The 461373-nt window shown below is 33.5% G+C and carries 428 protein-coding genes, 1 tRNA gene, 1 other RNA gene, 3 pseudogenes, 2 riboswitches and 1 other annotated feature (1 of these 436 only partly in view); of the genes and pseudogenes, 246 read left to right on the forward strand and 187 right to left on the reverse strand.

Features of this window, described 5'->3' with window-relative positions; translation table 11 throughout:
- The first annotated feature begins 30 nt into the window (after window positions 1–30).
- From G314FT_RS06330 to G314FT_RS06365, 8 genes are all read left to right on the forward strand, one after another.
- Window positions 31–1416, forward strand: coding sequence for a M24 family metallopeptidase (locus G314FT_RS06330; protein WP_257699557.1), 1386 nt, complete (start codon window positions 31–33; stop codon window positions 1414–1416).
- A gap of 100 nt (window positions 1417–1516) precedes the next feature.
- Window positions 1517–2278, forward strand: a complete 762-nt coding sequence (locus G314FT_RS06335) for a threonine/serine exporter family protein (RefSeq protein WP_257699559.1) — start codon at window positions 1517–1519, stop codon at window positions 2276–2278.
- 11 nt (window positions 2279–2289) lie between these two features.
- The gene (locus G314FT_RS06340) at window positions 2290–2799 is read left to right on the forward strand and encodes a threonine/serine exporter family protein (protein ID WP_257699561.1); all 510 of its coding nucleotides are present in this window, start codon (window positions 2290–2292) and stop codon (window positions 2797–2799) included.
- A gap of 46 nt (window positions 2800–2845) precedes the next feature.
- Window positions 2846–3787: an HPr(Ser) kinase/phosphatase gene (gene hprK, locus G314FT_RS06345; protein WP_257699563.1), complete on the forward strand. Its 942-nt coding sequence runs from the start codon at window positions 2846–2848 to the stop codon at window positions 3785–3787.
- Complete coding sequence (gene lgt / locus G314FT_RS06350) at window positions 3784–4602, forward strand: prolipoprotein diacylglyceryl transferase (RefSeq protein WP_257699564.1); 819 nt, start codon at window positions 3784–3786, stop codon at window positions 4600–4602. Before hprK ends, lgt begins: the two co-directional genes overlap by 4 nt.
- Before the next feature lie 102 nt (window positions 4603–4704).
- The gene (locus tag G314FT_RS06355; protein WP_257699566.1) at window positions 4705–5715 is read left to right on the forward strand and encodes an NAD(P)H-dependent glycerol-3-phosphate dehydrogenase; all 1011 of its coding nucleotides are present in this window, start codon (window positions 4705–4707) and stop codon (window positions 5713–5715) included.
- A gap of 16 nt (window positions 5716–5731) precedes the next feature.
- Complete coding sequence (galU, locus tag G314FT_RS06360) at window positions 5732–6661, forward strand: UTP--glucose-1-phosphate uridylyltransferase GalU (protein ID WP_257699567.1); 930 nt, start codon at window positions 5732–5734, stop codon at window positions 6659–6661.
- A gap of 35 nt (window positions 6662–6696) precedes the next feature.
- The gene (locus G314FT_RS06365; protein ID WP_257699568.1) at window positions 6697–7689 is read left to right on the forward strand and encodes a nucleoid-associated protein; all 993 of its coding nucleotides are present in this window, start codon (window positions 6697–6699) and stop codon (window positions 7687–7689) included.
- Here the strand turns inward: G314FT_RS06365 and G314FT_RS06370 are convergent.
- The 4 genes from G314FT_RS06370 to G314FT_RS06385 form a co-directional block, all read right to left on the reverse strand.
- The gene (locus G314FT_RS06370; RefSeq protein ID WP_257699569.1) at window positions 7686–8447 is read right to left on the reverse strand and encodes an alpha/beta fold hydrolase; all 762 of its coding nucleotides are present in this window, start codon (window positions 8445–8447) and stop codon (window positions 7686–7688) included. The two genes, G314FT_RS06365 and G314FT_RS06370, sit on opposite strands and share 4 nt — an antisense overlap.
- Before the next feature lie 111 nt (window positions 8448–8558).
- Complete coding sequence (locus tag G314FT_RS06375) at window positions 8559–9320, reverse strand: TPM domain-containing protein (RefSeq protein ID WP_257699570.1); 762 nt, start codon at window positions 9318–9320, stop codon at window positions 8559–8561.
- 35 nt (window positions 9321–9355) lie between these two features.
- On the reverse strand, window positions 9356–10405 hold the full coding sequence (locus tag G314FT_RS06380) for a TFIIB-type zinc ribbon-containing protein (RefSeq protein ID WP_257699571.1): 1050 nt from the start codon (window positions 10403–10405) through the stop codon (window positions 9356–9358).
- Window positions 10406–10426: 21 nt separating this feature from the next.
- The gene (locus G314FT_RS06385; RefSeq protein WP_257699572.1) at window positions 10427–11647 is read right to left on the reverse strand and encodes an SPFH domain-containing protein; all 1221 of its coding nucleotides are present in this window, start codon (window positions 11645–11647) and stop codon (window positions 10427–10429) included.
- A 177-nt stretch (window positions 11648–11824) separates the two neighbouring features.
- Here G314FT_RS06385 and dnaX point away from each other — a divergent pair, with 177 nt between their 5' ends.
- The 22 genes from dnaX (at window position 11825) to G314FT_RS06495 (ending at window position 34818) form a co-directional block, all read left to right on the forward strand.
- A complete protein-coding gene (gene dnaX / locus G314FT_RS06390) occupies window positions 11825–13549 on the forward strand; it encodes a DNA polymerase III subunit gamma/tau (RefSeq protein WP_257699573.1) in 1725 nt (574 codons plus the stop codon).
- A 23-nt stretch (window positions 13550–13572) separates the two neighbouring features.
- A complete protein-coding gene (locus tag G314FT_RS06395) occupies window positions 13573–13887 on the forward strand; it encodes a YbaB/EbfC family nucleoid-associated protein (RefSeq protein ID WP_257699574.1) in 315 nt (104 codons plus the stop codon).
- A gap of 60 nt (window positions 13888–13947) precedes the next feature.
- Window positions 13948–14544, forward strand: a complete 597-nt coding sequence (gene recR / locus G314FT_RS06400) for a recombination mediator RecR (RefSeq protein ID WP_257699576.1) — start codon at window positions 13948–13950, stop codon at window positions 14542–14544.
- Window positions 14545–14561: 17 nt separating this feature from the next.
- Window positions 14562–15227, forward strand: coding sequence for a dTMP kinase (gene tmk / locus G314FT_RS06405; RefSeq protein ID WP_257699577.1), 666 nt, complete (start codon window positions 14562–14564; stop codon window positions 15225–15227).
- Between the two features lie 5 nt (window positions 15228–15232).
- Window positions 15233–15562, forward strand: a complete 330-nt coding sequence (locus G314FT_RS06410; protein WP_117972974.1) for a cyclic-di-AMP receptor — start codon at window positions 15233–15235, stop codon at window positions 15560–15562.
- Window positions 15563–15588: 26 nt separating this feature from the next.
- Window positions 15589–16509 (forward strand): DNA polymerase III subunit delta', encoded by a 921-nt coding sequence (locus G314FT_RS06415; RefSeq protein WP_257699578.1) that lies wholly within the window; start codon window positions 15589–15591, stop codon window positions 16507–16509.
- Window positions 16510–16521: 12 nt separating this feature from the next.
- Complete coding sequence (locus G314FT_RS06420; RefSeq protein WP_257699580.1) at window positions 16522–17328, forward strand: PSP1 domain-containing protein; 807 nt, start codon at window positions 16522–16524, stop codon at window positions 17326–17328.
- A 12-nt stretch (window positions 17329–17340) separates the two neighbouring features.
- Complete coding sequence (locus tag G314FT_RS06425) at window positions 17341–17673, forward strand: initiation-control protein YabA (protein ID WP_257699581.1); 333 nt, start codon at window positions 17341–17343, stop codon at window positions 17671–17673.
- Between the two features lie 45 nt (window positions 17674–17718).
- Window positions 17719–18585 (forward strand): 16S rRNA (cytidine(1402)-2'-O)-methyltransferase, encoded by an 867-nt coding sequence (gene rsmI / locus G314FT_RS06430; RefSeq protein ID WP_257699582.1) that lies wholly within the window; start codon window positions 17719–17721, stop codon window positions 18583–18585.
- Between the two features lie 171 nt (window positions 18586–18756).
- Window positions 18757–20613, forward strand: a complete 1857-nt coding sequence (locus G314FT_RS06435) for a hypothetical protein (protein ID WP_257699583.1) — start codon at window positions 18757–18759, stop codon at window positions 20611–20613.
- An 18-nt stretch (window positions 20614–20631) separates the two neighbouring features.
- Window positions 20632–22296 carry a glucosaminidase domain-containing protein gene (locus G314FT_RS06440; RefSeq protein WP_257699584.1) on the forward strand — a complete coding sequence of 555 codons (1665 nt, stop codon included), beginning with the start codon at window positions 20632–20634 and terminating at the stop codon, window positions 22294–22296.
- Window positions 22281–22378, forward strand: a riboswitch (purine riboswitch). (Overlaps the previous gene by 16 nt.)
- Window positions 22379–22438: 60 nt before the next feature.
- Window positions 22439–23011 carry a xanthine phosphoribosyltransferase gene (locus tag G314FT_RS06445; protein WP_257699586.1) on the forward strand — a complete coding sequence of 191 codons (573 nt, stop codon included), beginning with the start codon at window positions 22439–22441 and terminating at the stop codon, window positions 23009–23011.
- Between the two features lie 206 nt (window positions 23012–23217).
- Window positions 23218–24387, forward strand: coding sequence for an ATP-grasp domain-containing protein (locus G314FT_RS06450; protein ID WP_257699588.1), 1170 nt, complete (start codon window positions 23218–23220; stop codon window positions 24385–24387).
- Window positions 24374–25000, forward strand: coding sequence for a GntR family transcriptional regulator (locus tag G314FT_RS06455; protein ID WP_257699589.1), 627 nt, complete (start codon window positions 24374–24376; stop codon window positions 24998–25000). The genes G314FT_RS06450 and G314FT_RS06455 overlap by 14 nt, the downstream gene beginning before the upstream one ends.
- A 12-nt stretch (window positions 25001–25012) precedes the next feature.
- Complete coding sequence (locus G314FT_RS06460) at window positions 25013–25930, forward strand: aldo/keto reductase (RefSeq protein WP_257699591.1); 918 nt, start codon at window positions 25013–25015, stop codon at window positions 25928–25930.
- Between the two features lie 18 nt (window positions 25931–25948).
- Complete coding sequence (locus tag G314FT_RS06465) at window positions 25949–26827, forward strand: ABC transporter ATP-binding protein (RefSeq protein WP_257699593.1); 879 nt, start codon at window positions 25949–25951, stop codon at window positions 26825–26827.
- Between the two features lies 1 nt (window position 26828).
- Window positions 26829–27584 (forward strand): ABC transporter permease, encoded by a 756-nt coding sequence (locus G314FT_RS06470; RefSeq protein WP_257699595.1) that lies wholly within the window; start codon window positions 26829–26831, stop codon window positions 27582–27584.
- Between the two features lie 179 nt (window positions 27585–27763).
- A complete protein-coding gene (gene guaC / locus G314FT_RS06475) occupies window positions 27764–28741 on the forward strand; it encodes a GMP reductase (RefSeq protein ID WP_257699597.1) in 978 nt (325 codons plus the stop codon).
- A 142-nt stretch (window positions 28742–28883) separates the two neighbouring features.
- The gene (locus G314FT_RS06480; protein WP_257699600.1) at window positions 28884–30614 is read left to right on the forward strand and encodes an ABC transporter ATP-binding protein; all 1731 of its coding nucleotides are present in this window, start codon (window positions 28884–28886) and stop codon (window positions 30612–30614) included.
- Window positions 30607–32382 carry an ABC transporter ATP-binding protein gene (locus G314FT_RS06485; protein ID WP_279348151.1) on the forward strand — a complete coding sequence of 592 codons (1776 nt, stop codon included), beginning with the start codon at window positions 30607–30609 and terminating at the stop codon, window positions 32380–32382. The genes G314FT_RS06480 and G314FT_RS06485 overlap by 8 nt, the downstream gene beginning before the upstream one ends.
- A 226-nt stretch (window positions 32383–32608) precedes the next feature.
- Complete coding sequence (locus G314FT_RS06490) at window positions 32609–33298, forward strand: response regulator transcription factor (RefSeq protein WP_117972960.1); 690 nt, start codon at window positions 32609–32611, stop codon at window positions 33296–33298.
- Entirely contained in the window at window positions 33298–34818 is a 1521-nt protein-coding gene (locus G314FT_RS06495) for a HAMP domain-containing sensor histidine kinase (RefSeq protein ID WP_257699612.1), read from the forward strand. The genes G314FT_RS06490 and G314FT_RS06495 overlap by 1 nt, the downstream gene beginning before the upstream one ends.
- Before the next feature lie 76 nt (window positions 34819–34894).
- On the opposite strand, the gene G314FT_RS06500 is transcribed toward G314FT_RS06495, so the two are convergent.
- The 3 genes from G314FT_RS06500 to G314FT_RS06510 all read right to left on the reverse strand — a co-directional run bounded on the left by G314FT_RS06500 (window position 34895) and on the right by G314FT_RS06510 (window position 36264).
- Entirely contained in the window at window positions 34895–35407 is a 513-nt protein-coding gene (locus tag G314FT_RS06500) for a DsbA family protein (protein ID WP_257699622.1), read from the reverse strand.
- 11 nt (window positions 35408–35418) lie between these two features.
- Window positions 35419–36012, reverse strand: a complete 594-nt coding sequence (clpP, locus tag G314FT_RS06505; protein ID WP_117972957.1) for an ATP-dependent Clp endopeptidase proteolytic subunit ClpP — start codon at window positions 36010–36012, stop codon at window positions 35419–35421.
- A 180-nt stretch (window positions 36013–36192) separates the two neighbouring features.
- Window positions 36193–36264, reverse strand: a tRNA-Arg gene (locus tag G314FT_RS06510).
- 62 nt (window positions 36265–36326) lie between these two features.
- On the opposite strand from G314FT_RS06510, the gene rpoN reads away from it, so the two are divergent.
- From rpoN to G314FT_RS06585, 16 genes and pseudogenes are all read left to right on the forward strand, one after another.
- Window positions 36327–37670 (forward strand): RNA polymerase factor sigma-54, encoded by a 1344-nt coding sequence (rpoN, locus tag G314FT_RS06515; protein WP_257699624.1) that lies wholly within the window; start codon window positions 36327–36329, stop codon window positions 37668–37670.
- A 172-nt stretch (window positions 37671–37842) separates the two neighbouring features.
- Window positions 37843–38880: a sugar-binding transcriptional regulator gene (locus G314FT_RS06520; protein ID WP_257699626.1), complete on the forward strand. Its 1038-nt coding sequence runs from the start codon at window positions 37843–37845 to the stop codon at window positions 38878–38880.
- A gap of 42 nt (window positions 38881–38922) precedes the next feature.
- Window positions 38923–39927, forward strand: a complete 1005-nt coding sequence (gene gap, locus G314FT_RS06525; RefSeq protein WP_257699627.1) for a type I glyceraldehyde-3-phosphate dehydrogenase — start codon at window positions 38923–38925, stop codon at window positions 39925–39927.
- Window positions 39928–40016: 89 nt separating this feature from the next.
- The gene (locus tag G314FT_RS06530) at window positions 40017–41204 is read left to right on the forward strand and encodes a phosphoglycerate kinase (RefSeq protein ID WP_257699628.1); all 1188 of its coding nucleotides are present in this window, start codon (window positions 40017–40019) and stop codon (window positions 41202–41204) included.
- A 21-nt stretch (window positions 41205–41225) separates the two neighbouring features.
- Window positions 41226–41981, forward strand: coding sequence for a triose-phosphate isomerase (tpiA, locus tag G314FT_RS06535; RefSeq protein ID WP_257699629.1), 756 nt, complete (start codon window positions 41226–41228; stop codon window positions 41979–41981).
- A 1-nt stretch (window position 41982) separates the two neighbouring features.
- A complete protein-coding gene (gpmI, locus tag G314FT_RS06540) occupies window positions 41983–43509 on the forward strand; it encodes a 2,3-bisphosphoglycerate-independent phosphoglycerate mutase (protein WP_257699630.1) in 1527 nt (508 codons plus the stop codon).
- 103 nt (window positions 43510–43612) lie between these two features.
- Complete coding sequence (gene eno, locus G314FT_RS06545) at window positions 43613–44914, forward strand: surface-displayed alpha-enolase (protein ID WP_257699631.1); 1302 nt, start codon at window positions 43613–43615, stop codon at window positions 44912–44914.
- 254 nt (window positions 44915–45168) lie between these two features.
- A pseudogene (locus tag G314FT_RS06550) lies at window positions 45169–45393 on the forward strand (recombinase family protein); the annotation flags it as partial.
- A gap of 57 nt (window positions 45394–45450) precedes the next feature.
- On the forward strand, window positions 45451–45624 hold the full coding sequence (locus G314FT_RS10550; protein WP_423837494.1) for a helix-turn-helix domain-containing protein: 174 nt from the start codon (window positions 45451–45453) through the stop codon (window positions 45622–45624).
- Window positions 45625–45700: 76 nt separating this feature from the next.
- Entirely contained in the window at window positions 45701–46126 is a 426-nt protein-coding gene (locus tag G314FT_RS06555; protein WP_257699632.1) for a selenium binding protein, read from the forward strand.
- 18 nt (window positions 46127–46144) lie between these two features.
- Window positions 46145–46726 (forward strand): AbiTii domain-containing protein, encoded by a 582-nt coding sequence (locus G314FT_RS06560; protein WP_257699633.1) that lies wholly within the window; start codon window positions 46145–46147, stop codon window positions 46724–46726.
- A 47-nt stretch (window positions 46727–46773) separates the two neighbouring features.
- Window positions 46774–47151, forward strand: a complete 378-nt coding sequence (locus G314FT_RS06565) for a hypothetical protein (RefSeq protein WP_257699634.1) — start codon at window positions 46774–46776, stop codon at window positions 47149–47151.
- Window positions 47152–47305: 154 nt separating this feature from the next.
- Window positions 47306–47548, forward strand: coding sequence for a hypothetical protein (locus tag G314FT_RS06570; protein ID WP_241699111.1), 243 nt, complete (start codon window positions 47306–47308; stop codon window positions 47546–47548).
- Entirely contained in the window at window positions 47517–47996 is a 480-nt protein-coding gene (locus tag G314FT_RS06575; RefSeq protein WP_257699635.1) for a hypothetical protein, read from the forward strand. Before G314FT_RS06570 ends, G314FT_RS06575 begins: the two co-directional genes overlap by 32 nt.
- Before the next feature lie 145 nt (window positions 47997–48141).
- Window positions 48142–48267, forward strand: a pseudogene (locus G314FT_RS06580) (hypothetical protein); the annotation flags it as partial.
- A gap of 181 nt (window positions 48268–48448) precedes the next feature.
- The gene (locus G314FT_RS06585; protein WP_257699646.1) at window positions 48449–49396 is read left to right on the forward strand and encodes a hypothetical protein; all 948 of its coding nucleotides are present in this window, start codon (window positions 48449–48451) and stop codon (window positions 49394–49396) included.
- A 330-nt stretch (window positions 49397–49726) separates the two neighbouring features.
- On the opposite strand, the gene G314FT_RS06590 is transcribed toward G314FT_RS06585, so the two are convergent.
- A complete protein-coding gene (locus tag G314FT_RS06590) occupies window positions 49727–50668 on the reverse strand; it encodes a sugar-binding domain-containing protein (RefSeq protein WP_257699648.1) in 942 nt (313 codons plus the stop codon).
- A gap of 211 nt (window positions 50669–50879) precedes the next feature.
- Between G314FT_RS06590 and G314FT_RS06595 the strand changes: the two genes are divergently transcribed.
- The 18 genes from G314FT_RS06595 (at window position 50880) to G314FT_RS06680 (ending at window position 71630) form a co-directional block, all read left to right on the forward strand.
- Window positions 50880–52016 (forward strand): NAD(P)-dependent malic enzyme, encoded by a 1137-nt coding sequence (locus G314FT_RS06595; RefSeq protein ID WP_257699649.1) that lies wholly within the window; start codon window positions 50880–50882, stop codon window positions 52014–52016.
- Between the two features lie 20 nt (window positions 52017–52036).
- On the forward strand, window positions 52037–53341 hold the full coding sequence (locus tag G314FT_RS06600) for a 2-hydroxycarboxylate transporter family protein (protein WP_257699650.1): 1305 nt from the start codon (window positions 52037–52039) through the stop codon (window positions 53339–53341).
- A gap of 25 nt (window positions 53342–53366) precedes the next feature.
- Entirely contained in the window at window positions 53367–54407 is a 1041-nt protein-coding gene (gene citC, locus G314FT_RS06605; protein WP_257699652.1) for a [citrate (pro-3S)-lyase] ligase, read from the forward strand.
- A 17-nt stretch (window positions 54408–54424) separates the two neighbouring features.
- Entirely contained in the window at window positions 54425–54721 is a 297-nt protein-coding gene (gene citD / locus G314FT_RS06610; protein WP_257699654.1) for a citrate lyase acyl carrier protein, read from the forward strand.
- The gene (gene citE, locus G314FT_RS06615) at window positions 54721–55611 is read left to right on the forward strand and encodes a citrate (pro-3S)-lyase subunit beta (protein ID WP_257699655.1); all 891 of its coding nucleotides are present in this window, start codon (window positions 54721–54723) and stop codon (window positions 55609–55611) included. The genes citD and citE overlap by 1 nt, the downstream gene beginning before the upstream one ends.
- The gene (citF, locus tag G314FT_RS06620; RefSeq protein WP_257699659.1) at window positions 55612–57147 is read left to right on the forward strand and encodes a citrate lyase subunit alpha; all 1536 of its coding nucleotides are present in this window, start codon (window positions 55612–55614) and stop codon (window positions 57145–57147) included.
- 12 nt (window positions 57148–57159) lie between these two features.
- Window positions 57160–58560, forward strand: coding sequence for a triphosphoribosyl-dephospho-CoA synthase CitG (gene citG, locus G314FT_RS06625; protein WP_257699685.1), 1401 nt, complete (start codon window positions 57160–57162; stop codon window positions 58558–58560).
- Window positions 58561–58746: 186 nt separating this feature from the next.
- Window positions 58747–59508 (forward strand): ankyrin repeat domain-containing protein, encoded by a 762-nt coding sequence (locus G314FT_RS06630; RefSeq protein ID WP_257699687.1) that lies wholly within the window; start codon window positions 58747–58749, stop codon window positions 59506–59508.
- A gap of 226 nt (window positions 59509–59734) precedes the next feature.
- Entirely contained in the window at window positions 59735–62263 is a 2529-nt protein-coding gene (gene secA / locus G314FT_RS06635; protein ID WP_257699689.1) for a preprotein translocase subunit SecA, read from the forward strand.
- A gap of 64 nt (window positions 62264–62327) precedes the next feature.
- A protein-coding gene (gene prfB, locus G314FT_RS06640) for a peptide chain release factor 2 (protein ID WP_257699691.1) occupies window positions 62328–63423 on the forward strand; the annotation gives its coding sequence in 2 pieces (ribosomal slippage) (window positions 62328–62399 and window positions 62401–63423; 1095 coding nt in all).
- 133 nt (window positions 63424–63556) lie between these two features.
- Complete coding sequence (gene ftsE, locus G314FT_RS06645; RefSeq protein ID WP_117972934.1) at window positions 63557–64243, forward strand: cell division ATP-binding protein FtsE; 687 nt, start codon at window positions 63557–63559, stop codon at window positions 64241–64243.
- Window positions 64236–65123: a permease-like cell division protein FtsX gene (gene ftsX, locus G314FT_RS06650; protein ID WP_279348169.1), complete on the forward strand. Its 888-nt coding sequence runs from the start codon at window positions 64236–64238 to the stop codon at window positions 65121–65123. The genes ftsE and ftsX overlap by 8 nt, the downstream gene beginning before the upstream one ends.
- A 116-nt stretch (window positions 65124–65239) precedes the next feature.
- Window positions 65240–66136 (forward strand): RNase adapter RapZ, encoded by an 897-nt coding sequence (gene rapZ / locus G314FT_RS06655; protein ID WP_257699694.1) that lies wholly within the window; start codon window positions 65240–65242, stop codon window positions 66134–66136.
- Window positions 66133–67125: a gluconeogenesis factor YvcK family protein gene (locus tag G314FT_RS06660; protein WP_257699695.1), complete on the forward strand. Its 993-nt coding sequence runs from the start codon at window positions 66133–66135 to the stop codon at window positions 67123–67125. Before rapZ ends, G314FT_RS06660 begins: the two co-directional genes overlap by 4 nt.
- 18 nt (window positions 67126–67143) lie before the next feature.
- The gene (whiA, locus tag G314FT_RS06665) at window positions 67144–68076 is read left to right on the forward strand and encodes a DNA-binding protein WhiA (RefSeq protein ID WP_257699697.1); all 933 of its coding nucleotides are present in this window, start codon (window positions 67144–67146) and stop codon (window positions 68074–68076) included.
- A 150-nt stretch (window positions 68077–68226) separates the two neighbouring features.
- Window positions 68227–68568 (forward strand): putative DNA-binding protein, encoded by a 342-nt coding sequence (locus G314FT_RS06670; RefSeq protein WP_117972929.1) that lies wholly within the window; start codon window positions 68227–68229, stop codon window positions 68566–68568.
- 12 nt (window positions 68569–68580) lie between these two features.
- Entirely contained in the window at window positions 68581–70020 is a 1440-nt protein-coding gene (gene ffh, locus G314FT_RS06675; RefSeq protein ID WP_257699708.1) for a signal recognition particle protein, read from the forward strand.
- A 164-nt stretch (window positions 70021–70184) separates the two neighbouring features.
- A complete protein-coding gene (locus tag G314FT_RS06680) occupies window positions 70185–71630 on the forward strand; it encodes an amidase family protein (protein WP_257699710.1) in 1446 nt (481 codons plus the stop codon).
- Window positions 71631–71652: 22 nt separating this feature from the next.
- On the opposite strand, the gene G314FT_RS06685 is transcribed toward G314FT_RS06680, so the two are convergent.
- On the reverse strand, window positions 71653–72867 hold the full coding sequence (locus tag G314FT_RS06685) for an FtsW/RodA/SpoVE family cell cycle protein (RefSeq protein ID WP_257699712.1): 1215 nt from the start codon (window positions 72865–72867) through the stop codon (window positions 71653–71655).
- Window positions 72868–73057: 190 nt separating this feature from the next.
- Between G314FT_RS06685 and G314FT_RS06690 the strand changes: the two genes are divergently transcribed.
- The 33 genes from G314FT_RS06690 (at window position 73058) to G314FT_RS06850 (ending at window position 104730) form a co-directional block, all read left to right on the forward strand.
- A complete protein-coding gene (locus G314FT_RS06690) occupies window positions 73058–74221 on the forward strand; it encodes an MFS transporter (protein ID WP_257699714.1) in 1164 nt (387 codons plus the stop codon).
- 79 nt (window positions 74222–74300) lie between these two features.
- On the forward strand, window positions 74301–75269 hold the full coding sequence (locus G314FT_RS06695; RefSeq protein WP_257699715.1) for an asparaginase: 969 nt from the start codon (window positions 74301–74303) through the stop codon (window positions 75267–75269).
- A gap of 272 nt (window positions 75270–75541) precedes the next feature.
- Complete coding sequence (locus G314FT_RS06700) at window positions 75542–77992, forward strand: bifunctional metallophosphatase/5'-nucleotidase (RefSeq protein ID WP_257699716.1); 2451 nt, start codon at window positions 75542–75544, stop codon at window positions 77990–77992.
- 141 nt (window positions 77993–78133) lie between these two features.
- Window positions 78134–78880 carry an NADPH-dependent oxidoreductase gene (locus G314FT_RS06705; RefSeq protein WP_257699717.1) on the forward strand — a complete coding sequence of 249 codons (747 nt, stop codon included), beginning with the start codon at window positions 78134–78136 and terminating at the stop codon, window positions 78878–78880.
- Window positions 78881–78909: 29 nt separating this feature from the next.
- Window positions 78910–79818: a YitT family protein gene (locus G314FT_RS06710; protein WP_257699718.1), complete on the forward strand. Its 909-nt coding sequence runs from the start codon at window positions 78910–78912 to the stop codon at window positions 79816–79818.
- Window positions 79819–80040: 222 nt separating this feature from the next.
- Window positions 80041–80481, forward strand: coding sequence for a fatty acid biosynthesis transcriptional regulator FabT (gene fabT / locus G314FT_RS06715; protein ID WP_257699719.1), 441 nt, complete (start codon window positions 80041–80043; stop codon window positions 80479–80481).
- Between the two features lie 18 nt (window positions 80482–80499).
- On the forward strand, window positions 80500–81468 hold the full coding sequence (locus G314FT_RS06720; protein WP_257699720.1) for a beta-ketoacyl-ACP synthase III: 969 nt from the start codon (window positions 80500–80502) through the stop codon (window positions 81466–81468).
- Between the two features lie 20 nt (window positions 81469–81488).
- Complete coding sequence (locus tag G314FT_RS06725; protein ID WP_257699721.1) at window positions 81489–81734, forward strand: acyl carrier protein; 246 nt, start codon at window positions 81489–81491, stop codon at window positions 81732–81734.
- A 67-nt stretch (window positions 81735–81801) separates the two neighbouring features.
- A complete protein-coding gene (gene fabK / locus G314FT_RS06730) occupies window positions 81802–82776 on the forward strand; it encodes an enoyl-[acyl-carrier-protein] reductase FabK (protein ID WP_257699723.1) in 975 nt (324 codons plus the stop codon).
- A 3-nt stretch (window positions 82777–82779) separates the two neighbouring features.
- Window positions 82780–83724 (forward strand): ACP S-malonyltransferase, encoded by a 945-nt coding sequence (gene fabD, locus G314FT_RS06735; RefSeq protein ID WP_257699725.1) that lies wholly within the window; start codon window positions 82780–82782, stop codon window positions 83722–83724.
- Window positions 83725–84459, forward strand: a complete 735-nt coding sequence (gene fabG, locus G314FT_RS06740; protein ID WP_257699728.1) for a 3-oxoacyl-[acyl-carrier-protein] reductase — start codon at window positions 83725–83727, stop codon at window positions 84457–84459.
- Window positions 84460–84469: 10 nt separating this feature from the next.
- Window positions 84470–85708, forward strand: coding sequence for a beta-ketoacyl-ACP synthase II (gene fabF / locus G314FT_RS06745; protein ID WP_257699729.1), 1239 nt, complete (start codon window positions 84470–84472; stop codon window positions 85706–85708).
- Window position 85709: 1 nt separating this feature from the next.
- Window positions 85710–86180, forward strand: coding sequence for an acetyl-CoA carboxylase biotin carboxyl carrier protein (accB, locus tag G314FT_RS06750; protein ID WP_257699731.1), 471 nt, complete (start codon window positions 85710–85712; stop codon window positions 86178–86180).
- Between the two features lie 12 nt (window positions 86181–86192).
- A complete protein-coding gene (fabZ, locus tag G314FT_RS06755) occupies window positions 86193–86621 on the forward strand; it encodes a 3-hydroxyacyl-ACP dehydratase FabZ (protein WP_257699737.1) in 429 nt (142 codons plus the stop codon).
- 3 nt (window positions 86622–86624) lie between these two features.
- Complete coding sequence (locus G314FT_RS06760; protein ID WP_257699739.1) at window positions 86625–87986, forward strand: acetyl-CoA carboxylase biotin carboxylase subunit; 1362 nt, start codon at window positions 86625–86627, stop codon at window positions 87984–87986.
- 20 nt (window positions 87987–88006) lie between these two features.
- On the forward strand, window positions 88007–88873 hold the full coding sequence (gene accD / locus G314FT_RS06765) for an acetyl-CoA carboxylase, carboxyltransferase subunit beta (RefSeq protein ID WP_257699740.1): 867 nt from the start codon (window positions 88007–88009) through the stop codon (window positions 88871–88873).
- Complete coding sequence (gene accA / locus G314FT_RS06770; RefSeq protein WP_257699742.1) at window positions 88866–89654, forward strand: acetyl-CoA carboxylase carboxyl transferase subunit alpha; 789 nt, start codon at window positions 88866–88868, stop codon at window positions 89652–89654. Before accD ends, accA begins: the two co-directional genes overlap by 8 nt.
- 84 nt (window positions 89655–89738) lie before the next feature.
- Window positions 89739–90074 carry a metal-sulfur cluster assembly factor gene (locus G314FT_RS06775; protein WP_117972907.1) on the forward strand — a complete coding sequence of 112 codons (336 nt, stop codon included), beginning with the start codon at window positions 89739–89741 and terminating at the stop codon, window positions 90072–90074.
- A 489-nt stretch (window positions 90075–90563) separates the two neighbouring features.
- Window positions 90564–92501 (forward strand): cation:proton antiporter, encoded by a 1938-nt coding sequence (locus G314FT_RS06780; protein ID WP_257699757.1) that lies wholly within the window; start codon window positions 90564–90566, stop codon window positions 92499–92501.
- A gap of 180 nt (window positions 92502–92681) precedes the next feature.
- The gene (locus G314FT_RS06785) at window positions 92682–92882 is read left to right on the forward strand and encodes a hypothetical protein (protein ID WP_257699766.1); all 201 of its coding nucleotides are present in this window, start codon (window positions 92682–92684) and stop codon (window positions 92880–92882) included.
- A 394-nt stretch (window positions 92883–93276) separates the two neighbouring features.
- Complete coding sequence (gene nagB, locus G314FT_RS06790) at window positions 93277–93978, forward strand: glucosamine-6-phosphate deaminase (RefSeq protein ID WP_257699768.1); 702 nt, start codon at window positions 93277–93279, stop codon at window positions 93976–93978.
- Between the two features lie 107 nt (window positions 93979–94085).
- Complete coding sequence (locus tag G314FT_RS06795; protein ID WP_257699775.1) at window positions 94086–95126, forward strand: hypothetical protein; 1041 nt, start codon at window positions 94086–94088, stop codon at window positions 95124–95126.
- Window positions 95123–95848 carry a CPBP family intramembrane glutamic endopeptidase gene (locus G314FT_RS06800; protein WP_257699776.1) on the forward strand — a complete coding sequence of 242 codons (726 nt, stop codon included), beginning with the start codon at window positions 95123–95125 and terminating at the stop codon, window positions 95846–95848. The genes G314FT_RS06795 and G314FT_RS06800 overlap by 4 nt, the downstream gene beginning before the upstream one ends.
- 774 nt (window positions 95849–96622) lie before the next feature.
- Window positions 96623–97033 (forward strand): Ohr family peroxiredoxin, encoded by a 411-nt coding sequence (locus G314FT_RS06805; protein WP_257699777.1) that lies wholly within the window; start codon window positions 96623–96625, stop codon window positions 97031–97033.
- A gap of 503 nt (window positions 97034–97536) precedes the next feature.
- Window positions 97537–98298, forward strand: coding sequence for a tRNA (adenosine(37)-N6)-threonylcarbamoyltransferase complex dimerization subunit type 1 TsaB (gene tsaB, locus G314FT_RS06810; protein WP_257699786.1), 762 nt, complete (start codon window positions 97537–97539; stop codon window positions 98296–98298).
- Between the two features lie 18 nt (window positions 98299–98316).
- Entirely contained in the window at window positions 98317–98775 is a 459-nt protein-coding gene (gene rimI / locus G314FT_RS06815; protein WP_257699788.1) for a ribosomal protein S18-alanine N-acetyltransferase, read from the forward strand.
- A gap of 10 nt (window positions 98776–98785) precedes the next feature.
- On the forward strand, window positions 98786–99214 hold the full coding sequence (gene rimI / locus G314FT_RS06820; RefSeq protein WP_257699790.1) for a ribosomal protein S18-alanine N-acetyltransferase: 429 nt from the start codon (window positions 98786–98788) through the stop codon (window positions 99212–99214).
- Between the two features lie 11 nt (window positions 99215–99225).
- The gene (gene tsaD / locus G314FT_RS06825; RefSeq protein WP_257699792.1) at window positions 99226–100242 is read left to right on the forward strand and encodes a tRNA (adenosine(37)-N6)-threonylcarbamoyltransferase complex transferase subunit TsaD; all 1017 of its coding nucleotides are present in this window, start codon (window positions 99226–99228) and stop codon (window positions 100240–100242) included.
- Between the two features lie 121 nt (window positions 100243–100363).
- The gene (racE, locus tag G314FT_RS06830) at window positions 100364–101209 is read left to right on the forward strand and encodes a glutamate racemase (protein WP_257699794.1); all 846 of its coding nucleotides are present in this window, start codon (window positions 100364–100366) and stop codon (window positions 101207–101209) included.
- 3 nt (window positions 101210–101212) lie between these two features.
- Window positions 101213–102574: a ribonuclease PH gene (rph, locus tag G314FT_RS06835; RefSeq protein ID WP_257699796.1), complete on the forward strand. Its 1362-nt coding sequence runs from the start codon at window positions 101213–101215 to the stop codon at window positions 102572–102574.
- Window positions 102571–103089: a metallophosphoesterase gene (locus G314FT_RS06840; RefSeq protein ID WP_257699798.1), complete on the forward strand. Its 519-nt coding sequence runs from the start codon at window positions 102571–102573 to the stop codon at window positions 103087–103089. Before rph ends, G314FT_RS06840 begins: the two co-directional genes overlap by 4 nt.
- Window positions 103090–103116: 27 nt before the next feature.
- Window positions 103117–103581: a cyclic-di-AMP-binding protein CbpB gene (gene cbpB, locus G314FT_RS06845; RefSeq protein WP_257699804.1), complete on the forward strand. Its 465-nt coding sequence runs from the start codon at window positions 103117–103119 to the stop codon at window positions 103579–103581.
- Window positions 103582–103596: 15 nt separating this feature from the next.
- Complete coding sequence (locus tag G314FT_RS06850; protein WP_257699805.1) at window positions 103597–104730, forward strand: N-acetyldiaminopimelate deacetylase; 1134 nt, start codon at window positions 103597–103599, stop codon at window positions 104728–104730.
- Between the two features lie 46 nt (window positions 104731–104776).
- On the opposite strand, the gene G314FT_RS06855 is transcribed toward G314FT_RS06850, so the two are convergent.
- Window positions 104777–105676 (reverse strand): mechanosensitive ion channel family protein, encoded by a 900-nt coding sequence (locus G314FT_RS06855; RefSeq protein ID WP_257699806.1) that lies wholly within the window; start codon window positions 105674–105676, stop codon window positions 104777–104779.
- 121 nt (window positions 105677–105797) lie between these two features.
- Here G314FT_RS06855 and G314FT_RS06860 point away from each other — a divergent pair, with 121 nt between their 5' ends.
- The 10 genes from G314FT_RS06860 (at window position 105798) to G314FT_RS06905 (ending at window position 113891) form a co-directional block, all read left to right on the forward strand.
- The gene (locus G314FT_RS06860; RefSeq protein ID WP_117972875.1) at window positions 105798–106226 is read left to right on the forward strand and encodes a DUF948 domain-containing protein; all 429 of its coding nucleotides are present in this window, start codon (window positions 105798–105800) and stop codon (window positions 106224–106226) included.
- A gap of 23 nt (window positions 106227–106249) precedes the next feature.
- The gene (locus G314FT_RS06865) at window positions 106250–106690 is read left to right on the forward strand and encodes a YtxH domain-containing protein (RefSeq protein ID WP_257699807.1); all 441 of its coding nucleotides are present in this window, start codon (window positions 106250–106252) and stop codon (window positions 106688–106690) included.
- Window positions 106691–106976: 286 nt separating this feature from the next.
- Window positions 106977–107555, forward strand: coding sequence for an MptD family putative ECF transporter S component (locus tag G314FT_RS06870; protein ID WP_257699809.1), 579 nt, complete (start codon window positions 106977–106979; stop codon window positions 107553–107555).
- A gap of 22 nt (window positions 107556–107577) precedes the next feature.
- The gene (locus tag G314FT_RS06875) at window positions 107578–108282 is read left to right on the forward strand and encodes an energy-coupling factor transporter transmembrane component T (RefSeq protein WP_257699810.1); all 705 of its coding nucleotides are present in this window, start codon (window positions 107578–107580) and stop codon (window positions 108280–108282) included.
- Window positions 108279–109682 carry an ABC transporter ATP-binding protein gene (locus G314FT_RS06880; protein WP_257699811.1) on the forward strand — a complete coding sequence of 468 codons (1404 nt, stop codon included), beginning with the start codon at window positions 108279–108281 and terminating at the stop codon, window positions 109680–109682. The genes G314FT_RS06875 and G314FT_RS06880 overlap by 4 nt, the downstream gene beginning before the upstream one ends.
- A gap of 42 nt (window positions 109683–109724) precedes the next feature.
- Window positions 109725–110783, forward strand: coding sequence for a YdcF family protein (locus tag G314FT_RS06885; RefSeq protein ID WP_257702530.1), 1059 nt, complete (start codon window positions 109725–109727; stop codon window positions 110781–110783).
- A 190-nt stretch (window positions 110784–110973) separates the two neighbouring features.
- The gene (locus G314FT_RS06890) at window positions 110974–112692 is read left to right on the forward strand and encodes a phospho-sugar mutase (RefSeq protein ID WP_257699813.1); all 1719 of its coding nucleotides are present in this window, start codon (window positions 110974–110976) and stop codon (window positions 112690–112692) included.
- A gap of 15 nt (window positions 112693–112707) precedes the next feature.
- The gene (locus G314FT_RS06895; protein ID WP_257699815.1) at window positions 112708–113010 is read left to right on the forward strand and encodes an ArsR/SmtB family transcription factor; all 303 of its coding nucleotides are present in this window, start codon (window positions 112708–112710) and stop codon (window positions 113008–113010) included.
- Window positions 113011–113165: 155 nt separating this feature from the next.
- Window positions 113166–113532: a transfer-messenger RNA gene (ssrA, locus tag G314FT_RS06900) on the forward strand.
- A 140-nt stretch (window positions 113533–113672) separates the two neighbouring features.
- Entirely contained in the window at window positions 113673–113891 is a 219-nt protein-coding gene (locus G314FT_RS06905) for a hypothetical protein (protein WP_257699817.1), read from the forward strand.
- A 165-nt stretch (window positions 113892–114056) separates the two neighbouring features.
- Here the strand turns inward: G314FT_RS06905 and G314FT_RS06910 are convergent, their stop codons facing one another.
- The 3 genes from G314FT_RS06910 to G314FT_RS06920 form a co-directional block, all read right to left on the reverse strand.
- Window positions 114057–114206 (reverse strand): hypothetical protein, encoded by a 150-nt coding sequence (locus G314FT_RS06910; protein ID WP_242093570.1) that lies wholly within the window; start codon window positions 114204–114206, stop codon window positions 114057–114059.
- A 180-nt stretch (window positions 114207–114386) separates the two neighbouring features.
- Window positions 114387–115304, reverse strand: coding sequence for a membrane protein insertase YidC (gene yidC, locus G314FT_RS06915; RefSeq protein ID WP_257699822.1), 918 nt, complete (start codon window positions 115302–115304; stop codon window positions 114387–114389).
- Window positions 115305–115396: 92 nt separating this feature from the next.
- Window positions 115397–115672 carry an acylphosphatase gene (locus G314FT_RS06920; RefSeq protein WP_257699824.1) on the reverse strand — a complete coding sequence of 92 codons (276 nt, stop codon included), beginning with the start codon at window positions 115670–115672 and terminating at the stop codon, window positions 115397–115399.
- Between the two features lie 115 nt (window positions 115673–115787).
- Between G314FT_RS06920 and G314FT_RS06925 the strand changes: the two genes are divergently transcribed.
- The 14 genes from G314FT_RS06925 to G314FT_RS06990 all read left to right on the forward strand — a co-directional run bounded on the left by G314FT_RS06925 (window position 115788) and on the right by G314FT_RS06990 (window position 134000).
- A complete protein-coding gene (locus tag G314FT_RS06925) occupies window positions 115788–116546 on the forward strand; it encodes a TrmH family RNA methyltransferase (protein ID WP_257699825.1) in 759 nt (252 codons plus the stop codon).
- 116 nt (window positions 116547–116662) lie between these two features.
- Complete coding sequence (locus G314FT_RS06930; protein WP_257699834.1) at window positions 116663–117163, forward strand: HD domain-containing protein; 501 nt, start codon at window positions 116663–116665, stop codon at window positions 117161–117163.
- An 85-nt stretch (window positions 117164–117248) separates the two neighbouring features.
- Window positions 117249–117575, forward strand: coding sequence for a winged helix-turn-helix transcriptional regulator (locus tag G314FT_RS06935; RefSeq protein WP_257699836.1), 327 nt, complete (start codon window positions 117249–117251; stop codon window positions 117573–117575).
- Between the two features lie 300 nt (window positions 117576–117875).
- Window positions 117876–118922: a phenylalanine--tRNA ligase subunit alpha gene (gene pheS, locus G314FT_RS06940; RefSeq protein ID WP_257699845.1), complete on the forward strand. Its 1047-nt coding sequence runs from the start codon at window positions 117876–117878 to the stop codon at window positions 118920–118922.
- Window positions 118923–118928: 6 nt separating this feature from the next.
- Entirely contained in the window at window positions 118929–121355 is a 2427-nt protein-coding gene (pheT, locus tag G314FT_RS06945) for a phenylalanine--tRNA ligase subunit beta (protein WP_257699851.1), read from the forward strand.
- Between the two features lie 120 nt (window positions 121356–121475).
- A complete protein-coding gene (locus G314FT_RS06950) occupies window positions 121476–122885 on the forward strand; it encodes a DUF1958 domain-containing protein (protein ID WP_257699852.1) in 1410 nt (469 codons plus the stop codon).
- 32 nt (window positions 122886–122917) lie between these two features.
- Complete coding sequence (locus G314FT_RS06955) at window positions 122918–123766, forward strand: aldo/keto reductase (RefSeq protein WP_257699853.1); 849 nt, start codon at window positions 122918–122920, stop codon at window positions 123764–123766.
- Between the two features lie 60 nt (window positions 123767–123826).
- The gene (gene cls, locus G314FT_RS06960; RefSeq protein ID WP_257699855.1) at window positions 123827–125359 is read left to right on the forward strand and encodes a cardiolipin synthase; all 1533 of its coding nucleotides are present in this window, start codon (window positions 123827–123829) and stop codon (window positions 125357–125359) included.
- Between the two features lie 35 nt (window positions 125360–125394).
- On the forward strand, window positions 125395–126543 hold the full coding sequence (locus tag G314FT_RS06965; RefSeq protein WP_257699857.1) for a cysteine desulfurase family protein: 1149 nt from the start codon (window positions 125395–125397) through the stop codon (window positions 126541–126543).
- Between the two features lie 59 nt (window positions 126544–126602).
- On the forward strand, window positions 126603–126944 hold the full coding sequence (locus tag G314FT_RS06970) for a DUF1831 domain-containing protein (protein WP_257699859.1): 342 nt from the start codon (window positions 126603–126605) through the stop codon (window positions 126942–126944).
- A 154-nt stretch (window positions 126945–127098) separates the two neighbouring features.
- A complete protein-coding gene (gene mnmA / locus G314FT_RS06975; RefSeq protein WP_257699862.1) occupies window positions 127099–128226 on the forward strand; it encodes a tRNA 2-thiouridine(34) synthase MnmA in 1128 nt (375 codons plus the stop codon).
- Between the two features lie 55 nt (window positions 128227–128281).
- A riboswitch (M-box (ykoK) riboswitch) is annotated at window positions 128282–128454 on the forward strand.
- Between the two features lie 383 nt (window positions 128455–128837).
- Window positions 128838–131480 carry a magnesium-translocating P-type ATPase gene (gene mgtA / locus G314FT_RS06980; RefSeq protein WP_257699869.1) on the forward strand — a complete coding sequence of 881 codons (2643 nt, stop codon included), beginning with the start codon at window positions 128838–128840 and terminating at the stop codon, window positions 131478–131480.
- Window positions 131481–131617: 137 nt separating this feature from the next.
- A complete protein-coding gene (locus G314FT_RS06985; protein WP_257699870.1) occupies window positions 131618–131995 on the forward strand; it encodes a DUF1033 family protein in 378 nt (125 codons plus the stop codon).
- On the forward strand, window positions 131925–134000 hold the full coding sequence (locus G314FT_RS06990; RefSeq protein ID WP_257699872.1) for a DNA topoisomerase 3: 2076 nt from the start codon (window positions 131925–131927) through the stop codon (window positions 133998–134000). The genes G314FT_RS06985 and G314FT_RS06990 overlap by 71 nt, the downstream gene beginning before the upstream one ends.
- A gap of 52 nt (window positions 134001–134052) precedes the next feature.
- Here the strand turns inward: G314FT_RS06990 and G314FT_RS06995 are convergent, their stop codons facing one another.
- The 3 genes from G314FT_RS06995 to G314FT_RS07005 form a co-directional block, all read right to left on the reverse strand.
- Window positions 134053–134790 carry an amino acid ABC transporter ATP-binding protein gene (locus tag G314FT_RS06995; RefSeq protein ID WP_257699873.1) on the reverse strand — a complete coding sequence of 246 codons (738 nt, stop codon included), beginning with the start codon at window positions 134788–134790 and terminating at the stop codon, window positions 134053–134055.
- Window positions 134791–136236 carry an amino acid ABC transporter substrate-binding protein/permease gene (locus tag G314FT_RS07000; protein WP_257699874.1) on the reverse strand — a complete coding sequence of 482 codons (1446 nt, stop codon included), beginning with the start codon at window positions 136234–136236 and terminating at the stop codon, window positions 134791–134793.
- A 291-nt stretch (window positions 136237–136527) separates the two neighbouring features.
- Window positions 136528–136896, reverse strand: coding sequence for a YccF domain-containing protein (locus tag G314FT_RS07005; protein ID WP_257699875.1), 369 nt, complete (start codon window positions 136894–136896; stop codon window positions 136528–136530).
- A 134-nt stretch (window positions 136897–137030) separates the two neighbouring features.
- Here G314FT_RS07005 and G314FT_RS07010 point away from each other — a divergent pair, with 134 nt between their 5' ends.
- The 9 genes from G314FT_RS07010 to G314FT_RS07050 all read left to right on the forward strand — a co-directional run bounded on the left by G314FT_RS07010 (window position 137031) and on the right by G314FT_RS07050 (window position 147441).
- The gene (locus G314FT_RS07010) at window positions 137031–137723 is read left to right on the forward strand and encodes a putative ABC transporter permease (RefSeq protein WP_257702531.1); all 693 of its coding nucleotides are present in this window, start codon (window positions 137031–137033) and stop codon (window positions 137721–137723) included.
- A gap of 77 nt (window positions 137724–137800) precedes the next feature.
- A complete protein-coding gene (locus tag G314FT_RS07015) occupies window positions 137801–138265 on the forward strand; it encodes a YehS family protein (RefSeq protein ID WP_257699882.1) in 465 nt (154 codons plus the stop codon).
- A gap of 21 nt (window positions 138266–138286) precedes the next feature.
- Window positions 138287–138739: a YaiI/YqxD family protein gene (locus G314FT_RS07020; RefSeq protein ID WP_257699884.1), complete on the forward strand. Its 453-nt coding sequence runs from the start codon at window positions 138287–138289 to the stop codon at window positions 138737–138739.
- 143 nt (window positions 138740–138882) lie between these two features.
- Window positions 138883–139173: a SemiSWEET family transporter gene (locus G314FT_RS07025; RefSeq protein ID WP_257699890.1), complete on the forward strand. Its 291-nt coding sequence runs from the start codon at window positions 138883–138885 to the stop codon at window positions 139171–139173.
- A 120-nt stretch (window positions 139174–139293) separates the two neighbouring features.
- Window positions 139294–139938, forward strand: coding sequence for a trimeric intracellular cation channel family protein (locus G314FT_RS07030; protein WP_257699892.1), 645 nt, complete (start codon window positions 139294–139296; stop codon window positions 139936–139938).
- Between the two features lie 140 nt (window positions 139939–140078).
- Entirely contained in the window at window positions 140079–141620 is a 1542-nt protein-coding gene (locus G314FT_RS07035; RefSeq protein ID WP_257699894.1) for an ABC-F family ATP-binding cassette domain-containing protein, read from the forward strand.
- A gap of 414 nt (window positions 141621–142034) precedes the next feature.
- On the forward strand, window positions 142035–143084 hold the full coding sequence (locus G314FT_RS07040; protein ID WP_257699896.1) for a PTS sugar transporter subunit IIC: 1050 nt from the start codon (window positions 142035–142037) through the stop codon (window positions 143082–143084).
- Window positions 143085–143491: 407 nt separating this feature from the next.
- On the forward strand, window positions 143492–144433 hold the full coding sequence (locus tag G314FT_RS07045) for a 2-dehydropantoate 2-reductase (protein WP_257699897.1): 942 nt from the start codon (window positions 143492–143494) through the stop codon (window positions 144431–144433).
- A gap of 167 nt (window positions 144434–144600) precedes the next feature.
- The gene (locus G314FT_RS07050; protein ID WP_257699904.1) at window positions 144601–147441 is read left to right on the forward strand and encodes an endo-beta-N-acetylglucosaminidase; all 2841 of its coding nucleotides are present in this window, start codon (window positions 144601–144603) and stop codon (window positions 147439–147441) included.
- A gap of 33 nt (window positions 147442–147474) precedes the next feature.
- Here G314FT_RS07050 and G314FT_RS07055 read toward each other — a convergent pair whose 3' ends face one another.
- Window positions 147475–148035 (reverse strand): GNAT family N-acetyltransferase, encoded by a 561-nt coding sequence (locus G314FT_RS07055; RefSeq protein ID WP_257699906.1) that lies wholly within the window; start codon window positions 148033–148035, stop codon window positions 147475–147477.
- A 333-nt stretch (window positions 148036–148368) separates the two neighbouring features.
- On the opposite strand from G314FT_RS07055, the gene G314FT_RS07060 reads away from it, so the two are divergent.
- From G314FT_RS07060 to G314FT_RS07070, 3 genes are all read left to right on the forward strand, one after another.
- On the forward strand, window positions 148369–150696 hold the full coding sequence (locus G314FT_RS07060) for a WxL domain-containing protein (protein ID WP_257699907.1): 2328 nt from the start codon (window positions 148369–148371) through the stop codon (window positions 150694–150696).
- Window positions 150697–150771: 75 nt separating this feature from the next.
- Window positions 150772–151827 carry a WxLIP family cell surface protein gene (locus G314FT_RS07065; RefSeq protein WP_257699909.1) on the forward strand — a complete coding sequence of 352 codons (1056 nt, stop codon included), beginning with the start codon at window positions 150772–150774 and terminating at the stop codon, window positions 151825–151827.
- A 77-nt stretch (window positions 151828–151904) separates the two neighbouring features.
- Window positions 151905–152267 carry a TIGR02328 family protein gene (locus G314FT_RS07070; protein WP_257699910.1) on the forward strand — a complete coding sequence of 121 codons (363 nt, stop codon included), beginning with the start codon at window positions 151905–151907 and terminating at the stop codon, window positions 152265–152267.
- A 39-nt stretch (window positions 152268–152306) separates the two neighbouring features.
- Here G314FT_RS07070 and G314FT_RS07075 read toward each other — a convergent pair whose 3' ends face one another.
- Complete coding sequence (locus G314FT_RS07075; protein ID WP_257699912.1) at window positions 152307–153458, reverse strand: FtsW/RodA/SpoVE family cell cycle protein; 1152 nt, start codon at window positions 153456–153458, stop codon at window positions 152307–152309.
- 249 nt (window positions 153459–153707) lie between these two features.
- Between G314FT_RS07075 and trxB the strand changes: the two genes are divergently transcribed.
- Both trxB and ccpA read left to right on the forward strand, forming a co-directional pair.
- Window positions 153708–154625, forward strand: coding sequence for a thioredoxin-disulfide reductase (trxB, locus tag G314FT_RS07080; protein WP_257699914.1), 918 nt, complete (start codon window positions 153708–153710; stop codon window positions 154623–154625).
- A gap of 247 nt (window positions 154626–154872) precedes the next feature.
- Window positions 154873–155874 carry a catabolite control protein A gene (ccpA, locus tag G314FT_RS07085; RefSeq protein ID WP_257699915.1) on the forward strand — a complete coding sequence of 334 codons (1002 nt, stop codon included), beginning with the start codon at window positions 154873–154875 and terminating at the stop codon, window positions 155872–155874.
- 34 nt (window positions 155875–155908) lie between these two features.
- Here ccpA and trhA read toward each other — a convergent pair whose 3' ends face one another.
- Complete coding sequence (trhA, locus tag G314FT_RS07090; protein ID WP_257699916.1) at window positions 155909–156553, reverse strand: PAQR family membrane homeostasis protein TrhA; 645 nt, start codon at window positions 156551–156553, stop codon at window positions 155909–155911.
- Window positions 156554–156670: 117 nt separating this feature from the next.
- Between trhA and G314FT_RS07095 the strand changes: the two genes are divergently transcribed.
- The 16 genes from G314FT_RS07095 to G314FT_RS07170 all read left to right on the forward strand — a co-directional run bounded on the left by G314FT_RS07095 (window position 156671) and on the right by G314FT_RS07170 (window position 172239).
- Window positions 156671–157513, forward strand: a complete 843-nt coding sequence (locus tag G314FT_RS07095) for a DegV family protein (RefSeq protein ID WP_257699917.1) — start codon at window positions 156671–156673, stop codon at window positions 157511–157513.
- Window positions 157514–157565: 52 nt separating this feature from the next.
- Window positions 157566–158435: an SGNH/GDSL hydrolase family protein gene (locus G314FT_RS07100; RefSeq protein WP_257699918.1), complete on the forward strand. Its 870-nt coding sequence runs from the start codon at window positions 157566–157568 to the stop codon at window positions 158433–158435.
- A 12-nt stretch (window positions 158436–158447) separates the two neighbouring features.
- Entirely contained in the window at window positions 158448–159083 is a 636-nt protein-coding gene (locus tag G314FT_RS07105) for a YpmS family protein (RefSeq protein WP_257699920.1), read from the forward strand.
- Window positions 159084–159095: 12 nt separating this feature from the next.
- Window positions 159096–159311: a YozE family protein gene (locus tag G314FT_RS07110; protein WP_257699922.1), complete on the forward strand. Its 216-nt coding sequence runs from the start codon at window positions 159096–159098 to the stop codon at window positions 159309–159311.
- Between the two features lie 17 nt (window positions 159312–159328).
- On the forward strand, window positions 159329–160762 hold the full coding sequence (locus tag G314FT_RS07115; protein ID WP_257699923.1) for a S41 family peptidase: 1434 nt from the start codon (window positions 159329–159331) through the stop codon (window positions 160760–160762).
- Window positions 160763–160862: 100 nt separating this feature from the next.
- A complete protein-coding gene (gene lepB, locus G314FT_RS07120) occupies window positions 160863–161408 on the forward strand; it encodes a signal peptidase I (RefSeq protein ID WP_257699925.1) in 546 nt (181 codons plus the stop codon).
- A 12-nt stretch (window positions 161409–161420) separates the two neighbouring features.
- A complete protein-coding gene (gene ylqF / locus G314FT_RS07125) occupies window positions 161421–162272 on the forward strand; it encodes a ribosome biogenesis GTPase YlqF (protein ID WP_125955862.1) in 852 nt (283 codons plus the stop codon).
- On the forward strand, window positions 162265–163032 hold the full coding sequence (locus tag G314FT_RS07130) for a ribonuclease HII (protein ID WP_257699927.1): 768 nt from the start codon (window positions 162265–162267) through the stop codon (window positions 163030–163032). The genes ylqF and G314FT_RS07130 overlap by 8 nt, the downstream gene beginning before the upstream one ends.
- 51 nt (window positions 163033–163083) lie before the next feature.
- Window positions 163084–163941: a DNA-processing protein DprA gene (gene dprA / locus G314FT_RS07135; RefSeq protein ID WP_257699934.1), complete on the forward strand. Its 858-nt coding sequence runs from the start codon at window positions 163084–163086 to the stop codon at window positions 163939–163941.
- 100 nt (window positions 163942–164041) lie between these two features.
- A complete protein-coding gene (gene topA, locus G314FT_RS07140; protein WP_257699942.1) occupies window positions 164042–166123 on the forward strand; it encodes a type I DNA topoisomerase in 2082 nt (693 codons plus the stop codon).
- A 95-nt stretch (window positions 166124–166218) separates the two neighbouring features.
- The gene (gene trmFO, locus G314FT_RS07145; protein WP_257699943.1) at window positions 166219–167535 is read left to right on the forward strand and encodes a methylenetetrahydrofolate--tRNA-(uracil(54)-C(5))-methyltransferase (FADH(2)-oxidizing) TrmFO; all 1317 of its coding nucleotides are present in this window, start codon (window positions 166219–166221) and stop codon (window positions 167533–167535) included.
- Window positions 167536–167686: 151 nt separating this feature from the next.
- Window positions 167687–168565 carry a tyrosine recombinase XerC gene (xerC, locus tag G314FT_RS07150; RefSeq protein WP_257699944.1) on the forward strand — a complete coding sequence of 293 codons (879 nt, stop codon included), beginning with the start codon at window positions 167687–167689 and terminating at the stop codon, window positions 168563–168565.
- A gap of 16 nt (window positions 168566–168581) precedes the next feature.
- Window positions 168582–169130: an ATP-dependent protease subunit HslV gene (hslV, locus tag G314FT_RS07155; RefSeq protein WP_257699946.1), complete on the forward strand. Its 549-nt coding sequence runs from the start codon at window positions 168582–168584 to the stop codon at window positions 169128–169130.
- A 12-nt stretch (window positions 169131–169142) separates the two neighbouring features.
- Window positions 169143–170540 (forward strand): ATP-dependent protease ATPase subunit HslU, encoded by a 1398-nt coding sequence (gene hslU, locus G314FT_RS07160; RefSeq protein WP_257699949.1) that lies wholly within the window; start codon window positions 169143–169145, stop codon window positions 170538–170540.
- Between the two features lie 21 nt (window positions 170541–170561).
- Window positions 170562–171356: a GTP-sensing pleiotropic transcriptional regulator CodY gene (codY, locus tag G314FT_RS07165; RefSeq protein WP_257699950.1), complete on the forward strand. Its 795-nt coding sequence runs from the start codon at window positions 170562–170564 to the stop codon at window positions 171354–171356.
- A 10-nt stretch (window positions 171357–171366) separates the two neighbouring features.
- Window positions 171367–172239, forward strand: coding sequence for an aldose 1-epimerase family protein (locus G314FT_RS07170; protein ID WP_257699952.1), 873 nt, complete (start codon window positions 171367–171369; stop codon window positions 172237–172239).
- A gap of 144 nt (window positions 172240–172383) precedes the next feature.
- On the opposite strand, the gene G314FT_RS07175 is transcribed toward G314FT_RS07170, so the two are convergent.
- Window positions 172384–173217, reverse strand: a complete 834-nt coding sequence (locus G314FT_RS07175) for a pyruvate, water dikinase regulatory protein (protein WP_257699954.1) — start codon at window positions 173215–173217, stop codon at window positions 172384–172386.
- 125 nt (window positions 173218–173342) lie between these two features.
- On the opposite strand from G314FT_RS07175, the gene G314FT_RS07180 reads away from it, so the two are divergent.
- The 11 genes and pseudogenes from G314FT_RS07180 (at window position 173343) to glyS (ending at window position 183689) form a co-directional block, all read left to right on the forward strand.
- Window positions 173343–173738 carry a Fur family transcriptional regulator gene (locus G314FT_RS07180; protein WP_423837531.1) on the forward strand — a complete coding sequence of 132 codons (396 nt, stop codon included), beginning with the start codon at window positions 173343–173345 and terminating at the stop codon, window positions 173736–173738.
- A 116-nt stretch (window positions 173739–173854) separates the two neighbouring features.
- Window positions 173855–174031: a 30S ribosomal protein S21 gene (gene rpsU / locus G314FT_RS07185; protein WP_071456767.1), complete on the forward strand. Its 177-nt coding sequence runs from the start codon at window positions 173855–173857 to the stop codon at window positions 174029–174031.
- A 23-nt stretch (window positions 174032–174054) separates the two neighbouring features.
- Entirely contained in the window at window positions 174055–174498 is a 444-nt protein-coding gene (locus G314FT_RS07190; RefSeq protein WP_257699967.1) for a GatB/YqeY domain-containing protein, read from the forward strand.
- A gap of 196 nt (window positions 174499–174694) precedes the next feature.
- Window positions 174695–175648, forward strand: coding sequence for a PhoH family protein (locus G314FT_RS07195; RefSeq protein ID WP_423837497.1), 954 nt, complete (start codon window positions 174695–174697; stop codon window positions 175646–175648).
- A gap of 24 nt (window positions 175649–175672) precedes the next feature.
- Window positions 175673–177844, forward strand: a complete 2172-nt coding sequence (locus G314FT_RS07200) for an HD family phosphohydrolase (protein WP_257699969.1) — start codon at window positions 175673–175675, stop codon at window positions 177842–177844.
- A 2-nt stretch (window positions 177845–177846) separates the two neighbouring features.
- A complete protein-coding gene (gene ybeY, locus G314FT_RS07205; RefSeq protein ID WP_257699975.1) occupies window positions 177847–178323 on the forward strand; it encodes an rRNA maturation RNase YbeY in 477 nt (158 codons plus the stop codon).
- Window positions 178301–178705: a diacylglycerol kinase family protein gene (locus G314FT_RS07210; RefSeq protein WP_423837498.1), complete on the forward strand. Its 405-nt coding sequence runs from the start codon at window positions 178301–178303 to the stop codon at window positions 178703–178705. Before ybeY ends, G314FT_RS07210 begins: the two co-directional genes overlap by 23 nt.
- Before the next feature lie 15 nt (window positions 178706–178720).
- Window positions 178721–179626, forward strand: coding sequence for a GTPase Era (gene era / locus G314FT_RS07215; RefSeq protein WP_257699976.1), 906 nt, complete (start codon window positions 178721–178723; stop codon window positions 179624–179626).
- A gap of 42 nt (window positions 179627–179668) precedes the next feature.
- Window positions 179669–180475 (forward strand): DNA repair protein RecO, encoded by an 807-nt coding sequence (gene recO, locus G314FT_RS07220; protein WP_257699978.1) that lies wholly within the window; start codon window positions 179669–179671, stop codon window positions 180473–180475.
- A gap of 241 nt (window positions 180476–180716) precedes the next feature.
- Window positions 180717–181622, forward strand: a complete 906-nt coding sequence (gene glyQ / locus G314FT_RS07225; RefSeq protein WP_257699980.1) for a glycine--tRNA ligase subunit alpha — start codon at window positions 180717–180719, stop codon at window positions 181620–181622.
- Window positions 181615–183689, forward strand: a pseudogene (gene glyS, locus G314FT_RS07230) (glycine--tRNA ligase subunit beta). The gene glyQ and the pseudogene glyS overlap by 8 nt, the downstream one beginning before the upstream one ends.
- 45 nt (window positions 183690–183734) lie before the next feature.
- Here glyS and G314FT_RS07235 read toward each other — a convergent pair.
- Window positions 183735–186098: a transglycosylase domain-containing protein gene (locus G314FT_RS07235; RefSeq protein WP_423837499.1), complete on the reverse strand. Its 2364-nt coding sequence runs from the start codon at window positions 186096–186098 to the stop codon at window positions 183735–183737.
- Window positions 186099–186264: 166 nt separating this feature from the next.
- Here G314FT_RS07235 and tyrS point away from each other — a divergent pair, with 166 nt between their 5' ends.
- From tyrS to G314FT_RS07280, 9 genes are all read left to right on the forward strand, one after another.
- The gene (gene tyrS, locus G314FT_RS07240) at window positions 186265–187527 is read left to right on the forward strand and encodes a tyrosine--tRNA ligase (RefSeq protein WP_257699981.1); all 1263 of its coding nucleotides are present in this window, start codon (window positions 186265–186267) and stop codon (window positions 187525–187527) included.
- A gap of 322 nt (window positions 187528–187849) precedes the next feature.
- Window positions 187850–188581 (forward strand): amino acid ABC transporter ATP-binding protein, encoded by a 732-nt coding sequence (locus G314FT_RS07245; RefSeq protein ID WP_257699983.1) that lies wholly within the window; start codon window positions 187850–187852, stop codon window positions 188579–188581.
- Between the two features lie 137 nt (window positions 188582–188718).
- A complete protein-coding gene (locus G314FT_RS07250; protein WP_423837532.1) occupies window positions 188719–189387 on the forward strand; it encodes a transporter substrate-binding domain-containing protein in 669 nt (222 codons plus the stop codon).
- A 20-nt stretch (window positions 189388–189407) separates the two neighbouring features.
- On the forward strand, window positions 189408–190052 hold the full coding sequence (locus G314FT_RS07255; protein WP_257699996.1) for an amino acid ABC transporter permease: 645 nt from the start codon (window positions 189408–189410) through the stop codon (window positions 190050–190052).
- 16 nt (window positions 190053–190068) lie between these two features.
- On the forward strand, window positions 190069–190722 hold the full coding sequence (locus tag G314FT_RS07260; RefSeq protein ID WP_257699997.1) for an amino acid ABC transporter permease: 654 nt from the start codon (window positions 190069–190071) through the stop codon (window positions 190720–190722).
- Window positions 190723–190827: 105 nt separating this feature from the next.
- Window positions 190828–191727, forward strand: coding sequence for a deoxyribonuclease IV (locus G314FT_RS07265; RefSeq protein WP_257700005.1), 900 nt, complete (start codon window positions 190828–190830; stop codon window positions 191725–191727).
- 90 nt (window positions 191728–191817) lie between these two features.
- Window positions 191818–192048 carry a YneF family protein gene (locus tag G314FT_RS07270; protein ID WP_071456925.1) on the forward strand — a complete coding sequence of 77 codons (231 nt, stop codon included), beginning with the start codon at window positions 191818–191820 and terminating at the stop codon, window positions 192046–192048.
- A gap of 87 nt (window positions 192049–192135) precedes the next feature.
- Window positions 192136–193887, forward strand: coding sequence for an ABC transporter ATP-binding protein (locus G314FT_RS07275; protein ID WP_257700008.1), 1752 nt, complete (start codon window positions 192136–192138; stop codon window positions 193885–193887).
- Window positions 193884–195668 (forward strand): ABC transporter ATP-binding protein, encoded by a 1785-nt coding sequence (locus G314FT_RS07280; protein ID WP_257700010.1) that lies wholly within the window; start codon window positions 193884–193886, stop codon window positions 195666–195668. The genes G314FT_RS07275 and G314FT_RS07280 overlap by 4 nt, the downstream gene beginning before the upstream one ends.
- 77 nt (window positions 195669–195745) lie before the next feature.
- Here G314FT_RS07280 and G314FT_RS07285 read toward each other — a convergent pair whose 3' ends face one another.
- Entirely contained in the window at window positions 195746–196072 is a 327-nt protein-coding gene (locus G314FT_RS07285) for an inorganic diphosphatase (protein WP_257700011.1), read from the reverse strand.
- A gap of 133 nt (window positions 196073–196205) precedes the next feature.
- On the opposite strand from G314FT_RS07285, the gene pcrA reads away from it, so the two are divergent.
- From pcrA to G314FT_RS07350, 13 genes are all read left to right on the forward strand, one after another.
- A complete protein-coding gene (gene pcrA / locus G314FT_RS07290) occupies window positions 196206–198449 on the forward strand; it encodes a DNA helicase PcrA (protein WP_257700013.1) in 2244 nt (747 codons plus the stop codon).
- A gap of 6 nt (window positions 198450–198455) precedes the next feature.
- A complete protein-coding gene (gene ligA, locus G314FT_RS07295) occupies window positions 198456–200486 on the forward strand; it encodes an NAD-dependent DNA ligase LigA (protein ID WP_341481156.1) in 2031 nt (676 codons plus the stop codon).
- A 13-nt stretch (window positions 200487–200499) separates the two neighbouring features.
- Window positions 200500–200805, forward strand: coding sequence for an Asp-tRNA(Asn)/Glu-tRNA(Gln) amidotransferase subunit GatC (gene gatC, locus G314FT_RS07300; RefSeq protein WP_125955515.1), 306 nt, complete (start codon window positions 200500–200502; stop codon window positions 200803–200805).
- Window positions 200805–202274: an Asp-tRNA(Asn)/Glu-tRNA(Gln) amidotransferase subunit GatA gene (gatA, locus tag G314FT_RS07305; protein ID WP_257700019.1), complete on the forward strand. Its 1470-nt coding sequence runs from the start codon at window positions 200805–200807 to the stop codon at window positions 202272–202274. The genes gatC and gatA overlap by 1 nt, the downstream gene beginning before the upstream one ends.
- Window positions 202274–203704, forward strand: coding sequence for an Asp-tRNA(Asn)/Glu-tRNA(Gln) amidotransferase subunit GatB (gatB, locus tag G314FT_RS07310; RefSeq protein ID WP_257700020.1), 1431 nt, complete (start codon window positions 202274–202276; stop codon window positions 203702–203704). The genes gatA and gatB overlap by 1 nt, the downstream gene beginning before the upstream one ends.
- Before the next feature lie 33 nt (window positions 203705–203737).
- Window positions 203738–204763 (forward strand): diacylglycerol kinase, encoded by a 1026-nt coding sequence (locus G314FT_RS07315; RefSeq protein ID WP_257700021.1) that lies wholly within the window; start codon window positions 203738–203740, stop codon window positions 204761–204763.
- 33 nt (window positions 204764–204796) lie between these two features.
- Window positions 204797–206179 carry a 23S rRNA (uracil(1939)-C(5))-methyltransferase RlmD gene (gene rlmD, locus G314FT_RS07320; protein ID WP_257700023.1) on the forward strand — a complete coding sequence of 461 codons (1383 nt, stop codon included), beginning with the start codon at window positions 204797–204799 and terminating at the stop codon, window positions 206177–206179.
- A gap of 210 nt (window positions 206180–206389) precedes the next feature.
- The gene (locus tag G314FT_RS07325) at window positions 206390–207826 is read left to right on the forward strand and encodes an NCS2 family permease (protein ID WP_257700030.1); all 1437 of its coding nucleotides are present in this window, start codon (window positions 206390–206392) and stop codon (window positions 207824–207826) included.
- A 214-nt stretch (window positions 207827–208040) separates the two neighbouring features.
- Window positions 208041–208940 (forward strand): diadenylate cyclase CdaA, encoded by a 900-nt coding sequence (cdaA, locus tag G314FT_RS07330; RefSeq protein WP_117972791.1) that lies wholly within the window; start codon window positions 208041–208043, stop codon window positions 208938–208940.
- The gene (locus tag G314FT_RS07335; protein ID WP_257700036.1) at window positions 208930–209913 is read left to right on the forward strand and encodes a CdaR family protein; all 984 of its coding nucleotides are present in this window, start codon (window positions 208930–208932) and stop codon (window positions 209911–209913) included. Before cdaA ends, G314FT_RS07335 begins: the two co-directional genes overlap by 11 nt.
- Before the next feature lie 41 nt (window positions 209914–209954).
- Entirely contained in the window at window positions 209955–211310 is a 1356-nt protein-coding gene (gene glmM / locus G314FT_RS07340; protein WP_257700039.1) for a phosphoglucosamine mutase, read from the forward strand.
- Between the two features lie 346 nt (window positions 211311–211656).
- Window positions 211657–213465, forward strand: coding sequence for a glutamine--fructose-6-phosphate transaminase (isomerizing) (glmS, locus tag G314FT_RS07345; RefSeq protein WP_257700040.1), 1809 nt, complete (start codon window positions 211657–211659; stop codon window positions 213463–213465).
- Window positions 213466–213622: 157 nt separating this feature from the next.
- Window positions 213623–213910 (forward strand): hypothetical protein, encoded by a 288-nt coding sequence (locus G314FT_RS07350; protein ID WP_257700041.1) that lies wholly within the window; start codon window positions 213623–213625, stop codon window positions 213908–213910.
- A gap of 110 nt (window positions 213911–214020) precedes the next feature.
- Here the strand turns inward: G314FT_RS07350 and G314FT_RS07355 are convergent, their stop codons facing one another.
- Window positions 214021–216120: a Na+/H+ antiporter gene (locus G314FT_RS07355; RefSeq protein WP_257700042.1), complete on the reverse strand. Its 2100-nt coding sequence runs from the start codon at window positions 216118–216120 to the stop codon at window positions 214021–214023.
- 186 nt (window positions 216121–216306) lie between these two features.
- Between G314FT_RS07355 and G314FT_RS07360 the strand changes: the two genes are divergently transcribed.
- Both G314FT_RS07360 and G314FT_RS07365 read left to right on the forward strand, forming a co-directional pair.
- Complete coding sequence (locus G314FT_RS07360; RefSeq protein WP_257700043.1) at window positions 216307–217059, forward strand: ABC transporter ATP-binding protein; 753 nt, start codon at window positions 216307–216309, stop codon at window positions 217057–217059.
- A complete protein-coding gene (locus G314FT_RS07365) occupies window positions 217049–218923 on the forward strand; it encodes an ABC transporter permease (RefSeq protein ID WP_257700045.1) in 1875 nt (624 codons plus the stop codon). The genes G314FT_RS07360 and G314FT_RS07365 overlap by 11 nt, the downstream gene beginning before the upstream one ends.
- A gap of 33 nt (window positions 218924–218956) precedes the next feature.
- Here G314FT_RS07365 and proC read toward each other — a convergent pair whose 3' ends face one another.
- On the reverse strand, window positions 218957–219742 hold the full coding sequence (gene proC, locus G314FT_RS07370) for a pyrroline-5-carboxylate reductase (protein WP_257700047.1): 786 nt from the start codon (window positions 219740–219742) through the stop codon (window positions 218957–218959).
- A 133-nt stretch (window positions 219743–219875) separates the two neighbouring features.
- Here proC and G314FT_RS07375 point away from each other — a divergent pair, with 133 nt between their 5' ends.
- The 3 genes from G314FT_RS07375 to thrS all read left to right on the forward strand — a co-directional run bounded on the left by G314FT_RS07375 (window position 219876) and on the right by thrS (window position 224504).
- A complete protein-coding gene (locus tag G314FT_RS07375) occupies window positions 219876–220628 on the forward strand; it encodes an ABC transporter ATP-binding protein (protein ID WP_257700049.1) in 753 nt (250 codons plus the stop codon).
- Complete coding sequence (locus G314FT_RS07380; protein WP_257700050.1) at window positions 220621–222249, forward strand: hypothetical protein; 1629 nt, start codon at window positions 220621–220623, stop codon at window positions 222247–222249. Before G314FT_RS07375 ends, G314FT_RS07380 begins: the two co-directional genes overlap by 8 nt.
- Window positions 222250–222569: 320 nt before the next feature.
- Entirely contained in the window at window positions 222570–224504 is a 1935-nt protein-coding gene (thrS, locus tag G314FT_RS07385) for a threonine--tRNA ligase (protein ID WP_257700051.1), read from the forward strand.
- A 39-nt stretch (window positions 224505–224543) separates the two neighbouring features.
- Here thrS and G314FT_RS07390 read toward each other — a convergent pair whose 3' ends face one another.
- Window positions 224544–225677 carry a trans-sulfuration enzyme family protein gene (locus G314FT_RS07390; protein WP_257700055.1) on the reverse strand — a complete coding sequence of 378 codons (1134 nt, stop codon included), beginning with the start codon at window positions 225675–225677 and terminating at the stop codon, window positions 224544–224546.
- 655 nt (window positions 225678–226332) lie between these two features.
- Here G314FT_RS07390 and G314FT_RS07395 point away from each other — a divergent pair.
- The 17 genes from G314FT_RS07395 to G314FT_RS07475 all read left to right on the forward strand — a co-directional run bounded on the left by G314FT_RS07395 (window position 226333) and on the right by G314FT_RS07475 (window position 243035).
- On the forward strand, window positions 226333–227751 hold the full coding sequence (locus G314FT_RS07395) for a cation:dicarboxylate symporter family transporter (RefSeq protein WP_257700057.1): 1419 nt from the start codon (window positions 226333–226335) through the stop codon (window positions 227749–227751).
- Between the two features lie 115 nt (window positions 227752–227866).
- Entirely contained in the window at window positions 227867–228772 is a 906-nt protein-coding gene (locus G314FT_RS07400) for an RluA family pseudouridine synthase (protein ID WP_257700060.1), read from the forward strand.
- Between the two features lie 198 nt (window positions 228773–228970).
- Window positions 228971–229510 carry a bifunctional pyr operon transcriptional regulator/uracil phosphoribosyltransferase PyrR gene (pyrR, locus tag G314FT_RS07405; protein WP_125955771.1) on the forward strand — a complete coding sequence of 180 codons (540 nt, stop codon included), beginning with the start codon at window positions 228971–228973 and terminating at the stop codon, window positions 229508–229510.
- Between the two features lie 136 nt (window positions 229511–229646).
- Complete coding sequence (locus G314FT_RS07410; protein ID WP_257700062.1) at window positions 229647–230939, forward strand: solute carrier family 23 protein; 1293 nt, start codon at window positions 229647–229649, stop codon at window positions 230937–230939.
- 15 nt (window positions 230940–230954) lie between these two features.
- Complete coding sequence (locus tag G314FT_RS07415) at window positions 230955–231881, forward strand: aspartate carbamoyltransferase catalytic subunit (RefSeq protein WP_257700063.1); 927 nt, start codon at window positions 230955–230957, stop codon at window positions 231879–231881.
- A 10-nt stretch (window positions 231882–231891) separates the two neighbouring features.
- A complete protein-coding gene (locus tag G314FT_RS07420; RefSeq protein ID WP_257700065.1) occupies window positions 231892–233175 on the forward strand; it encodes a dihydroorotase in 1284 nt (427 codons plus the stop codon).
- Window positions 233176–233180: 5 nt separating this feature from the next.
- A complete protein-coding gene (locus tag G314FT_RS07425; RefSeq protein WP_257700068.1) occupies window positions 233181–234263 on the forward strand; it encodes a carbamoyl phosphate synthase small subunit in 1083 nt (360 codons plus the stop codon).
- Window positions 234256–237435, forward strand: coding sequence for a carbamoyl-phosphate synthase large subunit (gene carB / locus G314FT_RS07430; RefSeq protein WP_257700072.1), 3180 nt, complete (start codon window positions 234256–234258; stop codon window positions 237433–237435). The genes G314FT_RS07425 and carB overlap by 8 nt, the downstream gene beginning before the upstream one ends.
- Before the next feature lie 15 nt (window positions 237436–237450).
- The gene (locus G314FT_RS07435; RefSeq protein ID WP_257700074.1) at window positions 237451–238230 is read left to right on the forward strand and encodes a dihydroorotate dehydrogenase electron transfer subunit; all 780 of its coding nucleotides are present in this window, start codon (window positions 237451–237453) and stop codon (window positions 238228–238230) included.
- Complete coding sequence (locus G314FT_RS07440; protein ID WP_257700083.1) at window positions 238227–239147, forward strand: dihydroorotate dehydrogenase; 921 nt, start codon at window positions 238227–238229, stop codon at window positions 239145–239147. The genes G314FT_RS07435 and G314FT_RS07440 overlap by 4 nt, the downstream gene beginning before the upstream one ends.
- The gene (pyrF, locus tag G314FT_RS07445; RefSeq protein ID WP_257700085.1) at window positions 239144–239866 is read left to right on the forward strand and encodes an orotidine-5'-phosphate decarboxylase; all 723 of its coding nucleotides are present in this window, start codon (window positions 239144–239146) and stop codon (window positions 239864–239866) included. Before G314FT_RS07440 ends, pyrF begins: the two co-directional genes overlap by 4 nt.
- Entirely contained in the window at window positions 239866–240486 is a 621-nt protein-coding gene (gene pyrE, locus G314FT_RS07450) for an orotate phosphoribosyltransferase (RefSeq protein WP_423837500.1), read from the forward strand. The genes pyrF and pyrE overlap by 1 nt, the downstream gene beginning before the upstream one ends.
- Before the next feature lie 374 nt (window positions 240487–240860).
- Complete coding sequence (locus tag G314FT_RS07455) at window positions 240861–241241, forward strand: hypothetical protein (protein WP_257700088.1); 381 nt, start codon at window positions 240861–240863, stop codon at window positions 241239–241241.
- Window position 241242: 1 nt separating this feature from the next.
- Window positions 241243–241419 carry a hypothetical protein gene (locus G314FT_RS07460; RefSeq protein ID WP_257700090.1) on the forward strand — a complete coding sequence of 59 codons (177 nt, stop codon included), beginning with the start codon at window positions 241243–241245 and terminating at the stop codon, window positions 241417–241419.
- A gap of 151 nt (window positions 241420–241570) precedes the next feature.
- A complete protein-coding gene (locus G314FT_RS07465) occupies window positions 241571–241978 on the forward strand; it encodes a phosphate-starvation-inducible PsiE family protein (protein ID WP_257700092.1) in 408 nt (135 codons plus the stop codon).
- A 24-nt stretch (window positions 241979–242002) separates the two neighbouring features.
- The gene (locus G314FT_RS07470; protein ID WP_257700093.1) at window positions 242003–242629 is read left to right on the forward strand and encodes an HD domain-containing protein; all 627 of its coding nucleotides are present in this window, start codon (window positions 242003–242005) and stop codon (window positions 242627–242629) included.
- A gap of 118 nt (window positions 242630–242747) precedes the next feature.
- Window positions 242748–243035 carry a helix-turn-helix domain containing protein gene (locus G314FT_RS07475; protein WP_257700094.1) on the forward strand — a complete coding sequence of 96 codons (288 nt, stop codon included), beginning with the start codon at window positions 242748–242750 and terminating at the stop codon, window positions 243033–243035.
- A gap of 31 nt (window positions 243036–243066) precedes the next feature.
- Here G314FT_RS07475 and G314FT_RS07480 read toward each other — a convergent pair whose 3' ends face one another.
- The 3 genes from G314FT_RS07480 to G314FT_RS07490 all read right to left on the reverse strand — a co-directional run bounded on the left by G314FT_RS07480 (window position 243067) and on the right by G314FT_RS07490 (window position 247601).
- Entirely contained in the window at window positions 243067–244269 is a 1203-nt protein-coding gene (locus G314FT_RS07480; RefSeq protein WP_257700096.1) for a sialidase family protein, read from the reverse strand.
- Window positions 244270–244276: 7 nt separating this feature from the next.
- The gene (locus G314FT_RS07485; RefSeq protein WP_257700098.1) at window positions 244277–245977 is read right to left on the reverse strand and encodes an NFACT family protein; all 1701 of its coding nucleotides are present in this window, start codon (window positions 245975–245977) and stop codon (window positions 244277–244279) included.
- Window positions 245978–246050: 73 nt separating this feature from the next.
- Complete coding sequence (locus tag G314FT_RS07490; protein WP_257700100.1) at window positions 246051–247601, reverse strand: cell division site-positioning protein MapZ family protein; 1551 nt, start codon at window positions 247599–247601, stop codon at window positions 246051–246053.
- Window positions 247602–247776: 175 nt separating this feature from the next.
- Between G314FT_RS07490 and G314FT_RS07495 the strand changes: the two genes are divergently transcribed.
- From G314FT_RS07495 to G314FT_RS07520, 6 genes are all read left to right on the forward strand, one after another.
- A complete protein-coding gene (locus tag G314FT_RS07495) occupies window positions 247777–248442 on the forward strand; it encodes a hypothetical protein (protein ID WP_257700102.1) in 666 nt (221 codons plus the stop codon).
- A complete protein-coding gene (locus tag G314FT_RS07500) occupies window positions 248435–248578 on the forward strand; it encodes a hypothetical protein (RefSeq protein ID WP_257700104.1) in 144 nt (47 codons plus the stop codon). The genes G314FT_RS07495 and G314FT_RS07500 overlap by 8 nt, the downstream gene beginning before the upstream one ends.
- A gap of 186 nt (window positions 248579–248764) precedes the next feature.
- On the forward strand, window positions 248765–249754 hold the full coding sequence (trpX, locus tag G314FT_RS07505) for a tryptophan ABC transporter substrate-binding protein (RefSeq protein WP_257700111.1): 990 nt from the start codon (window positions 248765–248767) through the stop codon (window positions 249752–249754).
- Window positions 249751–250632, forward strand: coding sequence for an ABC transporter permease (locus G314FT_RS07510; protein WP_257700112.1), 882 nt, complete (start codon window positions 249751–249753; stop codon window positions 250630–250632). Before trpX ends, G314FT_RS07510 begins: the two co-directional genes overlap by 4 nt.
- On the forward strand, window positions 250625–251374 hold the full coding sequence (locus G314FT_RS07515; RefSeq protein WP_257700118.1) for an ABC transporter ATP-binding protein: 750 nt from the start codon (window positions 250625–250627) through the stop codon (window positions 251372–251374). The genes G314FT_RS07510 and G314FT_RS07515 overlap by 8 nt, the downstream gene beginning before the upstream one ends.
- A gap of 115 nt (window positions 251375–251489) precedes the next feature.
- The gene (locus tag G314FT_RS07520) at window positions 251490–252023 is read left to right on the forward strand and encodes a 3'-5' exonuclease (RefSeq protein WP_257700120.1); all 534 of its coding nucleotides are present in this window, start codon (window positions 251490–251492) and stop codon (window positions 252021–252023) included.
- A 21-nt stretch (window positions 252024–252044) separates the two neighbouring features.
- Here G314FT_RS07520 and G314FT_RS07525 read toward each other — a convergent pair whose 3' ends face one another.
- A complete protein-coding gene (locus G314FT_RS07525) occupies window positions 252045–252485 on the reverse strand; it encodes a hypothetical protein (RefSeq protein ID WP_257700121.1) in 441 nt (146 codons plus the stop codon).
- A 221-nt stretch (window positions 252486–252706) separates the two neighbouring features.
- On the opposite strand from G314FT_RS07525, the gene G314FT_RS07530 reads away from it, so the two are divergent.
- Both G314FT_RS07530 and G314FT_RS07535 read left to right on the forward strand, forming a co-directional pair.
- Window positions 252707–254221, forward strand: a complete 1515-nt coding sequence (locus tag G314FT_RS07530; protein WP_257700123.1) for a UDP-N-acetylmuramoyl-L-alanyl-D-glutamate--L-lysine ligase — start codon at window positions 252707–252709, stop codon at window positions 254219–254221.
- 203 nt (window positions 254222–254424) lie between these two features.
- Entirely contained in the window at window positions 254425–256014 is a 1590-nt protein-coding gene (locus tag G314FT_RS07535; protein ID WP_257700124.1) for a bifunctional aspartate transaminase/aspartate 4-decarboxylase, read from the forward strand.
- Window positions 256015–256046: 32 nt separating this feature from the next.
- Here the strand turns inward: G314FT_RS07535 and G314FT_RS07540 are convergent, their stop codons facing one another.
- The 11 genes from G314FT_RS07540 to G314FT_RS07590 all read right to left on the reverse strand — a co-directional run bounded on the left by G314FT_RS07540 (window position 256047) and on the right by G314FT_RS07590 (window position 268013).
- Window positions 256047–257222 (reverse strand): DUF998 domain-containing protein, encoded by a 1176-nt coding sequence (locus G314FT_RS07540; protein ID WP_257700126.1) that lies wholly within the window; start codon window positions 257220–257222, stop codon window positions 256047–256049.
- Between the two features lie 119 nt (window positions 257223–257341).
- Window positions 257342–258421 carry a tyrosine recombinase XerS gene (xerS, locus tag G314FT_RS07545; protein WP_257700133.1) on the reverse strand — a complete coding sequence of 360 codons (1080 nt, stop codon included), beginning with the start codon at window positions 258419–258421 and terminating at the stop codon, window positions 257342–257344.
- A 777-nt stretch (window positions 258422–259198) separates the two neighbouring features.
- A complete protein-coding gene (gene pheA / locus G314FT_RS07550) occupies window positions 259199–260026 on the reverse strand; it encodes a prephenate dehydratase (protein WP_257700135.1) in 828 nt (275 codons plus the stop codon).
- Window positions 260027–260530, reverse strand: a complete 504-nt coding sequence (locus G314FT_RS07555) for a shikimate kinase (protein ID WP_257700137.1) — start codon at window positions 260528–260530, stop codon at window positions 260027–260029.
- A 1-nt stretch (window position 260531) separates the two neighbouring features.
- Window positions 260532–261815 carry a 3-phosphoshikimate 1-carboxyvinyltransferase gene (gene aroA / locus G314FT_RS07560; protein ID WP_257700139.1) on the reverse strand — a complete coding sequence of 428 codons (1284 nt, stop codon included), beginning with the start codon at window positions 261813–261815 and terminating at the stop codon, window positions 260532–260534.
- Window positions 261816–261829: 14 nt separating this feature from the next.
- Window positions 261830–262921, reverse strand: coding sequence for a prephenate dehydrogenase (locus G314FT_RS07565; protein WP_257700141.1), 1092 nt, complete (start codon window positions 262919–262921; stop codon window positions 261830–261832).
- A 17-nt stretch (window positions 262922–262938) separates the two neighbouring features.
- The gene (aroC, locus tag G314FT_RS07570) at window positions 262939–264105 is read right to left on the reverse strand and encodes a chorismate synthase (protein ID WP_257700143.1); all 1167 of its coding nucleotides are present in this window, start codon (window positions 264103–264105) and stop codon (window positions 262939–262941) included.
- Window positions 264105–265172 carry a 3-dehydroquinate synthase gene (aroB, locus tag G314FT_RS07575; RefSeq protein ID WP_257700145.1) on the reverse strand — a complete coding sequence of 356 codons (1068 nt, stop codon included), beginning with the start codon at window positions 265170–265172 and terminating at the stop codon, window positions 264105–264107. The genes aroC and aroB overlap by 1 nt, the downstream gene beginning before the upstream one ends.
- An 18-nt stretch (window positions 265173–265190) precedes the next feature.
- Window positions 265191–266210, reverse strand: coding sequence for a 3-deoxy-7-phosphoheptulonate synthase (gene aroF / locus G314FT_RS07580; protein ID WP_257700147.1), 1020 nt, complete (start codon window positions 266208–266210; stop codon window positions 265191–265193).
- A gap of 17 nt (window positions 266211–266227) precedes the next feature.
- Window positions 266228–267091, reverse strand: coding sequence for a shikimate dehydrogenase (locus G314FT_RS07585; protein ID WP_257700149.1), 864 nt, complete (start codon window positions 267089–267091; stop codon window positions 266228–266230).
- A 397-nt stretch (window positions 267092–267488) separates the two neighbouring features.
- Complete coding sequence (locus G314FT_RS07590; RefSeq protein WP_257700150.1) at window positions 267489–268013, reverse strand: GNAT family N-acetyltransferase; 525 nt, start codon at window positions 268011–268013, stop codon at window positions 267489–267491.
- A gap of 262 nt (window positions 268014–268275) precedes the next feature.
- Here G314FT_RS07590 and G314FT_RS07595 point away from each other — a divergent pair, with 262 nt between their 5' ends.
- Window positions 268276–268830, forward strand: a complete 555-nt coding sequence (locus G314FT_RS07595; protein ID WP_257700151.1) for a tyrosine-type recombinase/integrase — start codon at window positions 268276–268278, stop codon at window positions 268828–268830.
- A 136-nt stretch (window positions 268831–268966) separates the two neighbouring features.
- Here G314FT_RS07595 and G314FT_RS07600 read toward each other — a convergent pair whose 3' ends face one another.
- From G314FT_RS07600 to G314FT_RS07620, 5 genes are all read right to left on the reverse strand, one after another.
- Window positions 268967–269350, reverse strand: coding sequence for a VOC family protein (locus G314FT_RS07600; RefSeq protein ID WP_257700152.1), 384 nt, complete (start codon window positions 269348–269350; stop codon window positions 268967–268969).
- Window positions 269351–269423: 73 nt separating this feature from the next.
- The gene (locus tag G314FT_RS07605) at window positions 269424–270410 is read right to left on the reverse strand and encodes a choloylglycine hydrolase family protein (protein WP_257700154.1); all 987 of its coding nucleotides are present in this window, start codon (window positions 270408–270410) and stop codon (window positions 269424–269426) included.
- Between the two features lie 307 nt (window positions 270411–270717).
- Window positions 270718–273111 (reverse strand): LPXTG cell wall anchor domain-containing protein, encoded by a 2394-nt coding sequence (locus G314FT_RS07610; RefSeq protein ID WP_257700156.1) that lies wholly within the window; start codon window positions 273109–273111, stop codon window positions 270718–270720.
- Window positions 273112–273493: 382 nt separating this feature from the next.
- On the reverse strand, window positions 273494–275599 hold the full coding sequence (locus G314FT_RS07615; protein ID WP_279348152.1) for a heavy metal translocating P-type ATPase: 2106 nt from the start codon (window positions 275597–275599) through the stop codon (window positions 273494–273496).
- Between the two features lie 297 nt (window positions 275600–275896).
- Window positions 275897–276316 (reverse strand): hypothetical protein, encoded by a 420-nt coding sequence (locus G314FT_RS07620; RefSeq protein WP_257700157.1) that lies wholly within the window; start codon window positions 276314–276316, stop codon window positions 275897–275899.
- Window positions 276317–276466: 150 nt separating this feature from the next.
- On the opposite strand from G314FT_RS07620, the gene G314FT_RS07625 reads away from it, so the two are divergent.
- A complete protein-coding gene (locus G314FT_RS07625) occupies window positions 276467–276991 on the forward strand; it encodes a hypothetical protein (protein ID WP_257700159.1) in 525 nt (174 codons plus the stop codon).
- Window positions 276992–277052: 61 nt separating this feature from the next.
- Here G314FT_RS07625 and G314FT_RS07630 read toward each other — a convergent pair whose 3' ends face one another.
- From G314FT_RS07630 to lepA, 3 genes are all read right to left on the reverse strand, one after another.
- Window positions 277053–277256, reverse strand: coding sequence for a helix-turn-helix transcriptional regulator (locus tag G314FT_RS07630; RefSeq protein WP_257700160.1), 204 nt, complete (start codon window positions 277254–277256; stop codon window positions 277053–277055).
- A gap of 3 nt (window positions 277257–277259) precedes the next feature.
- The gene (locus G314FT_RS07635) at window positions 277260–277625 is read right to left on the reverse strand and encodes a DUF2178 domain-containing protein (RefSeq protein ID WP_257700161.1); all 366 of its coding nucleotides are present in this window, start codon (window positions 277623–277625) and stop codon (window positions 277260–277262) included.
- Window positions 277626–277763: 138 nt separating this feature from the next.
- The gene (gene lepA, locus G314FT_RS07640) at window positions 277764–279602 is read right to left on the reverse strand and encodes a translation elongation factor 4 (protein ID WP_257700162.1); all 1839 of its coding nucleotides are present in this window, start codon (window positions 279600–279602) and stop codon (window positions 277764–277766) included.
- Between the two features lie 121 nt (window positions 279603–279723).
- On the opposite strand from lepA, the gene G314FT_RS07645 reads away from it, so the two are divergent.
- Window positions 279724–280947, forward strand: coding sequence for a GNAT family N-acetyltransferase (locus G314FT_RS07645; RefSeq protein ID WP_257700163.1), 1224 nt, complete (start codon window positions 279724–279726; stop codon window positions 280945–280947).
- 62 nt (window positions 280948–281009) lie between these two features.
- On the opposite strand, the gene G314FT_RS07650 is transcribed toward G314FT_RS07645, so the two are convergent.
- The 13 genes from G314FT_RS07650 to G314FT_RS07710 all read right to left on the reverse strand — a co-directional run bounded on the left by G314FT_RS07650 (window position 281010) and on the right by G314FT_RS07710 (window position 294033).
- Entirely contained in the window at window positions 281010–281405 is a 396-nt protein-coding gene (locus G314FT_RS07650; protein WP_257700165.1) for a DUF805 domain-containing protein, read from the reverse strand.
- Between the two features lie 57 nt (window positions 281406–281462).
- The gene (locus G314FT_RS07655) at window positions 281463–282587 is read right to left on the reverse strand and encodes a GTP-binding DUF697 domain-containing protein (RefSeq protein WP_257700167.1); all 1125 of its coding nucleotides are present in this window, start codon (window positions 282585–282587) and stop codon (window positions 281463–281465) included.
- Between the two features lie 559 nt (window positions 282588–283146).
- Entirely contained in the window at window positions 283147–285480 is a 2334-nt protein-coding gene (locus tag G314FT_RS07660) for a Cna B-type domain-containing protein (protein WP_257700169.1), read from the reverse strand.
- 395 nt (window positions 285481–285875) lie between these two features.
- Window positions 285876–286106: a hypothetical protein gene (locus tag G314FT_RS07665; protein WP_257700170.1), complete on the reverse strand. Its 231-nt coding sequence runs from the start codon at window positions 286104–286106 to the stop codon at window positions 285876–285878.
- A 165-nt stretch (window positions 286107–286271) separates the two neighbouring features.
- The gene (locus G314FT_RS07670; protein WP_257700171.1) at window positions 286272–286598 is read right to left on the reverse strand and encodes a type II toxin-antitoxin system PemK/MazF family toxin; all 327 of its coding nucleotides are present in this window, start codon (window positions 286596–286598) and stop codon (window positions 286272–286274) included.
- The gene (locus G314FT_RS07675; protein WP_257700173.1) at window positions 286599–286832 is read right to left on the reverse strand and encodes an AbrB/MazE/SpoVT family DNA-binding domain-containing protein; all 234 of its coding nucleotides are present in this window, start codon (window positions 286830–286832) and stop codon (window positions 286599–286601) included.
- A gap of 75 nt (window positions 286833–286907) precedes the next feature.
- Complete coding sequence (locus G314FT_RS07680; protein ID WP_257700175.1) at window positions 286908–288152, reverse strand: hypothetical protein; 1245 nt, start codon at window positions 288150–288152, stop codon at window positions 286908–286910.
- A gap of 231 nt (window positions 288153–288383) precedes the next feature.
- Window positions 288384–289928 (reverse strand): bifunctional metallophosphatase/5'-nucleotidase, encoded by a 1545-nt coding sequence (locus G314FT_RS07685; RefSeq protein ID WP_257700177.1) that lies wholly within the window; start codon window positions 289926–289928, stop codon window positions 288384–288386.
- Window positions 289921–290730: a phosphonate ABC transporter, permease protein PhnE gene (phnE, locus tag G314FT_RS07690; protein WP_118249641.1), complete on the reverse strand. Its 810-nt coding sequence runs from the start codon at window positions 290728–290730 to the stop codon at window positions 289921–289923. Before phnE (G314FT_RS07690) ends, G314FT_RS07685 begins: the two co-directional genes overlap by 8 nt.
- 15 nt (window positions 290731–290745) lie before the next feature.
- On the reverse strand, window positions 290746–291546 hold the full coding sequence (gene phnE / locus G314FT_RS07695; RefSeq protein ID WP_257700180.1) for a phosphonate ABC transporter, permease protein PhnE: 801 nt from the start codon (window positions 291544–291546) through the stop codon (window positions 290746–290748).
- Between the two features lie 2 nt (window positions 291547–291548).
- Window positions 291549–292298, reverse strand: coding sequence for a phosphonate ABC transporter ATP-binding protein (gene phnC / locus G314FT_RS07700; RefSeq protein WP_257700187.1), 750 nt, complete (start codon window positions 292296–292298; stop codon window positions 291549–291551).
- Window positions 292299–292374: 76 nt separating this feature from the next.
- Complete coding sequence (locus G314FT_RS07705) at window positions 292375–293430, reverse strand: phosphate/phosphite/phosphonate ABC transporter substrate-binding protein (RefSeq protein ID WP_071456836.1); 1056 nt, start codon at window positions 293428–293430, stop codon at window positions 292375–292377.
- A 186-nt stretch (window positions 293431–293616) separates the two neighbouring features.
- Window positions 293617–294033, reverse strand: a complete 417-nt coding sequence (locus tag G314FT_RS07710) for a CoA-binding protein (RefSeq protein WP_257702539.1) — start codon at window positions 294031–294033, stop codon at window positions 293617–293619.
- Between the two features lie 129 nt (window positions 294034–294162).
- Between G314FT_RS07710 and plsY the strand changes: the two genes are divergently transcribed.
- Window positions 294163–294795: a glycerol-3-phosphate 1-O-acyltransferase PlsY gene (gene plsY / locus G314FT_RS07715; protein WP_257700189.1), complete on the forward strand. Its 633-nt coding sequence runs from the start codon at window positions 294163–294165 to the stop codon at window positions 294793–294795.
- Window positions 294796–294841: 46 nt separating this feature from the next.
- Here the strand turns inward: plsY and rpmF are convergent, their stop codons facing one another.
- The 5 genes from rpmF to nrdR form a co-directional block, all read right to left on the reverse strand.
- The gene (rpmF, locus tag G314FT_RS07720) at window positions 294842–295021 is read right to left on the reverse strand and encodes a 50S ribosomal protein L32 (protein WP_257700197.1); all 180 of its coding nucleotides are present in this window, start codon (window positions 295019–295021) and stop codon (window positions 294842–294844) included.
- 58 nt (window positions 295022–295079) lie between these two features.
- Window positions 295080–295637 carry a YceD family protein gene (locus tag G314FT_RS07725; protein ID WP_257700199.1) on the reverse strand — a complete coding sequence of 186 codons (558 nt, stop codon included), beginning with the start codon at window positions 295635–295637 and terminating at the stop codon, window positions 295080–295082.
- Window positions 295638–295723: 86 nt separating this feature from the next.
- Complete coding sequence (dnaI, locus tag G314FT_RS07730) at window positions 295724–296656, reverse strand: primosomal protein DnaI (protein ID WP_257700201.1); 933 nt, start codon at window positions 296654–296656, stop codon at window positions 295724–295726.
- Window positions 296653–298059 carry a replication initiation and membrane attachment family protein gene (locus G314FT_RS07735; protein ID WP_257700203.1) on the reverse strand — a complete coding sequence of 469 codons (1407 nt, stop codon included), beginning with the start codon at window positions 298057–298059 and terminating at the stop codon, window positions 296653–296655. Before G314FT_RS07735 ends, dnaI begins: the two co-directional genes overlap by 4 nt.
- 22 nt (window positions 298060–298081) lie before the next feature.
- Window positions 298082–298546 carry a transcriptional regulator NrdR gene (gene nrdR, locus G314FT_RS07740; protein ID WP_257700210.1) on the reverse strand — a complete coding sequence of 155 codons (465 nt, stop codon included), beginning with the start codon at window positions 298544–298546 and terminating at the stop codon, window positions 298082–298084.
- Between the two features lie 307 nt (window positions 298547–298853).
- Between nrdR and G314FT_RS07745 the strand changes: the two genes are divergently transcribed.
- Window positions 298854–300470 carry an MFS transporter gene (locus G314FT_RS07745; protein WP_257700217.1) on the forward strand — a complete coding sequence of 539 codons (1617 nt, stop codon included), beginning with the start codon at window positions 298854–298856 and terminating at the stop codon, window positions 300468–300470.
- Between the two features lie 40 nt (window positions 300471–300510).
- On the opposite strand, the gene coaE is transcribed toward G314FT_RS07745, so the two are convergent.
- The 25 genes from coaE to G314FT_RS07870 all read right to left on the reverse strand — a co-directional run bounded on the left by coaE (window position 300511) and on the right by G314FT_RS07870 (window position 326139).
- Complete coding sequence (gene coaE, locus G314FT_RS07750) at window positions 300511–301104, reverse strand: dephospho-CoA kinase (RefSeq protein WP_257700218.1); 594 nt, start codon at window positions 301102–301104, stop codon at window positions 300511–300513.
- A gap of 12 nt (window positions 301105–301116) precedes the next feature.
- Window positions 301117–301947 (reverse strand): DNA-formamidopyrimidine glycosylase, encoded by an 831-nt coding sequence (gene mutM / locus G314FT_RS07755; protein WP_257700222.1) that lies wholly within the window; start codon window positions 301945–301947, stop codon window positions 301117–301119.
- 18 nt (window positions 301948–301965) lie between these two features.
- The gene (gene polA, locus G314FT_RS07760) at window positions 301966–304617 is read right to left on the reverse strand and encodes a DNA polymerase I (protein ID WP_257700223.1); all 2652 of its coding nucleotides are present in this window, start codon (window positions 304615–304617) and stop codon (window positions 301966–301968) included.
- A gap of 261 nt (window positions 304618–304878) precedes the next feature.
- Window positions 304879–305955, reverse strand: coding sequence for a DUF1648 domain-containing protein (locus G314FT_RS07765; protein WP_257700224.1), 1077 nt, complete (start codon window positions 305953–305955; stop codon window positions 304879–304881).
- Entirely contained in the window at window positions 305939–306328 is a 390-nt protein-coding gene (locus tag G314FT_RS07770; RefSeq protein WP_257700228.1) for a GntR family transcriptional regulator, read from the reverse strand. The genes G314FT_RS07765 and G314FT_RS07770 overlap by 17 nt, the downstream gene beginning before the upstream one ends.
- A gap of 116 nt (window positions 306329–306444) precedes the next feature.
- Complete coding sequence (locus G314FT_RS07775; protein WP_257700230.1) at window positions 306445–307134, reverse strand: Bax inhibitor-1/YccA family protein; 690 nt, start codon at window positions 307132–307134, stop codon at window positions 306445–306447.
- Window positions 307109–307588, reverse strand: a complete 480-nt coding sequence (locus tag G314FT_RS07780) for a MaoC family dehydratase (RefSeq protein WP_125955617.1) — start codon at window positions 307586–307588, stop codon at window positions 307109–307111. Before G314FT_RS07780 ends, G314FT_RS07775 begins: the two co-directional genes overlap by 26 nt.
- 48 nt (window positions 307589–307636) lie before the next feature.
- Complete coding sequence (gene murC / locus G314FT_RS07785) at window positions 307637–308974, reverse strand: UDP-N-acetylmuramate--L-alanine ligase (protein WP_257700232.1); 1338 nt, start codon at window positions 308972–308974, stop codon at window positions 307637–307639.
- Between the two features lie 116 nt (window positions 308975–309090).
- Complete coding sequence (locus tag G314FT_RS07790) at window positions 309091–309888, reverse strand: hypothetical protein (RefSeq protein WP_257700234.1); 798 nt, start codon at window positions 309886–309888, stop codon at window positions 309091–309093.
- Between the two features lie 118 nt (window positions 309889–310006).
- Window positions 310007–310330, reverse strand: coding sequence for a hypothetical protein (locus G314FT_RS07795; protein WP_257700236.1), 324 nt, complete (start codon window positions 310328–310330; stop codon window positions 310007–310009).
- A gap of 124 nt (window positions 310331–310454) precedes the next feature.
- On the reverse strand, window positions 310455–310892 hold the full coding sequence (locus tag G314FT_RS07800) for an OsmC family protein (RefSeq protein ID WP_125955610.1): 438 nt from the start codon (window positions 310890–310892) through the stop codon (window positions 310455–310457).
- A gap of 262 nt (window positions 310893–311154) precedes the next feature.
- Window positions 311155–311757, reverse strand: coding sequence for a DUF5052 family protein (locus G314FT_RS07805; protein ID WP_257700238.1), 603 nt, complete (start codon window positions 311755–311757; stop codon window positions 311155–311157).
- A 62-nt stretch (window positions 311758–311819) separates the two neighbouring features.
- The gene (gene clpB / locus G314FT_RS07810) at window positions 311820–314417 is read right to left on the reverse strand and encodes an ATP-dependent chaperone ClpB (RefSeq protein WP_257700239.1); all 2598 of its coding nucleotides are present in this window, start codon (window positions 314415–314417) and stop codon (window positions 311820–311822) included.
- Between the two features lie 200 nt (window positions 314418–314617).
- Window positions 314618–315853, reverse strand: a complete 1236-nt coding sequence (pepT, locus tag G314FT_RS07815; RefSeq protein ID WP_257700240.1) for a peptidase T — start codon at window positions 315851–315853, stop codon at window positions 314618–314620.
- 13 nt (window positions 315854–315866) lie between these two features.
- The gene (locus tag G314FT_RS07820; protein WP_257700247.1) at window positions 315867–316985 is read right to left on the reverse strand and encodes a Nif3-like dinuclear metal center hexameric protein; all 1119 of its coding nucleotides are present in this window, start codon (window positions 316983–316985) and stop codon (window positions 315867–315869) included.
- Complete coding sequence (locus G314FT_RS07825) at window positions 316982–317683, reverse strand: tRNA (adenine(22)-N(1))-methyltransferase (RefSeq protein ID WP_257700248.1); 702 nt, start codon at window positions 317681–317683, stop codon at window positions 316982–316984. Before G314FT_RS07825 ends, G314FT_RS07820 begins: the two co-directional genes overlap by 4 nt.
- 227 nt (window positions 317684–317910) lie before the next feature.
- A complete protein-coding gene (gene typA / locus G314FT_RS07830; protein WP_257700249.1) occupies window positions 317911–319755 on the reverse strand; it encodes a translational GTPase TypA in 1845 nt (614 codons plus the stop codon).
- Window positions 319756–319881: 126 nt separating this feature from the next.
- Entirely contained in the window at window positions 319882–320649 is a 768-nt protein-coding gene (locus tag G314FT_RS07835) for an inositol monophosphatase family protein (protein ID WP_257700255.1), read from the reverse strand.
- The gene (locus G314FT_RS07840) at window positions 320642–320956 is read right to left on the reverse strand and encodes a UPF0223 family protein (RefSeq protein WP_257700256.1); all 315 of its coding nucleotides are present in this window, start codon (window positions 320954–320956) and stop codon (window positions 320642–320644) included. The genes G314FT_RS07835 and G314FT_RS07840 overlap by 8 nt, the downstream gene beginning before the upstream one ends.
- A gap of 102 nt (window positions 320957–321058) precedes the next feature.
- Window positions 321059–322495 carry a sensor histidine kinase gene (locus G314FT_RS07845; RefSeq protein ID WP_257700260.1) on the reverse strand — a complete coding sequence of 479 codons (1437 nt, stop codon included), beginning with the start codon at window positions 322493–322495 and terminating at the stop codon, window positions 321059–321061.
- Window positions 322496–322501: 6 nt separating this feature from the next.
- A complete protein-coding gene (locus G314FT_RS07850) occupies window positions 322502–323227 on the reverse strand; it encodes a response regulator transcription factor (protein WP_257700271.1) in 726 nt (241 codons plus the stop codon).
- Complete coding sequence (locus tag G314FT_RS07855) at window positions 323208–323582, reverse strand: SdpI family protein (protein WP_257700272.1); 375 nt, start codon at window positions 323580–323582, stop codon at window positions 323208–323210. Before G314FT_RS07855 ends, G314FT_RS07850 begins: the two co-directional genes overlap by 20 nt.
- Before the next feature lie 279 nt (window positions 323583–323861).
- Window positions 323862–324509 (reverse strand): pyroglutamyl-peptidase I, encoded by a 648-nt coding sequence (gene pcp / locus G314FT_RS07860; RefSeq protein ID WP_257700274.1) that lies wholly within the window; start codon window positions 324507–324509, stop codon window positions 323862–323864.
- A gap of 20 nt (window positions 324510–324529) precedes the next feature.
- Window positions 324530–325450, reverse strand: coding sequence for a DUF979 domain-containing protein (locus tag G314FT_RS07865; protein ID WP_257700276.1), 921 nt, complete (start codon window positions 325448–325450; stop codon window positions 324530–324532).
- A complete protein-coding gene (locus G314FT_RS07870) occupies window positions 325450–326139 on the reverse strand; it encodes a DUF969 domain-containing protein (RefSeq protein WP_257700285.1) in 690 nt (229 codons plus the stop codon). The genes G314FT_RS07865 and G314FT_RS07870 overlap by 1 nt, the downstream gene beginning before the upstream one ends.
- Window positions 326140–326452: 313 nt before the next feature.
- Here G314FT_RS07870 and G314FT_RS07875 point away from each other — a divergent pair, with 313 nt between their 5' ends.
- Window positions 326453–326611 (forward strand): hypothetical protein, encoded by a 159-nt coding sequence (locus tag G314FT_RS07875; protein ID WP_158559350.1) that lies wholly within the window; start codon window positions 326453–326455, stop codon window positions 326609–326611.
- A 208-nt stretch (window positions 326612–326819) separates the two neighbouring features.
- Here G314FT_RS07875 and G314FT_RS07880 read toward each other — a convergent pair whose 3' ends face one another.
- From G314FT_RS07880 to G314FT_RS07895, 4 genes are all read right to left on the reverse strand, one after another.
- Window positions 326820–327173 carry a hypothetical protein gene (locus G314FT_RS07880; RefSeq protein WP_117972275.1) on the reverse strand — a complete coding sequence of 118 codons (354 nt, stop codon included), beginning with the start codon at window positions 327171–327173 and terminating at the stop codon, window positions 326820–326822.
- A gap of 19 nt (window positions 327174–327192) precedes the next feature.
- Complete coding sequence (locus G314FT_RS07885) at window positions 327193–327531, reverse strand: thioredoxin family protein (RefSeq protein WP_158559348.1); 339 nt, start codon at window positions 327529–327531, stop codon at window positions 327193–327195.
- Between the two features lie 63 nt (window positions 327532–327594).
- On the reverse strand, window positions 327595–328548 hold the full coding sequence (locus tag G314FT_RS07890; RefSeq protein ID WP_257700287.1) for a DUF1803 domain-containing protein: 954 nt from the start codon (window positions 328546–328548) through the stop codon (window positions 327595–327597).
- 57 nt (window positions 328549–328605) lie between these two features.
- Entirely contained in the window at window positions 328606–329535 is a 930-nt protein-coding gene (locus G314FT_RS07895; RefSeq protein WP_257700288.1) for a manganese-dependent inorganic pyrophosphatase, read from the reverse strand.
- 164 nt (window positions 329536–329699) lie between these two features.
- Here G314FT_RS07895 and G314FT_RS07900 point away from each other — a divergent pair, with 164 nt between their 5' ends.
- Complete coding sequence (locus G314FT_RS07900; protein ID WP_257700289.1) at window positions 329700–329900, forward strand: helix-turn-helix transcriptional regulator; 201 nt, start codon at window positions 329700–329702, stop codon at window positions 329898–329900.
- 13 nt (window positions 329901–329913) lie between these two features.
- Window positions 329914–330318 carry a hypothetical protein gene (locus G314FT_RS07905; protein ID WP_257700291.1) on the forward strand — a complete coding sequence of 135 codons (405 nt, stop codon included), beginning with the start codon at window positions 329914–329916 and terminating at the stop codon, window positions 330316–330318.
- A 45-nt stretch (window positions 330319–330363) separates the two neighbouring features.
- On the opposite strand, the gene G314FT_RS07910 is transcribed toward G314FT_RS07905, so the two are convergent.
- From G314FT_RS07910 to parE, 5 genes are all read right to left on the reverse strand, one after another.
- Window positions 330364–330981, reverse strand: a complete 618-nt coding sequence (locus G314FT_RS07910; protein WP_257700292.1) for a PepSY domain-containing protein — start codon at window positions 330979–330981, stop codon at window positions 330364–330366.
- Window positions 330982–331127: 146 nt separating this feature from the next.
- Window positions 331128–331901: a pyruvate formate-lyase-activating protein gene (gene pflA, locus G314FT_RS07915; protein WP_257700294.1), complete on the reverse strand. Its 774-nt coding sequence runs from the start codon at window positions 331899–331901 to the stop codon at window positions 331128–331130.
- A 78-nt stretch (window positions 331902–331979) separates the two neighbouring features.
- Window positions 331980–334226, reverse strand: a complete 2247-nt coding sequence (gene pflB, locus G314FT_RS07920) for a formate C-acetyltransferase (RefSeq protein WP_257700296.1) — start codon at window positions 334224–334226, stop codon at window positions 331980–331982.
- Between the two features lie 304 nt (window positions 334227–334530).
- Window positions 334531–336987: a DNA topoisomerase IV subunit A gene (gene parC, locus G314FT_RS07925; protein ID WP_257700304.1), complete on the reverse strand. Its 2457-nt coding sequence runs from the start codon at window positions 336985–336987 to the stop codon at window positions 334531–334533.
- Window positions 336988–337016: 29 nt separating this feature from the next.
- Window positions 337017–339032: a DNA topoisomerase IV subunit B gene (gene parE / locus G314FT_RS07930; protein WP_257700306.1), complete on the reverse strand. Its 2016-nt coding sequence runs from the start codon at window positions 339030–339032 to the stop codon at window positions 337017–337019.
- Window positions 339033–339294: 262 nt separating this feature from the next.
- On the opposite strand from parE, the gene G314FT_RS07935 reads away from it, so the two are divergent.
- Complete coding sequence (locus G314FT_RS07935; protein ID WP_257700308.1) at window positions 339295–340500, forward strand: MFS transporter; 1206 nt, start codon at window positions 339295–339297, stop codon at window positions 340498–340500.
- Between the two features lie 45 nt (window positions 340501–340545).
- Here the strand turns inward: G314FT_RS07935 and G314FT_RS07940 are convergent, their stop codons facing one another.
- On the reverse strand, window positions 340546–341175 hold the full coding sequence (locus tag G314FT_RS07940) for a DUF1361 domain-containing protein (RefSeq protein ID WP_257700317.1): 630 nt from the start codon (window positions 341173–341175) through the stop codon (window positions 340546–340548).
- A 24-nt stretch (window positions 341176–341199) separates the two neighbouring features.
- The gene (locus G314FT_RS07945) at window positions 341200–341391 is read right to left on the reverse strand and encodes a hypothetical protein (RefSeq protein WP_257700319.1); all 192 of its coding nucleotides are present in this window, start codon (window positions 341389–341391) and stop codon (window positions 341200–341202) included.
- 160 nt (window positions 341392–341551) lie between these two features.
- On the opposite strand from G314FT_RS07945, the gene G314FT_RS07950 reads away from it, so the two are divergent.
- Window positions 341552–341725 carry a hypothetical protein gene (locus G314FT_RS07950; protein WP_257700329.1) on the forward strand — a complete coding sequence of 58 codons (174 nt, stop codon included), beginning with the start codon at window positions 341552–341554 and terminating at the stop codon, window positions 341723–341725.
- 11 nt (window positions 341726–341736) lie between these two features.
- Here G314FT_RS07950 and G314FT_RS07955 read toward each other — a convergent pair whose 3' ends face one another.
- The 3 genes from G314FT_RS07955 to gdhA all read right to left on the reverse strand — a co-directional run bounded on the left by G314FT_RS07955 (window position 341737) and on the right by gdhA (window position 345296).
- Window positions 341737–342426 (reverse strand): DNA alkylation repair protein, encoded by a 690-nt coding sequence (locus G314FT_RS07955; protein WP_257700331.1) that lies wholly within the window; start codon window positions 342424–342426, stop codon window positions 341737–341739.
- Window positions 342427–342482: 56 nt separating this feature from the next.
- Window positions 342483–343832 carry a glucose-6-phosphate isomerase gene (locus tag G314FT_RS07960; protein ID WP_257700333.1) on the reverse strand — a complete coding sequence of 450 codons (1350 nt, stop codon included), beginning with the start codon at window positions 343830–343832 and terminating at the stop codon, window positions 342483–342485.
- Between the two features lie 117 nt (window positions 343833–343949).
- The gene (gene gdhA / locus G314FT_RS07965) at window positions 343950–345296 is read right to left on the reverse strand and encodes an NADP-specific glutamate dehydrogenase (protein ID WP_257700338.1); all 1347 of its coding nucleotides are present in this window, start codon (window positions 345294–345296) and stop codon (window positions 343950–343952) included.
- A gap of 130 nt (window positions 345297–345426) precedes the next feature.
- Between gdhA and G314FT_RS07970 the strand changes: the two genes are divergently transcribed.
- Window positions 345427–346698: a BaiN/RdsA family NAD(P)/FAD-dependent oxidoreductase gene (locus G314FT_RS07970; RefSeq protein ID WP_257700340.1), complete on the forward strand. Its 1272-nt coding sequence runs from the start codon at window positions 345427–345429 to the stop codon at window positions 346696–346698.
- Window positions 346699–346714: 16 nt separating this feature from the next.
- Here the strand turns inward: G314FT_RS07970 and G314FT_RS07975 are convergent, their stop codons facing one another.
- The 4 genes from G314FT_RS07975 to G314FT_RS07990 form a co-directional block, all read right to left on the reverse strand.
- Entirely contained in the window at window positions 346715–348430 is a 1716-nt protein-coding gene (locus tag G314FT_RS07975) for a YfhO family protein (RefSeq protein WP_257700341.1), read from the reverse strand.
- A 178-nt stretch (window positions 348431–348608) separates the two neighbouring features.
- Complete coding sequence (gene ybaK / locus G314FT_RS07980) at window positions 348609–349109, reverse strand: Cys-tRNA(Pro) deacylase (RefSeq protein ID WP_257700343.1); 501 nt, start codon at window positions 349107–349109, stop codon at window positions 348609–348611.
- A gap of 2 nt (window positions 349110–349111) precedes the next feature.
- The gene (gene aroD, locus G314FT_RS07985; RefSeq protein WP_257700345.1) at window positions 349112–349885 is read right to left on the reverse strand and encodes a type I 3-dehydroquinate dehydratase; all 774 of its coding nucleotides are present in this window, start codon (window positions 349883–349885) and stop codon (window positions 349112–349114) included.
- A 30-nt stretch (window positions 349886–349915) separates the two neighbouring features.
- Complete coding sequence (locus G314FT_RS07990) at window positions 349916–351091, reverse strand: class I SAM-dependent rRNA methyltransferase (RefSeq protein ID WP_257700347.1); 1176 nt, start codon at window positions 351089–351091, stop codon at window positions 349916–349918.
- A gap of 207 nt (window positions 351092–351298) precedes the next feature.
- On the opposite strand from G314FT_RS07990, the gene G314FT_RS07995 reads away from it, so the two are divergent.
- Window positions 351299–353467 (forward strand): LTA synthase family protein, encoded by a 2169-nt coding sequence (locus G314FT_RS07995; protein ID WP_279348153.1) that lies wholly within the window; start codon window positions 351299–351301, stop codon window positions 353465–353467.
- 19 nt (window positions 353468–353486) lie between these two features.
- Here G314FT_RS07995 and G314FT_RS08000 read toward each other — a convergent pair whose 3' ends face one another.
- Window positions 353487–353732, reverse strand: a complete 246-nt coding sequence (locus G314FT_RS08000) for a hypothetical protein (protein ID WP_257700349.1) — start codon at window positions 353730–353732, stop codon at window positions 353487–353489.
- 432 nt (window positions 353733–354164) lie between these two features.
- Here G314FT_RS08000 and G314FT_RS08005 point away from each other — a divergent pair, with 432 nt between their 5' ends.
- Genes G314FT_RS08005 through G314FT_RS08015 form a run of 3 tightly spaced genes read left to right on the forward strand, consistent with a single transcriptional unit; the run spans window position 354165 to window position 354988 of the window.
- Window positions 354165–354545: an AzlC family ABC transporter permease gene (locus G314FT_RS08005; RefSeq protein WP_257700351.1), complete on the forward strand. Its 381-nt coding sequence runs from the start codon at window positions 354165–354167 to the stop codon at window positions 354543–354545.
- A 3-nt stretch (window positions 354546–354548) separates the two neighbouring features.
- On the forward strand, window positions 354549–354863 hold the full coding sequence (locus G314FT_RS08010; RefSeq protein WP_257700353.1) for an ABC transporter permease family protein: 315 nt from the start codon (window positions 354549–354551) through the stop codon (window positions 354861–354863).
- Entirely contained in the window at window positions 354860–354988 is a 129-nt protein-coding gene (locus tag G314FT_RS08015; protein WP_257700362.1) for a hypothetical protein, read from the forward strand. The genes G314FT_RS08010 and G314FT_RS08015 overlap by 4 nt, the downstream gene beginning before the upstream one ends.
- Window positions 354989–355029: 41 nt before the next feature.
- On the opposite strand, the gene G314FT_RS08020 is transcribed toward G314FT_RS08015, so the two are convergent.
- Window positions 355030–356313: an ISL3 family transposase gene (locus G314FT_RS08020; protein WP_257700363.1), complete on the reverse strand. Its 1284-nt coding sequence runs from the start codon at window positions 356311–356313 to the stop codon at window positions 355030–355032.
- A gap of 85 nt (window positions 356314–356398) precedes the next feature.
- Here G314FT_RS08020 and G314FT_RS08025 point away from each other — a divergent pair, with 85 nt between their 5' ends.
- Entirely contained in the window at window positions 356399–356689 is a 291-nt protein-coding gene (locus tag G314FT_RS08025; RefSeq protein ID WP_257700365.1) for a branched-chain amino acid transporter permease, read from the forward strand.
- 56 nt (window positions 356690–356745) lie between these two features.
- Here the strand turns inward: G314FT_RS08025 and G314FT_RS08030 are convergent, their stop codons facing one another.
- From G314FT_RS08030 to G314FT_RS08155, 26 genes are all read right to left on the reverse strand, one after another.
- Window positions 356746–357597: a VOC family protein gene (locus G314FT_RS08030; RefSeq protein WP_257700372.1), complete on the reverse strand. Its 852-nt coding sequence runs from the start codon at window positions 357595–357597 to the stop codon at window positions 356746–356748.
- Between the two features lie 92 nt (window positions 357598–357689).
- Window positions 357690–359036 carry a sensor histidine kinase gene (locus G314FT_RS08035; RefSeq protein WP_257700373.1) on the reverse strand — a complete coding sequence of 449 codons (1347 nt, stop codon included), beginning with the start codon at window positions 359034–359036 and terminating at the stop codon, window positions 357690–357692.
- Window positions 359015–359683, reverse strand: coding sequence for a response regulator transcription factor (locus G314FT_RS08040; protein WP_423837501.1), 669 nt, complete (start codon window positions 359681–359683; stop codon window positions 359015–359017). The genes G314FT_RS08035 and G314FT_RS08040 overlap by 22 nt, the downstream gene beginning before the upstream one ends.
- 2 nt (window positions 359684–359685) lie before the next feature.
- On the reverse strand, window positions 359686–360417 hold the full coding sequence (locus G314FT_RS08045; protein WP_257700377.1) for an ABC-2 family transporter permease: 732 nt from the start codon (window positions 360415–360417) through the stop codon (window positions 359686–359688).
- Window positions 360410–361165 carry a lantibiotic immunity ABC transporter MutE/EpiE family permease subunit gene (locus tag G314FT_RS08050; RefSeq protein ID WP_257700379.1) on the reverse strand — a complete coding sequence of 252 codons (756 nt, stop codon included), beginning with the start codon at window positions 361163–361165 and terminating at the stop codon, window positions 360410–360412. Before G314FT_RS08050 ends, G314FT_RS08045 begins: the two co-directional genes overlap by 8 nt.
- On the reverse strand, window positions 361158–361865 hold the full coding sequence (locus G314FT_RS08055) for a lantibiotic protection ABC transporter ATP-binding protein (RefSeq protein WP_279348154.1): 708 nt from the start codon (window positions 361863–361865) through the stop codon (window positions 361158–361160). The genes G314FT_RS08050 and G314FT_RS08055 overlap by 8 nt, the downstream gene beginning before the upstream one ends.
- A gap of 154 nt (window positions 361866–362019) precedes the next feature.
- Entirely contained in the window at window positions 362020–363240 is a 1221-nt protein-coding gene (locus G314FT_RS08060; protein WP_257700387.1) for an ABC transporter permease, read from the reverse strand.
- Window positions 363233–363940: an ABC transporter ATP-binding protein gene (locus G314FT_RS08065; RefSeq protein WP_257700388.1), complete on the reverse strand. Its 708-nt coding sequence runs from the start codon at window positions 363938–363940 to the stop codon at window positions 363233–363235. Before G314FT_RS08065 ends, G314FT_RS08060 begins: the two co-directional genes overlap by 8 nt.
- Window positions 363940–365094 (reverse strand): efflux RND transporter periplasmic adaptor subunit, encoded by a 1155-nt coding sequence (locus G314FT_RS08070; RefSeq protein WP_257700390.1) that lies wholly within the window; start codon window positions 365092–365094, stop codon window positions 363940–363942. The genes G314FT_RS08065 and G314FT_RS08070 overlap by 1 nt, the downstream gene beginning before the upstream one ends.
- A 149-nt stretch (window positions 365095–365243) precedes the next feature.
- Window positions 365244–366257: a DUF1002 domain-containing protein gene (locus tag G314FT_RS08075; RefSeq protein WP_257700392.1), complete on the reverse strand. Its 1014-nt coding sequence runs from the start codon at window positions 366255–366257 to the stop codon at window positions 365244–365246.
- A gap of 165 nt (window positions 366258–366422) precedes the next feature.
- The gene (gene rpoD, locus G314FT_RS08080; protein WP_257702541.1) at window positions 366423–367541 is read right to left on the reverse strand and encodes an RNA polymerase sigma factor RpoD; all 1119 of its coding nucleotides are present in this window, start codon (window positions 367539–367541) and stop codon (window positions 366423–366425) included.
- Window positions 367542–367568: 27 nt separating this feature from the next.
- The gene (dnaG, locus tag G314FT_RS08085) at window positions 367569–369407 is read right to left on the reverse strand and encodes a DNA primase (protein WP_257700394.1); all 1839 of its coding nucleotides are present in this window, start codon (window positions 369405–369407) and stop codon (window positions 367569–367571) included.
- A 124-nt stretch (window positions 369408–369531) separates the two neighbouring features.
- Window positions 369532–371853: a cation-translocating P-type ATPase gene (locus G314FT_RS08090; RefSeq protein ID WP_257700395.1), complete on the reverse strand. Its 2322-nt coding sequence runs from the start codon at window positions 371851–371853 to the stop codon at window positions 369532–369534.
- A gap of 144 nt (window positions 371854–371997) precedes the next feature.
- The gene (locus tag G314FT_RS08095) at window positions 371998–373431 is read right to left on the reverse strand and encodes a PASTA domain-containing protein (protein WP_257700397.1); all 1434 of its coding nucleotides are present in this window, start codon (window positions 373429–373431) and stop codon (window positions 371998–372000) included.
- Window positions 373424–374098, reverse strand: a complete 675-nt coding sequence (locus G314FT_RS08100; RefSeq protein WP_257700398.1) for an ABC transporter ATP-binding protein — start codon at window positions 374096–374098, stop codon at window positions 373424–373426. The genes G314FT_RS08095 and G314FT_RS08100 overlap by 8 nt, the downstream gene beginning before the upstream one ends.
- Window positions 374099–374110: 12 nt before the next feature.
- Window positions 374111–375595 carry an FtsX-like permease family protein gene (locus G314FT_RS08105; RefSeq protein ID WP_257700399.1) on the reverse strand — a complete coding sequence of 495 codons (1485 nt, stop codon included), beginning with the start codon at window positions 375593–375595 and terminating at the stop codon, window positions 374111–374113.
- Between the two features lie 237 nt (window positions 375596–375832).
- The gene (locus G314FT_RS08110; RefSeq protein WP_257700404.1) at window positions 375833–379462 is read right to left on the reverse strand and encodes a pectate lyase-like adhesive domain-containing protein; all 3630 of its coding nucleotides are present in this window, start codon (window positions 379460–379462) and stop codon (window positions 375833–375835) included.
- A 247-nt stretch (window positions 379463–379709) separates the two neighbouring features.
- On the reverse strand, window positions 379710–380528 hold the full coding sequence (locus G314FT_RS08115) for a WxL domain-containing protein (protein ID WP_257700412.1): 819 nt from the start codon (window positions 380526–380528) through the stop codon (window positions 379710–379712).
- 41 nt (window positions 380529–380569) lie between these two features.
- Window positions 380570–384241 (reverse strand): pectate lyase-like adhesive domain-containing protein, encoded by a 3672-nt coding sequence (locus G314FT_RS08120; protein WP_257700414.1) that lies wholly within the window; start codon window positions 384239–384241, stop codon window positions 380570–380572.
- Between the two features lie 513 nt (window positions 384242–384754).
- Complete coding sequence (locus tag G314FT_RS08125; RefSeq protein WP_257700416.1) at window positions 384755–385429, reverse strand: hypothetical protein; 675 nt, start codon at window positions 385427–385429, stop codon at window positions 384755–384757.
- Window positions 385430–385448: 19 nt separating this feature from the next.
- Window positions 385449–386552: a WxLIP family cell surface protein gene (locus tag G314FT_RS08130; protein WP_257700418.1), complete on the reverse strand. Its 1104-nt coding sequence runs from the start codon at window positions 386550–386552 to the stop codon at window positions 385449–385451.
- Between the two features lie 110 nt (window positions 386553–386662).
- Complete coding sequence (locus G314FT_RS08135; RefSeq protein WP_257700420.1) at window positions 386663–387469, reverse strand: WxL domain-containing protein; 807 nt, start codon at window positions 387467–387469, stop codon at window positions 386663–386665.
- Window positions 387470–387503: 34 nt separating this feature from the next.
- Window positions 387504–388319, reverse strand: a complete 816-nt coding sequence (locus G314FT_RS08140) for a WxL domain-containing protein (protein WP_257700422.1) — start codon at window positions 388317–388319, stop codon at window positions 387504–387506.
- Window positions 388309–388659: an EF2685/EF0750 family sortase-dependent surface protein gene (locus G314FT_RS08145; RefSeq protein ID WP_257700423.1), complete on the reverse strand. Its 351-nt coding sequence runs from the start codon at window positions 388657–388659 to the stop codon at window positions 388309–388311. Before G314FT_RS08145 ends, G314FT_RS08140 begins: the two co-directional genes overlap by 11 nt.
- Before the next feature lie 12 nt (window positions 388660–388671).
- A complete protein-coding gene (locus G314FT_RS08150; RefSeq protein WP_257700425.1) occupies window positions 388672–392391 on the reverse strand; it encodes a pectate lyase-like adhesive domain-containing protein in 3720 nt (1239 codons plus the stop codon).
- A 323-nt stretch (window positions 392392–392714) separates the two neighbouring features.
- Window positions 392715–395051 (reverse strand): DNA translocase FtsK, encoded by a 2337-nt coding sequence (locus tag G314FT_RS08155; RefSeq protein ID WP_257700427.1) that lies wholly within the window; start codon window positions 395049–395051, stop codon window positions 392715–392717.
- Window positions 395052–395394: 343 nt separating this feature from the next.
- On the opposite strand from G314FT_RS08155, the gene sstT reads away from it, so the two are divergent.
- Window positions 395395–396639 (forward strand): serine/threonine transporter SstT, encoded by a 1245-nt coding sequence (gene sstT / locus G314FT_RS08160; RefSeq protein WP_257700429.1) that lies wholly within the window; start codon window positions 395395–395397, stop codon window positions 396637–396639.
- A gap of 129 nt (window positions 396640–396768) precedes the next feature.
- Here sstT and G314FT_RS08165 read toward each other — a convergent pair whose 3' ends face one another.
- Complete coding sequence (locus tag G314FT_RS08165; protein ID WP_257700441.1) at window positions 396769–397272, reverse strand: GNAT family N-acetyltransferase; 504 nt, start codon at window positions 397270–397272, stop codon at window positions 396769–396771.
- 196 nt (window positions 397273–397468) lie between these two features.
- On the opposite strand from G314FT_RS08165, the gene G314FT_RS08170 reads away from it, so the two are divergent.
- Complete coding sequence (locus tag G314FT_RS08170; RefSeq protein ID WP_257700443.1) at window positions 397469–397924, forward strand: hypothetical protein; 456 nt, start codon at window positions 397469–397471, stop codon at window positions 397922–397924.
- Window positions 397925–398101: 177 nt separating this feature from the next.
- On the forward strand, window positions 398102–398233 hold the full coding sequence (locus G314FT_RS08175) for a hypothetical protein (RefSeq protein ID WP_257700444.1): 132 nt from the start codon (window positions 398102–398104) through the stop codon (window positions 398231–398233).
- 455 nt (window positions 398234–398688) lie between these two features.
- On the opposite strand, the gene G314FT_RS08180 is transcribed toward G314FT_RS08175, so the two are convergent.
- Complete coding sequence (locus G314FT_RS08180; RefSeq protein ID WP_257700445.1) at window positions 398689–399483, reverse strand: helix-turn-helix domain-containing protein; 795 nt, start codon at window positions 399481–399483, stop codon at window positions 398689–398691.
- A gap of 143 nt (window positions 399484–399626) precedes the next feature.
- On the opposite strand from G314FT_RS08180, the gene G314FT_RS08185 reads away from it, so the two are divergent.
- Entirely contained in the window at window positions 399627–400073 is a 447-nt protein-coding gene (locus G314FT_RS08185) for a DNA-deoxyinosine glycosylase (RefSeq protein ID WP_257700446.1), read from the forward strand.
- 149 nt (window positions 400074–400222) lie between these two features.
- Entirely contained in the window at window positions 400223–401749 is a 1527-nt protein-coding gene (locus G314FT_RS08190) for a class I adenylate-forming enzyme family protein (RefSeq protein WP_257700449.1), read from the forward strand.
- Between the two features lie 342 nt (window positions 401750–402091).
- Here the strand turns inward: G314FT_RS08190 and G314FT_RS08195 are convergent, their stop codons facing one another.
- From G314FT_RS08195 to G314FT_RS08265, 15 genes are all read right to left on the reverse strand, one after another.
- Complete coding sequence (locus G314FT_RS08195) at window positions 402092–402493, reverse strand: hypothetical protein (RefSeq protein WP_257700451.1); 402 nt, start codon at window positions 402491–402493, stop codon at window positions 402092–402094.
- A 228-nt stretch (window positions 402494–402721) separates the two neighbouring features.
- Window positions 402722–403906: a phosphoribosyltransferase gene (locus G314FT_RS08200; protein WP_257700453.1), complete on the reverse strand. Its 1185-nt coding sequence runs from the start codon at window positions 403904–403906 to the stop codon at window positions 402722–402724.
- Window positions 403896–404753: a DNA-protecting protein DprA gene (locus tag G314FT_RS08205; protein ID WP_257700455.1), complete on the reverse strand. Its 858-nt coding sequence runs from the start codon at window positions 404751–404753 to the stop codon at window positions 403896–403898. The genes G314FT_RS08200 and G314FT_RS08205 overlap by 11 nt, the downstream gene beginning before the upstream one ends.
- 153 nt (window positions 404754–404906) lie before the next feature.
- Window positions 404907–406205, reverse strand: a complete 1299-nt coding sequence (locus G314FT_RS08210) for a hypothetical protein (RefSeq protein WP_257700456.1) — start codon at window positions 406203–406205, stop codon at window positions 404907–404909.
- Between the two features lie 48 nt (window positions 406206–406253).
- Window positions 406254–407246, reverse strand: a complete 993-nt coding sequence (locus tag G314FT_RS08215; RefSeq protein WP_257700462.1) for a reverse transcriptase family protein — start codon at window positions 407244–407246, stop codon at window positions 406254–406256.
- Window positions 407171–407515, reverse strand: coding sequence for a hypothetical protein (locus G314FT_RS08220; RefSeq protein ID WP_257700463.1), 345 nt, complete (start codon window positions 407513–407515; stop codon window positions 407171–407173). Before G314FT_RS08220 ends, G314FT_RS08215 begins: the two co-directional genes overlap by 76 nt.
- Window positions 407516–408568: 1053 nt before the next feature.
- Entirely contained in the window at window positions 408569–409963 is a 1395-nt protein-coding gene (sufB, locus tag G314FT_RS08225; protein ID WP_157093636.1) for a Fe-S cluster assembly protein SufB, read from the reverse strand.
- Window positions 409964–409977: 14 nt separating this feature from the next.
- The gene (sufU, locus tag G314FT_RS08230; protein WP_257700464.1) at window positions 409978–410451 is read right to left on the reverse strand and encodes a Fe-S cluster assembly sulfur transfer protein SufU; all 474 of its coding nucleotides are present in this window, start codon (window positions 410449–410451) and stop codon (window positions 409978–409980) included.
- Window positions 410438–411670 carry a cysteine desulfurase gene (locus G314FT_RS08235; RefSeq protein ID WP_257700466.1) on the reverse strand — a complete coding sequence of 411 codons (1233 nt, stop codon included), beginning with the start codon at window positions 411668–411670 and terminating at the stop codon, window positions 410438–410440. Before G314FT_RS08235 ends, sufU begins: the two co-directional genes overlap by 14 nt.
- Complete coding sequence (sufD, locus tag G314FT_RS08240) at window positions 411671–412960, reverse strand: Fe-S cluster assembly protein SufD (RefSeq protein WP_257700468.1); 1290 nt, start codon at window positions 412958–412960, stop codon at window positions 411671–411673.
- 17 nt (window positions 412961–412977) lie between these two features.
- Window positions 412978–413751 (reverse strand): Fe-S cluster assembly ATPase SufC, encoded by a 774-nt coding sequence (sufC, locus tag G314FT_RS08245; protein ID WP_079344716.1) that lies wholly within the window; start codon window positions 413749–413751, stop codon window positions 412978–412980.
- Window positions 413752–413943: 192 nt separating this feature from the next.
- On the reverse strand, window positions 413944–415128 hold the full coding sequence (locus G314FT_RS08250) for a cation:proton antiporter (protein WP_257700472.1): 1185 nt from the start codon (window positions 415126–415128) through the stop codon (window positions 413944–413946).
- 229 nt (window positions 415129–415357) lie between these two features.
- The gene (locus G314FT_RS08255) at window positions 415358–416203 is read right to left on the reverse strand and encodes a MetQ/NlpA family ABC transporter substrate-binding protein (protein ID WP_257700474.1); all 846 of its coding nucleotides are present in this window, start codon (window positions 416201–416203) and stop codon (window positions 415358–415360) included.
- Between the two features lie 19 nt (window positions 416204–416222).
- A complete protein-coding gene (locus G314FT_RS08260; RefSeq protein WP_257700476.1) occupies window positions 416223–416912 on the reverse strand; it encodes a methionine ABC transporter permease in 690 nt (229 codons plus the stop codon).
- 1 nt (window position 416913) lies between these two features.
- Entirely contained in the window at window positions 416914–417942 is a 1029-nt protein-coding gene (locus G314FT_RS08265; RefSeq protein ID WP_257700478.1) for a methionine ABC transporter ATP-binding protein, read from the reverse strand.
- 69 nt (window positions 417943–418011) lie between these two features.
- Window positions 418012–418266: a binding site (T-box leader), on the reverse strand.
- Between the two features lie 168 nt (window positions 418267–418434).
- On the opposite strand from G314FT_RS08265, the gene deoC reads away from it, so the two are divergent.
- A complete protein-coding gene (gene deoC / locus G314FT_RS08270) occupies window positions 418435–419082 on the forward strand; it encodes a deoxyribose-phosphate aldolase (RefSeq protein ID WP_257700479.1) in 648 nt (215 codons plus the stop codon).
- 60 nt (window positions 419083–419142) lie between these two features.
- Here deoC and G314FT_RS08275 read toward each other — a convergent pair whose 3' ends face one another.
- From G314FT_RS08275 to G314FT_RS08325, 11 genes are all read right to left on the reverse strand, one after another.
- Complete coding sequence (locus tag G314FT_RS08275) at window positions 419143–420051, reverse strand: type II restriction endonuclease (RefSeq protein WP_423837533.1); 909 nt, start codon at window positions 420049–420051, stop codon at window positions 419143–419145.
- 32 nt (window positions 420052–420083) lie between these two features.
- Window positions 420084–420857, reverse strand: coding sequence for a DNA-methyltransferase (locus G314FT_RS08280; RefSeq protein WP_257700481.1), 774 nt, complete (start codon window positions 420855–420857; stop codon window positions 420084–420086).
- Window positions 420858–420866: 9 nt separating this feature from the next.
- Complete coding sequence (locus G314FT_RS08285; RefSeq protein WP_257700482.1) at window positions 420867–421721, reverse strand: DNA adenine methylase; 855 nt, start codon at window positions 421719–421721, stop codon at window positions 420867–420869.
- Window positions 421722–421845: 124 nt separating this feature from the next.
- A complete protein-coding gene (locus tag G314FT_RS08290; protein WP_257700484.1) occupies window positions 421846–423192 on the reverse strand; it encodes a DEAD/DEAH box helicase in 1347 nt (448 codons plus the stop codon).
- 48 nt (window positions 423193–423240) lie between these two features.
- Window positions 423241–424182: an AEC family transporter gene (locus G314FT_RS08295; RefSeq protein WP_257700486.1), complete on the reverse strand. Its 942-nt coding sequence runs from the start codon at window positions 424180–424182 to the stop codon at window positions 423241–423243.
- Complete coding sequence (gene alr, locus G314FT_RS08300; protein WP_257700488.1) at window positions 424183–425322, reverse strand: alanine racemase; 1140 nt, start codon at window positions 425320–425322, stop codon at window positions 424183–424185. It abuts the gene before it with no gap.
- 69 nt (window positions 425323–425391) lie between these two features.
- The gene (locus tag G314FT_RS08305; protein ID WP_257700490.1) at window positions 425392–426246 is read right to left on the reverse strand and encodes a DegV family protein; all 855 of its coding nucleotides are present in this window, start codon (window positions 426244–426246) and stop codon (window positions 425392–425394) included.
- Window positions 426247–426337: 91 nt separating this feature from the next.
- A complete protein-coding gene (locus tag G314FT_RS08310) occupies window positions 426338–427384 on the reverse strand; it encodes an LCP family protein (protein ID WP_257700492.1) in 1047 nt (348 codons plus the stop codon).
- A 65-nt stretch (window positions 427385–427449) separates the two neighbouring features.
- A complete protein-coding gene (locus G314FT_RS08315) occupies window positions 427450–427734 on the reverse strand; it encodes a hypothetical protein (protein WP_257700494.1) in 285 nt (94 codons plus the stop codon).
- Window positions 427735–427815: 81 nt separating this feature from the next.
- Complete coding sequence (gene efp / locus G314FT_RS08320; RefSeq protein WP_257700495.1) at window positions 427816–428376, reverse strand: elongation factor P; 561 nt, start codon at window positions 428374–428376, stop codon at window positions 427816–427818.
- A gap of 332 nt (window positions 428377–428708) precedes the next feature.
- A complete protein-coding gene (locus G314FT_RS08325) occupies window positions 428709–429029 on the reverse strand; it encodes a GNAT family N-acetyltransferase (RefSeq protein WP_257700496.1) in 321 nt (106 codons plus the stop codon).
- Window positions 429030–429196: 167 nt separating this feature from the next.
- On the opposite strand from G314FT_RS08325, the gene G314FT_RS08330 reads away from it, so the two are divergent.
- A complete protein-coding gene (locus G314FT_RS08330; protein ID WP_257700498.1) occupies window positions 429197–429508 on the forward strand; it encodes a heavy metal-binding domain-containing protein in 312 nt (103 codons plus the stop codon).
- A 64-nt stretch (window positions 429509–429572) separates the two neighbouring features.
- On the opposite strand, the gene glnA is transcribed toward G314FT_RS08330, so the two are convergent.
- The 6 genes from glnA to G314FT_RS08360 all read right to left on the reverse strand — a co-directional run bounded on the left by glnA (window position 429573) and on the right by G314FT_RS08360 (window position 435533).
- Entirely contained in the window at window positions 429573–430910 is a 1338-nt protein-coding gene (gene glnA, locus G314FT_RS08335; protein WP_257700500.1) for a type I glutamate--ammonia ligase, read from the reverse strand.
- A 32-nt stretch (window positions 430911–430942) separates the two neighbouring features.
- The gene (locus G314FT_RS08340) at window positions 430943–431275 is read right to left on the reverse strand and encodes a MerR family transcriptional regulator (protein ID WP_257700502.1); all 333 of its coding nucleotides are present in this window, start codon (window positions 431273–431275) and stop codon (window positions 430943–430945) included.
- 108 nt (window positions 431276–431383) lie between these two features.
- Entirely contained in the window at window positions 431384–432634 is a 1251-nt protein-coding gene (locus G314FT_RS08345) for a methionine gamma-lyase family protein (RefSeq protein WP_257700503.1), read from the reverse strand.
- A complete protein-coding gene (hflX, locus tag G314FT_RS08350; RefSeq protein ID WP_257700504.1) occupies window positions 432618–433862 on the reverse strand; it encodes a GTPase HflX in 1245 nt (414 codons plus the stop codon). Before hflX ends, G314FT_RS08345 begins: the two co-directional genes overlap by 17 nt.
- Window positions 433859–434815: a tRNA (adenosine(37)-N6)-dimethylallyltransferase MiaA gene (gene miaA / locus G314FT_RS08355; RefSeq protein ID WP_257700506.1), complete on the reverse strand. Its 957-nt coding sequence runs from the start codon at window positions 434813–434815 to the stop codon at window positions 433859–433861. Before miaA ends, hflX begins: the two co-directional genes overlap by 4 nt.
- The gene (locus tag G314FT_RS08360) at window positions 434808–435533 is read right to left on the reverse strand and encodes a glycerophosphodiester phosphodiesterase (protein ID WP_257700508.1); all 726 of its coding nucleotides are present in this window, start codon (window positions 435531–435533) and stop codon (window positions 434808–434810) included. Before G314FT_RS08360 ends, miaA begins: the two co-directional genes overlap by 8 nt.
- 133 nt (window positions 435534–435666) lie before the next feature.
- Between G314FT_RS08360 and G314FT_RS08365 the strand changes: the two genes are divergently transcribed.
- From G314FT_RS08365 to bsh, 3 genes are all read left to right on the forward strand, one after another.
- The gene (locus G314FT_RS08365; protein ID WP_117972175.1) at window positions 435667–435834 is read left to right on the forward strand and encodes a DUF3042 family protein; all 168 of its coding nucleotides are present in this window, start codon (window positions 435667–435669) and stop codon (window positions 435832–435834) included.
- A gap of 69 nt (window positions 435835–435903) precedes the next feature.
- Window positions 435904–436497, forward strand: a complete 594-nt coding sequence (locus G314FT_RS08370) for a uracil-DNA glycosylase family protein (protein WP_257700517.1) — start codon at window positions 435904–435906, stop codon at window positions 436495–436497.
- Between the two features lie 77 nt (window positions 436498–436574).
- The gene (bsh, locus tag G314FT_RS08375) at window positions 436575–437549 is read left to right on the forward strand and encodes a choloylglycine hydrolase (protein ID WP_257700520.1); all 975 of its coding nucleotides are present in this window, start codon (window positions 436575–436577) and stop codon (window positions 437547–437549) included.
- Between the two features lie 39 nt (window positions 437550–437588).
- Here bsh and G314FT_RS08380 read toward each other — a convergent pair whose 3' ends face one another.
- The 6 genes from G314FT_RS08380 to G314FT_RS08405 all read right to left on the reverse strand — a co-directional run bounded on the left by G314FT_RS08380 (window position 437589) and on the right by G314FT_RS08405 (window position 441068).
- Window positions 437589–437990 carry a rhodanese-like domain-containing protein gene (locus G314FT_RS08380; RefSeq protein ID WP_257700522.1) on the reverse strand — a complete coding sequence of 134 codons (402 nt, stop codon included), beginning with the start codon at window positions 437988–437990 and terminating at the stop codon, window positions 437589–437591.
- A gap of 25 nt (window positions 437991–438015) precedes the next feature.
- Entirely contained in the window at window positions 438016–438987 is a 972-nt protein-coding gene (locus G314FT_RS08385) for an ROK family glucokinase (RefSeq protein WP_257700523.1), read from the reverse strand.
- On the reverse strand, window positions 438987–439196 hold the full coding sequence (locus G314FT_RS08390) for a YqgQ family protein (RefSeq protein WP_117972170.1): 210 nt from the start codon (window positions 439194–439196) through the stop codon (window positions 438987–438989). Before G314FT_RS08390 ends, G314FT_RS08385 begins: the two co-directional genes overlap by 1 nt.
- Window positions 439197–439267: 71 nt before the next feature.
- Window positions 439268–439996: a rhomboid family intramembrane serine protease gene (locus tag G314FT_RS08395; protein ID WP_257700525.1), complete on the reverse strand. Its 729-nt coding sequence runs from the start codon at window positions 439994–439996 to the stop codon at window positions 439268–439270.
- A complete protein-coding gene (locus G314FT_RS08400; protein WP_257700526.1) occupies window positions 439983–440546 on the reverse strand; it encodes a 5-formyltetrahydrofolate cyclo-ligase in 564 nt (187 codons plus the stop codon). Before G314FT_RS08400 ends, G314FT_RS08395 begins: the two co-directional genes overlap by 14 nt.
- Window positions 440547–440642: 96 nt before the next feature.
- Entirely contained in the window at window positions 440643–441068 is a 426-nt protein-coding gene (locus G314FT_RS08405; RefSeq protein WP_257700528.1) for a MarR family winged helix-turn-helix transcriptional regulator, read from the reverse strand.
- A gap of 90 nt (window positions 441069–441158) precedes the next feature.
- Here G314FT_RS08405 and G314FT_RS08410 point away from each other — a divergent pair, with 90 nt between their 5' ends.
- Window positions 441159–442133 carry an FUSC family protein gene (locus G314FT_RS08410; protein ID WP_257700529.1) on the forward strand — a complete coding sequence of 325 codons (975 nt, stop codon included), beginning with the start codon at window positions 441159–441161 and terminating at the stop codon, window positions 442131–442133.
- Window positions 442134–442176: 43 nt separating this feature from the next.
- Here G314FT_RS08410 and rlmN read toward each other — a convergent pair whose 3' ends face one another.
- From rlmN to G314FT_RS08430, 4 genes are all read right to left on the reverse strand, one after another.
- On the reverse strand, window positions 442177–443244 hold the full coding sequence (gene rlmN, locus G314FT_RS08415; protein WP_257702542.1) for a dual-specificity RNA methyltransferase RlmN: 1068 nt from the start codon (window positions 443242–443244) through the stop codon (window positions 442177–442179).
- 126 nt (window positions 443245–443370) lie between these two features.
- Window positions 443371–443691, reverse strand: coding sequence for a hypothetical protein (locus G314FT_RS08420; RefSeq protein WP_257700530.1), 321 nt, complete (start codon window positions 443689–443691; stop codon window positions 443371–443373).
- A 28-nt stretch (window positions 443692–443719) separates the two neighbouring features.
- Complete coding sequence (locus tag G314FT_RS08425) at window positions 443720–444910, reverse strand: coenzyme F420-0:L-glutamate ligase (protein ID WP_257700531.1); 1191 nt, start codon at window positions 444908–444910, stop codon at window positions 443720–443722.
- A 143-nt stretch (window positions 444911–445053) separates the two neighbouring features.
- Complete coding sequence (locus G314FT_RS08430) at window positions 445054–446376, reverse strand: polysaccharide deacetylase family protein (protein WP_257700532.1); 1323 nt, start codon at window positions 446374–446376, stop codon at window positions 445054–445056.
- 333 nt (window positions 446377–446709) lie between these two features.
- Here G314FT_RS08430 and G314FT_RS08435 point away from each other — a divergent pair, with 333 nt between their 5' ends.
- Window positions 446710–448104 (forward strand): pyridoxal phosphate-dependent decarboxylase family protein, encoded by a 1395-nt coding sequence (locus G314FT_RS08435; protein ID WP_257700539.1) that lies wholly within the window; start codon window positions 446710–446712, stop codon window positions 448102–448104.
- Between the two features lie 46 nt (window positions 448105–448150).
- On the opposite strand, the gene G314FT_RS08440 is transcribed toward G314FT_RS08435, so the two are convergent.
- The 3 genes from G314FT_RS08440 to thrC are packed head-to-tail and all read right to left on the reverse strand — an operon-like array spanning window position 448151 to window position 450944.
- Entirely contained in the window at window positions 448151–448588 is a 438-nt protein-coding gene (locus tag G314FT_RS08440; protein ID WP_257700540.1) for an ACT domain-containing protein, read from the reverse strand.
- Window positions 448570–449454 carry a homoserine kinase gene (gene thrB / locus G314FT_RS08445; protein WP_257700542.1) on the reverse strand — a complete coding sequence of 295 codons (885 nt, stop codon included), beginning with the start codon at window positions 449452–449454 and terminating at the stop codon, window positions 448570–448572. The genes G314FT_RS08440 and thrB overlap by 19 nt, the downstream gene beginning before the upstream one ends.
- A gap of 2 nt (window positions 449455–449456) precedes the next feature.
- Window positions 449457–450944: a threonine synthase gene (thrC, locus tag G314FT_RS08450; protein ID WP_257700544.1), complete on the reverse strand. Its 1488-nt coding sequence runs from the start codon at window positions 450942–450944 to the stop codon at window positions 449457–449459.
- An 83-nt stretch (window positions 450945–451027) separates the two neighbouring features.
- Between thrC and G314FT_RS08455 the strand changes: the two genes are divergently transcribed.
- The 3 genes from G314FT_RS08455 to G314FT_RS08465 are packed head-to-tail and all read left to right on the forward strand — an operon-like array spanning window position 451028 to window position 454489.
- A complete protein-coding gene (locus G314FT_RS08455) occupies window positions 451028–452167 on the forward strand; it encodes a homoserine dehydrogenase (RefSeq protein ID WP_257700546.1) in 1140 nt (379 codons plus the stop codon).
- Window positions 452160–453482, forward strand: coding sequence for an aspartate kinase (locus G314FT_RS08460; RefSeq protein WP_257700547.1), 1323 nt, complete (start codon window positions 452160–452162; stop codon window positions 453480–453482). The genes G314FT_RS08455 and G314FT_RS08460 overlap by 8 nt, the downstream gene beginning before the upstream one ends.
- Entirely contained in the window at window positions 453479–454489 is a 1011-nt protein-coding gene (locus G314FT_RS08465) for an aspartate-semialdehyde dehydrogenase (RefSeq protein WP_257700549.1), read from the forward strand. Before G314FT_RS08460 ends, G314FT_RS08465 begins: the two co-directional genes overlap by 4 nt.
- A gap of 47 nt (window positions 454490–454536) precedes the next feature.
- Here G314FT_RS08465 and alaS read toward each other — a convergent pair whose 3' ends face one another.
- Together alaS and G314FT_RS08475 are read right to left on the reverse strand one after the other, a co-directional pair.
- Window positions 454537–457182, reverse strand: coding sequence for an alanine--tRNA ligase (gene alaS / locus G314FT_RS08470; RefSeq protein WP_257700554.1), 2646 nt, complete (start codon window positions 457180–457182; stop codon window positions 454537–454539).
- Between the two features lie 283 nt (window positions 457183–457465).
- Complete coding sequence (locus G314FT_RS08475; protein ID WP_257700556.1) at window positions 457466–458386, reverse strand: alpha/beta hydrolase; 921 nt, start codon at window positions 458384–458386, stop codon at window positions 457466–457468.
- A gap of 68 nt (window positions 458387–458454) precedes the next feature.
- Between G314FT_RS08475 and G314FT_RS08480 the strand changes: the two genes are divergently transcribed.
- Window positions 458455–458889 carry a GNAT family N-acetyltransferase gene (locus G314FT_RS08480; RefSeq protein ID WP_257700558.1) on the forward strand — a complete coding sequence of 145 codons (435 nt, stop codon included), beginning with the start codon at window positions 458455–458457 and terminating at the stop codon, window positions 458887–458889.
- Window positions 458890–458928: 39 nt separating this feature from the next.
- Here the strand turns inward: G314FT_RS08480 and G314FT_RS08485 are convergent, their stop codons facing one another.
- Window positions 458929–461373, reverse strand: partial view of a Cna B-type domain-containing protein gene (locus tag G314FT_RS08485; protein WP_257700560.1) — the 3' portion only. The gene runs 1764 nt beyond the window's last position; the window shows 2445 of its 4209 coding nt (coding positions 1765–4209); the start codon falls outside the window, past its right edge; the stop codon is at window positions 458929–458931.

The raw sequence follows: 461373 nt of genomic DNA on the forward strand, positions 1-461373 counted from the left end.
TAGATAAATAAAAATAGGGGGTTTATTATATTGGTGGATATAGATTTAGATATAGTAGAGGAATTAGTAGTTGATAGAGAGCTTCAACCTGTACCGTTAACAGATGATACGATAGGAGAACGCTTGGATAAAGTAATTAAAAGAATGTCAGATAAAAACTTAGATGCTATTGTTGTTTATTGTGACTTGGAACATGGTGGAAATTTTGAATATTTGACAGGATTTGTGACACGTTTTGAAGAAGGTATGTTAGTGTTACATAAAACAAAAGAAGCATATTTAATATTAGGAAATGAAAACTTAAATAAAGTTTCTAAATCACGTATTAAAGCTAAGGGTATTCATATGCCTCATTTATCTTTAGCAAATCAACCAATGGATAATGACAATCCAATTACAAATTATTTTAAAGAAGCTAGATTATCAAATAACATGCAAGTTGGTGTAGTAGGTTGGAAGTTATTCACTAGTCACTATTGTGATAATAATAAACTATTTGATTTACCTAACTTTTTAATACAAGGATTAAAAGAAGTAGTAGATGAAAAAAATCTATCCAATCAAACGGGGTTATTTATTAGTAGTGACAATGGGGCAAGAGTTACAAATAACAGTAATGAGATTGCTCACTATGAATTTTGGGCTCAGCTATCTAGTCAAAGCATGTCAAAGGGTTTGCAAACATTTGATGTTGGTATCTCAGAAATGGAGATTGGGGACGTTATGCAAGAGCTTGGACAACCAAGAAGTGTGGTAACAATTGCTGCAACCGGAGAACGTTTTGAAAAAGCCAATATGTATCCAACTAATAAAAAAGTGACTTTGGGAGATCCAGTATCTATGACTGTAGGATATAAAGGCGGACTCACTTCTCGTGCAGGCTATGCTGTTTCGACCACTAAACAGTTACCAACAGGAGTAGAAGATTATTTAGATGTCTTAGCAAAACCGTATTTCAATGCTATTGCCACATGGCTTGAAACAATAAAAATTGGTATGACTGGGCATGAGATGTACAGTATCATAGAAGACATTTTGCCACAAAAAACGTATGGATGGCATTTAAATCCTGGACATTTATTTGCTGATGAAGAATGGTTATCTTCACCAATCTATCCAACATCTGATATCATATTAAAAAGTGGGATGATGTTTCAAACAGACATTATACCCTCGATGGCAGGTTATGCAGGAACAAGTTGTGAAAGTGGTATTGTTTTAGCAGATAGTGCCTTACAACGCGATATAAAAAAACATTATGCTGATTTGTATGAAACGTTTATGATTCGTAGAAAATTTATTGAAAATCAACTGAATATTAAATTAAGTGAAGATGTCTTACCTATGACAGATACTGTGGCCTATTATCGTCCGTTCTTTTTAAACAAAAAACAAGCTTTTAAACGAATGAAATAATTATAAAAAATCATTATTTATTCCTATTATATCTGTATAATAGGAATTTTTTTTCGTTATAGTAAATGAGATTACATTGTATGAAAGAAGGAAATACAAAATGGATTCTCAACCTAATTTTGATGATATTGTACAAGTTTGTTTATTGTATGGAAAAATTTTACAAGAAAGTAATGCGACAAGTGATATGATTAATGCTAATATACATAAAATTATTAATCATTTAAATATAGAAAATAATGAATTATCAACTTTTAATGCAGAAACGAGTTTTGTTATTATAAATCGACATGATAATACAGTTAAAATGATTCCAGTAGAGAAATCAGGATATAATTTTGAAAAAATACTACGAGTTGAAAAAGTATTAGATGATTTTTTAGCTAATAAAATGGATACTCAAAGTTTTCTAAATGAGTTAAGAGTGATTAATCAAAAAACCTATTCTTTTCCTGAAAAAACACGAATTATTAGTGCAGCGCTTGTCTGTGGTGGAATGAATGTGATTATGAATGGTTTAAATTGGAGTTTTTTTACAACATTTTTTCTAGGTATAATTGGTTATTGGTCATATTTAAAAATAAAAAAAACAACCAAAATAAATATCTTTTCTATTTTGTCTTATTCAACTATTATTTGCTTTTTTATTGTATGTCTAGTTAAAGTACATGTGGTGAGTGAACCGTATTCTATTTTATTTAGTTGTATTATGCCATTATTACCTGGTACGACATTTGTTAATGCTATTAGGGCAATGATGGACGGTAATTATTTGACGGGAATGATTCAAACTATGGATGCTTTTAGTACAGCCTTAATGCTAGGACTACCCGTTGCTATCATTTTTTCTAGTGTTTTATAAGGGGTGATTAGATGATTATAAAATTATTTTTTAGTTTTATTGCTGGTTGTGCCATTGCTATTCTTTATAACATTGAGAAAAATTATACTTTGCTATGTGGGTTATCAGGGATGTTTACATGGTTTGTATATTATGTATGTACAAAATTGTCTTTTAGTGAAGCCATATCTTCTTTAATAGCATTACTTGCTTTAGTATTTTTTTCTCACATACTAAGTAAGTGGAAAAATGTATCCAGTCTGGTATTTAATATGCCAGGAATTATGCCGATTGTACCAGGTGGACTGTTATTTAAGACCTTTAATAATTTGACAGAAAAACATTATGAAGTCGCTCTCCATTATGGCTTTCAAGCGTGTTTAGTAGGCGGGGCAATAGCCATTGGGTTTATTATTAATGAAGCAGTATCTAAAATTTTATTGGCAGCTAAAATAAAAATTGAAGAAGAACCATTTATAAATAAAAAAATAAATCGAGTGAAAAGTAAAACGGTATCAAAAGATAGTCACTTAGCAGATTAAGTGTTAAAATAGACAAGATGAGTACTTAAAGTAAGGAAGTGAAAAAATGGTTCAAATCAAAGATATTGTTAATCAACTGCATCTGGATGTCTATTCAGGTGATGATTTTTTAAATCGTACTGTTTCTTCAAGCGAAATTTCACGACCAGGATTGGAATTGACTGGTTATTTTAATTATTACCCATATGATAGAATACAATTATTAGGTATGAAAGAAATTACGTTTATTGAAAAGATGACAGTAGCTGAAAAAACAATTATTTTTAAAAAATTATGTAATGATGATACACCTTGTTTTGTGGTAGCTAGAGGATTATCCGTGCCAGAAGAATTGGTTAAGGCGGCAAACAGACAAGAAATACCGATTATACAATCTACTATTTCTACTTCTCGTTTATCTGGTATGATTTCAAACTTTTTGGAAAGTCAACTAGCTGAACGTGTTTCCATTCATGGAGTATTAGTAGAAGTATATGGTTTAGGTGTATTAATCCAAGGTAGCAGCGGTATTGGTAAAAGTGAAACTGGTTTAGAATTAATTAAAAAAGGGCATCGTTTAATTGCGGATGATCGTGTGGATATTTACCGTCAAGATGAGCGAACTGTTATTGGAGAATCTCCTAAAATTTTAGAACATTTGATGGAAATTCGTGGTGTGGGTATTATTGATGTAATGAACTTGTTTGGAGCCAGTGCGGTTAGAAATCATGCTCATATCTCTCTTGTTGTAAATCTTCAAGATTGGAGTGTTGATAATACCTTTGACAGATTAGGTTCAGGTACCGAGTCAATTGATTTAGCACATGTTCCCGTACCTAAAATTAGTATTCCAGTTTCTACTGGTCGAAATGTTGCAGCAATTATTGAAGTTGCAGCAATGAATTTTAGAGCAAAAACAATGGGATATGATGCAACGAAAAAATTTGAAAATAATTTAGCAGAATTGATTGCTGAAAATTCAGAGAATGGCAAGGAGTTTGATAAATGATAGCAACAATTAATCCGACAGCTTTTCATGTTTTTGGTATAGCAATTCAATGGTATGCGATTATTATTGTGTCTGGTATTGTATTAGTTTCATGGCTTGCTACCAAAGAAGCTGTTCGAGTAGGACTTAAAGAAGATGATGTCATAGATATGATGCTATGGGCTCTTCCTATTTCTATTGTTGGGGCTAGATTGTACTATGTTATATTTGAGTGGCAATATTATGCGCAGCATCCAATTGAAATATTTGCTATTCGAAATGGTGGGCTTGCTATTTACGGTGGATTAATAGCAGGTGGTTTAGTATTATATTTTTATACACGTCATCACTTCATTAATACTTGGACGTTTTTAGATGTCGCAGCTCCGAGCGTTTTATTAGCACAAGCTATTGGTCGATGGGGAAATTTTATGAATCATGAAGCATTTGGAGAAGTAACAACCAAAGCTTTTTTAATGAAGTTACATTTGCCTAATTTTATTATTGAGAATATGTATATTGAGGGTGCGTATAGACAACCCACTTTTTTATATGAAAGCACGTGGAATATGATTGGATTTATCGTGATTATTTTATTAAGAAGAAAAAATCAATTTTTTAAACGAGGAGAAGTTGCCTTAACGTATATTTTATGGTATTCATTTGGACGCTTTTTTATCGAGGGAATGAGAACAGATAGTTTAATGTTTTTCGGTGGTTTAAGAATATCACAAATTCTTTCAGCTGTGTTATTCATTGGTGCGCTTAGCTTAATTGTCATTCGACGTAAAAATAAGAATTTGCCATATTATAATCGATCATATAGTCTTAAATAAGAAGTAAGATGTGTGGCGGAAACCGTCTCGCATCTTACTTCTTTTAGTAACCTATGATAAAATAAAGATACTAATGTTTTTTAAAAGGAGAAATTTAATTCGATGAAACAAAAAATTGCTGTTTTAGGGGCAGGATCTTGGGGTACTGCTTTAGCGATGGTACTCGTTGAAAATGGGCATGATGTGATTATTTGGGGACATAAAGAAACTCAAATTAATGAAATAAACACTCATCATACTAATGCTCATTATTTGAAAGAAATTACGTTACCTAGTAAGTTAAAAGGAACGTCAGATTTAAAGGAATGTGTGAAAGATGCAGATGCTGTGTTATTTGTTGTACCAACAAAGGCTATGCGTGATGTATCAAATCAATTTAACCAAGTATGTGACAATCAACCGGTTATTATTCATGCAAGTAAAGGGTTAGAACAGGATAGTCATAAGCGTATCACAGAAATACTTGAAGAGGAAATTTCTCCAAATCATAGACAAGCGATTGTTGTATTATCTGGTCCTAGCCATGCAGAAGAAGTAGCTGTAAAAGATGTAACAACTATTACAGCAGCATCAAATTCAATGCAAGCTGCCGAGTACGTTCAACGTTTATTTTCAAATGACTATTTTAGAGTATACACTAATAGTGATGTCATTGGAGTAGAAATGGGTGCGGCTTTAAAAAATATTATCGCACTTGGTTCTGGTGCACTACATGGATTAGGTTACGGAGATAATGCTAGAGCAGCTATTATGACTCGTGGATTAGCTGAAATTAGCCGTTTGGGTGTTGCAATGGGAGCTAATCCTTTGACATTTATTGGGTTAAGTGGCGTAGGAGATTTAGCAGTAACATGTGCGAGTGAACACTCACGTAATTTTAGAGCTGGGTATTTACTTGGAAAAGGTAATTCATTAGATGATGTATTAAATAATATGGGCATGATTGTTGAAGGTGTTTATACAACTAAAGCAGCTTATCAATTAGCTCAAGAAAGACATATAGAAATGCCCATTACAGAAGCTATTTATGACGTTATTTATAATCATACAGACGTTCCAACAACAGTAAAAAATATTATGCTTAGAGAACATAAGTCTGAGCAGGAATTATAAAAGGAGAATAATACATATGTCTAAAGTGAAGAAAGCAGTCATTCCAGCAGCTGGATTAGGAACACGTTTTTTACCTGCAACCAAAGCGATGGCTAAGGAAATGTTACCAATTGTTGATAAACCTACTATTCAATTTATTGTTGAAGAAGCTCTTGCTTCAGGGATTGAAGATATTTTAATTATTACAGGAAAAGCAAAACGTCCGATTGAAGATCATTTTGATTCTAATTTAGAGCTTGAAACTAACTTGAAAGAAAAAGGTAAGTTAGAATTACTTGAATTGGTTGAAGAGACAACGGGATTAAATTTACACTTTATTCGTCAATCACACCCACTTGGTTTGGGTCATGCAGTATTACAGGCAAAATCATTTGTTGGAAATGAGCCATTTGTTGTAATGCTGGGGGATGATATCATGGAAGATAATATTCCATTAACAAAACAATTAATCAATGATTATGATGAGACACATGCTTCTACTATTGCGGTTATGGAAGTACCAAAAGATGATGTATCTAAATATGGTATCATTAATCCTGGTGGTGAAGTAGAAAAAAACTTATTTAATGTAAAAAACTTTGTCGAAAAGCCAGCTGTTGATAAAGCACCAAGTAATATGGCTATTATTGGCCGTTATCTTTTAACACCAGAAATTTTTCATGTGTTAGAACAACAAAAACCAGGTGCTGGTGGAGAAATCCAATTAACGGATGCTATTGATACTTTGAATAAAACGCAACGTGTTTTTGCTCATAATTTTAAAGGAACTCGTTACGATGTTGGGGATAAATTTGGTTACATGAAAACAAGTATCGAGTATGGTTTGAAGCACCCTCAAATTAAAGATGATTTAGCTCAACTTATTTTAGATTTGAGTGAAGACATCAAAAAAGAAAAAGGCATAACAACAAAAAAAACTGAGAGCAAAAAAACTGAGAAGGATTAATTCCCTTCTCTTTTTCTTGTTTAAAGGAGAATAATATGGAAATACTAAAAGCGATTTTACACATTATTGATAAAGATTCAGGACAATTAATCTGTTCACAAGCAGAACTTGATTTACGTGATTTTCATGTGAGTCAATATATGGAAACAGTATTAAAGCGATTGGATAAAGGAGAGTATAAGCATGGCATTCTATCAGCAGATAATGATATTGTTCCTTTTATGCAAGAGATAGAAACTAATTTTATCAAAGTAACACAAGATATTTCTCAAAAGATGTTTGATGTATTAGCTATTAGTGAGGATGCACCTAGTGGGGATGTCTTATTTTTAGAGACTAAAGATTTAGAAGAAAATCATTATTTGGTTGTGATTAAATTTAATTATAAACCTCAATTTACACATCATGTGACGTATGTGGATGATGTGATGCAAAATAACATTATTTTAAATCAAACTGTTTTTCCTGCTGTCACACAAAAAATTGATGAATGTTTTATGATTAATTTAACAGATTTATCTACTAAAGTTATAGAAAAACGCTATATGTTTGAAGGGGAAAAGCGTTACTATTTTACAGAACGATTGTTGCAACTTGACCCACTACCGACAGTTAGTGAGAAATTAAATATTGTGAAAAAAGCAGTGAAACAAGTTGCTAAACGTTACAATGAAGAAGAGTATGTGAGTATGAGTCAAGCACAACAGGCAATTTTTGAAAGCATTGAATCAGATGGCATTATTGACACACAAAAAGTAGCTGATGTTGTATTTAAAGATAATATTTCAGCAAAAGAAGAATATCAAGATATTATCGAAAAAACAAAATTTACTGAGGATATTCCAGAAAATATTGTGAAATATGAAAAAAAATACAGTAAACAAAAATTTAAACTAGCCAATGGAATTGAATTATCTATTCCAAGTGATGTGTTTAATGATGCAAATATGGTTGAGTTCATCAACAATCCTGATGGAACAATCTCTGTAATGATAAAAAATATTGAGGAGATTATCAGTAAGTTTTAATGATGAAACTGATTCGTTAAGAAATTCGCCATATTCTCCATCGTAGGTATGGTTAAGATATGGGGTTCATCTATTCCAGTCTCAAATATCATATTTTTACCAAAAGTATCATGTTTGTATAAGTCATAAAAATCGTGGCTAGCAGAATACGGAATTTTGGCGTCTTTTGTTCCATGCCAAAAATAGATTGGTCGACTGTTTATTTTTTCGGGTTGTCTATTGAGGTCGTAAGATGATGTCCAAGAGAGACTATCTTCTAAATCAATAGGTAACGTGAGTTGTTTTGTTTTACTATAATAAATCAGGCGATCAATAAAACCTTGGTAATCGGGAGTGCCCATTAAGATAGCAGCAGCTGTAATATCAGGATGTTTTGTTAGAAGTCCCGCGCTTGTCATTCCACCCATTGAAAAGCCACCAACAGCAATTTGGTTGTCTAAAACAAATTTTTTGTTGTAAAGGTATTCTTTGATTAAATTAAACTCAATAAGGTTATGTTGGATACTAGACCAAAAAGCAAAAGAAGGGATGACAGAGCGATTTTCAACGCGTCTCGTTCCATGAAACATGGCATCTGGAACAATCACACGGTTAGTTAACTGAGCTATTTTTCTAGCAGGTGTTAAGGCCAATTCTTTTGATGTTTGCCAGCCATGATAAAAAACAACACATGGAAGTGGATCATATTGATGAGTCTCAGGAACAACTTCTACAACAGGAATATGTTGAATCATTCTTTCTTTAATTAAGCATTTCATAAGTTTCCTCCTTTAGTTAAGAGTATCGATTGTTCAAAAATAAAGCAATCATTCCAACTCAAAAAAATGCTGTAGACAGAATAATAAATTGTCTACAGCATTTTTTCCTTTTTAGAAGCTTCCACCGCCACCACCATGACTTGTTCCACTACTTCCCATATGAGTACTAGAACCACTACTTGGAGGTGGTTTTGGAATATGTCTAGTCGTCGTAATATCAAATATTTTTGATGTGCGAGATTCTGTTAAATCAAGTGAACTCATTTCATAATAGGGATAATGATAAGTCGCTTTTTTTAACAAATAATTTCTAGAGATATACACATAAAAAACAATAGTTGAACCAATACCTGCGATACCGGCAATTATGATTGTCAATATTGAAAATGCTTTTGAATTATCTCGTGCAACACGATGTGTATTAGCAACTGGACCATCTTTAATGTAGCTTTCTGAAGCAGTTAAGACGTATTTAATGGCATCATAATAGCGACCGTCTTTCATATCTTCAGTGCTACTATTTATAATTTGATCGATACGATTGTCATTTAAAATATCTATCATATTTCCTGTTGTCGAAATATGAAATTTTCGATGTTCCATATCAATTAAAAATAGCATGCCACTTTTATCATCACCGAGTCCAAAACCATTATTATCATAGAAATCATCAGCATATTCTTCCGGTGTTTTTCCATCAGTATTTTCTGTTGAGACAAAAACAAAATCTTGATTATTTTTGTCTTTGAATTCATTGATAGCTTGTTGAAGGGAATTTTTTTCATCAGCTGACAATAAATTAGCTTGATCAAATACTCGTTCTGACGTTTCGGCTGCTGTATAAATAGAAAAGCTAAATAGACTAAATAGCATGATAATAGTGAAACCAATGAGTGAGTTATATTTTTTTAAAATAGCAAATACCCCCCAACTAAGATAAGTATGGTCACTAAAACACCTAATGCAAGAGAAGTCCCGATTAATTTTGGTTTATTAATTGGCAACTTCCCACTTGTTTTTCCAGTGACACCGTTCATCGCGTAATAAAATGGTTCATCACTTGTCTCAGACTGATAGGTTACAACCCAAACAGGTAATAATAAATATTTATTTGATTGACTTAATACGTGACTTTCGTGATGATTGGTCGATAGAGTTGTAAATCCTTGCATGTCATTTTCTAAAATAGATTGAGTATAGTGAGAAAGTTCTCCAACCAGAGAGGGTTCTAATGAAGAAAACTCAATATCTCGTTTTTCTGCTTGAAAGCCTGATAAATATTTGGAGTCAAAATTCGTGATATCGTTTAATGGAAACGGTTGAACTGATTCAATCATGAGTTGTTTGGTATTTTTTTGAAGGGCATTTTTGATTAAATCTCTAAAATTAATGGTCCCACCACGGGTTAGTTTATATTTTCTCGTTCGAGTGTACTCGGTATCACCAACGCGCCAAACGGTAATTTTAGTTCCTGTCGCATCAACGCGTCCCTTTGTCGTTGCATCAGTCTTCCAATAAGGAAAGTAAATACCGGTAATTTTTTCTATTTGGGATTCATCAAAAAAGTCTTTTGGTATAAATTTTTTGGATTTTGCCCAAGATAAAAATTGTTCTTTTGCTTCATCTTTGGAAATTTTAAAAGGTAAAATATTATTAGGTAAAAATTTACCAGAAACACGATCTTTTAACACAACAGGATTATGACAGTAATAGCAAAATGTAGCCGCAGTTGTATCATCGGTCACGATTTCTGCTCCGCAAGACGGACAGTCATAAAGGTTGAACATCTCTTGGCTCGTTTGGTCAAGATTTTCAGCAGATTCTTTTTGTTCTGTTGAATCTAAATCCCCCTCATTAAAAACACTTAAACAATATTCACAATGAAAGGTTTGGTTGCTAGGGTCAAAGAGTAAGGGCCCATCGCAATTTGGGCATTTATGTGAAACCACGTCTGACATTGGATCACCTCATTTCTAAATTTATAAAGGCAATCCTTGAAAAGGTGCCCCACACTCTGGACAGAATTTTGGCATTTGATTGGTGATGGTGACAACGTTATGACAGTTAGCACATTTCATTTGAATACCAGACGTTTGTGGTGCAGGTTTTGATTGTCCGCATTCTGAACAGAATTTGCCAGTATTTTCTGTCTGGTCATTTGGGCAAATCCAAGTATCACTCGGTGTTTGTTTGTTTTGTTGTTGCATTTGTTCTTGATTTCCTTTAGAACTTTGGCTTAAATAGTCACCTGTAGCATTCATTCCCATGCCGACACCCATAAAGCCATTGACGCTACCATTAGAATTACTACCAGCATCCTGTAGTCCTTGTGCAACGGATCCTTGCACAAATCCTTCGCGAATTGACGCATCAGACAGCATAGCCCCTTTATTTCTCATGTTAATTAATTCTTGAGAATCATCTGTGTAAGAAATACTTGCAACCCCAACACTAACAACTTCCATTCCACGGATTTCTGTCCATTCTTTATCTAGGGCAGAGGACATAAATTTACTTAACTCCATACTTTTAGATGGAACGTATGAAATCCGTTCCCCCATCATAGACATTTGATTAATGGATGTTTGGAAGGCAGATAAAAATTCAGATAAAAATTGGTCATTGATTTCTGAGATGGTGACATGATTTTTATTTTTTGGTAAGACGTTTTTATAAAAGAGAATTGGGTCAACCACTTTGACAGAATAGGTTCCATGAGCTCGTAAAAATAATTCAGCATTATAGAAATTATCAAAATAATTTAAAGGACTCGGTGTGCCAAATTTAATGCCTTTAATTTCTTGTAAGTTAATGTAAATAACTTGTTGTGTTTGTGGAGGTAGACCACCAAATTTAAATCGATTAAATGATTCTTCAATGGCTCCTTTTAAATTACCAGTAAACATGGAAGGGGCACTGGCGTTATTGACAGTGTAATAGCCTTCTTCAGCTGTGAAGTCGATAATCTTACCCCCATCAACTAATAACATCATAGTATTTGGGTAAACATAAACAACGGAACCGTCTGTAATAAATCCTTCGGTACCTTTTTTATTTCCTTGACGTTTACTATCTTTTCTGACTGGTGCCCCAGTTGTCATGACAGTGTCATCACTTAAATTATATGGCTCAATGACTTCTAACCATTGGTCGGCTAATCCACCGCCAACAGAGTTAACTGCAGCTTTTATTAATCCCATTATTATCCCTACTTTCATTTTTGTTACTCGATTTAGATAAGTTTACCATAGATAAAAAAACACGACAATCGGGCGAAAGAATGATTTATTTGGTAAGGGATTGTGTAAGACATGGCTAGAAATTTTTGAACTTTTAACATATAATAGAGAAGATTGAAAATAGAGAGGAGTGTTGATGTGGCATATCAAGCATTGTATCGTGAGTGGCGACCACAAACTTTCGATGATTTAGTTGGTCAAAGCATTATCACACAAACGTTAAAACATGCCATTATGCAACAAAAAGTATCACATGCTTATCTCTTTACTGGTCCCAGAGGAACAGGGAAAACCAGTGCCGCTAAAATTTTTGCAAAAGCTATAAACTGTGAACATTCGACTAATGGTGAACCTTGCAATGAGTGTGATAATTGTAAAGGAATTACAGAAGGTAGAATTAACGATGTATTAGAAATAGATGCTGCAAGTAATAATGGTGTCGAAGAAATTCGTGATATACGAGATAAAGTAAAGTATGCACCAACACAAGTACCATATAAAGTGTATATTATTGATGAGGTACATATGTTATCAACAGGAGCGTTTAACGCCTTATTAAAAACACTTGAAGAACCACCCGAACATGTTATTTTTATTTTAGCAACAACCGAACCGCATAAAATACCAGCTACAATTATTTCAAGGACGCAACGATTTGATTTTAAACGGATTAATACACGAGATATCGAGCAACGCTTAGCTTATATTTTGCAAGAAAAAAATATTTCGTTTGATGGTCAAGTGTTGAAAATTGTCGCTCGCTCTGCAGAAGGTGGCATGCGAGATGCGTTAAGTATTTTAGATCAGTTGATTTCATTTAGTGATGGAACATTGAGTGTGGCAGATGCTTTAGAAGTAACAGGTAGCTTAACAAGTCAAATGATGGATGATTATTTTTTCGCTTGTTTTCACTCTGATACTCAGAAGTCATTAGAGTTAGTTGATAGTATGCTAAATGAAGGCAAAGAAAGTAACCGGATTGTTGAAAATTTGTTGATTCATTGCCGAGATATCTTAATGTATCAACAAGCACCACGAGTAGTGGAAAGTCAACTACCCTCTATTAGTGAATCATTTAAGTCGTTGAGTGAAGCGATTGATAGTCGTGTGTTATATCAATGGATTGAAGAGTTAAATGAGATGCAAAAAAATATGAAGTTTACGTCACAACCATCCATTTATTTAGAAGTATTAACAATCAAATTATCAGAAATAATGGCAGTAAGACCAAAAAAACAGGTAGATAATGCGTCTACTGAATCAGTTAAACCGACTGATATAAAAGGAGAAAATTATCAAGAGCTTGTTCAAAAAATTCAACAATTAGAGAAAAAATTGGAGACATTACAAGAAAATCGAAGTCTTCAACAAGAAAAAAAAGTCAAAAGTAGTTCATCTAAAGCGAAACAGCCTCTTTATAAAGTACCAACTGAAAGAATCTTCCAAGTGTTAGAAAATGCAACAAAAGAGCATTTGGTAAATGTCAGAGACGTTTGGGTTGATTTACTTCAGTTATTATCTGTTACACAGCGAGCTATGTTAAAAGCATGTGAACCGGTAGCAGCGAGTGAAACAGGATTAGTCATAGCGTTTGATTATGATATTTTGTGTCAAAAGGCAAGTAATGATGAAGAACTTCAGCAAGCAGTGTATAATAGTTTAAATCGATTGATTGGGTATACACCTAGTTTGATTAGTATTCCAAAAGATAGTTGGCAAGAATTAAGACAACAGTTTATCTCGCAAACTGATAGAACACATGACTCTGATGAAAATAAGGTAGAGCAAGTTGAAGAAGATGTGTTAATCAGTGAAGCAAAAAAAATGTTTGGAGAACAAAATATTCAAATAATAGAAGATTAAAAATAGAAATGGAGACGATAATTATGATGCGTGGAATGGGAAATATGCAAGGAATGATGAAACAGGTTCAAAAAATGCAAAAAGAGATGGCAGCGGCTAAAGAAACATTAGATGCACAAGTCTTTGAAGCTGAAGCAGGAAATGGCTTAGTAAAAATTACGATGACTGGCGAAAAGAAAGTGACAAGTATTGAGATTAATCCAGATGTGTTAGATCCAGAAGATCCTGACATGGTGCAAGATTTAGTAATTGATGCAACGAATAAAGTGATTCAAAAAATTGATGCTGAAACAGAACGAGTAATGGGCAAATACGCACAAGCCATCCCAGGATTGTAATAAGTAAGGAAAAACAGGAGGGTGACTTCCTGTTTTTTGACAGAAAAAGGAGGGTTTAGCATGCAGTATCCAACCCCTATTGCAAAATTAATTGACAGTTATATGAAATTGCCAGGTATCGGTGCCAAAACGGCGACTCGTTTAGCGTTTTATACGCTTAACATGAGAGAAGATGATGTGACAGATTTTGCCAAATCATTAATAAGTGTGAAACGCGATTTACATTTTTGTGAGATATGTGGAAATATCACAGAAGAAAAATCATGTGATATTTGTCGTAATCCAAATCGTGATCAATCAACGATTTTAGTAGTAGAAGAAACGAAAGATGTTATGTCTTTAGAGAAGATGAGAGAGTATAAGGGGCTATATCATGTGTTACATGGTGTCCTTTCTCCTATGGATGGAACAGGACCAGATGATTTAAACATTGCTAGCTTAATTAAAAGATTACACAACAATGAAGTAAAAGAAGTCATTATTGCAACGAATGCCACAACTGATGGTGAAGCAACAGCTATGTATTTGTCTCGGTTAATTAAGCCTTCAGGAATAAAAGTGACACGCTTGGCACATGGATTATCTGTTGGTAGTGATATAGAGTATGCAGATGAGATTACATTGTTAAAAGCAGTTGAAGGACGAACGGAATTGTAATGGAGGGTAATGAATAAATGTCACGAAATGGAGTATTTATTACGATAGAAGGCCCAGATGGTGCTGGAAAATCAACAGTTATAGAAAAATTAATAAAAAAAATGTCACATGAGTTAAATGTTGACATAGTGACAACAAGAGAACCAGGAGGTATCCCAATTTCTGAAAAAATCCGTGAGGTCATTTTAAATCCAACTCATACAATGATGGATGAGCGAACAGAAGCTTTATTATATGCAGCAGCTAGAAGACAACATTTAGTTGAAAAAATTTTACCAGCTTTAGAAACAAATCATTTGGTTGTTTGTGATCGATTTATCGATAGTTCTATCGCTTATCAAGGTGCAGCAAGAGGCATCGGAGTTGAAGAGGTTCGTCAGATTAATGAGTTCGCTATTGAAGGAAACTACCCTGATTTAACACTTTATCTAGATGTTGAAGCATCAGTCGGTTTAAGTCGTATCAATAAGGGACGTAGTGAAGCTGAGTTGGACCGTTTAGATAAAGAATCATTGGATTTTCACGAACAAGTTCGATTAGCCTATTTAACATTACTAGAATTAGAACCAAATAGAATAAAAAAAATTGATGCAAGTCAATCAATAGAAAACGTTGTAGATACTTGTTATAATTTAATTAAAGAAACTTTTCCAAGTATGTTTATTAAATCAAGTAAAGGGTGATAACAATGAAATTATTATTGGCAATTATTCAAGACAAAGATAGCTCACGTTTACAAAACCATTTTAATAAAGAAAATATACGTGCAACAAAATTATCTACAACAGGGGGCTTTTTAAAATCAGGAAACACCACATTTATTGTTGGGATTGAAGATGAACGTGTTGAAGAGGTTCTATCGATCATTAAATCAGTTTGTCATTCAAGAGAGCAATATATAACACCTCCTATTTCTTTAGATATCGCTATGGATGCTCATTCCACTCATCCTATTGAAATACAAGTTGGGGGAGCAACTGTATTTGTTCTACCGGTAGAAGGGTTTTATCATTTTTAATGAGTGCCATAAAAGAAAAAATATTAATGACACAACCTATACTATATCAAAAATTTAGTCAGGTTTTTAGAGATAAAAAAATGAGCCATGCCTATATTATCCAAGGTAGTGATGTTAAAGAAGAAAAAGATTTCGCTTTGTTTCTTTGTCAGGGATTATTTTGTGAGTCTCTTGACAATAATGGTATACCTTGTGGAAAGTGTCGTTCTTGTTTACGTATTGAGCAAGATGAGCACGCAGATATTGCCAAAATAAAGCCAGATGGACAAACAATCAAAGTAGATCAAATTAGACAAATAAAATCATTTTTTACAAGTAGTGGAGTAGAATCAAGAAGGAAAGTCTTATTGGTTTTGGAATCCGAAAAAATGACTGTGCAATCTGCTAATAGTTTATTAAAGTTTATTGAAGAACCAGATGGAGAAGTGTATATTTTTTTCTTGACAAATAATGCTATGTCACTATTACCAACTATTCAATCAAGATGTCAATTAATTCTTTTAAAACAACTTGCAAAAGATCATTTAAAACAAGAAATATTAACATTGAATCAACCACTAGCTCATGTTGATTTGTTAGTTGAATTGACTAATTCAATACAAGAAGCAATTGAATTGGCAAATGATGAGTGGTTTAATAGTACAAGGGATTTATTGGCTAAGTGGTTGGATTATTTTGAAAAAAATGATGCAAGAGCCTTTCTTTTCGTTCAACAATATTTGATAAAGCAAGCACAAGATAAAATGCAGCAACGACAATTATTAGATATGCTAGTTGCGATGATGAAGATAAAGATGCGTAAACAAATAAATACACAGTTTTCTAATAGTATCGACTATGTTAGAATGATTATGAATGCTACACAAGCAAAACAAAAACTAGCATCAAATGTTAGTTTTCAAAATACATGTGAACAACTAGCTTTGAGAATTATGACATCTCATTAGGAGGAATACACTGTGATAGAAGTAGTTGGTGTAAGATTTAAATCATCTGGACGTATTTATTACTATTTACCTCAAAAAGGTGAACAGTATTCATATAAGCAAAAAGTTGTGGTTGAGTCACAAAAAGTAAAAAATGTGGCAGAAGTTGCTATACCTAATAAACAAGTTGCCAAAAAAGATTTACCCGACGAGTTAAATACGATAATTCAACTAGCTGATGAGACACAATTGGAACAAGTTCAAAAAAATAAAATAGATGCATTAAATGCTTTTGATGTAGCGAAGAAAAAAATACGTGAACATCAGTTAGAGATGAAATTAGTTGATGTTGAGTACACACTAGATAGAAGTAAAATGATGTTTAGTTTTACAGCTGATGGACGTATTGATTTTCGCGAGTTGGTACGAGATTTAGCCTCGATTTTTAAAACACGAATTGAATTAAAACAAATTGGTGTTCGGGATGAAGCAAAAAAATTAGGTGGTATTGGTCCATGTGGTAGACCTTTGTGTTGTAGCACGTTTTTAGGTGATTTTGTTCCTGTTTCTATCAAAATGGCAAAAGACCAAAATTTATCATTAAATCCAACTAAAATTTCTGGATTATGTGGTCGATTGATGTGTTGTTTGAATTACGAAAATGATGAATATGAAAGACTTCGTAAAATGATGCCAGATTTTGGTGAGAAAGTTCAAACACCAGATGGTATGGGAAAAGTAATTGGATTAAATCTTTTAAATGAAGTGATTAAGGTAAAATTAGTTTCAAGGGAAACACCAGTTGAATATCAATATGATGAGTTGATAAAAAATGATTAAAGGAAGAATAGCATGGATAAAATGAAATTATATGATGAATTAGTCAATGTTGAACGTCAATTAGAAACCATGTTATTTCAAGTCAAAGAGATGAAACCGATTGTTGATAGTTTAGTAGAAGAAAATTTAAACTTAAAATTAGAAAATCAGCATCTCCATGATAAATTGGATAAATTAGAAAAACAAGAAGTAGTAGACGACGGAAGACAGGAATTATCAAAATCAAGATTAAATTTAGAAAAACTATATGAGCAAGGGTTCCATGTTTGTAAAGATTTTTATGGTTCGAGACGTGAAAATCAAGAAGAATGTGTCTTTTGTTCTAGTATGATTTATGGTAAATAAGCTGGATGGGAGTTTCTCCCACCAGCTTTTTTAAGGAGGGAAAAGATGAATTGTCAAAAAAGTTTTGCCATACAAGATGATAAAGGAAAACTCTATCTAGTTCCGACTCCAATTGGTAATTTAGAGGATATGACGTTTCGTGCTGTAAGGCTGTTGCAGGAAGTATCTTTCATTGCAAGTGAAGATACAAGAAATACTCAAAAATTACTAAATCATTTTGATATAAAAACAAAACAAACTAGTCTACATGAGCATAACTCACATGATAAAATTCCAACATTAATCAAGTTATTGCAAGAAGGACAAGATATCGCACAAGTAAGTGATGCAGGAATGCCTTCTATTAGTGATCCAGGACATGATTTGGTTGTGGCTTGTATTAAAGAAGGCATATCAGTTGTATCTATACCAGGAGCGACAGCAGGGATGACCGCTCTTATTGCTAGTGGGCTATCTCCACAGCCGTTCTATTTTCATGGTTTTTTACCACGAAAAAAGAAAGAACAAGCGGCTGAATTAACAAGATTAAAAGGAATTAATGCAACTATTATTTTTTATGAATCACCTTATAGAGTGGAAAAAACACTTGAAACAATGAAACAGGTTTTTTCAGAAGAAACACAAGTTGTTCTTTGTCGAGAACTAACTAAATTACATGAAGAATATATCAGAGGAACTATTCAAGAAGTTATTGATTACCTATCGAATCATCCCGTAAAAGGTGAGTGTTGCTTGCTGATAGAAAATATTGTTGAAGAAGAAACGATGTCTTATGATCATGACATGCCTATTACCGAACATGTTAATCTAGTCTCTGAACAAGAAAACATGACAGTAAAGGAAGCAATTAAAGAGGTTTCTAAAATAAGAGGATTAAAAAAACAAGAGGTGTACAAAGAGTATCATCAATGATATAGGTTTATAAAGAATTAAGATGAAAAGACATACCCCAAAAAATCTTGCATAATAATGACTGTATGATATAATTTCATTATATATGTACAATTTCTATAATTACCTTTTTTGCTTACTTATAGAACGTTGTGACAATTAGATAGGGAAATATAGTGAGGTGAAAGTTGGTTGTTTAATAAATGGCTAAGAAGACAAAACGATAATCCAGAAAAAGATTATGAAGAAGATTATGAGTCAGAAAATTTGCCACAAACAACAGAAGAGTTGTTTTATGACAGTGAAGACGATGATGATTATTACTATTATTATTACTATGAAGACGATAATGAGGGTGTTGAACCTAGTATTCCTGTTTTAGAAAATAGTAATTCAGATAATGTAGATGATTTATATAGTGAGTCTAATCAGTTTTACACTAATTCTGCTTTTGAAGAAGAAAATCTTTCAGTACCAACAGAAGTTGTAGAAAGTGAAAATACTAGTACGTCAGATAATGATACTAGTATATCTAATCAGGTTGATTTTGTTGCGTTAGAGAATGAAAATGAACAATTAAAGGCTCAAATAGATCAACTATTACTTGAAAAAGAAAAGCATGAACAAGAACTGGAAGAAGCTGAAAAAGTAAAAGAATACAATGACTTGTTAGGAAGCCAAATTGTTGAATTAGAGACAAAATTGAGTGAACAGCAACAATTGGAAAGTCATTTATCTGATTATAATAAAATAAAAGAAGAAAATAATGATTTAGTCGATGAAAAAACACAATTAACGATAGAATTAGATAATTTAAAAGAGCAATTCTTAACATTACAGTCTGATATGCAAACTAAAGATGATAAAATCACTCAGTTTACAAGTAATATTACATCATTAGATCAGGAATTAGTACAAGCATCACAAGAAATTGAAATTAAAAATACTAAAATTGAGGAATTAACGCTAGCCTTATCTAATAAAGAATCGGCATTAGAGGAAATGACAAAACTTTTAGAAATAAAAGAAGAAGATGTATTAAGATTAGCAAATGAATCAAATGAAAAAGATGATGAAGTTCAAGAATTGAAAAATAAAATTAATACTATGGACGAAACGATTTCATCATTACAAACTGAATTAACAGAAGCTAAGAATCAAGAGGGTTCTTTTGTAAATCAAGAAGTTGTGGAAAACTTAGAAAAAGAATTACAGGATAAAGAAAATCAAATAATCGAACATCAAAAACAAATTAATGATTTATCTGAAGAAAATAATCGTTTAATATCAAGTCTAAAAGAGGTTGAAGAAGAGTTAAATAAAACAACGGTTGAATTGCTAGAATTAAAAGATATTCAGCGAGCATTAACTGAATTGCAAGATGAACTCCAACAATCAAAAGAATTAGAAAATATTCTGACTAATCAATATGAAGAAGAGAAAACATTGGCTAAAGAAGCTAATGAAAAACGTGAGAAAATGGAACAGGAGTTAACAACAATGACCGAAAATCTTGAAAATCAATTAAGCAAAACTGAAAAATTAGAGAAAGAGTTAGCTGAATTACGTGAAAATCAACGTATTATTGATGAGCTTGAGCAAGAAATTAATGGTATGAGAACACAACAAGAACGTTTAACAGCTAGTTTAACTGACTTGAGTGGTGAGCGAAGTCGCGCACAAGAACTTGAAGAAGAAGTACAAAAATTACGCTCTGAGTCTTCACCAGAAATTGAAGTGTTACAAGAAGAATTAAGACAAACAAAAGAACAATTAAGACGTGCTAGATCACAACAACAAATTGGTATGAATCAATCTGATATAGCTCAAGTTATGATAGAGGCTCAATCAAAAGCAAGAGAAATTGTTGAAACAGCTAATCAAGAAGCAAAACGTAGAATAGTTGATGCTGAGTCTGAATTAAGTACCATTAGTCAAGAGGCTCGTAATTATTATCGTAAGTTAGAATCAATTAAATATGAATCTGAAAGTGTCTTTTCAGAATTATTAAGAAAATTAGAAAAAATTGGAGACATTGACCGTATTTAATAGGGAGAGGGGAATATAATGAGGAAAGAAAAGAAAAATTTGTCTAAAAAATTTATTGCCAATACTGTTATAGGTGTTAGTATGTCTGTTATGTCAGTTTGTTTGCCTATCTTAGAGGTCGTAGCTATTGCAGAATCGGATAAAACATCCTCATCCCCTAAGCCTTTATATAGTCTAAATGTTAATGATAATATTCTAAAGAGTAATGTAAAAGAAAATAGCAGTTCTGAAGATACTATAGAAGAGTCATCTGGTTCAACAGCTGACTCTTCTTCGGGTACTTCATCTGAAGAATCTTCTAGTTCAAGTAGCACACAGGAAAGTAGTAGTAATTCATCAACAAATAGCTCAACAAAACCGACAAAACCATCAACCAATGAAACAAATTCTTCTAGTTCATCAAGTTCGACAACAGACGTTTCTTCTAGTAAAAACGAGGATAGTGGTACTAGACCAAATACAAATTCTAATACGTCAACGTCTAAACCAAGCTCGTCAAACAGCTCAACTTCTAGTAATGACTCATCTTCCAATGCAAGTAATGTAAAAAATGAAAAGTCACTTATTAGTTATTCACGAAACCAAACAACTGCAGAGTTTATAGAAGAAATAGGTGAAGAAGCAAGAGAAATTGGGCAAAAAAATAATCTTTATGCGTCTATTATGATAGCACAAGCAATACTCGAAAGTGGTTCTGGCAATAGTAGTTTATCTAGAACTCCAAATCATAATTTATTTGGTATTAAAGGCTCTTATAAAAGTGAGTCTGTTGAGATGGCTACACTAGAAGAAAATAGTGACGGTGGTTTATATACTATTAATGCTAAATTTAGAAAATACCCAAGTTATAAAGAATCATTGGAAGATTATGCTATGCTAATGTCTGGTGGAATATCTGGTCGTTCGACTTTTTATCAAGGAGCTTGGAAATCTAATACATCTAACTATCAAGAAGCAACAAAATATTTAACTGGAAGGTATGCAACTGATTCGAGATATCATGAAAAATTAAATGGATTAATTGAGACATATGATTTAACACAATATGATTCAAAAAAAGCTGAAAAAGAGACTGTTGATAAAACAAAAGAAACAGAAAATTTTATTAAGGAGATTGCTCCTAAAATTGAAGATGTAGCAGATAAAAATGATTTATATGCTTCCGTTTTAATTGCTGAAGCAATTATTAAAAGTAATTCAGGAAACAATGAATTGATGGAAAAACATAATATTTATCAAGTGCCTGGTAATTCTAATAATCAGACTGTTAAAGTTGAAACATTAAAAACAGATATTGAAACAAAAAAGACAACACTTGATTCAAAAGCATATAAAGTGTATTCAGATAACGATGAGGCCATTGATGATTATGTTGCAGAGCTGAAGAAAGATACAACGATTTATCAAGAAATGACGCGCTCTAAAAAAGACACACCCAGAAAAGTAACAGCTTACCTAACAGCACAAAATAAAGAAGATAGACGTTATCATAAACGTTTAAATGGTTTAATTGATACATATAATTTAAAACAATATGATAAAGTAGCTAAAAATAGTGATAAAAAAGAAGAAAAATCAACTAAGCCTGTTGATGTTGTCAATGAATTAGGTATCAATATGGTCAATCAGTTAGCAGAAAGTTTTGCCCCAACAAAATTATCATCACTAACAACAAAAAAATAATCACTTATATATGACTTTAATATGGTAAGTCGTTTCTACCTGATACCGAAAATATCAGTCTATGAGTAAATAAAAGGATAAAAACCCTTATTTACTTATGTAAAAAGGGTTTTTTATCTTATATATTATTGGAGGAGAAAAATTGGAATTATTAAAACAAGCAATTATTGAACAAGGCAGAGTTTTGGATGAAAATATTTTGAAAGTTGATAGCTTTTTAACTCATCAAATTGATCCAAATTTAATGAATGAAATTGGTCAACATGTGGCACAAACTTACAAAGATAAGGGTGTAACAAAAATTGTAACTATTGAGTCATCAGGTATCGCTCCTGCAGTATTTATTGGATTACATATGGGACTTCCGGTTGTGTTTGCTAGAAAACAAAAAAGTTTAACAATGAATAGTGAGCTTTTAACATCTGAAGTGTACTCATTTACCAAACAGGTGACAAATACCATTGCCATTTCTAATAAATATCTTGAAGAAGGTGACAATGTATTAGTTGTTGATGACTTTTTAGCTAATGGACAGGCAGCATTAGGATTAATTGAGTTATGTAAACAAGCTGGAGCTACTATTGAAGCTGTATCGATTGTCATTGAAAAATCTTTTCAAGATGGCAGACAGTTATTAGAAGAGCAAGGCTACACTGTAGATTCATTAGCTCGTGTTATTTCTCTAAAAAATAATGAAATAGAGTTTATTGATTAATCATTGATTAATTGGGATACTGTATAATTTGGTATAGGTAAAAAAAGTTATCTTTAAGCCAATAATTAGAGTGTTAATAAAATAGGAAGAGCAAGTGATGGATGACAATCTATCCTTGCTTTTTTTCATGTTTTAACCTTTACACATACCCAATAGATTGATACTATTAAAGTGTTTTAAAAGAAAAGGCGAAGGTAGTGAAAGATTTGTCGGAAAGAATTTTACCTGGTAGCACAATAGGTATAATTGGCGGAGGAATTGTATCCTATCAATTAGTATTGTCTGCTAAAAAAATGGGGTATAAAGTAGCTGTTTTATCAGAGTCTCAAAATTGTATAGCAGGAAAAACAGCCGACATACATTTTGTTTGTAATATAAACGATGAAGTTAGTTTATTGAAATTAGCTGAAGTATCTGATGTCGTAACGGTTATTACAGAGACATTAGATAAAAATACTTATAAATATTTAGCAGAAAAAACTTTTTTTTCTCAAAATATGTATGCTCATTCTATTGTTAAAAACCGTTATTTACAAAAACAATTTTTAGATAGTCATTCAATTAATATAACACCATATGAATCGGCTGTTGTCGTCTCTGATGTTTATGATGCAGCAGAAAGGATAGGTTACCCTTGCATTGTTAAACAAGAAAATCGTCAATTGTATGGTTGGGATAATAATTTGATTATTCATAGTGCTTTTGAAATTAATCAAACCGTACCTTTGATTCAACAGGGACTCTGTGTTGTGGAATCTTATATTGAAAAGCAAAGTGAATGGGAAATTACGCTATGCCTAAATGACGAGGGATATTACACTATATTTCCTCCTGTTAGAATAGAAGCGACAAACATTGGTGAATTACCTTATATTGAATCGTTTGAAGAATGGGAAGATTTAAAGAAGGATACAGTAAACCAAATGGAATTAATTACTAAAGTAATTGCTTCTGAATTAGGTGTATCTGGCACGGTTAAAGTGTCTTATTTTTTAACGAATGAAGATAATCTATATGTTAATAACATTTATACATTTCCAAGAGAACATGATATTTTAACGATTCATTCATGTAGCTTGTCTGTATTTGATTTACATATAAAAAGTATTTGTAATTTTTCTCTGCCTGTTGTGAGGCAATTAGCGCCAACCTATTTATTACCGTTATACAAGGGAAAAAAAGAAGCGTTATATGATTTAATGGAAAAGAAAAATAAATGGCAATTTTTTCTTAATGATGGTTTTAGACATACTCAACAAGAAGGTTTTGCTCAAGTTTTTCCAATTAATAAGCAAGAAAGTTTACAAGAAATAAAATATGCAGGATTGATAAGTGATTCTGTTGAGATTCAGGATGGTCAGAGTGAAAAAAGGTAAAACGCAGAAATTAGTTTATGATTATGTAAAAAAGCAAATTGAAACTGATACGTGGTTGAATGGGTATCATATTATTGAGCAAGATTTAGCTAATGACTTAAAAGTTAGTCGAACGCCGATTCGATCGGCAATTGATCAATTAATTGATGAAAACTATTTAAAAAAAGAAGCCAATCGTGGTGTCATAGTAAAAAAAGAAAGAATAAGCAATAAAGAATTTACGGAACGAACCCAATTGATTGAGCTTCTTTGTTCCCATTATCTGTTTCAGTTACAAATTAAAGAATATTTAATCGATGATCAGTCATTTTTATTTATAGAAGAATTAAATAAACCATCATCAGATAAAGAATATTATTATGATTTATTTTGGCAACAATTTTTATCACCCTTAAATAATGAGCTAATGAAATCGACTATTTTAACACAGATAACTTCTATAAAATTAGTCGAATTTCCCAATGTTTCCATTAATTTTTTGTATGATGAAACACATAAATTAAGTAAAACATTATCAAGGTTATTATTAGAAAAAAATTATGAAGTAGCTAGAAAAGAAATTCGTGTTTATATTAATCGTTTGAATTTAGAGCTAATCGATCAACAAATATAAGGAGGTTGTATTATGAAAAAAATTCAAATTGGAACGTCATCAATCGAGGCGTCCCAACTTGCACTAGGATGTATGAGAATGGCAGGTTTATCAACCGAAAAAGCAAAAGAAGTGGTAACAGCATCAATGGAAGTTGGAATAAACTTTTTTGATCATGCAGATATTTACGGTGATGGAGAGTCTGAGCGTCTTTTTGGTGAAGTCATCAGGGGCTTAAATGTATCAAGAGACCAACTTTATCTTCAATCAAAATGCGGTATTAGAAAAGGGTACTATGATTTTTCAAAAGAGCATATTATCTCATCAGTTGAAGGAAGTTTGCAACGTTTACAGACAGATTACCTTGACGTATTAGCACTACATCGGCCAGATGCGTTGATGGAACCTGATGAGATTTCTGAAGCTTTTTATAAATTAAAAAAATCGGGTAAAGTCCGTTTCTTTGGAGTGAGCAACTTTGCACCAAGCACGGTAGAATTGTTACAACAATCATTATCGGATAAATTGATAGTTAATCAATTACAATTTGGTTTACAACATGCTGGGATGGTGTCAACCAATATGAATGTTAATATGGAGAATGAAACAGGCATTAATCGTGATGGCTCAGTATTAGATTATATGAGACTAAAACAACTAACTGTACAAGCTTGGTCTCCTTATCAGTTTGGTTATTTTGATGGCGTCTTTATAAACCATCCTGATTTTAAAGAATTAAACGACTGCCTACAGAGCATTGCTAATCGTTATCAAGTGACCCCAACCGTGATTGCCACTTCATGGATTAATCGACACCCAGCTAATATTCAAACAATCGTTGGTAGTATGAATCCAGAAAGAATTAAGGAAATATCACAATCAACTAGTGTTGAATTAACACGTCAAGAATGGTATGAATTATATCAAGCATCAGGATTTAAATTATTATAGAAGATAAAGGGGAAAGATATGGCTATCGAAATCAATCAATTAGTAAAAAAATATGGTTCTCTTGAAGTATTATCTGTTGATCACTTGGTATTTGAAAGTGGAAAAACTTATGGTGTAATAGGTCCAAACGGAGCTGGAAAAACTACCTTATTTAAGTGTATGACCAATATTATTACAGATTATCAGGGAGACGTTAAAATCAATGAGATATCCGTAAGAGAAGATAATAGTGTCTTAGCTAATTTAGGTATCGTATTAGATGGTGTATCTGTCTATAAAGAAAGAACAGGTTGGTTTAATATCGAATATTTTTCTGGATTGCGCGGTGAGTACAATTTAAACAAAGCTGAGGCATTAGCTAGAGAATTAAATCTTTCAGAATATCTTGGAAATAAAGTAAAAACTTACTCTTATGGAATGGTTAAAAAGCTTATTTTATTGATAGCATTATTACATGATCCCAATATTTTAATTTTAGATGAGCCGTTTAGAGGATTAGATAGTGAAACAGTGGATTGGTTTAAACTTTATTTAAAAAAGATGACCTCACAAGGTATGACATTAATTATTTCATCACACGTCAAAAGTGACATTGAAATGTTATGTGAGGAAGTCATCATTATTAGAAAAGGACATCCAGTTCGACAAATGTCATTATCGGATATAGAAGATACCAAAATACGAGATATAGATACCTCTAATCAAGAAGCATTTTTGATTATATTGGAAAGTTTAAATTATTATTCAAAGGTACTTCCTAATGACTATATACGAGTAGACATTAAAGATGAACGATGGTCAGAAGTAACACAGCTATTAAATGATCAAAATATTAATATTTATGAAATGAAAAAAGTCACAGTATTAGATGATCATTTGAATGGGGGAAGTAATTAGTATGACAGGTACACAAATTTTTAAAATGGAATTATTTAAATATATTCGAGATAAAAATTATATTATTTCGACAGGTATTTTAGCTATCATTAACATTTTTGTAACGATTTATTTTACTTATATTATTGATAATTACACACAATATAGTGGTCTAGAAGATAACTATTTCTTTGGTTTTATGGTTGTGTTTTTAGTATTAACAATTTTTGCCAATATGATTTTTATGTTCCTTTACCCATTTCATTTAGTGTCAATGGATTATAAAAATAATGTGATGAGCATGTTAGTATCATCTGGTGTTAATCGCACACAGTTGTTTTTTGCTAAAATAGGCGCTATCTTTTTGTGGACTATTTTATTAACATTAGTGTTAGTTTTTATCCCATTTGCGTTAATTTTATTTAAATTATTACAAGTGGTTGATGTCCAATCGCTGATTTCAGGAATCACTCAAGGAATTAATATGGCTGGATTTTCCTTTTTAGGAATGATGGTTTCTAGTTTTATTTCTTATATTAATAGTTTAGTTATCATCGCAACAGCAACAATCATGTTAAAAGGAAATAGTTTAACCTTTTTCTTATTTATAGGATTAGGAATGGTGCAATCTGCTGTAGCTAGTCTGTTGTCATTTATCCCATTAGTATTAAATTTTTCTATGACAGGTGTGTTGATCATGAATAACCTCATTACAGTTTTGATGACATTAATTTTTATTTTGATTTCGCTGCGATTTATGAAGACTCAAAATTTGTAATACTTATTAAAGACGAACAATTATGATGTAAAAAGCAAGAACTTTAATGAAAGTTCTTGCTTTTTTTTTAAATATGGTGTAGATTATCATAGGAATGAGAAACAATATATTATTATTTCTATATAAATATTCGTCTTTTTATTCCTAATATCACGTTTTGACTCTATAGGAGGATGGAAATGAAGATTTTTGATTATGAAGACGTTCAATTAGTACCAAACAAGTGTATTGTTAACAGTCGTTCGGAATGCGACACAACAGTGAGCCTTGGCGGAAGACAATTTAAAATGCCAGTTGTTCCAGCTAATATGCAGACTATTATTGATGAACCAATTGCTGAATATTTAGCTTCAAATGGATATTTCTATATTATGCATCGTTTCAATGAACAAGCGAGAAAACAATTTATTAAAGACATGCATGATAAAGACTTATTTGCCTCAATTAGTGTAGGGGTTAAAGTAGCTGAGTATGATTTTGTCAATGAATTAAAAGAAGAAAAATTAATTCCTGAATATGTGACTATAGATATTGCTCATGGACACTCTGACTCTGTAATAAATATGATTAAACATTTAAAAGAACAATTACCTGATACCTTTGTTATTGCGGGAAATGTGGGAACACCAGAAGCAGTCAGAGAATTAGAAAATGCCGGAGCCGATGCCACAAAAGTTGGGATTGGACCTGGCAAAGTATGTATTACTAAATTAAAAACAGGATTCGGTACTGGTGGTTGGCAACTTTCAGCATTAAGACGATGCAGTAAAGCTGCTAGAAAACCGTTGATAGCAGATGGCGGTATTAGAACACATGGTGATATTGCGAAATCCATTCGCTTTGGAGCAACAATGGTGATGATTGGTTCATTATTTGCTGGACATGAAGAGTCACCAGGTGAGATGAAAGAAGAAGATGGCGTATTGTATAAAGAATATTTCGGAAGTGCTTCTGAATTCCAAAAAGGTGAACATAAAAATGTTGAAGGCAAAAAAATCTGGACACCATTTAAGGGGAAATTAGAAGATACATTAAACGAAATGCAACAAGATTTGCAATCGTCTATTTCTTATGCTGGTGGAAAAGATGTTGAAGCCATTCGCAAAGTAGATTATGTGATTGTTAAGAATTCTATTTTTAACGGTGATATATTCTAAACTATTATTAAATAGAAAAACTACCAAGTATAAATGAATAGCTTGGTAGTTTTTTATTTTATGACAGTAAATAAAACATAATAGTAGCTGTCCTTTTTTTATTGCTGTATCATAAACTCTGAAAGTAAAGAGGAGGAACAATATGGGGATTTTAATAACAAAATTAAAACAAAATAAATCTCTTGTCGGATTGTCTTTATTTATGACTGTAATCATGGTGGCATCGCAATTGTGGCAACCAAAATTATTGCAGAAAATAATGAATTCAATTATGACTGAAGATCAAGGAGAGTTAAAAAAAGTTGGAACAATGTTGATTATTGTTGCACTATTTGGTCTAGTTGCTGGGATACTTAATACGATTTTTTCAGCACGGCTCTCTCAAGAAGTGGCATCTGATATTCGTTCAGATGGATTTAAAAAAGTACAGGAGTTCTCATTTGAAAACATCGAAACGTTTTCTACGAGTAATTTGGTTATTCGTCTAACAAATGATATCACGCAAATTCAAAATGTCGTTATGATGATGTTTCAAAGTATTTTTAGAATTCCTATTATGTTTATAGGAAGTTTCATTTTGGCTATGATGACTCTACCTAAATTATGGTGGGTGATTATTTTACTTGTTGTATTAGTGGTATTGACGGTTATGATTGTGTTTAGCATGATGGGAAAACATTTTGCTAAAATCCAACATTATCTTGAAAAAAGTAACGGGATAGCAAAAGAGAACTTAGCAGGAATGAGAGTGGTTAAGTCTTTTGTACAAGAAAAAAATCAAATTAGCAAGTTTTCAGCCGTATCAGAAAAATTAACCAAACACACCATATCTGTTGGAAATTTATTTTCCATTATGATTCCAAGTTTTATGTTAATTTCAAACTTAGCGATTGTGATGTCGATTTATTTTACAGCGAATATTGCTAAAACAGATATTGAGGCAATTAGTGCCGTGGTATCCTTTATGAATTATTTAATGCAAATCATGATGAGTATCATTATAGGTGGAATGATGTTGATGATGGCAAGTCGTGGGATGGTATCGATTAAACGGCTAAACGATATATTAGAAACAAAACCAACATTGACCTACTTACCTGAAGATGAAACCACTCCAATAAAAAATGGTTCCGTTGTTTTTGATGATGTGAGCTTTACTTATGCAGGAGACGATTCACCTACGTTAAAAAATGTATCGTTTCATGTGGATAATGGCATGTCAGTTGGGATTGTTGGAGCAACAGGTTCTGGAAAATCAACACTCGCACAACTGATTGCCAGAATGTATGATCCAACAAATGGTGTGATTGATGTTGGTGGGGCAAATCTTAAAGATGTTAGTAAAGAAGAATTAAGAAAATCCATCGCAATTGTGTTGCAACGTGCTATTTTATTTTCTGGAACAATAGGAGATAATATTCGTCACGGGGCAAAGAATGCTGATGAAAAAGAGTTATACCGTGCTTCGTCAATCGCTCAAGCGTATGAATTTATTGAACGACAAATGGATGGATTTGATAGTCGCGTGGAAGAACGAGGCTCAAATTTTTCAGGTGGTCAAAAACAACGATTATCCATTTCTCGAGGGGTTATCGGAGATCCTAAAGTTCTGATTTTAGATGACAGCACCAGTGCACTAGATGCTAAAAGTGAAAAACTCGTAAAAGAAGCGTTAGCTAATGAATTAAACGACACGACTGTTTTTATCATTGCTCAAAAGATTTCATCTGTTGTGCAAGCTGATACTATTTTAGTGCTAGATGAAGGAAAACTAGTTGCCAAAGGAACGCATCAAGAGTTATTAAAAACCAGTGATGTGTACCAAGAAATTTATGAGACACAAAAATCAAAGGAGGTCGAGGAAATTGACTAAAGAAAAACCAAGTGTATTGAGTTTCTTTTGGAATTATCTAAAAGTGTATAAAGTGAAATTTTTTATTATTATTGTCGCCATCATTTTCTCGACTTACTTGCAAGTAAAAGCACCACAGTATACTGGTAAAGCAATTGAAGAATTAGCCAAGTATGCTGGAGCGTACCTATCTGTTGGGCATGCTGATAAATCACCTTTTACTAGTGTGATCAAGTTATTGGTTGGATTATATGTATTAAATGCTATTTCCATGTTTATCCAAAACATTTTAATGTCACGAGTAACTGGACAGTCTACAAATAGCATGAGAATTGGCTTATTTAGAAAGCTACAAACGATGACTATTCGTTTTTTTGATACACATCAGCATGGGGATATATTGAGTCGTTTTACGAGTGATTTGGATAATATTTCAAACACAATGAACCAAGCTTTGATTCAAGTATTAACCAATGTATCAATGTTAATTGGTGTGACATTTATGATGTTTCGTGAAAATGCTACAATGTCATGGGTTACACTAGCCATGTCTCCTGTTGCCATTATTTTTGCGATTGTTATTATTAAACAAGCCGAGAAAAAAGTTGGAATTCAACAAGAAAGTATCGGGCGTTTGAATGGCTACATTGACGAAAAAATTTCTGGTCAAAAAGTGATTATCACAAACGGACTAGAAGAAGAAACCATTGAAGGATTTGAAAAAGTTAATAATGAAGTGAAGGAAGCAACCTTTAAAGGTCAAGTTTATTCAGGGTTACTGTTTCCAACGATGCAAGGTATTTCTTTATTAAACACTGCGATTGTTATTTTTGCCGGTGGATGGTTAGTGAATAGTGGGAGTATTGAAAAAGCAGCAGGTTTGGGTTTGATTGTCACATTCATCCAGTATTCACAACAATTTTACATGCCACTAACACAAATATCATCTCAATTTAGTATGCTACAATTAGCTTTTACAGGAGCGAAACGATTGAATCAAGTCTTTGTTCAACCAGATGAACCAGATGATAAAAATTTAGAAAAATTAACAGGATTAGAGAAGAACGTCACACTATCTCATGTTGATTTTTCTTATGAAGAGGATCGACCTATATTAAAAGATATTTCGATTGAAGCCAAAAAAGGGCAAATGGTCGCTTTAGTTGGCCCGACAGGTTCTGGTAAAACAACTGTCATGAATTTATTAAATCGATTTTATGATGTCAATTCAGGTAATATCACGATTGATGGTAGAGATATTAGAGCTGTGACGTTAGATAGTTTACGATCACACATTGGGATTGTATTACAGGATTCTATTCTTTTTTCTGGAACAATTCGTGAAAATATTGTTTTTGGAAAGCCAGATGCGACAGATGAAGAAGTTGTTTCAGCTGCTAAGCAAGCGAATATTCATGATTTCATTGTATCACTTGAAGATGGATATAATACAATTGTTAGTGATGAAAATAGTATTTTCAGTGTTGGTCAGAAGCAATTAATCAGTATTGCTAGAACAATTATTACCAATCCCGATTTATTAATATTAGATGAGGCAACAAGTAATGTTGATACTGTGACAGAAAGTCGTATTCAACAAGCAATGGAAACAATTATTAGTGGTAGAACAAGTTTTGTCATTGCCCATCGATTGAAGACAATCCTTGATGCAGATTTTATTGTGGTGTTAAATCAAGGAGAAATCATTGAATCGGGTACACATGATTCTTTAATAGCTCAAAAAGGATTTTATGCAGAACTATACCAAAATCAATTTGTTTTCGAGTGAAAAACAAAGAGGTTGTCTATGACAATCCTCTTTTTTATTTGATTTCCAGTTCAAATAACAGAGTAATTTTATTAAATTAAATTATAATAAGACCCGTCTATCCTATAAAGATAAGACTTTAAGTAAATTTTTAAAATAATTATAATAGATTTTTAATTAAAATATCGTTATAATAAGTAAGACTGTGAAGAAATCTATTAGTTTAATGAGAAAGGCATGTGTATTTATGTCAAATAAAATATTAATTATTGAAGATGAAAAAAACTTGGCTCGTTTTGTAGAGTTAGAGTTAAAGCATGAAAAATATGAGACAGAGGTTCACTATAATGGACGTACTGGTTTAGAGGCAGCGTTATCGCAAGAATGGGACGCGATTCTACTTGATTTAATGTTACCTGAATTAAATGGTTTAGAGGTGTGTCGTCGTATTCGTCAAGTAAAAAATACGCCTATTATTATGATGACAGCAAGAGATTCAGTGATTGATCGCGTATCAGGATTAGACCATGGAGCAGATGACTATATTGTTAAACCATTTGCGATTGAAGAATTATTAGCACGATTACGTGCATTACTCCGCCGAATTGATATTGAGGGAGATAAAAATGTCGCGAAACAAACGACTTTATCTTATCGTAATTTAACCATTGAAAAGGAAAATCGCGTAGTTCGCCGTGGTGATGAAATTATTGAGTTAACTAAACGTGAATATGAGTTATTACTTATTTTGATGGAAAATGTTAATGTCGTGCTATCAAGAGATGTGTTACTAAATAAGGTTTGGGGCTATGAAATAGAAGTTGAAACAAATGTTGTTGATGTGTATATTCGTTATTTACGTAATAAAATTGATGTGCCAGGAGAAGATAGTTATATTCAAACTGTTCGTGGTACTGGGTATGTTATGAGATCGTGATGAATCAATTTAAAAGTAAGATGAATTGGCCTCAAAAATTTTCTTGGAGATCTATCACATTAAAATGGACGATACTAACATCATTAGTCATCTCTATTTTGTTTACGCTTTTTGCCATTATATCTTATCAAATTAGTACAAGACTAATGGTCGAACAAGAAGAAATGACATTTAATCGAACGTTATCTGAAGTTACCACTCGTTTATCAAGAGGAACCGAATCGCTAAGTTTTAATAGCTCTGTTTTCTATTTAAAAGAATCAACAGGCGAGTATGTAGGCGATAGTTACTATGGTGCGAACACATTAGAATCCAGTATGATGAATTTGAATAGCTTTATCTCTGAATTGTCACGACCTGAAATGGATTTAAAAGTATATAATGTTGATGGTGATTTGGTATTTGAAACGAAAAATCGTTTTGTACCATTCAATAAAGAAGAACAATCAGAAACAAGCATAAAAACGTATGAGTACGTTACTGGATTAGTTCTATTAAAACCAGTTTATTCTGATCAAACTGGTAAGTTGATTGGCTATGCACAAGGTTTTTATGACTTAGGATTTTATTATAAGTTTAGAAAAGAACTATTACAGAATTTAATTATGATAGGTATATGCGGATTACTTGTTAGTGTCATTGTGAGTTTCCTCTTATCAACTTACTTTACAAGTCCGCTAAGAAAAATGGTGAAAACATTAAATAATATTGAAACAGCTCATAAAACAGGTCTTAGAATGCCTATTCCTAAATCAAATGATGAGATTTATGATCTAGCTATGGCGTTTAACGACATGATTGAGCGTATGGAGCGTTTTATTACCCAACAGCAACAGTTTGTTGAGGATGTGTCACATGAGCTTAGAACGCCTGTTGCGGTCATTGAAGGGCATATGAATTTATTGAATCGTTGGGGAAAAGACGATCCAGAAGTGTTGGAAGAATCTTTAAGTGCCTCATTACAAGAAATCACACGTATGAAAAGCTTGGTTCAAGAGATGCTTGATTTATCTCGTGCAGAACAATCGGACTTTCATTATAAAAATGAAACATGTTTGGCAAAAGAAACGATTCAAACAACGGTTAGTAATTTTCAAATGTTGTATCCAGATTTTGTGTTTAATTTAGACGATGATGATTTAGATCATTCGGTTCAAATCAAAATGTATCGTAATCATTTTGAACAGATTTTAATTATTTTAATGGACAATGCCGTAAAGTATTCTAGAGATAGAAAAGAAGTGATTATTTCAGCATCGAAGTCTTATCAATCTGTTGATGTGATGATTCAGGACTTTGGTGAAGGCATTTCAGAAGAGGAGATTGAAAAAGTATTTAATCGATTTTACCGGGTAGATAAAGCAAGAGCTCGTCATACTGGTGGTAATGGATTAGGGCTGTCTATTGCACAACAATTAATCGAAAATTATCATGGCACGATAAATGTAAAAAGTCATGTAGATTTAGGAACAGCCTTTTATTTATCTATTCCTTATGTGACAGAAAAAACGACTAATTAATTGACTCAAAAAATATAATAGAATAGAAAAAACGTATCAAGCGTAGAGTGAGGTGACTCATACTTGATACGTTTTTTTAATTAAATAAAGCTAAAAAATCATTATTTGAAATCTTTTGGTCAAAATTAATATCGCCCACAATTAAAGTAGGAACAAAACGGATAGAGGCTTGTTCTGCTTCTTTTACAATACTATCTAGCGCTACATCATTTGATTGCTTTACAAGTCCTAATGTTTCTTCAGCAAAACGAGTTACCTCTTCAGAAGAAGATAACCCACCCCACTCATTTTGAGTGTCATATATCTTTGTAATAATCTCAAGAGCTCGTTCATCCATTGGAACATATTGATGCATAACGTTACCAAGTATTAGACTAGGTGATGTTTTATTAAAAAGTTTGATGACATAATGAAGATTATTTTTAGATACTTCATCTGTTATTAAGTCTAACTTTTCATTCCACCATTGGCGGCAGTATGGACATCGAAGATTAACAAATTCAATTAATGTATTTGGTGCTTCCTTTTGCCCAATCTTTATTCCGTTTGTAGTATTGACTTTTGATGTGTCAATTTGTGTCATAGGCATGACTCATCTCCTTATTTTAAAGCGGCACTGTTTACCATTACTTCATCAATGAGGCCATATTTTTTAGCATCTTCAGCTGACATGAAATTATCTCGATCAGTATCTTGTTCGATAATTTCAATTGGCTGACCAGTATTTTCAGCTAAAATTTTATTTAGTCTTTCTCTTGTATTCAGAATATGGCGCGCTGCAATTTCGATTTCTGTTGCTTGACCTTGGGCTCCTCCAAGCGGTTGATGAATCATAATTTCAGCATTTGGTAAAGCAAATCGTTTTCCTTTAGTTCCAGATGATAATAAGAAACTACCCATTGATGCAGCCATACCTAATACGATAGTCTGAATATCAGATTTAACGAAATTCATTGTGTCATAAATGGCAAGACCTGCTGAAACACTTCCTCCTGGTGAGTTAATGTAAAGATAAATATCTTTTTCAGGATCCTGGGCATCTAAAAATAATAATTGTGCAATGACACTATTTGCAACGTTATCGTCAATAGGGCCACTTAACATAATGATGCGATCTTTAAGTAAACGTGAATAAATATCATAGGCACGTTCACCTCTAGCAGATTGTTCGATAACTGTTGGTATTAAATTCATATAAATTCCTCCTAATAGTAACGCTACTAGCCACATTTTAACATACTCTTTTTATTCTACCTAGAATTTAGCGTCATCTTAGTCAAAAAAGGTCAAAATAATAAAAAGTAAACAAAAAGGACCTACGTCCTTAAAAATATTATGATAAAATATGATATACTTCTTTTAAAAAGAAAGTAACACGCCCTAAGGGAATCGAACCCCCGTCTCAAGAACCGGAATCTTGCGTGATATCCACTACACTAAGGGCGCATCTACTTTTACTAGTTTACCAAAAAAAACATAAATAGCAAGATGAAAAGGAGGAAAAGCTGATGAAAATGTCGCAAAATTTTAGACAGGGTCAAAGCCAAGTTCAGACTCAAAAATTAGCCATGACCCAACAATTACAACAATCCATTAAGATACTACAGTATGGTACAGAAGACTTACTTTCTTTTTTAAATGATAAAATGTTAGAAAATCCGTTGATTGATGTATCCGTTTCCGATATGGATACTCAATACTTAGAACCTAAAAATTATGATGCGTCAAAAAGTGATGGAAAAACGGATTGGATAAATCAGATTCCAGAAACGACTCAATCATTGTTTCATTATTTGATTGAACAAATCCATTTGAATTATCGGGATACAGCGTTGAGAAGTCTTAGTTTATTTCTTGTTGAGTTTATTGATACAAATGGGTACTTAACAATTTCAATAGAAGAAGCGATGAAATTAAAGCAAGCGACTTATATAGAAGTGCTAGATGCATTAACACTTATTCAGATGCTTGAACCTGCTGGTGTTGGTGCTAGAAATCTACAAGAGTGTCTTATGTTACAAATAGAAAGAGATGATAACGCTCCTAACCAAGCTTACTTAGTATTGGAAGAATATTTTGACGAATTGGCCAATAGAAAATGGCAAAAGATTGAAAAAAAGTTAGGGATTTTATTAGTGGAGATTCAAGAAATTTTTGACTATATTCAAAAATTACACCCAAATCCAGGATCACTGTTTTATTCGGACGAAGATAGTATCATTTACCCAGATTTAGAAGTCAAAGTAGATAGAACAGATAATTCAATTTCTATTGTATCTACTAAAGTAGGAAAGCCGGTAATTAGCTTTCAAACAACGTATTTTGAAAAAATGTCTCATCAAGGTGGAGAAGAAGTCAAAAGATATTTAAATGATAAAAAAAGTGAATTTGAATGGCTTAAAAAAACCTTAGAGCAGCGAGGAAATACGATTTTACGAGTAGGAGAAGAAATTGTTAAAAAACAATCAGCGTTCTTTATAGAATCCAATCACCCACTTACTCCCATGAAGTTGAAAAGTGTGGCAGAAGAACTATCACTTCATGAATCAACTATTAGTCGAGCTGTTAATGGAAAATATTTAACAACAGATTTTGGTGTATTTGAGCTAAGAAGTTTCTTTTCAACAGGATTGGAACAAAAAAATTCAAACGAAGTGATTGGAGTAAATGATGTTAAACAATTGATTGAAACAATTATCAGAGAAGAAAACAAGACCAAACCACTATCTGATCAAAAAATTGTCGATTTATTAAAAGAAAAAAATATTCAAATTTCTCGAAGAACAGTCGCTAAATACCGTGAGGAATTAGGAATTCAGTCATCTTCTATGAGAAAAAGATTTGATAATTAAGAGAAAGTTTGAGTATCAGACTTGTATTATTCATCAAGACTTGTTATTATATGCGTGTAAGGGTTGGACAAAATAAAAGTTATTTTGACTCAGCCCTATCAAAATACAATACGTGGGTCAAAAAAAGTCTATGTTGGACTGAAATTGTCCCTTGAGTTGAGGAGTATTATCTATGAGCAATGATTTTGATATTATTGAACAGATTGCTCCTGACATGATTCAAGTGATTGAACAACGATTTCGTATTATGCGAAACATTTATTGGAATCAACCAGTTGGACGTAGAAAATTATCTGAAAAGGTAAATTTAACTGAACGAATACTTCGAAGTGAAACAGAAGTATTAAAACAATTGAATTTGATTGATGTGTCTAAAATTGGAATGTCGCTTAGTGAAAAAGGATTAAGTCTTTATAGTGATTTAGAAATAGTCATGGCAGAGCAAACGGGCAATCGTGTCCTGGAAAAAAAATTAGCAAGTAAGCTTGGTATTGAAAGGTGTTTGATTACGCCTGGAGATAGCGATACTGAAAGCAAAGTGTTAGAAAAGTTTGGCGAGATTATCTCTGATATTCTTTCAACACGTTTACCTGATGGTGAAAACATTATTGCCGTTATGGGTGGGACGACAATGGCAACAGTTAGTCGATGCATGTACAAATTAGAGACACCAGAAAGACATAATATTTTTGTTCCAGCAAGAGGAGGAATTGGTGAAACCATTCAAACTCAAGCTAATTCAATAAGTGCCACAATGGCAGAACAGACTGGTGGCGAGTTTAAAGTATTGTATGTTCCAGAACAAGTCAGTTCGGAAACATATGAGTTATTACTTCACGAGCCAACTGTCCAACGAGTATTAGAGTTGATATCCAAATCAAATGTTGTGATTCACAGTATTGGACGAGCACTGCATATGGCAAAACGTCGTAATATGAGTGCAAGTGATTTAGCAATGCTTTCTAATAATGGAGCTGTTGCTGAGTCATTCGGTTATTTCTTTGATAAAGACGGAGAGGTCGTCTATAAAATACCTCGAATCGGTCTTCAAATGAAAGATCTTCAAAAAATACCGTATGTTATTGCTGTAGCAGGTGGTAAAACAAAAGCTAGGGCAATAGAGGCATACATCAAAAATGCTCCTAAGCAGACGTGGTTACTCACAGATGAGGGAGCTGCAAAACAGATTTTAAAAGAGGAAACTCTTTAAAATAAATAAATTTTTTCGATTTTCTAAAGGAGGAAATCTCACATGACAGTTAAAGTAGGTATTAATGGTTTTGGACGTATCGGACGCTTAGCATTCCGCCGTATTCAAGAAGTTGAAGGATTAGAAGTTGTAGCAATCAATGACTTAACAGATGCACAAATGTTAGCTCATTTATTAAAATATGATACAACTCAAGGACGTTTCAATGGTGACGTTGAAGTTCATGATGGATTTTTCAAAGTAAACGGAAAAGAAGTTAAAGTAACTGCTAACGCTAACCCAGCTGAATTACCATGGGGAGAATTAGGCGTAGACATCGTTTTAGAATGTACTGGATTCTTTACATCTAAAGAAAAAGCAGAATTACATTTACAAGCTGGTGCTAAACGTGTTGTTATCTCTGCTCCAGGTGGAAATGACGTTCCAACAATCGTTTATAACACTAACCATGAAACATTAACTGGTAAAGAAACAGTTATCTCAGGTGCTTCATGTACAACAAACTGTCTTGCTCCAATGGCAGATGCTTTAAACAAAAACTTTGGTATTGTTGAAGGATTAATGACAACAATTCATGCTTATACTGGTGACCAAATGACATTAGATGGACCACATCCAAAAGGTGACTTCCGTCGTGCTCGTGCAGCTGCTGCAAACATCGTACCAAATACAACTGGTGCTGCTAAAGCTATTGGTTTAGTTATTCCAGAATTAAACGGTAAATTAGATGGAGCTGCTCAACGTGTTCCTATCGCAACAGGTTCTTTAACTGAATTAGTAACTGTTTTAGACAAAGAAGTTACTGTTGAAGAAGTTAACGAAGCAATGGAAAAAGCTTCTAATGAATCTTATGGTTACACAATCGACCCAATCGTATCTTCTGATATCGTTGGTATGACTTACGGATCATTATTTGATGCAACTCAAACTAAAGTAATGACAGTTGGCGACAAACAATTAGTTAAAACTGTTTCTTGGTATGATAACGAAATGTCATACACTGCTCAATTAGTTCGTACTTTACAATACTTTGCATCATTAGCTTAATTTAATACACCCTATCAAGATTATCGAAGCGGGGAAGCTATCGCGCTTTCTCGCTTTTTTTGTTAATTCATAAGGAGGCGTCAACAAGCATGGCAAAAAGAACAGTTGAAGATTTAGAATTAAATGGTAAAAAAGTCTTAATACGTGTTGATTTTAATGTCCCTATTAAAGATGGAGAAATTACAAATGATAACCGTATTATTGCTGCTTTACCAACAATTAATTATGTTATCGAACATGGTGGAAAAGCAATTCTTTTCTCTCATTTAGGTCGTGTAAAAACTGAAGAGGATAAAGAAGGCAAATCATTACAACCAGTTGCTGCTCGCCTATCAGAATTACTAGACAAACCAGTTTCTTTCGTTCCCCAAACACGTGGAGCTGAACTTGAAAAAGCTATCAGTGAAATGAAAGATGGAGATGTGTTGGTTGTTGAAAACACTCGCTTTGAAGATATTGATGGTAAAAAAGAAAGCAAAAATGATCCAGAATTGGGTAAATACTGGGCTTCTTTAGGTGATGTTTATGTAAATGATGCATTTGGTACAGCTCATAGAGCTCATGCTTCAAATGTTGGGATTGCATCTAACTTGCCTTCAGCTGCAGGTTACTTAATGGAAAAAGAAATCAAATTTATCGGTGGCGCTGTTGATGAACCTAAACGTCCATTTGTGGCTATTTTAGGTGGCGCAAAAGTGTCTGATAAAATTGGTGTTATCGAAAATTTAATTGAGAAAGCTGATAAAATTTTAATTGGTGGTGGGATGACTTATACATTCTACAAAGCTCAAGGCAAAAATATCGGTAAATCAATTTGTGAACCAGATAAAGTTGATTTAGCTAAAGAATTACTTGAAAAAGCAGCTGGAAAAATTATTTTACCAGTGGATACTGTTTGTGCACCTGACTTTGATAATGATGCGCCAACTGAAATTCATGAAAATAATATTCCAGATAACTTAGAAGGATTAGATATTGGTCCAAAAACAATTGAATTATTCACTAAAGAATTACAAGGTGCTAAAACAGTTGTATGGAATGGTCCAATGGGAGTCTTTGAATTACCTACATTTGCTAAAGGGACAATTGGTGTCTGTGAAGCTATCGCAAACTTAAAAGATGCTACTACTATTATTGGTGGTGGAGATTCAGCAGCTGCTGCAATCCAATTAGGTTTTGCTGATAAATTTACACATATCTCAACAGGTGGTGGAGCATCACTTGAATACCTTGAAGGTAAAAAATTACCAGGTGTAGAATCTATTTCAGATAAATAAGACTAATAAGGAGTCGAGAACATGCGTAAACCAATTATTGCAGGAAACTGGAAAATGAATAAAACTGTTTCAGAAGCACGTGACTTTGCTGAAGCAGTAAAAAATAAAATTCCAAGTAACGATGTGGTGGATTCAGTTATTGGCGCACCAACTTTATTCTTAACAGATTTAGTTGATATTGCTAAAGGAACTGATTTAAAAATTGCTGCACAAAACTGTTACTTTGAAGACAATGGAGCATTTACTGGTGAAACATCTCCAGCAGCTCTAGAAGATTTAGGTGTTGACTATGTGATTATTGGTCACTCTGAACGTCGTGAATATTTCCACGAAACAGACGAAGATATCAATAAAAAAGCAAAAGCAATCATCGCTCATAATATGACACCAATCATATGTTGTGGTGAATCTTTAGAAACTTATGAAGCAGGTAAAACTGCTGAATGGATTAAAGGACAAATTACAGCAGCATTAGAAGGGTTAACAGCGGACCAAGTATCTAACTTAGTTATTGCTTATGAACCAATCTGGGCTATTGGAACTGGTAAATCTGCTGATGCAACAATCGCTGATGATATCTGTGGCGTTGTTCGTCAAACAGTTGCAGATCTTTATTCAGATGACGTAGCTGGAAAAGTTCGTATTCAATATGGTGGATCAGTTAAACCTGAAAATATCGCTGAATACATGGCTAAAGAAAATGTTGACGGCGCACTTGTAGGTGGCGCAAGCTTACAACCTGATTCATTCTTAGCATTATTGGAGGCATTAAACTAATATGGAAAAAGCACCAGTAGCAATTATTATATTAGATGGTTATGGTAAACGTGATGAAGTTACAGGTAATGCTGTTGCACAAGCGAATACACCTAACTTTGATCGTTATTGGAATAACTATCCTCACAACACACTAAAAGCATCTGGTTTAGATGTAGGATTACCTGATGGTCAAATGGGAAACTCTGAAGTTGGACACACTAATATTGGTGCGGGCCGTATAGTTTATCAAAGTTTAACTCGTATCGACAAAGCAATCGAAGACAAAGAGTTTCAAACAAATGTTGCCCTAAATAACGGGATTCAACATGCGTTAGACAATGATTCTGCGCTTCATTTATTTGGTCTATTATCTGATGGTGGGGTTCATAGTCATCAAAACCATCTATATGCCCTTTTAAAAATGGCAAAAGATAGCGGCGTAAAAGAAACTTACGTACATGCTTTCTTAGATGGTCGTGACGTAGCACCAACTTCAGCTTATGGCTATATGGAAGAATTGCTTAAAGTGATGAAAGAATTAGATTACGGAAAAGTTGCGACAGTTTCTGGACGTTTCTATGCAATGGATAGAGATAAACGTTGGGAACGTGTAGCAAAAGCTTATGAAGCGATTGTTGATGGTATCGGCGTGAAAGCGACTGATCCATTACAAGCTATCCAAGAATCTTATGACAATAAAGTAAATGATGAGTTCTTAGTGCCAGTTGTGATTGAAGAAAACGGCAAACCAGTCGGACAAGTAAAAGACAATGACTCTGTTATTTTCTTTAACTTTAGACCAGACCGTGCGATTCAATTATCAAATGCTTTCACTGATAAAGAGTGGAAACACTTTGAACGTAAAAATCATCCTGAAAATGTTAAATTTGTGACAATGACTTTATATAATCCAAGCATTGTAGCAGAAGTAGCATTTCCACCAATTGAAATGAAAAATGTGATTGGTGAAGTATTATCAGATGCAGGCTTAAAACAATTAAGAATTGCTGAAACTGAAAAATACCCTCATGTAACATTCTTCATGAATGGTGGACGTAACGAAGAATTTCCAGGTGAAAGTCGTATTTTAATCAACTCACCTAAAGTTGAAACATATGATTTGAAACCTGAAATGAGTGCTTATGAAGTCACTGATGCTTTATTAGCTGATATTAAAGCAGACAAACATGATGCGATTATCTTAAACTTTGCTAACCCTGACATGGTAGGTCATTCAGGTATTTTAGAAGCAGCAATCAAAGCAATTGAAGCTGTGGATGAATGTTTAGGTAAAGTAGTAGATGCGATTATCGCTAAAGGTGGCGCAGCAATCATTTTTGCTGATCATGGTAACTCAGAAACAATGACAACACCTGAAGGAAACCCACATACAGCTCATACAACTGTTCCAGTTCCTGTCATTGTGACAAAAGCTGGCGCAACTCTTAGAGATGGTGGCCGCTTGGCAGATGTGGCTCCTACAATGTTAGACTTATTAGGTATTGAAAAACCTGAAGAGATGACAGGTGAGTCATTAATTAAATAATTCACGTGCTTTTATTTGAAAGTAGTCGTGAAAATGGTACAATGTTTATGGAAGATTCCTTCCGTAGCTATAAAAACAATATTCCTAAAGGAGAGAAATGTTAATGTCAATTATTACAGATATTTATGCTCGCGAAGTCTTAGATTCACGTGGTAACCCAACTATTGAAGTAGAAGTTTACACAGAAAGTGGTGCTTTTGGTCGCGGTATGGTGCCTTCTGGAGCATCAACTGGTGAACACGAAGCTGTTGAATTACGTGATGGAGATAAATCTCGTTATTTAGGTAAAGGTGTTTTAAAAGCTGTTGATAACGTAAATAACATCATCGCAGAAGAATTAATTGGATATGACGTAAGAGACCAAATGGCTATTGACCGTCGTATGATCGAATTAGATGGAACTCCAAACAAAGGTAAATTAGGAGCTAACGCTATTTTAGGTGTATCAATTGCATGTGCTCGCGCTGCAGCTGATTACTTAGAAGTACCTTTATATCATTACTTAGGAGGATTTAATACAAAAGTATTACCTACTCCAATGATGAACATCATCAATGGTGGTTCTCACTCTGATGCACCAATCGCTTTCCAAGAATTTATGATTGTCCCTGTAGGAGCTCCTACATTTAAAGAAGCTTTACGTTGGGGTGCTGAAGTATTCCACGCATTAGCTAAAATCTTAAAATCTCGTGGATTAGAAACTTCTGTTGGTGATGAAGGTGGATTTGCACCTCGTTTTGAAGGAACTGAAGACGGTGTTGAAACAATTTTAGAAGCAATCAAAGCTGCTGGATTTGTACCAGGCAAAGACATCATGATTGGATTTGACTGTGCATCATCAGAATTCTACGAAAATGGCGTATATGACTATACTAAATTTGAAGGCGAAGGTGCTGCAAAACGTACTGCTGCTGAACAAGTAGATTACTTAGAAGAATTAGTTAACAAATACCCAATCATCACTATTGAAGATGGTATGGATGAAAACGACTGGGATGGTTGGAAACTATTGACTGAACGCTTAGGCGAAAAAGTTCAATTAGTTGGTGACGACTTATTCGTTACAAACACTGAAATCTTAGCTCGTGGTATTGAAATGGGCGTAAGTAACTCAATCCTAATCAAAGTTAACCAAATTGGTACATTAACAGAAACATTTGATGCTATCGAAATGGCTAAAGAAGCTGGATTTACAGCTGTTGTATCTCACCGTTCTGGTGAAACTGAAGATTCAACAATTGCTGACATCGCAGTTGCAACTAATGCTGGACAAATCAAAACTGGTTCTCTTTCTCGTACTGACCGTATTGCTAAATACAACCAATTATTACGTATTGAAGACCAATTAGGCGAAGTTGCTGAATACAAAGGTTTGAAATCTTTCTACAACTTAAAAAACAAATAATTAACGATTAAATATAGCTTATTCCAATGGAATTAAAACTGTTCGGACGTAGAGCACCCTCTAGTTAATACTGGAGGGTGTTTTTTTGTTTTTTTAAGAGGATTCAAAATGTCAATTACTATGGCAAAATGATCTTTGTGATAAGTAATAAATTCCTTAAGAGAACAAAATTTAGAAAGACAATTTAAGTTATTAGAGCTGCAAAAGTTTAAAAAATTTTCTTTAAAGATAATAATCGTCCATAATTAAAATAGATGCTTAACTATATTAGGGAAGATGATATAATAGTTGTGTTGGAATTAGACAGATTAGGGCGAAGTAATAAAGAAATAACTAGTATCATGAATTCAAGACAAAGAGCTACATTCGAAATCCTTAATTTACCATCCCTAAAAGGTAAACAGGACGATAACTTGAGAAGGTTACTAAACAACTTAATCATTGAATTGTTTAAGTATACGGCTGAAAATGAGCGTAAATAGATACGTAAAAGGCAGATATAAGGTATTGAAAAAGGTAAATATAAAGGTCGCCCTTTGACTTATAGTGCTGACTCAACAGATAAACAGAAATGTGTAACATATGAAAAGATTGTTGAGATGTTGGAGAAAGATGTTCCTATAACTCAGATTTCTAAAGAGTTAGATGTGGATAGGAACACGATTTATAGGATTAGAGATGAAAGATTAATAGATAAAGAGTGTATTTAATTATTTGTCTAAACGTAATATTCAATAAAACAATAATATAGAATATTTTTAAAGAAAATTAGGAGTTGATTATTGTATGTACGAAAAATTTACTAGACAGTTGTTACCTTCGAAAAAATATAGAGAGTTGTTAGGTAGCTCAATTACTGTATTTAATTCGAATACTTCATTTGTGATAGAAAACTACCTAAAAATTGAAACAAGTAATAGTTTTGATTGGTATTCATTAATTGATATGACATCTGGACGATTAAAAAATTCAGTTCAATCAGAAATAAAGAAAGCCTCTAATCTGAAAATTATGGAAAAATTTGAGGAATTAGTTGAGAAGAGAAATAGAATAGTTCATAGTTTTCAAATTACTGATATAGATGGAGAGCAAAGACTAGCATCTAAAGATAGAAATCATGTTCAATTTGTTATTACGGAAAATTATTTACATCGATTCATTAAAGAAAATGAAGAACTTTCAGAGATGCTTCATAAATTAAGAGGATATTAGTTTAAAAAGGGGATTATTATGGCAAAAAGTCAACTTATCAAAGATGTAGCGACTAATCAAATTACTGTTGAAGAAACTTTACAAAGATTATTAATAATTACTGATGATTTAAATATTGTTGAAATGAAAGAGTGGATAAAAGGGGAGTTAAATGGATATTCAAACTTGGAAATGTTACCTGATTATAGAAAAAAAGTAGGAAATAGAATTATATATTCTGGAATAAATGGGAGTTTTCAAATTACTAATCAACCGCTTCCGATTTCTTTTATTCCAGAAGAAATGAGAGATGTTGTGCTCAATCCCAAAATAAAGGAAAGTATTAGCTCAATAGAAAAAACATTACTTGATGAGAGTGAAATAGGAGTTGATTTGACTTCTTTAGCAGGTGCTATTTACAATAAAACAGGTGTTCAATGTTATAGTATTTTCCAAGAGTATAGTTTAATGTCATTATCTGAAATAACCAGTAATGTGAAGAATAAAGCGTTATTGATGTTACTTGATTTAGAAAAAGAGTTTGGCAATCTAGATAGTCTAGATATCAAGTTAATAAAGGAAAAGTTAATCTTTATACAAAATCTGTTTATAGTAAAATAAATTCAAAACCTTGGGGAATCTATAGAGTAAGTAGCGGTGAATCGCTTATGATTCCTTTATGGATAGAATTACATAATACTAAGGGAAAAAAAGAGATAATACGTAATCTTAATTTAGTTCTTTATCAAGGAGATAAGAAAATTAAGAGTATGGTTCAGTCATCACATTATAAAAATAGTGAAGGAATAATAGTTGCTTTTGGAAATGAGGGAACTTATACATTTATTTTGGAACCAGAATCAATTGTTAGGTATAATTTACAGTTTAATTTAAGAAAAGATACAGAATTAGAATTTGATACAATAAGAATTTCATACTATGATACTAAAGATAAATACTGTGAATATCTTTTTCTTGATGTACCAGACGGTTGGAGAACCAAAAACACGAAAATTGATGATGAATGGATAAAAATTAATAAATAAAATTCTGATTTTATATATAAGGACGATAAAGATGAAAAAAACAAAAGATATTGTAGTATCTAAAACACATATAAGATTTAAAAGATTTAGTAGAGAAATGAAGAATATCTGGTAAGAATATAATTATTTACAAAATTTAGTTCAGGAAGCAGACTTGAAATCGTTTATTCAGAACTCATTGCTGTCTAATGATGAGTTATTAGTAAGTAAAAAAAGAATGGCTGGAGATAAGGATAGGTTCTTAGAACATGGGAATTTGAAAACTCATTTTATTGATGCGATTAATTTATTTGAAGATTATATATGTGATATTGCTATAATAAATTATTCGTATAGACCAGAAAAAATGGGAGATGTACCATTAGATGCAAAAAAAAACATACAAATTAATTTATAAATATGATGATGTTTCGAGTGTTTTAGATAGAGTGATAGAAGAAAAGGTAAGAAGTATTTTCTATGGAAATCCTGTTGAGTTTTTTACTAAAGAAAAATGTAAACTTGAATGCAAAACTTATTTTGAAAATTATGATAATGAGATAAAAAATTTTTATACCGAAATTGTAGCAAGAAGAAATATAATAATTCATAATCAAAGTCGAGTTGATTCTAAGTTCATTAAAGAAGTTCCAACTACTTTGTATAAAAAAGGAAATAAAATAGTTTTGTCAGAGAATTACCTAAGAGGTACTATAGCATTGCTAATAGGTTTAGGTGCAGGGACAGCAAATTGTTTTATAAGTAATGTACTTGGGGAAACCATTGGAGGTAAATTAAAAGAAGGTTTGAACTCATTTGAACGTTCTAATAGAGAAGATTGGTTTTCACGATTATTAGAGAACTAATATGTATATTTCCAGAAGATACTATTATATAGTAAGATACTGCTAACTACAAAATGTATCCTAGTTAGTAGTACATAACAATCTATTTTTAAGAATGTTGATATATAAAGCTTTATGTGGTATGATTTTTTTCAAACAAAAGCAAAGTTCGTCTGACTGTATTGATAAATACAATCAATTATTACGTATTGAAGACCAATTAGGTGAAATTGCTGAATACAATGGTTTGAAATCTTTCTACAACTTAAAAAAACAAATAATTAACGATTAAATATAGCTTATTCTAATGGAATTAAAACTGTTCGGACTTAGAGCACCCTCTAGAAAACTGGAGGGTGCTTTTTTATGAACTAAATAATAACAAAATAATAAACACTTTTATATGATTTTGAATAACATAATTTGTCTTTATGTTATACTTTTTATAGGATTATTTAGTTTTGGAGGATGACATGGTAAACAGTAAAGAACACTTAAATCATTTGTTGGAAGAGTTAAGTCAAAAGAATAATAAAGATAAAAAATATATGATTCAATTTGAAATAGCGAATACAACGGATGAAACAATAAAATCAGTATTGCAAGAAATGCTTGCTGATTTAGAACAAGCAGAAAAAAAGAAGAAAATCCGATTATCAATTGTTGGGGTTTTGATAATTGTTATGGCTGGATTAGTATTTAGTATCAAAAAAAATGAAACTAAAAAAACAATACCATCATCTGATAGGGCAGTTGTTAACACTCAGAAAAGTACATCAATTGTCGCGTCAAAAGAATCAAAAACCACAACAGAATCAAGTTTAATTGATGAAAAACAATTAACAACAGATCAAATTAAACAATGGGTAGGTGCTGTATGGGAAAAACGTTTCGAAAATTTTCCTGACTTACAAGATTATCGTTTAACTATACGTAGTGATGAAAAGGATCGACTAGTGTACATTGATGTGTTGCCACCAGAAGATAAGCAAGTGGATAAGTATTGCGTGTTTAGGGTTAACGAAAATGGACAACTAGAAATATCTGGTTATTATTTAGGAAAAGGTGATGTCACTGGTTGGGAAGTGATATCAGATAAGTATATGGACACAACTAATGTTGAAGTAAAAAACAAAATATCGAAGCAAACTCAACAAATAACAACTAGTGAAGCAGAGACTTGGGTGAAAGATTATCTTTCTTCATCAGCCACTGAGCCAATAAATTTTGAAGACATTGGACTTCAGTCAGAAACGGATAATGAAGGGATGATTCGAGTATCTCTTTATACTTGGAATCTAGCACATACCTATAAAACATTATCTTCAGTTTTTCGTGTCACAAAAGATGGAAAATTAGAACAAGGATCACCATACTCAGAAAATGAATGGCATGTGGTGAGTGATGAATTTATAAGATGAATGTGCAGACAAAGATTAAGTTTTAGTTTTTGGGTGTAGCAATAATTAATTTAAATATTTTTTTAGTATAAAATGGATAGAACAATAAAAGTTAAAAGCAACAGTTTTTTATAGTCATTATAAAAAACTGTTGCTTTTTTGTCCGTAATAAATTGCTTTATTATAATATTTAGATTAAAAAGAAAGGGTTTTATAAATTAAAAGTACTTTAAAATATAAAATATCTATTTAAGTGTTATAATATATATATTAAATAATTATTTAATTTTTTATGAATTTTAATTAAGTTTTTTTATAACAAAAGAAACTTAATAGCACACTACGTAGTAGTTATTGTTCTAATTGGTCAAGGATACTAAGCGCACTTTTCTCATTTAGAAACATATGGGTAAAGAAGTTTCCTCTTAATGCGCCAATTAGAGCACCAGTTTTAAATTTATTATTATTAACACAGATTCTTTTTGGTATTTTGAATATTTGTTCAAGTGATAGACCAAATGTTTTATCATTTTCTAAATTTAGAATATTTCCGTACTCGTCAAAAGGTCTACCATAAGCGAATCCGCATGTTTGATTAAAAGAGTCACCAAAAAGTAAATGCTTATTTTGGTTCCATGAATCAACACTTGTGATAGAAGCAGGTGTTGCGACAGCAGTTAAAATGACATCGGATTTTTCTGCCGTAACTAATGTTTTTTGCAGTAAAGGCTCTAGTGCAAGAAGCTCTCTTGCTTGGTTGTTAATGATATAAAGAGGAGCTGTGAGCGTTAAATAATTTGCTTCAAATTTTGAAGCAGCTTTTTGAACTAATCTCATAGAACCAGCTAAAGAATGATATTTTCCTATCTCACCGACAAATTGTGTGAAAATCAAATTTTCGGTAATAGCAGGTTTAAATTGTTCAATAATTTGATAGATAGAATCACCCCAAGATAGAGAGACAATATTTGCTTGGATGATGTAATCTTCAATAATTTCAGCTGAAAATTTCCAAAAATAGTAATTGGAGTTTGTCAGATCTTCACTTTCTTTGAGGATGAAAAAAGAAGTATCAAACATAGAACCTAATAATCTCTCTAGTTCATAATTTCGCTCATAAGGGGCTTGTATGTTGATAGTAATGATTCCTTGCTCTTTGGCATCATTTAGATATTTTAATATTTTGTATCGACTTAATTCATATTTATTGGTCAGAGTTGTGATGGGAATATCTTCAATATAGTAGTCTTTTGCTAAATTAATCATGAGTTGATTGATATCATTTTTTTCCATAGTAAGGCTCCTCGACTTGTTATTTCTTTTATTATACCAAATTTTTTAAGTATATTCTTTCTAAAAAATGAAAATATATTACTATTTTTTTGAAAATATTAAAAAAATAAACAAAATCATTTACATTTTTTAAAAATAATAATAATTATTTACAATTTTTAAAATAAATTGTATAATGTGTTTATAAAAATATAAAAAGGAGCTGAGAATTTTGAATAATGAAATTCTAGAATTGCATCATGAACATATTGGTGTTTTAAGTATACAATCAGAGTTACCTGTAAAAAACGGCATTGATTTAGCTAAGGCTTATACACCGGGTGTGGCTGAACTGAGCAAACTCATTGAAAAGCATAATGAATTGGCTAGAGAATATACAATCAGTGGAAAGTTGGTTGCAGTCATTTCAGATGGTTCTGCTGTATTAGGTCTTGGAAATGTTGGGCCACAAGCTGGATTGCCTATTGTTGAAGGTAAATCTCTTTTATATAAAACGTTTGCTAATGTTGACGCTATTCCAATGGCAATTGATCAGGTAGAAATTGATGCATTTGTTGAAACAATCAAAAATATGTCTCATAGTTTTGCGGGAATACATTTAGAAGATATTCAAGCTCCAAGGTGTTTTGAAATAGAAGACAAGTTAAAGGAGCTATTAGATATACCTGTCTATCATGATGATCAAGAAGGAACAGCAATCGTTGTATTAGCTGGACTGATTAACGCGGCAAAAGTTAGTCACCGAAAATTATCTGATTTAAAGATTGTGTTAAATGGTGTTGGGGCATCAGGTGTTGCAACAGCTAAGTTACTTGCAGCAGCTGGCGTAACTCATGTGACATTAGTGGATAAAGAAGGGATCTTAACAAAATCATCAGCTCAATTGAACCCTTACCAGGAGCATTTATTATCATTATTTAACAAAAGAGAATCTGGTGATTTATCAGAGGCAATTGTGGATCAAGATGTATTTATTGGGTTATCAACGGGGAACCTTTTAACAAAAGAGATGATTCGTACGATGAATGATAATCCGATTATTTTTGCATTAGCTAACCCTGTTCCAGAGGTGACTCCTGAAGAAGCCAAGGAAGGAGGAGCAAAACTAATTGCGACTGGAAGTTCAGACTACCCTAATCAAGTGAATAATGTATTAGCCTTTCCAGGGTTATTTGCAGGACTTTTAGAAGCAAAAGCTAAATTTGTTGACGAAAAGCTACAATTACACGTTGCTAAGACATTAGCTGATTTAGTAGAAAATCCAACTGAGGATTATTTTATTCCAAATGTATTTGAAACAAGAGTTGTTCCAGCTGTTAAACAATCTGTCGTTAATTTTTTTAATTAAAAAGAGAAGAGGAATAAAAAATGGAAGAAAAAAAACAACAAACTTTTTTTGAAAAAGTGTCAAAATTAAAAATTGGATTTATCCCATTACCTATCTACCTCATTTTAGTTGTCGTTTATTTATTACTAACAGTGAATAAAATTATGCCAAATGACATGATGGGTGCCATTGGTGTTATGACATTATTTTCTTTTATCTTAGAAGAAGTTGGAAAGCATATCCCTATTTTAAACTCATTAGGGGGAAAAGTATTAGTTGTAACGTTCTTGCCATCATTTTTAGTATATAAATCTTGGCTTCCTGAATCATCTATTGAAACAGTGACAGCATTCATGAAAAATAATAACTTTTTATCTTTCTTTATCGCTTTATTAATCGTCGGTAGTATTTGTTCAATGAATCGTAAGACATTATTAAAGGCTAGTTCTAGAATTATTTTAATCTTGATTATTTGTGATGTTGTTGGTGCATTAGTTGGAACAGGTGTTGGTATGTTGCTAGGTTTGTCAGCATTTGAAGCATTTTTCTTTGTAGTAGCACCAATCATGGCTGGTGGAGTTGGTGAAGGAGCATTACCTTTATCAATTGGATACGCAGGACTTATTGCAACACAACAAGCAGATATTTTTGCTTCAATTTTACCATGTGTCATGTTAGGTAGTTTAGTGGCGGTTATTTTTGCCGGATTATTAAAAAAACTTGGTGAAAAACATCCAGAATTAACTGGTAATGGACAATTAATTGATGGTGATGATGAACACTTAGATAACTTAAAAGGTGGAAAAGTCGACGTTGATATTGAAAAAATGTTAGTCACAGGTGTCCTTGCTATTACATTATATCTATTGGGTGTTTGGGTTAATCATGTGATTCATTTACCAGCTCCAATTGTATTATTAGTCGCTGTTATGGGTGCTAAAATGTTAGGATGGATTCCAAAGGATATTGAAAATGGTGGACATTCACTTTACTCCCTCACTGTTAAAGGAATTACTCCTCCATTACTATTTGGTGTTGGGGTTGCGATGACTCCTTGGGGTTCTTTAGTTAAAGTCTTTACACATGTTCCTATGTTAATTACCATTTTTGCCACAGTTCTTTCAATTGTATTAACTGCTTACTTTGTTGGAAAAGCGTTAGGTATGTATCCTGTTGATACAGCTATTGCTGTTTCTTGTTGTAGTGGACAAGGTGGTACAGGAGCTTTAGCTATTTTAGCAGCAGGTGATCGTATGGAACTTATGCCATTTGCTCAAGTTTCAGTACGTTTAGGTGGGGCTATGATGGTAACAACCGCCATATTTTTAATGAGTTTATTCGTTTAGATAGTTAGTATAAGGAGAGATTATCATGAGTGATGAATTAAAAATTACGACTCTATTTTTAAAAGACAAAAAGACACGTCAACAGTGGGAAAGCCTGTTATATCACCATGATATCTTTTCTATTACGGATAAAGACGTTTTACTTCTTGATCAGACTTTTGGAATTTATGATAATCAAGGATTAATTGCGACAATTTCTATTGCATCAAATGTATTGAAATATTTAGTCATTGAAGAAAGGTATCGTGAAAACGGAAAGTTGTTTAATATGTTAGTCTCTCATGCTATTAACGCATTAGCTAGTCAGGGAATATTTCATGTATTAGTTTTTACAAAATTAGATTATGCTAAATCTTTTCAATATTTAGGTTTTTCTAACATTATGACGACTGAATATGGGGTTTTCTTAGAAAAAGGAGATCAATCGATTAATACCTTTTTATCACAACTCCCTTTGATAAAGGGCGATTATACGATTTCAGCAATAGTGATGAATGCCAATCCATTTACTAAGGGACATCTTTATCTGGTAGAAGAAGCATTGAAGAAAAGTGACTATGTTTATGTTTTTGTCGTAAGTGCCAATCAGTCACTATTTACGTCAGAAGAAAGATATCAGTTGGTGTGTCAAGGGGTTGAACATTTGGAACGCGCTGTTGTATGTCAAGGTGGGGAATATATGGTTAGTTTAGCTACTTTTCCTTCTTATTTTTTAAAAAATAAAGAAGAGGTGATTTCTTATCAAACACAGTTAGATGCCTTATTGTTTAAGGAGTATATCGCGAAAACCTTACATATTACTAAACGATTTTTAGGAGAAGAACCATTATCTGATACAACTAAGCGCTATAATAAAGCGTTGCTAACTTATTTGCCACCAGAAATAGAAGTAGAGATTATTCCAAGAAAAACGATTGATCATCATCAAGTTATCTCGGCAACAAAAGTTAGAGAGTGTATTCAATTTGGAGACTTAGAGTTAATTAAACAACTTGTCCCCATAACAACGTATCATTTTATTAGCGAACATTTAACCGAATTACAGAAACGATTAGACAATAATTAAAGAAAAGGAAGAGAATTATGGACATCAAAAAAACAGCGATTGCTGGAACACTTGAATCTAGTGATATTCAAATTATGGTATCAATTGGTGAAAATGGTATTGAACTTGATTTAGAAAGTCAGGTTATTGAACAATTTGGTAAACAAATTAAAGCCGTTATTTTAGAAACGTTTGACAAATATGGTATAAAAAATGCGACAGTTAAAGCAGTTGATAAAGGTGCGCTAGATTGTACCATTAAAGCACGTACAGAAGCAGCCATTCAACGTGCCATTGAAAAAGATCATGATCTAAATTGGGAGGCGCTAATCTAATGGAAAGATTAAGAAGAACAATGATGTTTGTGCCAGGAAATAATCCTAGCATGATTAAAGATGCAGGGATTTATGGAGCCGATTCAATTATGTTTGACTTAGAAGATGCTGTATCTATGACAGAAAAGGATGTTGCAAGATTACTTGTGTTTGAAGCGTTACAAACAGTCGATTATGGTGATACTGAATTAGTAGTTCGTATCAATGATTTACATTCAGAATTTGGTCGAGCAGATATTTTTGCTGTGGTGAAAGCCGGAGTAGATGTTATTAGACTTCCTAAAACAGAGACCGTAGAAGATATTGTTGAAGTAGAAAAAGTCATTGAAGAAGCAGAAAACTTTTTTGGTATTCCAGTGGGAACAACTAAAATGATGGCAGCAATTGAAGGAGCTAAAGGGGTATTAAATGCACCGGCTATTGCTGTTGCAAGCAATCGTCTAATTGGTATCGCAATTGGAGCAGAAGATTATGTGACAAATATGAAAACCAGACGTTATCCAGATGGAAAAGAGTTATTCTTTGCTCGTAGTATGATTTTACATGCAGCAAGAGCGGCTGGTATCGCCGCATTTGATACAGTGTATTCTGATGTTAATAATGAAGAAGGTTTATTAAATGAAGTGACATTGATTCATCAATTAGGCTTTGATGGCAAATCAGTTATTAATCCAAGACAAATTCCTGTTGTAAACAGTGTATATCAACCAACTGAAAAAGAAATTAAACATGCTAAAGATGTGGTTTATGCGATTGAAGAAGCGAAGAAAAAAGGTTCTGGTGTTATCTCGTTAAACGGTAAAATGATTGATAAACCAATTGTTGAACGTGCTGAACGTGTCATTATGCTAGCAAAAGCATCAGGACTTTTGGATGAAGGAGAGTTTTAAATGAAAAACAAAGTGAATCGTGACATACCAGATAAATTTTTAACAGATTATTCTGTTTTTGAAACAACTACAATTGATCATCAAAAAATTGATTATAAAGCCCCTACTGTCAAAGTCGTTTCTCAAAAAGATACAAAATTAGTTCATAGTATTAAAGAAGTCATTGAAAAAGTTGGATTAGAAAATGGTATGACCATTTCATTTCATCATCATTTTAGAGAAGGGGATTACGTCTTCAATCAAGTGATGTCTGTTATTAAAGAAATGGGATTTAAAGACTTAACTCTAGCGCCTAGTTCTTTAACTAATGTAATGAATGATATGGTTGTTGAGTGTATCAAATCAGGTGTCATTACACATATTACTTCTAGTGGTATGCGTGGATCATTAGGAGAGTTTATTTCTCATGGTGGATTGGATAATCCAGTTATTTTAAGATCACATGGTGGTCGTGCAAGAGCAGTTGAACAAGGTGAAATAAAAATAGATGTCGCCTTTTTAGGTGTACCAAATGCAGATGAATATGGAAATGCAAACGCGATTCATGGAAAAGCAGTCTTTGGTTCTCTAGGTTATGCGATGGTCGATGCAAAATATGCGGATAATGTAGTCTTGATTACGGATACATTAGTGCCATATCCATGTACACCAATCAGTATTCCACAAACACAAGTTGACTATGTTGTGGAAGTTGATGAAATTGGTAATCCTGAAAAAATTGGGGCTGGTGCGACACGTTTCACTAAAGATCCTAAGGAATTAAAAATTGCTCAACTCACTAATGATGTGATTACACAATCACCTTATTTTAAAAATGGCTTTTCTTTCCAAACAGGTACTGGTGGTGCAGCTTTAGCTGTTAGTCGTTACTTAAAGGAAAGTATGGAAAAAGAAAATATAAAAGCTTCTTTTGCTTTAGGTGGTATCACTAAACCAACAGTTGACTTATTAAGTGAAGGATTTATTGAAAAAGTGTTGGATGTGCAAGATTTTGATAAAGGTGCTGCTTTAGGGATGGCTGAGCATGAAAATCAACAAGAAATTGATGCATCATTTTATGCTGATCCCTTTAATAAAGGTGCTGTAGTTAATCAATTAGATATTGTCATTTTATCAGCGCTTGAAATTGATACAAAATTTAATGTAAATGTTATGACAGGTTCTGATGGTGTGTTAAGAGGAGCGATTGGTGGGCATCAAGATGCGGCTAATGCTAAATTAACAATTATCACAGCACCACTTGTTCGTGGAAGAATACCAACAGTTGTAAACGATGTGACAACGGTGATTACACCAGGAGATAGCATTGATATTTTAGTTACTGAGGTAGGGATTGCTATTAATCCTAAACGTGAAGATTTAAAAGAAATTTTTGCTAATTCTAAAGTTCCAGTGTTTACAATTGAAGAATTACAACAGCGTGCTGAAAAAATTGTCGGTGTTCCCGAAAATTTAGAATTTACTGATCGTGTTGTAGCACTCGTTGAATATCGTGATGGAACATTAATTGATATTGTAAAACAAATAAAAGAATAGGTGTGACTCTTAATGAAAAATGTATTTGAAAAAGGACAAGAAATATCTTTAATGGATGCGTTAGATAATCGAGAAGATCGCGTAGCTTTACAAAAAAAATTATTAGCGCGTCACCCTAAAAGTACATTAATTTCTTTAAAGATGAACATACCTGGACCAATTAAAACCAATGATGCTATTAATAAGGTATTTCACTCCGCGAGTAATATGCTTCAACACTATTTATTAGCCAGTAGTGTAACGTTACTTGCGGAAACCTATCGTGATCTACCAACCGGGCCAGAAGGGTACTTTGTTATTGAAATGAGTGGCATTGATGCAAAAAAATTATGTATTAAGTTAGAAAATAATTTTTCGTTAAGCTCTATGATTGATTTGGATGTTTATGTTACAGTTGGTAGCAGCATTCAGGATATTTCTAGACAATCATTAAGCCTCTCCCCCAGAAAGTGTTTTGTTTGTCAAAACGATGCTAAGGCTTGTGCTAGAAGTAAAAAACACACCCTAAAAGAAATTCAACGCGAGTTAGTGACGCTATACACTTATTATTATCTTTCTAATACTAAAAAAGCAGTATCTCAATGTGCTCAAAAAGCATTATTATATGAAGTGACGTGTACCCCAAAGCCTGGCTTGGTAGATGCGATTGATTCTGGGGCTCATGAAGACATGACTATTTATACTTTTATAAATAGTAGTTGTGCATTAACTCCATTTTTTGATTCTTTTTTTGAAGCAGGATTTTATTACTCTAAAGATCAACCATTAAGTGGATTATTTAATAAAATACGTCCAATCGGGATAGAAGCAGAAAAATCTATGAATGAAGCGACTCAACAAATAAATACGCATAAAGGTGCCATTTTTTCTTTAGGTGTATTGATAACTGCTTTAGGATATTCTTTTGCTCAATCTGGTAGTTTAGATTTAATTGATATTCAAGAAATCATAAAAGAGATGTTAAGGTATTTGATGGCTGATTTTGATGGATTGGAAAATAAAGATCCGAAAGATTTGACAATTGGAGAAAAGTTATTTTTAGATTACGGTATTTCAGGAATTCGAGGAGAAGCAAGCAGTGGTTATTCAATCGTATTTAATCACTCACTACCATATTTGGTTAATCAAACAACAGGTGATATTAATGATCGAATGATTGATACTTTATTGTATTTATTAAAATATTCTAAAGATACTAATCTTATAAAACGGGCAGGTACTGTGGAAATATTAGATGAAGCAAGACAAAGCGCAACGGATATTCTAGCTGCTGGTGGAGTAAAATCAAATCTAGGGAGACAATTATATCTTGATATGATTCGTGAGTATAAAGAAAGAAATTTAAGCATTGGTGGAACGGCTGATTTATTAATTATGACGTTATGTCTTTATTTTATCGAACAATTATCTTAAAAAAGCTACCTATAAAATGGGTAGTTTTTTTATTTTAGGAGGACATTAATTATAATCATAAGACTTAATGTGTTTATGACACTTATTATGTTGAAAATCAGGCATAAAAATAGGGAATAAAATGAAAATGTGGTACTATTTTACTAAAGTTACTTTTAGTAAGTAATAAAAGGGAGGAACCATTTGATGAAAAAAGTGTTAGGTTTAATTTTTCTGTTAACCATATTATCAGCTTGTTCAGATAAAGCAGAGAAAGAACAAGTAGTCACTTCTGACACGAGTACGATTGAAACAATTAGTTCTTCTACTTCTCAATCGGTTGAAGCAACAGAACAATCGTCAAGTCATGTTTTAAAGAAGTTTGAATCAGGAATATTACTTCAAGCTGTTGGGAATAATGACGTTAATCAAGTTAAAGAAATATTATCTGATTATGATTATATAGTCGACGAGCAAAATGAGAAAGGCGAAACACCTTTAGTCATAGCGACACATAACAATCAGGTGGAAATTGCAAAATTATTAATTGATGTAGGAGCGGATGTTAATAAACAGGATAACATTCAAGATAGTGCTTATTTGTATGCTGCAGCTCAAGGTAAGACAGAGATTTTAGCTTATATATTGGAAAATAGTACTCCAAATCAAGCGATTTATAATCGATTTGGCGGAAATGCTATTATTCCAGCTGCTGAAAAAGGACATTTAGAAAATGTTAAATTATTAATTGAAGATGGAAAGGTAGATATTAATCATCAAAATAATTCTGGCTATACTGCCTTAATAGAAGCTGTTGCTTTAAGAGATGGTTCAAAGGTTTATCAAAATATCGTGGCTGAATTACTAAAAGCTGGAGCGGATAAATCTCTAAGGGATTATTCAGGTCGTACAGCTGAAGATTATGCTAAGCAATTAGGATACACTTCAATCTTGAAGCAATTAGAGTAGTAACTACAAGTTATATGGGGGCGTGAAAGTTAGATAAAACTTAACTTTTCACGTCCTTTTTGTACTAGAGTTAGAATCTCTAATAGGAAATATCCCTTAATCGTCCCTTTTTTTTCTTAAAGAGTTTTATTTTTCATAAACAAATGATAGAATGTATAAGATGACCTTATTATGTAAGATGTCAATACTTCTAGGAGAATAAGGATGAGAGGGTAGGAAAAATTTCATGGCTAATTTTTTAAAACAATTAATCGAAAATGATAAAAAGGATTTAAAACGCTTGGGACATATGGCTGATAATATTGATAAATTGGCACCACAAATGTCAGAGCTAACAGATGACCAACTTAAAGCAAAAACAGAGGAATTTAAAGAACGTTATACAAAAGGTGAAACATTAGATGATTTACTTTTTGAAGCATTTGCAGTTGTTAGAGAAGCAGCTAAACGCGTTCTAGGATTATTTCCATATAAAGTGCAAATGATGGGTGGAATTGTACTACATGAAGGTGGCATTCCAGAGATGAAAACTGGTGAAGGTAAAACCTTGACTGCTACTATGCCAGTTTATCTAAATGCTTTATCAGGTGAAGGGGTACACGTTGTAACCGTCAATGAGTACTTATCAACACGTGATGCAAGTGAGATGGGTGAGTTATATAACTTTTTAGGTCTAACAGTTGGATTAAATATTAATTCAAAATCTTCGGATGAAAAACGTTTAGCTTACTCATGTGATATTACTTATTCAACAAATAATGAATTAGGGTTTGATTATTTAAGAGATAATATGGTTGTCTACAAAGAACAAATGGTTCAACGTCCATTAAATTTTGCTGTAGTGGATGAGGTCGATTCAATTTTAATTGATGAAGCTAGAACACCATTGATTATTTCTGGTCAAGCTGAAAAATCAACTGCTTATTATACAAGAGTTGATAATTTTATCAAAACATTAACTGAAGAAGAAGATTACAAAATTGATGTTCAATCAAAGACAATTAGTTTGACAGAACAAGGTATTACAAAAGCAGAAAAATATTTTGATGTCAACAACCTTTATGATATTGAAAATACGTCTTTAACACATTATGTAGATCAATCATTACGTGCTAACTATATTATGTTACGTGATATTGATTACGTCGTTCAAGAAGGTAAAGTATTAATCGTGGATCAATTTACTGGTCGTATCATGGATGGTCGTCGTTATTCAGATGGTCTTCATCAAGCAATCGAAGCCAAAGAAGGCGTAGACATCGAAGATGAAACAAAAACAATGGCAAATATTACATTCCAGAACTACTTCCGTATGTATAAAAAATTATCAGGTATGACTGGTACAGCGAAAACAGAAGAAGAAGAGTTTAGAGAAATTTATAACATGCAAGTTATTCAAATTCCGACAAACAAACCAATCATTCGTGATGATCGTGCGGATTTATTATACCCAACACTATCAAGTAAGTTCCATGCAGTAGTGAAAGATATTAAAGAGCGTCATGAAAAGGGCCAACCAGTATTAGTGGGGACAGTTGCCGTTGAAACCTCAGAGTTATTATCTGATCTACTGAATAAGGAAAAAGTACCGCATCAAATTTTAAATGCGAAAAATCATTTTAAAGAAGCCGAAATTATCATGAATGCTGGTCAAAAAGGTGCTGTGACGATTGCGACAAATATGGCTGGTCGTGGTACAGATATTCGTTTAGGCGCTGGTGTACGTGAAGTCGGTGGATTAGCTGTTATCGGGACTGAACGCCATGAATCTCGTCGTATTGATAATCAGTTACGTGGTCGTGCTGGTCGTCAAGGAGACCCAGGTATGTCACAATTCTATCTATCACTTGAAGATGATTTGATGAAACGTTTTGGTTCTGAAAGAATTAAAATGTTCTTAGATCGTATGAAGTTAGAAGAAGAAGATGCTGTCATTCAAAGTAAGATGTTATCTAAACAAGTAGAATCAGCTCAAAAACGTGTAGAAGGAAATAACTACGATACACGTAAGAACGTCTTGCAATATGATGACGTGATGCGTGAACAACGTGAAGTCATTTATAAACAACGTCGTGAAGTAATTATGTCAGAAGTCGATTTACAACCTGTTTTACTTGGAATGGTTGAAAGAACTGTGGATCGCTATGTTGATGGACACACTCAAGGTGAGAAAAAAGATTGGAACCTTGAAGGATTAGTAGACTTTGTTGGTTCAGCTATTACGCATGAAGATGCCATTAGTTTATCTGATTTTGAAGGTAAAACACCTGAGGAAATGAAAACATTCATTTACGACAAAGCAAAAGCGATCTATAATGAAAAAGCAGAAATTTTAAGTAGTGAAGAACAGTTATTAGAATTCCAAAAAGTGGTTATCTTAAGAGTAGTCGATACAAAATGGACAGACCATATTGATGCGATGGACCAATTAAGAGAATCTATTGGATTACGTGCTTATGGACAAAATAATCCATTGGTTGATTATCAAACTGAAGGATATGATATGTTTAATAATATGGTTGGTGCGATCGAATATGAAGTCACTCGCTTATTCATGAAATCTGAAATCAGACAAAATGTTCAACGTGAGCAAGTGGCTCAAGGTGATGCTGTTAAGCCAACTTTAGAGCAAGGACAAGTATCTAATGATGAGAAAAAACAACCGATTCGTGTTGACGAAAAAATTGGACGCAATGATTTATGTCCATGTGGCAGTGGCAAGAAATATAAAAATTGTCATGGTAAACCATCATAATAAATCAAGAAGCGACTTAGTTTAACTGAGTCGCTTCCCTTATTTAAAGAAAGGGAGATAATTAATGGAAATTAGCGATATAAAAAATGAATTAGGTAAAATTGAAACAAAAATAACAAATTTTAGGGGGTCTCTTTGACTTAGAGTCGCTAGAAGAACAAATTGCTGAAGGTGAATACGAAATGGCTACGCCTGGCTTTTGGGATGATAATGAATCTGCTCAGATAGTTATTGATAAAGTGAATCAATTAAAATCGCAATATGATACTTTTAAAAAAACTGAGGAAGCTTATGAGGAATTAGAAATCTTACTGGAAATGGCTGAAGAAGGTGATGAAGAGTCACAAAAAGAATTAGAAGAAAAGTTAGTAAAAACGATTCAAATTGTAGAAGAGTATGAATTAGCTCAACTACTTAATGGTGAGTATGATCAAAATAATGCTGTTTTAGAACTTCATCCTGGAGCAGGTGGAACAGAGTCACAAGATTGGGGAAGTATGCTTCTTAGAATGTATACTAGATGGGCTGAATCAAAGGGATTTCAAGTTGAAACAGTTGATTATCAAGCTGGAGATGAAGCAGGGATTAAAAGTGTCACACTCTTAATCAAAGGATACAATGCCTATGGTTATTTGAAGTCTGAAAAAGGCGTTCATCGATTGGTTCGTATTTCGCCATTTGATTCCAACTCGAGACGTCATACATCCTTTTGTTCAGTCGATGTGATGCCAGAGTTAACAAATGATATTAATATTGAGGTCAAACCAGATGATATTAAAGTTGACACATTCCGTGCTAGTGGAGCTGGTGGTCAGCATATTAATAAAACAGACTCAGCTGTCAGAATCACCCATATCCCAACAGGATTTGTGGTATCTAGTCAGGCTCAACGTTCTCAATTAAAAAATAGAGAGCAAGCGATGAGTATGTTAAAAGCAAAGTTATATCAATTAGAAATTGAAAAACAAGAACAAGAAGCAGCTGCGATTAAAGGCGAGCAGTTAGAAATAGGCTGGGGTTCACAAATACGATCTTATGTGTTTCATCCGTACTCGATGGTTAAAGACCATCGAACAAATTACGAAGTGGGAAATACTCAACCAGTAATGGATGGAGACTTAGATGGTTTTATTGACGCTTATTTAAGATGGAAATTGTAATACTTTATTTGACAGTTAATAAGTAATTGATATATATTTGTAATCAAATCCTAAAGAAGACATGTTATACTATATTCGGATTGATTATTATATATTAGTCAAAATAACAATAACAAGTTGGAGAGATAAACTTATGATAGAAATGAAGAAAGTAACAAAGAAATACTCCAATGGGACAACAGCGATTCGTAATTTATCCATTACAATTAATCAAGGTGAGTTTGTTTATGTCGTTGGCCCAAGTGGGGCAGGTAAATCAACTTTCATCAAATTAATGTACCGTGAAGAAGCCGCAACTAAAGGAACATTAAATGTTTGTGGATATGATTTATTAACAATAAAAAATCGCAATGTTCCTTATTTACGTCGTGAAATAGGTATTGTATTTCAAGATTACAAGCTTTTGGCACATAAAACAGTGTATGAAAATGTTGCTTATGCCATGCAAGTAATCGGAAAAAAACCACGTGAAATCAAACGTCGTGTACTAGAAGTACTTGACTTAGTTGGGTTAAAACATAAAGTTCGTGTTTTTCCTGATGAATTATCAGGTGGGGAACAACAACGTGTGGCAATTGCAAGAGCCATCGTGAACACACCAAAAGTACTTATCGCAGATGAACCAACAGGAAATTTAGACCCAGAAAATTCATGGGAAATTATGGAGCTATTAGAGCGAATTAATAATCAAGGAACAACTGTTGTTATGGCCACACATAATAGCACAATTGTAAATAAAATTCGTCATCGCGTATTAGCTATTGAAAATGGTCGCATTACAAGAGACCAAGATGAGGGGGATTATGGCTACGATGATTAGTAATTTTTTTAGACACATAGGTAGTGCATTGAAGAACTTAAAAAGAAACGGATGGATGACATTAGCGTCTATCAGTGCTGTAACCGTAACATTAACGCTTGTTGGAATTTTTCTAGGTGTTATTTTAAATGTTGCAAAAATTGCAGATGATATAAAAGATAATGTGGATGTCTCTGTTTTTATTGATATTGGAACACCTGAAAAGGAAGTAAAAGAATTAGGTGAAAAGTTAAAAGATATTGATGGGGTAAAAGATGTTACTTTTTCTAGTAAACAAAATGAATATAAAAAGTTAGTAGATAAGTTGGGGGATACATGGAAACTTTTCGGTGAAGATGAGAATCCATTGTATGATGTTTATGTCTTAACAGCTTCTAACGCAGAGGATATACCAGATATACAAAAGGCAGCATCTGACTTACCAAGTGTGCAAAAGGCCGATTACGGTGGACGAAATTCCGATAAGTTATTCAAGATTTCTAAAGATGTAAGATTATGGGGGACAATTGCAGCCGTCTTCTTACTAGGCGTAGCAGTATTCTTAATTTCTAACACAATTCGTATCACGATTATTTCAAGAAAACGTGAGATTCAAATTATGCGTCTTGTAGGAGCTAAAAATGGTTTTATTAAAGGACCATTCTTCTTAGAAGGAGCATTTATTGGCCTATTGGGATCGGTCATACCTGTTTTGCTTGTAACGTTTGCTTATCCAAGAGTATATGTTATTTTTACAAAGAGTATGATTGCTAATGCATCATATGATTTGATTGCTCCAGGTAATTTAATGTGGCAATTAAATACATTACTCATCGTCGTAGGTGTGGTGATTGGTTCCATGGGTTCTGTGATGTCTATGAGACGATTCTTAAAAATATAATATATAAGAAAGAAATAAGACAGTTGTCTTATTTCTTTTTTTATCTATTTTTTTACAGATGATACACCAGGTATGTTATAATTGAGAACAGAGAATATGAAGAAGGAGTGATGTAAATGACTGAAAATCAGATTGATAGTTTACAATTAGTCGTCATTACTGGAATGAGTGGTGCTGGTAAGACCGTTGCAGTACAAAGTTTTGAAGATATGGGATATTTTTGTATTGATAATTTACCACCAACATTAATTCCAAAGTTTTGGGAACTAATTAAAGAGTCAGGTAAAATCACTAAAATTGCATTAGTTATTGACTTAAGATCACGTGCATTTTTTGAAGAAATTCAAAGTATGCTAATTGAAATAGAAAATACTAAATTAGTGGATACCACTGTCATGTTTTTAGATGCCTCAGATCGAGAATTGGTTTCACGTTATAAAGAGACAAGGCGAGCTCATCCACTTGCAATGGATGGACTAGTTACAGAGGGAATTAAGAAAGAAAGAGCGTTACTTGAAGAATTAAAAGGAGAAGCGCAGTTAGTGATTGATACAACTGAACTAGCTCCTAGAGAATTAAGAGAACAAATCATGGAAAATTTTAAAAATCATGATACAGATACTTTCCGTGTCGAAATGGTTTCTTTTGGTTTTAAATATGGATTACCAATTGATGCAGATATTGTGATGGATGTAAGGTTTTTACCTAATCCACATTATATTGATGAATTGCGTCCATTAAATGGAAAAGACAAGCCAGTATATGATTATGTTATGAACTCTGACATGACGGAATCATTCTATCAGAAGTATGAAGATTTGATTTTAGATATTTTACCAGGCTATATAAAAGAAGGAAAAATGAGTTTGACTATCGCGATTGGTTGTACTGGAGGACAACATCGTTCAGTAGCATTGACTGAGAGACTAGGAAAAAAAATCTCTGAAGACTATAAAACAAATATTACCCACAGAGATATGATGAAACGTAAGGAATCAGTTAATCGTTCATGAAAACATATCGTATAAGGAAGCCTAAAATTGTTGTGATTGGTGGCGGAACTGGTTTGCCCGTTATTTTACATGGGCTTAGAGATCAAAGTGCTGATATTACAGCAATTGTAACAGTAGCAGATGATGGTGGGAGTAGTGGGCTTCTTCGTCAGAGTATTAATATGAGTCCTCCAGGAGATTTAAGAAATGTTTTAGTGGCGTTATCTGATATGCCACAAATGTATGAAGATATTTTTCAATATCGTTTTAAAAAAGAAGATAACTTTTTAGCTAATCATACGATTGGTAATTTGATTATTGCAGCAATGTCTGAAATGAAAAATAGTACTTATGAAGCAATCCAGTTATTAAGTAAGTTTATGCATGTGGATGGACATATTTATCCAGCAAGCGAGCAATCCATGACATTACATGCTAAATTTGTTGATGGGACAGGTGCAACAGGTGAAAGTACTATTGCCAAAGAACGAAAGAAAATTGATTATGTCTATGTGACCAATACAGCAGATGGCACGCCTGTTAAACCAGCTAGAAAGGTTATTTCAAGTATTCGCGATGCAGATATGATTGTTCTTGGACCTGGTAGTTTGTTTACTAGTATTTTACCTAATTTGATGATTAAAGAGCTAGGTGAAGCGGTTTGTAAATCAGAGGCTGAAGTAGTATATATTTGTAACATTATGACACAAAAAGGTGAGACTGAGCATTTTTCTGATGCCGATCATGTACGGGTATTGCATCATCATTTAGGAAAACAATTTATTGATACCGTATTGGTCAATACAGAGCCGATACCTGAAAATTACATTGATCCAACTGTTTATGATGAGTATTTATTACAAGTTAAACACGATTTTCAAGGCTTACGCGATGAAGGATGTCGTGTGATATCGACTGACTTTTTAGAGTTAAAAAATGGCGGAGTTTTCCATGATCGAACCAAAGTAGTTGAAGAGCTGTTTCGTTTGGTTTTTGGAGCAAAATATTAAAAGAATGGGGTGCTTAGAGTGTCTTTTGCATCGGATGTTAAAAAAGAACTGACTACTTTGGAAGTTCATAAAGAACATGCAAAGGCTGAATTGGCAGCTTTAATTCGAATGAATGGTTCTGTAACGTTAGCTAATAGACAATTTGTATTAAATGTTCAAACTGAAAATGCTGCAATAGCTAGACGTATCTATACACTATTAAAAGATCACTATGAAGTAAATAGTGAGTTGTTAGTGCGACGAAAAATGAAATTAAAAAAAAATAATGTTTATATCGTTCGTTTGAAACAAGGAACAAAAGAAATATTAAATGATTTAGAAATCATGGATGGCGTGATGTTTAATACCCATGTTTCAGATAGTATCATGGGGAATGAACAAAAAATGCGTTCTTATTTACGTGGTGCATTTCTAGCAGGTGGTTCAGTTAATAATCCTGAGACAAGTCGTTATCACTTAGAAATTTATTCAATGTATGAAGATCAGTGCGTTGATTTATGTGAAATGTTAAAATTTTATGGCTTAAATGGACGAGTGGTTGAAAGGCGTACAGGATTTATCACTTATCTCAAGGGTGCAGAAGAAATTGCCGATTTTTTAGTATTAGTTGGTGCAACGAACGCTATGTTAAAATTTGAAGATGTTCGAATTGTACGAGATTTACGTAATTCAGTTAACCGATTAATGAATTGTGAAAATGCCAATATGAATAAAACGGCAGATGCTGCAAAACGTCAAATTGAGAATATCCGTTTAATCAAAGAAACCGTTGGATTGGAGCAATTACCTGAAAAATTGAGGGAAGTCGCAGAAATACGTCTGGAAAATCCAGAAATCAGTTTGAAAGAACTTGGTGAAATGATTCCTTCTGGTCCAATAACAAAATCAGGTATTAATCATCGCATCCGAAAAATTAATGAATTTGCTAATAATTTAGCTCAAATAAAGTAAAAAATGTTAACTATTTACCTTATCTGTTAAAAAGAGTTGTTTGTTTAGCTGATAAGGTTTTTATGTATTTTCTCTCTAAATATCTTGATACAAGTATGGTATAATGTGAAAGTGACTATACCAAGATAGTTAAGTTAAAGGAGGGAAAACATGGAAATTGAAAAAACAAATCGAATGAATGCTTTATTTGAATTTTATTCAACTCTTTTAACAGAAAAGCAAATGAATTATATTGAACTTTATTATGCAGATGATTTTTCTTTAGGTGAAATAGCTGAGGAGTATGATGTGAGTCGTCAAGCTGTGTATGATAATATAAAGCGTACTGAAAAATTACTAGAAACTTATGAAAAAAAATTACATTTGTATTCAAATTATGTGGTTCGACAAGAGATGATTGATGAAATCAAATCATTGCTAAAAGAATCCTATCCAGAAACAGAAATGATTTATGATTTATTAGATAAAATTCAAGAAATAGAAGAAGAGTAGGGGTTTAAAAATATGGCTTTTGAAAGTTTAACAGATCGCTTACAAGTAGCGATGAGTAAATTAAAGAAAAAAGGGACGGTAAAAGAGGAAGACGTTAAAGATATGATGCGCGAGATTCGTCTTGCGTTACTTGAAGCCGACGTTAACTTACAGGTCGTTCGTGGCTTTGTCAAAAGTGTTGGAGAACGCGCAGTCGGTGTTGAAATTCTGGAATCGTTAAATCCAACCCAACAAATTGTTAAAGTAGTGGATGAGGAACTAACTAAAGTATTAGGTTCTGAGGCAGTTGGGTTAAATAAATCACCTAAGATACCGACAATTGTCATGATGGTCGGTTTACAAGGGGCTGGTAAAACAACCTTTACAGGTAAGATATCTAACTTTTTAAAACAAAATGAGAAAGCTAGACCATTATTGATTGCAGCCGACGTGTATCGTCCTGCGGCGGTGGATCAATTAAAAGTCATTGGTCAACAACTAGATATTCCAGTTTTTGATATGGGAACAGATGTTGATCCAGTTGAAATTGTTCGCCAGGGGTTAGAACAAGCTAAAGCAAATAAAAATGATTATGTGTTTATTGATACGGCAGGTCGTTTGCATATCGACGAAACTTTAATGGATGAGTTAAAACGTATTAAAGATTTTGCTCAACCTAATGATATTCTACTAACAGTTGATGCGATGACAGGTCAAGATGCTGTGACAGTAGCTCAAAGTTTTGATGAGCAACTAGATGTGACAGGGGTTGTCTTAACAAAACTTGATGGGGATACTCGTGGTGGTGCGGCACTTTCTATTCGCGCGATTACAGGAAAACCGATCAAATTTATTGGTACAGGTGAAAAATTAACGGATATTGAAGTATTCCATCCTGATAGAATGTCTAGTCGGATTCTTGGCATGGGAGACATGTTAACCTTAATTGAAAAAGCACAAAAAGAATATGACGAAGAAAAAGCAGAAGAATTAGCGCAAAAAATGCGTGAAAATAATTTTGATTTTAATGATTTTATCGAACAACTTGATCAAGTAATGGGTATGGGTCCATTAGAAGATTTGATTAAGATGATTCCAGGGATGAATAACATGCCAGGTCTTGACCAATTACAAGTTGATCCAAAAGATGTGGCTCGTAAAAAAGCGATTGTCTTCTCAATGACACCTGAGGAACGAGAAAATCCAGAATTATTAAATCCAAGTCGTAGAAGACGTATTGCAGCAGGTTCAGGTAATTCAGTTGTTGAAGTTAACCGTATGATTAAACAATTTAATGAATCTCGTAAAATGATGCAACAAATGTCTAAAGGAAACATGCCAGCTGGGCTTGAAAATATGATGGGTAGCGGTAGTGGTGTACAAGGTAAATTAGGTAAGATGGCTATGAATAGAATGATTAAGAAAAATAAAAAGAAAATGAAAAATAAAAACAAAAAGAAAAAGAAAAAATAAGAGAAGGCCATGAGCCTTCTTTTTTTATAAAACAATGTTGTCTTTTTTTTATTCTTATTATTGATTAAATCGTTTAATTAACATAATTTAATCTTATTTTATAGTAAAATCGACACAAGCTAGTTAGACTTGATATATCTTATTAATAAAAGGAGTTTTATTGGATGAAAGATGCGACTTTTTGGGCAAATGAAATTCAACAAAAAAAAATATCAGTAGAAGAATTATTAAACGAAACATATAATAAGGTTATCGAACATAGTGAATTAAACTGTTTCGTTGGATTCGATGAAGAAAGCTATCATCAACTATTACAGTCTTTAAAAACGTCTAATAAAGAAAGTCCATTTTATGGGGTACCTTTTCCATTAAAAAATATTGGTCAACAAAAAAAAGGATGGCTTAATACTGCTGGAGCTAAATTGATGACGGGTAATCAATCGTCATTAACTGATAATTACGTGAAACAGATAGAAGAAGCTGGATTCATTCCATTTGGTAAAACCAATGCACCAGAATTTGGATTTAAAAATGTGACGGATCCTTTAATCTATGGCGTAACAAAAAATGCTTGGAATAAAGATTATCATGCAGGGGGTAGTAGTGGTGGTGCCGCTTCAGCAATAGCTTCAGGTGTTATTCCATTAGCAGGCGCAAGTGATGGTGGTGGTTCTATTAGAATTCCAGCGAGTTTTTCTGGATTATTAGGATTAAAACCAAGTCGAGGAAATATTGTGACAGGGCCTGATGAGTGGCGTGCTTGGCAAGGTGCGTCTGTTAATTTTGTATTGGGCGTTTCAGTCAGAGATGCAAGAGCGATGTTAGAGATATTAAAACCGACACAACAAATTTCACCATTTTTAGCGCCACAGAATTTTTATAAACAGAAAAAAACATTAAAAATAGCTGTTTGCAATGACTCACCAGTTGGAAATAAGGTCTCACATGCAGCCAAACAATCAGTTGAGAAAGCTATTAAATTTTTAGTGAGTGAAGGACATGATGTGGTTGAAATTCCCTATCCGGTTAATGGAGATGAATTAATTCGAAGTTATTATACAATGAATGGTGGAGAAACATCTGCCATGATGACTTCATTCAAAACGCATTTGCAGCGAGAATTATCTATTGAGGATATGGAACACATGACATGGACATTATATCAGTATGGCGAAACATTATCAGCTTCAGACTATATTCAGAGCTTTTACGCGTGGGATAAAGCCACTCAAGTTATGGAAGAATTATTTGAGGAGTATGATTTGTTTTTATCACCATCAGCTACAACAACAGCTCCTAAAATAATAGAAGATTTACAAAGTAATCAAATTCGACAATCAATGAGGATGGCACATGAATTGACTAAAAAGGAATTAGCAGAATTAGTTTATGCGATGTTTGAAAAAAGCTTGCACATGACACCCTACACGCAGTTAGCTAATTTAACAGGTCAACCTGCGATTAATTTACCCATCTATGTAGCAGAAAATGGGTTACCAATTGGCGTTCAATTTATGGCTGCTAAAGGAAACGATAAATTACTCCTTGATGTAGCAGAAATATTCGAATACCATCAGCAATTTGTTTTGCCAATGTATTATAATCATTAAAAAAAACATGACTAAGAGGGAATTAAACCTCATTAGTCATGTTTATTTGTTTGTAAGGTTGTATTTCTAAAGCGTGTCCTTCATATAGTTGATGACGTTTTTCATCGGCGCTAATATTAAGAGCAATACCAACTAATATGGATAATGTCATTAAGTTAGATCCTCCGTAACTCATGAAAGGAAATGGCACACCAGTCATTGGCATAATACTTAAAATCCCACCTAGATTAACAAATAATTGAAGTAAAATTGCTGTGCTAATTCCAATACAAGCCAAAGAGTTAAAGGCATTAGTTGAACGAATCCCAATGGATAAAATTCTTAAAATTAGATAGAAAAGAATCATTAAAATGATAATACTGGCGATTAATCCGAGTTCTTCCATGGTGATAGAAAAAATAAAGTCCGTTTCAGCAACTGGTAAGAACCCTTTTTTCTGAATACTTTTTCCTAACCCTTTACCAAACCACCCACCATTGTAAATCGCAAAATATGAGTTTACTAATTGGAAACCATTATTTAACTTATCCTCGAACGGATTACTCATTACAGAAAAGCGTTTATATACATGGGAAAAACGCTCAGGTATTAGCATCCCCCCATTGAACATAACAATTTGCCAAACTAGCCCAATAAACAAGACAAGCCCACCAAAACTTAGAAAGGTGTATCCCGCAGGAATCCCACTTGAGAGAATCAATACAGCGAATAAGAAGAAAATGATGGCCGCACCACCAACATTTGGTTGAACTAACACTAACAAAATCATCCCACCAATGATGGCAGTCGGGACCATAACAGATTTGAAAAAATCTTGATTGATAGTTTCCTGTCGTTTTGAAAAAATAAACGCACAATAGAGAATAGTTGAAATCATAACAAATTCTGATGGTTGAAAACTAAAACTACCAATAGAAATCCACCTTTGTGCTCCACTTATTGTCTTTCCAAGACCCAAGACACTGGTGGCAACGAGTAAAATATATGTAAGACCAAGCATAATTTTTTGAAAAAGATCTGTTTGATAAACTTTTAATTTTGTTTTATAAATAATAGCAATTAAAATTAGCGAAATCACAAAGAAAATACCTTGCTTGGTTGCAATAGAAAAAATACTTTTTCCTTGTTGGTTGAGTTTATAAGAGCTAGCACTAAAAATCATGATGATACCAATAATATTTAGTACAATATATGGAATCAAAATTTTAAAATCTATAAATTGTAATTTTTTTCTCATGGAGAAATCCCCTTTATTAAGAATACATTTTTATATATACTAGACTAGTATAACAAAAAATAAGGCTAAAAAAAGATGATTTAACAAAAAATAATAATTTTATAAGGAATAGGAAGAGTTTAAAGTATCCCTATCTGAAGTATTAGAATAATGGTATTATAGTGGAGTTGATAGCTAAGGAGAGTGTATGATGAAAAAAAAGGTTGAAATGAATTCTTTTACTGCCATGGCAATTTTATCGATTTCATTTATTTTGACAAGTGGGGTGTCGATAAATGGTACGTTACCATTCATAAAAAAATCGCTTGAATTAACGCAAGTTAAAGCAGAGTTACTTAGTACCATTCCGAGTATTACAGTGATAATATTTATTCTATTATCTTCTGGTATCTCAAAAAAAATAGGAATGAAAAAAACAGTGGTGATTGGATTACTACTGGTTTGTCTAGGCGGAGTACTACCAAAGTTTACGCCAAATAGTTATATGATGATATTTATTGGACGGCTATTATTAGGAGCTGGATTTGGTATGTATAATGCGTTATCTGTCAGTTTTATAAATGGATTATATAGTGGAAGAAAACGTTCTGAATTGTTGGGGATTAGAAATGCGATCGAAGGGCTTGGTCAAATGGTTTTAACGTTTGTTGCGGGATTACTTATTACCATAAATTGGACTAATGCTTATCTCATCTATTTTTTAAGTTTGCCAATCGCGTTATTTTTCTACCACTATGTTCCAGAAGTTGAGATACAAACAGATAGAAAAAAAGCTTCTTTTTCATTAAGCAAGCCACTTGTTTTGACGGCTATTTTTGCCTCAAGTTTGGTGATGAATTCGATTGCAGTGGCTGTTAGATTTCCGTCATTAGCGATTGAGTTAAAAGGAGAAACGATTAATACTAGTTTATTTCTATCTATTATGCCGGCATTAGGGATTATTGCGGGATTTCTTTTTGAAAGAGTTATTCGATTATTTCATTTTAAAGTCATTTATGTTGCGTTAGGTATTAATATTTTATTTAATTTATTTGTCTATTTATCTGATTATTCGTTTATCTTACTACTTATCGGATTATTTATTTCAAGTGTTCCGGTGGCATGGATTTTACCTTATATTTTTAACCATATTGAACAAATTGCTAAAGGTGTAGATATCAATCAGTCGACATCGGTTATTTTTATTGGTTGTAATTTAGGTGTTTTGTTATCTCCAGTTTTGATGAGTCTATTAAATGGACTATTTGATACAACAGATTTAAAATTTCCTTTCCTATGTTTTGTGGTATTTTATCTAATAGTACTATTAGTGATTCGACTAAACCATGATAAGATTGAGAAATTCATGAATTAAAAATGAGAATTTATTCGCCTTAGCGTTTTATGATAAAAATAAGTCTATAATGGTTTTAGAAAATGATGAGGTGAAAGAAATGAAAAGAGTACTCGTTTTACACACAGGCGGAACGATTTCTATGACGCAAGAAGATGGTGTAGGGGTTAGCTTATCCAATAAACATCCACTAGGTGATAAATTTTTACCATTACCAAAAGACATAGAATTAGTTGTTGAAGAGGTATTTAATCTACCCTCGCCACATATTACTCCTAAAGAGATGTTATTATTAAAAGAGCGTATCGTAAAAGCCCAATCAGAAAATTTTGTGGGTGTTGTGATAACTCATGGAACCGATACGTTAGAAGAAACAGCTTATTTTTTGGAATTGACGTTGAAAAATAATTTAGCAATGGTATTAACAGGGGCAATGAGAAGTAGTAATGAAATAGGATCAGATGGCTTGTATAACTTTAGGCAGGCAATTATTACAGCTTCCCATGAATCAGCTCGTGATAAAGGTGTGTTGGTTGTGATGAATGATGAAATACATGAGGCACGATTTGTCACAAAAACCCATACAACAAGTGTCGATACCTTTCGTGCTCCAACTTTTGGACCAATCGGTATTTTATCCAAAAATAAACCTATTTTTTTAAAGGATGTTATCGAAGAAGAAGTTTATCCAGTGACAACAGTGGAAGGAACTATTCCTATTATTAAGGCTTATGCTGGTATGGATGGAACATTATTTGATCTATTAACAGAAAGAAGCATCGATGGGATTGTGATAGAAGCTCTTGGTGCTGGAAATTTACCTCCAGCTGTACTGCCTAGTTTGGAAAAAGTTTTACAAAAGAATATTCCTATAGCACTAGTTTCAAGATGTGCCAATGGCATAGCAGAAGATATATATAGTTATGTTGGTGGAGGGGTGGAACTAAAAAGTATGGGCGTGATGTTTGTTAGAGGTATTACTGGTCCTAAAGCACGATTGCGTCTATTAGTTGCATTAAATGCTAAACTCAATAAAGAAGAACTTAGACATTATATGACTGAAATTTAATTAAATAGACAAGATAAAAAACAGATAGAATGGGCTATCTGTTTTTTTATTTGATAGGTATCAATTTGATTATTATTATAACTAGCCTTATCTAGTTTTTATAAACGAATATGTATTTGTTGTTTGTCTCGTTTGATGGAATATTATTTAGTTTGTCCATTTATTAATTAATGAACTATTAACCCAATAGTTGGATTAAACATAGCTTATTTTGTGAATTTTGTTATAATAAAGTGTGTAAAAATGAATTGACTATAATGGAGGAGATGGCATTGGAAAAAGGAAAGGTTTCGGTAAAATTTATTAGTTTTTTATGTTTTATGTTAGTTTTTGGTATTCTTTCTCCAGCAATACCAGTATTTGCTGAAGAAACACAAGAAACGACTACAACTACAACGGAAAATGTAGAAACGCAGGAAAGTAATCAAAAAGAAACAAGTACATCTACAAAAAAAGAAGATCGAACAGATGATAGCGAATTGTCTACTGATGAGTCAGTAACCAATTCAGAAAGTAGCCAAGAAAAGAAAAATAAATCAACAGATTTTAATTTTAGTATTATGCATACCAATGATATGCATGGACGTATGCAATATGAAGATGGAAAAGTGATTGGTTTAGCTAAGCTCAAAACATTTAAAGATAGCAAAAATCCAACATTAATGCTTGATAGTGGGGATGCTATGCAAGGATTAGCCATTTCAAATTTTGGTAAAGGAATGGACATGGCACGTGCTATGAGCAATATTCCTTATGATGCTGTTGCAGTTGGAAATCATGAATTTGATTTTGGTTATGATCAAGCTGTGGCATATAAACAGATTTTGCCTATGGTATCTGCTAATGTTGAAAAAAATGGTAAAGAGTCATTTGAGCCCTATAAGATGATTGAAAAAGACGGGAAAAAATTTGCAGTGATAGGATTATCAACACCAGAGACAGCGTTTAAAACACATCCGGATAATGTTAAAAATGTGACATTTGATGAACCGATTCCTGTAGCTAAAAAAATGATGGAGCAATTGAAAGGTAAGGCAGATGTATTTGTCTTTTTGAGTCATCTTGGAGTAGATCAAACAACTCCGGCAGAGTGGCGTGGTGATACATTAGCAAAAAATTTATCTGAGGCATATCCTAAAGAAAAAATAGTGGTATTAGATGGTCATTCTCATACAGCTTTTCCTACTGGTCAAACATATGGGAATGTATTACTAGCACAAACTGGAAATTATTTAAATAATGTTGGGTTGATTAATATCAGTTATAAAGATGAAAATCCAACTTTTAAAGCAGAATTAATACCGGCATCAGAGTTTAAAGACATTAAAGAAGATGAAACGATAAAGAAAATAATTGATGAGACAAGACAAAAATTTGATGGCGAAATGAATCAAGTTGTTCTAGAAAATAATCCCGTTCAATTTGAAGGTCAAGGGGATAATGTTCGGACAAGAGAAACAAACTTAGGAAATATTATTGCTGATTCACTATATGATTATGGACAAACTGGATTTAAAAATGGACAAACAGACTTGGCTGTAATTAATGGTGGAGGAATTCGCACCAACATTAATAAAGGAAAAGTAACAAAAGGGGATATTTTAGCAGTTCTACCTTTTGGCAATACTATTTCTCAAATTGATGTGACAGGTAAAGAAATCAAAGAGATGTTTGAGTATTCCCTACGTTCTGAGGTTCAAAAAGATAAATCAACAGGTCAGGTTATGATAGATGAAACAACAAAACAGCCTATCTTAGGACGCAATGGTGGATTCTTACAAGTATCAGACTCTGTAAAAATTCATTATGATTCAACGAAACAAGGAGCAGGTAATAAACCTGAAGATAATCAAGCTGGACAACGTGTTTGGTCAATTAAAATTAAAAATAAAGCAACAGGAGAATTTGAACGTTTAGATGAATCTAAAACGTATAAATTAGCAACTAATGATTTCTTAGCAGCAGGTGGCGATGGTTATACTATGTTAGGTGGCTCTCGTGAAGAAGGACCATCATTAGATCAAGTGTTTACTGATTTTTTAAGTGATATTAGTGTAGATAAGAGTGAAAAAGTACTCCCAATTCGTTCTGCAAAATATGCTATTATGGATTATGAAAAAGCAATCCCTTATTCACGTATTATACCAAGTGAAACTAGTGAAGATACTATAGTGACAACTTTAGAAGAACTTGAAAAAACAATAACTGAGAGTAAAAAATTATCGGAATCTGATTATACAGTAAAGAGTTGGATAGCTTTTAGTGAAGAGTTAGTCAAAGCAGAAAAAGTATTAACAGATAAAGACGAATCAAAAGCAAAAGAAATCAATAGTGCCTTAGTAAAACAAAAAGAAGCATTGGTATCAATAAAAACATTAAAAGCTTTAGTAAAAGAAACAGATCGTTTAGAAGAAGCGGATTATACAGCTAATACTTGGCACGTATTAACTAAAGCTCTAACAGAGGCAAATAAGGTATTAACAGATGCCAAATCAAAAGAGATAGATATAACGGTAGATACTGTAAAAGAAGTTGAAGAAGCTCTTACAAAAGCTATAAAGAATTTAGCCAAAGCAACTGCTAATAATGCGGCTAAAAATAAACCAACAACAACAAATAGTTTACCAAAAACAGGTGAAAAAGTATTTAATTTTGTTAGTATTGGCCTAATTCTAACTGCAGTGGCTTCAGCTGCTTATGTTTTTAAAAATAAAGCATCTTAAATGAACAATTGATAAAAGCAAGGGACTAACTATCTCTTGCTTTTATTTTATGGATTCTAACTTGTTCATCATGATTTTTAAACCAACCAATGTTATACTACGATTAGTTACATGAAATTTTTCTAGAAAGGGAGTTTTAAGATGAATGAAGTGATTAATTTACAATTAAATCATAAGAGTGTTAGAAAGTTTAAGGATAAAAAATTACCCCAAGATATTGTGGATACATTGGTTGATGTTGCCAGACATACCGCAACAAGTAATTTTATGCAGTCATATAGTATAGTGTGTTTAACATCAAAAGAAAAGAAACAAAAGTTGGCTAACATTTGTAATCAACCTTATGTAGCTGAAGCAAGTCATGTGTTTATTTTTGTGGCTGATCAATATCGAAATAAACAAATTGCGACAGAAAATAATCAAGAGACCTCTGTTCTACATAATATGGATCGTTATATGGTTGCAATGACCGATGCTGTTTTAGCTGCGCAAAATGTAAATTTAGCTGCTGAGAGTTTAGATCTTGGTACTGTTTTTTTAGGAAGTATTTTAAATGATAATGAGGCAGTAAAAGAATTATTGGAATTACCAGAATTAACCTTTGCTGTTCTGGGATTAGCTATAGGATATAAAGATCAAGAGCCACAATTGAAACCACGTTTACCAAAAGAAATGATGTTTTTTGAAGAAAATTATCAAACGTTTGATAACTATATTGATAAATTAAAACAATACGATAATATCGTAACTGATTATTATGATTTGCGAGATGATAATAAGAGAATTGACTCATTTACTCATCAAATTACACAAGGGATGAATCGAAAACCTGAAAAACGATTGAGAGTAAAATTAGATATTGAAAAACAAGGATTTATGATTGACTAATTTATGATGGATAAAGGGAGGCAGTTGATTTGGGAAATATCACCGAGGCATATCGTAAAAATGAGGCAATTAAGCAAGGGCTAATTATTATTATTGCCGGTTTAGCTATAGCTGTTGGATTAAATATGTTTTTGATTCCCGCTGATGTTTTTTCAGTTGGAGTAAACGGTATATCACAATTAATTTCTGGTGTTCTAGCAAAAGGGTTTAATGTAAACATTGGGACAGGGATTTGGATTTTTATATTAAATATTCCGATTGCTATTTTAGGTTGGATAAAATTAGGTCGTTCGGCCACCATTCTAAGTTTATTAACTGTATTGTCAGTATCTGTGATGACCATCGTTATTCCTGTTGTACAAGTGACAGATAATCCTTTAATGAATGCAATCATTGGTGGGGTATTATCTGGGTTAGCTATTGGACTCACGATGAAATATGGATTTAGTACTGGTGGGATGGATATCGTCTCTTTAGTTTTATCAAAGACAACCGGTAGAACAGTGGGATCACTGATGTTTATTATCAATCTATTTATCATTGCAGCTGCTGGATTCTTATTTAGTTGGGAATCAGCATTATATACTATTATTTCAATTTTTTGTACAACGCAAGTAGTGGATAAAATCCATACAAGTCATCAAAAAGTGACCGCTTTTATTATGACAAATAGAACGGAAGAAGTTATTTTTTCTGTTCAACAATCAATTGTACGTGGAATGACTTTATTACCAGGAACTGGAGTATTTTCACGTAAAGATGTTTCAGTTATTATGATGGTTGTAACCCGATATGAATTATATGATTTAGAACAAGCAGTCTACAATGCAGATGATAAAGCTTTTATTAATATTATTCCAACTCAAACAGTTGTTGGTCAATTTTGGAGCGAAGATGATCAAAAGAAAATTAAAGCATCAAGAGTGGAGGGGTTATAAACCCCTCTCTTTTTTTATATTTAAAAACCTTATTATATCAATGTTTCACGTAATGATTAAATGCCAAAATAAAAATTTTATAAAAAAAAGCTTGCATTTTATAAAACCATTCCATATACTTTGATTATCAAATCATTTGATTATCAAACTATTTCACATTGCTTTTTCTTTTTTTTACCCATATACTTTGATTATCAAACAATTAAAGGAAGAGGCAAGTATATGGATGAGAAAATTACGATTGTCAATTCACAATTAGTTAAAGTATTTAATGACATTTTAACCATTGAAGAAACTGAACTAAAAAAGAGTGATTTTTCTGATTTATCAATTAAAGAAATGCATACCATAGAAGCCATTGGTATGGGTGGAAATAAAACAACAGGTGAAGTAGCAAAAGAATTGTCAATAACCGTCGGAACATTGACTGTTGCAATCAATAATTTGGTGAAAAAAGGTTATGTTGATCGTGTGAGAAGTGAAAGTGATCGCCGCATTGTTCGATTAAAATTAACAAATAGAGGTCGATTATTTTATCGCGTCCATCAGCATTTCCATAAAAAAATGGTTGAAGCAGTGCTAGAGGATATGTCTGAGGAAGAAAAAAAAGCATTGGTTAAAGGCCTTAGTAGCTTGCATCATTTTTTAAAAAAATATCATTAAGTAAGTAGGGAGTAAGTGATGCTATATCCTAAGATAACTAAAACAGCGAAAGCATTACCGAAAAAGAACGTCACGAATAAAGAGCTAGAAATATTTTTAGATACTAGTGATGAGTGGATTGAGCAACGAACAGGAATTAAAGAGCGACGTATTGCTGTAGAAGAAACGACAACTTCATTAAGTATTGAGGTAGCAAAACAATTAGTAAAAGATATTGATGCTAACTCAATTGATTTAATTATCGTTGCGACAATGTCAGCTGATATGTCAACGCCGTCTGTTGCGTGTCTAGTACAAGAGAGTATTGGGGCGTACCAAGCACTTTGTTTTGATATTAACGCTGCGTGCTCTGGATTTATTTATGCCTTATCCGTGGCAAATAACTATTTGTCAGGAGAACGTATACAACGTGCTCTTGTGATAGGAACAGATGTGATGAGTCGGCTAGTTGATTGGTCAGATAGACAAACAGCGATATTGTTTGGCGATGGATCAGGTGGTGTTTTAATAGAAAAAATATCTGATACACCTAGTTTTATAGGAGAATTGATCCAATCAGACGGTAGCAGATCAAGTGCTTTATATGGCCATAGTAATATAAGACAAAATCGTTTTAGTGATGTAACTGGACAGCTCTATTTGACAATGAATGGGAAACAAATTTTTGATTTTGCATTAAGGGATGTCTCGAAAAATATGGTGCAGATTTTAGAAACTAACAATACGACATCTGACGAGATTGATTTTGTATTAGCTCATCAAGCCAATTATCGTATTCTTTTAGCTCTTTCGAAAAAAACGAGAATTAAGAAGGAAAAATTTTTAACTAATGTGGCACAATTTGGTAACACGTCAGCTGCATCTATCCCTATTTTATTGGATGATGTGGTGAATAAAAAAATAGTGACACTATCTGGTAACTCATTGTGCCTATTAACAGGATATGGTGCAGGTCTTACTTGGGGAAGTCTATTAATTAAATTATAAATTTATTGGAGGAAACAACTATGACAACATTTGAGAAAATTCAGGAAATCATTGTGGATCAATTAGGGAAAGAGGAAGAGGAAGTACAATTAACAACAAACTTTAGAGAAGAATTAGATGCAGATAGTTTAGATTTATTCCAAATTTTAAATGATATTGAAGATGCATTTGAAGAGTATGATGTCAAGATTGAAACAGATGAAGGATTAACAACGGTTCAAGACTTAGTTAATTTCGTTGACAAACAAATTATTGCAAATAAATAAGATATAAATAGCATTGGCTGTTATTAGCCGATAGCTATTTTTTTAAAACCAAAAATGAGGTGAATCGATGAAACAATCGACAATTTGTCAACTTTTAGATATAGATTATCCCATCATTCAAGGGGCGATGGCTTGGGTGGCTGAAGAAAAATTAGCCAGTGCAGTTTCTAATGCAGGAGGTTTAGGACTGATTGCATCAGGCCATGCACCAAAAGAAGTAATTCAAGAAAAAATTCAAGCGGCGAGAACGCTAACTGATAAAACATTTGGGGTCAATATCATGTTAATGTCTCCATTTGTTGAAGATATTGTTGACTTAGTGATTGAAGAGCGAGTCAAAGTGATTACAACTGGGGCAGGTTCACCAGGTAAATACATGAAACGTTTTAAAGAAGCAGGGATTATCGTGATACCTGTTGTTGCGTCAGTGGCACAAGCCAAACGCATGGAAAAAGAAGGTGCAGATGCTGTCGTGGTGGAAGGTATGGAAGGTGGCGGACATATTGGAAAATCGACTACCATGACGTTAGTTCCACAAGTAGTAGATGCGGTTAGTATCCCAGTTATCGCTGCAGGGGGAATTGGGGATGGACGAGGCGTTGCAGCAGCATTAATGCTTGGAGCCAAAGCAGTTCAACTTGGAACTAGGTTTTTAGTATCAAAAGAATCCATTGCCCATGATAATTTTAAAACAAAAGTAGTGAAAGCAAAAGATATCGATACCGTTGTGACAGGAATGCTAACAGGTCATCCAGTTAGAGGACTTAGAAATAAATTGACTCAAACATTTGAAAAAGTAGAACGTTTTGAAGGTGGCAAAGAACAACCTGATTTTGATCGATTGGAAGATTTAGGTAAGGGTGCTTTAAAACGAGCAGTCATTGATGGGGATATAAAAAACAGTTCCATGATGGCCGGGCAAATTGCCGGTATGATTAAAACAGATGAACAAACATGTGATGAGATTATTCAGGAGCTTATAGCGGAAACACAAGATGTTTTAAAAAATCGTTATGCAGAATGGGTACTAGACAAGGAGTAATTTATGACAATAGGATTTATGTTTAGTGGTCAGGGTGGTCAATACATTGGTATGGGAAAAGAATTATATGATGAGTTTCCTATATTTAAAGAGTATGTTGAGCGTGCCAGTGATGCATTATCATTTAATATGGCTCAATTACTATTTGAAGAAAACAATCAACTTCACCTGACAAAATACACACAACCAGCAGTTTTAACGATGAGTTGTGCTACCTCAGCAGTTGTCAAACAAGAATATGGCATAACAGCTTCGATGGTAGCAGGTCTTAGTTTAGGTGAGTATAGTGCGTTAGTAGAAAATGAGGTGCTTTCTTTTTCTGATGCGGTGGCATTAGTATTTAAACGCGGAGATTTAATGGCGTCTGCTGTAAAAGAAGGTCAAGGAGCGATGAGTGCAGTGATTGAAGTGGACCGAGAAACAATTGAGAAGATTTGTCAGTCTATTACACAACCAAACCACATAGTGCTACCTGTGAATTATAATATGCCACAACAGATTGTAATAGCAGGAAATACATCGGCTGTAGCAGAAGCAGAAAAAAAGTTAAATGAGTCTGGCGCCAAAAAGATTGTTCGTCTTAATGTGAGTGGTCCGTTTCACACACCACTAATGACAGAGGCAGCAGAAGAATTTTTTGAAACGTTACAACAGGTAACTTTTTCTGATGCTATCGTTCCTCTTGTTACAAATGTTACGGGAGATGTACTACCTGATACAGCTGATATCAAAGAGAATTTGAAGCAACAAATGATGGCACCAGTTTATTGGGAAGAAACAGCTCATACGTTTAAACGAGAGTCAGTTGACAACTTAATCGAGTTAGGGACTGGGAAAACATTAAGTCATTTTATTCGAGCAAGTGAGAGTACGATAAACGTACAAAATATTGAAAATATAAAAACACTCAATCAACTAGGTAAAAAGTTGATGAAATGGGGGTATTAGATGTTTAAAGGAAAAACAGTCGTGATTACAGGAAGTTCACGAGGGATCGGAGGGCAACTAGCGATTCGTTTTGCAAAAGAAGGGGCAAATATTGTCTTAAATGCAAGAAAAGAAATATCTCAAGAACTGATTAAAAAAATTGAATCTTATCAAGTGGAAACACATGTTGTGATTGGGGATGTACAAAAATTTGACGAGGCTAAAAAATTAATTGATGAAGCACATAATCGATTTGGACGTGTGGATGTTTTAATTAATAATGCCGGAATAACAAGAGATACACTATTGATGAGAATGACGGAAGAGATGTTTGATGAGGTAGTTTCTGTTAACTTAAAAGGAACATTTAACACCATTCATCATGTGTCAAAATTAATGTTAAAACAACGGTTCGGCACCATTATTAATATGTCGAGTGTTATTGGAGAAATAGGTAATCCAGGACAAGCAAATTACGCAGCGAGTAAAGCAGGCGTTATCGGACTAACAAAGTCAACAGCTAAAGAATTGGCTGCTCGCGGTATCACGTGTAATGCGATTGCCCCAGGATTTATTGAAACAGATATGACGGATAGTTTATCTGAAAAAATAAAAGAAACAACGCTATCTCATATTCCGTTAAAACGATTAGGAAAAACAGATGATATTGCAGACACGGCACTATTTTTAGCTAATCAATCATACATCACTGGGCAAGTGATTAATGTTGATGGCGGTATGGTAATGAACGGTTAGGAGGAATTTCATGAAACGAGTAGTCGTGACAGGAATTGGTGCTGTGACACCGATTGGAAACACAGCACAAGAATTTTTGACAAATATTCAAGCAGGTAAAAATGGGGTTGCTCCTATTACAAAGTTTGATGCATCAGAAACAGGTATTCACGTTGCCGCTGAAGTAAAAGATTTTGATCCGACTCTTTATATGGAAAAAAAAGAAATCAAACGAATGGATATGTTTTCTGTTTACGGGATTTCAGCAGCTAAACAAGCAGTTGCTGATAGCAAGATTAATGTTGATGAGATTAACGCAGATCGATTTGGAGTAATGGTCAGCTCAGGAATTGGTGGCATGAAAACCATTGAAGATCAAGTCATTCGAATGCATACAAAAGGACCAAAACGAGTGGCACCATTTTTTGTTCCAATGGCAATTAGCAATATGGCAGCAGGAAATATTGCCATAAAAGTGGGAGCAAAGGGCATTTGTACGTCAATCGTTACTGCTTGTGCTTCTTCAACAAATGCAATTGGAGAGGCATTTAGAAACATCAAGCATGGTTATTCTGACATTATTTTAGCTGGAGGGGCAGAGGCAACGATTTGTGAAATAGGGATTTCTGGTTTTGCCGCATTGACCGCTTTATCAAATTCAGATAATCCAAAACGAGCGTCAATTCCTTTTGATAAAGAGCGAAATGGGTTTGTCATGGGAGAAGGTAGTGCTGTTTTAGTATTAGAAGAATTAGACCATGCGAAAAAACGAGGCGCTAAAATATACGGTGAAATAGTTGGATATGGATCGAATTGTGATGCTAATCATATCACCAGTCCAAGTAGTGATGGGTCTGGAGCTGGGAAATGCATGATGTTAGCGATGGAAGAAGCAGGGATTACACCAGAAGAGGTGAGTTATATCAATGCTCATGGAACAAGTACACCAACAAATGATGGGGCAGAAACCATGGCGATAAAATATGCCATGAAAGAATCTGCTTATACTACACCTGTATCAAGTACTAAAAGCATGGTGGGTCATTTATTAGGAGCAGCTGGTGCAGTGGAGGCTTTAGCTTGCTTGGGTGCATTAATGACTGACACTATTCCACCAACTATTGGGTTAGAAGAAGTAGATGAAGCGTGTGATTTAGATTACGTGCCAAACAAAAAACGTAACGTAGCTGTTAACTACACATTAAGTAACTCACTAGGTTTTGGTGGGCATAATGCTGTGATCGCGATGAAAAAATGGCGAGGTGAGTAGAATGGGGATTGAGTCTGTTAAAGAATTAGTGAGCCAATTTGAGCATAGTGACATTCGTGAAATGAATGTCGCTGTAGAAGGGTTATCTCTTTATTTGAGTAAAAATGAAGTCAATCATCCTAATGAAAATCAAATGTTATCCAAAGTATTGAAAGAAGAAACGATTGATAGTGTTGAAGAGATAAAATTAGTCTCAGAAAGAGAAAATACGACTGATATAGAAAATGAGTCATTAGATGGAAAAATTATCACCTCACCAATTGTTGGAGTGATTTACACGTCAAGTAAACCTGGAGCACCACCTTTTGTATCAGTCGGAGAAAGTGTATCTGTTGGCGATACTTTATGTATTATTGAAGCCATGAAAATTATGAATGATGTCGTGAGTGATACATCAGGAACTGTAACAGAAATATTTGTGGAAAATGAGCAAATTGTTGAGTTTGGTCAGCCACTATTTAGAATTTCTTAGGAGGAAGAATAAATGCAATTAAATGTACAAGAAATTATGGAAATTATTCCAAATCGTTACCCGATTATGATGGTTGATAAAGTGTTAGAATTAGAACCTGGAAAATACGTCAAAGCGGTTAAAAATGTGACGTATAATGAGCATTTTTTTCCCGGACACTTTCCTGGAGAACCAGTAATGCCTGGCGTATTGATTTTAGAGGCACTAGCACAAACTGGATCTATACCTTTATTAAAAAGTGAAGAATTTCAAGGGAAAACTGGGTACTTAGGAGGAATAGACAAAGTAAAATTCCGTCAAAAAGTTGTACCAGGTGATGTATTAATCATGGAAATGGAAATCATTAAGCAAAAAGGCAATATTGGCATAGGAAAAGCAACGGCAAAAGTTGAAGATAAAGTTGTTTGTCAAGCGTTGATGACCTTTATTATAGGAGCATAAAAGATGTTTGAAAAAGTACTAATAGCAAACCGTGGGGAAATCGCTGTTCGGATTATTCGTGCTTGTCAAGAACTTGAAATAAAAACAGTTGCCATTTATTCTGAAGCGGATAAAGAGGCTCTTCATGTGGCGTTAGCTGATGAAGCCATTTGTATTGGTTCAGCTAAAGCAACAGATTCTTATCTTAATATGCATAATATTTTAAGTGCTGCCGTTATAACAGGTGCTCAAGCCATTCATCCTGGATTTGGTTTTTTAGCAGAAAATAGTTTATTTGCAGAGATGTGTAAAGAATGTCAAATCACTTTTATCGGTCCAAAGGCGAAGACAATTGATGAGATGGGAAATAAAGTGAACGCAAGAAGACTGATGATTGAAGCACAAGTCCCTGTCATACCTGGTAGTAATGGTTCTATAGAATCAATAGAGGAAGCAAAAAAAATCGCCAAAAGAATTGGTTACCCTCTGATGCTAAAAGCCGCAGCAGGCGGTGGTGGAAAAGGGATTCGTAAAGTGATGAGTGAAGAGGAGTTAGCGACTCATTTTTCATCTGCCCAAAAAGAAGCGTTGGCAGCTTTTGGTAATGGCGACATGTATATTGAAAAAATTATTTATCCAGCCAAACACATTGAAGTTCAAATATTGGGTGATCATTTCGGACATGTGATTCATTTGGGAGAGCGAGATTGTTCACTTCAAAGAAATAATCAAAAAGTTTTAGAAGAAGCCCCTGCCTATTCCTTAACAGATCAATTGAGACAAGCAATAAGCAAAACGGCGATAAAAGCCGCGAAAGCTGTGAACTATCAAAATGCTGGAACCATTGAATTTTTAGTAGACGAACACAATGAGTTTTATTTTATGGAAATGAACACACGAATTCAAGTAGAACACCCTGTGACAGAAATGATTACAGGAGTAGATATTGTTAAATGGCAATTAAAAATCGCAGCGAATCAACCTTTACTACTAAAACAGAAAGATATTCAGTTGACAGGTCATGCTATTGAGTGCCGATTAAATGCAGAAAACCCAGCATTTCATTTTGCGCCATCACCTGGGAAGATATCAACCTTATTTTTACCTTCTGGAAGTTTAGGTTTAAGAGTGGATAGTGCGGTGTATCAAGGATATACGATTCCACCATTTTATGACTCTATGATTGCGAAAATTATTGTACATGGCAATACTCGTGAGGAAGCCATACTCAAAATGAATCGAGCTTTACTAGAATTGGTGGTAGAAGGTGTGACAACAAATCAGCTATTTCAAATTGATTTATTGACCCATCCTTCTGTTGTAAAAGGCGAGTATGATACCTCGTTTTTACAAACGACTTTTTTGCCAAATTGGTCTAGTGAGTAATATGCAAAAGGAGGATAAGTATGGGATTATTTAAAAAAAGAGATTATATACGAATCACTCCTTTTAAAAAAGAAACTAAATCGAGTGACAAACCTCATGTCCCTGATGGTGTGTGGGAAAAATGCCCAAATTGTTCTAAAGCACTTCATCAAAAAGAATTAGGACAAGAAAGAACTTGTCATCATTGTGGTTATTGTTTCAGATTAGATGCTTATAGTCGATTAAACATGATTTTAGATGAGGGAACATTTGAAGAGATGGATACAAACTTACCGTTTAAAAATCAAATTGATTTTCCCGGATACGAAGAAAAGTTAAAGCAAGCGAAAGAAAAAACTGGATTAGATGAAGCGGTTGTGACAGGAATGGGACAAATCGATCATCAAACAGTCATGATTGGTGTCATGGATAGTCGCTTTATTATGGGTAGTATGAGCCATGTTGTTGGAGAAAAAATCACTCGTTTGTTTGAAAAAGCGACAAAAGAAAAACAACCTGTTATCATTTTTACAGCGTCTGGTGGCGCTCGTATGCAAGAAGGAATTATGTCATTAATGCAAATGGCCAAAATTTCAGGTGCTGTTAAACGACATAGTGAAGAAGGGTTACTCTATATCACCGTGCTAACCGATCCTACGACGGGTGGGGTGACAGCAAGTTTTGCTATGCAAGGAGATATTATATTAGCTGAGCCACAAGCGTTGATTGGCTTTGCTGGTCGACGTGTCATTGAACAAACCATTCGTCAAACATTACCAGATGATTTTCAACGAGCTGAATTTTTATTAGAACATGGCTTTGTCGATAAAATTGTGAAACGACAACATCTCAAATCTGTGTTATCACAACTATTATATTTACATCAAGGTGGTGAAATGTGTGACTAAAAAAACAGCCAATGACATTGTTCAACTAGCACGAGATAGTAACCGAATAACCACACGAGAAATGATAGATGGATTAGTTGATAATTTTATAGAGTGTCATGGCGATCGTTACTATGGTGATGATAAAGCAGTGGTGGGTGGTATTGGCTTTATAGAATCTAGACCTGTTACGATTATTGGCATTCAAAAAGGGCAGACATTAGAAGAAAATGTTCAAACTAAATTTGGTTCACCAACACCTGAAGGATATAGAAAAGCATTAAGACTAATGAAACAAGCAGAGAAATTTAAGCGACCAGTTATAACGTTAGTCAATACACCTGGAGCTTTTTGTGGAATTGAAGCAGAAGAAAGAGGTGAAGGCGAAGCTATTGCCAAAAATCTATATGAAATGAGCCAACTCCAAGTGCCTATCCTGTCAATTTTAACAGGCGAAGGTGGTAGTGGTGGTGCATTAGCATTAGCTGTAGCAAATGATGTATGGATGATGGAGAATAGCATTTATTCGATTTTATCACCTGAAGGGTTTGCGTCAATACTTTGGAAAGACAGCAGTCGCGCTTTAGAAGCTGCTGAAATAATGAAATTAACTGCTCCTGATTTAAAGAAATTAGGAGTGATTGATAAAATAATAAAAGAAACAGATGAGATAGGTGATCTATCAAATGCTCAATTAATAGGTCAGTTAAAGCAAGAAATCTTAAAGCAACTTGATTATTATAAAACATGCTCCATTTCAGAACTACAAGATCAACGCTATGAACGATTTAGAAAATTTTAATAAGGGCATTAATCTAAGTCATTTACAAACATTCATTTCTCGGTTAATATAAAAGTGAGTTTATATTTAGGGGGTAAGACGAAGATGAGTGAGTCAAAATGGACAGATGAAGAATTAAGTGCGATACAAGAAGATATTATTGCTGCTCTTGAGACAGTTATTGACCCAGAGCTTGGGATAGATATTGTTAATTTAGGATTACTTTATGAAGTAAATTTAGAAGAAGACGGTTATTGTGAGATTAAAATGACCTTAACTACTATGGGATGTCCATTGGCAGATGTTATTACGGAACAAATTCACGAAGCGTTAAGTGATATAGATGAAATCAAAAAATTAGAAGTGAAATTAGTTTGGTACCCTGCCTGGACAACTGATAGAATGTCACGCTATGCTAGAATTTCTTTGGGAATAAGATAAGACTGATATAATAGTAGTTTGAAGGTGTTTTAACAGTAAAATTGGGTGATTTTGTAGATAAGTTAGAAGTCAAACAGAAAGTAGTTTTTGTAGTGGATTCTAATTAGAAAAGTTGTGATACCTCTTTGCCTTTTAAATTAAAAGGTTGGGAGGTCTTTTTGTATTTCTCAGACATTGTATTGTTTTAGTATCTATGAAAAATGGAGTCGGCAAATTATTATTGCTGTTTTTTAGTGTTCATAAAAAAACTATTGGTAATTAGAAACAAATTAAAGGGTATCAACTTAATTAAGTTGATATAGGCGTTCTATATCTATAAAAAGGATTGCTTATTAAAAAAAATATCTTAATAAGGCACGATATAAAAACTGATGATTCTATTAAAAATTACCATAAATATTAAAAATTTTTTCAGATAATTGACATATTCAAATAATAAACATAGTATAAAACTATGTTTAAAATTGAATAGAATTAGCGAGGTGTTATATGCAATTATTCGAGGGTATTTTAGTTATGTTATCAATGGTATTGATTTCGAATATCATAAGTCGATTTTTCCCTAATATTGCTATCCCTCTAATACAGGTTGTATTAGGATTTGGAGTAGCTCTACTATCATTTGTTCATTCGTTTGAACTTGAATCGGAATTATTTATGTTAGTTTTTTTAGCCCCTTTATTATTTAATGAAGGGCAGATGGTTGACAAAAAAGCTTTATGGAAAGAAAAAAAAGCAGTATTGACTTTATCTATTTTATTGGTATTTATTACGGTAGGTATTTTAGGGTATGTGATTCACTTACTTGTTCCACTAGCTCCATGGGCAGCATGTTTTGCCTTATCAGCAGCATTAGCACCTACAGACGCGGTAGCAGTTGGTGCTTTAGCAGAAAAAGTAAAAATTCCACATAGAATGTTGCATACACTAGAAGGGGAGTCTTTGATTAATGATGCATCTGGTCTTGTGTCATTTCAGTTTGCCTCAGCCGCACTTTTAACAGGTGTATTTTCATTAGTTGATGCTGAAGTGAGTTTCGTTCTGATTTCTCTAGGTGGCGTTTTGATTGGTGTGGTATCAGGATTATTAGGTTTGTGGTTTATACGCTGGATGAAATCACTTGGTATTGAAAATAATGTATCATACATTCTATTTGAATTACTTTTACCATTTATAGTTTTTCTAGTGGCAGAGACACTTGATGTGAATGGTATTTTAGCGGTCGTAAGTGCGGGGTTAATTTACTCATGGAATTACAAAAAAATAAATCCTGAAGTGGCTCAACTTAATATTTTGTCAAAAAGTACGTGGTCCATTTTTAGTTTTAGTTTAAATGGCTTGGTTTTTGTGTTATTAGGAACACAACTTCCTGAATTAGCTCATTATGTTTGGAAAAACAATCAAATTAACAACTGGACCATTTTAGGTTATGTTTTAATCGTTACAACTGTACTATTAGGGATTCGTTTTTTATGTGTTCTTATTTGTAATAACTTTGATGGATTTAAAGGAAAACGCGATATAAAAAAATCATTACTTTATACAGTCTCAGGTGTTCGTGGGACAATTACGTTAGTCAGTGCCCTTAGTTTACCAACTGTGTTAAGCACGGGCGAAACATTTATTGAGCGTGAACTATTGATTAGTATTGCAGCAGGGGTCATTATTGTGACACTTCTTCTAGCTAATTTTGCTATGCCATTATTAGCAGATAAAAAAGAAGAATCTATTGAAACCAATACAGAAATAGAAGTTCAAATATTACGTCGCGTTACTGAACAGCTCAAACGTAAACAAACAGAACAAAATACTCCAGCGATTCGTAAAGTGATTCAACTGTACAATGAGAGAATTGTATCATTAGTGAATCATGATGAGTTTAGTGAAAAAAATAAAGAGTTGATGGAATTGGTTTTAGTTTGGCAATTAAAAGATACATTAGAATTAGTTGAGTCTGGTGAAGTCAGTTTACAAATGGTTTTTAGACGGTTAGAAGTATTAGATAGACGCCTATTTCGATTAACTCATAAACCTGAGTATAGTAAAAATTCGTTTTACAAAAATATTATAGGAACACATTTGAAATTCTTAGGAACTCGCTTAACTAGTTTTGATAGAAAAAAAGAGTTAAAAATTAAATTAAAAGAAAGTAATCGAAATTATGTGATAGGTATGCTTAATCAATTAGATACAACTGAATTTCCACCTGAACTAATCGATTTTTATTTGACGCGATATGAGGATAGAGATCAAACATTGATTGATATGAGTGAAGATACACTGGATGAGTGGTTAGATTATGCGATACAATTAGAACGGGATTATATTCAGAAAGAATTTGAAAAAGGGAAAATGAATCGTCAAGAGTTAACTATTTATCGTGAAAACTTATCGGCGATTGAAAGTAGTATTCAATTTATTGCTTAGAGTTATAGAAATAAAAAACAGAATGTTAATATTAAACATTTTGTTTTTTTTATTGTTGTTAATTCTTCATTTATTAATCGCTAATATTTTATAATTTTATTATAATTGTTCAGTAGTTAAATGTTAAAATATATTTGATAGATGATTGTTCGTGATTAATAAAAGGAAGGCTGATAAATAATGAAAAAAGATTATCAAGGAACATCCAAAAAATTAAATCAAAATGTAGCACTAAAATTAGTTCAGGATCGATTGGAAAAAAATGGAAAGAAAATTACGATTAATTGTGCAAGTATTGAAGAAGCAGAAGATATATATATTGAGCTAGTTCAAAAACAGGCTATGAAATATGTTGACGGTGAGAATCATTATAGTTATTAAAAGAGACATCACCTTACTTTTTGAAAAGTAAGGTGATGTTTTTTCTACGCCTAATTTACATTATAGTATCGAGTTGTATTAGGTGTATCAAATAATATGTGCTACTATTTGTTTAGAAGGTAAAAATTTGATGAACCCAGATAATTTTTCAAGGGTTAAATTCCAGTGTGACTTTTTGATTATTTACCTTGTGACTTATTATATATATAAATGAACAATATTCATTTAATGTTTAGTATTTAAAGAAAAACTGAATCTTAAAAAATTATAGCTGTTATATGATTGTTTTTTAGCGGGGCAATAGCTAGTTAAATCATAGAAAAGAAAACTCTTTCTTGAAAAAAGAAAAAGATAAGAGTATAATTGGACTATACCAATGATGGAGGGATTTATTATGAAAATCATTAAAGTAAAAGACCAATTTGAAGGCGCAACAGTTGCTTTTGATATGATTAAAGATGGAATGGCTAATGGAAGTAAAACACTAGGTTTAGCAACAGGAAGTACTCCTGAGGCATTGTATAAAGAAATGGTAGAAAGTGATGTTGATTTTAGCAGTATGACATCTATTAATTTAGATGAGTATGTCGGACTTAAAGCCGATGATCCACAAAGCTATCATTATTTTATGAAAGAACATTTATTTAATGAAAAACCATTTAAAGAAACATTTTTACCAAACGGCATGGCAAAAAATGCGAAGGAAGAATGCAAGCGCTATGATGAAATTTTACAAGCACATCCAATTGATATTCAAATTTTAGGAATTGGAGAAAATGGACATATTGGATTTAATGAGCCAGGATCTTCTTTTGATGGTAAAACAAGTGAAGTTAATCTAACTGAATCAACGATTGAAGCAAATAGTCGAAACTTTTCTGATATTTCAGAAGTTCCAACAAAAGCTTATTCAATGGGAATTGGGTCTATTATGATGGCAGATAAAATTATTTTATTAGCTTATGGACCAAAAAAAGCTCAAGCTATTTATGAAACGGTTAAAGGACCTGTGTCTGAATTAGTTCCTGCAAGTGCTTTACAAGTTCATCCTGATGTGACTATTATTGTAGATGAAGAAGCGGCTAGTAAATTATAATTAGAAAAATCTGTTTTTTTAAAAGAGGAAAATCTTTGAAAAAACAGGTTTTTTTTGTAGAAATAGTTTATAATATTGGTTAGTCAATTTAATAAAGGGGAATCATTATGAAAGACTCTCAAGTAGTTTATGATTTTGTTAGTTTAGCGATTGAATCTGGTGGCTGGATGCGACTAGATCGAATTTATCTCCAAAATAAGATAGCTGAAATGATTGGGTGTGGAGAAATAGTCGATACCAGAAATCAAATTTCTAATCTTTCAACAGAGGAATTGTGTCACTCTCTAGTAAAAATTGCTAAGAAAAATAAGCCAGATAGTTATCAAACTGATAAAGATATTGAGCTTTTATCACAAAGTTTGATGGATACTTTAACACCACCACCATCTGTTGTGAACGCCATGTTTGCTAAAAAATTTGAAACCTCTGCAGTTGAGGCAACAAATTATTTTTATTGGTTGAATCAAGTTAATGGTTATCTAACAGGTGAAACACATGAAGATTATGATAGTGAGGAAGAAGGAATTTGTCCCATCTGTTTTTGTAATGAAGGAGTATTTGTTCATCACTCAGATTATTTAAAAAAGACTAGACGATTTATTCGGTTAAATTTATCTAATGACAGTTGGGGATATCAATTAAACCCAACAAAAAAAGAAATCGAAGAAGGAATATTTTTTACAGAGGCTCACACATATTTATTGATGAATAGTTATTTGTTGGATAGAATGACAGGAATAGTTGATTTATATCCACAATATGAATTACAATATTGTAGTGAAAATTCATTTAAAGGACATAGTTATTTGATTGGAAGACGACCACAAAAAAATAGAAAAATGACTTGTCATCAAACTTTGCCATTTTTTAAAGATTCTTTGCTATCTTATAACAGTTTAAAAAATAATGAGTTGGTTATTCAAGTAAAGAAAGCTAAGGATTTATGGCTGATTTTTAGTTATATTTTTTCTCTAACAGTTTCTTTAAAAAAAGGATTATTTAGTACAGATTTTACTTATGATTTATTAAAAATAGATACAGGCTATCAATTTATTATTACATTAAATGAAGAAGTTTTTGAAAAATCACGAGATAATTGGTTATGTACAATGGAAATATTAAGTAATGAATTGGAGGTTAAGTATTGAAAGAAGAAGTTTCTATAGGTAAAAAAATCGCATTATTTATTATTGGTATTTTTATTATTTTAGGTATGTTGATAGTGAGTGAGTTTCCTTCAGTATTGTTAACCCTGTTTCAACCTATTTTTAATAAAAAACAAAATGGTGTGAGTTTTATTTTGTTTATGTGTTGGTTAATTGTATTAGTTGGTGTTATATGGTTTATTTGGAGATACTATAAAAAAAAATCACATGATATTGATACAAGTGTTACAGGAAAAGACATATGGCGTGCGTTTAAAATCTTTTTATTAGGACGTGTGATAGCTATTGTTGGAACTGGTTTGATGCAACAATTTTATGGAACTGATTCAAGTGCTAATGATGAAGCGATTGCGGCATTATTTTCTCAAGATGAATCGATTTATTATGTGTTGATTATGACTATTACCATAGCTATTAAAGCTCCTATTCTAGAAGAATTAATTTTTCGTGGATTACCAACGACATTACTGTTTAAAAAAACGCCTGTCTGGGTTCCAATGATTATTACATCTTTAGTATTTTCAAGTGTTCATTTATCTTCAAATATTATTTCTTTCGGGATGTATGCCTCTTTAGGTGCTCTAATGTATTGGGCATATAGTTCACGTGGTCGAATTATTGATTCAATGTTAGTACACTTTATGAATAATATTTTGGGAGCTATTGCTCTATTATTGACTTACTTATTCGGTTTATCAATTTAAAATAGGTTAAATTAAAGAGAAAGCTTGATAATATAATTAGGTACAATATTGTTCTGAAAAATGGGATAATAATAAAAAACAAGTTTAGACTATAAATTTCCGATACTTTATTGGTAATTTATAGTCTAATTTAGTTTATATTAATTAATATGTATGTTAAAAAGAGCTCTATTTGAATTATAATAATTTTTATTTTTTCAGCATATTTTATTTGACATTCATATATACTATTTTTATTTAGTAGTAATTTATAGTTATTAATGACTTTATACATATCTTTTATTTAATTTTTCTATCTTTATTGTTTACCAAATATATTGGTGTTCGATATTAATATAGTTATATTTAAACATTATATTATTACAATTAGAAAAGGAGAATTATACGAAAAAATATAAACATCCTTTTTATATTCTTTTAGTAGGTATTTTGTTATTTTCTATTACTATAATGTGGCAAAAATCATTAGGAGTAGATAGTAAAACGACCGATTATTTTTGGGTAATATTAGTTGTTCAAATTATTAGTTTTTTAATGCTATTTTATTTTTGTTTTAAAATAATAATCATAAAATTAAAAAAGATAAATAAAAGAAAATGGATAGTATGAATAAGTTAAACTTTATAGTGTAGTGCCAAATTAAAAGTTATCAAGTAATTGTCAATTTGTTATCTAAATGTTCATATAATAGTTATTATCACACAGTTAAGTTCAATTATTTGAAAATAATACAACTTTTTTATAGAATTAATTTATAGATTGGAGGAATTAGATATGTCAAAAAAAATGTCAATTTCAACTGTAGTAAATAGTGGAGGTCGTGAAGGAGAAAGTAAATCTGTAACTGGATTTTTAGATTTAAAAACTAGCGGACAAAAAAAGGAAGGTTATACTAACCCAGAAGAATTATTTGCAGCCGGTATCTCTGCTTGTTTTAACGGTGCATTGGAATTTCCTTTGAAGCGTGATGGGTTAGCTGATCATCATCGTGAAATTAGAGCAGAAGTTACGTTACTTGGTGATTTACCTGATGAACACAGCTTACACCTTGAAGTTACATTAATTGGTAAAATAGAAGGTTTATCTAAAGATGATACAATGAAATATCTAAAAGAAACTGAAACTATTTGTCCTTATACAAAAGCGATTAAAGGAAATGTTAATATTACATTACTTGCAGAGTAATATTATGACGTTATTTCATATAGTGTTAACCCCTCGATTATTTTTAATATCGAGGGGTTTTTTATGTTGAGAGAGTTTAATTACCAATTGTGATGATGTTTTTTTCTTTTAACTCTGGCTATTTCAATTATTCCTAAAAAAACGCTAGCATATATACCTGAACTAATAAAATCTTTATTAATTAAATACTCAATTGGTATTCCAACTAGACTAGCGATACTTAAAATAAAAATGACATGCCAATATGGATGTTTTTTGCAAATTGTTTATAGTAATTTAACATAAAGTACTCCTATTCTATTTTTATTGTATATTTAAAGGTAATGATTTAACTTTTATGAAGCAAACTATAAAGTAAAAACATGTATCATCATATTACCTAAAAGATATCAATCATACTGAAAGTTTAATCTTTAAAAAAATGGACTTTATCAAAACAAGTAAGAAGACTCTTTTTCTTTTTTACTTATAAATAACACAAGAAGGGGGTCTTTTATGCTACAATGAAACAGAAAAATAGAAAAAGGATTGGTATAATTATGACAGTACTAGGTATTGATACATCAAATAAAGCGTTAGGTGTCGTACTTGGAGAAGAACAGAATCTCATCTCTTCTTATTACAGTCAAGCAAGTAAAAATCATAGTGAAACATTGATGCCAGCAATTGATTTTTGTGTTCGTGAAAGTCGGTTAGCACCGACAGATATCACTAAAATAATTGTGGCAAAAGGGCCAGGTTCCTATACAGGGTTAAGAATTGGTGTGACAACAGCTAAAACATTAAGTTGGAGCTTGAATGCCTCTTTATATGCTATATCTTCACTTGCTTGTTTAGCAAAAAATATTCAACCAACAACTAAATTAATTGTGCCATTTATGGATGCCAGGCGAGGCTTTTTATATACAGGAGCTTATAAATATGATGGATCTAAATTAATGAATGTTATTGAAGATCAATATATATCATTTGAAGAGTGGACTAAAATCTTACTAAGTTATGGAGAATCGATTGTTTTTATTGGAGAAGATTTTGGTAAATTACAAAGTTTATTTGAAACATTTTCCCTTGAAGCAGAAATCGAGTTAATTATTCAACCTTCTAATCCAGCTGTTATGTTGGAATTAGAATATCTTATGGAAGAAATAACAGATATCGATGTCTTTGTTCCAACTTATTTGAAAAAAGTTGAAGCAGAAGAAGAATGGTTAAAAAAACAGCATGGGAAAGTTGAAGCACAGTCTTACGTTGAACGTTTAAGTTAATCAATGAGGGGGGATGTTATGATTGAAGCAGATTTGGAATTTCAAATAGCCAAAATAACTGACATTATGGCGTTTCAGCAATTATTAAAAAATGTTTACGATGGAGAATCTCCTTGGAGTACGGCTATTTTGTGGATGGAACTAAGTAAAAAAAAGTATGGTCGGTACATCAAAGCACAATTAAATCATGAATTAGTCGGATTTGGTGGTATTCGGATAGAGTGTAATGATGCTCATGTTACGAATATTGCTGTATTGAAAGATTACCAATTACAAGGTATTGGAACGCAGATTCTGCATCAATTAAGAAAAGAAGCAGTTAAAATGAATTGTTTAACCATGAGTTTAGAAGTAAGAGCATCTAACCATCAAGCCATTTCAGTATATCGAGTATTTGGATTTAAACAAATTGGTGTGAAAGAAAATTATTATATTTCTTCGAATGAAGATGCAATTGAAATGTCTTTAAGACTCTAGGACGTGAGTTATGAATAATAAAAATTTTGCTAGACAGTTAAAAAAAATAAGTAATAATATTTTTGAACATGGCAGTCCATGGACTGAATCACAGTTTGAATCACAACTTATGCAAGCAAATACTGAAATCATTTACCATTTTGAAGATGACGAAATAATAGGGTACATCATTTGTCAAAGAGTATTGGATGAAGCTGAATTATTATTGATAGGTGTTATCCCTGGTTATAAACATCGAGGGATTGCAACACAATTATTGAAAGATATGTGTCAACGATTAAAACAGAAAAAAGTGTTACACTTATTTTTAGAAGTGAGAGTCAAAAATATAGAAGCAATTTCTTTTTATGATAAACACGGTTTTAAAGAGTTAGGAATACGAAAAAATTATTATAAACACCCAAATGATGATGCAAAAATAATGCAGTTAGAGATTTAGGAAGTGAAAAAATGGAAAAAAAAGAAATATATATTATTGCAATAGAAAGTAGTTGTGATGAAACAAGCGTTGCTGTTATTAAAAATGGCAATGATATTTTATCTAATATTGTTGCATCTCAAATCAATAGCCACAAGCGATTTGGTGGAGTGGTTCCAGAAGTCGCTAGTCGTCATCATGTAGAACAAATTATACAGTGTATGTCATTAGCTATAGATGAAGCTAATATCACAGTTTCTGATTTGTCGGCTGTTGCAGTAACTTATGGACCTGGATTAGTAGGGTCTTTATTGATTGGGATTACTGCAGCAAAATCATTTGCATGGGCAAATGATTTACCACTTATTCCCGTTAATCATATGGCTGGTCATATCTATGCAGCTCGCTTTGTGGAAGAGATGACATTTCCTTTAATGGCATTACTTGTAAGTGGTGGACACACTGAACTTGTGTATATGACTGAACATGGTGAATTTGAAGTCATTGGTGAAACACGAGATGATGCAGCAGGAGAAGCTTATGATAAAGTAGGTAGAGTATTAGGATTAACCTATCCTAGTGGAAAAGAAATTGACGAATTAGCTCACAAAGGTCAGGATAATTATCATTTCCCAAGAGGCATGATAAAAGAAGATAATTTTGATTTTAGTTTTAGTGGACTAAAAAGTTCAGTGATTAACCTGGTGCATAATGCCAAACAACGTGATGAAGTACTTTGTGATGTTGATTTAGCAGCAAGTTTTCAGAAAAGTGTGATTGATGTTTTAGTAGATAAAACTATAAGAGCTTGTAAAGTATATGATGTGAAGCAATTAATTGTCGCAGGTGGTGTCGCTGCTAACAAGGGACTTAGAGATACCTTGAAAATTGAATTGGCAAAAGAATTACCAAATGTGACACTAGTTGTGCCACCAATTAGTTTATGTGGAGATAACGCAGCAATGATTGGAGCAGCTGGATTTGTTGAGTATCAAAAACAGCATACCTCTGATTGGCATTTAAATGCTAAACCAAGTTTAACACTATAATTTATTAAGAGTAACAGGAAACTGTTACTCTTTTGCGTTAATAAGATAAGACATAATAAAGCATTAAAATTTAATGCTTTAACTTGAATTATCAATGAAATAAAGAGAAAATAGAGGTTGGATGAATTATATAAAGAATGAGGTAGACGTCATGAACAATCAGCCAATTGGTTTTTTGGATTCTGGTGTAGGAGGATTAACAGTTGTAAGAGAAGCATTAAAACAACTACCAAATGAGACACTGTATTACATTGGAGATACTGCTAGATGTCCATATGGACCACGTCCAGTTGAACAAATTAAAGAATTCACATGGGATATGGTTCACTTTTTATTAAATAAGAATGTCAAAATGATTGTGATTGCATGTAATACTGCAACTGCTGTCGCTTTGGAAGAAATTAAAGAGTCATTAGATATTCCTGTTGTAGGGGTGATTGTCCCAGGATCTCGAGCTGCTTTACGAGAAACGCATAATGGACGTATTGGTGTCATCGGAACGGTTGGAACGATAAATAGTGAAGAATATACCAAAGAAATAAAACGTAAGTCATTAAATGTTAATGTATTAGGGCTTGCTTGCCCAAAATTTGTTCCTATTGTAGAAAGTCATGAGTATCAATCAACTATCGCTAAAAAAGTTGTAGCTGAAACGTTGCAGTATTTTAAGACATCAAACATTGATACTTTAGTAATGGGATGTACTCACTACCCATTATTAAAACCATTTATTAAAGATGTCATGGGAGAAAAGGTTAAATTAATTGATTCAGGAGCTGAAACAATTACTGAAGTGAGTGTGTTACTTGATTATTATGAAATAGCAGCCTTACCAGATACATCATTAAAAGAGCACCAATTTTATACAACGGGGTCGGTTCGAAACTTTGAAAAAATCAGTTCTGATTGGTTGTCATTAGAGAACATAATAGTAGAACATGTAGATATTACACGTATGGGAGATTAGAGAATGAGACATGATAAACGAAAAAATAATGAAATGAGAAAAGTATCTTTTGTATTAGACTATTTAGATTATCCTGAAGGGTCAGTTTTAGTTAATTTTGGAAATACAAAAGTCATTGTTAACGCAACGATAGAAAACTCTGTTCCTCCATTTTTAAGAGAGACAGGAACAGGATGGGTAACGGCTGAATATAGTATGTTACCACGAGCAACGCATACTCGAAATAGACGGGAAAGTAGCAAGGGTAAATTAACAGGGCGTACTATGGAAATACAACGATTGATTGGTCGGTCACTACGTTCGGTGATTGATTTGAAAAAATTAGGTGAACGCTCGATTGTAATTGATTGCGATGTGATTCAAGCAGATGGAGGTACTAGAACAGCTAGTATTACGGGTGCATTTTTAGCCTTAAAAATGGCAGTGGATACTTTAGTAGAAAGCGGAGAATTAACAGAAAATCCAATTACATCTCACTTGGCTGCGATTAGTGTGGGGTTAAATCACTATGGAGAAGCAATCACAGATTTAGATTATGAAGAAGATTCAGCAGCTCAAGTTGATTGTAATGTTGTGATGACAGAAAAATTAGAATTAATTGAGATTCAAGGGACAGGTGAAGAGGCAACCTTTACAAGAGGAGAGTTGAATCAATTATTAGATTATGCTGAAAAAAGCGTGACAGAACTTATTCGCTTGCAAAAAAATGCGTTAGCGTTAAGAAATGTTGCAAAAAAACAAGAAGAACCTGTTTTGAAAAATCATTTATTAATTGCGACAAGAAATGAAGGAAAAGCAAAAGAGTTTGTTGAATTATTTAAATCAAGAGGATACGAGATTAAAACATTACTTGATTATCCAGAAATGGCAGATATTGAAGAAACAGGAAAAACATTTGAAGAAAATGCTCGACTAAAAGCAGAAGGAATTGCTAAAGAGTTAAATTGCTTGGTTTTAGCAGATGATTCTGGTTTGAAAGTAGATGCGTTGGGTGGGCAACCAGGCGTTTATTCAGCAAGATATGCAGGTGAGAGAAAAAGTGATGCAGCGAACAATGCTAAATTATTACATGAATTAACTGATATACCAATGGATGAACGTACAGCACAGTTTCATTGTACGCTAGTACTTGCTGAACCAGGGAAAGAAAGTTTGGTGGTATCCGGCGAATTATCAGGTATGATTGGTCGTATTCCACGTGGAAATAATGGATTTGGATATGATCCATTATTTATTATTCCAGAGACAGATAAAACATTAGCAGAAATGACGGCAGATGAAAAAAATAAGATTAGTCATCGAGCAAAGGCTTTACATGAATTGGATAAAAAAATAGATGCTTGGTTAGGAGAGAAAAGCAAATGAAATATTTAGTCGTTAGTGATAATCATGGTGTAGCATCTTATTTAGAAGATATAAAAGCAAAATGGTTAAATAATGTAGATTATTTTTTTCATTGTGGGGATTCAGAATTATCTCCTGAAGACGATATTTGGTCAACGTTTCATGTTGTGCGTGGAAATTGTGATTATTATCAGGAATACGATACGGTTGAAGTTGTAGAGACATCAGAAGATAGAGTGTTATTAACACATGGGCACTTATTTAACGTGAATATGACATTTGATAAACTACTTTATCAGGCTGAAGAAGTACAGGCAAACATCGTATTATATGGACATACACATCAGTTATTTGTGGACATGGTAGATGATATTTTATTGTTAAACCCAGGCAGTATTTCTCAACCACGGGGTAAGTATAGCTATTTAAAGACATATGCTATCATTACACATCAATCAGATGGTTATTTAGTGGAATATTATAATGAAAGACATGAATTACAAAAAGAATTAACCCATTTCTTTTTAATGGATTAATGATTAAAGGTGTATGGAGGAAATGATATGATTGGATCGACTGTAAAAAAATTATTGCTAGAAAATGAAGCAGATTTTTTAATATCTGCAGAAAATGTGGCAACACTAAATGAAATAAATTCACTCGAGCATGCTCTACTTGTTTTAACGAAAATAGGGTATTCTCGAGTACCAGTTTTAAATAAAGAAGAACAATTAGTAGGTTTAGTTTCTCTATCACAAGTAGTTGATCAAATGTTTGGAATGGAAGATTTTGAGCCACAAAATTTGTCTGGTAAAAAAGTATCTGATGTAATGGATACAAATATGTCACCTGCACAATTGCCGATAGATTTAGAAAAAACACTCCATTTATTAGTTGATAACAATTTTATTCCTGTCGTGGATGAAAACAATCAATTTATGGGGATTATTACGAGAAAAGAAATATTAAAAGCTGTTAATCATTTAGCACATGAATTAGAGACGGAATATAACGTGATGATGAAATAAGTAAGGGGGACATATATGGAACGTATTTCAGAAGATGAATTGATTCAAATTAGGAGAGAGTTACATCAGATACCAGAACTTGGCCTAGAAGAAGAAAAAACTTCAACCTATTTACTAGAAAACATACGTGCATTACCTCAAGATAGATTGATTATTAAAGTACAAGATACTGCTATTATAGTGACTGTTAAAGGAAATAATTCATCAAAAACACTTGCATGGCGTACAGATATCGATGCACTGCCAATATTAGAAAAAACGGACTTGCCATTTCAATCAACACATGAAGGTGTTATGCATGCATGCGGTCATGATTTCCATATGACCATTGCTTTAGGATTATTAAAAAATGTGGTGTATGCTGAATTAAAGAATGATGTTGTTTTCTTTTTTCAACCAGCTGAAGAAAATAAAAGTGGTGCTAAAATTTACACAGATAATCATTTTTTAGATGTGAAAATGATTGATGAGATTTACGGATTACATGTGAGTCCAACTTTACCAGTAGGAAGTGTTTCAACACGTGTAGGAACACTATTTGCTGGAGATTGTGGGTTTAGTGCCCGCTTTTACGGAAAAGAAAGTCATGCTGCATTACCTCATGAGGGAAATGATATGATTGTTGCTGTGTCATCGTTTATTCAACAAATTCAAACTATTGTGAGTCGAAATGTTAACCCAATGGACTCGGCTGTCATTACCTTCGGACAACTCAATGCTGGTGTTGCAAGTAATGTTTTACCTGGATATGCTGATTTAACTGGAACAATTCGAACATTAACACATGAGGTGACAGATTTAGTTGTTCAACGTGTAAAAGATATCGTAAAAGGTATTGAGGTTACTTATCAATGTAAAGTAGAAATTGATTTTAATCAACTTGGTTATGTTCCAGTAGTTAATGATAAAGACACCACAACAAAATTAATGGATTTTTTCAATGAACAACAAGATATGGTGGTTGAAATAGCAACCCCTTTAATGACAGCGGAAGATTTTGGTTATTTATTAAAGCAAATACCAGGGACGATGTTTTGGCTTGGAGTGGACAGCCAATATGGACTACACCATCCATCATTTAATCCCAATGAGTCTGCTTTAATAAAGGCAGTAACACTAATGACTGATTATTTTATATCGCAAGATTAATAAAGATAGAGCCTCCTACCTAATAGTAGAAGACTCTATCACTATGTTATATTTTAAGGTTAAGCGGTGTAGAAGGAAGTTTTATGCCTGCTTTTGTTAAAGCTTCAATATAAGCCGTCATCATTTGCGTTTTGACTCCAAATTGAGAGCCACTAATAGCATAAACAGTTGAACGAATGGCGAAATAACCATTACCTAAATCAACTAATCCAACAAGGTTAGGTTCAGAACGGATATCGGTTAAATTAATGATTTTTTCTTCATTAATTGATTTCATAATAGCCATTATTTGATCAATATCATCGGTTGGGTTGACTCTGATATCTACTACAACTAATTGATTGCCTCTAGATAAGTTACTAACAATAAGGATTTGGCGATTAGGTATATAGTTCATTGTCCCATTAAAACTTTTAATACGAGTAGTACGTAGTCCAATGTCATTAACAATTCCTTCGATATCATCAATTACAACATGATCACCTACATCTAATTGACGCTCATAAATAATAAAAAATCCTGTTAATACATCATTAATAAATCCTTGTGCTCCAAGACCAATAGCGATACCAGCAATTCCAGCCCCAGCTATTAATGATCCAACAGGGACACCTATAATGGTTAAAAATGAATAGATACCTATGAAAAATAAACTATACTGTACTGCATTTCGGGACAAGGTTCTTAACGTATGCATTCTATTTTCGCTAAAATTATCCTTCTTTTTATTATTATTCTTAAATGATTTATCAATCACTTTAAATAAGACTTTACGAATAATAGTCAGTAATAGTAAAACGATTAAAATTAAGATAGCCTTATTAATAACCGAAGCAATTATTTTATTCCAGTCAAGTTGATTCAAAAAACGATTGATCCCTCTCACATTTTTTGCAGCCTCATTTAGAACTTCCGGTGTCTGAGAACTTGTTGTTGTTTCTTGCAAACTAAACACTCCTTTCATATCAAGTATTACTTACTATAATAATGTATAAATTGTTGTGAAATCAAGTAGATAATGGTATTCTATTGTTAGTAATTTACAAGAGAGGCAGGAGATGTTTTATATGACAGGAACAGAAGTAGCCGCTATAATAGCTGCTGTAGCGTTTGCAGTATTAGTAGTAGTGCTAGTCATTTTTTTATTGCAATTAAATAAAAATATAACCAAATCAATGGAAAAAGTTAATGGAATTTTAGATGAAGCGGACAAAACCGTCACAGTTTTAACACAAGATGTTGATATACTGTTAAAACAAAGTGAAGATTTATTAGTCATTGGAAATGATTTACTATCTGATGTGACGCAAAAAGTAGAAACAATTGATCCCCTATTTCATGCGGTAGCTGATTTAAGTGAAAGCGTATCAGAATTAAACAGTTCAAGCAAAACAATATTATCAAAAGTAGGGGAAGCAAGTAAGACAGCAGCTACTGCAACAGTTGTGGGAAAGGCAGCACAGACAGCTTCTCATTTGTTTAAGAAAAATAAATAGAATGAATATTAGGAGGAAATAGTATGTCAAAAAAATCAAGTGGCTTTTTAGCAGGAGCAGTTATTGGGGGAGTAGCAGCAGCAACAGCAGCTCTTTTATTAGCACCAACTAGTGGAAAAAAACTGAGAAAAGATTTATTAGAACAATTAGATGATTTATCTGATGGTAAAGCAAGTGAATTAGTTGATTTAGCTCAAGAAAAAGGGGTTGAATTAGGAGAGTTAGCAAAAGAAAAAACAGCTGAATACCCTTGGGTAGGAGAACAGATTTCCCAATTGAAAGATGATTCTTCTGAGTTATTAGATAATTTTAAAAATCAAACACAAACATTGAGTGAAGGTTTTCAAACTAATTCTGATAAATTAAAGTCCACTGTAAAACCTATTGTAGAAGATGATATTGTGTTAAGTACTGATGATATTGCAGATGATGTAACTGAAGCAATTGAAGATAGACAAAAATAGTAGTTAAAGCAACGATGAGAACCTTTCATCGTTGCTTTTTTTGTTTCGTTTTATATATTAAAAAATTAGTGGATTATTATTAAAATATGAGCATGATATGGAAGAATTATAGATTATTATTAGTTTAGTGAATGATAAATTACATGATAATCATTTTATGTAAAGGTTAGAACAGTTTGTTATTTTAAGAAAAGCTCTGTGAATTTTTTAGTGAAAAAATGTCTCATAATTTTTAACTATGTTATAATGACTAAGTTAAAAAATTTTTTTAGGGAGTTTTTATGTTATGAAAAAGTTAAAAGTTCAAGATTTGATTTCTATAGGGGTATATGCAACAGTCTATTTTTTTACAGTATTTATTGCCACGATGTTGATGCGTTTTACCGTGCCGGTTTTTCATAGTTTGCTTGTTCCAAGTATGTCAGCACTTATTTCTGGCACAATATACCTTATTGTGGCAAATAAAATACCAAAATTTGGTGCAATTACTATTGTTGGGTCTGTTATGGCTGTTTTCTTTTTTGCCTTTGGATACTTTCCATTAGCGTTCTTACCGAGTTTTTTATTTCCTTTGTTAGCTGACTTTGTGCAAACTAAAACAAAAATAGCAGATAAATCCAAAATAATGTTGAGTTATACTATTTTTAGTTTTGGCTTGACTGGTCCTATTTTACCACTTTGGTTTATGAGAGATGCTTATATAGATTCTTTATTAGCTAAAGGGAAAGATATGACTTATGTTAATAGCGTTTTTGAGGGAGTTAGTACTGCTAGTTTTTTTGTATCAATGATACTAGTCGTGATTACAAGTTTTGTGGGACTTAAAATTGGGCAGATTATTTATAATAAACATTTTGCAAAATAAATAAGTTAGAGGTGGATTGGTTTTGAAAAATAATAGATATATTATATTTGATCCAAGAAGTAAATTAGTGACCGTTATTTTTGCTAGTTTAATCTTAATTTCACGAGCTAATCCATCAATGGAACTTATTTTTATGGTATTTATAACCTGTTTATTGTGTTTGAGTGGTTCGATAAAAAAAGCGATGGTAATATTTATGAGTTATATTGTGTTAGTTTTTCTCACAATACAGTTCTTTCATGAAATTACAGGAGTATTATCCGCTATAATCTCATTTATTTTAGTTGTCTATAAAAGTTTGCTTCCACCAGTTGCTGCAGGAATGTTTGCAACACAGAATACCTCTGTTGGTGAGTGGGTAGCTGCTATGAAAAAATGGCATATGCCGAACTTTTTAATTATTCCTTTTATTGTCATTTGTCGTTTTTTTCCGACACTACGTCATGATTTTAAATCAATTAGACAGGCTATGAAATTTAGAGGGATTTATTTATCTTTTTCTCAAGTGGTTAAACATCCTATTCAAACAATGGAATATTTTTTAGTTCCAATTTTAAAGCAAGTTGATTATACAGCCCAAGAATTATCTGCTACAGCACTTGTGCGTGGTTTGGGATATGAAGGCCAGCATACCAGTGTTATCTCGATTAAATTAAAGATTCAAGACTATTTACTACTGGCAAGTTTATTGGTATTGTTATTAATTGAGGGAGGTGTTATATTATGATTCATTTTGACCATGTTAACCTCTTAAGAGATGATAAAACTGTGTTAAAAGACATTCAGTTATCAATCAATACTGGTGAAGTAGTTGTATTAACTGGAGAAAGTGGCAGTGGGAAAAGCTCGCTTATTAGTCTACTAAATGGTTTAATCCCCGAATTGTACGAAGGTGAAGTAACAGGTGATGCGACTGTATTAGAAACAAGTTTACCACCATTAGATTTTAATCACTATGTAAAAGATATAGGGGTAGTATTTCAAAATCCTAAAACCCAGTTTTTTACTACTTCTGTTTTTAGTGAATTAGCTTTTTCAATGGAGAATTATGGAGTACCTGCTAATAAGATCGAGACTCGTATAGATGAAATTATGGAATTGTTCAATTTGAGAGGGTTGATAGGAAAAAAAGTAACGGAACTCTCAGGTGGACAAAAGCAGCGGATAGCCTTTGCATCAGCTTGTATGCTACCACATCGTTTATTTTTATTTGATGAACCGTCTAGCAATCTTGATTATTCAACAATCAAACAAATATCATCTTATTTATCTATTTTAAAGCAACAAGGGTGTACATTAATTATTGCAGAACACCGTCTATTTTATTTAACACATTTAGCAGATAGATATATCGTGTTAAGTAAAGGTAATATTTGCTATAATTTACCGTCTGAAGAATTTTATTCACTCTTTCCAACTATTCAGAAAGAGATGGGTTTGCGTACATTAAATGAGCCAAGTGAATTATTAATAAAGAACTGTTCTAAAGAAGTAATTCATTCTTCTAACCTTCATATAAAGGATCTTAATTTTCATTATAAGCATTCAAAGACCAACCTTAGCATAGATGAATTATCGATTGATACGTCACATATTATGGGATTAATCGGTGAGAATGGTTCTGGAAAAACAACTTTTGTTCAATTGTTAACAGGATTGTTATCTGAAAATGGTCAAAGATCCAAGTTTTTAATTGATGGTGTACAATTATCTGCTAAAGAACGCCTTAATCGTAGTTTTCTGGTTATGCAAGATGTGAATTTGCAATTATTTTTTGAAACTGTAGAAAAAGAGTTATTAGTGCAATCGAAGAGAAAAGAGTTGTTTGACGAAGTTGTTGAGGAATTAAGTTTAGTGCCTTTATTACAGTTGCACCCTCAAAATTTGTCTGGTGGTGAAAAACAACGTGTAGCTATAGCCAGTGCCATTTTATCTGGTAAAGATTGGATTATATTAGATGAGCCAACAAGTGGCTTAGACTATCGTCATATGGTTTCTGTTAGCCAATTATTGAAAAAAGTTCAGTCATATGGCTTATTTGTTTTAGTCATCAGTCATGATAATGAATTTTTAACCAAAACAACGTCACATATTTTACAAATGAAAGATGGTAAAATAGTGAGTTAATTTACAATTTTATTGTGGAAAGGAGTGTCTATCTTGTTAAGTATGACAGTATTTTTTTATGTCATTTTTGTTGGAGTTCCACTAGTCTGTTTTTTATATTGGAATTATTTTAGACCAACTAGTTTATGGAATGGCTTTTTCTTTTTAATATCTTCAGGAATGCTCTATCTATCGTTTATTCTATTATTGGAGAAAGTGAATCAAAATATTGCACTTATCTTTTTATTTCCGGCTATCTTAGTTATGTTATTTTTAAGTGTGTTAGGGCTAAGTGCTAGTATTGTTGGATTATTTTGGAACGAAAAAGTTTTATTAAAAAGAGAGGGACGCTCATTTAGTAATTTGGTTCCTTTGATTGTTGCTTTAGGTTTATTAGGTGTTCAGGTATTAATGTTACTTGTTACGTTTTATTCACGGAACATTTTTCTAACAACATTATTAGGTTTTTTTACTGCAACGTTATCCTATCTTATTTTTTTGTTTATTATGTATGGGACAACAGCTATTTTATATAATCATTTTCCCATTACCAAAAAAGTAGATTATATCATTATTTTAGGTGCTGGATTAATTGATGGTGAGCGTGTGACCCCTTTATTAGCGAGTCGAATTGATCGGGGAATAGCACTTTATGTTAGACAAAAAAGAAAATATGGACATGAACCAACGATTATTTTGTCTGGGGGTAAAGGTTCAGATGAAAAAATATCAGAAGCACAAGCGATGAAAGATTATTTGGATTCATTACCGGTCATTATAAAAACAGTTTATTTGGAAGAACAGTCAACAAATACGCAGGAAAATATTAAGTTCTCTGAAAAACTTGCTGGAGTAAGAGATGGCATTAGTGACTTTAAAGATAAACAGGTTGTGATTGCAACAAATAATTATCATTTATTACGTGCTGGAAAAATAGCAGCACGTTTGGGCGTACAGGCTAGAGGTGTTGGTTCTAAGACGAAATTGTATTATTTACCTACTGCTTTTATTCGTGAATATGTAGGATATTTAGTGATGACAAAACGAAAACATCTACTTTTCATAGGATTTTTCTTCGTTATTTCTTTATTACAGTTAATAATATATTTTATAGCGAACTAATCTATTGAATTAAGGTCACTTTTAGGAACAGTGTATTAAGATCACTCCTAAAGGGTGACCCTTTTTAATCTAATTGATTAAAGAGAAGGTTATTGAAATAAAAACTTGCAAGGGATAACTTTTTATCTTTAGTAAATTAAAGGACATAGTGCTATAATAAACATTACGAAAATAATGATGAGGTGACATGATGAATTGGAAGGAAACATATTCAACATGGAAACAATTTAGAGAGTTAGAAACAACTTTAAAAGATAATTTAAATCAATTAGAAAAAAATGAAAACGAATTACAGGAGGCGTTTTATGCTCCTTTAGAGTTTGGTACTGCTGGTATGAGAGGAATATTAGGAGCTGGTATTAATCGTATGAACATTTATACTGTTCGACAAGCAGCGAACGGTTTAGCTTTATTTATTGGTACAGTAGGTGAAGATGCAAAAACAAGAGGAGTGGCAATTGCTTATGATTCAAGACATCAATCTCCTGAATTTGCGATGGAATCAGCTAAGACCTTAGCCAGTCATGGTATCAAATCTTATGTTTTTGATAGTTTAAGACCAACGCCTGAGTTATCATTTGCTGTACGTCATTTTGGCTGTGTAGCTGGAATTATGATTACTGCCAGTCATAATCCTGCCAATTACAATGGATTTAAAGTGTATGGTGAAGACGGGGCTCAAATGCCACCACAAGATGCTGATAAAGTGACTGAATTTGTTAGTAGTGTGGAAAATCCACTTGAAATAGAAATTATTGATGATAGCCAGTCAGATGATTTTATCACTATAATTGGTAAAGAAGTAGACGATAGTTATTTAAAAGACATATTAACGGTTACGATTGATGATGAATTAATTAAAAGAAGTGGTTCAAAATTAAATATGGTGTTTACGCCTCTTCACGGAACTGGGAAAATGTTAGGGGAGCGTGCATTATCACAAATTGGCTTTACAAATGTATCATTAGTAGAAGAACAAGCGATTGCGGATCCAAATTTTACTACTGTAACATCTCCTAACCCAGAAGAATTATCTGCTTTTGAATATGCTATTCGTTTGGGTGAAGAATTATCAGCTGACTTATTAGTGGCCACTGATCCAGATGCGGATCGATTGGGAGCAGCAGTAAAACTGCCAAATGGCGAGTATCGTGTCTTGACTGGAAACCAGCTAGCAAGTTTAATGGTTCATTATATTTTAACCAAAAAAAGTGAGAAACAGAATTTACCTAAAAATGGCTTAGTCTTAAAATCAATTGTTTCGAGTGAATTACCAACACGTATTTGTGAGAAATATCAAGTAGAGATGAAAAATGTTTTAACTGGATTTAAATTTATTGCTGAACAAATTAAAGACGTTCAAGAGAAGCAAACAAATGAATTTTTATTTGGTTTTGAAGAAAGTTATGGTTATTTAGTCAAACCATTTGTTCGTGATAAAGATGCGATTCAAGCATTGGTTTTATTAGCAGAGATGGCTACTTACTACATGGAAAAAAATCAAACGTTATATGATGCTTTATTAGAAATCTACAAAGAATTTGGTTATTTTAAGGAAAAAACCATTTCAGTGACTAAATCAGGGATGGAAGGATTGAAAGAAATTACTCGTTTGATGCAAGACATTCGAAATAACTTACCAACCTCATTTGGTGGGATTAAAGTAAACTTCACTGAAGATTATTCTGTTGGTAAAAGAATGCTTTCTGATGGTAAAATAGAATTGCTAGATTTACCAAATGCTAATGTTCTAAAATTCTTTTTAGAAGATGGTAGTTGGATTGCTATTCGACCTTCTGGAACGGAACCAAAAATTAAGTTTTATATTGGTGCTGTCGATGAAACGCAAGAAGATGTTGACAATAAAATGGAGAGATTTGGTAAAGAGCTAGCAAAATATCGTGATTAAGGGGGAGTTATCTATATGAAAGAATTAAATCCTCAAACGATTCAACAAACAAGTCGTTTTTTTAAAACGATAGGAGATCCAACCCGATTAAAGATACTGGTTGCGTTATCTGAAAAAGAGATGAATGTCTCAAGTATTACTGAATTTTTAGATATGGAACAATCTGCTGTTTCTCATCAATTAAAATTGTTACGAGAAAATCATTTGGTGAAATCGCGTAAAGAGGGAAAAAGTGTGGTGTATTGTTTGGATGATAAACATGTGAAAAGTATCTTATCACAAACATTTGACCATATGAACCACATAAACCATGACTAAATTGATAAGCCTTAAAGGTTGATTGCTTTAAGGCTTATTTTTTATGTGTAGCAATTAGCGTTATGTTTCTTTGCTCAATACAGTGATTAAATTCTATTTATTGGATAATTGAAAACAGTGTAAAGTTATGTTATACTAGCTTAGTTAATAAATAAGGGGGCGTTACGGATTCGACAGGCATAGTTTGAGCTTGAATTGCGCTTCGTAGGTTACGTCTACGTTAAAACGTTACAGTTAAATATAACTGCTAAAAACGAAAACAATACTTTTGCCTTAGCTGCCTAAAAACAGCGGGTAAAGATCCTCTTGGCATCGCCCATGTGCTCAAGTAAGGGTCTCAAATTGAGTGGGATACGCTAAATTTTTCCGTCTGTAAAATTTAGAAGAGATCATCAGACTAGCGAAAGTTACGGCCAGTTGCTCGGCAGAGACTTGAGCGAAATTTAAATAGAGTAACTATGAGCGTAGATATTTAGGTGGCAATGTGTTTGGACGCGGGTTCGACTCCCGCCGCCTCCATTCCAATTATAAGATAAGACTGTTTAAACCTTTATGTATCAATGATATGTCAGAGTTTAGCAGTCTTATTTTTTGCTTCTTTTTTATAAAAAACTCCTTTTTTAAAAGTGTGCTATAATAAAAGAAGAAGGGATTGATTTAATTTGTCTAAAGGATTAGTTTCTATAGGTTCGATTATTGATTACCCTACCGTTCATGAGAAACATGTTATTGGTAAAGTAGAATTGATTTTAAAAAATACCATTGTTGTGAGGGATAGGTTTGAGGATACTCATCTCGTTCTGATTAAAACACTAGAAGAAGATGGCGTGACAGTAGATGATGAAACCTATGTGTACAAGAATAGGTATAGTCGAAGTTAAGCTAGTTAAACCACTTAGAATAGTGGTTTTTATTTTTGCTTTTTTATAGAGAAAATAACATTTGTCTCTCTTTTTATGCAATAAAATAAGCATTTACCATTAATAGTCATTAAAAGGTAAATGCTCTTCAGTACGAACTGGTGTCATCCATTAGGTCGTTACTCCTTATGCAATTTTTTGTAATTCATGTACTGCGTTTTGAATAGTAGTACCAGTAGCCATTTTAGTTTCATCATCTTTTAGAAAAACGATAAATAAGTTTAACTCAGTATCTAAAGTTACACGGTACTCTATTGTAGTGTTATTGAATGTCATATAGCATTCTCCTTTCTTAATCGTAACGAAAGGCAACTAAAACGTTCATAACGAAATTCCATTTATAAGTATATCATTTAAAAAGTATCATTGCAACTAATAATTTAAAGAAAAAGATCATTAATAGAGTAACGTATAAAAAAACTGATGAAAAACAGGAAGTTTTCATCAGTTCTAGTCTTATTTTTTATTTTGTTTGCCTTGATTACGTCCACCGTTATTTGTAGTAATCTTATTTTTCGGTGTATTTTGTTTTTTTGGTGTTGGCTTAACAGCTGATTTAACAACTTTCACTGGATTTTTTTCAAAATGTTCAGCAATTTCTTTTTTTACTTTTGGTTTATGATATAGGTTAGTAATCAATGATTGGATGCAACTAAAGATACCACCAATAACCCAATACAGTGTAACACCTGCTGGAGCTCTAAATGAGAAGAAAATAATCATAAGAGGTGACATATATGTCATCATTCTCATTTGTTTTTTCTGTTCATCAGCCATCCCAATCATACTGATGTAACTTTGTAAAAAGTAACTAATACCAGCTAATGCCACTAAAATTAAACTAGGTTTTCCTAAATTTATTCCAAAGAACACAGATTCAGAAATACCAGGAGTCACTTTTGCAGCAAAGAATAGTGCTGTAAAAATTGGCATTTGTATCAATAAGGGTAGACACCCAATTCCCCCCATAATATTAATATCATTATCTTTATAAAATTGTTGTAGCTCTTGTTGTGCTGCCATTTTTTCTTCTGGCGATGTGGCAGTTTTCATACGTTCATTAATAACATCCATATGCGGTTTGATCGCTGCCATTTTTTCTTGTTGAATCATTGATTTTTTCATTTGGCTTAAACCAAGTGGTAAAATGATTAATCGAACGATCATCGTTAATAAGATAATTGACCAACCAAATCCTAATCCCCAATTTTCTGCAAAGAAGGTAATCAAATGACTCATGGGTTTTACTAATACATTATAGACGAATCCCTCGCCTGTAGGAGCACCTGTTGAGTCGGTCTTTACACATCCGGATAAAAAGATTAATAATCCAAACAGTCCAGAACCAATCATCCAACGTTTTAAATTTTTCATTTATTTCTTCCTTTACTATAATCTTCATAAATCTACACAAGCATTACTATATCGAATTTTTCGCTATAATTCAATTATTTTATAGAAATAATTTAAGAATAAACAACGTTAAATTTATGATGCTCTTTAAAACTTGGCTCAAAATCAATCGAGTAGTTTGTTACGTTTCCCATCGGAGCAGGTGATTTTTTTACTTCTTCAATAAATTGTTGGACAGCTAATTTATCTCCGTTCGCCTCGATGTAAACACCACCGTCATCTAAATTACGGACAATTCCATAAACCCCTAACTCATCAGCAACTATCTTTGTCATATAACGAAACGCGACACCTTGAACTCGACCATGAACGATCATAGAAATTTTCATTTAATCACTTCCTTTGTATTTTTTTATTCTATTATACAATTTTTAATGATAAAGGGGTTAAACAAATAAAAAATCTGATATAATGAATCCAGAATTGAGAGGAATGAATATAGATATGAAGCGAATCGAATCTTTGACCAATCAATGGGTAAAAGAAACCAAGAAATTACATAAAAAGAAGTATCGTGATATAACCAATCAATATATTTTAGAAGGAGAGCATTCTGTTCAGGAAGCTTTAGAAAATAATGGGTTGATTGATTGCGTGATTACAACTGATGATGGATTATTAAAATATAAGTCTATTCTATCAAAGGTATCCGAGGAACAATTGGTTGTTGTGACTGATGGGATATTAAAGCAACTATCTGAATTACCAACACCACAAGAAATTATCGCGATTATGAAAAAGTCAGAAGAATTAACAGGATTTGGGGAAAAAATCTTAGTTTTAGATCATGTGCAAGATCCTGGGAATGTGGGAACGATGATCCGAACAGCAGATGCAGCTGGTTTTGATCAAGTTATATTAAGTGAAGGATGTGTAGATGTTTATCAATCAAAAGTTCAACGAGCATTACAAGGCAGTCAATTTCATGTATCTATTGTGACTAATGTTGCGTTAGATAAATGGATAGAACAGGCAAAAATGCGACATATTTTAACAGTTGCAACAGCATTAGATGATACTGCGATGTCTTTTAAAGAATTACAGCTAACTGAGTCAATTGCCATTATTATGGGGAATGAGGGTCAAGGTGTCTCAAGTGATGTTTTACTACACGTGGATAAAAAGGTGTATATTCCAATGAAAGGTCAAGCAGAGTCGCTAAATGTCGCAGTTGCTGCTGGTATTGTTATGTTTCACTTTTAAATTATTATAAATTTATTAAAGTCATGTTTTTTGATATATTTTTTTAAAAATAACTGATATATTGTTATCATGAAACTGTTTATAAAGTTATTGTTTAAGAAAGAAAGTGATAGTAAATGTCGTTAAATTGGCAAGAAGATACTGCTTACTTAGAACTTGTTGAAGATTTAATTTATACAGATGACGTTCAAAGTTTAAAAAAATACACACAACATCATTACTCAAATCGTTTAGAACATTCGATTCAAGTATCTTATAAGAGTTACAAACTCGCAAAAAAGTGGGGTGGAAATGTTAGGGCAACTGCTCGAGCAGGCTTACTTCATGATTTGTTTTTCTATGATTGGCGCGAACAAAAAATGGGCGAAGGCACACATGCTTATGTTCATCCACGTATTGCTTTAAAAAATGCGAAAAAATTAACAGATATCTCACCACTTGAAGAAGATATCATTATTAAGCATATGTTTGGAGCTACAATAGCCCCTCCTAAGTACAAAGAAAGTTATATTGTCACACTGGTTGATAAATATTGTGCCTGTGAAGAAGTTATTAAACCATTGTTTAAAAAAGTAAAATTAAAAGCCGTAGAATATTCTAAAGTGGTACATTTGTAAGCTGACAGATAGTATTTGTCAGCTTATTGTTTTATACTAGAAAATATAGTATAAAAATTGATAGTTGATGGTGAGGAGGCAGTTTATGAATTCCTGTGAGAAAAGACAGTTTGAACTTTGTCCAAAATTCGAAAAAACATTTGATATGTTAGGTAAAAAATGGAATGGTTTGATTATTGATGTGTTACTAGAGGATGGCACACAGCGATTTGTTGAGTTAGCTAATAAAATACCAGATGTTAGTGATCGAGTGTTGGTTGAGCGGTTGAAAGAATTGGAAGAAAAGGGAATTGTGACACGAGATGAACATCCTATAGAAAAAAAACGCATTGATTACTCTTTGACTGAAAAAGGAGAAGCATTACGCTCTGTCATGAATGAAGTCCAAAGTTGGGGAGAAAAATGGATGTAAGAATCATCTTGACGGACCATTTTATTTCTTGTACACTTTAGACATATAGTAAAAACGTTATAGGAAACGAGTAGTTTAGTATGTTTCTCATTAGGGAGGATTGCCATAGACTGAAAGCAATCTGTGAAAAGGCTAGATGAAGTTCACTTCCTTAGTTGTTTGGTTGTCAAACCGGTGATCTGCATCATCGTTAACAAATAAAGATGCTTTTAGCATAAAAATTGGATGGTACCACGAGACATCGTTCCTTTTCATAAAGGAATGGTGTCTTTTTTGTTGGATTAAGAAAGGATGAAACAAATGGAAATCAAAGAAAGATTGGAATCACTACGTAAAGATTTTATTGAAAAGATTGCACAAGTGGAAACATTAGATCATTTAAATAATATACGTGTTGAGGTAATGGGAAAAAAAGGAAGTATGACAGAAATACTTCGTGGAATGAAAGATTTATCAAATGAAGAGCGACCAGTTGTCGGAAGTTTGGCTAATGAAATTAGAGATGTATTATCCACTCAAATAGATGAGAAAAAACAAGAACTTGAAGAAGAAGCGCTTAATCAAGCATTATTAAATGAAACAATCGATGTGACACTGCCAGGTAAAGTATCAAGTACTGGAACACCTCATATTTTAACACAAGTGATGCAAGAAATTGAAGATGTCTTTTTAGGTTTAGGTTACGAAATCATTGAAGGATATGAAGTTGAAAAAGATTACTATAACTTTGAGAGAATGAACTTACCTAAAGATCACCCAGCTCGTGATATGCAAGATTCATTTTATATTACAGATGATATGTTGTTAAGAACACATACATCACCTATTCAAGCACGTACGATGGAAAAACATGATTTTTCAAAAGCACCACTTCGTATGATTAGTCCAGGGAAAGTTTACCGACGTGATAGTGATGATGCCACTCACAGTCATCAATTCCATCAAATTGAAGGATTAGTTGTTGATAAACACATCACAATGGCAGACTTAAAAGGAACGCTTGAAGTGTTACTTAAAAAATTATTCGGGGAAGATCGTAGTATTCGTCTAAGACCAAGTTACTTTCCATTTACGGAGCCTTCAGTTGAGGTGGATATTAGCTGTTTCAAATGTGGCGGTAAAGGCTGTAACGTATGTAAACACACTGGCTGGATTGAAATTTTAGGTGCAGGCATTGTACATCCAAGCGTTCTTGAAATGTCAGGTATTGACTCAAACGAGTATAGTGGATTTGCTTTTGGATTAGGACCTGATAGAGTAGCAATGTTGAAATACGGTGTCAATGATATCCGTTATTTCTATCAGAATGATGTGCGTTTCTTAGAGCAATTTAAGGTAAAGGGGTAGAGATAAATGTTAGTATCATATAAATGGTTAAAAGAACTTGTTGATGTGAAAGATATCGATGTTAATGAATTAGCGGATAAAATGTCACGTTCAGGAATTGAAGTAGAAGATGTGATGATTCCTGAAGAAGGACTAAAAAAAATTGTCGTAGGAGACGTTAAAGAATGTGTTCCTCATCCAGATAGTGATCACTTATCAATTTGCCAAGTAGATGTTGGCGAAGAAGAGTTGTATCAAATTGTTTGTGGTGCTCCAAATATCACGGCAGGCAAAAAAGTGATTGTGGCTTTACCAAACTCACGTATTACTGGAAATGTCAAAATTAAAAAAGGTAAAATGCGTGGTGAAGTGTCATTAGGTATGATTTGTTCATTACAAGAATTAGGTTATTCAGATAGTGTGGTTCCTAAAGAATATTCTGAAGGAATTTATTTCTTACCAGAAGAGGCAGTACCAGGTCAACCAGTATTCCCATATTTGGGAATGGATGATGCAATTATTGAATTATCTGTCACACCAAATAGAGCCGATGCTTTAAGCATGATAGGGGTAGCTTATGAATTAGCTGCGATTTATGACAAAGATATTACATTACCAACTGTGACAATCAATGAAAATCCAGATGAACAAGTGGAAAATTTTGTGTCAATCAAATTAGCAGATGAAGAAGATGTGCCATCATATGGAATGAAAATTATCAAAGATGTCACAATTAAAGAAAGCCCAATGTGGTTACAAACTCGTTTAATGAATGAAGGAATTCGTCCGATTAATAATATTGTCGACGTAACAAACTATACTTTATTATTATTTGGTCAACCACAACATGCCTTTGATTACGATAAACTTGATTCAAAAGAAATCTATGTTCGTCGTGCAACAGACAAGGAAGATTTGACAACCTTAGACGGAGTTGAAAGAGAATTAACTACTGAAGATTTAGTGATTACAAATGGTAAAAAGGCCATTGCTTTAGCTGGTGTGATGGGTGGAGAAAATACTGAAATAACAAGTGAAACCACAACGATTGCATTAGAAACAGCTGTTTTTAATCCAACTCTTGTTCGTCGTACAGCAAGAAGATTAGCTTTATCAAGTGAATCTAGCCGTCGCTTTGAACGTGGGATTAACTGGTCAGTCATTCGTCAAGCTAGCGAGTTCTCTGCTAATCTAATGGCTGAACTTGGTGGTGGAACGATTGTGACAGGTGAAGCACTGGTTGAGTCAAATGTACCAACAGAACCAACTGTTTCAATCACATTAGAGAAAATCAATCGTTCATTAGGTACAAAATTATCAGCAATGGATGTTGAAAAGATCTTCCTACAACTAGGGTTTGATGTTGTATTAAGTGGGGAAACATTTGACGTGACAATTCCATTAAGACGTTGGGATATTAAGATTCCAGCTGACTTGATTGAAGAAGTAGCGCGTATTTATGGATACGATAACTTACCTTCTACTTTACCAAGTGGAGAGTCTTTACCTGGTAAATTATCATTTAAACAGCAAATGACTCGTCAGATTAGATCATTATTAGAAGGAAAAGGATTAACTGAAGCGATTAGCTATGCATTAACGTCTCCTGAATCAGCTGTTCAATTTAAACTAGATACAGAAAATTCAGAGGACATTGTCGAGCTTGATTTTCCAATGAGTGAAGAGCATTCTGTGTTACGTCAAAGTTTAGTTAATGGCTTACTTAAAGATGTTTCTTACAATGTGGCGAGAAAAGCAAGTGGTGTGGCATTTTATGAAATTGGACACGTGTTTAACTGGTACGATAAGTCTGATTTACCAAAAGAAACCACACATTTAGCAATGGCTATGACAGGCGTTTCTCGTAAAAAAGATTGGAAAGAATCACAAGAAGTGGTTGATTTTTATGAAGCAAAAGGAATTGTTGAGTCATTAATTAGCTTTTTAGGACTTGAAAAAGAAGTGGTTTATCAACCAAATCAAACATTAAAAGAGATGCATCCAGGTCGTACAGCAGATATTTTAGTTGGCGAAAGTCATGTTGGTTTTGTGGGACAAATCCATCCTAAATTATCAAAAGATATGGACTTGAAAGAAACATATGTTGTGGAAATTGATTTAGATAAATTATTTGAATTTGTACCAGAAGATAATGTTTACAAAGAAGTAGGTAAATATCCATCAATCAAACGTGATATTGCCTTGTTAGTTGATGAAACAGTGTCACATCAACAAATTGTTGATGTGATTGAAGCAACTGGAGGTAAAAACTTAAGATCAATTCATCTATTTGATTTATTCAAAGGGGAAAAATTAGGTAAAGGGAAAAAATCTCTTGCGTATTCTCTTGTATTCCGAAATGACGACTCAACTTTAGTTGAAGACGAAGTGGTTTCTGTTATGAACAAAATAGAAAAAGCGTTAGTTAATGAGTTAAACATTGAAGTCAGATAATATGAAAACAATTAGTATGTGATAATAATCATGTGCTAATTGTTTTTTTTATTTAAAAGGACAGAAAAACAAATAAAAGTTTGGTATTATAGATGGGATAATATATTAAAGGAGATTGGGATGGTATTAAAAAAGTGTTTAAAAAGATTATTTGTGGGAATGATTTTTTTTAGTTTTCTATTTGTAACACAGGTTTCAGCAGAAGAGATACCAAGCATGATGGATTTAATTAATGAATCGGGTTTTACTGTCAATGAAGCAGATAAACCAAAAGGTGCAGTGTTAATTGATGCAAATACAGGGCAGTATTTGTGGGGAGAAAATCCTGATAGGCCACATAATCCAGCAAGTATTATGAAATTAATGGTTGTTTATTTAGTTTATCAAGCAATTGAAGAAGGAAAACTCACGCTAGATACAACAGTTGAAGCCAACGAGCGCTATGTAGCGATTTCTCAAATTTATCAATTAAGTAATAATAAGATTCAGTTAGGAGCCTCCTACCCAGTAAGAGAATTGCTAAAAATGGCAGTTGTGCCTTCTTCAAATGTAGCAACAGTCATGTTAGCAGATTTAGTTGAACCAAATGCTGTAGAATTTTTAAATAAAGTGAATCAAACCGCGCAAGAATTAGGCATGAACGACACTAAAATTGTCAACATAACTGGTGCAGAAATCAGTGCGTTTCATGGTTTATACGCATCAGAAGGAATTGATACATCATCCTTAGAAATGAATGCATCTAATACAACAACAGCAAGAGATTTAGCAACATTTACCTATTTTTTGTTATCAAAATATCCTGATATTTTAACCATAACTAATTCATCAAAAGTCACAGCAATGACAGGGACACCATTTGAGGAGACATTTGACACGTATAATTATTCGCTACCGGGATTAGAATATTCTTATGAAGGAGTCGATGGATTAAAGACAGGTTCTAGCCCATCAGGAGGGTTTAACATTGATATGACAGCAAAAAAGGGTGATTTACGTTTAATCGCAATAGTATTAGGTGTAGGTGATTGGTCAGACCAAACTGGTGAGTATAAGCGACATCCTTTTGCTAATGCTATGTTAAATTATGGTTTTAATCATTATGAATACAAAAATATTTTAGAGACTGGTGAACACGAAATAGAAAATAAAGTTATTATGACAGATAAACCGCTATACGATACAGTGAAAAAGGATAAATCTTATACATTGAGTTTAGATGATGGCAATGTACTTGTTGTTAATAGGCTAGAAAAAATTTCAGCGACTATTCCAGTAGTGGAAGTGTCATATAAAGAAAAAGAACATTCTGTTAAAAAAGTATTAAAAAATACACCTGTTGAATTAATAGCATTAAATATCCCAACAACGCAATCTGAATGGTTGCAGACAGCAAAACGATTTTGGAAAGAAATAGCTGTTGGATTTATTAGTTTAATTTTTTTACTATTTTTAATAATATGGTATATTAGAAAAAGAAACCGACGAAAAAGGATTAAAGAGAGAATGAAACGCTATTCTCGAAGATAATTTTCGTTAAAAAAATAAGGGAGGATGTAATGATGACAGAACAGACTTACTATACTCTAAAAGATGGTAACAGAATTCCAGTAGTGGGATTTGGTACGTGGCAAGCTGAAAGTGGTGAAATAGCAAAACAAGCAGTAAAATCTGCGTTAGAAGCGGGTTATCGTCATATTGACACAGCAATGATTTATGGTAATGAAGAAAGTGTAGGCGAAGCAATTAAAGAAAGTGGTATTCCACGTGAAAGATTATTTATTACCACAAAGTTATGGAACAAAGATCACTCATACGATAAAGCAAAACTGGCTATCGATGAGTCTTTAGAGAGATTAGGCCTTGATTATTTAGATTTATATTTAATTCATTGGCCAAATCCAGTGGATTATCGGGACCATTGGCAAGAAGCGAATGCTAGTGCTTGGAAAGCGATGGAAGAGGCTCTCAACTCTGGAAAAGTAAAAAGTATCGGCGTTTCTAATTTTTTGACCCATCATTTGAAGGCGTTAGAAGAGACAGCTTCTTTTCAACCAGTGGTGAATCAAATTTATTTAAATCCTAGTGATCAACAACAAGAAATTGTTAGTTATTGTAAAAATAAGGGTATTTTACTAGAGGCATATAGTCCACTAGGCACAGGTGATATTTTTAAATTAGATGAATTAGAAGAAATCGCTAAAGCACATGGTAAGACTGTGGCACAAGTTGTATTACGTTGGTCTCTTCAAAAGGGATTTGTACCACTTCCTAAGTCTGTTACTCCTAGTCGGATTAAAGAAAATATTGAGTTGTTTGATTTTGAACTATCTGAATTTGAGATGGGACTCATTGACGCTTTACAAGGAAAAGCTGGTCAGGCAAGAAATCCGGATGAAGTTAACTTTTAAAAGGCTCTTTATAAAGAGCCTTTTTCTTCATTAAAAAGATGAGTAGATTGGGAGAAATTGATGGAAAAGTTATTAAAAGTTATCTCAAACAGAGCTGTTATTATTGTGTTATTAATCCTTCTTCAATTAGGTGTGTTATTTGCGATTGTGTTTAGATTTCAAAATTATTTTGTTTATTTTTATACGTTCTATTTATTAATTTCCAGTTCTGTTGTGATAAAAATTATTAATAGTCGAAGTAATCCAGCTTACAAAATTGCTTGGATTATTCCAATTATGTTAATTCCTATTTTTGGGACGGTTATTTATTTAGTATTTGGACGTGTTCGCTTTAGTAAAAAAGAAAAAACAAAAATGGAAGTGATTCAAGAAAGAGAACAACTTGCCAATGAGCGAACAGTGCCAAAAGCAAAAATAACAGATGGTAATCAAAATGCTATAATACAGTCTAATTATTTAAGTAAATATGGAGAATCTTCTTTGTTTACACATACAACCAGTGAATATTATCCATTGGGTGAGCAAGCTTTTGAAGCCATGATTGAGGATTTAAAAAAAGCTGAAAAATACATTTTTATGGAATTTTTTATCGTTAATGAAGGTGAAATGTGGCAAACCATTCTTGATATTATGATAAAAAAAGCAAGAGAAGGTGTGGATGTTCGATTTATTTATGATGATTTTGGATGTTTGTTTACATTACCTCATGGATATGATAAAAAATTAAGAAAAGAAGGCATAAAGTGTTGTGTTTTTAATCCATTTATTCCTGTATTATCTCCAATTTTCAATAATCGTAATCATAGGAAAATAACTGTCATTGATGGAAAAATCGCTTATACAGGTGGAATTAACTTAGCTGATGAATACATCAATGCGATTGAGCGTTTTGGTCATTGGAAAGATAATTCAATCAAACTTGTCGGAGAGGCAGCGTGGGGATTTTCTTTGTTATTTTTATCTATGTGGGATTTTGTCAATTCAACTGAAAGTAGAGTAGAAGAATTTATTCCAACCTATGAGGCTAATGAACTACCGGAAACAAAAGGATATTATCAACCTTATGTGGATTCCCCGTTTGATAGAGAAACAGTTGGAATGAATGTCTATTTAAATCTAATCAATCGTGCGACGGATTATGTCTATTTTACTACTCCTTATTTGGTTATTGATAATTTATTGATGGAAGCTCTATGTAATGCCGCAAAAGGTGGTGTCGATGTGAGGATTATTACCCCACATATTCCTGACAAGTGGTATGTTCATGCCGTGACCAAATCAAACTATGCTCAACTAATTGAAGCAGGAGTAAAAATATATGAATACACGCCAGGTTTTATCCATTCTAAAACCTGTGTGGTGGATGGAGAGTATGCAACTGTCGGTACAGTCAATTTGGATTATCGTAGTTTATTTTTACATTTTGAATGTGGTGTGTGGATGTATAAAACGAATGGAGTAGACGATGTCCTACAAGATCACTTAGAAACAGAAAAATTAAGTCAATTAATTACATTAGAAGAAGCAAAAAACGTGTCATTCCCTAAAAAAGTTGTACAGGCGTGTTTATCGGTTTTTGCCCCGTTATTGTAATAACAAAAAGATAGAAAAATGAGAGAGTGAAAAATATGCAAGCAGTTTATTTAGATCATGCAGCAACAACCCCAATGGCTCCTGAAGTGATTGAGGAAATGACACGAATTATGTCATCAACATTTGGTAATCCATCTAGTGTCCATCAATTCGGTAGACAAGCAGAGTTTGAGTTAGATATGGCAAGAGATGTCGTTGCTTCTTCGATTGGTGCACAGTCACGCGAAATCGTCTTTAATGGTGGAGGGTCTGAAGGAGATAATACTGTGTTATTTGATGTTGCTAGACAAATGAAACATCAAGGGAATCATATCATTACCACGAATGTTGAGCACTCTGCGGTGATTAAACCATTAAAAACATTAATGGAACAAGGGTTTGATGTGACTTTTTTACCGGTAGACAAAACTGGTAAAGTCACCGTAGAACAAATTCAAGAAGCTTTGACCCCTGAAACCATATTAGTGTCCATAATGTATGGAAATAATGAAATTGGAACATTGAATCCAATTAAAGAGATTGGTCAATTACTTCACGAAAAAAATGTTTTATTCCATACAGATGCGGTACAAGCATTTGGTAGTGAAGTAATAGATGTGAATGATTTGTTCGTTGATTATTTGACTATCTCTGCTCATAAAATTAATGGCCCTAAAGGTGTAGGGTTTACTTATATTCGTTCGACAAAACCAACGCCAGTCTTAATACAAGGTGGCGACCAAGAAGAAAAAAGACGAGCAGGAACCGAAAATCTTGCTGGAATAGTGGGATTAAAAACAGCTGTATCACTATTAACGCCAGAGAAAAAAGAAACCAATAAAGAAAAATATTTTATTTTTGAAAAAACAATTTTAGAAACACTTGATGAAGCTGGCATTGAGTATGTCATTAATGGTGATTTATCTAATAAATTACCTCATATTTTAAATATTTGGTTTAAAAATGTACCAAATCATGTACTATTATCACGATTAGATTTGGCTGGTTTTGCCATTTCGATTGGCTCTGCTTGTAGTGCTGGAGATGTGAAACCCTCACGAGTGATAGAAGCAATTCATTCGGATTCTTCAGCAGCTGCTAAAGAATCCGTTCGAATTAGTTTTGGTCAAGGAGTAACAGAAGATAATATTATGGATTTTTCACAAAGATTAGTAGCGACGATTCAATCAATGTTGAAAAATTAGTTGGTATTTGTAAACAGATTTATTATAATGAAAGTATCAATTTTATTAGGAGGATTATTATGTCATTTTTAGAAAAGGCAACAGTGGAAGGGTGCCCACAATGTTATAAAATAAATCCAAAAGCACGAACTTATACATTTAAAGATTATGGGTTTCAAGTGACGTCTTCAGGTAACTTACAACTTGCTAGACCATTAGATATTTCGCCACAAGCTAAACAAAGTCCAAAATTAAAAATTACTGTAGCAAAAGATTTAAAGACTTTAAAAATGTCTTTAACAACTGCTAATGGATTAAAAGCGATTAATATTTTCAAATCAGATGATCAAAAAGATAAACAAGAGCAATTTTACTACATTATGGAAGATTTAATGTCTTTTGATTGCCTTGAAAAAGCGTAAATCTATAAAAGAATTGTCATGTGACAGTTCTTTTTTTGTGCCAAAGAGATGATTTTATGCGACAAAAACGCTATAATGTAATAACTGAAAAAAATACGACCTTCAAATCGTAGTAGATTTTCAGAATCTATAAAAAGAAATGATGGTGATGAATTTGACAGATAATAGTCAAATTAAAGTAGTAGTCGGTATGAGTGGTGGTGTTGATTCATCTGTGACAGCACTACTTCTAAAAGAACAGGGATATGACGTTGTTGGAGTCTTTATGAAAAACTGGGACGATACGGATGAAAATGGTGTCTGTACGGCAACTGAAGATTACAAAGACGTGGCGAAAGTAGCGAATCAAATAGGTATCCCTTATTATTCTGTGAATTTTGAAAAAGAATACTGGGATCGCGTGTTTGAATATTTTTTAGCTGAATACAAACGTGGTAGAACACCAAATCCTGATGTCATGTGTAACAAAGAAATTAAATTTAAAGCCTTTCTAGATTATGCTATGCAACTTGGTGCTGATTACGTGGCGACAGGTCATTATGCCCAAGTCGTTCGTGATGAAGACGGAACATCTCACATGTTACGTGGGGTAGACCAAAATAAAGATCAAACGTACTTTTTAAGTCAACTTTCTCAGGAACAGTTATCAAAAACAATGTTTCCACTTGGACATATGGAGAAAAAAGAAGTTCGTGAGATTGCCGAAAAAGCTGGACTTGCAACTGCTAAAAAGAAGGATTCAACAGGTGTTTGTTTTATCGGTGAAAAGAATTTTAAAGAATTTCTTGGAAAATATTTACCAGCACAACCTGGAAAAATGGTCACGTTAGATGGTGATATTAAAGGAGACCATGCCGGATTAATGTATTATACCATTGGTCAAAGACAAGGATTAGGAATCGGTGGCGGTCAAGGTGAATCAAGCGAACCGTGGTTTGTTGTGGGAAAAGACTTATCAACAAATACCTTATATGTAGGACAAGGATTTCATCATGAAAACTTATATTCAACACACCTGGAAGCAAGTGACGTTCATTTCACCATTGATACACCAAAGCCAAAAGAATTTACGTGTACAGCTAAGTTTAGATATAGACAACAAGATGTTGGTGTCCGTGTGGTATTGTCAGAGGATCAAACACAAGCAACCGTTTATTTTGATGAACCAGTGAGAGCTATTACCCCTGGCCAAGCCGTTGTTTTTTATGATGGCATGGAATGCTTAGGTGGCGGATTAATCGATGCGGCGTTTTATGAAGATAAACAACGTCAATATATTTAATTAAAAAAGATATTGACAGAATGTTTTTAATACGATATAGTTTTGTGTGTAAGAAAAATAGATTAGTTAGGTGAGGCTCCTATACAAACATAGGCTACTGCCCAAAAATGTCGAGAGACGCCAATGGGTATAACAGAGATGATCGATATAAGGTTTTCTTTAACGTAGCTAAAGTTCTTGGTAACTTTTACGTTGTATAGTGCTAAAACTCAACGATTGGATCTCACAAGTTTATTTAATGTGTCTTTATGCCTTTCGTCGAGTTTTTGGACGAAAGGCTTTTTCGCGTTTTTTAATCAATAAAAGGAGGATTAATTGTTTTTTTAAATCAGCATTCTTACAAAAATAACGAACAAAGGAGATGGAAACACATGGAAGATAGTAGTCACGGTCGAAGTTACAAGGGTCATGAAGAGTGGAAAATAAAAAGAGTTTATTATTGTCTATCTGTTTCTACCTCAGAAAGATAACTTGATAGCTTGTAGCCACTTCTCAACAGACCCCAATAATAAGGAGGAATACACATGATACATACAAACTTGAGTGGTATGCTCTTTTTTATGGTCGGGTGTTTCTTATGGATACAATTAGTGGGAAAGAAGGTTACTACAATGGAAAAAAAAGAAGCAGTAAACTACAAATTTTTTGCACAAACAAGCGTTGATAAATTATTTTCAACATTTAAAACAAGCCTTAGTGGAATAAATAATAATGAGGCAGAAGTATTAAGAGATGAATACGGTGAAAATGTTATTTCACATAAAAAGAAAACACCATTTATTGTAGAAGTATTAAAAGCATATTTTACACCGTTCACAACAGTACTATTAGCATTAGCTATTATTTCATTTATAACTGATTATGTGATTGTTCCAACAGATGAAAGAGATTTAACAGGAGTCTTAATCATTGTGGCAATGGTTGTTTTAAGTGGAACTATGACACTTATTCAATCAGTCAAATCAAACAATGCAGCTGAAAAGCTTAGTAATATGGTAAAAGTGACAGCAACTGTTTTAAGAAAAGGTGAAGAAGTTGAACTACCTATCGAAGAAATTGTGTGTGGCGACATTATTAAATTATCAGCAGGAGATATGTTACCAGCAGACGTTAGATTGATTCGTACAAAAGATTTATTCGTCTCTCAAGCAGCTATGACAGGTGAAAGTTATCCTGTTGAAAAAAAAGACACATTTAGTATGAGTCAAAAAGATGCTGAAACAGACTATGAGAATATTGCATTTATGGGTAGTAATGTTGTGAGTGGTAGTGCCATTGGATTAGTCATAGCAGTTGGAAATGGTACATTATTTGGTCAAATTGCCAAAGATGTGTCCGAAAAACACACGATTACTAGTTTTGATGTTGGCATTTCAAAGACATCTTGGTTATTAATTCGTTTTATGATGGTGATGGCTCCAACAGTATTTTTGATTAATGGTTTAACAAAAGGTGACTGGTTAGAAGCATTTCTATTTGGTTTATCTGTTGCAGTTGGATTAACACCTGAAATGTTACCAATGATTGTGACAACTAACCTTGTAAAAGGTGCCTCAACAATGGCAAAAAAAGGTACTATCATCAAAAATTTAAACTCCATTCAAAATTTTGGTGCTATCGATGTGTTGTGTACAGATAAAACTGGAACATTAACACAAGACAAAATCATTCTAGAGTATCACTTGGACGTAGATGGAAAAGAAGATGACAGAGTTTTAAGGCATGCATTCTTTAATAGCTATTATCAAACAGGATTGAAAAACTTAATGGATAAAGCCATTATTGAATCAGCAGAAGAAGAATTAAACATGAATGTTAATGCGTATAAAAAAGTGGATGAAATTCCATTTGATTTTCAACGTCGTCGCATGAGCGTTGTGATTGAAGATGCATTTGGCAAAACGCAAATGATTACAAAAGGTGCCGTTGAAGAGATGCTTGAAGTATCAAGTTATGTTGACTACCGTGGTAGTGTGGTTCCTTTAACAGAAGACATCAAATCAACGATTCTAAAAACAGTCGATGAATTAAATGAGGACGGATTACGTGTGATTGCGGTCGCTCAAAAAACAAATCCAAGTGTGGTTGGTGAGTTTTCAGTAAAAGACGAAAGCGACATGGTATTAATTGGTTACCTTGCTTTCCTTGATCCACCAAAAGAAACAACAAAAGACGCTTTAAAAGCACTAAAAGAACATGGTGTTGGTGTTAAAGTATTAACAGGGGACAATGCTTTAGTCACTAAATCTGTTTGTAAACAAGTCGGATTAGAAGATGAAGAATTAATTACAGGAACTGAAATTTCTCGCATGAATGATGTTGAGTTGAAAGTGATTGCAGAAAAATTTAATATTTTCGTTAAGCTAACACCATCTCAAAAAACACGTTTAGTCCGTGTATTACGTGAAGCTGGGCATACAGTTGGTTTTATGGGTGATGGTATTAACGACGCACCAGCAATGAAAGAAGCAGATGTGGGAATATCTGTTGATACAGCCGTTGATATTGCTAAAGAAAGTGCAGATGTGATTTTGCTAGAAAAAGATTTAATGGTTCTAGAACGAGGTATCCTTGCAGGTCGTACAACATTTGGTAATATTATGAAATATGTCAAAATGACAGCTAGTTCAAACTTCGGTAATATGTTCTCAGTTGTTGTGGCAAGTATCTTCTTACCATTTTTACCAATGTTACCCTTACAATTACTATTTTTAAATTTGATTTATGATATTTCTTGTATGTCTATTCCTTGGGATAATATGGATGATGAGTATTTAGAAGAACCAAAAAAATGGGATGCTACACGCATTGGGTCATTTATGAAATGGCTTGGACCTACCAGTTCAGTGTTTGATATTACAACGTATGCTTTAATGTATTTTGTGATTTGTCCAGCAGTTGTGGGTGGTTCATATCATACATTAGGTGCTGAACAACAAGCGTTATTTATTGCAGTATTTCATGCAGGGTGGTTTGTTGAATCGTTATGGTCTCAAACACTAGTTATTCATACATTAAGAACACCAAAATTACCATTTATTCAAAGTAGAGCATCATTTATTTTAACAACGATTACGTCAATTGGTATTGCGATAGGTTCATTCTTACCATTTACAGCATTTGGTCAAGATTTAGGATTAATGCCATTGCCAGGAGAGTACTGGGGGTATCTAGCGCTTACGATTGTGGCCTACTTAATGCTAGTAATGGTGATAAAAAAAATCTATGTTAAACGTTTTGGGGAACTGTTATAATAATATTTTGAAAAGAAGCAAGTGAAAACTTGTTTCTTTTTTTTTTACACGCTAAAATAGATAAGTCGTAATATTTGTCAATTTAGACATTTTCACATAGTCTATAAGTAAAATGTAAAAGAAGGGTGGATAATTAGATGTATCAAGTTATTCAGACTTATAGTGAAGATGAGCCTTGGTGGTTTTTTGAAGAATGGGAAAAAAATATAAAATCAGAAGTGGTATTTGATAAGTTTCATGATGCAGAAAATGAATTCATGAAACAATATGATGACTTAAAAGAGCAATATGAAGAAGTAAAGTGCAAAAATCCTTATTTAGTCGCTTTTTGGAATGATGAAGAGTTTGTTTATTGCGAAGACTGTGATGATGATTTACAGGCATATAAAGGATTAATGCTTGTAAGTAACTACAAAAAAATTGATTTAGGAGATAATAATTTAGATGAAGCAATTGGTAATAGCAGAAAAACCAAGTGTTGCCAGAGATTTAGCAAAAGTACTAGGGGCAACTAAAAAAACAAAGAATTATATTGAAGGAGATAAAGTGATTATCACTTGGGCATTAGGTCATTTACTGGGCTTAAAAATGCCGGAAGACTATAATAAAGATTGGGCAGAGTGGAATATGAATACTCTACCTATGATTCCTAAACGTGTGGGGATTAAACCACTTCCTAAGACAAGACCACAATTAAAAGCCATTAGTCAATTAGCCAATCGAAAAGATGTATCTGAAGCAATTATAGCAACTGATGCAGGACGTGAAGGAGAGCTAGTTGCACGTTGGATTTTACAATATGTTAAATTTAAAAAACCTGTGAAGCGTTTATGGATTTCATCTCAAACAGATAAAGCCATTAAACAAGGATTTAAACAATTAAGACCAAGTAAAGAGTATGATAATTTATATTATTCAGCTGTCGCTCGTGCTGAAGCAGATTGGTTAGTAGGACTTAATGTTACACGTGCTTTAACAGTGAAATATAAAGATAGTTTATCAGCAGGTCGTGTTCAAACGCCAACACTTGCAATGGTTAGACAACAAGAAGAAGTTATTGAGAAATTTAAGCCAGAGACTTACTTTACATTAGATGCAGAGTATGATGGAGTGGTTGGCCATTTGGAATTAAAAAACCCACGTCAATTTAAGAAGCGTGAAGATTTGGAAACATTAGTCACTTCTTTTGATGGTAAATCATTAGTAGTAGATGATATAAAGGTGAAAGAAAAAACAGAGCACGCACCACTTCCATATGATTTAACAGAAATTCAACGTGAGGCCAATCAACGTTATCAATTTTCAGCTAAAAAAACGTTATCGATTATTCAACGACTTTATGAAATTCATAAAGTGGTTACTTATCCAAGAACAGATTCAAAACATTTAACGACTGATATGAAATCAACGATGAAAGAACGTTTGATTGCAGTGACACAAATGTCACCAGAACTAGTAAAACGTTTAGTTAAAGATGGAGCAGTAGTAAAACAGCAAAACGTATTCCAAAATGCAAAAGTGACCGATCATCATGGTTTGATTCCAACTGAACAATCAGCTCGACTTGAAAAATTAGATAATGATGAAATGAAAATCTATCGTATGATTGTGGAACGTTTCCTAGGACTATTTTTACCGCCATATAAAGTGTCTGTTGAAACAATTAGTACCAAAGTAGAACAATCAATTTTTATCTTTAAACAACAACGTGTCCTTGAGATGGGGTGGAGACAATCAGAAAATGTTGCAAAACAGTCTGTTGTATTTAAAAAAAGAATGGCGATTAAAGCAATTTATAAAATAAATAAACAACTAACAACACCTCCTAATCCCTTGTCAGAAGGAACGCTTTTAGGTAAGATGGAGAAACATAATCTAGGAACACCTGCAACACGTGCCGAGATTATAGAGAAGCTAATTAGTTCAGATTTAATTGAACGCCAAACTCATCGCTTAGTCGTGACGGCAAAAGGAAAACAATTATTACAGTTGGTTAATCCATCCCTTGTAACGCCAGAGTTAACACAAAAATGGGAACTGTCTTTAGAAAAAATAGCGAATGGTCAATTAAAACATCAATCTTTTATTAAAGATATTGAAAAAGAAACCACTCGTTTGGTTAAAGAGATTAAAATGAGTGAAGAAAAGTATGTGGATCATTCATTAACTAATAAAACATGCCCAGATTGTGGTAGTCAATTAAAAGAAAAAAATACACGAGATGGTAAAATTTATGTATGTAGTAGTGAAACCTGTCACTACAAACGTCGTAAAGATCCAAAGATATCCAATAAACGATGCCCACAATGTAAGAAAAAAATGATGATTTTAGAGAATAAGAATGGAGCATATTTCAAGTGTGGTGGCTGTCAATACACAGAAAAAATGCAAAAGGGCTCTAAAGGTAAGAAAAAAATCTCGAAACATGAAGAGAAAAAATTAATTAAGAAATATAATCAAACTGAAGAAATGGAAAGTCCATTAGCATTAGCATTAAAAGCAGCAATGAAAGAGGAATAAACAAAAAAAGGAATGACACAAGGTTTAATCGCCTTACTGTCATTCCTTTTTCTCATATGTTTAATACTTTGTTTAAGAAATCTTTTGTTCGTTCATGTTGAGGGTGTTCAAAGACTTGTTCTGGTGAGCCGTCTTCTAAGAAATTACCGCCATCTATGAACATTACCCGATTAGCTACTTCTTTAGCAAATCCCATTTCGTGGGTTACAATTACCATCGTCATTCCTTGGTTAGCTAATTCTTTCATAACGTTCAATACATCTCCAACCATCTCTGGGTCAAGAGCAGATGTTGGTTCATCAAAGAGCATAATATCAGGATTCATGGCTAATGCTCTAGCAATGGCGACACGCTGTTTTTGTCCACCTGATAAAGAGTCTGGATAGCTATCTTTTTTATCAGCTAAACCAACTGATTCAAGTAAACTAATTGCTTTTTCATTTGCTTCAGCTTTAGATAATTTACCCAAGTCAACAGGAGCAAGGGTTACATTTTCTAAAATGGTTAAATGAGGAAATAAATTGAAGTGTTGGAAAACCATCCCAATATGCTGACGTACTTTATTGATATTAGTATTTTTATCAGTTAGATTTGTACCATCAACAATAATATTTCCACTAGTAATTTCTTCCAATTGGTTTAAACAGCGAAGAAATGTACTTTTACCTGATCCAGATGGACCGATAATACAAACAACATCACCTTTTTTAATTGATACATTGATATCGTTTAGTACCGTGTGCTCATCATACTTTTTAACCAAATGTTCCACTAAAATTTTTTCAGCCATTTATTTCACCTTCTTTTCTAAAACTTTTGCTAATTTAGTTAGTGTTGTAATTAAAATTAAATAAATCAATGCGATTGTAAAGTAAACCATTGTACTTTGTAAATTCCTTGCTACGATAATCTTTCCAGCTTGTAATAATTCGATTAATCCAATGGCAGATAAAATTGTGGTATCTTTTAAAGAAATAACAAATTGATTAACAAATGATGGAATCATAATTTTAATTGCTTGTGGTAGTATAATTTTTTGCATCGCACGGTGGTAAGAAAGCCCTAGACTTCGAGAGGCTTCCATTTGACCGACAGGTACGGCATTAATACCTCCACGGACAATTTCAGATAGATAAGCACTGGAGTTAAGAGTTAAAGTAATGATACCAGCTAAAAAGACAGGAATATTAAAACCTAGTATACCTGGCATACCAAAGTAAATAAAGAAGGCTAGTACCATTAGCGGAATACCACGGATAATGTCAACATAGATTGTGGCAATGATTCTTAAAGCTTTAGAGGGAGAGACGCTAAATAATCCAATAATAATCCCAATAATTAAAGCTAAAATAAATGAGATTAAAGTTAATTTAATGGTCATCCATAATCCGTTTAATAAGCTTTTCCAGTTATTTTTAATCATACCAGCAAAACTTGTTTCATCTACTGCAGTTTCTTCAGTGCTTGTATCTTTACCTGATGAAATGTATTTGTTGATAATTTTATCGTACTCACCAGACGCTTTTAGATTTTTTAAACCTGCATTGAATTTTTCTAATAATTCTTGATTTTGTCCTTTTTTAACAGCAAATCCATAAGCACTACCTGTTTCTTTTTCGCCAACTAATTCTAATGCTTGCCCATTTGTAATGGCATATCCAAGTACTGGATAATCGTCAAAAATGGCGACTGTTTCACCGTTTTCTAGAGATTTGTAAAGGCCAGTTGCATCATCAAAATTTTTAATTGTGTAGCCATATTTTTTTTGGTTTTTTTCTAAGAAAGCAGCACTTTCGGTTCCAACTTTGGCAGCAACCGTTTTGCCTTTTAAATCATTATAACTTTTGATAGAGGTATTTCCTTTTTTAACAGCCATTGAAATACCACTATCAAAATAAGGATCTGAGAAATCAAATGATTTTTTTCTCTCGTCTGTGATGCTCATACCAGCTACCATACCATCGACTTGTTTCGATTGAACAGCTTGTACAGCACTATCAAATCCTAGAGGCTTTAAATCTACTTTAAATCCTTGATCTTTTGCGATAGCATTTATTAAATCAACATCAATCCCTATATAAGTTCCACTAGAATTTTGGTATTCAAAAGGAGCGAACGTTAAGTCAGTCCCAATTGTATAAGTTTTTTCTTCTGCTTTTACGTTAACTCCGAAAGCTAGGATAATTATTGAAGTTAATAAAGCAATGAATGAAAATAAAGAATATTTATTTTTCATGAAGGTTCTCCTTTTTTTCTGTTTTTTTCATTATAGTTTAAAAAAATAGAAAAATACAAGCTTTATGTTAGATTATCTTACATAAAGCTTGTGCTTTTTACAAAAAATATTAAAAAACGGTTTGGTTTTTTAACTATTATTCTTTGTTTTCAGTTGGACTTAACTTTTCATGGAATTTTAATAGCCGACTAAACTAATGTGGTTTAGCAAATTCAACTTCAAGGATTGCATGTAGCAGGTGTGTTGTTCATAGAAGCAACCATTAAGAGTAAATATTATAGCAGATATTTGTTATCTTTTATAAACAACTTGTGCACCAAAAGGCATTAAGGCTAGTCTGGCTAATTTAAATGATTGTTTACCAAAAGGAATTCCGATAATAGTAATGCAGAGAAGAATGCCACTGATAGCATGCATCATAGCTAAAGGAACTCCTGAAATAAGTAACCAAAAAATATCGACAACAATGGATAGACCACTGCCTATATAGATAACTTTCTTATTAAAAGGCCAAAAGGAAAGTCCCGCTATTTTAAAACATTGGAGGCCGATGGGGATGCCAATAATGGTTATACACCAAATACAACCGGTTAAAAACCATGAAAAACCTCCAATAAAGCCTCCAAAAATAAACCAAATAATATTACCAAAAAATGTCATAATAAGTCTTCTTTCTATGTTAAATTCTATTAATAGAAGCATTTATTCTATCATCATGATAGAATGTAGTTAATCGATTATAACATAGAGAGATAATGTAAACAAAAGGGGATTTGATTGTGGAAAAAATATTTATGACGTTTATTACGTATGCCATCATAGGGTGGTTATGGGAGAGTGTATACTGTTCTTTTAAAGCACGTCATTTCGTTTATCGTGGTTTTTTATTAGGACCTTATTGTCCAGTTTATGGTTTTGGAGTGACAGCTGTCTTACTTTTAGTACCAGATAAATCTGGTACGTTATTAAATCTTTATTTTAATTCAGTGGTTATTGTGACAATTATCGAATATATCACAAGTTGGTTACTTGAAAAATTGTTTAATATGTCCTTGTGGGATTATAAAAATGTTCCATTTAATATTGAAGGGCGTGTAGCCGTACCAGTATCAATGTTTTGGGGAGTCGGATGTTTATTTTTAATTAAAGTAATCAATCCAATTGTTCAAGATGGGATTAATCAATTTTCTGATATGACCCATAATATTGGACCAATTCTATTGTTTATTATATTTGTGACGGATGTAGTAACGACACTCAGCTTTACTGCAACAACTAAAAAAGAAGTGGCCGCCTCCATTGATACCAGTGACTCAGAAAATGCTTCTATTAAAGAATATAGATTAAAGCATCTATTGGAAAATAAAGAATCTGACCATAATAGACTGAGAGTATTGCATGATTTAAAGAATAGACCTTTAAAATTAAGACATCATAATCTAAATCGTTTACTTAAAAATTATCCAAATTTGAAGTTAAAAAAATAGGTTTCGACCTATTTTTTTATGCTTATAAGTGAATGGGCTATGTTATAATGGTTCTATTACATAAAAAGAGGTATGGTATGAATAACAATGATCGGTTAACACGTTTAAGATATGCGCTTGATATTAAAGATAACGATATGGTCGAACTTTTTTCTTTAGGTGGGGTGACTGTCACAAAAGAAGAATATTTATCGATGCTAAATAAAATTGATGATGACTTATATGAAAATATGTTAGAAGATGAAATGTTTGAACGTTTTTTAAACGGTATGATTATTTCGCAGCGTGGGAAAAAAGATGATGAAAAAGTTGTTTATGAGTTGCACGAGGGAAACGCGAATAATGTCTTTTTGAAAAAAATTAAAATAGCCTTGTCGTTAACAACAGATGATATGCTTCACTATTTAGATGAAGCAGGGGTAAGTGTTTCAAAAAGTGAATTGAGTGCTTTTTTACGAAAAGAAGGACATCGAAACTATAAAGTATGTGGTGATAACTATACAAGACATTTTTTAAAAGGCTTAATGACAGATTATAGATAATGATTATTTAGGAGGTGACATATGCGTTTTGTCATAGATGGAGATGGTTCTCCAGTAAAGAATGAAGTGATTGCTTTGGGAGAAGCATATAATATTCCAGTTGTTATCGTGACAAGTATTGATCACTATACGAATAAAATTTATCCAGAATTTATTGAGTTTATTTATGTAGATAAAGGAAGCGATAGTGCAGATTATCGTATTGTAAAAGAGGTAGAAGATGATGATGTTATTATTACACAAGATTATGGGTTAGCTTCTTTGTTGTTAACAAAATCAGTACGAGTGTTTCATCATAGTGGTCAAGAATACACCACACAGACAATTGATACCTTATTAAATCAACGTTTTATTGGCAGTCAAATGCGTAAAGCGGGGAAAAAAACCAAAGGACCTAAAGTGTTTACACAAAAAGATAAAGACGTTTTCATAGAAAAAATGATTAAAATTATTAATTATGAAAAACAGACATAGTTATAACGCATAAACCTATTAAGCAATTGGTTAGTAGGTTTTATTTTTAGAATAGCTATTAATTAACCTATTTTTCAAATTATGTTATCCTACTATATAAGAAGATTCTTGAAAAAATGATATTTAAATAGGAGGAATAATCAATGAGTGACAGTAAATCTGTCAAAAAAAGTGAGCCACAATCGAAAATGATAAAATATATTAGTTGGATTGCGACAGTGACTGCTATTTTAATGTATGTCTCATACATCCCTCAAATTGGAAATAATTTAGCTGGTGATAAAGGAAGTCCTATCCAACCATTAGTCGCGGCTATTAACTGTACGCTATGGGTGGTATATGGTTTTTTTAAAAATCCTAGAGACTGGCCACTTGTTTTAGCTAATTTTCCTGGTATTATTTTTGGGTTGATTACATTTTTGACTGCATTATAGTAAAAAACTTAGATTAAACCAAAAAATTTAAAAATTGACGTAAATTTGCCTTGAAGTAGTTATAATATGAAAAGAGTCTATGACTTATTTAGGATTAAACTGTTTCAGGGGGTTGGAACAATGGATATTTTAGAAGTAACAAGTATCATTGGGACGATTGCTTTTTCGTTATCTGGAGCACTTGTTGCCATAGAGGAGAAATATGATTTATTGGGTATCACCGTTTTAGGTTTTGTCACGGCATTTGGTGGAGGTGCTTTAAGAAATTTAATATTAGGCTTATCAATGGAAATTTTTTGGAGTCAGACTATTTTGTTTTATGTTTCGTTTGCGACTATTGGTATTGTGTATTTATTTCCTAAAAAACTATCATCTATGAGAACATTAGAATTAATTTCTGATGCGATAGGTTTAGCAGCGTTTAGTATTCAAGGTGCTTTGCACGGGTTAGGTATTAATGGTCATATTGGACCTGTTATTATGGCAGCATTATTAACAGGAACTGGTGGAGGGCTAATACGTGATATACTAGCAGGTAAAAAACCAAGTGTACTATGTGCTGAAATATATGGTAGTTGGTCTATTTTGATTGCAATCTTACTTTATGTTTATCGACCAACGCATTCATTAGTGTATCTTTTTATTATTGCATTGACAGTGTTGTTAAGGGTAGTTGGTTTAACATATGATTGGAATTTACCTAAGTCAAAATTTAATAATCATGATGATGATAATAGTCATCCATCACTAAAAATTGACTTATAACCAATTGCATGATATATTTTACTGATAATATAGACTAAAGATGTTAGATAGAATCATAAAGTGTTAGGTAGAAAACAATTGATTGATTTTTCAATTGTTTTCTTTTTTTATGATGATTTTAGTAAAAAGGAGATTCAACCGTGAGTATTTTAGAAATTGATGATTTGAAGTATGAATTACCAGATAAAATGTTGTATGAGAATGGTTCACTTCGTTTAAATAAAGGTGAGCACCTTGGGTTAACAGGAAAAAATGGGGCAGGAAAATCTACCCTGTTAAAAATGATTCAAGGAGAAATTATGCCAGATGAAGGACGAATTGTGTGGCAAAATAATATTATGATTTCTTATTTGGAGCAACAGCTAACCTTTAGTGAAGGTGACACAATGTTTGATTATTTAAAACAAGCATTTAGTCATTTATATAAAATTAGTGATGAAATCCAAGAGATGTATGAAGAATATGCGACAACGTATGATGATGAGTTACTTGAAATAATTGGTAAAAAGCAAGAGAAATTAGAAGCCAGTGATTTCTATTCAATAGAAACACAAATTGAACAAGTTGCCAATGGGCTAGGACTAACTGCAATTGGTTTGGATAAAGAAGTGGCTAAGTTAAGTGGTGGGCAACGATCGAAAGTCAGCTTGGCAAAATTATTACTAGAAAAAGCTGATGTATTTCTATTAGATGAACCGACAAACTACCTGGACGTTTCACATATTGAATGGTTATCAGATTATTTAAACCAATTAGATAGCACGTATATTGTTATTTCTCATGATAGAGACTTTTTAAATAAAGTAACGACATGTATTTGTGATATTGATTACCATACGTTGACGAAATACAATGGTAATCTAGAAGCTGCGATGAAACAAAAACAAGCGAAAGCAGAACAGCACCAACGTGATTATGAAAAACAACAAAAAGAAATTGATAAATTGGAAGCTTACGTTAGAAAGTATAAAGCCGGAAGTCGTTCGAATATGGCGAAAAGTCGTGAAAAACAATTAAGTAAAATTGATAGACTGGCTGCTCCACCAAGTGGTAAACCAGGTAAATTTGAATTTCCGTATGAAATGAGTCATAGTCATTTAGTTCTTGAAACAAATGATTTATCAGTAGGGTACGAGTTTCCTCTACTAGAAAATATTAATTTTAGACTTCATAAGGGTGAAAAAATTGCGATTAAAGGATTTAATGGGATTGGAAAATCAACCTTATTAAAAACGTTAATCGGTGAGATTGATAGACTATCAGGCACAATTGAAATCAGTAATGATGTGAAAATTAATTATTTTTCACAAGATTTAAATTGGGAACACCCAAATCAGTCAGCAATTGATTGGTTACAAGTTGTTCATCCAAAACTATCTAATAAAGAAGTACGTAGGGTTCTTTCTAAAAGTGGCATTAATGATGATAATATGAGTAAACCTTTATCCCAACTTAGTGGGGGAGAGCAGTGTAAAGTGAAATTGTGTCACTTGACTTTAATCAAGAGTAACTTATTAGTACTTGATGAACCAACCAACCATTTGGATCAACAAAGTAAAGATGCATTAAAAGAAACACTAAATCAATTTGAAGGAACGGTTTTACTTGTTTCTCATGAGATGGATTTTTTAGAAGATTTAGTAGATCAAGTTTATGATGTTGCGTTAGGAAAAATGATATAAAAAGTAAGTCCTCGAGAAATCGAGGTCTTTTTTTGTTTTCAAAAAAGTAAAAGGTTTAGCATAAATGTAAAATAGTCAATAAAATTTAAGAATAAGAGATACAATAATATCAAAGGTATCTAATAAACAAAATATATTGTATAAAAAAGATAGTAGATTTCAAACTACGAATATGATAAACTTATGTCTATCAATTGATTACAGAATTCTGGATGGTCAACAAATTAGGGCTTGTTTAAAAGATGTTAAAATAAATTTTTCATCTGGATCAAATAGTTATTGGGTTTAGTTTAACCTACCAAACGCTATGGATAAAGATAGATTTCTTGAGATAATCAGGATGTCTCATTATTTTATTTAAGTAAGTGAAATTTTTCCCAAACTATAAAAATAATATTAATAGGAGTTTTTGATATGACGAAAACAGAGACAACAAAACTAACCCCGCGCCTGTTTCTTAATAAGGTTTTAGCTGGTACAGCTCAGGGTACAATTATTGCATTAATTCCAAATGCTGTACTGGGTGCAATTCTAAAGTATTTTTCTCAATATGATATTATACAAATGATTATTCATGCTGGATTAATTTTCCAATTAGCAACCCCATTAATCATAGGAGCGTTAATTGCTCATCAATTTGGTTTAACTCCAACAAAAATGATGATTGCTGGAGGTGCTGCTTTTGCGGGTTCAGGTGTTATTAAATTTAATACAGATATCAATTCTTATGTAGGAGCAGGTACTGGAGACATTATCAATATTATGATCACTGCGTCGGTCGCTGTATTGATGATGTTATACATTGGAAGTAAATTTGGTTCAGTTGAAATTATTGCCATGCCAATTGTTGTAGGTGTAGGTGCTGGTTTAATAGGTATGATAGCTTATCCATTTGTAACACAAATTACAGTTGCCATTGGAAAATTAATTAATAATTTTACTGATTTCCAACCAATTGTGATGAGTATTTTAATTGCCTGTTCTTTTGCCACACTGATTATTTCTCCAATTACAACAGTAGGGATTGGACTTGCTATCGGGTTAAACGGTGTATCAGCTGGTGCAGCTGCTATGGGAATAGCAGCTACAACGATTGTATTAGTTATTAATTCATGGAAAACCAATGAATCAGGTGTAACTTTAGCCATTGCATTAGGTGGAATGAAAATGATGATGCCTAACTTATTTAAATACCCAATTATTTTAGTACCGGTGTTATTTACAGCAATTATTTCTGCTATTCCAGTGGCTTTGCTAAATATTTCTGGAATACCTCAATCAGCTGGGTTTGGGCTAGTTGGGTTAGTTGGACCACTTGCTTCACTTGATTCAGGATTAAATATTATTCTATTAATCATATGTTGGTTTGTTGTTCCAATTGCAGCAGGACTTCTGTCAAAATTTATTTTTGAAAAAGTATTCAAACTTTATGACAGTAAAGTAGTGTTCGCGTATCAAGGTTAGTTTCCTTTAAGAGTTTGGAAGGATTAAGGGATATTAAAACCTTTATTACACTAAGTTCAATTAGAAATGATTAGATAGAATTGTTTTTTTATAGATTATGGATTAACACTTGTAAACAATCATCTTGTAAAAAAGTCTAGTTTATATTCAAAAAAACGATTTTTTCTAATAATAAATGGCATCATTATATGGTTAGTTGATAAGGATAAAGTAGGCTCTTTTTAAAGGTTTAACAGTAATGTATTAGGAGATAACTCAATATATTATATGGATTTGTTTACAAAATTGCTATAAAAGGATGTCTTATCAAGTAATATTTAAAACATAAGATAAAAAGATGATATTGTAAACGATTTATATTGATAGTACTATAAACAATGGTAAATAATTAATTGGAGGAATTATAGATGAATATAGTTATTGCAGGTGCAGGAGCAATGGGAAGTCGTTTTGGTATTATGTTAAAACAGGCAGGAGAAAATGTGATTTTAGTTGATGGTTGGCAACAACACATTGACGAGATTAATCAAAATGGATTAAAAGCTAATTTCAATGGTCAAGATGTAACAGAAGTCATTCCTGCATATAATCAAAATGATTTATCAGATGTTGATTTCTCAGCAGATTTAGTTATTTTATTTACAAAAGCAATGCAACTAGATAAAATGCTTCAATCACTTGATAACATGTTAGGCAAAGATACAATTGTATTATGCTTATTAAATGGTATCGGTCATGAAGATGTGATTAAAAAATATGTTGATTATGACAATATTCTACTAGGTAATACAATGTGGACAGCTGGAATGGAAGGACCAGGTAAAGTGACGTTATTTGGTAATGGAAGTATTGATTTACAAAATTTAGGTGAAGGCAAAGAAGATATGGCTCAGAATATAGCAGACGTCTTAACTAATGCAGACCTAAATGCTAGGGTATCTCAAGATATTTTAACGTCAATTTATCGAAAAGCATGTGTAAATGGTACGATGAATGGGCTTTGTACTATTTTAGATTCTAATATGGCAGATTTTGGTGATACATCAAGTGCTAATACAATCATTAAAAAAATTGTTTCTGAATTTTTAGCGGTTGCTCGTGTTGAAAATGTTTTTTTAGATGAAGAAGCTGTTATTGAACAAATCAATGGTTGTTTTAATAGAGAGACTATTGGTTTGCACCATCCTTCAATGTATCAAGATTTAGTTATTAATAATCGTTTAACAGAAATTGATTACATTAATGGTGCAATTGTTCGTAAAGGAAAAGAATATGGTATAGAAACGCCTTATTGCGAATTTTTAACTTTATTAATTCATTCCAAAGAAGAAATTGTTAGAGCAAAATAAAAGACATCACAGTTTAAATTTTATGCGAACACATAAAATTTAAACTGTGTTTTTTTATCGAATATTATATAGTTTGTTTAGTCAAAACTTTAATTTGTTCATTAAAACTTCTTTATGTAAGCGTTATTATGGTGTTGGGAATAAATATAATATTCGGGGGAATAATAATGAATAAAAAACGCATGACACAATCGTCAATGATTTTGATGTTAATGTCGACAGGTTTAGTCATATCTGGGTGTTCCAATAGTAAATCAGCCAATGATTTTGTCTATTCAGAAACACCATCAAGTAAAATAGATCGTGGAATGGATAACCAACCAGAATCTTCTTATTGGTTCCCGGAAGATTTTTTAGCGTGGGATTTTAACAATGATCCAGATGCAAAGTATAATGTTAGTAACATACCTTTAGCAAAAAGAGTAGATAAAAAAGAGTTAACACCTTCTAATGATATTCAAGACAAACAAACAAAAGTAGTTGCGTTATCTATTATGAATAGTAGTACTAGTGGAAATTCACCTTTTGGTATTAACACGTTTGATGCGAATGTCTTTTCTTATTGGCAATATATTGATCAGTTAGTATATTGGGGTGGCTCCTCAGGTGAAGGGATTATTGTTCCACCTAGTCCAGATGTCATAGATGCCTCTCATAAAAACGGCGTACCAGTTCTAGGAACAATTTTTTTCCCACAAACAGAGCATGGCGGAAAAATTGAATGGTTAGAAGAATTTTTACAAAAAGATGACAGCGGTCATTTCCCAGCAGTTGATAAGATGATTGAAGTTGCTGAAACATATGGTTTTGACGGCTGGTTTATCAATCAAGAAACAGATAATCTTGTGACCAGTTTTGATGATGTAAAAGACGGAAAAGAAACAGAAGAATCAACAGAAGAGGGTCTAACAAAAGAACATGCCACTTTAATGATGGAGTTAATTAAAGAATTTAAAGAAACAGCACCAGAAACATTAGATATTATGTGGTATGATTCGATGACATCTGAAGGAAAAATGGATTGGCAAAATGCTTTAACAGATGCAAATAAATCGTATCTTGTTGATAGTGAAATGAATCCATTATCTGATTCTATGTTTTTAAATTTTTGGTGGAATACAGAAAAATTTGCCAAAGATGAACTATTAAAAGAATCAAACATTAAAGCCCAAAAAGAAGGAATTGATCCTTACTCACTATATGCTGGAATTGACGTTCAGGAAAATGGTTACTCAACACCTGTTAAATGGGATTTATTTATGAATGAAAAAGGAAAACCTTACACATCACTAGGTCTTTATGTTCCTAGTTGGACTTATGCTTCAACCGATAACCCTGATGATTTCCAAATGAAAGAAAATATTTTCTGGGTGAACTCTCAATCAGATCCAAGACAAGCCACATTACCAAAAGAGGGCGAATGGCCTGGTATTTCGACTTTTTCTATCGAGCAAACGGCTATTACTAGTGTGCCATTTAAAACGAATTTTAATCTAGGAAATGGATATAACTATTTTATTGACGGAGAAAAAGTTTCTAGTAGAAATTGGAACAATCGAAGTCTACAAGATATCATGCCAACATATCGTTGGGAGATAGATTATGGTAAAGGAAATGATGGCAGCATGTCGATTGACTATGCGGATGCTTATAATGGAGGAAACTCACTAAAATATCGTGGAAATATGAAGAAAAATGCAACCAATAATATTCATTTATATCGAACTAATATGACTATAGATAAAAATAATGTAATATCTACAACGGCTAAAGCCAATGAAGAAACAGAATTAAATCTAGTTGCAACATTAAAAGATGGTAAAAAACAAGTTCTTAGTCCAAATGGGGCAATTAAAGAAGATTGGACGCGTGTGACTTACGACACAGACAAGCTAGTTGGAAAAACGATTACTGATATTTCTTATGAGTGGAAAACAACATCAGATGCTCCTGATTATGAGTTTAAATTAGGTGAACTTTCTGTGTTACCTAAAGAAGAAAAATCAGTGATGGATATTAAAAAGTTATCGATAGAAGATGCCATATTTGATGAGGAAGAAAGTAATTTTGCTGGCGTACGTTTATCGTGGGAATCAGATAAAATTGATGGATTAAGTCACTATGATATTTATCAAGTGAATGATGACAAATCTCGTTCATTTATTGGAGCAACCCTGTCATCAACTCACTATATTAATGCGTTAGAAAGAGTAGGAGAATCCAATAAAACAACACTCGAAGTTGTGCCAGTTGATGTGTTTGGTAAAAGAGGAAAACAAACAGAAACAGTTGTTCTTGAATGGCCGGATAATAGTTTACCAAAAGCAGATTTTACTGCTTCACAAACATTAATTGCACCAGGACAAGAAGTAACATTTACTAACCAATCAACAGATAATACTGATGAAATCATTTGGGAATTTGAAGGTGGCGACATAAAATCTAGTACCAAAGAAAATCCCATTGTAACCTTTGATAAAGAGGGAAGTTATAAAGTTAAATTAACAGCTAAAAATAAATCTGGTGAATCAGTGATGGAACAAGAAAAATTCATCGTCGTGAGTGAAAAAGTAAAAGATGAGCTTGAAAAATTATCAACAAAAGACAGTCACGTTGAAGCGTCATCGTTTATTAATGATGGTGAAGCTCCGCAATTTGTTTTAGACGGCAATTTAGAGACAAAATGGTGTGCAGTTGGATCAGCTCCACATGATATTATTATTGATTTAGGAGCAGTTAAAACAGTAAGCCAAGTAAATATATTCCATGCTGAAGCTGGTGGCGAAAGTCCTGATATGAACTCAAAAGCTTATAAAATTGAAGTCAGTGAAGATGGAAAAGAATACAAACAAGTGAAACGTGTGATTAGCAACACAGCTAGCGAAACAATAGATACATTTGCACCGGTTAAAGCACAATATGTTCGTCTCACTCTAGACAAACCTAGCCAAGGTGCAGACTCAGCTGCTAGAATTTACGGTATTGATATTTTGGGAATTAAGGAATAGTATTTTAAAAAGATTAACCTTTTAAAATGAAGGTTAATCTTTTTTTGTATTTAAATATTCAGATTTTAATAAACTGTATTTGTTTAAATTAACAAAGTGATTTTGTCTAAAAATATCTTCTCTTTCAATACCGTCCAAGTGAAATCCAACTTTTTTAGCAACTTGATTACTCGCTACATTAGTTTCTTCAGCCAGTATAACTAACTTGTTTAAGTCTAAATTTGTAAAGGCAATGTCAATGAGACAATTTACACAGTCACTCATGATACCTTTTCCAGTATAGTCAGAGTCCAGCCAGTATCCAATTTCAGCTTTTTTATGAGTTTTATTTATATTATGTAAATCAATACAACCAATGATTTTTGTATTGGTTATAATAAATAAAACCAGTTCTTTTTGTTCAGACTCTTGTTTTATAGAATGAGTAATAAAATGTTCGCTATCTTTTACAACGTTAGTAAGTGCAACAAAATCAAGAAATGTTTCTAAATGTTTTTGATTTTTTCTAATAAGGAGAAAAAATTCTTCAGCCATATGGATATCTGGTTTAACTAAATCAATCGACGAGTTTACGGGTAGCTTAAAATAAAACAAGTATTATCACATCCTAAGAGTTTTTTAGATTATATCATGTTTATAAGAGGGATATATAAAATAACAAGAAAAATTTTTTTACTATATGTTAATTAGACATATTAATTTTTTCTCTCTCTTTTTTTGTTGATATGAGTAATTTTTACTTTAATAACCGAATGAGTAACGTTGTAAAAGCGTTATTAAAACATAATGTTCGTTTTATAACCGAACCTTTTAAGGTATAAATCTTATATATGTTAAACTTTACATATTTTTTACAAAAAATTTACAATTCAAACTTATACTTTAATTAGTCAGTAAAATAACTGATGATGAAAAGGAGAGAAAAAAATGAAAAAGTCTAGGTTCACCTCGCGTTTGTTGGTAGTTTTTGCAAGCGCAATGTTATTTTCTGTTTCTGTTGGAGCAGAAACAGCACTGGACAAAGCACCAGAGATAAATGCTTCAAGTGTAACAGTTAATAACAAAAAAGTGTTATTTGATAACACGCATGGCCAAACAGCTGGAGCAGCTGACTGGGTTATAGATGGAGCATTTTCAGATTTTGCAAACGCTTTATCAGAAAAAGGGTATTTTGTGAAAGAGTTAAGAAAAACAACACCTATTACTCTAGATGATTTAAAAGAGTATGATGTGTTTGTTTTACCTGAGGCAAACATTCCATATAAAATCGGTGAACAACAAGCTATTGCAGATTATGTTAGCCAAGGTGGAGCTGTTTTTTATATAGCCGATCATTATAATGCAGATCGAAATAAAAATCGTATTGATTCAAGCGAAGCGTTTAATGGGTATCGACGTGGTGCTTATCAAGATATGACAAAAGACATGACAACTGAAGAAAAAAATTCAGAAGTGATGAAAGACGTTAAAAGCAGTGATTGGCTAAGCGATACATTTGGTATTCGTTTTAGATACAATGCACTAGACAATATTAATAATAAAACACAAGAATGGATTATCGAAGACGCATTTGGTATTACAGAAGGTGTAAAAAAAGTAGGGCTTCATGCTGGAAGTACTTTAGCAATCACTGATAACACTCGTGCCAAAGGATTGATTTATCCGCCAAAAGGATTAACAAGTGCCAATAAATGGGGGCATGCTGTTGATGAAGGTGTTTACAACAATGGAGGGATTGAAGAAGGCCCTTATGTTGCCATTAGTAAACGCGGGAATGGTAAAGCTGCCTTTTTAGGTGACACCTCTTTAGTTGAAGATGCATCGCCTAAATATTTAAGAGAAGAAAATGGAAAATCGAAAAAAACATATGATGGTTTTAAAGAAGCCGATGATGCAAAGATTTTGATGCAATTAGTCGACTGGTTATCAAAACAAGAAACGTATAAAACATTTACAGAAAGTGGCACAGTATTATCTGAAATCACCAAAATCCATGATTATGAAGTACCAGAAAATACAACAGAACCACAAGATGAGCCATGGGCAGCACCACAAGCTAATTATAAATGGTTTGATTCTAAAACATTTGCACCAGGGAGTTTTGGTTCGGCTGAAAAAGCACAAGCACAACCGTCGACATCAGTTGTCTTTGCTGACAAACCAGTAGCAAATAAATTAAATAAAGCAACGATTAAGATGGAAGGGTTAAAACCAAATTCAGTCGTATCTGATTATCAATTTGGCGTCTACACTCCAACTGCTCAAAATGGATTTGAACTTGGAAATCAAGTTGCGAAAACAAAAGTTGCTGATAAAGCATTAAGCGAAAAAATAGGTTATTCTGAAAAATTCTCTGTATCTGCTGATGATAAAGGTATTGCTAGTATAGAAGTTGAGTATTTAGTTGAGTTTGAAGGAGAGTATAACTTCCGAGTGAAACTTGGTAAAAATAATGTGTTAACACAAAGTATCACTATTTTAAATGACACAACAGAAGTACCAGCACCTCAACCAGAGGAAGAGAATAAAACATTAGACTATAGTGTCATTGGGCAAATTCAGTTTAAAAAATCAGATGATGCCGTAAAACCAGTGGACCCTGAAAACCCAAATGAACCACAAACACCACTTAATCCTGATGGGACTGAAACTAAACCAGGTACTGGTGGATTATTATCTGTTGATTATGCATCAAGCTTTTCTTTTGGCCAACCAACGATTGAGCCGACATTAAAAAACTATGGGGCATTTGCTCAACGGTTTAAAGGAACGGATGCTTTACGTGGAAACTATGTTCAAGTAACAGATAAACGCGGGACACAATCAGGATGGGTATTACAGATTGTACAAGATAATCAGTTTAAATCATCAACAAATGATGAATTGACTGGAGCAAAGTTAACTTTAGGAAATGGTCAATTGAATTCACCAAATATGTTGCAAGATGGTTATGACGTGAAAACAATACCACAACATTTAGCGCATCCATTAAAAGCGACTGATGCCACTTTATCTGGGGGATTAGAATTAATTCCAGGACAAAGTCAAATTATTTTAAAAGCAAATAAAGGTCAAGGAATGGGAACGTGGGTATTGTCTTATGGTCAAAGTAAAGACAATAATATAGGCCAATTAAACGCAAATGATGCTAGTCAATCATCTGTTATTTTAACTGTTCCAAGTACGGCAAATCCAAAAGAAACAGTGTATCAATCAAATATTACTTATAAATTATCAATGGTTCCAACACCATAAGGTCAAATGTTAGTCGATAGACTAGAAAAACACTAGTCTGTCGATTTTTATGTTTATTAATTAAGGAGAATGAAGATGAAAAATGTACGAAAAATTGGTTATATAATGGTATTATTTGTTTTGATAAATATGTCGTTTTCAATTGTAACATACGCCAATCAAGTCGGATTTTCAGTAGCACCAGTATTACCGTCTAATCAGATTGATAAAGAAAGTGGGTATTTTCATATTCAATTAAAAGCAGGAAATAAGCAACAATTAAGCGTTGAATTGAAAAATCATACAGAGAAAGAAATGGTCTTAAAAACATCAGTTGCAAGTGCAACGACGAATATCAATGGCGTGATTGATTATAGTCCAACAAAAAATAAAGTTGACGAGACATTACCGATAAATTTATCAAAGCAAATAACAGTAGATAAAGCAATTACTTTATCCCCTAAAGAAGAAAAAATAGTGTCAGTTAAAGTGAGCATGCCAAATAAAGATATTCCAGGAGTTATAGCTAGTGGTATCTCTTTTGAAGAAGAGGGGAATGTTAAATCGAGTCAATTATCTAGTCAAACAACGGTTAATAATAAGTTTTCTTATGTACTAGCGTTGTTAATGCAACAGTCAGCCAGTATCGAGACACAACCTGAGTTAAAGTTAGGAAAAGTTAAAGCGATGGAACTGAATACTAAAACAAGTGTATCAGCACCTATTAGAAATTTATCTTCAGCTTATTTAAATCAGGTAACGATTAAGAGTACGTTAACAAAAAAAGGAAGTAGCGAGCCTTATTATGAATATAAAAAAGAACAAATGCAGATTGCCCCTAATTCTATTTTTGAGTTTCCGACCTTTTTAAATGGTAAGAAATTAGAAGATGGAGAGTATCTTTATAAAGCAGTGGTTAGTGGGGTGACAGGAGAATTAAATAAAGAAGAGCAAGAACAATTAGAATGGGTTTTAACAGATACGATAAATATTGACCGAAAACAAGCTAAGGAACTAAATGAATTAGATGATTTAGTCACCGATAAAAACGTCGGACTAAATAAGTGGTTAGTTTTAGCAGTTGGTTTAAATGTCCTTCTAGTATTAGCGTTTGTTAGTTATTTTTTGTTTGTTAAGCAAAGAAATAAGTAAATCAGACTAATTTTTTTGAAATTTAATTATTTTATGGTAGGATACCAACAGTAAAATAATCTGATAGGAGAGTAAACATGAGATTATGGCATGAAGTATTAATACCTAAGTTACCAAGGCAACAACTACTAGGTCAGCATAGAGAGTGTTGTGCGCTAAGAGGTAAAGGGTGGGGAAAACCACATTCAACTGTTAATTATGTGTTTGATCATAGTCCGTATAAATTAGTGCAATACCATTGGTTGATTATGAACGAGATGGAAAACAGAGGTTATAAACCTGATACACTTTGGAAAAATCCTTTATATAGGGGGAAAGCAATCGATGCTTATACAGAGTTACCAGAGATACCGATAGAAACTCCAATTTATCCAGAACATCATGATGACTATTTAAAAGAATGTTTAGATAACTTGGCTGAAAAAGACATTTACTTATAAAAAAACAATCAAATGCACATGACGGCATTTGATTGTTTTTTATGCTTTAGAATCCATTCCAAAAATTAAACCAAGAGCTAACATCGTTGAAATTAAAGCTGTTCCTCCTTGACTTAAGAAAGGAAGAGGAATACCTGTTAATGGTAACAAACCAATTGAGGCTCCGATGTTTTCGAATGTTTGGAAAACCAACATAAAGACTATTCCAACACAGATGTAAATATTAAAGGTAGAATTACTTTTAATGCCGGTATAGAAAATTTGGAAAAATAGATAAAAGTAAAGTAAAATGACAGCTGTTGCACCGACAAAGCCATATGCTTCACCTACAAAAGTGAAAATCATGTCAGACTCTCTAACTGGCACATAAACTTGTACCCCGGTTGTTCCAGTCCCAAACAATCCACCAGACCCAATAGCTAAGAGTCCTTGAACTTGCTGGTAAGCAATAGAGGTTGCATACTCAAAAGGATTAACCCAAGCTCTAATGCGATTTAATTGGTATTCTTTAAAATGTAGAGAGGAAAGTATTGATTGACCAAAATCAGTAAACACCAAGAAAATAAGTGTTCCACCTAAAACAGTAGCAATACCACCCAGAACAGCCACAATTCGCCAGTTAATACCTGATGCCACAATAAGTGCGCCAAGAACACAAATGAATACTAAACTTGTTCCAAAATCCTTTTGCACAAACATTAAAAAGAATAAAGGGAGAGAATACAAGGCTAATTTTTTTACCATATCCAAATCAGTATGAATATCTTTTTCAGGTACTCTCTTATTGTATTTTACAAGTTCTTTAGATATAAAGAGAATGTAAGCTGTTTTAGCAATTTCAGATGGTTGAAATTGAAAGCCAAAAATGTCTAACCAACGTTTTGTGTTGGTTAACTCGTACATGTGAGGATCATAAAAAAAATATAAAGACCCCATCAATAATAATGAGAAAACATAAAACCATGGGACAGCTTTCCAAATGATATCACGTTTGATATATTTCACTCCAAACATTAAAGCTGTTCCTAATAATACAAAAGTTAATTGTTTTAAAGCTTGTTTAGTGGGATCGTTTTGGTCATAGTACGCGACCCAATATTGTAGCCAAACACTCAAAATAAGCATTAAAAATATTGGCAATAATAACGCGTAGTTAAAATTATTTTGTTGTTGATATTCTTGTCGTTTCATGCCGTCATCTTATCCTTTATTTAGTTATATTAATTAAAAATTTTAAGTCCATACTTTTAATAAGCTACCACTTTTATTGATAATAGTATATAGTAATAATGAAATTAAATGAATTTTTAATCTTTTTTCTTACTTATGTTTAAATTTAGAAAATTTTATATTGTTATTTTTGATAGTCAAGACGAATCAATAGACAATAAAAATAGAAAAGGTTAAAGTATGAGTAGAAAACTATAGGGGGTATTAATTATGTATGATGTAATTATTATAGGGGCAGGACCTGGAGGGATGACATCAGCTTTATATGCTTCTCGTTCTGGATTATCTGTATTAGTAATCGAACGAGGTGCACCAGGTGGACAGCTAATGAATACAGATGAGGTAGAAAATTATCCTGGATTTAATCTTATTTCCGGTCCTGATTTAGCCCTTAAAATGTATGAAAATTCTACTAACTTTGGCGCAGAACATGTCTATGGAAATGTTGTTAGCATTGAAGACCATGGAGCTATTAAAAAAGTAGTTTGTGATGATGAAACGTATGAAGGTAAAACAGTGATTATCGCTTCAGGAAGTGAACATCGTAAAATCAATATCCCTGGTGAAGAAAAATACGCTGGACGGGGTGTGTCTTATTGCGCAGTTTGTGATGGGGCATTCTTTAGAGACCGTCATTTAGTAGTGATTGGAGGAGGAGACTCAGCGATTGAAGAAGGCATGTACTTAACTCAGTTTGCAAGTAAAGTAACCATTGTTCATAGAAGAGATGAATTAAGAGCGCAAAAAATACTACAAGATCGTGCATTTAAAAATGAAAAAATTGAATTTATGTGGAATAAAGTTCCAATTGAGATAAACGGAAATGATATGAGTGTGCAATCAATTAAATTAGAGGATACTAAAACAGGTGAAGTAGAAGACTTATTAGCGGATGGTGTATTTATTTATATTGGATTAGATCCGTTGACTAATTTTGTTAAAGATTTAGGTATTACAAATGCTCATGGATGGATTGAAACAGACAATCATATGGCAACTAACATTCCAGGTATTTACGCAATTGGAGATGTTAGAGAAACCGTTTTGAGACAAATTGCGACAGCTGTTGGAGATGGTAGTATCGCTGGACAAGAAGTTTATAATTATTTAAGTAGCTTAGATGATTAATAGAGCACATATTAAAAAATAATAGGTAAACCTTTTGGTGCAAAAAACTATCTTTATTTATTTTGCATTAAAAGGTTTTTTATTTCAATTTTGATTCTTTAAATAATGGTTTATATTCCTATAGTTTTTTGTAAATTTCACACATTTTCATGAAAACATCTATAAAACGCTTGCAAAATCAATGTTTTTCTGATAATCTATGTGTGACTTACAATTGACAGTATAATGAATTAAAGGAGAACATAATATGGAAAAACAGACTATTACAATTTATGATGTTGCAAGGGAAGCAGCAGTTTCTATGGCAACTGTATCACGTGTTGTTAATGGAAACCCAAACGTAAAGCCTGCCACTAGAAAAAAAGTATTAGAGGTAATCGAAAGATTGGATTATCGTCCAAATGCAGTGGCAAGAGGGTTAGCAAGTAAAAAAACAACAACAGTTGGAGTGATTATTCCAGACGTAAGTAATGCTTATTTTGCTTCGTTAGCTCGAGGAATTGATGATGTGGCAACAATGTATAAATATAATATTATCTTAGCAAACTCTGATGGAAACGATGTGAAAGAAGTAAATGTATTAAATACATTACTTGCCAAACAAGTAGATGGTATTATTTTTATGGGACATCATTTAACTGAACAAATTAGAGGGGAGTTTTCTCGTTCTAAAACACCAGTTGTGTTAGCAGGATCAATCGATCCAGATAATCAAGTGGGTTCAGTAAACATTGATTATGAAGCGGCGACAAAAGATGCAACAAACCAATTGATTAAATCAGGAAATAAAAAAGTAGCGTTTATTTCAGGTTCTTTATTAGATCCTATAAATGGTATTCAACGTTTGAAAGGTTATAAAGAGGCTCTAAAAGAAAATAATCTAGATTTTAATGAAGGATTAGTATTTGAAGCAGAATATAATTACAAAGCTGGTCTTGCTTTGCACGATCGCGTTATTAATAGTGGTGCAACAGCAGCAGTTGTCGCAGATGATGAGTTAGCTGTTGGGTTGTTAAATAGTCTAACTGATAATGGTGTAAAAGTACCGGAAGAGTTTGAAATTATTACAAGTAATAATTCATTATTTTCTGACATTGCGCGACCAAGTGTGACAAGTATTTCTCAACCATTATACGATATTGGAGCTGTATCAATGCGTTTGTTGACTAAACTAATGAATAAAGAAGAAATTGATGAAAAAGATATCGTCTTACCTTATGGATTGATAAAAAAACAATCAACAAAATAAAAAAAGTCATTGCTTGATTCAAGCAATGACTTTTTTATGTATAAAGATAAACTGAAAAGAAAATAAAGACCGCTCCAGCTAATACAAATAAGTGCCAAATAACATGCATATATTTTAAATGTTGTCTACTATAGAAAAAAGTTCCAGCTGTATAAGATACCCCACCCAGTACTAATAAAAGTAAACCGTTAAAACCAAGCCCTTCGTATAATGGTTTTATCGCAATGACGCATAACCAACCCATCAATATATAGAGAAAATAATCAGCTTTTCCTCTTTTTTGAAGAAAAATGGATTTGTACACAATTCCTGAAATAGCAAGCAACCAAATGATAATAAACATAGTCCAACCTAATTTTCCCCCGATTGTGACTAAACTATAGGGTGTATAACTACCAGCAATGAGTAAATAAATAGAACTGTGATCAAATACTTGAAAAACTTTTCTAGCTTTAGTAAAAATTAAACTATGAAATAAGGTAGAAAATAAAAATAAAAGAATCATCGAAGCGCCAAATATTGAGTAGGAAACAATACGAATAGGCGAGTGCAATTGGGATCCTTTAATAATGAGTAGTACTAAACCGGCAATGCTTAATCCGGTTCCAATACCATGAGTAATAGCATTGAAGACTTCATTTACAATAAGATATTTTTTTGAATAAGTTGGATTGTGCATGATGTATACGTCCTTTCGTTTTTTAGTGAAAAATATTTTTTTTTCTGTTATACTAAATAAACAGAAAGATTAATTAAATTGTACATGAATATTGTTGGTTTTGAAAGAGGTTTGATGATGACAAAAATTAAAATAGTGACGGACTCATCTTGTATTATTCCAGAAGAGAGACTAAAACAGATTGATATACACACCATAAGTTTATCCATAATGATTGACGGTGTCATTTATGCCAATCAAAATGAGTTGGATCCTTTTGAGTTTATGACGATGATGTCTAATTCAAAAACATTACCAAAAACTAGTCAACCACCCATTGGGGAATTTGTAGAACTTTATGACCAATTAGGTGAAGATGGTAGTAAAATTATTTCAATCCATTTAACAGAAAAATTAAGCGGGACTGTTAATACTGCTAGACAAGCTGCTCAGTTATCAAAATCAAATGTGACAGTCATTGATAGTGATTATATTGATCAGGGTCTAGGATTCCAAGTTTATCAGGCAGCTAAAATGGCTAAAGAAGAAAAATATACGGTAGAAGAGATTGTTTCAGCTGTTGAGCATGTAAAAAATAATACTCAACTATATATTGGGGTTGCTACTCTAGAAAACCTTGTTAAAGGTGGTCGAATTGGTAAATTAGTTGGTGCGGTTTCTGGTTTTTTTAATATGAAGTTATTAATGCAGTTAAAAAATGGAGAACTAGAAATGGTTACTAAAGGTCGAGGAAATAAAACATTTATTAAATGGGCTAAAGAGTTAGAAAAGAAAATAGCTCATTTATCAGTAGGCTACCTAGGTATGTCTGAAGCCGCAGGTGCCGAAATTTGTGAAGAAATGAAAACTATTTTAAAAGGTGCGTTACCTGATTTAAACATACCAATTGTGCACACGACTCCTCTTGTAGCAACACATACAGGAAAAGGTGCATTTGCCGTAATGTTTTATACAGATTAAAAAACAAAGATAGCAGATCTAAACGGTCTGCTTTTTTAAATGAGGGATTTTAATGAAAAAAATTACATATCACATGAAATATGTCCTATTTTTTACTGTAATAGTTATTATTTGTAGCATGATTGGCCTATTATTTATTCCAAAAGCTGATAATATTCATTTGAGTGGAGAAACAACATCTTCGACAAATAAAATAGAAATGATTCGTTTAAGTGCTATTGGTGATTCACTGACTGAAGGGGTAGGGGACACAACGAATGCTGGTGGGTACTTGCCATTATTACAAAAAGATTTGTCTGATACATATCCAGTTGATGTATTTCAAGCTGAAAATTTTGGTAAATCAGGTGATCGAAGTGATCAAGTATTGAAGAGATTAAAGAAAAATGAAGACATGCAAAAGTCTGTGAAAAATGCCAATGCTATACTACTAACAGTTGGAGGAAATGATTTATTACAAGCTCTTCAACCAAAATTATTTAGTAAAGTGACTGTTAATAAAATGGATAGTTCTAAAGAAAAATATTACGACAGATTGGACAATCTGTATGCTGAAATAAGAGTATTAAATCCTGATGCTCCTATTTATCAATTAGGGATATATAATCCATTTTATTTAAATTTTTCTGATATTACAGAGTTACAAGAAATAGTAGACTATTGGAATAAAAGTTCACAAGAATTTGTTCAAAAACAATCCAATGCCTATTTTGTCCCAATTAACGATGATATTTACCAAGGTATTCCAGAAATTTCGAAAACAGATGAGGAAAAAGAAACCATTAAATCTAATAATAGTGCATCGATTAATGATTTGATTTCATCTGAAGATACCTTTCATCCGAATAATTTAGGGTATCAAATTATTGCTAATGCATTTGAACTTAAAATGGCGTCGACAAAAGATAAGTGGCTTAAGTAGGAGATGAATTTAATGAGTGATACAGAAAAAAATAACCAAGAAAAAAGAGACGTTAAACAGTTTTTTAAAAATCCTTGGAAAGTGGCTTTTATTACTTTAATCGCAATTCTTTTATCATTAGTGATTGTAGTGGGGTATCGTATTAGTACACCAAGAATGACATATGATTCTAAAAATGAGACAACTGTTGATTTAAAAGATCCTATCTTGGAAGTCTCCATGACAAAGGATCAAGTTAGTCGAGCAATTAATTATTATATTAAAGATTTATTTGATAGCTCAGGTGTTGACTATACATTCCATTTAGATAAAGATGCATTGATTGATGGGACATTTTCATTACTGGGACATGATACTCACTTCTATTTGTATTTTGAGCCCTTTGTGTTAGCTAATGGAGATGTTCAACTAAAGGCAAAGGATTTAACTGTTGGGACATTAAGTGTTCCAATACCTGCAATGATTAGCTATATTTCTCATTCGGTTGATTTTCCTAAGTGGATTGAAATTAATCCAGATGAACAGTACATTACACTTCATTTACAACAAATGAAATTAGCCAATGGAATGCGTGTAAAAGCAGAACAAATTAATTTAGTTAATGATCAAATAAGATTTAACTTATATTTATCAGATAATAAGAAATAAAGGAGTTAATTTATGAGTTTTTATCATTACATTCAAGTACACAGAGGAAAATTAGAACAAGATGCGATTTCAAAATTAGCAGAAGATATTTTTGATGACATCCAGTTTCCAAAACAAGAAACGGATTATCATGCCATTTCTGATTATTTGGAAACCAATACTTACTATGTTCCAAATATGGATGTATTTGATGAATTATGGGAGATGTATCAAGAAGTTACTAGATAAAGGAAGTGTATGCTAATATGAAAGATAATAATACTAATAAAAAAACCGTTTCTTTGACCAAATATATTATAACGAGTGTCATTATCGCGATTCTGGCTATTGGAGGAACTGTTTTTGTTTATGAATCTAAAGGAAAAGCTCAAACAGCTTCAACACAAGATAATTTGGATAATATTGCTGATTTGGCAACTCTTATTCAACAAGGCTACATAAAAGATGTTGATTCTAAGAAGCTCTATGAAGGAGCTATGAAGGGTATGGTAGCAGCAATTGATGACCCGTATTCAACGTATTTTACGGCTGAAGAAGCAAAAGGTTTTGAAGAAGACATCAATGGAAATTTTGAAGGAATTGGTGCTGTGATGAGCATGACAAATGATCTCCCCACTGTTGCAGAGCCTCCAATTAAAGATTCCCCAGCAGAAAAAGCTAAACTTCAAACAGGTGATACTATTTTAAAAGTAGATGATAAAAGTATTGAAGGGAAGAGCTTGAGTGATGTAGTGAAATTGGTTCGTGGAGAAAAAGGCACAGATGTTAAATTAGAAATTAAACGTGGAACAGAAACGTTTCCTGTAACCATTACAAGAGATGTTATTCCAGTTGAATCTGTTACTGGAAAAATAGATGAAAAAAATAAAGATATAGGGTATATTTCTATTAGTAGTTTCAGCTCATCAACCTCAGAAGAGTTTGATAAAGTGGTGACGCAACTTCGAAAAGAAGGAGCTAAATCATTTGTTCTTGATGTTCGTGGAAACCCTGGTGGTATGCTAGATCAAGTCGAAAAAATTAGTAGTCGCTTTTTAAAAGATGGCCAAACGATTGTAAAGTTTGAAAGTAAATTAGAAGATGATGAAGAGCATAAAGCTAGTAAAAAACTTGATGGTGGCGACAAAATTACTGAGCCAACTGTTCTATTAGTCGATGAAAATAGTGCCAGTGCGTCTGAAATATTAGCAGGAGCATTTATTGATTCAGCTAACATTGATGTGGTTGGAACGAAAACATTTGGTAAAGGAACCGTTCAAACAGTTATTCCAATGAATGATGGTGCAGAAATAAAACTAACTATCAAAAAATGGTTAACACCAAGTGGAAAATGGATTAATAAAAAAGGGGTTGAACCAACGATAAAAGTGGAGAAACCATCTTATATTCAACATAAATTAATTGATACATCTCTTACTTATCAGTTAGGCTCAATAAATGAGAATGTGAAAATAATCAACGAATATTTAAAAATATTAGGCTATGATGTAGATGATAGCGACACTTATAATGAAAAAACAGAACAAGCTGTAAAAAGTTTCCAAGAAAAAAATAAATTGGAAGTAACAGGTACAGCGGATGAAAAAACTGTTAGAGAATTAGAAAAACAAATTGTAGATTATTGGAAAAATCATGATGTTCAATATGAAAAAGCGATTGAAACGTTAAAAAAAGACTAGTGAAAACTAGTCTTTTTTTAAGGAAACAGGAAAGATAACGAATTTATGTGGTATTTTAAAGGATTTTTTTATATCATAGTATCTGGAGAGTAGGTGACGTATGGAGAAAAAGATTGTTGAAACACTGTGGCATTGGATTAAAATGTTTGTACTATGTACGGTGATTATTTTTATCATGCGAGCGTTTATATTTGTTCCATTAGAGGTGACAGGAAATTCTATGTCTCCTACGTTGAAAGAGCATGATTTTGTCGTAGTTGAAAATTTTTCTACAGTCAATCGCTTTGATATCATTGTGTTTCATGCTCCGGATGGTAATACTTATGTTAAACGTGTTATTGGATTACCAGGAGATCACATTGTCTATAAAAATGATAGTTTATACATTAACAATAATTTAGTGGAAGAAACATTTTTAAAAGATATTAAGAAAAAAAAGAATGAATATGTGTTAACATCAGATTTTGATTCAAAGGATTTAATCGGTACGAAAACAATCCCTAAAGATCAGTATTTTGTTATGGGGGATAACAGACGTGTTAGTAAAGATAGTCGCTCTTTTGGAACGATTTCTTCCTATTCAATCATAGGAAAGGCAAGATTAGTGTATTATCCAATTCAAGATATAAAAATAATTAAAGACTAAAGGAGTAATGGTATGACAATTCAATGGTTTCCAGGTCATATGGCAAAAGCAAGACGTGAGGTTGCAGAAAAATTAAAATTAGTGGATATCGTTTTAGAGATAGTCGATGCAAGGCTGCCTATTTCAAGTCGAAATCCTATGTTGGATTCGTTAATCCAACAAAAGCCAAGATTGATGTTGTTGAATAAATCAGATTTAGCAGATGTAAAAGAAACACAAAGATGGCATGATTATTTTGCTTCTCAAGGGATTCATTGTTTAGCTATTAATGCGAATCAAGGAAAAGGAATCAATAAAATTACACCAAAAGTTAAAGAAATTTTAGCAGAAAAAATTGCTAAACAAGCAGCTCGCGGGATGAAACCTAGACCAGTTCGTGCGATGTGCATTGGGATTCCTAATGTTGGGAAGTCAACGCTATTAAATCGCTTAGCGAATAAAAATATGGCGAAAACAGGTAATATGCCTGGAGTAACTAAAGGACAACAATGGTTAAAAACGGGAAAAGACTTAGAGTTGTTAGATACCCCAGGAATTTTGTGGCCAAAATTTGAAGATAAAGAGATTGGAAAAAAATTAGCCTTAACAGGTGCCATTAAAGATGCTTTATTACATATGGATGATTTAGCATTATATGGTTTAGAATTTTTTAATGAATTTTATCCTGAACAATTACAAGAGCGATATAAATTAACGGATGAAGACATGACGTTAAATCAAGTAGATAAATTGATGTTAATTACCAAAAAAAGAGGATTCCAAGAAGATTATGAGCGAGGTAGTGTCATGATCGTTCAAGAAATTCGAGATGGACGTTTGGGTAAGTACACACTAGATAGAGTTGAGGATATGCTTCATGAGTGAGACAATTCAATCTATCAAAGAAAAATTTTCTTTTGTTATCGATGAAAAGGATGACTTATTTGCTCAATATCAACAAGATGAGCGCAAAGGAGTTCAAAAAATTATTGATCAAACAAAAAAAAGGTTACAAAAGCAACAAGCACTAAAAGAACAATTTATTGCAATGACTCGTTATGAAAAAAAAGCAAGAATACAAGGACATAATGTTATTGTCGGAATTGATGAAGTGGGACGTGGTCCTTTAGCTGGTCCAGTAGTTGCAGCGGCGGTTGTATTACCGGATGATTTTGATGGTATTGGCATTAATGATTCTAAGCAGTTATCTTTAAAAAAACGTGAAGAATTTTTTGATAAAATTCAAGAACAAGCTGTGTCAATTGGTATAGGAATCATGAATGAAGAGGTCATTGATTCTATCAATATATATGAAGCAACAAAATTAGCAATGATAGAAGCAGTTAATCAACTAAATGTATCACCAGATTGTTTATTAATCGATGCTATGAGGCTACCTCTTGATATCCCACAAGAAAGTATTATCAAAGGAGATGCCAATAGTATTTCAATTGCTAGTGCAAGTATTATGGCAAAAGTCACAAGAGATCGTATGATGGTAGAATTTGATAAAGAATTTCCTGGTTACGGCTTTGCAAAAAATGCGGGATATGGTACTAAAGAACACTTAGCACAACTTGATAATCAAGGAATTACTAAAATACATCGAAAAACATTTGAACCAATCAAAAGCATGTTAAACTAAATTAGAACTCTTTTGCGTATGTTGTTAAAAACAATGCAAGGGAGTTTTTTTATGCATCAATTACTTATTTTTCGTCTGAAACATACAAAAGGGATTGGAAATATTGGTCGGTTGAAACTATTACCATATTTAATGGCAAATCCATTTGATTATTGCTTTGAAACAATGTTGAAAATTGCAGAAATAAAGCCAAAATACCACGCAATTTTTGTGGAAACGTTTAATGAAAGTCTGAAAATAACGGAAGAAGATTTGGCTTTATATATGGAAGAGTATGGCATGATTACCTTTTTAGATAAGGAGTATCCAGAGCAATTATCATACATCTATAATCCACCTGTTGCTTTATTTTATAAAGGGAAGAAAGAATTATTGCAAACACCTATGTTATCCATTATTGGTTCAAGGAAACAGACTGACTTTGGAAAAGAGATGATTGAATCATTAATGCCTGATTTAATCAATAACCAATTAACAATTGTTAGTGGATTAGCAAAGGGGAATGATACATCTGCTCACAAATTAGCTATTCGAAGACAGGGAAACACAATTGGTGTATTGGGCTTTGGATTAAATCGAGTGTACCCTAAAGAGAATCAGCGACTGCAAGAGTATATGTATCAAAATCAATTGGTGATAACAGAATATTTACCAAATGAATCACCACTTCCTTATCACTTTCCAGAACGAAACCGAATCATCGCAGGTCTTTCATTGGGAACACTTGTGGTTGAGGCAAAAAAGAGAAGTGGTACGTTCATTACAGCTCAACTAGCATTAGAAGAAGGAAGAAGTGTTTTTGCTATTCCAAATAATCCATTGATAAAGGAATCAGAAGGTTGTTTGTTGCTTATTAAAGATGGAGCAAAATGTGTTCAATCAAGTTCAGATATTTTAGAAGAATTATAGAAAACCTTGACAAATACGAAATCAATAGCTAATATGATAAACGATTGCCGAAGTGGTATATATAGAAGTATAAATTGTAAAAAAAGAGAGGAAGAGGGGCATGAGTTACAAATATTTAGTGATTGTGGAATCCCCTGCTAAAGCTAAAACGATAGAGAAATATCTCGGAAGAAATTATAAAGTCGTAGCGAGCGTTGGGCATATTAGAGATTTGCCTAAAAGTAAAATGGGTATTGATATTGAAAATAATTTTGAGCCTCACTATATAAATATTAGAGGAAAAGGCCCTGTCATTAAGGATTTAAAGAAATATGCTAAAAAGGCCGAAAAAGTTTATCTCGCAGCCGATCCGGACCGTGAAGGGGAAGCGATTGCGTGGCATTTAGCTCATATTTTAGACTTAGATTTAAATGATAAAAACCGTGTTGTATTTAACGAAATTACAAAAGAAGCTGTTAAACAAGCGTTTAAAGAACCTAGAAAAATAAATATTGATTTAGTCGATGCACAACAAGCAAGACGTATTTTAGACAGACTGGTTGGGTATTCTATTAGTCCTCTATTATGGAAGAAAGTTAAAAAAGGATTGAGTGCTGGTCGTGTACAATCGGTAGCTTTAAAAATGATTATTGACCGTGAAGAAGAAATCAGACAGTTTAAACCAGAAGAATATTGGAGTATTCCAGGGACGTTTTTGAAAAACAAAGCAAAATTCTCAGCTAATTTCTATGGAGTAGATGGGAAAAAGATGAAGTTATCGAATGAGAATGATGTCAAACAAATCACGGAAAAATTAACTGGTCGAGATTATGATGTTGTTAAAGTGACGAAAAAAGAACGTAAAAGAAACCCTGCTAATCCATTTACAACAAGTAGTTTGCAACAAGAAGCTGCGCGTAAACTAAATTTCAGAACAAGAAAAACCATGATGGTAGCTCAACAACTTTACGAGGGAATTAAACTTGGTAAAGGTCAAGGGACAGTTGGTTTAATTACATACATGAGAACAGACTCAACAAGACTGTCGGATACAGCTAAAAGTGAAGCATATGATTTTATTGTTGAGACATACGGACAAGAGTTTTTTGACTCTAAGAAAAAGCCAGCGAAAAAAGCAGAAGGCGCACAAGATGCCCATGAAGCCATTCGTCCATCAAGTGTGATGCGTACACCTGAATCAATTAAAGAATACTTAGATAAAGATCAATTTAAATTGTATTCGCTAATTTGGTCTCGTATGGTTGCTAGCTTAATGTCACCAGCAATTATGGATACGATGCGCGTTGATTTAACGCAAAATGGTATCATTTTTATAGCCAATGGTTCTAAAGTGAAATTCCCAGGATTTATGAAAGTTTATGTTGAGGGAAAAGATGAAGGAAAAGAAGAAAAAGATAATATCTTGCCTGATTTAGAGGTAGGAGACGTTGTCAAATCAGTTGATATCGAACCAAAACAACATTTTACTCAACCGCCAGCTAGATATAGTGAAGCAACACTTGTTAAGACATTGGAAGAACAAGGTGTTGGTCGCCCATCAACCTATGCACCCACTCTTGAAACGATTCAACGACGTTATTACGTTAAATTAAACGCTAGACGTTTTGAACCAACTGAACTTGGTGAGATTGTTAATACGATTATGTGTGAGTATTTCCCACAAATTGTTGATACAACCTTTACAGCCGGAATGGAAAAAGATTTGGATGCTATTGCAGAACACAAAGAACAATGGGTAGATGTTATTAGTCGATTCTACCATCCATTTTCAAAAGAATTGTCAACTGCCGAAGAAAAAATGGAAAAAATTCAGATTAAAGATGAGCCAGCAGGATTTGATTGTGAAGTATGTGGTTCGCCAATGGTGATTAAATTAGGTAAATATGGGAAATTTTATGCTTGTAGTAATTTCCCTGATTGTCGCAACACAAAAGCAATCGTTAAAAAAATTGGTGTAACATGTCCTACATGTAAAAAAGGTGATGTCATCGAGAAGAAAACGAAAAAGAATCGTATTTTTTATGGATGCGACCGATACCCTGATTGTGAATTTACATCGTGGGATAAACCAATTGGACGCGACTGTCCTAAGTGTAGTCACTATCTTGTACAGAAAAAAGTTCGTGGTGGTATGCAGATTATTTGCAGTAACTGCGACTATCAAGAAGACGTGCAAAAATAATGATAGGTTTCTTTTTATAAATTGTGTATAATGCATAGGAGGACAAGAGAACTCACTCTTGTCCTCTACTTAATTACTGAGAAAGAGGTAACTAAATGACAGAGAATAGAGTAACGGTTATTGGAGCAGGACTAGCTGGAAGTGAAGCAGCATGGCAAGCAGCAGAGTCAGGAGCTCAAGTTGATTTATATGAAATGAGAAAAATTAAAAAAACACCAGCACACCACACAGATCAATTTGCTGAATTAGTTTGTACGAACTCATTAAGAGCAAATGGTATTACAAATGCTGCTGGTTTATTAAAAGAAGAGATGAGACAATTTGGTTCAGTTATTATTGCAGCTGCGGATAAAACACAAGTTCCTGCTGGTGGTGCGTTAGCTGTTGATAGAGAAAGTTTTTCTGAAGAAGTAACAAAACAAGTATCTAATCATCCAAATATTACCGTTCATCATGAAGAGATTACTGAAATTCCAACTGAAGGTATTACAGTGATTGCGACTGGTCCTTTAACAAGTGAACCTTTAGCGGAAAGTATCAAAGAATTTACTGAGTCAGAAGGATTATATTTTTATGATGCAGCAGCACCAATCATAGAAAAGTCGTCTATTGATATGAATAAAGTGTATTTGAAATCTCGTTATGACAAAGGTGAGGCAGCATATCTTAATTGTCCAATGACAAAAGAAGAATTTTATGCTTTTAGAGAAGCGTTAGTTAATGCAGAGGTTGCTCCTTTAAAATCATTTGAAAAAGAAAAATTCTTTGAAGGGTGTATGCCAATTGAAGTTATGGCAAATCGTGGTGAAAAAACGATGACATTTGGTCCATTAAAACCAGTTGGATTGGAAGATCCAAAAACAGGTAAACGTCCATATGCTGTTGTTCAACTCCGTCAAGATAATGCGGCAGCATCACTTTATAATATTGTTGGATTCCAAACGCATTTAAAATGGGGCGAACAAAAACGTATTATTCAAATGATTCCTGGATTAGAGAACGCAGAAATCGTGAGATATGGTGTGATGCATCGAAATACGTTTATGAATTCACCGGAATTACTTGATCCAACGTATCAATCACGTAAGAAACCAACGTTATTCTTTGCTGGTCAAATGACTGGTGTAGAAGGTTATGTTGAAAGTGCAGCAAGTGGTATCTTAGCAGGACGAAATGCAGCTAGACTTGCACAAGGAAAAGAACCAATTGTACTGCCACAAGAAACAGCGATTGGTGGTATGGCACACTATATCACACATACATCTGGGAAACATTTCCAACCGATGAATGTAAACTTTGGTTTATTCCCAGAGTTACCAGAGAGAATTCGTGATAAAAAAGAACGTTACACACAAATTGCTAATCGAGCACTTGAAGCGACAAAAGAGTCGTTAACATTATTTGAGAAATAGTATGTCATTTGACATGCTATTTTTTTATGGTTTGTTTAAAAATTTGTATAAATTACTTAAAACATATAAATATATTGGTAAAAAAAATTTTTGTATGTTACATTAATTTTATAATTTGTAATGAAAGGGGTTGATTTCGATTGATCACTTAGTGTTATTTTTAAGATATCTAGTAGATGAGCGACATTATTCATTACAAACAAAACACGCCTATGAGGATGATGTCACACATTTTTTTGAGTTTTTGGAAGAAACAGGAAATTCTGACTATTTAAACATCACGTTTCAAGATGCTCGAGTATATTTAGCTTATCTTCATGATAAAGAATATAGTCGTAATACGATTAGTCGGAAAATTTCGAGTCTTCGCTCTTTTTATCAATTTTTAATCAAAAATGAGTGGATTAAAGATAATCCATTTAGTTATATACAAATGAAAAAAAAGAATAATAAATTACCAAATTTTTTATATGAAAAGGAAATTGCTATTTTATTCGATTCGGTATCAGGTCAGTCACTATTAGACAAACGAAACCGAGCGTTACTAGAATTATTGTATGCTACAGGGATTCGTGTGTCAGAATGTGTTTCAATTGAATTAAATGATTTAGATATAGATAATGGGATTGTATTAATTAATGGAAAAGGTGGCAAACAACGGTACGTTCCTTTTGGGTCATTTTGCACGGATGCATTGATTGATTATATCTCAACAACTCGGGTAGAATTAATGATTAAATATCAATGTACTCATGAAAAGTTGTTTATTAATCATCATGGACAAGCATTAACGGCGAAAGGTGTGCAATATATATTGGATAAGCTAATTAAAAAAAGTAGTTTAACAACAAATATTCATCCACATATTTTTAGACATACGTTTGCCACACATTTGTTAGATAATGGAGCAGATATGAGAACGGTTCAAGAATTATTAGGACATTCTAGTTTGTCTTCTACTCAAATATATACGCACGTTACAACTAGTGCATTACAAAAAAATTATCGGAATTTTCATCCGAGAGCTTAGAATAGGAGAATTATTTATGGGATATACAACATTTCACTCAACAACTATTTGTGCAGTAGAAAAAGACGGAAAATTTGCTATGGCTGGCGATGGCCAAGTAACCATGGGTGAATCAGTCGTGATGAAAGGGACAGCTAGAAAAGTTAGACGTATTTATAACGATGAAGTTGTCGTAGGATTTGCCGGTAGTGTGGCTGATGCGTTTAATCTTGAAGGAAAATTTGAAGAAAAACTAAATCAATACAAAGGTAACCTGATGCGTGCAGCTGTTGAACTTGCCATGCAGTGGCGTAGTGATCGCGCTATGCAAAAATTAGAGGCAATGCTCATTGTAATGAATGATAAAGAAATGCTCGTTGTTTCAGGTACTGGAGAAGTCATTGCACCAGATGATGGCATTTTAGCGATTGGCTCTGGTGGTAATTATGCTTTAGCAGCAGCTAGAGCGCTAAAACGAGATGGTCGCGATGATTTAACAGCAGGAGAAATTGCTAAAGCAGCTTTAAACGTTGCAGGAGATATTTGTGTATACACAAACCACAACATTATTGTAGAAGAATTATAGGAGATGACGTTAATGAGTACAGTAACAAAAACACCAAGACAAATTGTAGAAGAATTAGATCAATATATTATTGGACAAAATAAAGCAAAAAAATCTGTTGCAGTGGCTTTGCGTAATCGTTATCGTCGTATGCAATTAGATGACGTAATGCAACAAGATATCACACCTAAAAATCTATTAATGATTGGACCAACTGGTGTTGGTAAAACAGAAATTGCCAGACGACTTGCTAAAATTGTTAATGCACCATTTGTAAAAGTTGAGGCAACAAAATTTACAGAAGTTGGTTATGTGGGTCGCGATGTTGAATCAATGGTTCGTGATTTGGTTGAAGCAAGTATTACCATTGTGAAAAAAGACCAATATAGTCAAGTTTATTCAAAAGCAAAAAAAGCTGCGGAAGATAGATTGGTTAAATTATTAGTACCTGGTATCAAAAAAGAAAAACGTCAATCAACGAATCAATTTGATATGATGATGCAAATGATGAATGGATTCCAACAAAATAATGACGAAGAAAAAGAAGAAGTGACCGATTCTATCAGAGTAAGTCGTGAAACAGTTCAATCTCAACTGGAAAAAGGTCAGCTTGAAGATAGAGAAATAACAATTGAAGTCGAAGAGAAAAAACAAACGCCAACGATGAATAACGGGTTGGAACAAATGGGAATTGATTTAGGTGATGCTCTCAATTCATTAACACCTAAGAAAAAAATCAAACGCACAGTGACTGTGAAAGAAGCACGTGAAATTTTAATTAATGAAGAATCTGAAAAACTTGTTAATAGTGCAGATATTCATAGTGAAGCAATTAAATTAGCACAAAATAATGGGATTATTTTTATTGATGAGTTTGACAAAATTACGTCTAAGTCTGAAAGTAATGGTCAAGTGTCTCGAGAAGGGGTTCAACGTGATATTTTACCGATTGTTGAAGGATCTATTGTCAACACGAAATATGGTACAATCGAAACAGATCATATTTTATTTATTGCATCAGGTGCGTTTCACTTAAGTAAACCAAGTGATTTGATACCTGAATTACAAGGTCGCTTCCCAATTCGTGTGGAATTAGATGATTTAACAGCAGAAGATTTTGTCCGCATCTTAACTGAACCAAACAACGCATTGATCAAACAATATATCGCCTTACTTAAAACTGAAAATATTGATGTGACATTTACTAAAGAAGCAATCGAACGCTTGTCTCATATCGCGTATAACGTAAATAGTGAAACAGATAATATTGGAGCAAGACGCTTGCATACTATTTTAGAAAAATTATTAGAAGATTTATTATTCGAATCTCCTGATATGTCAATGGGTGAAATTACCATCACTGAACAATATGTTAATGAAAAACTCGGTGAAATATCTGAAGATGAAGATTTGAGTCGTTATATTTTATAAGAACTGTTTAGGAGTGGTGGTATGGATGATTTATTGCAAAAAACACGTATGATTAATGAATTGTTACAAAAAGAAAATACCATTCAAGAAGAAAAAGAACTGCCTTATTTACAAATGGCACAAGTATTATCGGATATTATGGAGTGTAATACTTATATTTTGTCAAAAGATGGTGAATTATTAGGATATTCTGTGGTACATGATTTTAATAATGAACGAATTAATGAAATGATTACTAAACATCAATTTCCTCATTCGTACACTACTTTATTAAAGGATATTCAACAAACAGTTGAAAATATTCCAATCGATGAAGAATTAACTATTTTTCCTTTTGAATTAAAGAAAGAATTAACTAACGCCTACACAACTCTTGTTCCAATATTTGGAGCAGGAGCTAGGCTTGGTACAATTCTTTTAGGTCGTGTAAATAAAAAATTTAACACAGAAGATTTTATCTTAGGCGAATATAGTGCAACGGTTGTTGGTATGCAATTACTCTATCAAAAATCTGGCGATATAGAGAAACAAATGCGTGAAACAAGTATGGTTCAGATGGCATTAAAGTCTTTATCTTTTAGTGAATTAAAGGCGATTAAAGCAATTTTTGAAGAATTGGATGAACAAGAAGGTATTTTAACAACATCTAGTATTGCCGATAGAATAGGAATAACTCGCTCGGTTATTGTAAATGCTTTACGTAAACTTGAATCAGGAGGCGTAATTGAAACACGCTCTTTGGGGATGAAAGGAACGTTTATAAAAATAACTAATCAACAATTAATTAACTTGCTTGATAAAGAAACGGTTGTTTAAGAGGAACGTCATGACGTTAAAATTAGAGTCGGATACTGCTATAGTAATCATTAATCAATTTGGAGCTGAGTTATCTAGTTTTATTTTAAAAGAAACGGGTGTTGAATACATTTGGCAAGCGGATTCACATTTTTGGGGACGTCATGCACCAATTTTATTTCCGTTTGTTGGTAGATTAAAAGATAATACCTATTCTTATCAGAACAAAAATTATTCGATGGGACAACATGGCTTTGCTCGTAATATGTTATTTGATGTGGTTGAACAAACGAGTAACTCTGCTATATTGGAGTTAAAGAATAATCAAGAAACGCTAACAAATTATCCTTTTGAATTTCGACTACTAATAGGTTATCAGTTAGATGGAACAATGTTAACCATTAATTATGAGGTATCAACGCTCTCTGATGAAATGTATTTTTCTATTGGGGGACACCCTGCATTTAATATTCCTTTAATTGAAGGAACAGAGATGAGTGATTATTATCTTCATTTTTCACCATCGAAATCACGAATTAAAATTCCTTTAAAAGGAGCTTATATAAATAGTGAGTGTAAAACTTTGGCACAAACAAACACATCCATTCAATTAAAACATACGCTTTTTAAAGAAGATGCTCAAATTTTAGAAACAAAGGGAAGAAATACTTTTTCTATTTTATCTGATAAGCATTCACATGGTGTGATAGTGAGTTATGAAGAGTTTCCGTTTGTTGGTTTCTGGAGCCCTAATACAATTGAAGCGCCGTTTGTTTGTATTGAACCTTGGTGTGGAATAGCTGACGATATTTCTAGCAATGGAAAAATTGAAGAGAAAATCGGGATTAATAAATTAACTAAAGGTAATCACTTTAATAAAAGTTATACTATAAGAATTCAATAAAATAAAAAGAGACTGAGCCAAAAGTAATTTTGGTAATAAAATCACTTAACTAACAAAATAGAAATCCCATGAAATCAACGTTGTAATTAACGGATTTCATGGGATTCTTTTTATTTTAAGATTTTTTAGTCAGCCTCTTTTTTATTATCCAAAATAACTAGTATCTTCAATATTTAATTCACTTAAAATAATAGAAGCAGTTTCTTCTATAGAAAGTTGTGCAACATTAATGACTAAACAACCTAATTTTTTATATAAATCATTAGCAAAATCAAGTTCACGTTTGATTTTATCAATATCTGAATAAGCAGTATCTGGATTTAAGCCATAAGATTTCATTCGTTCTCGGCGGATACGATTTAATACTTTTGGATTATTTGTCAAACCAACAATTTTTTTCGGATCAACCTCCCAAAGTTGTGGTGGAATATGTGCTTCCGGTATTAGCGGCAAGTTTGCAACTTTTAAATTTTTATTGGCTAAAAACAAACTTAGCGGTGTTTTTGACGTACGTGAGACACCTAGGAGAAGAATATCAGCTTCTAAAAATCCTTTAGGGTTTTTACCATCATCATATTTTACAGCGAATTCCATTGCACTAATTCTCTCAAAGTAATTTTTACTTAAAAAATGCATCGCACCTGGTAAACGACTTGGCTCTAATCCAGTTCGTTTGGATAATTCTCCAACTAGTCCTGATAAGAGATCAATCATAAAAAGATTCTGTTGTTTACCGTAGTTGTTGGCTATATGAACTAAATCTTTAGATACAAGAGTGTGAAGGACAATAGCATCGAGAGCTTTTGCTTCATCTAAGGCTTGCACTAGTTCTTCTTCGCGATAGATGAACGCGCGTTTAATGATTTGTATTTTTATTTTTGCATCTTCATATTGTGCCATGGAGGCTTGGGCTAGTTTAGAAGCTGTTTCGCCAGCTGAATCAGAAATAATAAAAATACTGATACGTTGGTCAGTCATAAACGTTTCACATCCTTAATATTTTTACTTTATTTAAATTATAGCATATAATATGACATAAACGATGATTATTATGAAGAGAGGGAGAGATTTTGGAAAAAGAATTAGATTATGCAATAGCGACAATGAAAGACAATGGCTTAAAGTATACAAAAAAACGTTCGGATATACTTTCTTTTTTAATTAATGAAAATCGTTATGTTGCAGCGTTAGATGTATTTAATTTTATGAACAATAAATATCAAGGTGTGAGTTATGATACGATTTATCGGAATTTAAGAGATTTTGCAGAATTAAATATTTTAGAGGAAACTGAGTTACAAGGTGAAAAAAGATATCGATTCCATTGTGATGTTCATGGGGAACACCATCATCATCACTTTATTTGTACTTCTTGTGGTGCAACACGAGAGATTCATATGTGTCCAATGGATATGTTTCAAGAACAGCTGCCAGGTTGCTTAATTGAAGGTCATCGTTTTGAAATATTAGGAAAATGCGAGAAATGTTTAAAAAATTAACAATAGGTAGTTGACGAGAAAAACTCAATTAGCTATAATATATTGTGAACAGTTTTTTGTTTAAGATTACTTTATATAAAAAACGGTTACCAAAAAGTTTGGAGGGAGGGATTTATATGTCAAAAACTGTTGTTCGTAAAAACGAATCATTAGATGACGCTCTTCGTCGCTTCAAACGTTCCGTTTCAAAAACTGGTACTTTACAGGAGTACCGCAAGCGTGAATACTACGAAAAACCAAGTGTTAAACGCAAGAAAAAGTCTGAAGCTGCAAGAAAACGTAAAAAATACTAGTTTTAATGAATGGATCTGATATTATGACTCTATTGAATAGGTTAAACAATGATATCAAAGTAGCGATGAAAGCAAAAGATAAAGAAACATTATCTGTTTTACGGATGATGAAATCTTCTATTCAAAATGAGGAAATCAAAAAAGGTGAATCATTATCACCTGATGAAGAATTAACTGTCTTATCTAGAGAGATGAAACAACGTAAAGATTCGTTACAGGAATTTAACCAAACTGATCGTCCAGATTTAGCAGAAAAAGTTTCTGGTGAGATTAAAATTGTTGAGCGTTATATGCCTGAACAATTATCTGAAGATGAATTACGAAACATTGTTCAATCGGCAATAGATGAAACAGGTGCATCATCAATGAAAGATTTCGGAAAAGTAATGGGTGTTGTTATGCCTAAAACTAAAGGGAGAGCTGACGGTCAGAAAGTTAACTCTTTAGTAAAAGAAAGTTTAGCATAGTCTATTATTGGTTCTTTATTAATTGTATATGAAAGATTTTTTAGAAGATAGTGGTGGTTATTACCTCTATCTTCTTTTTTATGCTATACTACAGACTTCTAAAGATGAAAAGATGTTTGAAAGCACCCTCGTTATTTTTTTTATTTAGAGAGTGTGGTATTATTTAGGTTATAAGAAGATGAAGGAGCTGTAGTGATTGACATCAGAAACAACATTAGTATTTATGTTAGATAAGAACATTGAAAGCAATGATTTGTTTGGTACACATGATAAACATATTAAAATACTTGAGGAATATTTGAATGTATCAATTTCTTCAAGAGGAGAGGTTGTTCATTTATCAGGAAATGTTGAAAATGTCTCCATGGTTCAAGATATTTTAACTGCAATACAACAGTTGATTCTAAGGGGACATAAAATTACAAGTAGTGATATGTTAACAGCTATTCAATTAGCGAAAAAAGGACAATTAGAGACATTCTTTAGTCTATACGAACACGCTTTATTAAAAGATAATAAAGGAAATGCCATTCGTGTAAAAAATGATGGTCAGAAAAAATATATTCAAGCCATTAAAAAAAATGATGTGACGTTTGGTATTGGTCCTGCTGGAACAGGAAAAACGTTTTTAGCAGTTGTAATGGCAGTGAGTGCCTTAAAAAAAGGTGAGGTAGAAAAAATTATTTTAACACGTCCAGCTGTTGAAGCAGGGGAAAACCTAGGATTTCTACCTGGAGATTTACAAGAAAAAGTTAATCCATATTTGCGACCTGTTTATGATGCGCTGTATCAAGTTTTAGGTATGGAACACACAGCCCGTTTAATGGATAGAGGTGTCATTGAAATCGCCCCTCTTGCTTATATGAGAGGAAGAACATTGGAAGAAGCTTTTGTGATATTAGATGAAGCTCAAAATACAACAAATGCACAAATGAAAATGTTTTTAACTCGTTTAGGAAATCATTCTAAGATGATTATAAATGGAGATAAAACGCAAATAGATTTACCTCGTGGGGTTGAAAGTGGGTTAATTCATGCTGAAAAAATTTTAAGAGGTATTAAACGAATTGCGTTTATAGAATTTTCAACACAAGATGTGGTGAGACATCCGGTGGTTGCTGATATCATTAAAGCATATGCAGATAACTAAAAGGAGATAAAAGGAGTGAAAGTAATGAAAAAAATCCAACAAGTGCCTAATGTGCTTGGTAAATACTATACCCCTTTAATTCTGTTTTTAATGTCATTAATCATGTTTAGTTTGATGTTTGGTAGTGTAAGACAAAAACAAGTCACTTATAAAGTGGGCCAATTATCAAGTGAAACAATACGCGCTAATAAAACCATTGAAAATAAAGATGAAACAAAAGAAAAACAAAAGTTGGCAATGGAAAGTGTGACACCAGAGTACACTTACAATCCAGATGTTGAGACAAAGCAAATTGAATATGTTAAAACCATTTTTGATTTAGTAAATCAAGTCAATGAAACAGCTGAAAAACAATATAATGAAAAAAAGAGTAGTTCAAAGCCTACTGTAGAAGATAAACTACCCATGTTAAAATCTAATTTTGAAAAATATAGTCAAAATGATATTGCATTTTTTCAGTCTTTTCCAGACACTTTTTATGAACAATTACTTGAGTTATCTAGTTCTGATTTAACTAAACTTGAAGAAACGTCTGAGAACACATTGAAAACAATTTTGGCTAAACATATTAGAAATTCTACGCTTCAAGGGGAAAAACAAACAGCAAAAGAAATGGTGCAGTACGATGAGTTTAGTTCACAAGAGATTAATTTACTTGTGATGATTTTTGATAAAGCAATCGTAGTGAATGAAGTGGTAAACGATAAAGCAACAGAATCTATGAAAGAAAGTGCTAAAAATAATGTGCTTCCTGTGATGATTTATCAAGGTGAAATTATTGTCCGTGAAGGCGAACAAATTGATTCTAAGGCAATGGAGAAAATAAAGTTACTTGGCTTAACTAATCAATCTACGTCAACTTCGCCATTGTTATCTATGTTACTTGTTATTTTGTTACAAGTCGTATTAATAGGGTATATTTTACGACATTCTAATCAAGAAGTACGTGTTAAAAGTGTTACCTTATATGCTGTTGCTATTACAGTGAGTGTTCTATTTATGAAATTACTTTATTTATTTCAAAAAGATAATTTAAGTAATGTTTCTCTATTATTCCCAGCAGCATTTGGATCGGTTATTTTATATATGTTTTTAGATAAACGATGGGGATTATTAATGGGGATGTTTCAAGCTATTTTTTCTATCTTTATTTTCTATAATTTAGCGGGAACCACATCACTATTAGTTATTTCACTTTTTTATATGTTTTCTGCATTTGTGTCAACTTTTTTAGTTAACGAACGAATAGGTGTACAATTAAAAGAAGCATTCTTTTTATTGATTATTATGCCAATTCTTTTTATGGCAGTATTAGTGATTTATCAAGGATTTAATATTGGTGATAGTCGTTCTATTACAACGTTATTTATTTCGACTGGTAGTGGGTTATTCTCATTTATTTTATCAATTGGATTATACCCTTACATTGAATTATTATTGACTGATGATAGTGTGATTGTTTTAAATGAGTTGAGTAATCCAAATCAGCCTTTATTAAAACAATTACTTGAAGAAGCACCAGGAACCTATCATCATAGTATGATGGTGGCTAGTTTAAGTGCGAATGCCGTTGCTCAAATTGGAGGTAATTCTCTATTAACACGTGTGGCAAGTTATTATCATGATGTCGGTAAAATTAAACATGCTAATTTTTTCGTGGAAAATTTACCAGATGGGGCAGAAAATCCTCACAATTTCTTGTTACCATCAGATAGTAAAGAAATTATTTTTAGCCATGTAACAGATGGTGTGAAAATATTAGAAGAAGCTGGTATGCCTCAATTTGTCATTGATGTATGTCAACAACATCATGGTACTACTTTGATGAAATATTTCTTTATTAAAGAACAAGAAAGAAATCCTGAAACAACAGAAGAAGCATTTCGTTATCCAGGTCCAAAGCCTCAATCTCGTGAAGCAGGGGTTATTAATATTGCGGATAGTGCTGAAGCAGCTGTTAGAGCAATGGATCATCCAACAAATGATAAAATAAAAGACTTCGTCCATAACTTAATCCAATCAAGGCTAGAAGATGGACAATTAATTGAGACCGGTTTAACCTTGGATGAAATTGCAATTATTGAAAAATCACTTGTTGATGGATTGTGCTCAACTTTCCATTCACGTATTAAATATCCTAAGATGAAATCTGAAGCAGAAAAAATGAAACAAGAACAAGAAGAAAGAGGGATTTAACGATGGACTTGGTACTCGTTGATAAAACAGACTCCTTATCTAAAGAACAATTAGAAATGGTTTCATCTATCATTGATTTTGCCGCAAAAAATGAAGAAATTGATTTACCAGATAACACGGAAATGTCTGTGACGTTTGTAGATGATGTAGAAATACATCAAATAAATAAAGAACATCGTCAAAAAGATCGTCCAACAGATGTGATTAGTTTTGCTTTGGAAGAAGAGGATTTGTCAGGATTTGATTTTGATTTAGAAGAACTTGGTTTACCACGAAATATAGGGGATTTATTTATTTCTGTAGATCGTACGAAAGATCAAGCAGCTGAATTTAATCATTCATTTGATAGAGAACTTGGTTTTTTAACCATTCATGGTTTTCTTCATTTAAATGGCTATGACCATATGACGCCAGAAGATGAAAAAAATATGTTTGATTTGCAAAGAAAGATTTTAAATGATTATGGCTTGGAACGATAGACAAACAGAAAAAAATCGTTGTTTTTGTCAGTCTTTGATTCATGCATTGCATGGATTAAAGACTGTTGTCGAAGAAGAAAGAAATATGAGGTATCATTTGTTTTTAGGAACAAGTGCGATTGTTTTAGGATTTATATGTCATATTTCTAAATATGAATGGTTATGGCTAGTGTGTGCGATTGTTTTGGTTTTGATGGCAGAGATGGTAAACACAGCTTTTGAAGTATTGGTTGATTTAGTAACCAATAAAACCTATCACTCGTTAGCTAAAAAGATTAAGGATATGTCAGCTGGAATGGTATTATTAAGTGCATGTTTTGCTCTTTTTGTCGGTATGGTGATATTTTTACCTAAAATAATACATGTTTGGATTGGTAGTTAAGAAAGGATAAGATAAATGTCAGAACAAAATTTTAAATCAGGCTTTGTTGCCATAGTTGGTCGACCAAATGTTGGAAAATCAACTTTATTAAATCGAATTGTGGCTCAAAAAATTGCGATTATGAGTAATAAAGCTCAAACAACACGAAATAAAATTCAAGGAATTTATACAACAAAAGAAGCGCAAATTGTGTTTATTGATACACCAGGAATCCACAAACCTAAAAATAAATTAGGTGATTTCATGGTAGAAACAGCATATAGTGCATTGCGCGAAGTCGATGCCATTATCTTTATGGTTAGTGCTGATATGCCAAGAGGACGTGGAGACGATTTTATTATTGAACGTTTGAAGACAGCAGATGCACCTGTGTATTTAGTGATAAATAAAATTGATACTGTTCATCCAGATGATTTATTGCCAATTATTGATGATTATCGTCAAGAGTTAGATTTTAAAGAAATCGTACCAATTTCGGCAACAGAAGGAAATAATGTAGAACATCTATTAGAAACACTAGTAAATGATATGCCTGAAGGCCCCCAGTTTTTCCCAGATGATCAAGTAACAGATCACCCAGAGTATTTTATTGTGTCTGAGTTGATTCGTGAAAAAGTATTACAATTAACCGAACAAGAAGTGCCTCATTCTGTTGCGGTAGTCACAGAAAGCATGAAACGAGATGATAATGATAAAATTCATATTCAAGCAACTATCATTGTAGAACGTGATAGTCAAAAAGGAATTATCATTGGTAAAGGCGGAAAAATGCTAAAAAATATCGGAACGAAAAGTCGTAAAGATATTGAAAATTTACTAGGAGACAAAGTTTTTCTAGAATTATGGGTTAAAGTACAAAAAAATTGGCGTGATAAACGTCGTGATTTACAAAATTATGGTTATAGAGAAACAGATTATTAAACATGGAATTTTTCCATGTTTTTTAGTTGTTAAGGAGGTAAGATGTTGAGAGGACCTCAAGAAATTAATGGACTTATTTTGTTTTCTAGGAATTATCGGGAAAGCGATAAATTGGTAAAAATATTTACAGAATCTAATGGAAAAAAAATGTTTTTTGTGAGACATGCTAATAAAAAAAATAATCAAATCGGCTCAGCTATTCAACCATTTACGCAAGCGACTTTTATCGGTGATATGAAAGATGAGGGATTATCTTTTTTGAATACAGCTAAAGACATTTTCCCGTTTTTTGCGATTCAACAGGATATTTTTTTATCAGCCTATGCTACTTATATACTTAATTTAAGTGATGCCGCCATTGAGGACAATGTATATGACCCTTTTTTGTTTGGTTTTTTAAAAGAATCCCTTACATTGATTAATGATGGCTATGATGCCGAAATTATAACAAATATTTTTGAGATACAGATTCTTCAACGGTTTGGGATACAATTAAATTTCTCGTCTTGTGCTATATGTGGCAGTCAAAGAGAACCATTTGATTTTTCTGATAAATACCATGGTGTACTTTGCCAAAAACATTGGTCAATGGATGAACGTCGGTTTCATTATTCTCCAAGAGCCTTACATTTTATTAAATTGTTTAATGCCGTTAGTTATGAACAAATAAAAAGTATCAACCTCTCAGATGAAACGAAGCAACATATAAGACAAGTGATTGATTCGATTTATGAAGAATATGTTGGTTTACATTTAAAAAGTAAAAAATTTATCGATGATATGCAAAATTGGAAAGAAATGATTCCAAAGAGAGAAAACAAAATTGACAAACTGGATAATACCAATTAAAATAAAGACAACTTATATAAACATGTTGACAGAACTAAGTAAAAATGACAAAACTAACCAAAGCGAATTTGGGTCAGTGAAAGCCAAATGTTAGGAGTTATTTTGAAGGCATTCTTGAGTGTACAAAATGAAGCTGCCGTGGAAACGGAAGTAGGGTGGAACCGCGAATATTCGTCCCTATGTTTGATAGATTATGTCAAGCATAGGGATTTTTATTATGTTAAAAATAGGAGGAAAAACAATGAGTCAAACATTAACGATACAAGAAATGATTTTAGCTCTTCAAAATTATTGGTCAAATCAAGGATGCATGTTAATGCAAGCCTATGATACAGAAAAAGGGGCAGGAACAATGAGTCCTTATACTTTTTTACGTGCAATAGGACCAGAACCATGGAATGCCGCTTACGTAGAGCCATCACGTCGTCCGGCTGATGGTCGTTATGGCGATAACCCAAATCGTTTATATCAACATCATCAATTCCAAGTGGTCATGAAACCTTCACCAGAAAATATTCAAGAATTGTATTTGGATAGCTTAAAAGTTTTAGGGATTGACCCATTTCAACATGATATTCGCTTTGTTGAAGATAACTGGGAAAATCCTTCTATGGGTTGTGCTGGTTTAGGTTGGGAAGTGTGGTTAGATGGTATGGAAATCACTCAGTTTACCTATTTCCAACAAGTCGGTGGTTTAGAATGTAAACCCGTCACATCAGAAATTACATATGGCTTAGAACGTTTGGCTTCTTATATTCAAGAAGTTGAGAGCGTCTATGATTTAGAATGGACAAAAGGCGTGAAATACGGTGAAATTTTTGTTCAACCTGAATATGAGCATTCAGTTTATTCATTTGAACAAAGTGATCAAGAGTTATTATTAAACTTATTTAACAGTTATGAAAAAGAAGCAAAACGTGCGATAGATTTAGGCTTAATCCATCCGGCTTACGATTATGTGTTAAAATGTAGTCACATGTTTAACTTGCTTGATGCTAGAGGAGCCGTTTCCGTGACAGAGCGTGCAGGGTATTTAGCAAGAATTCGTAATATGGCTAGAGCCTTAGCTAAAGGCTTTGTTGAAGAACGAGAAAAATTAGGATTTCCATTATTAAAAGAAGTTATGGAGGAGGATATTCATGAGTAAACAATTTTTATTAGAAATCGGGTTGGAAGAAGTACCAGCTCATTTAGTCACTCCAACATCGAAACAATTTGCTAAAAAAGCAGCAGACTATTTAAATGAAAATCGTGTATCTTTTGACAATATTGAAGTATTTTCTACACCAAGACGTTTTGCCATTCGTGTAAATGGTTTAGCAGATAAGCAAGAAAATATTGAAGAAAAAGCAAAAGGTCCAGCAAAAAAAATCGCACAAGACGCTGAAGGTAATTGGACAAAAGCAGCGATAGGGTTTGCTAAAGGTCAAGGGGCAACAACAGATGATTTGTATTTTGAAACAATTAAAGATGTTGAATATGTCTTTGTTGATAAATTTATTGAGGGACAATCAGTGGAAACCATTTTACCTGGTTTAACTAATGTTGCAGCTCATTTAACTTTCCCAGTTACTATGACATGGGGAAATGGCGAGTATCGTTTTATTCGTCCTGTGCACTGGTTAGTGGCTCTTTTAGAAGATAATGTTATTCCTATGACTTTTTTGGTATTAATAGTTCGAATAAATCTCGTGGTCATCGTTTCTTAGGTCAAGAAGCAATGATTAACCATTCATCTGATTATGAAACAGCTTTAGAAGAACAATTTGTTATTGCTAATCCTGTGATTCGTCAAGATAAAATTAGTAAACAAATTCATGAAATTGAAGAAAATAATCATTGGATAATCCCGCAAGATGCAGATTTGTTAGAAGAGGTTGTTAATTTAGTAGAATACCCAACTGTTTTTGTTGGAAATTTTGCTGAAAATTATTTATCTTTACCATCAGAAGTTTTAATCACATCAATGAAAGAGCATCAACGCTACTTTGAAGTATTAGATCAAAAAGGCCAATTATTGAACCATTTTGTATCGGTTAGAAATGGAAACAGTGATTACATTGATAATGTGCGAAAAGGAAATGAAAAAGTTCTTCAAGCTCGTTTAGAAGATGGGGAATTTTTCTATGAAGAAGATTTAAAATTATCAATTGATGATTATGTCCAAAAATTAAAATCAGTGACATTCCATGAAAAAATTGGATCAATGTATGAAAAAATGCAACGAGTGGCGGTCATTTCTGAATTAATAGGATCATCTGTTGGTTTATCTAAGGAAGAAATGACGGATTTAAGACGTGCTAGTGAAATCTATAAATTTGATTTAGTGACTCTTATGGTAGATGAATTCCCAGAATTACAAGGCATCATCGGCGAAAAATATGCCACATTAAAAGGTGAAAGCGTTGGGGTGGCTCAAGCTATTCGTGAGCACTACTTACCAAAATCAAGCGATGGTGAGTTGCCTGAAAGTAATGTAGGAGCTGTTTTGGCGATTGCAGATAAATCAGATACATTATTATCTTTCTTTGCTGTGGGCTTAATGCCTAAAGGCTCAAATGACCCATATGCGTTACGAAGACAAGCTTATGGTATTATTCGTATTATTGAGTCTAAAGGATGGGATTTCCCAATCATTCGTTTGCAACAACAAATGAAAGAACTAATTAATGAAGACATTGAAAGATTTGGATTAAGTATTGAGACAGATGAAGAAGTTTTAACAGAGTTCATCAAAGGTCGTATGAAACAATGGTTTAGTGGTAAACAAATTCGTCACGATATTATTGAGGCCGTCTTAGAAAGTAGACAAGAAAACTTGCATACGATGTTTGAAACAGCGGATATATTAGTCAATCATGCATCAGAGAATGATTTTAGACCAACAATTGAATCTTTAACACGCGTTATTAATTTATCTAATAAAGCAGAAGATAAAGAAGTAGGAAAGATAAATCCAGAATTATTTGAAAATGATTCTGAGAAAAAACTTTATGAAGCCATTATGTCGGTTTCAGAAAAAGTGGGTGATTTGACACTTAATGAATTGTATGAAGAACTACGTCATTTAAATCCATTGATTGAATCATATTTTGAAGATACAATGGTTATGGTTGATGATCAAGCAATAAGAGAAAATCGTTTAAATCAATTAAAAATGATAGCAAATATTGCATTATCCTTTGCAAGTTTAGATCGTTTGATTGTTAAATAAAAAAGTGGCTACTTGATTTAATCAGTAGCCACTTTTTTTATGTGATTAATTTCTTCTGTTAGTTGTTGCTCTAGGTGTACTAAATGATTTCCATGCATTTTTATAATTATCATCGGTTCCACCAATACCAAATTTGAAAGTACTATCTTTAGGGCCATCAGTTGCATAAAAGCTTTCTACTTCTTTTGCTCCTTTTAAGTTGATTTGTTGATTATCTACTTTGACGGTGGCTACCTTTTCTCCTGTAAATTCGACGACCTTTTCTTTTTTGACAGAAGGGTCTAAGGTGAATTTTTCATTCACTTTAAATATATCAGAATTTCTTTGATACACATAATTTGTCATATAAGACCAATAAATCATATTTTGTTTGTTCCACGTTGAGCTCATTTGAGTGTTGTCATCGTAACCAATCCAGCTACTCATCGTCACTCCTGGAGTAGAAGCTGTAAACCAATAATCTTTTTCTAATTCCGATGTCCCAGTTTTTCCAACCCAGTCAGCTCTAGCAAGTGTTGGGTTAACAGATTGAAGGGACTCCTGAGCAGCTTGACCTGTTCCACTTTTTAGAACATCTCGCATCATGTCATTCATGATAGATGCTGTAGCCGGCTTAAAGACTTGGGTTGGATCAGATTTATGTTGATAAATGACCTCACCTTCTTCATTTGTGATTTTATCAATGGAGAAGCCTTTATTATAGACTCCTTTATTAGCTAAAGTAGCATAAGCTTCTGTTTCCTCTAAGACCGTCATACCATAATCAGTTGCGCCAAGAGGGATTGATTCACGGTAGTACTCATCGGGATTAAGTCCTATATTCATTTTATCAAAATATTGTTTAGGATCTATACTTTGAAGCATATCATTGTATAAATTAACCACCGGAATATTTAGTGACCATTTGAGTGATTCTCTTACAGATTTAAAGGAGTTACTCCCTTTATCAGAATAATTTTTTACTTCTTGTCCATTTTTGTATTTTAATGGATAATCAGATAATTTTGATTCTGAACCAATAATACCATTATCGATTGCTGGAGCGTAAGCTAAAATAGGTTTCATAGTAGAACCAGGTGAGCGTCTAGTTTGAAAAGCATGATTATTTTGATTTTGGCTATAATTTCGACCGCCAATAAAACCATAGATACGGCCAGTTTGATTATCCATTAAAACACTTCCTGTTTCCAGTAATTTTCCACTGCCATCATCTAATACATAGCCATAATTATTTACCGCTTCTTGCATGGCATCATATGTTGTTTTATCAATCGTTGAATGAATAGTATAACCGGAACGTGCAATATCTTTTTTGACTCTTTCGAAATATTGATCAAACAGTTGTTTTGAATTATTGATATCATCTTCTGTGTGTCCATCAGCTTCATAGTAACTTGGCATTAAAACACGTGTTGCTTCATCATATAGATAGGTATATAAAAAGCCATTTTCAGTATCCGATTTGGGAGAAGGTGCAATGAAATCTTGTTTCAAATCATAACTTTTTGCCGCTTCGTATTCTTCCTTAGTAATGATTTTTTCACGGTACATATTAAAGAGAACGTCATCTTTTCTATTAAGTCCAGCACTTAAGTCATCTTTTAATTGTGCATCGTTTGTATATGGAGAGTATTCTATTGGACTTTGTGGTAGACCAGCTAAAAAAGCGGCTTGTGGTAAGGTAACCTCGCTAGCATGAACGCCAAATATTCCTAAAGCTGCTTCTTCAATACCTGCAATATTTTCACCATGATTATTTCGTCCAAAAGGAGAAACATTCAGGTAAGCACTTAAAATATCATCTTTTGACATGATTTTTTCAGTTCGAAGAGCAAGCATTATTTCTGAAGCTTTTCTTTTATAAGATGTTTCATTTGTTAAAACTTGTTGTTTGACTAATTGTTGTGTGATGGTTGAACCACCAGACTTACTTCCAATGCCAATGATATCAGACAAAGTTGCTCTAGCAACAGCTTTTGGTACGATTCCCTTGTGTTCAAAAAAGTTTTCGTCCTCAGTAGTAACCAACGCTTCCTTTATAAAATTTGAAATTTTATTTGATGAAATATTTGTACGAATTAAGTCTGATTTTATTACTGAAACTAAAGAACCATCTGCATAAGTTATGTTAGACTGTTGATCTAAATCTGAAATTTTTTTGACAAGCTCTTCTTTTTCAGGTACATCAACGGTTTTAACTAAAGAAGCAAAATAGCCAATACCTGTTCCAATACCTAATGCAGCTAAAGATAAGCCTACAATAATTAGTAGAATAAATAACGATCGAAATACACGATAAGTGACATTAATGACAAATGGCCAATCTCGTTTTTTATCAGGTTCAGGGGTTTGAGTTTCCACTTCTTCTAGAGTATCTAAGGGAGTATCAAACTTATTGTCCTCGTTCAATTTATCACCTCATTCTTTTTATGTGCTCAATTATATCATTTTACAATTAATCATTATACTTAGTCAAATTGTTTTGGTGTTCTGATATAAAAATCACATTTTAATCTTTCTTTTAGATTATGAATAGGTTAAGATTAGAGATGAATAAAATTAAGGAGGAACTAATATGACAACGAATTTTTTATCAGAATTAAAGGATCGTGGTCTCGTCTATCAAATGACTGACGAACAAGCATTAGAAGAATTATTGAATGAAGAGTCTGTTAAGTTGTATATTGGTTTTGATCCGACAGCAGATAGTTTACACATCGGTCATTTATTACCAGTATTAATCTTAAAACGATTTCAAGAACAAGGACACGTGCCAGTAGCACTTGTTGGTGGGGGAACTGGTATGATTGGTGACCCATCATTTAAAGATGCAGAACGTAGTTTAAATTCTACTGAAATTGTTGAATCATGGGCCAATAGTCTTAAAAATCAATTGTCTCGTTTTATTGATTTTGATGATAAAACAAATCCTGCAATTTTAGCTAATAATGCTGATTGGTTAACTAGTATGACATTGATTGACTTTTTAAGAGATGTGGGTAAAAACTTTACAATTAACTATATGATGAGTAAAGAAAGTGTGAAGCGTCGTATTGAAACAGGTATTTCATATACTGAATTTGCCTACCAATTACTGCAAGCTTATGACTTTCTAAAATTATATGAGACTGAAGGAGTAAAACTTCAATTAGGTGGGAGTGATCAGTGGGGAAATATCACTTCAGGTATTGAGTTATTACGCCGTGAAAAAGAAGTTCAAGGATATGGATTAACGATGCCACTAATTAAAAAGGCAGATGGTACAAAATTTGGTAAAACAGAAGGAAATGCTGTTTGGTTAGATGCAGATAAAACATCTCCTTATGAATTTTATCAATTTTGGTTAAATACAGATGATCGTGATGCGGTTCAATTCTTAAAATACTTTACATTTTTATCACTAGATGAAATTGCTGAGATTGAAAAAGAATTTAATGAGGCACCTCATGAAAGAGCAGCTCAAAAAGCGTTGGCTAAAGAAGTGACAACACTTGTTCATGGCGAAAAATCTTACGAACAAGCTGTTAGAATTTCTAAAGCACTGTTTAGTGGTGACATCAAGGAATTAACAGCTGAAGAAATTAAACAAGGATTTAAAGATGTTCCTAGTTATGATGTCTCAGCTAATGATGATTTAAACCTTGTTGAATTACTAGTCAACTCTGGTATTGAATCGTCAAAACGTCAAGCACGTGAGGATGTCAAAAATGGTGCTATCTATATCAATGGTGAGAGAATTCAAGAGTTAGAATATGTCTTATCTGATAAAGATAAAATAGAAAATGAATTTATTGTTGTTCGACGTGGAAAGAAAAAATATTTCTTATTGAAGTTTTAAACAGTTGTTAATAGTTAGCTAAACCTAAGAAAAAATGATGATGATCATCATTTTTTCTTAGGTTTTTTTATTTCTTTAAATAAAGATAATTTTAAATAATATTATTCAATAAAGTTGATTAAATTAACTTTATTGTTCTAAAATAAAATAAGTGATAAATTTAAATAGTGTTTATATTCCTTTTTTTCTGAAAATTTCATTATAGAAAACTTTACAATTATAAACTTTACAGTATATAATTAGTTCTTAATAGAACAATATTAATTTTTGATGAGAAAAGTTAGCGGTTTATCATCACATTATAAGAGAGGGGTTTTTAGCAATGATTACATTTAAAAATGTAGAAAAGTACTATGGAGAGTTTCATGCGTTAAAAGATATCAATCTAACAATTGAAACTGGTGAGGTGGTTGTTGTATTAGGTCCTTCTGGATCAGGTAAGAGTACTATGTTACGTTGTATCAATGCATTGGAAGAAATATCAACTGGTGAATTAATAGTAGATGGAACTAGTATTTTTGATCCAAAAACTAATTTAAATAATGTTCGAAAAAACTTAGGAATGGTATTTCAGCAATTTAACTTATATGCTAATATGACTGTTTTAGAAAATGTAACACTCGCGCCAGTAAAAGTGTTAGGTTTAGATAAACAGGAAGCTAATAAGAGAGCTGAACAATTATTAGATAGAGTTGGTATGTTAGATAAAAAAAATGCTATGCCAGCTCAATTGTCAGGTGGTCAACAACAACGTGTCGCTATTGCACGAAGCTTAGCTATGACACCAAGTTATATGTTATTTGATGAGCCAACTTCAGCACTAGATCCAGAAATGGTAGGAGAAGTACTAGATGTTATGAAGTCACTTGCTAAAGAGTCAGGTATGACAATGGTTGTTGTTACACATGAAATGGGTTTTGCTAGAGAAGTAGCAGATCGTGTTATTTTTATGGCAGACGGTCAAATTTTAGAAGACAGAGAATCTGAAGCGTTCTTTAATGATCCTCAAGATGAACGTGCTAAACAATTTTTAAGTAAAATAATCAGTCATTAGGAGGGGTCTTTATGAAAAAGTTCTATCGTGGACTACTCATGATCATTATGGTTTCTTTAATATTTTTACTAGGAGCTTGTGGAGCGAAAAGTGTGTCTGAAACCAATGTTTTAGAAAAAATAAAAAAGAACGATAAGATGGTTTGGGGAGTGAAATATGATACCAAATTATTTGGTTTAATGAATATCGAGAAAAGAGAAGTAGAAGGTTTTGATATTGATATTGCAAAAGAAATTACCAAACGTCTTCTAGGCGATGAGAAAAAAGCTGAATTTGTTGAAGTAACATCAAAAACAAGAATTCCTTTATTAAAAAATGGAAATATAGATGCTATTATTGCCACTATGACGATTAGTGATGAAAGAAAAAAACAAGTTGATTTTTCAGATGTCTATTTTGATGCTGGTCAGTCTCTTTTAGTGAAAAAAGGAAGTGACATAAAAAGTGTTGAGGATTTAAATGATGGGAAAACTGTTTTAGCCGTAAAAGGGTCTACTTCAGCGGCAAATGTCAGAAAAAAAGCTCCTAAAGCAAAAGTGTTAGAATTGGAAAACTATGCAGAAGCATTTACAGCTCTTCAATCTGGACAGGGGGATGCCATGACAACTGATAATAGTATTTTATTAGGTATGGCTTCTGAAAATCCTGATTATGAGTTAGTCGGGGGAAACTTCACAGATGAACCTTATGGTATTGCTTTTAATAAAGGTCAAACAGAGTTGGTTAATCAAGTGAATAGTATTTTATCTGATATGAAAAAAGATGGCACTTACGAAAAAATTTATAAAAAATGGATTAAAGACTAAAAAATAAAGGAGTTGAGAATATGTTAGAAATTTGGAATACTTATCATCAAGATATTTTAGCTGGTCTAAAAGTCACATTGACTGCCAGTATCATTGCATTGATATGTAGTTTGATTATCGGCACTGTTATGGCTATGTTACAAGTATCAACAAAAAAATGGGTTAAAAAAATTGGAAATATCTACGTAAACTTTTTTCGAAATATTCCTTTATTGATTGTTGTGATGTTCTTTTTTGTTGTGTTACCACTTTATGGCATCAAATTTGACGGAATTACTTCTGGAACTATTGGTTTAACATTATACACTTCAGCTTTTATTGCTGATACAGTTAGATCAGGGATTGAAGCTGTATCTAAAGGTCAAAGAGAAGCAGGAATGTCATCTGGACTAACTTATTTACAGATAATGTATTACATTGTGTTGCCACAAGCCTTTAAAATTGCCTTACCGTCACTTGGAAACCAATTCATTAATTTAGTGAAGAATTCATCTATTTTAGCTATGGTAACAGGAGCAGATTTAATGTATACGGGTGATTTGATTGCAAGTACAACATTTAATACATTAGGAACTTATACATTGATAGGGCTAATCTATTTATTAATGACGATGCCGTTATCTTATCTAATGAGATACATAGAAACACGCACAGCAACATATTAAGAAAGGAGTTGTTTCGATGAATTTTGCTCAAGCATTAACATTACCTAATTTACGATTTATTTTTGATGGACTATTAGTAACAGTTGAAGTGGCTGTTATATCGATTATTTTGAGCTTTATTATTGGTGGAATACTAGGAGTGGTTCGTTTTTTAAGAATTCCTTTCTTGTCAAAGATTGTTGGTTTAGTTATTGATATTATAAGAAATTTACCATTGCTATTAATTATTTTCTTTACCTACTTTGCTCTACCTCAAATTGGTATTCAATTTAGCATTTTTTGGTCTGCGGTAATCGCCTTAACTATTTTTGAATCGGCTATGATATCTGAAATTATCCGTGGAGGAATTGAAGCAGTACCTAAAGGTCAAATGGAAGCAGGTCGTTCTACTGGACTAAATATAATCCAAACAATGTATTATATTGTATTACCTCAAGGGATTAAATTGATGGTACCACCTCTTGTAAGTCAGTTTGTTTCTTTGATTCGTGATACCTCTTTAGCTGTCGTTATCTCTTTACCTGAGTTAACACATAATTCAAAAATTATTTATGCTCAATACCCAAGTACAGTATTGGTGATGTTTATTATTATGACTGTCTGCTATTTTGCTATTTGTTATTCATTATCAAGTTTTGCTAAACGTTTTGAATTAAACTATCAAAAATAATCGGACCTTTGTGTTCGGTTATTTTTTTAAGCAATTATCTTGTGAAGCTTAAAATAAAACGCTACAATTTGTATGGTCAAGTTAATAGGAAATGAGGAGTTTTTTATGTTATTAGGATCTCATGTCAGTATGAGTGGAAAAGATATGCTGTTAGGTTCAGCAAAACAATCAGTGGAGTATGGTGCGTCAACGTTTATGATTTATACTGGGGCACCACAGAATACGCGTAGAAAACCCATTGAGGAGTTAAATATTGAGTTGGGTCAAAAATATATGCTTGAAAATCAATTAGATGTGAATAAAATTGTGGTTCATGCACCATATATCATCAACCTAGGTAATACAACAAAACCACAAAATTTTGGGTTTGCGGTTGATTTTTTAAGACAAGAAATAGAACGTGTTACTGCCATTGGCGCAACCCAAATTACGATGCATCCAGGAGCACACGTTGGAGCAGGAGTTGATGCTGGAATCAACCAAATCATTAAGGGGTTAAATGAAGTATTAACATCTGATCAAGTGCCACAGATAGCTTTAGAGACGATGGCTGGAAAAGGAACAGAAATCGGGCGTTCATTTGAGGAAATCGCGCGTATTATTGATGGTGTGACACATAATGATAAGTTATCAGTCACATTAGATACTTGTCATATTAATGATGCTGGTTATAATGTACGAGAAGATTTTGATGGTGTGCTAGAAGAGTTTGACAAAATCATTGGTTTGGACAGATTAAAAGTAATTCATGTCAATGATTCTAAAAACGATCAAGGCTCACATAAAGACCGTCATGCTAATATTGGATTTGGGACAATTGGGTTTGATGCACTAAATTATGTGGTTCATCACGACCAATTAAAAGAGTTACCAAAAATTTTAGAAACACCTTTTGTAGGTGAAGACAAAAAAACAGCCAAAGCGCCATACTATCATGAGATTAAAATGTTGAAAAAAGGAGAATTTAATCCTAATTTGTTAATAGATATTGAAAATAATGCCTAAATTTGTTAAAAGAGTCTTTTCATTGACGTTATTTTCTAGTACAATTAATTATTGTGGAGTAGATTAATTGGAGGAAGGAGCGTCGAAAAGATGAATACTGGATTAGCTATTTTATTCATTATTATTGCCCTAATTTTAGGAGCAGTCGGTGGATTCTTTTTAGCAAAGAAAACATTTGAAGATCAATTACAGAAAAATCCTCCCGTTAATGAGGATATGTTGCGTATGATGATGTCACAGATGGGTCAAAAACCGTCAGAGAAGAAAATACGTCAAATGATGCAAAACATGACAGCTCAAAACAACAAGAAGAAAAAATAGGTTGTTTTGTTTTGGAGTGAATAAAAAACATAAAAAACGGGTGCTTTTTCGCACCTGTTTTTTTTATGGAAAAAAGGAGTGAATAACTTGAGCGTTTTTAAAAAACTTGCTTGGTTTTTCAAAGAGGAAAAGAAAAACTATATTATTGGAGTAGGGGCCTTAATATTAGTAGCTATTATTCAATTATTACCGCCTCGTGTCATTGGAATTGTGGTAGATTCGATTGCTGATAAGACATTAACTAAACAAAAATTATTATTCTGGGTTAGTCTATTAGTCGTTGCTGCCATAGTGGTTTATTTACTGCGATATGTATGGCGGACGCATATTTGGGGTGGTGCAGCGAGACTTGAGAAAAGGATGAGAAAAAGATTGTTCCATCACTTTACTCAGATGGATCAGACCTTTTACCAAAGATATCGAACGGGTGATTTGATGGCCCATGCAACCAATGATTTGAATGCGATTCAAAATGTTGCGGGTGGAGGTATTTTGACATTTGCTGATGCGTTTATCACAGGTGCTATTACTGTTGTAGCCATGATTATATTTATTGACTGGCGACTAACGCTATTAGCCCTACTACCATTTCCATTACTTGCAGTGTTATCGAGTAAACTTGGGGATAAATTACATGAGGCTTTTAAAGAATCACAGGATGCTTTTTCTAGATTAAATGATAAAACACAAGAAACCATCACAGGAATTAAAGTGATTAAAACATTTGGACAAGAAAAAGAAGAAATAGAAGATTTTCAAGAAAAAGTTGATTATTCTATTAGAAAAAATAATCGAGTAAACTTTTTAGATGCTTTATTTGATCCGTTGATTACGCTAATTATTGGTTTAAGTTATATTATCTCTATTTCATTAGGAGGCTATTTAGTTAAAACAGGGAGTATTTCTATTGGACAACTGATTTCATTTTTCAATTATATAGGGATGTTGGTTTGGCCAATGTTCGCAATAGGGCGTTTTTTCAATATTTTACAACGAGGGAATGCTAGTTATGATCGTGTCAATGAGTTATTAAGTGAAAAATCAGCCATTGTTGAAATGAAAACAGGGATTAAGACGCCTGCTAAAGGAGATATTCACTATCATGTTGATTCGTTTAATTATCCTGGTGATGATACTAAGGCACTGGAAAATATAGACTTTACCTTACACGAAGGTGATACTTTAGGAATTGTTGGAAAAACTGGTGCTGGAAAAACCACATTATTAAAATTATTAATGCGAGAATATGATGATTATGATGGTGAAATTCTATTTGGCGAAAATAAATTACAACATTATACTTTAGATTCCCTACTTCACTCAATTGGATACGTTCCACAAGATCACTTTCTCTTCTCGATGACAGTAAGAGATAATATACGCTTCGGTCGTCCAAAAGCTTCCCAAGAATTAGTTGAAAAAATTGCCAAACAAGCAGCAGTTCATGAAGATATTTTAGGCTTTAGCAAAGGATATGACACAATGGTTGGAGAACGTGGTGTGTCTTTATCTGGAGGACAGAAACAACGAATCTCTATAGCAAGGGCTTTGCTAACAGAACCAGAATTGCTTATTTTAGATGATGCATTGTCTGCAGTTGATGCGAAAACTGAAGAGCTTATTTTATCAAGTCTAAAAGAAACACGGAAAAATAAAACAACGATTATTACCACTCATCGACTAAGTAGTGTGAAACATGCCAAAGAGATTATTGTTATCGACGAAGGAAGAATTATTGAACGTGGCTCGCATAGTGAATTGATTGCATTAAACGGTTGGTACAAGAGAATGTACGATCATCAACAACTTGAACAAAAAATAGAAGGGGGGATAAATTGATGGAAGAACAACAATCAGCATGGTCAAAATCATTTACGATGAAAGAGCAAAAAAATATTGTAAAACGATTGATTACATTTGCTAAACCTTTTAGGAAATATTTTTATGGTTCTTTAGTATTTGCTGTGTTACTTGCTGTAGTCAATATTATTCTACCTAAAATTTTACAGATTTTTATGGATAATCATTTAACTGATGTGAATGTCCAAACAAAAGTGATTTTATATTTTGCTGGATTATATGGTTTAGGAACATTATTTAAAGCAATTGTTTGGTTTGGACAGTGGATTTTGTATTACAAGGGATCTCTTCAAACCTATCAATCACTTCGAGTGAAGTTATTTTCAAAACTTCAAACGATGGGGATGAGATACTTTGACCAAACACCGGCAGGGTCAATTGTTTCAAGAGTAACCAATGATACAGAAACGCTATTTGATTTTTGGTTAGTATTCTTGATGGTGTTATCTGCGTTATTTGGTATCATCGCATCCTTTATTGCGATGGCAACGATTAATATCCAATTGATGTTTGCATGTTTAATCTTTTTCCCGATATTACTGGTGATTATCTGGTATTATCAAAAATTTAGTTCAAAAATTTATCGCAGTATGCGTGAGAGATTAAGTCAATTAAATACTAAGCTAAATGAATCAATTTCAGGTATGCAAATTGTGCAATATTTTAGACAAGAAGAACGTCTTGAAGAGGAATTTGAAGAAAATAATAATGAATATTTAAAAACAAAGTATGCTATGATACGTACTAACTCCTTGTTACTTGCGCCAATTATTAACTTATTATTTGCATTAGCAACAGCGATGATTTTAGGATTCTTTGGATTTAAATCATTTAACTCACTAGTTGAAGTAGGGATGATTTATGCATTTATTTCATACGTTCAACAATTCTTTAATCCAATGACACAGATGATGGATTTTCTAAGTACATTTCAAGATGGATTGGTTGCCGGTAGTCGAATTATTGGAATATTAGATCATGAGGAATTAGTGCCACAACAAAATGAAGGAGCGAATGCCACTATAACGAATGCTAAGATTGAGTTTAGAAATGTTAGCTTTTCATATGATGGTAAACACAATGTACTAAATAATATTAGTTTTGTAGCTAATCCTGGTGAGACTGTAGCGCTAGTTGGTCATACGGGTAGTGGTAAAAGTTCGATTATTAATGTACTAATGAGGTTCTATGAATTTTATGATGGCGACATATTCATTGACGATGTGAATATCAAAGATTATCCGATGGAAGAACTTCGTGAGAAAATGGGATTAGTCTTGCAGGATGCCTTTATGTTTTATGGCGATATTTCAAGTAATATCAGGTTGTTAAATAATAATATAACTGATGAAAAAATTATTCATGCGGCAAAATTTGTTCAAGCAGATAAATTTATTGAAACACTACCTAAAAAGTATCATGCACCAGTTTTAGAAGGTGGATCTAGTTTTTCTAGTGGACAAAGACAATTGATTTCTTTTGCTCGCACCATTGTAACAGATCCTAAAATATTGGTACTTGATGAAGCAACAGCTAATATTGATACAGAAACCGAAACATTGATTCAAGAAGGATTAGAGAAGATGCGTAAAGGTCGTACGACGATTGCCATTGCACATAGATTGTCTACTATTAAAGATGCCAATCTTATTTTAGTTCTTGAAAAAGGTCATATTGTTGAAAAAGGAACGCATGATGAATTAATTCAAGAAGAAGGACTTTATTTTGATATGTATCGACTACAAAATAATCAAATATAATAAGAAGAATAAAAAAACAGACTCGGGAAAAAAATGATTTTCTGAGTCTGTTTTTTTATTCGTTAATATCATAGGGTTTAGTCAACAAGATACACAGAAGAATCGAAATGTTGTTCGATGAACTTAATTTGGTCATATATTTCTTCTGTTGTATAGATTTCACCTGGAGACGAGATGACCCATTTGGTTTCAACATCGTCATGTCGTTTGACAATGGCGATGAGGACACCATCAAATGACTCAATAGGGGTTTGAACATTTCGAGAAATAATATAGGCATCTTGTTCTTTTCCATCTCCTGCTATGATGTTTTTGACATAACCGTAGTTGATTGGATAAACAGTACCATATTCATTTTGATACCCAAGAGGTCTGTCTATCGTGACGTTTATTAAACGAGTCATAAATAACCTCCTTTTTCCTAAATTGTAATCCAAATTCTAAGATTAAGCAATGTAAAAAGAAAAATAGAAAGAAATTATTCTAAGAATTTGCTATAATAGAAAAGGATTTGATCAGAAAGGGTGTTCGTACCAAATGACGCAAAAACATAATTTATTGGCAGGTCTAAATGACAAACAACAAGCTGCCGTTCAAACGACACAAGGGCCTTTACTTATCATGGCTGGTGCAGGTAGTGGGAAAACAAGAGTCTTAACTCATCGTGTCGCTTATTTAATCGATGAAAAAGGGGTTAACCCTTGGAATATTTTAGCTATCACCTTTACCAATAAAGCAGCCAAAGAGATGAAGGAACGTGTGGTGTCGATTCTTGGAACAGTTGGTGAAGATGTGTGGGTCTCAACTTTCCACTCAATGTGCGTCAGAATGTTACGACGTGACGCTGATTTGATTGGTTACAATCGCCAGTTCACGATACTGGATGCTAGTGACCAACAAACATTGATTAAACGGATTTTAAAAGAAGAAAATATTGATCCTAAAAAATATGATCCACGCAGTATTTTATCTCAGATTAGTCAGGCAAAAAACGAATTATTAACGCCTGAATCATATGAAGAACGCTACACAGGTTATTTTGAGCAAATTGTTGCAACGTGCTATAAAAGATACCAAAAAGAACTTCGCAACAATCAATCAATGGATTTTGATGATTTGATTATGTTGACGATTCGTTTGTTTAAGGAAAGTCCTGAAACATTATCTTATTATCAAAATAAATTTCAATACATTCATGTGGATGAGTACCAAGATACAAACCACGCACAATACACGTTAGTGAATTTATTGGCACAACGTTTTAATAATCTATGCGTGGTTGGGGATGCTGATCAAAGTATTTACGGATGGCGTGGCGCTGATATGCAGAATATTTTAGATTTTGAAACAGACTATCCTGATGCAAAAACAATTTTACTTGAACAGAATTATCGTTCAACGAAACATATTTTACAGGCGGCAAACAGTGTGATTAACCACAACCAAAACCGTAAGAAAAAAGAATTATGGACAGATAATCAATCAGGCGAAAAAATCGTGTATTATCGTGCAAACTCTGAACGAGAAGAAGTGCAATACATTGTGACAACCATTCAACAGTTGAAGTTACAGGAACAGCGCTCTTATGGTGATTTCTGTGTGCTATATCGAACAAATGCCATGTCCCGTGTGATTGAGGATACGTTCTTAAAAGCCAATATTCCTTATAAAATGGTGGGTGGACATAAGTTCTATGATCGTAAAGAAATCAAAGATATTTTAGGGTATCTAAAAGTTATTTCTAATGAAATGGATTCGTTAAGTTTTGAGCGTGTGGTGAATAGCCCTAAGCGAGGCATTGGGCCTGGAACAATAGAGAAAATCAGAGAATTTGCTGATATGCATGGTTGGTCGTTACTTCAAGCGACAGTGGATATTGATTTAACACCAGTTACTGGAAAAGCAAAAAAAGAGCTTGGCAATTTTGGTCAGATGATTATGCAATTAAGAAAAATGATACCTTATCTAACCATCACTGAATTGGTCGAGCAAGTATTAGATAAAAGTGGTTATCAAGAGGATTTAGTGAAACAAAACTCACTTGAATCTCATTCACGTTTAGAAAACTTGGAAGAGTTTTTAACTGTTACAAAAGAATTTGATAAGCGTTATGAAGAGGGAGATTATGAGGATGAAAGTGAAAACGATGAAGACAAATTAGCACTCTTTTTAAATGATTTGGCACTTGTGTCAGATATCGATTCACTAGAAGATGACCAAGGTCAAGTAACCTTTATGACACTTCATGCGGCTAAAGGTCTAGAATTTCCATATGTCTTTTTAGTTGGAATGGAAGAAAGTATTTTTCCATTATCACGAGCTGTTTTAGAAAGTGATGAATTAGAAGAAGAACGTCGTTTGGCTTACGTGGGGATTACCCGAGCGGAAAAACAATTATTCTTAACGAACGCATCGAGCCGTATGTTGTATGGTCGTACACAATACAATCGTCCGTCACGCTTTTTAGAAGAAATTGATGAAGATGTGTTAGAAAAAGTTGGTGCAGTGCATAAAGTCGCTAGCCAAAAACCGATTGGGGAAAAATACCGTCGAGCAACGTATCAGCAGCCAACAACAACAGCTGTGACAGCGAAAAAACAAACGGGTGGCGAAAAAGCACCATGGCAACCAGGTGACAAAGTCGAACATAAAGCATGGGGCATTGGAACGGTTGTGAAAGTGAGTGGAGATGCTAAAGATATGGAGTTAGACGTGGCATTTCCTTCTCAAGGAATTAAACGGTTATTAGCCGCTTTTGCACCAATTACAAAAGTAGATTAAAAAGAGGTGACCATTTTGGGGATTGACGAGGCAACAAAACGTGTATCTGAATTAAGAGACACACTAAATGAATGGGCACGCGCTTATTATGTAAAAGATGCGCCACTAGTTAGTGACCATGAATATGATAAGTTATACAAAGAATTAGTAAGTTTAGAAGAACAGTTTCCTGAACTTGTAACAAGTGATTCTATCACGCAACGAGTGGGCGGAAAATTACTCGACGGGTTTCAAAAAGTTGAGCATACAACACCCATGATGAGTCTAAGTAATGCCTTTAATGAGCAAGACTTACGTGATTTTGATAAACGTGTAAGAAAAGGCACAAGTAAATCAATTAGTTACATGGTTGAATTAAAAATTGATGGATTAGCGATTAATCTAACATATAACAACGGACAATTTGTTCAAGGAGCGACTCGTGGTGATGGGGTAGTTGGCGAAGACATCACGCAAAATTTACGTACAGTTCATTCGATTCCATTATCTTTACAAACTCCTGTGACACTTGATGTGCGTGGTGAATGTTATATGCCAAAAGAATCATTTGTCAGATTAAATGATGAGCGAGATAAAAAAGGAGACAGTGTCTTTGCGAATCCACGTAATGCAGCAGCTGGTAGTTTACGTCAACTTGATTCAACTGTGACAGCAAAACGTCAGTTAAGTACGTTTTTATATACGATAGCCAATCCTGAAGCCTTAGGGTTAACGACTCAAACTGAAGCTTTGGATTACTTAGATAGTCTAGGATTTAAAACCAATCATCAACGTAAGCTTTGTCACTCAATTGATGAAGTTTGGCAATATATTGAAGAATTTAGCGATAAACGTCACTCCCTTGATTATGAAATTGATGGTATAGTCATTAAAGTGAATGATTTTGACGCACAAAATGAATTAGGTTATACGGTTAAAGCACCTAAATGGGCGATTGCCTATAAATTTCCAGCTGAGGAAGTTCAAACCGTGTTACGTGAAATAGAATGGACCGTTGGACGAACTGGAGTGGTGACACCAACTGCCGTGATGGATCCTGTGCAATTAGCTGGAACAACCGTTTCTCGGGCGAGCTTACATAACTGTGATTTGATTGCCGAAAAAGACATTCGCTTGTTTGATACAGTGGTGATTCATAAAGCGGGAGATATTATTCCTGAAGTCACACAAGTTGTGTTAGATAAACGAGCAGCTGATAGTCAGCCATATGACTTTCCAACACATTGTCCGACTTGTCATTCTGAGTTGGAGCGTATTGAATCAGAAGTCGCTTTAAGATGCTTAAATCCGGCTTGTCCGGCACAGATTAAAGAAGGCCTCAATCATTTTGTGTCACGTAATGCCATGAATATTGATGGATTAGGCCCTCGTGTGCTAGAACAAATGTATGAAAAAGAACTTGTCAAACAAGCAGCAGACTTGTACTATTTAACGCAAGAGCAATTATTAATACTTGATAAAATTAAAGAAAAATCAGCAAACAATATTTTAGAAGCCATTGCAAACAGTAAAGGCAATTCATTAGAGCGGTTATTGTTTGGTTTAGGCATTCAGCACGTTGGTTCAAAAGCAGCTAAAATTATTTCGAGTGAATTTAAAACAATTGATGGTATTATAGAAGCAAGTAAAGAAGATATTTATGCTATTGATACAATCGGTCCTGTTATAGCTGATAGCATTGTTAAATATTTTTCTATTTCTGAAACATTGGAACAAATAGACAAATTAAAACAAGCTGGTGTTAACATGGTTTATCTTGGTGTGACTAAAGAAGATATCACATCTATTGAGTCCCCATTTAAAGACAAAACGGTTGTTTTAACAGGTAGTTTAACACAATTTAAACGAACGGAAGCCAAACAAAAGATTGAATCACTGGGTGGCAAGGTGACCGGAAGTGTGTCCAAGAAAACAGATATTGTAGTAGCTGGAGAAGAAGCAGGAAGTAAACTAACCAAAGCTCAAGAATTAGGAATTGATGTTTGGAGCGAACAACAAATGGTTGATGCCATAAATGCATCACATACAACAGAGTAAAAGGAGAATATTGATGGCAATTTCAAAAGAAGAAGTACAACACGTTGCAAAATTATCAAAGTTGCGTTTTTCAGATAGTGAATTAGATGAAATGACAAAACATTTAGGGAAAGTCACAGACATGATGGCTAGTTTGAGTAATGTTGATACAACGGACGTTGCGTTTACATCAAACGTAACGGAAGAAACCAATGTTTTTAGAGAAGATATTAGTGTGAAAGGCGAAAGCCGTGATGCGTTATTAAGTAATGTTCCTGAAACACAAGATGGCTACATTAAAGTACCAGCAATCATGGATAACGGGGAGGCAGGAGCATAATGACTGAGTTACAAACATTAACAGTAAAACAACTAAGTGACGCATTAAATAAAAAAGAATTAAGCTCACAAGAAATCGTAAAAAGTGGATTTGATTATATCAAACAAACGGAACCAACGATTGACGCATTTATCACGCTAAGCGAAGAAAAAGCCTTAGCAGAAGCAAGAAAAATTGATGAGTCACCACGTAGTGAATTAACGCCACTAGCTGGTATTCCGATTGGGATTAAAGATAATATCGTGACAAAAGACGTGTTAACAACCGCAGCAAGTAAGATGCTATATAACTTTAACCCAATCTATTCAGCAACAGCCGTTGAAAAATTAGAATCAGCTGGACTTGTATCTATGGGTAAATTAAACATGGATGAGTTTGCGATGGGGTCTTCGACTGAAACCTCTTATTTTAAACAAACTAAAAATGCGTGGGATCAAACAAAAGTACCAGGAGGCTCTTCTGGTGGATCAGCAGCAAGTGTGGCAGCTGGGCAAGTTCCTGCATCATTAGGAAGTGATACAGGTGGAAGTATCCGCCAACCTGCTTCATTTAACGGAATTGTTGGGATGAAACCAACCTATGGACGTGTTTCTCGTTATGGTTTAATTGCGTTTTCTTCAAGTTTAGATCAAATTGGTCCAATGACTCGTACAGTAGAAGATAATGCCATGATTTTAAATGCCATTTCTGGTCATGACGCAAAAGATAGTACAAGTTCTCGTCGTGACACACCAGATTTTACAAACTTAATTGGTCAAGACATCAAGGGCATGAAAATTGGGGTACCAAAAGAATTTATGGGTGAAGGGGTTCATCCTGATATTCGTGACGCCGTAAAAAATGCCGTTAAAACATTTGAAGCACTTGGCGCGACAGTTGACGAAGTGAGTTTACCAAATGCAGTTTACGGTGTGGAAGTTTACTATATTATCGCTTCATCAGAAGCATCATCAAACTTACAACGTTTTGATGGGATTCGTTATGGATACCGTTCTGAAAATGTGTCAAACTTAGAAGATGTGTATGTTAACTCTCGTTCTGAAGGGTTTGGTTCAGAAGTGAAACGTCGTATCATGCTTGGAACGTTCTCATTAAGTGCTGGATTCTATGATGCATACTTTAGAAAAGCTGGACAAGTTCGTACGTTGATTGTCAATGACTTCAAAAAAGTCTTTGAAAACTATGATTTGATTTTAGGACCTGTTTCACCAACTGTGGCGTTTGAGTTTGGAGCAGCTAAAGATGATCCAATCACAGCCTATATGCGTGACATTTTAACCATTCCAGTTAACTTAGCAGGGTTACCAGGGATGAGCGTTCCAGGAGGATTCTCTGAAGGATTACCAATCGGAATTCAATTAATCGGAAATCATTTTGAAGAAGAAAAAATGTATCAAGCAGCTTATGCGTTTGAACAAGCAACCGATTTCCATAAAAAACAACCTGTTATTTTAGGAGGTAAAGCATAGTGAATTTTGAAACAGTCATTGGGTTAGAAGTCCATGTGGAATTAAAAACCGAATCAAAAATCTTTTCACCATCTGCCGCTCACTTTGGAGCAGACCCAAATACTAATACAAACGTGATTGATTTTTCAATGCCAGGTGTTTTACCTGTTTTAAATAGAGGGGCACTTGAATATGGTATGAAAGCCGCTTTAGCACTTAACTGTAAAATCAACCATCACACAAATTTTGATAGAAAAAATTATTTCTATCCTGATAATCCCAAAGCCTACCAAATCTCTCAAGATGACAAACCAATCGGATACGACGGCTGGGTTGAAATCGAAGTAGAAGGCAAAAAGAAAAAAATCCGCATCGAACGTGTTCATTTAGAAGAAGATGCGGGTAAAAATATCCATGCAACAGATGGTTATTCCTATGTTGATTTAAATCGCCAAGGCACACCACTTATTGAGATTGTCTCTGAAGCAGATATGCGCTCACCTGAAGAAGCCTATGCTTATTTAGAAGCTATTCGCTCAATCATCCAGTTTACTGGTGTGAGTGATGTGAAAATGGAAGAAGGCTCAATGCGTTGTGATGCCAATATTTCGCTAAGACCTTATGGGCAAGAAAAATTCGGAACAAAAGCAGAACTTAAAAACTTGAACTCACTAAACTACGTGAAACAAGGCCTTGCTTTCGAAGAACAACGTCAAGCAAAAGTTTTAATGTCAGGTGGCATCATCCAACAAGAAACACGTCGTTATGATGAATCAACGAAATCAACGATTCTAATGCGTGTGAAAGAAGGAGCAAGTGATTACCGTTACTTCCCAGAACCAGATATCCCATCAATTGATATTAGTGAAGAATGGGTAGAAGAAATCAGAGAATCATTACCAGAGATGCCTGCAGACAGACGTATTCGTTATGTGAGTGAACTTGGATTACCTGAATATGATGCGATGGTATTAACTTTATCTAGTGATATGTCAGATTTCTTTGATGCAACAGTGAATAACGGAGCAGATGCAAAACAAGCATCTAACTGGTTAATGGGTGAAGTGTCAGCTTACTTAAATAGCGAGCATTTAGACTTACTTGAAACAAAACTAACACCAGAAAATCTTGCTGGTATGATTAACTTAATCGCTGATGGAACAATTAGTTCTAAAATTGCGAAAAAAGTCTTTAAAGAATTAATCGAAAACGGTGGCGACGCTAAAGAGGTCGTTGAAGCAAAAGGATTAGTCCAATTATCTGATCCAGCTCAATTATTGCCAATGATTAATGAAGTATTAGACAAAAATGAACAGTCAATCGAAGACTTTAAAAATGGAAAAGATCGTGCTGTTGGGTTCTTAGTGGGCCAAATTATGAAAGCAACAAAAGGAAAAGCAAATCCAGGAGTCGTGAACAAATTACTAAAAGAGGAATTATTGAAACGTTAAATTGACAACGTTCGATATGAAGGAGCAAGTTAAATGAGAGCAAGATTAATTTATAATCCAACATCTGGAAAAGAGTTGTTAAAACGAAATTTAGCAGATATTTTAATGGTACTTGAAAAAGCTGGATATGAAGCGAGTGCCTTTGCAACAACACCTGATCCTTTCTCAGCTAAAAAAGAAGCTACAAGAGCTGCAAATGCGGGGTTCGATTTAATTGTCGCAGCAGGGGGTGATGGTACGATTAATGAAGTCATTAATGGAATCGCCCCTCTTGAGAAACGACCTAAATTAGCGATTATCCCTGGTGGTACAACAAATGACTTTGCTCGTGCGTTGCAAATTCCACGTGATAATGTCGTAAAAGCAGCTGAGGTCATTTTAAAAAATCAAACCATTAAATCAGATATTGGAAAAGCAGGAAACACTTATTTTATGAATATTGCAGCAGGTGGTTACTTGACTGAATTAACCTATGAAGTACCATCTCATCTAAAAAGTGTTTTTGGCTATCTTGCCTATTTAGCAAAAGGAGCAGAGATGTTACCGCGAGTGAAACCTATTAAAATGCGTCTAAAATATGACGATGGTGAGTTCGACGGGAAAGCATCGATGTTCTTCTTAGGGCTAACCAATTCAGTTGGTGGCTTTGAACAAATTGTTCCCGATGCTCAATTAGATGATGGAAAATTTTCGCTTATTATTGTTAAAACAGCCAATGTATTAGAAATTATGCATTTGGTGGCTTTAATGCTAAATGGCGGAAAACACATTGACGACCCTAGAATTGAATACATCAAAACCTCTAAGTTATATGCTGAAGCATTTGATGAGGATTATCGCATGATGATTAACTTAGATGGTGAATATGGTGGTGATGCACCAATGGAATTTATAAATTACAAACAACACATAGAAATTTATGCTAATTTGGATGCAATACCTGACTCGGCTATTTCAATTGAAGAAGAAGAAGCGTCTGATCGATTTATCGAACAAGTCGAACAACTCACTCAAGAAGACATTAATGAAGATGGCAATATTTTTGGCAATAAAGAGTAGTACGTGCACTGTTTAAAATAGAAAGAGGATTTTATGAAAAAAGAAAAAATCGAAGCACCAGTGAAAAAGAATGAGCGTTTAGTTGTTGATATTATTGATATGACGTATGATGGACGAGGCGTGGCAAAAGTGGATGGTTTCCCCATTTTTGTTGAAGAAGGCATTACAGGCGAGCGAGTAAAAATTCATGTGATGAAAGTCATGAAAAAATTTGCATTTGCGAAAATTATGACGTGGGAAACAACAAGTGAAAACCGTGTTGAAGCAGTGGAAAAGGACTTAATTCGTACAGGAATTGCCCCACTACACCATATGAGCTACAATGCACAATTAGATTTTAAGAAAAATCAAGTAACTCAAGCGATGAAACGAATTGGTGGTTTTGAAGAGTTAAACGTTGCGGATGTTTTAGGAATGGAGCCCCCATTTGCTTACCGAAATAAAGCACAAATCCCAGTACGTATGATTGGTGCTGAAATTGAACTTGGATTCTTTAGAAAAAATAGTCATGATTTAATTGTGGTTGAAGACTTTTTAATTCAAGATAAAATGATTGATGAGATTTTATTATTCTTGAAAGAAAGATTAAGAAAATACTCAATTAAACCATATGATGAAAGTCAACATTCAGGACATCTGAAAAGCATTGTCATTCGCAAAGGACATTACTCAAATGAAGTGATGGTAACTTTTGTGACACGTAAAAAGAAAATTTTTTACTTGCATGATATTGTGACTGAACTTGTGGCAGCTTATCCAAACGTAGTATCAGTGATGCAAAATATCCAACCAAATGTGACAAACAAAGTCTTAGACGAGCGTTTGAATGTTTTATATGGTAAAGATAGCATTAGTGACGAGTTATTAGGTAAGACATATCATATCTCTGCTCAATCATTCTACCAAGTAAACACTGAGCAAGCTGAAAATCTTTATAAAAAAGCCATTGAGTTAGCTGATTTGAAAAAAGATGATGTGGTTCTTGATGCGTATTGTGGTATTGGAACAATTGGGCTGAGCATGGCTAACAAAGTGAAAAAAGTGTACGGTGTTGAAATCGTGCCAGAAGCGATTGAAGATGCGATTCATAACGCAGAAATTAATGACATTACAAATGTTGAGTTTAAAGCCGGAGCAGCTGATAAAGTTTTGAAAAATTGGACAGCAGATGGCATTAAGTTTGATGTGATTGTCGTTGACCCACCAAGAAAAGGGTTAACAGAAGATTTCATCAAACAATCAGTTGAATTAGAACCAGAAAAAATTGTTTACATTTCATGTGATCCAAGTACGATGGCACGTGATATGAAACTGTTTGCTAGTTTAGGCTATACAAGTGATACTGTTTATCCAGTCGATATGTTCCCGCAAACGACACATATTGAGTGTGTGACAGTGTTAAAGAGAAAATCATAACGAAAAAAGACAAGTAAAAAACTTTACTTGTCTTTTTATATTTTATAAAAGATAGAAATCACTATTAAAAAAGGCGAAACACGAACATTTTAAACTAAAAAATGACAAAATATAAATAAATGTTTGCTATTTTTTAATATTCGCTTTATAATCAATTTTGTTAAAGTTATTAACGAACAAAATATATAATGGAAGGTGTAATGTTAGGAAATGGAAAAGTTTTTTAAGTTAAAAGAAAATAATACAACTGTTTCAACAGAAATTATGGCAGGAGTTACAACATTTTTCGCAATGAGTTATATCTTATTTGTGAATCCAACAATTTTATCATTATCAGGAATGCCATTTCAAGCAGTTTTTTTAGCAACTATTATCGCATCTGCAATAGGAACTCTAATAATGGGATTGTTTGCAAATGTTCCATATGCTCAAGCCCCAGGTATGGGATTAAATGCTTTTTTCACTTTTACAGTTGTGATGGGCTTAGGTTATTCATGGGAACAAGGTTTAGCAATGGTTTTCTTATGCGGTATTATTAACATCATCATTACAATTACAAAATTAAGAAAATTAATTATTCAATCCATTCCTGAAAGTTTACAACATGCTATTGGTGGAGGAATAGGAATTTTTATTGCATATGTTGGAATTAAAAATGCAGGATTTTTACACTTTACGTCAGATGAGAGCGCAATTGTTTCATCAGTTGTTGATGGTGATAAAGCAACAAATGTTGTATCAAATGGAGGAATTGTCCCAGCGTTAGCGAATTTTAGTAATCCTGCTATTATCTTAGCCTTAATTGGATTAATTATTACAACTATTTTAGTGATAAAAAATGTAAAAGGTGCTATCTTAATAGGTATTGTTATTACAACGATTATTTCAATTCCAATGGGTGTAGTTGATTTAGGTACTATTAATTTTCAACAAAATTCATTAGGAAACTCAATTAAAGAATTGGGTACAACATTTGGTGCAGCGTTTGGTCCGAATGGTATGACATCACTATTTTCTGATGCGTCAAAAATTCCACAAGTATTATTAACAGTCTTAGCTTTTAGTTTGTCTGATATTTTTGATACTATTGGCACCTTTATAGGAACTGGTCGTCGTACTGGTATTTTTTCTAAGGAAGAAGAAGAGTCTGTTATGACTAGTCGAGGAATTCATTCGAAAATGGATAAAGCATTGTTTGCAGACGCTATTGCTACAACTGCAGGTGCTGTAGTAGGAACAAGTAACGTGACAACCTATGTTGAAAGTGCAGCAGGTATTGGTGCAGGTGGTAGAACGGGGTTAACATCTGTTGTTGTTGCAGCAATGTTCTTATTGAGTAGCTTTTTATCCCCAGTTGTAGGAGCTGTTCCAACACAAGCAACTGCGCCAGCATTAATTTTGGTTGGTGTGATGATGATGGCATCATTTAAAGAAATTGAGTGGACAAATTTAGAAGATGCCATTCCAGCCTTCTTTACTTCAATTTTTATGGGACTAGCTTATAGTATTTCTTATGGTATTGCTGCTGGTTTTATATTTTTTGTGTTGATCAAAGTAGTTAAAGGAAAAGTAAAAGAAATTTCTCCAGTTTTATGGATCGTTACTGGACTATTCATTATAAACTTTATTGTTTTAGCAACATTGTAATAAGTATTAAATAAAAAGAATAAAACGTATCTGATTAGTAATTATTTCAGGTGCGTTTTTTTATGTAAAAAATTTATTAAATTGTTAAAAAAATAATTTCTAGGTTTTCAGATTATAAACCTATGTTATAATAAGAAAAGTATCATAAAGCAAGTATTTGGGGGGATTATTAATAGTATAAATACTTATAAAAAAATGAAGGGGGAGGAGCAAGGTGATATTAACTGGAACAAGCTTGTTCAGACCTGAGATTTGGCAAAATTTACTCAACAAGTATTTAACTTTGAGTGTTTTGGTTCATGTAGTAGATATATTAGTCGTTTGGTATGTTGTTTATAAGTTGTTAATGCTATTAAATGACACAAAAGCCATCCAAGTTTTTAAGGGAATCGCAGTGATTATCATTGTAAGAATCGTTAGTGATTTTTTAGGTTTAAATACCGTTTCATGGCTAATGAATCAGGTGATTACTTATGGTGTTGTTGCAGCAATTGTTATTTTTCAACCAGAAGTTAGACGAGGGCTAGAACATCTTGGTAGAGGTGCTGCCTTAACACATTCTAACAGACAAAAAAATATGCAACAGTCTTTTATAACAGCTTTAGATGAAGCTCTACAGTATATGTCTAAACGGAAAATTGGTGCGTTGATTACTATTCAACGAAATGATAATTTAATTGATATTATTGAAAGTGGTATTCCACTTGATGCAGATATTTCTAGTCAGTTATTAATTAATATTTTTATTCCAAATACTCCATTACATGATGGTGCAGTGATTATTAAAGACAATAAAATAGCATCCGCTTCAAGTTATTTACCTCTGTCTGAGAGTAATAAAATTCCCAAAGAGTTTGGAACCAGACATCGTGCTGCAATTGGTGTCAGTGAAACATCTGATGCCTTAACACTTGTTGTATCAGAAGAAACAGGAGAGGTTAGTATTACACACAATAAAACATTTCTACCTGGACTTCAACGAGAAGCGTATCTGGAAGTGTTAAAACAAGAATTATCTGATTCTAATGAAGAAGAGTCACAATCAGGTATTGCTTTGTTTATTGAAGACGTAAAAAAAAGCTTTAAAAAAGGAGGCAAAAAAGATGAAAAATGATAGTAGATCACCTTGGTTTATTCGAATTTTATCTCTCTTTTTTGCTATTCTATTATATTATAATGCTAATTCGTTTGTTATTTCGAATAAAACTGTTACGGGAACGATGAAAGAATTGCAAGCAACAGCTGAAAATGTACCTGTCAATGTAACGTATAATCAAGATAAATACTTTATTTCTGGTTATCAAGAAACCGTTTCTGTTGATTTAACAAGTAATAATAAAATTTTACTTGATAAAGAATCAAATGCTGAGACAAGAGGATTTTCCGTTGTCATGGACTTAACTAAATATAATGTAGGAACACATGAGGTGCCTTTAGAGGTAGTTGGGTTGCCTAATTCTGTTAAGGGAACTATTAAGCCAAGTAAACTATCAGTAACGATAGAAAATAAAGATAGTAATACATTCAAAGTGGAACCGGCAATTGATAATAAAATTTATCAAGAGGGTTACTCAACAAATGAAGCAACAATTGACCCGATGACTGTAAAAGTAAGTGGTTCAGAAGCATCTGTCAAAGAAGTAGACAGAGTTATTGCAGGTGTGAGTGATAAAACAAATGTGACAAGCAATTTTTCTGAAAGAGTCAAACCTTATGCAGTCAATAAATCTGGCGAGCCCCTTGATGTAAAAATTGAACCTGAAACAGTTAGTGTGAATGTAAAAGTAACAGTTCCAAGCAAACGAGTAAAAGTTACACCTGTTCAGTCAGGAACGATATCTAAAGGGATAAAAGATTTTACCTTTACTATTAAAGATGACATGGTTGATATTGAAGGTCCTAAAGAAGTACTAGATGAAATAAACGGCATTGAACTAAAAATTGATACAAGTAATATTAAAGAAACGGTAACTAGCTCATATGCTGTTGTTGTTCCAAATGGAGTGAAAGTTATTCCAGAAACTGTCTCAGTGACGGTTAAACCAAATGAAGTAAAAACATCAACAAGTGATAGTTCGAGTAAATAAAATAAAAGAATAAATTGTAAATTGAGTTAGGAGATAAAAAAATGGGTAAATATTTTGGAACTGATGGTGTTAGAGGGATAGCTAATAAAGAATTGACACCAGAGTTAGCATTTAAAATCGGACGGTGTGGAGGGCATGTTTTATGTCAACATAGCCATTTGACAGAAGGAAAACCACAGGTATTAGTAGGAAGAGATACACGAATTTCTGGGCAGTTATTAGAGCAAGCATTAATTTCTGGACTGTTATCAGTTGGAATCGAAGTATTACAACTTGGCGTTATTTCAACTCCTGGTGTGGCTTATTTAACAAGAACACAAAAAGCAGCTGCTGGTGTTATGATTTCAGCATCACATAATCCTGCTGAAGATAATGGGATTAAATTCTTTGGTCCTGATGGCTTCAAATTATCTGATGAAGAGGAAGAAGAGATTGAGGTATTATTAGATGCGGAAACCGATTTATTACCTCGTCCATCAGCTTTAGGGTTAGGAACATTGAATATCTACCGTGAGGGTTCTCAAAAATATATTGAATTCTTGAAAAAAACTGTATCTGAATCGTTGAATGGATTAACAGTTTGTCTAGATGGAGCAAATGGAGCAACTAGTCCATTAATTAATCAATTATTTGCTGATTTAGATACTGATTTCTATACAATGGGAGTAAGGCCAGATGGATTAAATATTAATGACGGTGTAGGATCGACTCATCCTGAAGAATTAGCTAAATTTGTCGTTGAAAAAGAAGCAGACTTAGGATTGGCATTTGATGGTGATGGTGATCGCGTGATAGCAGTTGATGAAAATGGTCAAATTGTTGATGGAGATAAAATTTTATATATTTGTGGAAAATACCTTTCAGCAAATGATGAATTGAACAAAAATACGATTGTTGCGACAGTTATGAGTAATTTAGGCTTTCATAAAGCAGTTGAAGAGGCTGGATTGACAGCTGTAACAACTCAAGTAGGAGATCGTTATGTTGTAGAAGAAATGAGAAAATCTGGTTACAATCTTGGCGGAGAACAATCTGGACATATTGTTTTCTTACAACATAATACAACTGGTGATGGTCTATTATCTGGTATTCAACTAATGCAAGTGATGAAATCTTCCGGTAAAAAATTATCAGAACTAGTAGCAGATATTGAAGAATATCCTCAAAAATTAGTGAATATAAAAGTGTCAGATAAATATGGTGCAATGGACGTTCCAGCAATTAAAGCAATTATTGAAGAAGTAGAAGGTGAAATGGACGGCGATGGTCGTGTCTTAGTAAGACCTTCAGGAACTGAACCACTATTACGTGTGATGGCCGAAGCACCAACAGAAGAAAAAGTAAATTATTATGTAGAAAAAATTGCGAATGTTGTGATTCAAGAAATAGGAATTTAAGGTTTCCATAAAAATGATGTTATTCAGAGATGATAACATCATTTTTTCTTTGTCTATACCAAAATGTTATAAAAAGAAAGATAAATTTATTTTAATATTGACTGAAAGCTTATTAAAGGTTATTATAATCTTGTTTCTATTTTTTATTACTATTTAAGGTATCTATACCAATTTAGCGCCAGACCTTTTTAGGTGACGAGGAATGAGTTTATCGAAAATTCGGCGGGTGGCTCATAGGGTTTGCACTCTTAGGATAAAGACAAAATAACAAGGGAACTTGTTTGACAAAACTTTATTCATGCAAAAAAATAGAAACAACTATTTTAAAAGAAAGTTGGAAATATGAATGTGTGGAATAGTTGGAGTAATCGGAAATAACCGAGCGAAAGATATCCTGTTAACAGGATTAGAAAAATTAGAATATAGAGGCTATGACTCAGCGGGAATTATGGTGGCTGATGACACGGAAGCTTATCTTGTTAAAACACCAGGTCGTGTGAGTGAATTAAAAGCTTTAGCTAATAGCGTTCCTGAAGGCCATATTGGAATTGGTCATACACGTTGGGCAACACATGGTGTACCAAATACAGAAAATGCACACCCACATCAATCAACAAGTGGGAAATTCTGTTTAGTACATAATGGTGTGATTGAAAATTATTTGGATTTAAAAACTGATTATTTAAGCGATATTGCGTTAAAAGGTGATACTGATAGTGAGATTGTAGTTGAATTAGTGGATTATTTTTACCGTCAAGGAAAGACACCATTTGAAGCATTCGAAACTGCTCTAAATAAAGTAGAAGGATCTTATGCCATCGCGTTAATGGACGTAGAAGATAGCAACACGCTATACCTTGCGAAAAATAAAAGCCCGCTACTAATTGGTCTTGGAGAAAACTGTCATTATGTAGGTAGTGATGCTATGGCCATGATTAATGAAACAAATGAATTTGTTGAAATTAAAGATGGTGAACGCATTGTTTTAACATCTAATAACATGATAATTTTTGATAAAGATTCAAATAAATTATCACGTGATTCCTTTGTGGCTGATATTGATGCGACAGATACTGAAAAAGGTTTATATCCTCATTACATGTTAAAAGAAATTGATGAGCAACCAGGTGTTATGAGAAAATTAATTTCTGAATACTTAACTGAAGATGGTCTATCAACAATTGATGATGAAATAGTATCACATATGGCATCAAGTGATCGTATCTATATCGTTGGATGTGGTACTAGTTGGCATGCAGGATTAGTGGGTAAAAAAATCATTGAAGAGTTAACTAATATTCCAGTTGAAGTGCATCTAGCTAGTGAGATGGGCTATGATATGCCAATTTTATCAGAAAAACCTTTCTTCATTTTCTTAACGCAAAGTGGTGAAACAGCTGATAGTCGTCAAGTATTAGTAAAAGTGAATGAATTAGATTTACCATCATTGACTATTACAAATGTTAAAGGGTCTACACTATCACGTGAAGCGACTTATACTTTATTGTTACATGCTGGTCCTGAAATTGCGGTAGCATCAACAAAAGCTTATACATCTCAAATTGCTGTAATGGCTTATTTAGCACAAACAGTAGGGGTAGAAAAAAATATTGAATTAGCTAAATCTATTGATTTAGCACACGAGATGGCTATTGTTGCATCTGTGATGGATTCAATGATTAGTGAAAAAGATTTGATTTCTAATCTTAGTGAGTCATTTTTAGGAACAACACGTAATGCCTTCTTTATTGGTCGTGGCTTAGATTATGCCGTATCAATGGAAGCAGCCCTTAAATTAAAAGAAATCTCTTATATTCAAGCAGAAGGATTTGCTGCTGGGGAATTAAAACATGGAACCATTGCCTTGATTGAAGAGGGAACACCAGTCATTTCGATTATTACAGATGAAAAAACAGCTAGTCATACACGTGGAAATGCTAAGGAAGTAGAGAGTCGTGGAGCGAATGTGTTAACCATCTCACTTGAAAATGTCTCACATGACGGCGATGAACTCGTGTTGTTGCCAGTACATGAATTATTGACACCATTAGTTAGTGTGGTACCTTTACAGCTATTAGCTTATTATGCAAGTTTACAAAGAGGCTTAGATGTTGATAAACCTCGTAATTTAGCAAAAAGTGTCACAGTAGAATAAAAGATTAAAAGCCAACTTTCTTAAGTGAAGGTTGGTTTTTTTAAAAAAATATTTTACTATATGGTATGTTTTTTTTATTTTGATAAAGATGATATAATAACAGAAAAGAAGGGGATATTTGCTTATGTACAAAAAACTTGGAGTTATTTAGATAATAGTGATGTGCTTAACTGCTTTTATTTTAGGTGCGTGTTCAAAAAATGAGCACGATGTTAAATCTACTCAAATTACCTTGGTGGTCAATAATAAAGAATTTTTACAAGAAAATGCGTTGTATCAATTTGAAAATGGTCAATTGGATGTTTATCTGACTTTTTCACTATTTGAAAATCCAAACACTAATCCATCAGATTCAGAATACGATAAGAAGTTAGAGGAAATTGTAAATGCTTTAAATAAAGAATATCCCAATGAGAAAATGACAAACGATTGGTTGACGATTTAGGCAATGAATATGAACTAGCTTATACTAAATAACATAATAATCAAAAGATATTTTTAGATAACAAAAAGTCGAAAATTAAACTAATTTTCGACTTTTTGTTATGTTTTAATTTAATCTTCAATATTTGTTTGTAGAAAGGATGTTTCACTGTAATTAATTCCTTGGCGTAGTTGATTTGCCATAGTATTAGAAATTCGCCCTTGTTCAAGAAGCTTTTGAATCATACCTCTTTCTTCATCAAGAGCCCTTAAAAAATAATCTCTGTATATCTTTTGATAAGATGCTTCTTGAATAAGATGATAATGCTGAATACGATGTATCTTACTTGTATATTCCATCATAAGTTGGTTTAAAATATTATACTTTACTGTAAAATATTTATCTACTCTATCTAAGTTATTTTGACAATCATTTAACATATCCAAAGTTGCTTCAGAACTTTTAACTTCTAATAAGGTAATTTTTTTAATATTATCTAATTGAGATTTTTCAGGTTGTCGTTTTAAAAAAGTTTGATATACAAGTCTTTTGATTTTTTTCTGAGCTTTATATAAAGAGCGTTGTACGATGATTTTAACATTACTTGAATGGGCATGTCGTTTGTATTCAAGCATTTTTAAATAGTTTTGTTCAATTTTTTTAGGTAATGCTAATTGAGGTAATATCTCCATTACTTTATTTGTTTCAAAATCTGCTGCTTGGCATCTATAATCTGATTCTAATTCATAATAAACAGTGTTAGATGTGTGATTATCATCTAAGTATAAGAAACGTAATTGCTTATCAAAATCTTGTAAAATATCGTTAATAATTAATTGATTTTCATTATTTAGCTCTTGTTGTAAGGATTGAATGGCTCGCTTAGTCATCAATTTTCTAGCTTCTATTTCAGGTAGTTGAGATGAATTATTTGAGTCATCAATAGGTTCTTGTGTTCCTTCATCCCCGGATAAGATCAATCGCTTTTTCTGTTTTGTGAAAATAGGCAATGTAATCACAGCAACTAGTAAACTTGCTAAAATAACGCCACTAGCTAAAAAGATAATCAGATATCGTTCTTGGAATACAGCACCATCTGGCAAAAAGAATGGAATAGATAAAACCATCGCCATAGTGACAGCTCCTCTCACACCAGTTAATCCCGTTAAAATAGCAACAGAGAATTTGGGTTTAAGTTGGATATCATCTTTTACTTTAAAGTAATTATACCACATGTAAGCATACGTCCATAATGTTCTTATTATCATCAGTATGAGCCACACGATTATAACATATAGGATTAATAAAGCATTATTAATAGTAGGATTAATAATGGCTCCACGCATAGCATAGGGAAGAGTTGTGCCTAATACAACAAAAACAATACCATTTAGCAAGTAAATAATAATGTCCCATAATTTATTGGTTACAATTTTTATTTCAGAAAATTGTCCTCTAAATAATGGCTCTTGCTGAATTGCCATAACACCTGAAACGACTACTGCAATAACTCCTGATGCCTGAACAATTTCTGCCATAATAAAAATAACAAAAGGCGTCATTACTTGAAGAGACGAATGTAAAATAACATCTTGAATGCCCTGTCTTAACAAACTTCTTTGAATCAAATAAATTAATCGACTGATGATATAGCCAATCAGTATACCAATTAAAGTCATATAAATAAAGTCACCAGTGGCTTGTCTTAATGAGAAAGAGCCAGTTAGAAAAGCCGCCAGTGCATATTTAAATGCAATTAATCCGCTTGCATCATTAATCAAACTCTCCCCACTGATTAAAGTTAAAATTCGTTTAGGAAGTTTTACTTGTTCAGCAATACCTTGAACTGCTACTGGATCGGTTGGGGATAAGACTGCTGCCAAAGCAAAGGCTAATGACAAGCTTACTTGTGGGATAAATAAATTAATTAATAATCCTCCCGCAATTGTAGTAAGGAAGACGAGTAAAATAGCATTAGCAAAAATCGGAGTTCGTAGTTCCCATAATTCTTTCTTGGGAAAATGCTTGGCATCGTTGTATAAAAGTGGTGCAACAAATAATAACATAAACCAATCAGTTTGTAATTCTATATCTAAATGTAAAAATAACGCGGCAATAACACCAACAGCTATTTCGATTAATGCAGTAGGAATTGCCACAAGATAGTGACTGATAATATTAGATAGAATAACGAGTATAATAAGTAAAATAGTGGCTTCTAATACTGCCATAGGTTCACCTCCGTTTTTTTGTATATAATAAGTATAGCAAAAAACTGTATGAATAATAGCCTTTTCTAATAAAACAGTGTTAAAATTATTATGTGTTAACAATCTTGAGATATTGTTCGTTTAAATATAAACGTTAACATGTTATTCTATAATTAGGGGATTATGAGAACGAAAGTAGGTAAAAAGATGTTAGAAATAAATAACGTAACAAAAACGTTTGGTACAGGAGATTCATTATTTCAAGCACTAAAGGGAGTGAGCCTCAGTGTAAAAGAGGGTGAATTTGTTGGTATTATGGGCCCTTCTGGAAGTGGTAAATCAACTCTTCTAAATCTAATTGGTACAATAGATCATCCTTCATCAGGAACCGTAACAATTGATGGTGAACGAGCATCAAATTTAAATCAAGAGGATTTAGCAAAATTTAGACGAAATCAATTAGGATTTGTATTTCAAGGATTTAACTTGATGCCTACCTTAACTGTAGCAGAAAATATTGTATTACCATTAACACTAGATGGTGAAAAAGTTAGTGTCATGACAAAAAAATTAAACGATATTTCTGAAGTATTAGGTATTGAATCATTGTTAAATAAACGAATTAGTAATATTTCTGGTGGGCAAGCACAACGTGTTGCTATTGCACGTTCAATGATTCATGAACCAAAGTTATTATTGGCAGATGAACCAACTGGAAATTTAGACACGAAATCATCAAAAGACGTTATGAGATTATTATCAGAGTTAAATACTAGCCTTAATTCCACCATTTTAATGGTGACACATGATGCTTTTGCTGCAAGTTATTGTCAGCGTATTGTTTTTATTAAAGATGGTGAATTAAGTGATGAAATTATTCGACATAGTTCTCAAAGTGAGTTTTATGATGATATTCTATTTAGTTTGAAGCAGTTGGAAGGTGAAGCAGATGACTTTTAAGGAATTTATTTATAAAAATACTATTCGAAATAAACCATCATATCTGGCCTATTTTTTAAGCACGTTAACAACTGTCATGACGTTTTTTACTTTTTTAACTTTCTCCAATCATCCATCTCTTAGTGAATCGTCTATGAATCAGTTTGTTATAGTTGGCATGAATCTATCATCAAGTATTATTTATATTTTTTCATTTTTTTATGTATTATATTCTATGGATATCTTTCTCCAATCACGTAAGAAAGAATTTGGTTTGTTGTTGATTCAAGGTATGTCTCCAAAACAGTTAAGAAAGATGATTTTTCAAGAAAATACTATAGTGGGATTTTTTGCCACAGTTATTGGTATTCTAGCTGGCTTAGTATTTTCACAAGCACTATTATTTTTGAGTAAAAAGATATTAACGATTCAATTAGCTTTTTATTTTCCATTAAATTCAATTGTGATTACATTTGTCGCGTTTACTATTTTATTCTTTTTGATTTCTTTATTTATTCAATTTAAGATTCCTAAAATGGACGTTCAAGAATTGATTAAAAGTGAAGATTTAGGAAAAGGGGAAGTCAAATCATCTAAAGTAAAATCGATTTTTGCCTTATTATTTATTGGAGTTGGGTATGCGATTGCTTTGTACGCTCAGGGTATGCAGGTTTTTGTGGCTATGATACCCGTTGTATTGATGGTAATTATTGGTACTTACTTTTTATTTAATCAGTTAAGTATTCTCGCTGTCACACAATTGCAAAAAAATAAACAACGGTTTTGGAAAAAAACGAATATGCTAGTCTATTCAGATTTGGGCTTTCGGATGAAAGATAATGCACGGTCCTTTTTTTTGGTAGCAATCATCACAACTGTTGTGTTCGCTGCTATTGGCTCTTTAGCAGGGTTAAAAGAAATGACAGTTGCTTCTGTCAATGCGATGACTTATGACTTTTATTTATCAGACTTTGATGGTAATCAAGAAAGATTGGTTAATAATTTAGAGGCAGTTCAAAGTGAAATGGATAATCAAGACTTAAATATGACAGAACTTCGTATGAAAGTGGTCTATGTTCCAGAATCTAAATATCAAAATGGGTATAGAGTCATTAGTACAAATGGGTATAATAACATTGCAAAATATACTAAAAATAAAAAAATATTGGATACTAATCAGTCTTATCGATTAAATATTGATAGTAACCTATTATCAGGGCAACCTCAAACAAGCTACTTAAAAGAGTTGCCATTACCTGATGGGACAAGCGTACCTGTGAATAATTTTGAGGTGGAAAAAGTGGTTCTGCCTGGTTTTCAAAATGTATATGTAGTACCTAAAACAGTTTATAGTCAATTTGCTAAAAAATATGGGATTCAACAAGAAATTGGATGGATGGGTAATCCGAAAGATCACGCTCAACAGTTAAAGGTTGCGACACACTTAAAAGAAGTTGAAGGTCTTCAAAGTAAGCCATTAATTATTGAATCCATTACAGAAACTTATACACCTGTATTATTTGTTGGTTTTTTTATTGGTGCTATTTTCTTTGTGTCTGCTGGTAGTTTTTTATATTTTAGGTTATATAGTGATATGGCAGTAGATATTCAAAAATTTAAAATAGTTTATAAATTAGGACTTAGTCGCAAAGAAATCAAGAAGACTGTTTATAGACAAGTTGGTATTTTATTTTTTACTCCAATTATAGTATCTTCTGTTCATGGATTAGTAGCGTTAAAAGCAATGTATGCTTTATTTAATCAAAGATTACAAATGATGGCATTTATGATTATAGGTTTATTTTTAGTTATACAAATTATTTATTATTTAATCGCAAGTCATTTTTATTTTAGAAAATTATATCAAGAGGTCACTGCAGAATAGAAAAAAGCAACCACTTATCATGGTTGCTTTTTTCTATTTGTAACTTTGCATGATTGTATCAATACCAGAGATGGTAGCATACCTGAATCCTTCTTTTTCTAAAGCAGCGATACCTTTAATAGTTGTACCACCAGGAGAGGTTACACCATCTTTTAATTCACCAGGGTGTTTGTTAGAGTCTAGTAATAAATTAGCTGATCCACTTACCATCTTGGCAGCAACAGTATAAGCTAATTTTCTGTCCATACCATGTAATACTGCCGCATCTCCTAGAGCTTCCATAAAGACGTCAACAAATGCTGGTCCGCATCCTGCCAATGTACCAAAAATATCAATCTTATCTTCAGAAATTTCTTCTACGATTCCTAAAAGGCTTAAACAATCATGGATTGCGATTTTATCAAGATTACTTATTGACTGTGAGTAAACAATACCAGTAATACCTTGATTGATTTGTACAGGTGTATTGGGGATAGCTTGAGCGATAGGGTAAGATCCACCTAAAGCTTCCTGCATTAAGGAAATAGGGACACCAGCTGATACTGAAATAATAGGAAGGTCTTTGTTTAAATGATTTTTTAAATCGTTTATGACTGGAAGAATAATAGGTGTTTTAACGGCTAAAAAAATCATATCCACTTGGTTGAAATCTTCTAAATTATCAGTTATGTTAAAAGGAATATTTTGTTTTAGTTTTTTTGCTGTGTCACCTTTTCCTCCTTTTACAAGAATGTCTGTTGGAGAAATACTATTTGAGCGAACCCACCCTTTAATCATTGCTCCTCCCATATGGCCAGCGCCAAATATACCAATCTTCATATATTATCCCATCTTTCTTTTAAATAGTTAACGAATTTAGTATAGAACGTCAAATTATTTATGGCAACTAATTTTATACTATATCACTTTATGATATACTAGTAAAATAAGCAAAAGCAAAGGAGTAGGTTGAATGGAGTTAGTCATACAAGATGTTGTGAAAACATTTGATGATAAAGTGATTTTAGATGAAGCGAGTTTTCAATTTGAAAAAGGTAAAATATACGGTTTATTAGGTCGAAATGGCGCGGGAAAAACCACGCTTTTTAATTGTATTTCAAAAGATTTATCAATTGACTCAGGGACAATTCAGTTGGAAGAGGACATGGAAACACATGATTTTTCTGATCTTGATGTCGGACTAGTTCATGCTACCCCAACCCTACCAGATTTTATGACAGGTTATGAATTCATCAAGTTTTTTATTGATATGAATAAAGAAAAAATGCCCAACGTCCGCACACCAGATGAGTATTTAGCAAAAGTTGGGATAAAAAAAGAGGATCGCCATCGGTTATTGAAAGACTACTCGCATGGGATGAAAAATAAAGTTCAAATGATTGCGACGATGATGGTGCAACCACCTGTCTTATTACTGGATGAACCATTAACGAGTTTTGATGTGGTCGCAGCACATGAAATGAAAGAATTGATTTTATCAATAAAAAAAGATTCCGTTGTGATATTTTCCACTCATATTTTACAGTTAGCACAAGATTTATGTGATGAGATTGTAGTGCTTCATAAAGGCAAATTAACAGGGTTTGATCCAACTAAAATTCATACTAATAGTTTTGAAGCAGATATTGTTGCCATGTTATCTGATGAAGAGGGTAAATCTCAAGATGCAGTGGTTGAAGTGATAGGTGAGTCAGATGATGAGTGATGTTAGATTAACCCTCACAGAATATGTGTCATTACAGTTATTTAAAGGGACTATCTTTATTAATGGTTTGGTTTATTTTATTGGTAGAATTCCTTTCATTGGTAAAATCGTCCCAGTTGGAATGGTCTACGCAGATTATCCATTGAAAAAAGTATTCACCTATATTAAATTTGCTATATCACTAGCAATCAAAGTTGTGATAGGGATCATTCCGTTTGTCGTTAGTTCTTTTTTAGCGACTATTGTGTTTGACAAGCAATCATTAACAAGTTTTGATATTTGGCTAGTTGTCTTTGCTTTTTATTTGCCAATATTTGGCTCATTATTTAGTGTTCCTGATAAAAAAGATGTGTTGTTTATCACTAATTTTCGGATTAATAAATCCTCTCATTTGAAGCGAATGACTCTGTTGGAACTATGCTTTGATTTAATCGTCGTCACCATTGCGTTGATTGTTATGAGTCTGTTTAATAGCTTACCGGTTATTTTAACCACATTATTAGGGAATAGTGCTTATGTGTTTTTTAGTATGATTTGGCTAAGAATAGATTTACCACTGACACTGCAAAAACATCCATGGATAAAAAAAGTTGCGATATTAATAGTGATGCTGGCGTTAGTTATTGGATTTTGTTTCACCATGTTATCTTCTTTTATGAGTTTTTTATTTTCTAATCCATTGGTAATAATAGGACTTATTATTTTTAACTGTCTAGCTAGTTGGTTAGTAGTCAAGAATTATTTGTCTTATCCCCGTTATTCATTAGTAGCTGATAAAAAAGTTAAATCATCAATGTATGTATTTGAAGCAGATGATAAAGAGTTAAAAAACAAAACCACAAACTTTACCGAAGGCGTTGGCTTAACGAAAAAAATGAGTATAGAGGAGAACGTTACCTTTGACCATTTATCTGGTAATGCCTACTTAAATACGTTATTTTTTAGTCGTTTTAAAAAAGGGCTCAGTCGAGGAATGTGGATTAAGGTTATTAGCATCAGCGTGCTAGGGCTCGCTTTAATGATAGCCAGTCTATTTTTTCCATTAATGTCTGGTGTGAGAGAATTAGAATCATTTATGTACCGACTTGTTCCTTCGCTTTTCTTCATTTTATATTTAACGTCAGTTGGTAAAAGTGTGGTACAAAGTTTATTTATGAATTGTGATATCTCCATGTTGACGTTTCCTTTTTATCGAACCAAAGAAGCCATTATAAGTGGATTTTTTGCTAGATTTAAGAAAATCCTCTTGTATAACAGTATGGTCAATGGTGTGTTATTATTTTGGTTAATCGTTTTTAATTTAGTCGTTGTCGGGCTTAACTCACTCTATCTGATTGGACTTGTGTTATTTGTGATGATTAGTCTGACGTTACTTTTTTCGTTTCACGAATTATTTGTTTATTATATCCTTCAACCCTTTACAAGTGATTTTCAAGTAATCAATCCCATTTATAAAGTAGTGAACGGTGTCTTTTACTTATTTGCCTACATGAATTTACAATTAAAAACAACAGGACTTTACTATGCATTAGGCTTGTCTGTTGTGTCGTTATTGTATGTTGCTATTGGGCTAATTGTGATAAAAAAAGTCGCACCCAAAACGTTTAAACTAAAAAATTAATTGTTTGTACTTGTTTTATATTTATAAAGGTGTTATAAATATAACTGTAGATAAATAAAAGATAATTGTTGAGAAAGACACCGATATGTGAGGGCTATCTGACAGGGAGGAAAACATAATTGAGAGTTTTCCAGATAAGTGCATGTGTTGACCACTTTCGAAAGTCAGGTTGAAACTTGACCGGTCGTACCGTTAACACGCTCGAGGAGACATAGGTTTATGTCTTAAATATTAGGTGGAACCACGATGATTCGTCCTAGTAGGTCAAATATGACTTACTAGGGCTTTTTTTATTTAAAAAATTAAAAGGAGACGATAGTATGATTAAGATTACTTTTCCAGATGGCGCTGTCAAAGAATTTGAGAGTGGCTCATCAACATTAGATATTGCAAAAAGCATAAGCAATTCTTTAGCAAAAAAAGCCTTAGCAGGTAAATTAAATGGCGAGTTGATTGATTTAGACCGACCAATCGAAGTGGATGGGTCAATTGAAATCGTGACACCAGACCATGAAGATGCGTTAGGAATTTTACGTCACTCAACAGCTCACTTAATGGCAAACGCGATGAAACGCTTGTATCCAAACATCCACTTTGGTGTAGGTCCAGCGATTGAAAATGGGTTTTACTATGACACTGATAATGGTGAAAATGTTATCTCTGAAGAAAACTTAGAAGCGATTGAAAAAGAGATGATGGCGATTGTAAAAGAAAATAACCCAATCGTTCGCAAAGAAATTTCTCGTGCCGATGCTTTAGAGTTGTTTAAAGAAGATCCATATAAAGTGGAATTAATTACTGACTTACCAGAAGACGAAGTGATTACTGTTTATGAGCAAGGTGACTTTGTTGACTTATGTCGTGGGGTGCATGTGCCATCTACAGGACGTATTCAAGTCTTCAAATTATTATCTGTTGCTGGAGCGTACTGGAGAGGAAACTCTGATAACCATATGATGCAACGTGTTTACGGAACTGCATTTTTCGATAAAAAAGCATTAAAAGAATACATCAAAATGCGTGAAGAAGCGAAAGAACGTGACCATAGAAAACTTGGTAAAGAATTAGACTTATTTATGTTAAGTCCTGAAGTTGGTTCTGGTTTACCATTCTGGTTACCAAAAGGTGCGACAATTCGTCGTACAATCGAACGCTATATCACTGATAAAGAAATTAGCTTAGGGTACCAACATGTTTACACACCAATTATGGCAAATGTTGAATTTTACAAAACTTCTGGTCACTGGGATCATTACCATGAAGACATGTTCCCACCAATGGACATGGGAGATGGCGAAATGTTAGTATTACGTCCAATGAACTGCCCACATCATATGATGGTTTATAAAAATGATGTTCATAGTTACCGTGAATTACCAATTCGTATTGCTGAACTTGGTATGATGCACCGTTATGAAAAATCAGGTGCGTTATCAGGATTACAACGTGTGCGTGAAATGACATTAAATGATGGGCATACATTTGTTCGTCCAGATCAAATCAAAGATGAATTCAAACGTACATTAGAATTAATGGTTGCCGTTTATGAAGATTTCAATATTACAGATTATCGTTTCCGTTTAAGTTACAGAGACCCAGAAAATACCGAAAAATACTTTGATGATGATGACATGTGGGAAAAAGCTCAAACAATGCTGAAAGAAGCCATTGATGAATTAGGCTTAGAATACTTTGAAGCAGAAGGTGAAGCAGCATTCTACGGACCTAAACTTGACGTGCAAGTAAAAACTGCCTTAGGTATGGAAGAAACATTGTCAACTATCCAGTTAGACTTCTTATTACCAGAACGTTTTGACTTAACTTATGTTGGGCAAGATGGCGAAAATACTCACCGTCCAGTTGTCATCCATCGTGGTATCGTATCGACAATGGAACGTTTTGTGGCTTACTTAACTGAAGTGTATAAAGGAGCCTTCCCAACTTGGTTAGCACCAGTTCAAGGAACAATCATTCCAGTTAACTTAGACTTACATAGTGATTATGCTTTTGAGATCAAAGAGCAATTAAATAGTTTAGGATTACGTTTTGAAGTGGACGATCGTAACGAAAAAATGGGTTACAAGATTCGTGAATCACAAACTCAAAAAATTCCATATCAAATCGTTGTGGGAGATAAAGAGTTAGATAACGGTGAAGTCAATGTCCGTAAATACGGAAGCAAAGAAACTGAAACAGTGAAATTACCATTATTTGTTGAATCAGTGGTTGCTGAAGTGAAAAACTACAGTAAATAATACAAAAAAGACCAAGTCAATTGTGGCTTGGTCTTTTGCTTATTTCAGTGCATTTTCTAAATCACTAATTAAATCATTACAGTCTTCAATACCACATGACAGACGAATTAAGGTAGAAGTCACTCCCATTTTGATGCGTTCTTCTTCAGGCATACAGGCATGTGACATGGTCCAAGGATAAGATAAAATCGACTCAACACCGCCAAGACTGACAGCCACAATAGGGATTTGACATTTATTGAAGAAGTCTGCCACTTTGTCCTCACAACTTAACTCAAAACTTAAAACAGCGCCACCAGATTGTGTTTGTGCTTGATGAATGTCTGCTTGAGGATGAGATGTTAGTCCAGGGTAATAAACAGATTTTATTTCATCGTGATTTGATAAAAAGTCTGCGATTTTAGCAGCATTTTTAACAGATTGTTTCATGCGAAGTCCCATTGTTTTGACCCCTCTAAGTAGTAACCATGCGTCCTCTACCCCTAAAATACTCCCTAATGCTTTTTGGTGTTTTTTTAGAGTTAAATACAGATCTTCATCATTTGTCGCAATGAGTCCGGCTAAAATATCACTGTGACCATTAATAAATTTTGTGGCACTGTGAATGACAATATCTACCCCAAAATCGAGTGGTTGTTGATGAATAGGTGTCATAAATGTGTTGTCACAAGCAGTTAAAATACCATGTTTTTTTGCCAAATGACAAACAGCTTTTAAGTCTGTAATCGTTAATAAAGGATTTGATGGCGTTTCTAAATAAAATAACTTAGTATTTGGTCGGATGGCATTTTCCCATGCCGAAACATCGGATTCATCAACGAAAGTATGTTCAACTCCAAAACGTGTGAGAAATTCCGTCACAATATGATAAGTACCTCCATAAATGTTTTTTCCAAGAATAAGATGATCTCCTTGAGATAACATAAATAAAACAGAATTGATGGCTGCCATACCAGAAGAAAAAGCTAAACCATATGACGCATTTTCAAGTGAGGCGATGCATTCTTCAACAGCGGTGATGGTTGGATTACCGAACCGAGTGTAGTTATATCCAGTATGATGGAAGACATCATCTTGATGGAACGTGGATGTTTGATATTTTGGAATGGATGCAGCCCCAGTTTCTTTGTCGATAACGGAATAACCGTGTAGTAATTTTGTATTGATGTTCATAAAATCCCCTCCAATTTTATATAAGTTAATTTTATTCTGTTAATACCTTGAACGTAACACTTGCATGTATGCGCTGTCAATTAAATTTTAAGTAAAATTTCGTATTAAAAAACGTTCATATGAATAACATTTCAAATAAATCATTATTTTTGAGAGTAAATTTTTTTAAATGATAGATATTTTGTGTATAATGACAACTATAAATTAGGAATGGAGGTTAAATGATGTGCATATTACTTGAACCTATTGCTCTTTATTATATATCGTGAAATTAAAAGTTGAGTTTTTACATCAGATTAAATTCTGATAAATGCTTAAGCTGAATAAATGAGTTCAGATATGATTGAAGGATAAATAGCGTAAGTAATGTAAGTAATGGCAAATAGTTAGTGAGTTTAGAAGATATAGGAAGTAGGGTTTTATGTAATCGTACAAATGACATGTTTTTTGTAAAATTTAGAGTATTTTAATGGTTTTATTGATATCATAACAAACATGTGTAAAATCTGCTTTTTAAAGTAGTATATTCTCAAAAACGGTTTTGTTAGAAGTTGAAATTATTCTTATTAAATAATTTTTCTGAAAATGTTTTGAAACAAATTAGTTTAAAAAATGATTCTATCAGTGTAGACTGGTAAAAAAGGAGATGATATTCATGATAGATGTTCCATTTTTCTCACAATTTCTTAAAGTGAGTAATTTTTACACGTTGATTGCTATTGTATTGTTAGGTGCGGCAATGGTGTGCTTAAAAATGCTTAAAGACAAAAAAGTAAGTTTTTCTAAACGCATGATTATCGCTTTGATCATTGGTCTAGTACTAGGGATTGGTATTGATATTATCAGTAACAAAAGTGGTATTTACATTGATCATGCTAGAGGAGAAATATCTGCATGGTTTGGACTTATTGGGACAGGATTTTTAAAACTAGTTCAGTTACTTGCTATTCCAGTCGTCTTTTTATCTATTATTAAAGTTGTTGTGGATGTACAAGGTGATCGTATTCGAAGTTTAACAGGTCGTACATTCATTACATTATTAAGCACAACAGCTATTTCTGCGATTGTTGGTATTTTAGTTGTTAAGCTATTTAATTTAAATGCGACTAGTTTTGCAGGAGACTTAACGGAACAAAAGACAGAATTTATAAATAATATTGCCTCACAAAGTTTCCCTGAATTCTTTTTAAATTTAATTCCTAATAATATTATTAGCGTAATGGGAGACAATGGGAGTATCGTATCGGTTGTTATTATTGCAGCGATGTTTGCCAGTGCAATTCGTTTCTTAAAGGTTAAAAAACCAACTGAAGTAGCTCCTTTTGTGACATTTCTAGACTCATTACGTACTACAGTTAATTCTGTTTTGACAAACGTTATTAAATTAATGCCATATGGTGTGGTTGCTCTTGTAAGTAACACTATTATTTCAAATGGTATCCAATCTGTTGTTAGTATGCTAGGATTTATAGCAGCACTTTATACAGGGGTTATCATTATGTTATTGGTATATGTTGTTATTTTAAGTTTTATGGGTGTCAATCCAGTTATGTTCTACAAGAAAGCTTTTAATACATTGTTATTTGCTTTTTCTTCTCGTTCAAGTGTAGGAACATTACCTTATACTCTGCAAACACTTGAAAAAGACATGGGTGTATCAGGTGAAACATCAAACTTTGTTGCAACACTTGGTACAACAATTGGTATGAATGGATGTGCCGGTGTATTTCCGGCAATGCTTGGAACATTAGTTGCCGCAGCAGCGGGAGCTACTATGGACTTTTCATTCTTTGTATTGGTAGTTGTTGTAGTAACAGTTGGTTCAATCGGTATTGCCGGTGTACCAGGAACAGCAACCGTTGCAGCGACCGTTACATTAAATGGATTAGGATATGGCTCAGCTATATCAAGTATTGGAGCAGTTTTTGGAATTGATCCAATTGTTGATATGGGACGTACTATGTTAAATGTTTGTGGCAGTATGGTATCTTCTATTGTGGTAGACAAATGGGAAGGAACGTTTGATAAAGATCAGTTCAATACACCATCAAATCATACGCAAATTAATGAATAATAAAAAGAGACGTTTATCGTCTCTTTTTTGTTTATCTAAAAACATCATTGTATTAGTGAATAGCAACCAGTTTTATGATAAACTAAGTGAGCAAGTTAAATGAAGGAGATAATCAATGACACAATTACATTATGTAGTAGAAGATAAAAAAGGAAGAATTGATAAAGTGCTAGCAGAGGTTTTTTCAGATTATTCACGCTCTCAAATTCAGAGTTGGTTAAAAGAAGAAGCAGTGAATGTTAATGGAGAGATTGTTAAAGCAAATTATAAAGTGAAACAAAATGATTGTATCGATATTGAAATACCAGAAGCAAAAGAATTAACCTTAGAACCACAAGATATCCCATTAGAAATTGTTTATGAAGATGATGATGTGATTGTTGTAAACAAACCTCAAGGAATGGTAGTCCATCCATCTATGGGACATCCTGATGGGACGCTTGTTAATGCATTGTTATTTCACGCAGGATCACTTTCAAGTATTAATGACGTGATCCGTCCAGGGATTGTTCACCGAATTGACAAGGATACATCTGGACTATTGATGGTGGCAAAAAATGATGTGGCACATATTGCGCTTCAGGATGAGTTAAAAGAACGTAAAACACTAAGAAAATATGTGGCATTAGTTCATGAGGTAATTCCACATGAAAAAGGAAAAATTGAAGCACCAATAGGTAGAAGTAAAGACAACCGTCAAAAACAAGCGATCGTAGCAGATGGTAAAGAAGCAGTGACTCATTTTACCGTATTAGAACGATTTTTGGATTATACGTTAATTGAATGTGTCCTTGAAACTGGAAGAACACATCAAATTCGTGTGCATATGGATTATATCGGTTATCCAATTGTTGGCGATCCATTATATGGTCCTAAGAAAACAATTAAGGGAAATGGGCAATTTTTACATGCCAAAACCCTTGCTTTCACTCATCCGACAACAGGTGAATTGATGACCTTTGATTCTGAGTTACCAGAAATATTTAAAAAAACATTGAAGGAAATCGAAAATAATGATTGATATTTACTGATTCGTGGGTTATACTCAGTACAACAAAACAGAACAGTCCTTTAAGAGTAGTCCAGAGAGGCTAAGAAGGCTCGTGAATATTTGTAGAATTGGGATACGTGTATCCTTATATCACTATGACTAAACACAAACCTCTTAACTCTCATGGTTAAGAGGTTTTTTTGTGGGAAAATTTAGGAGGGAATTTTAATGACTGAAAAGGTAGTAGTGGATGATATGACGATGAAACGAGCATTGACACGTATTACTTATGAAATTATTGAACGACATAAAGGCATTGACGATATCGTGTTGATTGGGATCAAAACACGCGGCATTTATCTAGCTAATCGTATTGCAGAACGTTTAAAACAATTAGAAGGAAAAGATATTCCAGTAGGTGAATTAGATATTACTCTTTATAGAGATGATAACCATGTGAATGAACATGATACACCTGAAGTTCACGCTTCAAATATTCCCTTTTCAATAGAAGATAAAGAAGTCATCTTAGTAGATGATGTGATTTTTACAGGAAGAACCATCCGTGCGGCACTAGATGCTATTATGGATATTGGTCGACCAGAAAAGATTTCACTAGCTGTGTTAGTTGATAGAGGACACAGAGAATTACCAATTCGTGCTGATTATGTTGGCAAAAATATTCCAACATCTAAAAAAGAACAAATTATTGTATCAGTTGAAGAATATGATGGTAAAGATGAAATTAAAATTCGACAAATTAATTAAATAAGCTTTTTAATCGAGTACAGAGAGACTAGGAAAAGCAGAGACGGTTGGTGAAAAAAGTCAAGCACCAATACGTTTTCGTGCGCCTCGTTTCAAAAGTGAAACGAGGATTTTTTATTATAAAGGAGACTGTCAAATGAAAGAAAACTATAGAAACCCAGATGTTGTATTGGATATTCACGATAAACCAAAAGGAATTAAGTGGTTAGGATTAAGTTTACAACATTTGTTTACGATGTTTGGTGCTACAGTGTTAGTTCCGATTTTAGTCGGCATTAATCCAGGAATTGCTTTATTTAGTTCAGGACTTGGAACGATTGTGTATCTCATCATAACAAAAGGAAAAATACCAGCTTACTTAGGAAGTAGTTTTGCGTTTATTGCTGCGATGCAAATGTTAATGAAAGATGATGGGTATCCGGCAGTTGCCTTGGGAGCTATCACAACGGGGATTGTCTACTTAATTGTTTCAGCGATTGTGAAACGAGCAGGATCAGCTTGGTTAGATAAGTTACTTCCATCGATTGTGGTTGGACCAGTTGTCATGGTAATCGGACTTGGGTTAGCTGGAAATGCAGCAAGTCAAGCGATGTATGCAGTTGGAGCAAATGGCGAACAAGTGTACAGTGTGAAATACATTGCAGTTGCCTTGATTACGATGTCACTAACGATTTTCTTTAATATGTATCTTAAAGGGTTTATGGGACTTATCCCAATATTACTAGGAATTGTGTGTGGTTACTTTATCGCATTAGCAGTTGGAATTGTCGATGTTGAGCCAATTAGACAAGCAGCATGGTTTGCTTTACCTGACTTTCAAGCACCATTTGTGACTTACACACCAAAATTTTATTTAACCGCGATTGTGACCATGGCACCTATCGCGTTTGTGACGATGACAGAACACATTGGTCATTTAATGGTGTTAAATAAATTAACAAAACGAGATTTCTTTAAAGAACCAGGATTAGATAAGACATTAAAAGGTGATGGATTAGCACAAATTGTTGCTGGTTTAGTTGGTGGTCCTCCTGTCACAAGTTATGGTGAAAATATTGGGGTTCTTGCGATTACTCGCGTACATAGCGTGTTTGTTATCGGTGGAGCAGCGGCTTTGGCTATGGGATTAAGTTTTGTCGGAAAATTAACCGCGATTATTCAAAGTATTCCTAACCCAGTTATTGCGGGAATTAGTTTTATCCTATTCGGAGTGATTGCATCAAGTGGATTGAAAATTTTAATCGATAACAAAATTGATTTTAACTTAAAACGAAACCTACTAATTGCCTCAGTTATCTTAGTAGTAGGAATCGGCGGATTAACATTCCAAGTTGGAGCGGTTGCTGTATCTGGTATGGCTCTTGCCACATTATTTGGAATCATTTTGAACTTGATTTTACCTGAAAAAGCAAAAAGCGAATTAGAATAAAAAGGAGAGGCTCAAATGATTATTACATCAGAACGAATTAGTTTAAAACATTTATTAACTGCTGAGTCATTAAGTGATCAAGAAGTGATGGGGTTAATTAAGCGAGCGCAGCAGTTCAAACGAGGAGATAAACCTCAATTGACAAATGACCAATATTTTGTTGCAAATCTTTTCTTTGAAAATAGCACAAGAACACATAAAAGTTTTGAAGTAGCAGAGAAAAAGATGGGAATTGATGTAATTGAGTTTGATGCTAAAACAAGTTCTGTTTCAAAAGGGGAGTCATTATATGACACTGTCTTGACCATGTCAGCGATTGGGGTACATGCCTGTGTGATTCGTCACTGGGAAGAAGATTATTATAATGAATTGATTCAAAGTAAAACCATTACAGCATCCATCATTAATGGAGGAGACGGTAGTGGTAATCATCCAACACAGTGTTTACTTGACTTATTGACTATATATGAAGAGTTCGGACATTTTGACAATTTAAATATTGCGATATGTGGCGATTTAACGCATTCACGTGTGGCAAATTCAAATATGAAAATGTTAAAACGACTTGGAGCAAATCTGTTTTTCTGTGGACCAGAAGAATGGTACAACAAAAAATATGAAGCATATGGAACTTACATGCCGATAGATGATGTTTTAGATAAAGTAGATGTAATGATGATGTTACGCGTTCAACACGAACGTCATGAAAGTGGTGAAAGTTTCTCAAAAGAAGACTACCATCAACAACATGGGTTAACTAATGAACGGGCAAAACAAATGAAAGAAAAAGCCATCATCATGCATCCAGCACCAGTTAATCGTGATGTTGAGTTAGCCGATGAGTTAGTTGAAAGTTATCAATCACGCATCACGCAACAGATGACCAATGGTGTATTTATTAGAATGGCAATATTAGAAGCCATTTTACAAGGAAAATCTTAGGAGGATGAACATGAAAACATTAATTAAAAATGGACAAATGGTTACAAGAAGAAATCAGTTAATCCCAGTAGATATTTGGATTGAAGAAGGGAAAATCAAAGGGATTGGTCAGTTTACTGAAACAGCAGAAAGTTTTGAACAAGTTGTTGATGCGAAAAACGGATTGATAACACCAGGATTAGTTGATGTTCATGTGCATTTTAGAGAACCAGGATTTGAATACAAAGAAACGATTGAAACAGGAAGTCGTTCAGCTGCAAAAGGTGGTTTCACCACTGTATGTGCTATGCCAAACGTTAATCCTGTACCTGATACACCAGAAAAATTAACAGATATGTATCAACGTATTGAAAAAGATAGTGTAGTAAATATCTTACAATATGCGCCGATTACGAAGAAATTAAACAGTGAAGAATTAGTTGATTTTGTCGGTCTAAAAGAAGCTGGCGCATTTGCCTTTACAAATGATGGCGTCGGAGTTCAAACAGCCGGTGTGATGTATGAAGCAATGAAAGAAGCAGCAGCACTTGATATGGCGATTGTGGCCCACACTGAAGACGAGAGTTTATTATTTGGTGGCGTGATGCACTTAGGTGAAAAATCAAAAGAGTTAGGGTTACCAGGAATTATGAGTGCAACAGAATCATCACAGATTGCAAGAGATGTGTTATTAGCAAAAGAAACGGGTGTTCACTATCATGTCTGTCATGTGTCAACAAAAGAAAGTGTTGAAGTCATCAGACAAGCAAAAAAACATGGTGTTCATGTGACGTGTGAAGTGTGTCCCCATCATTTAATTATGACAGATGAGGATATCACGCATGATCATGGTTACTTCAAAATGAATCCGCCACTAAGAGCAACTGATGATCAACAAGCATTAATTGACGGATTACTGGATGGAACGATTGATTGTATTGCAACAGACCATGCCCCACATAGCCACGAAGAAAAAAATCAAAGTATGATTGATTCGCCGTTTGGTATTGTGGGAAGTGAAACAGCTTTTTCTTTAATGTACACACACTTTGTTAAAACAAATCGTTTTACATTAGAGCAAGTGGTGTACTGGATGACAGAAGCACCATCAAAAATATTTGGGTTAGAGACTGGTTCTTTAAATATTGGATTTGATGCAGACATTGCCATTTTTGATTTAGAGAATGAAGTCACAATACCTGAAGAATTTTTATCAAAATCAAATAATACGCCATTTAGCGGAGAAAAAGTTATAGGGGATACTTTATACACCTTTGTAAAAGGAAAAATGGTTTGGAACAAAGAGGAGGCGTAATTAAAATGAAGCGATTGTTAATCTTAGAAGATGGAACATGTTATGAAGGAGAAGGATTTGGCGCACCAAGTTCGGCTACAGGCGAATTAGTATTTACCACAGGAATGAGTGGTTATCAAGAGATGATGACAGACCCTAGTTTTAAAGGGCAAATTTTATTATTTACTTACCCAACAATAGGAAATTACGGAATTAACCGAGATGACTTTGAGTCAATGTCGCCAGCTTGTTCTGCCGTTGTGGTGAGAGATGTTGCCAGAGTAGCATCAAATTGGCGTTCTCAAGCGACATTAGATGAATTTTTAAAACGTAAAGGTGTTCCTGGTATTAGTGGGATTGACACACGCGCTTTAACGAAAAAAATTCGAGAAAAAGGTGCGATGAAAGCGAGTATCATCGATGTTGTGTCAGACTTGAATCATGCTTATGATCAGTTAAGAGCAACGGTTTTACCATCTACTCAAGTTCAATCCGTTTCAACAACTAAGCCGTATAGTATCCCTGGTACAGGAGCAAATGTTGTCATGATTGATTTTGGAATGAAACAAAGTATCCTACGTGAATTAATTAAACGTGATTGTCATATTACGGTCGTTCCTTATGATACAACAGCTGATGAGATTTTATCCTATCAACCAGATGGTGTCATGTTATCAAATGGTCCTGGTAATCCGAAAGATTTACCATTAGCATTAAAAACGATTTTAAAACTTCAAGGTATTGTCCCAATCTTTGGTATCTGTTTAGGTCACCAACTACTAAGTTTAGCCAATGGTGCTGATACGTATAAAATGCGGTTTGGTCACCGAGGAGGCAATCATGCAGTTCGCGAAATTGCGTCTGACTCTGTTTACTTTACCTCACAAAATCATGGTTATGCTGTCTCACTTGATAGTTTAGATACAACAGAATTAATGCTAACACATGTTGATATTAATGATGGATCAGTAGAGGGAGTGAAACACAAAAATCATCCGGCTTTTTCAGTGCAATTTCATCCGGATGCCGCACCTGGACCACATGACGCGGTCTCAATTTTTGATGAGTTTATTGAATTAATGGAAAACTGGGGGAATCAACATGCCTAAAAGAGATGATATTAAAAAAATACTAGTGATTGGATCTGGACCAATCGTGATTGGACAAGCTGCTGAATTTGACTATGCCGGAACACAAGCGTGTCTTGCATTAAAAGAAGAAGGCTATGAAGTTGTTTTAATCAACTCTAACCCAGCTACCATTATGACAGACAAAGACATTGCTGATAAAGTTTATATCGAGCCTATCACGTTAGAATTTGTCACAAAAATTTTACGTAAAGAACGTCCAGATGCCATCCTTCCAACACTTGGTGGGCAAACTGGATTAAATATGGCCATTTTGTTAAATGATAAAGGAATCTTAGAAGAATTAGGAATTGAATTATTAGGAACAAAAATCAGTGCTATCGATCAAGCAGAAGATAGAGATTTATTTAAACAATTAATGGAAGAACTAAATGAACCAATTCCTGAAAGTGTCATTGTTCATACAGTAGAAGAAGCAGTTGAATTTGGTAAAAAAATCGGTTATCCCTTAATTGTACGCCCAGCTTTCACACTTGGTGGAACAGGTGGTGGTATGTGTGACGATGAAGAAGAATTAATAGCTATCACAAAAAATGGTATTAGCTTGTCCCCTGTTAACCAATGTTTAATTGAAAAAAGTATCGCCGGTTATAAAGAAATCGAATTCGAAGTAATGAGAGATAAAAAGAATCAAGCGATTGTTGTGTGTCACATGGAAAACTTCGACCCAGTGGGAATCCATACTGGGGACTCCATCGTGTTTGCCCCTTGCCAAACACTCTCAGACGTTGAAATTCAGTTATTAAGAGATGCCTCACTCAAAATCATTAAAGCTTTAGAAATTGAGGGTGGCTGTAATGTCCAGTTAGCTCTAAATACTGATAGCTATGAATACTATGTCATTGAGGTAAATCCTCGAGTAAGTCGCTCGTCAGCATTAGCAAGTAAAGCAACAGGATTCCCGATTGCAAAAATTGCAGCAAAAATAGCGGTTGGTTTAACACTTGATGAAATGAAAAATCCAGTGACACAAACAACTTATGCAATGTTTGAACCAGCTCTTGACTATGTGGTATCCAAAATTCCTCGTTGGGCATTTGATAAATTTGAACATGGTGATAGAATTTTAAGCACTCAAATGAAAGCTACTGGTGAAGTCATGGCATTAGGTCGTACGATTGAAGAGTCATTACTTAAAGCGGTGAGATCATTAGAGATTGGGTTACATCATATTGACTCAGAAGAATCAAAAGATTTATCAGATGATGAGTTAATCAAACAAATGGTTGAAGCAAAAGATGATCGACTATTCAGAGTGGCAGAAGGTATTAGACGAGGCATGACAATACAAGATATTGCTCAATTTACTAAAATTGATATCTTCTTCCTAGATAAAATCAAACGAATTATTGAACTTGAAGAAGCGTTGGCTACAAATCCACAAGACATTAGTGTGTTAACAGAAGCAAAACGATATGGTATTACAGATAAAGTGATTGCTAAATTATGGCACATGACAGATGATGACGTTCTACAATTAAGAAAAACACATAACATTATCCCAGTTTACAAAATGGTTGATACGTGCGCTGGAGAATTTGCTTCAGAAACACCATATTTCTATAGTACATATGAAGAAGAAAACGAGAGTGTCAAAACCGATAAAGAATCTGTGATTGTCTTGGGTTCAGGGCCAATCCGTATCGGTCAAGGGGTAGAGTTTGACTACGCAACAGTTCATTCTGTCAAAGCAATACAAGAAGAAGGGTATGAAGCGATTATTATTAATAGTAATCCAGAGACTGTTTCAACAGACTTCTCGATTTCAGATAAATTATACTTTGAACCTTTGACGTTAGAAGATGTTTTAAATGTTGTGGAGCTAGAACAGCCTAAAGGAGTAATCGTTCAATTTGGTGGTCAAACAGCGATTAACCTTGCTGAAGGATTGACTAAACATGGTATTCCAATTATTGGAACAACTTTAGAAGACTTAGATAGAGCAGAAAATCGTGATAAGTTTGAACAGGCTTTACAAGAACTGGGTATTCCTCAACCAGAAGGATCAACTGCCACTAATGAAGCAGATGCGATAAAAATTGCTGAAAGAATTGGTTACCCGGTTTTAGTAAGACCAAGTTATGTTTTAGGTGGACGTGCAATGGAGATTGTGTGGAGTACGAAAGATTTGAAACGTTACATGGTTGAAGCTGTAAAAGCATCCCCAGAACATCCGATTTTAATTGATCGATATGTTGTTGGAACAGAATGTGAAGTTGATGCAATCTGTGACGGAGAAGATGTCTTAATACCTGGTATTATGGAACATATTGAGCGTGCTGGAGTCCATTCAGGAGATTCGATGGCAGTGTATCCTCCACAAACGATTAGTCAAACAGTGATTGATAAAATTGTCGACTACACACAAAAATTAGCAAAAGGGTTAAACTGTAAAGGGATTATGAATATCCAGTTTATCGCTCAAGGAGAAGACGTGTTTGTTATTGAAGTAAACCCTCGTGCCAGTCGAACTGTGCCATTCTTAAGTAAAGTGACTGATATTCCAATGGCAAAACTCGCAACTCAATTAATTCTAGGACATACATTAAAAGAATTTGGTTATGAACCAGGATTATATAAAGAGAGTCCGATGGTTCACATTAAAGCCCCAGTGTTCTCATTTGCAAAATTACATGAAGTTGACACCCAATTAGGACCAGAAATGAAATCTACTGGTGAAGTCATGGGGACAGATCATACGATGGAAAAAGCTCTTTATAAAGCATTTGAAGCAAGTGGCATGCACTTACCAGATTATGGAAATGTTCTATTTACTATATCAGACGATTTTAAAGAAGAAGCATTAAGTCTGGCTAAACGTTTTTCAGACATTGGATATGGTATTATCGCAACAGAAGGTACAAGTAAGTATTTAACAGATCAAGGACTAATTGTTGAAACCGTAGCAAAAATTGCCGATACAAGTCAATTTAATGTGATTGATAGCATTCGCTCAAATAAAGTGAGTTTAGTTATAAATACAACAGGAAACAACGTAAAAGAAACATCAGATGGTTTTAGAATTAGACGTTCAGCGGTAGAAAATGGTGTGCCTCTTATGACATCACTCGACACAGCAGAAGCCATTCTTAAAGTATTGGAAGCAAGAAGTTTTACTGCACTATCACTATAATAAAGGAGACTGGATATGAAACAAGAGATGATGGAGATTGTCAATCAAGTTGAATTAGCACCACGTATATTTGAAATGACGTTAAAGGGAGAGTTAACTCAAGAGATGGTAACGCCAGGTCAATTTATTCATATTCGTGTTCCAAGAGAGGACTTACTTCTTAGACGACCAATCAGTTTGGCAGAAATCAATCATGACAATCAAACTTGTAAAATTATTTACCGTGTTGAAGGTGATGGGACAAGAGCATTTAGTCACTGTCAAGTAGGAGATAAACTTGATTGTTTAGGACCTTTAGGGAATGGTTTTGATATTAGTATGATTGAAGAAGAAGATGTGGTTTATGTAATAGGTGGAGGAATCGGTGTTCCTCCTCTTTATGAGTTAGGACGCAGGTTAAAAGAAAAAAGGGCAAATATTTATTTTTTAAATGGGTTTGCTTCAAAAGACGTGATGTATTATGAAAAAGAATTTAGTGAGCTAGGCTCATTATTCATTGCAACAGATGATGGCTCATATGGGACACATGGTCATGTTGGGATGTTGATAGATGACGTAAGCAAAAAAACAACTAAACCAAAAGCCATTTATGCATGTGGTGCTCCAGGACTACTAAGAGCTGTTGAATCGACGTTTAGTGACCATCCTCATGTTTACCTTTCAATGGAAGAGAGAATGGCTTGTGGTGTAGGAGCATGCTATGCATGTGTTTGCCAATCTAAAAAGGATCCTAACGTAAATAAAAAAGTATGCGATGAGGGGCCAATTTTTAAAGCAGGAGAGGTGATGATATGAGTCGATTAAGTGTGAGTATCCCAGGATTAGAATTAAAAAATCCGATTATGCCAGCTAGTGGATGTTTTGGATTTGGTGATGAGTATGCTAAATACTTTGATTTAAGTAAACTAGGCGCCATTATGGTTAAAGCAACTACTGCAGAGATGCGTTACGGGAACCCCACACCACGTGTTGCTGAAACACCAAGTGGTATGTTAAATGCCATTGGGTTACAAAATCCGGGATTAGAAACCGTCATGGCTAAACAGTTACCTTCTCTTGAAAAATACGATGTTCCAATCATTGCCAATGTTGCAGGTTCTACTGTTGATGATTATAAACGCGTTTGCGAAAAAATCGGAGCCGCTCCAAACGTTAAAGCAATTGAGTTGAATATATCTTGTCCCAATGTCAAAGAAGGTGGGATTGCTTTTGGAACAAGTGCTGAAGTGGCAGCAGAGTTAACTGCAGCAGCAAAATCAGTGGCAAACGTACCTGTTTATATCAAACTTTCTCCTAATGTAACGAGCATTGTGCCAATTGCTAAAGCAGTGGAAGAAGCAGGAGCAGATGGTATCACGATGATTAATACACTTCTTGGAATGAGAATTGATTTAAAGACTAGAAAACCAGTTTTAGCTAACGGAACAGGTGGTTTATCAGGACCAGGAATTAAACCTGTAGCTATTCGAATGATTCATGAAGTGTCACACGCAGTAGAAATTCCGATTATTGGAATGGGCGGCGTGTCTACTGTTGATGATGTCATTGAAATGTATTTAGCAGGAGCAAGTGCTGTCGCAGTAGGAACAATGAATTTTACTGATCCATATATTTGCCCTAAATTAATTGATGAATTACCTAATAGAATGGATGAATTAGGGATTGAATCAATTGAAAAACTAATCAAAGAAGTGAAAGAAGGTAGAAAATGAGAGAAGAAAGACCAGTTATTGCACTTGATTTACCAAGTAAAGAAGCAATTGAAGCATTTTTAGCCCATTTTCCTTCTGAGGAATCACTTTACGTTAAAGTAGGAATGGAAATTTTTTATCAAGAAGGGCCAAGTATTGTATCATGGTTGATTAGTGAAGGACATGATGTGTTTCTTGATTTAAAACTTCATGATATTCCTAATACAGTTTATTCTGCCATGAAGGGTATTGCCAAATTGGGAGTGTCGTTAACCAATGTTCATGCAGCTGGTGGTAAAGAGATGATGGAGATGGCCTACAAAGGATTACAAGAGGGGACACCTAAAGGTCAGTCTGTTCCTAAATTGATTGCTGTCACCCAATTAACGTCAACAAGTGATGAACAAGTCAAACAAGAACAACTCATTTCAGTTGGATTAAATGAAAGTGTTAGACACTATGCTGTATTGACTCAAGCATCAGGACTTGACGGAGTAGTTTGCTCCGCTCATGAAGCCAAAGACATTAAACAACATACAAGCGATGATTTTGTTTGTCTTACACCTGGTATTCGTTTAGCAAGTAATGATGTGGGTGATCAAAAACGTGTCATGACACCAAGTAAAGCAAGAGAAAACGGCTCAACTTTTATTGTTGTTGGAAGACCAATTACGAAAGCAGAAAATCCTTATACAGCTTATTTAAACATAAAAAACGAATGGAACGGAGAGAATCACTAATGAAACAAATTGCAAAAGAGTTATTATCTATTAAAGCAGTATCTTTAAGTCCAAATGAGCCATTTACATGGGCAAGTGGAATTAAAAGTCCAATTTATTGTGATAATCGTTTAACGATGAGTTATCCAGATGTTCGAAAACAAGTAGCAAAAGGATTAGCTAATTTAATTAAAGAAAACTTTCCTACGGTAGAAGTGATTGCAGGAACAGCTACTGCTGGTATTCCACATGCTGCATGGGTAGCAGAGGAACTTGGTTTACCAATGGTTTATATTCGTGGAAAATCAAAAGATCATGGAAAGAAAAATCAAATCGAAGGACGAATTGATCAAAGTTCTAAAATGGTTATTATTGAAGATCTGATTTCAACAGGTGGCAGTGTGATTGATGCAGCCCAAGCTGCTAAACGTGAAGGGGCAGACGTTTTAGGTGTTGCTGCCATTTTTACGTATCAATTACCAAGTGGTTTTGAAAACTTTAAAGAGGCAGATATTCCTTTTGATACATTAACTAATTACGATGAATTGATTGAAGTGGCGATCGAAAATGACTATATTTCACAAGATGATCGTTTATTATTACAAGAGTGGAAAAAAGATCCTTCTGCTTGGTTAAATTAATAAATCATGAGAGATTTAATTGTTATTAAAAATCGAAGATGAAAAATAGAATATAGAATTAATGAGATACTTACTAAGTTACCTTTTTATAGGTAGATAAAGTGGTATCTTATTTTTTGTTTAAATTGTGTATTGAAATCTACTAGCTTCTTTTAATATTGATGGTCTATGGATAGTTTTTAGTATATTGATAATATTTATATTTGCGAAGAGTTACTATATTGTGTATGATGAAATAATTAATAAAGTGATATTATAAGGGTTTTATGACATTATGACAAGGAAATGGTAAAATATAAATTAACAAGTGTTAGTCAGAATTTGTAATTTTTTTAAATATGTTTCATAAATCATATATTTAGGAGATGGTAGAGATGAATAGTAAAGAAGTAATTTTAGAGTCTGAGCAGAAGATAGATAGCTTTAAAAAAAGTAATGAATTAGCAATAAAAAAGAATATTAATCAAGAAATTAAAAAGGTTCAAGATTCAATTTCGGAAGAAATGTGGGATAACGAGTTAGCTAATCAAATAGAAGCAGAGGTCAATGTTAAATTAACGGAGTTAAACCAAAGTATAGATGTGAATCCAACAGCTTTATATTATTCTCTTAAAGCTGAAACAGCACTTAATCCAGAAGTAAGCGAAAAAGAACTTACTTTAGAAGCTTTTAAATTTTTGGAGAATAAAACTCATAATAAATTTTTAAAAAAATTATTAAAAGAAAAAATCAATAAATTAGAAAAGGATAAGTAAAATGGAGATAATAAAAAGGACTGGCGTTAAAATTGGTAAAATGATTATAAGTATTATTTCTTCTCAAATAGTAAAATATACATCAAGTGAAGAGTTTAAAAAAAGAGTGAGTGAAATGTTGGATGAAACAGTAGGTATGATCGTAAAAGCGGTAATGAAAGAATTAAAGACAAAATAAATAGGTCAAAAAGAATGAATTATACAATTTTTGATAGTATAATCCAGAGATTAACCTGCGAACATATCGTAGGTTTTTTGTAACGTTTTATGGTTGCATTATTAAACACTTTATTATTTAATAAAGGTATTAATTCAATTTAGGAGGAGTTATGGAAGAAAAATTAATGCGTTTATTAAGCTTGACAATGAATGTCTTTCTATCCATTTTAGCCATGTTAATTGTTATTTATATGGGATTTGATTTGGTAAATATTTTTAAACTAATCTTTATTCATGGTGATGTAGGAGCGATTGATTCGATTGCTGATTATATTTTAGGTTTCTTTATGTTATTTGAATTTATTATCATGACACTGCAATATGTTGATGATGCCCATAATATTCCTATTAAATACTTAGTATTAATTAGTATCACGGCTATTTTACGCCAATTATTAGTTGTACACAATAATGGTGGTCAAACATTACTTTTAACAATTGCTATACTAATATTGACATTAACATTGTATTTATTAGAGTTAATTAAAGCAAAAGAAAAAATTAGAAAAAATAAATAAGTTTAAAGAGGATGGTGTTTTTTTATGGGATTAAATGATTTTATTTTGGGATTAAATAACTTAGAAACGATTGTTCGTGCACCAGGGTCGTTTAAATTCACACCACATACAGTTGCAGCACATTCCTATCGTGTTTCATCTATTGCCCAAGTATTAGGTGATATTGAAGAGCATCATGGTGTAAAAATTAATTGGAAAAGTCTTTATGAGAAGGCATTAAATCATGATTATACAGAGCGATTTATTGGAGATATCAAAACGCCGGTTAAATATGCTAACAAAGAATTACGAGGAATGCTGCAAACAGTAGAAGAAAAAATGACAGAAGAATTTATTTCCCAAGAAATACCAAAAGAATTTCAAGAAATTTATCGAAGACGTTTATTTGAAGGAAAAGATGATACGGTAGAAGGTGAAATTTTATCCATTGCAGATAAAGTCGATTTATTGTATGAATCTTTTGAAGAAATTGTTAAAAATAATCCTGAAACAGTGTATAGAGAAATGTTTTTAGAAGCAATTCAAACAATTCAGAAGTATAAACATCGTCCATCAGTTATTTATTTCTTTGAGGAAATTTTTCCTGAATTATTAGATAAGTCATTTTATGGAAAAGATGATTTTATTGAACAAGTTAATCAATACTTATAGAAAATAGGGAAAAACGCTAATTATCATTAGGATAATTGGCGTTTTTTTATTATAATAAAATTAAGTTTAAACTATTATCGCAAATAAGATATAAACAAAAAAAGGAGGATTTCCCACCATGACAACCAATACCTTTGTATATCCACACCCTATCAATACATTCATAATTAAGCATTTAAATTATACCGTACAGGAATTTTGTGAACAGTTTCAATACCCACAATCAACTGTCGCGACTTGGGTGAGTAGAGAGCGCCGCATTGAATCTTTACCAGTATCTTTTATCTATTCATTATCTTTAGCAACTAGCAAATCGATGGATTGGGTATATGGAGAGTTACTAAAATTACAAGATGAGTATGATGATCATAAAGAACGATTTAAACGAACAAAAAAACATATATAAAAACGAGTAGTTTTCTACTCGTTTTTATAATCTATTTTATTTTTCCTTCATAATCAGAAAGGTTTAATCCTTTTAAATGATTAATATCTGTTCCGGTTGAAATACCAACACCTCGTGTTTCGTCATATCCGATTCCACTATAGAAAATATGATATTGGCTTCCTTCTTTTAGCATTGTACTTCTATATAAGCCTTTGCCATCGAATCCTACACGTTTTCCTGAAGGGAATATAATAGGTTTTAAGGTATCCCATTTTTTATTATCTGATGATTTAGAGTAGTATAGGTTCATAACATGACGATCGGATAATTTATAGTCACCATTTGATTTAAATCCAACCACAATCATTTCATAACCTAAATCAGTTTTTTGTACATCTAAATGCCAATGATGCATATTATCTTCTTCATAAGGAACAATTACTTCAACAGGTTTACTCCACTTTTTACCATCTACACTATTTCTAGTCCAAATCTTATATCCGTGAGCGACATACCACACTTTATATCCATTTTCATCTTTAATAAATACAGGTGATATCCAGTCTTCACCAGGTTTTGTTCCATTGAATACAATTTCTTTTGGTGTCCATGTTTTTCCATCTGTTGAGGTTCGTTTATAAATAATTGATTTTTTATTAATGTCATCAACATAGCGCCAAAAAACTTCTAGACGATTATCTTCCTTGTTATAAATGATATGAGTATCAGAATCATATTGCATGGGTGTATTATTCTCATTGAATTTTTCACTTTTGGGTTCGTCCAAAGGATTGGCTTCATTTGGAATCCAAGAAACTAAATCATTTGATTTAAATACATGCGGGTTTTCATAAATTGCTTTCCCTTTTGGATAGGGAGTGACAGCCATCCAGTATTTATAGCCGCCCAAAGGTTCGTCAAGAGCGACAACAGAAGGGTGCGTAGCATCTATACTTCCATAAACAGAAGGCAAAGTTAATCGTTCTGTCGCATTTGCTTCAGTTTTAATTTTTTGTCCATTGTATGTAACGACATTACTGTGATTGATCGTTCCTTTTTTTAATTGAACATATTGTTTTGCTGGACTATAAACCAATACACCTCCACCTATGACTAAAATAATCATTAAAATATTTAATTTTTTATTTTTTAATTCTTTTTTGAAGAGATAGCGGTAAATGAAATAAGATATAGCAAATACAGCTAAACCTATTCCAACAACACCTAATAGAACCGTTCTAAAGCGTAACATAAATTAATTAACACTCCTTTATTTTTTTAATTTCATTAATTTCTGGGGTAACGAATAATGTTTTTTGATTTTCATAAATGACAAATCCAGGTTTAGCACCATTTGGTTTTCTCACATGTTTCACGGCAACATAATCTACAGGAACGGAAGCCGAAAGACGATATTTAGAATAGTAAGCTGCAAGCAATGCAGCTTCTAGTAACGTCTGATCACTTGGATTATTATTTTTTATAATGACATGAGAGCCAGGAATATCCTTAGTGTGTAGCCAAATATCATTTTTATTGGCAGTTTTCAGTGTTAACTGATCATTTTGAATATTATTTTTCCCAACATAAATTATATCGCCATCACTTGATATAAATTGCAATGGTTTAGAAGGGTTATTTTTTTGTTTTTTCTTATCTTTTGTTTTATTTTTAATGTATTTTTCAGCAATCAATTCATCTCTGATTAGTTGTACATCACTAGGTGACGCAATATCTAATTGTGCTAAAACTGACTCTAAGTAGAGTAATTCATATTTTGTAATATTTAGCTGTTCTTTTACCACAGCCACACCATTTTTAAGTTTTTGATAACGTTGGAAGTACTTTTGTGCATTTTGGTTTGGTGTAAGAGCCTCATTTAAACTAATCGTGATTGGTTCATCATTATCATAATAATTTGGCAATTTAACACTTGTTGCACCACGTTTTACTTCATGTAAAAATGTTGTGAGAAGTTCTCCTTTGATACGGTAAATCTCCGCATTATCAGCATCAACAAGTTGTTTCTCTAAAAGTTTCGTTTTCTTTTTCAATTTGTTAATATCATTTGTCACTTTTTTAATCAGCTCACCAGCTTGTTGTTTTACACGATCTTTTTCAGCCTTACCTTCATAAAAAGCATCCAGCATGTCACTAAGTGTGTCAAAATGTGAAAGTTCTTCATCAAAAGTTTGATAGGGGATAGGGGCAAAACGTTCTTTTTGATTCACTAAACCAATTGTTGGATTTAAATGATTAGTCATTTCATGAAAAAAGTTTGTCCAAGTTGTCACTTTATCAGTATCACTTTTTATTAAGCGATAAACTAGCTCATTTGCAGTATCTTTAGAGAATCCTTCAAACTGTTGTTGAATGGCTTGTGGTGTAATATCTGTCATACTATTTAACTCTTTGAACAACTCTTCTTTATTTACTGTCCAAGGATTTTGTGTGTTTTTTAGTGGGGGAGTAATGTAGTCAGCTCCTGGTAAAAGTAAACGATAACTATTTTGACTCATTCCGACATGTTTGATTGTATCAATAATTTTTTGTGTGTCTTTATTTAATAAGATAATGTTACTATGTCTACCCATTAATTCTACAATTAAAACAATACTCTCCAAATCACCTAAATCATTACGGCTTTCAAAAGAAAAGGAGATAATTCGATCATTATTTGTTTGTTTAATTTCTTGTAAAATACTGCCTTCTAAATACTTTCGTAGTGTCATACAAAAGTTAGGTGGGGTAGAAGGGTTCTTATATTTAATATTTGTTAGTTGAATACGCGCATAATTTGGATTCGCTGATAATAAAAGTGTGTGATTTTTTGAGTTATTTCTAAAAACCAACATCAATTCATTATCATAGGGTTGATGAACTTTTGATAGTCTTCCATTGGTTAATGTATCTGATAATTCGTTTACCATTAAATGAGTAAATATACCGTCAAATGACATGGTAAAACCTCCTTTTAAAAAATAAATAAAAGAAGGAGAAACAACAATTAATATGTTATTTCTCCTTTCACGTTTAATTTGGTCCGTTTCCTTTAAACCAACCAGTTTTATCATTAATTGTCACAACATATATAGGGAATTCTTCTGGCTTACTATTTGGAAATAGTTTTGAGTTCTTTGTAGCATATAAATCATAGAATCCAACACCATTTTCAATAAATTTAGGGACAAGTGTGTAACCACCATCAACAACATACCCTCGACTGATTACTTCAGAAATGACTTTTTCTTGTACACCAGCATTCCATGACCAAGCTGGATTTGATAAATCAATGGTGGAATCTTGTCTTGTTCCCCAACGGCCGCCATTGGTTGATGGGGTAAATGAATGTCCATTTTGAGTGTTATTATTGTCGTTTGTTTGTGCTTGTTGATTATTTTTTTCAGCTTCAGCTTTAGCGGCTTCAGCCTGTTTTGCTTCTTTTTCTTGACGTTTTTCTTCAGCTTGTTTTTCTTGCTCGTCGATTACTTTACTGACTTTATCTAACGTAGTTTGATAGTCAGATTTTAAGCTAGGATCTTTGATATCAGCTAATTGTTTCACAGCATCATTATAAACTTGTTTACTTGGTTCATTGACTACTTTATCATCTCTATATAGTTTTTCAAGTGTTGACTCGAATGTTTTAATAGCAGATTTTTGATTTGTCGCATCCTTAATGGCTTCATTATATAATTTGTCAAAACCATTTTCTTCAGGATCAATTGCTTCAAGAGTTAGTTTTGTATCATCTTTTACATAGGCATCAGTCAATAATTGATTGCCTTCAATAATAGGTGATTTAAAGGTATCATTAATGGCAGTTAGACGAGTAAATGTCTTAACAGCTTGCTGTAAGCGTTCATTTAATTTGTCATATTGTTCATTACCTTTTATCTCGTTTACTTTATCTTCGGCATTTTTTATATCTGATTGGGTAATACCTTTTTTCAAAAAGATATCTCCTTGATTTTTCATAAATAAATTATCGACAGCCTCTTCAGCGCTAGTTGTCAACTTTAATGTTGTTTCTAATTCATGCTGTTTTTTTTGTGAGTTATAGACATACCCCCCACCAAAGACAATGAGTAAAATGATAATCCCTACTAAAATTTTTGTTCTATTATTCTTAGTAGGAGGAGTATTATTAGATTGTCTCATATCAGATATAGGCGATGTAGACTTAGTTGATTCTTTTTCTTCTTTAATAGAATCTGCTACTTTATCTTCTTCCTCTTGGGGACGGGGTATAGCAGCCTTATTGACAGGTGTATCCATTTTTTCATCCGAGACAGTCTGTTTATCTTCTGTAATAGGGCTTTGCTTTGTCTCTTCTTCATCCATTACTTTCTCATCATTAGTTTGATTAGATAGTGTTCGATGTTTAAACGTTGGGACTGATTGGTTAGATGAGTCATCAGTTGTCTTTTTGTTTAAGCCTGATTGACTCTCATTTTTTATTGTATCATTAGATATATTATTTTGCTTATCAATCGGAATAAACAAATCACAGTTAGGACAATAGGTTTCTCCTGCTTTAAATATATGACCACAATTTGGACATTTTTTTACTTCATTGGTCAAAAGAAATCGCTCCTTATTATTTTGAATAATTATATTAACCTATATATTATAAACCATTCAGTATAAAATTAGTAGTCAAAAAGAAGAATCAATTGCTTAATCTTTCAATATCGACTATTCTCAAAGAAACTTTTTTACGTTATAATGTTCCTAGAATAAATAAGGTGGGGAGTAAATGACGGAATTTAAACGGCAAGTAAAAAAACTTTTTCATTCCCTAAAAAAAGTCAATTGGCTAGATATGATTAAGTCAAATAAACGCTTTGTTATCATTATTAGTTTAATAACACTTCTTTTTGTGGTTATGTCAGCATTCGTTTCGGCTGTTAGACCAACTATAAGAGAAAAACAACTTCATGCTATTTCGGAGTTACAATCTGATAACAAACAAGTTATTCCAACTAAAGAGACAGATATTCAGACTGTTTTATCAGACAAAGAGTCCCATATTGTTGCTGTAATTGATGCAAAAGGGAATCCAAGTTTATCAACAGTGGAAAAATTATTGACACAGAAAACACCATTGGAAACAATCGATTGGAAAATAAATTATATCCAACCAATTTATAATTTTACAGATGTTGCAAAAGAATATAAATTAACAGCGAAAAATAATTTTATCGTAATAGAAGATGGCAAAGAAAAAGGAAGATATTCTTTTGATAAACTAACTGGAGGCCTTGAGGTCTTAGATGAAAAATTAATCGATATTATTGAGCCAAAAATTGCTCGAAAAGAACCTAAACGCATAAAAGTAGCTAAAAAAGTTGACGATAGTTTAACTAATTCTACAACGGATAGTAGTACTCGAAAAAAAACGAACGAAGTTATTTTTGAATAAATGGTTGACAGGTGTTCATTTTAGCGGTATTATAATAGCAAATTTAAAACGAAATGAGGAAATTGCCATGAAAAAACAAGAAAACAATCAAACCATTCTTTTAAATAATGTATCATGGCAAACTTGGCGTAGATAGTTGTATTTGTACGAGTGTATGGATACAGCTTTTAGAGACTTTCTAAAGATGTATCTATGCTAAGGAATAATCAGACATATCCTACCGCATAGAAATCATATCTATGCGGTTTTTTTGTGGAAAAGCAAAGACAATAAACCGTTGCATTCGGGTTTATTGTCTTTTTTATTTTGAGGAGGAAAAAATATGAAAAATCAACGATTAAAATATTCAGTCTATCTTTTAGTATTCGTTTTATTAGGATCATTTGTAATGGGAATGAAAAAACAAGAGACAAAAATAGTGAAACCAATCCCTAAAGTTGGCGTCTTGCAATTTGTTAGTCATCCATCTCTTGATTTAATTTATAAAGGATTTGTTGAAGAACTTGAAAGACAAGGCTATAAAGACAAAGAAACGATTAATATAGATTTTCAAAATGGTCAAGCTGATCAAAGTAAATTATCAAGTATGAGTCAGCAGCTAATTGGTAAAAAACCCGATGTATTAGTAGGAATTGCTACACCAGCTGCCCAAGCATTAGCTAATCAGACAAAAGATATCCCGATTATTTTAGGGGCAATTAGTGATCCAAAAGCAGCTGGATTAGTCGAAAGTAATAATAAGCCTGGTGGCAATATTACAGGAGTCAGTGATCAATCACCTGTTGAGGCACAATTGAAATTAATGACACAACTAATGCCTGATATCAAGACAGTTGGCGTTATTTATTCATCAGCTGAAGATAATTCTTTATCACAGGTTAATCGTTTTAAAGATATAGCAGAAAAAGAAGGAATAGAAGTTAAAACTTATGCAGTTCCTTCTACTAACGAAATCTCTCAAATGACTCACGTTATGACAGGTGAGGTAGATGCTATTTATACTCCAACAGATAATACTATTGCAAATGGGTTTCAAACGATTGTTTCTATTGCAGATGAAGCCAATATCCCTATATTTCCATCTGTCGATACAATGGTTGATGAGGGTGGTGTTGCAACCATTGGTATTAATCAATATGACTTAGGTGTTCAAACTGCCAAAATGGTAGTTGATAATTTAACAGGAAAAATGACACCAAGTGATACACCTATTTATACCTTTAATACAGGCGACTTAGTCATTAACGAAGAAAAAGCACAAAAATTGGGGATTACCATTCCACAGGAGTTAAAAGAGGAGGCTAAAAAATGATTGCATCAACAATAGGACAAGGAATATTATGGTCAGTACTAGGCCTAGGCATTTATTTGACATATAGAATATTGGATTTTCCAGATTTAACAACAGAAGGGAGTTTTCCTTTAGGAGGTGCTGTGTGTGTCACGGCTATTACAAATGGTGTGTCACCTGTTATAGCCACATTGTTAGGAGTTATTGCAGGTATGTTAGCAGGCTTAACGACAGGATTACTCTACACTAAGGGAAAGATACCAGTCATTCTTTCAGGAATACTAGTGATGAGTGCACTCAATTCAGTGATGTTATTTGTCATGAAATCACCTAACTTGTCACTGCTTAATAAACCAAAAATCTTTTCATTACTAAACTTTGCTCATTTACCGGCTAATTTTGATGTTATATTGATTGGATTATTAGTTGTAATCATAGTGATATTTTGTTTATTGTCATTTTTAAATACCGATTTAGGACAAGCTTACATTGCAACTGGTGATAATGAAGTCATGGCAAAATCACTAGGTATTCATACAGATAAAATGAAGATTTTAGGACTTGTTGTGTCAAATGGCCTAATTGGGTTATCAGGGGCTTTAATAGCACAAAGTGATGGGTATGCTGATATCAATAAAGGGATTGGTGTTATTGTCATTGGATTAGCGTCTATCATCTTAGGAGAGCTATTATTTGGAGAACTGACCATGCTAGAGCGATTCATTGCAATTGTAGTGGGAAGTATTATTTATCAATTATTGATACTGGCTGTGATTAAATTAAGTTTTGACACAACTTATTTGAAATTCTATTCTTCTGTTATTCTAGGTATTTGTTTAATTATTCCAGAATTAAGCAAGAAGTTTAGTGAGAAAAAAGGAGGAAGTATCAATGAGTAACGCATTAGATATTATCAATGGTGTTAAAACTATTTCAAGCGGACGTCAGATTATTAATCGTTTAAACCTCTCAATACCTCATGGTGAATTTATGACTATTTTGGGAGGAAATGGAGCAGGTAAGTCAACTCTATTTAATGTCATCTCTGGTCAATTATTTTTAACCAGTGGTAAAGTAGAACTAAATGGTGAAGATGTGACGAATCAAAGTGAAGAAAATAGAGCAAAGTATATTGCACGCGTTTTTCAAGATCCTAAATTAGGCACTGCTCCAAGAATGACTGTTTCAGAGAACTTATTATTGGCTCAACTCAGAGGAAAAAAAAGAGGACTCAAAAAACGTCAATTAGCTCAACAAAAAGAATTTTTCTTTGAACAATGTCAAAAAATAGGAAATGGATTAGAAAATCATTTAGACACACCAACTGGTAATCTCTCAGGTGGTCAAAGGCAAGCACTTAGTTTATTGATGGCAACGATTCAAAAACCTGATTTATTATTATTGGATGAACATACAGCCGCTCTTGATCCTAAAACAAGTCGTCAATTAATGGACTTAACGGAAAAGACAATCTCAGAAAATAATCTAACGTGTCTAATGATTACACACCGTATGGAAGATGCATTGAAATACGGCAATCGATTAATCGTGTTAGATTCAGGACAAGTTCAAAAAGACATGGATGAAACACAAAAAAATCAACTAGAACTAGCTGATTTACTAATGTTTTTCAATTTATAACCGAACTAAACCTCCCGGAAACACGAATTGGGAGGTTTTATTTAATCTAACTTTTTTTATTTTAAAAAGGATGGTGTATAATAAAACAAACGAATGGTTAAAAGGAGTTTTGATGATGAATTTTATTGCGTTTGACTTTGAAACAGCCAACTATCAAAAATACAGTGCTTGCTCCATTGCCTTAGTTATGGTAAAAAATGATGAAATTGTGGGGAGTTATTACTCTCTTATCCAGCCTGAGACAGATTTTCATTGGAAGAATATACAAATACATGGGATAAGGCCGGAAGATGTGGTTAGTGCCCCCAAGTTTCCAGAAGTTTGGCAAGTGATTAAACCCTATTTCAAAGAAAATCGATTATTCGTAGCACATAATGCTAGTTTTGATTGCAATATATTAAAAGGATGTTTAGAGTATTATGGTTTAGAGCAACCACATTATTTGTCATTATGTACAGTTCGAACAAGTAAACAATTATTTCCAGAATTTGAAAACCATAAATTAAATACTGTTAGTGAAAAGCTAGGCATCTCTTTAGACAATCACCATAACGCGTTAGACGATAGTCTGGCTTGTGCCAATATCCTTTTATACCAAGCCAATCATTTTGGTGTGAACCCATTAAAAAAGCTAGTTAAGGTCATTTAAGAGACTAACTAGCTTTTCTTTTTATTTATTTTTAGGGACTAACTTAATGATCATATCCGTATTATCAATGCTATCAGTTGGGGTTAAGATAATATCTTTTCCTTCATGAGACATTGTATAAATTCCTTTTATGTCTAGCTGAGTATTTTTAAACGTGATTTTGTCTCCATCAATTGTGTATCGTGATTCGGTTTCTGTATTGTTTGATAGTTCTTTGGCAAATTTTTTTGCAAGGTCATCTCCAACGTAATCTTTATCTTTTTTATTAAAAGATTTGCTATCAAGTTTAGATAATAACTTATCATGATCAAATCTTACCAATAAAGGTGGGAATTGCTCTTCTGATTCTCTAATTAGTGTCCAATCATGCTTAGTAAGTTCTTGTTGGTAATTAGAATTTGTACAGGCAGTTAATGAAAATGTTGCGATAATAAAGAGTAGTAATGATTTGACATATTTCATAATAATTCCTCCAAAATGTAATAAAAAAACAAATTTTATATTAATACTATAGCATAAAATTTCGTTAAACTGGTAATAGTTCTTTCTTTTGTTAGATAAAATCTTATTTGTAACAAGAAAAATATTATTTTAATCTTTTTGTGTATAAAATCTAATAAGGACGATTGTTAAAAGAGTATGATATAATATCAATAAATTATAATTAGTAAGGCGTGGTTTTTTTGACGATTTCATTGCACCAAGTAGAAGGATTATTAAAAGAAAATAATTTATTAAAAGAATTTATATATAACAATGAGTGGCACTATAATCTTCCCGTTGAGGATAAAACTCTCACTCATTTATCATATGATTCAAGAGATGTATCAAGTGAGACGCTATTTTTTTGTAAAGGAGCTAGTTTTAAAGTAGAGTATTTAATGGCTGCTATGTCACAAGGGTTATCTGTTTATGTATCAGAGATGCCTTTTGAGGTGAATGATGGCTTAGGAATCATTGTGACAGACATTAGAAAAGCAATGGCTTTGATTAGTATGGCTTTTTATGATTACCCACAAACGAAATTAAAAGTGGTTGCTTTTACAGGAACAAAAGGAAAAACAACTTCAGCATATTTTTTAAAATATATATTGGATGAATTTAACCAAAATAAGACAGCAATGTTTTCTACGATGAATTCCACACTAGATGGAAAGACTTATTTTAAGTCCCATTTAACAACACCCGAGTCAATGGATTTATATCGCATGATGGCACAAGCAGTTGATAATCAGATGACACATTTAGTAATGGAAGTATCCTCACAGGCGTATAAGTTAAATCGTGTTTATAAACTAATGTTTGATGTTGGAATTTTCCTTAATATTTCGCCAGATCATATTAGCCCAATAGAACACCCAACGTTTGATGATTATTATTATTGTAAGAGACAATTAATTCAACATTCGAAACATTTTATTGTAAACAAAGAAACAAAAGATGTGGCATTAATTCTAGAAGAAGCACAAGCTAGAAACATCCCAACCCTTACTTATAGTTCGCATGATAAATCTACAACTTATTACTGGGAAAAGGGAGGAAATGCCTCAAGTTTTAGTGTTGAAGCACAGGAAGATGTACTTGATTTGTGTGATACTTATAAGTTAAGTTTAATGGGTGACTTTAATAAGGATAATGCTTTAGCTAGTTTGATGGCTGCTAGACTATTAGGAGTTGATATTAATAGTTGTCAAAAAGGGTTAGAAAAAGCAATTGTTCCTGGTCGAATGGAAAAACTCATTCAAAAAAATGGCTCTACTGTGTATATTGATTATGCCCATAATAAAGTAAGTTTAACGAGTTTATTAGGATTTGCTAAAAATGAACATCAAGATGGAAGAATTATTACTGTGATTGGTAGTACGGGAGATAAGGCAACATCTCGAAGAAAAGACTTTGGTGATGTATTAAATGATTATACTGATATTGTGTTTCTCACATCTGATGATCCTGGATACGAGGATCCTGTAATGATTATTAATGAAATTAGTCAATACATTACAAATAAAGATGTTATTCAACATATTGTAATAGATAGAGAAGAAGCGATTAAACAAGCATTAGATTTAGCTACGAGCCATGATACTGTTATATTAGCAGGAAAAGGTCGAGATTTATATCAAAAAATACAAGGAAGAGATGTCCCGTATTTGGGAGATTATACCATTGCTGAAAACCACATCTCAAATAAACTATAATAATATTATGTGAACCAAAAGACTTAGGGATTTATCTAAGTCTTTTTTTATATTAAAAATCGATATGATAATTTTGTGAACCCTATGATATTTTATTGAATATTATACTTTATAAATGAAATTAACTCATTGAAATGTTATACTATAACACATTATTGAATAATAAAAACATTTATTTTTAATTAGCGGAGGTTGATAACAATATGAATATTTCTGATGAAGAAAAAATAGAGACACTTGGTGCCTTTGAAATTAGTGAAAAGATGGTTGAATTAGCAAAGATTAACGCAAAAGGGAATCCTTATTTAAATGCTGGACGTGGCAATCCTAATTGGATTAATAAGAAAGCACGTTTAGCATTCTCTAGATTAGTAGAATTTGGTATTGAAGAATCTGAACGGACGATTTCCGATGGAGATTTAGTTGGTTACACAGAGTTAGAGGGAATATCTAAACGTTTAGTACAATTTTTAGCACCTCAAACTAATGAAACAGATCAATTCTTAGTCCTTTGTTTAGACTATTTGAAGAATAAATTAGGATTGGATTTGGATGATGTAGTGAAAGAATTTATTGATGGTGTCTTAGGAAATTTATACCCGTCACCAAATCGTGTGTTAAAACATACTGAAATCATATTAAATCAATATTTACAAAGTGTTTTATATAATGGAGTAGACTTAGCAAATGATACCACTCTTTTTCCTACAGAAGGAGGGAGTGCTGCCATTGTTTATACGTTTAATTCTTTAAAAGAAAACAAGTTAATCAAACCTGGTGATAAAATTGCAATTAATACCCCGATTTTTACTCCCTATTTACAAATCCCTGTGTTAAACGATTATGAACTCGTTGAGTTAGATTTAAGTTCTAAAGAAGAACATAATTGGGAAATAGATCCAACGACTATTGATAAATTAAATGATCCAGAGCTAAAAGCTTTTTTTCTAGTTAATCCAAGTAATCCAGGATCAAAAGCACTAGATGATACAGCATTAAAAGAAATAAAAAAAGCGGTGATGAATAACCCTGATTTAATGATTATTACGGATGATGTCTATGGCACGTTTGTTAATGATTTTCAGACAGTCTATTCTGTTGTTCCTTTTAATACATTATTAGTGTACTCTTACTCAAAATTATTTGGTGCAACAGGATGGCGACTAGGCATCATTGGATTACATAAAGAAAATGTCTTCGATAAGTTAATTAAAGAGTTACCTAGTGAAGAACAAGCTAAATTAAATAAACGTTATAATCTTGTCGTATTAGATACTGAAGAAATGAGCTTCATTGATCGAATGGTAGCAGATAGCCGGTCGATTGGCTTGTATCATATTGCAGGATTATCAACACCGTCGCAAATTATGGAAGCTTTATTTAGTTTGACTCATTTAGTTGTATCAGACATAAGTGATGATTATATCGAGGCTTCAAAAAAATTAGTGAATGAGCGTTACGAAAAATTACATGCTGCTTTAGATTATGCTAAAGATGAAAGTGCCAAAAATGCTAAGTATTATTCAATGATTAATATTTATCATTTAGCAGAAGAAAAATATGGGGCTGAGTTTAGTCACTATTTAGAAACTCATTATGAACAAATCGATTTTTTAATTAATCTTGCGCAAAAGAATGGAATTGTTTTAATGGATGGCGTTGGATTTGGGGCTAATCCTGGTGACTTACGTGTATCTGAGGCAAATTTACCAACCAAAGACTATCAAAAAATTGGACAACAGATGCTAGAATTATTAAATGAGTACTATCAAGCATTTAAAAAACAATCATAAAAAGATGTGAAGGGTTTTACCTTCACATCTTTTTATTTAGTAATCTCTTCTATTTTAACTAAAATCACATCATCTTCATAAGCACATAATCGATTAATTTGTTGTAATAATAATAAAATCCAACTAAAAGCTAATCCAAACGCAATAATTTCAAAAACAGTAAGTGATAAATAACCAATCGTTTCAAATAGAAAATTTGCTACTAATAAAATGATAGCTATGCCATAGGAGACAATCAAAAATTCTTTTGTGACTTTGGGTAAAAGCCATTTTATCCCTATAATAAGAAGGATGATAATAAATACTAAAAGATTAGCAGCGTGATTGTGTAATTCATGCCAGACGCCTTCATTATTAGGAAAGAAACCAACACCGCCTAATGAAAGAGAAAGTAATATCATCAAAATACGTAAAATAGTAATACCTTTTCCATTATAGCCATGATTTTTTAAGTTAACGAACAAATAATCAACTAAAGCAATCATTAGTAAAGAAGCTAAAATAAGCGTTAAATTAAACGGCCAACTTCTTATCGCTTCATTTGTGCCAAGATAACTAAAGTTATGTTGCCACCACTTGCTTTGACTATTTGTTAACATAGCAAAAAAAATGCCCCCAATAATCACAGCTACTAATAAAGACACAATCATTGATGAAGTAAATATGTTGGCAGAATAAATCATAAAATAATTAATAATACAGGCAAACATAAAAAAGATAGTTATTGCAGTAAATTCATCAAAGCTAGCTCCAACAAATAGTTTGCTAATCATCCAAAAGAATGAAGACAGCAAGAGGGCTAATGTAACAGTAAATGAAAAAATAATAGTAGGGACATTTCGCCAATAGATATCCAATGTTGATTTGTTTTTAGGATTTCGTTTTCCTTTAATAAAAAAGTAAGAAAAAGAACACATACCACTAATTAATCCTAAATAAATCAAATGGCTAGCAATAGAAAAATTACCAGTTAAAGGAATTTGTCCAAGGGATTTTTGGTAAATAGAATAACAAAATATTAGTGTCATCACAATAGATGGATAAATGAAATACTTAAGTGAAATTGCTTCATTATTCTTAACAATCGTTGGTTTTTCAAGAATTAGACGATTGTCTTCCTTTCTAACTTGTAAAACTTTATCGCTTTCTAACTTATTTTCGTCAATAAACGAGGCTGGTATGTCAATTCGATATCTTTTTTGAGACATAATGCAACTCCTTTGTCATATTTCGATTTATAAAAATAATTATAACAAAAATACGTCATAATTATGAGATTATTTAATCATGATTTATATACAAAAAGCCATTCAAAGAATGAATGACTTTAATTAGTCCATAAATCATTAATCGCTTCTCTTTTTTCTTCATCAACTAAATGAGTGTATAGAGCAGTAGCACTCGTTCCTGTCTGTCCTAGTTGGTGAGAGACGGTCAGTAAACTATTTGTTTTTTTATAGAGTTGAGTTCCTACCGTATGTCGTAATTTATGTGGTGTAATACGTGTTTTAAAGGCACTACTATATTTTGCCACTAACTTTTCAACAGTTGATTGATCGATTTGTTGTGCTTTTCCTCGATAGAGTGAAAGAAATAAACTTTTTTGAGTTCTTTCTGGGTGATAGAGAGTGTGGCGTTCTTTAGCGTACTCACTAATGTATTCCATAAAAACAGAAGAAATCATTGTGGTGTCTTTAAATCCGCCTTTACGAATAACAGTCGCTTCCATATTAGAGATATCCAAATCTGACACATTCATATTGACTAATTCAGATAGACGAATTCCAGTACCTAAAAATAGAGCAATAATCGCCAAATCACGTGTTTTATTTCGTTTAAACGCATACTTTGCTTGATGACTAGTTAATAAATTTTCGTAAGACGTGTCAATAAACTCAATAAATTCTAGAGATTCATCTCCTATTAAAATTTTCTTTTCGATTGCTCGTGATCTATCTTGAAGTGTTCGTCCAGTTTTAACATTATCTATTTTTAACATAATATTTTGTTGTATATATGGTTTTCCATCTTGATTTTCTGTTTGAGTTGCTAAAAATTGAAATAATGATTTTAACGCTGTAATGGAGCGCTGAATACTTACATGACTTCTTAGTCTTCCGTCTGAGCTTGTTCCAAGACGTGGTGATGAAAGAAGGTAGCCTTTATATAATTCGACATCTTCATATGTTAAATGATTCATTTCTTCAAGTGTGATACTAGCAGTATCTGAAAAAATAAGGGACTCATGTTTTAACCATTCAAAAAAGCGACGAAATTCTTTAGAATATTCATATAGAGTGGTGACAGAATAGGGAACAATGCTTTTTTTTTGTACATATTCATGAACAAAGAAGGGAAGAGTCTTTAATTCTAATTCTAATCGATTTATATTTTTTTCTTGAGACATAAGATAACCTCCAAACGTATGTTTGTATATATAATATACTTTATTTTAAAATAAGTCAATAAGACTAATGATATATTGTTATTTTAAAATAATAATATTTTTACCTTTCTTGAAAGATGATACTTTCAAGAAAGGTAAAAAAGTATCTATGAATCTTTAAAATGTTTGATAGATTTCTATTTATTTAGGATAAATCAATATTACATAAGTTATTTAGCTGATTAATAAGAGATTAATTAGTTTTATTATCATGGTAAATATATAAGCTATTTGTTATTTAATAGTAATTAGATAACCAGTTAAACTATATAAATAATCACGATAGATCTATTTAATCAACATTATATTTTTAACTATCATAATGTATTTACACAAGTAGATAATATAAATAAACTTCATCATGTAGTCATGTTAATATAATAATGCTATAAGTCATAGCAAGATAGATAGGTTTTATTTAGTTAAATAAACTATATATATGAATGGCTCATGATGATGATGTGTTTTATGAATAATATGGTATATCTTGTAAAATTTAATCCCTAAAACTACTTCGTTTAATATATATTATGTAAACCAATTAAAAATAATTTACTTATCGACATATGATACTTCTCTCTTTCTTAAATTAACCAAAATAAAAAGCTCTAATAACTATTTTATTTTGGTTTGTTTTTTTTTGTATAATATATTACTAATTTGTTCTAACGCAGATTGCTATGTAAATAAATCTAATCCATTATAAGGATTATAACAACACATATAATTTTCTCGCAATCACGCCTTTATAACAATGGGATAATACCCTAGGTACTGATATTTAGCACCCAACATGGTGATTTCTTCAAGTGCATATTCAACTAGTTTGACGTTATCATCAATCAGGACATCAAGAATAAAGTAGTACTCACCTAATTCAGTTTTTAATGGTCGTGATTCTATTTTACTTAAATCAATTTCACGCCAAGCGAAGGCTGAGAGTACTTTATGTAAAATACCAGGGGCATTTTTAGGTAATGTTATAAATAGCGTTATTTTTTTCGGTTGGTACTCATCTTGTCTAAACGGCTCTTTACCTAATAACCAAAAACGTGTTTGATTAAATCGATTGTCTTGAATGCCTGATGATAAAATTTCTAACCCATACTCTCTTGCTGCTTCTTTTGAGGCAATTGCTGCAACTGACTCAGATGGGTGTTCAGCCACATACTCTGCAGCAAATGTTGTTGATGGAACTTGTTCTATCAACACATCCGGGTAATATGTTTCCAAAAATTGGTGTGATTGTGCTAGAGCTTGTGGATGTGATAAGATTTTTTTAGGAATGATTGTCAAATCATTTACTAATAAGTTTTGTTGTATTGGTAAAATGATTTCACGACAAACAGTGATATCTTTTTGTTGAAAGAGTCCATCCATACTTGTGTGAACAGACCCTTCCAATGAGTTCTCAATTGGTACAACCGCATAATCAACTTGATTCTTCTTCAAGGCATTTAAGCAATTCGTAATGCTTGCGTAAGGCTGTAATGATGAATCATCAAAATAATATGATGCTGCTTTGTATGTAAACGAGTTTTTTGGTCCTAAATAACCAACTTTCATTTAATCACCTACTAATTCTAAAATAACATCAGCGATTTCTTCTGGTGTTTTATTTGTGGTATCGACAATATGATCTGCAATCTCTTCATAAATAGGAATTCGAGGCAAAAAGATATCTTTCACCTCTTCTATTGTTTTATTATGCAACAACGGACGATAATTTGCCGTATCTTGCTCGATTCGACGTAATAATTCATCTAAATCTGTTTGTAAATAAACGACAGTAGCATGGTTTTTTAATAACACTTGATTTTCCTCTTTTAAAATTACCCCACCACCTGGCGATAAAATACCAGGTGTGTTTAGAAAGTCTTTTAACATAGCGGTTTCAAGCTCTCTAAAAGCTTCTTCTCCATGCTTATCAAAGTACTCAGATATAGGCAGCCCAATTTTTTTGACAATACACTGGTCTAAATCAATTTGTTTCGTTGCTGTTTTTTTTGCTAATACATTACCAACTGTGGTTTTACCTGCTCCCATAAAGCCAATTAAAACAAGCGTCATTTTAATGCTCACCTCTTGAAAGTCGTGTGACATCCTCGAAAAAAGCTGGATAAGATACTGAGACAGCTTCTGATTTTTCCATAATGACTTCTTCATCAGTCAATAAAGCAGCAATTTGAAGCATCATCCCGATACGATGATCCCCTCGACTAGATACTTTTCCACCGTGCAATTGACATGGGCCATTGATGATTAACCCATCTTCAGTTGGCTTGATATCTGCACCAATTTTTCTTAATTCTTCAGCTGTTGCGTCAATACGATTGGTTTCTTTTACTTTTAGTTCTTCAGCATTTTTAATGACTGTTTGACCATCTGCTTGTGTTGCTAGCAAAGCAATAATGGGAATTTCATCAATCAAACGAGGAATAATATCCCCACCAACTATTGTAGAAGTTAAATTACTTGTTTTGACAGTGATGGTGGCTGATTGGTTAGCATGATCTTCTTCACTAATCACCACATCGGCATTCATCTCTTCTAAAACATCTAGAATCCCTGTTCTTGTTGGATTAACCCCCACGTTTTTAAGCACGATTTCACTATTTGGTACAACAGCTCCTGCAACTAAAAAGAACGCCGCAGATGAAATATCACCAGGCACAGTGACGTTTTGTCCAACCAGTCGTTGTGGCCCTGTAATGCGAATGTCTTTTCCATCTGTTGTGATAGACCCACCAAATTGACGAATCATTTCTTCAGTGTGATTTCTAGTGGGTTCTTTTTCGATAATAGTTGTCTCACCATCAGCTTGCAAAGCTGCAAACAAGATAGCAGATTTCACTTGAGCACTTGCTACTGGCATGTGATAAGTGATTGGTGTTAGTTGATTATTAGCTGAAATATGAATAGGAGGATATTCACTATTATCATGCCCAGATAGATTAGCATTCATTTGATTAAGTGGTAACATGACGCGATTCATTGGACGTTTGTTTAAGTACTCGTCACCAAATAAAATCGTGTCGAATGACTGTTTCGCCAAAATCCCCATCATTAAACGAATAGTGGTACCAGAATTACCTAAATCAAGTGAAGTAGCTGGTTTTTTTAGACCATCAAAGCCTACACCTGTTACACGAATGGTTTCACCATCATCTGTGATTGGTACACCTAAGCTTTTAAATGCGTTAAGTGTACTTAAACAATCTTCTCCTCGTAAGAAGTTTTTGATGGTTGTGGTACCTTCTGAAATCGCACCAAACATAATGCTTCGATGTGAAATAGATTTATCAGCAGGAACATGAATGGTTCCATTTAATGGATTAGCTGAGATTAATTTCATAGTGTCATTACCTCCTATTGTATTCGACAGACATAATCTGTGTGTGATTCAATGCATTCTTTTGCTTGCAATAAATCATGGTCATTTTTAAAACTAACCTGAAGCACACCGATAATGTCTTCTCGTGTTTCTAATATTTTTAAATTGATAATTGAGATATTAGCTTCTCCTAAAAGACCTGTAACTTCAGCAATAATCCCAGGTTTATCCGGCACATCAACAAATAAATCATAAAATGCCGGGATTGATCCTTTTTGATGGATTGGAAGTTGGTCGCGGGTTTCTTTTGCCCGTTCGAAAAAATCATAAATGGCATTAGAGTCTTTACTTAATAACCACTGTTTAACTTGATTCATTTGCTTTTGCCAATCATCAAGCTCTTGAACAAGTGTTGCGCGATTGCTCATTAAGATATCCGTCCACATTTTTGGATCAGATGATGCGATCCTTGTAATATCACGAAATCCTCCAGCGGCTAATTGTTTGGCTCTTGGGTGCTCTTGATTAAAGGCATCGGCTTGATTGACTAAACCTGACGCAATAATATGTGGCAAATGAGATAGCATTGCTGTAATTTCATCGTGCTCATCAGATGTTAGTTCCACGTATTTGGCATGAGTTCCGCTGTATAGTTGTGTTAACTCCTCCACACGGTTTATGTGTCGATCGTTCGTTATAATAAAATAAGCATTTTCAAATAAGTTCTCATCAGCAGCTGTAACACCAGATTTATGTGATCCTGCCATTGGGTGAGCACCGATAAAATCAAATGGCATCTCTTTGGCTTGTTGCATGATCTCTTTTTTAGTACTACCTGTGTCACTCACTAAGAGGTTTTCTTTTAATGAAAGCGAGGATAGTTGATTTAAATAGTTTATTGAAATCGACACAGGCGTAGCTAAAATAATGACATCTGCTAATTTAGCACCTTCTTCAAATGAATCAGGAAGGTTGTCTACGATGCCAATTTTTTTAGCAATTAGTTTTGTGCTATCGAAATAATCCCATCCAATGAGTGTTACATCAGGATGGTCTAATTTTATACATTTAGCCAACGAAGAACCAATTAGTCCTAGACCAACAATCATGATGGTTTTACTAGTCATAAGCATCCTCCTAGCGACTAAAAGTTTTTAGTGTACTCTCTATACTCTTTTACTGATTGAACGAGTTCTTCAAACGAATCACTTTCAAATTTTTCAAGAATTTCATTTGCTACAACAGTTGCGACCACATTTTCAGCTACTACACTTGCAGCCGGAACAGCTGTACTATCTGAGCGTTCGATACTTGCTTTATATGGCTCTTTTGTGTCAATATCAACACTTTGAAGAGGTTTGTATAATGTAGGAATAGGTTTCATAACGCCACGTACCACAATTGGCTCACCATTTGTCATACCACCTTCAAATCCACCAAGATTATTAGTTCTTCTAGTGTAACCTTTTTGTTCATCCCACAGAATTTCATCCATGACTTGAGAACCAGGTAAAACACCTGCTTCAAACCCTACACCAAACTCTGCGCCTTTAAACGCGTTAATACTAACGACAGCTTGTGCGATTTTGGCATCTAATTTTCGATCCCATTGGACATAACTTCCTAGACCAGCTGGAACACCACCGACTAAAACTTCAACAACACCACCTATTGTGTCGCCTTTTTTCTTTGTTTCGTCGATTAAATCTCTAATCTCTTGCTCAATAGTAGCATCTACCACACGTACATCAGATTGTTCTGACATTTCGCGAATTTCTGATACAGTTAATCCATCAGGAACTGTTGCTTTAATCCCACCAAGCATGGTGACGTGACCAGCAACGTCAATGTCTAATTCTGAAAGGATTTTTTTAGCGATTGCACCGATTGCCACTCGCATTGTTGTTTCACGTGCCGACGAGCGTTCTAACACGTTTCTTAAATCATTGAAGTGGTATTTCATGCCACCAACTAAGTCAGCATGTCCTGGTCTTGGTCTAGCGACACGACGGATTTTCTTTTGTTTTTCAGGCACGTCTTCAATACCCATGACTTTCGTCCAGTTTTTCCAGTCTTTATTTTCCACGACTAGTGTAATAGGAGAGCCTAATGTTTTTCCGTGACGGAGACCTGAAGTGATTCTAACACGGTCTGTTTCAATAATCATGCGCCCACCTCGACCGTAACCTGTTTGTCGTCTAATTAATTCCTTGTTAATATCATCTGCAGTTAAAGGTAATCCTGCAGGAAGTCCTTCAATAATTGCCGTTAGTTCAGGACCATGTGATTCACCGGCTGTAATATATCTCACTAAACTTCCTCCTCGATAATGTAATCTTTTATTGTTTCTATTGGAATATCAACGATTTTGGCTTGCCCGATTTTTTTTAATAAAATAATTTTAATTGTATTACCACGAGCCTTTTTATCGTGAGTGATAGCTTCGTAAATCATGTCACGATCTAATGAAATAGAGGTTGGTAAATTAAATCTTTCCAACATTTTAATTAAATCCTCTGTCACACCTTTAGGAGATTGATTAAATGCTTCGGCACGGTTGGAAATCATGACCATTCCTAAGCTAACCCCTTCACCATGACTAATCACACCATAACCAGATGTTTTTTCAATTGCATGACCGATTGTGTGACCAAAATTAAGTGTTAAACGACTACCATGGTCGAAAACATCTTCTTCAACAACACGACGTTTGACATTTAGTGAGGCATGAATCACTTCTTCTGCATGATTTAATAAGTCTTTTTCATTTTTTAATGTACCTAGATAGTTCCAAAGATCTTTATCTGCAATAGCAGCTGATTTGATAATCTCAGCGATACCTTCTCTAACACGTCTGATTTCTAATGTATTTAACACATTAGGGTCAATCAAAACACCATCAGGTTGCGCAAACGTCCCAACTAAATTTTTCGCTTTTTTTGTGTTAACTGCCGTTTTTCCACCAATACTTGAATCAACTTGTGCTAGTAAGGTTGTTGGAATTTGCAAGAAATGAATTCCTCTCATATAAGTCGAGGCCACAAATCCTGCTAAATCACCAATGACACCTCCACCTAAAGCAATCACACCATCACTTCGTGTAAAGTCGTTATCAGCTAAAGCATCATATAAATATGTCGCTTTTTCCAGTGATTTGCTTTCTTCACCTGGTGGAACGACAAGCATAGTAATGTCAAAGCCGTGGTCAACTAAATTATCTGCCACATCCTCACCATAAAGCTCTGCGACTGTTTCATCTGTGATAATCGCTACTCGTTGTGGTCGCCAAATATTCGCCACCCATTGCCCACAAGATTTTAAAAGACCTCGTTGAACCTCAATTTTATAATGGTGATTTGGTAAATTTACTTCAATCATGCAAAAGACTCCTTTAGTTTATAGTGATTTTATTTCTTCCATTGCCTTTACTAATACATTTACTTCGTCCATCATTCGTAAGTAAGTTTTTTCATTTAATGATTGTTGCCCATCTGACCAAGCGTTTGCTGGATCTGGGTGAATTTCCACGATCATACCATCAGCCCCTGCAGCGACACTTGCTCTTGCCATTGGTGTTACTAAGTCCCATACGCCAGTCCCATGACTAGGATCAGCAATAATAGGGAAGTGGCTTAATTTTTTAATAATAGGGATGGCGCTTAAGTCAAACGTGTTTCGTGTCGCCGTTTCGTAAGTACGGATACCACGTTCAATAAAGATAACATCACTTTTTCCAGCAACAGCAATGTATTCAGCAGCATTTAACCACTCATCAATTGTTCCTGCAATCCCACGTTTCAAGCCAATTGGTTTACCAGTTTGTCCCACAGCGCTAAGTAATTTATAGTTTTGCATGTTTCTAGCACCAATTTGTAAAATGTCAGAGTATTCAGCTACCATGTCAATATGAGCTTCATCCATTACCTCAGTGATGACTTTCATATCAAATTCATCAGCCGCTTGTCTAATGTATTTTAAGCCTTCTTCTTCTAAACCTTGGAAAGCATAAGGAGATGTACGAGGTTTGAACGCTCCACCACGTAAGACACTTGCTCCACCAGCTTTTGCCATACGAGCAGTTTCACGGATTTGGTCTAATCCCTCAATAGAACATGGTCCTGCCATTGTAACAAAACTACCATCACCAATTTTTAATCCATCAACGTCTACCACAGTATTATCTGGATGGAATTCACGAGAAGTTAGTTTATATGTGTTGGTAATACGAACAGTTTTATCTACCCCATCATAACTTTTGAACGCAACATCTTGAATATTTCGAGTATCACCCTTAATTCCTAATACGACTTGTTCTTCGCCAGTATTGATTTGCACCTCTAAGTCACTTTCTTCTATTCTTTTTACTACTCTTTCAATTTGCTCACTTGTTGCTCCTAATTTCATAATTACGATCATAATAGTCTCCCTCTTTCTTATGCTTTTTCTATAATGTGTTTTACTTTTTCAATGGGCATATCTTGGTTTGTCCAAAGATTAAATGCCTTTGCCCCTTGATACAATAGCATATCAAGTCCATTAATGGTCTGACAGCCTTTTTGATCTGCTTTTTTTAATAGTTTGGTTTTTCTTGGATTATAAATCACATCATAAACAACCAAGTCTTGTCTTAATAGTGAGTCATCAATCAATGAGTCATCGTTTATCATACCAACGCTTGTCGAGTTAACGAGTATATGTGATCTATTAATTGCTTTTTTTAAAGTCTGTGAATCAAATAAATCCGTTAGCGTTATCTTACAGTCTACTATATTAGATAATTCCAGAATCTTTTCTTTCATTTCATCAAACCGATTACCCAATCGACTAAAAATGTGAATGTCACTAAAACCATCGAGTGCTGCTTGGACTAAAATAGCAGTTGCAGCGCCACCTGCTCCTAAAATCGTCATCGTTTGATTTTTAATAGGAATTTGATTAACACGCAAACTTTCCATAAAACCAAATCCATCTGTATTATGTCCTATTAACTTACCACCTTTATGAACAATTGTATTAATAGCACCTATCAAAGTCGCTTCTTTAGACAATTCATCCATGAGTGGTAGAGCGTTAACTTTATGTGGCATTGATAAGTTAACTCCCATCATATCTAATGTACGAATCGAGTTAATCGCTGTGGTCAGTTGGTCAGGTTTAATATCAAATGCTAGATAAACAGCATTGATACCAAGTTCTTCAAATGATGTGGTATGCAATATTGGAGATAAACTATGCTTTGCGGGACTAGCAAAAAATCCTGCTAATCTGGTGTGCCCATTCACTTCAATACATGACATGTTTTTAAATTCCTCCTAATAAAAAAGATGCTCACGTAGACTTAAAAAATTCTACAGTGAACATCCTTATACTTAATATACAGTATATGTAAAACACCACCATAGATTTTCTAAGATCTATGTGGGTTTTGAAATCAATCTAAATTTCCTTAGCCATCATAGATACAAACTTGGATTGTTTGTATCCACATATTGATGAACACAAACCTATCTAAAATAGCTAAAGTAGTAATTATTCAGTTGTGGACTTTTTATTATATGAGTTGTTTTCATGATATTTCCACTCCAAACTGATGTAAGATTGAGTTAAGTATAGTAGTTAAATGAGAGGTTGTCAATAAAATAATTAAAATATCATTTGATTTATGCTATCTTTTTTAAAAACACACTATTTAGTTTACATAATATAATTATTGTTATCTAAATGGATGAGATAGTGATCTACTTTGGATTGGTTTACCACTATAGTGTATTGGTAGATACCTTGGTTGTTTTCAATCACCTTCTTAGATGCAATGTTAGTTTCTTTACAAGTTAGCAGTACTTTTTTTAATTCTAACGTATGTGCTTTTTTTAGCGTTTCTTTAAGCAATAATGTTCCATAACCTTTTCCTTGATAAGTAGGTGAAATACTATAACTAATATGTCCTCCTTCTTTTTGTAGATAAGGTGTTAAATGATGTTTGACATCAGAGATACCAATCATTTCACCTAGGTTATTAATGAGTGCATAGTGTGTTGTTTGAACCGATTGTTTATAATCTTTTGTTTTTAAAATTGTGACATCTCGTAACCATTGATTGATGTCTTTTGATCGTTGTAATTGATTGGCTCCATGTATAATATCCTGAGTTTGATTGAATGACTCTTTAAATTGTTTAATGGTTGGAATATCTATTTGTTCAATTGGTACTAACTTCATTATTTCCTCCTAATTTTCAAATAATGATTTTAAGCATTTGTTTGGATAATTATCCATCTTTAAAAATTTAAAGTGCTTAGAATCGTCCTGTAGCAAACATGGAAATGAATTAATCTTTATTTGAGTTCACTATATTATGTAAAATCATGAACTTGAGTGTTGATTTATCAAGGGTTTAAAATTCTATATTATTAAGTTCATTATTGTGTTATTATATAATAAAAATAGTGAACTGTAAATTTTAGAGAAAAGAGTGGTAAAAATGTCGTATAATGTTCAACCGTTACGCAGTCAAACTGAGATAGATGATTTTTTATTTTGGCTTAGAAGAACAAACTATCCAGAACGCGATACCTTTCTATTTATTTTTGGCATTAACAATGGATTAAGGATGTCAGATATTGTGAAACTAAAAGTAAGAGATATCAAATATGAAAAACGTCCTATCATTGTTGAAAGAAAAACTGGGAAACGAAAAGTATTGTATCTTGATAATTTACAAGATGTCATTGCAGAATATATTAAAGGAAAAGACGATGATGAGTGGTTGTTTCCAAGTCGTCAACAAGGTGGACACTTGAAAGTAAACACGGTGTATAAACAGTATCAAAAAATCGCCGATAATTTAGGAAGAAAAGATATTGGCACTCACTCTCTTAGAAAAACATTTGGTTATCATTATTATCGAAAAACAAGAGATATTGCAACATTAATGGAAATATTTAATCATAGTTCTGAAAAAGTGACTAAACGATATATTGGCATAACAACGGATGAAATTGGAAACACTTTAGCAGATTTCAGATTAGGAATATAAAAAAGAGGCTGACCCAAAAGTTATTTTTTAAATAAAAATCACTTGACTAACAAAATAGAACTCCCATGAAATCAACGTTTTAATTAACGGGTGTCATGGGATTTTTCTATTTTAGGACTTTTTAGTCAGCCTCTTTTTAACCTGTAATTTCAATTTGATTATTTTCTGGATCAAAGATGACACTTTCGTAATAGCCATCTCCGGTTATTCGCGGACCACTTAATACCTTGTATCCATCTTCTTTTAATTGAGACGTCAAGATGTCTACTTTTTCTTTTGAATTTGTTTTAAAAGCTAAGTGAGTCAATCCTGTTCGGTATAATTGTTTTTCTTCATCCACTTTATCTGGACGAGTCATTATTTCTAATCGTGCGCCTGTTTCAAATGAGAGAAAGTAAGTCTCTAATCCTGTCTTTGGGTTATGGTATTTTTGGTTTGCTGTGGCATTAAAATACCTTTCGTAAAACGCTCTCATTTTTTCTAAATCATCAACATACATTGCCGCATGTTCTAAATGCATGTTTCCTCCTCCTTTTCTTGTTTAGTTAGATTATATCATAAAAAGAGCGTTATTTTTAAACGCTCTTTCGTCTTTAGTTCAATTTTGTGACAGAAAAATCTTGTGATACTGAAAATACAGTAGCATCATCTTTTGAGCACAAATCTTCCGTTAGTTCTACTGAAAATACTTCCTGTGTATAGTATGGATTAAAGTAATAAGTGGCACTATTTAAGTTAAATGCCGCACGATATTGCGTATAATCATTGTGACCATCGTCTTTAATGTTTACTCCTTTAGGAATGGTCACAGTGTTTAAAATGTGAAAGATGCTGTTTAGAGCTTGTGATTCATTTTTTCCTTTTTCTGCGTATGTTTTCATATAAGTTGCACGCACAAATCGCTCTGGCGATGTTAACCCACCTGGTAAACCATATGTTCCTGAGCCTTGTCCAAATGGTTTTATGGTATAACCATCTAGTTCTTTTGAAGCATAGTTCGTTGGTTGAATAGATAAGTAATTATTCAAGTTAGTTAAATGCCATTCAAGTGTTGGACTATTTGTCATGACACCAACAGGATTATCTTTTACTGTTAGTGTTTCATTATTCGTTTCAACAACCACACATTTTCCAGTTCTATCTGATACGATAAAATGTAGTGGTGTCATAACGGATAACAAGGGATTGCTTACCCCAATCATCTCTACTTGTTTTATTACCTCTTTTAATTCATCAATGCTTGCAACATGTCCAAGTACCCATGTTAAAAATTCGTCTTGGGTTAAATTAATTTTCCCTTCAACAGGACTGGTTTGATAAGATGCTTCATTAAGATAATAAAGCTCTGCAATAGCAAGTCCTTTTTCATTCACTCCATCAGCAAACATGTAATCATTACCAATTTTTTGCCCTGTCCCTACAAAAGCATAGGTTGTTTTTAAAGTACCTTCAAAATGAAAGGTTGAAGCATAATGTCTTGGTATGGCAATTGGTAAGCCATTTAATTCAAATCCAAAATCCATTGTACGAGCAAAAAAATTTAATTTATCTTCTGATTGTAATGTAATACTTGTGCACATTCTGTATTCCTCCTAGTATATTTCAATTAGTTTATAATAACTTAAAACATTTAATAATTCATGGTAATTATATGACGATTTTATTGATTAAACGTCATTTTTATATGATAATCACGATAAATTAATGGGTAATGCAAGAAAAATGAGTCATAGATAAGTACAAAAATTTAATAAATGACGTTTGCTTATCATTGAAACTCAAGCTATTTGGTGCAGATGAAGATTTAAAAATATGGATTTCTAATAGGATTATAAAAATAAAACGTATTAGATTGTAAAAACTTACAATCTAATACGTTTTTTATTGTTATTTTCTTCTTTTAAGAACAAATAATGAAGAAAGCGTAGCAGTAAGGCCACCAAATAATGTTAATAACTGATTAACAGGTTTTTCATTTGTTTTAGGCAATGTTTTATTATTCCCTTTTACTATATTAGATGTTGTCGGTTTAGTAGATAATTTAGTTATATTATTAAGAGAATTGCTACCTTTATTGTTTGTGGTCGTACTATCGATTGAATTATTTTTTTTCAACCCTTCAATAGCATTTAATAAATTAGTTGTCGCTTGATCTACTTCTTTTTGAGTTGCTTTACTAGTTAAATTAACAGCTTCAGCAGTATTTTTTGCTAATTTAAATGACGCAACAGAAAGTGTAGTATATTGAGATAATTTAGATACTTTATTTGCTTTAGTTAAAGCATTTTGTAAGGCTGTTTTGTCTACTTGCACAGGTATTTCTGTGTGTTTAGTTAAGCCGTCAATGGCTTTCAATAAACTAGTTGTCGCTTGATTTATTTCTTCTTGTGTTGATTGATCATCTAAATTAACAGTTTCAGCATTTGTTTTAGCTGATTTAAATACATTAACAGAACTTGTGGTATATGACGATAAATCAGTGACTTTATTCGCTTTAGTTAAAGCATCTTGTAAGGCTGTTTTATCTACTTGCACAGGTGTTTCTGTGTTTTTAGTTAAGCCGTCAATGGCTTTCAATAAACTAATTGTCGCTTTGTCTACTTCTTCTTGTGTTGATTGCCCATCTAAATTAACAGCTTCAGCGTTGGTGATAGCTTCTTTAACAGTTTTTACAGATTCTAAAGTATAAATACTTTCGTCTTTTAGCACATTATTAGCAACTGTAAGAGTATTTTTTAACTCAACTTTATTCATTTCTATTGGTTTTTCAGCTAGTTCTAAGTTTTTAATAGCTTTCGTTAAAGAGATGGTTTCAGCATTCACTTCATCATGTGTCGCGTTTTGGTCATTTAAAACTAGTTCAGCTTTTTCAATTACTATTTTTAACTCATTAACGGATTCTTGAGTGTAACGTTCTTCCGCTTGTAAGGCTTTATTAGCATCATCAATGGCAAACTGTAACGCACTTTTGCTTACTATATCTTTTTGTTGTAGTTCAGAAATAGCTTGATTTAGAGTTTTTGTCACTTCATCAATTTGATCTTGTGTCGCGTTTTGGTCATTTTGAATTTTTTCCGCTTTAGTTAATGCAGTTTTTACAGCTTTCACAGATTCCTCAGTATAATGACTGTCGTCTTTTAACACGCTGGTAGCATCACCAACGGCTTGATTTAATGCTTTTTTATTCACTTCAGCTGGTTGTTGTTTAAGTTGTAACTTATCAACTGCTAAATTTAATGCAGATAATGTGCTATCAATATCATTTTGCGTTGCATTAGAGTTTTCGTTGATAGATATAGCATTGTTTAATGCTGTGCTTAAAGCAGAAACTGAATTATCAGCATAATTACCGAAATCAGCTAATTTACTTTCTGCATTTTTAATAGCTGATTGCAATTGAGATTTGTTTACTGTTGGTGTTGAAACCTTTTTTAATTTGTTTAGACGGTAACTTAAAGCACCTTCAGCGTCATCAATGTCATATTGTAATGCATTTGGGTTATTTAAAACCGTTACGGCTGCATCATACACTTGCTTGAAAGGATTAAATGTTTCTGATGTATAGCCATTAGGATTTTCAATTGCAGCTTTAGATTGGTTAATCGTATTTTGTAACTCTTGTTTGTTAGTAGTAACTGGTTTTTTTTGCAAAGCAGAAATTGCTGTTTGTAATGTAGATGTTGTATTATCTACATCTTGTTGAGATGCATTTGAATTATCACGCACACCATAAGCACTATTTAAAGCTGTTTTTAAATTAGCTACAGATGAATCTGTATAAATGTCAGCATTGATAGCTTGTTCAGCTTGAGCGATAACCTTATTTAATTCTGTTTTGTCTACTTGCGCAGGTGTAGGTGTATAAGGTTGCAATGGACTATCTTTGGCACCAGGTGATACAGGGTTATTCGCTACATTTTTTCCAGTCGCTCCAGCTTGGAAAATTTCACTTGATACTTTTGTTACATATTGAGCAGGTATCTTCCCAGCACCAGTAGAGAAAAATGCTCCAACATTTAAGTTTAAGTAATAAACACCAGTAGCAATACCGTCTTGTCGAGAAGCGCGTGCCACTTTAGTACCAGCAGGATAAACTTCACCATCTGATGAGACTAAATCTTGATTGAGCACTCCGTATTCCACGTATGCTTTTCCTGCTTCTAAGTAACCTTTTTCTTGAGCTTGAACATTTTCTCCTCCAATAATCGGTAATGCAGTAGGAGTTACAGTACCAAACAACAACAAACTTGTACTTAAAAGGACAATATTTCTATATTTCATTATAAAAGCTCCTTTTTAATATAATTATGCATACTATATTAACAGAATATTCATAAAAGATAAACAAGTTATATTTTATAGTTTATTCATAACAAAAATCATTTATATGGAATTTAATTAATCGATATAAGTTATTTAAATACGTTAAAACAAACAAAAATAATATAAATACATTTTTTCAATAATTAATATAACTTGTAAACTGGGTTGTATTGATAGAAAAAATTTTACTAACGCGATTTTTTATTTGAGTATTTGACATAATCAATTATCGGTCAAAAAATAGTGTATAGAACAACAAAAAAGGAGTAGATTTCTCTACTCCTAAAATGATAATTTTCCAGATTTAATATGCTACCTCTATTGAATGACCATTTTTTTACTATTCTTTTCCAATTCGTAACGTTAAAGCATTGATAGCGACAATAACAGTGCTCAATGACATGAAAACAGCACCGACAGCAGGGTTTAGTAAAATACCTATTGGAGCAAGGACTCCAGCAGCTAATGGAATAGCCACAATATTATAACCAGCTCCCCACCATAAATTTTGAATCATTTTACGTCGAGTATGCTTAGCTAAGCTAAGTAATTTTAATACGTCTTCAGGATTACTATTAGTTAAAACAATATCTGCTGAATCGATAGCAACGTCAGTTCCAGCACCAATAGCTACACCAACTGTTGCACTAATCAAACTAGGAGCATCATTCACACCATCCCCTACCATCATCACTTTATCGCCTTTATTAACGTATTCTTTCACAATTTTTTCTTTATCGCCTGGCAATAATTCACTATAGTAATGATCAAGTCCAAGATATTTAGCAACTGTATCAGCTGCTTGTTGGTTATCACCAGTTAACATAACAGGTGTGATACCTTGCTCTTTTAATTTAGCAATAAATTCTTTAGATTCAGGCTTAATAGTGTCACCAAGAGCAATCATGGCAATAAGTAAGCCATCATATATTAGAAAACTTAATGTATTTCCTTGTTCTTGGTACTCTTTTTTTATTGAAGGATTAAATTGATTAGACACATCAGTTAATCCTTTTTCATTTACTATTTTTGCTGTTTTTCCATTGACTACAGCTGTAACTCCAACACCAGAAATAGCTTGAGTATCTGATGAATCATAAGGTGTCAATTGTTTTTGATTAATATAATCCATGATACCTGTAGCGATAGGATGGTTAGCATTCTTTTCTAACGCCCCTATAATTTTTAATGCCTCATTTTCAGATAGCCGGTCAGAAATCATGTTAAAACCAGTTACAGCAAACTGTCCTTGAGTTAAGGTACCTGTTTTATCTAAGAAAACATATTCAATATGATTAGTTGCTTCAAGTGCTTTTTTATTTTTTAATAATAAACCATTTTGAGCAGCAAGAGAAGTTGAACGAGCAATAACCAAAGGAATGGCTAAACCAAGTGCATGTGGGCAAGCAATAACTAAAACTGTTACCATACGCTCAAATGCTATCCCAACATCTTTACTAATGATTAACCAAATAATAAAACTGATGATTCCACTACCTAATGCCACATAAAATAACCACTTAGCTACCTTATCTGATAAAGATTCTAGCGGAATTTTTTCGTTTTGAGCTTGTTGTACCATGTCCATTACTTTTGAAATATAGCCAGTTTTTCCAGTACCAGTCACTTTTATTTCAATCGTTCCATTTCCATTAATGGTCCCGCCGATTACTTTGTCATCGATGTTTTTTACAATACCTTGTGATTCACCTGTAATCATAAATTCATTGACCGTGGTACTACCCTTAATAATTGTTCCATCTGCAGGAATTTTATCACCACTACGTACAATCAATTGGTCGTTAACATGAACATCAGATAAAGAGACTTGTTCTTCTTTTCCTGATTGTGTGATTCTTGTGACATTATCTGGTAATAATGCCGCAATTTTTTTCAATGAATCGCTAGCGTTACTTACTGCATTCATTTCAATCCAATGACCTAGTAACATAACGACAATTAACGTCGCAAGTTCCCAGAAAAAGTTCATGACATGAGTAGTTGGATTAACAAGACTCATGATAAACCCGTATAAACTATAAAAATAAGAAACAGATATCCCCATGGCAATGAGTGTCATCATTGCTGGTTGCTTTTGACTTAATTCCATACGTGCTCCGCTTAAAAATGGTTGCCCACCATAGAAAAATAAGATAGTTGATAAAATCATGACAATCCACTCAGAACCAGTAAAGCTAATTTGAATTGGAAGTGTCATTCCCATCATAGGTGATAATAAAATAATAGGGATAGCTAAAATAAGAGAAACAAAAAATTTCTTTTTAAAATTTCCCATATGCATGGAGTGATCCATACCTGCCATTTGATGATTACTCATATCCATCTTAGAATGATCCATTGACATATGTGACATATCGTGATCAGTATGCTTCATAGAATCATGATGCATATCATGCATATTATGATTATTTTGATTGTTAGCCATGATAAAACCTCCTTTTAATATTAGATTACCACTAAATGGTATTTTATGTTAATTAAAAAGGATTGAAATGACTAAAATATTTTTTATGTTAATTTATATTAAACTAGTTAAAAATTAATCAAAACAAACGTTTATAAGGAATGATAAATTGTTTTTGCATCAGTCATATTAAATGGCTTCGTATCATGGTCACCATGATACCCAATACAATTGCTGTCAACATCATTAAGGTAATTAAGTATCTCATAACAGTCTATCTTGTTGAAGGATGACTTCCTATGGGACAAAGGATAAACTTTAATTTTTTGTTTGTCTATCTTTATATAGTGAAAATAGTTCACTAATCCATAATACCAGTGCCCATGCTAAAGTAGCTAAACTAAAAAGAAACAACAGAAAATAAGGATCAATTAAGAAATTTAGTAGCTCCACTTTCATGAGTCCATTGTAAGTTGCAACAAAAGTAGCGCCTCCAAGTACAAAATAAGTGAGAGACTGATAAAAAGGGAAACTTGTTTTTCGTGATAAATACCTAATTAATTCTTTTGCCCCTAAAAGTAGTCCTCCCATAATGAAGACCATTCCTAGTAGATAAAGCCACAGATACCAATTAGGTTGACCATCAACTGGTTTGACATGTAATGATTTTTCGAAAAAATTAGTAGACAAGACGGTTCCTGTAATCAACATCACCATCACCCTTATTATTTTTTTCATTCCGACACCTCTTTCAATTTTTTCTAATGATACCATGTTAAAACAACATAGTGAACCTATACACTGTTCAAATTGATAGATAAAAAATCAAGGAACATAAGAGCTTTTCATGGTACAATAAAGTCCTAAAAAATTGTGTTGGAGGGTAATATGAAGGATAAGCGGGATTTGATTATTGTTATTTTAGTGGTTATTATTTTTGCTGGTGGTGGTTACTTTTTAGGAACACAAAATAAATTGAAAAACGACTCGCCACAATTTGATTCAACTACTTCGAGCATGGAAACGATTATATCTTCTACAACAAAGCAACTAGAAAGTTCAACTCAAACAAGTATTAAGGAATCAACGAAAGAATCACAAAGTACTGAACCATCATTAAGCCAGGAAGATATTGCCTTAAACAAAATGATTTCTTTACAAGGGAAATGGGCAGTGCCATCAACAGATAGTTTTCTAATGATCCATGAAGATGGTTCTTGGTCAGCAACAACCGTGGGGCTAAGTGAGCCAAGACAACTAGATGTGCAAATTGATTCCTATAATGCTATGAGTGATACCTTATATGTCACAATTGGTGGGGATGCTGCTCAGATACATGTCATCACAAATGAAAAAATCATCATTGACTATAATGATGGCACATCACCTAGAGAGTACCACTTAGTTAACTAAAAAAGCACCTTTTCTTTTGAGATAAAGCCAAAAGAAAAGGTGCTTTTTTGATAAAACTATTTTATCCATCAAATTCAAATAATGTTTCGATTGGAACATCTAAGACTCTTGAAATGTTAACAGCGAGTTCAAGAGATGGGTTATACTTTGCTTGTTCTAGTCTACCAATGGTTTCTCGACGTATGCCAACTGCAGTAGCTAGCTCATCTTGTGTCATATCTTTTAGAAGTCTGTATTTTTTTACATGTGACTGAAAAGAAGCCATAACTTAGTCCTCCTTATCATATTTATAAGTGAGATAAGCCCAACTGTTTAATCCTATAGCAAAGGTCAATGAAAAGATTCCAAGAGTCCATCTATATAGAACTTCGTAATCTGTAAATAAAAAACTAATTGCTAAATTCGAAATTAATCCAAAAAGTAAAGCTATTTTAAGAGCATTCACAGCTGCTTTGTTTTTATTGGCAATCAGTCTTTCATCGTATACTGTTCCTAATTTGTATAACCAAATATATTGAAACCCCGCAAAAAACGAAAAGAACAGTAAGAAGTTTGGTTCACCCTTAATCCCTAATACACCTATACAACCTAAAAAACCAATTAACCAACTTTTATTTGTTAATGCTTTCTTCATTTAATTCTCCTCCTAAAGTGATATATTTATCTCTTAATGATACAAATATATCACTATGGAGATATTTTATCAATGGAAAAGAGTTTATATATAAAAAAACCAAAAAGAATTTATATCTTTCTGGTTTTTTTAAGTTTATTATTTCTTCTTCGGTTCGTCTTCGTCCATCTTAAGAACGGCCATGAAGGCTTCTTGTGGAACTTCAACTGATCCGATTTGTTTCATCCGTTTCTTACCTTCTTTTTGTTTTTCCAGTAATTTACGTTTACGAGAGACATCCCCACCGTAACATTTCGCCAACACGTTTTTACGTAAGGCTTTGATATCCGTACGAGAGACAATTTTCGCACCAATTGCTGCTTGGATAGGCACTTCGAATTGTTGTCTTGGAATTAATTTACGTAGTTTTTCAACGATGGCTTTCCCACGTTCGTACGCAAAGTCTTTATGCACGATAAAACTCAAGGCATCAACTTTTTCAGCATTCAATAAGATATCCATCTTAACTAAGTTACTTGTTCGGTAGCCTATCAATTCATAATCAAGAGATGCGTATCCTTTTGTTCCAGATTTTAATTTATCAAAGAAGTCAAAGACAATTTCAGATAATGGAATATTGTAGACGATATTAACACGATAATCATCTAAATAATCCATCGTCACAAACTCACCACGTTTACGTTGAGAAATTTCCATGACAGCTCCAACGTAATCATTTGGCACCATGATTTGTGCTTTAACATAAGGCTCCTCCACGCTATCGATTACACCTGGCTCTGGAAATTCTGCCGGATTGTCAACGATGACTTGTGACCCGTCTGTCATATTCACATGATAAATTACAGATGGTGCGGTTGTAATCAAGTCTAAATTAAATTCACGTTCTAAACGTTCTTGGATGACGTCCATATGTAACAAACCTAAAAACCCACAACGGAATCCAAACCCTAATGCTTGAGATGTTTCCGGCTCAAAATCAAGAGCAGAGTCATTTAATTGCAGACGTTCAAGAGCTTCACGTAAATCATTGTATTTTGATGTATCAATTGGGTATAATCCACAATACACCATTGGGTTCATTTTACGGTAACCATCTAAAGGTTCGCTCGCAGGATTATCCGCTAACGTAATGGTATCCCCTACTTGTGTATCTTGAATATTTTTGATACTTGCTGTTAAGTAACCAACGTCCCCTACCATCAAGAAATCTCTTGGGACAGCTTTTGGAGAGAAGATTCCTACTTCACTTACTTCGTATTGAACACCGTTATTCATTAATTGAATGGTATCCCCTGGTTTTACGACACCGTCAAAGACACGAATGTTTAAAACAACCCCACGATAAGAGTCGTACACAGAGTCAAAAATCAGTGCTTTTAGTGGTGCATTCAAGTCACCATCTGGCGCTGGAACGTATTCGACGATTTGTTCTAGGATATCTTCAATCCCAATTCCAGCTTTTGCACTAGCTAAAACTGCTTCACTTGCGTCAATCCCAATCACGTCTTCGATTTCTTTTCTAACACGCTCAGGATCTGCTGCAGGTAAATCTATTTTATTAATAACTGGTAAAATTTCTAAATCATTATCAACCGCTAAATACACGTTGGCTAACGTTTGAGCTTCAATCCCTTGAGCTGCATCTACCACAAGTACAGCCCCTTCACAAGCGGCTAAGCTGCGTGACACTTCATAAGTAAAATCGACATGCCCAGGTGTATCTATTAGGTGAAAAATATATTCTTTTCCATCTTTCGCATTATAAGTTAACTCAACGGCATTTAATTTGATTGTAATACCGCGTTCTCTTTCTAAGTCCATTGAATCAAGTAACTGTGCTTGCATTTCACGGTCAGAAACGGTTTCGGTCTGTTGTAAAATACGGTCAGCAAGCGTTGATTTTCCATGGTCAATATGTGCTATGATGGAGAAATTCCGAATAGATTCTTGTCTTTTTTTCATTTCATCAAAATTCATCGTTATCTCCTACTTTCTATTAATCAGCATTTTCAATTATACCAATCTTTTGAGTGTTTTTAAAGTATTTTCAAAATATGTTTGATATAATAAACATTATCAAATAATAGGAGAAAGATAAATGGAATCAAAAGATGCACACGAGAATTTAACCTTAAAAAAGGTCGAACTAAAATATTTGAAACAATTTAATGAGTTACTTCGTTATGTCTTTCAAGTCACTGACTCTGATATTGAGGAGAGTGGCTATGAAGATGAATCTGAAATTATTCGTGCCAAACGTCCTGTCTTACGTGAAGCAGATGTTTATGGTTGGTTTACTCAAGATGATGAGTTAATTTCTCAATTAGCTATCTATCCTTGTGAGGTTAACATCCATGATACTGTCTATGAAATGGCTGGTTTAACTGGTGTTGGAACGTACCCAGAATACACAAACATGGGATTAATGAGTGATTTGATTAAATTAGGTTTAGATAAAATGCGTGATAATAAGCAATGGATTTCTTATCTCTACCCTTATAATATCCCTTACTACCGTCGTAAAGGGTGGGAAATTATGTCTGATAAAATATCCTTTGAAATCAAAGATACTCAGCTACCTAAAATCGTTGATGTGCCTGGTTATGTTGAACGCGAGGATATTGACCATGAAGATGTTTACAAAGTCTATGACGCATTTGCTGAACAAAACCATGGTGCAATGATTCGTTCTGATTTAAACTGGGAAGAATATTGGCGTTGGGAAAATGAAGAAGAACGGACAGCCGCTATTTATTATAGCGCAGATGGCGATCCTTGTGGGGTTTGTTTTTATTGGATAGCTGAAGAAGTGTTTCATATCAAAGAGATGTTTTACTTAAACCAAGAAGCCAGAAAAGGTCTTTGGAATTTTGTGTCTGCCCATTTTTCAATGATCGACCGTGTTGTTGGTGCTACTTATAAAAATGAGCCAATTGCCTTTTTATTTGAAGACAGTGAAATAAAAGAATCCATTGAACCTTACTTTATGGCACGCATTGTAGATGTTGAGCAATTTATCAAACAGTATCCGTTTATCACTACGGGTAAGCCATTCCACTTTGTTGTGACTGATCCTATTGCTGAGTGGAATAATAACAACTTTAGTTTAATGTGGGATGAGGATAATCATTTGACTGTAACAAATGAAGCCATTGGAAATCCTGTTTATGTTGATATTCAGACACTCACCGCTCTTCTAATGAGTTATAAACGCCCGTCTTATCTGTATCGTATCGAGCGATTAAAAACGGATAAAGAAACACTTAGAACCCTTGAGAGAATCATCCCTGACCAAGAAGCTTACTTTAGTGATTATTTCTGATAGGGTGTTGGATTTCATAAAAAAGGACTTAACAAGAATCGTATCTTGGTAAGTCCTTTTTCCTATATATCAGATTGATTTATTGGCCATCTAGTTTGTTGTTTGCTTGGTAAAATTAATGTAATGAAGATAATAATATTACCAATAACAGGTAAAAGATAAAATAAAATCCACCAGTTGCTATGATCACGATCATGCAATCTTCTCGCACGAACAGTAAAATTTGCTAACCAAATTAAAAAAGTTAGCACAACAAAAATAATCGTTACCGAATTCCACTCTTTAATGACCCTTGAACCGTCAGACATAAAATCAATATACTTATAAGTTCCTGTTAAACTAGTATAGAGAGCCAAAACAAAATAGTTAATCACTTGTGGCCACCAATATTGAGCTCGTGTAGATGAAGCATTCATTACTGTCATATTATTCCAATATTCTTTATAAGCGTTTATCATATAATCACCTCCTATTTTTCCATTGTAAAACAACTTAACAATTAGTCAAACATTATATTATTTCGGTAAATAATTTGGTAACAGCTTTAATAATAAGTCTGTTAATGCATCAGGTGTCATAGTACTTAAATCAACCTGTCCTTTAATAACGAGTTCCATTAATTCTATATAGGCATACCCCAATGCACCAGTAATAACCATTCCGACACCACCAGATATAAGGCCTCCACCAAGTGTTCCAACACCAGGTACTAGTTTAGCAATATTACCGGCTAGCGATTTTCCTGATATCATTGCAGCATAGACCCCTAACATACTAGTTAAAGCTGTTTCTATTTTTTGCTTATCAACTTCAATTCCATAAATTGAGGTGATTTTGGTCATCATCGCTGTTTGTGATGTCATCATTATCGGAGCATCTGCCCCAGGTACAGGAGCAAATCCCGTTCCAAAATTAGCGGCCATAGTAGCGGTCACAACTTTAACAGCCTCATTATGTTTGACTTTGATAGAAGCTTCTTGTGAATGGATAAATGACGCTTGTAACCCTTCAGGTAAAAGTTCAACAGTAGCATCAATTAATTCTTCAATCCCAAAGATGCCTTGATGTTCTGTTTGCTTTGCTAGCACTAATATAATATCAAAGGAAGAGTCGATTAATTTTTCTATTTCATTTTTTAAAAGAGTAGCTTCTTTTATGTCAAAGCATTTTGTCAATACAATAATAACAGGTAACTTTTGATCAACTAACCACTTGATAAATGATATTTCAGCCTCTTCAATCCTAGCACCTGATCCAGAAATAACATACCACACAACATGGACATCATCGTCTGTTGTTTCAGTTGCTTGAACTTTTTTTATTAGTTGTTGAATAGGATTTCGTTTGAATGATTTGACCACGCTTTTTATATCAAACCCCATCTTACTAATTTCAAATCCTACAGTATCATAAATTCTAACAGGAAAATTTTTCTGTTCAATCAAATGAATATCCTCTGTAACAGGTTTACCAACGCCCGTTTTTACTAAATCTTCACCAAATACCGTATTAATCAGTGTGGATTTTCCAACGCCACTTTTTCCAGCAATCAAGAGATTAACCTTTTTTAGCTCTTTATTTTCTTTCTTAACATTATTAAATGTTTCTTCAACATATTTTTTATAATTCGCTTGATCCATGTTCTTTTACCTCTCTTTATAAAAAAATATTAACTGGATACACAATATTATTATCTATACTTTTATTATAATATAGAGAATCTTTTAAGTATAATTATCTAACTTAATCAATGGTAAGTTTTCATTTAATCTCCTGATAAGTTGTCATATTGATTTTTAAAGTTTTAACATCGATTACTTCCTGTAAACCTTATCTACCTATCTATTAATTTCTGTTTTCTAAATGATTTGTTTTGGAGAATCTTCCTTTGAACTTTCAGTTACTGATGTTGAGGATATAGATATTTGAGTTAATTTTCCAACATCTTTTCTACAGAATATTCTATCTTAGGTGTCCGACTACAACAAACCAATAATCTTATCTTTATTATTCTCATATATTCCCTCTTTTAAATGATATTGTATCTAATTTGTATAGATAGATTATTATCAGAAATCGTTATTTCTTCTTTTACACCCACTCATGATGTTTTTGGTTATTAATCGTTTCAAATACAAAAAACACCAATCTATGACGAGATTTCCACTCATCATAAATTGATGTTTATAAAAATGAATTTTAGTGTTTTCTTCTAATATAAAAAGCACCCATTGACATTAATAATATGCCTGCTCCATAGAAAATAGGACTCATTGAACGGGCTTCACCTGTACTTGGTAAATTTGGTTTATTATTATTTGTTGTGCCATTTCCACTTGTTGTACCACTTCCATTAGTTCCTGGTACTTTTGATACATTGTGAGAGTTTGTCAAAGTGATATGTCCTTTACCATCATCTGAGACAGTAGCAGTATAGCCTTTTGGTACATCCACTTCTTTTACTGTATACTCAATGGTTTTACCATTTTTCTTTTCATCTAACTCTTTCCAAGTATATTGCCACTTGTTTCCTTCGTTTAGTGTCACAGGCTTACTTGATTCTTTGCCATCGGCATAGAGTTGAACGCTAATATCTTGTGGACGAATACCATCTTGGTTGTTTGAGTCACTCCAATGTTTTGATACAGTGACACTTGTTTTTCCTGGTGTGTAACTATTTGTAATGTTATTGTCTTTGATTGAGACGGTGTAGTCAGGCACACTGTCTTCGTTAACCGTATAAACAATTGGTTCGCCATTTTTATATTTATCTAAGTCGCTAAACGTATAAGCCCAATTATCTTTTTTAGTCACTGTTTTCGAGTCAACTTTAACGCCATTTGCCAATAAGTTTACCTTGATTGATTCTGGGCGTTTACCATCTTGATTATTGGCATCGTTCCATGTTTTCTTACCGGAAATTTCTGTTTTTTCTGGTTCATGAGAGTTTGTGATTAAACTATTCCCATTGGCATCATCTGAGACAGTAGCAGTATAGCCTTTTGGTACATCCGCTTCTTTTACTGTATACTCAATAGTTTTACCATTTTTCTTTTCATCTAACTCTTTCCAAGTATGTTGCCACTTGTTTCCTTCGTTTAGTGTCACAGGCTTACCTGATTCTTTGCCATCAGCATAGAGTTGAACGCTAATATCTTGCGGGCGAATACCATCTTGGTTGTTTGAATCATTCCAAACTTTTTCTCCTTCAATATTTACTTTTTCTGGTGTATGTTCATTTTTTAAATATAAAGCTTTACCATCATCGGTCGCTTGAATACTTAAATTGTAGTCTTTAGAATCAAATTCTTCCCTAACGGTATAATAGGCAGTTTGACCATTTTCATTTTTTAATGGAAGATTTTTCCAAATATATTCCCAATCATTTGCTTCATCTAGATATTTAATGTCTCCAAATTTTGTTTCTTTTCCAGAGGTAATACTTTCAGATTGGTCAAAACTGTAAGGTTGGTCACTTTGATATAGCTGTACTGCTAATTTCTGAGGTCTTAAACCATCTTGATTATCTCGATCGTCCCAATGCTTTAATACTGAAAATGACGTTTCAGCACTATCAAAATCAATACTAGCACGAGTAACTAATCTTTTTTCTATTGGTTGTAAGGTCCCAATTGGCTGTAGAATCGGTTTAGCATAGTAGACAACATAATAAGATTCTTTACTTCTAATAAGAGTATCAATATTACAATATAATTCTGAATCAGATGCTTTATTTTCATCAATAATTTTTTTAGGAATGCTTATTTTTATTGTTCTACTTGCAAAATCTGGCTGGGTTGAGACCTCATTTGTGATATCCGTTACTTTTCCATCATTAAGTAATTGAACTTCAATATTGGTATCTTTATCATCAATTTCAACTAGTTTTTCTGTTTCAGCATCCATATTGTCTTCAAAGAGCATATTGTAGTAATAATTATCTTTATCTTCCCCGTTTGGAATAATCTCTTTAACGTTTATTTCTATATTGTCTATTTTATTGATGATTTGTTGATAACTATCACTATCATCTGTTTTTTCTTTTGCTTCTTCATATAATTGTTGAATCAAAGGATTTGATTCAATCACAATATTACTAAAATTTGCTCCGGTTAATTTCCATATAGCGATTTGTGTCGCAGTATACCTCGTTAAATTATTCGCTTGTTGATAATCAGGTACATTATTTACAGGACTATCTTTATCAATATTTGTATAATAATTTTGCATCAACCATAGAACTGGACCAGATAGTTTTTTACTTGTATCTAACGTATAATCAACATTATTAGGATAGTATCTACCTTCATCTAAACAAAAATAAATATTTTGATCATCATCTGTCAAGGTATATAATCTTGAAGGCATCAAATTTAAATTATTTAAATGAACATCCGGATTATCTTTCAAATTAATATCAAGTCTAACATTTTTTTTTGGCTCATCTGGTAATTTACTTGCTTCAGCTTGAATATTAGACATTGAAAAAATAATTCCTACTACTAAAAATAAGAAAATCGATATTTTTTTCATATTTATCCCTCTTTTTTTATATATTTGGTTATATTTTAATCTAAAAAACAACAATTAAACAATATAATTGCCACTAATATTAAAAAAGTTTCATTTTTTGTTATTTAGTCATTAATAGAGACATTTTAACACCTTTATAGTAACAAAAACTCTCTCTTTATGACAAGAATAAACTTATCATAAAGAGAGAGTTTGAATCTTTTTAGCTTATTTTATTACTAATTAGTGACTTTCCATTAGTTGCAATCATTTGTTTCACTACTTCTTCATTCCAATAGGCAATTCAAATAATGTATTATCATATCGTTTAAGATGTTCTATCTATAACGTACCACACTGAGAACAACCAATAACCGATTTACATATCTTTTCTCAGCGCTAATAAATAGTTGGTATTATAATTTTTTTCGTTCGTTTTCTTTAGCTATATTTTTTTGTAGGTCTTTGACAAAATCTTTTGTATCAATCATACTTGCCCTATTTTCAATCGTTGCACCTTTATTTATACCACCTAATCCTGTATTAACCATCTTTCCCCATCCTTTTAATGGGTCTTTTCCTTTTGCTCGTAATTTATCATTTTTTAACCGTATTTTTTCTGATTTTAAGAGCTTTTTATCTGTCATGATTAAACCCTCATTTCTTTTTAATTATTATACCATAATTAAATATGCCAATCTTCGTTTATTGAATTCAATGAGCGTTCCCTCAACTGCTCTTACTTAGACTATTACTGAAAAAATATGATAAAAAAGAAAAACCTACCCTATAAAGATAAATTTTCTTAGATTTCATATAAACATATCAATGACCTCTACAACATCTATCCAGGTCAACATGTCACATTGCTCGATTTTTTCTAAATGACGTTTTGTAAAATCAATCGATCGTAACTGGTGGGTGACAATTTCACCTTCTACTTGTTGTGGCTGTTTAATCGTCACGTAAGTAGAAAAATCTCTATTTGTTGACGTGATGGGACACACCAAACAAAAACCAGTATGCTGATTAAATTCGTCTCGACTAACAACTAAAGCTGGTCGACGTTTTTTAATTTCTTTACCTTTTGATGGATCAAAGTCCATCCAGACAATATCCTTCTGTTTTGGCGTGTTCATTTAGTGCTCGTCCCCTTCAGACATCATAATATCCCACTCAGTATCTTCTTGTACCACAGAATCTCTAAAACCTGCCCAATCCTTAGCATCTTTAAAAATATCTTCTTTTTTAGGTTTTAAAATATAGGCCTCTCCAACTTTAGTAATAGTAAACGTATCTCCTACTTCAGGAGAAATATCTTTAGGGAAAATAGCACCAACAGAATTTCCAATTTTTCTAGCGACTGTTTCCATTACTTTCATCTCCTATTCACTTGTTAAACTAAGTATAACTAGATTTAACAATCTTGTCAAAGATATTCCGTATACCTATGATAATGACATGCTATTGTTATAAACTTCCCATTTCTTTTTTAAACGATTCATTTTTTGTCTATTTGACATATGACTTGGTTCTTTCTTTACATCTTTTAAAAATACCCATTCACCAAATCTTTTGAGAGTTCTCCTCATTGCTTCTTGTTGTGTAAAACCTTCAGATATATATTTATTAATATAGTGATATTGACCTGAGAGTTTAATAATTTTTGGATTAATTGTTTTGTGTGATATATTAATTTGATAAGTATCAAAACAATGACTGAGCCTCGAGTAAGCTCCTCTATAAGTTAAAATATTGTTATTTGTACCGTTATTTTTAGCAACTTTTAAAAGATATTCACTTTTATTTAACATCTTAATATCCTCATGACCAAATCTGTTTTGCAAAATATACTTTTCATGGATAACATTACTTATAGCATGTCGAATTTCATTATCTATATGAATTATTCTTGAGTTATTATCTTCTTTTTCAATTTTAATTTCATTATTTTTAATGTTTAATTCTTTGAGATACCTAATTTCATCTTTTTCCTCAATACGACTAAAAGTTAGTCCTTCAAATATAAGTAGCGGAATGATACCATTCTGTGCATTTTTTGAAATATTAAATAATTTTAATAATTCTTCTTTGGTAATAGGTTCATCAACTAAAAAAATATTTCTAAATCTATCTGATTTAAAATAAATTTCCCAACCTAAACTATTTAATTCAACTTTAATGAATTCTTCTAAAAAAAGTTGTATTTCCATAAATACTTTAACTCTAAATCTCATACCATAATATGATGTATCATTAAAAACAACTGGAATAATATCAGTTACTTCATTTTTATTAGCCATGTATATAGGTTTATTTGAAATAGATTCAACTTCTTCCACCCAATCTAAAACTCGATATGCATAGTTTAATGATGATTCTGTTTCCCATAATTCTGATAAGTTACTAAGAAATACTTTCTTAGAGCTGTCACCGTAAGTGAAGATAATTTCATTGTCATTCATATCTAAAATCTCAAAAATAATATTTTCTTCGTTATATTTGACAATTTCTTTATCTAGTTCAACTGCTAATTCTTTTAAAATTTTACGTCTGTTTTTTTCATTTTTGTCATATTCTTCTGGTTCGGTACCTCTCTTTAATAACTCATTTAATAGAGTTTTTATTTTTGTTTTTTTTGTTTTTTTTAACAATTTTGAACAATTATTAATATTAATTTTTAACTCATACATATTTTATCTCTCTTTAATTGTATTTTATTATATCTTTTTATTCCTATCAGTTTGTGAACGTTTGATCTTTTTAACACTTTAAGAAAAGTATACTTATTTACTTAAAATAAAAAATCTAGAAAATTATATATTTTCTAGATACTAAATTATACATTTCAACTCTTACAATATTAGTTAGCAAGAAACGTAAAAATAAATCATTCAAGGTTTTAAGAATGATAAGGTTTGGTTTTATTTTTCGACTTTGAAATCAAATGTCGTTTTTGCTTGATAATTTGGATGGGCTTGTAAAAAGTTTGAAATGAGTTCTGTCATATCAACTGTGACTTCTTTGATAATTTTTGACGCATCAAACATCGTATAATTTCCGCCCCCAACTGCTCGGTACTGGTTAATGACGATATCAAGTTCGTCTGTCATCTTAACTGGCTTACCTTTATAAGTCAACTCAACAACACGTTCACCAATAGGATTAGATACGATAACTTTATAGCCAACACCACTATACATATCATAATTGTAATGCTCTGTTTTCGGGTATAAGAATTTGTCACTCACGACAATCTCGTCATCCTCATTAAGAGCAAAATACTCCGCACTTTGTTCAAGTGCATCCTTCAAATCTTGGCCTGAAACAGTTAACACAGCTAAAGTATTCGGATAAATATAATTTGTCACGATGTCACGCATGGTCACATCAGACTGGAATCCTTTACTGTCATTATCAAACAATGCTGTACCAGAGATATCAACGCCTGTCGCATCCATCTGCACATCTTGAATGAATTCAATGTAGGCATGCCCATTAATTCGCACACTCATTGGATCAGTAATCGTCATGTCTCCATCTATGTGTCCAAGCGGTTGATCCAACCAATTTTCGACAGTATCTAAAACTGGTTTAAACGTATCGACGATTTCTTTATCAGCCACATAGTCAGTCATAGATAATAACTCAGCTGTGGAGTCTGTCACTTGTTTATGATCATCTAGTGTCAATGTCATTTTTCCAACATGTTTGGCTTTGTCCCCTGGTTGGGTCACAGGAGTGTTATTGACTTTTTCTGCAATCACTCGGTGTTGATGACCAGTAACAAACGCATCAATCTCCTCAACTTGGGTCACGATATCATAGCCTTCGTTTTCCCCTGTTAAGTTTTCAGTTGCTTTACCAGTCTGCAAATCTTTTTCAAATCCACCATGATAACTCACAATGACAATATCTGCTTCCTCTTTAAGTTTCGGCACATATTGCTTCGCTGTTTCAAGTGCAGATAAAAAGGTTAATCCTTTAATCGTTTCAGGTTGCTCCCAATTTGGAATATAGGGTGTTGTCAGTCCTAGAACGGCAATTTTTAATCCATCTTTTTCAAGAATCACATAAGCATGACCGGTGAGTGGCTCATTTTTGTCATTCAAAATATTGGCACAAACAATTGGGTAGTTGAGTTGATTGACTGTATCAAGTAAGTACTCAACGCCATAATTAAATTCATGATTGCCAAGAACACCCACATCATAACCAACTGAATTCATGATATCAGCGACTTGTTTACTATCCTGTTGTTTAGATAGATAATAACTCATTGGAGAGCCTTGTAAAAAGTCCCCATTGTCGATTAATACAACAGTCCCATCTTGTTTAGCCTGTTCATCTTTAATGGCTGTAACAGCTTTTGATAACCCAAATGACAAATCTTGATTGACTGCTCTAAAATCTGTCGGGTATAAATAACCATGTGTATCACTGGTAGAAAGAATTGTTATCTTATCCATTGACTAATTTTCCTCTCAAATAATTTGATACGACTTCAACAATTAAGATTAACACGATTAATCCAATTAAAATTGAGCCAACTTGGTTCCAACGATATGAGTTCATCGCAAAAATAAGCGGCGCCCCAATACCACCTGCTCCTACTAAACCAAGAATAGTTGCATCACGTAAGTTCATATCAAAACGATAGATAGTAATGGAGGTAAAGTTAGCAATTAATTGTGGGATAATCCCAAAACGAATTTTTTCAAACGTTGTACACCCAAAAGAATCCATTGATTCTAAAATACCTGTATCAATTTCTTCAATAACATCAACATATAATTTTGATACCATTCCAATCGAGGTAAGAGACATAGTCATCACACCGGCAAATGGTCCAGGTCCAGTCACACGGATAAACATTAACCCATAGACTAATGCCGGAATCGTTCTAATGACAACCACAAAAGCTCTCATGAATAAGTACACAGGTTTTGGCATAATACTTGGTGCCATTAAAAACGCGATTGGTATTGATAAAATCGCTCCAAAGATTGTTCCTAAAAAGGCAATACAGATTGTTTCGAATAATAAGTAAGGCACACCTTGCTTTGTACCATTAAATAATAGATTGGTATCTGGTTGGACAATTCCTTTAAGGATGTTTGCAGCGATTTTTCCGCCACCTTCGTCCATCGCGTTAAAATTTAACGCTGACAATGACCAGATAAACGCACCAAGTAAGACAGCTACTAAAATAACGTATTGCTTTGTCTTATTTGGTTCTTTGTTTAATTCAGTTAAGATACGTTGATTCATATATGTCTTCCTTTTCTATTGTAATTTTTTACGGAAATATTCGCTGATTGTTTCGATGATGCCAACAGTGATAACTAAGACCACTAAAATCGTTCCAACATTTCCATAGTCACGCCAACCAAGTTGTTCGTTTAGTAAGATACCTAATCCACCAGCTCCAACATACCCTAAAATTGAGGCATATCGTAAGTTTCCTTCGAAGTTAAATAAAGATGTCGATAGATAAGATGGTAAAATGGCTGGAATCACACTATAACGAAAGGCTTGCAAACGTGTTAGCCCCATTGATTCTAGTGCTTCAAATGTCGACATATCCAATGATTCGATTTGTTCGTACGTTAATTTACCAACATAAGAGATAGTAAAAATAAAAATAGCAACAGTTCCTGCCATTGTTCCTAAACCAAATACAAAGGTTGCGATTAATGCAATAACAATCGTTGGTAATGTTCGTAAGAAACTTAAAATCAATTTGAATAATGACGAAACAAAGCGGTTTTTTACAATATTATTAGAAGCCAATATAGCAAATGGAACAGCTAATAATGCCCCAATGAGCGACCCTAATAAAGACATTTTAATCGTGTCAAAAAGAGGAACCCACACTTTATCTAAAAAATCCATTTTAGGTGGAAACATGGCTTTTAGCATCACAAAAAACTGATCGCCACGAGTTATTAATTGCGTGAAGTTAAATTGTGTTACTTGAATTGAAATATACATAAATATAAGAACTAATAACACAATCAACGGAGTGTAAGATGCTTTTTGAACGACTTGTTTTCCATTTGGCAAAGTGATCGTTTTTTTACGCATGATTACTCTCCTTTCTTATCCCCATCATAAATGGTTGATAATACTTCTTCTGTCACGTCTTTTGATGGGCCATCATAGACAATTTGTCCTTGTCTAATCCCAATCACTCGATCAGCATATTCTAATGCCAAATCAACATGGTGAATGTTAATCAATACAGAAATATCTAAGTCTTTGTTGATTCGTTTAAAATCATCCATGACCGTTTTAGCTGTGACAGGGTCAAGTGCCGCAACTGGTTCATCAGCTAAGATAACTTCTGGATGACTTGCGAGTGTTCTTGCTAAGGCCACACGTTGTTGTTGTCCACCTGATAGTTGATCTACTCTGACAAATGCTTTATCTAAAATCCCAACGTTATCAAGAGACTCTAAGGCTGTCACTTTGACGTCTTCTGGGAAAATCCCAAATACACGTCTCCACCATGGTAACTCAGGTACAGACGAAATCATGACATTTTTTAGTACAGTTGCACGTGTAATAAGATTAAATGATTGGAAAATCATCCCTATTTTACGACGAAATTCTCTAATTTCTTTTCCTTTTATTTTACCCACGTTTGTGTCATTCACCATTAAGGTTCCTTCAGTGATATCATGCATACGGTTGACGCAACGAATTAACGTTGATTTACCCGCTCCTGAAAGTCCGATGATTGCCACAAACTCCCCTTGCTCAATTTCTAAATTAATATCTTTTAAACCCACATACCCATTTGGATAGACCATTTGGACGTTATCAAACTTTATCATCTTAAAATCCTTTCTAAAAACAAACTGCCATCATCAAAAGAGATGATCGCAGTTTGACGTGTCGTTTTTCTTAAATTTATTTAGCGTCTTGAACTAATTTTTGTGCTTTTCGTTCATTATCATAGTCTTTAGGATTTGCTTCTACATAGCCTTCATGACTGTAGATACCAATAACTTTTTTACCTTCATCTGTTTTAGCGATGTTGATAAATGATTTTTGTAACGCTTTTTTCAAATCATCTGTCATTGTTTTAGAGTTTTTACTTACTGAGATTGTATCGTTATAAATAGCTGGTGTTACGCCAATAACGTTTGTTTCATCCCAGATAGATTTATCGCGGCCAAACTCTTTTTTCCAGTTTTCTTCATTGTCACGACGAGCATCAGCATAAGTTAATACCACATCAACTTGACCTGAAGCTAAACGAGCAAAGGCACTACCGTAAGAATCTGATTGTACAATATTTTTTAAGTCAGTGATTTTTTTATCATAGTTTTCGTTTAACCATAGACTTGGGTAAATATATCCAGCTGGAGAAGATGAACTCATCACACTCCATGAAAGATTATTTAAATCATCCCATGATACTTTTTCACCTTTATTTACTTTATCAGCAACTGCTTGGCCTTTTGAAGATGGTCCAGCAATCATTAATGCACGGTAAGAATCAACTTGTTTGTCAGTTGGCTCAGTTGGTTTGTTTTCATTCCAAACTTTTGCTTCGTCTGAGTCGATTGACAACCCAGCACGTGTTGCAGTTAAGATAGGTTCTGCCCCTTCATCATATAATACATATGTACCACCTGGAATAAATCCAATGTCAAGTGTACCTGAATCTAGTGACTCACCAACCGCCTCAAAGTTAGTTCCAACAGTGATATCGATTTTTTTAACGTCATATCCTTGTTCTTTTAACTCTTTTTGCATCAACTCTTTTAATGGTTCAGTTGCAGAAACAATTTCCTCTGGATCTCTTGATGGGACAAAACCAACTGATAATGTTTCAATGGTTTTATCATCTTTACCTTTACTTGATTCGCTTCCTTTATCTTTAGCAGAATCGCTACCACATGCACCTAGAGTTGCTACCAACGCAACTAGACCTGTATACTTCAATACTTTTTTAAACAATGACTGCTCCTCCTTTAAATTATCTGCATCCGTTTTCTTGAATACTCCTAAATTATAGCATTTTACTATATAAAAGCAATTACATTTACAAAAAAATGTCTTAAAAACGAATATTTTACCTTACTTTTACGTTAAATTAACGGTAAAGGAAGATTAAAAAAACAAGTGCAATTTTGCACTTGTTAATTATTTTTGTAATTCAATTTTGATACAACGATTCATGATAACATCTGTTATCCCATTATCATATAAAAGATCAGCAGCTTCATCATTTTCGATCCCTAATTGTGCCCAAAAAACAGGCGCATCTGATTTTAAGAAATCTTTCGCGACATCAACTAAGGCTGCACTTGGTCTAAAGACATCGACGATATCAATTTTTTCATCAACTGATTCAATAGAAGGATACACTTTTTCGCCTAAAATCGTTTTTCCTTCTTTCATTGGATTGACTGGAATAATCTTATAACCTGCTGCTTGCACCACTTCTGCCACACGATAACTTGTTTTTTCTGGATTATCACTTAATCCAACAATCGCCACAGTATGAGCATTATTTAATATTTCTTTTACTTTCTTGTCCCCTAAATCTTTGTATGCCATCATTATCAACCTCCTAATTGTTTCATTTATTATAACAAAAAAAAGCGATTACTTCTCTTAAACTGCTTATCTCAATTGTTCACTCGTTTATTTCGTGGTAAAATGAATTAGCGTTAAGGAGGATAAAACGTGAAAACTATTTCGTTATTTATACTAGCCTATTTACTAGGTTCCATTCAATCTGGTGTGTGGATTGGAAAATTCTTCTATCATAAGGATATTAGAGAGTTTGGGAGTGGTAACACTGGGACAACCAATACTTTCCGTGTATTAGGAAAACGAGCTGGAACAGCCGTATTATTTATGGATATCCTAAAAGGAACGGTAGCAACTTGTTTACCAATGTGGTTTGGTTTATCAATTGATCCATTGTGGTTTGGTGTCGCCGCGATATTGGGACATACTTTTCCAATATTTGGACACTTTAAAGGTGGTAAAGCTGTGGCGACAAGCGCTGGGATGTTACTAGCCTATTCACCGACTTTTTTCATCTATTCAGCTAGTTTGTTTATCATCTTTTTATTTTTAACTAGTACAGTTAGTTTATCAAGCATGATTAGTGCGATTATTATTACCATTTCTACTATAGTATTACCAATTTATGCACCATTTATTTTAGCTGAACAAAATTGGTTACTCACTTCACTTGCAGTAGCGATTACATTATTTATTATTATTCGTCACCGTGATAATATCAAGCGAATCAAAGCAGGGACGGAAAGCAAAGTAAATTTTGGTTTAAGAAAAACAAAAAACCGTTAGACTCCATGGTTAGTCTAACGGTTTTACATTTTCTATAAAAATGTAATTATGCTTCTTTAGTCATAACATCTTTTCCATCATAATGACCACATGAAGGGCACACATGATGATTTTTTCTCATTTCACCACAGTTACTGCAAGCTGTTAAGCCTGGTGCAGACAATTTATAATGAGTACGACGTCTATTTTTACGAGCTTTTGACGTTTTTCTTTTTGGTACTGCCATTTAGATACACCTCCCTACTAACTTAAATACGTGACAAGTCACATATATTCCAATCCTACTACTCATCTTCCTTGAAAAAGTCAGATAATTTAGCAAGACGAGGATCAATGGTTGATGCTGCTTCAGTTTCTTGTTCTACCTTAATATCATCTTCTGAAACAACTTGCCAAAAGTCACCTTTTGGTAATTCTGTTGATTGCTTTTCTTCTTCTGTTAAAACTTGCAATGGTAAATTTAATAGGATAAAATCTTCAATTGCTTCTGTTAAATCAATTAAATCTTTTTCCAAAATAATTATCAAGCTTTTCTCATCATCTGATACATCTTTTAATGCATCATACTGTTTTGGTGTCATGTATTCTTCATCAATCAGAAGATTTAATGGCAATTCCACAGGTTCTAACGAACGAGATGATGGAACAGTAAGAATGGTTTCAATTGTCATATGAGCATAATAACCTATCTCATCGACTTCTAAAAACCCATTGACTTTAATTGGAGAAATATCAATAATAGATGGTTCTCTTTTCTTCAAAGAGGCTGATAAATCAATTGTTTCTAAGAAATCAACTTGACTTCCTCTAAACTTATTTAATTCGGACAATGCCCACTTCATTCTATCACTCCTTAAGCAACAAAAATAATTATACTAGTCTGTAATTCCTTTGTCAATCAGTTTTTAATAACATCATAGGGTTTAAATTAATTATCCAATCGGCGATTTTCACCAATCATGGTGATTTGCTTTGAAAGATATTTAATTCGCTCCATAATACGTTTTGCTTTCAATGGTTCATCGTCTCCTTTTTGTGAAAAACGAAGGTGTTCTTCCTCTAACTGTTTCATATCTAAGTTAGAAGAAAAAAAGGTTGGTAGTTTTTCTTGCATACGATATTGCAAAATAACTCCTAATACATCATCTCGTATCCATGCGCTCATAGAATCAGCTCCGATATCATCCAGCATCAGAATTGGTGTTTTTTTTACGGTATCAATCTTTGATGCGACGCTATCATCTTTAATTGATTGCTTCATCTCCACACAAAAGGTTGGAAAATGGATAATGGTCGTTCGAATCCCTTTTGTTGCTAATCCATTCGCAATAGCTCCCAACAGATAAGTCTTTCCTACGCCAAATGTGCCATATAAGTATAGCCCTTGATGAAATGCTTTAGGGTTCTCATAATAATCATTCATAAACGTGATAGCATCACTTAATGCTTCTTTTCTTTCAGATGTAATGTTAAATTGATCTAACGAAGCGTCTTTTATGTCTTTTGGCATAGAAATGGCTTGTACGCGATTTCGAATGGTCTCATACTCTTTTTTCTTCAATAGTTCTTCAGTTGGAACATAGGTGACATCGATAAAATGATGATTTAAAAATAATTTTGGTTCATATCCTGGCGCAATCATACTGGGGTCATTAGTAAGAAATTTTTCTTTTTCTTTGACAAACTCATATAGTTTAGCTGAACTTTTTAAAATATCATCATCGGTCAACTGATCACGATGCTCTGCAATAAACGTTTGAACATCTTGATCTTTTTGCACAATTTCCATTAGTTTAACTAGACGGTCTTGGATATTTTGGTTATTAACGGTTCGATTCAGTTGTTGATTAATGTGTTTCATGATGATTCACCACCTTGATTAAATTTCTTTAATTGTTGTTCTAACATAGATAATTCTTCTCCTGAAAGAGGTGTTTCTTTTCGACTGTCTTCTGTTGCCCAGTCTGGTAATGTTTCTTTTCTCGTTGGTTTTTTCGAGTAATTTCGACTATAATTCTTACTTGTTGCTTTCTTAGTCGATTCTTGTTTGAAACTTTTCACTTGTTTTAAGGCTTCAGATGCTTTAAACACTTTATTTTGTGCCCAATTATTAGCAATCGTATTCACCATATTTTGATTAAGTGATGGATTGTTTAACACAACCAACGAATAATGAATTAACATATTAATCACTTCATCTGGCAAGTTAGATTGAGCTTTTAAATTTTCAATCGTCCAACGTTCATTTTGCGCAACAAACCCATTTTTTTGTTCTTTAATGGCCTTTAAAAAAATGAGTGGGGCTATTCTTTCACACGATGTAATTACGGCAATTTCTTCCGGAGAGAATCCTTGGTGTTTCAAATCGTTTTTATGGCGTTCAATTGCTTGATCTTCTTCTTTAAGTGTTAATGGTGTCACTTGGTTATTTTTTTCATTTAATGCTGTCGATTTAGCTTGATGATATTTTTTATAAATATGACGTTTAAATTCTTTCACATCAATTTTATTTGTGACATAGTCTAAACAATATTTGACATGACTCACCATATCTAGTTCATTTATACCATATAATCCATGAATCGTGTAAACAAGTGGTTTAAATTCATTGGTTAAAAAAGTTTGATCGATGTTTAAACCAGACAAGTTATCTACGAAAAATTCCCAATCAAATGTTTCACTTTCTAATTTTGGTTTAACAGGTGTTGGCACTTGCTTCATGATCTGATTTGTTTGTTCGATTAATTTATTAGATTGGACTAATCGCTCAGAACTCAACTGGAACGTATCAGTATACTTATTCGTAATATCACTATAATCAGATAAATCAGGCTGATCAGGTTGAAACATATCAACTAATAATTGAAATCGTTGTTCTCCCACCCTGTCTAATAATAATAGACTCAAGACATCATCAGCTAAAAAAACATGCGGTGGTAAAACATTGGCCAATAGATAAATGTAATGATACCCTTCATCTTTTTTTCTAACATAAGTTTTTAATAGCCCTATGGCTTCCAACTTGATACGTGATTGGTATAATTCCTGAAGCCCATTATTTATTATATCTTGTAACACAAAATGAGCGGTTGGTTTCTTAAATACCGATACATTACTTAATAAGTTATGATATAGCATTAAAGCATTCCCACCAATGATTGGTTGATACAGTAGGTTTAAAACACGTGTATCTTCTCCATTTAACAGGCAATAACCATGAACTTCAAATGTATCTTTAGGCTTTAAATGGGTCTGTGTGTTCATCACCTAATACTCACTTCTCTTTCTAATCATGTTTTTCTTTATCAATAATTTCTTGTAATTCTTTCAAAAAGACACTCATATCTTTAAATTGGCGATAAACACTGGCAAAACGAATATAGGCAATCTCATCAAGATTAACTAATTCTTCCATGACATATTCTCCAATTAGATTAGTAGATACTTCATTATCTCCTTTTTGTCGGACTCTATTTTCTACACGTTCCACAACTTGTTCCATCTGATCCATTGACACTGGTCTTTTTTCAGCTGAACGGACCAAACCTCTTAGTATTTTTTCGCGATTAAACTCTTCTCTTGCCCCATTTTTCTTTATAACAAGTAAAGGAGCAACCTCAATACGCTCGAATGTGGTAAAACGAAAGCCACACTTTTCGCATTCTCTTCTACGACGAATAGCACGATTATCATCTGCAGGACGACTATCTACAACTCGTGATCCATTATAGCTACATTTTGGACACTGCATTTTTTTCACCTCTTCATAAACTGTCTCAATAGACGAAATAGTAGCACTATTATAACATGTAACACCACTATCGGTATAGGAAAACTAGTTTAGACAGATTAGTCCATTATAACAAATTTTTCTCCATACTAAAAAACAAAGAATCTTTTCTGATTATTTTGTATTTAATAATGACTATTTTTCTTTAAAAATCGACTATTTTATGACTATGTAAAAAATATGTGTTAATATTGCAAACTGTGTGACACATCGTCACTTTAGGTGTAATATACAATCGTAAGTAAATATATTAAGTGAGGTGTTCAACGTGACAGATACTAAAACTGCACAACAACAAACTGTCAAACATAAATGGTGGGCATTAGCCATACTTGCTCTGTCTGTATCTCTAGTTGTAATAGATGGAACCATTGTTAATGTGTCTTTACCCGTCATTATGAAAGATTTAAAATTATCTTTTACAGATGCTGAATGGATTATTACGCTTTATTCTTTAATTTTCTCTTCTTTATTAATTACCATGGGACGCATTGCAGATAATTTTGGTCGAAAAAAAATGCTCATTACTGGAATCGTTATTTTTTTAGTTGGTTCTATAATGGCTAGTTTTTCAAAAGATATTACCTTTATGTTAGCTGCTAGAACCATGCAAGGTATTGGGGGAGCTACCGTTTTACCAACTACCTTATCAGCTGTTAACGCACTGTTCTTTGGAAAAGATCGTATTGTCGCTTTTGCTGTATGGGGCTCAGTGATTTCTGGTATGGCAGCTATTGGACCATTGTTAGGTGGGTATTTTACCACTTATATGACATGGCATTGGATTTTCTGGATTAATTTACCAATTGGATTATTTATTATTTTAGCGGCTTTAAAATTTTTACCTGAAACTTATGGTGAAAAGATGACGAACGGTTTTGATTTTATTGGCTTTATTTTATCAACTATTGGGTTAATTTTATTAGTATTTGGTATTATTGAAGGACGTAATTATGGTTGGTGGCACGTAAAAGGCGATCATCCCACTCTCTTTAACTTATCTATCATCCCAACCCTACTTGTTGTAGGAGCTATTTTCTTTGCTTTATTCTTAGTTTGGGAAGCACATTTAAGTAAAACAAATAAATCTCATTTACTTGATTTATCACTATTTAAATTCAAAAGTTTTTCATTGGGTAACACGATTGCAGGGATTGTGGCAATTGGGGAATCTGGCTTATTATTCTTATTACCACTATTTTTACAAAATATTTTAACACTTAGTCCTATTAAATCAGGAGCAATTTTGGCGATGATGGGGCTTGGAGCCTTTTTAGCTGGTGGAATGGCATCATTTATTGTTGAGAAAACGTCTGCTTCATTTGTGGTGTCTCTTGGATTGTTCCTAGAAACACTTGGCTTTTTTGGATTCTTTAAAACGGTTGATCCCAATAATGGATTAACTTGGATTATTGTTTGGTTAATCGTATATGGTATTGGATTAGGTTTTGCCTCTGCCCAATTAACATCTATTGTGTTAAAAGATGTGCCACCTGCTCAATCAGGTCAAGGGTCAAGTATTCAATCTACTGTTCGTCAAATTGGTTCCGCATTAGGAATTGCGATTATCGGGACAGTATTTGGTTTACAACTACAACACGATATCCCAAATACACTAGACAATGTTGGGTTGCCAACTCAAGTTCAACATTCACTTGAATCAAGTGTGATTGATAGTGCAGGTTCATCTATTCGTGTGTTAAAACAATCAAATCCTGAAACATTGCATTTAACAAAATTAATTCAAGATAATATTGTTACAAAACTAGACCATAACTTTACAAACAGTGTGGTTAAAACAATAGGTATTGCCTCCATTATTATGTTTATTAGTTTTATTTTAACGTTTGGTCTTTATAAACGAAAAGATAAAGCAACAGAATAAAAAAACGAAACCACCTGAACGAAAACGCTCAGGTGGTTTTTTATGAAAAGTGTGTTAGCCAATTATCGACTTGTTTTAATGTTTCTTCGATTGATCCACTGTTATCAATGACAACATCCGCTAATCGTTTCTTTTCTTCTAAATCCATTTGACTTTCGATTCGTTTTAACGCATCTACTTCACTTAAACTATCACGTGACATTAAACGAGATAATTGCACCTGTTTTGGAACATAGCAAACCATGACACGATCAACGATTTTATCATAACCGCCCTCATATAATAATGGAATATCCAGTACAATCAGTGGCTGTTCTTTTTTTTTATAGTCTGAAATTTTCCTCAAGATATTCTCTCGTATTTCATCGGATAAAATAGTATTAAGGCGTTCCCTTTTTTTATCATCCTCAAAAATAATCGACCCTAATTTTTTTCGATTAAGTTCCCCATTGGATACAAGAATACCTTCACCAAAATGAGCCACAATCTGATTTAACCCAGTTGTATTAGGTTCTACAACTTCTCTAGCGACGATATCTGCATCAATCACAGGTATCTGTTTTGATTTAAAAAACTGACTAATCGTAGATTTTCCAGAAGCAATGCCACCTGTTAACCCTAATAAATAAGTCATCGTTGACTCCCCCTAATCATGAGTGACTTGACAGATAGGACAAAAGTGCGTGCCACGTTGGGCTACCTTTATTTTTTCAATCGTGTGCCCACAACGTTTGCAAGGTTCACCTTGTTTGCCATATGCCGATAAATACACTTGAAAATGACCAGCATCACCTAGAGCATTTTTATATGTTCTAATGGTTGTTCCACCAGCCTCTACAGCTGTTGCTAAGACATCAATAATAGCTTGATGAAGTGTTTCAACTTCATTATCCGTTAGTTTTGACGCTATCTGCTCTGGGTGAATACAAGACTGATACAATGCTTCGTCTACATAAATATTGCCTAACCCTGTGACAAGTGTTTGATCTAATAATAGTGGCTTAATAGCACGATGTTTTTTCTTTAATTGCTGCTTAAAAATCTCTAAATCAAAATCTGGTAAAACAGGTTCCGGACCAAGTTTTTTTATTCCTTTGTACTCTTCACCCAGTCCTTTAGGTTCTAATGATAAGCGACCAAATTTTCTAACATCTAAATAACGTAATTCCGTTCCATCAGTAAATTGAAAACGCATATGGGTATGTTTTTGAATGTCATCTGTTTGATTATGATACTCAAATTTTCCTTCCATTCGCAAATGGCTAATCATATCATGATGACTTAATTTAAAAATCAAAAATTTACCACGTCTGTCCACATCTAAAATCGTTTGACCGACTAATGTATGAATAAATTCGTCTACTTCAGGGGACTCAATAATTCTTCCCCAATCAACGATAACATTACTAATTTCTTTTCCTTTAACAAGTTGAACCAGTCCTTTTCTGACTGTTTCAACTTCTGGTAATTCAGGCATTCACTCTACCCCTTTATCTTATTTGGCATCATACCATGTGTCACCATAGCTACTATCTGCTCTAAGTGGGACAGATAATTCAACGGCATGGTTCATGGTTTCTTCAACTAATTGTTGCAAGGCTGGTATTTCTTCTTCAGGTGCTTCAAATACTAGCTCATCGTGTACTTGTAACAACATCGTTGCTTGCAGGTTTTCTTCTTTTAATCGTTTATGTATCTTAATCATCGCAATTTTTAAAATATCAGCAGCACTTCCTTGAATTGGTGTGTTAATCGCTGTTCTTTCAGCAAATGAGCGTAGATTAAAGTTTCTAGCATTAATATCTGGTAAATAACGGCGACGATGATACAACGTTTCAACATATCCCTTATCTTTTGCTTCTCGTACAATGTCTTCCATATATTTTTTAACACCTGGATACATCGTAAAGTAACGGTCGATAAACTCTTGTGCTTCTTTTCGTGTAATGCCTAAATTTTGAGATAAGCCATAATCACTAATTCCGTACACAATCCCAAAGTTAACGGCTTTTGCTTGGCGACGCATATTGCTATCTACGTCTTCAGCTTTTTCAATACCAAACACACGCATCGCTGTACTTGAATGAATATCCATTCCTTCAATAAACGCTTCTTTTAAATGCTCATCATTAGAGATAGCAGCTAACACACGCAACTCAATTTGAGAATAGTCAGACGCGAATAATTTCCATCCCTTTTGTCGTGGGACAAATGCTTGACGAATTTTACGCCCTTCTTCTAATCGGATTGGAATATTTTGCAAGTTCGGGTCAACTGAGCTTAGTCGCCCTGTTTGAGTTAGTGTTTGAATGTATCTGGTATGGATTTTATTGTCTTCAAAAATGACCTTTAACAAGCCTTCCACGTACGTTGATTGAATTTTAGCTAACTGTCGATAAGACAAAATACTATCAATAATTGGTGACTCACCCTGTAATTTTTCTAATACGTCAACCGCTGTCGAATAACCGGTTTTTGTTTTCTTAATAACAGGCAATCCCATTTTTTCAAATAAAATCACACCCAATTGTTTTGGTGAATTAATATTAAATTCTTCACCGGCAATACCGTAAATGGTTTGTTCAATCTCACTTAATCTCTCAGCAAATTCGCCTTTCATTTCTTGCAATCGACTCGCATTCACCGTGATGCCTTCTATTTCCATATCAGCTAAAATCAACGCAATTGGTAATTCGATGTCATAAAATAAATCAGCTTGGTTCTTATCTTCAAGATCTGTCATGATTGGCTCATACAATGAGTCTATTGCGACAACCTTACGAGCCAAATGCTCATATAACATGTCAATGGATTCAGGTAATCCTTTCTTTGCTCCTTTTCCATAAACCACTTCATCACGATCCACATCATAATAATCATAAAAATGAGCGATTTGAGCTAAGTCTTCACTATTATTCGTTGAATCAGCTAAATACGCAGCTAATAGCATATCAAATTTAACATTTTCAAGTTTAATGTCATAACGATTTAACGCCACATATTGTCTTTTTGCATCAAAAACTTTTTTCGTTTTTTCGTTGTCTTGAAGCCACTGAATCAACAAAGGATGCGAAAGTAAGTCCATATTGTCTGTCACATAGACTTTTTCTTTGTTTCCAAAAGCAAACCCAACAATTGGGGAAGTATGATAATTTTCTCCTAACATCTCCGCATAAAACGTCATACCTGAGGTGAACATATCTTCTGTTAAATCTGACACAACCTCATAATGAATCGCGACTTTTTCAACTAAATCACTTTCTACATTACTGGTATCTAATTTTGCCAAGAATGAATTAAAATCCATTTCTTTATAAAAAGATATTAACTTTTCTAGATTTTTCCCATTATAAACTAAATCATCTAGCGTCATATCTAGTGGAACATTTGTATCAATGGTGGCTAGTTTTTTACTTAATAAGGCAATGTCTTTTTCATTAATCAGATTTTCTTTCATTTTACTTTTTTTCATATCATCAATGTGTTCATAGATACCTTCAACTGTGCCATACTCTTTTAATAACTTGATAGCTGTTTTTTCACCAATTTTAGTGACACCAGGAATATTATCTGATTGATCGCCTGCAAGACCTTTCATGTCGACAATTTGTGACGGAGTTAATTCATATTTTTCCATAATATGCTCAGGTGTATAACTTTCGATTTCACTGACACCTTTAACCGTTACATCAACTTTCGTGTACTCACTTGCTAGTTGAGTTAAATCTTTATCTCCAGATAACACCACAACATCTATTTCCTCCGAGGCATAGTTTGTTGCAAGTGTTCCAATGATATCATCTGCTTCATAATTATCTAGTTCAAAATGCTTCATTCCAAGCCCTTCAATTAAATCTCGTAAATAAGGCATTTGTTCCTTAAATTCACTTGGTGTTTTTGCTCGTCCCGCTTTATAATCTTCGTAAAATGCATGTCTAAAGGTTGTTTTTCCTGCATCAAATGCTACTAATACATGAGTTGGTTCTTCTTTAGCTAATATATTTTCTAACATATTATTGACTGCATATAAAGCATTTGTATGTAAACCATTGTTATTTTTGAAACGTTCAAGTGACTGATAGAGTGCATAGAATCCTCTAAATGCAATACTATTTCCATCGACTAATAATAATTTTTTCTTCGCCATTATGACACTCCATTTCTATTCTTCTGTTAATATTCTATCAAATTTTACATGCTATTGCGAAAGTTAAAAATCCTAAAGAGGTTTATTTTTGTCTAGTTGCATTATTTTTTTAAAAGATTATCTTGTTTGCGATAATAGTTTATGTAAATAAAACTTTATAATAACCAGTAAAATAAAAAGGAATGATTTCTGTTCATTGCCAGCCATACCAATAATAATTAATAAAAAAACACAAAATCCTTAGATTCTGTGTTTTTATGGTTAACTAATAAAAAACGACACGCCTAAAATAAAAACAATCGGTATCACCACAAATGCCACTGCTTTCCAATTAGCCAGATTAATTGTCATGCCAATACCCATTCGCTTTTCAACCCAAAAGGATGGATCCTCTCGATTAAAGTAAAACATCCCCCATTTCCAATATTTATCATCATCGTAGGCTTGTGGTGTCACACTTGATGGATTTAATCTAGAACCACTTTGTCCATAAATCACCATTAAACTGATAATAGTGAGAAACATGAGTCCTAAAAGAATAAATACTATCTTAGACATAGTCTTTTCAGTCAGAAATGGTACCACACTAGTCATTTGGATGCTAAACATCATGATTTGTGCCAAGATAGCGATTACTACTCCTATATAAGAAGAGATTTTTCTAAAAGACTGACTCCATTTAACTGACTGTTTATTCATCACACGTTGTTTGCCACGTTTATATGATTCATTGGTGAAGCTTAATATAAATACCATGACTAATTGAATAATGGGTAAAGAATAAATATTAAACCATGTTTTATCAACTATTCTTGTAGGGTTCCCTTGAAAATCCCATTGCATGATGATTTTATCAGGGATAATTGCTTGATTTTTGATTGTGATAATTATTTCGATTGCGATAATAATAAGTTGAATAGAAACTAATAACCCCGTTGGAAAAATTGTCATGGTCTCTCGGTAATTTAAATCAAGCACCATTTTTTGGTTTGGTTTATATCCTTCTTCAATTAGTTTGTTTTTATAACATGCTACTTGTCGATTCGCAATGAAATAGGCGACAATCCCAAATACCATTTGAAGGGAGATAAAGACCACCATTATAATGCTCAATTTTTCCTCTGATAGATTTAATCCTTTATCAAAATAAATAAACAATAGTATCATCACTATGCTTAATAGCATATTTTGATTAAAATATCGTTTCTTTAACTGAATGATTTCATCGGTTTCTTTTGATAAAGTCACACCAAAAATAATCCCTCTTTGTGTTATGTAAGGTGTCATAGCCATTGAAAACCCTAAAAATAAAAGTAAAGCACTAATTATCCAAATCATTTATTTCACATCCTTCAAGTATATTTAATCTTTGCTCAATTAATGCCTCTATATCTAAATCAAAAATTAACCCATCGATAATAATTTCATCTAATTTTTGTTGAATTTGTTTTTTATTTTCTTCACTGGTTTGAATTGGTTTTTCACAACTCACTGTAAAGCCTTTTTTTTCTTGAACCAATACACCCTCTTCTACAAGTAATTTGTACGCTTTATTAATCGTATGCAAATTCACTCCAATGTCTCCTGCCAGCGATCTCACGCTTGGCATACTTTGTCCCTTCTTTAGATTCCCTAATACAATTGCTCGCTTTATTTGAAACATTAGCTGACTATATATTGGGATAATACTCTCTGTATCAATCTCTATCATGGTCTCACCTCTTTTTGTTATAGTTATAGTATAACAAATTTTGTTATATGTCAACTATAACAAAAAAGATGTCAAAAAAAAGAAGCCCCTTTTTAAAAGGACTTCTCTTACTTGTATTAATCTCTACCGAAAATTCTTACTAACGCTAAGAATAAGTTGACGATATCAAGGTATAAACTTAATGCACAATAAACAGCTAAACCTGATGCTGTTTTCGCACCACTTTCTTGATAGATTAATTTAATCTTTTGATTATCATATGCAATTAATCCGGCAAAAATGACAACCATTGAATAAGAAATAAAATAATCAACTGGGGCACTTTTTAAGAAAAATACGTTAATCAGTGTCGCAATAATCACACCAATCACTAAACTATATAAAGCATGACCTATGGCACTTAAATCTTTTTTGATAAACACACCAAGTAGTGACATCCCAACAAACATAATCGCCGTTGTAACAAACGCACTAACAATGGCTTGTTGATTGTACATCGCAAGCGTGACAGAAATGGTCACACCAGTTAAAGCGGAATAGGCGATAAACCCAATTAATGATTTAGCTGAATCATTAAACGCATTTTTTCCAAGGTAAACAACTAGTACAAGTTGTGCTATCCACATACCCCAAAATAGTAATGGATTACCAAAAATAACTGGTAAAACAGATTCAGCAAATACATTAAGCACTAAGTAAGAAATTAAGGCACTAATACCTAAGCCAACTCCTAAATAACCATATACTTTACTATAAAATTTCGCTAAACCATTTGTATGTTCAATTGTTTGATGTTGTTGATTCATTGACATCTCTCACTTTCTCTTTTGTATTAAGTTCGACAATAACCACCGAATTTAAAATACGTTCATCATCATAATCATACGCTTTAACAGAAAGTGTCATCGTTCTCTTCAACTCGTCAATGTTTATGATTTCAAAATGAAAGGTCAATGTTTCACCATGATACACATTTCTTAACAAGTTAAATGTTAGATTCACAATATTCCACCCTGGACCAGGTAAATGTTTTGAGATATTACTCGAGATAATTCCCATTAGCATGACACTTGGTACAATTGGCGCATCATTAATCGTTTCTTCAGCAAATTCTGTTTGAATAAATAAAGGGTTCGCATCTTTGGTTAATCCTAGATAGAGTAAAATTTGGCTATCTTCTAAGGTTTCTGTAATGCTTAAAATCTCTCCTTCATTAAATTCCGTAATGGCTTTAATTTTATTTTTTGACGAATCGATGATTACCTCTCCCTTCCTTTTTATCTTATCATATCAGAAAACAATCACCAACTACATTGTATTTGGACGAGTGTTTCCTAATAAACTTTCATACGCCACTTCAAATTTCTGTACGTCTCCTGCTCCCATAAAAATCACAACAGCCTCTTTGTAATCAAGTAGTGGTGACATATTTTCTAGTGTAATTAAATCGCCACCTTTTGAAATTTTAACGCCTAAATCTTCAATTTTTACTGAACCAATTTCTTCTCTTGCAGAACCAAAGATATCACATAAATAAACTTGGTCAGCATGATCTAGTGATTCAGCGAATTCATCCAATAACGCAATGGTTCTAGTAAACGTATGTGGTTGGAAGACAGCAATAATTTCTTTTTCAGGATATTTTTGTCGCGCAGCATCAATGGTCACTTTTATTTCTGCTGGGTGATGCGCATAGTCATCAACAATAATCATATCAGAAACACGTTTTTCACTAAAGCGACGTTTCACGCCACCAAATGTTAACATCTCTTTGGCGACTAAACTCATATCAAATCCTTCTAAATGAGAAATCGCAATCACGCTTAAAGCATTTAAAATATTGTGCACGCCATATGTTGGTACTTTAAATGAGCCAATCATGTCCCCTTTATGAAGCACATCAAATGATGACCCTTCAGTTGTTCGCTCGATATTAACCGCTTGGAAATCATCTGTATCATTTAAACCATAATAGTAGATTGGCACATCTGTTTTCAAGCGTCTTAAGTTTTTATCATCACCAAAGGCAATAATCCCTTTTTTCACTTGATTAGCAAATGACTGAAATGCATCAAATACATCTTCAATGCCATGATAATAATCAGGATGATCAAAATCAATATTTGTCATAATCGCATAATCAGGCGAATACGCTAAAAAGTGACGTCGGTATTCACATGCTTCAAAACAGAAGAATTTTGCTCCTGGTTCACCATGACCCGTTCCATCTCCAATTAAATAACTTGTTGGCTCGATTCCAGAAAACACATGAGATAAAAGACCAGTTGTGGTTGTTTTTCCATGAGAACCAGTTACCGCAACACTTGTAAAGTGCTTAATAAATTCTCCTAAAAATTTATGATAACGAATAACCGGTAATCCTTTTTTAAGTGCGGCTTTTATTTCAATATGACTGTCTGGAAAAGCATTCCCAGCGATAACTACCATGTCATCTTGTATATTTACTTCTTGAAATGGTTTAATTGGAATGTTAGCCAATTCTAATTCTCTTTGAGTAAAGATATATTTGTCAATATCAGATCCTTGTACTGTAAATCCTTTTTGATGCAAAATAAGAGCTAATGCACTCATTCCTGTTCCTTTAATTCCGACAAAGTGGTACGTTTTATTTTTATGCAGTTCCATAGAAAAGCTCCTCTGTTAATATAATAAATTATTACTATCCTGTATTATCTTACAATTAAGATAACAATTCAATAAAAAATACTTACAAGAATCCACTGATTCCAGTAAGTATTTCCCTAATCAAAATAAAAGTTGTCTGAGTGTTGACTTGATTCATCTTGCATAATACCAGACAATGATTTTTCTAATCGATTATTTTTTTTAGCTGATATTGGTGTGGTATCATCAACCATTTCTACTGGGTCTAATTCATCCATCATTAACAAATTATCTTTAGCCGATTGTCTTAACTCTTTCATGACTTGTGTTGATTCAATGTCACTATTACTAGCTGGTTTATCATCAATCAATGATGCTGGAATATACTTAGGTTTGAATAAATCTTGTGGGTTTTCTCCAGGTAAGTGATAAGAAGATTCAAATGGTTTACGATTATTATGTCGTTTACGGTATTTAGCTTGGCCATTTTGATCTGTCTCATATAACTTATTAGAAAAAGATGATTGTGGTGCTTTATATTCTTGTTCACTAGGCTCAGCATAAACCTGATTATTCATCTTCTTAATTTCAATATTGCTACTATTTAAGTTAACCGTCTTTTCTGCCGTTTTCTTTGGTGTCACCGTTTTAGAAGTCACTGGTGTTTTAGCTTTTTTTACGTTAATTTTTTGTTGCACACTTCGATTCGGTTCAGCTCGTTCGATTTCCATCTCTGGCAAACCATCTTCCCCAAAATATTTTGGTTCAGAAACCATTTCGATAGGATCTAAGATAACTGTGTCATTTTCTTGACTACTCACAGTTCGTTTAGCATTATCACCCAACTGTTGTGATGTTCTATTTAATTTGACTCCTGTCTCATCATCATAAACAGGAAATCTAAAGTGTTTACGCTTATCAGAAAAATTCATCATTTATCATTCCTTTAATTTCACTTTATTTATTCTAACATACCTCTAGATAGAAAACATCTAATTTAACGTTAAATAAATAAAAAGTACAAAGATTTAACTTTGTACTTTCCTTGTTTATTTAGTGAAATAAATGCCATAGAAACGGTATATACACATCTAACAGTGGGGCAAGAATACCAAAAAGAATTAAACTAACACCAAAAATAGATAACACAATACCGCTAACCTTACGCGATTTTTTCAACATGTAAAAGATTAATACAACAATAAGAGCAACTGCCAATAAAATAGCTAGCTCAACTGAGCCCATATTTAAAGTATTTCCATTCATTAGTGGTTTAATAATTTGAGAATATAAAAACCAAATTAATTCAATCACATAAATAACCAAAAACCCTTTTAATAATAAGCGATATTTATTGTTCGACTGATTATTTGCCATTAATTCACTCCTCCCTTCTATATAGCACAATACGCATTATACCAAACTAAATAGCTTTTGTTAATCTTATTTAGTACCCATTCAATAAAAAAAACTAGCCCTAAGGACTAGTCTAGTGAAAAAATTATTTAATAATATACGATTCCATTTCAGGAGCGTTTTCAATTGTATCTGCTACTGGACATGTTTTGTTGATAAAACGCACGTAATCAGCAATTTCTTCGTCTGTATTATCAGCGTCGATATAAAAGTTTGACACGATTTTAGAAAAACCAACTTTAGCATTTGGATTTTTTCCTGAAAAACCATCTGTATCTAATTCGCCTTCTACTTCTACTTTGATAGATTTTAGATTAATTTTATGATAAGCGGCAAAGCTTTTAGCTACAATGACCTTACAAGCCCCTAATGCACCTAATAACGCTTCCACTGGATTCATTCCAGTATCATTTCCGCCTAGATTTTTAGGTTCATCTAATACAAATTCAAAACCTCTTGATTTTACGGAAACTTGTACTCCTTGAGTATTCTCTGCTACTGTTTTAAATGTTTGAACTGTCATACTAACTTCCTCCTAATCTAATATACCTCTTATGGTATCACAAAATAATTATTTTTAAACTCAAATGACGTTATTTTACTAAAATCCTATCATTTAAAAACGCTCTCAATCTTATTATTTCACTCATCATTACTTAAAAGAGTAATATAATTGGAAAATAACATAAAAAAAATCAATATGATTGCTTTATAAATACAATGAAACCTGTCAGATCAAATAAAAAAAAGAAGCCATAATAGTCGCTTCTTTTTAATATTAAAGATTAATCAACTAACGCCTTATCATAGATTGTGTAGTCACATCGGTAAATAAACAAATATTTTCCATCAATTAAAATCCCCGTACTTTTTGGCACATCCGTTGAATACATTGATACTTTATTTCCAGCATAGGTAGCCAGTGGGGTTCCATTTTGGCTTCTTATCAAAATCACTTTGTTTTTTCCTTTAAACGAATTACTAAAATCATTCACCATTGAATTGATCATTGGTACGCTTCTTTTAGTGTTGTTGATATCTACTTTGTCAGCATATTCATCAAAAATATTCGTCAACCCTTTTTCTTCGATAATCATTGATGAGCCAACATGATGCATTTCATTTCTACCAACAGTGATTTGAATGACACTGGAATCTTTACTATCTTCATCTGTGTCAAAAGTATCATCCCGTTCAATTTTGACTGATTTTCCTTGAATTTGATCCATCACTTGACTTTGTTCATCATACGTTCTAACAGTCATCTCTAAACCTTTAAAACTTTGTTCAAACTGTTTAAATGAATTCATAATATCTTGGCAACCTGATAACATGATTACTGTCATACTTAATAATCCCACTACTAATAATTGTTTTTTATGTTTCATGATTAGCTCCTCTCCTTACTAAAAAAAGCAAAGATGATTTAACATCTTTGCTTTTTATTATACTACTCTTCAGTTTGTAATGCAGTAAATGATAATTTACCATCTACTACTTCAATCATGACGTCTGTTTTAGGACCAATTTTTCCAGCCACAATTTCTTTAGCAAGAGGTGTTTCCACTTCTTTCGTTAAGAAACGTTTAATTGGACGAGCCCCGTAGATTGGGTCGTATGCTTGTTCGGCAATCCAAGTTTTCGCTTCATCAGAGATTGTTAATTGAATATCTTGATGTGATAAACGACGAGTTAAGCTTTCAGTCATTTTCACGATGATATCTTTCACATTGTCTAGACTAAGTGGACTAAACAAGATAGTATCATCAATTCGGTTTAAGAATTCAGGTTTAAAGTGGCCGCGTAACATTTCAAGTACACCTTCTTTAGCACTTTCTGATACGTTTCCATCTTCATCTACGCCATCAAGTAATAATTGAGACCCAATATTACTTGTCATGATTAACACAGTGTTTTTAAAGTCAACGACACGACCTTTAGAGTCAGTCAAACGACCATCATCCAATACTTGAAGTAAAATGTTAAACACATCTGGATGAGCTTTTTCAATTTCATCAAGTAAAACAATGGTGTATGGACTTCTTCTTACTGCCTCTGTTAATTGGCCGCCTTCTTCGTAACCAACATAGCCAGGAGGAGCTCCGACTAAACGAGACACGCTATGTTTTTCCATGTACTCACTCATGTCCAAACGTACCATGTGGTCTTCAGAATCAAATAAGTTTTCAGCTAATGATTTCGCTAACTCTGTTTTACCCACGCCAGTAGGTCCTAAGAATAGGAATGAGCCAAGTGGACGATTAGGATCTTGCAATCCAGCACGAGAACGAATCACCGCGTCAGACACGGCATCGACTGCCTCATCTTGACCAATCACACGTTTATGGAGTGTTTCATTTAAACGCAAGATTTTTTCTCTTTCGCCTTCTTCAAGTCGTTTCACAGGGATACCAGTCAAACGACCAACTACAACTGCGATTTCTTTGTCAGTTACCACTTCTTGTACCATACGGCCATCATGTTTTTCTTTTTCTTCTAATTCTTTTAACTCTTTTTCAAGTTTTGGAATCGTTCCATGACGTAACACAGCAGCTTCTTCTAAATCGTAGTTACTTTCTGCGTTTTCAAGTTGTGTTCTAGCTTGATCTAACTCAGAACGTTTTTCATTTACTTTGTTTAATTCTTCTTTCTCAGTTTCCCATTGCATTTTAAGCGTATTAGCTTCTTCTCTTAACTCTGCTAATTCACCTTGAAGAATGTCTAAACGTTTTTTACTTGCGTCGTCATCTTCCTTTTTAAGTGCCGCTTCTTCAATTTCTAACTGCATCAAACGTCTAGTTACTTGGTCTAATTCAGTTGGCATAGAATTCATCTCAACACGAATGGTTGCACACGCTTCATCGACTAAGTCAATCGCTTTATCTGGTAAATAACGATCAGTGATGTAGCGGTTAGATAATGTACTTGCAGCAACTAACGCATTATCATGAATGTTTACTCCATGATGGATTTCAAAACGTTCTTTCAATCCACGTAAAATACTAATGGTATCTTCAACAGTCGGTTCTTTCACTAATACTTTTTGGAAACGTCTTTCTAAGGCTTTATCAGTTTCCATGTATTCACGGTACTCATCAAGAGTAGTTGCCCCAATACAATGCAACTCACCACGAGCAAGCATTGGTTTAAGTAAGTTTCCGGCATCCATACTACCTTCTGTTTTACCAGCACCTACTATTGTATGAATTTCATCGATGAACAAAATAATTTCGCCATCGCTATTTTTGACTTCTTTTAGAACTGCTTTTAGACGTTCTTCAAATTCACCTCTGAATTTAGCTCCAGCAATTAATGAACCCATATCTAAAGAGATAATGGTTTTATTTTTTAAGTTTTCAGGAACGTCTTTTTTCACAATACGTTGTGCTAATCCTTCGATGATGGCTGTTTTACCAACACCAGGTTCACCGATTAATACTGGATTATTTTTTGTTTTACGTGATAAAATACGAATCACATCACGAATTTCTTCGTCACGCCCTATGATTGGGTCTTGTTTCCCAGATTTTACTGCTTCATTAAGGTTTGTTCCGTATTTTTCTAGTGCTTCATATTGTTCTTCTTGATTTTGACTAGTCACACGTTCTCCTCCTCTCAAATCTTTTATTCGCTCAGTTAACTCCGCTTCTGTCACCTTTTGAGCCATTAAGAAACGAGTTAAGCTGAAATTTTTTAATTTCATTAACGCTAATATAACCACTTCGGTTGATAAATAGTCATCATTAAAACTTTCTCTAATCTTGTCAGCTTCTTGCAATAAGTGAAACAAGTTTTGACTTAAGTTTTGTCCATATTGCACATTTCCACTAACGGTTGGTAATTTATCTAATTCATTATCGACTTCTCTTTCAAATGCATCAACATCTAAGCCAATACCGGCATATAAGTTTCTTGCAAAATGATTGGGTTGTAAGAATATTTTCCATAAGTGGACAATATCAATCTCTTGATTTTTTCGAGTGACTGCAACTTGTTGCGCTTCTGCAATAGCTTGTTGCAATGTCGTAGTCATTTTTTCTATATTCATATCAATACCCCCTTGTTCTTAACTACATTATTTATTTTACACTTTAGGTCAAAATAGGTCAAACAAAAAGACTCGATGTTTGACTATAAATTTATTGTAATCAATCATTTAATGGATAACGACATTTTTTTGCGCTTTTAACCGACAGAATCTACCAAAAGACACAAAAAAGACTCGATTATCACCGAGTCTTCATATTTTTAGGCTTTTGCTTCATTTAATTTAACAATTTCGACAATTAAGCTGGTTGCTTTTTCCATGCTTTCAACTGCCACATATTCAAAACGTCCATGCATGTTTTCTCCACCAGCGAAAATATTTGGTGTTGGTAAGCCCATGTAAGAAATTTTAGAACCGTCTGTTCCACCACGTACAGGTGCTTTATTTGGTTCAATGTCTAAATTACGCATGGCTTCGTCTACTAAATCAATGATACTCATATCTTTTTCGATGACTTCACGCATATTATAGTATTGATCAAACAGATTTAATGACACACGTTCTTGACCAAATCCGTTGTTAAATTCTTTTACGATGGATTCAATTAAAGCTTTACGTGCTTCAAATTTTTCACGATCATGATCACGAATAATGTAAGTCATAGTTGCTTCATCAGGCACACCATCTAATTGTAATAAATGGAAGAATCCTTCATAACCATCTGTTTTTTCAGGGACTTCATCTTGTGGTAATTTATTATGTAAATCAATCGCTACTTGTAACGCATTAATCATTGTGTCTTTTGCTGTACCCGGATGGACATTTTTACCTTCAATTGAAATTTCAGCTTGAGCAGCGCTAAATGTTTCAAATTGTAATTCACCAACTGGTCCACCATCCATTGTATAAGCAAAGTCTACTGGGAATTCTTCGACGTTAAATTTATCCGCTCCAACACCGATTTCTTCATCCGGACCAAATGCTACCATGATTTTACCGTGTTTAATTTCTGGATGATTCACTAAATATTCCATCGCTGTCATAATTTCAGCAATCCCTGATTTATCATCAGCACCTAAAAGAGTTGAACCATCCGTTGTAATCAATGTTTGACCTTTATAGTTAGCTAAGTTAGGGAAATCTTTAACTGTTAACTTAAACTTGCCTTCTTTGTCTAAAGGAATATCACTTTGACCATCATAATTTTCTACAAATTGTGGGTTCACACCAACAGCGTTAAAATCAGCTGTATCCATATGCGCGATAAATCCAATACTACGCACGTCTTTATCAGTATTGCTTGGTAAAGTAGCAATCACAAACCCATTTTCTTCGTTATGGAATACATCTGACATCCCAATATCTTCTAATTCTTTTTTCAACTCTTTCGCAAAGGCAATTTGAGTTGGTGTTGATGGTGTTGTCTTGCTTGTTGCGTCCGATCTTGTTTCTGTCTTAACATACTTGATAAATCTTGGTACTAAATTTGTATACATAATTGACACTCCCTTATATTATTTCAAATGGATTGGTATTCACGTCACTTTCGATAAACGTCACATCCCAATCATTTTGTTGTTTCCATTGATTAAATAAATCAACATAATATTTTTTACATACTGACTCAATATAATGACCTGGATCTATTACTGACAAACCTTCTTCCATCATATCATGAGCCGTATGGTAATACACATCTCCAGTAATATACACATCTGCCCCTTTTTTAAGGGCATCTTTATAAAATTTCTCACCACTACCACCACAAATAGCCACTGTTTTTACTTGTTTATCTTTTGTGTCAGTCGTTAAACGAATGGCATTTAAGCCAAATGTCTGTTTAACTTTTTCAACAAAATCAAGCAATGGAATTGGTTGTACCAGAGTACCAATACGACCGATTCCATATGTTTTTGATATGTTTTCTAATGGAAAAATATCAAACATAGGCTCTTCATATGGGTGATACTCATTAATAATTGACAACACTGTTGGGTACTGTTGCGGTAAAAACATCACTTCGATTTTTTCTTCTTCAACACTTGTTAATTCATGATTGACACCAATTGCTGGTTGAGCCTTTTCAAGTGGACGAAAACGACCTGTTCCACTAGATGAAAAACTTGTGTAATCATAGTCATGAGAGGCACCGATACCTGCTTCACCAAACGCTTCTCTCAGTGACTCTGCATGAGTTGTCGGCACATAAACCACTAACTTACGGTAAAAATATTCATGAGTTTGACGTAAATAATCCGTTGCGTCAATACCCAACATATCGCAAAACAAATCATTCAACCCATTGTCAACAATATCCATATTTGTGTGTGCTGCGTAGACCGCAATGTCATGTTTCAATAAGTCAGCATACATTTTAGTTTGAAAATCATCGACCAACAAATGCTTAACTGGACGAAAAATCGGCGGATGTTTCGCCACGATTAAATCAATCTTTTTATCAATCGCTTCTTGCACCACATCCGGTCTAACATCTAATGTCATCATCACGCGGTTAATTGGTTTATTAAGCGTCCCAATATGTAACCCAACTGGATCATTATCTTCAGCAAGTTCTAGTGGTACGACTGATTCAAATTGTTTAATAAATTCAGCTCCTGTTATTTTCACGACAGTACCTCCTTGATTAAATCACACTGATGATTGATTTGTGCTATTTTCTCATCTTGGTTTGTTTTAGATTGAGACAACTGATTTATTACGCGTTCATATTGTTCTAATTCAAATTGCCATTTTGCTTTAAACACATCAGATGATTCTTTCATCAAAACAGGACCGAATAATTCTTCTGATTCAGTTAGCTCTACTTTTCTATCAGATGCTTCAGCGACAATAATTTCGTATGTTTTATCATTTTCACTCAATATTTTTTCATCTTGAATGATGTAATGATTTTCAACTAACCAATGTCTTAGGACATGAGAGCCAACGTTTGGTTGTAAGATTAATAATTCTTTGCGGGTTAAACGGTTTTTGTTTTTACCACGTTCTAAAATATCTCGAATTAATGTGCCACCCATCCCACAAATCGTGATAGCACTCACGTTATCATAAGGTTTGATGACTTCCAAGCCATCTCCTAATCTGACATCTATTTTATCGGTTAGTAATAAATCATTAACTAATTTTTTAGCAGATTCGTAAGGACCTTTAACCACTTCACCGGCAATAGCCCCTGTAATCTGGTTGTTTAATATTAAATGAGCAGGCAAATACGCATGATCAGAGCCGATATCAGCTAAAAAGCTATCCTGTGGCACTAAATTTGCTACTGCTTCCAAACGGTTTGATAATTGTTGATAATCCATATATTCGCCTCACTTTTTGTCATTAATCTTATTATAACACTAATCGAATTTTTTTAAATGCTATTAACAGTATGATTTATATTATTTATTGGAAATCAACATTTAAAAAAATACTCTTATTCTTAAATCTAAAATCAACTTTTTAAAGATAACGACTTCAAAAAGTTCTTATTATCGATAAAATAAAAAAAGACTGACAAGTAAACTTGCCAGTCTTTTCAAATTAATTAAGCATTGTCTGCTTGTTTTTTACGTTTCGCTGCTTTTTCACGTTCAGCTTTGTTTAAGATTTGTTTTCTTAAACGAATGCTTTCTGGTGTTACTTCACAGTATTCATCGTCATTTAAGAATTGTAATGATTCTTCTAATGTTAAGATTTTTGGTTTTTTAATCACTGATGTTTGGTCTTTTGTTGCAGAACGCACGTTAGTCATTTGTTTTGCTTTTGTAATGTTAACACCTAAGTCATTTTCACGAGAGTTTTGGCCCACGATCATTCCTTCGTATACTTCTGTACCTGGCTCAACAAAGACAGTCCCACGTTCTTCAATACTCATGATAGAATATGTTGTTGCTTTACCTTGGTCGATAGATACTAAGGCACCGTTACGACGACCACTTACTAAGCCAGAGATTACTGGTAAGTATGAGTCAAACGTGTGGTTCATGATACCATATCCACGAGTTAATGACATAAATTCAGTTGAGTAACCAATTAACCCACGAGCAGGAGCTAAGAAGATTAAACGGACTTGTCCGTTACCTGAGTTGATCATGTCTTGCATTTCTGCTTTACGTTGGCCTAATGACTCGATAACGCCACCCATGTACTCTTCAGGTGTGTCAATTTGCACGCGCTCAAATGGCTCACATAAGACGCCATCAACGTCACGATAAATAACGCTTGGACGAGATACTTGTAACTCATATCCTTCACGACGCATATTTTCGATTAAGATAGACAAATGCAATTCCCCACGTCCAGAAACAATCCATTTATCTGGTGATTCAGTTTCTTCCACTTTAAGAGACACATCTGTTTGTAATTGGTTTTGTAGACGTTCTTCGATTTTACGAGCAGTCACATATTTACCTTCACGGCCTGCAAATGGAGAGTTGTTAACTAAGAAAGTCATTTGTAATGTTGGCTCATCAATGTGTAGGATTGGTAGAGCATCTTGGTGGTCCACAGGTGTTACCGTTTCCCCAACGAAGATATCTTCCATACCTGAGATGGCAATCAAATCACCGGCTTTGGCTTCATTAATTTCCACACGAGTTAATCCTAAGAAACCTAATAATTTAGTGACACGGAATTTCTTCACTTCGCCATCTAATTTCATTAAGGCAACTTGGTCCCCAACTTTGATTGTTCCACGGAAAACACGTCCAATCCCAATACGTCCAACGTAATCATTGTAATCAAGTAAGGATACTTGGAATTGTAATGGTTCATCACTATTATCAACTGGAGCTGGAATATGCTCAATAATTGAATCTAGTACGTGACTCATTGTGTGCTCTTGATCAGCTGGATCATCAGATAAACTTGATGTTCCGTTTACAGCAGCAGCATAAACTACTGGGAATTCTAATTGGTCATCATCTGCACCAAGCTCGATGAATAATTCTAATACTTCATCCACTACTTCAGCTGGACGAGCAGTTGGTTTGTCAATTTTATTTACAACCACGATTGGTGTTAATTTTTGCTCTAACGCTTTTTTCAACACGAAACGTGTTTGAGGCATTGTTCCTTCATACGCATCAACAACAAGTACCACACCGTCTACCATTTTCATGATACGTTCAACTTCTCCACCAAAGTCCGCATGTCCTGGTGTGTCCAAGATATTGATGTGTTTTCCAGCATAGTTGATGGCTGTATTTTTAGCTAAAATCGTAATACCACGTTCTTTTTCAATATCACCAGAGTCCATTGCACGTTCTTGTAACTGTGTATGGCCTTCCAATGTATCAGATTGTTTTAACAACTCGTCTACCAAAGTTGTTTTACCATGGTCAACGTGGGCAATAATTGCCACATTACGAATATCTTCTCTTAATTTCACTATTATATACTCTCCTTACTGTTTAAAAAACATAAGCGATTAATCCTCGCTTAAATTAACCGACTATTCAGTATAACAAAAAAATTACATGAAAAAAAGTGAAAGTTTTTCATTTTTCACTTATTTTTAAAAAAATTTTTGAATATCACGAAAAGTCTGTGGTGTTGCGACAATAAAATACTGACGTTTTCCTAATATATTATAATCTAAATCAGGAAATTGACGACAAACTAACCCTAACGTTTGTGATAAAACAGTCCCTGCTGCAAAATCCCAAGGAGCTAGATTAGAAATATAAGCATTTTGCGTACCTCGAAGGACATTTAAAAAATCTAACCCCGCACAACCTAACATTCTAACGCCAATAGCTGCTGAGGCAATCTCACGACTGTGCTCATAATTCTCTGAATACATTCCCACGTTACAGCCTAGCAGTCCATCTGCTAGAGAACTATCTTCTGGAGCATGTAATGGGGTACCATTTAAATAAACACCCGTAGAAGGACCACCGTATATAAACTCATCTTTCATCACGTCATAGATAAACCCTAATAATGGGTTTCCGTCTTCAAAAATGCCAATCATCACACAAAAATTTTCTTGTTGTTTGACAAAATTCAATGTGCCATCAATTGGATCAATAATCCAAATACGCCCTTTGGTTGAAGAAACATCTCTTCCAGTTCCTTCTTCGCCAATAATTAAATCATTGGGATACGCTTCGTTTATTTTTTTTACTAAAAAAGCTTCAGTTCCTTTATCAACATTTGTTACCAAATCACTGCGATTCGTTTTTTCTTCTACTTTCACCACTTTTTTTAACTCGTCTTTAATGTATTGACCTGCTTCTTCAATCCACTGTTTGACTTGTAACATTAATTGTTTGTTATCCATTCACTAAATCCTTTCTCTTAATCAAACCTGATTGTTTTTTTCTTGCTAGTTGCACCACACGATACAGGGAATAACCACTAACTTCTTCAAACTCACGACCTAATTGGCGTTCTTCACCGATACTTTTAACCACCTGTTTAAACTCATTATATGAATTCAAAAAATCATTGATGTCTATTTTTGATTCATACGCTTGTTCGACTGCTTGCCAAATTCCCATCACTTTTATTAATTCATCCGTTGTCCAATCTGGATTCATTGGATACGTAAAATTTTCTTTCACACGCTCACCTGTTCTCTTTATCATAATATTGTCTAGTTAAAAGTGTATCAAAAAAATCACTAAAGAGATAGTAAAAACAAATAAAAGCCAAAAAAGACGACGAAGACCGTCCCTTTTGGCCAATAGTTATTTTTTAATCTCATGATCTGGAAACGTCACTTTAAAAGTGGTTCCAACACCCAACTCACTAATGACTTGGATAGAGCCTTTATGAAGTTTCACTAACTGATCGACAATCGATAGACCTAATCCTGATTCACCATATTTTGTATTTTTCCTTGATGGATCAGCTTTATAATATCTATCCCACATATTTTTTTGTTGCTCTTTATCCATTCCAATTCCATTATCAGAAATAGAGACAACTGTCGCATTTTCTAAACGTGATAGAGACAATCTAATCTCTCCGTCTTGTGTAAATTGGATGGCATTGGTTGTAATGTTTACCACAACTTGAACAAATCGATCATAATCAGCACATACCATAATTGGTTCAGTTGTGTCTAGAATAAGTTGATCATTTTTATCCCCAGCCTTACCTTTTAGTTGTTCAATGATTAATTCTAACACTTCAGTTGCATTAAATTGTTGCATAATCATTTTAATTTGATTGGTTCGAATTTTCTCATAATCAAGGTTTTCATTCACTAAACGAATCAATCGTCTGGTTTCATTCTGCATGAGTGTAATGCATTTTTCTTCTTGATCTTTTGGTATGGCTCCATAAGAAATGCCTTCCAAAAGACCATTAATTGTTGTTAAAGGGGTTCGCATTTCATGAGCCACGTCTGCCATAAAATTACGGCGTCGCTCTTCTTGGCGCTCAATTTCTTCTTGAGACTCTTTTAACGCAATAGCGAGTAAATTAAAGTCAGAAGCAAGCTCATCTAGTTCATCACCTTTATCTTTCACTTTAATTTGCACATCATAATTTCCATTAGCTAATTGGTTAGTTGCTTGTTTCATGCGATCAATTCGTTTAACTTGAAATTTCGCTAAAAAGTAACTCAACCAAATGGCAATAATGGTTGAAATTAAAAAACCTTTAAATAAGTCATTGGTCAGTGATTTCAAACTAGCGTCGATACTACTGTCTGGTCTAGAAACCAATAAAAGCCCCATAAATTTTAAATCTGGTGAAGAAAAAAGTGGTTGAATAAACAATGATGTTGGTTGACTATTATTTGATAAGTGCGTATCTTTTACTGTCTTTTTTATCGTGTTTCCATTTTTTAACGAATCCAACTCTGCTTTAGTCACATAACTCGAACCACTTTGTCCTTCAAATTCTACTGGATAACTCACCGTTAAATCTGGGTTAAGCATCGTAAAGGCTACTTTTTGTTTTTTCAACACAGACTGTGACGTATCAAGGGATTGTTGAAGCGTCCAATTTTGTTGTTTAATATTATCAATGATGGTATCAGAGTATCCTTTCAATTGAGCATAAGAGGTTTCTGTCACCGTTCGCCTAGTGTACGAACGAAACGAGATGCCAAAAATGATTAATACCGTCAAAATAATCACAACAAACGCAATCATCTGTTGGAGTAGGTATTTCATAACGCACTACTCTTTAATGTTTGAATCGTCAAATTTGTATCCAACTCCCCAAACGGTTTGAATCACTTGCGGACCAACTTTTTCAATTTTTTGTCTTAATTTTTTGATGTGCGCATCAACTGTTCGTTCATCACCAAAATATTGGTAATCCCAAACTAATTCCAATAATTTTTCACGAGAGAATACTTGTCTTGGTTTTCTCGCTAATGTTAATAATAAATCAAATTCTTTTGGTGTTAAACCACTCACTAATTCATCATCAAAGTACGCTTCACGTGTTTTAATGTTAATTTTAAAATGTTCTGTTTTCACATCAAAGTCGTCATTTATACCATGATCTGTATTTCCGTCACCATCTTCTTTGATTTGAGCTCTTCTATGTAATGCTTTAATTCTAGCGATTAATGTGATAGGGCTAAATGGTTTTGTGACATAGTCGTCTGCTCCCATTTCTAGTCCAATGACTTGATCACTTTCAGAATCTCTTGCAGTTAACATCACGATCGGAACTGATGACGAATGTTTTCTCATTTCACGGCAGACACTCACACCATCCATTGTTGGTAAATTTAAATCTAGCGTAATCATATCCCAAGATGTTGGGTCTTCTAAAAAGACATCTAACCCTTCTTTTCCATCATCTTTAAATGTAACGTCCCATTCCTCATTCAAAAAAAACATTTTCATCATTTCTGAGACAGACTCGTTGTCTTCAATCATTAATAATTTCATGTGTATCCTCCTCTTTAGTTTTACTAATTTCTCGGTCAAGCTCATCATTGAACAACTCAAGGCGTCGTTCAATCTGATAGAACACACTAATAATAGGTATTGCTATCAAAAATATTTCTAAAATAAAGAATTGTGTTATACCACTACTCTTTATTAAAAAACCAATTAACCATGTTGTCACTCCAATCAAAAGCAAGATTTTAGCAGCAACTTTTTGAGCATACTTAAATGTGGCATCTGTGTATCTTGCTCGCTGCGTACGATATCCGTATTTATTTTCTCGTCTTCTAGAAGGAAAAATCAGATAAATGACACCCACTACTGTCATTAACATTCCCACAAAATTAAATATCAAACTAACACCTACCTCACATTTCTTCTAATAGTATACTCTTTTTAGAACGTACATGGAACTAAAATGGACATAATCGTTATATAAGCACCTAAATAACTTTACAAAACAATGTCAAATATTTCAATGATTGCGCTGTTTTTTTAAATAAATATTTAATCTTTGAGCTATTATTCACTAATTAGTTTCAATTTTTTCTAACTTAATGATTATTTTAATAAAAAAAAGAAGATAAACGCTTTTTTTCTTCACGTTATCTTCTTATTTTTTTGGCCTCCGAAATTAGTGTGTTTCTCCACCAATCACTCGAATATCCTTCTTATTGTCAAACAATACAATAGCTTCAAGTGATTTTTCGAGTGAGCGTACAATATCTTTTAAACTCATGCTTGGTTGATTTGGCTTATCAATCACTTGTGACGGGATAAATGGAACATGAATAAACCCACCTTTTACATTTGGAAATTCCTTATCAATCAGATATTGAACTTGATACATAATATGATTGCAGACAAATGTTCCTGCCGTATTTGATACAGCTCCAGGTAAGCCAGCTTCTTTCATGGAAGCTACCATCGCTTTGACGGGTAATTGAGTGAAATAAGCTGCTTGACCATCTTCTTGAATCACTTCATCAATTGGTTGGTTGCCTTCATTATCTGGAATACGTGCGTCATCTACATTGATTGCCACTCGTTCTGGCGTCACAGAAAATCGTCCACCAGCTTGACCAACATTCACCACAACGTCTGGCTGATGTTTTATCATGGCTTCTTGCACAACCTCTTTCGACTTATTAAAAACAGTTGGTATTTCTAATTTAATAATTTCTGCCCCACTTATTTCATCTGGTAATTGTTTTACTGCTTCAAGAGCTGGATTAGTTGATTCCCCTCCAAAGGGATCAAAACCTGTTACTAATAGTTTCATCTTTCTCTGTCCTTTCTTTTTTAAAATGCTAATACATACATTAAAATGATATGAATGATAATCATCATGATAGCCATTGGTGCTTGGGCTTTTATCACACCATTGGTATCATCCATCTCAAGTAAAGCCACAGGTAATGCATTGAAATTAGCAGCCATTGGGGTTAAGAGTGTCCCACAAAATCCTGCCGTCATCGCAAGTGTCCCAGCAACAACAGGGTCCCCTCCTTGCATCATCACAAATGGAACACCAATTCCTGCTGTAATAACAGTAAACGCCGCAAACGCATTTCCCATTACCATTGTAAATATCATCATGCCTAAGCAATATGCTATAACTCCAGCTAAACGATTGCCTTCTGGAACAATACCCGAAATAGCATGGGAGATCACATCACCTACACCTGCTGCATTAAATACCATACCAAGTGCTGCTAGTAACTGTGGCAAAATACCTGTCGTCCCCACCGATTGTAACATGCGATCAGTATCTTCCAATGCTGTTTTTGGCGGAGCTTTCGTAATCACCATCGCCACAATTAATGCGACAATCGAAGCCAAACCAATCCCCACTTGCCCTCCAAGTGGTGTGTACGAAATCACCACAGCGACAACTGCTAATAAAACCGATGGGAAAAAGATCCAACTTCCGATTCTTTCGGCTGATTTTTGACCTTCTTCTTCACTAATATCGGCTAATTGACCAACTTTTACTTGTTTGAATAAAGTTAAAACACCCATAATAGCTAATAACACACCTGATACGACATAAGGTATTAGTTTTCCAGCCGCAAAAACCACCCCAAGAATTAACCAAAAAAGCCCAGTACCAATACGGGCACTATTGGTCTCGTCTTTAAAACAACGAACAGCTGTCATCATAGAAAGTAGACCAATCAAAATGTAAAAGAATTCTAAAATTGCAGGAATATATTGTGCCATTACTTGTCTACTCCTTTTATTTTATTGTATTTTTTAGCTAATTTTTTATCAAATAACCAGTTTGACGCAGCAGAAAGAATTAAAGCAATCACCGCCACAAGTAACGCCATACGTGCAATACTTGCATCACTTACTTTATAACCTAAATCTTTTAACGTACCATAAATCAATAGTACACCTGCTGAGGCAATAAAGGTATTTTGAGCGAAAAAGTTAGCAAAATTTTCGTTTGCTGCAGCTCTTGCTTTAATTTTATCTTCGTCTTCTTTTGAAATATCCCCATAAGTATGTTTGGCAGCTGCTTGAGCCATTGGGTTAACAATTGGACGCACAAACTGAGGATGCCCAGACAAACGAATCCCAAATAAACCGGCTAATTCACGTAGTGCAGTATATAGTGTAATAAATTTTCCGGGTGTGAGTCCCTTTATTTTCTTTATTAAAATAACTGCCTGTTGTCTTAATCCAAATCGTTCAGATAAGCCAATCATTGGTAAGGTTAATAGAAATATTGTCACCAAACGATTATTAACAAACGCTTCACCTAACATTGTAAAAAATTCGTATAATGACATACCTGATACAAGAGCTGTTGATAATGCCGCAACAATGACAACAGCAATCGTATCAAACTTAAAAATAAACCCGACTAAAATAATCAGAATACCAATTAATTTAATCCATTCCATAAAAATCCCTCCTAAAAATAACAATAAATAGAAGTATAAATAACGTTTTCTGCAAAGTAAATAGTTTTTTATCCAACAAATTATCTGTATACTATTCAATAAATTTATTTTTATATAAAAATAAATTTAATCTGTTTAGTTATTTCTTTTATTTTATACAATTTTTACTTTTGATAATTATATTTTTTTACATAATGTTTACAATCTATTCATAAACTTCATGGTAAATTAGTTGATTAAATAATTGGTATATGTTAAATTAGTAATGTGGTTGACGTGAGTCTTCCATGAATGTTTTTTAAAGGAGGAATGTATGATGGTATTTACACAACAAGCCATTCAATACCGTGTGACATTAAATACTGATGAAAATATCTTTATTGTATTTGATGCAACAAACGATGAAATCTTTGCAACAGGCGCAACAATTGAAGAAGCTAAAGATAACTTAAATCAACTTGTTAAGGAGTAATTACATTGGAAGAATCCAGTAATTAAAGCAAGTATTCACCCCTAAACCCATGGATGAATACTTGCTTATTTTATTTGTTAAAATAAAGACCTATTGCTTCATACATCATTCTAAACGGCATCTATTTAAAAGTGGTATAGTTAATAAAATATAACATAACAAAAAAAGACAATGTTTTTTTAAATATAAAACACTGTCCAAATTATTATTATTTGTCTTTAATTGGCTCATCATCAAACACTGCAACAATTTTTCCATCAGCTTGTTTCGTTGCAGAGATTAGATACAATGACTTGTCAGGGTATTGATCTAACACATAAATACCATCTTTAGCTTTATCATCTAGTGCATCCCATGATTCAAATTCTTCTGTATATTTCCCTTCAGTAGTCGTTTTGGAATCATCCGTTTGCTCTATTTTTGATAAGTCAATACTTCCGGTATCTTTTGCTACAATATCAGGTGCACCACCTTTTACTTGTTCAGTATAAAAGTAATAACCTATTCCGCCAATAATGATAACTAAAATTAAAATAGAAAAAATTCGTTTAAATACTTTCATGTCTTATCTCCTCTAAAGGCTAGCCCATGCTATTGACACCATCGACGATTTTTTTTACATCTTTATATAATTCCTCAATGGGAACAAACCTTGCTTTTCTTAAATATTCTCTGCCATCTAAGAACAATAATATGACAGGTACTGTCATTACTTGATATTTTCCAGATACTTCTGGTATATCAAACGTATTCACTTCTAAAAATGTCACATCTTCACTAAATTCAGCTAATTTTTTCTCTACTTGTGGTTTCAATCCGTGACAAACACTACAATTTGGTTGACCAAAATAAACCATCGTCAATCCTTCTTGAGACACTTGTTCATTTAATTGATTGATGTCATAAACTTTTTCAAACATAACGTTTCCCCTCATTTCTCTCTTTATTATATAAAGAGACCAAGGTTAATCCAACTTTTATGCCTAAAGCGGTTTAAGCCCAAATAGAGTAGGATAATGTTCCAACGTATCTACTAAATCCATCGCATCTAAGAGAGTATAAATTACCACTATCTCCCAGGGCCTATTAAAGGTTTCATCAAATAACTCAATGATTGGATCCAGCTCTTGATGAATCTCTTCTAATACATGTTCCTCAACACTTAATACATTTAACTTGTAATGACGTGCCTCTATGGTCAAATAACCCAACGTGACAAGTGCGTCTAAAAAAATATCAAGTGTATCGGATGATATGATTCGTCCTTTTTCAATACGACGTAACTTTCGTTCAGCATATGTTAAAAAATAAGACTCATTTACATCGCCCAATCGTTTTTCTAACAATAAAAACTGAGGCGCTCGTGTGTTTTCTCGGTAAGTTTCTTCATAAAAAAAACTTGGCAAACTGACACATTCAGCTAAATTGGTTAAATTTTCAAACGATAACCATTCTGTTTTTTTACCAGTTAATTGTTGAAAATAGAAAGGCAACTGCTTTATCTTAGCTAATGCTGGGGTATCTTCTACATACTGACCCAAAGCTATATTGCCTTGTATTTTTTGATGCAAGGCATATAGTAAATAAAAAGCAACGTCTTTTGTCGATAAATCCAATTGTCTACATTTAGCGTTTAATTTTTCCACACAAGATAAAAAAAATGACTGATAGGTCTGTTTTAATTCCTCTTGTTTTTCTTCGGACATCACGTATCCAACTAACTCATATCGTCCATGATAACGTGTGATAAGTCCAGCTGATATCCATGTTTCGATTACCACTTCAATCTCTTCCACATCAGGCAAGGCACGTTTCATATCGCGTAAGGTCACACTTTTTCCTTGTTCAATCATAAAATTAACGACTTGTTGAAATGCTTTATCTTGCATTAATGACCGATAAGTCTGTTCTGTTTGTAATGTTATAAATTGATACATTAAATTAACGCCTCATTTGAAAAAAATCTCCAAGTTTCCTCAGAGATTTTTAGGTTTTTATGCATTAAATGCGTTTGTTAGTGGTGGAACCACTTGTTTTTTACGTGACACGACGCCAGCTAATTCAGCTGTATTATTTTCCAATGTCACATCAAAGGCTGCTTCCACTTTTTCTTTTGGTTCCCCAACAACAAGAGCCACTGAATTACTATCTAAAATATTTGTAATCACTAAGATAAATAAATCAAACCCGTTATCAGTGTTTTCTTTTGCCATCGCTTCTTCTAATTCTGCTTGACGAGCTAATACGTCATTCACGTCTACTGTATTAACTTGACCAATACGAACTGATTTATCGCCCATTGGGAAAGTTTTGGCATCCGCATTGATTAATTCTAATGCAGTTTTAGTTGAAAGATTGGTTCCTGCTTTTAACATATCCAATCCATAAACGTCTAAATCAACACCAGCAATTTCAGCTAATTCTTTTGCTGCTTTAATGTCTTCATCCGTACAGGTTGGTGATTTGAATAGTAATGAATCAGAAACAATCGCTGAAAGCATCATTCCTGCAACATCTTTTGGAATGTCAATGCCATGTTCTTTATAGATTTTTAAGATGATTGTATTCGTACAACCAACTGGCTCAGCACGATAATACAATGGATTAGCTGTTTCAAAGTTTGCAATACGGTGATGATCCACTACAGCTAATACGTCTAATTCTTTAATGTCACTCACACTTTGTTGTGCTTCATTGTGATCGACTAACATCACTTGTGTTGTTTCATTGGAACAACTTTCAATCACTCTTGGTGCATCCACGTTAAAATAGTTTAATGCATACGTTGTTTCCTCATTTGGTGTTCCTAAAGCAACGGCTTCCGCTTCTACACCTAGTTTATTTTGTAGATAAGCAAATGAGATTGCTGAAGCAATTGCATCTGTATCCGGATTTTGATGACCAAAAATTAATACCTTTGTCATAGTTATATATCCCTCCAATTAATGTCATACAATTTGTATTATATCACAATTTTTATCATCAATAAGCAGAAAATTTTAAAATTAAGAATGTAAAGCTGACTTGACATTTTTAATCGTCTTTAGTAATCTGTAAATGTAAAGGATACTTTACAAAAGGAGGGGCTATGAAAAACAATTTAGCTAACATTAGAAAAGAGAAAAAAATGACTCAACAAGACTTAGCCAGTGTGTTAAATATTTCTAGACAAACCATCATTTCACTTGAAAAAGGAAAATATAATCCTTCTATTATCCTAGCACTAAAGATTGGAAATTTTTTTAATATCCCTGTTGAAGACATTTTTTTATTAGAAGAAAACGATTAAAAGGAGAACACACATGAAAAAGAAAAAAATTGCAAGTTTCATCTTATTTACCATTGGAGTAATCTTACTACTTATCGGTTTATTAATTCAATCAAACTTATCCTCTATTTCAATTGGCCTTGGCTCAGGATTTATTGGAGGAGCGATTGCAAACTTACTGAAATACAAAAAATTTGTTACCAACCCCCAATATGCCAAACAATATAAAATAGAAGAAAATGACCCTCGTAACATTGAAATACGCACTATGGCACTAGCAAAATCTGGCTCTATTTTATCCATCTTAGTTGTTATTTTATCTCTGATCACATCCGCCACACAACAAGCTCTTTGGATTACAGCAACACTCGTTAGTTTATTTATTATTCACACAGCATTAACATTTTATTTTATCACCAAACTAAATAAAACTATGTAAAAAACAGATAGGTTAGTCGTTATAGCTAACCTATCTGCTTTTTATTTAATCTGCATCTGTTTCAATAATTTCTCCAGTTTGGGCATTAATCTTGTACTCAATTTCTTTTGTCATACCATCTTTAATTGATACGTCCCAATAAGTCACGCCCATATCTTCTTTGATTTCCCAATCATCTATTTTGCCAGAACCAGCTTCTTTCAAAGCAATATCAAATATTTCTTTCATATCTTTTAAATTAGTTAAATCAAGTTTGTTCTCTCTACGTTTAATACCATTTCTTTCGTCACGATCTAAATTTTCTTCGCGTTCTTTTTTTAATTCTTTTGTATCAGTGTTGATTTTTATTGAATATTCTTTATTGTCATCTATGCCTTCAATATCATAAACTGTTTGCCCAAAACTAGTATCTAAACTAATTGATATGATATCAGTATTTGGATAAGTTTCTTTATATGTTTCTATCGCGTCTGATAAACTCACCTTATAAACTGTTTCACTTGCACTTGATTCACTCGTTGATGAACTAACTGAGTTACTTGAAGCTGAAACTTGTGAGCTTGATGACTTAGTCGTCTTACCCGAATCCGTGTTTTGCGATGAACACCCTGCAAACACTCCTAATGATAAAACCACACTACTTAATAAGATTATTTTTTTCATTGCTCATTCTCTCCTTTTGGTTTTCTTAATACAATTTTATTATAAAGTATGTTTTATGAAAATAAAATCCTACTTAAGAATGACTTTAACATCATTCTTTCCATACAAACTAAAAAACCTAGAAGATAACACTTCTAGGTCATTCATTATTTCACTGCACGTTTTTCTTTATACTTATTATAGTCTGCCGTATGAAGTAATTCTTGGGCATTTTTTACTCGCTCTTGAGTTGGTGGGTCAATGCCTTTTAATGGGTAATCAATTCCTAAGTCCTTCCATTTGAAAAGACCCATTGTGTGATATGGCAATACTTCAACTTTATCGACATTTTTTAATTCTTTAATAAAATTATCCAATCGAATTAAATACTCATCATAATCCGTTCTTTGAGGAACCAACACATGACGAATCCAAACTGGCTGACCAATATCAGACAAATACTTTGCCATTTCTAAAATATTATCATTTGTGTGCATGGTTAGTTCTTTGTGACCTTGTTGATCGATATGTTTGATATCAAAAAGAAACAGATCAGTGTATTTCAACATTTCATTGAATTTACTAAAAAATGGTTCGTCAAATGTAAATGGTTTACCACATGTGTCCACCGTCGTATGAATCCCATGTTTTTTTGCTTTTTTAAATAAATCAATGATGAAGTCAAGTTGAAGTAATGGCTCACCACCACTTATAGTGATACCCCCATCTTCTCCCCAGTAAGATTTATAACGTAAAGCTTCTTCCAGTATTTCATCAGTTGTCACTTCACGTCCTCCACCGATTTTCCATGTGTCAGGATTATGACAAAACTGGCAACGCATTTTACACCCTTGCATAAATACGATAAAACGAACGCCAGGACCATCAACTGTCCCTAAATTTTCTGTCGAATGAATTCTTCCTGTTACTGATTCTGTCATTTTAGTCACTTCCTAACTTTGCTTTAAAAAAAGGATGACCGCTAAAACAGCCATCCTTTTATTTTACTAATGATTTAATTACATTCTATCATGAGCTGTACGAGAAATAACGTCTGCTTGTTGTTCAGGTGTTAAATCACGGAATTTAACAGCATATCCAGATACACGGATAGTTAAGTTTGGATATTTTTCTGGATGAGCTTGAGCGTCTAATAATAAATCAGTTGTAAAGACGTTCACGTTCAAGTGATATCCTCCTTTATCGAAGTAACCATCCATTACATTACGTAAGTTGTTAATTCGAGTATCATCATCTTTACCTAAACCATTAGGGTTAATAGTTTGTGTATTTGAGATACCATCTAAAGCTGATGTATAAGCAAGTCTTGCAGTTGAGTTTAATGATGCTAAAAGACCATTTTTCTCACCTAAGAATTTACCATCTTGGTAACTTGGGTTAGCACCTGGTGCTAATGGTTTACCTGCACGACGTCCGTCTGGTGTGTTACCAGTTGCTTTACCATAAACAACATTAGAAGTAATCGTTAATAATGATGTTGTAGGTGTTGAGTTTCTATAAGTATGTTGACGTTTAATTTGAGTCATGAAGTAGTCTAAGATCCAGTTTGCCATAGCATCTGCTTCTTCATTGTCATTTCCGTAAGTTGGGAACTCATTTTGTGGTACATAGTCAACTGCTAATCCATCTTCGTCACGGATAACTTGAACGTTACCATGTTTGATAGCCATGATACTATCAGCCGCATGTGAGATACCAGCGATACCTGTTGCGAATGTACGTTTTAAGTCAGTATCCATGAATGCTAATTGTGGTGCTTCATAAGCATATTTATCATGCATGTAATGGATAACGTTTAATGTATTTACATATAATTCTGCTAACCAATCTAACATATCTTTATAACGAGTGATGAATTCATCATAGTTTAATGTATCACCAGTCATTGGACGGAAACGAGGTGCAACTTGTGCTTTAGTCACTTCGTCAATCCCACCGTTGATTGCATATAACACAGCTTTTGCTAAGTTAGCACGAGCTCCGAAGAATTGCATGTCTTTACCCATAACAGTGGCAGACACACAACAAGCAATCGCACAGTCATCTGATCCCCAGTTAGCACGTAATAAATCGTCATTTTCAAATTGGATTGAAGAACTTTCTTTCGCAATTTTAGCTGCGTAAGTTCTGAATCCTTCTGGTAAATGAGAAGAATACAATACTGTTAAGTTTGGTTCTGGAGATGGTCCCATGTTTGTTAAGGTATGTAAGATACGGAAATCATTTTTAGTTACTAATGAACGTCCGTCAATTCCCATACCAGCAATTGATAATGTTGCCCAAATTGGGTATCCAGAGAATAATTGGTTGTATTCAGGCGTACGAGCGAATTTAACCATACGTAATTTCATAATTAAGTGGTCAATTAATTCTTGTGCTTCAGCTTCGTTGATTACGCCATTTTCTAAGTCACGTTGGATATAGATATCTAAGAATGCAGAGATGCGTCCGATTGACATAGCGGCACCATTTTGTGATTTAATGGCTGCTAAGTAACCGAAGTATACCCATTGGATAGCTTCTTGAGCGTTTTTAGCAGGTTTAGAAATATCAAATCCGTAGTAAGTAGCCATTTCTTTAATGTCAACTAACGCTTTGATTTGATCAGACACTTCTTCACGTAAACGGATAACATCATCTGTCATCACTTTGTTACCTACGTTAGATAAGTCTTTTTTCTTTTCAGCAATTAAGAAGTCAATTCCGTATAATGCTAAACGACGATAGTCACCGATAATACGTCCACGACCATAAGCATCTGGAAGACCAGTGATAATTTTATTTTTACGAGCGGCTCTCATTTCTGGTGTATAAGCATCAAATACACCTTGGTTATGAGTTTTTCTCCAGTCACTGAAGATTTTTGTCATTTCGTCATCCACTTCATAACCATTAGATACTAAGGCATTGTTTGCCATGTTGATACCACCAAATGGCATAAAGGCTTGTTTCAATGGTACATCTGTTTGCAATCCTACGATTTTTTCTTCTTCTTTGATTAAGTAACCTGGTTCATGTGATGTTACTGTAGCAGGGATGTTGTTATCCATGTCATAAACACCATTTTTTTCATGTTGAACTTCAAATAATTCTTGTAATTTAGTCCATAATTTTTCTGTGCTATCAGCAGCTGGCTCTAAGAAACTGTCGTCACCTTTATACTCTGTGTAGTTTGCTTGAATAAAATCTCTAACATCCACTTGTGTGCGCCATTTACTACCTTTAAATCCATCCCAGTATCCCATAATATGAGAACCTCCTTAAGTTAGTTGTTTCAAAGTTTTATATTTCATTTATTTACATGTTCAGTATAACACAAAAACAGATTTGCACAAGTGTTATAGTGAAAAAAAATACTAATTTTGTTAAAAAAAACACAATTACCGTTTAACCCCTAGCTTTAGTGACTTTCTTAAAATTTTATTAAGGAAGTTTTTCTGCTTATCTGTTTTATTTCCTGTACCTATCTGTATTATAACAGCGGTTACATTTTGAGTCGTGTCATATAACAGAAAAAAGAAGAAACCTTTTAAAGATTTCTTCTTTTTATTAATCTTCTTTTTCTTTTTGTGAAATAGTTAATTTAACCACTTCTCCATCTACTTTTTCATTCGAAACAAATGAACCATTAGACGTTCTATCGTTTATAGGGATGTCCTTTATATCAACTGTATAGCTTGAACCATTTTGAGTTTCAACTGTAATAAATTCATCATCACGATTTGTTGAGACAGCAGAAAAAACGCGATGCGGTTGACTTTTCAATTCTCTTAAAACCATCAAACCACGTTTTGCTCGCCCTAACTTACTAATCTCTAATACATCCATTTTCTTGACTGATCCACGTTGTGTCACGACTGTCACCAAATGTTCTGCCGTACTAATTGGGAAAATATGACTGGAAACCAAATAATCTCCCTCTTTTAAATTCATGGCTTTAACGCCAGACGCTTTTGCTCCAACTGTTGGCACATCGCTTAAATCATAACGTAATCCAAATCCTAAGTGACTTATCAAGGTGACTTCATACTCTATTTGAGTTGAGATCAGGTTTGCACTAATCAATTCATCTGTGTCTGTTTTAAGTTTCATACACATCAACGGACGGCTCTTATAAGTACGCCAACTAGCAAATTCGCTCATTAGCGTTCGTTTAATCATACCTTCCTTTGTGACAAAGACAAATTCTTTCGTCTCATCAAGTGTTTCATAAGGAAAGACTTTTAATATTTGCTCATTTGGAAGAAGTGTACTTAGCGTTTGTGAAAAATGTTCACCAACATCTTTCCATTTTTTATCTGTTAATTCATGCACAGGTCGATAAATAATATTTCCTTTAGTTGTCACAAATAATACATGATGATGAGTATTTAATTGTCCAGCATAAATTAGCTCATCTGATTCTTTCATGTCAATGGCATCATCTTTTGATGCACCGTACGATCTTAAACTACTTCGTTTAACATACCCTTCACGCGTCACACTCACCATGACATCTTCTTGTGGCACGATAACTGCTGTTTCGATATTGATTTCTTCGATCTTATCTTCTAACACTGTTCTTCTGTCAGTGTCATAATTTTTCTTCACTTCACGTAATTCTTTTTTCATGACTTTTAACAACTCATTTGGGTTATTAATGATTGATTCAAGTGATTTAATCAATTGTTCTAACTCAGCTGCTTCTTGCTCAAGAGCTGTAATATCAGTGTTAGTCAAGCGATATAATTGCAATGACACAATCGCTTCTGCTTGCTCTTCACTAAAGTCATGTGCTGAAATCAAATTATCTTTGGCATTCTTTCTGTCTTTACTTTGACGAATAATGCGAATCACATCATCCAAGATGGATAAAGCTTTCATCAAGCCTAGTACAATATGTTCACGTTTCTTCGCTTTAGTTAAATCAAACTGACTACGGTCGATAATCACTTGTTTACGGTGAGTAATATAGCCCTCTAAAATATCTTTCAACCCAACTTGTTGTGGACGAAGTTTATTGATGGCTACCATATTAAAGTTATAATTCACTTGAAGTTCCGTGTTTTTAAGTAGGTAGTTTAAAATACCTTCTGCGTCGACTTCCTTACGAAGCTCCACCACAATACGTAAACCCATTCTATCTGTTTCATCTCTAACTTCAGATATTCCTTCAACACGTTTTGTTAAACGCAATTCATCCATTTTTTTCACTAAGTTGGCCTTATTCACTTCATAAGGAATTTCAGTAATCACAATTTGTTCACGTCCACCTTTAAGTGGTTCAATTTCAGTTTTAGAACGAATAATTACTCGACCTTTTCCTGTTTCATAAGCTTTCTTCAATTCTTTTTTTCCTTGAAGAATCGCGCCTGTTGGAAAATCTGGTCCAGGAATAAATTCCATTAATTTTTCCACACTAGCATTTGGATGATCGACTAAGTAAATCGTGCCATCAATGACTTCACCTAAATTATGTGTCGGAATTTCTGTTGCATACCCAGCTGAAATCCCTGTTGACCCATTAACTAAAAGATTCGGAAATCCTGCAGGTAAAACAGTTGGTTCTTTTTCTGTGTCATCAAAGTTCCAAACAAAATCCACGGTTTCTTTTTCGATATCTTTTAATAATTCACCACTAAGTTTTGATAAACGTGCTTCAGTATAACGCATCGCAGCAGGAGGGTCGCCATCCATACTCCCGTTATTCCCATGCATTTCAATTAACGGCTCGCGTAACTTCCAATCTTGACTCATACGAACCATTGCTTCATAAATACTACTATCACCATGGGGATGGTAATTCCCCATGATGTTTCCGACCGATTTAGCTGATTTTCTAAAACTTTTTTCGTAAGTATTGCCATCCTTATTCATTGAAAATAAAATCCGGCGTTGAACAGGTTTTAGTCCATCCCTTATATCGGGTAATGCTCTATCTTGAATGATGTATTTTGAATAACGTCCAAAACGGTCTCCCATTACATCTTCTAGACTAAGATTTTGAATCCCATGTTCTTGATTCATTCTTGTTCTCTCCCTTTTGTTGGTACTCGCTAATCAAATAGATTGATTTCTTCAACTGTTTTATTATCAGATGTCACGTGTTCCTCTAAAATGTCATGATTTTCTAAGATACTACCATCTTCTTCTAACGTAAATTGAACATGTTCTTCAATCCATTTGCGGCGGGGCTCTACTTTATCGCCCATCAACGTTGTCACACGTCTTTCTGCTCTTGCTGAGTCATCAATCGTCACACGAATCAATGTTCTTGTATCAGGGTTCATCGTTGTTTCCCATAGTTGATCAGCATTCATTTCACCAAGACCTTTGTAGCGTTGAATTAAATAGCCTTTACCCATTTTTTTGGTAATATTATTCATTTCATCATCTGTCCACGCATATTCAAGCTGTTCAGTCTTACCGCGACCTTTACTCACACGATAAAGCGGTGGCAAAGCGATATAAACTTTTCCTGCTTCGACAAGAGGTTTCATGTAACGATAGAAAAACGTCAATAATAACACTTGAATATGGGCCCCATCTGTATCCGCATCGGTCATAATGATGACTTTATCATAATTGACATCATCTAGTTGAAAATCAGGGCCAACACCAGCACCAATGGTATAAATCATGGTGTTGATTTCTTCATTTTTTAATATGTCTTGTAGTTTAGCTTTTTCCGTATTAATGACTTTTCCTCGAAGTGGTAAAATCGCTTGGAATTTTCTGTCGCGACCTTGTTTAGCAGACCCTCCGGCAGAGTCCCCTTCGACTAAGTACAATTCGTTTTTCTTTGGGTTACGTGATTGTGCCGGAGTTAATTTACCAGATAGTAAAGATTCCCCTTTACGACGTTTCTTGCCGTTACGGCTGTCTTCTCGTGCTTTACGTGCCGCTTCTCGTGCTTCTCGTGCTTTCAGCGCTTTTTTAACAAGCATTTGAGATAAATCATTGTTTTCTAATAAATAAAATCCTAATTGATCACTAATAACTGTATCAACAATCGTCCTAGCAACTGGTGTACCTAATTTCCCTTTTGTTTGCCCCTCAAATTGAAGCAAGTTTTCTGGTATACGCACACTAATAATCGCTGACAGCCCTTCTCTAAAGTCGCTACCTTCAAGATTTTTATCTTTTTCTTTTAATAAACCAGTTTTTCTAGCGTATTCGTTAAATGATTTTGTTAACGCCGTTTTCATTCCAATTTCATGTGTTCCACCATCTCTTGTACGCACGTTATTAACAAAAGATAAAATATTTTCAGAATAGCCATCATTGTACTGGAAGGAAAATTCGACTTCGATTCCTTCTTTTTCTCCGGCAAAATAAATGATTGGAGACAAATCATCTTTGCTTTCATTTAAGTAAGCAATAAATTCCTTGATTCCATCTTCATATAAAAAGACATCTTCTTTTTCTTGCCCTTCACGTTCATCAGTTAACGTAATTTTAATACCTTTCAATAGAAAGGCAGATTCTCTTAGACGTTCTGATAAGACATCATAAGAAAAAACCGTTGTTGAAAAAATGGACGCATCTGGCTTAAATGTAATCGTTGAGCCATTTTGTTTAATCGAGGTTTTCACCTTTGTAAACTTTCCATCAGGGTGCCCACCATCTTTAAACGATAAGGTTGCCTTCTGACCATCTTTAACGGTTTCCACTGTTAATGTACTTGATAAGGCATTAACCACACTTGCCCCAACACCATGAAGACCTCCTGAGGTTTTATAACCACCTTGACCAAATTTTCCACCTGCATGCAGTATGGTAAAAATTACTTCAATCGTTGGCTTTCCAGAAGCATGCATTCCTGTTGGCATCCCTCTACCATAATCTCGTACACTAATACTATTGTCTTTATGTATTGTTACATCAATTTCTGTTCCATAACCAGATAACGCTTCGTCAACCGCATTATCAAAAATCTCAAAAACCAAATGATGCAATCCTTTAGAGTCTGTTGATCCAATATACATCCCTGGACGTTTTCTTACCGCCTCTAGACCTTCTAATACTTGAATGGATGAATCATCGTATTGTCTATTTATTTCTTTTGACATAGGTAAACTCCTTTTCTACCATCATTACGTAAACAAGTTAGTTGCTTGTTCTAATCAATAATAGGCTACTTTTACGCCGATGTAAAGAACAGGTATTCGCCCTATTCACGGCAACATCATTTATTCTATAATAAAATAATGTATCTTGCAAAGTTAGTTTTTTTTCGAAAAAATAATGAAGCTTTTGATTTTTCAATTTACAACGTTTTTAAAAAACTGTATATTTATTAAATGATGATATTTTTTTAGAAAGGACACGTCTATGAACAATACAAAAAAACAAGTTAATTTATCTTTACTATTATCCACATTATTTCTAGGTTATGTGATTGTCTATATTGATAAATTATCTGTTGGGATTTCCATCATCTCCATTAGCAAGGATATTCCTATGACTGAAAGTCAAAAAGGACTCATTTTAAGTGCTTTCTTTATTGGTTACGCTATTATGCAGGTTCCTATGAGTTTTGCGATTAATCAATTTGGGGCAAAGAAAGTCCTTATTTGGTCTGTCTTTATGATTGGTGTTTTTGATTTTATCTTCAGTTTTGGAGAAACCGTGACAATGCTCTTAGCCATTAGATTATTAACAGGAATGCTGGCTCATTCTGGTTACCCTTCCGCTTCTAGTAAGGAGATCATTGATCATTTCCCTTTAGAACGCAGAACATTTGCTAAAGGCATTCTCATTTCTTCTTCAGGTATTGCTGGCATTGTGGGACCTATTCTACTATCACCAATTATCGATAAATATAATTGGAAATTTGCTTATATGTTACTGACTATTCTGGCTATTTTAGCTTCTTTTATTATTGCAAGAAGTATTCCTACACCGAATAAACAATCAAACGAAATCGTTGAAGAAGATTCTGAAAAAGTATCCTTACTGAATATTTGGAAAAACCGAAATATTTGGATACTTTTTGCTGCCGCATTTTTTGTCAATAGTTTACTTTACGGTATTAACAACTGGTTACCAAGCTTTTTAACAAGTCAACGTGGCATTACACTGACTCAATCTGGTATTGTCAGTTCATGCGTTGGGGTGTTTTCTCTCGTTGGAGCCATTGGTGGAAGTTATGTTGTAAGTAAGTTTTTTTCTGAGAAGGATACACTGGTGATTATGATTATGGCAACGATTGGTTCATCATTAGTCTTTTTATCTTATTATCTCCATTCTCTTGTCCTATTTATTCTCGTCTTAGGATTAGCAACATTGTCTATGACAGTTGCCTTTGTAACCCTTATGACAATCCCTCTGAAAGTATTTACTGGTAAGCACTTTGCACCAAGTTACTCTACTATTTCAACTGGTGGTATTCTAGGAGGCGCAACAGCACAAATCATTATTGGTTCACTAGTCGATGGTTCTGAATCCTATTTATCTGCTTTTATTTATTTCTTTGCTTTAGGTATTTTAGCCACACTTTCTTTAACCTTCCTTAAAAAAGGCGCTGAACACTACTAAAAAAAGCACGTCACCTTCATTAATTCACTAAAGGTGATGTGCTTTTTATTTTAATTTTGATAATTGTTTATTCATTGTCATCACACCAACAATCGCTAAGTGAAGAATTAAAAAAAGGAATACTATTTCTAATTTGACGAGTGACCAGTTAAGAAAAATGGTTTTAAACACATACCAAGGTCTAACAAAAATATCAATTGAATGAAACCTCGGTGGAAATCTACCAGCATAAATTCCTAGTGATGATAACAAACACGCAGCAATTAATATCAAACTGACTTGAGTCATGTTTAGGGCATAACGATTTTTAATATAATTTAATAGTTTTAACAATTGACCAAACCCAATTAAAACAAAACTAAAAACCGCTAAAAATAATACCACAGTCAATGTCCAATCACCTAAATTTTTAATGCTATCTCCTGTAAAATGGTTATAAATATCTAAAATATCCATATGAATAATATCTGTCACTAAATAAGGAATATTAGGGAAATATAACATAAATAAAGCTGCTAACCCTATTTTCAAACTATTCTTCTTGACACGAAAAAATTGAAATGATAGCTCTAAAGGGATATAAGCTAATAAAATATTCAATGATAAAAACGAAAAACGTGTATTATATGCCCCAATGATAAGTAATAGACTCATTAATCTAACAATATTTTTCATTTTTTCACCCCTTCTCTATCTTAATCATTGGTGTCCTATTAGACTTCTAAAATAAAGAAATTCTTCCATCAACTCTTTATTGATTCTTTCTCCCTTAAACATCGCGTTTTGTGCAGCTTGATATAATACATTAAATCGATTCATATCAACCTTTTTATCTAATATAAGGATCGCTTTTAAATGAGATAATTCTGTTATAAAATCTTCTGGATTCATTCTTTCTACCCCTTCATCTAATTTTTATCTATCTACATATTATAACATCTTTTTACCCATTTTTTGAAAAATTCATTAAATATTCAATTCTTTAAAACACTTTTTTCTCTTGAAATTTGTTATAATGAAAGAAATAAATAACAAAAAGGGGATGGAATAAATGATTTATATTGACAAAGAAAAATTTGCTCAAGCTGTCTTGATGTCTGAAAAAAAAGAATTAACACTCGATCAAAAACTTGATTTATATGTTAAAGCCATGGATTTGGCAGCTAAACATAACAAAGAAATTCCCAAACCAAAAATGAATATGTTTGGAACTAAAGCACCTTAAAAAGCTTTCCATTAATTGGAAGGCTTTTTAAGTGTCTTTAGATAGTCTTTTGTTTCTGGTGAGATTCTTGAACTCTCTCTTGCTTTTTGAATGGTTTTTAGGTGTGTCCAGTCATCTAATCTTCTCTCATTAATATAGGGAATCGTTGCGTCATATTGTTTAGCCAAACTGGTCGCAAAAAACCACGCACGCATCATATTGACATAATAGGCCTCACTTTCCACTTCACAAACGCGTTGTGGAATTGTTTCATTAAAATTTTCTTCTGCTAGATATATGTTCATCAGCTGTAATATCGCAAAACGGACGGTATATTCTTGACTTGATGTCAACCATTCATCAATATATGGCAGTAACTTTTTTGGATTCTTTTTAAAAATAGCAGGTGTTTGGCAATCCGTTACTGCCCAATTATCCACATAAGGTAAAAACGTTTGGTATGCTTTAATGGCTTCATCAAAGTCTTTTATACTTGAGATAATTAACATATGCAGGACATTTTCCTCGTGATAGGTATGAGGTAATGCTGATAAAAAGTTAGTAGTAACCTCATTTTTAATCATCTCTTTAGCTAGTTTTCTAAGTTGTGGCATCCTCACACCAATGACCTTATCAGGACTAATTGTCGGGATTAATTTCGCGTTAAATATTTTGTAGGCTCTGTCTTGCATTGAAAAAAGGGTTGCTTGTACAGATGTCATAGATTTCCTCCATTAAAAAAGCACCCGACAAATTTGTCGAGCGCTCATCAATTGTCTTATTTAAGACGTTCATTTAATTCTTTTGCTAAGTCTTCAAAACCAGGTTTTCCAAGTAAAGCAAACATGTTTTTCTTGTATGCTTCAACACCTGGTTGGTCAAATGGATTGACACCATTTAAGTAACCTGAAATACCTACTGCGATTTCAAAGAAGTACATTAAGTAACCTAATGTATAAGCATCTGTTTCAGGAATATTTACCACAAAGTTTGGCACATCACCATCCGTATGTGCTAAAAGTGTTCCTTCAAAGGCTTTTGTATTAACAAAGTCAATTTCTTTTCCTTGAATGTAACCTAAACCATCTAAGTCTTGATCAAGTACTGGAATTTCCACGTTTTTACGAGGTTTTTCGACTTTAATGACTGTTTCAAAAATGTTACGACGTCCTTCTTGAATGTATTGACCTAATGAATGTAAGTCAGTTGAGAAGTTCGCACTTGATGGGTAGATACCTTTTTGGTCTTTTCCTTCAGACTCTCCGAATAGTTGTTTCCACCATTCAGAGAAGTATTGTAAGTTTGGTTCGTAATTGATTAATAACTCAGTTACTTTTCCTTTACGGTATAAAATGTTACGTAATGCAGCATATTGATATGCTTCATTTTTTGTTAAATCATCAGAGCTGTAAGCAACGCGAGCGTCAGCAGCACCTTTCATTAACTCATCAATGTTAGCACCTGTTACAGCGATTGGAAGTAATCCAACTGGTGTTAACACAGTGAAACGTCCCCCAACATCATCAGGAATAACAAATGTTTCCCAACCTTCAACGTCAGCTTCTGTTTTAACAGCACCTTTAGCTTTATCAGTCGTTGCATAAATACGTTTGTTTGCTTCTTCTTTTCCGTATTTTTTCTCTAATAAATCTTTAAAGACTCTAAATGCAATTGCTGGTTCAGTTGTTGTACCAGATTTAGAAATAACATTCACTGAGAAATCTTTGTCGCCAATAATTTGGATTAAATCAGCTAAATAAGTTGAGCTAATAGAATTTCCAGCAAAGAATACTTGTGGTGTTTTTCTTTCTTCATTGTCTAAAAGGTTATAGAATGAGTGGTTTAAAAAGTCGATAGCGGCTTTAGCTCCTAAGTATGATCCACCAATTCCAATGACGATTAAAATATCTGAATCTGATTGAATTTTTTCTGCTGCTTTTTTAACGCGAGCAAATTCTTCTTTATCATAGTTTTTTGGTAAATCAATCCAACCACGGAAATCATTTCCTGGTCCAGTTCCCTCACGCAATGCATTGTGTGCTGCCGTAACTTCTGCTTGCATGTAACCTAATTCATGGTCACCGATAAATGTACCGACATTTGAATAATCAAAACGAATATGTGACATAATCATCCTCCTAGTAATATGTGATTCTTAGTACAAGAATACATCCCTATTCTACCACTTTTTTGAATGTTTCACATCTTTTTCAGATAGTTTATAACAAAACGTGGAGAATTTTTATTACACAAGTCCTTGAGCAAGCATTGCTTTTGCAACTCGTTCAAATCCAGCAATATTTGCACCAGTTAGCAAATCGTCTTCTTTCGCGTATTCTTTTGCTGTTGTTGCACATGTTTCATAAATATTTTTCATAATGCTATCAAGTTCTGAGTCGACTTGTTCAAAAGTCCAAGGTAATCGTTGAGCATTTTGAGCCATTTCTAAAGCTGATACAGCCACTCCACCAGCATTGGCTGCTTTACCTGGACAATAGATAACACCAGAATCAGTTAATTGATGCAATGCTTCCAATTTTGTTGGCATGTTTGCCCCTTCAGCTAAGACTTTTACCCCGTTTTTGATTAGGATAGCTGCTTCGTCTAATCCAATTTCATTTTGAGTGGCACATGGTAAAGCTACTTCATAGGCAATATTTTCTGTCCAAATTGACGCATTTTCAACATATTTTGCATTGGGTTTTGCCGCAATATAGTCACTTAAACGACCACGTTTTACTTCTTTGATTTCTTTGACTAACTCACAGTCTACACCATCTTCATCGATGATATAACCAGAAGAATCAGAACAGCCAAGAACTGTTGCGCCTAATTCTTGTGCTTTTTCAATCGCATAAATGGCCACGTTACCACTACCTGAAACCATCACACGTTTGTCTTTTAGTGCATCGCCTTTATCTTGTAACAAATACTTAACAAAATACACTAAACCATAACCTGTTGCTTCTGTACGAGCTAAACTTCCCCAGAAAGTTAATGGTTTACCCGTTAAAACACCTGCTTGATAACCATTTAGACGTTTGTACTCTCCGTATAAATACCCAATTTCACGGCCTCCAACACCCATATCACCAGCTGGAACATCCATACTTGGGCCAATATGTTTTTGTAATTCTTGCATAAAACTTTGACAAAAGCGCATGATTTCACCATCAGATTTACCTTTAGGATCAAAATCACTTCCGCCTTTACCTCCTCCAATAGGTAAAGAGGTTAAACTATTTTTAAAAATTTGTTCAAACGCTAAGAATTTCATGATACTTTGATTCACTGATGGATGGAAACGTAGTCCACCTTTATATGGTCCTAATGCTGAGTTATATTGTATACGATATCCTGTATTCACCATCCATTCACCAGAATCTGACATCCAAGGAACGCGAAACTCAATTAAACGCTCAGGTATAATCAACTGACCTAAGATATTTTTCTCACAGTATATGGGATTTTTTTCTAAAAATGGTGTGACTGTGGTTAAAAATTCTTCCACTGCTTGAATATACTCTGGTTGGTAACCATATTTTTCTTTCACTTCATCCAACATTTTTGTTACATAATCTTGTGTTGACATATTGTATCATTCCCTTCTTAAACTTAATTTGTATTATATAGTATTTAAATAAAAAAAAAAAATATTTTCTCATCAAATTTTAAAAAAAGTATGCTAAACTATCATTTAATAATGAAAGGAGTGGCAATAGATGAGTATAGATGTCATTGTCATTGGTGGGGGAACAAGCGGTATGATGGCTGCCGTTTCCGCGGCTGAAAAGGGCGCACGCGTCATGATTATCGATAAAAACAAAATGCTTGGAAAAAAATTACGTCTAACTGGTGGAGGTCGATGTAATGTCACCAATAATAGGCCGCCAGAAGAAATTATTTCTTTTATCCCTGGAAATGGGAAATTTTTGTATAGTACCTTCTCTCAATTTAACAACTATGACATTATGGAATTTTTTGAAAGCCATGGTGTGCATTTAAAAGAAGAAGATCATGGCAGAATGTTTCCTATTGAAAACACCTCTAAAGCAATCGTTAACGGACTGTTTGACCGTTTATCTGAGTTAAATGTTGAATTGAAAATGAATACAACCGTTAAAAAATTATTAGTAACTGATGGCAATATAACAGGCGTGATGACTGATACAAAAGAAGAAATTCATGCACCTTGTGTTGTCTTAGCAACTGGTGGGAAGACCTATCAATATACTGGATCCACTGGGGACGGGTACACGTTAGCTAAAAAAGTGGGGCATACTATTACCAAATTATTTCCAACTGAATCTCCCCTTTTATCTGAAGAGTCTTTTATTAAAAGTCGTGAGCTTCAAGGGTTATCTTTAAGAGATATTGGTTTATCTGTTCTAGACGAAAAAGGAAAAGTGGTTGTCACACATGAAATGGATGCGTTGTTCACTCATTCTGGTATCTCTGGTCCTGCAGCACTTCGTTGTAGTATGTTTGTCAATCAACTACTTGAAAAAGGACAAAAAAATGTCACGATGTCTCTCGATTTATTTCCATTAAAATCTGAGCAAGATATCAAACAACAAATTGTGTCTATCCAAAAAGAAGATGGTAATAAATCAATCAAAAATGCGTTAAAACCATTGATGCAAGAACGCTACTTAGAATTTTTATTGGGACGTTGCCATATCGACACGCAAACCCCTTTTAAACAAATCACTGAAAAAGAAATTGATGCTCTTGTTGATGAAATCAAACATCTCACTTTTACGGTCAATAAAACCTATCCACTTGATAAATCATTTGTTACTGGTGGTGGGATTAGTCTAAAGGAAGTCAATCCTAAAACAATGGAAAGCAAATGCGTTAATGGATTATTTTTCTGTGGTGAGTTACTAGACATTAATGGTTACACTGGTGGTTTTAACATCACTGCGGCGTTTTGTACAGGTCATGTTGCTGGAGAACACGCGGCAGAAATTGCCAGCTATTTTAACTATTAGAATAAGAAAACTGACCTTAACTTTTAGGGATAAGGCCAGTCTCTTTTTTTATTTTAATGACATAAATGCCATAGAACAACGCCACTATACCTGAAAATACCACGCTATATTTTATCAAAAAAGGCGGATCATAATAAACAGATAGCTGGTGAACTCCCTTAGGTAATTGGAATGATAAGGTTCTCTCAGATGAGAGGGTTGTTTTGATGCGTTTTCCATTCTCCTCGACTACTAGTCCACTATAGCCAATAATTGGTGTGACAACAGTATTAGTCTGCTCATTCAGTGTAACCTTTATGTTCGCTTCATTTTTTTCAAACTGGTAAGGCATTGGGACATCTTCTTGGTTCACTTGTCCAATCTTATCTTTTATTCGTTTAGTTTGTTCCTCCGTCAATCCCGCTGGAAAATAGTCTCTATTAACAGATTTAATATACCGTTTGGTCGTTATAATATCTTGTTTATCATACATTAATTTATTTAACGATCGACGAATCATTAAAGTATTAACACTAAGAGTGGAGATAATCAACATAGCAACACTTAACCAGATCGTTACTCGTTTTAATGAAATGGTAGCAAAACGGCTCAAATAATCAGCTAAAATCGCTGCTCCTAAAAAACTACCAAATACGGATAAAAATGGCATTAAACGAAACGGAAACTGAATAATCGCTAATGGCGTATGTTGTAATACACGCCATGGAAATACTGATGTCATCATGAAAGTTATGACTAATGATAACCACAAACATTGCCTTAATAATTTATCTTTACGGACAATCGACTCTTTTTTCCAAATAACGTGATATATTCCTATCATAAGTGAGCATAGCAAAATAATTCCGATACTCATATAACTTAAATAATTAATGCTAGATGACACGAGCATCACACCAATATTGGTCGCTTCACTCGCTAAATCATGAACCCGTACGGAACGAATATGTAAGGTTAACATTTCATACAAAATAGGAACAAGAGCGCCAGTAGAAATAAAAATAGTCATAATAGCACTAAATACTAATTGCTTGAATACTTTCATTGTAATCATCTTTTTAATCAAACCTACCACAAATAACCCTGCCAATACAACAACCACTAACATCAATGATAAAACATGTGAATACGCCGTAAGTGCCAACCCAAAAATCAGCCAATATTTTTTGGTTCCACCATCTTTTAATATACTATAAAAACCAGCAAATATTAGAGGGTACATCGTCAAAACAAAAAATTCCCCCAAATCAAATCGTTGATAAAAACAAATCAGTCGATAATGGGAAAAGACATAAAAAAATGAAAAAACAAATGGTAAAAACTGCTTAGCACGTACGTTTACTTCTGGTAGCGCAATGGAGCTAATATATTTAGCACATTGGTAGGCAATATAAAACGTCAGTAAATTCATCAAAAATAGATACCCATAGACACCAAAAATCACTGATTGAAAAATCAAAGATAATAATGCAATTGGTAAAACTGTCGTAAGCGTAGGGTAAAAAATATTGGCTCCATAAAAAATATCACGCTTACCAAATCTTGCGACTGCTTGAACCTGTCCTGTGTCTTTTAATTGATCCATGACGCCAAAAATCCGTGCGAAATGAAAGGGATAGTCGTCTCCACGAATAAGTGCTACATGCCAACTTGATAAATCAACTGCTGGCAACATATAAAGCAATGATAATCCTATCCAAAAAAATAGAATAAAAAAATGATTTTTTTTCATTTGTCTTCCTTCTTTTAATTAATTTAATAATAAAAAACACCATAATCTATAAATCAGCATATTTAGTGTATTAACCTTTTACAAACATAGCTATTTTACCAAATAATCTTTCAATTTACTAATAAGAGTTAAAAGTCATACTTTATCATCATTCTTAATAAAAAAAACGATTCTAAGTCTAACCTAGAATCGTTTCATCTTCTGTTAAATCAGCATACTTTCCATGTGTCACATTTAATAAATCTTCAGGCGAGACACTCATTTGTAGTCCTCGACGACCTGCAGAAACGTGTATAGTATCAAAAATTTCAGCTTCTTTAGCATAATAAGTTGGAAATAATTTTTTCATTCCAACAGGAGAGCAGCCTCCATGGATATAGCCTGTCAACCCTTCTAACTCTTTCATTGGTAGCATCTCTATTTTTTTATTGCCACTAGCTTTAGCTAATTTTTTTAAATCTAACGTTTTATTTCCAGGTATAACTGCTACAACAGGTCCCGTCTTATTTCCCAAAGTCACAAGCGTTTTAAAGACTTGATTTTCATCAATCCCTAACGCATGGGCGGTTTCAAGAGCTGCTGCGTGTTTATCGCTGTATTCATACTCTCTTGTATCAAATGGTATTTTCTTTTGTTCCAAAGACCTAACAGCATTTGTTTTAGCCTTCTTTTTAGACATTTCTATCGACTCCCTCTTTTATACCCAATAAGATTCATTCCTTCTCTTAAGATTGGTATTGGAAGCTGACCTGGTGCTGAAAGATATTTTCCGTTTGAAGCATAAGTTAAACTAGACCCAAATAGTTCACCTGTCATACGAGATAATTGGCCTAACTCACCCATACTAATCATAACAAAAGAAATCTCTGAATGTTCTATTTGGATTTTATTTGATACTTCCAACACATTTAACATATCCTGTAAATCATTTGGCATAACAGCCACCTTACAAATATCCCCACCTAATTGATACATGTCTTTAATTAACTCATACATATTATGCACGTCAGGTGTAAAATGATTATTGTGTTTGGATAGTAATACTTTAACATTTCTTTCCTTAGCATGAACCATGACATCACTAGGTTTTTCTAACATCATTTCAAATTCTAAATCAACCATATCTATTAAACCAGTATCCATCATCATGCGATTGAGTTCAACATATTCATCTAACTCAATATGTTGTCCACCACCTTCTTGCAATGTTCTGTAAGTAAAGATAAGTGGCTTATCATCAATGGCATAACGCACAAAATAGGCCGCTTTTTTCATAAATCTTGCATCGTGCACATACATAAAATAATCTGCACGCCACTCGATGACGTCACAATCTAATTTACTTAATCGTATAGCTTCTGAGAACAATTCTTCAAAATTTTTCGCTACAAGAGGTACACATACTTTTGGTTTTCCTTTTCCTAATTCAAGGTTACGTACTTTTAACTCTGACATCAAACCCCACCTATCATTTCATAATCACATTTATTTCACTCGGTAAAATAATACTTTCAAATAATTTCCTTCATTAAACCCTTTTGCTACACGGAAATCTTCTGGTAATTGATATAATTCTAAAAACGTAAACGCACGACCAGTTTCTTTTATTCCTAGCTCGACCATTTGTCTAAACTTATCCAACGAGACATTTGCAGCATTTGTTGAAGCAACCAGTAAACCATCTTTATTTAATAATGCTACTGCTTCAGTCGTTAATTGTTGATAATCTTTAGCGACAGAAAAAACTTTCTTTTTATTTCTTGCAAAACTCGGTGGGTCCATTACAACAATATCAAAAGTGTATTGTTTTTTAAAAGCGTATTTAAAATAATCAAAAACGTCCATTACTATTATAGACTGATTATCTGTATTAAGTCCATTCACAGCAAACTGTTCTTGTGTTTTTTGTCGACTTCTTTTTGCTAAATCAACGCTTGTTGTTGACACAGCACCACCCATTGCACTTGCAACAGAAAAAGCTCCAGTGTAGCTGAATGTATTTAACACTGTTTTTCCAATAGCATAACTATCTGTCAAACGACCTCTAACTTGCCGTTGATCCAAAAAGATTCCCGTCATTAAACCTTCATTTAAATAAGTCGCATAAGTGATATTATTTTCTTTGATTAAAAGTGGTTCAGGTGCTTGTTTACCACTTAAAAATGCTGACTCAGGCAATTCTTTTGTATTGAAGCGAATTTTTTCATATATACCTTGATACTTAATATTAGAAGACATTAAGGCCTCTAATATCTCTTTTTTTAATCGGTAGATGGTGTCATTATACCAAGAAACAACTAAAAAACCAGCATACCAATCAATCGTTACACCACCTAACCCATCCCCTTCACCATTAAATAAACGAAATGCCGTCGTCGCCTCATCTACAAAAAATGTTGAACGATATTCTTTTGCTTCATTAAATAGATGAACTAAAAAAGGTTTATCTATTGGTTGATTTTCAGAAAAGCTAATCATCCAACCTGATCCTTTATGTTGTTTCCCTAAATAGCCATATCCTAAAAATTCGTCTTTTTCAGAATAAAAACTAACCCATTTTTTACACTCATCTTGAGCATTTACCATATCTTCAGCTTTAATTAATGGATAGTGGCCTTTATATTTTTGACTTTTCTTTTGTCTTATCTGTACTTTCTTCATGCAGTCAATCCCTTTAATTTCTATTCATTTATTGTATGATACTACTATATCAGTTTTTACGTATTTTTGCTCCCTTTTTTAAGGATGTTAGTTCTATATTTTTTTTTAAGAAAAATGACCATAATTGACAGACATGTAAGGAATATGTAAAATGTAACATGGAGTATTCAGCTTGGTAGTCTAGTGGTACTAAGTTGTTAAGAAAGGATGTTTATTTTGAAACATAAATATAATAAAAACTGGATTAATACTAGGATGGGATTTTTCTCATTAATGGTTGTATTATTCTGGCTAAAAAACCTGCTAGCTTATACAGTCGACTTTAATTTAGGCGTTGAAAGCTTCTTTCAATACCTTATTTTATTTATTAGTCCTGTAGCAACAACGGTCTTTTTATTCTCTGCTGCACTTTATGTCAAAAGTCCAAAAAAAGCTTACATTACGTTACTGATTATTTCATCATTAACTACGTTATTACTTTTTTCTAACGTCATTTATTACCGAGAATTTACAGACTTCATCACCGTTAATACCATGCTTGGTGCTGGGAAAGTAGCATCTGGCCTTGGGGAAAGTGCCATCCGCATGTTCAGACCATACGATTTATTATATTGGGCGGATATCGTGGTAGTTATTTTCTTACTTGCAACTAAGAAAATTAAAATTGATGAGCGTCCAATCCCTGCTCGTTCAGCCTTTGCTGTAACAAGTTTTTCAATTCTACTCTTTTCTGCTAACTTAACTTTAGCTGAAACAGATCGACCTGAATTATTAAAACGGACCTTTTCAAGAAATCACATTGTCAAATACTTAGGGATGAACGTCTTTACTGTTTACGATGGTGTGCAAACGTATAACGCGACTCAACGACGTGCTCAAGCTAGTCAAAATGATTTAGTTGATGTTCAAAAATATGTAAAAACACATTATGCTGAACCAAATGATGATATGTTTGGAATTGCAAAAGGACGTAATGTCATTTATGTCCACTTAGAAAGTTTCCAACAATTTTTAATTGATTACAAATTAAAAGATGAAAATGGTGTGGAACACGAAGTAACACCATTCTTAAATAGTTTATTCCATTCAAATGAAACATTTAGCTTTGATAATGCCTTCCATCAAGTTGGATCAGGTAAAACAAGTGACGCGGAAACATTATTAGAAAACTCATTCTTTGGTTTAAGCCAAGGACCATTATTCACTCAATTGGGGGATAAAAACACCTTCCAAGCCGCACCTAACATTTTAGGTCAAACACAAGGCTATACAAGCGTAGCATTCCATGGTAACAGTGGCTCTTTCTGGAATCGTAATGAAACGTATAAACGATTGGGCTATAATTATTTCTTTGATGGTAGCTATTATGACGTCAATGAGAACAATTCATTCCAGTATGGGTTACATGATAAACCATTCTTGGAACAATCTGTTCAATATTTAGAACACGTGCAACAACCATTTTATTCTAAATTTATTTTAGTATCTAACCATTATCCATATGCAAAATTTAAAGATGACAATGCTGGTTTCCCAATTGCTAATACATCTGATGCGACAATTAATGGGTACTTTGCAACTGCAAACTATTTAGATACAGCTGTTAAAGAGTTCTTTGATTACCTAAAAGCATCTGGCCTTTATGATAATTCAGTCATTGTGCTATATGGTGACCATTATGGTATTTCAAATTCTCGTAACAAATCTCTTGCAGAATTACTTGGTAAATCAAAAGAAGAATGGAACGAATTTGATGACACGGCTGTTCAACGTGTTCCCGTAATGTTCCATGTTCCTGGTCAAACTAAAGGTGGTGTTGATCATACATTTGGTGGTCAAGTTGACGTCTTACCTACACTGCTACATTTATTAGGTGTTGATACTCAACCATATATTCAGTTAGGACAGGATTTCTTCTCTAAAGACAAAGACCAAATTGTTGCCTTTAGAAATGGAACCATCGTCACACCAAAATACACAATCTTAGGTGAAGCCATCTATGATACAACAACTGGTGAATTGATTGATACACCAACAGAAGAACAATTGGCAGAAATAGCGGACATTAAAGAAAAAGGGAACACACAACTTCATATGTCTGATGCCATTACAAATGGTGATTTATTACGATTTAACACAAACAGTGGATTAAAACCACTTGATCCTGCTAAGTTTGATTATAAAAATGAGTTAGATAAGCTCCTTCAAGTTGAACAACAAAAAGGAGATAAATCAACCAGTGTTTACTCATTACACAATAATCAATCAACTGTTGATTTATTCAAAACACAGACTTATAAAGAAATTCAAGAGGAAAATGGTGTTACCACTCAAAGTAGTGCAACCACTGAAACCTCTTCTACAACAGCAAAATAAACGAAAAATACACAAGATATCAGCTCTTGTGTGTTTTTTTGTATACTTGTTTTTGTTTTAATAATAACTGAAATTCTTGCTCTAATTCTTCACTTGGTTCAAGACTCAACTTACCTAATACTTCACTAATTTTTGTTTCAATCACTAATAAACTATCCTGCTGTTTTGAATTCTTTTTAATGATTGAGATGACTTTATAATCTGACAAAAGTCCTTCAAATACCTTTATCTTTTTGTTTTCAATAATTAATAATTTTGTTGCCACTGATTTAATAAACTCTCTATCATTAATTCAAAACTTGGATTTATCTGATAGTTAAAAGATTGTATATCCATTTGTTTCATTTTACCATCTCCTTATTTTTAGGAGAAAAAAATCCCTCCTATAGTTAAGAATAGGAGGGATTAAACGTGTTTTAGGGTAAGCAAAATAGCCATTAACCCAAACTTATACAACCACACCTATTCCACAAATAAAGATAAACGCATAACAAAATAAGCTTGTTTCATCGTTTTCTTCACTTTGCTTATAAATAGGATTTAGTTGTACATGTATTTGGGTCACCCTTTCTAAAATTGTTAAGACAACTATAACATGGTGATGCTTGTTTTGACAACCCACTTTAATTGACTGACTTGACAGATAATTCTAACAACTGTATGATGAACAAAATATTCATTTATTGGGGGGAGTTAAATGAAAAGAAAAGCGTTTGAAACAGCACTACCTTACACACTACCAATTTGTGTTGGTTTTTTATTTCTAGGGATGTCTTATGGTTTTTTGATGCGCAGTATGGGATTTAGTGTATGGTATCCGATGCTCATGAGCTTTTTTATTTATGCTGGTTCAATGGAATTTGTCACAGCTAACTTACTCATGTCAGCTTACAATCCACTTTATGCCTTTTTTTTGACGCTTTTAGTCAATGCTAGACACATATTTTACGGTATTTCTATGTTGGATAAATATAAAAATACCGGTTGGAAAAAGTTCTATCTTATTTATGGTATGTGTGATGAGTCCTTCACAATAAATTGTACTGTAACGCCTCCTGAAAATGTTGATAAAGGATGATTTATGTTTTTTGTCACGTTATTAAACCAAATTTATTGGGTTGGTGGTGCAACTCTTGGTGCGCTTCTTTGCTCTGTTATAACGTTTGATACAACAGGGATTGAATTTGTGATGACTGCTTTGTTCGTGGTGATGTTTATGAATCAATGGGAAGAAACAACTGACCACAGACCTGCACTCATTGGCCTGATCAGCTCATTTATTTGTTTAATTTTATTAGGAGCTGACAATTTTATGCTTCCTGCCATGGCACTCATTGTGATTATTTTTACCTTAGATAGAAAAAATTTGGATAAACAGGAGGTCGAAATATTATGACAAACATGTCTTTTCCTCATCAGATGATAACGATTGGCGTTGTGGTTATCGGCACGATGTTAACTCGTTTTCTGCCATTTATTTTATTGGCTCTCCGTCAAATGATGTGGATGAGTAAAATTTAGTGAATTTAAGCAACGAAAGACAACAGGTTTTCGTTGCTTATTTATTTACCTTGAAAACTAAGTAAAATTCTATATTTATAGTTTTGGAAATTTCTATAGCCATAGGCTATTCGTTTGATTAGCTTAATTTTATTGATGGTCCCTTCTAATGGTCCGTTAGAAAATGGAAACTTGAAAGTATTATTAATTCTTGGAAGATGTTTTTTTAGTGTTCTGATAGATGTTTTCATTGGTTCAGAGATTAACTCATGACTTAATAATAGTAGATCTGAGAAAGCCTCAAAATCATTGTTTTTACTACAATATAATAAGTTTTGATAGAGTCCGTATGTCTCAGATAGTTCTTTGCTTAAGCTTAGTAAATAATCCATAATATCTGTTTCAGGTAAGATATTTTTAAATAATCGTTGATAACGATAGTCTTTATAATTTAATTCGTTAGAGTCTTTTAAAAATAGCTTCCAATATCTCTTTAGTTTTCTATAATTCTTTAGATCATTAAGGTTTGATGTCTTAAACTTATTCATTGTTCTAATTCTTGTAATATTTAATGAACGACTAATTAATTGAACTAAGTGAAATCGGTCAATAACCACTGAAGCATTTGGAAAAAGTTTATTAGCTAGTTTAAAATAGCCAGCATTCATATCAACAACGATCGTTGCGACTTTATTTCTTACTTTCAAAGGGTATTTTGAAAAGTGTTTTTCTAACGTAATCCTTTTATTATCTGGTAAAATATCAATAATTTTATGTGATAAGGAGTCTGAGTAGATAAAACTGTACTTACCTTGATTGTTTTTTACAGATGTAAACTCATCAAAACATAGGTGTTGAGGCAAGTCCGTAAATTTATTTGACAGTTCTTTCCCAAATAAATTAAGAATTCTACTGATTGTAGTAGTTGATACAAAATGTCTTTTAGATAAGTCTTTCAATGAGATAGCATCGGATAACTCCATGCCAATAGACTGTTTCACTCTGTTAGCAATAAAGCAGTGCTTATCAATTTCTAAAGATTCAGCTATAAAAGAGGTGTGACATTTACGACAAAGGAACCGTTGTTTCTTTAGTGATAGATAGGTTGGATAATGGGCAACACTTAGCCATTTTATTCGAGAAGAAATAAAACCATTTTTTACAATAGAATAGTTTTCATTCTTAATTCCACAACAAGGACAAGCCAAAGGCTTATAAGTAAGTGTTCCGCTATAGATTTTACTTCTAACTCCTTTTATCATTTTTTCTTCACAAAAAATAGAATCAAAATAAATGTTTGTGTCTTTCAAATCCAGCGACACTCGGATACAATGGTTGTGAGACATATGAATCTTCCTTTCTAAAATTTGGTTTGGTCACTTTAATTTTACCTGGAAAATTCGTATGTTTCTTTTTTATGTAAAAAAATAGATGCAGATGAATTTCTTCATCCACATCAAAAATTATACAGCCATTTTATTTCCAGAAAATAAAACACCTCCTGTTTATATTATATATCTAGGAAACGTTTTACCATATGCCACGATGGGATTGTTAGTTGTATTTTGTTTAAAAGATGCTGTCACAAGAGCATTTGCTTTTCCTGAATTACTCGCGATTTTACTGATTGTCATCATCCATAAGTGGAAACACAGCACCCTTTTAAGTATAGGATTAGGAACTATTTTTTATATGGTATTAGTACAACATATTTCATTTTAAGAAACTTGCATTAATGGATAAGAACCATCTACCCTCATTTGGATAGATGGTTTTTCTTAACTAATCATCAATTTAATTTTTATGTCTGATGGATCAAATACAATCAAATCATTTTCTTCTTCCATTACGGGAATACCTAATTCTCTTAATGATGCCACAACCTCTTGTCGTTTTTCTTCACTTGGAAAGACGATTTCATAACTTTCTATACCTGTCTCAGTTTTTTCAGCATGTTTAATTTGTGTCCCCGACCAAGTGTTTAAGGCAATGTGATGATGATAGTTTGAATCAGATAAAAATAATGCCTCTCTTCCATAGCGACTAACCACATCAAACCCAAGTCCATCAACATAAAACTCTTTATTTTTTTCTAAATCATTTACTTGTAAATGAATATGCCCCATCACCGTTCCTTTAGGTAATCCATTCCAAACTGGTTCAACTGATTCTTTTAATAAATCATCAAAATCAACTGGATCTGTTGTCATCGCTACTTCCCCATCTGACCATTGCCAAATACTTGCATCTCTATCAACATAAATTTCAATGCCATTGCCATCTGGATCATTTAAGTAAATGGCTTCACTAACTAAGTGATCTCCTCCACCAAAACGAACGCCTAAATTAATAAAATGTCTCACGACTTGAGCTAAGTCTGCTCGTTTTGGTAATAGCAAAGCAAAATGGTACAACCCTGTTCGTTGTTCTTGTTTTTTGTTTATATTGTTTGGTTGGGTGATTGTTAACAAAACATCCTGACCATTTGTCGTAAATGACATACTGTTTGATGTCTGTTCTTTTATTTTTAATCCTAATACTTCCGTATAAAAACGTGTGGATTGTGTTAAGTCACTCACTTTAAGTTCAACATGAGTAACAAAGGTAACTGGATTTTTATGAAATGACATATACTTCAACCTCTTTCTTTGCATAACTCTTACTTTATGTAAGTAACTATACTACGAAAAATAATCCAGCACAACTAACTTGCTTCACGATGTTATTTCTTGAATACTAGTGTCACTTTCGCACCTGTTTGATTTTTTTCTGGACGATTTTCGATGAGCAATGTTCCATTATGTCGTTCAACCATTTCTTTCACATGATACAAACCTAAACCATGAGAAGCTGTATTATCTAACTTGCTTGACACATATTTGCTAGGTGATGAGGCTAAAAATAAGTCAAAAAATCCTGTTCCTTCATCTGTTATGGTCACTCTATACTCTGTCTCTAAATCTCTAAAATCTAATGTAATCGTTGAATTTAGGTTAGAATGCCCGATTGAATTACTTATTATATTTTGTAACGCCATCGTGACATTTTCAGTTTCTAATGGAATAGAACTTGTATCAGTTTCCACCACGTTAAGTTGTCGCTGATGAGTGTCACATAATAAACGTGCGACATCAATCCAACAACTTAATACCTCTTCACTCACTGGCATTTTTTCTTCGGTGACATGACTTGAAATTTGTTTTAATCTTTCAACATAAACTTCTAATCGTGATACGCCTTTTTCAATACCTTTCACCCGTTCACGTGAACTAGCGGTCAACTCTTCTTCATCTAACAATTCAAGATTCCCTTTTATTAACGTAATGGGTGTTCTAATATCATGAGTCACTGATTCAATTAAGTCTCGCTCAGTTTCTTGCATTTGCCACTGTTCTTGCAGAGATTTCTTTAAATCATTTGCCAATAAATCAATGGTTGATAATACGTCATTAATTTCTTTATAGTCACTGTTTATTCTCGGATAATCAAGATTTTGTTGTTGAATGTAGACACTGGCTGTTGATATTTTTTTAATCTCTCTTTTTAGTATCTTAGTTAATCTCACAATCAAAAATAAAAAACCACTTATCCAAACAAAAAAAACAACGAGCAAATAAACTCCTTCAAAATGTGGAATCAACTGATTAAGTTTTTGTGATGCAAAGAATGGACTTAATTTGTAGCTGACAACTAGTTCTTTATCATTTGTAGTGTAGTATCGAAACACTCTTGCCCCAATAAAACTATCTTTTGACGCTCTTCCTAATTCTTGTGCTTTTTTGACATAAGGTTGATAAGTCTCACTGATGTTACTATCTATCACTTGCCCATTTTTAATATATTCATACTCATAAGAAAATGGCAATTGATCTGGTGTCCAACTCTCAGATTTAAAGTCTTTTTCAACTTTACCCAACTGACTTTCAGGGTAATTAGCTGGGTAAACAATACCAGTATTGACCAATATATTTAGTAATAAAAAGAAAAAAATCATCACGAAAAACGTATAAAGCAACTCCATTACAGCATATGTTGTTATTAAACGAGTTAGTCCTTTTCGATTTGCCATTTATACCCAACTCCCCATACTGTTTTAATTGGATTAATGCCAACTAAATCAAATTTTGCTCGAATCTGCTTCACTCGCTCTGTAATCGTTGTTTGACTATCTCCTACTGCTTCTAATCCATAAACAGACGTATAAAGCTGTTCTTTTGAAAAAACTTGTCCTTTATTCTTTAATAGTAATTCACATAACTCGTACTCACTTGAGGTAAGTGAGACTTCCGTTTCCTCGTAAAAAAACTGCTTGGCAATCAAGTCACAGGACACTGGATAATCAATCAGTCGATGATGCTTTTGTCGTTGCTCTCTTCTTAGATGAGCGGCAACTCGTGCTCTTATTTCTTTGATAGAAAAGGGTTTGGTCACATAGTCATCCGCCCCTAAAGCAAATCCTTCAAGCTTATCTTTTTCAAAATCTTTTGCTGTGAGTAGAATGATTGGCACATCAATTAGTTCTCTGTACTGTTTTAAAAAGTCAAAGCCTGACATCTCTGGCATCATCACATCTAATATCACTAAATCATAATGTTTTAACTCATCAGGATTAACTTTATTTGCACCTAACCTAGTCTCAACTGTGTACTCTTTACTTAACGCATTTTCTATTAGCTTTAATAAGTCCTCGTCATCATCAATGACTAGTATTTTCATCACTATTCCTCCAATCGTGTGACACCATCCCACTTATTATACCAAAGTGACAATAGCCATAGTGTGACTGCCGTCACTAAAACTGTACCAATTAATACTAGACTAGTAAATTGAACGTTCATTACCCCTTTTCCTACTTCAAAAGTTAGTTTGATTGGCCAGGTAAATGGTAAAAACAGCCACACTTTTTCACCTAAATTCGTTGTACCAAGTAAGATTGCTGCTAATGTTATCAAACATCCCGCCAAAATACTACCAGTATAATTAAATCGTAAAGATAAATACTGATAAATAGCAATCATCGGCATTAATGTCATTAACAGGGTAACTGTTAATATGATAACTTGTATCAAGTTAAACTCACTGTTTGTAACACATAAAAAAAGAATAAAAAAGCTCACTGCTAAAAGAATAATCACTAGACAAATCAGTGTGATAAAAACAAATCGGGTAAAAAACACTCGTCGTCTGTCGATGCCGATTTGTAAATCATTGGCATAATGACTGGCTGTTTTATCAGGGTCATAAACCATCGGGACAAGAAGACTTAATGAAAAAGTGGATATAATGACTAACATCGCATAAAACGAGAGAACTTCTTGTCCTTTTAAAGTTTTTGAAAAAAAGAAATACAGACACATGATAAGTGAATATAAAATTGGTGCAAGGATCATCAACACTCTAACTGGAGTCCTTTTAGTGCGTAGCCAGTATGATTTTAAGAGATTAGTCATGATTTTTCCTCCTAATAAGAATGGTCAAAGTAATTAAGACAAGTGAATAAACCATTAAACTTAGCAAAATACCTAAATAAGTTGCATGAGTAGTCATCAATGGATTCTCCTCAGTTAAAAATGTGCCATTTGGATGGACCCCTATTATTGGTACAAGCATACGTAAACTATAAGCCCATGGGAAAAAGATCCATTTTGATTGAACTGCTATTAATGCTGACGGAAAAACGAATAAAAAGTTTATTAAGATGACCACTACTTTTTTATGAACGACATAAAATAATAAAAACGACATGCCAACTACAGGTAAGCTACCTATAAAAAGTGTGATGGTAGCCATGATTAATGTCTTAATGTGAATTATTTCCTTAAAAATAAAAATTCCTAAACCATCTGCCAGTACAGAAGAGATAATTAACAGAACCAATAATTCAACTAATACCACCACATTTTTCGCAAATAATGTTTTACTACCACTGAGTCCCAAACTCTTTTGACTAACAAGGTGTGATGGTGTTTCCTTACTGCAACTATTGACTACCAATAAACTTAATATGACTGGTAAAATCAAGATTGGATACCAATTAAAGGTCGTTGCCATCACGTAACTTTTACCAGTTGGTGCTACTCCCATTAGACTGACCATCAATAAATTAAACACTACAACAATCACTGGAACCAGTTTCATCAAGGTCGCATTAGCAGAACGTTTGTCTTTAATGAATTCTGCCTTTATATAGTTATTCATAATCCTTACCATCCTTTTTGATGATATTCATAAACAAGTCTTCAAGATGAGTATCCGTCATATCATTTTTCCCTTCGTAACGTAAATGTCCATGATTGATGATCCCTACTTTATCAGCAACTTGTTGTACTTCACTTAAAATATGACTGGACAAAATCACGGTTATTCCTTGTTTTGAAAATGACTTGATTAACTCTCTCAATTCTTGTATCCCGACAGGATCTAAACCATTTGTTGGTTCATCTAAAATCAATAATTTTGGATGATTGATTAACGCCATCGCAATGCCTAAACGTTGTTTCATCCCAAAAGAAAAGTCTTTTGCTAATTTTTTTCCAGTATTTTCTAAAGACACAATGGATAGAACCTTTTTAATACGTGTTTTTTCTATATTAAGTAATGTCGCTAAAACGTCTAAATTTTCATAAGCTGTTAAATTCGGATAAATAGCTGGATTTTCAATGATCGCACCTATCTCGAGTAAGTCAGCTTGGTTTAATTTGTGTGAGTCAAAGTAAATCGTTCCAGAATTTGGTTTAATCACTTGGGTAATTATTTTTAATAAGGTTGATTTTCCAGCCCCGTTTGGCCCTAATAGCCCATAAACTGTCCCTTCTTCTATCGTTAATGAGATATTATCTAAAACAGTTTGATGTTTAAATTGTTTTGATACCCCTTTTATGTCAATTATGTTTGTCATCATATGTCCTCCTTTTGATGACTTAACTATAAAGGATAAATATAATGAAATTATAATGAAATAAAAACAGCAAAAAATAATTCATAAACAAATGAAAAAGAACAAAAAAAACACTTAATTTGCTGTTTAAAAACAAATTAAGTGAATGAAAGATTTATTGATAGATTGCTTTTATTGGATCTAATTTGGCAGCATTAATGGCTGGAATAACTCCAAATATTAATCCAATGGCTGCTGATATGGAAGCCGATAAAATAGCCATTCCTGGACTAACAATCGCTGTAATACCCTCTGCAAAGGTTGAAATAAGTGTCGCCAATCCCCAACCAAAGAAGATTCCAATGACGCCACCAATTAGTGTAATAAACGCTGCTTCTAATAAAAATTGTAATAAAATTGTAATGGGTTTTGCCCCAATGGCTCGTCTAATCCCAATTTCTCTTTTACGTTCAGAAACAGACACATACATGATATTCATCACGCCAATTCCACCAACTAAAAGTGAAATAGCTGTAATAAATAATAATCCTGTTACAACTGCTTGAAGCATGGCTTCAATTTGTTGGCGAGCTTGCTCATTAGAACGATCTTCTTCAAATGATCCTACTAAATCAGGATGTTGATCTTTTAATAGGGTATTTGCTTGATCAATCACTGCTTGTCTGTCTCCAGATTCTTTCATCTTTAATTTAATCGCGTTGATGGGTTTGTTTTTTGATAATTCATTAAAGGCTTTTTTAGGAACTTCACTATAGAAAACCGAATCATCCATAATCATTGCGCCATCTTCTACCTTATTTTTTACACCTATCACGACAAATTTAATACCATCAACATCAATTGCACGCCCAATGATATCTTGAGGCTTTCTAATTCCTAAACTGGATTGCATGGTCTCGTAAGTAATCACAATACTATTTGATTCTAATTGATCTTTTGTAAACCCACTCCCAAATCCTACTGGGATATTTGTTTTACTGGTAGCAATAATCTCAGTGCCACCACCAGTATCAAAATAACTTAATTGGCTTGAAACAGATTCCGTTGCACCATAACCATACCCATAATCCGCTGCAATGGTTTCCACACTATCTAAACTGCGTAGTAATTTTAAATCGAAACGATCAAATGCGAAAGGCTCTTCGTCTTGAAAGCTAATAGTTTCATCACTATAATCTACTTTATAGATTAACCGAATGACGTTAGCATCTGTGGAATCAAGAACTTTTAAACTACTTTGTTTCATTCCTTCACCAATCGCAGAGACTGTCACCACTGCTGTAATCCCAATGATAATACCGACCATCGTTAGAAAGACACGTAATTTATGTGCACGTAAACTTAAAAATGTGCTTAAAAATAAATTTTTAACCATTGATAAATTCCTCCTCGGAAAGGAATAATCCATCTTTCATATAAACCACACGTGTGGCATATTTTCTCATATCAGGATCATGAGTAACCATGACGATTGTTTTTCCCTCTTTATTCAAGTTAGATAAGATAGTCATAATATCCTTGCTCGTTTCACTATCTAGTGCTCCTGTTGGCTCATCTGCCATAATTAGTAACGGATCATTGACTAATGCCCTAGCAATTGCCACACGCTGTTGTTGCCCTCCAGATAATTCTGTTGTTTTAGAAAATTCTTTTCCCTCTAATCCAACCATCTGTAAATACTCTGACGCAATTTGACGGCGTTTTTTTTCTTTTATTTTCCCACCATAAACCATTGGTAACTCAACATTTTGCACCACATTTAATGATTGTATCAAGAAAAATTGTTGAAAAATAAAGCCAATATACTCATTTCTAAGAGTAGATTTTTGATTTTCAGTTAATTTGGAGGCATCTTTGCCATCGAATAAGTATTCTCCATCTGATAGTTGATCTAAGAACCCAATAATATTCATTAAGGTTGTTTTTCCACTACCAGACTTTCCCATAATCATAATAAATTCACCTTGATTAATGGTTAAATTTAAATTTTTTAGAACGTGGAGTTGAGACTTCCCAACAGGATAGTATTTATTGATGTCATTTAATTCAACTAATACTTGTTCTTGATAGGTCATTATTTATCTCCTCCTTCAGTGGAATTATGACCTCCAGGAGTTGGTTCACCTACTGTTAGTGGTGTATCAGAGGACACAATCACACGATCCAATCCTTCTAAACCACTATTAACAATTACCTTATCCTTTGAAGCCCCTTGATCGGTTGTCTCAACCACTCGTTTAGCAATAGTACCAAAGTCATCAACTAATACATAAACTTCTTTTGTTTTATCATCTACTTTAACTGCTTCTTTTGGTATTTCAATTTTTTTATCATTTAACTTGATAGAAGCTTGAACATGAAACCCTTTACGAATTTCCTTAGCGTCTTTCAAACTTAATTTCACTGTATAATTAGATAATGAGTTACTACTTGTAGCAGCACCACCTTCTGACGCTTGTTGTGTATTAGGAATATTTGACACATAGGTCACTTCACCTTTATACAATTTGTTATCGGAAACTGTTCTAACGTCTGCAGATTGTTTTTCTTTTACTTTTTCTAAATCTTTTTCATTTACGCTTCCTTCAACATAAAAATCGGTTGATGATAACGTTAAAATGGCACTATCTCGATTTTGATCTTGAGGAATAATCACTTGACCATCAAACGGTGCTACTACTTTATTCACTTGTTTTTCGCTTAATTCATTAATTTGTGTTTGCAATTGATTCATTTTAATATCATAACTACCTAAATCATATTTTAATTCAACACTTTCTTTTGAGACAGGTGCTTGTTGTGCTTCACCAGAATCACTTGTTGGTGTATTATTTAATTCATTTAATTCTAATTGCATTTGTCTAGCTGCTTTATCACGCTCTGCTTGCGTGGATTCAATTTGAAATTTAAGTTCCCTAATTTGAGAATCGGTTGTTTCATCTAAATACTGATAAAGCACTGTATCTTTTGTCACATTATCACCATTTTTAACATTTAAATCACCAAGTTTTCCAAGTGTGGTATCTTTCGTAAATTCTTTTGACATGACTGGCGTCACAACCCCATTGATAAAGACCTGTTCGACATTTTCAACCGTAAAGAACTCAACGTTTGGTTCATTAGCTGTTTCTACAGGTGTACCTTTAGAAGAAAATACTTTAAATCCTACAACCCCAATAATAGCTAACCCAATCAAACTCCCAATAACAACCTTTTTCTTTTTCGACATTTAACTAACTCCTTTTTCATTAATACTCACAGTATACATAAAAAACAACCTGTATAAATCAGTCGATGGTCCTATTGCGAAGAAAACTAGTTAATATAAGCATAAATAAAAAAGACCATCTAACGTTTTCACGCTAAACAGTCTTATAATTAAGATTTAAATAGATTAGAGAAAAAGTCTTTTATTTTTTGCCAAAAACCTTTTGCTTTTTCAACATTTTCTTCTGACAATAAACTATCTTTAAATTCTTTACCATTTTTAACAAGATCATCTTTAAAGCCAGATAATTGACTGGTTAATTCAGTATCTGTAATAGCACTTGTATTGGTAAAGTTCACCATATTATTAACTACTTGTGTTTTCAATTCAGGCGTAATAGCCTCTTTTAACCCATTTTTTTCGATTTGTTCATCCACTACATTAGTTACTTCTTGTTTCTTTTGCTCATCAGACATCTCACTTAATTTCTTATTAATTTTTTGTAATTCCATTTGAATATCTGCTAACATCACTAAAAGATTTTCTGATGAATAGTCTTTATTATCCTGATTTTGTTTATCAATTTCAGAAACCACTTGCATTTGATCTTGTGCAACCTCACGTTTTTCATCACGCTCTTTTTGTGCTGTCTGGTCTGTCGCAGGATCTACTTCGTCATAAATTTTATAAATACCTGCTAGAGCACCACTACCATCCATTGGTCGGACACTTGCAATACGAATGTATGCATCATACACGCCACTTGTGATAGCTGCTGAACGATACATTGCTTCAGTTCTTGCTGTAATTTTATCTGGTGTCACAATATCCACGGTAACACCTGACCCACTTTTCGTACGGGCAATTAAAGCACTTGAATAAGCTTTTGAAGAACTAGTAAACTCAGGAACATCGGTCACATATTTTACTAAATCATTACCATCTACAATATATTCATTAATATTAGTGGTGTTCGTTCCACTTAATGTGGATACTTTATTTAAGTCTTTAGTCAAAATATCACGTGTTTGTTGCTTTTCTGAATCAGTTAATCCATTTCCTAATGCAATATTTGGTATATCCCATCCTTCATCTTTCGCTTTTTCTGCTGCCGAAACTTGCGTACTTAATCCAACTGTTGAAAGTAGTGTAAGACCTAGTAAAATCTTTTTAAATTTATTCATAACATCACCTTTTCATTTTTTAATTCATTACAAATGTATCATAAATTAATTAAAATTCCATCCAACTTTAGAATGAAATAACTTTTTTAATGATTATTTAACATTCTTTTTAAGAACGAACATCAAAAGAAAAGCACTAGCTTTAACTAGTGCCTTATTGGTTGTTTATTCTAAAAAGTCTTTTAATTGTTTAGAACGAGAAGGATGGCGTAATTTTCTTAACGCTTTTGCTTCAATCTGACGAATTCTCTCACGAGTCACACCAAATACTTTTCCGACTTCTTCTAATGTACGAGTGCGTCCATCATCTAAACCAAAACGTAGACGTAAAACATTTTCTTCTCTATCTGTTAATGTATCTAATACACTTTCCAACTGTTCTTTTAATAATTCATAAGCTGCGTGCTCTGCAGGACTAGTGGCTTCTTGGTCTTCAATGAAATCACCTAAATGAGAGTCATCTTCTTCCCCAATTGGTGTTTCAAGTGACACTGGCTCTTGAGCAATTTTTAAGATTTCACGTACTTTTTCAGGTGGCAAATCCATCTCTGCTCCAATTTCTTCTGGTGTTGGTTCGCGTCCTAAGTCTTGTAGTAATTGACGTTGGATACGAATTAATTTGTTAATTGTTTCAACCATATGAACTGGAATACGAATCGTTCTTGCTTGATCGGCAATCGCACGCGTAATTGCTTGACGAATCCACCAAGTCGCATAAGTAGAAAACTTAAACCCTTTTTCGTGGTCAAACTTTTCAACTGCCTTCATTAATCCCATGTTCCCTTCTTGGATTAAATCAAGAAATTGCATTCCACGACCAACGTAACGTTTTGCAATACTAACCACTAAACGTAAGTTAGCTTCAGCTAATTCTTGTTTTGCTTCAGGGTCGCCTTCTTTAATACGTAGCGCTAAAGCAACTTCCTCATCAGCTGTAAGAAGTGAGACACGACCGATTTCTTTTAAGTACATACGAACTGGATCATTGATTTTTACACCAGCTGGCGCAATTAAATCTTCTTCTGTTTCTTTTTCTTTTGCTTTCTTAGGTTCTTGATTTTTCTTAGCGACACGTAAACTGTGTTCACTTGGTTCGCCCTTTTCATCCACAACGCTAATACCTGCGTCTTCAACTTTTTCAATCAATTCATCCATATCGTCAGCATCTAATGCATAAGGAGTAGCTAATTTATTGGTTAATTCATCATAAAATACTGAACCTCTAACTCGATTTATTTTGATGAACTTGGTTACTTCTTTTTTGTATGCTGCATCTTTTTCCATTTTTGACATGATGGACTCCCCCTTATATTATCCCCAATTACTTAATTCTTTTTGCAATTGGATAATTTCTAATGTTACTTCCATTTCTTTGATAGAATCACCTATCTGTTTGACCTCTTGTTGCTGTTTCTTTAAAGCTTTTATTTTAGACTGAATACTCGCTTTTTCTATCACTTGTAAACAATCACTAATCTCTCGGTCATTACTTTGTTCACTAAAATTTTGCATGGTAATAGTAATTAATAAATTACGTAAATTGTCTTCTTTTAAATAATTAATAAAATCTGCCAATTCAACTCTGCCATACAATTCATAAAAACTTGCTATATGTTGAAATAATTCCTGATAGGCATCATGAACAAATGAAAAGTTAGGCTGACTGATCATTTTTTGAAATGTTGACTTTTCACTTAACACACGAAATATTAATAACATTTCGGCTTTTTCAACCACATCTATTTTTCTAAATTCCTGTGTTTTAGGAACGATGTTTTCTGGCCTTCTAGGTATGATCGGTTTAAAAGCTTGCTGCTTATTATCTTGTATTAATTGATTTAATTGAAGTTGTAACGTCTCTTTAGAAAGGTTAAATTCTTCTGATAGTTGTGTTAAAGCAAAATCTTTTTCAATAACAGATGGAATCATAGCTAACTCTTTTAATACAAGCTCTAGATAAGCTAAAACATCTGATTCGTTTGCCAAATTAAAATCTTGCATCAAATAAACACGTTTAAACTGAAACACAGTTTTTTTATGGTGTAGTAATTCGTTTTCTAAGGCATCTGTTCCATACGTCATCCGATAATCATCTGGATCTAGTTTATTAGGTAAACTGACTACCTGAACACCGATTGCGGTATTGTTTGTCAATAATTCAATCGCCCGATTAGTCGCATTGATGCCGGCTGAATCACCATCATAACAAATCGTCACATCTTCACACACACGCTCTAATCGATGAATTTGCTGCTCGGTTAAACTTGTTCCCATAGTCGCTACAGCATTTTTAACACCAGACATATAAGACGCCATAACATCCATAAATCCTTCAAATAAATAAACCTCATTTGTTTTTCTAATATGAGGTCTAGCTAAATGAAAATTATAAATCACTTCTCGCTTGTTAAATATCTCCGTTTCAGGACTATTAAGGTATTTAGGCTGCTTTTTATCCTTATCTGGTTGATCTGTTGGCATCTGCCTACCTGAAAAACCAATTGTTTTGCCTTTAGCATCCTTTATTGGAAACATGACTCGATTAAAAAACCGGTCCATAAACGTGCCATCATCTCTTTCGACAAATAAACCTGACTCATCAAAAAGACCGTCTTTAAATTCTTTTTGCATCACTTTTAATAAAATGTCTCGATTGTCAGGAGCAAAGCCTAATTCAAACTCATCAATATATTCTCGAGAGATACCTCGTTGTTCCAAATAAGTCATAGCATCTTTACCAACTTCTGTGTTTACCAGAATATGGTGAAAAAAACTTTTAGCATGTTCGTGCATCTCAATTAATTTCTGATGCGTACTATTTTTTGGTGTTTGTTGCACACCAGAAAATGACGTTGTTGGCAAAGATAAATTTAGTGGTTCAGCTAGTTTCCCAACTGCCTCAGGAAATGATAATCCTTCTACTTCTTGAATAAAAGTAAACACATTTCCACCCTTACCACATCCAAAGCAATGAAAGATTTGTTTGTCCTCTGCTACGGTAAACGACGGTGTTTTTTCATTGTGAAATGGGCATAAGCCTAAATAATTTTTACCAGATTTTTTTAATTGAACATAGTTTTCAACGACCTCAACAATATTTGTTTCTTGTCTAACTGTATCAATTAATTCTTGAGGGATTAATTGTGGCATATTGATAAGTCATCCCCTTTTTACATAATTAAGTCAGAAAAGTCGCACTGAAATCAGCGCGACCACGACATAACTCTTCATAATAAATTATAACATAAATCATTTAGTTTGCAACAATTTGTGCTTAGTTAAAAGATCCCATTTTACCCGTAATTAATTTATCTAAAATGAGCTTACCAATAATCGAACAAATAACAAGCACAACAAAAACAGGTAATGTAGTAGCATTTAGCCAAGTAATTTCTAATAATGATGTAAATAGCATTGCCGCTACAAACGTTCCAACAGTTGTTGTCACCGCTAAAAATAATCTGAGTGGATTAAATGGCAAACACGCCTTAATAACTGCCATAGCACTAACAGCAATCAACATGTAATACATTAATGTTGTTTGATCGATTCCTGTAATGCCTAATTTTGGAGAAACAAAATAGATTACTAACATATTAATGACCACTAATAGTGCATTTGGCAACGCTCGTCGTAGAGCAGTTGGTAAAAATTTTGTGGTAATTTTACGTTTGTCAGATTCAAATGATAAGAAGAACGTAGGATAGCCTTCTATTGCTAAATCAAGCAACGTAATTTGAATCGGAATAAATGGGAATCCAATTGCTGCTACCATACAAATAATGGACAAGATAAATGAGTAGATAGTTTTAATAAAAAAGATACTCGCAACTTTTGTCACATTATTAACCACACGTCGACCTTCAAACAACACATCTGGTAAGGTAGTAAAATCAGAATTTAATAAAACCAAATTAGCCATTTGACGTGTTGCATTATCCCCTTCAGCCATGGCAATACTACAGTCTGCCTCTTTCATCGCTAGAATGTCATTCACACCATCACCCGTCATAGCAACAATATGGTCTTTTTGTCTTAGTGCTTCGACTAACCATTTTTTCTGTTGTGGACTCACTCGACCAAACACAGTATAGTCATCAACAATAGCTTTGACCTCTTCTTCTGTTTCAATCGTTGATAAATCAATATATTCCTCATAGTGATTTAGACCGGCACGTCTTGCTACATTTGATACAGTAATTGGATTGTCACCAGAAATAACTTTTAACGCAACCCCTTCACTGTCTAAATAAGCCAACGTTTGTTCTGCATTTTCTCGAATAGCATCTTCAATAATTAAGACAGATAATGCTTCAACATTTCCTACTGTATCAGTTAGCTGAGTGGCTGATTGATCGATACCTAAAAGAAGGACTCGACTACCTTGTGCCTGTGCTTGATAAATTTCTTGTGGTAATTTATCTTCTGGCACTAAACGTTCTGGTGCTCCAAGATACACACATCCCACACCTTCAAACAATACCGCTCCCCATTTTCTATCTGATGAGAACGCTAAAGTATCTAATACATTTAAATTAGTTGAAGTTTGATAATAAGAACGCAAGGCTTGCATGGTCAAATTATTATCATCTGTCGCATTAATATAGTTTTCCATTAAATTTGTTGTGTTTATTTCTTTTAATGATGGATTGACATCAATCACTTCTGACACCATCATGTTTCCTTGAGTAATCGTACCAGTTTTATCTAAACATAACACGTCCACATGTGCTAATGTTTCAATTGAGTGCATGTCTTGAACTAATACTTTTTTCTTTGTTAGTTTTACCACACCTGTTGCTAAGGCAATACTAATTAATAACACCATTCCTTTTGGCAGCATACCTAATAAGGCAGCGGCAGAGGACACCACAGATAATTTCAAATCACTTTGTCTTAAAAAATACGCTTCTAAAAACAAAATCATGCCCAAAGGAATGATAATATAACTGGTAAATTTTGCTACTTTTCTGATGGATTCAACTAATTCAGAAGTAACAGGTTTATGAATTTTAGCTTCTTCAGCAATTTTGATGGCATAATTATCTTTTCCAACGTGAACCACTTTAGCCACACATTGACCACTTGTGACATAGCTTCCTGACATAAGTTGGCTTGCAGCCGATTTTTTGATTAAATCAGCCTCACCTGTTAATAACGATTCATTCACCTCAACATTTCCAGACAAAATTTCCATATCAGAAGGAACTTGTTGCCCTGCAGATAAAATAACCACATCATCTAATACTAATTCAGTGGTGGGAATTCCTATTTTTTGATTGTCGCGAAAGACTTCAACGTTTTCTTCGTTCACAATCGATAACTGTGACACAAGATTTTTCGCTCGAATTTCTTGTGATACCCCAATGACCACATTTAAGATAATAATCGCCATAAAAAACATATTGCTATAAGCCCCAACTAAAGCTAAACAAATAGCAATCACAACATTTAATAAATTAAATAAGGTAAAAACATTATCATAAATAATGTCTTTGTTACTTTTTGATGTATCAGAAACATAGTCATTCACTTGTCCCTGACTAATACGCTGATTAACTTCCTCTTGGGTCAATCCTTTTTCATTCATTGTCATTATATTTACTCTCTCTTTTCATGATTTCTCCCATTATTGTATAGATTTTCTCGTCAAATTTAAAGCTTCTTAACAAATAATTAAACTCCTAACTAGAAAAGCTTAGGAGTTTAATAGTGGTATGATGACTCTGTTAGATTTACATCACTCGCTTGGCAAGGATGCATATTTTCCATTACTAATCGCAAATACTAAATGAGCGTTTGTTGCGATATATTGATTATAAGCATTTGCATTAACAATTTGGCCTTTTTCTTTATCTGAATCCACATAATAGACTTCATAAGTGACACAAGCCCCTTTTGAATTAAAGTTATCATAAATTAATTTAGGGATATCCCCTTCTAATTGACCGAAGAATGATTTAATATATGGTCGTCCAGAAGAATAAACAACATTGACGACTTTTTCATCATTTCCCGTTAATTTTTTTCCGGCTTCAATAGACTGAGAAATCAATTGACCAAAAGGAACACTGTCAGAAAAAGCTTCTTTCGTCATAACTTGTAAATCACTTGTTGCATTGGCTGCTTCTTCAATTGAATAGTTAGCAAAATTAGGCACAACGACAGCTTTTCCAACAGAGATAGAAACACTCATAGAATCTTGTTTAGCTACCTTAGTATCAGGATCTACTGTTTGAGAGACAACTAATCCAGCCTCAATTTTATCAGAGTCCACTTCTTTATAATCAACTTTAATATCGTTTTTCTTAGCCCAATCTTCTACATCACTTTTAGATTTCTTACTAAAATCTGGGACTGAAATATTTTTTTCAAACACTTCTTTTCCTTTAGAAAAATAAACATTCGCGATATCTTGTCGTAAATAATTTTCCTTAGTTACTTCTTTGTCTGTAAATTCAAGCTTAATAAACTTACCTTTGTCAACTTTGTCATTGTATTCATCAATAATGGAAACATTATCCGCTTTATTTTTACTTATCCATTGTTCAACTTCTGATTTAGACATTTTTTCAAAATCAGGTAACGTGATTTTTTCTTTGGGATTAGCCCCTTCACTGACTTTGAAGGTGATATTAGACCCTTTTTTTAATTTCTTATTTGGTGCGACAGATTGACTAATCACACCATTTGTTTCGACTTTGGTAGAATACTCCTGTTCGATTTTTGGCTTCATTCTATTTTCTGATGCCCAGTTTTTAGCATCAACAACCGTTTTATCAGAAAAATTAGGAACACTCACACGTGTCACCTGGTAATAAATAATATAACCAATGAGTAGTAAACCAACAACCGAAGCCCCAATCACCGCTTTGCGTTTAGTTTGTTTGCTCTGATAATCTGGATCGATTTCAATATCATCTTCAAGTGATTCTTCCTCTATTGGAACAATAGATTGGTTAGGAATAGGTTGGCTCTTTCTTTTTCTCTTTTTTTTCCGTCTTATTTTTCCTTCATGTTCTGAAAGGGCTGAATTATTTCCATTAAGGTCATCGGTTGATAGATCGTCCTCTAATTCTGCATCTTCTTCTAATTGTTCCTCTTTTTTACTTTTTTTATCATTTAATGTTTGTTTATAATTGTCATTATCAAAATTTGATAGAAAGTCAGACATTCTCTTTTAAAACTCCTTTTCTAAGAAGATAGGAATGATCTGATTGCAATGCTATTTCCGGCGAGTGAGTAACTACAATCACGCATTTATTATGTTTGTGAGCAAGCATTTTAAATATTTCCACAATCTCTTGTTCCATCTCTTCGTCTAAATTACCAGTTGGTTCATCAGCTAAAATAACATCAACGTTTGTTGCCAACGCTCTAGCAATTGCCACACGCTGTTGTTCGCCACCTGACAACTGTGTCACCAATCGTTTGGCTTTATCATTTGATATCCCCATGTAATCCAAGAGATTCATAGCCACTTTTTCCTCATCTTCTGGCAATTTATTATCCGTTATTGCCATTGAAACCAGCACATTTTCAACTGCTGTTAAATAGGGAATTAAATTATAATGTTGGAAGATAATACTAATATAGTCACGACGATACTCATCATAACCTATTTTTTCTATATTTTTTTTCTCATAAAAAATACGTCCTCCCTGTGGTTTATCCAATCCGGCTAAAAGAGATAAAAAGGTTGTCTTACCAGAACCAGATTGCCCTACAATGCTGTAAAATTGACCTTTTTCAAAGGAGACATTCGTATTTTTTAAAATAAAGCGCCGTGTATCACCATCTTGATAATAGTAATTTAATTTACTTGCTTTTAATATTGACATAGATTGGCTCCTTTACATCATAATTTTTTTCGGATTCAGCCTCATGATATAGACTAGAGGAACAATCGTTGATAATAATACAACAATCAAACCAATTAAATAAAATAATGCAATATATGATGGCGTTAATGCTATTTCATATGAACTCATGACGTCATCTTCTGTGATACCTACGTCAACGACTGGATTGCCATACATCATCATATTATTGTCTATCGAATTATTTTGCTGTGTACTCATCAATGAATCAGAAAAACCTTTCGCTAATAGATTACCAGAAAAAACAGATAATGTCATGGCAACTAAAGCAACTAACACCACTTCAACAACAATTTGACCAACAATCTTTTGGCGTTTTTCCCCCAATGACAAGTAAATGCCCAATTCATGTTTTCTATCTCTTAAAAAAAGAATCGTCACTAAGGTAATAATAAATATAGAGGCTAATATAGAAACAATTAAAACGATTTTAGAAATTTTCGCCATTCCTTTAATTGGTCCAGCAATTGAATCAAATTGGTCAGCACTCGCTTCGATTTTATAATAATTCAACCCATTGTCTTTTAGTATTTGATCTCCTAACAATCGAAAATCTTCAATTTCCTCAGGTTTATTAAGAACATAAGTTGCCACAATATTTTTATAAGAAAATTCTTTTAATACTGTCTCTTTATCCATTACTTTTTCATTTTCATCTAAAAAATTATCTGGAAAATTATCGTATGTAAACTCTAGCATTTCAGCTTGCGTTTTCTCAATGTAATTATTTGGTAAATAAATAGCGTTTAATTTATCATATAAATCAACTGTTTGGTTCATTTGCTTTTCACTATCTTTTTGTGAATTACCAGTTGATTTTTTTGCTTCTACTTCTTTTACATCAAATAACCCAATTATTTCAACAGGATAATCTTTAGATTTTGTTTCAACATCATTACTATCATCAGAACCACCTTGATTATAATGTTCAATTGTGCGATCAAAAACAGCTTTATCTCCAACATGAAGATTATTCTCTTTAGCTACTTTACTTGATATAATAGCAACAGCTGATCCTTTTTTTATGTCATCTTCTGTAAAATTTCTACCATCAACTAAACTTACTTTCTTTGATTGTTCATCAATCAACTCAGGTCTACTTGCTCCTTTAATATCAAAATAATACAAGCCATTATAACTACGACTATAACTTCCATCAGATGGTTCAACATTTTTTATTTTCTTTGTTTGCATCATATCTATAATGGAGTAATCATAAAACTTTACTTGCTTTAACGCCCCTATTTCTTGATAGACTTTAGCTGTTGGTTCTTTCATATCTAATGTTTGGCTAGATGAGTCATCTAGATCTTGCAACTTGTCTTGATTAAATGATACAGTCGCATTTGCACCTAATTGTGTTTTTATATTCGTTTCAACACCCTTTGTTGCCTGCTGAATCGCAATAGCCCCTGCCATTAAATTACCTAAAATAAATATAACCAAAAATAATATCAATGACTTTCCTTTTCGTCTTTGGATGCTTAATAAGGCCCTCTTGAAAAAGGTCACTTTCTCACTTCCTTTACATTTATTGTCTTACCCCCCATTTTATCACCCTTTCTTATAAAATTCATTAAATTTTAATAGTTTAATCTAAAAAAATTCAATTTATTTTAATCATCATACTTTAAATTAAAAAATGACTATAAAAAAACACCCTAAATATATTTAGGGTGTTTTGTATGTAAAAATTTAAGGTTGACCTTCCATAATCTTCCAAGTGATTTCTCCAGTATAACTACCAGTATGAATATCACCTGAAGATCCTAACTCTAATTTAATCCCATCAGATTTTGGTTTATCTCCCCAACCATTACTAATGTCATAAATACCTGCTTTGTTTTCTTTATCACTAAAGATAGCTTGTGAATTTTCAGATAACACAGTATCTTTTCCATTAGACACATAATGGATGACATCTTCTAATACTTTTCCATCGGTTGTTTGAAGTGGGGAACTCATTTGAGCATACATGCTCCATCCATCTGTTACATTAGCTCGTGTGTCACTAACAACTAATGGTTTATCATAGGTTGGTTTTTCAACCCGATTTGGACTAGCAGTGTATTTGACTGTTCCAAAATCTAAGACTGTTGGAACCGATTGAATCATCACAGTTCCTTCTACATGATACACAAGAGTCATTTCCGTATCTGTTACCTTAAAGGCAGTTTCTTGATCTGGTCCACTACCAAGTAAGTACCCGTTTGATTTAAGTAACTCTTGTTGTGTCTTTATATTTTTGTCTTTAGTTAAATCAAGCGTATCACCAACTAACGCTTTAACTGTCGTTGTATAATCATCTAACACTTTTCCAGCTTCATTGATGAAACTAATGGTTAAAACAGCGTCAATATCGGTTACTTTTACAGTCATAGTACCAGTGATATCATCACTAACTCCTTCACCTGCATCTTTTGCTGAAACAACTAAAGAAATAGTGTAAGGGGTTGATTTGATATGTTCAATATCAGCTAAACCACCCAAATCTTTGACCGAAACAAATTTACTTAAATCAATTTTTTTACCATTTAATAATTTATACGCAGATACATTTCCTTTAGACAAGATATACTCTTTCATTTGTTTTTCAGACATATTACGTAAATCCTTAAATGAAATAGATAACTCCTCTCCAGAAACATGAGTACTTGATTCAACCACAGAAAGGGTGGTATCAATCGTTGCTGTATTACCTGCTTCATCCGATACATCAACCTTGACTTTGTGGTCTCCTATTTCACTCATATACGCATCAATCGTTTCTTTTGGATTAGCTTCATTATATTGATAAGTATAGTTTTTATTATTAGGATTTGTGTCTGAGACATTAATCACTAACACACCTGGGTCTGGGGTTTCCCCATGAACAGGTAAATAATAGTGAGCGTCTTCTGCTGTTGGCGGTGTCTTATCTTGTACCGTATTGATGACATAATCATCTTTACCATTTAAAAACCCATAAGCTTTAATTTTATCGCCTGCTACTAGCTTAAAATCACTTGGAACCTTAAATTCATATGTTCCAGTATTACTTGCAACAACGTGATATTTTTTACTTTCGCCTTCTACTGGAGAAGGAACAGTTGCATTAGGTAATAACATGTCCTTGCTTGGATCTTTTTCATCAACCACTTTATAAAAGGCTACACTTGAGCCATTATTGACGACACCTTTAAAGATTTGACTACTTGATAATTTAGGATTATCACTGAGCTCATCAAAGCCAATGTTCACATCGGGAATATAATCAAATAATACACGTGACATATTTTGTGTCTTGTAATTGTTAATAAAATCATCACGCATTTTATAAGTGAGACTGTTAGCCGTAATTTTACTAGGAGAACTGCCATTATAGCGAACATCTATCCCATACATTGGACTCCAATCATACGATGGATGATCATCTGATTGACCCGCGTCCTCTTTTGTCCAAGCTTTTACGGCTTGAATATCTGCTAAAAAGTCACCAGTGGCCATACCAATTAGAGAAGCCTTAGCATTACCACGGGCATCTAAATCAATTCGTCGAGCATTGGCAAATTTAAAATTCGCTCCCGAAGCAAAATCTAACATTGTCCTTGTACCAGTACCACTTTTAATGTGAGAAGTGAATAGACCACGTTCACCAATAATAAAGGTTGACTTATTGGCCCCATATATCATGGAATCTGTCGAAGTTCCTTCACCATCTGAAACAAATTGTACATTTCCCTCATCAGATACATTAAATAATGACCCAGCGCCTAAATTTAATATCTTCCCATTTCCACCATTTTTATTAACAGTTAAATTTCCACTCTCAGCAACATTCACTTGAGAATTATCACCTAATTGGAACAGAGGTAAACCTGTTGTCGTATTTTTAGAATTCACAATCATCTTAGAATTTTTACCAACGTTTATTTGAGAATTTTTACTCAATATAAATCCTGCAACACTGCTAGTTGCGATTGGGCCATTGATGTTTCCAATAAATTGACTGTCTTCACCTAAATTGATAGTTGTATACCATTCAGAAGGAACAGCACTATTGTATCCAAGACGAACTAATATTCGATCCGTATTTTCACCGGTTTCTGTTGTTAATTTACCGCCTTTATCAATGTCTATCCGACCGTTTCGTTGAATATTGATGACAGAAGGTATCTTCCAAGCATATTCAGTAACTTGATAAAACAAACTCTCACCATTTCCGTTACCAATAGTCTTAATTACAACATTAGCATTTTTTCCTACTTTCATTGATGGTTGAATACTTTGAACAGGGTCCCAATTAGAATACCAACTTCCTAAAATAACACCATCACCATCTTGAGATGCAATAGTCGTATCAGTATTATCTTCAAATACCAAAGTATGAGATTCCAAACCAGCTTGCCCTTGTCCATTAGTGTTAGTTCTATTTGTTCCATCATACGATGTATAACCTGGATAAACAGACTTAACATTGTTTTTACCTGCAAAACGAATAGTTGCTTGGAAACAAGCAGTAATTTGTGAACCAAGATAGTTAACGTTACGATATGTTATACTAGCTCCCAAAGTAATAAGATTATACATTGTAACAGGGCCAAAATAATTGGTTCCATACATATCAATATTATCAACTACTGGCTTATGAGCTTTATTAGAATTATAACTATCAGCCCAAGCATAGCAAGCGTTATAAAAATCAACTGAGTAACCATTACCTAATAAAACGAAATCTTTTTTATTTTGAGAAAGCCAGCCTGGACTAATATTAGTGCTGTTACTCATTGAATTTTGAACATCAACAATGGCAACATCTGTGGATTGAAGAGCTGTATCTAACTCCCTAAAAGTAGTTGGTTTTGCCACTTTTCCTGTATAAATAATCACATCGGTAGACAATTCTTTGCCAGTCCCTGAATACTCAGCTGGGACCGTTAACGTAACATGATGTTCTGCTAAATCATTAGAAGATGTAGAAAATAAATCACCTAAGTCTCCTACTTGGATTTTATCTGTCACATCTCCTATTAACCCAGTTGCAGTGGCACCACTCTCATACAAAATCATCTCTTTCGCAGCTTGTTCATCGCCATTTAGCGCCTTGATATCTTCCATACTTTTACCAAAATTATAAGCAACAATTCCGGTCCCTTGGTTATCTAAACTAAACTGCTTAAGATTTTGTAAACCTCCAAATTGTTTCTTTGATGAAACAACTTGAGCTTGCTTTGGACTAATTAATGAATTAGAATTACTTGTTTCCTGTGCCCAAACACGTTCACTTCCTATTGTCAGACTGCATAAAGCAACTAAAACATAACCCATCCATCCTTTTTTTTTCAATTATCTCTCCTCCTTATCTTACAAATACCATTCACTCCTTTTAATTTTTAATTAATCACACAGAAAATAACATTTAAATAGCTTATTAATCAAGTTCATAAACTTAAACGTTATACATGTATTGTAATACTAAATTTTAAAAAAAACAATTATTTGTAAAATAAGGATGACATAAAAGACTATTGAACCACAGAAACTCCTAAGAAAAATCTATTTCCTAGGAGTTTCTATCTAATATAAACGATGTTTATTCAGCAGCGATAATTTTCCAAGTTACTTCAGCTTCATAATCACCTTTAACCATGTCGGTTGCTGTTGCAGCTGGGACAGTTAACTTAACAGATTTAGCATCTGCTGCTTTGTCTGCACCTTGAGCATTATAGTCTTTACTTTGACCAAATTCCATAACAAAACGACCTTTACCTTCTTTTTTCGTTTTATCAGCTGTTACCACTGTGACAGCGGGAGCACCTCCACCTTTACCATCATTGTCAGCCAATTGGAAGTTGGTTAACACGTTTGATGGTAACACTTTACTTGAAGCTGTAGCGTCATTTGTTTGTGATTGTGCGGCAATGATACCATTTGAAAAATCAATGGTTGAACCTTTTAACACATTTTCACCTGAAGTGAATTGTTTTGTCAATTGAGCAGTCACTGTGTAGCCATAAGTACCCCCTGCACGAACGTCAGCCCATTGTACATAAGCACCACGTGTTTTAGCGCCACTGTCAAATGACATTGGTGCTGCAAAAGCTTCCACATCGTTTGCTGATGTTTTGATTGTACCAAAGTTTAAATCTGTTGTTCTTTCAAGAGCAAGAGATCCTGTATCAGGGTTTTTGTTTTCACCTGGTGAGTCTGGATCTGGATCTGGTAATGGTTTAGTAGGATCTTCCGGGTCAACTGTTGGTTGATCTGTCCCACCGGCAGTACCTTCTTCCACTTTTACTGAACCTTTAGATGTTAATTGTCCTGCTTCAGCTGATGCCAATAAAGGAGCGCCTAAAGTTGATACTCCTAAAATTGCCAATAAAGCTGTTGAATAAAAAGTTCTTTTTTTCATGATAAATTCCTCCTAATAAGTTTATTATATAAATAATTATTCTACGGTTGACCTTCCATAATTTTCCAAGTAATCTCTCCGATGTAGCTTCCAGTGTAAATATCACCTGAATCACTTAATTGTAATTTAATACCATCAGATTGTTTGGTATCTCCCCAACTATTACTGATATCAAACGAACCAGCTTTCCCGCTAGTATCGCTATAAATTAGTTGACTAGCATCAGATAATACCAATTCTTTTCCGTTAGAAACATAACGTAGCACATCTGTTAACTGTTTACCATCTGTCGTTTGTAAAGGTGTCGTAACAGCGGCTGAAATACTCCACCCATTTTTAGCATCTGCTCTTGTATCTCTTACAACTAAATTTTTATCATATTCAGGTTTTTCAACCCGATTAATAAGAGCGGTGTATTTTACCGTACCGAAATCTAATTCAGTCGGAACAGATTCAAATCCTACAGTTCCCTTCACTCCGTAATTAATCGTCATGGCAGTATCTGTTACATTAAAATTACTTTCCTTATCAGGACGACTAACTAAGAAATAACCATCTGACTCGAGTGTATCTATCTGTTTTACTACTCCGCTATCTTTTGTCAAATCTACAGTGTCGCCAACTTTTGCGTTAATAGTTGTCGTGTAGGTATCTAATACCTTATTTGCTTCATTAACAAAATGAATAGTCAAAACAGAATCAATTTCTGTAATACTTACTTCTATACTCGCGGTAATATCACTAGACATACCAGCATCTTGCGCTGAAACTTTTAGATTTACAGTGTAAGGAGTCGTCTTAATAGTACTTAAGTCGAGTAATCCTCCTAAATCAGAAACAGTAATAAATTTTGTTAAATCCGTTTTAACACCATTTTCTACTTTAAATGAGTCTAAATTAGCATGGGTTAAAATATATTGTTTTAACTGATCTTCAGACATATTTCTTAACTCTTTATAAGTGATAGAAAGGTTATCTCCTGTCAACTGAGTACTAGATTTCGTAATTGTTAAAGTAGAGGTAATAGTCGTTGTATTTCCTGCCTCATCAGCAACATCAACTTTAACTGTATGATCACCTAGTTGAGTCATATAACCATCTATTGTACTTTGTGGTGTCTCCTGATTAAATGAATAAGTATAATTTTTATTGTTTGGATTGGTATCAGCAACATTTTTGACCAACACTTGTGGTGATGGTGTAGCTGAATTAAGTGAGGCATAGTATTGTATACTATCAGCCGTTGGAGCTGTTTTATCTTGTACAGTATTGATTGTATCATCATCTTTACCATCTAGATAAGCATATGCTTTTACCTTTTCTCCTGCTTGAAGTGTCACACTATCTGGCAGAGTAAATTCATATTTACCAGAGCTATCTGCTTTTACATGGAATTTATGAATTTTATCATTTTCATCCGGTGAATTATAAGATGGTGTCGTAATATAACTATCTTTACTTGAATCATTTTCATCTACGACCTTATAAAACGCCACATACGCATTATTATTTACTGTCCCAGTAAATTTTTGTCCACTTGTTAAGTTTTTATTATCACTAATTGCATCAAAACTTACTTGAACATCTGGTATATAATCAAAGACAACACGTGAAAAATTCTCTGTTTTATATTTAGACTTAAAATCATTACTCACACTATTTGTTAAACTGTTAGCTGTAATACTTCCAGTGGTTGTATTACGATAAGGAATGACCATACCATACATTGGACGCCAATTATATGTTGGATCACTCTTTGATGCATCAGCTTTTGTCCATGCAGACACTTCTTGAATACTAGCATTAAACTTACCTGAATCCATACTGATGAGTGACGCATTTGTATTTCCTCTAGCATCTAAATCAACACGACGAACATTAGCAAATGAAAAATTAGCCCCACTAGCAAATTGAAGCATATTCCGAGTACCTGTTCCATTATTAATTCGTGAAGTGAAAATACCACGTTCATCAATTAAAAAAGTTGAGCCATTACCACCATAAATCATTTGATCTGTAGACGTTGTTTCACCGTCCGATACAAACGTTGCGCTTCCTTCATCTGACACTTTAAAGTTAGATTGTGAAGACAAATTTAAAATACGACCTCTACCTCCAGTCTTGTTAATAGACAATGCGCCACTTTTTTCAACATTAATTAGAGAACTTGTCCCCATCGAAATGACTGGCGAACCAGTGGTCATATTTTTAGCATTAACTATCATAGAGGCATTTTCTCCAACATTAATTTGAGAATTATCCTGAAGCATGAATGCAGCACGACTACTATTATTTGCTATTGGGCCTCCAATATTAACATTAAATTGACTTTTATCTGCTAGATTAATACTAGTAATCCATGAACTTGGAACACTGTTGTTGTATCCTAATCTAACTGGTACACGTGTGGTTCCATCAGCTGTTTCAGCAGTTAACTTAGCCCCTTCACCAATATCAATCCGTCCATTCCGTTGAATACTAATAACAGATGGAATACTTCCACCAGATGTTTGCCAACTATTTGTTTCGCCATCATTTCCTAATGTCCTAAGAACAACATTCGCATTTTTTCCAACAGTTAAGGAAGGCTGAATAGTTGAAACAGTATCCCAATTAGAGTACCAACTCCCTAAAATAACGGCATCTCCTTGCTCTGTTTCGATCAAAGTATCTGTGTTATCTGAGAAAGATAAGGTATGAGACTCTAATCCAGATTGACGAGTATCCGCCATAGAGCGGTTTTTTCCATCGTATGATATATAAGAAGAGTCTTTAGAGCGGATATTATTTTTCCCTTCAAATTTTATAACAGCTTGAAAAGAGGCAGTTATCTGTGAACCAGTGTAATTAACATTACGATACGTAATACTTGATCCATACGCATTTCTATCCCACATGGTCACAGGACCAAAATAATGTCCACCGTATAAATCAACATTATCCACAATAGGTTTATGTACAATGGATGTATTAGTTCCCCATTTATAAGAATAACCTATAAAATCTAAAGAATACCCATTTCCTAATAACACATAATCTTTTCTGCGATCATTTAAAGAGCGATCTGCTCTAACAGTACTCGTATTGGTCATATTATTTTGTACATCGATAATGGTTGTATCATTAGACATTAATGCTGCATCTAATTGTGACCATGTACTAACTTTTGCTACTTTACCAGTATAAATAACAACAGTAGTTGTTAAGTCCTTTCCTATACCAGAATATTCTGAGGGAACAGTCAAGGTTACTTTGTGTTCAGCTAAATCAGTTGAAGTGGTCGATAATAAATCACCTAAATCGCCTACTACAATGTTATCTGATACATCTCCTAATAAACCAGTTGCAGTCGCACCACTCTCATATAAAATCATTGATTTGGCCGCATTAATATCACCATTTAATGCTTTAATGTCATCTGGACTTTTCCCAAAATTGTAAGCAACAATCCCTGTGTTTTGACTATCCAGACTAAACTGCTTTAAATTGGGCAAATTACCAAACGCTTTTTTGGTACTCACAGCACGTAATTTATTCATCTTACTAAAATCAGTTGTATCTGTTGTCTCACCACTATCAGTTTCCTCTATACTTGATGATGTGGTTAAAGTCGTAGAGTTCGTTTTTTCTGCAGCATAGACCATATTAGATAAAAAAACTAACAATAAAACACTTAGAAAAGTAAAAAAATAAATCAAATATTTTTTTTTCACTTTTATCCCCCCTGAATCTCAAAATAATAAACAACTATCACCTTCTTTCATTAGAATTGAGTAATATATCGCAATATAAAACTCAAAAAATGCTATTAATATCAAAAAATAACCAGCCTTTTTTTATTATAAATAATATATGAAAAAAAAACAATTATTTTGTAAAAAAATTATGAACAAATATATATAACCTATATTTAAAAAACAAAATCGTAGGTAAAGTTCCTTTTTTATTATTTAAATGTAAATTTAAGGTAAATTACTATAAATAAGATTATTATTGCTTATTAAAAAACATTTAAATAATATTTAGTTATTTTACGATAAAATTAAAGAATAAATTATATCATAACGAACACCTTACTAACAATAAATACTAATCTATAATTAAAATAACCTTTTCACGACATAATACAGTATAAATAGTTAAACATAACACATGTCAACATTAGAAAGTAAAATAAAAAAGTGTGAGCAAACAGTATTAGTATTGTTTGCTCACACTTTTTTATTTTACTTTCCTTTTATCAAAACAGATTTATCAACTTTATAATACCTAAAGACGTCTCCTTCATAGTCTTTAGCACTTTGAATATCTTTTAAAAACCCATTAACCAACTCACTGTTACCATAAAAGTTTTTTGTTTGGGTACTAGCGTTCATCCCCAACTGTTTAACTGAATTGTAATAACGATTTAAAACAAGTTGACCATCTACTGAATTTAATTTGTTTGCTTTTTTTGTACCATAGCTTGCCATTGAGGTGGATAATTGACGAATATTTTGTTCTAATTTTGTTTGATCATCCTTTTTATCTCGTAGTAATTTTAGCTGATCTTCAAAATCACGTATTAAATAATAAGAATTCACAATCGATTCAGAATCTTCTTTAGATAGATTCATTGCTTGATAGTACCTAGCATATGCTGTCCCACTAAATAAAGTAATAGAGAGAATTAAAGACACTATAAATAACGTTAGAACAGAACGTTTTTTTCTATCTAGTACAATTTTTTGGCGTTTTTTATTTCGTTTGGCTTTTTTTCCTTTGGATTTGGTATTAGATAAAACTTTTAATTGCTTTTTGACAGAAATAAAGCGAAACAGAAAATAAAAGACACCAATCACAGTCAAACATCCTATTGATAATACAATTATATATATTAATTCTGTGTCTATATTTGGCATATCTTTATTCCCCTATAACTCATCTATTTTTCTTACGATTTTTATTTTTACTTTTACCTTTTTTCTTTTTTGATTTTTCTTCGTCTTTTTTATTTTTACGACGAACCAATAAAACAATGATAATAATAATCAACAATAAGATTCCAACAATTAAAAGAATTAACTTCCAATTAAAGCCCTTTTCCTGTACCAATCCCACATCTCGATTATTAAATTCATCTGCTTCTTTACTGGTTATTTCAAATTCCTGTTTCCAATGCCATTTTTGGTTTCGTTCATCAGATGTAACTAAAATATCCGCAACATATTGACCTGGCACCATTGCTTCACCATTCATACTAACTGGGTAATTAATCAATGAATTAGGAGCCATGCGCATAGCTGTTTGTTTTTTTTCATAAAGAGCTGTTTCGCTGCCTTTTTTCATAATTTTAACTTCGGTTGTCATATCATTGACATATGACGGCATAATATTTGAAAAATTAACAAAAATAGCATTTCGATAATTACTTTGACCAGCTGCTACTTTGTTTAATTTTAATTCAGGTGGCACATCTTTTGTGTCTTCTTGTAAAACAACCCCGATAACATAGGCATACTTATTGATAATTCTGGTCCCACCTTGTTCAGAGGCTGTCCCTTTTTGATTCTCTTTTTGCAACTCAATCCCACCAGCAATAACCCCTTCATAGGCTTCTTTTGGCATGGTAATGGTATAAGACACGTCTTTGGTTTCGCCTGCTGCTAATTCAACTTTATCTGGACCTTTCATCACATCTTTCAAATCATATTTTAACGATTTATCTTTTTCTAAAGTCGATTTTCCGTATTCAATCACGCCATTTTGGTTTGTTTTTGCACTGTTTATATCAGCCGAAACCACAATTTTTTCTTTACCCGGATTATTAAAAGTGATGGATACATCTTGTTTTTGTCCTGGTTTAAGCATTAATTTAAAATAACCTAAACTTTTATCTTCTTGGCTATCCGGATAATTGACTTTGTAATTAAATCCAGTGGTTGCCTCTTGATCATCTGCCGCAAAGCTTGTCATAGATAAGCTAAGTAACATTATTCCAATTAACAACAGTGACCTGTAACATACTCGTAATTTTCCCCTCATATTCAAACCCCGCATAACTATTTTTATTTACATCCATAAACACATAAAGTCAAAGCCAGTTTTGAAGCTGACTTTGACAGAATTCAATTGTATCTTAATTATAACACAAATTATTCAGCAGCTACAATTGACCATTTTACTTCTGCTTCATAGTCACCTTTAACCATGTCAGTTGCTGTTGCAGCAGGAACAGTTAATTTAACAGATTTGTCATCTGTTGAAGGAGTACCTGTCTTAGAATCAGCACTTTGACCAAATTCCATAGTAAGACGACCTTTACCTTCTTTAGCTGTTTTATCAGCTGTTACAACAGTGACAGCAGGACCTTCTGCTCCATCTGTATCAGTTAATGTGAAAGCATTTTTAACGTTACCAGGTACTGCTTGACTCATAGCTGTGCTATCATTTGTTTGGGCTTGTGCTGCTACCATACCATTTGAAAAGTCAAGTGTTGCTCCTTTTAATACATTAGCACCTGATGTGAATTGTTTTGTTAATTGAGCTTGCACTGTGTATCCGTAAGTACCACCGGCACGAACGTCAGCCCATTGTACATAAGCACCACGAGTTTTAGCTTTGTCATTAAATGTTACTGGTGCAGCAAAAGCTTCTACATCGTTTGCTGATGTTTTGATTGTTCCAAAGTTTAAGTCTGTAGTTCTTTCAAGAACAAGAGATCCTGTATCAGGGTTTTTGTTTTCACCTGGTGAGTCTGGATCTGGATCTGGTAAAGTTTCACCAGGATTTTCTGGATCGACTGTTGGTGTATCAGTACCACCGGCAGTACCTTCTTCAACTTTTACTGAACCTTTAGATGTTAAAGATCCTGCTTCAGCTGATGCCAATAAAGGAGCGCCTAAAGTTGATACGCCTAAAACTGCTAATAGAGCTGTTGAATAAATTTTTCTTGCTTTCATTATATTTCTCCTCCTAAAAATTTATATATATATGTTAAGGCAATTTACCTAACACCCATGTTAATTCTGTTTCATAAGAAACAGGTTGAATCGTCACAGAATCAGGAACTGTCAATGTCACTGCTGAATTTTTAATAATTGGCTTTTTGTTTTTTTCATCTACCAATTGATTTTTTTTGTCATCAACAGCAGGTGACAGAGTAGCTGTCTGATTGTTGTGATTTTGCTCAGAAGCACCAAATGATATAAACCATGTTCCGCGTGCTTCTTTAGGCTTGGCTGATGCGACTTCATAAGAAACGCCCATCTCATTGATCGCGATGGTCTCTCTTGTCACAGTTGGGGGGCGACTCTCACTTAAAGAGTTTGCCCATCCTTTGTCCAAAGAAAGAACGGCTCCTTTTAACTCATCAGCCAAGCGTGGATCTTTTGTGACACTAGTAAATTGGTGGTCTTGTCTAATTTGAAGCGACCAACCTACTTCTGTGTCTTGTTGATTTGTAACCTGAATATAATTAGCTCTAGCAGGTGTATCACCAACATATTGTTGTGCTAATGCAGCATATTTTCTATTTGTTTCAGTGATTTTATTTGCACCAAAATTGATTGGTGAAACAAAATCAATTCTCAAATCTCCAGTTGTTGAATAATCTGTATCTGGGTCAACTGGGTTGCTAGGATTTTCAGGGTCGAGTGGCTCAGTTTTATCTGTTGTCTCCACTTTGAGACTTCCTTTATTTCCTAATTCATCATTCTGAGCCAGTACGCTATTACTACCAGCAACTAAAAACATTAATGCTGTACAAGTAATCATTCCTCCAAAAAGTGATGTCATTCCACTAATTTTCATCGTCATCATCCTTTCTACGTTTTCGTAAAAAGAACAATAACACAACCAGTATAAGAATTGCTATACCAATAAAACCATAATTTTTTATGATTTCACCAGTTTGAGGTAAAATACCTTTATCCTTGGTTGTAGTAGAGCCACTATTCTTTGGTTGGGAAGACGATTGTGGTGTGGAACTACTACTCTTTGTCGTTCCTTGATCATCTTCATAAAAGGATATTTCACTGGGTACGACGACTTGTCCATTAGCAGAAGCTCCTAACACAACGTAGGGACTTGTTAAAATACTCATTAGCACAACCATTAAACAGATTAAAAAGTGATTCTTTTTTTTTGTCATCCTTTCATCTCCTTAAGGTTGTCCTTCCATAATTTTCCAAGTGATTTCTCCGGTATATTGACCAGTATGGATATCACCTGAAGATCCAAGTTGTAATTTAATACCATCGGATTCTTTTTTATCGCTCCAGTCTTTACTGATATCGTGTAGCCCATTTTTACCAGTATCAACACGATAGATAGGTTGAGCCGCATCAGAAAGAATCACTTCTTCCCCTGACAACACATATCTCAGAACGTTTTGAAGCTTTTTACCATCTTTTGTTTGTAAGGGGGTAGTAACAGCGGCTGTTACTCTAAAGCCATCCGCTTGACCAGAACGTGTATCCCGCACGACTAACTCTTTATCATATGTTGGTTTTTCTACACGATTAGGCATTGCAATGAACTTAACTGTACCAAAATCAAGCGCAGTTGGCACGGATTTGAATTGTACCGTTCCAAGTACTGTATAAATCACTGTCATCTCGGTATCTGTCACATTAAATGATGCTTCATTTTCAGGACGTTTACTTTGATTTATCAGATAACCATCTTGACTTAATTGTGCGATTTGCTTAGCTAATGTTTCATTCTTAGTTAAATCGATGACGTCACCAACTTGTGCCTTAATTGTCGTTGTGTAATCATCCATGACTTTGCCTACTTCATTGACAAATTTAAGCGTTATAACCGAATCAATATCCGTAACTGTGACATTAATATTACCTAAAATATCCGTTTCTCTTCCTGCATCTTTTGCTGAAACAACAAGATAGACTTTATAAGGCGTTGGTTTAATATTAGCTAAATCTGATAACCCATTTAAATCTTTCACCGAAATAAAGTTAGTCAAATCAATTTTTTTACCATTCGACAATTTATACGCTTCAAGATTGCCATTTTTTACGATATACTGCTTAATTTCATCTTCTGACATATGTCGTAAGTCTTTAAATGAAATAGATAAATCTTTAGATGTTAAATTAGTCTCAGTTTTAACGATAGTTAATTTAGCATCAAAAGTTGCCGTATTACCTGCATCATCTGACACATCCACCTTAACAACATGTTCACCCATTTGTGACATGTAACCATCTACTACATTTTGCGGCGTTTCCTTATTGAATTGATAAGTAAAACCTTTATTATTAGGGTTACTGTCTTTGATGTTAGTAACAAATTTTTCAGGTAACGGTGTCGACGCATTCAACGATTCATAATAGTTCGTTCCATCTCCAGTTGGAGGTGTTTTATCTTGAACTTCTTTAGTGACAGTGTCATCTTTTCCATCAAGAAAGGCATAAGCTCTAATTTTCTCTCCTGCTTTTAATGCCACACTACTTGGAATATCAAACGTGTAATTACCACTTTTATCCGCCATCACGTGAAACTTACGTTTATTATCCCCTTCTTCAGGAGAATTATAAGAAGGTGTTGTTAAAAACGTATCTTTGCTTAAGTCTGTTTCACTAACTACTTTATAAAATGCCACATAAGCTCCTGGATTAACTGTACCAGAAATTTTTTGGCCACTAGATAGTTTAATATTATCGCTAATATCCTCTACTGCCAATTTAACATCAGGAATGTAATCAAAGACTACACGTGAAAAATCTTGTGTTTTATAATTATTTTTAAAATCATCACGCATAGCATACGTCATACTACCAGCAGTCACATCATTTGTTGTCACAATTTGATCACGATAAGGTATTTTCATGTTATACATTGGGCGCCAATTATACGTGGCTTCTTCATCATTTGAATTTTCTTTCTTCCATGCTCGTACTTGTTGGATACTTGCATTAAATGTTCCTTGATCCATACTAATTAACGTTGCATTTGTGTTTTTACGCGTATCTAAGTCAACTCGTCTTGCATTAGCAAACGTAAAATTAGCATTTCTCGCAAACTCTAACATGTTTCGGACACCAGTACCGCCTTCTATACGAGAAGTAAAATTACCTCGTTCACCGATAATGAAGTTTGAATTAGAACCACCGTAAATCATTGAATCCTTTGAATCAGTTTCATTTTCTGAAATAAAGGTTGCCGTTCCTTCATCGGACACATCAAATTTAGAATTAGATCCTAGATTCAATATGTTACCAATCCCACCTTCTTTATTTACAGAAAGCAAGCCGTTTTTAGCTATATTTAGGTTGGAATTAGTTCCCATTCTTATTACTGGAGAACCTGCTGTCATCTTTTTAGCATTGACTTGTATTAAAGCATTCTCACCAACATTAATAGCAGAATTATCTTGAAGTATCATTGCTGCATTATTCCTTGAAACAGGACCATTCACATTCACATTTAATTTGCTATTCTTTTCTAAATCAATAGTCGTCTGCCAGCCATAACTTCTAAAAGAAGCTCCATGATAAGCTAATCTAATAGGAGTACGTACCGTATCTTCGGCTGTTTCGGCAGTAACTTGAGACCCTTCTTCCAACCTAATACGTCCATTTCTATGAATACTAATAACTGAATAAATCGTCCCACCATCAGTATTCCAAGTCTTACTCTCACCTGTATTACCTAAAGTCTTGAATTTAACATTAGCATTTTTCTCTACTACCATACTTGGTTGTATATCAGCTACAGGTTCATTATTAGCTCGATAGGCTCCTACTGCAATCGCATCCCCATTTTCTACTTCTATCAAAGTATCTGTATTTTCTCTAAATATAATAGTATGACATTCAAGTCCTGCTTGATTAGTATCATTAAAAGAAATTTCTTGACCATCATAAGAGGTATACTTATTAGCTGTAGAATAGATTTCATTTTTCCCTTCAAAAGACAAAACAGACTGGTAAGATGCTGTTACTTGAGAACCATGAAAATTAACATTTCTAAATGTTAAAAAACTTTCTTCAGGTAATATATTTTGAAAAGTCACAGCTCCATAGTAAGTAGTACTGTAATGATCTAAATTATCCAAAGTAATACTGTGAATGCCTCTTTCACCCGCTGAGAACGTGTAATAATCTCCAATAAAATCTAGGGAATACCCATTTCCTAACAAAGCGATATCCATCTTATCTCTAGGAAAATAATTTACCCTACGTCCTACAGCTGTTCTTCTCGTATTTTTCATACTATTTTGAACATCAATTATTTTTACATCAGCACTAACTAAAGCTGCATGCAACTCATCCCACGTACTAACTTTTGCCACTTTACCAGTATAAATAATAATGTCGGTTGTCAAATCTTTGTCAGTACCAGAATACTTTGCTGGAACAGTCAAAGTAATGTGATGTTCTGATAAGTCATTAGATGATACTGAAAATAAATCTCCCAAGTCACCGACTTCAATATGTTCAGATACATCAACAACTTTACCACCCGACAATCCATATGCCACAGCACCTGTTTCGTATAAAATCATCTCTTTAGCTGCATCTTCATTTCCATTTAATGATTGGATATCTTCCATACTCTTACCAAAATTGTAAGCAACAATTCCCAAACCTTTATCATTCAAGCTAAACTCTCTTAGATTTTTTAAGTCACCCCATTCCTTATTTGACTTAGTTGATACGCCTTTTAACGACGCACTCCTACTACTTGCTTTGGCATTAACACTTTTTTCACTATTTTTGGTGCTATCTTTCGTTGTCATTTCAGTTTTCGCTTCAGATGATTTTTGACTCTCTTTAGCTTCTGATTGCCATCCAATTGACATGCTTATTACCATAGACAGTATTAATACAAAGAAGTAAACAGGATTTTTTTTTTTCATTTTATCCCTCCTGTGATAAGTCAATTACTTGTTTATCACCCTCTCCTCCAATTAATCAATCTTTTTTAACATAAAAAAGCATTAAATAGAACCTAAAGTTGTTTTAAAAACTAAATGAACAACTTTATGTTTATTATAGTTAAAATTTTTCTAAAAAACAAATATTTTATGAATTTTTTATGAATTTTAATATTATAAGTATGTTAAATATACAAAACAATTTTTAGTTTTCACTCGCACTAATCATTGATAAATCTGATATGAGAACTCTTTCAAAAAAATAAAAAAAGAAAGTATTTGTAAAAAAAATACTCTCTTTTAATTCAATTTTCTATGGCCTCATCATCACTATAAGTCATTAATACTTTACGTGGTTTACTTCCTTCAGATGCACCAACGACCCCCTGTTCTTCTAATTCATCAATGAGTCGTGCTGCACGGTTATAACCAATTCTAAAACGTCGTTGAAGAAGTGAGATACTCGCTGTTTGCATTTCAATTATTAAAGCTTTTGCTTCATCAAAGTACTCATCCAAGTCTTCAGTCGAACCACTTGTTGTTGTATTTTCTGATGGCATCATGTGTTCCTGATAGTCTGCTTCTTGTTGATTCGTCACAAATTCCACAAGATGTTCAACTTCTTCATCTGATATAAAGGCCCCTTGCACACGAATAGGTTTATTTTCACCCATTGGAACAAACAACATATCTCCTCTACCAAGTAATTTTTCCGCTCCATTACTATCAATAATAGTACGTGAATCTGTTCCACTTGATACAGCAAAGGCAATTCGTGAAGGGACGTTTGCTTTAATAATTCCTGTAATAACATCCACACTTGGTCGTTGAGTGGCTAAAATCATATGAATACCAGCCGCTCTTGCCATTTGCGCCAATCGAATAATGGCATCTTCCACTTCATTACTTGCAACCATCATCAAGTCAGCCAACTCGTCAACGATAACGACGATATAAGGTAAACTTGATTTGTTTTCTCCAGTCGTTTGATTATGTTTTTTCACCATATCATTGTAGCCATTCATGTTTCGCACACCAAAACCAGCAAACAATTCGTAGCGTCTTTCCATCTCTTCTACGACTTTTTGCAGTGCTTGAGCGGCTTTTCTAGGATTTGTCACAACAGGTGTCAACAAATGCGGCACACCGTTATAGACATTTAATTCCACCATTTTCGGATCAATCATCATCATTTTAACTTGATGTGGCTTAGCCTTCATTAAAATACTAGAAATGACTGTATTGATACAAACAGATTTTCCACTACCAGTAGATCCTGCTATTAATAGATGGGGCATTTTTGTTAAATCTGCCGTCATCACTTCACCAGAAATACTTCGCCCTAACGGCACTTCAAGTAATAAATCGTCATGATTGTTTTCTGACTCAACCACATCACGAAATGACACCATACTGGTTGTTTGATTTGGTACTTCAATCCCAATCAATGATTTCCCAGGAATTGGTGCTTCCATCCGAATGTCTTTTGCTGCTAAAGCTAAGGCTAAATCATCGGTCAATCCAACGACTTTACTTACCTTCACCCCAACAGCTGGCTGAATTTCAAACCGAGTCACAGAGGGGCCAAGACTTGCTCGCACCACTTTGGCATCCACTCCAAAACTATCAAACGTTTGTTCCAATACCTTAACATTTTTTTCAACTAATTTGTATTCTGCACTTTGATCAGTGAGTGGAATATCATTTAATAATTCAACTGGTGGTAATTCATAATCTTCGTTTTCTTCGCCTTCTGGTAAATCAAAAAAGAGTGGCTTTTCTTTTTCGGATTCACCCATTTTATTTTCTTTTGATCCCTTTTTAGGTCGTTCAACGGTTTGTTGCTGATCACGCTTTTTATAATGATCTTGATAACTATCAATTTCTAAGGTCAGTTGTTCTTTCTCACCTGCCTCATCATCACTTATTAAGGGCTCTTGTTGCTTTTTTTCTTTACTTTTTGTCTCTTTGGGTTTATTTTCTGAAACTTTTGACTGATCTTTCTTATTCAGTTTTTTTTTTTCATCTCGATCTTGCTTTTTTTCTTTTAGTGAATGAAAAAACTGACTACCAAAATCAACTACTTTATCAGCGACTTGAGACACACCGATATTAGAAACAAGTAGCACACCTGCTACCATCGCTAGAAAGGCAACCACATAAGAGCCTACCTTAGACACTAAAAAGTACGTTACTGTATAAAGAAGGGCACCGATCATCCCTCCTCCAACTGATTGCGTGACACTACTTGCTTTTATGTCAGAAGAAATTTTTTGCCATGTCATGGCTAGGATGTTTGTATCACGACTAATCGTTTTAAATAAACCAATTTCAATAAATAACAATAATCCTAGAAAAAATACTAATAGACCTATTACCAAACTTTTTCGTTTAAATTTAGGATCTTTCCCCATTAACATCAAAAGCGCTCCATAAATAATTAAATAAAGAGCCATTACTAGATGCAAATTTCCCACAAAAAAGCGAAAGACGTTTGTCATCAACATCCCTAAAAATCCTAATCGTAACCCACCTAAAATGCCAAATAAGATAAATGACACACCAATTAGGAAATAAGTTGTTCGCTCTTGTTGTTCTTTTTGCTTCTTAGTAGGCGCTCGTTTTGTTTTCTTTTTCGCCATAATCTCTCTCCTTTAAGTCATCAGTGATATTATACTATATTTGTTTTAGTTTTTCTTGTTCTTTTATTTTTTCAGCAAACACTCGTATCTATCTTTTTTTCTCATAGATACTTAATAAATTAATTGGTACATCTTTTCTTAACTAGTTTAACTCATAATAAACTAGTTTTTATTATAATAAAAAAAATCAAGTAAACCGGTGTTAAAATAAGCTGTTTTCAAATTAAAATCTTTTATAATATAATAAAAAATGAAAAAAATTTGAATTAATTTCAAAACAAGTGTTTATTTTTATCACATTTTACAGTATATTATATTAATATTACAAAAAGGAGAGAACGCTATGAAAAAGATTAGAGAGTTATCATTAATCCAAAAAATCTGTATCGGTATTGTCGTCGGGGCAATTTTAGGGATGTTGGTACCTTCCTGGACTTGGATTAAAATACTAGGTGATCTCTTTATCGGGGCTTTAAAGGCAATTGCACCTTTATTAGTCTTTTTCCTCATTATCGATTCGTTATCTAAACAACAAAAAGGCATTAAAACACATATGCGAACTGTCATTATTTTATATTTGAGTGCAACCTTTATTGCTGCCTTAGTTGCAGTGTTTGCCTCAGACTTATTCCCAGTAAAATTGGTTTTACCTGATGTAGCTGTCGAGCAACAAGCTCCAGATGATTTATGGAAAATTTTATCTGATATTATCATTGGAGCTGTCATGAACCCAGTTCAAGCCATTATTGAAGGCAATTACCTGTCTCTATTATTCTGGGGGGCAGTTATTGGTGTGTGCATGAGAAGTGCAGCAGACGTCACAAAAAATATCATGTCAGATATTTCAGATACCATTTCTAAAGTCATTCAAATTATTATTCAACTAGCTCCAATTGGGATTGTAGGATTAGTCTTTAATTCTATTTCTGAAATTGGAATTAAAGGACTAGCCGAGTACGGTAAATTAATTTTATTATTAGTAGGTACTATGTTATTTGTGTCATTTATTGTATACCCATTTATGGTCTTTTTGCTACTCAAACAAAACCCTTATCCATTAACAATGTTTTGTATGAAAGAAAGTGGCATTCCTGCCTTCTTTACGCGTAGTTCAGTTGTTAATATTCCAATTAATATGGAGTTATGTGAGAAACTAGGATTAGATAAAGAATCATACTCTATTTCTATCCCACTAGGAGCAACTGCTAATAGTGGGGGTGCGGCGATTACGATTTCAATCATGACGTTAGCAACAGCTTATACAATGGGAATGGATATTCCGTTTCTTCTTGCTTTTCTACTCTGTTTATTAGCAGCCATTTCATCAACTGGTGTATCTGGTATTGCTGGAGGAAGTTTACTTCTTATCCCTCTTGCATGTAGCTTATTTAATATTTCAAATGATATTGCCATGCAAGTTGTTGGAATTGGATTTATCATTGGAGTTGTCCAAGACTCTGTTGAAACAGCCCTTAACTCAGCTGCTGATTTGTTGTTTGCAGCAACAGCTGAATTTTATGATAAGCAAAAGTCTGGTCAGACAATTGATTTAAATGAACGTGTCAGAGAGGCTAGAAAATTACTTTAATAAAAAAACTCCCTCAAAAGTTGGGGGAGTTTTTTTATTATTTAAATTTAGGCGCTAAAAACAAATAGACAATAATAATCTGCCTTTAACACCTGTTTATTATCACTTTCACTTACCATAGGATCACTGTCATCCATTTGTTTTCATCTCCTTCTTTGATTTAATAGTTGGAATAAGTTGAATATCTTTTTTAAATACTTTAAACACTAAATCTCCATCTGTGTACTCTTCCATTAGCTCACTGTAACCTAATTTTTGATAAAAATGCCAAGCTGACTGTCTTCCTGTTAGAAAAATCGTTGTATAGCCTAATCGTTTCGCAACATCTTCAGCATAGACCATTAGTTTTTTACCTAGACCTTGTCCTTGACAGGATGGGCTAATAGCGACTTGCTTAACTTGAACGCAAGATGAAAAACATGGATGCAATAATAATGTGCCAACGACTTTACCATCTTGTTTAATCACTAAATGAATATCTGATTTTTCTTCTATTGGTGCGTCAACTAATAATGGTTTACCTGCACTCTTACGGAGTACCTGGTTTCGTAGATGTAGTGTTTCTTTATAGACAGCACTATTCCATTTGATTAAAGTAAAAACTGTTTTACCAAGGTTATTCCCCCTTTTCATGTCGTTTGAAAATAATCAATTAATTTAGCCTATCAACATAGCTTCTTATTATTTTCCACTACAAATTAACAAATGACGTGGTGATTGTCAAAAGAAAGATATCATGATTTTATCTAGTAAGAACACGTCATTATGTTATGATAAATAAGGGTATCAAAAAGGAGTAACCAAAAGAGGATTTATTGGAGGGTATCAAATGTCATTGAAAAAAAGTATGACAAGTATTTATTTAGTAGTAATGATGGTTGTATTAGTTGGTTGTAGTAATAAAGTCACTCAAAAAGAGTTGATGAATCATGATTGGAAATTTGTGACAGAAGATGAAAACAAAGATGAAGAAGTGACTATGGTTGCTTCATTTACCAAAACATCTGTGATTCTATCTTTTGATGCGAGTAGTATGAAAAGCGAAACATCAAATGAATACGAAGAATATGGTGAAAGTATTGCGAAAACAATCCTTTCAAACATGAATTACAAAGTGGATTACGACCTAAATGGTGAAACCATTCATTTAAAAAATACCGATTTAGGACTAGATGATGATTTAACCATAAAAAAAGATAAAAAGAATGTTGTCTTAAGTAGTGATAAATCTGATGAGTCAGTCACACTTGTTCCACTGGATAAAAAAACAAATTCTAGCAAATAATCACCTCACTATGCTATTCCCTACTTATAGGATGTAAATGAGGTGATTAATATGGATGAAGTAAGTCTCTTTGATTTTCCAGAATAAGTCAAGTCTGATTTAAGAATGAAACTTCAGTCGAATGATGCTACAATGCACACTAAGGAAAGTTTAATAATCTTTTTTAAAGCACCCCAAATGGATTATACAAAAGTTGCACCATTTTTAACTGATCGAACTGAAAAAGTAATCTATGATGTTCATGACAAAGCTGTGTATATTTTAGACTGGTCTGAAAATGGTTTTATCACTACATTTAAACATCTATAACCTTCCAACTTTTGGAAGGTTTTTTTATCTTTTTTGATATCGTCACGATTCTTTCATCTTTTTTTAAACTTGTTCATAAATCCTTCTTATCATTTTACGTTTCATTTAAGGTTTAGCTTGTATGATTAAGACAGGTCAAAGAGAGAGATAGTCATTCAACACTTTGAATTTTTATTAGAGCAATAGAAACTCATTTGTTTCTAGCTCTTGCTTATATGTGGGCGAACGTGGTGTTTTCACTCTAAGAGTCTAAACGTGTGTTTGTTCTCTATTTACCGAGGTGTAGGTTCGAATCCTACCGTCCACTTAGTACCATCATTTATTTTGAAAGGATGATTTTTATGAAGAAAAAAACTGTTATCATTGCCACTATCGCGACTGCTATCCTTGCTTTTAAAAAGCATCAACAAAAAACACTTAATAAACAGACTGGCTTTTATAGTTAGTCTGTTTTTTTAACTCCTTTGAAAGGCCAGTATTTTTTGCTTAATATCAAACATCTCTTCTTCACTTACTGGAGTGTCTTTTATTGATTGATTGAACCAATCAGGCAATGTTTCTGTTTTTGATGTGGTTGTCTTACCTTTTTTGCTTTCAACAACAAGTCGCTCAAATTTTTCTCTTAACTTTTTAGGCTGTCTGATATGACGAGACCAAAAATCATTGGTTTTTAACCAGTTAATCATGTGATCTATGTCCTCTATTTTCACGCCATCTTGCTTATTTAACAAGGACATCTCACTTGCCCAAGCATTTAAGTTAACTTTGCTCATCTCTTTTGGAAAATCTTTTGATAGATTCGTGTGTAACATTTTTGCTAATCTCATATGCTCTTCCATATATTGATGCTTTTTATTCATTATTTTATTCTTTTTAGTATTCACTGTCTTATTCTCTTTAAACTTTTCTTCAATAGGGGCAATCACATTCGTTGGTGAGGTAAACTCTTTTTGTTTCATAGGCTCTTCAACAATTTTTATATGCCTCTTGTCGATTTCTTTACTGTCTTTTTTATAATGCAACTCCACTGTCACAAACCCTTGCTCTTTTAGTTGATTAATCCATTTTGAAATAGACGTTTTACTCACATCATATAGTCTGGCAAAATAATCATTGGTTGCCCAGCAATACCCTTGTTGATGACATAAAGCAGAAATGTCTCCATATAACAGTTTGGCATTAGCACTGATCGTTTTAGCGTATCTCACATGAGCTGGAATAATCGCAAAATAAGTTGGTTGTGTTGTCATCATCTCATCCTCCATCTTTTTCTCTACACTTATATAAACGTTTGAGAAATGGATTCTGTCACTAATATTTTTAACTTGTTAAGATTTACTTATGACTAGTTTTATCTTACGATGAAATAAATCACAAAAAGGAGGCATGTTTTATGCAACGTGGGCTTGATCCGATTTTCAATAAAGACACAAGAATTCTTATTTTAGGCAGTGCACCAAGTGAGATGTCATTAAAGAAACAACAATATTATGGTAACAATGGGAATCAGTTTTGGAAAATGATGTTTGCTTTTTTTAACGTTCCCTTTGAGACAGATTATGACAAGAGAGTGGCGTTACTGCTAGATCATCAGATTGGCTTGTGGGATGTGTATCATTTATTTGAGCGTGACGGCAGTTTAGATACGTCGTTTAAAACAGTTGAGTTAAATGATTTTAGCCAAATTCTAACTCAAGCAGATATCAAATTAATTATCACAAACGGTAAGAAAGCCTATGATGAAGTGTTAGAAAACAATTTATTTTCGGATATAACTATCATGCCTTGTATCTCAACGAGTGGCGCTGCGAATGGGTATATGGAAAAAAGAAGACAGTAATGGTATGAAGCATTGGAGATGGTGAGATAAAAGATAAAGAACTCTTTACTTAACCCTACTTTTTAACCATAGTAAATAAAGTAATTTTATGATAAGATAATTCAGCAATTGTTCAAACTTGCACAATTTATTTTGAGAGGGTTTTTTAATTGAAAAATATACTTGACTATCAACCATTAAATCTTTATACCAACTACAAAGAGGCTGCTGAGAAAACGCCGACGATTCCGATTATTTTTGATGAAACACTACCAGCTTTTGCCTCACTGGGATCAGAAACAACTTATAAAGAAAGTCATGACAAAATACTAAAAAGAGCGTATCAGTTGGCTCATTTAGGTGTTAAAAAAGGCGATAAAATCATCCTATATAAAAGTCCTAAGTTTGATACTTATTTACTTGCTGTCGCAGCATCTTTCCTTGGTGCGATACCTGTCATGGTGTCTTATCATTTACCACCTGAAACCATCAGCGTGTTTGTTGAACGTTTAGAAGATCCATTTATTTTATTTGATGATATGACTGAAGATAATGTAAAAGCTGTGCGAAATAGTTCACATGATAAAAAAATTTCATTAGATATCTTGTTAAATGCCTCAGCACAACCTGTATCGCAAGAAGAGTTGGGCAAAGATGACATAGCATACATGACTCACACGTCTGGCACAACAGGGATTCCCAAGCTGATTTGTCATTCTTATCGCTCAATGGGTTGGCGAACAAAATGGCAACGAGAAATTTTTACTCATATTTCAAAAAAAGAATTGGTTGCGTTTCACATCTCACCTGTGCACTCTCGTTTTAATATTGGGGTTTCTTCATTGATGAGTATGGGATTTCCTATGATGCCACTAGCAAGTGCAACACCTCAGCAAGTGGAAGACATGCTAACAACACACCAACCTATTGCATTGGAAACTCATCCAAATAATTTCGTCCAATGGGCAAGACTGGCAAAAGAAAAACCTCATGTGTTTACTAGCATTAAATGTTATCATTCGACATTTGATGCAATAAACAATGCGACTATGTTAGCCTTTTTAAACGCATCAAAAGAAAATGATCCTATCTTTTTACAAGTTTATGGTCAAAGTGAATGCGGCCCAATGATTTTACGGTCACACACCATTGAGTCACTAAAAGACTCAGATGCTCGTGATATGGGAGTTGGACTTGAAGGATTAACAAAAGCCAGAATTACCGATGAGAACGGTACACTGCTACCTGTCATGACAGATGGACACATCCAGTTTTTATCAAAAGGCCGTGCATTAACTTATTATAAAGAAGACGCTCGTTTCGAAGAAAATGTTTATGGTAAATGGTGGGATAGTGGCGATTACGGCATGATGGACGAGCGTGGTCATCTATACTTAAAAGATCGCCAAGTCGATTTGATTGAAAACATTGATAGCACGCTTGCACTGGAAGATTATTTATTAGATGCCTTGGATTTCTTGGAAGAAGTCGTGATTGTGCGTGGAAAAGATAACTCTCCTCAACCTGTTTTAGCTGTTGTGCCTGGAAAAGAAATGGATTGGAACGCGTGGTGGATGCAAGTAGCTGACCTCCCTCATTTAAATGAGCCTATTATTAAAACATTTGACGAGATACCTCATACCGCCACAATGAAAGTTCAGAGATTATTACTGGAGAAATGGTTGAAGGAAGGGTAGGAAAAAACGTTAGAGATGTGAAAACATGTCTAACGTTTTTTAACATTAATGACTTTAGTCATCCTCATCATTTGACGTAGAGCCTTTAAAGTAAATAACATCACTCAATCCATTTACACGTTTTAAATACTGATATATTAATGTTCTCAAATTAATAAATATCATTGATAATCAAATCAGCATATTTTCATCAAGGTCAAATTCAAGGTCAAAAAAACGGATTTGTGAGATGTAAGTTTATATAGATTGGAAGATGAGGAATCATCTCTTTTTTATAAGAATTTATCTCTTTTCATTTTTAAATAATCATCTATAGGGTTATTATACAAATTTATTAGCTCACTAATCTTTTTCTCTCTTTTCATCTTCTATAACTTCAATAGGTACTTTCAAAACATCTCTAAATTCTGTTGACTTACTTTTCTCAGTAATAGAAAAAAATAGCATGTTTGTATACTCTACAGCTCTTATATATTCAAATTGAACATCATTGTTAAAATAGGTTAATTCTTTTTCAATTAGATAGTTTAATCTTCTTATAGAATCAGAACTATATTTCTTCAATTCTTCATGCTTAATTCCCTTTATTTTCAATACATATTCTCTGTATAATAATTTCTTAAATCTTTTTATTTTAATTATCTTTACAAATTTATTAAATAACCAAATTAAAAATGGAAAAACTATTGTTGAAAACATCCCCATTATAAAACTCAATGTATCTATATCAAAAACTACCTTCAAATGTTCATCTACCCCACAGACCCTTCCATATTGGAATCGGCCTCTCAACCATTGTCATTCGTTGTCAAATCAATAAATCAACATCACTCATCATAGTTCAATGAGTCAATAGTTATGACTGATTATCAAATTAGGATGGTCAAAATCTGGTCAATTTATGCTATGTTATTGGAAGCAAATATAAAAGACAAGCTTATATGAGCTTGTCTTTTATTATGACAATTTCCATTAAAAAATAAGATCTCCGTAACTCAATATATCCGAGTCATTATCAGTATAAAAAGATTCTCCATTAGAATTGTATTTCCGGTTTAAAATTTGACTCACAAAATTGTATTGGTAGTTGGATTGAGTAATATCTCCTAGTAATTGATACTGTGTTGAGAAATACTCTTGTCCAAACTTTCCTATTGATAGCACTACAACCTTTCTTGCACCTGCTTTAAGCAACAAGTGTTTCGCAGTCTCTGCAGAATATCCTTTTGTAATATAATCATCTATTATACAAACAGAGTTCCCCCTTATCAAATGGGCAATTTGAGGATTAACAACAAGTGTATCAAAATCTTTATCACATTTAAAATTCAACCTATTATTTCCGCTAGAATGCTTCGAAGGCATATCTGTATGTCTTAAAAAGAGTTCGTGTCCTCCTCTTGGTCCTTTTCCTAAAATACATCTCACTGATTCCTTTATAAACGCAGCAGAGGTATTGGGATTATTTCTTTTTGATGATGGGAACGTTCCCCAATAATTAATTTCTTCATAAATAGAATTAGTAGTTACCTCTCCCATTAACATAAATAATAACAATAATAAAATTTTTTGATTTCTTGTACCTTGAGAACCTTTAAGATTAGTCTGAAAAATTTCTTTAATCCGCACTTCATCTTCAGGTTTATGAAATGTATTTGCATTAATTAGACTATAAACATAATAATTTGGGGATTCAAATAATCCAAAATAATATCTTTTATAATTTTCGAATGCAACTAAACAATTTACGACATCAATAAAATTCCAAAAAGGTAGTCCATAACTTTTTACTTTATCAGCCACTACTATTCTATTAACAATAAATTCAGGATTAAATAAAGGAATTTTACAATGAAATGCAAATAACGCATCAGCTTCTACCACACCCACTAATGCACATATTAGCCCCTGATTTTTATTATTTATTATTACTTGCTCATTTTGCTTTCCTCTATTAATGAATAATATTTTTTCCTTATAATTAGAAGGTATTTTATTCTGTAATTCAACTAATGTATTATTTTTTGATAGTATACCAACAGTGATGCCTTGATCATTTAAACTGTCAATTAAATTTAAATTTTCAACAATCAATTCGTTGTTTTCACTAAATAAAAAAAGTTTTGACATTATTATTAATTTATTATTAGTTTCCATTTATTTGCACCCCACCATATTTACTAATTTTTTCATTCACTTCTTCATTCTTTTGATCAATAAATAATATTTTTTTATTTGCTAAACTAGCGTTTCTAATGGTATTCATAGTTCCACTTTTTAAATTGGTTTCAATAACTAATAAAATTTCACTCATATTTGCTACATACTGATTTCGTTCTAGAAAACTTGATTTAAAAGTATTTTCACTAGGACCTATTGAAGTTATTAAAAGTCCATTTTTTTGTATTTTTCGTGCCAATGATTGATTTTTTTGGGGATAAATATTATTAAAATTTGTTGGTAAAACAGCAATAGTTTTTCCTTGATTTTCCAATGTCACTTGGTGTGCAACAGAATCTATTCCTTCAGCTAAACCACTAACAATTACATACCCTTTTTCAACATATTTTTTCACCAGAGTTTTAGTAGCAATGATTGATCTTTCTTTCGGATTTCTAGTTCCAACTACCGAAATTCTTTTTAAACCAGTACTTAGTAACTTCTCATCACCTTTTGAATACATAAACAAAGGTTGTATTTTTTCAGGAAACAATTCATTAAAATAAGTTTTATCATATTTAAAATATATTTTGTTGATACTATGTTTCGTTAAGAAGGCATCATTGTTAAATAATTCTATTTTAAATTCTTTGTATTTTTCTTTGTCAAAAGACAATTTTTCGTCTTTTTTAGTAAATATTTTTTTTTCGTCTTCAGTGTATTCATCATTATCAAATATAAAATAGATAGGATTTTGACCAGATAAAAAAATGTACTCAAGCAAACCTTCACTGTAACCATATTGCTTTAAAAAAAATAATTCACTTTTAATATTATTAGCCACTTTTATCCTCCATTTCATAATCTACATATCACTATATTAGCACATATCTATGTACTTATCATTGATTAACACTAGTAGTACTAAAGTAATTAACTCATATAATTCATTATTATAATCCCGAAAAATTATCTCTTATCCTTACCAAGTTTAATATCAATTTTGTTTTTCTTTAACCAAAGTCTTCATTAATGTCTTTTCTGTTTTTGAAGAAGTTAGATATCGTTTTAATGATTCATTATATCTTTTTAGAGAGTACAGAGTTTCTAAAGCATCATAGATTTTATACGACAAAATATCTTGTGGTTCGTTTTCATATTTTGTCAATTCCTCCTTTGAAATCTCAAAAGGTAACTCCGTAATCTTTGAAATTATTTCGTTCATCCCTTGTTTAGTAAGAAGTAGTCTATTTAGTTTCTCAGAGGTCTTATAACTGCTAAATTCCCAATAAAAATGCCAAATTTCATATCTTTTCACAGAAAAAATTTTTGTAAAATAATCTAATTCTTCACTTGTGAGTTCTACAATTATCTCAGCTATTTTGGGAATTTCCGGTATCTCTTTGAAAAGATATGTTTCAACATTTTTATTTGCATAATAATGTCTGCCTTTCAGCTCATGCATATTTTTTATCTTTTTGTTTAAAATCAGATCTACTATCAACGATTGACAATTAATCACATAGTCTAAATTTTCAGAAATAGTGTAAATAGATTTTGAAATAAGTTTCGATAGCTCATTATGTTTGATCACAACAATTTTGAATGACTCATTATTTTTTCTATCAATAATCTTTCGAACTTCTCTTTTTTGACTATAAAAATAGAAAAAGAATAAGACAGGCACTACCGTTAACAGTGCAACAACTGCAGGCAATTTAGAAAAAATATCTCCAAAATTAATTTTTATTGTGAAAGCTTTTTTAAGAAATCCCAAAAGATATTCCCACTGACTATATACCCAGTCTACATTGATTATATTTAACGTGAATAGCGTGAGAACTACCGCTAATATTGCAGGTAAACTTATCACAACTCTGATAATAACAAATATTTTTTTAAATAAAGTTGATTTTGATATTCCAACCCATACTGGGCTTAAATTTGAATTACCATATCCAACCCACCCTAATCTTAAAAATTTAAAAGCTCTCGATGCATTGTAATTAACTCTTATCATAAACAAAGCTAACCCAACATTCTTACTCGTTATTGAAAGTCTGCCCAATGTCTCTAAATTAGAACTGATTAAAACATAACTTTCAAGAATCAAAAAATCATAAATTATTAAGAAAAAGCATATTTCTAAAAAAACTATTAAACATAACCCAAAAAGATTTCCTGAGGTTACATCCAAATTAAATGATATTATAGCATGTATTACAGTTTGCACATTTGTAATCAAAAGAATAAAAACCACGATACCTACTATCCATTTAAATAACTTTTTAGACATTTATTCCTCCTATGAAACTATAAGAATTTGATTTCTTAGTACATACTTTCAATTGTTTATTTGCACATTTTTAAAGTATAAATGTTTCTTTTTCTTTTCTACTGGAACATCAAATTTAGTTCTTATATAACGCAATGTATTCTTATAATGTTCCATATTTCTTTCTTTTTCTATAGATTGTATCGCTGCTATGCATCCTTGAAATCTATTACAAGTATCAATAAACTCATCTTGAACGAAATTACTTGGATCTTTATCCATTTCAAGTAACAAACTATAGTAATCATACATCTTTTTATTAAGTTTTTTAGGAGCTTTTTTAGTATTCTCATGAATAATTACCCCAGTAATTCGTGTATGATTACAGATTGTTAACCTCGTCTTTTTCTTATTGACCTGTAAACCATATTTTTCTATTATTGCAATTGCTTCTCTCCGCTTACTAGTATGGATAAACTTATCGGATGAAAATGTAAAGTCATCATAGTAAGCTGAAAAAGTAAAATTATTTCTTTTCGAAAAAACATCTAACTCTTCGTACATTTGATGATAAGATAGAAAACTTAGCATAGGACTTGTTGAAAAACCTTGTGGTAAAAAACGCTCTTCATCTTTCTTTATAGTCGTCAAATTAGTTAAAATTTTTGCTATATCCGCTGGCTGAGACATCGTATTATGAAAAAAATCATAAACATATGAATCTTTAGTACTAGGAAAAAAATTTGTGATATCTAGCAATAGCAAATATTCTTTCTCCAAATGTCTACTTGCATTGTCCACATATCCCACAAGAGGAATCCCCCCATATATGTAATGTGGAAAACCAATATAGCTCAGTCTCTTAACAATATTTTTAAGTGCTCTTTTGTGAGCATCTGATGGGTTATATAATTCTCTAATTTTTCCATTAACTTCTTTAAAAAATGGTTCCACTTCGTAATTACTATCAACATCTTTTAAAGTTTTTAATTCCAACTGCAGTAGTTCTGACAAGTATTTTTTATTTGATACCCCGTAAAGCCTAGATTTAGCAAAATCCATAAAAAAAATCCCCTTCTTTTATAAGAAAGAGATGAAGCCAAGTTTTCTAATAATTGGACAACTTCTATTAGAAAAGGCAAGACTTTATACAGAACGCCTAGAACGAATCCTAGAACCATTATTACGACTTTGAAAGCACCAATGATGCCTTGAATATCTGCAATAAGCTTGAGACAATTAAAAAAGCTCAAAGTTCCATTTTTATATGTCCGTTGTTTAAGCCACTGTTTAACCAGAACAATTTTAGACACTTGCTTGTTTTTGCTCATGACATTTACCTCCTATAATTATTTAGGTCATTAAGACCCTCCCCTGCGTTATAATTATAGATTTAGAAGTTAAACAGTCTTGTTAACGCTTCACTCTTACTTAGCTAACAACTTTTATTAGCTTGATTAAATCCCCTGCTTCTCACTGAGTGATACAACACAAAGTCGTAACATCATAGACTCATACTATAGTCCAGATATGCGTAATCATGATATCAAAACAAATTTTGACGTCAATAGAACATGCAGGGGCTTTTTCATACCGCTATTGTTTTGTATAATAGCAAATTTATTTGCAGGGAACTCTAGGTAATTGTTCTAAAATAATGATATCACAATAGTAAAAAACAATCAATATAGCGTTTTCTTTTATACTATATGAAATATTTGTAGGTCTGTTTCATCTGCAATAACTCCCACAACTATGTAGCACTTTTTAAGGATTTTCATCCAAAAACTATTTTTCGTTTCAATTATATATGAAACGCAGAAACCCTTGTATATCATTGTTTATAAAGCTTTATTTCATTTCGTTTCATGTATCAAAACTTATTAGCCTTTTGCAAAAGTCAAAAAAAGAGTACCCCAAGTGAGCACTGTAGCTCATTTAAAGGGTACCCTTAGTACGGTCACAAAACAACGGGGTAGGGTTCTCTATCCTATTCAATTCCTTGTATGATTCTACCGAAGATATGATTAGCTTGAGTTGGTTGTCCAGCAATTAGAGTAAGAGTACACTTCCATTTCCAGTGGCTCTTTTAAGCTTGCTGTAATCCCTTCTCCCACCTTCTTCTGAATAGATAGATTAATTCTTTCAGATGTTCAATTGCTTTTGATATAACTTACTTATCATTTGGAATAGACTCATCAACATAAACAGAAAAGTAACGTAATCTATCTATACAAATATTGCGAACAGCACCCCTAAGAAAACAGGTCCAGAGTTTGCTGATATGATGGCTCATCACTAAAAGGTTGGTCATTTCTACTATCAAGACAAAATAAAAAAGCTAGAAGCCTTATGTATAAAGGTTTCTAGCTCATATCTAAAGATTAACCAACGCTTCCTTCCATCTCATAAGAAATCAGTCTATTTAATTCAACGGCATATTCCATTGGTAATTCCTTCGTAAATGGTTCCACAAATCCCATGACAATCATCTCTGTCGCTTCTTCTTCTGACAAGCCACGACTCATCAAGTAGTAAAGTTGTTCTTCAGAGATTTTTGATACTTTGGCTTCATGTTCCAATGCAACATGACTATTGTGGATTTCATTAAATGGAATGGTATCACTTTTTGATAATTCATCCATAATAATCGTATCACACTCAATATGTGAAATCGATCCTTCACTTTGTTTAGAGAAAGTTACTTGACCACGGTAATTCACTTCTCCACCATCTTTGGCGATTGATTTAGAAACAATCGAGCTTGATGTGTTTGGTGCATTGTGAATCATTTTTGCCCCAGTATCTTGAATTTGATTCGCTCCAGCAAACGCAACAGATAACATCGTTCCACGCGCGCCTTCTCCTTCAAGGTAAACACTTGGGTATTTCATCGTTGTTTTAGCACCTAAGTTTCCATCAATCCATTCCACTGTCGCCCCTTGATCTGCACGAGCGCGTTTTGTTACTAAGTTATACACGTTGTCAGACCAGTTTTGGATGGTTGTGTAACGGCAATACGCATCTTTTAAGGTAAAGATTTCAACAATCGCCGCATGCAAACTATTGCTTGAATAAGTTGGTGCAGTACATCCTTCAACGTAATGCACACTTGCGCCTTCATCCACAATGATCAACGTACGCTCAAACTGTCCAGTATTTTCAGCGTTAATACGGAAGTAAGTTTGCAATGGCACATCTACTCGTACGCCTTTTGGTACATAGATAAATGTTCCACCAGACCATACTGCTGAGTTTAATGCTGCTAATTTATTGTCAGTTGGTGGCACTAAAGAGGCAAAATATTGTTTAAATAAATCTGGGTACTCTTTTAATGCAGTATCTGTATCGGTAAAGACGATTCCTAATTTTTGGAATTCTTCTTTCATGTTGTGATACACCACTTCTGATTCATACTGCGCACTTGCTCCAGCTAGATATTTACGTTCTGCTTCTGGAATCCCGATACGTTCAAACGTTTCTTTGATTTTATCTGGCACATCATCCCAATCACGAGCTGGTTTATCACTTGGTTTTTGATAATAGTTAATCTTATCAAAGTCCATGTCAGATAAATCCGGTCCCCATGTTTGCATTGGCATCTTGTGGAATGCTTCCAGTGATTTCAAACGAAACTCAAGCATCCATTCTGGTTCTTCTTTTTTAGCCGAAATCGCGCGAACAATTTCTTCTGTTAATCCTTCACCTGTTGTATAGATCGGTTGCACATCGTCGTGAAAACCAAATTTATACTCTTCTAATTGTGGTACCTCACTCACTTGGGTCACACTCCTTATTCTTCACTATGTAATTCTTCGGTTACAACCGTTTGATTTTCTTCAATAATCCCACGCTCTAATGCTTTCCACGCTAACGTCGCACATTTTATCCTGGCAGGAAATTTTGCCACGCCACCTAGCATTTGAGCATCTTTCAAGACTTTTTTCTTCTCACCAATGTTCTCACCTTGCACTAACTCTAAAAAGTCCGCAATGATTTCAATGGCTTCTTTTTCCGTTTTTCCTTTTACCGCATCTGTCATCATACTGGCACTTGCCATACTAATCGAACAACCATGACCGTCAAAGGCAATCTCATCAATTACCCCATCTTTCATCACAAGTTGTAATTGAATCACATCCCCACACGTTGGGTTATTCAATTCAATTTGGCTAGTCGCTTCATCCAATACCCCTTTATTATGAGGGTGATTGGTATGATCTAAAATGACTTGTCGATAAAGATTATCTAATCTAGATAAAGCCATCTGAGAAAAACTCCTTTGCTGCGATGATTGATTCAACTAATGAATCGGCATCTTCTTTTGTATTGTAAAAATAAAAACTTGCTCTTGCTGTTGAATGAACATCTAAATAACGAAGTAGTGGTTGAGCACAATGATGTCCCGCTCGAATCGCCACGCCTTGCATGTCTAGTGCGGTTGCCAAATCATGCGGATGCACACCTTTAATGTTAAAGGCAATCACACCAGTATGTTTACTCGCATCTCTTGGCCCATATAACTCAAATCCATCAATCGCTAGTAATTTTGGCAACACATACTCGACTAATTCTTGTTCATGCTTTGTAATCGTATCTAAACCAATCTCTTCCAAATACTTTATCGCACTTGCTAATGCTATTGCACCAGAAATATTCGGTGTGCCGGCTTCAAACTTATAAGGCAACTCTGCCCATGTGCTGTAATCATCATAGACAAAATTAATCATCTCACCACCAAACTCGATGGGTGACATTTTTTCAAACCAAGTTTGTTTACCATATAACACGCCAATACCAGTTGGTGCACACATTTTATGACCACTAAAGGCATAAAAATCGCAATCCAACTCTTGCACAGATACTGTCATATGCGGCGTTGATTGCGCACCGTCAACAACCATCACAGCACCGACTTCATGAGCCAATTTTGCTAAGTCTTTGACAGGATTGACCACACCTAAGACATTCGATGCATGGGCAATCGACACAATTTTCACACCGGATACGATTTTTTCTTTCGCATCAGCCATGTCCAACTCACCGTCTTCAGTCAAATCAATGTAGATAAGTTCAGCTTGTTTGCGTTTGGCCAATTCTTGCCACGGTACAATGTTTGAGTGATGTTCCATGCGACTAATCACAATTTTGTCACCAGCTTCAACAACTAACTCACCAAGTGACCGTGCCACCCAGTTTAATCCAGTTGTCGTCCCGCGTGTAAACAACACTTCTTTCACACTACTCGCATCAATAAATGTTCGCACCGTTTCTCGCGCTGCTTCATATTGACTTGTCGCACGTTCTGCCAGTGTATGCACCCCACGATGCACATTCGCATGACTGGTTTGCATATACGTAACCAAGTCATTAATAACAGGCGTTGGCACATGTGTTGACGCAGCGTTGTCTAAATAGACAAGTGGCTCATCATTTACTTGTTGAAAAAGAATTGGAAAATCTTGTTTGCGTTTAGATACAGTCATTTAATCAGCCAGCTTTCTATCAATTACTTGAACAAACTCCTCTTGAACAGATTTAACAGGGATTGACGTAATCACAGACCCTAAGAATCCACGTGTTACCAATCTTTCTGCTTCTTTTTGAGGAAGTCCTCTACTCATTAAATAATATAATTCTTCTGGGTCAAGACGACCAGCACTTGCTGCGTGTCCTGCTGTTACTTCAAATTCATCAATTAATAAAATCGGGTTCGCGTCACCACGAGCTTTATCAGATAACATTAACACACGACTTTCTTGTTGTGCGTCTGCACCTTTTGCCCCTTTGATAATGTGACCAATTCCGTTAAAGGTTAACGTACTTTTCTCACGAATCACACCATGTTGTAAGATGTGACCAATTGAATGTGACGCTCTGTTTGTTACACGTGTGTCGATTCCTTGAATTTGACGACCTGTTGCAATCGCGACAACTTTCACTTCCGCATGAGAGCCTTCGCCCACAAGTTCTGAGTCAAAATCAGCGACAACATTTCCGTCACTCATTAACCCTAACGCCCAGTCCACACTCGCATCACGCATAATGTAGCCTCGACGATTTAAGTACGTGTTGACTTCTTTTCCTAGACGGTCAATAGCAGCAAATTTTACTTTTGCTCCTGGTCTAGCAATCACTTCAACTACAATATTCGCTGCTAATTTTTCAGCTGTTTCGCCAACTGATTGGAATCTTTCCAAGTAAGTTAACTCACTGTTGTCATCAGCTACGATTAAGACATGTTTTACCATGGCACTGCTGTCGTTTAATTGGTGATAAAATAATGACTCAAATGCGTCTTTCACGACCACATTTTTGGGCACGTATAAAAATACCCCGCCGTTTAAAAAGGCTGTATGGAACGCGGTTAATTTGTCTTCGTCACTTGGCACAGCTTTTGTCATGAAATATTTTTCAACTAAGTCGCTATGCTCTTTCATTGCTGTAAAAATATCAGTAAAAATCACGCCTTGTTCAGCTAATTCTACTGGCATTTGTTCAAAATAAGTCGTTGTACGACCCTGAATGATTAGTGGGTTATCTTCTAGTTCTGTAAAAGAAGGTAAGACTTCCTCATTAATCACTTCATTGTTTAAATCGCCAACATTCATTAATGGCCAACGATGGTATTTTACTCGTTCGATCGCTGGTAATTCTAAGTCATCAATTTTATTTAACGCCTCTTTACGACGTTCTAACATCCATTGTGGTTCTTCCTGACTAGCTGAAAATAATGTCACGTCGTCAAGATAATCAGTTACATTTGCAGATTTCATTTATCTTGTCTCCTTCATTATTCTTCTTTTTCTTCGTAATCAATTCCTAATTCTTCACTGATTCCTTTGTATCCTTCTTCTTCAAGACGTTTCGCTAAATCAGCACCACCAGTCATCACCACACGGCCATCCATCATAATATGAACCACATCTGGCACGATATAGTTTAATAGACGTTGGTAGTGAGTGATGATAAGTGAACCAAAGTTATCCCCACGCATTTCATTGATTCCTTTTGACACAACTTGTAAGGCATCAATATCAAGACCTGAATCGATTTCATCTAAAATCGCAAACGTTGGTTCTAACATTAATAATTGAAGAATTTCATTACGTTTTTTCTCTCCGCCAGAGAATCCCTCGTTTAAGTAACGTTCAGCCATTTCTTCCGGCATATCTAATAACGCCATTTTGTCATCTAATTTATCTAAAAAGTCCATTACTGAAATTTTGTCATCATCAGCACGTTTTGCGTTCATTGCCGCACGCATAAATTCAGCGTTTGTAATTCCTGGAATTTCACTAGGATATTGAACCGCTAAAAATAGACCAGCACGTGCACGCTCGTCAACTTCCATTTCTAATACATCTTCACCGTCTAAAAGAATTTCACCTTTAGTGACCGTATAATTTGGATTTCCCATAATCGCAGCAGATAAAGTTGATTTACCTGTTCCGTTTGGTCCCATGATGGCATGAATTTCACCCGTTTTCATGGTTAAATTAACACCTTTTAGTATTTCTTTTTCTTCGATTGATACATGCAAATCCTTTATTTCTAAAACGGACATGTTTTTCCCTCCAAATTATTACTTTAATAAATATTAACTCTTTTCTAATTTTAACCTAATTGAGAATGGACTTCAATTTAAAAGTGTTTAAATTACGTCTTATCTTGAAAAAAGGCAGATAATAATCACTCTCATTTAATATTTCTATCAAATAACAAAAAAATGCAGACAATATTGTCTACATTTCTTTTTTTAAGATTCATGCACTGAATCATCTAACTCATCTTTTTTAGAGTTATCTCCAAACGAAATCGCCCATTTCAACAATATTGGGGCAATCACTGTGGTAAAGATAATAACTAAAACTAAAGACGCATACATTCCTTGATCGATAAAACCTTTTTCAAGTCCTAAAGATATTAAGATCAACGCCATTTCTCCTCGAGAGATTAAACTTGCACCAATGATGGCACTACTATTATTATCAAATTTCTCGATTTTTCCTCCAAGGAACCCACCGATAAATTTAGTAAAGATAGCTAGTACACTAAAGACAATGATTAATAACATGTTTTCGCCTAAACCATCTAAAACAAGTTTTAATCCAATACTAACAAAGAATATTGGGGCAAATAAAGCAGAAGTGATACTGGTTACTTTTCTTTCAACGTATTCAGCAAATGGTGTTTGCGAGATTAAGATACCAGCAAAGAATGCACCAATAATATCTGACATACCAATCCAATCAGCTAAAAAGCTAAGTAAAAAGACCATAATCAATGAAAATGCGACATCTCTTTCGGGAACCACAAAGTAAGATAATCCTTTAAGAATAATGGGTAAAATAAATTTTCCGAAGATATAAATAAATAAGAAGAACAATACATTTTTAAATAGAAACGGTAAAACGTCCGCAGTCGTTGTATTGGGGTTTACTAAATTTAACACAAGATTTAGTAAAATCACGACAATAATATCGTCTAAAATGGATGATCCTATGATAATGGATCCTTCTTTAGTTTGAATGAAATTTAATTCTTTTAATACCTGAATGGCAATACTAAGTGAAGTCGCTCCGAAGATTAAACCAATAAAAAGGGATGTGTCTTGAGAATAACTAAACGACCTTGAAGCGAAGAAAAAAACAAAGAATGGGACTAAAACCCCTAGAAGACCAGTAATAAGTGATGGCTTAAAATATTTTTTTAATATCTTTAAATCACTTTCGACACCGGCTATAAACATCAATAGAATAACCCCTAAGTGTGATAACAACTCGATTGAATCATTGCTTTGTATGATGTTAAAAACAGATGGTCCCACTAAAATCCCCACAATCAAACTGCCCACAACTGATGGAAACCCTAACCGAATGGCCACACTATCTGCTATTTTTGTAAATAAAATAATTAACCCTAAAGCTAATAAAATATTCATAATCTACCTCTTTTCATTTTTTGTTTCGTTATATGAACGATTCCATAATGTTAATACTGACATTTTTTCTCTCCACCTCACTTTGATTTTTTCTAACACTACTTCTATAAATTAATCGTATAATAAATAGGAACTGATTTCAAGTTTGAACTCTGTCCTACAATTACTACCCTAAAATAAAAAAGTACAAGTTGAATTTTTTATTTCAACTCATACTTTTTCTTATTTCTTATTGATTCACAATCGTAACGGTACCTTTCCACTTGTTATTAACAAAATCAACAATTTTTTGATCATGCAATACTTCTACAAGAGCTTTTGTTTTGTCAGAATCTTTATCTTCAGATCTTACAGCAATGATATTAGCATATGGAGAGTTATTGTCTTCCACTAGGATACCATCTTTTTCAGGATTTAAGCCAATGCCTTCAGCAAAATTGGCATTAATCGCAACTAAATCGCCCTCTTTATTTTGATAAGTCGTCGCCATCATCGCTGGATCAATATCATATTTAAAGACTAAATTTTTAGGATTTTCTTCAATATCATCAAATGTTGCGGTTGTTAGATCCACACCATCTTTTACTTTTACTAGCCCTGCTTCTTGAAGCATGCCAATCACACGACCCCAGTCAGTTTGAGAGTTACTTACAAGTACTGTGGCACCATCTTTTAACTCTTTAATATCTTTAATTTTTTGTGAATACAGAGCCATCTTTTCTAAATGAATCGCCCCTGCATTAGCAAAATCATATCCTTTTTCTTTTACTTCTTTATTAAAATATGGAATATGTTGGAAATAGTTGGCATCAATTTCTTTTTCTGCCAACGCTTTATTTGGCAAGACATAATCTTGGAATGTCACGATTTCTAAATCATATCCTTTTTCTTTTAATAATGGTTTTGCCTCTTCTAATATTTCAGCATGTGGCGTTGGAGAGGCTCCAACCTTAATCACTTTGTCGTCTGTTGTACTACTTTTTGATGTGCTTTCTTTGCTACTATTATTTCCACAACCGACTAGTGCCAATACAGCAAGAGCTGCTACACCAAATTTAATCCATGTTTTCTTCATTTCTTTTCCCCCTAGTTAATTAGCTTCTTTTATCTGTTAATTTTACTAATAAATCACCTAGCCATTGTAAAATAAAGACAATGATTAGAATTAAAACTGTTGCGACCATGATAATCGTATGCTTATTTCCCATAAAGCCTCCTTGATAAGCAAGAGAGCCTAGACCACCTGCCCCAATCGCCCCTGCCATCGCAGTAAAGCCAATCATCGTAATGGTGGTCACTGTAATACCTGAGATTAAAGCTGGGATACTCTCAGGAATTAACACTTTAAAAATAATTTGCAGTTGTGTTGCGCCCATTGCTTCACTGGCTTCTAAAACACCAGGATCTACTTCACGAAACGCAATATCGACCAGTCGTGCGTAAAATGGCGCTGCTGAAATAATCAACGCTGGTAAAGCAGCAGTTGGTCCTAACATCGTCCCAATCAATGCTTTTGTTATAGGAAATAACAAAATAATTAAAATAATAAATGGAATGGAACGAAACGTGTTACTAATAATTGAAACAATGCCATAAAGTGTTTTTCCAACAGGTTTATTACTTTTTCCAAAATAATAAAGCATTAAACCAATAATCAACCCAATAATTACGACAAAAAATGTTGACACAAATGTCATATACAACGTTTCTTTTGTGGCTTTCACAAAATCATCCACTTTAATTTCACTAAAATTAAAATATGTTTCGATTAGTCCTTTATCCATGTTATATCACCTCAACTCCTACGCCATGTTGTTCGAAAAAGATCAAACTTTCTGAAAGTGTTGCCTCGTCTCCTGTTAACTGGACTAGCATGGTTCCAAAAGAGGAACTATTAGCTTGTCTAAGACTGGCTTGTAAAATATTTACATTAATTTGATAATGATGAATCACTTGTGAAATGACCGTTTCTTTTGCTTTATCCCCTTCAAATATCAAACGAACGAGAATCCCTTCAGGATAATTTTTAAGCAAGTATTGAATGGCTTCTTCGTTTTCTTCACTATCTTCTTGATTATCTTGTTTGATAAATCGTGCTGTGACTTCATGCTCTGGGTGTCTAAAAACAGATAAGGTGTCGCCTGTTTCAATCACACGCCCTGTTTCCATGACAGCCACTTTATTACAGATTTTACGAATTACATTCATCTCATGAGTGATTAACACAATAGTCAAGCCCAATTGTTTATTAATATCTAACAACAAGTCTAACACTTCTTCTGTTGTTTGTGGGTCAAGAGCGCTCGTTGCTTCATCACATAATAAAATCTGTGGATCATTTGTTAGGGCTCGAGCGATTCCCACACGCTGTTTTTGACCACCTGATAATTGACTAGGGTACGCATTTTCACGTCCTTCAAGACCAACTAGTTTAATTAATTCACGTGCTTTTTCTTCGCGTTCATCCTTTGGTACATGGCTAAATTCTAATGGTAGTAAGACGTTATCTAATACGGTTCTTGACCATAAAAGATTAAAATGTTGAAATATCATCCCAACTTCTTGACGATACTCTCGCAATTTTTTCCCTTTTAACTTAGTAATATCTTCTCCGTCTACTTCAATCACGCCACTGGTTGGAGATTCTAATAAATTTAATAAGCGAATCAAGGTACTTTTACCTGCTCCTGAAAAACCAATCACACCAAAAATATCGCCACTTTTAATGGATAAATTGACATCTTTAACTGCTTCAACTGTTTGTTTCTTAGTTTGATATGTTTTACAGACATTAATTAATTCTATATCACTCACAATGATGCCTCCTTCAATTTCTTTTGATAACAAAAAAGCTTCCGTCCTTTATCTACTTTAAACAAGTAAACAAAGGACGAAAGCATTGTTTCGTGTTACCACCTTTTTTCATTATTACCTCACGATAATAACCTTACCCAGTACGCAAGCCGATTGCTTTTAATACTGTTGTCCGGTAACGGGAACTCCCGAAAAATACTAGCGGTACACGCTCATACTTTTATGCTCAAAGACCATCTTCTATTTCCTTCTTGTTCCTCTTTCTCACCATCCGAGGTCTCTTTATACAATCCAAAAATATACTCTTCTTTTCAAAGCAATGATTTATTAGGCATATAATATCAAAGGAAAATTTTTATGTCAACAATTTTATTCAACATTTTTTAACTTTTTGACTAAAGAGTTTGCATTGCTATTCTTTAGCAATCATTGTAAAATGTAGTAGTAGTAATACAGTAGCGTTTACAAATATTATTTGAAGGAGCTAATTTTATGAATTTAGCAAAATATGTCGATCACACGTTATTAAAACCAGATGCCACAAGAGAGCAAATCAAAACACTATGCGAGGAAGCAGCAGAATACGACTTCGCCTCAGTGTGTGTTAATCCTTTCTGGGTAAGCTACGCAGCAGAAATTTTAGCTGATGCAAAAGCAAAAGTGTGTACCGTTATTGGGTTCCCTTTAGGGGCAAACACAACAGAAACCAAAGTATTTGAAACAACAAATGCTATTGAAAATGGTGCGGAAGAAATTGATATGGTCATTAATATCGGTGCTTTAAAAAATAAAGAATATGACATCGTAGAAAAAGATATTGCCGCAGTCGTTGAAGCAAGTCATCCAAAGGCAATTGTTAAAGTGATTATTGAAACATGTCTTTTAACAGATGAAGAAATCGTTAAAGCGTGTGAATTATCTGTTGCAGCAAACGCTGACTTTGTTAAAACATCAACAGGTTTCTCAACTGGTGGGGCAACACCTGAAGATGTGAAATTAATGAAAGATACAGTTAAAGACAGTGCCTTTGTTAAAGCATCAGGTGGCGTTCGCTCTAAAGAAGATGCCTTCACCATGATTGAAATGGGGGCTGACAGACTTGGAACAAGTTCTGGTATCCTTTTAGTAAAAGAAGACTAACATAAAAAAACGACGGGAAAATTCCTCGTCGTTTTTTTTGATGATTAAAAATAGCTACCCTTACTCATAAAACATCTCTTCAAAATAACCATCTCTTAACATCTTTAAATTAAATATATTATCAATATGACCAAATGCTTCTGAAATTGGTATTTTAGCAGTATGCCACCCTTGTCCATCAGTAACCCAAACAAACGTTACATCATCTTTAGAAGTTTCAATTAGATCATTAAGTGAGGTAAATTCTCCCGATACTGATTTTAATTTAGAACCACCACCACCATAATAATTAGTTTCTATAATCCAAACTTTATTTGTTTTCGGATTATAAACCGCTTCATCAAACCTTCTTTCAGATTTGTCAACAGGAACTTCAATACCCCAATTCTCTTTAATAAATTTTGCTGTTGCTTGTGGATAATGATCTAAACCAAGCTCTTTACTCACTTTTATAACATTCCGTTCTAGTATGCCTTCCATTGTCGTTCCACTACGATTTTTTCTAGCATTACTATCTAAACCTGCTTCCACGCCATAAACGTAATCGACTAATGACCGTTTTGCTTTTTTTTCTAAAAAAGTCAACAATCCAGAATCGTTACAAAAATCGACATACCCTTGAATTTTTTGAGTGTCTATATTTATAAAATCAAGTTTATAAAATTCCATTGCATCATCATTATCAATAAACAATACATCTAATACTTTATCTCGACTCGCTATTAGAGAAGGTATAGCTTTTAATAAGTGAGGTTGTTTAATAAATAAATCTAATGCCTTATCATAAATATCTTCTTTTCCGATTAAATAATTTAATGTGTTTAATTCTAATTCATATTTTTGCGTTTCGCGATCAACTTTATCCCAATTAACATAATATTCCGGAGTTCTATTTGTAGTCGATAAAGTAGACATAAAATAATCTAATCTATCTGCATCAGTCATTTTAGAATATGATGAGTAATTAATCTGTTCCATAAAACATCTCCTATTATTGTTTCCTAGCTATTTTGTAATCTCTTTATTGCTAAATCTAAATAATCTTTTTCTTGATCAATTCCTATATATCGTCTACCTAGTTTTTTAGCTACAACACATGTTGTTCCACTTCCAACAAAAGGATCTAACACTAGGTCTTCCTCTTTTGTAGAAGATAATATAATTTGTTCCAAAAGGTATTCTGGTTTTTGAGTAGGATGTTTCCCATATTTTTTTTCTTTTAAAGGTGTCAAAGAGCCCATCCAAACATCTTTCATTTGTTTTCCACCATTTCGTTCCTTCATTAAATCATAGTTATAATAATGCCGAGCTTTTTTATCATTTTTTCTAGCCCATAATACTGTTTCTGTTGAATGTGTAAAATAGCGACACGACAAATTTGGTGGAGGATTTATTTTTTGCCATGTTATATTATTTAAAATTTTAAACCCCTCTTGCTCAAGAGCCATACCGACTGAGTATATATTATGTAAAGAGCCAGAAATCCAAATCGTTCCATTAGGCTTGAGCGTTCGTTTTGCCAATCTAATCCATGACCGATTAAATTCATGTTTAGCTTCTAAAGAATCTATTTTATCCCATTCACCTTTATTCACTGAAACGGCTTTTCCACCACTACATGATATGCCATCATTACTTAAAAAATAAGGAGGATCTGCAAAAATCATGTCTATACTTTCTTCATCTATCTTTTCTAAAAAATCGAACGTATCTGCTAATACTAATGCTGAACCACTTTCCTTATCAAAGTAATACACTTCTTCTCTCAATCGCATCCCTCAACTTTACTTAGTATAGTTTCGTATAATGACTTCATTCACCTTTCCTCTACCACTACTTTTCGAATTGATCATTCTCGTCGCTCCAACAATCTGTATATCAACACCTGGAATATCATCGTATAAATCATGTATAATTTCTACATCCGAATTCGATAACATCACTTTAACTCCCTTATTAGTTAATTCAACAAATAGGTCACGTAGACGTTCTTGATCGTACAAATCGAATCCTTCATGAGTGTATGACGTAAATGCACTAGTTAATGACACAGGTGCATAAGGAGGATCGAAATAAACAAAATCGCCTTCCTTCGTATCTGTAACAGCATCAACAAAATCGCCATTTAAAATTTCTATATCATTCTGATTTAAATATCGACTAATATTGTATAATAAATCTTCATTTACAATTTTAGGATTTTTATACCTACCATATGGCACATTAAACTGGTTTTTAGAATTTACTCTATATAAGCCATTGAAATTAACTCGTAGCATATAAAGTAATCTAGCAGCCTTCTCAGTTTTAGTCATTTTTTGAAAACGTTCATCCCTATCAACAGAACGTAAATCAAGATAGTATTCTTTGCTATTATTTTCATTATGTATTTTTAATATATCAATTAGCTCAGACACATTATCTCTAATTTCTTCATACGTATAAATTAAATCTGTATTAAAATCATTAATTGTTGCATGTGTTGGCAATACTTCAAAAAACAAAGCACCACCACCTATAAAAGGTTCATAATATCTATTATACTGCTCTGGCATATTTGTAATAAGTTCAGGCAACAGTTGTCTTTTCCCTCCGGTCCACTTAGTGAAGGGCTTCAAACTCGTTAATGTCTCAGCCATATAATCAGTCCATTCTCTTTTATTTATATCGTATTTTTTTAGTGTATCATAATATACATACTAAAAAAGGAAAGATTTTACTCTCTCCTTTTTTATTTATTTAATCATTTCATCGTTTTTTTGCTTAAAAATCTTGTTTTCTTGCTTTACGTTTGCTTCTATTTGATTGACGTTGCTCAATTTTACGTTTTTGTTTTTGATCATCAGCAATCGCATAGCGAATTTTTTTCTTGTAACCTGGTTTCACTTTTTTCTTCTGTTTTTTCACCATACCAATCATAGATGGATCTAATTGTTTTTGCGTACGTGAGCGTTGTTCACGACGATTACGATCGTAATGATCCACAATTTCACCTTTTTTGATAGCTTTTGGTTCAAATCTAATACCAAGTTTTTCTAATTCAGCCAATGCTGCTTCATCTTTTGGCTCATATAACGTGATGGCAATACCCGGAAGTCCATTACGCCCAGTACGACCCACGCGGTGAATAAAGAATTCTAAATCTTTTGGAATTTCAGCGTTAATGACATGAGAAACGCCTTCAATATCAATTCCTCTTGCAGCTAAGTCTGTCGCCACGACAAATTGATAATCTAAGTTTTGAATGCTTTTCATCACACGTTTACGTTCACGTGGCGGAATATCTCCATGAATTTTAGCCACTTTTAAGCCTTTTTCTTTTAAGAAATCAGTAATTTCATCGACTTTTTGTTTCGTATTCGCAAACACCATTGCTAAAAATGGGTGCCCTATTGTTAATAAATCATAGACGACTTGTTCCACGTCTTTACTTTTTGTCGAGATAACCCAGTTTTCAATCGTATCAGAAATAACAGACGTTGGTTTGATATGCTCCACAACAGGATTGTCCATGTATTTTTTCAAGAATGGTTTTAATTTCACTGGAATTGTCGCTGAAAAGACTAACATTTGTAAACTTCCAGGTAATGTTGCAGCAATTTTATCGACATCTTCTAAAAATCCCATATCAAGTGTCATATCAGCTTCATCGACAACAAAAGCAAATGCTGTATGTGTTTTTAGTGCACCACTTTCAATTAAATCTAAAATACGACCTGGCGTTCCAATCACAACATGAGGTTGTTGGTTTGCTAACTTGTCCATTTGGCGTTTTTTATCTGTTCCACCCACATAGTTGCTCACACGTAGCTCATCATCATAGTGGCCAGCCAATTGGTTTGCTGCTTGATAAATTTGTTCAGCTAACTCACGACTTGGTGCTGTGATAATGACTTGAACTTCTTCTTTTTTTGTGTCAATTTTATTCATCAGTGGTAATAAAAATGTGTGCGTCTTCCCTGAACCTGTTTGCGATTGTCCAACAACACTTTTTCCTTTATTAATCACTGGAATCAATGTTTCTTGAACTTCCGTTGCTTCTTTAAATCCTATCTCATCTAATGCTTGGATTAAGTTATCGTTTAATCCAAATTGGTTAAATTTTGTCATTGTATTCACCTTCCTTTACGTTCCTTTGGCATTATAGCACAGTTTCAACTAAAAAAATAATGTTAAAATGACGAATATAAAGACAATATATAAAATGATGGAATAAGTTAATGACGTTGTCGCAAATTCTGCGTCTGCTCCGTAACCTTTGGCTAAAATGGGTAACGCATTTTGAACTGGCATGGCAGATTGTAAAATAAATACTTTTAACATCAAACTAGGCACAGGAATAATAAAAGATAACCCATATACCACAAGAGGTGAAATAATATAGCGACCAAGCATCACACCCGCGACATCTTTATCCATTTTTAAATTTTTAAATCCTGTTTGATAAATGATAATTCCAATCACAAAAAGAGACAGAGAGGTTGTCATCCCACCAACATAAGTAGAAAAATCAATCATCGGTTTTGGCACAGCCATATCAGTCAACATCCATAAAATCCCAACAAAAAACCCTAAAATAGCCGGTGACAGTAATTGCTTCAATAATTTTTCAGGACTAAAATTAGCTTTTTCTAAATGGTTATCTGGATTATCTCGGCTAATCAACATAATACCAACCGTAAAGAAAAACGTAGTATTACAAATATAGTAAAGCAACGCATAAGGAATCGCTTTTTCACCAAAAATAGCCATATTAACAGGTAATCCCATAAAAATAGTATTAGCCGCCGTAAACATGGTGCGAAACGATCCTTTACGAGTATCTGGTACACGTGTAATACGAGAATACACAATACTAATCAAAAACGTCACAATAATCGAGACAAATGGTAATGCTAATCCTGTGAATAGTTCTAAAAATTCTGCTCGAGTAAATTTTTGTGTCATGTTTAAAAACATACTTAAAGGCAACGTGATATTTAACACTAATTTTGAAAATACATTGGCGATATGATTATCAAACCATCGTTTTTTAGTCAGCATATAGCCTAAAAAGATAATCGCAAATACCACTAAAATATTTAAATACGCCGTAATCATCTAATTGTTTATCCTTTCATTTAGATAATAACGTGGCAATCGATCTGTTAAGCCACAGATAATTTCATAATTAATCGTGTCAATAAATTCAGCAGCGTCATCTAATGTGTTTTCTAGCTCACCATTTTTTCCAAAAATAGTTACTGGTGTCCCAACAGCGTATCTTTTTGACAAACGAATCATGCATTGATCCATGCATACACGCCCAACAATTTCAGCATACTCTCCATCAATGATCACATGATAGCCTTGAAATTTTCGAATCAGTCCATCTGCATACCCAATTGGCAATGTCCCAATCCATTCTTCCTTTTCAGCAGTATACGTGGCACCATAACCGATTTTTTCTCCGGCTGAAACTTGTTTAACATGGATTAACTCAGTTGTAAGAGATAACGCAGGTTTTAATTCATAAGGTAATTTAAGCGTCTTACCTGAAGGATTTAATCCGTACAATGCATCACCAAAACGAATCATGTTACTATTCCACGCATCATGCCACAAAGCTGTCGCAGAGTTTGATGTATGAATGTAGGGAATCTCTAAATCAGAAAAAATGTCCATCGCACGCGTAAATCGTTGTTGTTGTAACTCAAAATAACTAGTATCTTTCGTATCAGCACAAGAAAAATGCGTAAAAATACCATCTAAGGTCATATGATTCGATAAAACAAATAATTCTTTTGCTTGAACCATCTCATCGTCATCTCTTAGTCCAATACGCCCCATCCCTGTATCAATCTTTAAGTGAACACTTAATGGGTTAGTTAATGTTGTTTGCGTTAAGTAATCTTCTGCTTCTTTTAGCCAATCTAACGATGGAGCAGTCAAAGAAATTGTTTGTGAGATAGCTAAATCAAGGTAATTTGTTGAAACATAACTAAGTACCAAAATTGGTAACGTTAATCCAGCAGATCTCAATTCTAGCGCTTCATCCAAATTTGACACACAAAAACCTGTTGCACCTGCTTTTTCACAAGCTTTTGCTACTTCAATCGCTCCGTGACCATAAGCATTGGCTTTGACGACTGCAAATAAGACTTGCTCATCATTTAATCGAGCTAATTCTTGTTTAATATTGTATTCAATGGCAGATAAATCCACCACAACTTGACTGGGTCTATGTGTACTCTCTATCATTATTCTTCACTCTTTTCCATTAAATTTATTAAAAAAGAAGGATAATGTAAATTATCCTCTACCATGTCACTAATTTTTCGGAATAACACCAATTCCAATTGATTTTTCCCCCAGATGGGTACCAATCACTGGACCAAAATCACATAAAATGACTTCTAATTGGTTATCTCTTTTTAGCATGTCTTCTTTTACGTGTTCTGCAACTTCTATGTTATTGCAATGGATCACATAAAACATACTATCATGTGGCTGACTAGGTACTTCTTGTAAGACAATATCAATCACACGAGATAATGCTTTTTTTTGAGAACGGATTTTCTCAGATAAAATAATATCACCATCTTGAAAACGTAAAATGGGTTTAATTTTTAATAATGTTCCAATAATTGCTGCCCCATTTTTTAAACGTCCACCACGAACGAGATGATTTAAATCATCCACCACGATGTATCCCTCACAAACCTCTCTCATTTTTTCTAAATGAGCGATAATTTCTTTTGGATCAGCCTCTTCATTTTCGGTCATTTCTAAAGCGACCTCAACCATTCTTCCCATTGGACCACTTGTAATATAAGAATCAAACGGGTAAATATCAATAGTTGAAAAATCTTTCGATACACCATTTAAAGTAGTAATAAATCCTGATATTCCAGTAGATAAATGAATACTTATCACCGCATCATACCCAGACTCTGCTAATGTTTCATACAGCTCATAGACTTCCCCTATGGCAGGCTGGCTTGTTTTAGGAAATTCTTTTGCTTGCTTTAATTTTTGATAAAACTCTTTATCTGTAATATCAATTCCTTCTTGATAAACCACATCATCAATGATTAATGGAACAGATAAGACAAATAAATTCTTATGATCATGGTACTGCTCTTGTAAATAAGCGGTGCTATCCGTCACTATTGCAATATTCATTGTTGTATTTCCTCAATTCTATTTACTACACTAAAGTTCATAACTTACATTATAGATTTCTTAGAGTTTAAAGTAAAGTCTGAACACTATTTTATTTACTGAAAAATTTCTGTATCGCTTCTTTATTCATCTCTTCATTGATTTCCAAAACACTTCCTGCATAATCATAATATCCATTATTCCATGAGCCTTCTACAGGGACTGTTAAGATTTCAAGTGATTTATGTGAGCTAAATAAATAGCTATTCCCAACAGATAAATAAGTAGACATTGGCACGTCCGTTTGCGTGTAGCCAACAACCGCTCCTAACATCTCTGGTAACTTCCATGCATGAAGTGGATTAGTTGCTTGTTTGGTAATGGCACTCATGACTTGTTGCTGGCGTCTTACTCGCCCAAAATCTCCTTCTTCATCTTTTCTAAATCGAGCATACTGTAACGCTTCATGTCCACTTAAGTTTGTTTGCCCTTTCTTAATCACAGTTCCTTCCACTTCTAAATCTTTTTCAGCTACTACTGGTAATCCTCCCGGAGCTAGCACATCAATAATTTTAGGAAACGAATCAAAGTTCACCACAGCATAATACTGAATTGGCACACCAAAATTATTTTCAATCGTTTGTCTCACCATCTCTGGTCCACCATACGAATACGCTGCATTGATTTTATTGTACTCAATCCCGTCTTGTGTCGGAATCGCAACAAACGTATCCCTCATAATCGATACAATTTGAGGTTGCTTCGTTTTTCGATTATAATGGGCAATCATAATCGAATCCGAACGACCTTGGTCTTCTCCACGCGAGTCACTACCTAGTAATAAAATATTGATGCTATCATCTTGACTTTTTTGACCATTAAAAGCTGTCATTTTAAACTCTTTATTATCTTTATCAGCCTTAGCTGTAAAATAGCCTTTAGCATACCCCACACCAGATAAAGCAATTAACGCAACGAGTACCATCAATACCCAAAAAAGAAACGATTTTTTCTTTTTGCCTTTCTTCTTTGGTGGTATATCTTGATTCTTAGGTGGTTTAGTTCCATTAGCTTGTTGTGTATCGATTTTTTTATCCTTTGGTGCATATTTTTTGGCTTCTTCTTGTTTTCTTTTATCTATCCGAGACATGCCAGGCATAACGCTCTCTCCTTTATCATAAATAAAAGATACCCATCATCTAACAGATAGAATATCTTTCACGTTTATTCTTCTATGCTATTTTCTTCTAAATCTTGAAAACCAAAGAAATCATTAAATTCAATTGTAATCACTTTATCTAAACCAATCGTGATTGATTCGACAAAATGAGGTTGGTTCATTAATTTCGCTGTGGCGTCTGTTAACTCAAAAATAATAGGCGAAAAATCACCAAACTGTGTCTTCAAACAAATAATTGAAACGTATTGGTCATTTGTCATTAAGGTAAAATAATCCGCATACTTATTATCAAATACAATTTTCCAATCGTGCATTGTGCGCCATTTCATACTGAGTTACCTCCACTTTTCATCTATTATAGCACAAAAAAAATCAACAGTCTGTCTTGTCACAGTCTGTTGATTTATAAATTATTTCGCACGTTTCATGTAGTTTCCTTCAGACGTGTTAATTTCTAATTTATCGCCTACTTCAATAAAATCTGGAACACTTACTACTAAGCCTGTTTCCATTGTCGCTGGTTTACCAGAACCTGAAACAGTTGCCCCTTTAATTGAAGGTTGAGTTTCTGCTACTGTTAACACAACAGATGATGGTAAAGATACCCCAACAACTTCTGTATCATAGAATTGGATTGACACTTCCATGTTATCTAACAAGTAGTTTAATTCATGCTCAATCACTGATACGGGAATTTCATATTGTTCATATGTTTCTAAATCCATAAACACTGCCATATCATCTTGGATGTATAAATATTGTACAGCTTTTGTATCAATATGTGCTTTTTTTACTTTTTCATCAGGACGCATCGTTGTTTCGACGGTTGAACCTGAACGTAAATCTTTTAATTTCATACGCATAACCGTATTACCTTTACCAGGTTTGTGATGACTTGCTTCTAAAACTTTGATTAATTTACCATCTTTTTCAAATGTGTTTCCTGCTCTTAAATCAACTGCTGATATCATTTTTCAATCTCCCTTAATAGTTACTAACCGTATCATAGCATAAAATGAGCTATAATAAAATATTCTTGTGGTAAAAACGACTAAAAAACACGTCCTAGACACGTTTATATACATAAAATAAACCAAACTTAGATTATTTATTAATCAAATGCACGATTGTAAAACAGTGTGCCTTCTATCATCTCTGGTTTTAATTTTTTCATCAGCAAGTACTCACTTGGCACATCAAGTGGACTACTCACATCAAAATTCTTCGATGGCACATAACCAAATCGACTATAAAAAGATGGGTCACCTAAAATCGTAATAAAGGCATGTTCCGTTTCTTTTGCTCATTTTTCTAACTCTAATAACACGTGACTGCCAATTCCTTGATTTTGATAATCTGGTACCACTGAAAGAGGTGCTAACACCAAACCTTTTAAGGCATTTATATCATTTTTTACCACAGCCTCACTTAACACACCATGTCCCACGATACCATTATCTATAAGAGCCACGATTTCCAACTCTTGATTGTAAGTTGGCAGTTCTCTAATTGTTTCGACTAATGTTGCTTCACCATTATGACCATGATCACTTTGCTCAAAAGCTTTAATAATCACTTCTTCAACGAGCTTATAATCTTCAGTTTGGATCTCTCTTAGCTTCATTGTTTTAACTCCTTATTTTAAAAATAAATCTTTTTTGAAATGATACCATTCATTTTATTTGCTGACGAATTTAACCACAAAGATACAACCTTAGTTGGATATCCTCACATAAATTTAGGTATAAAATAGACAATGTAAAAACAATATAAACAAAGGAGATTAATTATATGCTAATTACAACAACAGAAAATATACCTGGAAAAACATACGAAATTATTGGTGAAGTATTTGGTTTAACAACTAATTCAAAAAACGTTGTCCGCAATATAGGTGCTGGTCTTAAAAATATCGTGGGCGGAGAAATTAAAGCTTATACTGAAATGCAAGAAGAATCCCGAGAATTAGCAATTCAACGATTGAAAGAAAATGCTAAAAAAATGGGAGCTGATGCAATTGTGATGATGCGTTTTGATTCAGGTTCTATTGGAGCTGATATGCAGTCAGTCGCAGCATATGGTACAGCCGTAAAATTTGTTTAAGCATTTTTTCATCAACATATAAGCAAAAAACTTGCAGCCTTTTTGGCTACAAGTTTTTCTTTTTTTAATACATTTCTAAATATTGCTCGCGTTCCCATTCAGAAACAGATTGACGGTAAGCATCCCACTCCATACGTTTTGCTTCAATGAAGTTGTTGAAGATATGATTACCTAATGCTTCTTTAACCATTTCATCGTCTTTCATTGCTTTAATAGCATTATGTAAAGTAGATGGTAGGTCAGTGATATGTGCGGCTTCGCGTTCTTCTTCCGTCATCACATAAATATTGCGGTCCACGGCTTTAGGTGGATTAAGTTTACGTTTAATCCCATCTAAACCAGCTTGTAATAATACTGCCATTGCTAAATATGGATTAGCCGTTGGATCAACTGAACGTAATTCTAAACGTGTTGATAATCCACGAGAACTTGGGACACGTACTAACGGTGAACGGTTTTTACCACTCCAAGCCACATAAACAGGTGCTTCATAGCCAGGTACGAGACGTTTGTATGAGTTAACAATTGGGTTACATACAGCTGTATACCCTCTAGCGTGTTCCAACAAACCACCTAAGAAATGATAAGCAGTTTCACTTAATTGATCGTCACCATTTTCGTCAAAGAATGCATTTCCTTGCTCGTTAAATAAAGACATGTTGATATGCATGCCACTACCAGCAATACCATGCAATGGTTTTGGCATAAATGTGGCGTGTAGGCCATGTTTTCTAGCAATGGTACGAACAACTAATTCAAATGTTTGGATATTGTCACATGCTTCAACTGCATCAGCGTATTTAAAATCAATTTCATGTTGTCCTGGACCACACTCATGGTGAGACGCTTCAACTTCAAATCCTAAACTTTCTAATTCTAATACAATATCACGACGACAATTTTCACCTAAGTCAACTGGCGCATAGTCAAAGTAACCACCTTGGTCATTTAATTTTTTCGTTGGGTTACCATTTTCATCTAATTTAAATAAGAAAAATTCAGGTTCAGGTCCAATATTAAATCCAGTAAAACCTAATTCTTTCATTTCATTCATAATACGTTTTAAGTTACTACGAGGGTCTCCAGCAAAAGGCTTACCGTCTGTTCCATATACATCACAAATCACACGAGCTACTTTTCCTTTTTCACTTTCCCACGGAAAAACCATCCATGTGGCAAGATCAGGATATAAATACATGTCACTTTCTTCGATACGCACAAATCCTTCTATTGAAGAACCGTCAAACATCATTTTGTTGTCTAAAACTTTATCTAATTGGCTAATTGGAACTTCTACGTTTTTAATTCTACCTAAAATATCAGTAAACATTAGTCTTAAGAATCGAACATTTTCTTTTTCTACAACTGCTTTGATTTCTTCTTTTGTTGAATAATTTGCCATTGATTTCCACCCTTTTATTAAAGTTTTAACACCTAGTATCTGTTAAAGCGACTTTCTTTCATTAAATCATTGTATAAAGCAATGCGAATCTTTTCTTCTGATAATTTTTCCTGTTTTCTTTTTTCCTTATCAAAAGATGCTTTAATGTCTTTAATGGTATACCCATCGTCTAACATGTCTTTTATGTCCAGTAGAAGATCAATATCATTAAGAGAAAATAATCGATTATTTCCTTCATTTCTTTCAGGATGAATTAGCTGTTGTTCTTCATAGTAACGAATTTGTCTTGCAGTCAGTTCTGTTAGTAACATCACCGATCCGATTGGAAACACAGCTTTACTACGTTTTAATTCTCTTTTATTCATTTTTCTTCTCCCTTCATAAAAGGTTAAAGACAGGATAACAATAAAAAAAAAGAAAGTCAATTAATCGTGTAAGATTATCTCACACGATTAATTAACTTTTTAAAAACTTTAAAAATAGATACTATTAACTGCTTCACAGACTGCAATTTTAACATGTTCATAAGTTAATCCACCTTGAACATACAATTGGTATGGTTCCCTTATTGGCCCATCAGCTGTTAATTCCAAGCTACCACCTTGTACAAATGTTCCAGCAGCCATAATCACATCATCCTCGTATCCCGGCATATATGAAGGAATTGGCAAGACATGTGCGTCAATTGGTGAAAATTTTTGAACTGACTGACAAAAGGCAATCATTTTTTCTTTGTCATTTAATTCAATCATTTGAATTAAATCCGTGCGTTTATCGTTCCATTTTGGTGTTGACTCTACATCAAAACTTTCTAATAATCGTGCGGTAAAAATCGCCCCTTGAATGGCTTGACTCACGGCATGTGGTGCCAAGAAAAATCCTTGTAGCATCTCATGTGTACTATAAATCATCGCGCCACCTTCACCACCAACACCAGGAGTGGTTAAACGATACGATACTTTATCAACTAATTCTTCTCTTCCGACAATGTAACCACCCGTTTTAGCAATACCACCACCAGGATTTTTAATTAAAGAGCCCGCCATAATATCTGCCCCAACATCAGTTGGCTCGATTTCTTCAGCAAATTCGCCGTAACAATTATCAACAAATACCACTAAATTTTCATTGATTGCTTTAACAAATCGAATCATCTCACCAATTTGTTCGACAGTAAATGATGGACGAGAATCATATCCTCTTGAGCGTTGAATGGCGATAACTTTTGTTTTATCTGAAATGGCTTCTTTTATTTTTTCAAAGTCAACCAAGCCATTTTCTTTTAATGCTACTTCTTTATAATCAATGTTGTATTCTTTTAACGATCCTATACCATCTCCAGCGACCCCTATCACTTCAAGCAACGTGTCATAAGGTGTCCCTGTGATGTAAATCAATTCATCATTTGGACGAAGTAAACCAAATAGAGTCGTTGAAATAGCATGCGTTCCTGAGACAATATGTGGTCTAACTAATGCTTTTTCTGCATGAAATACTGACGCGTAAACTGCTTCTAATGCATCTCTTCCAATGTCATCATAGCCATACCCAGTTGATGGGGCAAAATGACTTTCCGATACATGATGTTCTCTAAACGCTTCTAATACTTTTGCTTGATTAGATAATGCCACATCTTGCATCTTTTGACGTTCTTCTGCAATATCTTTGTCCACTTGTTTAATTTTTTCTATTAATTCTGGATGAAACTTACCATTCCAACTCATCTTCACTAACCCCTTTTTTCCATCGATCAACATTTTTGGCATACCCTATTAATTCATATTCATTCAATGACTCGTCATATTCATAACTTTCCAATAACGTCGCATCTTTTAATTGATTAAAATCTTTCATTTCTGCCGGCGAGTAAAACAAATGATATTTGGTTAAATTTTCTTTTAAAAACGTCATAATATCCTGTGTTAATTTCTCTTTATCCTCTATTCGTTTAGCTGACACTAAACAATTTGGAAAAAGTGTTGGCACAAATTCTGTTTCTAATAAATCTGCTTTATTGTATACAGTCAACACTGGAATATGATCCATTTCCAACTCATGCAATAATTTTAGCACGGTTTTTTCTTGTTGGTCACGATTAGTTGACGTCACATCGACTACATGAAGTAAAAAGTCCATGGCTTTACTTTCTTCAAGAGTTGATTGAAAAGCTTCAATTAACTGTGTCGGTAAATCTTGAATAAACCCAACTGTATCAGTCAATGTCACCTGTGTTCCTGTTGGTAATTCCCATTTTTTCGTCAACGGATCCAGTGTCGCAAATAATTGATCTTCTGAATACGTATTTGCTTTCGTCAACAAATTCATAATAGTAGATTTTCCGGCATTGGTGTAGCCAATCAAGCCCACTTGCATCGTGTCAGATTCTTGACGTTTTTTACGACTTCTTTCGCGATGTTTTTCAATTTCTTTTAACTCTTGTTTAATCTGTGTCATCTTAAATCTGATATGACGGCGATCTGTTTCAAGTTTTGTCTCCCCTGGTCCACGTGTCCCAATACCCCCACCAAGACGTGACATACTTGCTCCTTGTCCACTTAATCTTGGTAAAAGATATGACAACTGAGCCAGTTCAACTTGCAACTGACCTTCTTTTGATTTTGCTCTTAAGGCAAAAATATCTAAAATTAATTGCACACGGTCAATGACTTTTACTCTCACGGCTTCTTCAATAACAGCTGTCTGTCTAGCAGTTAACTCATGATTAAAAATCACCGTATCCGCATCTTTTGAAGCCACAAGTGCTTCAAGTTCGACTAATTTTCCTTTTCCAATAATCGTCCGGCGATCAATCGTTGGTCTTTTTTGTGTCATTGTCCCAACGACTTCACCTTGTGCCGTCTGTGTTAGATTTTCTAACTCCTTCATTGATTCGTCAAAATAATAAAAATTTTCTTGGGTTTCAACCCCCACGGTTACAACGCGTTCTATCATGCCATTCCTTCTTTCTTATCCAACCACTTAGAAACACCCTCTTCTAGTTTACTCATATTGGTCTCGTCTAAAACAATATCCCACCACTCAACAGGCATTCGATTTCTAAACCAAGTCAATTGGCGTTTAGCATACTGTCTTGAATGTTGTTTCACTTCTTCCACTGATTTTTCCAATGAGCACTTCCCCTCAAAATAAGGGAAAAACTCTTTGTAGCCAATACCTTGGCTTGCTTGTGGGCAATCTAACTCATAAACCATCTTGGCTTCATCTAACAAGCCTTCATTCATCATGATGTCAACTCGCTGATTGATTCTATTATACAAAACTTCTCGATCAGTGGTTAACCCAATCAGTTTCACATCAAACGAACTTTTTGACAGATCCATTAAATCAATCTGTTGTTGCTCACTGATACTTTTTCCCGTTAAATCAAATACTTCCAACGCGCGTATCACACGTTTTCGATTATTTGGGTGAATAGTATCTGCCCCTTTTTTATCCATTTTTTCTAATTCTTGCCATAATTCTTCATTAGACAAATTTTCCGCAAACTCTTCCCATTTTTTACGACTTTTCTTTTCATCATCACTTAACTCAGATGAACCTAAATGAAAATCATAAAGAAGTGACTGAATGTATAGACCTGTGCCACCTACTATAATAGGCAATTTATTTTGTAAGGCTAATTCATTTATACACTCTGTTGCCTGACGTTTAAACTCATGAGCGGAATAGGTTTCTGTTGGTTCCTTAATGTCAATTAAATGATGTGGCACACCTTGCATCTCTTCTGTCGTTGCTTTCGCTGTCCCAATATCCAATTGCTTATATACTTGTAGAGAGTCTCCACTAATGACTTCTCCATTAAACGCCTGACTTAGTCTCACACCTAGTGCTGTTTTTCCCACAGCAGTTGGCCCAACTATGACAAGAACTTTTTGCTTATCCATTATCTCTTACCTCTAATGCTTTTTTAGGAAAATCTGTGAACATCCCAGCTAATTGATGTTTAATACAAAATTGCATATCGGATTCTTTATTCACAGTCCACGGTCTAATTATTTCAATATCTGTTGTTTGATCAATATGACGTCTCAACCAACGAATATCTGGATGAAAACTATTTATCTCTCGTTGTTTATCTAACCATGCAACATCTCTTTGATTTCCAAATGAAATAAAGGCTTTTTCATAAGTGGTATTCAATGCCTTAAGTCGTCTCACTGTATCACGATTAAAACTAGATAGCACAACCGTACAAGACAAGTCAGCTTGTTCCAAAGCTCGTAACACTTTCTGCTCAATCCCTAAATACTCAATACGATCTGTTTTTAATTCGATATTCAATAACCCACTAAACCGATTATGTTTTAATAAATTTAAAACTTCTTCTAATGTCGGGATGCTTGTATCTTTGTATTCTTCAGCAAACCAAGATCCTGCATCTAGTTCTTTGATTTCTGCTACAGTTAAATCCTTTACCCATCCTTTTGCATTAGTTGTACGATTAATTTTCTCATCATGAATGACCACTAATTGCCCGTCACGTGTTAACTGGACATCTAGTTCAATCCCATCTGCCTCTATATCAATGGCTTCTTGAAACGCCGGTAAGGTATTTTCCGGATGCGTTCCTTTACTTCCTCTATGTGCAATTACTTTTATCATCTTATCACTTCCATTCACTTCCAATTTTACCATTTTAAAATGAAATTAATAGACGTTGTATGCCTTATCACTAGATTTTTATTATAAAATGCGTATAATAAAGGTATAAATTCAGATAAGGACGTGAGGTACTATGAAGAAATTTTCAAAAGGATTTTTAGTAGGAACTGCAACCACTTTAGCCGCTTTAACAGGTGTGGCTTTAGGCGTTAAAAAAGTTCTAATTGAACCAATCGAAGAAAAAGAAGAATTAATTGAAGATAACCGTAAAAAAGCAATGAGAAAAAGTAGAGCAAGATAAGTCAATGAAACCAAATGATAACGACTGTTATTGTTTGGTTTTTTATTTATCTTAGAAAGGAGCATTCTCATGACAACCATCGAAGAGATTAAACAACACATTATAACCGACCCTGAAAATAAAGTGTTCACCCAACAAGGATGGCAACCCATCTTTATGGCTTATCCTGAAGCAAAAATTTTAATAATTGGACAAGCGCCCGGTATTAGAACGCAAGAAAAAGGACAAGTGTTTCGTGACAAGAGTGGAGATAGATTACGTCAATGGATGGGAATCAGTGAAGAAACCTTTTATCACTCTAAAAAAATTGCTGTCTTACCAATGGATTTTTATTTCCCTGGAAAAGCAACTCATGGTGATTTGCCACCTAGAAAAAATTTTACTGAAAAATGGCACCCAGCTTTAATTGACTGCATGCCAAACATTGAGTTAACTATTTTGATGGGGACATATGCTCAAAAGTATTATTTAAAAGATAAAGCGAAAAAAAATTTGACTGAAACGGTTTTTGCTTACGAAGATTACTTACCAACTTATTTTCCGATTGTGCATTCCTCCCCACTAAATTTCCGTTGGTTTGCTAAAAATCCTAGTTTTGAAGAAAAGATTGTGCCTAAACTACAACAACTAGTAAAAAAACTATTAAATCAATCATCGTTATAAAAATTTCATAGAAAAGTCATTATTTTATCTCACATTCAGCGCTATACTAAAGCCATACTTATTTAGGAGATGACATTATGTGTACAGCTATCAGTTTTAATGCAAGCCATCATTTTTTTGGAAGAAACCTTGACTTAGATTATACGTTTAATCAAGAAGTTGTGATTACACCAAAAAACTACCCATTTAACTTTAAAAATGGGCAATCAATCACTCAACACTATGCCATGATTGGTATGGCTGTTATTTCTAATGACTATCCTCTATACTTTGATGCAACAAACGACCAAGGATTAAGCGTTGCTGGACTAAACTATCCTAAAAATGCTTATTATGCGCCTTCGACTAACACACCTAACGAGATTGCCTCATTTGAGTTGATCCCTTATCTCTTAACTCAATGTAAAACAGTGGAAGAAGTCAAAACTAAACTAAAAAATGCTATTATAACAAACCAACCCTTTAGTCCAGAGTTTCCTAATTCACCACTACATTGGATGGTTTCTGATAAAGACTCTTCTTTAACCATTGAATCTGATAAAGATGGTCTTCATTTATATAATAATCCAGTCGGTGTTTTAACCAATAATCCCCCTTTTCCTATGCAGTTATTTAATTTGAATAACTACCGTCACTTGTCACCTAAAACTTATGACACGTTGTTTTCTGAAACACTACACTTAGATAGTTACAGTAATGGCATGGGTGGTATGGGACTTCCTGGTGATTTGTCTTCTATGTCACGCTTTGTTAGAGCCTGCTACACAAAAGAAACTTGTTTAACTTTTCAATGCGTTCCAAAAGACATCAACCAATTTTTTCACATTTTAGGTTCTGTCGAACAAACAAAAGGACTATGTGATGTGGGAGAGGAACATTATGAATACACTATCTACTCCTCTTGTTGTGATACAACAACGGGAAGTTACTATTATAAAACATATGATAATAGTCAACTAAACGTGGTTCATTTAGCCAACGAATCACTTGATACACAAACCCTCTTATCTTATCCTTTAGTCACAGAGACTTCTGTTCATCACGTCAACTAAAAAAAGATGCCGGAATTTTTTCCGACATCTTTTTTTTAATTATTTTTTCTTTGTCTTACCTGTCCAATTCATATAGCCACCCTTTAAGATGTAGATATCTTTGTATCCTTCTTTTTTAAGCAAACCAGCCATATAAATTGCCATACCAGTACGATTGTCATATAAATACACAGGAGCATCTTTACGAATAGCCAATAAATATTCTTTATGAGCTCTAGCAATTGTGTAAGGAACACTTCTTGCTCCTAAAATGTGTCCACGATTGTAATCTTCTTTTTCTCTTACATCAATCACTTGAGCTGTTCTCATCGTTTCTTGAAACTTGTCTTGTTCAATCCACTCAGCTGCTCTCTTTCGTTTAATAAAAAAGAATAATTTATATAAACCATAACCAATAATAACAATAAGTAATATAATATTTAACGTTGCAAAAAAACTCACAGGGCATTTACCTTTCTTTATTTAATTATTTTTCTTCTTTAAATTTTAACGCAAGAGATGCTGCACCAATCACACCAGCTGAATTTCCCAACTCTGCTAATTTTATTGAAGTACTTTTTGTGACTTGTGGGAATGTAAACTCTTCAAAATAATCTCGAACTTTTTCTAATAAGAAATCTCCAGCAGCTGATACACCACCACCAATGACAATCTCTTGTGGGTTAAGCATATTTCCAATGTTACCGCATGCTAAACCTAGATAGAAGCACACTTTATCCACAACTAATAAGGCAAAATGATCATTATCTTTAGCTAAGTCAAATACATCTTTACTTGTCACTTCTTGTCCATCATCAATCATTGCTTTTAATTTTGAATCACCAGAATATTCTTCACTTAACTCTCTGGCTAAACGAACCACACCTGTAGCTGATGCCACTGTTTCAAGGCATCCTTTTTTTCCACACGTGCAATCAAAACCTGTTGGATCTACTGTTAAATGCCCAATTTCTCCTGCTGCCCCTGCTACGCCATGTAATAATTGCCCTTCTGCGATAATCCCGCCACCAACACCTGTTCCAAGTGTAATGAATGCCACATCAGGTGCATTGTTTCCAGCACCTTTCCATCGTTCACCAAGTGCTGCAACGTTTGCATCATTGTCTAAATCAAACGGAATACCAAATGTTTCTTCCATTGGTTTTTTTATTTCTTGAAGCGTTGACCAGTTTAAATTATAGGCGCCAATTACCGTTCCTTTTTCTTTATCGACTGTTCCTGGTGTTCCCATACCAATTCCGATAAAATCAGATGCTGTCATGTCATATAAATTTAGTCTGTGTTTGATGGACTCAATAATATTTGGAACAATATGAGTACCCTCATCTTCAATATTTGTTTCCACACTCCATCGTTGTTGGATGTCACCATCTTCAGTTAAAATCGCTAATTTTGCTGTTGTTCCACCCAAATCAATTCCAATTAATTTATTTTTCATTATTGTCCCTCCTGATAATCTTCTTCAAGATGATGTTCATGTTTTAAAACAAGCATCGCTTTTACGTATTCTTGTTTATCAATTAATCCGGCTTCTTCAAGTTGTTTTAATTCAATCATCATTAATTCAATATCCCATAATCTATTTCCAACATAAATAAAGATACCAAATCGTTTAAATAACTGTTGTACATCATACATTGTTCTCAATTTTCACTACCGACCTTATTATACAGATAAGTACCAGATATTCCTAGTCTCGTCTGAATTTATTTTTTATTTTATCTACTAAATCCTTTATAAAAACATCCTACTAACAATACGACGAAGAAGACAAGTGCTATCACACGCTTTTTCCAATCAATGTTTTCATTAAAACCTAATCGATTAGACGGTACGCCAACTATCATCATCACAAGTAAACCACCTAATGCACCGCCAAAATGCCCCATAATATCCACACCTGAATCAAATAAATTCATAACTAAATTCATGAGTATAAGAAGAGTCATATTGCGTGACATGTATTTAATACCAGGATGATGTTTATAAATCTGACCTAGAATAATAAATGCCGCAAAAATTCCAAAAAGCGACGTACTCGCTCCTGCTGAAATAGAATTAGACGAACCAAAGGCAAAACTCCATAAGTTACCAAAAATTCCACTTAACATATAAACAAGGAAAAATCGAGTGTGACCAATTAAAGGCTCTAAAATACGACCTACAAAATATAGTCCCAACGAATTTAATAATAAATGGAAAAAACCAATGTGGACAAAAATAGGCGTCACAAGTCGCCAAAACTCACCATCTAAAATAATGGCTGCATGAGTCATTGCACCAAATTGATATAATATTCCCACATCTTCTGATCCAGAATAAATCCCTTGTTTTATACCAACAAGTTCCATCAAAATAAATACCACAATTTGAATGGCTAAAAATGTATAAGTAAAGTATGGGCCTCTCTTGAAACGCATCCAATAACTTGTATTATATTCCCTCATAAAGTTCCCCCTTACGTGCACAAATTAATGCATCAACTAACTTATCATGTTCTTCTATTTCTAATTCTTCTAATAACTGTTCATCAAAAACCAAACTAATGGTATGACCTTTAAAATCAGTTAAATATCGGTCATAAAATCCTCCACCGTAACCAATACGTTTGCCCTCTTGCGTGAACCCGACTCCTGGAACAATCATCAAATCAATTGATTTTTTATCATAAAATTGACTATCAATTGGCTCATACACGCCAAATGGTGTTAATTCTAACGCAACGTCATCATGATAGGCGTAAAAATCCATCTCACCACGCTTTTTTGTTTTAGGAATAACAATCGTTTTCCCTTCTAAAAAAGCTTGATTCATCAATTTTGTTGTATTAAATTCATGCGTCATTGGGTAAGTCGTAGCAATCACATTTGCTTGTCTCCATTGATTTGTTTCATATAAACGAGACAGCATGTCTTCTTCCAAAGCGTGTTTTTTATTTTCTTGTGTTGCTAGATGCTTTAATTTAGCCAATATCCCTTGTCTAATCACTTGTTTCATCTCAACACCCCCTTAAACAATATACCAAAATATTATAACACAAGTTATTTGTAAACTTTATCTAAATAGTCTATTAAAAATATTTTGATGTAAACATTATAATTTTTTAAAAATTTTCAGCAAGACATCAAGACTCTCGTTCAATTCTTTCATATCTTTTTGAGTTAAACGACGAGACAAGTCCTCTTTTAAATCTGTGGTATCAAATGGATTTTTTTGCAAATACATTCTACCTTTTTCTGTAATTGAAACATGCGTAACACGCTTATCTTGTTGGCTCACTACTTTTTCAACAAATCCATGTTCGAGTAATTGATTAATAATGCGTGTGGTTTGTTGTTTACCAAAATAAAAATCCGTCGCTATTTCTTTCATCGTAAGAGAGTTGACTTTTGTGAGTCCTAATAAACAATAATAACTTTCATACGTAATATTCAGTTCATTTTTTTGTTTGATTCGTCTTTCCACATTAAAATGCCAATATGGTAATAATTTTAATAATTTATTTGAAATGTCATCCATTTTTCATCCTCCTAAATTGACTTTTTTATCCTCTTCATGATACCTTATTAGTACATATTTGTGTACTAATAAAATGGAGATGATTGACTCATGCTAACTAAACTAATCACACATATACAAAAAAACTTTCGTAACAATCTGATTGATTATACGAGTAATTTACTTTTTATCTTACTATTTACACTGATTTTCGGTAAAGAAAATCTTCTTCCCATTGTCGCTTTAAGTGTTGGATTTTTAATGTTTCCTAAAATTAATTTTGGTGTAAAAAATAACGTACTTACACTCACTAACTTATTACTCTTTCCTTTAGGTGGGATTGTATCCCAATTACCACACGATAGACCACTTGGTTTATTTTTTGTTTATGCTGGGTTTACTTTTCTGATTTTATTATTAACTGCTGAACCAATTGTTTTTCAGTATTCAATCCCTTATTTAATTAATTTTTTATTCTGTCAAGCAACACCTGTAGATTCATCAAATGCACTAAACCGAATCATTTGTTTATTTTTAGGAAGTATTGTACTAAGTGTATTAGCTGCTAAATCAACTAAAAAACAACCTTTAAGCAACTCACAACTCACACTAAAAGAACAAATAACTCGCTCGCTAACACACCCTTTTTATTTGTTCAAGATGACGTTAAGTGTCTCAATAGCGATGACAATTGCTATTTTACTCCATGCACCTAAGCCACTTTGGATTAGCATTGTGGCTATGTCACTGACTGAAATTCATTTTAGTGAAACTGTAAAAAAAACACGCGAACGCATTATTGGAACAACGTTTGGCGTGATAGTATTTTATTTATTTTTAGTCAAATTAATTCCAACACCTTATGCCATTGTATTTATTTTAACAGTAGGATTCATCAGTTACTTTTTAGTTGACTATCAACACAAAACGATTGTCAATTCGATTGCTGCCATGAATGCTGCACTCGTTATTTTCCCAAGTGGTATCTCGATCGCTAACCGATTTATCGGATTATTTATTGGGATCGTAATTGCTATGATAGTCGCGATGATAGGTTACATGCTTCAAAAACTAATCGTAAGATAGAGAAAAGCTACAGTCATTATCAAAATGGCGTAGCTTTTTTAGTTTATTTACTCTTCTCTTTTCTCATTTGCTTACTTCTAAGTTGACCACATGCCGCATCAATATCAGAGCCAAACTCTTGTCTGACCACACAATTAATTCCATTTTTCTTTAAAATATCATAGAAAGCTAATGTATCTTTTTTCGTACTTCGTTGATATAAATCATGTTCTTCTACCGTATTATATGGAATCAAATTCACATATGTTAGCTTTTTCTTGTCTTTTAACAAATCAGCCAGTTGTTGAGCATGCTCTGGTGTGTCATTAACCCCTTGAAGCATAATGTATTCAAACGTGATACGGCGATTGGTTTCTTTTAAGTAATAATCTACTGCATCCATTAAACGCTCTAATGGATATGCTCGATTAATTCTCATAATAGATGTACGTGTGTCATTATTTGGCGCATGAAGTGAGATAGCCAAATTAACTTGTAAACCATTTGTCGCAAACTCTTTGATTTTTGGTACAAGACCACTCGTTGAAACGGTCATATGTCTTGCTCCTATTTGTAACCCTTTTGGATCGTTCATAATATGCAAGAAATTCATGACATTGTTATAATTATCAAACGGCTCGCCAATTCCCATCACCACAATATGACTCACTCTTTCGCCTTGTCCTTGTTTGTCTAGGTAATGCTGCACTTTCATAATTTGAGCGACAATTTCACCTGTTGTTAAGTTACGTTGTTTTTTTAGTAACCCACTCGCACAAAACGTACAACCGATGTTGCACCCAATTTGTGTTGTCACACAGACAGACAAACCATATGCTTGACGCATTAACACTGTTTCAATCATATGATGGTCTGGTAACTCAAATAAATATTTTATCGTTCCATCTTGACCTTCTTGAACGACTACCTCTTTTAAAGGATCTAATACAAAATGTTCTTTTAATAATTCAATTGTTTGTTTTGATAGATTACTCATCTCAGAAAAATCCGTCACTCGTTTTTCATATAACCATTGCCACACTTGGGCTGCTCTAAATTTCTTTTCACCATTTTTCACAAACCATTCAACAAGTTGAGGTTGTGTAAAATCATAGATTGATGGTTTCATTATTTATTCCTCTTTTCTACTTTGTACACTTAATCACTATATAGGATTTAAGTCTAATTTGCAATGACAAACTCACTATCCATGCACAACAAAAAAAGCAAAAGAACGAGTTGTTCTCTTGCTTTTACTTTATTGATTTATCGCATGTAATACTTGTTTACTTAATTGTTCTAATCTATCTGATAATTCTTGAGCCGTTTCTTGTGAATACACAATCGTTTCAACTGGTGTTGACACAAAATCAAGTAATTTTACAGCTTGCCATGTATCTCCTTGCTTTTCAATCGTGATTTGTGGGTGCACACTGGTCGCCCCACACGCATCCGCCACTAAAAAAGCAACCTCATAAGTAGTCTCATCTAATTTTCTTAAACGATAATACCCATCATGAATAAACTGTTTGTCTGCTGATAAATGTTGTGTCAACAGATCCAATTCTTCTTGTGTCATACTCACACGTCCCCTTTATTAGCCTTGATTAATTAGTAAAGTTATCGAAATAGCCTTGAATAAAGACAATCGGTGTTCCTTTGTCTCCACTACCTGACGTTAAATCTGATAATGAACCGATTAAGTCAGTTAATTTTCTAGGTGTTGTTCCTTGTGCTTCCATTAATCCTGTTAAATCATCTGCTTTTGAATCAATGTGTTTTTTGATTGCTTCTTCAAGTTGAGCTCCACGTAAATCAGAGAAATTGTTATCAGCAAGATATTTTAACTTCACTTCATTTGGTGTGCCTTCTAAACCTGATGTGTATGCAGGAGATACAACTGGGTCAGCCAATTCCCAAATTTTTCCAACTGGATCTTTAAACGCGCCATCACCATAAACCATGACTTCCACTTGTTTACCAGTCAACTCTTTTAGTTTACGTTGGATATTATCCACTGTTTCTTGCGAGTTTCTTGGGAATAATTTCACACCATCGTCTGTCGATTTGTTTGAACCAAGCAAACCGTATTGCTCGTTAAAGCCACTTCCGTCAACTGATTTAGATAAGACATCATCCAATGTGTACACTTTTTCCGCACCATTTTGTTCTAAGATGCGTTTTGTACGGTAACGTGTGTGAATATCACATGTTAAGATATTTTTTGTATAAGATAAAATCGTTTTAGGTTTTTGAGAGAAAATGACTTCACACTCAGCACCTTCTGCTGCGATTAATTCTTTATAGTATTCAATATAGTCAACACCTGTAAAGGTATGTTTTTGATAACCAAATAGCTCTCTAAATTCTGTTTCAGTTAACGTATCTGTCCAAGGATTCACTCCTTTTTCATCTAATGCGTCAAGTGAAATCAAATGATTTCCCACTTCATCTGATGGATAACTTAACATTAGGACAATTTTTTTGCTTCCTCTAGCAATACCACGTAAACAGTTTGAAAAACGATTACGGCTAAAGATTGGGAAGATAACCCCAACTGTCTCATCATTAAATTTTTGACGAATATCTTCTGCAATTTGATCAATCGATGCATAATTTCCTTGAGCTCTAGCAACAATCGATTCTGTTACAGCAACGATATCTTTGTCTTGAATTGAGAAGTTTCCTTCTTTAGATGCTTCAATGACACTGTCAATAACGATTGATTCTAAATCATCACCTTCATTAATAATTGGACAACGTAATCCCCTTGATACAGTTCCAATGATTCTTGACATAATTTTACTCTCCCTCATGAATACAACTCATTTTTAATTTAGTTCCATAAGTACTATACAGTGTTTTAAGCGACAAGTAAAATCTAGACGCTAAAAATATTAAAAAAAGATGATTAAATATCGCATCTAATCATCTTTTTGATTTAATTAATTAATTCATTTGCTAACACAAAGGTATAGCCTTGACTTTTCAAATACTTAATGACATTTTCCAAACTGTCCGCTGAATCTTGATGAATGTCATGCATTAACACAATACTATGAGGTTGTAATTCTTTTTTAACTTCCCCTAGAATAGCTGTGGGATTATGTGTTTTCCAATCTAGTGTATCAATATTCCACAAAGCAATGGACATATTTGATTCAACTTTTGTCACACGATCATTATACGCCCCATATGGTGGACGAAGAAGCGTTGGTTTTTCACCTGTTAGTTTTTCTATTTTTTGGTTGGTTGAATCAATTTCTTGCTTGATACTTGCTTCATCTAATTTTGTTAAGTCTTTGTGGTCATAAGTATGATTTCCAATTTCATGACCAGCATCGTGAATTTTTTTCACCACATCAGGATAAGTATCAACCATTGAACCTAACATAAAGAAAGTAGCCTTAATATCGTATTTTTTTAACGTATCTAATATTTGCAACGAACTGGTATTGTTTGGTCCATCATCAAACGTTAACGCCACTTTTTTATCATCATTTAAAAGAGTTGGATCATTTTTAATAACCTCTTGTTCTAGAAGAGACAACTGACTAGCATACGTTTTTTTGAGTTTATCATTTTTTAACTCGCTAACTGCTTTATCTAACTTTTTATATTCATCAGATGACGGAACAGTTTTAATCTTATCTTTTTGAATATAAGTTGCCATTTCTTTATCAAGGGTTGCTAACGTTTGATTTTGAGTCGTCACTTCTTTCAGTCCTTCTTCAAGAGCTGACTTTTGCTCACCTTTTGGTAAAGCACTCACTTGTGATGTTAAATCATCCTGTAGAGTAGAAGAAACGCTTTTTGTAATGGCTAGATTTTTAACCAATGTATTTTTGCTAAAGGGCGTTGTACCAAAAATATCCCTCATCTCTTGAGAGACTTTTATTTTATTTTGAACCAATTGAATCACTTTTGAATCTTTTTGCAATTCAGTTAACAACTGACCTTTTTGATGCTTTACTTTTCCAGAGATATTAGAAATCTCATCCACTTTTTTGATACTTGTTTCAACCTGTTCTTGCGCTTTATTGGATGTGGTTAATAAATCTTTGCTAGTAACATAGTTTTCTAACGTACTATGATTAAGTGAATTTAAGGACTCCTCAATCATATTTTTTTCACTTGTCACACTAGCCAATGTTTGTGATGCTTTTTTATCTAACGTCATACGTCGAACTAAAAAAACGACCTCTACAACCAAAATAAGTAATAAAAAAATTAATATAAATTGCTTTTTTCTCTTTTCAACCAATTTTAAAATCTACACCTTTCTAAATATACAAGTTCTATTCTAACAGTAATTCTAAAAATTGTTTATTATTTTCCTGACTTTATTACAACAAAATACGTGGGTTTACTTTATTTTATCAAAATTACATAACATTTTATTGTTTTTTGTTCATTTTTTTAAATACTACCACTTTTCATTTTTTAATATTAATGATCAATTAACCAATTAAACAGTTATGTTTCTGATTAACATAACATGAATCACCTAACTACAAATACAAATGAGAACACTTTTTTTAAAATAACTATGATAGAATAATGAGGCATAAACTATCATTAGTAGGGGGAATTTATAATGGACATTCAAGATTATATGAAAGGATTTATCGATACTTTTTATGACAATATACATACCATCCAACAAGGAAAACCAATCGACATTATTCCAGAAAAAACAATCAAACAATTACAAACTTTAGACTTTACTGAAGAAGGACGAGACCTATCTAGTTTACTCACAACTTTAGAAGAAAGTATCTATCCTTTTAGAAATGTTAGTGAACATAAACGAAATTTTGCATTCATACCTGCTCCCGTTATGGATATTTCCAAATTAGGGGATTTAATGGAATCATTTTATAATCCTAATGCGGCTGGTTTTTATTCTAGCTCTGGAACAGCTGTCATCGAAGAAGAAATGATGGCTTATTTATGTGAAAAAGCTGGATATGATCCAAAAAAAGCAAGTGGGACTTTCCTATCAGGTGGCTCAATGGCAAATTTAAATGCCACCATAGCTGCCAGAGACAAATATTTATCATTAGATGACATCACAAGAGGTGTGGTTTATATTTCTGATCAGGCACATCATAGTGTTCATAAAGCACTTCACGCGATTGGCATTCCAGATGAAAGAATTCGCCGTGTAAAAACAGATGAGCAATTAAAAATTGACCCAACAGCACTACAAGAAACAATCAAAACGGATAAAAAGAATGCGTTACGTCCTTTTATCGTGATTGCAACAGCCGGAACAACAAATGCAGGGGTGATTGATCCATTACCTGAATTGGCTAAAATTTGTAAAGAAGAAGATATATGGTTGCATGTGGACGGAGCGTTTGGCGCATCGGTGTTATTATCATCAAGCCACACTCACCTACTTAAAGGGATTGAACAGGCTGATAGTATCACGTGGGATGCACATAAATGGCTCTTCCAAAGTTACTCTTGTGCGATGTTACTGGTAAAAGATAAAGCCGATTTATTGCGAAGTTTTAGTGAAACGCCTGAGTATTTAGAAGATGCTTCTGAAAACGAGCACATCAACACATGGGATTTAGGACTTGATTTGTCTCGTCCAGCTCGTGGCGTGAAGTTATGGTTATCCATACAAGCACTTGGAACGAAAAAATTAGGTGACACGATTGATTACGGAATCAAATTAGCTGAATACACTGAGTCCGTCGTGCGAAACACACCAAAATTAGAGATTATCACACCTGCTCAAACAGCGATTCTGAACTTTAGATATCAACGTGAAGGTTTAAGTGAAGAAGAATTAAATTCGTTCAATACAGCCCTCTCAAATATGATTTCTAATCAAGGGTTTGCTCAAATTTTGACAACAAAACTTCAAGGGAAAACGGTATTACGTATGTGTACCATCTCGCCTGAAACGACACAAGAAGACATCGATAAAACAATCGAACACATTTCTTCTTGTATAGAAAAATTAGAAACTAACTAAAAAATAAGCCGAACACGAAAACTTAAATCGTCGTGTCCGGCTTTTATTATTCAATTGATAAGAGTTGTAGATGATTGACCCCTGTTAATTTTTCCAATTCAACTAAGAGTTCATTCACTGACACTGATAGTTCTTTAATATCAATTCCCATCACAACGGTTGCTGTATCTTGAATGGGAATATTTTGATTAATGGTTAACACATTTCCACCTAACTCTGACAAACGATTTAACACAGAAGACAACAAGCCTTTTTTATCTGTTAGATTAAATGAAATCAATGTTTTTCTAATTTGTGCTGTTTTATCAGCCACAAAGACATGGTCTTTATATTTATAAAAGGCACTCCTTGAAAGGCCTACTTCATTAACCACTTCACTAATATTTTTATAATCTCCTGAGTTAAGTAATTTTTTTGCCTCAATAACCTTTGAAAAAACTTCAGGTAAGACAGCTTGATTAACAATTAGATAGTTCTGTGACATACGTTTGCTCCTTTATAGTCCACTGATAAATCAAGAGCTCTCCAATGATGTTTCAGCGACTTCAAAGAATCATTTAACGCCTCCATGTTGACTGACTGATTATAGACTCCCATCAGCGTTGACCCACTTCCTGAGATATAAAACCCTTTTGCTCCTGATTTTTTAGCGATATTTTCTACTATATCATATTCGTCAATTAATTTTTTTCGATACGGCTGATGAATGCCATCATCTAAAAATTGATCTAAATTAGCCGCATCTCCTGTTTTTAATGCGTCTAATAAAAACAATAATTTTGCTTGATTGGCTATCACCGTTTTTAGCGGATAACTTTCAGGTAACACTCCACGTGCGACTGATGTTTCCAACGTAAAATCGGGAACAAACGCCACAAATTGATATGACTCATCAACTGGATAATGTTGGAAAAAAATGTCGTCACCCATTTGATAAGAGGCACTTAATCCACCTAGTAAAGCAGGCACGACATTATCAGGATGCCCTTCAATTTGAGTACAATACTGCACCAACTCATCTTGACTTAAATGAAGCTGATGCAACTCATTGGCTGCTAACACACCTGACACGATACATACTGCACTACTACCCAAACCACGTGCAAACGGAATATCACTATCAATCTGTAATTTAATTGGTGTCACAGCCCTTTTTAGATTATCTAGCACATATTTGTATGACTGATAAATTAAATTATCTTCTGTCTGAAACTCCACAGGACACCCTGTAATCTCCAACTTGTCTGATAATTCAACCTCACACTCACCATAAAACGTCACAGCTAAACCTAATGTGTCAAACCCAACACCGACATTGGCAGATGTTGCCGGAACTTTAATACACACCATTATTACTCACCTACCTGTTTAATAATAATATCTTTCATTTCATCAATATCAATCACTTGATTATGTAAAATTGGTGCATGTTTCAAGTCTTTCAACTGACTTGGTGCATAGACGTTTGTTTTTTCTTCTAACTCATCAATTAATTTAAACTCATCTTGCGCGCTATCAATCGCAAGGTCTGGAATATCTTTGCTCACTTCTTGGACAAATTTATATGGAGAAGCTGTTGATAAAATCACGGTTTTTTCTTTCTTTTCAGGGCTATTTTCTAATACGTAAGACGCCACCGCTGTATGCGGATCAAGTAAATAACCTTTTTCGTTATACACTTTGTCAATTTGCTCAGCCACTTGTTTATCCGTTGCATAGCCAGTACCGAATGTTTCTTGAATGGTTTTTAATAATTCATCAGAAATCTTGAATTTTCCTGTTGTTTTTAATTGAGTCATCAAGTCAGCCACATAACCAGCATCTCCCCCACTTAAATGGAACAACATTCTTTCTAAGTTTGATGAAATTAAAATATCCATACTTGGTGAGCTCGTCTTTTTAAACTCACGATTGGTGTCATACTCCCCTGTTTTTAAGAAATCATATAATACGTTATTTTCGTTTGAGGCACAAATGAGTTTATTGATTGGTAGCCCCATTTGTTGTGCGTAATATCCGGCTAAAATATTACCAAAGTTTCCTGTTGGCACAATGTAGTCGATCTTTTCACCAAGTTTTATCTCGTCCATATTAACAAGTTCTGCGTATGACGCAAAGTAGTAAACTACTTGCGGAATCAATCGTCCAATATTAACTGAGTTCGCACTTGAAAACTCAATGTGATGGTCTTTTAATAATGCCACTAATTCTTCATCATGGAATAAACGTTTCACATTACTCTGTGCATCATCAAAGTTTCCATTAATTGATACAACTGACACGTTTCCTCCGTCTTGTGTTTGCATTTGTTTTTCTTGAATGGTTGATACCCCATTATTTGGATAATACACAATCATATCAACTAATGGGTCATTTTTAAATCCTTCTAAAGCCGCTTTACCAGTGTCACCACTTGTGGCTGTTAAAATTAATCGTTTGTTCGTATTATGTTGTGTTTTTGCGGATAAGTTTACTAGTTTTGGTAGCAGTGATAAGGCAACATCCTTAAATGAACACGTTGACCCGTGGAATAATTCTAAAACATAATCATCGCCTACTTTTTTTAGTGGCGTGATTTTTTCATCACTAAATGTGTTTGTATAAGCCTCTTTCACACATTTTTTGATGTCATTTTCTGAAAACTCATTGAAAAACTGATTGATAACCAGTGAGGCAATCTCTTGGTAGTCCTTATCTAAAACAGTCGATACATCTAAATTCACATCATCTAAGTTAGGCAAGACAAACAATCCTCCATCAGGACTTAACCCTGATAAAATCGCTTGACTAGCAGAAAATTGAATCGTTTTATTTCTTGTACTTTGATATTTTTTTTCCATCATAACACTCCTTGTCTTTCATTTTAGTCTATGATACAATGTTCACCATATAAAAACAAGTGTATTTTATAGGAGGACTTATTATGAAAATCGCCATACTTGGTTATGGGACTGTTGGTTCAGGTGTGTATGAAATTTTACAGAAAAAAAATTTAGCAAAAGCAATTAGTGTAAAAAAGATATGGTCACGACCCAAAAAAAACATCGATATTCCTAATTTTTGTCCAGATATCGATGACATTATAAACGATAAAGAAATCGAATTAGTCGTTGAAGTCTTAGGTGGTATTGATGTCCCCTTTGATTTAATTTCCCGTATGTTAAAGAGTAAAAAACATGTCGTTACTGCAAATAAAGCAGTCATTGCTAGACATTATGATGAACTAACTAATTTAGCAAAAGAAAATGGTGTGTCCTTAAACTTTGAAGCAAGTGTTGGTGGTGGGATTCCATGGATCAAAAACGTGGAGTTAGCTTCAAGAATTGATGCTATTTCAAAATGTTATGGTATTTTAAATGGTACATCAAACTTTATCTTAGATACCATGTTAAAAGAAAATGAAGATTTTGGAGATGTGTTAAAAGAAGCCCAAGATTTAGGTTACGCAGAAGCTGACCCAAGTGCGGATATTGATGGCTTTGATGTCTTAAATAAATTAATTATTTCTGCTAGAAAAGCATTCAATAAAAAGCTCGATCCAGATGATTTCTTTGTTCACTCAATGAAACACATCACAAAAGACGATATTCATTACTTCAAACAAAAAGGCCATATTGTAAAATACATTGGTGAAATTACGCATGACGAGGGGATTATTTCGTTACATGCTGTTCCGGAAACATTTGTCGAAGCAACGATTCCAAGTAACAATAATATCGCTAGTCTTGAAGGCCAAACAATTGGAACACTAAAATTCTACGGACAAGGCGCTGGAAAATTACCAACAGCTAACGCAGTAATCCAAGATATATTAGATATCTCAAAAAATATGTCGTATCTAGATACTGATAATGACGAAAATAGTGTTATAATTGATACCAAACAAAACCACTATACGTTCATTATCCGAACAAATGAATCAGTTGATGCTAATTTAATTAAAGAAACAGATGGCGACTACCTTATCACTCATCCAATCACTTTATCTGACATCAAAAAGCAAACACAATTAAAAGACGCTCTTATTGTGAGAGTGATTACTCAGGAGGATTGGCATGATTAAAGTAACAAAATTTGGTGGAAGCAGTGTAGCAAACGCGACACAATTTAGAAAAGTTAAGCATATCATTGATAGTGACCCAACAAGAACAGTTGTGGTCACAAGCGCTAGTGGAAAAGAACAATCAGATGATCATAAAATGACTGACTTATTATACTTATGCTATGAACATAAACGATATGGGATGCCTTTTGATGGCTTATTTCAAATGATTCGTGATAAATTAACTAAAATTGAGAGCGAACTTGATTTAACCTCTAATATCTCTGAAGATTTAGACTTTTTATATGCTAAAATGCAAGATTCTATTGATATAGACTATTTAGTCAGTCGTGGTGAATTTTTAACTGCTAAACTCTTAAGTAACTACTTGGGATTTCACTTTATCGATGCTAAAGATATTATTATCTTTAAACCAAATGGGCAAATAGACGAAGAGCGTTCCTGTCAAGCCATCCAACATCATATTAAACGATCAGAAAAAATTGTAGTACCTGGTTTTTATGGGGCTTATCCTGATAAGTCCATTCACTTAATGTCGCGTGGTGGCAGTGATATTACGGGAAGCTTTTTAGCTAGCGCAATGGATGCTGTCTGTTATGAAAACTGGACAGATGTATCTGGTATTCTAAAAGCTGACCCACGTATTGTCAGAGACCCAAAACAAATTGAAACCATTACCTATGAAGAATTACGTGAATTAGCTTATATGGGAGCAAATGTTATCCATGAAGAAGCGGTTAATCCTGTTAGAGAAAAAGGAATTCCTATTCATATTTTAAATACCAATGATCCTGATAATCATGGGACAGTCATTACAGCTAAAGACGAACAAGAAAAGCGTCAAGCAATCACTGGTATTACAGGTAAAAAGGATTTTTCCATTATCACAGTAGTGAAATCCCATATGTCCAATGACTTTGGTACCATCAGAAAAGCATTAGAATGCATGGAAAAATACCGTATCATTGTTGAACATATTCCAACTGGCGTAGACTCTTTCTCACTAGTTGTTGATTCTGAGCAATTAAAACCTTTTTATTATGAAGTCATCTCTGATTTAAAAGCCATCACACAAGCAGATAAAGTAACCGTGATTCATGATATTGCCTTAATCGCCATTATCTCTCGTTTTATGAAAAATAAAACAGGTATGAGTGGTCGCTTGTTTAGTGCACTTGGAAAACAACACATTAATATCTCACTCATCTCACAAACAAGTGATGAGTTGACCATTATTATTGGGGTTAAAAATGAAGATTACAATACAACCATTCAAACAATTTACTACGAATTCGAAGGAGACGATAGTTTATGAGTCAATTAACAGTCGCTATTTTAGGCGCTACAGGTGAAGTTGGAAAAGAGATGTTAAATTCTTTATTAGAACGCAACATCCCGATTAAAGAATTGAAATTATTTGCTTCTAAAAGAAGTGCTGGTCAAACCAAGATGTTTGGTGACAAGGAATTAGCCATTGAAACCCTTACAACAGATTGTTTTGAAGGCATTGATGTGGTGCTATGTGCCTTAGATGATGACATTGCACGCATTTATTTACCAGAAGCTAAAAAACAAGGCTGTTTAATTATTGATAATTCAAGTATTTATCGACTAGATGAAAATGTCCCATTAGTTGTACCAGAAGTGAATCCTGATGATATTTTTAATCATCAAGGAATTATCGCCAACCCTAACTGTTCAACCATTATCGCACTTGTCGCGATTGCACAATTGCATAAAAAAGCAACCATCAACTCAATGATTGTCTCAACTTATCAAGCTGTGTCTGGTGCAGGTAAGCAAGGAATCGAAGAATTAGAAACTCAAGTAGCTGACTTAGCAGAGGGAAAAGACGTTACACCTCATGTTTTTCCTTACCAAATTGCCTATAATGTGATTCCTCAAATTGGTGGTTTTAATGACGAAGGGCACTCAAGTGAAGAAATGAAATTACAAAATGAAGGACGTAAAATTTTGCATCATCCTGACCTTGATGTAACGTGTACCTGTGTTCGTGTGCCTGTTATTCGCTCTCACTCTGAAGCCATTACTCTCTTTTTAGATAAAGACTTATCTGTTGAAGAAGCACGACAAATTGTGAGTGAAACAGACGGTGTTAAATTAGTCGATGATTTAGACAATCAAGGATACCCAATGCCGTTAGATACATCGAATCAAGATTTAGTCTACGTTGGACGAATTCGTAAAAATAAAATAGGAAACCAATCTGTTTTAACATTATGGTGTTGTGGTGACCAAGTAAGAAAAGGAGCAGCAACCAATGCTGTTCAAATTTTAGAGTATTATATTAAAAATAAATAGCAAAAAAGCTTAGAAACCAATCAGTTGATTTCTAAGCTTTTTCTTTTTTATTTATGTTCACTTATCCAAGGTGCGACTGCATCAAGCGCTGATTGTAACCCTTCTGGATTTTTACCACCAGCTTGAGCCATGTCAGGGCGACCACCACCGCCACCACCAACAAGTGGCGCGATTGCTTTGATTAAATCACCTGATTTCAATCCTTGCTCATTCATCTCTTTTGTCATACTTACCAGTAAGTTAACTTTCTCACCTTGAACTAACCCTAAAACTAAAATATCAGATAGTGATTTTTGTTTCCATTGGTCAGCTAATTGACGTAATTGATTCATGTCTTTAACCGCTACTTTAGATGCAATATAAGTCACGCCATCCACTTCTTTGATGTCTTTAAACACATCTTCTGCTTCAGCGTTAGCTAATTTTGCACTTAATTGTTCTACTTCTTTTTGTGCTTGTTTTAATTGTTCTTGTAATTGTTCCACACGTTGAACAGTATCTTTTAGTTGAGGTGCTTTAACAAATTTAGATACTTGACGGAGTAATCCTTCTTCTTCTCTAAAGGCCTCATACGCTTCTTTACTTGTCACAGCTTCGATACGTCGAACACCTGCTCCAATTCCTGATTCAGAAACAATTTTGAAAACCCCAATATCAGAAGTGTTGCTTACATGTACCCCACCACATAATTCAATAGAGTAACCATCAACATTTACCACACGAACATTTTTACCATATTTTTCACCAAACAGTGCCATTGCACCCATTTCTTTTGCTGAATCAATGTCTGTTTCAACTGTGACAACTGGTAAGTGAGCCCAAATTTTTTCATTTACGATTTCTTCCATTTGTTTTAACTCTTCAGGTGTCACTTGTTCAAAATGAGTAAAGTCAAAACGTAAATAACCTGGTGCTACAAGTGACCCTGCTTGATTAGCATGCTCTCCTAATACATCTTTTAACGCACGATGTAATAAGTGAGTGGCTGTATGATTTTTTGTGATGCGTTGACGTAACTCTTTATCAATGACTAATTGATAAAGAGCATCTGTTTTTAATTCACCAAACACTTCTACTTGGTGTAGTGATTGACCATTTGGTGCTTTTTTAACGTTCACCACATTGGCAACTAAATCACCTGATGCATTGTAAATTGAACCCTTATCAGCCACTTGCCCACCCATTTCTGCATAGAAAGGTGTTTGACCAAAAATTAATTGTGCATTGCCTTTAGTTGTCGCATCTTTAATTTCATCATCTTGAATAATTACCATTAATTTAGCATCTACAGTGTCTTCTGTGTATCCCACAAATTCACTAACGACTTTGATGTCAGTTAATAGAGAAGATTGAACAGACATTGACTCTTCTTTCGAACGAGCTGCACGAGCACGATCTCTTTGAGCCGTCATTTCTATTTCAAAACCTTCGTGATCCACACTTAACCCTTCATCTTGAGCCATCTCTTCGGTCAACTCAACGGGGAATCCATACGTATCATATAATTTAAAGATATCTTTACCAGATAAGACTGTTTGGTTAGATGCTTTCAGATCTTTAATTAACTCACTAATAATTGATAGACCATCATTAATTGTCTCGTGGAATCTTTCTTCCTCAGTTTTAATCACTTTTTGGATAAAGTCTTGTTTTTCAACAATTTCTGGGTAATAGCTCTCCATAATTTGTCCAACGACAGGCACTAAATCCACTAAGAAGGCTTTATCAATTCCTAATTTTTTACCATGCATCACCGCACGACGAATTAAACGACGTAACACATAGCCACGCCCTTCATTTGATGGCAAAGCCCCATCGCCAATTGCAAATGATACCGCACGAATATGGTCAGCAATGACTTTGAAAGACGTATCTGTTGCACTATCTTTACCATATTCTTTGCCATCAGACATTTTTTGAGTTGCTTCAATGATTGGAATAAATAAATCTGTTTCAAAGTTTGTTTTAGCATCTTGGAAAATAGATACCATACGTTCTAATCCCATACCCGTATCAATGTTTTTATGTGGCAATGGTAAATACTCATTGTTTTCAGTATGATTAAATTCTGAGAATACTAAGTTCCAAATTTCTAAATAGCGTTCATTTTCGCCACCTGGGTAATTTTCTGGGTCATCTTCTGCCACATCATTGTATTTTTGTCCTCTATCAAAAAATATTTCAGAGTTTGGACCACATGGACCAGCTCCAATATCCCAGAAGTTTTCTTCTAATTTAACAATAGACTCTTTTGGTAAGCCAACTTCTTCATGCCAAATACGAAATGCTTCTTCATCATCAGGATGAACCGTCACATATAATTTATCTTTATCCAAACCAAACCATTTTTCACCTGTTAATAATTCCCAAGCCCAATGGATCGCTTCGTTTTTAAAGTAGTCTCCTACTGAGAAGTTTCCTAACATCTCAAACATCGTATGATGACGCGCTGTTTTCCCAACGTTTTCAATATCATTAGTACGAATACTTTTTTGAGCATTAGTAATTCTTGGATTTTCAGGTACAACAGACCCATCAAAATATTTTTTTAATGTCGCCACACCAGAGTTAATCCATAATAATGTTGGATCATCAATTGGGACAAGAGAGGCACTTGGTTCAATTTTATGCCCTTTTGTTTCAAAAAAATCTAAAAATAATTGTCTAACCTGACTACTTGATAATTGTTTCATTCATATTCCTCCTAAAAATAATAAAAAAGCACCCCTGCAGTCAAGGACGTTTACCGCGGTACCACCTTGATTGCAATGATGCTTTGACAGTCATTACCTCTTTTACTTTCTTAACGCGAAAACACGTGATAGGTTACTATCAAAGTCATAAGGGAGCATTTTTAAATTAGTTGCACTCTTTCACCAAATAAGCACTCTCTGATTCATTTAATCATTTAAAAATATATCCTTAAGTTGCATATAAATTATAATGAAAAAACCTCTACCTGTCAATGCGTCTTAACTATTTTGGAAGATACTTCACCAAAAAGTTTTCGATTGTTTTTTTGTATTCTTCAGGGTGTTTTTTTAACGAATCTGCATGTTTTGCTCCTTCGAAAATAACTAATTCTTTCGGTCCTTTTGTAGCATGATACACTTCATAAACCATTTCTTTAGGAACAAAATCATCTTGATCTCCATGGATAAATAACATTGGTAATCTATTTTTTTCTAATTGTTTGACAGCACTTGCTTCACTAAATGAATACCCAGCACGAAGTTTCGTGTAACCAGAAGCTAGTGGAATCATTGGAAAAGCTGGCAGATGAAACATATCGTTTAACTGAAAAGCCAATTCATTGTCTACTGAATCATACCCACAATCTTCAATGATAACCTTCACTTGCTCTGGTAACTCCTCACCACTTGTCATCATGACAGTTGCTGCCCCCATGCTTAAACCATACAGAACAATGTCAACCTGTTCACCATATTCTTTTATCACTGTGTTAATCCACTTCACATAATCGTTTCGATCTAACCAGCCAAATCCCACATATTTTCCTTCGCTATTCCCGTGGGCACGATTATCTGGCACCAATACATCAAAACCAGCATCATAAAAAAGTTGAGCATATTGTCCCATAAAATCACTTTTCCCCATATAGCCATGAGCTACAATCGCAACTTTTTTACTTGGTGTATCATGTGTGACTTTTTTAGCGACTAACTTTAATCCATCATCACTGTTTATTGTCCATCCACTTAAATGATTCGCTGAAAACTGCCAATCTTTGTCAATTTTTTCTTGTTTTACATCATTAATAAAATCTTTTTTTCCTGCTACAACTGCATAGTTAAATAAATAATTAACTCCTGCACCTAACCCTATGATAATGAAAATAATTAGAATCACTAATCCATAAATTAATACCTTTTTCATACTTACCTCCAACATTCAGATAGTAGTATGATACACTGAAACTATCTATTTGAAAAGGAGAGAATCATATGATTCAAATTGTCTTTAATAACGCCCCTTGGAACAAAGCTGCTGCATTTTATCTAAGAACACTTGTCTTCGTCCAGGAACAAGGCATATCCTTAAAATCTGAGTTTGATGAACTCGATATCGATAGCACCTTTTATCTAGTCATCTATCATGATAAAAGTCCTGTTGGAACGATTAGATACCAACAAGATGACGAGACTACTTTACGTCCAGACAGGTTATGTGTCCACAAAATGATGCGTAAACAAGGACTAGGTAGGCGACTCATTTTAGAACTAGAACAAATTGGTAAAAAACAACACTGTACGCTTTCTAGGGTCCATGGTGAAAAACAAGCCATTGGTTTTTACCAAAAATTAGGTTATAAAGTTGTTTCTGATGAATTCATTGAAGATGGTATTATTTGTGTGTTACTAGAAAAAGAACTCAAATAAAAACCCCCTCAGATACTAAATATCTGAGAGGGGTTCGTATTATTCTTTTACTCTATGTTGCTTCACATACCAGATAACTATCGCACTAATCATAAGAATAACTAATCCACTTATAAATAGTAGAGTATCATTCTTTTCACCAGTACTTGGTAATTTATTTTGTGAGTTTGAGCTGTTACTTGATTGTCCATTGCTACTGTTATTATTTCCACCTGTGTTTGGTAGTTTATCATGTGATTCATTATTTAAAGTATTGGTAATAATGATGTTACCAATATTCGTGTCATTCACACTTGTTGTGTAACCTGGTACTTTAGTTATTTCTTTCACTGTATAATCAATTGGTTTTCCATTTTCTTTTTCGGCTAATTTGTCCCATGTATATGTCCAATGATTGTCCTCATTCAATTCAACAGCTTTACCACTTTTCTTACCATCTGCATAGAGTTGAACTTTAATGCTCGTTGGACGTGTATTATTTTTATCTTGATTATCTTCCCAACGTTTTGTCACGGTTACACTTGTTTTTCCTGGTGTATAGTGATTTGTGATATCTGTGCCATCAATACTAGTTGAGTAACCTGAGACAGTGTCTTCTGTCACGGTATAATTTATTTCTTTACCTGACTCATATTTGGGTAGATTAGTAAAATCATATTTCCAGTTATCTTTTTCAGTCACTGTTTTAGTCTCAATAACTTTACCATTAGCTAGTAAATTCACTTCAATTGAGGTTGGGCGCTTACCATCTTGATTGTTCGCATCATCCCAATGTTTTTCACCTTTTACTTGAGTCATTTCAGGCGTGTGAGTATTCGTAATAATAATATTCCCCTTATTATTATCTGACACACTCATTGAATAATCAGGTACCGTTTCAATCTCTTTTACTGCGTAATGAATTGTTTTTCCATTGGCTTTTTCATCTAACTCTTGCCAAGTGTACTGCCACTTATTACTTTCATTTAATTCAACGGGTTTACCACTTTCCTTGCCATCTGCGTAAAGCTGAACTTGAATGGACTCTGGTCGTAATCCGTCTTGATTTTGATTATCATCCCAACGTTTCGTCACAGTCACACTTGTTTTTCCTGGTGTGTAGTGATTGGTCAAATCAGCACCACTCACCATTGTTGAATAATCTTCCACTGCATTTTCAGTCACAGTATATTTAATCAATTGACCTTGATGATATTTGGGTAGGTTAGTAAAGTCGTATTTCCAATTATCTTTTTCTGTCACCGTTTTAGTCTCAATGACTTTCCCATCAGCTAGTAAATTTACTTCAATTGATGCCGGACGTTTACCATCTTGATTGTTCGCATCATCCCAGTGTTTTTCACCTTTAATTTCAGTTGTTTCAGGATCATGAGTATTTGTGATAATGATGTTTCCAATATTATCATCTAACACATTTGTTGCGTAACCTGATACCTCATTTATTTCTTTAACAGTGTATTTAATTGTGGTTCCATTTGCCTTTTCAGCTAAATCTTGCCAAGTATATGTCCATTCATTCCCATCATTTAATTCAACAGGTTCACCACTTTCTTTGCCATCTGCATAAAGTTGAACGCTAATAGCATTCGGACGTAATCCATCTTGGTTTTGATTATCTTCCCAGCGTTTTGTGACTGTCACACTTGTTTTACCTGGTGTATAGTGATTGGTTAAGTCGGTACCATTCACTGTTGTTGAATAGCCGTCCACTGTGTTTTCAGTCACTGTGTAATGAATTAACTCACCTTGATGATATTTTGGTAGGTTAGTAAAGTCATATTTCCAATTATCTTTTTCTGTCACTGTTTTAGTCTCAATAACTTTACCATTAGCTAGTAAATTCACTTCAATTGATGCCGGACGTTTACCATCTTGATTGTTCGCATCATCCCAATGTTTTTCACCTTTAATTTCAGTTGTTTCTGGATCATGGGTATTTGTAATAATGATGTTTCCTTGATTACTATCTGTTGTAGTAGCTGTATATCCTGGCACATCACTAACTTCTTTGACCGTATATTGAATCGTTTGACCATTTGCCTTTTCAGCTAAATCTTGCCAAGTATATGCCCACGCATTACCCTCATTTAATTCAACTGGTTTGCCACTTTCTTTATCATCTGCATAAAGTTGAACTTGAATGGTATTAGGACGTTTGCCATCTTGATTATTAGCATCTTCCCAACGTTTTGTGACTGTCACACTTGTTTTACCTGGTGTATAGTGATTGGTTAAGTCTGTACCATTCATTGTTGTTGAATAGCCGTCCACTGCATTTTCAGTCACTGTGTAATGAATTAACTCACCTTGATGATATTTTGGTAGGTTAGTAAAGTTATATTTCCAATTATCTTTTTCTGTTACTGTTTTAGTTTTGAAAACTTTCCCATCAGCTAATAAATTCACTTCAATTGAAGTTGGACGCTTACCATCTTGATTATTCGCATCATCCCAATGTTTTTCGCCCTTAATTTCAGTTGTTTC

Source organism: Vagococcus luciliae (assembly GCF_024637875.1).
Taxonomy (GTDB): domain Bacteria; phylum Bacillota; class Bacilli; order Lactobacillales; family Vagococcaceae; genus Vagococcus; species Vagococcus luciliae.

What these genes read in the sequence shown, in the direction of transcription:
- G314FT_RS06335 (WP_257699559.1), top strand. Translation starts at nt 1,517, where the DNA reads ATGGATTCTCAACCTAATTTTGATGATATTGTACAAGTTTGTTTATTG.
- G314FT_RS06340 (WP_257699561.1), top strand. Translation starts at nt 2,290, where the DNA reads ATGATTATAAAATTATTTTTTAGTTTTATTGCTGGTTGTGCCATTGCT.
- hprK (WP_257699563.1), top strand. Translation starts at nt 2,846, where the DNA reads ATGGTTCAAATCAAAGATATTGTTAATCAACTGCATCTGGATGTCTAT.
- lgt (WP_257699564.1), top strand. Translation starts at nt 3,784, where the DNA reads ATGATAGCAACAATTAATCCGACAGCTTTTCATGTTTTTGGTATAGCA.
- G314FT_RS06355 (WP_257699566.1), top strand. Translation starts at nt 4,705, where the DNA reads ATGAAACAAAAAATTGCTGTTTTAGGGGCAGGATCTTGGGGTACTGCT.
- galU (WP_257699567.1), top strand. Translation starts at nt 5,732, where the DNA reads ATGTCTAAAGTGAAGAAAGCAGTCATTCCAGCAGCTGGATTAGGAACA.
- G314FT_RS06365 (WP_257699568.1), top strand. Translation starts at nt 6,697, where the DNA reads ATGGAAATACTAAAAGCGATTTTACACATTATTGATAAAGATTCAGGA.
- G314FT_RS06370 (WP_257699569.1), bottom strand. Translation starts at nt 8,447, where the DNA reads ATGAAATGCTTAATTAAAGAAAGAATGATTCAACATATTCCTGTTGTA.
- G314FT_RS06375 (WP_257699570.1), bottom strand. Translation starts at nt 9,320, where the DNA reads ATGCTATTTAGTCTATTTAGCTTTTCTATTTATACAGCAGCCGAAACG.
- G314FT_RS06380 (WP_257699571.1), bottom strand. Translation starts at nt 10,405, where the DNA reads ATGTCAGACGTGGTTTCACATAAATGCCCAAATTGCGATGGGCCCTTA.
- G314FT_RS06385 (WP_257699572.1), bottom strand. Translation starts at nt 11,647, where the DNA reads ATGGGATTAATAAAAGCTGCAGTTAACTCTGTTGGCGGTGGATTAGCC.
- G314FT_RS06395 (WP_257699574.1), top strand. Translation starts at nt 13,573, where the DNA reads ATGATGCGTGGAATGGGAAATATGCAAGGAATGATGAAACAGGTTCAA.
- recR (WP_257699576.1), top strand. Translation starts at nt 13,948, where the DNA reads ATGCAGTATCCAACCCCTATTGCAAAATTAATTGACAGTTATATGAAA.
- tmk (WP_257699577.1), top strand. Translation starts at nt 14,562, where the DNA reads ATGTCACGAAATGGAGTATTTATTACGATAGAAGGCCCAGATGGTGCT.
- G314FT_RS06410 (WP_117972974.1), top strand. Translation starts at nt 15,233, where the DNA reads ATGAAATTATTATTGGCAATTATTCAAGACAAAGATAGCTCACGTTTA.
- G314FT_RS06415 (WP_257699578.1), top strand. Translation starts at nt 15,589, where the DNA reads ATGACACAACCTATACTATATCAAAAATTTAGTCAGGTTTTTAGAGAT.
- G314FT_RS06425 (WP_257699581.1), top strand. Translation starts at nt 17,341, where the DNA reads ATGGATAAAATGAAATTATATGATGAATTAGTCAATGTTGAACGTCAA.
- rsmI (WP_257699582.1), top strand. Translation starts at nt 17,719, where the DNA reads ATGAATTGTCAAAAAAGTTTTGCCATACAAGATGATAAAGGAAAACTC.
- G314FT_RS06440 (WP_257699584.1), top strand. Translation starts at nt 20,632, where the DNA reads ATGAGGAAAGAAAAGAAAAATTTGTCTAAAAAATTTATTGCCAATACT.
- G314FT_RS06460 (WP_257699591.1), top strand. Translation starts at nt 25,013, where the DNA reads ATGAAAAAAATTCAAATTGGAACGTCATCAATCGAGGCGTCCCAACTT.
- G314FT_RS06465 (WP_257699593.1), top strand. Translation starts at nt 25,949, where the DNA reads ATGGCTATCGAAATCAATCAATTAGTAAAAAAATATGGTTCTCTTGAA.
- G314FT_RS06470 (WP_257699595.1), top strand. Translation starts at nt 26,829, where the DNA reads ATGACAGGTACACAAATTTTTAAAATGGAATTATTTAAATATATTCGA.
- guaC (WP_257699597.1), top strand. Translation starts at nt 27,764, where the DNA reads ATGAAGATTTTTGATTATGAAGACGTTCAATTAGTACCAAACAAGTGT.
- G314FT_RS06480 (WP_257699600.1), top strand. Translation starts at nt 28,884, where the DNA reads ATGGGGATTTTAATAACAAAATTAAAACAAAATAAATCTCTTGTCGGA.
- G314FT_RS06490 (WP_117972960.1), top strand. Translation starts at nt 32,609, where the DNA reads ATGTCAAATAAAATATTAATTATTGAAGATGAAAAAAACTTGGCTCGT.
- G314FT_RS06495 (WP_257699612.1), top strand. Translation starts at nt 33,298, where the DNA reads ATGAATCAATTTAAAAGTAAGATGAATTGGCCTCAAAAATTTTCTTGG.
- G314FT_RS06500 (WP_257699622.1), bottom strand. Translation starts at nt 35,407, where the DNA reads ATGCCTATGACACAAATTGACACATCAAAAGTCAATACTACAAACGGA.
- clpP (WP_117972957.1), bottom strand. Translation starts at nt 36,012, where the DNA reads ATGAATTTAATACCAACAGTTATCGAACAATCTGCTAGAGGTGAACGT.
- rpoN (WP_257699624.1), top strand. Translation starts at nt 36,327, where the DNA reads ATGAAAATGTCGCAAAATTTTAGACAGGGTCAAAGCCAAGTTCAGACT.
- G314FT_RS06520 (WP_257699626.1), top strand. Translation starts at nt 37,843, where the DNA reads ATGAGCAATGATTTTGATATTATTGAACAGATTGCTCCTGACATGATT.
- gap (WP_257699627.1), top strand. Translation starts at nt 38,923, where the DNA reads ATGACAGTTAAAGTAGGTATTAATGGTTTTGGACGTATCGGACGCTTA.
- G314FT_RS06530 (WP_257699628.1), top strand. Translation starts at nt 40,017, where the DNA reads ATGGCAAAAAGAACAGTTGAAGATTTAGAATTAAATGGTAAAAAAGTC.
- tpiA (WP_257699629.1), top strand. Translation starts at nt 41,226, where the DNA reads ATGCGTAAACCAATTATTGCAGGAAACTGGAAAATGAATAAAACTGTT.
- gpmI (WP_257699630.1), top strand. Translation starts at nt 41,983, where the DNA reads ATGGAAAAAGCACCAGTAGCAATTATTATATTAGATGGTTATGGTAAA.
- eno (WP_257699631.1), top strand. Translation starts at nt 43,613, where the DNA reads ATGTCAATTATTACAGATATTTATGCTCGCGAAGTCTTAGATTCACGT.
- G314FT_RS06555 (WP_257699632.1), top strand. Translation starts at nt 45,701, where the DNA reads ATGTACGAAAAATTTACTAGACAGTTGTTACCTTCGAAAAAATATAGA.
- G314FT_RS06560 (WP_257699633.1), top strand. Translation starts at nt 46,145, where the DNA reads ATGGCAAAAAGTCAACTTATCAAAGATGTAGCGACTAATCAAATTACT.
- G314FT_RS06565 (WP_257699634.1), top strand. Translation starts at nt 46,774, where the DNA reads ATGATTCCTTTATGGATAGAATTACATAATACTAAGGGAAAAAAAGAG.
- G314FT_RS06575 (WP_257699635.1), top strand. Translation starts at nt 47,517, where the DNA reads ATGCAAAAAAAAACATACAAATTAATTTATAAATATGATGATGTTTCG.
- G314FT_RS06585 (WP_257699646.1), top strand. Translation starts at nt 48,449, where the DNA reads ATGGTAAACAGTAAAGAACACTTAAATCATTTGTTGGAAGAGTTAAGT.
- G314FT_RS06590 (WP_257699648.1), bottom strand. Translation starts at nt 50,668, where the DNA reads ATGGAAAAAAATGATATCAATCAACTCATGATTAATTTAGCAAAAGAC.
- G314FT_RS06600 (WP_257699650.1), top strand. Translation starts at nt 52,037, where the DNA reads ATGGAAGAAAAAAAACAACAAACTTTTTTTGAAAAAGTGTCAAAATTA.
- citC (WP_257699652.1), top strand. Translation starts at nt 53,367, where the DNA reads ATGAGTGATGAATTAAAAATTACGACTCTATTTTTAAAAGACAAAAAG.
- citD (WP_257699654.1), top strand. Translation starts at nt 54,425, where the DNA reads ATGGACATCAAAAAAACAGCGATTGCTGGAACACTTGAATCTAGTGAT.
- citE (WP_257699655.1), top strand. Translation starts at nt 54,721, where the DNA reads ATGGAAAGATTAAGAAGAACAATGATGTTTGTGCCAGGAAATAATCCT.
- citF (WP_257699659.1), top strand. Translation starts at nt 55,612, where the DNA reads ATGAAAAACAAAGTGAATCGTGACATACCAGATAAATTTTTAACAGAT.
- citG (WP_257699685.1), top strand. Translation starts at nt 57,160, where the DNA reads ATGAAAAATGTATTTGAAAAAGGACAAGAAATATCTTTAATGGATGCG.
- G314FT_RS06630 (WP_257699687.1), top strand. Translation starts at nt 58,747, where the DNA reads ATGAAAAAAGTGTTAGGTTTAATTTTTCTGTTAACCATATTATCAGCT.
- secA (WP_257699689.1), top strand. Translation starts at nt 59,735, where the DNA reads ATGGCTAATTTTTTAAAACAATTAATCGAAAATGATAAAAAGGATTTA.
- ftsE (WP_117972934.1), top strand. Translation starts at nt 63,557, where the DNA reads ATGATAGAAATGAAGAAAGTAACAAAGAAATACTCCAATGGGACAACA.
- ftsX (WP_279348169.1), top strand. Translation starts at nt 64,236, where the DNA reads ATGATTAGTAATTTTTTTAGACACATAGGTAGTGCATTGAAGAACTTA.
- rapZ (WP_257699694.1), top strand. Translation starts at nt 65,240, where the DNA reads ATGACTGAAAATCAGATTGATAGTTTACAATTAGTCGTCATTACTGGA.
- G314FT_RS06660 (WP_257699695.1), top strand. Translation starts at nt 66,133, where the DNA reads ATGAAAACATATCGTATAAGGAAGCCTAAAATTGTTGTGATTGGTGGC.
- G314FT_RS06670 (WP_117972929.1), top strand. Translation starts at nt 68,227, where the DNA reads ATGGAAATTGAAAAAACAAATCGAATGAATGCTTTATTTGAATTTTAT.
- ffh (WP_257699708.1), top strand. Translation starts at nt 68,581, where the DNA reads ATGGCTTTTGAAAGTTTAACAGATCGCTTACAAGTAGCGATGAGTAAA.
- G314FT_RS06680 (WP_257699710.1), top strand. Translation starts at nt 70,185, where the DNA reads ATGAAAGATGCGACTTTTTGGGCAAATGAAATTCAACAAAAAAAAATA.
- G314FT_RS06685 (WP_257699712.1), bottom strand. Translation starts at nt 72,867, where the DNA reads ATGAGAAAAAAATTACAATTTATAGATTTTAAAATTTTGATTCCATAT.
- G314FT_RS06690 (WP_257699714.1), top strand. Translation starts at nt 73,058, where the DNA reads ATGAAAAAAAAGGTTGAAATGAATTCTTTTACTGCCATGGCAATTTTA.
- G314FT_RS06695 (WP_257699715.1), top strand. Translation starts at nt 74,301, where the DNA reads ATGAAAAGAGTACTCGTTTTACACACAGGCGGAACGATTTCTATGACG.
- G314FT_RS06705 (WP_257699717.1), top strand. Translation starts at nt 78,134, where the DNA reads ATGAATGAAGTGATTAATTTACAATTAAATCATAAGAGTGTTAGAAAG.
- fabT (WP_257699719.1), top strand. Translation starts at nt 80,041, where the DNA reads ATGGATGAGAAAATTACGATTGTCAATTCACAATTAGTTAAAGTATTT.
- G314FT_RS06720 (WP_257699720.1), top strand. Translation starts at nt 80,500, where the DNA reads ATGCTATATCCTAAGATAACTAAAACAGCGAAAGCATTACCGAAAAAG.
- G314FT_RS06725 (WP_257699721.1), top strand. Translation starts at nt 81,489, where the DNA reads ATGACAACATTTGAGAAAATTCAGGAAATCATTGTGGATCAATTAGGG.
- fabK (WP_257699723.1), top strand. Translation starts at nt 81,802, where the DNA reads ATGAAACAATCGACAATTTGTCAACTTTTAGATATAGATTATCCCATC.
- fabD (WP_257699725.1), top strand. Translation starts at nt 82,780, where the DNA reads ATGACAATAGGATTTATGTTTAGTGGTCAGGGTGGTCAATACATTGGT.
- fabG (WP_257699728.1), top strand. Translation starts at nt 83,725, where the DNA reads ATGTTTAAAGGAAAAACAGTCGTGATTACAGGAAGTTCACGAGGGATC.
- fabF (WP_257699729.1), top strand. Translation starts at nt 84,470, where the DNA reads ATGAAACGAGTAGTCGTGACAGGAATTGGTGCTGTGACACCGATTGGA.
- accB (WP_257699731.1), top strand. Translation starts at nt 85,710, where the DNA reads ATGGGGATTGAGTCTGTTAAAGAATTAGTGAGCCAATTTGAGCATAGT.
- fabZ (WP_257699737.1), top strand. Translation starts at nt 86,193, where the DNA reads ATGCAATTAAATGTACAAGAAATTATGGAAATTATTCCAAATCGTTAC.
- G314FT_RS06760 (WP_257699739.1), top strand. Translation starts at nt 86,625, where the DNA reads ATGTTTGAAAAAGTACTAATAGCAAACCGTGGGGAAATCGCTGTTCGG.
- accD (WP_257699740.1), top strand. Translation starts at nt 88,007, where the DNA reads ATGGGATTATTTAAAAAAAGAGATTATATACGAATCACTCCTTTTAAA.
- G314FT_RS06775 (WP_117972907.1), top strand. Translation starts at nt 89,739, where the DNA reads ATGAGTGAGTCAAAATGGACAGATGAAGAATTAAGTGCGATACAAGAA.
- G314FT_RS06780 (WP_257699757.1), top strand. Translation starts at nt 90,564, where the DNA reads ATGCAATTATTCGAGGGTATTTTAGTTATGTTATCAATGGTATTGATT.
- G314FT_RS06785 (WP_257699766.1), top strand. Translation starts at nt 92,682, where the DNA reads ATGAAAAAAGATTATCAAGGAACATCCAAAAAATTAAATCAAAATGTA.
- nagB (WP_257699768.1), top strand. Translation starts at nt 93,277, where the DNA reads ATGAAAATCATTAAAGTAAAAGACCAATTTGAAGGCGCAACAGTTGCT.
- G314FT_RS06795 (WP_257699775.1), top strand. Translation starts at nt 94,086, where the DNA reads ATGAAAGACTCTCAAGTAGTTTATGATTTTGTTAGTTTAGCGATTGAA.
- G314FT_RS06805 (WP_257699777.1), top strand. Translation starts at nt 96,623, where the DNA reads ATGTCAAAAAAAATGTCAATTTCAACTGTAGTAAATAGTGGAGGTCGT.
- tsaB (WP_257699786.1), top strand. Translation starts at nt 97,537, where the DNA reads ATGAAACAGAAAAATAGAAAAAGGATTGGTATAATTATGACAGTACTA.
- rimI (WP_257699788.1), top strand. Translation starts at nt 98,317, where the DNA reads ATGATTGAAGCAGATTTGGAATTTCAAATAGCCAAAATAACTGACATT.
- rimI (WP_257699790.1), top strand. Translation starts at nt 98,786, where the DNA reads ATGAATAATAAAAATTTTGCTAGACAGTTAAAAAAAATAAGTAATAAT.
- tsaD (WP_257699792.1), top strand. Translation starts at nt 99,226, where the DNA reads ATGGAAAAAAAAGAAATATATATTATTGCAATAGAAAGTAGTTGTGAT.
- racE (WP_257699794.1), top strand. Translation starts at nt 100,364, where the DNA reads ATGAATTATATAAAGAATGAGGTAGACGTCATGAACAATCAGCCAATT.
- rph (WP_257699796.1), top strand. Translation starts at nt 101,213, where the DNA reads ATGAGACATGATAAACGAAAAAATAATGAAATGAGAAAAGTATCTTTT.
- G314FT_RS06840 (WP_257699798.1), top strand. Translation starts at nt 102,571, where the DNA reads ATGAAATATTTAGTCGTTAGTGATAATCATGGTGTAGCATCTTATTTA.
- cbpB (WP_257699804.1), top strand. Translation starts at nt 103,117, where the DNA reads ATGATTGGATCGACTGTAAAAAAATTATTGCTAGAAAATGAAGCAGAT.
- G314FT_RS06850 (WP_257699805.1), top strand. Translation starts at nt 103,597, where the DNA reads ATGGAACGTATTTCAGAAGATGAATTGATTCAAATTAGGAGAGAGTTA.
- G314FT_RS06860 (WP_117972875.1), top strand. Translation starts at nt 105,798, where the DNA reads ATGACAGGAACAGAAGTAGCCGCTATAATAGCTGCTGTAGCGTTTGCA.
- G314FT_RS06865 (WP_257699807.1), top strand. Translation starts at nt 106,250, where the DNA reads ATGTCAAAAAAATCAAGTGGCTTTTTAGCAGGAGCAGTTATTGGGGGA.
- G314FT_RS06870 (WP_257699809.1), top strand. Translation starts at nt 106,977, where the DNA reads ATGAAAAAGTTAAAAGTTCAAGATTTGATTTCTATAGGGGTATATGCA.
- G314FT_RS06880 (WP_257699811.1), top strand. Translation starts at nt 108,279, where the DNA reads ATGATTCATTTTGACCATGTTAACCTCTTAAGAGATGATAAAACTGTG.
- G314FT_RS06885 (WP_257702530.1), top strand. Translation starts at nt 109,725, where the DNA reads ATGACAGTATTTTTTTATGTCATTTTTGTTGGAGTTCCACTAGTCTGT.
- G314FT_RS06890 (WP_257699813.1), top strand. Translation starts at nt 110,974, where the DNA reads ATGAATTGGAAGGAAACATATTCAACATGGAAACAATTTAGAGAGTTA.
- G314FT_RS06895 (WP_257699815.1), top strand. Translation starts at nt 112,708, where the DNA reads ATGAAAGAATTAAATCCTCAAACGATTCAACAAACAAGTCGTTTTTTT.
- G314FT_RS06910 (WP_242093570.1), bottom strand. Translation starts at nt 114,206, where the DNA reads ATGACATTCAATAACACTACAATAGAGTACCGTGTAACTTTAGATACT.
- yidC (WP_257699822.1), bottom strand. Translation starts at nt 115,304, where the DNA reads ATGAAAAATTTAAAACGTTGGATGATTGGTTCTGGACTGTTTGGATTA.
- G314FT_RS06920 (WP_257699824.1), bottom strand. Translation starts at nt 115,672, where the DNA reads ATGAAAATTTCTATGATCGTTCATGGTCGAGTTCAAGGTGTCGCGTTT.
- G314FT_RS06925 (WP_257699825.1), top strand. Translation starts at nt 115,788, where the DNA reads ATGAAGCGAATCGAATCTTTGACCAATCAATGGGTAAAAGAAACCAAG.
- G314FT_RS06930 (WP_257699834.1), top strand. Translation starts at nt 116,663, where the DNA reads ATGTCGTTAAATTGGCAAGAAGATACTGCTTACTTAGAACTTGTTGAA.
- G314FT_RS06935 (WP_257699836.1), top strand. Translation starts at nt 117,249, where the DNA reads ATGAATTCCTGTGAGAAAAGACAGTTTGAACTTTGTCCAAAATTCGAA.
- pheS (WP_257699845.1), top strand. Translation starts at nt 117,876, where the DNA reads ATGGAAATCAAAGAAAGATTGGAATCACTACGTAAAGATTTTATTGAA.
- pheT (WP_257699851.1), top strand. Translation starts at nt 118,929, where the DNA reads ATGTTAGTATCATATAAATGGTTAAAAGAACTTGTTGATGTGAAAGAT.
- G314FT_RS06950 (WP_257699852.1), top strand. Translation starts at nt 121,476, where the DNA reads ATGGTATTAAAAAAGTGTTTAAAAAGATTATTTGTGGGAATGATTTTT.
- G314FT_RS06955 (WP_257699853.1), top strand. Translation starts at nt 122,918, where the DNA reads ATGACAGAACAGACTTACTATACTCTAAAAGATGGTAACAGAATTCCA.
- cls (WP_257699855.1), top strand. Translation starts at nt 123,827, where the DNA reads ATGGAAAAGTTATTAAAAGTTATCTCAAACAGAGCTGTTATTATTGTG.
- G314FT_RS06965 (WP_257699857.1), top strand. Translation starts at nt 125,395, where the DNA reads ATGCAAGCAGTTTATTTAGATCATGCAGCAACAACCCCAATGGCTCCT.
- G314FT_RS06970 (WP_257699859.1), top strand. Translation starts at nt 126,603, where the DNA reads ATGTCATTTTTAGAAAAGGCAACAGTGGAAGGGTGCCCACAATGTTAT.
- mgtA (WP_257699869.1), top strand. Translation starts at nt 128,838, where the DNA reads ATGGAAAAAAAAGAAGCAGTAAACTACAAATTTTTTGCACAAACAAGC.
- G314FT_RS06985 (WP_257699870.1), top strand. Translation starts at nt 131,618, where the DNA reads ATGTATCAAGTTATTCAGACTTATAGTGAAGATGAGCCTTGGTGGTTT.
- G314FT_RS06990 (WP_257699872.1), top strand. Translation starts at nt 131,925, where the DNA reads ATGAAGCAATTGGTAATAGCAGAAAAACCAAGTGTTGCCAGAGATTTA.
- G314FT_RS06995 (WP_257699873.1), bottom strand. Translation starts at nt 134,790, where the DNA reads ATGGCTGAAAAAATTTTAGTGGAACATTTGGTTAAAAAGTATGATGAG.
- G314FT_RS07000 (WP_257699874.1), bottom strand. Translation starts at nt 136,236, where the DNA reads ATGAAAAATAAATATTCTTTATTTTCATTCATTGCTTTATTAACTTCA.
- G314FT_RS07005 (WP_257699875.1), bottom strand. Translation starts at nt 136,896, where the DNA reads ATGACATTTTTTGGTAATATTATTTGGTTTATTTTTGGAGGCTTTATT.
- G314FT_RS07010 (WP_257702531.1), top strand. Translation starts at nt 137,031, where the DNA reads ATGACGTTTATTACGTATGCCATCATAGGGTGGTTATGGGAGAGTGTA.
- G314FT_RS07015 (WP_257699882.1), top strand. Translation starts at nt 137,801, where the DNA reads ATGAATAACAATGATCGGTTAACACGTTTAAGATATGCGCTTGATATT.
- G314FT_RS07020 (WP_257699884.1), top strand. Translation starts at nt 138,287, where the DNA reads ATGCGTTTTGTCATAGATGGAGATGGTTCTCCAGTAAAGAATGAAGTG.
- G314FT_RS07025 (WP_257699890.1), top strand. Translation starts at nt 138,883, where the DNA reads ATGAGTGACAGTAAATCTGTCAAAAAAAGTGAGCCACAATCGAAAATG.
- G314FT_RS07030 (WP_257699892.1), top strand. Translation starts at nt 139,294, where the DNA reads ATGGATATTTTAGAAGTAACAAGTATCATTGGGACGATTGCTTTTTCG.
- G314FT_RS07040 (WP_257699896.1), top strand. Translation starts at nt 142,035, where the DNA reads ATGACGAAAACAGAGACAACAAAACTAACCCCGCGCCTGTTTCTTAAT.
- G314FT_RS07045 (WP_257699897.1), top strand. Translation starts at nt 143,492, where the DNA reads ATGAATATAGTTATTGCAGGTGCAGGAGCAATGGGAAGTCGTTTTGGT.
- G314FT_RS07050 (WP_257699904.1), top strand. Translation starts at nt 144,601, where the DNA reads ATGAATAAAAAACGCATGACACAATCGTCAATGATTTTGATGTTAATG.
- G314FT_RS07060 (WP_257699907.1), top strand. Translation starts at nt 148,369, where the DNA reads ATGAAAAAGTCTAGGTTCACCTCGCGTTTGTTGGTAGTTTTTGCAAGC.
- G314FT_RS07065 (WP_257699909.1), top strand. Translation starts at nt 150,772, where the DNA reads ATGAAAAATGTACGAAAAATTGGTTATATAATGGTATTATTTGTTTTG.
- G314FT_RS07070 (WP_257699910.1), top strand. Translation starts at nt 151,905, where the DNA reads ATGAGATTATGGCATGAAGTATTAATACCTAAGTTACCAAGGCAACAA.
- G314FT_RS07075 (WP_257699912.1), bottom strand. Translation starts at nt 153,458, where the DNA reads ATGAAACGACAAGAATATCAACAACAAAATAATTTTAACTACGCGTTA.
- trxB (WP_257699914.1), top strand. Translation starts at nt 153,708, where the DNA reads ATGTATGATGTAATTATTATAGGGGCAGGACCTGGAGGGATGACATCA.
- ccpA (WP_257699915.1), top strand. Translation starts at nt 154,873, where the DNA reads ATGGAAAAACAGACTATTACAATTTATGATGTTGCAAGGGAAGCAGCA.
- trhA (WP_257699916.1), bottom strand. Translation starts at nt 156,553, where the DNA reads ATGCACAATCCAACTTATTCAAAAAAATATCTTATTGTAAATGAAGTC.
- G314FT_RS07095 (WP_257699917.1), top strand. Translation starts at nt 156,671, where the DNA reads ATGACAAAAATTAAAATAGTGACGGACTCATCTTGTATTATTCCAGAA.
- G314FT_RS07100 (WP_257699918.1), top strand. Translation starts at nt 157,566, where the DNA reads ATGAAAAAAATTACATATCACATGAAATATGTCCTATTTTTTACTGTA.
- G314FT_RS07105 (WP_257699920.1), top strand. Translation starts at nt 158,448, where the DNA reads ATGAGTGATACAGAAAAAAATAACCAAGAAAAAAGAGACGTTAAACAG.
- G314FT_RS07110 (WP_257699922.1), top strand. Translation starts at nt 159,096, where the DNA reads ATGAGTTTTTATCATTACATTCAAGTACACAGAGGAAAATTAGAACAA.
- G314FT_RS07115 (WP_257699923.1), top strand. Translation starts at nt 159,329, where the DNA reads ATGAAAGATAATAATACTAATAAAAAAACCGTTTCTTTGACCAAATAT.
- lepB (WP_257699925.1), top strand. Translation starts at nt 160,863, where the DNA reads ATGGAGAAAAAGATTGTTGAAACACTGTGGCATTGGATTAAAATGTTT.
- ylqF (WP_125955862.1), top strand. Translation starts at nt 161,421, where the DNA reads ATGACAATTCAATGGTTTCCAGGTCATATGGCAAAAGCAAGACGTGAG.
- G314FT_RS07130 (WP_257699927.1), top strand. Translation starts at nt 162,265, where the DNA reads ATGAGTGAGACAATTCAATCTATCAAAGAAAAATTTTCTTTTGTTATC.
- dprA (WP_257699934.1), top strand. Translation starts at nt 163,084, where the DNA reads ATGCATCAATTACTTATTTTTCGTCTGAAACATACAAAAGGGATTGGA.
- topA (WP_257699942.1), top strand. Translation starts at nt 164,042, where the DNA reads ATGAGTTACAAATATTTAGTGATTGTGGAATCCCCTGCTAAAGCTAAA.
- trmFO (WP_257699943.1), top strand. Translation starts at nt 166,219, where the DNA reads ATGACAGAGAATAGAGTAACGGTTATTGGAGCAGGACTAGCTGGAAGT.
- hslV (WP_257699946.1), top strand. Translation starts at nt 168,582, where the DNA reads ATGGGATATACAACATTTCACTCAACAACTATTTGTGCAGTAGAAAAA.
- hslU (WP_257699949.1), top strand. Translation starts at nt 169,143, where the DNA reads ATGAGTACAGTAACAAAAACACCAAGACAAATTGTAGAAGAATTAGAT.
- codY (WP_257699950.1), top strand. Translation starts at nt 170,562, where the DNA reads ATGGATGATTTATTGCAAAAAACACGTATGATTAATGAATTGTTACAA.
- G314FT_RS07170 (WP_257699952.1), top strand. Translation starts at nt 171,367, where the DNA reads ATGACGTTAAAATTAGAGTCGGATACTGCTATAGTAATCATTAATCAA.
- G314FT_RS07175 (WP_257699954.1), bottom strand. Translation starts at nt 173,217, where the DNA reads ATGACTGACCAACGTATCAGTATTTTTATTATTTCTGATTCAGCTGGC.
- G314FT_RS07180 (WP_423837531.1), top strand. Translation starts at nt 173,343, where the DNA reads ATGAAAGACAATGGCTTAAAGTATACAAAAAAACGTTCGGATATACTT.
- rpsU (WP_071456767.1), top strand. Translation starts at nt 173,855, where the DNA reads ATGTCAAAAACTGTTGTTCGTAAAAACGAATCATTAGATGACGCTCTT.
- G314FT_RS07190 (WP_257699967.1), top strand. Translation starts at nt 174,055, where the DNA reads ATGACTCTATTGAATAGGTTAAACAATGATATCAAAGTAGCGATGAAA.
- G314FT_RS07200 (WP_257699969.1), top strand. Translation starts at nt 175,673, where the DNA reads ATGAAAAAAATCCAACAAGTGCCTAATGTGCTTGGTAAATACTATACC.
- ybeY (WP_257699975.1), top strand. Translation starts at nt 177,847, where the DNA reads ATGGACTTGGTACTCGTTGATAAAACAGACTCCTTATCTAAAGAACAA.
- G314FT_RS07210 (WP_423837498.1), top strand. Translation starts at nt 178,301, where the DNA reads ATGATTATGGCTTGGAACGATAGACAAACAGAAAAAAATCGTTGTTTT.
- era (WP_257699976.1), top strand. Translation starts at nt 178,721, where the DNA reads ATGTCAGAACAAAATTTTAAATCAGGCTTTGTTGCCATAGTTGGTCGA.
- recO (WP_257699978.1), top strand. Translation starts at nt 179,669, where the DNA reads ATGTTGAGAGGACCTCAAGAAATTAATGGACTTATTTTGTTTTCTAGG.
- glyQ (WP_257699980.1), top strand. Translation starts at nt 180,717, where the DNA reads ATGAGTCAAACATTAACGATACAAGAAATGATTTTAGCTCTTCAAAAT.
- tyrS (WP_257699981.1), top strand. Translation starts at nt 186,265, where the DNA reads ATGACAACGAATTTTTTATCAGAATTAAAGGATCGTGGTCTCGTCTAT.
- G314FT_RS07245 (WP_257699983.1), top strand. Translation starts at nt 187,850, where the DNA reads ATGATTACATTTAAAAATGTAGAAAAGTACTATGGAGAGTTTCATGCG.
- G314FT_RS07250 (WP_423837532.1), top strand. Translation starts at nt 188,719, where the DNA reads ATGGTTTGGGGAGTGAAATATGATACCAAATTATTTGGTTTAATGAAT.
- G314FT_RS07255 (WP_257699996.1), top strand. Translation starts at nt 189,408, where the DNA reads ATGTTAGAAATTTGGAATACTTATCATCAAGATATTTTAGCTGGTCTA.
- G314FT_RS07260 (WP_257699997.1), top strand. Translation starts at nt 190,069, where the DNA reads ATGAATTTTGCTCAAGCATTAACATTACCTAATTTACGATTTATTTTT.
- G314FT_RS07265 (WP_257700005.1), top strand. Translation starts at nt 190,828, where the DNA reads ATGTTATTAGGATCTCATGTCAGTATGAGTGGAAAAGATATGCTGTTA.
- G314FT_RS07270 (WP_071456925.1), top strand. Translation starts at nt 191,818, where the DNA reads ATGAATACTGGATTAGCTATTTTATTCATTATTATTGCCCTAATTTTA.
- G314FT_RS07285 (WP_257700011.1), bottom strand. Translation starts at nt 196,072, where the DNA reads ATGACTCGTTTAATAAACGTCACGATAGACAGACCTCTTGGGTATCAA.
- pcrA (WP_257700013.1), top strand. Translation starts at nt 196,206, where the DNA reads ATGACGCAAAAACATAATTTATTGGCAGGTCTAAATGACAAACAACAA.
- gatC (WP_125955515.1), top strand. Translation starts at nt 200,500, where the DNA reads ATGGCAATTTCAAAAGAAGAAGTACAACACGTTGCAAAATTATCAAAG.
- gatA (WP_257700019.1), top strand. Translation starts at nt 200,805, where the DNA reads ATGACTGAGTTACAAACATTAACAGTAAAACAACTAAGTGACGCATTA.
- G314FT_RS07315 (WP_257700021.1), top strand. Translation starts at nt 203,738, where the DNA reads ATGAGAGCAAGATTAATTTATAATCCAACATCTGGAAAAGAGTTGTTA.
- rlmD (WP_257700023.1), top strand. Translation starts at nt 204,797, where the DNA reads ATGAAAAAAGAAAAAATCGAAGCACCAGTGAAAAAGAATGAGCGTTTA.
- G314FT_RS07325 (WP_257700030.1), top strand. Translation starts at nt 206,390, where the DNA reads ATGGAAAAGTTTTTTAAGTTAAAAGAAAATAATACAACTGTTTCAACA.
- G314FT_RS07335 (WP_257700036.1), top strand. Translation starts at nt 208,930, where the DNA reads ATGAAAAATGATAGTAGATCACCTTGGTTTATTCGAATTTTATCTCTC.
- glmM (WP_257700039.1), top strand. Translation starts at nt 209,955, where the DNA reads ATGGGTAAATATTTTGGAACTGATGGTGTTAGAGGGATAGCTAATAAA.
- glmS (WP_257700040.1), top strand. Translation starts at nt 211,657, where the DNA reads ATGTGTGGAATAGTTGGAGTAATCGGAAATAACCGAGCGAAAGATATC.
- G314FT_RS07355 (WP_257700042.1), bottom strand. Translation starts at nt 216,120, where the DNA reads ATGGCAGTATTAGAAGCCACTATTTTACTTATTATACTCGTTATTCTA.
- G314FT_RS07360 (WP_257700043.1), top strand. Translation starts at nt 216,307, where the DNA reads ATGTTAGAAATAAATAACGTAACAAAAACGTTTGGTACAGGAGATTCA.
- G314FT_RS07365 (WP_257700045.1), top strand. Translation starts at nt 217,049, where the DNA reads ATGACTTTTAAGGAATTTATTTATAAAAATACTATTCGAAATAAACCA.
- proC (WP_257700047.1), bottom strand. Translation starts at nt 219,742, where the DNA reads ATGAAGATTGGTATATTTGGCGCTGGCCATATGGGAGGAGCAATGATT.
- G314FT_RS07375 (WP_257700049.1), top strand. Translation starts at nt 219,876, where the DNA reads ATGGAGTTAGTCATACAAGATGTTGTGAAAACATTTGATGATAAAGTG.
- G314FT_RS07380 (WP_257700050.1), top strand. Translation starts at nt 220,621, where the DNA reads ATGAGTGATGTTAGATTAACCCTCACAGAATATGTGTCATTACAGTTA.
- thrS (WP_257700051.1), top strand. Translation starts at nt 222,570, where the DNA reads ATGATTAAGATTACTTTTCCAGATGGCGCTGTCAAAGAATTTGAGAGT.
- G314FT_RS07390 (WP_257700055.1), bottom strand. Translation starts at nt 225,677, where the DNA reads ATGAACATCAATACAAAATTACTACACGGTTATTCCGTTATCGACAAA.
- G314FT_RS07395 (WP_257700057.1), top strand. Translation starts at nt 226,333, where the DNA reads ATGATAGATGTTCCATTTTTCTCACAATTTCTTAAAGTGAGTAATTTT.
- G314FT_RS07400 (WP_257700060.1), top strand. Translation starts at nt 227,867, where the DNA reads ATGACACAATTACATTATGTAGTAGAAGATAAAAAAGGAAGAATTGAT.
- pyrR (WP_125955771.1), top strand. Translation starts at nt 228,971, where the DNA reads ATGACTGAAAAGGTAGTAGTGGATGATATGACGATGAAACGAGCATTG.
- G314FT_RS07410 (WP_257700062.1), top strand. Translation starts at nt 229,647, where the DNA reads ATGAAAGAAAACTATAGAAACCCAGATGTTGTATTGGATATTCACGAT.
- G314FT_RS07415 (WP_257700063.1), top strand. Translation starts at nt 230,955, where the DNA reads ATGATTATTACATCAGAACGAATTAGTTTAAAACATTTATTAACTGCT.
- G314FT_RS07420 (WP_257700065.1), top strand. Translation starts at nt 231,892, where the DNA reads ATGAAAACATTAATTAAAAATGGACAAATGGTTACAAGAAGAAATCAG.
- G314FT_RS07425 (WP_257700068.1), top strand. Translation starts at nt 233,181, where the DNA reads ATGAAGCGATTGTTAATCTTAGAAGATGGAACATGTTATGAAGGAGAA.
- carB (WP_257700072.1), top strand. Translation starts at nt 234,256, where the DNA reads ATGCCTAAAAGAGATGATATTAAAAAAATACTAGTGATTGGATCTGGA.
- G314FT_RS07435 (WP_257700074.1), top strand. Translation starts at nt 237,451, where the DNA reads ATGAAACAAGAGATGATGGAGATTGTCAATCAAGTTGAATTAGCACCA.
- G314FT_RS07440 (WP_257700083.1), top strand. Translation starts at nt 238,227, where the DNA reads ATGAGTCGATTAAGTGTGAGTATCCCAGGATTAGAATTAAAAAATCCG.
- pyrF (WP_257700085.1), top strand. Translation starts at nt 239,144, where the DNA reads ATGAGAGAAGAAAGACCAGTTATTGCACTTGATTTACCAAGTAAAGAA.
- pyrE (WP_423837500.1), top strand. Translation starts at nt 239,866, where the DNA reads ATGAAACAAATTGCAAAAGAGTTATTATCTATTAAAGCAGTATCTTTA.
- G314FT_RS07455 (WP_257700088.1), top strand. Translation starts at nt 240,861, where the DNA reads ATGAATAGTAAAGAAGTAATTTTAGAGTCTGAGCAGAAGATAGATAGC.
- G314FT_RS07460 (WP_257700090.1), top strand. Translation starts at nt 241,243, where the DNA reads ATGGAGATAATAAAAAGGACTGGCGTTAAAATTGGTAAAATGATTATA.
- G314FT_RS07465 (WP_257700092.1), top strand. Translation starts at nt 241,571, where the DNA reads ATGGAAGAAAAATTAATGCGTTTATTAAGCTTGACAATGAATGTCTTT.
- G314FT_RS07470 (WP_257700093.1), top strand. Translation starts at nt 242,003, where the DNA reads ATGGGATTAAATGATTTTATTTTGGGATTAAATAACTTAGAAACGATT.
- G314FT_RS07475 (WP_257700094.1), top strand. Translation starts at nt 242,748, where the DNA reads ATGACAACCAATACCTTTGTATATCCACACCCTATCAATACATTCATA.
- G314FT_RS07480 (WP_257700096.1), bottom strand. Translation starts at nt 244,269, where the DNA reads ATGTTACGCTTTAGAACGGTTCTATTAGGTGTTGTTGGAATAGGTTTA.
- G314FT_RS07485 (WP_257700098.1), bottom strand. Translation starts at nt 245,977, where the DNA reads ATGTCATTTGACGGTATATTTACTCATTTAATGGTAAACGAATTATCA.
- G314FT_RS07495 (WP_257700102.1), top strand. Translation starts at nt 247,777, where the DNA reads ATGACGGAATTTAAACGGCAAGTAAAAAAACTTTTTCATTCCCTAAAA.
- trpX (WP_257700111.1), top strand. Translation starts at nt 248,765, where the DNA reads ATGAAAAATCAACGATTAAAATATTCAGTCTATCTTTTAGTATTCGTT.
- G314FT_RS07510 (WP_257700112.1), top strand. Translation starts at nt 249,751, where the DNA reads ATGATTGCATCAACAATAGGACAAGGAATATTATGGTCAGTACTAGGC.
- G314FT_RS07515 (WP_257700118.1), top strand. Translation starts at nt 250,625, where the DNA reads ATGAGTAACGCATTAGATATTATCAATGGTGTTAAAACTATTTCAAGC.
- G314FT_RS07520 (WP_257700120.1), top strand. Translation starts at nt 251,490, where the DNA reads ATGAATTTTATTGCGTTTGACTTTGAAACAGCCAACTATCAAAAATAC.
- G314FT_RS07525 (WP_257700121.1), bottom strand. Translation starts at nt 252,485, where the DNA reads ATGAAATATGTCAAATCATTACTACTCTTTATTATCGCAACATTTTCA.
- G314FT_RS07535 (WP_257700124.1), top strand. Translation starts at nt 254,425, where the DNA reads ATGAATATTTCTGATGAAGAAAAAATAGAGACACTTGGTGCCTTTGAA.
- G314FT_RS07540 (WP_257700126.1), bottom strand. Translation starts at nt 257,222, where the DNA reads ATGTCTCAAAAAAGATATCGAATTGACATACCAGCCTCGTTTATTGAC.
- xerS (WP_257700133.1), bottom strand. Translation starts at nt 258,421, where the DNA reads ATGTCTCAAGAAAAAAATATAAATCGATTAGAATTAGAATTAAAGACT.
- pheA (WP_257700135.1), bottom strand. Translation starts at nt 260,026, where the DNA reads ATGAAAGTTGGTTATTTAGGACCAAAAAACTCGTTTACATACAAAGCA.
- G314FT_RS07555 (WP_257700137.1), bottom strand. Translation starts at nt 260,530, where the DNA reads ATGACGCTTGTTTTAATTGGCTTTATGGGAGCAGGTAAAACCACAGTT.
- aroA (WP_257700139.1), bottom strand. Translation starts at nt 261,815, where the DNA reads ATGAAATTAATCTCAGCTAATCCATTAAATGGAACCATTCATGTTCCT.
- G314FT_RS07565 (WP_257700141.1), bottom strand. Translation starts at nt 262,921, where the DNA reads ATGACTAGTAAAACCATCATGATTGTTGGTCTAGGACTAATTGGTTCT.
- aroB (WP_257700145.1), bottom strand. Translation starts at nt 265,172, where the DNA reads ATGATTGAAGTAAATTTACCAAATCACCATTATAAAATTGAGGTTCAA.
- aroF (WP_257700147.1), bottom strand. Translation starts at nt 266,210, where the DNA reads ATGATCGTAATTATGAAATTAGGAGCAACAAGTGAGCAAATTGAAAGA.
- G314FT_RS07585 (WP_257700149.1), bottom strand. Translation starts at nt 267,091, where the DNA reads ATGTCATGTATTGAAGTGAATGGGCACACCAGATTAGCAGGATTTTTT.
- G314FT_RS07590 (WP_257700150.1), bottom strand. Translation starts at nt 268,013, where the DNA reads ATGAAGTTAGTACCAATTGAACAAATAGATATTCCAACCATTAAACAA.
- G314FT_RS07595 (WP_257700151.1), top strand. Translation starts at nt 268,276, where the DNA reads ATGTCGTATAATGTTCAACCGTTACGCAGTCAAACTGAGATAGATGAT.
- G314FT_RS07600 (WP_257700152.1), bottom strand. Translation starts at nt 269,350, where the DNA reads ATGCATTTAGAACATGCGGCAATGTATGTTGATGATTTAGAAAAAATG.
- G314FT_RS07605 (WP_257700154.1), bottom strand. Translation starts at nt 270,410, where the DNA reads ATGTGCACAAGTATTACATTACAATCAGAAGATAAATTAAATTTTTTT.
- G314FT_RS07610 (WP_257700156.1), bottom strand. Translation starts at nt 273,111, where the DNA reads ATGAAATATAGAAATATTGTCCTTTTAAGTACAAGTTTGTTGTTGTTT.
- G314FT_RS07615 (WP_279348152.1), bottom strand. Translation starts at nt 275,599, where the DNA reads ATGGCTAACAATCAAAATAATCATAATATGCATGATATGCATCATGAT.
- G314FT_RS07620 (WP_257700157.1), bottom strand. Translation starts at nt 276,316, where the DNA reads ATGAAAAAAATAATAAGGGTGATGGTGATGTTGATTACAGGAACCGTC.
- G314FT_RS07625 (WP_257700159.1), top strand. Translation starts at nt 276,467, where the DNA reads ATGAAGGATAAGCGGGATTTGATTATTGTTATTTTAGTGGTTATTATT.
- G314FT_RS07630 (WP_257700160.1), bottom strand. Translation starts at nt 277,256, where the DNA reads ATGGCTTCTTTTCAGTCACATGTAAAAAAATACAGACTTCTAAAAGAT.
- G314FT_RS07635 (WP_257700161.1), bottom strand. Translation starts at nt 277,625, where the DNA reads ATGAAGAAAGCATTAACAAATAAAAGTTGGTTAATTGGTTTTTTAGGT.
- lepA (WP_257700162.1), bottom strand. Translation starts at nt 279,602, where the DNA reads ATGAATTTTGATGAAATGAAAAAAAGACAAGAATCTATTCGGAATTTC.
- G314FT_RS07645 (WP_257700163.1), top strand. Translation starts at nt 279,724, where the DNA reads ATGGAATCAAAAGATGCACACGAGAATTTAACCTTAAAAAAGGTCGAA.
- G314FT_RS07650 (WP_257700165.1), bottom strand. Translation starts at nt 281,405, where the DNA reads ATGATAAACGCTTATAAAGAATATTGGAATAATATGACAGTAATGAAT.
- G314FT_RS07655 (WP_257700167.1), bottom strand. Translation starts at nt 282,587, where the DNA reads ATGGATCAAGCGAATTATAAAAAATATGTTGAAGAAACATTTAATAAT.
- G314FT_RS07660 (WP_257700169.1), bottom strand. Translation starts at nt 285,480, where the DNA reads ATGAAAAAAATATCGATTTTCTTATTTTTAGTAGTAGGAATTATTTTT.
- G314FT_RS07665 (WP_257700170.1), bottom strand. Translation starts at nt 286,106, where the DNA reads ATGACAGATAAAAAGCTCTTAAAATCAGAAAAAATACGGTTAAAAAAT.
- G314FT_RS07670 (WP_257700171.1), bottom strand. Translation starts at nt 286,598, where the DNA reads ATGAACACGCCAAAACAGAAGGATATTGTCTGGATGGACTTTGATCCA.
- G314FT_RS07675 (WP_257700173.1), bottom strand. Translation starts at nt 286,832, where the DNA reads ATGGAAACAGTCGCTAGAAAAATTGGAAATTCTGTTGGTGCTATTTTC.
- G314FT_RS07680 (WP_257700175.1), bottom strand. Translation starts at nt 288,152, where the DNA reads ATGTATGAGTTAAAAATTAATATTAATAATTGTTCAAAATTGTTAAAA.
- G314FT_RS07685 (WP_257700177.1), bottom strand. Translation starts at nt 289,928, where the DNA reads ATGGATAAGATAACAATTCTTTCTACCAGTGATACACATGGTTATTTA.
- phnE (WP_118249641.1), bottom strand. Translation starts at nt 290,730, where the DNA reads ATGAATCAACGTATCTTAACTGAATTAAACAAAGAACCAAATAAGACA.
- phnE (WP_257700180.1), bottom strand. Translation starts at nt 291,546, where the DNA reads ATGCGTAAAAAAACGATCACTTTGCCAAATGGAAAACAAGTCGTTCAA.
- phnC (WP_257700187.1), bottom strand. Translation starts at nt 292,298, where the DNA reads ATGATAAAGTTTGATAACGTCCAAATGGTCTATCCAAATGGGTATGTG.
- G314FT_RS07710 (WP_257702539.1), bottom strand. Translation starts at nt 294,033, where the DNA reads ATGGCATACAAAGATTTAGGGGACAAGAAAGTAAAAGAAATATTAAAT.
- rpmF (WP_257700197.1), bottom strand. Translation starts at nt 295,021, where the DNA reads ATGGCAGTACCAAAAAGAAAAACGTCAAAAGCTCGTAAAAATAGACGT.
- G314FT_RS07725 (WP_257700199.1), bottom strand. Translation starts at nt 295,637, where the DNA reads ATGAAGTGGGCATTGTCCGAATTAAATAAGTTTAGAGGAAGTCAAGTT.
- dnaI (WP_257700201.1), bottom strand. Translation starts at nt 296,656, where the DNA reads ATGAAACACATTAATCAACAACTGAATCGAACCGTTAATAACCAAAAT.
- G314FT_RS07735 (WP_257700203.1), bottom strand. Translation starts at nt 298,059, where the DNA reads ATGAACACACAGACCCATTTAAAGCCTAAAGATACATTTGAAGTTCAT.
- nrdR (WP_257700210.1), bottom strand. Translation starts at nt 298,546, where the DNA reads ATGCAGTGTCCAAAATGTAGCTATAATGGATCACGAGTTGTAGATAGT.
- coaE (WP_257700218.1), bottom strand. Translation starts at nt 301,104, where the DNA reads ATGACTTATTTATTAGGGTTAACAGGTGGCATTGCTTCTGGAAAATCT.
- mutM (WP_257700222.1), bottom strand. Translation starts at nt 301,947, where the DNA reads ATGCCTGAATTACCAGAAGTTGAAACAGTCAGAAAAGGACTGGTTCAA.
- polA (WP_257700223.1), bottom strand. Translation starts at nt 304,617, where the DNA reads ATGGCGAAGAAAAAATTATTATTAGTCGATGGAAATAGTATTGCATTT.
- G314FT_RS07765 (WP_257700224.1), bottom strand. Translation starts at nt 305,955, where the DNA reads ATGATTTGGATAATTAGTGCTTTACTTTTATTTTTAGGGTTTTCAATG.
- G314FT_RS07770 (WP_257700228.1), bottom strand. Translation starts at nt 306,328, where the DNA reads ATGATAGAGATTGATACAGAGAGTATTATCCCAATATATAGTCAGCTA.
- G314FT_RS07775 (WP_257700230.1), bottom strand. Translation starts at nt 307,134, where the DNA reads ATGAATCAACAACATCAAACAATTGAACATACAAATGGTTTAGCGAAA.
- murC (WP_257700232.1), bottom strand. Translation starts at nt 308,974, where the DNA reads ATGGAACTGCATAAAAATAAAACGTACCACTTTGTCGGAATTAAAGGA.
- G314FT_RS07790 (WP_257700234.1), bottom strand. Translation starts at nt 309,888, where the DNA reads ATGATGAATTTTTCTGATAAGCGTAAACACTTTAGATTTCCTGTTTAT.
- G314FT_RS07795 (WP_257700236.1), bottom strand. Translation starts at nt 310,330, where the DNA reads ATGGCAAATAATCAGTCGAACAATAAATATCGCTTATTATTAAAAGGG.
- G314FT_RS07800 (WP_125955610.1), bottom strand. Translation starts at nt 310,892, where the DNA reads ATGACAGTTCAAACATTTAAAACAGTAGCAGAGAATACTCAAGGAGTA.
- G314FT_RS07805 (WP_257700238.1), bottom strand. Translation starts at nt 311,757, where the DNA reads ATGAAACATAAAAAACAATTATTAGTAGTGGGATTATTAAGTATGACA.
- clpB (WP_257700239.1), bottom strand. Translation starts at nt 314,417, where the DNA reads ATGAATATAGAAAAAATGACTACGACATTGCAACAAGCTATTGCAGAA.
- pepT (WP_257700240.1), bottom strand. Translation starts at nt 315,853, where the DNA reads ATGTATACAAATTTAGTACCAAGATTTATCAAGTATGTTAAGACAGAA.
- G314FT_RS07825 (WP_257700248.1), bottom strand. Translation starts at nt 317,683, where the DNA reads ATGGATTATCAACAATTATCAAACCGTTTGGAAGCAGTAGCAAATTTA.
- G314FT_RS07835 (WP_257700255.1), bottom strand. Translation starts at nt 320,649, where the DNA reads ATGGATAACAAACAATTAATGTTACAAGTCAAACAGTGGATTGAAGAA.
- G314FT_RS07840 (WP_257700256.1), bottom strand. Translation starts at nt 320,956, where the DNA reads ATGATAAAGAGAACAGGTGAGCGTGTGAAAGAAAATTTTACGTATCCA.
- G314FT_RS07845 (WP_257700260.1), bottom strand. Translation starts at nt 322,495, where the DNA reads ATGAAATACCTACTCCAACAGATGATTGCGTTTGTTGTGATTATTTTG.
- G314FT_RS07850 (WP_257700271.1), bottom strand. Translation starts at nt 323,227, where the DNA reads ATGAAATTATTAATGATTGAAGACAACGAGTCTGTCTCAGAAATGATG.
- pcp (WP_257700274.1), bottom strand. Translation starts at nt 324,509, where the DNA reads ATGAAACTATTAGTAACAGGTTTTGATCCCTTTGGAGGGGAATCAACT.
- G314FT_RS07865 (WP_257700276.1), bottom strand. Translation starts at nt 325,450, where the DNA reads ATGGCACAATATATTCCTGCAATTTTAGAATTCTTTTACATTTTGATT.
- G314FT_RS07870 (WP_257700285.1), bottom strand. Translation starts at nt 326,139, where the DNA reads ATGGAATGGATTAAATTAATTGGTATTCTGATTATTTTAGTCGGGTTT.
- G314FT_RS07875 (WP_158559350.1), top strand. Translation starts at nt 326,453, where the DNA reads ATGATGGTATTTACACAACAAGCCATTCAATACCGTGTGACATTAAAT.
- G314FT_RS07880 (WP_117972275.1), bottom strand. Translation starts at nt 327,173, where the DNA reads ATGAAAGTATTTAAACGAATTTTTTCTATTTTAATTTTAGTTATCATT.
- G314FT_RS07885 (WP_158559348.1), bottom strand. Translation starts at nt 327,531, where the DNA reads ATGTTTGAAAAAGTTTATGACATCAATCAATTAAATGAACAAGTGTCT.
- G314FT_RS07890 (WP_257700287.1), bottom strand. Translation starts at nt 328,548, where the DNA reads ATGTATCAATTTATAACATTACAAACAGAACAGACTTATCGGTCATTA.
- G314FT_RS07895 (WP_257700288.1), bottom strand. Translation starts at nt 329,535, where the DNA reads ATGACAAAGGTATTAATTTTTGGTCATCAAAATCCGGATACAGATGCA.
- G314FT_RS07900 (WP_257700289.1), top strand. Translation starts at nt 329,700, where the DNA reads ATGAAAAACAATTTAGCTAACATTAGAAAAGAGAAAAAAATGACTCAA.
- G314FT_RS07905 (WP_257700291.1), top strand. Translation starts at nt 329,914, where the DNA reads ATGAAAAAGAAAAAAATTGCAAGTTTCATCTTATTTACCATTGGAGTA.
- G314FT_RS07910 (WP_257700292.1), bottom strand. Translation starts at nt 330,981, where the DNA reads ATGAAAAAAATAATCTTATTAAGTAGTGTGGTTTTATCATTAGGAGTG.
- pflA (WP_257700294.1), bottom strand. Translation starts at nt 331,901, where the DNA reads ATGACAGAATCAGTAACAGGAAGAATTCATTCGACAGAAAATTTAGGG.
- pflB (WP_257700296.1), bottom strand. Translation starts at nt 334,226, where the DNA reads ATGGGATACTGGGATGGATTTAAAGGTAGTAAATGGCGCACACAAGTG.
- parC (WP_257700304.1), bottom strand. Translation starts at nt 336,987, where the DNA reads ATGAATCAAGAACATGGGATTCAAAATCTTAGTCTAGAAGATGTAATG.
- parE (WP_257700306.1), bottom strand. Translation starts at nt 339,032, where the DNA reads ATGTCAAAAGAAATAAATAGACAATACGATGATTCATCCATTCAAGTA.
- G314FT_RS07935 (WP_257700308.1), top strand. Translation starts at nt 339,295, where the DNA reads ATGAACAATACAAAAAAACAAGTTAATTTATCTTTACTATTATCCACA.
- G314FT_RS07940 (WP_257700317.1), bottom strand. Translation starts at nt 341,175, where the DNA reads ATGAAAAATATTGTTAGATTAATGAGTCTATTACTTATCATTGGGGCA.
- G314FT_RS07945 (WP_257700319.1), bottom strand. Translation starts at nt 341,391, where the DNA reads ATGAATCCAGAAGATTTTATAACAGAATTATCTCATTTAAAAGCGATC.
- G314FT_RS07950 (WP_257700329.1), top strand. Translation starts at nt 341,552, where the DNA reads ATGATTTATATTGACAAAGAAAAATTTGCTCAAGCTGTCTTGATGTCT.
- G314FT_RS07955 (WP_257700331.1), bottom strand. Translation starts at nt 342,426, where the DNA reads ATGACATCTGTACAAGCAACCCTTTTTTCAATGCAAGACAGAGCCTAC.
- G314FT_RS07960 (WP_257700333.1), bottom strand. Translation starts at nt 343,832, where the DNA reads ATGTCACATATTCGTTTTGATTATTCAAATGTCGGTACATTTATCGGT.
- gdhA (WP_257700338.1), bottom strand. Translation starts at nt 345,296, where the DNA reads ATGTCAACACAAGATTATGTAACAAAAATGTTGGATGAAGTGAAAGAA.
- G314FT_RS07970 (WP_257700340.1), top strand. Translation starts at nt 345,427, where the DNA reads ATGAGTATAGATGTCATTGTCATTGGTGGGGGAACAAGCGGTATGATG.
- G314FT_RS07975 (WP_257700341.1), bottom strand. Translation starts at nt 348,430, where the DNA reads ATGAAAAAAAATCATTTTTTTATTCTATTTTTTTGGATAGGATTATCA.
- ybaK (WP_257700343.1), bottom strand. Translation starts at nt 349,109, where the DNA reads ATGTCTAAAAAGAAGGCTAAAACAAATGCTGTTAGGTCTTTGGAACAA.
- aroD (WP_257700345.1), bottom strand. Translation starts at nt 349,885, where the DNA reads ATGTCAGAGTTAAAAGTACGTAACCTTGAATTAGGAAAAGGAAAACCA.
- G314FT_RS07990 (WP_257700347.1), bottom strand. Translation starts at nt 351,091, where the DNA reads ATGAAGAAAGTACAGATAAGACAAAAGAAAAGTCAAAAATATAAAGGC.
- G314FT_RS07995 (WP_279348153.1), top strand. Translation starts at nt 351,299, where the DNA reads ATGTTTATTTTGAAACATAAATATAATAAAAACTGGATTAATACTAGG.
- G314FT_RS08005 (WP_257700351.1), top strand. Translation starts at nt 354,165, where the DNA reads ATGAAAAGAAAAGCGTTTGAAACAGCACTACCTTACACACTACCAATT.
- G314FT_RS08010 (WP_257700353.1), top strand. Translation starts at nt 354,549, where the DNA reads ATGTTTTTTGTCACGTTATTAAACCAAATTTATTGGGTTGGTGGTGCA.
- G314FT_RS08015 (WP_257700362.1), top strand. Translation starts at nt 354,860, where the DNA reads ATGACAAACATGTCTTTTCCTCATCAGATGATAACGATTGGCGTTGTG.
- G314FT_RS08020 (WP_257700363.1), bottom strand. Translation starts at nt 356,313, where the DNA reads ATGTCTCACAACCATTGTATCCGAGTGTCGCTGGATTTGAAAGACACA.
- G314FT_RS08025 (WP_257700365.1), top strand. Translation starts at nt 356,399, where the DNA reads ATGCAGATGAATTTCTTCATCCACATCAAAAATTATACAGCCATTTTA.
- G314FT_RS08030 (WP_257700372.1), bottom strand. Translation starts at nt 357,597, where the DNA reads ATGTCATTTCATAAAAATCCAGTTACCTTTGTTACTCATGTTGAACTT.
- G314FT_RS08035 (WP_257700373.1), bottom strand. Translation starts at nt 359,036, where the DNA reads ATGGCAAATCGAAAAGGACTAACTCGTTTAATAACAACATATGCTGTA.
- G314FT_RS08040 (WP_423837501.1), bottom strand. Translation starts at nt 359,683, where the DNA reads ATGAAAATACTAGTCATTGATGATGACGAGGACTTATTAAAGCTAATA.
- G314FT_RS08045 (WP_257700377.1), bottom strand. Translation starts at nt 360,417, where the DNA reads ATGACTAATCTCTTAAAATCATACTGGCTACGCACTAAAAGGACTCCA.
- G314FT_RS08050 (WP_257700379.1), bottom strand. Translation starts at nt 361,165, where the DNA reads ATGAATAACTATATAAAGGCAGAATTCATTAAAGACAAACGTTCTGCT.
- G314FT_RS08055 (WP_279348154.1), bottom strand. Translation starts at nt 361,865, where the DNA reads ATGACAAACATAATTGACATAAAAGGGGTATCAAAACAATTTAAACAT.
- G314FT_RS08060 (WP_257700387.1), bottom strand. Translation starts at nt 363,240, where the DNA reads ATGGTTAAAAATTTATTTTTAAGCACATTTTTAAGTTTACGTGCACAT.
- G314FT_RS08065 (WP_257700388.1), bottom strand. Translation starts at nt 363,940, where the DNA reads ATGACCTATCAAGAACAAGTATTAGTTGAATTAAATGACATCAATAAA.
- G314FT_RS08070 (WP_257700390.1), bottom strand. Translation starts at nt 365,094, where the DNA reads ATGTCGAAAAAGAAAAAGGTTGTTATTGGGAGTTTGATTGGGTTAGCT.
- G314FT_RS08075 (WP_257700392.1), bottom strand. Translation starts at nt 366,257, where the DNA reads ATGAATAAATTTAAAAAGATTTTACTAGGTCTTACACTACTTTCAACA.
- rpoD (WP_257702541.1), bottom strand. Translation starts at nt 367,541, where the DNA reads ATGGAAAAAGATGCAGCATACAAAAAAGAAGTAACCAAGTTCATCAAA.
- dnaG (WP_257700394.1), bottom strand. Translation starts at nt 369,407, where the DNA reads ATGCCACAATTAATCCCTCAAGAATTAATTGATACAGTTAGACAAGAA.
- G314FT_RS08090 (WP_257700395.1), bottom strand. Translation starts at nt 371,853, where the DNA reads ATGACAATGAATGAAAAAGGATTGACCCAAGAGGAAGTTAATCAGCGT.
- G314FT_RS08095 (WP_257700397.1), bottom strand. Translation starts at nt 373,431, where the DNA reads ATGTCTGACTTTCTATCAAATTTTGATAATGACAATTATAAACAAACA.
- G314FT_RS08100 (WP_257700398.1), bottom strand. Translation starts at nt 374,098, where the DNA reads ATGTCAATATTAAAAGCAAGTAAATTAAATTACTATTATCAAGATGGT.
- G314FT_RS08115 (WP_257700412.1), bottom strand. Translation starts at nt 380,528, where the DNA reads ATGAAAAAAAGAACTTTTTATTCAACAGCTTTATTGGCAATTTTAGGA.
- G314FT_RS08125 (WP_257700416.1), bottom strand. Translation starts at nt 385,429, where the DNA reads ATGCCAAATATAGACACAGAATTAATATATATAATTGTATTATCAATA.
- G314FT_RS08130 (WP_257700418.1), bottom strand. Translation starts at nt 386,552, where the DNA reads ATGAGGGGAAAATTACGAGTATGTTACAGGTCACTGTTGTTAATTGGA.
- G314FT_RS08135 (WP_257700420.1), bottom strand. Translation starts at nt 387,469, where the DNA reads ATGAAAGCAAGAAAAATTTATTCAACAGCTCTATTAGCAGTTTTAGGC.
- G314FT_RS08140 (WP_257700422.1), bottom strand. Translation starts at nt 388,319, where the DNA reads ATGAAAATTAGTGGAATGACATCACTTTTTGGAGGAATGATTACTTGT.
- G314FT_RS08145 (WP_257700423.1), bottom strand. Translation starts at nt 388,659, where the DNA reads ATGACAAAAAAAAAGAATCACTTTTTAATCTGTTTAATGGTTGTGCTA.
- G314FT_RS08150 (WP_257700425.1), bottom strand. Translation starts at nt 392,391, where the DNA reads ATGAAAAAAAAAAATCCTGTTTACTTCTTTGTATTAATACTGTCTATG.
- G314FT_RS08155 (WP_257700427.1), bottom strand. Translation starts at nt 395,051, where the DNA reads ATGGCGAAAAAGAAAACAAAACGAGCGCCTACTAAGAAGCAAAAAGAA.
- sstT (WP_257700429.1), top strand. Translation starts at nt 395,395, where the DNA reads ATGAAAAAGATTAGAGAGTTATCATTAATCCAAAAAATCTGTATCGGT.
- G314FT_RS08165 (WP_257700441.1), bottom strand. Translation starts at nt 397,272, where the DNA reads ATGAAAAGGGGGAATAACCTTGGTAAAACAGTTTTTACTTTAATCAAA.
- G314FT_RS08170 (WP_257700443.1), top strand. Translation starts at nt 397,469, where the DNA reads ATGTCATTGAAAAAAAGTATGACAAGTATTTATTTAGTAGTAATGATG.
- G314FT_RS08175 (WP_257700444.1), top strand. Translation starts at nt 398,102, where the DNA reads ATGGATTATACAAAAGTTGCACCATTTTTAACTGATCGAACTGAAAAA.
- G314FT_RS08180 (WP_257700445.1), bottom strand. Translation starts at nt 399,483, where the DNA reads ATGACAACACAACCAACTTATTTTGCGATTATTCCAGCTCATGTGAGA.
- G314FT_RS08185 (WP_257700446.1), top strand. Translation starts at nt 399,627, where the DNA reads ATGCAACGTGGGCTTGATCCGATTTTCAATAAAGACACAAGAATTCTT.
- G314FT_RS08200 (WP_257700453.1), bottom strand. Translation starts at nt 403,906, where the DNA reads ATGGAAACTAATAATAAATTAATAATAATGTCAAAACTTTTTTTATTT.
- G314FT_RS08210 (WP_257700456.1), bottom strand. Translation starts at nt 406,205, where the DNA reads ATGTCTAAAAAGTTATTTAAATGGATAGTAGGTATCGTGGTTTTTATT.
- G314FT_RS08215 (WP_257700462.1), bottom strand. Translation starts at nt 407,246, where the DNA reads ATGGATTTTGCTAAATCTAGGCTTTACGGGGTATCAAATAAAAAATAC.
- G314FT_RS08220 (WP_257700463.1), bottom strand. Translation starts at nt 407,515, where the DNA reads ATGAGCAAAAACAAGCAAGTGTCTAAAATTGTTCTGGTTAAACAGTGG.
- sufU (WP_257700464.1), bottom strand. Translation starts at nt 410,451, where the DNA reads ATGGCTTTATCTAGATTAGATAATCTTTATCGACAAGTCATTTTAGAT.
- G314FT_RS08235 (WP_257700466.1), bottom strand. Translation starts at nt 411,670, where the DNA reads ATGACTGTATCTAAACGCAAACAAGATTTTCCAATTCTTTTTCAACAA.
- sufD (WP_257700468.1), bottom strand. Translation starts at nt 412,960, where the DNA reads ATGAAATCTGCAAATGTAACTGATTATCTTGACGACGTGACATTATTT.
- sufC (WP_079344716.1), bottom strand. Translation starts at nt 413,751, where the DNA reads ATGTCCGTTTTAGAAATAAAGGATTTGCATGTATCAATCGAAGAAAAA.
- G314FT_RS08250 (WP_257700472.1), bottom strand. Translation starts at nt 415,128, where the DNA reads ATGAATATTTTATTAGCTTTAGGGTTAATTATTTTATTTACAAAAATA.
- G314FT_RS08255 (WP_257700474.1), bottom strand. Translation starts at nt 416,203, where the DNA reads ATGAAGAAAACATGGATTAAATTTGGTGTAGCAGCTCTTGCTGTATTG.
- G314FT_RS08260 (WP_257700476.1), bottom strand. Translation starts at nt 416,912, where the DNA reads ATGGATAAAGGACTAATCGAAACATATTTTAATTTTAGTGAAATTAAA.
- deoC (WP_257700479.1), top strand. Translation starts at nt 418,435, where the DNA reads ATGAATTTAGCAAAATATGTCGATCACACGTTATTAAAACCAGATGCC.
- G314FT_RS08280 (WP_257700481.1), bottom strand. Translation starts at nt 420,857, where the DNA reads ATGCGATTGAGAGAAGAAGTGTATTACTTTGATAAGGAAAGTGGTTCA.
- G314FT_RS08285 (WP_257700482.1), bottom strand. Translation starts at nt 421,721, where the DNA reads ATGGCTGAGACATTAACGAGTTTGAAGCCCTTCACTAAGTGGACCGGA.
- G314FT_RS08290 (WP_257700484.1), bottom strand. Translation starts at nt 423,192, where the DNA reads ATGACAAAATTTAACCAATTTGGATTAAACGATAACTTAATCCAAGCA.
- G314FT_RS08295 (WP_257700486.1), bottom strand. Translation starts at nt 424,182, where the DNA reads ATGATTACGGCGTATTTAAATATTTTAGTGGTATTTGCGATTATCTTT.
- alr (WP_257700488.1), bottom strand. Translation starts at nt 425,322, where the DNA reads ATGATAGAGAGTACACATAGACCCAGTCAAGTTGTGGTGGATTTATCT.
- G314FT_RS08305 (WP_257700490.1), bottom strand. Translation starts at nt 426,246, where the DNA reads ATGAATATTGCAATAGTGACGGATAGCACCGCTTATTTACAAGAGCAG.
- G314FT_RS08310 (WP_257700492.1), bottom strand. Translation starts at nt 427,384, where the DNA reads ATGCCTGGCATGTCTCGGATAGATAAAAGAAAACAAGAAGAAGCCAAA.
- G314FT_RS08315 (WP_257700494.1), bottom strand. Translation starts at nt 427,734, where the DNA reads ATGAAATGGCGCACAATGCACGATTGGAAAATTGTATTTGATAATAAG.
- efp (WP_257700495.1), bottom strand. Translation starts at nt 428,376, where the DNA reads ATGATATCAGCAGTTGATTTAAGAGCAGGAAACACATTTGAAAAAGAT.
- G314FT_RS08325 (WP_257700496.1), bottom strand. Translation starts at nt 429,029, where the DNA reads ATGAAGCTAAGAGAGATCCAAACTGAAGATTATAAGCTCGTTGAAGAA.
- G314FT_RS08330 (WP_257700498.1), top strand. Translation starts at nt 429,197, where the DNA reads ATGCTAATTACAACAACAGAAAATATACCTGGAAAAACATACGAAATT.
- glnA (WP_257700500.1), bottom strand. Translation starts at nt 430,910, where the DNA reads ATGGCAAATTATTCAACAAAAGAAGAAATCAAAGCAGTTGTAGAAAAA.
- G314FT_RS08340 (WP_257700502.1), bottom strand. Translation starts at nt 431,275, where the DNA reads ATGAATAAAAGAGAATTAAAACGTAGTAAAGCTGTGTTTCCAATCGGA.
- G314FT_RS08345 (WP_257700503.1), bottom strand. Translation starts at nt 432,634, where the DNA reads ATGAGTTGGAATGGTAAGTTTCATCCAGAATTAATAGAAAAAATTAAA.
- hflX (WP_257700504.1), bottom strand. Translation starts at nt 433,862, where the DNA reads ATGATAGAACGCGTTGTAACCGTGGGGGTTGAAACCCAAGAAAATTTT.
- miaA (WP_257700506.1), bottom strand. Translation starts at nt 434,815, where the DNA reads ATGGATAAGCAAAAAGTTCTTGTCATAGTTGGGCCAACTGCTGTGGGA.
- G314FT_RS08360 (WP_257700508.1), bottom strand. Translation starts at nt 435,533, where the DNA reads ATGATAAAAGTAATTGCACATAGAGGAAGTAAAGGAACGCATCCGGAA.
- G314FT_RS08365 (WP_117972175.1), top strand. Translation starts at nt 435,667, where the DNA reads ATGAAGAAATTTTCAAAAGGATTTTTAGTAGGAACTGCAACCACTTTA.
- G314FT_RS08370 (WP_257700517.1), top strand. Translation starts at nt 435,904, where the DNA reads ATGACAACCATCGAAGAGATTAAACAACACATTATAACCGACCCTGAA.
- bsh (WP_257700520.1), top strand. Translation starts at nt 436,575, where the DNA reads ATGTGTACAGCTATCAGTTTTAATGCAAGCCATCATTTTTTTGGAAGA.
- G314FT_RS08385 (WP_257700523.1), bottom strand. Translation starts at nt 438,987, where the DNA reads ATGAAAAATAAATTAATTGGAATTGATTTGGGTGGAACAACAGCAAAA.
- G314FT_RS08395 (WP_257700525.1), bottom strand. Translation starts at nt 439,996, where the DNA reads ATGAGGGAATATAATACAAGTTATTGGATGCGTTTCAAGAGAGGCCCA.
- G314FT_RS08400 (WP_257700526.1), bottom strand. Translation starts at nt 440,546, where the DNA reads ATGAAACAAGTGATTAGACAAGGGATATTGGCTAAATTAAAGCATCTA.
- G314FT_RS08405 (WP_257700528.1), bottom strand. Translation starts at nt 441,068, where the DNA reads ATGGATGACATTTCAAATAAATTATTAAAATTATTACCATATTGGCAT.
- G314FT_RS08410 (WP_257700529.1), top strand. Translation starts at nt 441,159, where the DNA reads ATGCTAACTAAACTAATCACACATATACAAAAAAACTTTCGTAACAAT.
- G314FT_RS08420 (WP_257700530.1), bottom strand. Translation starts at nt 443,691, where the DNA reads ATGACACAAGAAGAATTGGATCTGTTGACACAACATTTATCAGCAGAC.
- G314FT_RS08425 (WP_257700531.1), bottom strand. Translation starts at nt 444,910, where the DNA reads ATGTCAAGAATCATTGGAACTGTATCAAGGGGATTACGTTGTCCAATT.
- G314FT_RS08435 (WP_257700539.1), top strand. Translation starts at nt 446,710, where the DNA reads ATGGACATTCAAGATTATATGAAAGGATTTATCGATACTTTTTATGAC.
- G314FT_RS08440 (WP_257700540.1), bottom strand. Translation starts at nt 448,588, where the DNA reads ATGTCACAGAACTATCTAATTGTTAATCAAGCTGTCTTACCTGAAGTT.
- thrB (WP_257700542.1), bottom strand. Translation starts at nt 449,454, where the DNA reads ATGGTGTGTATTAAAGTTCCGGCAACATCTGCCAATGTCGGTGTTGGG.
- thrC (WP_257700544.1), bottom strand. Translation starts at nt 450,944, where the DNA reads ATGGAAAAAAAATATCAAAGTACAAGAAATAAAACGATTCAATTTTCT.
- G314FT_RS08455 (WP_257700546.1), top strand. Translation starts at nt 451,028, where the DNA reads ATGAAAATCGCCATACTTGGTTATGGGACTGTTGGTTCAGGTGTGTAT.
- G314FT_RS08460 (WP_257700547.1), top strand. Translation starts at nt 452,160, where the DNA reads ATGATTAAAGTAACAAAATTTGGTGGAAGCAGTGTAGCAAACGCGACA.
- G314FT_RS08465 (WP_257700549.1), top strand. Translation starts at nt 453,479, where the DNA reads ATGAGTCAATTAACAGTCGCTATTTTAGGCGCTACAGGTGAAGTTGGA.
- alaS (WP_257700554.1), bottom strand. Translation starts at nt 457,182, where the DNA reads ATGAAACAATTATCAAGTAGTCAGGTTAGACAATTATTTTTAGATTTT.
- G314FT_RS08475 (WP_257700556.1), bottom strand. Translation starts at nt 458,386, where the DNA reads ATGAAAAAGGTATTAATTTATGGATTAGTGATTCTAATTATTTTCATT.
- G314FT_RS08480 (WP_257700558.1), top strand. Translation starts at nt 458,455, where the DNA reads ATGATTCAAATTGTCTTTAATAACGCCCCTTGGAACAAAGCTGCTGCA.